This is a genomic window from Rhizobium sp. No.120, from assembly GCF_054558365.1.
On sequence record NZ_BAAJNQ010000004.1, the window covers coordinates 1 to 461373 of the forward strand.

Below are 461373 nucleotides of genomic sequence, written 5' to 3' on the forward strand. Positions count from 1 at the left end.
TTCGATTGGTGCGGCGTCTCTCTGCCTTGCGGGACGGGCGAAGCAAGCATGCCGGTCGGCTTCCTGCTGTCGGCTCCCAAGAACCATGATGAGCGGTTGTTGGGTGCAGCATTGGCGCTGGAGGAGATCGTCGCCGGCTAGAGTACCCAGGAAAAGTGCGCAGTGGTTCTGCCGGAATTGCGAGACAACAAAGGGATTGAGTGGTTCTGAGCTTCCTTGAAGAGCTGAACCACTCTATCGCGATTCCGACGTCGCCGTTCGATGGTGCGCTGCAGTCGAACGCTTGCCTGAAATGCTCGATCGCCTCGGCCCATCTTCAAGCGAGATAAGGGCCGATGCATTCGGCCACGGACGCCACGTCCTCGGCCCGCATGCCCGCAACATTGATTCTTCCGGAATCCGGCATGTAGATGCCGTGTTCGGCCCGGAGCTTCAGGACGTTTTCGGGAGAGATCGGCAGCAGGGAGAACATGCCTTCCTGGGCGCTCATCTGGGCGAGCTGCGGAAGAAATCGACCAAAGGCCTCTCCGGCCGCACGGCGGATTTCCGTTATTGGGGTCAGAACAAGATTAGTGCGAAATCGTACGCCAAGCGAATTTGTCCATATTTTCAGCAGTTTGCCGTCTGTGCTGAATAGAAAGTTTTAGGGGGAATATTGTTTAGGAACCCATTTTTAGAACGAGAACCGATCTCAAGCATCACTTTCTCGGCTAAACGTACGATTTCGCACTAATCTTGTTCTGACCCCTTTAACAACAGGGTGCGCGGGTTCTGATCCGTTCAAGAGCAAGGGATGGTCGATAGTGTGTGCACGCTCCAACGAGGTATTTGCTCTGTGTAGATCCGCCGCTTCAGGATGACTGTCTCTCGCGGATCGCTCGGAGCTGCGCCAAGAATGCTGTCGCAGTTTCCGTTGCTCGGATGCATCCGACGGAATGACATCCAATCCGTGGGCAGGGTGGTTCATCGTTTGCAGGGCAAGCCGGCTGATTTGACTGATCAACATGGGCGCGGGATCTTGCCCGCGCCCGGTTCGGCATTCGCGCAATTAGCTCCATGCGTGCAGCGGCGGCTTTTCGCCGTTCAGGAAGTACTTGCCGAGGATGGCGTATTTCCAGCGCACGGGGTCGTGCAGCGTATGGGTGCGTGCATTGCGCCAGTGTCGATCGAGATTGTGTTCGGCGAGCGTCGAGCGGGTCCCGGCCAGCTCGAACAGCTTGTTGGTGGCGGCGATTGCGATCTCGGTTGAGAGGATCTTTGCTTCGGCGGTTACGATCTGTGCCTCGGCCACGGTGTCCTTGGTCGGGTCCGCCACCGCGCGATCGATGGCATAGCCGGCCTTTTCCAAGAGCGCCTGCGCCGCATGGAGGCGTAAGGTCAAATCGCCGACGGCCTGGATCGTATAGGGATCGTCGGAGGCACGCTCGAGCCCGCTGTCCACCCAGGCGCGGCTCTTCGTGCGCACGAAGTCGATGGTTTCGTCGATCGCGGCTTGCGCAATGCCGGTATCGACCGCTACCTGGATGATCTGGAAAATAGCGCCGTCCGCGGTCGGCTTGTCGTAACCCTTGTAGCCTGGCACCAGATGGGTCTTGGGCACCTTGACGTTGTCGATGATCACCGTGCCTGAAAGCGTCGTGCGCTGACCGAAGCTCGACCAGTCGTCGATGACGGTGAGCCCTGGCGCGCCACGATCTGCAATCGCGTACCAGGCACGACCCTCGTCATCGAGTGCGACGATCGGCACCAGATGGGCAAGGAGCGCGCCAGAGGAATAGAACTTCTGCCCCTTGACGATCACATGGTCGCCGGCGTCGGTAAACTTGGTCTCGAAGTCGACAGCGCGCTTGGAGCCGAATTCCGAGAAGGCATTGCCGAAACGCGTGCCCTTCAGCACCTCGTCGAACAGCAGCTTCTGCTGCGCTTCGTCGGAAACCGTGCGGATTGCGGCGACGACGCCCAGGTGATTTTGCGCAACCTGGCCGATGGAGGAATCGGCGGCTGAGATGATCTCGATCACCTTGGCGAGCGTGGCGTAGGAAACTTCAGGTCCACCGAATTTTTTCGGCACGTTGATCGACCATAACCCGCTTTGGGAAAAGGCGTCGAGCTCGGCGGCTGGCCAAATCCGTTCCCGGTCGCGCTTGGCAGAGTCCGTGATGAATTCCGCCGCCAGCTTCTTGGCGACGGCGATGGCCTCGGCGTCGTTTTGGATGATATGGGCGGGCTCCGCCGGTCTTGCGATGGGTGGAACTGCCTTGGCGGCATTACTGGTCTTCACTTGCGAAATTGTCATGTGGAACTCTCCTCTTCAGATGTAATGGTTTAGGGATTGGCTGCCGGGAGTGTGGATATGACGTGGCCGCCAGTTGCGGCCTTACGGCCGAGATAGAGGTCCTGCACCTCCTTGCGCTGGCGCAGATCGGCGGCTGTCCCGTCAATGGCGGTGACACCGTGTTCGAGGATCGTTGCGCGGTCGGCATATTTGAGCGCGATGGCGGAGTTCTGCTCTGCCACGAGAATGGAGAGCCCTTCCTCTTCATTCAGGCGCCGCAGTGTCCGAAAAATGTCCTGGACGACAAGCGGTGCCAGACCCATGGAAGGCTCGTCGAGCACGAGCAAGCGCGGGCGCGACATCAGCGCGCGGCCGATCGCCGTCATTTGCTGTTCCCCGCCGGAGGTCAGTCCGGAGGTGGTGCGGCGCTTCTCCCTGAGCCGCGGGAACCAGCCGTAGATTTTTTCAAGATCGGTTGTGATTTCAGAGCGCGTCGCGCTGCGGCCAAGCCCGCCGGAGATCAGGTTCTCCTCCACGGTCAATGTCCGGAAGCAGTGGCGGCCCTCCAGCACCTGTACGAGCCCGGCGCGAACAAGTGTCGCTGGGCTTGCCGTCGTCACGTCGATTGCGCCGAAGCGGATGCGGCCCGCGACGATCTGGCCGCGTTCGGCCGGCAAAAGGTTGGAAATGGCTTTGAGCGTCGTCGTCTTGCCCGCACCATTGGCGCCGAGCAGGGCGACGATCTCGCCACGCTTGACGGTGAGACTCACCTCGCTCAGCGCCCTGATTGTGTGATTGTAGGTTGCCTTCACGCCTTCGACATTGAGCAGGATATCCGCATCGGCCATATGATTTTCCTTGGATCTGTCGCAGACCAGACCGGACCCGGCGACGGCAGGCGTGCCGCCACTGGGTCCGGTTTGCCGCCAATCAGTTGATGGCGGCCTCTGCATCCTGGGAGGTGCGCAGCTTGATGCCCTTTTCCTTGGCATAGGCCTCGGAGGACTTTTCGATGATGGGACGCAGCAGAGCCCAATCCGGTGCGATCCAGTCGGAAACCACCTTCCACTTCTTGCCGTCCCATTGCTGGAAGGTCACGTAGCCGTTGCCCTCATGGTTGTCCCAGGTGACATTGATGGAGTGGAACAGGTCCTTGGCGCCCAGCGCCTCGACGCGAGCCGGGTCGAGCTGCAGATGTTCGAAGCCCCAGCGCACTTCATCACCGGTCAGCGTTCGCTTACCGAATTTCGCCTGTGCGGTGCGGATCGCCTCGACGTTCAGAATGCCGTTGACGATGCCGAGATTGTGGTAGACCGAACCGATGCGGCTTTTGTCTTCGAGATTGCCCTTGCCCTGGTCGTAGAGCGTCTTGACGATCTCCTTGACGACCGGATACTCGGCGCCGGAAGCCTGCGTGGTGATCGCAGTGTAGCCCTTTGCGGCTTCGCCAGCGGGAATAACGTCTTCCTCGGAATTCGACCAGACATTGCCGATGATGTGATCGACCGGATAACCGACCTTGACGGCGGTCTTCAGGGCGACGGGATTCATCACGCCCCAGCCGCGCAAGACGACATAGTCCGGCTTCGCACGGCGGATGGTCAGCCATTGCGACTGCTGCTCGTTGCCGGGATGGGGAACTTCGATCTGCTGCAGGTCGAAGCCGTATTTCTTCGACAGCAGTTCGTAGATAGGGATGGTTTCCTTGCCATAGGGCGAACCGTGGTAGAGGACCACGATCTTCTTGCCCTTGAGACTGTCGAGGCCGCCGAGCTTGGAGGCAATGTAGTTCACGATGCCGGAGGTTTCGCTGTAGGGGTTGAGCAGCAGCGGGAACACGTAAGGGAAGACGCGGCCATCGGTGGAATCGGTGCGGCCGTGATTGATCGTGATCAGCGGCACCTTATCCTGGGTGATGCGGTCGATCATGGCATAGGCGATGCCGACGGAAAGCGGATTCCACGCTGCCGCGTTGGGATGGCCCTTCTGGCGTTCGTAGCATTCCACGCCGCGTTCGACCTCATACTGGGTTTCGCACTCGTCCCAGGTCAGCTTGACGCCGTTCACACCGCCGTCGCGCGTGTTGATCAGGTTCAGGTAATCGATGAAGCCGCCGAAGAAGCCGGTGCCGCCGGCCGCGTAGGGGCCGACACGATAGCTTTGCAGCGGAAAATACTGCTCGTCGGCATGTGCGGCGGGAAGCGCCACCGAGAAGGCGATCCCGGCGGCGAGCGCCGCGATCTTGAGTTTGCTGAAGATTGTCATTTCTGGATACACTCCGGGTGATGGCCGGCGAGATGACCGACCTGCATGGATCGAAAATGGATTTCTTGCTCTTGGGAGCATGTGCTCCGGGTTCAGTTCAGCGCCGTGTCAGAGCGCTGCCGATTCGTCTTGCATTTCTGTCCCAGAGGGCGACGAGGCCGTCCGGTTCGAGAATGAGAAACAGGATGATCAGGCTGCCGAGCACGATGCGCTGGCTCATGTCGAGCACGCCGGAATCAAAGATGTCGCCGAGAAAGAAGGCTCCCAATCGCGACAGGACGAGTGGAAACACCACGATTAGCCCCGCTCCCAGAAAGGCGCCGCGAATGGAGGCAAGGCCACCGATGATGATGATGAAGAGCACCTGAAACGAGCGATCGAGATTGAAACCCGCCGGTTCCACGGTGCGCAGATAGGTAAAGGCCCAGAGCACGCCGGCAACGCCGATGATGAAGGAGGAGATCGCAAAGGCGAGCAGCTTGGTCTTCAGGACCGGCACGCCGATGATGCGGGCAGCCGTCTCGTTGTCACGAACCGCGATGAAATTCCGTCCTGTCTGGGACGATACGAGCCGCAGCGCCAGAAAGGTCAGCACGGTGACGACCGTGAGCGCGAAAAGATAGCGGCCGATCGCGCCGTCGAAGGTGAGGCCGCCGATGCGAAGCGGCGGCGCGTCGATCACGCCGGAGGCGGAGTCGTTGGAAAACCAGCTGAACTTGGTCAGTCCCCATTGCACGAAAAATTGTGCCGCGAGCGTCGAGACCGCAAGGTAGAAGCCCTTGAGCCTCAGGCTCGGCAGGCCGAAGAGGATGCCGATCGCCGCCGCCGACAGGCCCGCGAGCACGATGCTTGCGATCAGCGGCAGTCCCTCGACCCGCAGATTGAAATTATAGGCACCGAAGGCGCCGACCGCCATGAAGGCGGCGCTGCCCAGCGAGACCTGTCCGGCATAACCGGTCAGGATATTCAAGCCGACGCCGGCAAGGCTGAGCGCCAGGAACGGCAGCAGGATCGCTTCGAAGAGATAGCTGGTGCCGACGAACGGGACAACGAGATAGGCCACGGCAAGGAGCGCTGCCGGCGCAATCCAGCGCGGAAGCGTCTGGGGGCCGCCGGCAATGTCGTGTGTCATGGAGGCCATGGTTCAGACCCTTTCGACGAGCTTCTGGCCAAACAGGCCGGAGGGGCGGATGAGCAGAAAGGCGAGCGCCACGACATAGGCAAACCAGCTTTCGATCCCGCCGCCGAAGTAATCGCCGAGATAGACCTCGGCGAGCTTCTCGCTTGCTCCGATGAGCAGGCCGCCGACGATGGCCCCGGCAACGGAGTCGAAGCCGCCCAGCACCAGGACCGGTAGCGCTTTCAGGACGACCAGCGACAGCGAGAACTGGACGCCGAGCCGAGCCCCCCAGAGGAGCCCCGCCACCAGCGCCACCAGACCGGCGGTCGCCCAGATCGTGGCCCAGATCCAGGGCAGGCGCAGGCCGACGGCAAGTGCGGCGAACTGATCGTCGGCGACGGCGCGGAAGGCGAGACCGACGCGGGTATAGCGGAAAAAGATCGACAGGAGCGCCACCATGATGGCCGCCACCGCCGCGGCGAAGATGTCGAACTGGCTGATGAGCACGCCACCGACGTCGAAGGGAACATCCTCGATGCCGAGGTCAAGGCCGTGCACCTGCGTTCCCCAGATCAGCTGCGCGGCGCCCTCGATGACATAGGAGAGGCCAAGCGTCGCCATGAACAGCGTGATGGGCGGCTTATTGGTGAGCGGCCGCAACACGACACGTTCGATGGCGACGCCGATGATGACCATCAGCGCGAAGGTGAGCACGAGCGCAAGCGCAAAGGGCACGCCTTTCTCGACCAGGCTGACAAAGGTAAGCGCCGCGAACAGCAGGAGTGCCCCTTGAGAGAAATTGAGCACGCCGGAGGTCTTGTAGATCAGAACGAAGCCGATCGCGACGAGCGAATACATGACGCCAGACAGCAGACCGCCGACAAGCACCTCTATGAAGAAAAGCCAATCGAACTCCGCCATCAGATTCCCGCTCCGTCTTCATTTTCCGTTGCGACGCCCAGATAGGCATCGATGACGCGCTGATCGGCCTGCACCTCTTCCGGCGTGCCGTCGGCAATCTTGCGGCCATAGTCGAGCACGGCGACCCGATCCGACAGTTCCATCACGAGGCCGATGTCGTGCTCGATCAGAATGATCGTGGTGCCATGGGCTTTCCGGGTTGCCTGCACGAAGCCGGCCATTTCCTGCTTTTCGGTCACGGTCATGCCGGCCATCGGCTCGTCCAGAAGCAGGATATCCGGTTCCGCGACAAGGGCTCGCGCGAGTTCCACTCGTTTCTGCAGGCCATAGGGCAGGGTGCCGGCAAGACGGTCGGCGACATCGTCAAGATGAAGGAAAGAAAGGATCTGCCGAGCGCGCTCGCGGGCATCTGCTGCCTCCCGACGCGCAGTGCCGATGCGTGCGATCTGACCGATGAAGTTCGAGCGGACAGTATGGGCTCGACCGGAGATGACATTATCGAGGACGCTCAGGCCCTTGAAAAGCGCAAGGTTCTGAAAGGTCCGGGCAATGCCGAGGTGTGCGAGCTTTTCCGTGGGGACATTGCGATAGCGCTTTTCGCCGATCCGGACATGGCCCCGATCCGGCCGATAGACGCCGCAAATGACGTTGACGAGCGAACTCTTTCCGGCGCCGTTCGGTCCGATAATGGCGCGGATCTCGCCGCGCTCAACACTGAGGTCGACATCGGCGAGAGCCGAGACGCCGCCAAAGGAAAGGCTGACGTCATCAAGCCCAAGCAGAACCTCTGCAGAAGCAATCGCCGCGTTGGCAACTGAATCCGCTTGAGCTGCAATTTCGATCCGACCGCCTTGAAGTCCCGGCAAAGGAGGGGATGTTTCGTACCCCTCGAGCGCATAGGTCATCGCCTGTATGTCCTTCCCTCTCACTGTGCCTCACAGCGTTCGTTGGCTGACGAGGCACAGGTTCCCGTCGGAGCTGTGAAGGCTCCGTTCTATTTCGCTGATTGCGGGGCCACGAATGCAGCCCGCTTCTTTCCGGATGCCTATTCCGCTGCGACTTGTTGCGCGGCCTGCGACGCTTCCAGTTCTCGCACCAGCGGAATGACGTGCTTGCCGAAATATTCGACCTCTTCCTGGAAATGCAGGAAGCCAAGGAGGATCAGATCGGCGCCTGCCTGCTTCAGGGCGACGACGCGCTCGGCGACCTGCCGTGGCGTGCCGATCAGGTTGGAGCGGAACCCGTCATTGTACTGGACGAGGTCCTCGAAGGAGGATTTCGCCCAGTTGCCTTCGCCTTCCGGCGAGGCTTTGCCGGCATTCTTCACCTCATGCCCGAAGGCATTGACCGCCTCGGGATTGGCCTTCTCGATGATCTCGGCGAGAACCGCCTTGGCTTCCTCTTCCGTCTCGCGCACGATCGCGAAGGCGTTGACGCCGATCCGCACCGAATGGCCATTCTCCCTGGCCTTGGACTGGATATCGTCGACCTGCTTGCGGATTTCGGCCGGCGTGTTGCCGTTGGTGAAATACCAGTCGGACACGCGTGCCGCCATGTCACGCGCCGCCCGCGACGAGCCGCCCTGGAAGATTTCCGGCTGCGGATCGATCGGCTTCGGCTTCAGCGAATAATTGTTGAAGCGATAGAAATCGCCGCGGAAGGTGAAATTGTCTTCGGTCCAGATGCCGCGCAGCGCCCGGATGAACTCCTCCGAGCGGCGATAGCGCTCGTCGTGATCGAGCCAGTGCTCGCCGATGGCCGCGAACTCGCCGCGGAACCAGCCGCTGACGATGTTGACGGCGACGCGGCCATTGGTCAGGTGGTTGATGGTGGCGATCTGCTTGGCCGCAATCGCCGGGTTCCACGGACCGGGCAAGATCGCCGCAATGACCTTCAAGCTGGTTGTCGATTCCAGCAAGGCATGGCTGAAGGAGACGGATTCATGCTGGAACTCGGCGCCGTAGCCCGCCGTGAAGCGGATCTGGCTGAGTGCATATTCGAAACCGCTCGCCTCGGCGATCTGCGCGAGCTTTCTGTTGTAGTCGATCGTCCAGCTCGTACGCTGCTCTATATTCGAGATGACAAGGCCACCCGAGACGTTTGGCACCCAATAGGCGAATTTTACGGCTTCGTTATTTGCATGCGACATTATGGTATTCCTCCTGATAGAATGGGCCGCATCTGTGCGGAATTCAGGCAATAGCTCGCGCGAGATGTGATTTGCGGTCGCTACTGTGCCTTGCAGACGGCGAGAAAGTACGGAGTTCTTCGATGGCTCGTCCGATGCGCTGGTGAATGACCGGGTTTACCAGGGCGTATTCGGTGAAATCCGACTCGAGCGCGTAAACTGAAGTCGGGAGCGTCAAAGCGCCAAAGAAGCCGAAAAGTGGCCGAAGCTGATGTTCGATCATCAAGCCGTGAAGCGGCGTACCACCTGTAGCCGCGAGAATGACGCTCTTTCCGGTGAGCGCCCGATAGTCGACGAGATCAAACAAATGTTTGAGCGCCCCCGTGTAGGATGCCCGATAGACTGGCGAGGCGACCACCAGCACATCGGCCGCTTCCACACGCTCGATGATGGCGCGTCCATCCGCATCGAGTTGGTCTGCTCGAAGAGCCCGGAACAGGATTGGCGCTGCTTCAACGAGATCCAGCCTGCTGACGTCAGCACCAAAATGGGTTTCGATCCCATCTGTGATGACGTCGACGAGACTTGTTGTTCGTGAAGGGCGCCGAACGGCGCCAGAAATACCGAGCACAATCATGCAAAACCCCTCAAATTATATTGATAATACTCTATAGATTTTATGTATTATCGAACAAACCTATCCCAAAATTTCCCGATTTTGAGGAAAAGATGATCTAACAATGCCATCTGATGGGACCGAACGACTTGCTGACTACCCTCCCAGAACAAGCGACGGGAGCGCAGCAGTAGCCGGACAGCGTCTCGGAAAGCTTTACTGCGAAGCAGGCCCCTCACGCCAATTATAGATCGCTATGCACATGCTTGAGGCACCGCGGAATGAATGCTAGCCAGAATTCAGCAGCGGGTAAGCGGATCCACGATTTTGGGTTCGAGGGTTCGACTACTCTCAAGAGCGGGGATCTCGACAGCGATGCTATACTATTTTCGAGAAAATAGTATAATGAGGATCAAGGTGAGTGGCGACCGGTATTGGGGGAGTTGAGGCGTCGCAGTGCCTACTGGGTAAAGCAGCCAGCTTGCTTACAGGTTGCACCTATACTAGATTTGCGAAAACGATATAAAGGCCGCCGTGATTAAGCAGATTGATCTCATGTTCCGCACCATGGTCGCGGAGCTCCAGCAACGGGCATTTGATGATGATTGGGCGGAAGACTTCCCCCCATCGGGCAGATTCGTGCCGGTGGCAGTCGATGGTCGGCGTTATTGGTATTTCGACCAACCCGATGGTGAGGGTGGGCAGAAGCGCCGGTACGTCGGGCCTGCCGACGATCCCTTGATTTCGGAACGGGTCGAAACCTTCAAGGGTGAGAAGTCTGACTATAAGGCCCGCCGCAAGTACGTTTCCACGCTAACGCGCGAAGCCGGTTTGATTGCCGCTGATCGCTTTACCGGCGATATCGTACAGGCGCTTGCCAAGGCCGGTCTCTTCCGGCTGCGGGGTGTTCTCATCGGCACTGTCGCTTTTCAATGCTACTCGGCATATCTTGGCATCCGTCTGCCTTCGGCGGCGATCCTAACAGGTGATGCAGACCTGGCCCAGGATTTCGCGATCTCCGCCGAGGTGGCGGATTCGCTGCCGCCGATCCTCGATCTCCTGAAAGGGCTTGATCCGACGTTCCGCGCAGTGCCGCATATCAGCGGCAGCTCTCGATCTCATGCCTTTCGTAATCAAACAGGTTACAGGGTGGAGTTCATGACGACAAACAGGGGAGCCGAAGAATATTCCGACAAACCCGCCAACATGCCCGCTCTCGGCGGCGCGTCAGCCGAACCGCTGAGATTCATGGATTTCTTGATCCGCGATCCCGTTCGTTCGATCTTGCTACATGGTGCCGGTATCTCAGTTGTTATCCCTGATCCTTGCAGGTACGCGGTGCACAAGCTTATCATTGCCGGCCGCCGCCAGAATGACGCCGGTGGCCAGGCCAAACGGGATAAAGACCTTAGACAGGCAGGAATACTATTCGACGCCCTGCCGGTCACGGGCCATGGACCATCACTGGCTGACGCTTTGGAAGAGGCATGGGATCGCGGGCCTGCTTGGAAGCTGGCGATCTCGGAAGCGGCCGAAACCATGCACAAGGAGTATTGGGACGCTATCAATCGAATGGTTGGCACTCTCAAGAGATAAAGGTTAGGCCTGCTCGAAAAGGCGGACTCTATGACAACGCTCATTCGCATCAGGTTGCGCTGAGCCTAAGCTTTGTCTGGCTCAGCTATCCGTGCCGCTTCGCAGAGCTACTTCAAAATCTTGGCGGCCAATGCTGCCTTGTCCTGCGGAAGAAAGCGACCATAGTGCTGTCGCACGACATCAGGTGTACTTACGCGTGAGAAGCGTGCAGGTCGCCAGTTCGTATCCCTTCACATCAGCGGATCCGATTTTACCGACTGTGGATGGGTCTTTGAAAAGTGGCCCTACAGCCAAGTGCGGAACGACTGCTCTGCGCCTTTATTTCAGTCACCAAGCTCGGGTCGACATGATTTCAAAGCCTGCCGTCCCGACGACAGAGACGAGCCGTTGCACCGCTCCCCTTGCGTTTCCGGCTTCCGTGAATTAAATGTAGTTACGTAACCACAAATATCGAGATCACGAACTTTGGAGCTTACCATGACCGTCACCATGCTTTCAGGCCGTGAACTCAATCAGGATCTTGGGCGCGCGAAGCGGGCCGCGCAGGAAGGGCCTGTGATCATCACTGACAGGGGACGCCCCGCGCACGTCCTCTTGTCGTTCGATGAGTACAAGCGGCTTACCGGCAAAATGCGGACTCTCGGTGATATGCTGGCAGCGCCAGGTGCGGATGACGTTGATTTGCCGCTCCCGCAGCGTACTGAATATGCCAGGCCGGTTGACCTGTCCTGATGCTGTTGCTCGATACCAACGTCGTGTCCGAGCTCCGCAAGGTCGCGAGCGGCAAGGCCGACCCCAATGTCGTGGTCTGGAACGAAACAGTCGATCCGGCCGAATGCTTTATTTCATCCGTGGTTCTGCACGAGCTAGAGATTGGCGTCCGGCTGGTCGAACATAATGACGCAGTCGCAGGCAAGGTGCTGCGCGGCTGGCTGGAAAATATCGTCCTCACGGCATTCTCCGGCCGCATTCTGCCGCTGGACGAGGCGTCGGCCGTTCAGGCAGCGAAATGGCATGTTCCCAATCCCAAGCCGATCAATGACGCCTACATTGCTGCGGTAGCCTTCACCCGGCGCATGATACTAGTTACGCGGAACGTTAAGGATTTCGATGGCATGGGGGTGATGCTCATGAATCCGTGGGATATGCCCGCGTAACAGTTGAGATTCCAGACAAGGAGTATGTCGCGGCCCAAGGGCGTTGCATTGGCCGAAATGGGCGGATCAAAGTCAAGGTAGATGAGAATGGAAGCGTTCACGTCGGCGGTGCCAGAAAGACTGGTATCGACGGAACGCTAAATTATTGATCTACCTTCCATCTCAAGGCTGACGTTGAGCCGATCCAAATAGCATGATGTGCGGTTCTGATCCCTTCAAGAACACAGGCTAGTTGGTGGGGCGCGTGACGACCACTAAGGTGCTGTGTTGTGGCTTTTGTTTTTTGGGACTGAAATCGACGCTTACTCGGGCTACCATCTGAGCACCAGACTTCAGGCTGCCCACAGCGAGCTTCGACAAGGGGGACGAGCGCCGTTCCGTTCCTTCGGCAAAATGCATCTGCCGCGAACGCAATATCTACTCAGGATCACCCGTGACGAAAGCCGGCCGGGGAGGTTCAGTGGCAGGATCGGAGGCGAAGGATTGGATCAAGCGGACATCTTTTCTGCTCTCCGATTCAGCGTGTCGAAAAGCGTGGTGATATCAGCTTCGTTGATCGCGTCACCGACATACCAGCTCAGAGTATCGTAGAAGCCCAGGAAAGAGCCGTTGAGCTTTTCGAGGATAGCCATCGCTTCATTGCCGGAGATGCGAAGCTTTTTCGTCAATAATTCTGTCAGAGCAGGTATCGCCTGTTCATTCGCGAAGACCAGCGCTGGCGGCGAAAGCGCGGAAAGGGCTGCCGGGGGGAAGCGCTCGGAATGGCATGCGAGTCGGCTTTCGAGGCGGATATCGCGCGAGGAAGCCGCCGCCTCGATGATGAAAGCTTCTGCATCGAGCACCCATACGCCGCGTGCGGTATCGAAATATTGGAAATCGCGCGCTGAAAGTGTCAAGGTCACAGCCTTGGCTTCGCCCGGTTGAAGCTCGACCTTGGTAAACGCCTTGAGTTCCCGGATCGGCCGCCGGGTGCCGGGCCTTATCGGACGGACGTAGAGTTGGATGATTTCCTTGCCAGCCACTTCGCCGGTGTTGCGGATGGTGACGCTTACCTTGCAGCCCATCGAGGGGCCGATTTCCTGCCTGTCAAGTGTCATGGCCTCGTAAGAGAAACGCGTGTAGCTTAGGCCGTGGCCGAAGGGGAACAGGGGCGTTACTGCCTTGAGATCATAGAAGCGATAGCCGACGAAAATTCCTTCGCTGTAGACATGCCGGCCGTTTTCGCCGGGATAAGTGTGCCAACCAGGAATGTCCTCGATGCGGACGGGCATCGTCGTGGTCAGCTTGCCGCAAGGGTTCTGTTCGCCGAACATCACGCGGGCAATGGCTTCGCCGCCGCCCTGGCCAGGATAAAAGCAAGCCAGCACAGCCTGGGCGGCATCCAGCCATGGCATTTCGACTGCATCCGGCGTCGTTAGAACGACGATTACTTTCCGGCCGGCCTCGGTGAGCCTGCGGATCAGGCTGTCGTGGCCGGCGGCCAGTTTTAAGGTGTCGCGATCATTACCTTCACCGTTGCGCGACTTCTCGTTCTCGCTGAAGACGATCACAACGTCCGCTGTCATTGCAGCATCAAGAACGGCTTGCGTTTCACTCTCCATTGGAGAACTTTGAGCTGTCGGGAAAGGCACATGGCGTACCTTGAGATGTCCTCCCGCACGTGCTTTGATCCGTTCAAAGGGGATATCAATACGATAGGGATTGGTCGTCGCTGACCCCGATCCCTGGATCGTCGGGACCAAGGCACCATCGCCAACCACGAGTAACTCGCTGGTAGCAGCCGCATCGAGCGGCAGTGTCTGCTGTTCGTTGCGCAGCAACACGATGGACTCAGCTGCGATCTGTTGGGCGAGGGCGTGGTGGCGATCCAGATCGACAGGGGCCGCGGGCAGCCTCTCGGCGTGACAGCGGCGGACGAGGCCGATAACCCGCTCACAAGCCCGATCGAGTATGTCGTCGGCGACCTTGCCTTCTTCGATAGCCAACAGAAGCCGTGCCTTGCGGGGTTTGCTTTCCGGCATGTCGAGGTCCGTGCCGGCTTTAAGCGATGCGGTCCGATCCTTGATGGCGTGCCAGTCAGACAGGACAAGCCCGTCATATCCCCATTCATCCCTCAGGATGTGTTTGAGCAACCAGTGGTTTTCCGCTGCTTGAACACCGTTCACGGGATTATACGCGCTCATCACGGTCCAGGGCGGGCTCTTTCGGATCGCCCGCTCGAAGCCGGCGAGATAGATCTCCCGCAGGGCCCGCTCATCCACATCGGAACTGGTCGTCGTTCGCTCGATTTCCGAGTTGTTGCAGGCAAAATGCTTCAGCGAGGCACCGATACCGTTGTCCTGCAGGCCGGAAATCAGAGCGGCGGCGAGATCGCCGTTGATGACTGGATCCTCCGAGTAATATTCATAGGCCCGGCCCGCGAGCGGCGTCCGCCGTGTGTTGATACCTGGTCCGAGCAGGACATGGATTCCCAGGCTGCGGCATTCGAGAGCAAGAGCTTCGCCCATGCGATACAGCAGCTCCCCATCCCAGGAACAGCCGACGAGATTGCCGTTCGGAAAGCAAGTGGCGGGTCGCGTCGTGCCGAACATGCCGCCTCTATCGTCGGCCTGTTGGTTAATCAGGTCGAGGAATGCGGCGAGGCCTTCTTCATCGCCGGTGCCGGCATCTATCTGGTTTGTCGAGTAGCGCACGCCGTAGGTGCCATCCGTCATCAGAATCGCGTCGATCCCCAGCCTTTCGATCGCGGCTGTTCTCCAGAGGCCTTGGCCGCTGACGAGAGCGACTTTCTCATTCGTCGTCATGGAGGCGACCAGCGATCGGATTTCCCCATCGTCCGCTCCGGGCATGGTGTGTCTTCCTCCGTCTGAGTGAATGGGCGCGGATCGCATGTGGTGCCGTCAACAGATCTTCTGGAGCAGTTCCATCAGCATCATGCGCTCGGCAGCTGTCAGCGGCCCCAGGGTCTCTTGCGAAATCTCCAGCGCGATGGAGAGATTACGATCTACAGCGGCCTCGCCTTCGTCGGTCAGTGTCAAGACCAGGCGTCGTGCATCTGCGGGGTCGGGCGCGGTGTGCACCAAGCCACGCTTGACGAGGCGGTCGACGACCCCTTTGATCGTCGCCATGTCCATTGCGGTTTCCCGACCGAGATTACCTTGTGAACAAGGCTGTAGATCCTTGAGCTTGACCAGTGCGGCCCATTGGGTCGTTGTGAGTTTCTCCGCCATCAGGCCGGCGAAGATCGAGACGTGGCGTTGGTTCGCCTGGCGCAGGAAAAAGCCGATCTGCTCGCCCAGTGCATATTGGGTGTGGTTCGGTTTTGCTGCCATATCTGCACCCTTCGCTCCCCGGGCCTTGTCCTTGAGTGGAATATCCATCTTGTCTCTCAGCCGGGCTTTCTGCCGCCGAACCGGGCTATCCAAATCAACGTCATGCAGTCCACAAACCCAGAATGGCTTCAGTTGTCAAAATTTCAATCTGCTCCGAAAACCTCGGTGCCAGACGCGTCAGTACCATCTCATGTGCCATCATGTCGCCGCTCGCCAGAGCGTCGCTGGCGAGGATCACCCTGTAGCCGAGATCGACCGCGTCCAGTACACTCGCATACACGCAGACATCAGTCTCGACACCGGCGAACACAAGCGTATCGACGCCTTCGCTATCAAGACGATCGATAAAGCCGGGTGCTCCGAAGATCGAAAAGGTTTCCTTGTCGACGATTGACCCCTGCTGCGCGAGCGCAGCCAGCGGTGCAACGAGATCCAGCATCACCGGATCGAGTTCGTCCAGAGTTACCGTTTTCCAGCGCCGATAATAGGCTTGCCATCGGCCTTTCGCCTCCTCGGGACGTTGCGCGACGATGAAGCGGGCAAAGACCGTCCTTTCAGGCCGGGCCTCGGCAAGCCGCTGCACATTCGGCACGATGCCTGCGAGGGCTGGCGTAAACCAGGGTGTTTCCTCGGCGAAGAGCCGTTGCATGTCGATGACGACATGCAATGTGTTATGGGACAACGGCACCCTCGTCATCGTCAATCCATAACGCAGACGGTGTGTTCCGGCGACCAGTTCAGCGTCACGCTGTCACCTTCCTTGAGGACGGTGCCGTCTCGGTTCTGAACGAAGAGCTTCAGTGGCAGACCGTCTTTGGTCTCCAGAAGATAGGAGAGCACCGGTCCGGCGTAGATGACCGTGGTGATCCGCGCCGCGAGGCTGTTGCCTTCGGCATTTCCCGCCGAGATCGACATCTTCTCCGGGCGCACCGCGAGCGTCACTTTCGTGCTGTTGGCAGGCAGAGGGCTTGCGCTGCGCACCGTCGTGCCGTCGGAAAGCCGCACCGCACCGTTCTCGACGGTGCCGACAAGGAAGTTGGAATCGCCCAGAAATTCTGCGGCGAAACGCGTCAGCGGCTTCTCGTAGACAGTCTCGGGGGCGCCCATCTGCACGATACGGCCCTTGTCGAGAATGGCCACCTTGTCGGACAGCGTCAGAGCTTCTTCCTGATCGTGGGTAACGAAGATCGTCGTCAGACCACTCTCGCGCTGGATCCGCAGCAGTTCGACCTGCATCTCCTGCCGCAGCCTACGGTCGAGCGCGGACAGCGGCTCGTCAAGCAGCAGCACGCTCGGCTTGATGACAATGGCGCGCGCCAGCGCTACACGCTGCTGCTGGCCGCCCGAAAGCTGCTTTGGCATCCGGTTGCCAAAGCCCGGCAGGCGAACCATTTCGAGAGCACGATCGACTTCTTTGCGCGCGGCGGCACCCTTGATCCCGCGTCGCTCGAGGCCGAAGGCGACGTTCTGAGCAATCGTCATGTGCGGGAACAGCGCATAGGACTGGAACATCATGCCGATGTTGCGGCCCCATACGGGTATGTTGGTGACATCCCTGCTGCCGATGGTCACAACACCCAGATCGGGCTTGATGAAGCCTGCGATGATGCGCAGGAGCGTCGTCTTGCCGGAGCCTGAAGGCCCCAGAAGGCTGGTGAACGAGCCCTCTGGGAATTCGGTGGTGATATCGGCCAGAACCGGCGTGGTGCCGTAGGTCTTGGCGACGGAATTGACGTTAACGTTTGTCACGGGTGTCTCCGGGCTTGGCGAAGCGCGCGAAAATCAGGATCACGGTCATCGAGCCGAGCAGAAGTACGGTCGATATGGCGTTGATTTCAGGGGTGAAGCCCTTGCGGATCGAGGAGTAGATCTGAACCGGCAGCGTGGTGAAGCCGGGCGTTGCGAGGAAATAGGAAATCACGAACTGGTCGAGCGAGACCGCGAAGGCAAACAGGGCGGCGCCCAGGATGCTGGGGTAAAGCAGCGGCAGGGTGACGGAGAAGAACGCATGGACAGGGGTGGATCCCAGGCTCATGGCTGCCTCTTCGAGATCGGCCCGGATTGTCCGGAAGCCGGTTCCCACCACCAGGACCACATAGGGGATGGCGAGAGCAACGTGACCGATGATGATCGCGTGCATGCCGCGGCCGATACCGGTCCAGTAGAAGAAGATCAGCATCGCCGTGCCGGTGATCAGCCACGGAATGGCAATCGGCGGAAGCAGCATGATCTGCAGGAAGCTCTTGCCGCGGAACGTACCGCGCGACAGGGCAACGGATGCCATGGTGCCAAGTGTGGTTGCGATAACAGCCGTAATGACGGCGATGATGATGCTGTTCATGCCCGCGGTGAGAAGAATGCTGTTGTTCCAGAGCGCCTCGTACCAGCGGGTCGAGAAGCTGAAAGGCAATTCGTAGAGCGGCGAAGCGTTGAAGCCCATCGCCATCATCACGAGGATCGGCGTGTAGAGGAAGACCAGTACGGCGATCAGATAGAAACGACCAAGCGATGTCATTCGGTGTTCCCTCTTTTAAGCTGCCGTGCCGCGGCGCAGGACGCCGGAGAACGTGCCGAAGATTGCAAGCACGACGGCAAGCAGCGTGAAGGACAGCGAGGCGCCGAGCGGCCAGTTGAAGGCTTGCGTGAACTGGTCCTCGATGACGGTGCCCATGGTGACGCCGACGCGACCGCCCAGAATTCGTGGTTCCATGAAGGACCCGATGACCGGGATGAAGGTCAATACGGCACCTGAGATGAGGCCGGGCGCAGCCATTGGCACGAGAATCTTGAAGAGAATTGTCCACCACCGCGCACCAAGGCTGGCGGCCGCTTCGATGATCGCGTCATCGATCGTAACCAGCGCGATATAACAGGTGAGGATCATGTAAGGCAGATAACCATGTACCAGGCCGACAACGACTGCATAGCGCGTATAGAGGAAGCCGATCGATCCGGCATCCGGTAAGACCATGTGGAAGATGGTGTCGAGGAAACCGTTTTCGCGCAGCACCATTGTCCATGAGAAGATGCGGACAAGGCCGTTCGTCCAGAATGGCAGCAGGATGAGGATGAGCAGCATCTCACGCGTCTTGCCGAAGGTGGAACGAGCAAGCGCAACGGCTGCCAGGAAGCCGAGCACGGCGCAGGCAAAAGTCGTCCAGAAGCCGATTAGCAGCGACGTCACGGCAATGCCAAGCAGATAAGGTTGGTCGATGAAGGCACGATACTGCTTCAGGGTAAAGACGATCGGCGCCTTGCCCATTGGGGTTGCCGCCATGAAGCTGAAGACCAACATGGTCAGCAGCGGGAGAAAGACGGCAAGCGTCAGCCAGCCGTAGGTTGGCATCAGCAGTGCCGTCGTCGACACCCAGGACGGCAGGGGACGCCGCACGCGCGGACCCGAAGGTCCGCGCTCTGACGCCGATGTCAGATTGTCATTCTGCATAGAAGGCTTTCACTTCCTGCCACAGGTTGTTGAAGGCTTCACGACGGTCGTCCGGCAGAGCCGACATGATGCCCATGGTCTTCAGGTATTCCGGCTTGTGAACCTGGCGGCTCAGGTCGTCAGCCGGAAGCGTTGCAAGTGCCGCGGAGTTGGACGATGCCGGTGCACCGACCTTGGTGGCCCATTCGACATAGAAGGTTGGGTCGATCAGCCAGTTTGCGAAGGCCAGTGCGCCCTCGGCGTTGGGAGCCGACGCCGGAATGCCGAGACCATCGACCCAGCCGATGCCGCCTTCCTTGGGAACCACGAAATCGACAGGTAGCTTCGCATTGCGCTTTGAACGGACCGAGCCGCCCGACCAGAAGAGCGAAAGGTCGAATTCCTTGGCTGCAAAGGACTTGTTCCATTGGTCTTCCGTCGACCACAGTAGCTTGACGTTCGGCTTGATGGACTTCAACGCGTCGCGGATGGCACCGAGATCCTTCGGGTTATTCATGTCCTGACCGGTCATCAGGGCACCGGCGGCAACGCAGATAATCGCATCGTCGTCCATGGCAACGCGGCCCTTGTAGGCGGGATCCGCCAGAACCTTGTAGCTGTCTGGAACAGGCATGCCGTCGCGGATAGCGAGCGAAGTCATGCCCCAGACCCATGGCACCGCATAGCCCTTGCCTTCCTTCAGGAAGTTGGCGTTGGAGCGCAGATTTGCGTCGATCGTGGCAGCGTTCGGAACCTTGCTGAAATCAATCGGCTGCAGGAGGTCTTCTGCGGTTGCCTGCGCGCAGCGCGCGGCGTTGAGAACGACGAGATCATAGGCGCCCGGGTTGGTGCGCAGCTTGGTCAGCATTTCCGACTCGGAGCTGTAGTAGTCGTGGACGACCTGGATACCGGTCTTCTCGGCAAAGGCCTTGATCGACCAGGCTTCGTCAGTGCCGTAACCCTGCCAGTTTAGAACCGTGATCTTGCCGGCGGAAAAGGCTATGCGCGGCATGGCCGAGAAGGCAGCGCCGGCAATGACCGCTCCGGACATCAGCTTCAGCGTGTTGCGTCTTGTGATTTCAGTCATTTGGAACCCCTCTTGAAAATCCACTCTTGTCAACGGCCGCGGCGGAACTGGCGACCTCAGGCTTCACGCAAATAATCGGCAGTCCGCCTATTAAAAAGCGCGCCATATGATTTGTATGCAAACTAAATTGACGTGAGGCTGACGACTGGTCACACCCAATTGGAACGCACAGGTTCTCCCAGCGCCTTTCGGCGCAGTGTTAAATCCTAGCTATTCTATCAGGCATTGTCGTTATGAAGTTGCTATCGCGAGTGTGTCGCTCCCGATAGACAAATCCGTTCAACCCTCATGCTCTTCCGGCATTCTTTTTATTTGTATGCAAAGTAATATGGCTGATCGACGCCTGTCAAGTTCCATGAGGCGCCAATACCATTCACACTGTCAAAAAATAGACATCCAATTTCCGGCCGTGCGCGGCTCTTGCGATTTCGAGACGCGCGCCATCGGTACTCGCCTCAAACCGAGCATCCTGGCCATCGAGACGTACTGCCATGATGCGGTCTGGCTCGACATTCGGAAGGGCAATAAACCCGTCGCTGCCCGTTGGAGCGATGGTGCAGGAGAAACGCGCATCGGTGAAGGCGATCTGCTTGAATGATGCTTGCAGGTTCGTCTTCAGCGCAGTGCGGCCGTCCAGGCTCATTTCCAGCAGGCCATCGGCGATCGAGACCGAAAGCATTCCTGAAGGTGAAAGCATCGGCCCGACGGAAAGGTCAGTGCCGGCATTGCGAAGGGTCCAGCCGCTCCACGGGTCGAAGTCGATGATCTCACCGACAGCCATCAGCGGCAGCATGGCGGCCCAGATGTAGAAGGGATCCGTATCGCCCTGGTCCATCGCTTCGCCCGTCGTGGCGTTATAGTTCTCCGCCGCGATCCGGTCTTTGCTCCAGGACTTCATGAAGAGCTCGTAGCTCTGCCGCGCGAGCTTGCTTGCCTCCGCTGCAAAGCCATAGCGGCGCAGGCCGAGCCAGACCATGTAGTTGACGTTTGGCCATATGCGGCCACGCCAGTAGACATTGTCGGCAAAAGCGGGATCGTCACGCGTCGCGTTCGGCAGGACGTAGTCCCCGCCGAAGGTGGTTTCGTCGCTGAGGTGATGGAGTAATTTCTCAGCCTGCTCGGGCGTGGCTGCGCCACATAGCAGTGGATAGAAGCTGGTCGGCGAAAGCGACCGCACAAAGCCGCCCTGGCGCTGCCGGTTGGCAAAGATGTTGCGGCTTTCGTCCCACAGGTTTTCCGAGATTAACTTGCGGCAGCGTTCGGCGATGGCCGCGAATTCGCGGGCATCATCATCCTTGCCGAGAACCTCGGCCATCTTCGACAGCATCTCGGCATCAAGCGCCGCCGCACAATTCAGCCCGAGATCGAATGTCGACAGGGTGCGCGTGATGGGATCGTAGACGGCTTCGTCATGAGTGGCTGAATTATCCATGCCTGTTTCGTTGCGCGCGGCAAAGTGTGTGCCCTTGTAGAGGCCTTCGCCGACATCCGATGTGCCGCAGGACAGCAGGCCGAAAGCGTCGGGATCGCGGTTTTCGCGCCACCAACGCTGATTGCGGGCCAGCGCATCATAGCTTGCCGCCAGAAGCGAACGCTCGCCGGTGCGCTGATAAAGCTGCCAGGCAACGAGCGCGCCGTTTGGATGCTGGCTGCGGTCCACCCAGGCATCATTCGAGGTGACGATGCAGGCGATATTGCCCTGGGGGGTGGCGCTTGCCATCGCCGTTGCCATATTCTCGCGGGCGAGATCAGCGTCGAAGACACCGGCCAGCAGAGCGGCAAACAGCTGGTCATTGTACCAGACGGCGAATTTGCCAAGATTCCAGATGCGCGTCACAGCCGTATAGGGCCGGGAGTTGGTCTGATCCCAGATCGTGTTCCAGGCGACGACGTCGCGGATCGCGTCCAGGGATCCTTCGTAGGTACCATTATGGGCGGTGGGAGCGGTGCTCGGGTTGTCGGCCGCAAGGCAGGTCTGTGCCTTGAGAATCGCAAGTTCGGCGCTGTCTGCCACCGCGGCGGCATAGGCTCCCTGGCGCATCATTTCCAGATTGAAGCGGAGGGCGATCACTGGCGCCTCGTTTTTCCGGCTCGCAGTGTAGAAATATCCATTCGCCTCGAAATCGGCGCGCAGGTCATCGATCGTGTCATGGCCAGTCACATGCACCGGCGCCTCCGCCGTGGCGACGGCCACGAAGCGCGTGCCGATCTTGACGAGCGTGACGTTGCGACCAGCCTCGTGCGTGACCATCTCTCCGCTGTCAGCCGAAATCGCCAGGGTCAGCCAAAAGCGTAGTCCCCATTCACCACTCGCCTTGCCCTCCCAGCTTCCGCGAACCGCGAAGGGATCGGATTTCTCGGTTCTGAAGGCAATGGTGGTTCCGCTATGCTCCGTTTCCAGTTCGATCAGCGATCCGTCGATGGCATGGTGACCAAGCCGCACCGTGTCGCGTCGTGGCTCGATGGCCGATGTCGTGCGGCTGCGCGTGGAATAGAGAACGGTTGTGATGCGCACGCCGAGCGGCAGGAACACCATTTCCGCCGGTCTGTCAGACCAGCTGTTCCAGGCGCGCATCAGGGGAACGGTAGAATGTTTCAGCATGGTACTTGTTCCGGTCTGTTTTGCAGCGGTATGAGCAGGGGCGTGGCTGTCAGCCCGCTCTTGTCCGGGCCGCTGCCGAGATAGGGTGTGTTGTCGTAATAGCGGTTTGCCGCCGTGTTGGCGACGTGAAGCTCAAGTTCATGGCTGCCGACGGCAAGGCGGCCGAGGGCAAAGCGATAGGGCCGCCAGCCACGGCGTCCCACTTCGGTTCCATTGATATAAGCAGTGACCGCCGTATGAGCGGTTGGCAGTTCCAGCATCCAATCGGCGTCGGCTTCCGTTGTGAAGGAAAGCCGGTAGATGCCCGTACCGCTGAAGGCCGGAAAGCCTTGCTCTTCCCAGCCACTGTCAACGGAGATGGGCGCGAAAGCCTGATCTTTGCCGGGCGCGAATGTCCAGCCTTCCGCCAAGGTGATGAGCTGGCTTCGGTCAAGCGCCGGTCGGCTCGATAGTATGCTTGCCGCGACTGCCGCCTGTTCGTTCTGACGGAGACGGATGCAGCGAACTTCGTGCGGTTCCAACTCTACGGTCAGCTTGCGAACGGCGGCGAAGGCTTCGACAGACCCGTGTTCCGCGTCCCATATCGCATAATCGAAGCCATCTCCGAGTAGGATGTCAAAGCTGATATCATCTGCGCCATCGTTGAAAACGACAATCCTCCACCAGCCGTTAACATCATGACCGATCCATTGCCACGGCCTTTGGCCCGAAGTCTGCGGTCCATCGAGCGTCAGGGTCGACAGGAGGGCAGACACCATTTCGGCATTGGGCATCGCTGTGGTATGCGAGGTGACGCCAACCGAGCCGGAGGTTCTCTCGCCCGTGCAAACCGTGGAGACGGTTTCGCCCGAAGACCAGATCCGACCGCCGGTCTTCGTGAAAGCATCGAGCTTTTGAATCGTAACAGCCGTTTGCAGTACCGTCACCGAAGGCAGCACCACCGCGTCGAACGCGAGACCGGATGTAAGCAGACGTCCATCTTCTATAGCCGCGTTTGCGATATCCGCCTCGCTCACGAACATGAAATCGCAGCCCTGTGCCAGCAGCTGCTCGCACCAGGCGCCGATATGGGTGGCATGGCCATGGCGAGGCCCTTCCGCAAAGGCAGTGTAGAGAGGATAGAGAATAGCAATCGGCGCTCGCGGCTTCGCGGGTTCGATAAAGGCGGAAACGCGTGCGATCTCCTCGGCGAAGAGGTCGTGATAGGGCCACCACGGCTCGAAGTTGATGCCGGGCGCGAAGTCGAAGCGCGGATTGGTGAAGGGCGTCGGGTCGTTGTCGAGTCCATCGGTCTGGTAGACGCCGTGCCAGAGGAATTGCCGTGTGCCAAGGCAGGCAAGTCGGATCGCCTGGGCGCGCGATGCCTCCAGCGTCACCTCCCATTGGCCGGCAGCGCGCACTTCGGTGCGTTCGGCGCTGAAATAGGTCTCGACGACGCAGCGGCTGCGTCCGTTCGAGCGAGCGACGGAATCACCCATCTTGGGAGCCAACTGTGGCGTGTGATTGTTTGCGTCCACGGCCGTTTCGTGCCTGATGGCGTCGATGCCGAAGAAGTCCACCGCCGGCGCGACGCGCGGATCGATGCTTGTGAAGCCGCCATTGGGTGCCCATGAGCTGACATGAGGAAGGATCTCATGCCCCGTGAGGACGATCCCTTTTCCTTCCGCCCAACCCCTGAGCGTGCCGAAGAATGCCTCGTTCATCAGGGTGGAATAGGCTGCATGAAACAACGCACGCAGTCGCAAGGTTTCCGAACCAACGTTGCGCACCACCGCGAGAAGAGCGACGGCGAACGGCACGCCCGTCTTGGACAGGACACAGTCTTTCAGCGCAGGCGCAAACAGCAGGCTGTTGCCGAGATTTCCCGCCATCTGGTCCCAGCGATAGAAGCCGGGGGCCGGCTGATCGTAGAATACAGATCCAACGGGATCGGGCACGCGCTTGCCAAGCGCTGTGACGATGGGTTCGAGGCCAACGTCGATGAAACGCTGGGCTGCCTCCGACAGCAGGTAGTTGATGATCCGTGATGTCGCCGAGCGCGCGCTTATGAAGACCGTCAGCGTCCAGCCGAATGCGACCGCGCCATCATAGGAATAGCTGCAGGATGCATGATCAGAACCTGTGATGCCGACCTGCGATGCCACGTCGACGATCTGATCATACGCCTCAATTGGGCCGGAGGGATGCAGCACTACTGCCTCGACAGTCCATTCACACCATTCGATGCGCCCGCCTTCATATTGCCAAGCAATGATGTCGGCGCCCATCTTCAGTGTGAATGCCGGATGGATCCTGCTTATCGTGCCCTGCGTATCTGCCGAAGACGACCAGAACAGGTGCCGCTCGCGCAGTTCGTCACGCCCTTCGACAGCCCTGCCACCGGCATGGCCGCTGATCCAGTTATAGTCGTCATAAATGCCAAGCCTGAGCCCGAGTTGAGCCGCGATGTCGGCGGCCAGGCTGTAGGCTGACAGATAGTGCGGTGACAGGTACTGCTCGCGCGGCAGGGCGAGCCGCGCCTGGATAAGGATGGTCCCGATGCCCTTCGCCTGGAAATCGGCAAGCTGTGTCCGGCAGGTCGCCTCATCGGGAATGCTATGCCAGAACCAGTAGGCCGAAGGCCGAAATGCGGCAGTCGGGCGCTCAAAGAGAGGCCGACTTTCCATATCTGCAATGGCCGCTGTTTCAGGCAATGTGTGTTCCTCAATGTGCGGTGGCGGCAACGCGTTGCAATGCCGCCGATGCGTCGCTCCAGGCCGGCTTGTCCGGCGCGAAACGGGCACGCAGGTAGTTGGCGAGATCCTTCAGCTGCGTCTCGTTCAGCGTATCGCGGAATGCCGGCATGGACATGACTTCCGGCGCTTCGCGGCCGGTGGTTTCCGCAAGGATAGCCGGGGCTTCGACACCCCCGAGGATCGCCTGGATGAGATTATCGGGCGTATCTGCATGCAGATTGCTGTTCAGCGCCAGCGATGAGAGGACTGTGTTGCCGGCATGGCAGCTGGCGCAGGCGCCATTGAAGATGCGCTCGCCCTTGGGCGAAACCAGTCCCGCACTAACCTTTGCCGCCTCGCTGGCAGCAATCGCTGCCTGGCTCTGGGCCACGGCCTTCGAAGGGGTGCTGCCCTTATTCAGGCTGGCCAGATAATTTGCCATGGCGCGGATGTCCGAGTCCGGCAATGGCTGCATGGCCTCCACCACATGCGCCATCGGACCGGCGGCGCTGCCGTGGTCGCGCGAATGGCCCGTGCGCAGGTAGTCGTAGAAGGCATCTTCGGTCCAGCCAACCGGGCCCTTGGCCATCGCGTTGAGCGCGGGCGCCGCCCAGCCATCGGCAAAGCCGCCCGAGAGATGGGCGCGTCCGGTCTTTTCAGCACCCAGTGCATTACGTTCCGTGTGACAGGCGGAACAGTGGCCGAGCGTCTCGACAAGATAGGCGCCCCTGTTCCAGGTGGCGTTGCGCGTCTGGTCGTAGGTCATGGGCGCCGACTTCAGGAACAGCGCATTCCACCCTGCCATCATCATGCGGATGCTGTAGGGAAACTTCAGTTTTGTCTCCGGCGCCTTTTCGGCTACTGCCGTTTGCGTCATCATGTAGGCGTAGAGCGCCTGCAGGTCCGCATCTTCAGCGCCAGCGAACGATGTATAGGGATGCGCCGGATAGAGGTGGTGGCCATCGCGGCTGACCCCTTCACGCATGGCTCGCTCGAAAGCGGTGTAGGACCAGGCGCCGATGCCGTTTTTCACGTCCGGCGTGATATTGGTGGCATAGATCGTGCCGAATGCCGTGTCGAAGCGCCGGCCGCCGGCGAAGGGCGTGCCGTCATTGCCGACATGGCAGACATTGCAGGCGCCCGCCGCAGCGGCCAGGCGGCCGCGCTCGATCGTCGCTGCGCTGTAGACATTCACGTCCGGCCGCTCGATCGTGGCGATCGCCGGCCGCCATGGAGATGCCATCGTAACAAGCCCTGAAATTGCGGCCGCGACGCCGGCAGCCGAGATGCCGATATTCCACCACCGCTTCCTTTTCGCGGGCGGTGCCGGAGGCGGCGTGGATGTATCGCCCTTCAGCGCCGCCAGCACCATTTCCGGCGTCAGCGGCAGTTCGCGGAAGCGTATGCCGGTTGCATCATAGACCGCATTGGCGATGGCCGATGCGCTCGGGACGGAAGCGGATTCACCGACGCCGAGCGGCGGCTCGTCCTGCCTTGGAACCATCAGAACGTCGATATCGGGCAATTCGGGGAAGGTGATGAGCGGATAGCCGCCCCATTCCTTCGAGGTGACGGCGGTGGAGGAAAACTCGACGCGCTCCTTCAGTACCCGGCTGGTGGACTGGATGACGTTGCCGTGGATCTGATGCCGCACGCCGTCGGGATTGATCATCATCCCGGAATCCTGTGCGCAGGTCACCTTCGTTACGGCGATCTCGCCGGTCTTGGTGTTGACGGCGACATCGGCCACCCAAGCGGCCCAAGCGGCAGCCTTACCCGGAAACGGCCCGTGGATATAGACGGCATAGGCGAAGCCGCGGCCGTAAAGCAGGTCGCCTTCGCCGCCAAGCGTGCCCCATTTCGTGTGGGGCACCCAGTTCGCCCGCTCCGCCAGGGCGTGCACCAGGTCCACGGCGCGGGGATCGTGAAGGTATCGCAGCCGGTATTCGATCGGATCGACGCCGGCCGCGGCCGCCAGCTCGTCAATATAGCATTCATGCGCGAAGGTGTTCGGCATCGCGGAAACACCGCGGAACCAAGAGGCGCGGGCAATCGGCGGCATGTCGTGGACGGTGACCCGGAGATTGCCATAGGCATAGGGCGGGATCGCCGTGCGGTCGCCCATCTGCACCACGTCGGACACCGGCGGGACCTTGCCGGTCAGGATCAGCGATAATGTCGGTGCGAGATTGGACGGATAGCGCGTCTCGAAATCATAGGCCGAAGGACCGCCCTCAAGATCGAGGCCGCCGCGCACGTCGATGATCTGGGCGGCGCCCTTGGGCTCCCAGGCATGCTCCTGCTCCCGCGTGAGCTGCACGCGCACCGGCGCGCGCACGGCGCGCGACAGAAGCGCAGCATCGGCTGTCACATCATCGGCGCAGTTGCGGCCATAGCAGCCGGCGGCTTCCAGGCGCTCCACGAGAATCATGTCCTCAGGCATGTCGAGAAGGAGTGCCAAGTCGCGACGCATGGGGAAGGGGTTCTGCGTGCCCGACCAGACGGTCAGCCCGGTCTCGTTGTAATCGGCCACGGCGCAGGACGGCCCGATCGAGCCGTGCATCTGATAGGGCCAGACATAGGTGCGGTTCATCGGCGCGGCACTGCCGGCGAGCGCCATCTCGACATTGCCGCGATCGATCAGCTTGCGCGGCGTGGCGGGATTGGCACGCAGCGCCATCTCCGGCGCATTCAGATCCGGCCGCTGCGGAGGTTCTCGCCACAAGACCTTCAGCGCCTTTGCAGCTTCGATGGCGATTTCCTCGCGCGTTGCGACAACGCCAACGAAATCACCGATGGCTACGACGCCGACAACACCATCGATATGGGCGATCGACCCTTCATCGATGGATATAAGGCTGTTGCCGACGTTCTCGCCGTGATCAAAGCCGGCATAGAGCGGCCGGATGACCCTGCCATGCAACATACCCGGCACGCGCACGTCATGCACATACGTCCATTGACCGGTTGCCTTGGCCGGGATGTCGACGCGCGGTCGCGAAGAGCCGACGATGCGGTAAGCAGACGCGGGCTTCAGCTCCGCACTGGCGTCGATCGACAGGCGCACATGCTCTCCCGCGACGAGTTCGCCGAAGGTGAAGCTCCAGTTCGCTCCGTTGCCGGCGCGGATGACGCCGTCTTCAAGGACGAGGTGCTCGACCGCGGTGCCCTTCAGGGCGGCGGCCTTTGCCATGAGGTGGTGACGCGCCGTGGCGGCCGCCTGCCGGAGTGGCACGGCGGTGATCTGGATCGTCTCGCTGGCGATGGTGGCGCCCTGGTTGGGGGCTGCGGAAGTCGCGCCCAACACCATTTCCACATGCTCGAAAGGAACATGCAGTTCCTCGGCGACGATCTGCGCCAGCGATGTACGGATGCCGGTTCCAAGATCGACATGCCCGTTGAATGCCTTGACGCGACCGTCACTATCGATGGCGATGTAGAGCTCGGCTGCATCGCCCAGCGATGCATCGGAGACGATCAGTAGGATGTCCGATGTGGCGAGGTAGGTAGCCTTCGGCGTTTCGCGGTGGATGCTCATGGCGAAACCTCGATCCTGTCTTCCGTTCCCGAGCCGGCGGACTTTTCAGCCTTCGTATAGGCGATGGCGCGGCGTGCTGCGGCAAGTATTTCCATATGCGTGCCACAGCGGCAGAGATGATGCCGGAGCGCCGCGCGAATATCGCTCTCGTCAGGCTCCGCCTTGGCTGCCAGCAGGCCGACGATGGCGATGATCATGCCGTTCAGACAGTAGCCGCACTGCGCTGCGGCCTCTTCGATGAAGGCGCGCTGGACGATATGCAGATGGCCGGGCTTTCCCAGGCCTTCAAGCGTCGTGACCTTGCGGTCGCCGATTGCCTTCAGCGGCACGCTGCACGAGCGCACGGGCCGGCCGTCGACAAGGACCGCACAGGCCCCGCATTCGCCGAGGCCGCACCCGTACTTCGGTCCGTTGAGGCAGAGATCGTTTCTGAGGATGTAAAGGAGTGGCGTTGCGCCGCCGGCTTCGATGTCGCTGACAGTGCCGTTGACATTCAAGCTGAAAGAGGCAGCCTCTTTCAAAAGCCTCGCTCCACTGCGCGGTCACCGGCCAAAGTGAGGCCGCCGATACTCAAATACGCCATTATGCTGAAGGCCTCTTGCTGATGCCTGCAATTCATAATGACGCGATTGCAGATCACGTCATGCATTTGCTGTTCCTTGCTCATTTATAAAGCGTATGCACTTTATATGACCGTTTCTCCATGCGCATGCATGTGCCGGCAATAGCGACGATAATCATATTTCTCGGAAAAGCCAGAAGGAATTTTTGCAAAAGTGCAAATGCTGTACTTGCTATTTATAGCGTATGCGCTACAAAATTTGTCATGCTTCCAATTCCAGTTTACGCGTCTAGGTGACGCGAGAAGGGTCGGCCATGTCCAGCAGCAAGGAAAGAATCGCGATTATTGGCGCCGGCCTCGGCGGCGCCGTGGCCGGGGCGCTGCTCCAGCATGCCGGCTTCGACGTGAATGTCTATGAACAGGCGCCGAGCTTTTCGCGGCTGGGTGCCGGCATCCATATGGGGCCGAATGTCATCAAGATCTTTGAGCGCATCGGCGTTGCGGAAAAAGTTGTCAGCATCAGCAGCACGCCCAGCCACTGGTTCAGCCGTGATGGCATCAGTGGCGACTATCGGTCCCGTATTCCGCTCGAAGGTTACGGCGCGACCTACTGCACCGTGCACCGCGGTGATCTTCAGGGTATCCAGTGTGATGCGCTGCAGCCGGGAACGCTGCATTTCGGCAAGAAGCTGACCCGTATCGATGACAACGGCACCGATGTTCTCATTGAGTTCGAAGACGGCACGTCTGTGAGGGCGGATATCGTGATCGGCGCCGACGGCATCAATTCACGCGTCCGCGAAACGCTGCTGGGTGCGGAGAAGCCAAACTACAGCGGCTGGGTGGGCCATCGTGCGCTAATTTCGTCCGACAAGCTGCGGAAATACAACCTGACCTTCGAAGATTGCGTCAAGTGGTGGGGTCCGGACCGCCACATGATGGTGTACTACACGACGGCCCGTCGCGATGAATATTACTACGTCACCGGCGTACCTCATCCGGCCTGGGAATTCGATACCGCATTCGTACCCAGCAGTCGCGAGGAAATGGCCTCCGAGTTCGAGGGTTATCATCCCATCATCCAGGCGTTGATCGAAAGCACGGACGAGGTCACCAAGTGGCCACTGTTCAATCGCAACCCGCTGCCTCTTTGGAGTAGCGGCCGACTTGTCCTGCTGGGCGATGCCTGCCATCCGATGAAGCCGCACATGGCGCAGGGTGCGGCCATGGCCATCGAAGATGCCGCCATGTTGACGCGCTGCCTCCAGGAGACCGGGGTCAACGATTTCGCCACCGCATTCGGCCTTTACGAAGCCAATCGCCGTGATCGCGCAACCCGCGTGCAGAGCGTTTCCAACGCGAACACCTTCCTGCTCGATCAGGAAGATCCATCATGGGTCTACGGCTATGACGTCTATGCCGAACCGCTGCGCTCGGAGAATGCAGCATGAGCAGCCGGTTCCTCCATGGTGCGAACGTCTTCGCCAACGGCATCCGCCAGCACTATCTGCGCTATGGCGGCAAGGGGCCGGTGGTCATTCTGGTTCCTGGCATAACATCGCCGGCAATCACCTGGGGTTTCGTTGCCGAAAGCCTGTCGCTGCGCCATGACGTTTACGTTCTTGACGTCCGCGGCCGTGGTCTTTCGTCGACGGGCCCAGACCTCGACTACGGCCTCGATGCGATGGCCGATGATGTGATCGACTTCGCCAGCGAGCTTGGACTGAGACAGCCCGCAATTCTTGGCCATTCCATGGGTGCGCGCATCGCGATGCGGGCGTCCAACCGCGCGCCCGGTTCCTTCAGCCGTCTGGGGCTGATCGATCCGCCGGTTTCCGGTCCCGGACGTCGCCCGTATCCGAGTAAGCTGCCGTGGTATACGGATTCGATCGCACTGGCCGAGAAGGGAATGGATGCCGAGGCGATGAGGGCGTTCTGCCCGACCTGGACCGAAGAGCAATTGCAGCTGCGCGCCGAATGGCTCCATACCTGCTATGCGCCTGGGATCGTCAAGGCGTTCAACGATTTCCACGACATCGACATCTTGCCTGATTTCGCCACCCTGACCGTTCCTGCGATGCTGATGGTCGCGGGCCGCGGCGGCGTGATCCAGGCAGCCGACGAAGAAGAGATCAAGGGTCTCAATCCCGCGCTGCAGATCGTCCGCGTGCCAGACGCCGGTCACATGATCCCGTGGGATGACTTCGACGGCTTCTTCCTGGCGCTCGGCGACTTCCTGTCCCGCTGATTGTGGTGGCGGAGTGTTTTTGCTTCGCCGCTTGCCTGTTTTTGCCTTCCATGCAGCAAAGGATTTCATCCGTGCAGAAATATTACCGTATCGGCCAGATCGTTCCGAGTTCCAACACCACGATGGAAACCGAAATTCCGGCCATGCTGACCGCCCGCCAGTCCATCCGGCCCGAGCGCTTCACGTTCCATTCAAGCCGCATGCGGATGAAGAAGGTCGTCAAGGAAGAGCTGGCGGCGATGGATGCGGAATCGGACCGCTGCGCCGTCGAGCTTTCGGATGCCCGCGTCGATGTGCTGGGTTATGCCTGCCTTGTCGCCATCATGGCGATGGGGCTCGGTTATCACCGCCAGTCGGAAAAGCGCCTAACGGGGCGCACGCAGGAAAACAGCGCGAACATTCCAGTCGTTACCAGCGCAGGTGCTCTGATCGAGGGCCTAAAGGTGATGAATGCAAGGAAGATTGCCGTCGTTGCGCCCTATATGAAGCCGCTCACGGAGCTCGTGGTCGATTATATCCGCGAAGAGGGCTTCGAGGTCATGGACTGGCGCGCGCTGGAAATCCCCGACAATCTCGATGTCGCCCGACACGACCCGGAAAATCTTCCGGCCATCGTCCAGACGCTAGATCTTAGCGATGTCGATGTGATTGTCCTTTCGGCCTGCGTCCAGATGCCTTCGCTGCCTGTTATTGCGAAGGTCGAAGCCATGACCGGCAAGCCTGTGCTGACCGCCGCTGTTGCCACGACCTATTGCATGCTGAAATCGCTCGGGTTGGAAGTCGTTGTGCCGGGCGCCGGCGCGCTTCTGTCCGGCGCCTACTAAGGGAGACGACAATGCAAACCGCCGAAGCCAATTATCAGGGTGTCTGGGGCAACCGCATCGGCTTCGGCCAGCGGCCAGCGCTCGTCGTCATCGATTTTCTCAAGGCGTACACGATCGAAGGAGCGCCGCTCTATGCACCCGGCGTCGTCGAGGCGGTGGCACAAACACCGGCGCTCATCGCCTCCGCCCGGGCTTCAGGCATCCCCGTGATCCACACACGCATTCTCTATCTTGCGGAAAACTGCGCCGATGGCGGCATGTGGGTCAAGAAATCGCCAGTCATGAAGGCCATGGTCGAAGGCAATGTGCTGGCCGAATTCTGCGAGGGCGTGGAGCCGGAGGCGGGCGAGCTTGTCATCGTCAAACAATATGCCAGCGCCTTTTTTGGTACCAGCCTTGCTTCCCACCTGCATGCGCAGGGCATTGATACCGTCATCATGGCAGGATGCTCGACGAGCGGCTGCATCCGCGCCAGCGCGGTCGATGCCGTGCAACATGGGTTTCGGGCCATTGTCGTGCGTGATTGCGTCGGCGATCGCCATCCGGATCCGCACAATGCCAATCTTTTCGACATCGATAGCAAGTATGGCGACGTCGTTTCACGGGAGGAGGCGATTACCGAAATCGCCAAAGTCAAGCCCAACAGTCCGTAACCGCAAGAGCAGCTGAGCCTTCAACCAACAAGGGGAACGAGCATGGATCAATTTAGCTTCACGGAAATCTGCCTGCATCAGCTGAAGATGTCGGGCGTCCACGAGGGCGAAAAGCTTATCGTCCTGACACAGGGTAACGAGCGGCTGGACTATGCTGACGCCTTCATGGCGGCGGGCCTGCGTCTCGGCGCCAAGATGTATCACATGCGTTTGCCGCCCGTGCCGCCGGCGGGTGCATGGGCGGTCGGCCAAACGGGCCTCGCCTCCATGCCGGAAGCTGTTGAAGCTCTCAAGGCCGCCGACATGCTGATCGACTGCATCTTCCTGCTCTTCAGCCCGGAGCAGATGGCGATCCAGGCAGCCGGAACGCGCATTCTGACTGCTGTCGAACCGCCGGAAGTTCTCGCCCGCATGCTGCCGACGAAGGAACTGCGTGAGCGCGTCGAGTTCGCTGGTGAACTGCTCTCCAAGGCAAAGGTCATGCGGATCACCTCGCCACACGGTACCGACGTCATCTATAAGCTCAACACCTATCCTGCCATCACCGAATATGCATGCACCGACGAGCCGGGCCGCTGGGACCACTGGCCGTCCGGCTTCGTCTTCACCGGCGGTGACGATGATGGCGTCGATGGCACAATCGTCGTTGCACCGGGCGATATCCTGCTGCCGCAGAACATCTACGTTCGCGACCCGATCACCTACACGATCGAAAAGGGCTGGATCACCGACATCAGAGGCGGGCTCGATGCAGACCTGGTCAAGTCCTACATGGAAGGCTTCAACGATCCGCGCGGCATGGGCATGAGCCATGTCGGCTGGGGCCTCAACCAGAACGCCAAGTGGCATCGCATGGTGCCGGGAGAGTTCCCGGGCGGAATGGGCATGGAAGCTCGCTCTTTCTACGGCAACGTCATGTTCTCCACCGGCCCGAACAACGAGCTCGGCGGCCCGAACGACACTGCCTGCCATCTGGATATTCCGATGCGCGGTTGTTCGCTGTTCCTGGATGATGAGCCGATGGTGCTCAATGGCAATGTCGCCGTGAAGGAAATGCAGGCAAAGTTCAGCTGATAGAGGCGCCGGGTTTCCGGCATATTCAGTCAATCCTAACGTTCCGGTCGCGCGACCGGAACGGATGAGTTCGTGCGTCAATTCACTGGCGCCAAGGTGGCGAAGATCACCGCTTCGACCGTAATCCCAAACAAAATGGAACGAGGGGTAACATGCAGACTCCAATCACCGTGGAACAAGGTATCAGGACGGCCGGCGTCGGCAGCTTCCAGAAGCGTCTGTTTATCATTTTCGGGCTTGTCTGGGCCGCTGATGCCATGCAAGTGTTGGCAATCGGCTTCACCGCGCCTTCAATCGCCGCAAGCTTCGGCATCACCGTTCCACAGGCACTCCAGACCGGTACGTTTTTCTTTCTCGGCATGCTCATCGGCGCGTTCACTTTTGGTCGCCTTGCCGACCGGATCGGCCGTCGGCCGGTGTTGTTCATCGCAATCATTCTCGATGCGATCTGTGGTGTGGCGTCGGCTTTTGCCCCTGATCTCAACTGGCTGCTCGTCGCGCGCTTCGTGACAGGTCTCGGTGTGGGTGGAACGCTTCCGGTTGACTATGCCATGATGGCCGAGTTTCTTCCGTCGGACCGACGCGGTCGCTGGCTCGTGCTGCTCGAAGGCTTCTGGGCTGTCGGAACTGTGGCACTGGCGCTTCTCGCACTGGTCGCCGGTTCGCAGGGCGGAGAGCCCTGGCGCACGATCTTCTTCGTGACCGGTTTGCCGGCGCTTGTCGGTGTTGTCCTGCGCTTTTACGTGCCGGAGTCACCACTCTATCTCAACCAACAGGGAAAATCGGAAGAGGCGCGCAAGGTTCTTCAGCGTGTCGCCGCCGCCAACGGCAACGTCGTCGAGATCGCACCGCTGACGCCGCAGGCGCCACAGCGCAAGTCGATTGCCGCGCTGCTGTCACCGGAGCTTCGGCGCCGGACAATCTTCCTGATGCTGGCATGGATGCTGATCTCGGTTTCCTACTATGGCGTATTTGTCTACCTGCCGGTACGGCTGGCAGGAGAAGGCTTCGGCTTCATGCGCGGTCAGTTGTTTCTCCTCGTGCTGGCGATCGCCCAGCTTCCGGGCTACGCGCTGGCGGCTTACGGCGTCGAGAAATGGGGACGCAAGCCGACCCTGATCGGTTTCCTGATCCTGAGCGCCATCGGCACATTAGGGTATGGGCTGGGCCAGTCGGTCGAGATCGTCATCTCCGCAACGCTGCTGCTCAGCTTTGCGCTGCTCGGCACCTGGGGCGCGATCTACGCCTTCACGCCGGAAATCTATCCGACGACGCTTCGCGCCAGTGGCATGGGCTTGTCCGGGTCCGTCGCCCGTTTCGGCGGGCTTCTGGCGCCGTCTATTGTCGCGCCGGTCATGACCTCGAATTTTGGACTGGCGCTCGGTGTTATCTCCGGTCTTCTGTTGCTTGCGGCAGTCAGCGTAGCCTTCATCAATGCTGAATCCAGGAACATGGCTCTGGAATAAAAACAGCAGCCCCCGTGGTCGGCCCCATGCCGTTCGCGGGGATTCCTCAGGAAGCGATCGCTCATCCGCCTCTCCTGCGTGTCACGGTGCGATTCGGCCCGCTTGCGATTTGTTGGATTTTGGAGGATTAGAAGCGTCAATAGGAGCGGACGACGCGAGCATGGTAGACGATAGCGACATCGGAGAGGCGGACCCGCGGGCGGGCTATCAGGTGACCGAGCAGGTTGGACATCTGTTGCGCAAGGCCTATCAGCGGCATCTAGCGATTTTCCAGGAAAATGCCAGCGATCCTGACCTGACCTCCGTGCAGTTTGTCACCCTTTGTACGCTTCACGACCGTGGCCCGAGTTCGCAGGCTGAGCTGGTGAAGGCAACCTCGGTTGATCAGGCAACTATTCGCGGCATCGTGGAGCGTCTCAAGGCGCGTGGTCTCATCAATCTCTCCAAGGATGCAGCCGATGGCCGCAAGGTTATCATCTCGCTGCTGGCGAAGGGAGAAGCAGTCCTGCGCTCCATGTATCCAAACGCGCATATCATTAGCGAAAAGACGATGGGACGGCTTAACCCTGCCGAACGGGTCGCGCTACTGTTCCTGTTGAAAAAGATCACGGAAGATGAACCGAGCGAGGAATGAGATGCCGCCATGTCGTATCGCCAGCAACGAGATGATAACCAACAGCTCATGTCGGCGATCTCGTTGTAACCGGTGGCAAGCTGGTTCAAGGGGCGGCGTTGCGCAATCATCGATCACCTTTCGCAGATCATGCCACAGCAGAGGCGAAGCCCTTTCATCGCAGCCAGTTCGACAGAAATCGCGTTTCAGAATCTAGCGTGATTTCTAACGCTGCGCATGGCGAATTTGTATTGCGCGAAGGGGCCAATCGATATTGCCCTCGGGCACTTGCGGTCGGGTTGGCTCTGTTCAACAACGGCCTCAGCGTCGAATGTTAAGCTTTTCGGCCATAAAGAAGGGTCACGCCATATGACGCCCTCTGCGTGTTGGACCGCATCAGGTAGCGAGTTGGAGCCGCCTTTCAGAACCCATTGATGTGTTTGAACGATGCGCCATAGGTCCGCATCGATTTCATTTCTGAGCCTAAGCTGGGGATAAATATCAATAGATAACAATAGTTGATAATTTCGTACTCCTGGCCCATATTTAGAACAGGAGGGAATTGCCATGGCAAGTTTCGCACTCAATGAACACTACGAGCGCTTTATCAAAAAGCAGCTTGAATCCGGTCGCTATAATAACGCAAGTGAAGTTGTGCGCGCGGGCCTGAGATTACTAGAAGATCAGGAAGACGCCCGCGAACGCTGGCTGACTCGGGAAATCCCGAGCCGCTATGCAGATCTGAAGCGCGACCCGTCCACCGGCGTGACTCTGGATGAGGCTTTTGACCAGTTGGAAGCTGAGCATCGGGCCCAACTGGCGAAAGCCAAGTAGAGTATGAAATATAAAATTGTCCTACATAAGCAGGCGCAGGCTGAGCTGCGTGACCTGTACCGGGATCTCGCCGGCGTTGAGAGGGCTGGACCTACGCTTGCTTGGAGCTATGTCAACGGCATCCGGCAATTTATCGAGGAGCTTGCGACGTTTCCCAAACGCGGCACCGTGAGAGACAACCTCATCCCCGGTCTTCGGATTATTGGTTATCGTCGGAGCGTGAGTATCGCCTTTGTTGTCGAGGAGACCGAGGTGCTGGTGTTGGGAATCTTCTATGCTGGACGGGACATCACGACCGAGATCCTCGAGGAACGCCTATAGGCAATTTGTCCCACTACTCGGGCGGAAGGAGAGTGCGAGGTGAGGCAAAGGACGTTTCTCACTCTGGTACTGGTGGTCGAGTAGGCAGAGCTGCAAAAACTTAGCCGCACCTGTCGTGAGCGCGTAATGGCAAGTTCTGCCGGCAGAGCCTTGTTTACGATCTCACGATTGGAGAAGCAGCAATGACGCAGGTTCGTCTGGCGAAATATCTCGCACGCTTCGACTTCCGATTTGAGGACGCTAAACAGCGGTGACGACAGTAGGTTCCGCGGTGTCTCTTTCCAAAGTGTCGAAAGAATTGGTTTTAGGTCGCTCTGACAAAAACCTAACCTTCTCAAAGAAGCCCGAGTTTATGGGTTGTTTCAAACGCCGGGCCGACGGTTCTTATCCCATCAAGAGCACCGACTGTGAGACCCGACCCGCTATCCAATCGCGATATTCCAAAGCTCCCTGTTCAAGGGTGATCAAGTTATCCAAGCCTATTGAATGGATAGGGCAGGCCGTAGCGTTCGCGCATCGTTTTTTCCTCGTAAGCTGTTCTGTAGACACCACGGTCCTGCAGGATAGGAATGACGTTGGTGACGAATTCCTCGATATCGTCGGGTGCGCGTGGCGGCTGCAACGTGTAGCCATCCACTGTCCCATCGGCCCAGAGATCTATGATGGCGTCGGCAACCTCTTCCGGTGTGCCGAGTACCAGGCGATGGTGGCCTTCGGAACGCCGTACCGCCTGGCGTGTGGTGAGTTGCTCGTGGGACAGAAGGTCCGATAGACCGAGCCCCATGCCGACGGCCTGGATACGGTTTGGATCGGGGATAAAACGTTCCGGATCGAGAACGGCATCCGGATCGAAACCATCGGGATTGATGCCGTTATCCTTGATGAAGCGGGAAATCAGCCCATCCTCGGACCCGGTACCGCTAAAGAGTTCATGCTTGCGCAGGGCTTCCTCGCGGTTCTTTCCCAGAATGGCCACCAGACCAGGGACAATCCGGATTGCGGAAGGGTCGCGGCCTAAAGCGATGGCCCGATCCCTCACCTTTCTGCCAAAAGCCTGGCCAGCCGGTCGGGAGAGAATATTGCAGTAGATGATCTCGCCATGGCGGGCTGCGAGATCGATGCCGCCCTCGGAAGCGCCCGCTTGAGCGATCACTGGATGTCCCTGCGGCCCGACGGGCACGTTCAGCGGACCTTGCACGGTAAAATAATCGCCGGAATGATCGATCGCATGCGCGCTTGCCGCGTCCCAGAAGCGATTTTCGGGGATATCACCTTCGCGTGCCGGATCCCAGCTCGACCACAGCCGCTTGGCGACATCGAGGAATTCGGACGCCTTTGCATAGCGTTCGCTGCGCGGCGGCAAGGGTTCGGCGCCGAAATTTGCGGCGACATTCGGATTGAAGGAGGACACGATGTTGATGATCATGCGCCCACCCGAAATGATATCAGCGGACTGTGTGCGTCTGGCAAGATTATAGGGCGAATTGTAGGTGGATGACATAGTGGCGACAAAGCCGATATCAGGCACTTGCGCCGCCAGCGCGGTGCACAGGATCAGCGGGTCGATCGTATGGAAGGGGCGTCCGTTCGGATCGGTCATCAAGGCGGGGTGGTCGGAGAAGAAGACGGCATCGAACAGCCCTTTATGTGCAAGCTCCGTCAGTCTGCGGTAGTAGTCGGGATTGTTGATGTCGTGGCGGTCGCCGGTGCGGTAGCGCCAGGCATTGGCAAGATAACCTGTCGTGTTGATGCCGACATTGAGATGGAGCTGACGTTTGGTGGCGGTCATGCGGATGCGCCTTTTGTTCTGTGAGGGCGATGCACGCTAGTTTGCACAATCAATTCCCCATAGTATTTATAGACTAATATTGAGCAGCTCCGGAAAAATTGTTTCTATCGATCGCAAGCCGAGTGGGAGCTTGCATCATTCTGTGCTGCAAATGGGCGATTTTCCGGGTGCGGGAAGGATTGCTTTCGCAGCGCGCTAGAAAAACTGACTTTGGATCTCTCGGTTTCGTAACGATCATTTTCGCGATGGGTCATCTGGCCTTTAACGCCAATTTCGGAGCGCGCAAATGTCGATCAATCGCCGTCACTTCAACCAATTGCTGCTCTTAGGTGGCGCAGGTCTTGCCTTGGGAGGCATTCCGTCAGGGGCAAGCGCCGCGGAAACGCCGGTGAGCGGCGGCACCCTGAACTGGGCCTATTACCCCGATCCGACGGCGCTGATCGCGATCAACACCTCCTCTGGCACAGGACAGGCGATCGGACCGAAGATTAACGAGGGATTGCTCGATTTCGATTACGATCTCAATCCGAAGCCACTTCTGGCGACGTCATGGTCGGCAAGCGACGATGGTCTGCGCTACACCTTCGCGCTTCGCAAGGGCGTTAAGTGGCACGATGGCAAGGACTTCACCTCCGAGGATGTCAAGTTCACCATCTTTCGCCTGAAGGAAGCACATCCGCGCGGGCGCATCACCTTTCAGAATGTGACGTCGGTCGAAACGCCCGATCCGCTGACGGCCGTTATCGTTCTGTCCAAGCCGGCTCCCTATCTGATCTCCGCGCTCGGCAGTTCGGAATCGCCGATCGTGCCGAAGCATGTCTACGAGACCTTCAAGCCGACCGAGCAGCCAACCCTCGCCCAGACGATCGGCACCGGTCCCTTCATCCTCAAGGAATGGGTGCCTGGCAGCCATCTGATCTTCGACCGTAACCCGAATTATTGGGACGCTCCGAAACCCTATCTCGACCGCGTCGTCCTGCGCGTCATCCTCGATCCGGCGGCAAGGGCCGCGGCTCTGGAGACGGGAGAAATCGATATCGGCGCGAATCCCGTGCCGCTATCCGATATCGAGCGCCTGAAGTCCAATGCGAACCTCGTCGTCGATACCACGACCTATGCCTATTCCGGGCCGCAGCAGCAGCTGTTCTTCAATTATGAAAACGAGATTCTCAAGAAGAAGGATGTGCGGCTGGCGATCGCCCATGCGATCGACCTACAGAAGCTCGTGGACATCGCCCTATTCGGTTATGCGCAGGTCTCACCGAGCCCGATCAGCACAGCCTTGCCGAAATGGTATGATCCGAGCATCAAGGCGCGCGTGCCCGATCCCAAGCTTGCCAACAAGCTGCTCGACGATGCCGGCTATCCGCGCAGTGCCAACGGCACGCGATTCAAGCTGCGGCTTGCCTATAATTCCTTTCTCCAGCCCTCCTATGCCGACTTCATCAAGCAGTCGCTGGCCGCGGTCGGCATTGATGCCGAGATCCTCAAGCTCGATCTCGCCAACTTCCTGAAGACGGTCTACACGGATCGCGCTTGGGATCGCTATAGTCTACACCGTAATTTTCCCGATTCCATTGGGTCATTTCCAGAGATTGGTACAGGGCAACCGCAACGGATAGGGCAAGCAAAACGAGATTACGAAGCGTATAGCCTTCACGAAAGGCGGCAAAGCGTGCAATAGCAAATTGCGCCGGTGTCCGTCCTTCGGCTGAGTAGGCGATGACGAAACCGCTTATCACGAAGAACATTTGCACGACGAGATATCCGTATTTCAACACTGGTATCCAGCCTGGAAGGGCCATCTCGGTAAGACCAAGTGTTTTGCCTCGGAACCCGAAATGAAAGAGCGCCACCGCAAGTGCTGCCAGGAACCTGAGCTCATCGAGTACGCCGATCCGCTCGCCGGGAGTGACATGCTGCACCTGCGTCATAGCGATGTCCAAGTCATTCAGCGAGCCTCGCAGTAAATACAACCCTAAGCTTCATCCGCTTTACACTCAACCGAAAGTCGGAACAAGAAGCTCGCTATCCAAGAGCGTCAATGCATGACGTCCGAGAGCATAGTTTTCGTCTTGGACAAATGCCGCCTGCATGGACTCCGCAGGCGGCACTTTCCAGGCTCGACTTGGATCTGCGTGAGAACCTCAGACGGATTTTTGGTCGAGAAACGCCACAACCTCTTCGTTGAACGCCTGCGCAAACTCGATATTGGAGAAGTGCACGGAAGGAAAGGTTTTCAGCCTCGCTCCGGGGATCGTGCTGGCGATTGCTTCCCCCATGGCATGCGATGTTACGGTGTCGAACTCGCCGGCGATCACGAGCGTCGGGCTCTGGATGAGGGCGCTGGTGCGGCGCATGTCGGCGTCGCGTACGGCGGCAAACAGGCCGGCAAGGCCCTGGCGCGATATGCCCAGTAACATCTCCCGGAACCGGCGAACGACTGGCCCGTTCGCCGCGATCATCGCCTTCGGAAACCAGTTGCCGAGGAAGGTCTCGGCGGCGTCCCTCATGTCCGGCGCGGCAAGCGTTGCCGCGATCGACCTGTCGAAGTTTTCCGCCGGGCCGAGGTAGGAAGAGGTATTGCTGAGGATCAGGCGGTCGATCCGTTCCGGTGCGTGGATGGCAAGCCATTGGCCCACCCAGCCGCCCAGTGACAGGCCGAGAAAATGCGCTCTCTCGATCCCGAGCCAGTCCATCAATTCCAGCACGTCGCGGCCGAGCCGCCCGTCCGAGTAAGCGCCGGCTGGCACGTCCGAACCGCCATGACCGCGGTAATCATAGCGGATGACCCGAAAGTGCTCGGCGAATTCGGGAATCTGGAGGTCCCACATATGCAGGGTTGTCGCGATGGAATTGGCAAGGATAAGTGCCGGGCGGTCGTCCCGCCCATCGATCCTGTAGGCGATCCGAACGCCATCGCCGGTGGTGAAGAATGACAAGGCGGCCGGCTCTTCGGGATTGAGCGTGGCGAGTTCTGCGGAATGAATCGTCATCGATATGGTCCTTCTCTTGCGGTTGGCGCCTGCCGCATTGCCGCGGACTCTGGTTCCGGAAAGTGGGGGCGCGGGTCGAGAACGGTTGGACGCTAATTCGCCCTTTCTTCGGAAAAAATTGAAAAGATTGGAAAGACATTGTAAATAAAATCTACAATGCAGCCATTCACACTTCAGGAAATCCAAAGCTTCGACGCGGTGGTCCGCGAGGGCGGCTTTCAAGCCGCAGCCTCCGCGTTGAATCGATCGCATACGGCCGTGTTTGCGGCGATCGCCAAGCTCGAGGCCAATCTCGGTGTCGCCCTCCTCGATCGCAGCGGCTATCGCGTCGGTCTCACAGAAGCCGGTCGCTCCTTTCATCGCAAGGCGCAGGCCCTGCTCGGCGAAATGGAAGAGCTGAAGGTACATGCCCATCAGCTCACAATGGGAGAGGAGACGCATCTTCGCGTGATCCTTGGCGACACCTACCCATTGCACGATGGCCTGCAATTGCTCAGCGGCTTCTTCACCGGCTGTCCGAACACGCGGCTCGATTTGCATTTCGAGACGATCGGCGGTCCATCCGAGCGGCTTTTCGAAGACGAAGCCGACCTGATCCTCCATTGGATCGACAAATCCGATCCGCGCCTCGAATGGATCGAGCTTGGCACGAGTTCCTTCGTGCCGGTGGTTGCTCCGGCCTTCCTGCCATTCGCACCCTCGCGATTGATCACTCCCGAACAAATGCGTGGGTTGACCCAATGCATCATCCGAGACACGGCGCGCGGTATTGCAAAGCCCAGTTTCTACCTGGTCGAGGGTGCGCCGCAATGCACGGTTGCCGATCACGCGATGAAGAAAGAGATCGTCCTTCGCGGCATGGCCTGGGGGCATTTGCCCCGTTTCATGATCGAGGAGGAGTTGCGTGACGGGCGGTTAATCTCCATTGCGGGACAGCATTTCCCGGGCATGGATATAGACCTTGTGGCAGCACGCCGCCGCGACCGACCGCACGGACCCGTCGCCAATCGGCTTTGGGATTACATCCAAACGCATCCCCGATTTGCGGATAAAGCGCTTTCCGCCTAGTGGTGCCGCCTAGGACCGCGGGTTCCAATTCCATCGACTGCAAATTATCCCTTCGCCATGATCAGCGGCCGAAATACGCCAGTGATAATGGGCCTCGACTTCATCGCCGACATGGGCAGAATGAGCAGGAAGGGTCTTCAATCGAAAGATTTACGGCCGGCCTATTGCAAGGCTAGGGCAGCATTGAATGGGATCCATTGGGTATTTTACCGGAGATGAAACATGTTCACTCACGTCATGATCGGCAGCAACGATTTGGAACGAGCCAGAAGCTTCTACGACGCCACGTTCGCTGCATTGGGAGGCAATCCCGGCGAGATGGATGATCGAGGAAGGCTGGTCTATATCCACGAGGGTGGTCGACTGATGATCACGAAACCGATCGATGGCAAGCCCGCGACCGCGGCTAACGGCGGGACTATCGGTATAGCCGCCGCAAGCCCCGACCATGTTCTTGCGTGGCATGCCGCCGGTACCGCGCATGGCGGCATGGCGATCGAGAGCCCGCCTACGGAGCGTCCAAACGGGTCATTCGTCGCCTATCTTCGCGATCCTGACGGAAATAAACTGACCGCTCGGACTCAGCCGACAAGATGAAATAGGCGTCAATCGGTGCGTGGTGGACAGCTGTGGGAATGTCGTTTCTCTTGGCGGCATATTCGAGCACTGCTGGACGATCAAACGACGCGACCCTAAAAGAGGTCAAGCCGGTCTTTGAAGGGAGGAAGCATGAAACGCATTGAGATGAAGGTGAGCGGCGGCTGCCAGTGTGGTGCCGTGCGCTATCACGCAAGCGCCATGCTTGATAATTCGCATCTCTGCCACTGTCGTATGTGCCAGAAAGCCTCCGGCAATATCTTTGCCGCGCTCGTCGCCGCGCCCGATGATGCGCTCACCTGGACGCGCGGCAAGCCGAGCGTCTGGAAGAGTTCCGAGCTTGTCGAGCGTGGCTTCTGTGCCAATTGCGGTACGCCATTGTTCTTCCATCACCTCGAAAACGGCCGCACCAACCTGATGATCGGTTCGCTGGACGATCCGCACGCCTTCCCGCCGCATGCCAATACCTGCACCGAGAACATGGTTAGATGGTTCAATACGATCACGAGTATAGAAAATACCGGTGCGACCGAAAATAACGGCGCCGATTGGGCTGCGGCGATCAAGACGAGCAACAATCAGCACCCCGACCACGACACCACCTCATGGGCGGTAAGGGAGCCCGACGACTGAGCTCTATTCAGACGGCTGCCCATTACTTTCTGCCGTTAGGGACAGGCAGGAAACATGGTGCCATATCGGCATGCGGAAGCCTGCGATACACTATTGCCTGTTCCGCATCGCCATGAAGGCCTAGCCTATGCAGCGAAATTGCCCCTTTTCGCTGACACAATGCTCAGCGTTTACCGATCGACGGACTGAACACCATGAGGCTCAGGATCTCGAAGAGCACTTGAGCTCCAGCATGGGCCGTGTTGGTCGTCGCGTCATATTGGGGAGCAACCTCGACGACGTCGCCACCGACCAGATTGATGCCTTTCAGCCCGCGTATTAGCTCAAGGACCTCACGTGTAGTTAATCCGCCGACTTCCGGTGTACCCGTGCCGGGGGCAAAACTGGGATCGAGGCTATCGATGTCGAAGGAGAGATAGGTCGGGCCATCACCGACGACGGATTTGGCTTTGGCGACGATAGCAGCAATTCCCATCGTGCTTAGGTCTTCCGCATGGATTGCCGTCATTCCCGACTTATACGAGAATTCCCACAAATATTCCGCCGAACCACGGATACCGATCTGGATCGTCCTTGTGGGATCGAGCACGCCATCCAGCACGGCGTTGCGAAACGGTCCGCCGTGATGAAACTTCGTCTGATCGAAGGCACCGCTGGTGTCGCAGTGCGCATCGATATGGATGAGGCCCACCGGTTCCTTCCGGCCGACAGCCTTCAAGATCGGATGCGTGATGGAGTGGTCACCCCCGACCGAGAGGGGCACGACACCGGCATCGACAATCTGGCCGATCCGCTTTTCGATGTCATCGTGACTGAGCTCCAACCGGTAGCGGCTTTGAAACGGCACGTCGCCAATGTCGGCGACGCGAAGATCGAAGATCGGCGCCGTTCCCAGAACGTGGTTGTAAGGGCCGATCCTCTCAATGGCGCGAAGGGCACGCGGCCCGAAGCGGGAGCCGGGGCGATTGGTGACGCCGAGATCCATCGGAATTCCCGTTATGGCGACCTGGAGATTGCCGAAATCGGGCTCGTCGGCTGCGACCTGCATGTAGGGCGCGCTGAGGAAAGTCGGCACACCGGCATATGGTGCCAGTCTCGTGCCGCTCTTGGAGATGATCTTCTCCGCGACTTTGCGAAACTTCTCATCGAATATCTCGCCGCCTTTGCTATCTGCAAATTCCGCGCGCAGCTCTTCGAGCCGCATCTTGTCCCACACCATGCGCATGCGTCTCCACTTGAGATCCGTATCACTCAACAAAGAGGTTGAGAAAGTAATTGGTATCGTTGTAGCAATCGGTATCAAAGAGAAATCGATATGACCGCTGCAAAATCCAATTCGCTCGTTGCCCGCCTCTCCCCTCCACCCATTCCTTCCGTCGTTGCCTGGGGTCGCGAATACAAGGGATTGAAGGGACCACTCATCGATCTGTCCCAGGCCGTGCCGGGCTATCCCGCACATCCTGAAATGCTGCGCCTTCTCGGCGAGACGGCTGTACAACAGGCGATGACGGGATACGGGCCGATCGAGGGCGAGCCTTTGTTGCGGCACGCCTATGCCGCGCATGTCGCGGAACTCTACGGCGCCGACATCTCTGCCGGCAATATCCATATCACGGCCGGCTGTAATCAGGCGTTCATGTGCACGGCGATTGCGCTTGCAGGCACAGGCGATACCGTAGCGCTCACCAATCCTTTCTATTTCAATCACGACACGACGCTGTCGATGCTAGGGATCGGGCGGTTGCTGGTCGACTGCGATCCTGCAACCGGCTTTCTTCCCGATCTCGGCTCTGCCGAAGCGGCACTTGCAGCCGGCGCGAAGATGCTTGCCGTCGTTACGCCCAACAATCCTACCGGAGCAGTCTATCCGCCCGAGCTGCTTCACGAGCTTTTCAGGCTGTGCCGAAAATATGCCGCCTGGTTGGTCGTTGATGAAACCTATCGCGATTTTCTCGCCGAAGGTTACGGCCGGCCGCACGCCCTGCTGTCGGAGCCGGGCTGGGAGGATACGCTCGTTCTCCTCTACAGCTTTTCGAAATCTTTCTGCATTCCCGGTCATCGCTTGGGTGCAATCACGGCGGGACCCAAGCTCATCGCGGAGATCGCGAAGGTCATGGACAATATGCAGATCTGCGCCCCGCGTTCGGCTCAGGTCGCCGTCGCATCAGCTCTGCCTGTCCTGGCCGATTGGCGGGCCGGCAATCGGCTGGAAATCGCGCGCCGCGCCGATGCCTTGAGACTGGCGTTTTCCGGGCTGGCGGGCTGGGAGATTAAAGCGATCGGCGCCTATTTCGCCTTCGTTCGCCATCCTTTCGAGGATCGATCGTCGTCCGCGGTTGCCGAAGAACTTGCGAGCGAACGCGGTGTCGTCTGCATACCCGGCGCATATTTCGGGGAGGGGCAGGAGCGGTACCTTAGATTTGCCTTTGCCAATGTCGATATTGCTTCGATCAGGTTATTGCCGGATCGGCTACGCTAGAGCGTGATGCCGAAAAGTGTAGGCGGTTTTCGGACGACATCACGCTCTACTTCTTTGATTCTAGAGCGGATTCAGATTTTAGGTCGACTCGACCTAAAATCATCCGGCTCTAGACAGCGCTCATTAATAGCGGCCGGAAGGTCACGATAGCCGCCTTGCCAGTAGAGCAGTGGTCCGATGCCTTGCCGGATTTCCATCGCATGGATATGCCCGATCAGAATGGCATGGGAGTGATGATGGAATGCGGTTTCGAGCTTGCAATCGAGGACCGTCAGGGCATTTTCAAGTGCGGCAGCGCCTGTCCTGAGGCTATACCACCCGGCACCCGCGTAGCGATCGACGCCCTTGCGTCCGTCGATACCTGAAAAGGATTGCGCGACGTGCTGCTGATCGGCCGCAAGCACGTTGACGCAAAAACAGCCGTACCGCTGCAATGCAGGCCAGGAAGAAGAGGCCCTGTTGACGCTGACGATAACGGAAGGCGGATCCGCCGAAAATGAGGAAACCGATGTCGCGGTGAAGCCGGTGCGGTCTCGGCCGTCGCCTATCGTGATCACGCTGACCGCACCGGCCAGATGACGCATCGATAGCCTGAATTCCGCATTGCTGATCAGAGCCTCGTCGATCATCGGAGCGGCCCTCAATTCTTGGCAAAGCGGTTTGCCGGCGTGGAAATGCCGAGGTTTTCGCGAAGGGTCCGGCCCTCATATTCCTCGCGGAACAGCCCGCGGCGGCGAAGCTCCGGCAGGACGAGCCGCACGAAATCGTCGAGGCTGGATGGTAAGGTCGGAAACATCAGGATAAAGCCATCGGCGGCGCGTGTTTCGAACCATTCCTCCATGTAGTCGGCGATTTGGGTCGGCGTGCCCGTTATACCATTCCCAGTGTGTTTCTCGGCATAGTGCCGGATCAGTTCGCCGACCGTGTGGCCGCTCTTGACGAAATCGACCAGCTCATCGAACAGGGCGCGCGACCCCTTCGGAGCCGCCGGCAGCCGCTCCATCGGAAAAGGCGCATCGAGAGCCACCCCACGCAGGTCCGCCTCCAGGAATTCGGAGAGCATCAACCGCCCGACATCGGGATGCATCTTGTCGATCAGATAGTCGACTTTTGCCTTCGCCTCGGCTTCGGTTTCGCCGACGTTCATGACGATGCCGGGCATGATTTTCAGGTCTTCCCGATCACGGCCATAGGCCGCCATCCGGCTTTTGACGTTCTCATAGAAGGACCGGTTCCGCTCGATGTTCGATGCGAGGCTGAAGACGATCTCGGCCGTGCGTGCCGCCATATCCATTCCGGGTTCGGAACCGCCCGCCTGGGCGATGACAGGACGGCCTTGCGGCGTTCGCGCGATATTAAGGGGGCCGCGAACCTGAAAGTGCTTGCCCTTGTGATTGAGCGTGTGGTGCTTGTCCTTGTCATAGTAGACGCCGGATTCGCGATCGAGAAGGAGTGCGCCTTCCTCGAAACTGTCCCAAAGGCCGAAGACGACGTCGACGAACTCGTTGCCGCGCTCATAGCGCAGCGCGTGGGGATCCAGCCCCTCGCGATTGAAGTTGTAGCCGGTTTCGTCATGGTCTGACGTGACGACATTCCAGCAGGCGCGGCCCTTGCTCAGATGGTCGATCGAGGCAAACAGACGGGCTACGTTGTACGGTTCATAGTAGCTCGTCGAGACCGTTGCCACGAGTCCGAGATCGTTGGTAGTGACCGCCAGCGCCGAGAGCAGCGAGAGAGGTTCGAAGCGGTTCATCTTTGTGGGAATGCGGGCAAGCGCATTCGCATCGCCGGCGGCAGCTGCCGGAGAATCGGCCATGAACATGAAATCGAATTTGGCCGCCTCGGATCGTTTGGCCACATCGAGCAGATGTGCGAAGTCGTTGGCGCCGTTGACGTCGCTTGCCGGATGCAGCCAGGAGGCCGGATGAAAGCCGAACGTATAGACGAAAGTTCCGAGTTTCATCTTGTCGGTCCGCGCCATCGAACTCTCCCGTCATGTCGATCACGCCGTTCCGTTGACGGCGAATGCGCAAATTATCGCCAGGCGCAAAATTTCATCAATATCGCGCAGCTGAGTTCCGTTTTAGTTTTTCTAAAATGTTGGTGCGGGCGCCGATACCAGACCCTGCTGGCGGGAAATAGTGATAAGCCAATCGCGGAACTGGCGTCCGTGTGGTTTTTCCAAGGCCGCCCTATCCCAGGCGAGAAAGTAGCTTTCGCGCAAGGGAATGCGTATGTCGACGGGAATGACGAGCGTCTGCGCCTCGAGTTCATCCGCAATCATCGACATCTGCGCGAGAACCACGCCGCGCTTATTAACGGCAGCATCAATTGCGCTGCTCGATAGGGTGAAGGAGAGGCCGGCGGCGGTTTCTTTGAGCGCCGCTCCCGTCTTCGCGGCGAATTCAAGCCAACTTGGATAGGGCGTGAAATGCCTCTCCCATTCGACATGCAGGAGCGGATATTGAAGAAGTTGCGCCACAGAAGGGGCCTTGCCCTTGATCAAGGCTGGGGAGCAGGCCGGAACCACCCAATCGCGGAACAGCTCGCTATAGTGTTCATGCTGCAGTACGTCCGATCCATAGCTGATGCGGAAATCGATGTCGTCGAAGCCCATGCGCGGTTCCTTGTCGCGCCCGACGATCCGGATATGTGCGTTTGGATGAAGGGCCTGCCAATCGAAGATCCGGCGCCCGATCCATTTGTTGACGACGGAAGATAGCGCGCTGAGGACAAGGGCATTCTCGTTGCGCGCTCGTTCCAGGACCTGTTCGGCAAGTGCGAATTGTTCGAAACCCTTCGATATTTCGTGATGATAGAGCCGACCCCATTGGGTGAGTTCCACCGTCCGACCATTACGCTCGAGCAAGGTGACACCGAGAAAGCTCTCGATCTTGCGGATCTGCTGACTGATCGCTCCGGGCGAAACCTTCAGTTCCAATGCTGCGGCGTTCACGCTGCCGCAACGGCCGACGGCTTCGAAAGCCTGCAAGGCCTTGAGCGGAACTGCCCTGCTGATCCGCTTCTCGTTCAAGGGTCGTCTCCCTGCGACGGTTGATCGGTGACAGCTCTCTCATTCGGATAAAAGTCGCCGGCAAACTGGAAGCGATCGCCGGGATGGATGAACTCGACATAGGTGACCGTGCGACTGCTCTGCCATGTCTGACGGATGAGCGTCAGACAGGCTTCGCCGCGCTCGGTTTCGAGCAGGCGCGCCGTCGCGGCATCGGCCGAGACGGCACGAATAACATGCCGGGCCTTCGACCAGGGCACCATGTCCAGCAACCATTTGCCGGGTGGGACCGAGACGAAACTCTCGATTCTTGCTGATGGCACCAGATCCAGCATGATGATGCGTCGCTCCAGCGCATTCGCCTTGCCGTCGACCGCATGCAGGCAGTGGAGTCGCAGAATTTCCGCTCCTACGGTTTCGCCGAGCCGCATTGCTGTGGCAGGATCGAGCCTCTCGACTTTGCGCATCAGGATCGTGTGATTATGTGCGTGCCCCGCTAGTTCCGCTTCTGTGGAAATGTCTTGGATATCCATGACTGTGCGGTCGATCTGCCGCGAGGCGACGAAGGAGCCGAGCTTGCGGCGGCGTATGATCATGCCGCGCTCGGCCAGGGTCGAAAGCGCCTTGTTCACCGTCATCCGGGAGCAGCGATACTCTTTCAGTAGCTCATGCTCGACGGGTATTCGGTGCCCCGGCGGCCAGATGCCGCTCATGATCCTGCTTTCTATATCCTTCAGAATTCTCTGATGAATTGGGACCAATGCTCGCCTTGCTCCGGCAATAAATTCAGTGTCCGTGGAAACCGCTTCTGCCGGATATCTCGACATCGTGCGGCACAAATCTTGCGTCTATTGTGTTTTGCATTTGACAGTGTAGGCCAGTCTGTATCTATTTGTATAGACAAAAGCGGATCATAGAAATCCGCTTGACGGGACAAGGTTTGGGGAACATGGACCTTCCAACGGAAGGCCAAAAACTGGAGAGAAAAACATGAGGAAAAATTCGCTTCTGAAGGGGCTGGTGGGCGCCGCACTTTTGTTTGGTGCAACGATCTCGGCGCATGCGGCTGACACGCTAGCGGCTGTCAAGGCCGCCGGCACCCTGAAGGTCGGCACCGAGACGGCGTTCGCCCCATTCGATTTCATCGATGCAGGCAAACATGTCGGCTTGAACGTCGACCTCTTCGACGAGATCGGCAAGCAACTGGGTGTGAAGATCGAATGGGTCACCCTGCCATGGGATGGCGTTTTCCCGGCGCTTGAAGCCGGCAAGTTCGACGTCGTTGCCGGCCCGGCGACGATCACCAAGAAGCGCATGGAGCGCTATCGCTTCACGCCGCCTTTGGCCGAAGCAACCATCGCGATCCTAAAGAAGGCGGGTGACAAGACGATCAGCAAGCCGGAAGACATCGCCGGCAAGAAGATCGGCGTCGGCAAGGCGACGGCGCAGCTCGATCAGCTCAAGGAATTTTCTGACACCCTGCCGACGAAAGCCGATATCCGCGAATATCCGGCCTTTACCGAATCCTACGCTGATCTCGCGGCCGGCCGTATCGCCGGCGTCGCCAACTCGTTGCCGAATATCGCATTCGTCGCCAAACAGCGTGAAGGCACGTTCGAAGTCGTGCTGCCGCCCTTCGGCAAGAAGTCCTATTTCGGCTTCATCGGCCTGAAGGATGCCGATCACGCATCGCTGATGGACGCTATCGATGCAGCCATGTTGAAGATCAAGGCTGACGGCCGCATGGCGACGCTGCAGAAGAAGTGGTTCGGCGCAAGCTTCGACACGCCTGACGCCGTCAAGGACCCGGCATTCTGATCAGCCCTCCGAAATCGGCCGTGCCCGCTTTGTTGTCGGGCACGGCTGATGAGCGAGATCCCAGCTTCCTGGTCACCACGCGGGCGAATACTTAACAATGTCCATCGAGCTCTTTGGATTGCTTGTGCAGGCATCCATCTACACGGTGACGATCAGCTTTGTGTCGATCTTTATCGGTTTTGCAATTGCGATCCTGATTTCGGGAATGTTGCTGACGGGGCGTAGCCTTTTCGTGCGACCTGCCCAGTTTTTCATCAGCTTTTTTCGCGGCGTGCCGCTGCTGGTGCAGTTGCTGCTGATCTACAATCTGCTTCCGGCTATCGGCCTCAACGTGCCGAGCATCGTTGCCGCCATCATCGGCCTGTCGCTCTGCACGGCCGCCTACCAGGCAGAGAATCTGCGCGGCGGCTTTGCCAGCGTGCCGGTGGGCTTGGTGGAGTCGGCTGAGATGGTTGGCCTGACGCCGCGCCAGATCTTCCGCCGCATTAAGGTTCCGATCGCGCTGCGCCTGACCTTCCCAGCTCTTGTCAACGAGGCGATCCTTATTTTGAAGGCATCGTCGCTCGTCTCCGTTGTCGGCATCGTCGAACTTACCCGTATGGCCCAGGATCTTGCCGGCAGCACCTTTCTGCCACTGCAGATCTTTGCCTCAGCCGGCCTCATCTATCTGATGATCAATTGGGTGGTCGCGCTTGCCGGCGGCCTGATCGAAAGCAGATTGCCGGGGGTAGCGCGATGACCTTCGACATCAACGTCCTCATCGGCCAGTGGCCTGCTATCCTCAGCGGCGCCGGCGTCACGATCATGATCTGGATTATCGGCACCATTGCCGCAGCCGTTATCGGCTTCCTGATGGCGGTCGCCCGGCAATATGGCGGCGTGGTCATCGACAAGGTGCTGGGTGCCATCGTGGCGGTGCTGCGTGGCACGCCATTTCTTATCCAGATCTTCCTCGTCTATTACGGCGGCCCTTTCGTCGGCCTCGAGCTCGATCCCGTACCGGCAGGACTGATCGGCATTTCGATCTATGGCGCGGCCTATTTCAGCGAAATCTTCCGTTCCGGATTTCGGGCCGTGCCGAAAGGCCATATCGAGGCCGGCGAATGCGTCGGCTTGACGCGCGGGCAGATCATCAAGCGCATTCTCCTGCCGGAGATGACGATGCTGGTGCTGCCGCCCTGCGTGAACATGACCGTCATCCTGATGAAGGAGACAGCAGTCCTCTCCATCATCACGGTGCCGGAATTGACGGCGACGCTGAGCGCGATCGGATCGCAGCAATATGCCTTCGTCGAGGCGCTTTCAGCCCTGGCGCTCTTCTACTGGGTGCTCGTCGAAGTCACCGGCTGGCTTGGCAACCTTGCCGAAACGAAACTTTCCAGATTCAGGTTTTTCAACGCATGAGCGTCCCCGCTATCGAAGTCAGGAATCTCGTCAAGACATTCGGAGAGACCACGGTCCTTCACGGCATCGATCTTGCCATCGAGCCGGGGCAGGTCTCCTGCCTCATCGGTCCATCCGGTTCCGGCAAGAGCACACTTTTGCGCTGCATGGCTTTCCTTGAAGAGGCGACGCGCGGGACGATCTCCATCAACGGCGAAGTCCTTGGCTTTGCCGAGGATTCTCAGGGGCGCCGCGAACGTATCTCGGCAGCGACCAATCGCTCGATCCGCGCTCAGATCGGCATGGTGTTCCAGCAATTCAATCTTTGGCCACATATGACAGCGCTCGGCAATGTCAGCGAGGCATTGAAGACGGTTCACAAGATGAGCCGAAAGCAGGCCGAGGATGCGGCTATGGTGCAACTCGTCAAGGTCGGGCTCGAGGCTAGAGCAGGACACTATCCATCACAGCTTTCGGGTGGCCAGCAGCAACGCGTTGCGATCGCCCGCGCCCTCGCTTTGAAGCCGAAGATCATGCTGTTCGATGAGCCGACCTCTTCGCTCGATCCGGAACTGACCGGCGAGGTCTTGAACGTCATGCGCGACTTGGCCGCCGAGGGCATGACGATGGTGGTCGTTTCGCACGAAATAGGTTTCGCCGCGACCGTCGGCCAGCAGATCATCTTTCTCGATCATGGTAAGGTGCTGTTCAGCGGGCCGCCTCAGGAGGTCTTCAAGAAGCCGAGAAATCCTCGCCTCGAGCAATTCCTCGATACCTATCTCGACCGTGGTGCGTCGATGTTGCTCTGATGTCGATGTGCTGACCGGAGTGAGTGCAATCATCTTGTATGACGACACTCATTCGTCGGCGTTATCCCTTCGGCATCGGTGAATCCGCCCAGTACAAAGTATTTTACTGGTCTCCGAGGCTGCTTTGCTGCGAGCGAGGCAGCTCATGGCTGCCAATTGCCTGGGTTCTTGCGGTCAGGCCATGAAGAATGATCTGCGATACCCGTAGGAGGATCTTTCTCATCACGTATCTCCCTCACGCCGTGGTATTCGCGGCGCGAATGAAATTTCGCCAGCCGCCAAATTCGGTGATGTCTCTAGCGCCAGCTACGGCATGGCTCTCGCAGAGGAATCCGGAAACATGGCTGCCATCCTCAAGCAGGATCTTTCCGATCCCCAGCGGCGCAGGGATATTCTGGACGAAGTGGGCGAATGCAGCAGGCGGTAACGCCCATATCTCGATTTCGATACCGTTGCCGGCAAAGCTCGGGTCGCGCATTAATCCCGGCTTGGGTGGCACTGTTCCGGAAAGGGCGAAAAGCCGATAGCTGCCATCCGTCCGTCCCGTCGTCATCCTGTAGCCGCCTTTTCCGGTGAGCTCATGATTGAGCGGCATACCAGTCAGATGGGCGCCGACAACGACGATCGGAACCATATCAGCGGCTTCAGGTGTCACATGGCTTTTGTCCGGCAATGCCACCGTGCGGTCCTTGCCCATGCCGCTTTTCGCTGCTCGATGCATGGCATCAGCGAAAGGCGCCAACGCATCGTCGGTAAAGGCAGGCCCGACGAGCATCACACCGGCAGGCAGATGGCCGTCGGTATCGAAGCCTGCGGGTATGGCAATTGCCGCGCAATCAAGCAGATTGGCGAAATTGGTATAACGGCCGAAATGGCTGTTCCTGACAATCGGATCGGCCTGCATTTCCTCGACGGTATAGGTCGTGGGCGATGTCGGCAGCATCAGGAAATCGACCTTCTCCCACTCTACCTTCGTCTTTTGCCGCAAAGCCTCCAGCCTGTACCTGCCTTCGAAGGCCGCAACCGCGTCATACCCTTTCGCCCCTTCGATGATCGTTCTGACTGTCGGATCGAAATCGTCGGCATTGCTTGCAAGGAAGTCCTTTACCGCCGCGAGGCGCTCCGCAACCCAGGGGCCGTTGTAGAGCAGTTCGGCAGCCTGTCGGAAAGGGGTGTAGTCGAAAGGCACGATCTCCACGCCGAGCGATTTCGCCCTGTCGATGGCGGCATCGTAGAGGGCCTCGACTTGGCTATTGCCGTAGAACTCACGTTCGGCGCCTACGAGCACACCGACGCGTGGGCGCACCGATGGCAGGGTCGCTGGAGTCGCTTCCCGTGAGAACGGATCCCGTGCGTCATAGCCTTCCATGATCCGCCGGACGGCGATGCCGTCCCCAACGGTCGCGGCGAACACCGTGACGACGTCGACACTGCGGCAGGCCGGCACCACGCCGACATTGGGAACGAGACCTGGCGTCGGCTTGATGCCGACGAGATTGTTGAAAGCAGCCGGCACCCGGCCGGACCCTGCCGTATCGGTACCGAGTGAGAAGCTGGCAAGACCCGCCGCCACCGCAACCGCGGAGCCCGAACTGGAGCCGCCGGAAACATAGGCGCGATCGAAAACCGAGCGGGGCGCACCATGGGGCGAGCGCGTGCCGTTGAGGCCGGTTGCGAACTGGTCGAGATTGCTCTTGCCGATGACGATGGCGCCGGCAGCCTTCAAACGCGCAACCGCGGCAGCATCCTCCTCAGGATGATAGGCAAAGGCGGGGCAGGCGGCCGTCGTCGGCAGACCCGCAACATCGATATTGTCCTTAACCGCGAAGGGGATGCCCCAGAGCGGCAGGCTGTTGGGCTCGGGTGCCTTCGCCAGCAAATCCCGGACTGCCTTTCGCAAAGCCTCAGGAGATGCCAACGTGATGAATATTGCCGGATCGTCGGATGCCTTGCATCTCGCAACGATCTCGTCCACGAGATCGAGGGGCGATAGACCTGCTCCATAAGCCTCTTTCAATGAGGTTAGGTCGAGGATAGTAGGCGGCATCAGATTTCCTCCAGAATGACAAGCACGTCGCCGGCCTTGACGTTGCGCCCAGGTGCTGCGCGCAGGTTGCGGACGCGTCCCGCGGCATGGGCGGTGACATTGATTTCCATTTTCATCGACTCGATGATGGCCAAAGTATCGCCGGCTGCAACCGGCTGGCCTTCCTCGACAAGTATCTTCCAGACATTGCCGGGCACCGCGCTTTCGATGCCGAAGCAACCTTCCGGTATATCGCCGGCAAGGGCAGGGCCTGCCCCTTCGTCAACGGAAAAGCTGTCGAGCCCCAGCTCCTTCCAGCGTTGCCGTTCCGCCTCGAAGGCAGCCTGCTGACTGGACTTGAAGGCGCTGATTGCAGCGACCTCAGGTGCGAGGCCAGCCTCATAGGCAGCGTAGGAGAATTCCGTCTCCTCGATCTTGATCGTATAACCGCCGTGCGGGAAGGCCGCACGCGCTTCGTTGAGCTCCTCATGCGTGACGGGAAAGAAACGGATCTGATCGAAAAAATTGAGAAGCCACGGCTTGCCCTTGGCGAAGGCCGGCGTCTGCCGCCAGCTGTTCCAGACCTGGATCGTGCGGCCGAAGAGCTGGTAGCCGCCCGGTCCCTCCATGCCGTAGATGCACATATAGGCACCGCCGATGCCGACGGCGTTTTCCGGAGTCCAGGTGCGCGCCGGATTGTATTTCGTCGTTACCAGCCGATGTCGCGGATCGACCGGTGTTGCAACCGGCGCCCCGAGATAGACATCGCCAAGGCCGAGCACGAGATAGCTGGCATCAAAGACGATGTCGCGCACCGCCTGCTCATCGGGCAGGCCGTTGATGCGGCGGATGAACTCGATATTGGAAGGGCACCATGGCGCATTCGGGCGCACGAGCTCCTGATATTTGCGCATGGCAAGTTCAGCCTGCGGATCATTCCAGGAGAGTGGCAGATGCACGATGCGGCTTGGGACTTTTACTTCCTGCGCCGGCGGCAGTTTTGCCTCGATCTCCGTAAGCAGACCCAGCAGACGATTGCGCGTCAGCGTCGTCCCGTCATAATGGATCTGCAGCGAACGGATGCCTGGCGTCAGGTCGATGATCCCAGGCAGGCGGGCCTCGACGATTGCCTGCATCAGCAGATGCACGCGCAGGCGAAGCGCTATATCGAGCGTCATCGGTCCGTATTCAATGAGCAGGTTGTCATCGCCTTGCCGGCGATAGACGACAGGCACCGGGCCGTCCCGGTTCTGGCCGACGATTGCCGATCCGGTTTCCTCAGGCGTGCGGCGAACTGTCGGGCCGGCGATGGCGTCTTCACTGCGCGCCACCGCGTGAAAGCGGATTTTGTCGCCGGGCTTGAACTGGCCCATCTTCCATTGCTCGTCGCGCGCGATGACAGCCGGGCAGACGAAGCCGCCGAGGCTCGGCCCATCCGGGCCGAGAATGATCGGCATATCGCCGGTGAAATCGATCGCGCCGACCGCATAGGCGTTGTCGTGAAGATTGGAGGGGTGGAGGCCGGCCTCGCCGCCGTCGCTGCGCGCCCATTTGGGCGTAGGGCCGATCAGACGGACGCCGGTGCGGGCACTGTTGAAATGCACCTCGTATTCGGTCGAAAACAGCGTTTCGATGTCTTCGTCCAGAAAGAAATCCGGCGCGCCGTGCGGTCCGTAGACGACACCGACCTCCCAAGTGCGGGTGAGGGTGGCGGGCACGTCCGCCGGCTTGGCCTGAGGCTGAGGTGTGCGTGCCAGCCGCAACACATGGCCTGTCTGAAGCGTGCCGGTGGCATGGCCCCCGAAGCGGCCGAGGCCGAAGGTTGCCCTTGAGCCGAGCATGAGTGGCGCGGCAAAGCCGCCCGAAACGGCGATATAGGCACGCTGGCCCGGGCCTTCTATGGCGCCGATGGCAAGCGTCTGCCCCGCCTTGACGATGACGGCTTCATCATGCGGTAGCGGGACGCTGTCAAGGGTCATCGGCATGCGAGCGCCTGCAAGCGCGATCGTCACGTCGGAGAAGATCTTGAGCACCGGTCCTGAGACCGTCAGTTCCAGGGCCGCGGTCTCGTCGGCATTGCCGACAAGCCTATTCGCATGGCGGAACGAGCGCTCGTCCATCGGCCCGCTCGGCGGCACGCCGACATGCCAGAGCCCCAGCCTGCCGGGAAGCTCTTGGATGCTCGACTGCGCGCCGGGCGCCACCACCTCGATCACATCGGGCACGAAGGGAAAATCCTTGAGCGCCGTCGTCGCAACATTGCCACTGGCGAGCAGATCGGATCCTGCGATGGCCTTCAGATAGTCGAGATTGGTTTCGATGCCGGAGATAGAGCTTTGCGCAAGCGCAAGCTTCAGCTTCTCGATCGCGGCCGGCCGGTCTTCGGCTGCCACGATCACCTTGGCGAGCATGGGGTCGTAATAGGGTGTTACTTCCGTGCCGGTCTCGATCCAGCCGTCGACGCGCGTGCCTTCCGGGAAGATAACTTCGGTCAAAAGGCCGGCACTGGGGCGGAAGCCGGCATGCGGCATCTCCGCATAGATGCGCGCCTCGATCGCGGCACCCTTCGGCACAAGACGATCATTGCCTGTTATCACTTCTTCGCCGGCCGCCTGGCGGATCATCCACTCGACGAGATCGATGCCATAGACGGCCTCGGTGACCGGATGCTCGACCTGAAGCCTGGTATTGACCTCGAGGAAGTAGAATTCCTCGCGCGCGGGATCGTAGATGAATTCAACCGTGCCGGCGGACTGATAGTGGGCGGAAGTGCCGAGCGCGACCGCCGCGCCATGCAGGCGTTCGCGCACGGAAGCCGCAAGACCGGGCGCTGGCGTCTCCTCAATCACCTTCTGGTTCCGGCGCTGCAATGAACAGTCGCGTTCGCCAAGCGCGATCACGCGGCCCTTGCCGTCGCCGAAGATCTGGACCTCGACATGCCGCGCCCGCGCGACAAAGCGCTCCAGATAGACGCGGGCATCGCCGAAGCTTGCTTTTGCCGTACGTTGCACACTGTCGAAGGCAGCCTTCAGACTTGCGGCATCGTCGCAAAGCTGCATGCCGATGCCGCCCCCGCCGGCCGTCGATTTCAGCATGACCGGATAGCCGATTTCCGCCGCGGCCGCGAGTGCCGCTTCACTCGTTTCGACGAGGTCGCTCCCCGGAAGCAGCGGAACTCCGCTCGCACGCGCCAGTTCGCGCGCCGTGTGTTTGAGCCCGAAGGCGGCGATATTGTCCGGCGTCGGTCCGATGAAGACGATGCCTTCCTTTGCCAGTCGTTCGGCGAAGCCGATATTCTCCGACAGGAACCCGTAGCCCGGATGCACGGCCTCGGCACCGGTTGCCTTGCAGGCGGCTATAACGGCATCGACATTGAGATAGCTTTCCAAAGCGGGCGCCGGGCCGAGCCCGACGGCTTCGTCGGCCATCAGGGACGCTTTGGAGAAGCGGTCCGCATCGGAATAGACGGCGACGGAGGCAATGCCCAAGCGCCGCAATGTCCCGATGATCCGGACGGCGATCTCGCCGCGATTGGCGATCAGTATTTTCTTGAACATCTCAGGCCTCACCGTCCCATACGAGGACTCGGATCGGCGTCGGGTCGAAGCCGTTGCAGGGATTGTTGATCTGCGGGCAATTGGAAATGACGAGAAGCACGTCCATCTCGGCCTTGAGCTCGACATAGTCGCCAGGCGCGGAGATGCCGTCGACGATCGTCATTTCACCCGACGGTTCGATCGGCACGTTCATGAAGAAATTGATGTTGGGCACGACGTCGCGCTTGCCCATGCCATGCTTGGAGACTTCCAGCACGAAATTGTCGCGGCAGGCGTGAAGATATTTCGTGCCGTGGCCAAAGCGGACCGTGTTGCTCTCACAGGAGCAGGCGCCCGCCGAGGTGTCATGACGGCCGCAGCTGTCGGCGGTCATCGTCAGCATGACGCGCCCTTCGTTGGAGATGATCCGGGTGCCTGTAGTGATGTAGGCGGCGCCCTGCTCGCGCATCGTGTCCTGGTTGGAATAGCGCTCTGAATAATCCTCGGCATTGTAGAACAGCGTGTCGATTGCCTGCTGGCCGTAGCTGTCTTCGATGCGCAGCGTCTGGCCCTTGCGCACGATGGTCGAAAACGGCGCTTCTGCGGCGATGAAATGATCCTGCACCGCCTTGTCGAGCGTGCGGGAAGGCGCGGTCTGAATGAAATCGCTCATGATCGTCTCTCCCGGCTCAAAGATTGGCGAAGGCATTGTTTTCAAAGCCGCGTACGGCTTCGGCGGTAGCCGTACGGCACAGATCGTCTTCGGCGATCGGCTGTACGGCGATGCGGGTCACGGTCACCGGTTTCGGCGCGTAATGCGGGTCTGGATCGAGCGGGTGCGGGCAATTGGAAAAGCCGACGATCATGTCCATCTCGGCGCGAAGATGAACATAGTCGCCACCATGCAGAAGGTCCGGCTTCCAGGCGAACTTGCCGTCCGCATCGACTCGGACGGGCGCGAAAAGCGTAAAAGCTGCCGGAATATCGCGCCGATCCAAGCCTGCTTTCGTCGCGAGCAATATGAAATTATCGCGGCTGTTGCGCTGGCCTTGACCATATTTTGTCTCATTGGAGGCGGCGGTGGAGCCTCCTATCAGGCAATCATGGGCGCCGGAAGAATCCTCCGTCACCGAGAACATGACGCGGCCCATGTCGGAGAAGATCACGCGGCCCTTCGACAGCGCCGTCGTCCATTGCACCTTGACCGTATCGACGAGGTTCAGCCGTTCGCTCGGATCCGCCGCATTCCAGGCGATCAGTGACACGGCGGAAAAGCCCTGCTCCTGCGCGATGCGCAGCGTCTCACCCGCCCTGATGCGTGTCGACCAGTACCAGCCGCCGGGCAGGATCTCCCGGTGCAGGATAAGGGAAGGGTCGAACGGCGGGGCGGGGAGCGGACTTGCCGCCGGCAATGCCTTGGGTGCGAATTCCAGCCCCTTGCGTTGATGGTCTTCGTACCGCGCGCGATTGGCGGCGATTTCTTCCGGAGAACGTCTGACGTGCTGCATGGCTAAATATCTCCCGATGGTGCCAGGCCGTCCCGGCGGTGCCCCAGGGAAGAGACCGGGCCGTCCCGGTCGGGGCCTAAGATCGAAGCTGCGCCGGCAATGCGCGGCGGCCAGATGGAAATGTCCTTAGTAATAGTGGCGCCGTAGCGCTCCTTCTCTTCTGGCCTGTCGCGGCGGCGTTCGAAGGCGACGACGCGGGTCGCAAGCGTGAAAGCTTCGCGCATGTCATGGGTCACCATGACAACGGTCATTTGCGTCTCGTGCCAGAGGCGTTTCATCAATGTATGGATTTCGGCGCGGATGCCTGGATCGAGCGCACCGAAGGGTTCGTCGAGCAGCAGCACTTTCGGTCGCATGATGAGCGCTTGCGCAAGCGCCAGGCGTTGCTGCATGCCGCCGGAAAGCTGGGCCGGATATTTGTCCTCGGCGCCGGCAAGGCCGACTTCGGCAAGAAGCTGACGTGCCTCCTCGGTGGCATCGCGACGCGCCGAGCCGAAAAGCCTTGCCTTGTAGCGCGAGGCGGCAAGCTCCTTGCCGAGCAGCACGTTGCCCAGCGCGGTCAGATGCGGAAAGACCGAATAGCGCTGAAAGACCACGCCGCGGTCGGCGCCAGGTTCCGAGGGCAGGGCTGTCCCGTCGAGCAGGATCGTCCCGCGTGTCGGCTGCTCTTGCCCCAAAAGCATGCGCAGGAAGGTGGACTTGCCGCAGCCGGAGGGCCCGACGAGCGCGACGAAGGCACGCGAGGCAACCGTCAGCGAGACATCCTCAAGCACGATCTGGTCGCCATATTCTTTCCAGACCTTTTCTATTCTGAGCTCGCTCATGCCTGCTTCTCCAGTTCGGACCAGGGGAATACGGCGATGCGTATGCGATCGAGCAGGTAGTTCATGACCACGGCGAGCAGGGTGATCCAGACGACATAGGGAAAGATCACGTCCATCGAGAGATAGCGGCGGACGAGGAAGATGCGGTAGCCGAGCCCGGAATCGGACGAGATTGCCTCGGCGGCGATCAGGAACAGCCAGGCCGGGCCGAGCTGCAGCCGGAGGCAGGTGATCAGCCGTGGCAGGATCTGCGGCAGCACGACGCGAAGGGCGATCTGCCAGGAAGAGCCGCCAAGCGTTTCTGCCTTGACGATCTGTTCACGCGGCAGTTCCAGCGCCTTCAGGGCCAAGTCCCGCACCATCGTCGGTGCAACGCCGATGACGATGAGGGCGATCTTCGACGTTTCTCCAAGGCCCATGACGATGAACAGGATCGGCAGCAGCGCCAGCGGCGGTACCATGGAAATGACGGCAACGAAGGGCGACAGAAGCGCCCTTAGATAAGGGAGCATGCCGATCAGCATGCCCAGGCAAAGCGCGATCGCAGTGGAGATGCCGAGACCAGAGATCAACCGGACGAGGCTCGCTCCCGTATCGGACCACAAGAGGTAATCTCCCGTGCGCGGATCGGCGATGAAGGCCATGCGGTTGATGGCGTCGGCAAAGCCGGCGAAATTCGGAAGCAGCTTGTCATTGGCGTTTTCGGCAAGCCTTGCGGCGGAACCGATCGCATAGGCAATGATCAGCAGCGCAAAGGGCAAGAGCGTCAAGGCAAGCTGCGCGCCGGGACTTGGCTTGGTATTGATCCAACGCATGAATGGCTCCAAGAAATGAAAGGCTGGCGGCGCTGCCGCGCCGCCGTTCAAGGAAGCTCAGAGCAGACCGTCGGCAGCCGACTTCATGTAGGCTTCGGTGAAGCGAAGCTTGACGTTGTTGCCGTCGCCGAGGACCTTGCCGTCGGGCATTTCGATGCCGATGACATCGGCGGAAGGCGCGCCATTGCCGAGAAGCCCCTTCTGGAAGAGGAAGTTGCGCACGAGATCCATGGTCTTCGGCAGGTTCGGCGAGGTGGTGAAGGTGAGCGCATCGGCAGGCTTGTCGAAAAGGCGGGTCGCAGCGAGTTGCGCTTCGAAGCCCTTGAGGTCAGTGCCCGATGCTTTGCCCATGGCCTCGCGGGCAGCCTTGCCGTCCGGCGTGTCGGCCTTCAGCAGCGCGGCGGTTTCATACCAGATACCGGCGAGTGCCTTGCCGAAATTCGGATTGTCCTTCAGCACATTGCTGTTGGCGACCATCAGATCGACGATTTCGCCCGGCACCTGCGAACTATCGAAAACCTTCTTTGCGGTCGGGTCCTCAAGAATGGTGGAAACCAGGGGGTTCCAGGTCACCACGGCCGAGACGTCAGGCGTCTTATAGGCCGCAACCATATCGGCGTCCGAGGTGTTGACCACCTTCACGTCGCGTTCGCTGAGTTTGATGCTGTCAAGCGCGCGCGCCAGCAGATAATGCGAGACGGAATATTGGACGAGGTTGATGTTCTGGCCCTTGATGTCGGCGAGGTTCGTCTTGTCCTTGAGGATGACGGCGTCATTGCCGTTCGAAAAGTCGCCGACGATGACAGCCGTCGTATCGACGCCGCCGGCCGCAGGGATAGAGAGACCATCCATGTTGGTGAGCGTTACGGCATCGAAGGCGCCGGCCGTATATTGGTTCATCGACTCGACATAGTCGTTGAACTGCGTGACCTCGATATTGATGCCGTATTTATCCGCCCATTTCTTGACGATGCCGTGGTCGCTCGCATAGCCCCAAGGCATCCAGCCGACATAGATCGACCAGGCGACCTTGAAGCTGGTCTTCGGCGCAGCACTGGCGACGGAACCGAGCCCGAGGGCCAGCGATATGGACAGGGCTGTAACGGAAAGAATTCTCGAAAAAGTCTGCATTGAAATTCCCCTTTTGCTTTTTTCAAAAAGGGATTGGCAAAGACCATCGCGCCGCCAATCCCTTGGCTTACGAGGTCTCCCGGGCTTTTATCCCGCCGTGCATCCGGTGGGATTTCTCCCCCAGCCGGTGGTGGCTCTCGGACCAGCCACGCTCCATTTGAAGCGCCGGAACCCTAGCCACCAACTCAGGCAAATACAAAGCAAGTGGCGTGCCAGATCATAAGTAGTTGATTTCATTTATGAGAGGATTTTGTGCCTCCGGCGAAAAATTAAGCAATTTCAAAAAATGCACGAAAGATATGCAGGTGTACGGGTGCGTTCCGCCTGCTGGATGAGATCGAAATGCTACCTCATTTCGAAATGTTGGGCGCAAGGCACCACTCTTGGTGTGACCGGATTCCGAACATATCCGACTTGGCGCACAAGGCTGGGAATTGCCTCAGCGTACCAGCGCGTCCTTGGGAAAACCGGCAGCGAGGCTATCGATGAAGCTGCGGACCGCCGGCGGGAGGCCGCGGCGCGTCGTGAACACAATATGCACTAGTCCCTTCACCCCGCGCCAGGTCGGCAATACGCGCACGAGCTCGCCTGTATCGAGCGCTTGGCGGCAAGTGTGATCGGGCAGAAGAGCAACGCCCAGCCCTGCAAGCGCGGCTGCCCTCACGGCAGTAAAATCGGCGCAGCCCATCCTCGGCTCATGGCGGAACACGTGCGTCTGGCCCTCCTCCGTCTCGAGAAACCAATTGACCTCACCGTGGTCATCCGTCGTCGAAAGCGTCGGTTGGGTCGACAGGTCGGGGAGGCTGTGGATGCGACTGGCGATCTGTGCGTTTGCGACGAGAATTCGGACCGAATTTCCGAGCGATCGCATGGTCAGCGACGCGTCGCCATCGAGCGATGTGCGGACGCGGAGCGCAACATCGATCCGTTCCTCGATGAGGTCGACCGGGCGATCGATCGCGACGAGTTGCAGGCGCACCTTCGGATGTCGTGCCAGGAATTGCATCACAAGCGCGGAGATCGGCTCGACCAGTCCTGTCGGGCAGCTCATGCGGATCAGGCCATGCGGCTCCGATTGAGCTTCCGCCACGAGGGCTTCGGCGCGTTCGGCTTCCGTCAGCATCGCCTTGCAGCGCTCATAGAAGGATTGGCCGATATCGGTCACCCGAAAGCGGCGGCTCGATCTTTCGATCAGTCGCACCCCGAGCCGTTCCTCCAGCCCCGCTATCCTCCGGCTCAGCTTCGACTTCGGCTCCCGCAAAGCTCGTCCCGCAGCGGCGAATCCGCCATGGGCGACGACCTCGGCAAAGTAGAATAGATCGTTGAGGTCAGATCGCATCGTCGTTCTCCATTTAGAACGATGGGTACCAAATTTGCCGACTGTTTGCAGCATCGTTCTGCTGGCATGTTCTTTTCAACGGCAACGGGCCGCAGCAAAAGGAGCATGCAAGTGAGCAGGAAATTCGAAAACAAGGTCGTGATTGTAACCGGCGGCACAAGCGGTATCGGCCTTGCCACCGCAAAGGCTTTCTCTCAGGAAGGAGCTGCGGTTTTCATCACCGGGCGCCGCAAGGAAGCGCTCGACGCTGCCATCCAGGAGATCGGTGGCCGTGTCAAAGGTGTGCAGGCGGATATGAGTAAGCTCGTCGATATCGACCGCCTGTATGATGCTGTTCAGCAGGAGCATTCGCACATCGATGTGGTTTTTGCGAATGCAGGTGGTGGCGAGATGGTACCTCTCGGCGCGATTACCGAAGAACACTATCAGAAGACTTTCGATACCAACGTGAAGGGCACGCTCTTCACCGTACAGAAGGCGTTGCCGCTCCTGCGCGACGGGGGTTCGATTGTCCTCACCTCGTCGACGACGAGCATTTCCGGCACACCTGCCTTCAGCGTCTACTCTGCAACCAAGGCCGCCGTGCGCAACTTCGCCCGCAACTGGATCCTCGATCTCAAGGATCGCCACATTCGCGTCAACGCCGTTAGTCCCGGCGTTACCGAAACAGCCGGTCTCAACGAACTCTTCGGCAACGGTGAAAGTGCCGAGAACACGAAGAACTATCTCGCAACGCTCATCCCCGCCGGTCGCGTCGGGCAGCCCGACGAGATCGCAAAGGCAGTCCTCTTCCTCGCATCCGATGACGCTTCCTTCATAAACGGCATCGAACTCTTCGTCGATGGCGGTCAAGCCCAGATCTAAGGCATGATCGCAAGGAGAACGACCATATCAGGCATCGCAATGGTGCCTGATCTGCCTCCTTGTTGAAGATGTTTTGCGTGCCCGAAGACGAGCGTTGGAGCGGCATCGCCATAGTAAGGCGCGCTCGCTCCTCGATGACGTGGGCGCGCATATCTGCGAATGAACGCTGTCTGAATAGTGCCTTCAGCTTCTGTTCCAATGAGAGCTTCTAGAACAAAGACGTTCAACCGCGGTCCTATCCGCCTCAGGAGACATAGTCATGATCCGCACCTCTCTCATTGCAACCGCATTCGTCGCTCTTGCCGGCTTCTCCATTACCGCGCCCGCGATGGCCAACGATGTCCGCATTGAGCAATATGGCTGGTGGAACTCCGCCGGCGGCGCTCAGGAAGGATATGGAAACCGGATCAGAACCTATCAGAACGGCGGCTATAACCGGATTGTCGGCCATCAATATGGTCGTCACAATCTTTCAGCTGTCGGCCAGGAGGGCCATGACAACTATGGCGCCACCTATCAGAACGGCGACCGCAACGTAGCCGGCATCGGTCAGTTCGGCTCCAACCATACGACCATTCTCACCCAGGACGGCAATGGCAATATCGCAGCCGGCGTACAGGTCGGTCATGGTTGCAGCGCCAATGTCAGCCAGGGCGGTAACGGCAATGTCGCTGCCTTTGTCCAGGCATGCCCTTAAGACGTAGACGCGACGACAAAAACATCAAGATCTCAACTGCAAGCCGTCAGGAGGATGACTCATGGCAATTAACGTCAAATATCCGCGCCATCTGATGGCGATTCTAGCGCTGGTCCTACTTCCCGTCGGCGCGGTAGCCGCCATGACCGCAGCCAACCAATCCGACGGGGCGCAGCTTTGCGAAATCAAGGCAACGTCTGGAGCAGGTATGGTGCGACTGGATGCGCTCGTCCACGCCGACACGCATGTCGGCGGGACCTACACTTTCCATGTGGAGAAAGCCGGAAACGGTGGCAGCTCTGCGACCAACCAAAGCGGCGATTTCGATGCCAAGGCGGGACAGGCTGCAATCCTCAGCTCCGTTTCGCTCGACTCCAAAGGGACGGAATACAAGGCGACGCTTGATGTCGTGATCGGAAACAAGAGTTTCAGCTGCACGAAGAAAAGCAATGATAACTGATGGGCCTACAGGCTCTCCAAATTCCCTAAAAGGGCGCCGACTTCCGGCGCCCTTTTGCTTTCCATCAGCCTGAATGACTGAACCAGAACTGAACGCGTAATTCCGAATTGGTTCAGCCGCAAAATGCGAGAGTTGATCATCGGCCAAGGCAGCCGACACATGGAGATCAGGATGAGCCGCAACGTATTTAAGATCCTTACCGTCACCCTTCTTGCCGGGACCCTGGGGCAGGTGGCATTGGATGTGCCAGCCTATGCCGGCGGCCGGATCTCGTTCAATCTCGCACCTGACAATGCCGAGGATGCCAATCTTTTTTCCACCGGATTGCGGATCTATTCGCTCTACCGCGATCTGAAGGGCGCCGACATCCGGCAGCTGGGCCGTGGCAATGCGGCCGGCATCGCTCAGGCTGGCCGTGGCAACGTCGGCTTCATCCAGCAGCGGGGCAATGGCCACTCCGCGACCTTGCGGCAGAATGGCAATAACAATGCCTACGGCATTTTTCAATATGGGCGAAATACGGAAACCAACGTCGAGCAGGATGGGGATAACGGCATTGGTGCTACCTTCAGCTATGGCTGGTAAGGCGGTTCAAAGCAGCACAAGAGTGATGGATATCCGCTGTCATCGCTTTATTGGCAATAGAGACCGATCGAGCGGTATCGCCTTCCATGGAAGGCGGCTCGCTGTCCGCAGATCGGATCCGAGTAACTCGATCTGCGATGGAGAAACCCGAACTATAGCCAGGCTCTCTTGGGGATAGGCCTTGTTGGGGAAATCGCTTTTCAGCCTAGTTCCAGCTGCAAAGATTCGTGCGAGAATACGCATCCGATTGTTTCACTTTTTGAGCTGCACAATGCCTGAAGAGATCGAGGTTGATACCGATAAGTTGCGTGAAGCTATCGACGAGGAGATCGAGCGAAAATCCGCCTCATTGCTGCGCTTCATCGCTCTGACGACGGCGTTCTTTGCCGCACTCGCGGCAATCGGCTCGCTTTTGGCGGGGGGCTCGATCAACGAGGCGCTGGCTTTAAAGACCGAGGCGGCTCAAAAGCAGGCCCAGGCCTCCGACCAGTGGGCTTATTATCAGGCGAAAGGTATCAAGGCTGCGATCCTCAAATCGCAGATGGAGCTGCTTGCCGCGCAGGGCAAGCCGGTGGCGCCGGATCTCGAGGAAACGAGTCGGCGATATGCGGACGAAGAAAAATCCATCAGCGCTGCAGCCAATGCACTTGAAAAAATGCGAGACGAGAAGGATGAGGAGGCAAATCTCCTTATTCACCGCCACCACTACTACGCCTATGCGGTCGCCATGTTGCAGGTGGCAATCGCGTTGGGTGCCGTGGCAGCCCTGACCCGCAAGCGCCCGGCGTGGTGGGGATCTGCAGCTCTGGGTCTTTTGGGTGGCATGCTGCTATTGTGGGCCTGGATCGCCGGGTAATTCAGCCTTCGCCGTCATACGCTGCGTCAGAACCAACCCTTCACCTTGAACCAAACCAGGGGGATGACGGTGCTCAGTATGATGACTGCCCAACCATATTGATATCCCCAAGCCCAATCATATTCGGGCATATTCTTGAAGTTCATGCCGTAGATGCCGGCGACAAGTGTCGGGGGAATGCCGGCGATCGACACGATGGTCAGAACCTTGAATATGTCGTTCTGAGCGATGCCGATCAATCCGACGAGAGCGTCCAGCACGAACTGGACTTTGTTGGCAAGTTGCTCTTCATAGTCCACGAGCGAGTGTATATCCCGGCATAGTCCTGCCAGGCGCGGCTCAAGGTTTTCCGACCATCCCTTGGCTTGCTGTTCCGTATAGGTCACAACGCGTCCGAGACCCTGCAAACCGTCTCGAATTTCGGAGAGACGGTCTCCCAAGCGCCCCACCTGGCGCAATTGCGCTCGCAACAGCTTGTTGGCTCGGGCTGCGCGGTGGCGGCGAGGGTCCTCTGCACGAAAGGCACCCGTTGAAAGACCGTTGAGCTCTCCTGCCAGGTGCTCAAGGGCATCGGCCACGCGGTCGACAATGTCCTCGCAGAGCAAGGTGAACACCTCAAGGCTCGATTTTGGCGCATCCTGCGCGGCAAAACTGGCTGCGACGGCGTCCACCGCGGGCAACGCCATAAACCGGACTGTGACCAGGCGATCCATGGATAAAACGAAGCCGATGGGAGGGGTTGTATCGGCTCCCTCCGGATGCCGGGCCGCCGATGGCGTACTCATGTAGAGCACGCCATGCTGATTTCTCAGTCGGCTCGACGTTTCGATTTCACTGAGCGCACCTAGGGAAGGAAGGGGGGCACCAACGACCTTTTCCACCTCCGCGAGCTCAGCGCTGGTGGGGTTCAGGAGGTCGATCCATAGAGCGTCTGCCAACGCTTGCGGCTTGCCCTTTTTATCCTCTTGCGGCACCGGGAAAAGACTTAGCATCTCTCGTGATCACTCCGTGCGGTGCGGCGAGGAGCTCTCGCCTCGTTTAAAGACTGCGGCGACAACCAATCGTCGCCTGTCGAACTTCCGGACCTGGCCTTCACGAGACTCACTGCTGATCGCAGATCGGGATCGGCCGGGCAGGCGGCGCGGGATGGTCCTTCTTATACTGGACGATGATCGGCTCAAGGGTCTCCTTGGGCCAGAACTTGGGCGTGCCGATTTCCTTCAGGCAGGATTCGTTCCAGTACAATCCGGATTGGGCGGGGGAACGTCCCGCGGCAACGGCTTTGGCAACCGCCTTGATGTCCGAGGACTCCGGATAGATGTAAAGCGTCGTCGGATTGTCCTTCACCATGGAGATGATCTGGTTGGCATCCGAGGCAGACCAGCTGGTGCAGCCGTCGCTACGGCCGCCGGCATATTCGACGAGCTTGCCGAGCGGAACATATCCGTCGCGGTTGGCGTAGGGGCTTTGCGGGTCCTTCTTCATGCAAATGCCGGCAACCTTGGCCGCCGCATGTCCGCCGATGGCCCGCTGCCGCGCATTGGCGGTTTCGCCCTCACCGTCAAACTGGAGGAAGGTGCGAAGATAGGCGGCCTCTTTCGCCTGCGAGAGCTTGTAGTAACCCTTGAAGGTCGTCTTCGTCTCTTCCGTCACATAGGAGCCGCCCGTCGTCAGGTTGGAGTCCATAGCGTTGCCGAAGTTCTTCGCACACATGCGCCCATTGCCGAAATCGGCAACCCCTTTGAGATCGCGACCGCTGCCGTGGCCCGATGAGACGACGCGAAAGGTCTGAGTGGCCTCGCAGACAATATAGAAGCGGCCCGCCGACTTGCCGTCATTCGGCGTGTTCGGGCGGGTTGCGTCCATGGCGAAGTAGCAGGGATTTCTGACCGTCCCCTCGCTCACTTTCCGCATGTAGAGAGCACGCGCTCTCTGCAGGACCGGCAGGGCAATCTGCCCGTCTCCGGTGCCGACATAGGCGCCGAGCCATGCCGGAATATCCTGCTGCCGGCTCGCTGCCAGTGATTGCGATGTGGCGGGGACGACGAGGGCGAGGGAGCAAAGGCTGAGCATCTGGGCGACGCTTCGAAGGGCATATCTCAACCGCACGGAATTGGTTCTCCTATCAAATATACCGGGTCCGCACCGGTCGCTGCTGTCTGAAGCGATTTTGACAGCCAGCCTGCCCCACAAGCCTGGCTGTCATGCACTCGAATCCAGAAATCATATTTGTGCGCTGCTTTGCTGAACGAGACCCTAACAGGCGCGAGAATCTCTGCTGACAAGGAAAATTCCCTACCGGTATTCATTTTCTCTACCCGTTTTGCGTCAGCATTCTTCAGGGATCACGGCGCAAATATGGCGAAGCTCGGACAGGCCTATGGTGTCGAAGATCCGACTTCTGGGACCACACCGATTTCCGGATAGGATCGTGTCAAGCTGATAGCGGAAGATGCTAGGGGGTGCCATGGTTCGATCGATATCGGGCGTAATCGGCCATTGCTTCCGGTGCTAGGTCCTGCAGCTCCTTCGAGCTCGGACGCCCCTTGAGATGGATGAATATTGGACGCGGCTTATCGGTTTGAGTAAGCCTTAGATAGGTGCTTTCAAGTGGCCGCTTCGTAAGCCACTCAGGGTCATGACCGAACGTTATTTTCAGCTGAGCGCGATTGAGCTGGTACGCGTTCGCAAACGGTCCGATACAGCTCAGTTCGACAATCGTCGCCGAATCCAACAGTACCGCGGTCACCGTTCGCAGAGAGGTTGATATTCCCGAAACTATTGCGAAGATCGCACCCAATACTACCCATATGATCAAACGCCGGCGGGTGAAGAATGGACCCTCGTCGAGCATTTCGATCGCAGCTCCGTTTCGATTCGGCCTGCGAACTGATGCGGCAAAACCGGAAACGATGGCTATCTGCAGGAGAAAGCTGCTCAGGAATATTGCAGCCATGCGAGGGCTACAGTCGAAACTTGAGAAGAAACCGTCGTCGAGGACTACCATCACCCTTCCTCGTGTTGCGTACGAGACTATCACATGTGCCCAAAGGAAATCTTACTTCTCAAGGCTGTATCGAGGCGAAATAGAAAAGGGCCCCGTAGGGCCCTGGTGATTGGTCGAGGCGAAGCTCAGCGCTGGAGGTTGACCAGCACGTCCAACAGCTCGGAGCCGGTCTGGAACACCTTGGAATTGGCCGTGTAGCTCTTCTGCGCCTGGATCATGTCAGTGAGCTGGCCGGCTAGGTCGACGTTCGACGCTTCCAGCGAGTTGGACTGGATGTAGCCGAGGCCGTTGCTGTTGGCGAAGCTGGTAACGGTCACGCCGGAATCGGCATTGGCCTGATAGACGTTGCCGCTCATAAGCGTCAGCTTGTCCGGACTTGCAACGGTTGCCAGCGGAATCTGATAGATCGCCTTCGGATCGCCTTTCGCATAGTTGGCGTAGACGACGCCGTTCTTGTCGATAGTGACGCCAGTGACGGGCGCTGCTGCCTGCCCATTGGTGGACCCCGTGGAGGCGAAAGCCGAGGCTTTCTGGGTCATCTTGGTCAGGTCCATCGCAATCGACCCGGCGGTCTTCGGATCGGTGATCGTAAAGCTGCCGCCGCTTGTCATATTCCCATTTGTATCGAAGGTCAGCGTGCTTGTCGCAACGGGGCCGGATGAGTACGGGAAGGATGAACCGGTACCCGTCGCCGCGTCGGCATTGCGGTAGACGGCGACTTGCCACTGATCCGTCTTTGGCGGCGTTGTGGTGATGTCGGCAGCCTGCGTCTTCGTATAATAGATGTCATACATGACAGTGTTGCCGAGTTTGTCGTAGGCAACCACCGAGCTTTTCTGGGTGTCCGATGTAGTTGTCGCCAAGTTTGCGCCTGGTAACGTCTCGGTTGCGCTAGGAACCACAACCTTAGCACCCGAATTGAGGTTGCCGGTAAAGCTGCCGGAGGTAGAGGCAGAGTTTGCAAGGCCGCTCTGGTTGACATTGATCGGCACGAGGCCGTCGAAGCCGTTGACGACGACGGCGGGTGCTCCAGACGCATAAGAATAGCCCATCAGCGTATAGCCGGCGGAATTGACGAGATTGCCATTGGCGTCCGGTTTGAAGTCACCCGCGCGTGTCAGAACTGTCTTGCCGTCGGCGCCCTGCACGACGAAGAAGCCGGCGCCTCTGATCGACAGGTCGGTGCCGGAGTTCGTGGATATGGCGTCGCCCTGCTGCGTCACCGAATAGCTGATATTCGTCTCGACGCTGCCCGAATTGTAGCTGCCGCCGCCCGATGGCAGGATCAATGACGAAAAGCTGGCGTCTGCCGACTTGTAGGCCGTTGTGTTGACGTTCGCGATGTTGTCCGACACGGTGCTAAGCTTATTTGCTTGCGCGTTCATGCCTGAAACGGACGTTTTCATGCTACCAAAGATGCTCATTGGTTCCTCGCACGTTGCTGATGCCGCTACGATAGCGAGGGTGACTTGTGTGAAACTGGCTTTTTCCTGTCTCGCACAGTCGAGAAAAGCCTTTCGCTCCGATGAACAGGCGTACGGCGGAGCTTTGAATTCCGGTGAGGCTGTCAAGTCAGATCGTGCCTATTGCGTGGGCAGACGCGGGGCAGGAAAGTCCAGCACGCGGTTGGTATAGCTTTCGATCAACGCACTGAACGGCGTGCCGTCCGGCAGCTTCAATACGGCGTGATGTTCGAGAAGAAACGGAGGTAGGGCGAGAGGTGCGCCTGCGGATAGGGGCAGATCGGCGCCGCTATCCCATCCTTGCGGGAGAGGCGACCAGAGCAACTTTGCCGCCAGATTCGTGCGGGAGAAATTAAGGGCCTGAACGGCACGACCGAAGGCGACGTCGCTCGTTTCAAGGGTCTTGTTCATATCTGCCGTAAGCTTTGCCGGCACATACCAGTTGTCCGCTTCAGACAGCACGCGATCGCCGCAGGCGAGGCGCACGCGGCGATAGGCGACAGGCTCGTCAGCTCCGACCGCCAGCAGTTTCCGGATTTCAGTATTGGCAGGCTTGTCCTGGCCGCGCACGCGTTGCGCAACGATTTTCGAGCCTTCCGGGGCAAGCTTATGCGCAGCGCACCAGCGATCGAGCGTCAGCGTGGCGCTGGCATTGCTGAGCAGATCGGCATTCAGCGTCTGCAGGATTGCCAGTGCTTCCAGACGCGAGGTCGGCGTATCGGGCCACTGGGAACCAGCCGCCATCTCCTGCGCGATCGCCGTCTGCGTGCCAAGGGCAATAGCGAGGGAACTGCCGAGAGTGATCATACGGGCGAATGACGGGGGCTTTGATGGCATGCGCTGAAATCCTCCGGCGGATTTGATTTTACGGCCGAGGCCTTATGGCTGACTAATATGTCGCTGGCATAAATGGCAGGCCCGCCGTCATTGGCAAGACCCGAAATATTGGGTGGGGCGAATCTATGATCCGATTGCGTTCAGACCTGTGACGGCCATCCGAATAAGACCCGCCGTGGCGACAAAGGCCAGAGCGGAGACGAACAGCGCCGCCAGGATCATCAGACCATCCCGTGCCATCAGGGCGACCGCGATCGCCACGAGGGCAACGACCGGCAGATAGTTGCCGAGCGGGATCGGCAGGGCAATGGCTATCGCCAGCAGGAAGATCGGGAATGAGAGCAGCCATTGCATGGTCGCGCCCGTAAAGAGGGTCAGCCGTCCCGGACGAACGATGGTTTCGATCCTGGCGAGGATAGGTGTGCTGTAACGCACGGTGAGTTCCACGATTGAGGGCGAAAGCATCCGCCGGCTCAGGAAGGCCGGCAGCCATATGGTTCGGCGACCGATTGCAATCTGCGCCGCTACCACGGCAAGCGCACTGCCAAACGCGACGCCGAACGGTCCTGGTATCGGGATGAGAGCGGGCAGGGATAGAAAGAGAATGGTGAAGGCCGTGCTCGTATGCCCGAGGCCGCAGAGCACTTCACCCACCGAAATGCCGCCTTGCTCATGGGCGAGCCTGGCTAGATCGCGCAGCCGAGCCGATGCGGTATCGTCATGCTGTGTGGTGCCGGCTGTCTGTTGGGTCATCCGACGTCACCGGAGGTGGCTGATGTGGGTCTAGCTTCAGGCTTCATCTCCAGCTTCTCCCTTTCCCTGTAAGAGCTTGATGACGGGCGCACAGTCCGGATTGCTTTTGTCAAGCAGATCGGCAGGGCTGCTCCAGCCGGTCGAGAGGCCGAGGACGGTGGAAATCGTCCAGAAAGTGTCTTCGGAGGCGCGTTGCGCCAGCGCCGGGACCTCGGACGAGAGACATGCCTGCGATTGCCTGATGATCTCGACGGGCTGCCCGGCGGCAGCGGCATGCCGCTCGATTTCGGCTTGAAGCGGACCAAGGGCGAAAGTTGCGAAAAGGGCTGCGAGGAGATTGGAGATCATGTCTGTACCTTGTTGGAGATCCGTTTGAAGCGGGGAGGGAAGTGCCCCAGAGTGGGGGCACCTCACGGCATCAAGCGTTTTCGGTTTTGTCGCGCGTTTTCAGCAGGCTCCAGCCCACGCCGCTTGCGATGATGGCGAAGGTGATCCCGAGCGAGAGGGCGGCCGGGAATTTTTCCAGACCCAGCATGTCGGCGACGAAGATCTTCGAACCGATGAAGACGAGCACGATGGCGAGCGCCGGCTTCAGATATTGAAAGCGATGGATCATGGCGGCGAGCGCGAAGTAGAGCGCCCGTAGGCCGAGGATCGCGAAGATATTCGACGTATAGACGATGAACGGATCGGTGGTGATCGCGAAGATAGCAGGAACGGAATCAACGGCAAAGATCACGTCTGCCACTTCGATCAGCACGAGTGCCATGAGAAGCGGGGTGATGAACCAGACCATCTTACCTGTCTGCGGATGCGGCTGCTTGACGAAAAAGTGCTCGCCGTGATGATTTTCGGTGACGTTGAAGCGGTTGCGCATGAAGCGCACGAGCGGGTTCTTCGAGACGTCGGGCTCGGCATCTTTCACGACCAGCATCTTGATGCCGGTGATGATAAGGAAGGCCGCGAAAACATAGAGAAGCCATGAGAATTCGGCTACCAAAGTCGCGCCGACGCCGATCATGATGGCGCGCAGCACGATGACGCCGAGAATGCCCCAGAAGAGCACGCGGTGCTGATAGAGGCGGGGCACGGCGAAGAAGGCGAAGATAAGCGCAATGACGAAGACGTTGTCGAGAGCCAGCGTCTTTTCGACGACGAAGCCCGTCATATAGGCCAAGCCGGAATCGGCACCGAGATACCACCATACCCAGCCGCCGAAGGCGAGGCCGAGCGTGATGTAAAGGACGGAGAGCTTGATGCTCTCGCCGACGCCGATCTCCTTGTTTTCCTTATGCAGGACGCCAAGATCGAAGGAGAGGATGGCGATGACGAGCGCTAGGAAGCTCATCCACATCCACAGCGGCTTTCCCAGCCATTCGACGAAAAGCAAAGACGTTTCCATGAGAGAAAACCTCTGTCGGCGCAGTGTCGGAAACGGTCCGACATCGCAAGAGCGCCGACGGCTCTCACCAGAGGGGCCCGGACCAGCGGGTTGGCTGATAGCTGGGAAGCGATTGTTTGCCTTTCAAGGGGCTCGCGCGCATTTGCGGGCGAGCGGCAACGTCATTTGCTGGTCTAATCCATGGCCCGACCGATATGGATGCCGTAAACGCTTGCCCGCTCCTGTGCGACGAAATCTGCCAGAGCGAGGGGGATTTCGACGAAGCTGCTGTGCCGCCCGAGTATGTGGAATCCTTTTGGAAGACAGGTCGCGATGCGGTCGATTATCTTTTCATAATCGACAACAAGCAGTTCCCGGCCGGCCACCAAGTGGAAAAGATCCGTATCGGCGATAACGTGTTCGTTTTCGCAAAACCAGTAGGAGGAGATCGTCAGGTCGGGAAGATAGCCGATCGGTGCCGGCAGGTTTCGTTGCTCGAACTGGAAACGTCCAGGGAGCCCGGCAGCCGATATCAGCTCCCTGGCGAGAGAAAGCTGATGTTCGGATATGTCCAGCCCGTGAAGCTGAAGCTCGGGATTGCCGGCGAGATAGGCAAAGGCAAGGCTGAAGGCGCCGGAGCCACAGCCGAGGTCGCATACCCTTTTATACTTGTGAACAGTTGTTCCAAGGCTGGTAAGCGCCTGCAGGCATTTCAGGGAGTTTCGCATCCCGAATGCGCGCATGAAGGCATCGGCGGCGCGACTATAGTCGAATATCTCGATCTGGCGCCTGCTTTCGACGGCGTTACGCAAGGCAATGGAATCGTTGCTGGGATGATAAAGATGATTACATCTGAGCAGGACTTCGGCAAATTCTTCGAAATGCCGCGTCTGTACGTCCGTCGTCATGCAAGCCGATCCTCGCCAGGGAGATTGTCTTGGTGTGATTGGAAAGGCTGCATGCGCCGAAAGCAAGCCCTCAAAACTTGCCCTTGACGCTCAATAGCCACAAGGCGCGCCGCGGCAATTGTCGAGAGCCGTTGCGATGTCAGCCGTGCGGCAAGGGAACCGGAAATCCCTCGAAGGTCTTGAGGGTATCGAGTACGATGGACGTTTTCACATGCTGGACAGATTCATGCGGCAGCAGCACGTCGTTGACGAAACGGGAGAGATCGGTGAGCCCGCGGGTGGCGACCTTCAGATGATAGTCCATTTCGCCCGTTAGCGCATAGGCTTCCAGCACCTCCGGCAGCCCGTTGATGAGTTGCGAAAACCGGCGGGCATTATCGCGATTATGAGTGGCGAGCGTCACCGAAATGACCACGAGCATGTCCAGCCCAAGCTTCTGCCGGTCGAGATTGGCCTGATAGCTGCGAATATAGCCTTCCGCCTCCAGCCGGGTGCGACGGCGCGAGCATTGAGAAGGGGAGAGCGCGATGCGTTCACCCAGCTCGTTGTTCGTCAACCTGCCGTCTTTCTGAAGCTCCTCCAGCAGACGCAGATCCAATCTATCGAGCTGTTCTTCCATTGCGCAAAATCCTTAAAACTCTCACGATACATGCGTAATATTTGCTTGTTCGATTAGGATGACAAGTTTCTACGCGCTACTATCTGCGAAGCTTGCATGGTGAAAGGTTGCGGATGACGATGAATTGACAGGAACGTTTGCATGCGAGTTTGGCTTTTTAGATACGGCACATACAATCTGCATTGCTTATCGGTTTCTGTTTTGGAATTAGCGGTTGAGAAAGTTGACCCTCTTTTACATGATTGTCATCTGGTTTTTATAAGTGGGGAGCGGGAAGCAACCAACGCAGGGGGTATAAATGCGTAAACTTCTTCTCGCCATGATGTCTGCGACCGTAATGTCCGGCGCAGCCCATGCAGCGACAGTCTATCCGTTGGACCGGGCAACGGTACTCGCCGGCTCTCCGTTCGATTTCAAGGTGGAATTCAGCAAGGTCGTCAAACCGGAAGATGTGAAGGTCACGGTCAACGGCGAAAGCTACGATGCCGTTTTCGGCAAGGCGGCCGATTTCGTCGCCGAGGAAAAAGGCGCTGAGGACAAGGTTCTCGGATCTGCCCTGATTCTGCGGGGCGTCAAGCTCGCAAAGCCCGGCCAGTACAAGGTTGAGGTTTCGGCCGGCGATGAGAAGAAGTCCGTCAACTGGGATGTCTATGGCACATCGGCCACGCCGAAAGCCAAGAATATCATCTTCCTGCTCGGCGATGGTCTCTCCGTTGCCCATCGTACCGGCGCCCGCCTCATGTCCAAGGGCATGACCGAAGGCAAGGCCAATGGCCGCCTCGCCATGGACGACATCCCGCCGGTCGCCTTCATCGGCACGTCGTCAACCTCGGCCATCGCCACCGACAGCGCCAACACCATGTCGGCCTACATGACCGGCCATAAGTCGGCGGTCAACGCCCTCGGCGTCTATGCCGACCGCACGCCAGCGAGCCTCGACGACCCGAAGGTCGAGACCATCGGCGAGGCCCTGCGCCGCACCGGTAAGAAATCGCTCGGCATCGTCACCACGGCCGAGGTCGAGGACGCGACGCCGGCAGCGCTCGTCTCCCACACCCGCAAGCGCGGCGACAAGGCCGATATCGTCGGCATGATGTACGACGTCAAGCCGGATGTCCTGCTCGGCGGCGGCTCGGCCTATTTCCTGGCGAAAAGCGTGCCCGGTTCCAAGCGCAAGGATGACAAGGACTATATCGCGCTCTTCAAGGATGCCGGCTATGCCGTTGCGACCGACAAGAACGAACTGGCGGCTGCCGCCGGCTCGAACCAGGACAAGCTGCTCGGCCTCTTCCACACTGGCAATCTCGACGTCACGCTCGACCGCGAATTCCTCAAGAAGGGCACTGTCGACAAGTTCCCGAACCAGCCTGGCCTCGTCGATATGACCAAGGTCGCGCTCGGCAAGCTTTCTAAGAACCCCGACGGCTTCTTCCTGATGGTCGAGGGTGCCTCCATCGACAAGATGAGCCATCCGCTCGATTGGGACCGTGCTCTGGTCGATACGATCGAGTTCGACAAGGCCGTTGCGGTTGCCCGGGAATTCCAGGCCAAGAATCCGGATACGCTTGTTGTCGTCACCGGCGACCATACCCATGGCGTCTCGATCATCGGCACTGTCGACGATAACAAGCCGGGCACGGAAATGCGCGAGAAGGTCGGCACCTATGCGGCGGCCGGCTTCCCGAACTATGAGGACAAGGATGGCGACGGCTATCCGGATCGCATCGACGTTTCGCGTCGCCTCTTCATGGCCGCCAATAACGGCCCTGACCATTACGAGACCTTCCGTCCGAAGCTCGATGGTCCTTTCGTTCCGGCTGTTCAAAACGAGAAGAAGGAATATGTCGCCAACGAAGCCTACAAGGACGTGCCCGGCGCCGTCTTCGTGCAGGGTAACCTTCCGAAGGACGAGGACAGCGGCGTTCACGCCGTCGACGACGTCGTGCTCCAGGCGGCTGGCCCCGGTGCCGAAGGTTTCCGTGGTTACATGGAACAGAGCGATGTCTACCGCGTGCTGGCCGATACTTTCGCGCTCGGCACCGAAAAGATGTAAGTCGCTAGAGATCGTATAAGCAAGGACAGGCGGCTTCGAGGCCGCCTGTCTCTTCATCTTCTATGGGGGATGCGATGTCCGGGGACAGGATCGCCACCATCAATCGTCGGGGCTTTTTGGCCGCCGCCGCGGTTTTGCCTATCATGGGCATTGCGACACGCGCGAATGCCTCGGATACACTGGGTTTTGGCGAGCTCTACAAGAGCTTCGGTCCGCTTGGGCTCGAATTTTCGGACAAGGTGAAGCAGTTGAATGGCAAGGACGTCGCCATCAACGGCTTCATGGCACCGCCTTTGAAGGCTGAGGCAGCTTTCTTCGTGCTGACAGAAATCCCGATGTCGCTTTGCCCCTTCTGCTCTTCCGATGCCGACTGGCCCGATAATATCGTGGTCGTTTATCTCTCGTCGAAGCAGACCTTCGTCCAGTACAACGCGCCGATCATGGCGCATGGCGTGCTGGAATTCGGCTCGTGGACCGACCCCGAAACCGGCTTCATCAGCCAATTGCGTCTTCGGGACGCCTCGTTCAGGACTGTCTGATCCTCATGCTTGCTCTCGATGTTTCCGGCCTGAGGATGCAGTTCCCGGGCCTTGCTGCGCCGGTTCTCTCCATCGATCGGCTTCATTTGCCCGCAGGCGGCCGGCTTGCGGTCACGGGTGCGTCCGGTTCCGGCAAGAGCACCTTCGTCAATGCGATTACTGGGCTGGAAGACGTCAGGCATGGCAGCGTGTCCTGGAGCGGAACGGAAATCACGGGCCTGTCGTCCGGCCGGCGGGACGCTTTTCGCGCCCGCAATATCGGCCTTGTCATGCAGGATTTTCATCTCTTTCCTGGCTTGTCCGCCTTTGAGAATGTCGTGCTGCCGATCAAGCTGAGACGACACCTTGCGGCTAACGAGCGGGAGCGTGCGCTTTATCTGCTGTCCGTGACCGGTATCGCCCGACCGCAGCAAAAGATCGAAACCTTGTCGCGCGGCGAGATGCAGCGGGTCGCCGTCGCCCGCGCACTGCTGTCGCGTCCCGGCGTTGTCGTTGCCGACGAGCCTACCGCCAGTCTGGATCGCCAGGCAGGCCATGAGGTTGCGGAACTTCTGCTGCAGCTTTCGGCCGAGGAGGGGACGACGCTCATCGTGGTCACGCATGATGTCGCACTCGCCGAACGCCTCGGCCACCGCATCAATCTAGCAAATGGTCGCATCGAGGAAGACAGCCAAGAGGTGGCCGCGCAATGATCACCTTCATCCTTGCCGACCTTAGGCGTTTCTGGAGCGGGGCGTTGGCGGTCGTAGTGCTGATTGCCCTGTCGGTCGCGCTGAGCGTGACGGTGACGCTGCAGGAGCGGGCAGTCCGTCTCGGCAGCGCACGTGCCGCGGAAAAGTTCGATCTGCTTGTCGGTGCTGCGGGCAGTGAGACGCAGTTGGCGCTTTCCGCCGTCTTTCTGCAACCGGCGCCGCTGCCGCTGATGGACGGCGCCGTTCTTTCACGCCTTGCCAGTGATCCGCGTGTCGAATTGGCCGCGCCGGTTGGCTTCGGCGATTCTGCCTACGGGTATCCGATCGTCGGCACGACCACCGGCCTGATTTCGTCCCTTTCGCCGTCGCTTTCCGAAGGCGTGCCGTTCGCGCGCCTCGGCGAAGCGGTCGTCGGCTCTGATGTTACCTTACAGACGGGCGCGGAAATCAAGCCGATGCATGGCACGGCCGATACCGGCGGCGAAACCCACACGGCCATTGCTTATAAGGTCGCAGGTCGCATGGCGCCGACGGGAACCGCCTGGGATCGTGCGATTCTCGTGCCGATCCGGGCGGTCTGGCAGCTGCATGGGATGCATGGCGAGGACCATGACAACCATGATGCTGACGGAGCTCACGCGCATGGCACAACCAATCCGGAACAAGATCATCATGAAAGCCACGAGCACGGGCATATAGACGCTGATGCGCCGTTGGATGAGCAATTCGACGCGCAGACACCTGGCGTGCCCGCCGTTCTCATCAAGCCGAAGACGATTGCTGCTGCCTATCGTCTTCGGCAGGAATACCGCACCGGCATGACCCTTGGCGTCTTTCCAGCGGAGGTGTTGACCAAGCTCTACGCGACACTGGGCGATGCCCGCAGTCTGCTTCTGGCCATCGCACTTGGGACGCAAGCGATCGTCATTGCCGCCATCGTGCTTGTTACCATCATTCACGTCGGGTCCAGGCGGCGGCAGATCGGTGCCTTGCGGGCGCTCGGAACGCCGGGGCGCTCGATTGTCGTTCTTGTATGGGGCGAGCTCTTCATTCTGTTTGCCGCCGGCATCGCGCTCGGTATCGCGTTTGGCTATCTCGCGGCACTGACGATCTCCGCGAGACTTGCGGCATCGACGGCGGTGCGTTTGCCGGTTGGCTTCGTCTTCGACGATCTATGGCTTGTCGGAGGTTTCGCGGCCGTTGCGGCAATTATCTCCCTCGCTCCAGCGGTCAGTGCTTTGCGCTCCAGTCCCGCTGCGGCACTGCGTGCCTGACGCCAGCGGTCAAAAGCGCGTCGGCTGGCCGCTCTTTTGGCAGAGCCTTATGTGGCGTCTTGATTGTCGATATAGCCTCGCGCAAGGTCTGGTTGCGATAGTTCGTGCGGGGCAAATACCGGTGAACTGCGCTGTGGGGGCGATCTATGATTTCGACGTATCTCGGCTATGTATCCGCGACAAAGGACATGGCATCGACGCTGGCGGGCATCGCCAAGCAGGCGACGGTCAAAAGCGATCAGCAATATTATGATACGCATATCGGCAAGATTAAGAACGTCGACGAATTTCTGAACGACTACAAGCTGTATAGCTATGCGATGAAAGCCTATGGCCTGGAGGACATGGCCTACGCCAAAGCCTTCATGAAAAAGGTTCTGACAAGCGATCTCAGCAATACGAGCAGCTTTGCAAACAAGCTGACGGACAGCCGCTATCGGCAATTTGCCGCTGCTTTCAATTTTGGCGGCACGTCGAAAAATCAATCGGCCCAAAGCGATTCCCAGAAGAGCGATACGATCGGGCTCTACGAGCAATCTTTCGCCAATGAAACTACCCTGGCCAAGAAGGAAAGCAAATTCTACGATACCTGGATCGACAAGGTGTCGAATGTCGACGATATCGTCAACAGCAGCAGGATGACGGACTATATTCTGCGCGCACACGGCATAAGCCCGGATAACATATCGAAAACGTTCCTGAAGTCGGTTCTGACCAGTGATGTCAACGACCCAAACAGCTTCGTCAACACGGCGAGCAACTTCCCCTCCGCATCAGTACAGACCTCGGCATCGGTTCAGGCGACATATAAGCTGATCGCGTCGCAGTTCGGCTTCAATGCGGATGGAACGCTTTCCGGCGCGACTGCGCAGACAACGCAGCAAAAGGAAGCCATGATTTCGCGCTATGACAGCATGGTCCCGAGCCTGCTGACACCGGCTGCAGCCATCAGCAATGACGACTATTATCGCCAGGCAATCACGAAAGTTCAGTCGCTCAGCGATATCACCGGCGACAATAGGCTATTTTCCTACATCAAGACGGCATTCAACCTCAATCCCAAGCTAACTCCGGTCCAGTTCAACCTTGCCTTCACGAATTCCGACTATGCCGCAGTCACCGGAATGACCGATATGGTTGCGCACTTCCAGTTTGCGCCCGACGGAACGCTGCCGGCCGGTCAGCCGGCACAGACGCCGCAAGCCATCGACGATATCTCGACCAAATATTTGAACGAGGCCAAAGGCGCGAAACAAGCCCTGTTTACCGATGCCGAGAAACACTATAAGACCGCGGTCGGCGAGATAAAGACGATTACGGACTTCTTTGCCGCCAACGATACAAAGAGCAAGGATCTTCCCACTGTGGAAGATATGGCGCTTCGCGCCTTCGGGATCGACAAGAATGAGGTATCGAGAGATCAACTGCGCAAGATCCTGGAAAGCGATCCCTATGACAGCAAGAGCTATGTCAACTCGCTGAAAGACACCAGGTTCGTCGAGCTTGCCAAGGCATACAATTTCGACAGCAAAGGCAATCTACGGGCGCCGGTCATGGCGCTGTCGCAGACGTCGATCAACAGCTTGATTTCCTCTTATTCCAAGTCGAAGACCTTCGGGCTGACCGGCGAGATGCGGGACAAGGCGGTCAAGGATGCCAAGGACGCGGCGACTGAATTCAGCAAGTCGATCGTCAAGATCAAGACTGTCGATGATCTCCTGGCCGACAAGAAGCTCACGGAGTTTATTCTTGTTGCGAACAATATCGACCCCAAGTCGGTCGATAAGGCTACCTTGAAAAAGGCCTTCACGGCAGACGCCGAAGATCCCAAAAGCTTTTTGAATACGCAAGCAGGCCAGCGCTTCAAGGCGATGGTGAACATCTTCAATTTCGATGCCAAGGGAAATCTGACGACAGCCAAGATCGAGGCGGGACAGAACAAGGGCGCACGTCTCGCCACGAACGATCTCTATCTTCATCAGACCCTGGAATCGCAGCAAGGCGACTCCAACGAAGGCGTCCGCCTCGCGCTTTATTTCCAGCGCAAAGCGCCGCAGGTCAATTCCGTCTACGATATCATGTCGGATCCCGCGCTCTACAATGTGATCAAGACGACCTATTCGCTGCCTACATCCATGTCGAACATGGATGTGACCCGCCAGGCGGCGATGCTGGAAAAACTATTCCCGGTCAAGGACCTGCATGATCCAGGCAAGGTGGACAAGCTGCTCAAGCGCTTCTCTGCCGTTTTCGATGCGGCAAACGGCGGGAGCACCGCCTCACCCGCGTCAGCCATTCTCACCCGCGGTTCCGGGATCGGCATGAGCGCGGACCTCATGCTCTCGATTGCTCAGCTCAGATCGCGATAGCGTTCAAGACATTCCGGCACTATAGCATCATCGCCTCGCTTGCGGGGCGATCTTCCGGCAGTCCGCGGCTGATCTGTTCGCGTGTCGCATCAAGCGGCATCGAGCGCGGCGGCGAGGTCAGCGATCAGGTCGTCTGGATGCTCTATGCCGATCGACAGGCGGATCGTCGATTCCAGCACGCCGATGCGATGGCGCACATCCATTGGAACGCCGGAATGCGTCGTCGTTGCCGGATGCGACGCCAGCGATTCCGTACCGCCGAGGCTGACGGCAAGTTTGAAGATCTGCAGGGCGTTCAGGAATTTGAAGGATGCCGGCTGGCCTCCCTTGATGTCGAAAGAGAAGGTAGAGCCCGCACCGGTACACTGGGCGGCGAATGTGCGTCCGGTCGCCGAAGACGGATCGATATAGGGCAGGTAGTGGATCTGCTCGACCTTCGGATGATCTCGCAAGAAATCGGCGACTGCCCTGGCATTGCTGTTTGCCCGCTCCATTCGGATCTGTAGCGTTTCCAGCGAACGGCCGAGCATCCAGCAAGAATGCGGATCGAGCTGGGTGCCGATCGCTCCACGCAGTGCCTTCACTTGTTTGATGACGGCTTTGGAGCCGAGCGCGGCGCCGGCGATCAGATCGGAATGGCCGCCGACATATTTGGTCAGCGAGTAGAGGGAAATATCCGCGCCATGCTCGATCGGCCGCTGGAAGACCGGGCCGAGCAGCGTGTTGTCGCAGGCGATGATCGGCGTGTGTCCCTGCTTCCTGCCGATCGCATCGGCAACGCGGCGGATCATGGCGATATCGACGAGACTGTTTGTCGGGTTGGCGGGCGTTTCCACGAGAATGACGGAGACGCGGCCTTTGGCCATGGCTTCATCAGCGGCTGCCATCACCGAGCCTTCGTTGACGCCATCGGCGAAGCCGACGGCTGCGACACCGAGATTGAGGAATGTCTTGGCGACCAGCGTTTCCGTGCCGCCATAGAGCGGCTGCGAATGCAGGATCGTATCGCCCGGGCGCACAAAGGTAAGAAGCGTTGTCGCGATGGCAGACATGCCAGAGGAAAACAGGGCGCCGCTTTCCGCCTTTTCGTAGACAGCGAGGCGATCTTCGACGATTTCGCTGTTGGGGTGATTGAAGCGCGAATAGACAAGGCCGACACCTGTGCCCGCCGGCGGCTCGGTGCGGCCGGAGATATAATTGAAGAAATCGCGCCCATCCTCGGCTGATTTGAAGACGAAGGTAGAGGTCAGAAAAACGGGTGGCTTGACCGCGCCCTCGGAGAGCTCAGGGTCATAGCCGTAATTCAGCATCTGAGTTTCGGGATGGAGGGGGTGGTTGCCGATATGCGTTTTGGACGGATGCGGCGCGGTCATGACGGTCTCCTCGGCCGATGATGTGAATTTTAGACTCACATTATACATCACTTGGGATGGTAGCTCGCTATTCGTCATCATCTGCGATGCGCTTTCGGCATTGAGCCTGATATGGGCCGGACTATCCAACCTGCGCATAGCTATCCGGATTACGACAGAAAGGTCGCTATATCCGTAAGTGGCGCTCGCCTTGAGGCCGTGCTGTCCCAATTTTCGAGAGCTTTCGGCTTCGCTAACGTGGTCTCGGCAGAAATGGGGCGTTTCTTGATCGACCGATTCCAATCGATGAGCAGGCTCGGAGGCGAAATGCATGAAGAACCAGTGAGGTTTACATTTGAAATCGGGCGTTCGAAAATTTGTGTTTCGCGATCTTCAGAAAATCGATGGTTATATCGACCCACCGGATGCGCTTGTCTTCCTCTCGTTGATCGAAAAACAAAGGCAGGAGAAACTTTACGGCGGCCTCGCCGAAATCGGCGTTTATTATGGGCGGTCCTATTTTTTGCTGCGCAAGATCAGCGCACCCGATGACAACGTGCTTGCGATCGATCTTTTCGACATAGAAGCGGATGGTGCGCAATATCAACGCTTTCTCGACAACGGGAGATCACTGGGCATTCCAGTCGATGAAAACCTCGTCATAACAGGCGATAGCACCGGGCTCGATCCGCAGGCCATCATCGACAAGGTTGGGCAGGTTCGTTTTTTCAGTATCGATGGAGGACATTTGCTTCGCCATATCGTCGCCGATAGCCGGTTGGCGAAGAGCGTATTGGCTGATCACGGCATCATCGCCTTCGACGATACGTTCAATCCCGCCTGGCCGGAAGTGACGGTCGGCGTTTCGGATTTTCTGCGCAGAAACAGCGATACCTTTGCTGCCTTCTGCATGACGAAGTACAAGACCTATGTCTGCCGGCGCGACTTTCATGAGCTCTATCGAGCCGCGCTTGGCAAGGCACGGCATCTTCTGCCGTTCGAGCATGCGGAGATGGATTTTCTCGGCTCGAAAGTCCTCAGGCTGCACAATCCCATCAATCGGCGTGTCGCCTATGAACTCTTGCAGCGGCTGGGCTTGGGTGCCATATCCGAATGGGCTTACCGCCCGGTCTGACTTTGAACCGGCCTTGCTTTCCGATGGGCGGAGTTAAAGGGATTTCGTTTTTCAAGTAATCCTTTGGAGGGGCCTGCCGCAAGCGGACCCCTCATCGGTCCTGATCAGTAGATTTCCGGCACGTACATTTCCGGCGGTACGGGCGTACGGTGATAGTCTGCATTGCGCATGCGTTCCGGCAGCACGATTTCCGGCTTCGGTACGCTTTCGTAAGGGATCTGACTCAGAAGATGGGCGATGCAATTGAGGCGCGCCTTCTTCTTGTCGACGGCGTGGACGACCCACCACGGCGCTTCCGGAATATGGGTGCGCTCCAGCATCTCTTCCTTGGCCTTGGTATATTCTTCCCAATGCACGCGGCTCTGGAGGTCCATCGGCGAAAGCTTCCACTGCTTCAGCGGGTCCTGAATGCGCATGTTGAAGCGGAATTCCTGCTCCTCGTCGGTGATCGAGAACCAGTATTTCAGCAGAATGATGCCGGAGCGAACCAGCATGCGCTCGAAATCCGGCACGGAGCGGAAGAACTCTTCCAGCTCCTCCGGTGAGCAGAAGCCCATGACGCGTTCGACCCCGGCGCGGTTATACCAGCTGCGGTCGAACAGCACCATTTCGCCAGCCGTCGGCAGGTGTGCGGCATAGCGTTGGAAATACCACTGGTGCCGTTCGCGCTCGGTCGGTGCTGGCAATGCGACCACGCGGCAGACGCGCGGATTGAGGCGCTGCGTAACGCGCTTGATGGCGCCGCCCTTGCCCGCAGAATCGCGGCCCTCGAACAACACGACGACCTTGAGTTTCTTGTACTGCACCCAATCCTGCAGGCGCACGAGCTCATGCTGAAGACGGAAGAGTTCGCGAAAATAGACACGCCGATCAAGCGTCGCCTCGCCCTCGCTGATCAGGCCCTCGGCCACCAGCTCATCAAGCCGATCCTCTTCGAGCTGCATCTCCAGCTCTTCGTCGAAGCTGTCGACGATCTCATCCTTGATGCGGCTGAGCGGATCCTGGTTTTCTTCGGTCATTGTGTGCCTCCTGCTCTGTTTTCATGTTGATGCTACTGCGGCTCGCGGCGGCAAAATCGGCGCATTCGGCAAATATGCGCCAGCTATGTCTCGGCATTATTCGGCGGTCCAGCCGCCATCGACGGAAAGCGTCGTGCCGGTAATCTGCTTAGCGGCGTCGCCACAGAGGAAGACGGCGATGGCGGCCACTTCATCGACGGTGACGAATTCCTTTGTCGGCTGGGCGGCCAGCAGCACATCGTGCTTGACCTGCTCTTCGGTCATATTGCGCGCTTTCATCGTCTCGGGAATCTGCTTTTCGACGAGCGGTGTCCAGACGTAGCCGGGCGCGATGGAGTTGACCGTGACGCCGTCCTGCGCGGCTTCGAGCGCGATGGTCTTGGTGAGGCCGGTAATGCCGTGCTTGGCCGAAACATAGGCCGACTTGAAAGGCGAGGCGACCAGCGCATGCGCCGAGGACGTGTTGATGATGCGGCCCCATTTGCGCGCCTTCATGCCGGGGATGGCAGCCTTGATGGCGTAGAAGGCGGCAAGCAGGTTGATGCGGATGATCGCTTCCCATTTGTCGTCGGGAAATTCCTCGATCGGAGCCACGAATTGGATGCCGGCATTGTTGACGAGAATATCGAGGCTGCCGAACGCTTCCTCGGCTTCACGCACCATGGCAGTGACTTCTTCCCCATTCATCATATTGGCGCCGGCGTAGCGGCACTTCACGCCGAAATCGGCTTCGATGGCTGCGCGTTCCTTTTCGATTGCATCGGCATCGCCGAGGCCGTTGATCGTCACGTTCGCGCCTTCAGCAGCAAAGGCACGCGCAATCGCAAGACCGATTCCGCTCGTAGAACCGGTGACCAGCGCATTCTTCGAAGTCAACGAACCCATGATGCAACTCCTGCAATGTCTATGACATGGTTGAGTAAATGGAAAAAGCTGAGGTGAGTGCACACTGCCAGCCTCGTATGTCGCTTTGATAACAGTGCGGTTTCGCCTCTCGCCGCAACCCTTCGACAGCTGACACTTCACTGTCATGCAACCATGCAAGTTTTCGCTCCGGTACCGGCGATTTCCTCCAACGACGGACAATACGATGAAGGTCGAAGACATTCTCAAGCATGCCTATGCGATGCCGCTGACCAATCCTTCCTATCCTCCAGGGCCTTATCGGTTCTTCGATCGCGAATATATCATCATCACCTATCGCACCACGCGCGAGGCCCTTGAAGCCGTCGTACCGGCGCCGCTCGAAATCGACGAGCCGCTGGTGAAATATGAATTCATCCGCATGCCCGATTCCACTGGTTTTGGTGATTACACCGAGACCGGACAAGTCATCCCTGTTACCTATCGCGGGCAAAAGGGCGGCTATGTTCACTCCATGTATCTCGATGACGATGCGCCGATCACCGGCGGCCGCGAGATCTGGGGCTTTCCGAAGAAGCTTGCCAGCCCGAAGATCGTCAACGAGGGCGAGGTCATCGTCGGCACGCTGCATTACGGCAGCGTCCTCTGCGCCACGGGGACGATGGGTTACAAGCACAAACCGATCGACCAGGGACCGCTTCTGTCCGCTCTCTCGGAGCCCAATTTCCTGATCAAGATCGTGCCGCATGTCGATGCCACGCCGCGCATCTGCGAGCTGGTGCGTTACTATCTGACCGATATCACCATCAAGGAAGCCTGGACTTCGCCTGCCGCCCTCGATCTTCGGCCACATGTCATGGCGGATGTTGCGCGGTTGCCCGTGCTGGAAGTGGTTTCCGCAGTTCACTTCACCGCCGATCTGACGCTCGGGCTTGGCGAAGTCGTTCACGACTATCTCGCAGAGCGCAGATAACCAAACCTCATTGCTATTTCATGCTGGAGACGGATCGTGCTTGAACGAAACACCAAGGCCGCAGCCCCGACCATCCCGGAAATTACCGCGCAATATGACCGCGTTGCCCTGGTCTTCCAGGGCGGCGGCGCGCTCGGCGCCTATCAGGCCGGTGTCTACCAGGCGCTTGCCGAAGCCGGATGCGAGCCGACCTGGCTTTCTGGTGTCTCGATCGGCGCGGTCAATGCCGCGATTATCGCCGGCAACGAGCCCGGCCGGCGCCTGCAGCGCCTGGAGCAATTCTGGCAGATCATTTCCGGCCGCAAGATCTGGGCCTATACGCCCGAAGGCGATTTCTTCCGTGATATCCGTAATCGCACCAGTTCCTGGATGACGATGACCATGGGGCAGCCCGGCTTCTTCAAGCCGCGCTTTCCCAATCCCTGGCTGGAGCTGCCGGGTGCGGAAGGTGCGACCAGCTTCTACGACTCTTCGGAGCTGAAGAAGACGCTGGAGATGTTGATTGATTTCGACGTGCTGAATGACGGCAAGAAGCGTTTCAGTGTCGGCGCGGTGAATGTCCGCACCGGCAATTTCGTCTATTTCGACACCGACCATATCCGCATCGGCCCCGAGCATATCATGGCGAGCGGCGCCCTTCCGCCGGCCCTCCCGTCCATCCGCATCGAGGGCGAATACTACTGGGATGGCGGCATCGTCTCCAACACGCCGCTCCAATATCTGCTCGATCAGGAAGAGGATCGCAGCTCGCTGGTCTTCCAGGTGGATCTGTTCAGCGCGCGCGGCGTCCTGCCGCGCAGCATGCCGGATGTGCTGTCGCGCCACAAGGACATCATGTATTCGAGCCGCACACGGCAAAACACAGATAATTTCAAGCGCATTCACGGACTGAAGATGAAGCTCTTGAGCGCCTTAAAGCGTGTTCCAAAGGATCAGTTGACCGCGGAAGAAGAGGAGTTGATTGCCGATTATTCCGATGCCGGCGTCGTCAACATCGTGCACCTGATCTATCAGCACAAGAACTACGAAGGTCACGCCAAGGATTACGAGTTTTCCGGCACGTCGATGCGCGAGCATTGGGACATGGGCCTCGAGGACACGAAGCGCACGCTGCGCCACACCGACTGGCTGCTGCCGCCCTTCAGCGACGATGCGGTCGCTATTCACGATCTGCACCGGGAAGACCCGGTGTGAGGCCGATGCTGCGCCAAATCGCTACTGCGAACAATTGCACCGGTTTGGGGGACTCATGGACCATCGCAGTCTATAATCTTATGTCAATCCCGCCCGCCGGGCGGCCGAATCTCAGCTCTGCTTGAGCCGATGCCGATGCGCCGCTTGCTTGGCGCGGTTGCCGCACATTGCCATGCTGCACCAGCGTCTACGGCGCCCGCGCGTATGGTCAACGAACATCAAGGTACACGCATGGCCCTCGCAAGCCTTTACATCGGAAAAATCCTCCGTGCAGACAAAACGCCCCAGCGCCTCGCCGATCGGCAATAGCAGCGATTCCGGCGAACGCCATTTGCGCATGGGCTGAAAGCTGAGTTCGCTGCCTTCGCCCGACTTTCTTGCGACAATCCGGCTAAAACCTTCATCTCGTTCCAGCAGGCGGTTCAGCGGTTCCACATTGTTCAGGGCATCCGATGTCAGGGGCTTTCCCTTGTGGGAGTTTACGAAGGCTCTGAACCATTCACGCAGGCTTCTTGCCTGATCGGCGACCTTATCGAGCTCGCCGGGCAATGCCTGTTCGCGCATGGCCGCAAGTGTTTCCCGCGGCACCAGGTCCGCCTGTTCCAGCCAGCGCAGCAAACCCTCTCCGTCGCCGATCCAGTCGATCGGCGTATCCACAGGCGTTGCGACTGAATTGAGGAAATCCAGTCCCAGCGCGTCGCCAACGAAGATGGCGGGTGAATGGTTGTCCATCGACTGCTCCTGTTCCGGCCGACAGGAATATTGAAAGGCCGCTCGAAAAGATATTGACTACATAACCTATCAAAAGGCTGTTGACAAGTTATTCCCATTAGGCGTAACCCTGTTGCTGTCATTTTAGGGGTTATTCACGTCAAGCTCTTAAAAGAAAGTTGATGTCATCGCAGAAGCAACTTGCATTAGCGGTGATGTTCGCGATGGCGGGTCTTGGCTGTTGCAGAACACGGCACTGGCTGCCATCGGCAGCACCGCTCCAGGTGCCGGCGCGCGACCTCAGCTTTCAAAAGATAACCCTTAAATGACGATTACAAGAGTTACAAAAGGACCTCATCATGACTGGTATCAGCTATCACAGCGTCAATATCGAAGGCGTTAAGGTCTTCTATCGTGAGACAGGCGCGGCGGGCGCAGCCAAGCTTCTGCTGCTGCACGGCTTCCCCACTTCCAGCCACATGTTCCGCGATCTCATTCCGCTCCTGGCCGATCGCTACCATATCATCGCCCCGGATCTACCGGGTTTCGGACAATCCGATGCCCCGAAGGGAAGCAACACGTTCGACAGCATTGCTGACACGATCGACCGCTTTACGGAAGTCATCGGCTTCGACCGTTATGCCGTCTATGTGTTCGATTATGGTGCTCCGACCGGGTTCCGGCTGGCTGTCAAGCATCCGGAGCGGATCACGGCGATCATTTCGCAGAACGGCAATGCCTACGAGGAGGGTCTGAGTGAGGAGTGGAATCCAATCCAGGCCTACTGGCGCGAAGCCTCCGAGGAAAACCGAAACGCGCTGAAGGCGGCGCTTGCGCCGGAGGCAACCGCCTGGCAGTACACCCACGGCGTTCCGGATGTCGCCAAGGTCTCACCGGATGGCTATTCGCTCGATAGTCTCTATATGTCGCGCCCTGGTGCGGAGAAGGTGCAGCTCGATCTCTTCGGCGATTACAAGAGTAACGTTGCTCTCTACCCGACATTCCAGAGCTACTTCAGAACCTACAAGCCGCGTCTGCTCGCAGTCTGGGGCAAGCACGATCCCTTCTTCCTGCCGCCGGGTGCCGAGGCTTATCGCCGGGATATTCCCGAGGCCGTCGTCAAATTCTTCGATACGGGCCATTTTGCTCTCGAAACGCATGCAGCCGAAATCGCGGCCGAAATTCGTGCTTTCCTGGGCTGATGGCGGGCCGGACCGCGCCGGCGATCGGTCGGCGCGGTCGACATGCGCAGCCAGAAAAGGTCGTGGTTCCTTAATATCGGCGAACTCTTCCACTGAGGGTCCGCTCGGCCACCATGGTTTTGCTCAGCAAAGCCGGCATTGGCGGGAGGCTGTTTCCGACTCTCCGAAACCTTGTGCTTCTCCCAGCATGCCCCTGTCCGTCAAATGGATTGATACCATCGCGCCGCCTTCCGGCCGGTTAGCGAATTCCAATTGCCCGCCATGGGCAAGTGCGATTGCCTGCACCACGGATAACCCCAGCCCGGTGCCGCCGGTGGCGCGCGAACGCGAGGGGTCGCCGCGCCAGAACGGGTTTACGGCGACGGCATCCATATCCAGCGGAAATCCGGGGCCATGATCGAGAACGCGGATGATGACGCTATCGTCCGCCACCTGCTCGGTCTCGCATCGCAGTGAGCCACCCTCTGCAGCATAGCGGCATGCATTTTCGAAAAGCGCCAATATAGCCTGGCGGATACGCGGGGAGTCGGCTGAAATCCAGGCGGGTTTCAGCTCCTTTTCGACCTGCAGTCCGCTGGCCTCCAGCATGGGCTTTGCGGTGGCGATGACAGTCTCGACCAATTGCGATGCGTCGATGCGCTGGCGCTCCACCACTAGCTTCTGGCCGATAGCGAGCGACAGGGTGCGCAGGTCTTCAACAACCCGCCCCAGGCCTTCGACCTGCAGGAGGAGATCGGAAATGATTTTCCGGTCCATCGGAAATACGCCGTCGAGCATGCTTTGCAGTGATCCCTGCAGGATGGTCAACGGCGTGCGCAGCTCGTGCGCAACCGCCATGTTGTTGAAACGCAATCGTTCCTCCATCGTCTCCAGGCTGGTCGCAAGAGCATTGAAGGTTTCGACAAGGCTCGCGACTTCCCGGGCGCTTCGATAGGAGGCGGGGACGCGGACGGAGAAATTGCCTGATTTAAGGCACTCCGCGGCAGAGGTGAGTTCCTCGAGCGGATGTGTGAGCCGACGCGCCAGGAAGACGCCGATCACGGCGCAGAGAAGGGCGGAAAGCAGACCGAAGACGAGCACGGAAAGCTGCACCTGGAAATCCGTCGGCTCGTTCATCGAAATGAGGTTTTCGACTAGGAATTTGAGGGAATCTCCATCGGGAACCTTGTTCTCGCTCAGCATCTTGTAGGTCGCAGCCGCTTTAGGTGGCAGAGCATCGGTGATGCTCTGCTCCAGATGGTTGGTATACGAAATGACCCCCAGATAGGTCAGGCCAACGCTGAGCAGCAGCATGATCGTCGTGACGACGGCGGTGAGCGTGGCAAGCGGTGCGCTCGGAAATCTCGGCTTCTTCATCTTGGGTCCGAAAAGCGATAGCCAATACCACGCACGGCAGGAAAGAAGCCGATCTGCCCCATTTCCTCCAGTTTGCGCCGGAGATTGGAGATGTGGGTATCGACGGTACGTACCAGAGCATCGCTTTCCGGCAGGCAGGCATCGAGAATATCGGCACGCGCGAAAGCCTGGGTTGGATGGCGGATCATATAGGCGAGGATGCGGAATTCGCTGAGCGTCAGCGGCAATGCAACGCGGTGCTCGTCCTTGTTTATGAAGACGGTATAGCTGCCGAAATCAACCTCCAGCGCGCCGAAGCGCTTGATGGCTTCAGCCCGATCGCCATGTGTGCGGCGCAGCACGGCTCTCACGCGTGCGACGACCTCCTGCGGGTTAAACGGCTTGACGATGTAGTCGTCGGCACCGAGGCGCAACCCGCTCAGGCGGTCTATGTCGTCAGCGACAGCCGTAACCATGATGACCGGCGTCGAGCCCGCCTGGCGCAGCCGGCCTAGCACGCCGAAGCCATCCAGTTTCGGCAGGCGAACGTCCAGCAGCACGAGATCCGGCTTCAAAAGCGCATGGTGCTGCAGCGCGGTTTCACCATCGCCGGCGCGAACCGTGCGAAAGCCGTCCCGCGTCAGATAACCCTCGAGTATCTGTGCGATTGCTGGTTCATCCTCCACGATGAGAACGAGACTGTTATCCACCCCTAGCGCCCCGTGCTTCTTCCGTTTTTCCGTTCGACTTCGTCGCTCGAAGCTTACTATTGCGGACAAAGCCCGCTTCCGCAATTTCCAAACGACTTTCCGTCCGTCCGATGGTCGTTTCTGAACAGAGCCTTCATGCTATCTTCGTCATTTCTTGACAATCGCGCTTCAGCTTGGCGCCGTTCCGCCTCTGGAGACATGGCATGTGGAAATTTGCATCGAACTCATGGAGCTCCGGCTCCGATCAAATGCGGCCGCGTCAGCCGCAGGCAACTGCCGATAGCGGATTGGCTGTTATCGGCATGATGATCGTCTGGACTAGCTTTGTCTTTGTGGTCTTTCCGAAGCTCGATCTGGCTGTTGCGCGCTTGTTTGCCCATGGGCATGCTTTCTGGCTGGCGGAGAATCTCTGGCTGAAAGCGGTGAGGGACATCGCTCGCCAAAGCCAACCCTATATTCTCGGTGCCATGAGTGTGATCGTGGTTCTGCATGTCTTCTTGCCGCGGAGATTACGATTTTGCCCTCCCCACAAGCCATTGTTCGTGCTTCTGAGCTTTGCCGCCGGGCCGTTATTGATCGTGCAGACGCTGAAAGCCGCAATCGGACGCGTGCGCCCGCGTAACCTGATCGAATTCGGGGGCACGGCGGATTTTACACCGGTCTGGCAGTTCTCGGGGGCGTGCAGCCGCAATTGTTCCTTTCCTTCCGGTGAAGCCGCCGCAGCTGCGGCGGCGCTGTCCATGTTGATACTCGTGCCTGCGCGGCACAGATGGATTGCCGCGGCGATCCTGGTGCCATGCTCGCTGTTCGTGGCATTCAACCGAGTGATCTTCGGTGCTCATTTCCTGTCGGATGTCATGCTCGCATGGCTTCTGACCATCTTTGCCATGATCGTGATCTGGCGCTGGATCAGCGTGAATTCGCGGGCAGTCGATCGCTACTTCACGCGCCTGATGTTCCGATGACCCTACCGCGACGGAATCTGGCCTCGGCAATCTCGTACAGGCGTCATTTGAGGGGCACGCAAGGCTTCGCCAACACTGTCGTTCAATCCTGCTTCCGATGTTCGCCAAGCGGTTCTGCCGCAGGTGTCGCCGCAATGCGACAGTTCCCGGCAAACGCATGTTACAAACCTTAACACAACGTTTCTTCACCTTTCCTTCGATCAGCGTTTACCTATTTAGGGTTGGCCGTGCCGCCGAACGCGATCGAGGCTGGTAAGGCGGACGGCGAATGGACCTGATCGGGGTGAGAGTGATGGGATGGGGTTGGTAGATTGGGCGCTGCGAGGAATGCTCGACCTGGATGGCCGACGCAGGATGCGCTCCCGCAAGAGCCAGTACGAGCCGTGGGTCCTGCTTGCCGTTGAGAGTTTCGAGCGGGAAATGCTGGCCTTCTACAGGCGTTCGCAGTTCACCGTGATCAAGAAAGCCGCATGAGGTTGATAAAATCCAAGCATCAACTGTGCCTCATAGGGCCGGCTGCTCTAAACTTGCTGCCGGTTGTTTGAGGAGCACAAAGCGTCGATCTTGCCGGATCGGCCGGTTATGTTAGGTTGGGATTGTCCTGCCTTTGCGGAGAGCTTTCAAATGGTTACGCTGCGTGAACCGATCCTGCATCCAGTCCCCATCGAGGAATTGAGACCCACCCAGATCACCGTCGGCATGCGCGAGGTCAAGGCCAAGCGTAAGGCCTGGCGCCTCAAGGCGGAAGCAGCGGGGGACAAGGCTGGTGAGTTCCTCGGAAATCACATGGTACCGACCATTCGCGGACCGCGCGGAAAATACTATGTCATCGATCATCACCATCTTTCCCTCGCGCTTTACGAGGAAGGGGTGAAGGATGTTCTCGTCACGACGGTCGCCGATCTCTCCCGGCTCGATCGGGACTCCTTCTGGTTTGTCATGGACTGTCATGACTGGATGCACCCATTCGACGAAGAGGGGAAGCGGCGCGGCTATGAAGATATCCCGAAGAGCATCAAGGATCTGATCGACGATCCCTATCGTTCGCTTGCCGGCGAGCTGCGACATGTCGGCGGCTATGCCAAGGACACGACGCCGTTCAGCGAATTTCTCTGGGCGGATTTCTTGCGTCGCCGCATCAAGCGCAAGGATCTCGATAAAGATTTCAAGGCCGCGCTGGAAAAGGCACATCAGCTTGCCAAGAGCAAGGATGCCGATTACCTGCCCGGCTGGTGCGGTCCTGTCGCTGAATAAATCTGAACCGATCTCGCAAACCTGAAGCTTTCCTTGGCTGACGCTCAGCTTCGCGAGCCCGGGTTTGCCGGCCTTTTGGCCGACCGGGCGGGCCATGGCAGCGTCTTCCTGGAGGGCACTGCCGCTGCGGTCGCTGGCCTGTTGATCCCGCTCTCGCTCCGTAGAATACGCACCGTCGCATTCAACTGAATGATATACGGTCCCTGCTGCCCGGCAGGGACCGTAAAACGCTTCGTGACGTTGCGCGATGTACCCTTCTGTCGCCCGCAAAGGCCAGCTCTCGCTGGGAAGCTACCGCATCTGCAATATGATCGGGCTGCTGCTTGCCGGGTCCGTATGCTCGCGCAGCGCCTTCACATCGTTTGCTGCAACCGCTCCGCCGTGATTTCCCCAGGAAGAGCGCACGAATGTCAGGACATCGGCAATCTGCTGGTCCGAAAGCTGCTGGCGGAAGGGCGGCATGCGATAGGCGTCCGGAATGCCGTTCGCCACGACGCGGCTGGAACCGTTCAGCGTCACATTGATCTGGGAAGCGTTTTCCTTCGCAAGCGAAGCGGCAGAGCCAGCGAGCGGCGGGATCCATTGCTGCTTTCCGCGCCCGTCGATGCCGTGGCAGAAGCTGCATTTTGCAACGAAAGTCTGGGCGCCCGGAATCTGCTCACGGTTGGAAAGCGATACGGTCTGGGCGGTACCTTCGTCGTATTGCCAGGGCGTGCCGTCGCGGGCGGGATCGCCGGGCAGGGATTTCAGGTAGTGGCTTATCGCCTTCAGGTCGTCGTCCGTCATGAACTGTGTCGAATTGTTGAAGGCATCCGCCATGGAACCGAAGACGACGGCGTGACCGTTCCTGCCGCTCTTGAGGAAGGCGAATATGTCGTCCTCGCTCCAGCGGCCAAGGCCGGTATTGGGATCGCCGCGCAGGCTTGGCGCATACCAGCCGTCGAGAAGAGCGCCGGAAAGATAGAGCGGACTGCTCTCATCCAGCGCCTTTTCCGCCATCGTAATGGCGCGCGGTGTATGGCAGCTGCCGCAGTGTCCCGGCCCCTGCAGGAGGTAGGCGCCACGGTTCCACTGGTCGTCGCCGGCCGTTTTCGGCTGATAGGTGCCGCCTTCGGTGAAAACGGCGTTCCAGAGCGCCAAAGGCCAGCGCATGTTCATCGGCCACTTGATATCGGAGGGTCTGTCCGCCTGCTTCACAGGCTCGACCCTATTCATGAAATAGGCGTAGAGCGCACGAATGTCGTCGTCGCTCATCTTCACATAGGAAGGATAGGGCATGGCCGGATAGAGGCGATGCCCGTCGCGCGCAACACCCTGGCGGACGGCGCGATCGAAATCGGCGAGCGTATAGTTGCCGATCCCGGTTTCCTTCTCCGGGGTGATGTTGGTCGTGAAGATGGAGCCGAGTGGCGTCCCCATTTCCAGCCCCCCGGCGAAGGGAGCGCTCTTGGGCGTGCTGTGGCAGGCGACGCAGTCGCCGAGGCGCGCGACATATTCGCCGTGCCGCAGCAGGTCCTCCGAAGGCGCCTGTATCGCGGCGACATTGTCGAAGGGAGATGCCGGCGTGCGCGTGACGAACCATGCGACGCCGCCGGCCACAAGCACGATAATCAGGAGAAGAACCAGAAGAAGTTTCTTCAAGAGGGTGCCCCCATGTCTTTGCTTTGGGATTTCGTATTCTGTCAGGCGGAAGCCAACCAACCCGGCTCTCGGACCAGAAATGAGCCGAAAGCCGGATACGTGCCTGGCACGGCGAGTGCTGCACCTCAGCTTTCAAAGGTGTAGTTGGAGAGAGGCATGCTGCGTATCCGCTTGCCCGTCAGGGTGGAAACGGCATTGGCGACTGCCGGCGGGATGGCAGGCAAGCCCGGCTCACCGATGCCGCCCATTTCCGCCCCGCTTTCGACGATGCGGACATGAACGCGCGCCATGCGATCCGGCGGCAGGATCGGATAGAGGTCGTAATTGCGCGCCACCGGCTCACCGTTCTTGTAGACGGCTTCCTCCATCAGCACCTGCGACATTCCGAGTGCGGTCGCCGAATTGACCTGCGCTTCGATGATTGCCGGATTGACGATGCTGCCGGGGTCGATCGCCTCCCAGACGTCATGAACGACGACCTGGCCATTGCGGATCGACACTTCGGCGATCGCCGCCGTATGGCTACCGAACGGAGAGGCCATGGCAACGCCGCGCGCGCGCCGCGAACCGTCGTCTGCCGTGAAGGGACCCCGCTTCCAGCCGCCGGAGAGATCGCCGGCCGCCTTCAGGAGATTGCTCAGCCGCTCGTTCTTTTGCAGCAGCTTGAGGCGCAGCTCATAGGGGTCCTGCCCGCCCTTGTCCGCCAACTCGTCGAGGAAGGTCTCGTAGAAAAAGTCGTTCATGGAATTGCCGACAGAGCGCCAATAGGCGAGCGTCGTCGGGTTTTTGACGTAGATCTGCGCGATGCGGTAGTTCGGGATTGCATAGGATTTGCCGGCAAGGCCTTCCAGGGCCGTCGGATCCAGCGAATCCTCCTTGTGACCGTAAACGCCCTCCGTCGGTCCCTCGCAAGCGCTGATGGCCTCGAGTGCCACCGGCATGCCGTTGGCATCGAGTGCGCCGCGGAAGCGCACGGCCGCCATCGGACGCATCGGATCGCGCAGAAACTCCTCCTCGCGGCTCCAGATGAGCTTGACCGGCCGCCCGACTTCCTTTGCAAGCTGGATGGCCTGCGGATAGGGATTGGCCGATGGATACAGGAAATGCCGGCCGAAGAAGCCGCCCAGAATGGGGCTGTGGATTATCACCTTCGATGGATCGAGGCCGGTCAGCTTGGCTATGTCGGCCTGGAATTGCTCGGGCGCCTGGTTGGGCATCCAGAGTTCGAGACTGCCGTCCGGGTTGAAGCGGGCCAGGGTCGATGGCGGCTCCAGCTGCGCATGATGCAGATACTGGCTCCTGTAGGTGGCGGAAATGACGGTCTTGGCGCCGTCGAAAGCCTTGGCGATATCGCCGACATTCTCCGCTTCCTTGCCATTGCCCGGTTCGTTGGCGAGCTTGTCGTTGAAGGCCGTGGTTGAAAAATCCGCAGGCATATAGCGGAGCTCAGGATTGGTGTCCGAGCCGGGCTCGCGCCAATCGACCTGGGCGGCCTCGGCTGCCCGCTTGGCATTCCACCAGCGTTCGGCGACGACGGCAACAGCGCCGGGCAGGCTATGGACGGAATGAACACCCGGCATCGCCTTGAGCTGCTCTTCGTTGCGGATCTTGCCGATGGTCAGGCCGAGGCGAGGAGCGTGCTGGACGGCGGCATGCAACATGCCGTCAACCTTGCAATCGATGGCGTAGACTGCCTTGCCTGTCGACTTATCATGCATATCCAGCCGCTCGACCGGTTTGCCGATCCAGCGGAATTGACTTGGGTCCCGAAGCGCCACGCTCTCGGGGGCAGGAACCGGCAGATCCAGCGCTTCGCTCGCAACGTCGCCATAGGCGAGGCTGCGGCCCGATGCGGTATGGATCACGCGGCCCGGCTCTGTGGTCAGCTCGGCGATGGGCGCATTCAGGCGCTTGGCGGCTGCTTGCAGGATCATGTTGCGGGCGAGCGCGCCGAGCCGGCGCATGGTCTCATAGCTGGTGCGCACCGACATGCTGCCGCCAGTAATGCGCATCTTGCCGTGCACGACAAGATAGTCGCTACCTGTCGGCGCATTTTCGACAATGAAGGTCTTCGGATCGGCATCGAGTTCTTCGCCGACGATCTGCGCCATCGCAGTGAAGACGCCTTGCCCGCCTTCGACAAAGGGGCTCATGAAACGGATGTTGCTGTCCGGGCGGATTTCGAGAAAGGCGGGAACGCGGGTGCCTGGAGGCATCGGGTTCGCCGCCTGCTGGGCGCGGGCGCGGCCAACCGGGACACCGAAGCCGAGGACGAAAGCGCCTGCCGCGGCACCCGCTGATGTCAGGAGAAAGTGACGGCGTGAGATGTTGACCGGAGCTCCTGTGGGAAACTCATCGTCGGGGACGAGATTGCGGCTGGTTTCGGTCATAGCGTCTCTCCTTCCTTGGAGGAGAGGTCTTTGACCGCCGCCTTGATCGCGTTGTAGGTGCCGCATCGACAGAGATTGATCATCGCCGCGGCGATCTCGTCATCGGAGGGATTGGGTGTTTCTTTAAGGAGCGCAGTCGCAGCCACGACTTGTCCCGATTGGCAGTAGCCGCATTGCGGAACCTGATGCTTGACCCAGGCGGCGACGACACGCTTTCCAACCGGGTCCGCCTCGATAGCCTCGATCGTCGTAATCTGGCGGCCGGCGACGCTGTCGAGCGGCGTTACGCAGGAGCGCACCACTTCGCCATCGACAAGAACGGAACAGGCACCGCATTGTGCCAGCCCGCACCCATATTTCGTGCCGGTCATGCCAAGCTCGTCGCGGATGATCCACAGAAGCGGTGTGTCACCGTCTGAATTGACTTGATAAGACTGGCTATTGATCTGAAGATTCATGAGGTGCCTCCTGAGGCTTTCGATCGTGAACCTTCAATGCCAGCGTTGTTCGATGATCCGGATGCTCAACGAACGGATGATGCATAGCTCAGGCTCACAACCCGAACTATAACATTGAACCGACCGCATCAAAAAGATTAGTATCTAAAACGTGATAGACGTTGGAAACCAGATTTATAAATTGGCTTCCAAGCTCATTATCCGCCTAAGCAGGATCTCGGCCGCGCCGACCGGGCGGGCGATGCGGCCATCTAGTCACGCCTTAACTTCCTGATCTTAATGCGTAATCGCGCAGCTGTGATCCTGCACGTCTTCGCCACCCATGCCGGGCACTGCGACATCGGTGAGGACAATGAAACCGGGGCCGTCGGCGAAATTGGCGCCGACAACCACGAGATTGTGATCGCCCATTTCCTTCGCCGGATCCTTCAATGTCCTGGCAAGCGCCAGGAAAGGATTGAAGTCGCCCAATGTCTCGCCCTTGACCCGGAGCGCCAAGAACTTGTGGCCGGCAATGGTATCGGGAAGGGGTGCCCAGTCGGTGCCGATCTTGTCGGCATCGGCCTTGAGCGCAGCCGATGCGTCGGCGCTCAAGCAATCGACGTGGATATGCAACTGGTTCTGCGAGCGGGCCTGCTGCGCATTGACGGCCAGGCTGAGGCCGTCGCGCGGAAGCGCATGCGGCAATCGGGCATCGACGTCGCCTCGTTCGGCCCATGCATCGGCAAAATAGTTATGCGTTGCGGGGTCTAGGAGTGCCGCGCTCTCCATGCCGGTTATCTTGTCGGTTGGAATCAGAAGAACTTGGGCCACCCCGCGAAGATCCTTCAGCATCGCGTAATGCTCGGCCGTGTTTACGGACAGGCAAGGTGCAGTCTGCACCGCGCACTTGTCGTGGACGATCTTCCACAGCACGTCGGAATCGGCAAAGGCTGGCGCAAAGAGGACAGGCAGGAACGAAACGGCAAGAGCCGCGACGCGATGAGAGAATGTCATGGCAGGAAATTTCCCTGGTTCAAGCAATTTGGCATTTTCGAAATTCCGAAGGGCTTAGCACAGGCCCGTTAGGCTGATGTGACGGCTTGGCGATGGCAAGCGTCGAATCTGGGAAATGCGTGCGGCGGATATCGCGCGACATCAGTTTCGGTTCATCTCGGGCTAAGGCCGCTTTCAGTTTGGTTGCCTAAATGGCAGGGGCCGGGGAAACCATGTCTCGCGCCAGGGAGGAAAGGTCGTTTGCAGAAACCTTTTGAGCATCCGCCGCGAGGCGTTCGCAACACTCGATCGCCGCAACTTTGCGGCAGACAAAAACGATCAGGAGCTTGAAATGGGTATCGGAAAGCTGATTGAAGAAGTTGCAGGTGCTGTGGCTGCCGACGAGGCTGTTGAGGCTGTCGACCCGAATGCCGGTTTCCTGACGAAGGCCGCCGCCGCCGTCGCCGGCTTTGAAGGCGTCAGCAAGCTGACGGACGTGCTGAAGGAAAAGGAACAGGAGCCGGCTGCCGACAATAGCGGCGATCAGAACGGCTGATAGGAAGCGGCAAGCACGCCTGCCGAAAAGATTTTGAAAGCCGGGCATGTCCCGGCTTTTGCGATAGGCCCGTTCATCTTCAACCATCGGCCTTCCCAGAGATAAAGGAGCGAAAGAATGCAGTCGGTTGCAGGATCGAACTGGCGATATTGGCAACGATCGGGCCTGCCGCTTCGCTCTTTGCCAGAGCCTCCTTCCAGACCGGATCGGCTACGAATTCCGCCCATTTCCGCTGGCGCTCCTCTAGCGATTGCCATTCGAGGAAATAGATGAGGTCGTTGCTGGAGGGCCCGACCATCGTCGTCCAGAAGCCGAGGGGGCGGATGCCGAGCCGGCTCCAGATCGCCAGTGTCGCCGTTTCGAAGCGCTCTCGGAGCGCTGGTAGCTTGCCGGGCATGCAAGTGTAGATGCGCATTTCATGGATCATGGAAATCCTCCGTGAGTGAATTTGGAACAGGCTGAGCCTGTCCCTGAAAGCCAGCTTTAAAAATAGTCGAGTGATAACAGCAGCTTGTAATTCCGTTTGGAAGCGGAAAAGTAGCGTTTCCAACAAGCTGGCTACTATTGCTCAACTTGAGCATAACAGAGGTACTCCTCATTTTTCAAGTGATTTGATGGTTCGGGAATGGGCGTCGATCAGATCCTCTAATACCACGGCGCGCCATGGTGGGTGCCGAGGACAAATAGCAGAGGCTCCTCCAGCGTTGCCTCTTGCCATCCTCCAATCGGTTCAAGTTAGAATTGTGCGCTTAGTGGGGCTTGACGAAAATAGGTCAGCTATTAATTTAAACGGAGGCGCCTCCGTTTATTTGTGGCGCCCTCTACTTTCTAATTCAGATGAGAGCCGACCATGACGTCAGATTTCCATTGGCTCGTCTTTCCAACAGAAACCATAGCAACCGGTAGACCGACGGATCGATTCCACTAGATTCCGCAGGTTTCATCTTCGTGACGATGGCAGGAGCTTATCATGACACGAACCATCCATATCGCGCTCGACATTAACGGGCAGCGCCACGAACTCGATATCGAGCCGCGTGTGACGCTTCTCGATGCGCTGCGCGAGCATCTTTCCCTCACCGGCACCAAAAAGGGCTGTGATCAGGGGCAGTGCGGCGCCTGCACCTGCCATGTCGACGGTAAGCGCGTGCTATCCTGTCTGACGCTTGCCGCGCAGGCCGAAGGCCGCGAGATCACGACGATCGAGGGATTGAACGGCGAGGGCGGCGATCTGCATCCGGTGCAGGCTGCATTTATCGAGCAAGACGCGTTCCAGTGCGGCTATTGCACGCCGGGCCAGATCATGTCGGCAGTTGCTTGCATCCGTGAGGGACATGCCGGCTCGGATGCGGAAATCCGCGAATATATGTCCGGCAATCTCTGTCGGTGCGGGGCCTATAACAACATCGTTGCGGCGGTGCGCCAGGCTGCGGAGGTGGCATGATGCGAAACTTCTCCTATCTGCGCGCGACATCGACGTCCGAGGCCGCCCAGGCCGCGCAACAGGCCGGCGCCGTGTTGCTTGCCGGCGGCACGACACTGCTCGATCTGGCCAAATGCGGTGTCGGCGAGCCCGATACCGTCATAGACATTACCCATCTCTCCGGCATAAGCGGCATCACCGTTACCGCCGATGGTGCAACGATCGGCGCGCTTGCCAGGATGAGCGAGGTCGCCGACCATAAGAATATCCGTGCCGCTTTCCCGGCTGTTTCCGAATCCCTGTCTCTGGCCGCGTCTGCCCAGCTTCGCAACATGGCGACGATCGGCGGCAATCTCCTGCAGCGCACGCGCTGTTCCTATTTTCGTGATCCCGGTGCCTTTCCTGCCTGCAACAAGCGCAATCCCGGTTCCGGCTGTTCGGCGATCGGCGGTATCACCCGCAATCACGCGGTGCTTGGAACCAGTGACGCCTGCATCGCCTCCTATCCCGGTGATTTGGCGGTTGCTCTGGTCGCATTCGACGCCGTGGTCGAGACGGATAGCCGCAAAGTTGGCATCGACGATTTCTTTCTCGTTCCCGGCGATACGCCAAACCTCGAAACAGTCCTGCAGCGCGGCGAGATCATCACCGCCGTCACCATTCCTGCCTCCGTCGCGGCCCGGAACTCCACCTACCTCAAGGTCCGTGATCGGCAGTCCTATGAGTTTGCTGCCGTGAGTGCCGCGGTCGGCCTGGAGCTTGAAGCCGATGGGAGGACGGTGCGTGATATTCGCGTGGCGATCGGCGGGGTCGCCACCAAGCCCTGGCGGGTGCGGGAGGTCGAGCAAGCGCTGATCGGTAAGGCTCTCACCTCGGAAGCTGTCGAAAAAGCCAGTCTGCTCGCCATGGAGGGTGCCGTCGATCATGGCGGCAATCATTACAAAATCGGACTTGCGCCGCGCGTCGTCGCTCGCGCCATTTTAAAAATGGGAGGTCTCGCATGACCATGATGGAACCCCGTAAGCATGGCGACGCCTCCGACGGCACCGTTGGCGGTCGTCAGTCGCGCTTCGAAGGCAAGATGAAGGTGACGGGTGCGGCGACCTATGCGCTGGAATATCCGGTCGAAAACCTTGCCTACGCCGTCCTCATCCAGAGCACGATTCCGGCTGGCCGTGTTGTCAACGTCGATGCCTCGGCAGCACTGGCGATGCCGGGCGTGCTGCTGGTGCTGACGCCGGAGGACGATCTTGGGCTCAAGCTTGCCGGTGATTGGGGCGGAAACAAACCCGCTGATGGCCCCTATTATCCGCTGCCGCGGGAGGTTAGCTTCAACGGGCAGTCAATTGCAGCCGTGATCGCTGAAAGCCGCGAATTGGCAACCGAGGCCGCCAGGCTGGTTCGCATAACCTATGAAGAGAGCAAGCACGTCGCCGACCTCAACGATCCGAATGCCGGCGAAGGCAAGCTTATGGAGCCGCTTTCGATTGCCTGGGGTGATGCCGAGGCTGCACTTGCCGCCTCCCCGGTGCAGATCGAGGCTGAATATTCAACGCCGCGCGAATATCACGTCGCGATGGAGCCGCATGGGCTGACTGCGAAATGGGATGGCGACCAGCTGACGATCTGGGAGCCGAGCCAATGGTCCCATGGCATGGCGCGCATGTATTCCGAATGGTTCGACATGCCCTATGAGAATGTCCGGATCATCTCGCCTTTCATCGGCGGCGGCTTCGGATCGAAAGGGATGCCGCTCGCTTATGGCGCGGTTGCAGTTGCGGCTGCAAGAAAGTTAGGCCGGCCGGTCAAACTCGCGGTCACCCGCCCGCAGAATTTCACGAGCTACGGCGGACGTGCAGGGACCAGACAGAAGATCGCGCTTGGCGCGACGGAAGATGGTATCTTGCAGGCGATCGTCCATCGCGGCGCCAGCGAAACCTCGCTCGAGGCCGACTGGCCGGAGCAGACGGGGGCGGCAACCTCGATCCTCTACAAGGTGGAGAACTTCTCCTCGCAGCATCGGGTCGTGCCGGTCAACAGCGTGACGCCCGGCGCCTTGCGGGGCCCGGGCAAGAACCCGAGCGCCTATGGCATCGAATGCGCGATCGAGGAACTGGCCTACAAGCTCGGCATGGATCCGCTCGAGATAAGGCTGAAGAACTATGCCGATCACGACTATCAGTCCGGCAAACCGTGGTCGACACGCCGACTACGCGAGGCGCTGACCGAAGGTGCGGAAGCCTTCGGCTGGTCGCGGCGCAGCCACGCGCCGCGTTCGATGCGGGACGGTAAGACGCTGATCGGCTGGGGCATTGGCTGCGGCACCTTCCCAGTCATCCGCGCACCGAGCGAGGCGATGATCCGCATCCTCGCGAATGGCAGGGTTGAGGTCGTCAGCGGCGCCATCGACATGGGGCAGGGCACCTATACGATCCTTGCCCAAAGCGCTGCGGAGGTCTTCGGCATTCCGGTGGATCAGGTCGAGGTCTATCTCGGCGACTCACGGCTACCGGGTTCGGCGATCGCCGGCGGCTCGATGCTGGCAGGCTCGATCATGGGAGCCGTCCATAAGGCGGCGGTCGCTGCCCGCGACGAACTCATCGGCCTTGCGCTCAGCGATGCCAATTCGCCCTTCCGCGATACGGGTGCGAATACGCTGAATTTTGCCGAGGGGCGCATCGTGGCGCCACGCGGCGAGACGCCATCGCTGACGCTGGCGGAACTGATGTCGGCGCTGAAACGTGAGGAGATCGAAGTCCGGCGCAATACCCTGCCTGAGGGCGCGAGCGCACAGGAGCAGCTTCAGGCCTGGACCACCATGGCTAGAGTCCAGGGTCCGACCATGGGCGATTATTCCATGCACAGCTGGTGCGCCCATTTCGCCGAAGTGCAAGTCGACGAGGATTTCGGCACGGTTCGAGTCTCGCGCATGGTCTCCGCCTTCGACTGCGGCCGTCTCTACAATCCCCGGCTGGTCGAAAGCCAGTGGCGCGGCGGCATCATCATGGGCATCGGCCAGGCACTTCTCGAAGAGGGCGTGATCGATCAGCGCAACGGGCGCACCGTCAACAACAATGTCGGCGATTACCTCGTTCCGACGAATTCCGACATCCCGGATATCCAGGTGATTTCCGTCGGCGTGCCGGATTTCAATGCCTCGGCGCTCGGCGGCAAGGGCGTCGGCGAGGTCGGCATCGTCGGCGTGGCGCCGGCGATTGCCAACGCCGTATTCCATGCGACCGGCAAGCGCGTTCGCGACCTGCCGATCACCTTGGAAAAGCTGTTGTAGAGCTGCTTTGTTCGAGCCGCAGCGGCATGCCTCGATCTTTACTGAGCCGGCGAGCGGTCGGCTCAGTATCTTACCGGATATTCGAGCTGCAGTTTGACGATGTCCGAGGTGCGAACGCCGTAGCGAGCAGCGATTTGAGCGAGGGTATGATCAAGCGCCTGGGCTGCGGGGAGCGTTGGTACTTCCAGAACCGAGGCATTAGTGTCGGACGATAGGTCCGGCACGAGAACCAGACCATTGCGTGAACGGATGGATTTGGCCGTTTCCGCAACGATCGACCGTGAGCGATATGTTCTCGACCACGCGTCCGCGGTCAGCGCCAGGGCAATCTCATCAAAGCCATCCTGAGCGGGTAGGCGAATGGTTTCATGGTTCCAGAAGGCAAGGTAGTTGCTGGCGAAACGCCATAGGCGGCCTGTCGTCATATGAAACAGCGTTGAGTCATGTGCGCTGCTCCAATCATCGACGCCCATGTGGGTGGCGATGGAGCGCGCCTTTTGCGAGCCGGCAATAGCCTCCACAAGCGCCAGCGAGGCGGGGATGGAGGCGGTGACGCCGGTTGTGCTGACGACATTGCCGTCGACCACATAGCGCTGATTGCGAACCCACCGAGCTTGCGGGAAGGCATCGTGTAGCTTGTCTAAGGCATACCAATGCGTCGTGGCGCGTTTGCCGTCAAATATGCCGGCCCTTGCTGCAAGCCAAGCGCCCTCACAGATCGAGACGATCATTGCACCCTTTGAGGATTGCTTCCGGACCCAGGCGATGATGTCGCGGTTCCTGTCGTCATGCATGGCGGGAATAATGACGATGTCAGCGCCTTCGGGATGATCGCGGTCAAAGTCCGATATTGTCGCATCTGACTTGATTGTCAGCGCCGGCATCAGGTTCACGGTACCGGCTTGCGTCGAAACAATCGCCACATCGGCAACGCCGGCGCTGCGTATGACGCCATAGGGGATAATGAGATCGGTCGTCTCCGTGCCTTTGTTGTCAGCGGCAATGGCAATCAGGGGGCGTGTTCGTCCGGCTTTCGGCCGAGTGAGCTGAATGGTGTTTTCGGCTGCTGTCGCAGCTCCCTCGAGAAAGAAAATCGCAAGGGTAAGTGTGAGCAGCGAAAGAAGCAGAATTCTGAGATCGAAGCGATACATGGCGCGTGTCCGGGATTGTGATGTCACGCCCTCAAAAATATTGGTCGACCCATCTGGCGGAAATGTCAAAGATATCGCATTTTCCGCCAATGCCGGATTTCACACTTTCACCCCGGCGCATCGCCGTCATTGGTTATGACGGTGTACAGGCGCTCGATATCGTCGGACCGATGGAGGTTTTCGCGATGGCGAACTTCCATGTGCCGGAGGGTGTGGCGCCCTATGAGGTTCTACTTGCCTCTCCGGCGGGCGGGACCGTCAAGAGCAGTTCGGCCGGCGGGCTGATGTTCGGCGAGAGCCAACGCCTCGAGCGGCTGCCTGATGATCTCGATACCGTCATCATCGCCGGTGGAAGCGAAGAAGGGCTTCGCGAGGTCATATTTCGGACTAACCTAATCGCTTGGCTGCACTCCAGGACAAAATCCGTTAGACGGATGGCGAGTGTCTGTACCGGTGCGTTCATACTGGCGGCCGGCGGTTTCCTCGATGGCAAGCGCGCCACTACCCATTGGAATTCCTGCGCTCTGTTGAAGGAGCTGCGCCCGCAAATCGATGTCGAGCCGGACGCTATCTTCGTTGCGGAGCCACCCGTCTTCACTTCGGCCGGAATTACGGCTGGCATCGATCTGTGCCTGGCGCTCGTCGAAGACGATTGTGGCTCAAAGACAGCCCTGGCTGTCGCGCGGCAAATGGTGCTATTCATGCGCCGGCCGGGCGGACAATCGCAGTTCAGTGCCGGCCTGGCCCTTCAGGAAAATGCGACGCCCCCAATACGAAAGCTTCTGAATGAGATCATCGATGATCCGACAGGGGATCTTTCAGGGGGCGCTCTTGCCAGCCGGGCCGGTATGAGCGAGCGCACATTTTCGCGCAACTTCCGCAGGGAGACTGGAACGACGCCGGCGCAATTCGTCGAAGCCGCACGGGTCGACCGGGCAAAGGCATTGCTCGAAAGTTCCGACTGGCCATTGGCCCGCATTGCCGAGCGTTCGGGCTTTACAAGCCTCGATACCCTGCACCGGGCATTTATCAAGCATCTTGCCGTGACCCCCGGCTTTTATCGCGCACGTTTCGGCACAGGCGCCTGACGACGTGGTCAGCCTCGTCACCCACATGTCGGCTCATGGCGTGCTGGAAAAAACTTCTCCTCTTTCATCGATAAAAAATATGGATTGGCTTCTCATCGAATGCCTCTCTGCCATTCTGTGCGCCGTATCGTCACCCCGCATGATTTAATCGACAGGAACACAATTGATGACCTACCGCCCCGATCCGGAACGCTATGACTCGGCCCATTTTCGCCGCGTCGGTCGAAGCGGCCTCAAACTGCCCGCTATCTCCTTTGGCCTCTGGCACAATTTCGGCGATACGACGGCTCTCGATGTTCAAAGGTCGATCCTTTTCAAGGCGTTCGATCTCGGCATCACACATTTCGATCTTGCTAATAATTATGGCCCGCCGGCGGGAAGCGCTGAGATCAATTTCGGTCATATCCTGAAGCAGGATTTGGCCGCTTATCGCGACGAGCTGATCATCTCCTCCAAAGCGGGCTGGGATATGTGGCCAGGTCCGTACGGCCGGGGCGGCGGATCGAAGAAGGCGTTGCTTTCCAGCCTTGACCAGAGTCTCACGCGTCTTGGCATCGACTATGTCGATATCTTCTATTCGCATCGCTTCGACGCGGAAACGCCGCTGGAAGAAACCGCCGACGCGCTGGCCCAGGCAGTGAGGCAGGGCAAGGCGCTCTATGTCGGCGTGTCATCTTATTCCGGCAACAAGACGCGCGAGATCGCAGCACTCCTGAAAGAACGCCAGGTGCCACTCCTGATCAATCAGCCGGCCTATAATCTCTTCAATCGCTGGGTCGAGAAGGATTTGCTTGCTGCTTCTGACGAAGTCGGTGCCGGCATTATCGCCTTCACCCCGCTCGCCCAGGGCCTGCTCACCAACAAGTATCTCAACGGCGTGCCGCAGGATGCCCGCGTTAACCGGCCTGGCGGGGACTTCCTACGTCCGGAGCATTTGAAAGAAGAGAATATCGAGCGCGCCCGCGCGCTCAACGAGATCGCCAAGCGTCGCGGCCAATCGCTCGCCCAGCTTGCCATCGCCTGGGTTCTTCGGGATCCGCGCGTAACGTCGGCCCTGATCGGTGCAAGCTCGGCGCGTCAGGTCGAGGAAAACGTGGCTGCCCTGAACGACCTGACGTTCAGCCCGGAGGAGCTCGCCGAGATCGATCGTTATGCCGTCGAAGGCGGCATCAATCTCTGGGAAAAGCCCTCGCATGACGAGGTCGTCTGATACGATTGACGGATCTGCCCGAACTTTCGGGCAGATCTCTTTTGCGAGAGCTAAGCTCGCGCATCAGCCGCCATATTCTATGATCTCAAGTCCCGCATTGTAGTCCGTCGCATAGATCAGGCCGTTGGCGTCGACGAAGACGTCAGCGGACTGGATGACTTTCGGGCGGCCTGGGCGGCGATCCGTCATGACAGTTGGTCCCGCGGGAACGAGAGCGCCGGTTTCGACCGGATGATAGGGGTCGGAAATATCGAAGGCGCGGATGCCGGCATTCTGCCATGTCGCAAAGATCAGGGTCTCGGAGACGAACGAGCCGGGCCGGTTTTCGTGCAGATTGTGCGGCCCGAAATGACCGCCCTTCTTCACGTAGTCGACTTCAGCTGGGATCGGAAAAGTCGAGATGCTGATCGGATTTTCAGGCACGCGGATGTCGAAGACCCAGGTATGCTTGCGGCCGTCTTCCTCATTGTCCAGCACGGCTTCATCCGCAACGACAAGAAGATCGCGGCCGGGAAGCGGCAGCGGCGAATGCGTGCCACCGCCATAGGGCGGGCACCAGTTATGGTGCTTGATGAGCTTGGGTGCGGAATGATCTTTGATGTCGAGGAGCGTCAATCCGCCATCGCGCCAGCAGGCATAGGCCGTATCGCCATGGACAAGTGCATGATGCAGGGCATAACGCTTGCCATCACCCCAATTCGGTGTTTCGCCCGCAGCCTTGTTCATGCCGGGAAGCCACCATTGGCCGACAAGTTCGGGCCGGGTTGGATCAGCCATGTCGATGGTGACGAAGATATAATCGGTAAAGTCGTCGAGCAGCGCGGAGGCATAGGCATAGCGGCCGCCGACATACCAAAGCCGATGAAAGCCGACACCTTCGACATCCAGTTGGCCGATCTTGCGCGGCTGGTCGGGAATGGAGATATCGAACACGCTCATGCCTGTGGTCCAGGCGCGCTCACGCTTTCTGGCGGCGACCGTCTCGCCGACGGACTGCGTGTAGTAGGCCTTCTCATCCGTGAAGGTTTCCACGTCGGCAAAGAGATCGAGCGCGTTGATGACCAGCAGCAGGTTCTCATGCGTCTGCAGATGGATGTTCCAGGTGTTGGCTGGCGCCGGCACGTAATTGACCGTCTGCGAGTTCTTCGGGTCGCGCACGTCAACGATCGAGAAGCCTTGGGACCAGGGATGGGCAATATAGGCGTAGCCTCGATGAACCATCAGCTGCAAGCCATCGCCGCGGCCGCCGATATCGTTATGGCCGATCAGTGTCATGTTGCGGGCAAAGTCGGGTTTGGGTAGGTCGGTCGATGCCATGGGACGCCTCACGCTCAGGGGAACAAAAAGGGCCGCCCGTAGGGGCGGCGCCTATGAAAGCAATTGATAAGGCTCAGTTCTTGACCGCCGGAATCCAGGCTGCCGTCGCGGCATCGCTCTTCAGGAAGGCCGGGAATTTCTGCTGCAGTTCTTCGATCGTGCCGATCTTGTTGTTGATGAGATCGTCACGCGTAATGAGCGTCGGCTGCAGAAGAACCGAGCGACCCGGGGACTGGCCGGCAATGGCGAGCGAAACAGCGCGAACGGAAACTTCGCCCACGACGGCAGCATTCGTGGCCGCCGTCGCGACCCAGGCGCTGTCCGGCTCGACCATCAGCTGGATATCGGCAGTCGACGTGTCGACGCCGTAGATCTTGACCTTGGCGGAAAGGCCGAGCTCGTCGATCGCGAGCTTTGCGCCCTTGGCGAACTCATCCCATGGCGTGAAGATCACCGAAATATCCGGATTGGCGCGCAGGACGGCCTTGGTCTGGTCGGCGACGGAGGCGGGAACGGTGTCATTGACCACACCCCAGACCGCCTTTTCCTTCAAATTGTGCTTGGCAATGAAATCCTTCCACACCGCATAGCGGCGGTCGAGCGGCGCGAAACCGGCAACGTAGACCGCACCGCCGGTGAAGCCATCACCCTTATCCTTCACGGTCTGGTCAAGCACGAGCTTGGCCATATCCTTGTCGCTCTGTTCGATCTGCGGAATTTGCGGATTGTCGAGGTTGACGTCATAGGCAACGACTTTGATGCCCTTGTCGAGTGCCTTCTGCGCGACATCCTTCAGAACCTCGGGGCGGCCATTGTTGATGACGATGCCGTCGACGCCGAGATTGATCGCCTGCTCGACGAGATTGCGCTGCGTGTCGTTGTCATTGCGGGCCTGCGAAACGGTGAGGTTGACGCCAAGCGCATCCGCCTGCCGCTTGACGCCGGCCTCGAAGGCCTGCAGCCAGTCACCGCTGCCAAGGAAGCTGATGACGGCGATATTGACGGTTCTTTTATCGAAAGGAGCGGGCGCGCCGGGAATGCCGGCAGCCGATGCCGTGGTCATGAAAAGCGAGCCGGCCACAACGGCCGAAGCGATGATTTTGAATAATTTGATCATTGAAAATCCATTGAGTGTTGGGTTGGAACGGATGGCGGCATCATGCCTTGCTGCGGCTGATTCCATAGGTCAGTGCGAGCGCACCGACGAGAACGGCGCCCTTGATGAAGTCCTGGGTGTAATAGGGCGCGTTCAGCATCGTCAGGCCGTTCAGAAGCACGCCGACAAAGACGGCACCGATTGTCGTGCCGAGAACGTTCGGACGGCGCAACCCGAGGACGGCAAAGCCGATAAGCGAGGCTGCGACGGAATCCATCAGCAGCGAGGCGCCGGAGGAAACATCACCGCGGCCGACACGGGCGGCAACGATAATGCCACCAAGCGAGGCGAGAACACCCGAGAGCACGTAGGCAAAGGTCTTCAGACGGGCGACATTGGCACCGGCCAGTCGGGTCGCCGCTTCATTGCCGCCGGTGGCGTAGAGAAGACGGCCAAGACGCGTGCGCTCGGTGAGCACATAGAGCGCGAGCGCGACGATCAGCATGAGGATGACGGGGAAAGGAATAATGCTGAACAGGCTCGATCGTCCGATCGTCAAAAAGGCAGGGTCGACCTTGCCTGACGCCGTCGTCCCGTCGGGAAGGATCAAGCCCACGGAGATCGAGCGCCCGGCTGTCGGGATCAGCTGCAGCCCCGTGAGCAGGAACATGGTGGAGAGGGTCGCGAGCAGATCCGGCACTTTGAGCCTGACGATCAGCAGGGCGTTGGCAAGCCCGACGATCGCGCCGAAGGCAAGCACCAGCGGCACTGTCTCATAGGCGTTGAGACCCCATACGATCATCGTATAGCTCGCCGCCATGACGCTGGAGGCGGCCACGGCCCCGACGGAAAGATCGAAGCCGCCGATGGCGAGCGTCACCGTCACGCCGGCACCGATGATGGCGACGACCGAAACAGCCTGAAGGATGCTCATCAGATTGTTGATGTTGATGAAGGCGGGCTGGGCGAAACTGAAGATGATGACGAGGGCAAGAAGGAGCAGAAACACGGCTCCGCGCCGCACGAATTCCTGCGGCGACGTCGTATGGTTCGCCCGCTTGATCTGTTCGGGGATTTCTGCAGTGCCTTCACTCATCAGGCAAATTCCTTGTTCTGTCGGTCGCCTGTGGCCCCGTCAGCGACATCTTTGAGACCGTGATTTTCCATCAGCAGCACCCGGTCGGCGACTTCGAGCGCCTCCTCCGGATCGGATGTCGCGATCAGGGTGGCGCGGTCGGTATGGGCACGTATGGCCGCGATAATGTCCTGGCGGGCGCCGACATCGACCCCCTGGAAGGGCTCGTCGAGAAGCATGAGCCGGCTTGGTTCAGCCTCCCAGCGGGCGAGAACGACCTTTTGCTGATTGCCGCCGGAAAGCGACCAGACGGATGCCTCGGGGCCAGGCGCCTTTATGCCGAGGCGTCGGATGGCCTTTTCTCCCTCGCGGCTCTCGTGTCCGGAAAACAGGAAGCCAGACGGATACCAGCGTTTCAGGTGCGGCAGGCTGATCGTTGCCGCAATGCTCTCCCCCGGCCAGTCCGATGGCATCAGAGAGGAGCGATGTCGGTCGGCAGCAGCCATGACGACGCCGCGCGCGATTGCATCCGCGGGCGAGTGGGGCTGAAATGTATTGCCATCCAGAAGTGCCGTGCCGGAGGCAAACCGCTCAAGGCCGAAAAGCGTAGACAGAAGCCGGCTCTTGCCGGCGCCTAGAACGCCCGTAATGGCGACGACCTCGCCGGCATGAAGCCTGAGATCAATCGGCGGGCTGTAGGCAAGCAGCCGGGCAGCCTGAAGTTCCAGTACGGTCTGCTCGAATTTTTCACGGCGATGCGGGCGAGCCGCCTTCATGGAACGGCCAATCATGGTTTCGATGGCGGCGTCGAAGTCGATCGGGCGCGAGAAGGCACCGACATTGCGGCCGCCGCGCAGCACAACTACGCGATCGGCGAGCGCATCGAGATCAGCCGTACGGTGCGAGATATAGAGAATGCCCAGGCCGCGGGCCTTCAGCCGACGCACGATATCGTAAAGCCGTGCCGTTTCGCGTCCGGAGAGGCTTGCGGTCGGCTCATCCAGGATCAGCAGCTGCGCCTTGTTGGAAAGGGCGCGCGCAATGGCGACCATTTGTCGGTCGGCTGTTCCAAGATCGCCAAAATCGCGGTCGAGCGGTAAGTCGAAGCCGGCTTCAGACAGGATCGCTTCTGCCTTCCGCCGCACCGAACGCTTCGACAGAAAGAAGGGCTGGCGTCCGTCGACATATTGGTTGAGCAGCAGCGCATCTGCGACCGAAAGGCCGGCGACCCCGACGACATCGGTCGATTGATGCACTGTAACGATGCCCCGCGCCGTCGCCTCGGCCGGACTTTCGGGGCGATAATCCGCGCCGTTCCATAGGATCGTGCCTGAATCGGCGCGGTGAATGCCCGACAGGATTTTGACCAGCGTCGACTTGCCGGCGCCGTTCGCTCCCATCAGTGCGACGACCTCGCCGCGATCGACGGTTAGAGACGCACCCGCCAAGGCCTGTGTCGAGCCGAAAGCAAGCGAAAGATTTTGGGCATCCAGCAAGGTCATGGGCAAGGGTTCACCGATTGTCAGCGGTACTCGTAAGCCACTGGCATTCAATTAAAAGGACGCGCCTTGCTTTGTTTATTTAATCTATAGAATAAATTTTTTACCAAGCTTGGTTCGACTGCATTCGGGTCTCGGCGTGTGGGCGGGGGGAACCGAGCAAGTCCCGCCTAGACCTGTCTCTGAGGAGTTTAATTTGTCCGAAATTTCGAAGGAGCAGGAAAACTCTTCCTTTAATCTACTATTTTTATAGACAATATAAAGCCATTGAATATCAGCAATTTCCGTGACGGTGAGGTATTTACGTCGCGCCGGCGGGAATATTCGCCAGGGGTTTTCATGGATACAGTGGTCTATCTCGCTTCACTCGCCACGCGGCCAAGCCTTGCCGCAACCAAACGCGTCTGGTCGATCCTGCAGCATCTTCTGGCAGGCCTGATGGTCCTCTTTTCGCTTCTGGTGCTGCTGCACGCTCTTTGCGGCAGCTGAGATTTGAGCGCGATCAGAAATTGACGGGGCGAAGAAAAGGCCCGGCGTACCGCATCTGGACGCCGGGCCTTTTGGGTTTACTTGATGGAGTGGAGATCGACGCCCTTGGTTTCACGAACGAAGATGAGGCCGATGACCAGCGTCATCGCCGCGATCGCGATCGGGTACCACAGACCGTAGTAAATATCGCCCGTAGCGGCGCTCATGGCGAAGACCGTTGCGGGCAGCAGGCCGCCGAACCAGCCGTTGCCGATATGATAAGGCAGCGACATGCCGGTATAGCGGATGCGGGTCGGGAACATCTCAACCAGGATTGCGGCGATCGGGCCGTAGACCATCGTCACATAGATCACCAGGATCGTCAGGATGAGGATGGTCAGCGGCCAATTGATGGCCGATGGATCGGCGACCATTTTGAAAGCGCCACCCTTGGGTATGGTGTAGACCGGCATGTCGGTCGCGCCGCCAGCCTGATCCGCTGTCAGAAGCTTCGCCTTGACGAGATCTGCAACCGGGGTGACTGTCTTGTCGCCCGCCCGCACGGTCGCCGCATTGAGCCCCAGCTCGGGGTTGGCGGCGATGAAGGCGTCGAGCTTGGCATCCGGCACCTTGGCGGGGTCGCGCACCAGCGGGAATCCGGCCTTCTGCAGGGCAAGGCTCATGTCATGCGTGAATGCCGCACTCTTGGCCGCTGCACCGGCACCTGCCGCTGTTGCGTCGTAGGAAGTTATAGTCGCGTCGCCCACCTTGATCGTCGCCGGTTGTCCGGCTGGGCCTTCGACAATCGTATAGGGCACGGAAGACTTCGCCAGGAAGGAGGTGGCGATATCGCACGAATTGTTGAACTTTGCGGTTCCCACAGGATTGAACTGGAAGGTGCAATCGCCAGGAGCAGCCGTCACTGTCGCCCGGATGGTTTGCTCCGCTTGGGCAAGGGCGGGGTTTGCGGCATTGGTCAATGCCTTGAACAGCGGGAAATAGGTGAGGATGGCGAGGGCAAGGCCCGCCATGATGATCGGTTTGCGGCCGATCTTATCGGAGAGCCAGCCGAAGAACACAAAGAAGCCGCTGCCGATCAGAAGCGCGATCGCTATCATGATGTTGACGGACTGGCCGTCGACCTTCAGCACGTTCTGCAGGAAGAACAATGAATAGAATTGGCCTGCATACCAGACGACCGCCTGACCGGCGGTGAGGCCGAGCAGCGCGATCAAGGCGATCTTGGCATTCTTCCACTGGCCGAAGGCCTCGGAAAGCGGAGCCTTGGAGCCCTTGCCCTCTTCCTTCATCTTCTTGAAGGCTGGCGATTCGCTGAGCGACAGCCGGATCCAGACGGAGATGGCGAGCAGAAGGCAGGAAACCAGGAAGGGAATGCGCCAGCCCCACGCCGCGAAAGCCTCTTTGCCCAGCGCATTCTGGACGATCAGGATGACGATCAGAGACAGGAACAGACCGAGCGTCGCGGTGGTCTGGATCCAGGAGGTGTAATAGCCGCGCTTGCTGTCGGGCGCGTGTTCGGCGACATAAGTCGCAGCACCCCCATATTCGCCGCCGAGGGCCAGGCCTTGCAACAGGCGAAGGATGATCAGGATGACAGGGGCGGCGATGCCCCAGCTTGCCGCACCCGGGAGAACGCCGACCAGGAAGGTCGAAAGACCCATGATCAGGATCGTGACGAGGAAGGTGTATTTACGTCCCACGAGGTCGCCGATGCGCCCGAAGACGAGCGCGCCGAACGGCCGGACCAGAAAGCCTGCGGCAAAGGCGAGCAGGGCGAAGATATTGCGGGTTGCTTCCGGATAGTCGCTGAAGAAGGCCGTGCCGATGAAGGCGGCCAGAGACCCGTAAAGATAGAAATCGTACCATTCGAACACGGTTCCGAGGGAGGAGGCGAAGATGACCTTCTTCTCTTCCCTGGTCATGCCTCGACTCGTCGTCTCGGCCACGGACGTGGATGCCATGAATCAACCCTCCCAATTGCACCAGGGACATGGTCAAAAGACCCGTGTCATGTCCCCCATAATGACATTACGCAGGACTTTCCTGCCGATGGGCGGGAAAGTCGCGCCAGTGGGTGCTCTCCTGATTTCCTCCCCCAGAAGATCACGCACCTGATGCATATGTGAGTGTTGGCCAAAAATTGAAAATTGCAATGGCTGCAACCGCTGCCGCTTATGGAAATCTGTGTGTAAGCATCAAGAAATACGAATATGTCCTTCCCCAGCGTGGCGGCAGGAGGTTGCAGCCGGGGAAAGCTCTGCCGGGCGCGGTAAAATGTGATGCACCCGGACAGGATTCGCAGAAGCGGATTTAGGCCGCTTCCAGCCTGTCTTATGCCGCCTGCAGTTGCAAGCGCCGCATTGGCGGAAAGGCAAGCGCGATGGCGGCAGCCCCCAGCCCCACCAGGGAAGAGCCGATGAAGAGCCAGGAATAATTGGTGAAGGTATTGAAGATCCAGCCGCCGATCAAAGGCCCGGCGGCCATGCCGATGCTCGAGAGCATCGATGCCGCGCCAAAGACGGTGCCGATGACGCGCGGTCCGAAATATTCGCGCGCGAGCACGGCATAAAGCGGCATGACACCGCCATAGGCGCTGCCGAAGATGACCGCCAAAGCATAGAACTCGCCGAGTTCACTGACCATCAGATAGGTAGCAAGTGCCGCCGCCTGCACGAGAAGGCCCGCAACCAGCACCGGTTTCACACCGAGCCTGTCCGCCAGCGTCCCGTAAAGAAGACGGCCGCCAAGACCGGCAAGGCCCTCGACGCTATAGATGCTGACGGCTGCCATTGGCCCCACACCACAAATAGTGGCGTAACTTACCATGTGGAAGATCGGTCCGGAATGGGCTGCGCAGCAGGCGAAAAAAGTGGCGCCAAGCACGAGAAACTGCGGCGAGCGGAAGATCCGGCCGAGTGGCAGGCTCCGCTCTTCCCTCTGCCCGTCCAAGCCGGCAGCTTCTGCAAGAACAGGTGCCCGCCGCACCAGGAGTGCCGCCGGTATCAGCAGAACCCACGCCATGACGCCGATGACGAGCATGGCAAAACGCCAATCATAAGCTGAAATCAGGTAACGGGCGAAGGGCGATACCGTCATCGGTGCAACGCCCATGCCGGCTGAAACCAGGGACACGGCAAGGCCTCTGCCCTCGTCGAACCAAGCGGTCGTTGCCGCAATCATCGGCGCGAAGAAGGCACTGGCGGCGAGGCCGACGAGAATACCGTAGGTCAGCTGGAATTGCAGAAGCGAGCCCGCCCGACTTGCCAGGACGAGCGCCAGCCCAAGCAGCAACGCACCGATCATCACTACGATGCGGATGCCGAAGCGATCGCTCGCAGCACCCCAGGCAAAGGCGCCGAGACCCATGGTCAGGAAATTCAGCGTCATGGCGGCGGCGATGCCCGCATGCGACCAGCCTGTATCGGCGGCAATCGGCACCTGAAAGATCGCCAGGGAAAACATCGCGCCGAGCGCAACACAGGTCATCAGCGCGCCGGCACCGACAATCACCCAACGATAGGACGAACTCATTTTGCAGCTCCCTTCATCCGGTTCAGGTCAAGGTGCGAAAGATCCGATAATATGCTTTCGCGCCATGTCTGGAATAAAGACGATTGCGTCGGGACGATTTCGACATTGCTGCCGAAAAATTTTTAACGGCATTGCAAGCGATGCTTATGAAAGCCCGCCGCCGAGATTGCAGGAGGCAATGGGGGTTTCGATCCTTGATCTTGCGTCGCTGCCAGCATCCGGAATTTAATCTTGAGCTCATATAGGGCTGCTAAGACAACCGCCTCGATGCTGGAAGACCCTGCTTCGCGGCCGTAAGGCCGTCGCATGCAGCTGCAAATGACATACAGGCTCAAAGCAATACCGAACCAGATTCATATCATGGAGCGGACCATTCAATGGCTCATATCGTCATCATCAATCCGCGTTTTGAAACCTCCTATTGGGGCATGGAGCATGCTCTGCCCCTGTTCGACGTGAAGGCCAACCTGCCGGTGGCCTGCCTGCCTTTGCTGGCGGCGCTGACGCCGGACGAACATACCGTCACTTTGGTGGACGAGAATATCGAGCCTATAGACTACGGCCTTTGCGAGAAGGCCGATATCGTTGCGCTGACGGGCATGATCGTGCAGCGCTTCCGTATGACGGAAATCCTGACCGAGCTCAAACGGCGCAATTGTTTTACCGTCGTCGGCGGACCTTGGGTTACGGTCAAGGAGGATTATTTCGGCAATCTCGTCGATGTCTCCTTCATCGGCGAGGCGGAGGAGACATGGCCCAAATTCCTGGCTGAATGGCAGGAGGGTCATCATGCCCGGCGCTACGAACAGGCCGACAAGACGGATATGAGCAAGGTGCCCGTGCCGCGCTTCGATCTTCTGAAGATGGACGAATATGCTGTCGGCAGCATCCAGTTTTCGCGCGGCTGTCCCTTCACCTGCGATTTTTGCGATATCATTGTGGTTTTCGGCCGCAAGCCGCGCATCAAGACCAGCACGCAGATCATCGCCGAGATGGAAGCGCTGCTCGCATCCGGAATGGATACGGCCTTCATCGTCGACGACAATCTGATCGGCAACAAGAAGGCGATCAAGGAAGTGCTGCGGGATGTCGTCGCCTGGCAGGAGCGCCATCATTATCCGATGACGTTCCTGACGGAGGCGTCGATCGATCTTGCTGACGATGCCGAATTGATGCAGCTGATGGTCGATGCCAATATCCGCGTCGTCTTCATTGGCATCGAAACGCCAAACGAGGAAGCGCTGCGCGAAACCAAGAAGCTGCAGAACCTACGCAAGGGCGGGACGATGCTGGACAAGATCCACGCGATCCAGCAGACCGGCATGGAAGTCTGGTGCGGCATGATCCTGGGCTTCGATAGCGACGATGCGACCATCTTCGATGCGCAGCGGGTTTTCATCAGGGATGCGCGCATCGTCAACGCCATGATCGGCATGCTGGCGGCAATTCCGAAGACGCCGCTCTATACGCGCCTCGCCAAGGAAGGTCGCCTCGATCACGACGATCCGCCCGCTTACGGCACCAATGTCATCCCGCTCAATCTCTCGCGCGAAACGCTGCGGGACGGATATCTTTCTGTCCTCAGCGACCTTCATGAGCCGGCCGCCTATTTCGATCGGCTGGATGCGCTTTACATCGACGCGCGTATCGAACCGGAAAGTACCCGCTTACGCCATCTGCGCCGCCACCCGCTGCGTTTGCTGGCGCTCAACGCGACATGGGCATTGGAGGCGGTCGGGATTTTCCTCCGGCTGATGCGCCGGGTGAAGGAGGCCGATTTGCGCGCCATTTACCGCGCGCGGCTTTTCAATCTCCTGCGGCATCGGCGCTCTCCCGTCGTGCTGCAAATCTATGCCATCAAATGCGCCATGCATTATCACGCCCATATCATGGTGCAGCAGATGCGCACCGGCGGCGGTATCGTCAATTCGTTCTAGCAAGCTCAGAAAATTGTGCTTATCGTCGGACCTGCCTTGCAGCCGCTTTGACGTCGCTGCCACTGTTGCTTCGCTGCAACATATTGTGCCGGATATTTGCAATTCGAAATTGTGGGGTTGTCGATTTGTGGATCTCGCGTATGATTACGGCATCCGCAAATCGAACAAGGAGGCGTGATATGCATAATCTACATATGTTTACGTACGTCTCCGGCGGAATGACGTCGATCGCCATGGTGTGTGCTGCACCAACCGCGCGACGACTCTATAACTAAAGCTTCAAAAAGCTTTATCTGCCGCCACTTAGGCGTTTTTCCATTAAACCTATATGACTTGCCGAGGGAATGATTTGGTGCGTCGTTGACGCATTCGCTCCTGAAGCCGGTCAAGCTTCAAGAGGACCTGGTCGCGTGATCGCGCTAGGAATAACCATGACACATTCACAATTTATAGTTGCCGAAAGTTTGACGGCGGCTGTCGATGAACTGTACCAGAAATTCGGTGCCTGGAGGACTGCACGCGCCCTGCTGTTTGTCGCCTGGAAACGGCGGCAGATCTATGAGGATGTATCCGGATTATCGAATTATCAGCTTCGTGATATCGGCCTTCCCGAGCGTGAGGAAGGGTTGGATTATCGCAGCTTGCTGGCGTTGCATGTGAGCCGCCTTAAGTGAGGTGGGCTTGATGCAGATGGACGCTTTACGGCTCGTCCTTCTTGACCTCTGTTGGTTCGAGAATGGCGGCGCGGCTGCAAAATCACGACGGACGGGAAACCATTTGTATGGTGTGTTCACTGCTCCGTTCGCGGCAGCCTACCTATCAGCCGCCGCACGGTGGATATCGCAGGGGGAGGCGATGCCTTCCCCTGCGACCTGACTGGTGTCGAAAGCTGAAACTAACCGATATCTTTTCTTACCGACAGCGTACTGGTCCGAATTCTCCAATGAATGATGAAGTGTCGCCTGGAGAGGGTCGCAATCTTCCCGCAATCCGCTTATGCAATGCAGTCGTTCCATTTTGGGGGATGGTTCATTGCGGATATTGTTGCTTGAAGACGAGCCGGAAATGGCTGCGGCGCTGAGCGCTGCGTTGCAGGCTCGCGATGCCATCGTCGATCACGTATCGATCCTGGCCGATGCCGAAGAGGCTGCGATCAATCTCCCTTATGATGTCATTCTTCTCGACCGGCAGGTTCCGGACGGCGACGGCTTGTCGATCATTCCGAAGCTGAGGGCTGCCGGCATCGATACGCCTGTCATCGTGCTGACGGCGCGCGGCGATCTCGGGGATCGCATCGGCGGTCTTGATAGCGGTGCCGATGATTACCTCGTCAAACCCTTTGCGGTGGAGGAACTGCTGGCGCGACTGCGCGCTATCCTGAGGCGCCCCGGCGAGCTACGCAGCGAGGTGGTGAATTTCGGCAGGCTTTCCTATGATTTCGGCTGTCATGACATCTTGATCGAAGGTGAACGGCTTGAACTGCCGCGCCGGGAAATTCTGGTCTTCGAGGCGCTTGCGCGCCGGCTTGGCCGCACGGTGCCGCGCCATGCTCTGGAAGAGGCCGTTTACGGGTTCAGCGAAGATATCCAGTCGAATACGCTGGATGCGCATATCTCTCGTCTTCGCCGCAAGCTTGCCTCCGTGGAGCCCGGACTGGAGATTCATCCCGTTCGCGGCATCGGCTATCTGATGAGACTGAAACCATGAGCGCAAGCCAGCCTTCCCTGCGATGGCGTCTCGTATCGCGTTTATCATTCCTGCAGGCGATTTTCCTGTCGCTGCTTGCGGTGCTCATCGTCGCCGCTCTGTGGGCGACCGGCAGCTTTATCTCGCTTCAGCCGGAAGACGAGACCATCGATGCCATCTCACGGTCGATTGGCCGCGATCAGAATGGCGCCCTTACGCTGAAGGAGACGTCAGCGCTTTTGGCGCGGCGTGGCGATTTACCAGGTCTCTGGTTCGTCGTGCGCGATCGCAGCGGCGCCGCGATCAAGGACGGAAACGTACCTGGAGCCTATGCCGCGATCGGCGCGGCGCTCGATGGCATCGGACAGGCCCGTTTCGGCAGCAATCTCGGTGGCAGTGCCGTGCCTGCCGCCCGGCTGCAATGGGTCTCGTCGCCGGCAGGCGAGGTCCAGGTTCTGACGGGCATGGATGGCAGCGTGTCGACGGTCCGCATCCTTGGAGCCATGGGCATCGTCTTCTTCAGCGCCCTTCTGCCGCTGCTGATCGTCACGGCGATCGCAACGATGATTGCCGCGCCATTGGTGGTTCGCCGCGCTTTTTCCTCGCTCGATTCCGCCGTCGCCCGCGCCGGGCAGATCGATATCAATCGCCGGGGAACGCGGCTGCCGGTCGACGATGTCCCGCGCGAGATCCTGCCGCTTGTCGAAGCCGTCAATGATGCATTAAGGCGGCTGGACGAAGGCTATGAGCGGCAGAAGCGTCTTTTCTCTCATCTTGCCCATGAATGGCGAACCCCGGTCGCGATCCTGCAGGCACGTCTCGATGGCTTGCCGGCAGGCCCTTTGAAGGAGCGGCTGTTCGAAGATACCGTCCGCCTTGCGACCCTTGCCGAGCAGTTCCTCGATCTTCAGCGCCTCAATCACCGCTTCGAGCCGGTTTCGATCGATCTTGTAGAGGTCGCGGAGCATGTCGTTTCGGAGCTGGCGCCGCTCGCGATCGCCGCCAACTACGAGCCCTGCTTCGTCAAGGACGAAGAGGCCGTGGACGTCCTTGGCGATCGCATGGCCATCGAGCGGGCCGTCACCAACCTCGTGCAGAATGCGATTCAGCATGGCGGCCGCCGTGGCAGGATCATCGTCCATGTCGGCCGTGCCACTGGCATCACCGTTAGCGACGAAGGAAACGGTGTCCCGCAAGAGGAGCGAGACCGCATCTTCGAACCGTTTCACCGCCTCCAGGGACGCAGCAAAGGGTTCGGCCTCGGGCTGAACCTTGTCCAGGAGATTGCGAGGCTCCACGGCGGAAAGGTTTGCGTCATCGACGGACCGACGGTTGGTGCGTCTTTCAGATTGAGCTTTCCGATGGCCGGATAGCCTATTGGCTCCCAATGCAATGTTCTCGCAATCGGTTCCTCTTAGGAAAAGCCTGCCACGCAGGCGAATCTCCTGAAGCCCTACTGACGGGAACATATGTCAAACACATCACTATTCTTGCGAACTCTGCTGACCAATCCGCGCATGGTGGGAGCGATCGCCCCCTCCGGCCCGGTTTTAGCCAATCTAATTACAAGCGAAATCGGTCCTTCGTCGGGACCGATCCTGGAGCTCGGCCCGGGCACGGGAGTGTTCACACGAGCCCTGCTCGCACGCGGCATATGCGAACGCGATATTACGCTGATTGAATCCGCTGATAGTTTTGCCAGTCTGCTGCGACAGCGGTTTCCTGATTCCCGCGTCATCTGCGCCGATGCTGCGCGGCTTGATGCTGACGACTTTCCGGAAGGAGAGCAGTTCGGATGTGCGATCAGCGGGTTGCCGCTGCTCAACATGTCGCCGAAGACGGTCATTGCCATTCTGACCGCGGTCTCGGCGAGGCTGCGTGAGGGTGGCGCGCTCTATCAGTTCACCTATGGCCTGCGCTGTCCGATACCGCATCGCCTGCTCGACCGGTATGGCTTTAAGGCAACGCTGCAGGGCCAAGTGCTGCGCAACTTTCCGCCTGCCAGGGTCTATAAGATCGTCCGGCGCAGGCCGATAAATTCTCCGGCTGCCGCCATATGAGTGCCTCCTCCTATGTGCTGGATGCTTTGCCCGATTTGGCGGCGTGGGGACTGTTCGGCCTTGCATTGTGTTCCGCGATCGAGAAGCTTATCCCCATCTTACCATCGATCGCCTTGTTCTTGATGCTGGGCATGCTGGGTGTCGTCAACCCGGTCGATTTGCCCGCAGTGATCGCCGTTACCGCCGCCGGTTCAACGGCAGGCTCGCTGTTCTGGTATGGAATAGGCCGTTGGCTGGGACCTGCGCGTGGCGACCGCTTCGTGCTAAGGTTGACGCAGCGTCTGGATATCAAAGAAGAGTGGTACCCGCGCCTGAAGCGCAATTATCATGGTCATCCCATACGGGCCACGCTCTTCGGTCAGCTTGTGCCTATCGTTCGCGCCTATATGGCATTGCCAGCAGGCGTGCTTGCCATACCGGCGCCGGGCTTTGCCATCGCGACTTTCTGCGGCGCGTTGATTTGGAATACGCCGTTTCTGGTATCGGGCTATTTGTTGCGTCGACAGATACTGGCGCCGGATACGGCAACACCTGCCGCGGTCGCAGCAATCATCTTGGTCAATCTTCTGCTGCTTGTGCTGCTGCGATTTTACCGGCCAAGCCGCAGCGCGGCTTAGCCGGTCATCACGCTTACCGTTGGCTATACGGTCAGAACGGCGTATATGACGCCGCCGTTTTCGCCGCGCGTAAGAGAAACATCGGCGATCGGGTGCTTGACCTTGTCGATGATGGACTGAACATCCTCATCCGTTCGCCAGATCAGCGGCCAGTTCATGAAGGTTTCCATGTAACCTTCGACACCGATATCCTTGGCAAAGTTTGCGAGCAGGAACTTGCCGCCGGGCTTCAGCATCTGAAGGCAGCGCTCCGTCAGACGCACGGCTACGCTTTCGGCCAGATAATCGTAAAGGCCGGCTGCATAGATGAAGTCGAACGTGCCGAGCTTCTGTGCGCGTCCCAAAATGGTGCGAACGGAGCCGTTGATCGCTTCGATGCAGGTGCCATGGAAGGTCGAGCTCACCGTTCCGACACTGACCGGGTCCTGGTCAAGCGCGACCCAGCGCTTGAGCCTGCCGCTCTGCAGAGCCTTTGAGAGCTCGGCTTCGCGAAGATGGCCGGCCGCGATTGCCAGGACTTCGGCGCCATCCGTCGCCTCCGTCACCGCATCGACATGGGCTGCCAGGATCTCGCGCCTTTCACGCACGGCGACTGCGGAGGGTGCGCGCCTGGTGAAATCGTAAACTTCCGCGCCTAGCGCCGAAGCCTCCGCCACCTGTGCCGCAACGGCTGGATGTTCATAAATGAAATCCAGCAGATAGGCATCGCCGCTGTAGCCGCGCGGCTTTTCGAAGGACCATCGCGTCAGAGGGTCCTGCAGCAGGTAAGACGACACGGGATGCCCCTGCGCCACCGAGGCGAGATGTGCCCAGGTAAGGGGTGTCGTCTTGTTTTTCAGCGCCTGCAGACGCTCCGTCAAGGCTTGCATGGTGCCTGGAACGGGCGCGTTTGCTTCGAACGCCTGCTGCGTGAGGGAGAGAATGAGGGCGAGTTCGGCCTCGCCCTCCTTTATTTGGTCGGTTGCAATGTTGTTACCGGACGATCTCGTATGTTCCGAGATGGACTGAGTGGTAACGAGGCTGAAGCCATCGAGAGCGGTTTGAAATTGTTTCAATTTTAAATCATTCCGTGAACACTCCGCAAACCATATCTCAGATAAAAATTGAGCGCTATGGTTTTGTTAATGTCGCTACGTCAACGCTGTCGTTATCAAACGGATCAAATTGGCCGCCGTGGTAAAGCGAGCGATTGGTTCATTCGAGCGACGCAAAGGTAACGCGGTGGACATGAGGTCTCGGCTAACTCGGGTGATGATGAGCATGCGTCAATTGTCGGGAGGAACCGAACTTGGCCGGAGCGATGCTCTCGGCACGGATCGTCCCGACGAGCTGCGTGTGCTCTACAAAGCCTATAGCAACGATGCGCGGCGCGCCCTGGCTCGCAGCGGTCTGTGGCTTGCCGTGCCCGTCTATGTCCTTTTCCTCATCACGGATCTGGTCTTCATTCGGGACGTCTCGCATGTGACGATTCCAGCCCGGTTTCTGATCGGCGGTATTTCGCTTCTGGTACTGGAAATCCAGTTTTCCCGGCGACGCGCTGCCGGCGAGCTTGAGGCGACTTGTGCGGCAGCCGTCGTACTAGGATATATCGTGTGGTTGTTGCCGGCATTACAGACCACGAATGCGGAGGCGTTCTCCTATTACGCAGCGTTCGGCGCAATCTTCATGATGGGCGTTAACCTGTTCTTCAGTCTCGAGTTCGGCTTAGCGCTCGTCTCGTCGGGGCTGATCTTCGCCTCTTTTCTGCTGTCGCTTACGGAATTTCACTACAGCGCCGCCTATTGCCTGGCCTTTACGACCTTTTATCTATGCTGCTTCGTGTTCACTTCCTATGTGAACTGGAAATTGAACAAGGAACGCTTCAACGTCTTCCTCAATGCACGAGAGGCGGAATTGCAGCAGCGGCAGGCGACCGAGCGCGGCGAGGCGCTTCTGCGGCTTTCTATTACCGATTCCCTCACCGGAATGGAAAATAGAAGAGCGGCCGACATAAGGTTGAAGCAGTTTTGGGATCGCTGGCGCGAGAAGAATGCTCCGTTCGCCATTCTTCTGGTCGATGTCGACTTTTTCAAAAAGTACAATGACTATTATGGCCATCAGGAGGGCGACCACTGTCTTGTCACCGTTGCCAATGCGCTGTCGAATATCGTCGCTCCGCTGGGGGCGACGGTCGGGCGTTACGGTGGCGAGGAATTCATCGTCATTCTCGATCTGGAGAGCAGCGCGGATGCGCTGGCGCTGGCGGAGGCGATTTGCCAGGGGATCGAAGCTCTTGATATCGTCCACGCCCAGCGCCTGGACGGTTTCCGGCATGTCACGGTGAGCGTCGGCGCGACCATCACCAGAGACGTCGCGGGTGCCAAGCTGGAGAATGTGATCAACGAGGCCGACCGTGCTCTTTATTCCGCGAAGGCGAGTGGCCGCAATTGCGCAAGGGTCTTCGATCCGAACGAACTGCCAGGCGGCGACGCAGGCGAAAACATCGCGGCCATCCTGAAGATCGCCATTCAGCAGAATCTCGTTTCGCTGGTCTATCAGCCAATTCAATATCTCAAGACCGGCGAGATCGGCGCCTATGAGGCTCTGATGCGTCTGCAATTGCTTGACGGGTCGAGTTCTTCGCCGGCTGTCTTTATTCCTGTCGCGGAGCGAACGGGCGCTATCATCGAGCTCGGTTACTGGGCAATCAGAAGAGCATGCTGCGATTTGCTCACCCGCGACATCGTCGACACTGTCAGCATCAATGTGTCCCCAATCCAGCTGCGGGCCCCGGGTTTCGCCGCACAGGTCGCCGCTATCCTGGCAGAATCGGGCGTCTCGGGCCACAGGGTGGCGTTCGAGATCACCGAGGGTGTCGATATGGAGATACGCCCGGATGTGCTCGATAGCATTCAGGATCTGAAGAAGCTCGGCATCAAATTCTGGCTGGATGATTTCGGCACGGGCTTTGCCGGATTGTCATGGCTGCGTCTGATGGAATTCGAAACCGTCAAGATCGACAAGTCCTTCCTGCATGATGCGGCAAACAATGACGGCGCAAAGATTCTGCTTGAGGATATTATCGGCCTGGTCCGCAATCGCGGCCATCGTATCCTCGTCGAAGGCGTGGAAGACGAAGAGCAGCTCAATCTCGTCAAGTCCTTTGGCATCGACGCCGTTCAGGGATACCATATCGGCCGACCGGCACCGGCGCTCAAGCATCCGGTTGCAATGATGCGTACCGAGCGCCGCCGTCTTCAGGCGTCAGCCTGAGAGACTTGCTGTCACCAGGCCGAGGGTGATGAAAATGGCAAGCATCGACCTTTCCGAGGTCTATCGGGGATATATTACCTGTCTCAATGGGCAGGATTGGCCGAATCTGAGCAAATTCGTCCATGAAGATGTGTGCTATAACGGTGCCTATGTCGGGCTGTCAGGCTATCGGCAAATGCTCGAAGGCGATTTTCGCGCCATCCCCGATCTTCATTTCAATATAGCTCTGCTGATCTGCGAACCGCCACGCATCGCATGCCGCCTGCAATTTGATTGCAGGCCGACGGGAATGTTGTTCGGTATGGCGGTGAACGGCAGAAGGGTGCAGTTTGCCGAGAATGTCTTTTATGAGTTTCTGGATGGACGAATTCGAAACGTCTGGTCGATCATAGACAAGGCTGCCATTGCTGCCCAGCTTTGACAGGTCCCGCCATGGCATTATTCGCGCCCAAGGCGCAGTACCATGAAACCGGCCACAAAAGCGGCGAGGCCGCTTGCGATAATCGGGCCGGAATAGCTGCCGGTATGGTCGAAAATGAAGCCGGCGGCCGTTGGGCCGATCAGGGCTGCAATACCGACCGCCGTATATAGGTATCCGATGACGGCGCCGATATTGCGCGTGCCGAACAGATCGGCCGCCACAGCGGGATAAAGGCCGACGCAGCCGCCATAGCTCATACCGAACGTCAGTGCGAACAACACCAGCTGGATCATGCCTGATGCCGATGCCCAGAGCGCAAAGGACGCGGCGACGGCAAATGTCAGAGACGCCAATAGCCGCCGCCGGCCGAAGCGATCGCCGAGCCCGGCCAGGAAAAAGCGCCCGACGACGTTTCCGACGCCAATAAGGCCAACGAGGGTGGTTCCGTCTTGCAGCGAAAGACCGCTGTCCTGGGCTGCTGCAACGATATGGACATAGGGAATGAATGTGCAAAACGACGACAGAATTAGCACGGCATAGAAAAGATAGAAGCGCCCGTCACGCCATATGGCGGCATTTGCATGATTGCCCGCTCGGCTCAGGAGCGGGGTCTTATTGTCGCGCCTTTTGCGGATGAGTGTTGCGGCCGGCAATCCGAAGGCAGCAAAAAGACACGCAAGCGCGATGAAGCAGCCTCGCCAGCCGATGAAGGGGAGCGCCTGGCCGATCGCAAAGGGCAAGACCAGGGTGCCAAGGCCAATCCCAGCAGTCGCGATGCCCGACGCCTGGCTGCGTTTGCGGATAAACCAGGATTGCACAGCGCCAAGGGCTGGAACGTAGGAGAGGCCGATCCCCAGGCCCACGCCGAAGCCGTACCAGATGTAGAGCGACACGAGCGATCTAGCGCTGCTGGCGCCGATATAGCCGAGGATCATGGCAGCAAGCCCTAGGAGAACCAAACTGCGCGGCGACCATCTGTCGGCGAGCGGCCCGGCAAGCGCGCCGAGCGAGTAGAAGAGGAATGCGGAAATGGAGAAGACGAGCGCGATCTCGCCGCGAGAGGCGCTAAACTCCGCGGCAAGCCCCGGCAAGGTGGCGGAGAAAGAGTAAGCCGCGCCGAAGGTCACGGCCGTCAGCATATGGGTCGCGGCAACGACCTTCCATCCCTCCCGTGTGTCGGTTTCTTCGTGGTCACGCGAAAGGGCAAGGTCGGACATCGGCGCGCTCGGTCAAATCATGTTGCCGGCCAATATGGCTCACGGAGCAGCATTGGAAAAATGAATAGCGTTGATGTCTCTTATTGATTTTCCTAATTCATCCCACGGCCGATGTTGGCCTATTCGCGAATTGCTTGCGCGGCGGAGGCCAGGTCGGTTTCGATGAAGATGCAGGATCTGTCGGCAGTCTGCAGCACAGTGTCGGCGACGCTTCCATAGGAAAGGCTGCCAATGGCTCTCTTGCTTACGCCGAGGACGATAAGATTATATCCGCCGCTGCGCGCATGCCGCAGGATCGATAGCTCCGGTGAGGGGCCTTGCTGCACGACCTTTTCGATCTGCACGTCATAGTAATCTGCGATGGCGCCGACCTTGTTCAGAACGTCCCAATGGTCGTTGCCGTGGTCGCTGATGCGAGGGATGGCTCTGACCTGTCGCGGTTCGAGGATCAGCAGAACGCCACAATGCGCGTTTGCCGCCTTTGCAATCGCGAGCCCGAATTCCGCTGCGCGAATGGAGCGTTCTGTGCCGCTGACGGGCAGGAGGATCCGCAGATCTCCGGGCCGCTCCGGAAGCAGGCCCCGCGCCGTCACGATGGCGGGCGTGCCCTGGAAGGCCGAAGTCATGGCCTGCAAAGTTGCGCTGAAGCGCCCATCCTCGTCTGTGGAAGGTTCGATGCCGGTGAAGAGAAGATCGTGACCTGTGTCCGATGTATCGCCAAGTACGGTTTCGAGCGCATCGTTCTTTTCGCGGACCGTGACGTGAATATCGCTTTCTGTCGCCAGGCCCTTCTCAGCCGGCGCCAATGTAAGCAGGTCGGCTGCGCATTGGCGGAGATCCTCGGCAACAGCTCGGGCTTGTGACGGTGGTCCTGCGGCACCTGCCATTTCCGGCTCTTTGCCAGCATGCTTCGGCTCGCGCACATCGAGAACGGTGACCGGCATCTTGCGCGTCACAGCGAAGAAGGCGGCGATCCAGGTTGCCAGTCGGCTGCTTTGCGAACCGTCGACAGCCAGCAGGATGCGTTCAAAATTTCCGAGAAAGCTCTCGCTTTCGAATTCTTCGCGCTCCAGACGATTGCGCTCCTCTTCGCGCAGCGGCAGGCGGGCAAGCGCCCACCGAAGCGTCGGTGGCATCGCCATCGTGGTGATGACGGCCATGGCGACGATGACGGAAAAGAGTTTTTCGTCCAATACTCCGACCGACAGGCCTATGGTCGCAACGATCACCTCCGTCGATCCCCTTGCATTCATGCCGCAGCCGAGCGCCAGAGCCTCCGATGCCGAATAGCCGCCGAACCTGGCGGCGGCAAAAGCGCCGCCGAATTTGCCGACGCTCGCTATGATCACGACAGCAGCCGTTAGCAGCAATATGGAGGGATCGGCCAGCACAGTGAGATCGGTCTGCAGGCCGGTCAACCCGAAGAAGACGGGCATGAAGAGCGCCGTCGTCAAGGCGCGGAGCTGCACATCGATCTGACGCGTGAGAATGGGCGATTCACCCACAAGAATCCCGGCCACGAAAGCGCCGAGCACGGTATGGACCCCGATGAAATTGGTGATGATTGCCATCGTACCCATGATTGCGACGATGGCGCTGAGCACAGGCAGGTCGCTACGGAAATTGTCGTTGGTCCAGCGGATGATTTCGAAGACCGCCCGTCTGCCGACGGTGAAGCTGACGGCCATGAAAGCCAATGTGCCGATGACGCTGGTCGCGAGCGTCGTCAGATCAACCGCGCCTTTTTCGGCCAAGCCGAACGTTATGGCGATGATGACCCATCCGATCGTATCGTCGATGATGGCGGAGGCGACGATCAACTGGCCGATGTTCCGGCGCATGAAGTCCATCTCGCGAACTACGGAAGCGACGATCTTCACCGACGAGATGGAAAGCGCAGTGCCGAGGAAGAGCGAGGTGACCAATCGCTTTTGAGGATCGGGAAGCAAGGCATCGGGAATGAGTTCACCCAAGGCAAATCCCGCAGCAAACGGAATGGCGATACCGGTCAGCGAGACGCCAGCCGCAGATTTGCGCAAGCGTTTTGCAAGACCCAGATCGGTTTCCATGCCGGCAAGCAGCAGGAGAAAGAGAATGCCGAGCTGGCCGATCGCGTCGGTCATGCTCTTTTGTGCGCCATCCGAAGGAAAAAGGTTTGCCTGTGCATGGGGGAAGATCAGGCCGAAGAGGGAAGGGCCGAGAATGATGCCGGCAATGATCTGACCCATGATTGATGGCTGGCCGATGCGCACCATCAATTCGCCGAGCAATCTGCCCGATACGACAAGCAGAATGATTTGGATCAGAAACAGCCCTTCCGAAGGGTGACTGGCCTTCTGCCCCTCGGCGGCGAAGGCGGATTGCGCAATCGACAGCAATAGGGTGATGGCAATGAAAGTGATAAGGGCGCTTGGCGGAAATGCTTTTAAAACATTCTGGCGTGACGGCATGGACTGATCCCACTGAGCAGCAGGAAAAACGCGCCAGAGCCTTTGCCGTTCCAGATTTTATCGCTGGTTGTAGCCTTCAGTCCCCAGGCGTCGGGGGTCGGCCGTGAGCATGGTCCGTCGATTAGGTGGCGACGGACCATAGGCTGGCCAGAACGATTAGACCCGCTCTAGCGCGATGGCGATGCCCTGGCCGACGCCGATGCACATGGTCGACAGCGAATAACGGCCGCCGGTTTCCTTCAATTCCAGAGCTGCAGTGCCGGTGATGCGGGCACCGGACATGCCAAGCGGATGTCCAAGCGCGATAGCGCCGCCGTTGCGGTTGACGCGCGCGTCGTCATCGGCAACGCCGAGTTCGCGCAATACGGCAAGCCCCTGCGAAGCGAAGGCCTCGTTCAATTCGATGACGTCGAACTGTTCCTGGCGCATGTTTAGGCGGGCCATCAGCTTGCGCGAGGCGGGAACCGGCCCGATACCCATGATGCGTGGGGCAACACCTGCTGCCGCGCCGCCGAGGATGCGGGCAATCGGCGTCAGGCCATATTTCCGGGCAGCAGCTTCTGAAGCAATGATCAGCGCAGCAGCGCCATCATTGACGCCGGAAGCATTGCCGGCTGTCACCGTGCCGCCTTCCTTCTTGAAGGGCGTGCCGAGCTTAGCAAGCGCTTCTATGGTGGTTGCGCGCGGATGCTCGTCCTTGCTGACGATAACCGCATCGCCCTTGCGCTGCGGGATCGTGACCGAAATTATTTCCTTGGCAAGCCGGCCGTTCTCCTGTGCTGCCGCGGCCTTTGCCTGCGAGCGAACGGCAAAGGCGTCCTGATCTTCGCGGGAAACCTTATAGTCTTCGGCGACATTCTCGCCGGTTTCCGGCATGGAATCGACGCCATACTGCTTCTTCATGACAGGGTTGATGAAGCGCCAGCCGATGGTGGTGTCATAGATCTCGGCATTGCGCGAAAAGGCGCTTTCGGCCTTAGGAATGACGAAGGGTGCGCGCGACATGCTCTCGACGCCGCCAGCGATCATCAAATCAGCTTCGCCGGCGCGGATGGCGCGAGCGGCTGCGATAATGGCATCCATGCCGGAACCGCAAAGGCGGTTGATCGTCGTGCCCGACACCGAGATCGGCAGGCCGGCCAACAGGCTTGCCATGCGCGCGACGTTGCGATTGTCTTCGCCGGCCTGATTGGCGCAGCCGTAGATCACGTCGTCGACGGCTTCCCAGTCGACAGAGCCGTTGCGTTCGATCAGCGCCTTCAGTGGCACTGCACCGAGATCGTCGGCGCGGACGGAAGAAAGCGATCCGCCGAAGCGGCCGATCGGCGTGCGGATATAGTCACAGATGAAGGCTTCGGTCATGGTCTTCTCCCAACGGCATGTCGCGCAAAAAATGGGCAGCGGATTTGCGACAACGGCATGCGAAATATTATAAGCTTAAAGCATTGCGCGCGAATCTGAAAGATCGCAACGAGCTTTAGAGCGTCGGCACGATCAGGTCGGCAACCGGGCCGTCTGTATGGAGGGGCGCACCGGTCATCGCTTGCAGTTCGTTCATCGTCATCGCAGCGAGTTTTTCGCGCACGACGAAGCCTTCCTTGCCAATGTCGATGACCGCATGGCTCGTATAGATACGGGTGATGCAGCCGACGCCGGTCAGAGGGAAGGTGCAGGTCTCCACCAGTTTCGGCTTGCCGTCCTTGGTCACATGTTCGGTTATGACGAAAACCTGCTTGGCACCGTGCACAAGGTCCATGGCGCCGCCGACGGCAGGCACGCCCTTCGAGCCGACGCGCCAGTTGGCGAGGTCGCCATTTTGCGCCACCTGATAGGCGCCGAGGATCGCGACATCCAGATGGCCGCCGCGCACCATGGCGAAGCTATCGGCGTGGTGGAAAAAAGACGCGCCGGGCTTCAGCGTGACGGCCTTCTTGCCGGCGTTGATCAGGTCCCAATCCTCCTCGCCTTCCGCCGGCGGCTCGCCAAAATTCAGGATGCCGTTTTCGGTGTGAAAGATCGCCTGCCGGCCTGGGGGCTGATAGCGGGCGACCATTTCCGGAAAACCGATGCCAAGATTCACATAAGCGCCGTCTTCGATATCCTGAGCCGCGCGCCAGGCGATCTGGGCGTTGGAGAGCTTGATGTCTTCGCGTGTGTCGATGGTCATACGTATGCCACTCCGGCTCGAATGAGATTTTCTTCCTGCTGCGGATCGGCGACCTCAACGACGCCGTTGACGAAGATGCCGGGGGTAATGATGTGTTCGGGATCGAGCTCGCCGGCAGCAACGATTTTCGAGACCTGCGCGATCGTCTTGGTCGCGGCCATGCACATCAGCGGATTAAAATTGCGGCCAGCCTTGTTGTAGATGAGATTGCCCTGCACATCGCCGACATGTGCCTTGACGATGGCAAAATCTGCCTTGAGCCAGCGCTCCTGAACATAGTGGCGGCCGTCGAATTCCGCGATGACCTTGCCGTTGGCGAGTTCGGTGCCATAGGCGGTTGGGGTATAAAAGGCTGGAATGCCAGCGCCGCCGGCACGGATGCGTTCGGCGAGCGTCCCCTGAGGCACCAGCTCCAACTCGATTTCACCGGCTAGATAGCGGTCGGTGAAGGCGCGTGGATCGGACGAACGCGGGAAGGAGCAGATCATCTTCCTTACCATGCCGGCATCGATCATTGCAGCGATGCCGATACGCCCGTTGCCGGCATTGTTGTTGATGACGGTCAGGTTCTTTGGGCCTTTGTCGATCAGCGCATGGATGAGTTCGATCGGCGCACCGGAGCCGCCAAAGCCGCCGATCATGACGGTCGCACCATCGCCGATATCCGAGACGGCAGCCGCCGTGCTCGCAATTGTCTTATCCATGCGCAAACTCCCACTTGCCGATGCGGGCGGACCAAGGCGCCCCGTCCTCTTTCTTTCGAATAAATCAGCACGGGCTCGACGGCAATCATTTTGTGCGATATTTGACATTTGTTCATATATCGCACAAAATGATTGCCGAAATCGAGGATCTAAGATGCGCGAAACTGATTTCGTCGGCGGCTTTGCCAAGGGATTGAAAGTCATCGAAGCCTTCGGCGAGACGCAGCAGCGCCTGACGATTGCCGAAGCGTCGAAGCTGACCGGCCTCGATCGTGCCACCGTGCGCCGCTCGTTGCTGACGCTCTCCGAACTCGGCTATGCTACTTATGACGGCAAATTCTTCACGCTGACGCCGAAGATCCTAAGGCTAGGTCACGCCTATCTGGCCGCGACGCCGCTGCCGATCATCATCCAGCCGCATCTCGATCAGCTTGCCGAGCGTGCCGGGCAGAATGCGTCAGCCTCGGTGCTCGACGGCACGGAGGTCGTCTACATCGCCCGCGCCTCGCAGCGCCGCGTGATGTCGATCAATCTGACGCCGGGCAGCCGCCTCCCGGCCTTCTGCGCCTCGATGGGGCGTGTGCTGCTGGCCGCCCTGCCGGAAAGCGAGGCGCGCTCCGTGCTTGGGCGAACCGATCTCAAGGCGAACACGCCGAATACCAAGACTGATCCCGAGGAATTGATGGTGGAATTCCGACGGGTGAGGGAACAGGGCTATGCGGTCATCGACCAGGAGCTGGAAATCGGCCTTTGCTCGATTGCCGTGCCTGTCGAAAATGATCGCGGCCTGACCGTGGCGGCAATCAATATCGGTGCGCCGGCTGCTTATGTCCCTGCGTCCGACATGGCCGAGCAGTTTCTGCCACTGCTGAAAGAGACGCAAAAGGCGCTGCGGCTGGTGCTGCCGTAACCATCACATTCCCAGCCTCTCGCGCTCCTCGATGCGCCAGGCGCGCGGCGTCTGTCCCGTCTGCTTGACGAAGAAGCGGGAGAAATAGGCGGGATCGGCAAAGCCGAGGCGATAGCTGATTTCCTGAACGGTCGCGAAGGTGAAGACCAGCTCGCGCTTGGCCTCATCCAGCAGCTTGCGTGTGATCAACTCGTGCGCGCCATGCCCGGTTCTGCCACGCACGATGCGGCTGAGATGGGCCGGCGAGATGCCAAGGCTCTCGGCATAGAAGGCAGCCGGCTTGTGCGAGCGAAAGTGGCGCTGGATCAGGCCCTGCAGCATCTCCATGCGGCGTTCGCTTTCGTCGCCTGGATTGGATTCGTCATCGGCTTTCTGAGCGATACGGGCCGTCAGCAGCAAGGCCGAAGTCAAATAGGCATCCAGCAGATCGTTGCGACCATTGCGGTGGCTCGCAAATTCTTCTCCCAAGCGTCTCAGCGTGCTGGCGACATGCGCCGCGTCTTCATCGCGGGTGTCAAGCAAGGTCAGATGCGGAGCGGCAAGCCATGTACCCAGCCGGCTGCGATCACCCGGCGAAGCTTTGAGGTGCGAGATCAGCACCGTGATGACGAAACCGTCTATATCGCGCGAGAACCGAAAGCCGTGATTGAGGTGTGGCGGCACCGTAATGACGGCGGGTGGCGTGATGGCATGGGCAACTCCGTCGAAGACAGCATCGCCCGATCCGGCGTGTATGTACAAGATCTGAAAGAAGCTCTCATGCCGGTGCGGGCGGATCTCCCAATGATGAAGGCTGCTGCGAGAGGGAATTGTCTCGCAATGCAGCCAAAAATCCGGCTTTCGGCCGGTATTTTCGCCATAGAGCTCATAGGTCGGCACGCTCTTCGTCATGGCATCCTCTCTCACCATGTTCGATTTGTGCAATTTCGTGACTGAAATGTCCATTGCGGACTTGCCTTGCGCCGAACAGACTTGAGGCAAGAAATACGCATGGGAGGAGAGACGATGCGCACTCAGGTCGCCATTATCGGTTCGGGGCCGTCCGGGCTGCTGCTCGGCCAGCTACTGACGGAGGCCGGCATCGACAATGTCATTCTCGATCGTGTCGGAAAGGATTATATTCTCGGCCGCGTGCGCGCCGGCGTCCTTGAGGAAGGCACCGTCCGATTGCTGGATCAGGCGAAGGCAAGCGGACGTTTGCATGCCGAGGGCTTGCCACATGATGGCTTCTCGCTCGCCTTCGACGGCCGCGATCATCGTATCGACCTTCATGGTCTCACCGGCGGCAAGCGGGTCGTCATCTACGGACAGACGGAGATGACCCGCGACCTGATGGCCCGACGCGAGGAAAGTGGCGCTCTGACCATCTACAGCGCTGCCAATGTCCAGCCGCACGGTTTCGATGGCGACACGCCCTATCTGACCTACGAGAAGGACGGCGTTTCCCATCGCATCGATTGCGATTTCATCGCCGGCTGCGACGGCTTCCATGGCGTCAGCCGCAAATCGGTTCCGGAAAAGGCGATCCGCAGTTTCGAGAAGGTCTATCCTTTCGGCTGGCTCGGCGTGCTGGCGGAAGTGGCGCCTGTCAATCACGAGCTGATCTATGCCAACCATCCGCGCGGATTTGCGCTATGCTCGATGCGATCGATGACGCGCAGCCGCTATTACATTCAGTGTCCTCTCGACGAAAAGGTCGAGGACTGGAGCGACGACCGCTTCTGGGATGAGCTGCGCCGTCGTCTGCCCGCTCACCATGCCGAGGCGCTCGTCACCGCTCCGTCCTTCGAAAAGTCGATCGCGCCGCTGCGGTCTTTCGTGGCCGAACCCATGAGCTTTGGCCGTCTCTTTCTCGTCGGCGATGCCGCTCATATCGTGCCGCCGACCGGTGCTAAAGGGCTCAATCTGGCGGCGAGCGACGTGCATTACCTGTTTTCGGGTCTCTCCGAGCATTATCAGGATCGATCCAATGCAGGACTGGAGGCCTATTCCGCCCGCGCGCTTGCCCGGGTCTGGAAGGCGGTGCGCTTCTCCTGGTGGATGACGACGATGATGCATCGCTTTCCCGATACCAGCGATTTCGATCAGAAGATCCAGGAAGCCGAGCTCGATTATCTCACCCATTCCCGTGCCGCTTCGACCGCGCTCGCCGAGAACTATGTCGGCTTGCCGTTCTAGGTGAGCATTAGAGCTTCTTGGCGACCTCGACCTCGCTTGCCGCCTCCCGGATGGTCTGCATCAGGATCGACAGGGGAAGGGTGGGGATGGCGTCGGTACGCATGGTCAAGCCCACCGGTCCCTTCGTCTCGCTGGTATCGATCGGCAGCAGTGCCAATAGTCCGTCCTCGACATCGCCGGCAACGACGCCGGCCGAGATGATCCAGATAGCATCGCTCGAACGCACGAAGGCGCGGCCGAAGGAATCGGACACGGTCTCGATCTGGTTGGGCAGTCCGCCGGCGCCGTTAGCGATCAGGAAACTTTCGACGAAGGGGCGAATGATCGAGCCGCGCGTCGGCATCAGGATCGTGTAGCGGCTGAGATCGGAAAACAACGATTGCCTGTCGGAGAGCAGCGGATGGCCGGCCCTTACGGCGAAGACGACCTGTTCGGAGTAGAGGTGCTCGAAGGAAAAGCCCGTCATCTTGTCGGGGCTCGCCAATCGGCCGACGACGAGATCGAGATCGCCGACGCGCAATTGCTCCAGAAGGACCGCGTTTTCGCCTGTCACGATCTTGATGCGGCTCCAGGTCTCTTCCTTGAGAAACAGGTCCATCGCCCGCGGCATGATGCGTGTCGAGACCGTCGGCAGCGCGCCGACGCGGATGGGCGGCGCTTCGCCGGAGCGCTCCTGCGAAACCGAGTCCAATCCTTGCCGGAGTGCTGTCAACGCGGCACCGGCATGGCGGAGGAAGACTTCGCCGTAGCGGGTGATGCGGATGCCGCGCCCTTCGCGCTCGAAGATGGCGACACCCAGCGCTTCTTCCAACTCGCGGATGGTCTTCGTCACCGCCGGCTGGCTGATATTCAGCAGGCCGGCCGCCTTGATCACGCTTTTCTGGCGTGCAACCTCGACAAAGGTCTGCAGATGGCGGAACTTGATACGCGCGTCGAGCATGCTCACTCATAACCCTAGAGTTATCGCAGAGCAAAGAAATATCATTTTACTTAACCGGATTATAGATCCAATCTCGCGTCCGAGGAGATTTCCAGTGCAGTTTGCCCGCATCAACGACGTCACGATCCATTATCAGATCATTGGCGGCCCCGCCGACAAGCCGGTTCTTGTCTTTGCCAATTCGCTCGGCACCGATTTCCGGATCTGGCGCGATGTGATCGTGCGTCTGGCCGGCGATTTCGCCATCGTGCTCTATGATAAGCGCGGTCATGGCCTCTCCGATCTCGGACAGATGCCCTATTCCATCGAGGATCACGCCACCGATCTTGCCGGCCTCCTCGATTTCCTCTCGGTCAAGAATGCCATCATTTGCGGCCTGTCGGTCGGTGGGCTGATCGCGCAGTCGCTTTATCAGCGGCGTCCGGATCTGGTGCGGGCGCTGATCCTCTGTGACACCGCCCACAAGATCGGCACGTCCGAGAGCTGGAATGCCCGTATCGCGCAGGTCGAGGCCGAAGGCATTGAATCCATAGTAGATGCCATCATGGAGCGCTGGTTCACGCCCGCCTTCCGCCGTCCGGAAAACATCGCCTATGCAGGCTATTGCAACATGCTGATCCGCCAGCCGGTTTCGGGCTATGCTGCTACCTGCGTGGCGCTTCGCGATGCCGATCTCACCGAAGCCGCGGCGAAGATCGCCGTGCCTACCATCTGCATCGTCGGGGATCAGGATGGCTCCACTCCGCCGGAGCTGGTCCGGTCGACGGCCAAACTCATTCCGAATGCACGCTATGAAGTGATCAAGGACGCCGGCCACATCCCCTGCGTCGAGCAACCCGAGGCGTTGACCGAAGTCATCCGTGCCTTCATCGACGTCGTCCTGCGTGGAGAACAAGCCTGATGAACGACCCCGCCGCGCCGTCCGAGCGCTATCTTCAGGGCATGGCGACGCGCCGCGCCGTGCTCGGTGACAGCCATGTCGATCGCGCCCAGCAGGCCATTACGGAGTTTGACCAACCTTTTCAGGAGCTGATCACCGAGGCAGCCTGGGGGCATGTCTGGTCGCGCCCGACGCTCAGTTGGCGGGAGCGCTCTATCGTGACGATCGCGCTTCTGGCAGCCCTCGGTCAGGATGATGAGGTGGCCATGCATGTACGTGCCACGCGCAACACCGGCGCGACGCGCGACGATATTTGCGAGGCGCTTCTGCATGTGGCGATCTATGCCGGCGTGCCGGCCGCCAACCACGCGATCAAGATTGCCAAACAGGTTTTCGAACAGATGGACGCCGAACAGGCGGCATGAAGCGAGGCAGACATGTCCGATAGAAGCAACAGCAAACCCGAGACGGGCGCCTTTTTCGCGAGAGACCGCGCCTGGCATCCGCCAGCCTTTGCGCCGGGATATAAGACGTCCGTGCTGCGCTCGCCGCAGCGCGCGCTGCTGTCGCTCGACGGCACCATCTCCGAAATTACCGGACCGGTCTTCGGCCATTCCATATTGAATGAGCTCGACAACGACCTGATCCATAATTTCGCCAAGCCCGGCGAGAGCGCGATCGGTGAGCGGATCATCGTGCACGGCCGCGTGCTTGACGAGCGCGGCCGGCCGGTGCCGGGCGTCCTGCTGGAGTTCTGGCAGGCCAATGCCGGCGGCCGTTACCGCCACAAGAAGGAAACCTATCTCGCGGCCATCGATCCGAATTTTGGCGGCTGCGGCCGCGCCATCACCGACAATGAAGGGCGCTATGCCTTCCGTACCATCCGCCCCGGCGCCTATCCCTGGCCTAACGGTGTCAATGACTGGCGTCCGGCCCATATCCATTTCTCCGTCTTCGGCCATGGCTTTGCGCAACGGCTGATCACGCAGATGTATTTCGAGGGCGATCCGATGATCTGGAAATGTCCGATCGTCGGCACGATCCCTGACAAACAGGCGATCGAGCAGCTGATTGCGCCGCTCGACTGGGGCAACACGATCCCGATGGATGCCCGCGCCTATAAATTCGATATCGTGCTGCGCGGTCGCCGGTCGACCCTGTTCGAAAACCGGTTGGAGGGCAATTGATGGTGCAGGATCTCGGTTATCTCAAGGAAACGCCGTCGCAGACGGCAGGGCCTTACGTCCATATCGGCCTGACGCCGAACTATAGCGAGATCGGCGGTGTCTACGAAACCGACCTCGGCTCCGTCATGTTGAACGACAAGACGCTCGGCGAGCGTATCACCGTGACGGGCAGGGTTCTCGATGGCGCGGGAGCGCCGGTCAAGGATGCCGTCCTCGAGATCTGGCAGGCCGATAGCGCCGGGCTTTATAACAGCCCCTCGGAGCTGCGCGGCACGGCCGATCCGAACTTTACCGGCTGGGGGCGTTGTCCGACCAATTCGACCGACGGCGTTTTCCGTTTCGAGACCATCAAGCCCGGCCGCGTTCCCTTCAAGGACGGTCGCAAGATGGCGCCGCACATCACCGTCTGGATCGTGGCGCGCGGCATCAATATCGGCCTGCATACGCGCATGTACTTCCCCGAAGAGGCCGCTGCCAACGCTGAGGACCCCTTGCTCGCGCGCATCGAACACAGGGATCGCCTCGCAACGCTGATTGCCGCGAAGGAAGGCTCTGTCTACACCTTCGACATCCATTTGCAGGGCGACAAGGAAACGGTTTTCCTCGATATATAGGCCATGAGCGTTTCTCCCTTCGATCATCCCTTTCTCTCAGGCCTTCTCGGTGACGAGGAGATTGCGGTCTATTTCTCGGCCAAGGCCGACATCCGCGCCATGCTCTCTTTCGAAGCGGCGCTTGCCGAGGTCGAGGCGCAGCACGGGTTGATCCCGCAAGCGGCGGCTAGGCGGATCGCGGAGGTCTGCACGACTTTCGAGCCCGACCTGCCAAGCCTGAAAACGGCAATGGCATCGGATGGCGTGGTCGTGCCGGATCTTGTTCGGCAGCTGCGCGAGGCGGTCGGCGAAGATGTCGGCAAACATATCCATTTCGGCGCCACCAGCCAGGATGTCATCGACACCAGCCTGATACTGCGGCTGAAGGCAGCGGCATTTATTCTGAGCGGCCGTCTCTTTGCGGTATCCTCCGCGCTCACAGAACTGAATGAGCGTTTCGGATCGAACCGGCTGATGGGCCGCACCCGGATGCAGGCGGCGATCGCGATCACCGTATCGGATCGGCTGCAGGCGTGGCAGCATCCGCTCGATCAATATCGCGATCGGCTGACGCAGGAGACTTTTCCGCTGCAATTCGGCGGTGCGGCCGGTACGCTGGAAAAATTCGGGCCGAAAGCGGCGGAAATCAGAAGCTCGCTGGCGCAAGCGCTAGGCCTCACGGACGAGCCGCAGTGGCAAAGTCAGAGGGCGCGCATTGCTGAGCTTGCCGGGCTGTTGTCCATGATCTCAGGCAGCCTCGGCAAGATCGGCCAAGACGTGGTACTTCTGGCGCAGGCGGGCGAGGAGATCGAGCTTGCCGGCGGCGGCGGTTCCTCAGCCATGCCGCACAAGCAGAATCCGGTTGCGGCTGAAACGCTGGTCACGCTGGCCCGCTTCAATGCTGTCCAACTTTCGGGCATTCATCAATCACTCGTGCACGAACAGGAGCGCTCTGGCGCCGCTTGGACGTTGGAATGGCTGCTATTGCCGCCTATGGTGGTGGCAACGGCAGCTTCGTTGCGCCACGCGTTGCAACTGGTCGGTTCGATCAAGCGCTTGGGAGCGACAGCCGAGTAGGATATTCGTCGCCATTCATAACTGAATCGGTATGGAAGCAAGGTTTTATTTCATTTTACATCACCATTTCCCATGAGAAATTGGCGATGATCAGAATTTGAATGATCAAGGGCAGCTCAAAAAGACAGCTGCCGGGAGGAGAAAAAATGAAACGGTTTGTCTTGGCCGCTATCGCGGCCGTTGCTCTTGGCGGTGCTGCCTATGCCGATACTATCAAGGTCGGTGTCATCGGTCCATTTTCCGGGCCTTTTGCACTGCAGGGCAAGAATTTCAAGGCCGGTATCGACGCCTATATGGCTGTCAATGGCAAGAAGGTCGGCAATGACGAGGTAGAGGTGATCTACCGCGATTTGCCGGCGGCCGATCCCGCCCAGTCGAAGTCGCTCGCCCAGGAACTCGTCGTCAAAGAGAAGGTCCAGTATCTCGCCGGGTTCTACTTCACGCCGGATGCGATGGCCGTGACGCCGATCCTCAAGCAGGCCAATGTGCCGATGGTGATCTTCAACGCCGCGACGTCGGCCATCGTTACCAAGAGCCCGCTCGTCGTGCGCACCTCATTCACCACCTGGCAGACCTCGACGCCAATCGCCAAGGTTGCCTTTGAGGCCGGCGTAAAGAAGGTCATCTCCGTCGTCAGCGATTACGGTCCGGGCGTCGACGCCGAAAACGCCTTCAAGGCCGGTTTCGAGAAGCAGGGCGGCGAAGTGGTGCAGGCGATCCGCATGCCGCTGTCGACCAATGACTTCAGCCCGATCATGCAGCGCATCAAGGATTCCGGCGCGCAAGCGGTTTTCGCGTTCCTGCCCTCCGGTCCGACCACGCTCGGCTTCGTCAAGGCCTATAACGAGAATGGCCTGAAGTCTGCCGGCATAAAGCTTTTTGCGCCGGGCGACCTGACGCAGGAATCCGATTTGCCGGCGTTGGGCGATGCAGCCCTCGGCATGCAGACGACCTTCCACTATGCGATTTCGCATGACTCGCCCGAAAACAAAGCCTTCGTCGCCGCTGCCGACAAGGCGATCGGCAATCCGGCCGAGCTGACCTTCCCCGCCGTGGGCGCCTTCGATGGCATGCATGTCATCTACAAGATGATCGAGACGACCGGCGGTAAGCAGGATGCGCAGAAGGCCGTCGATGCCGTGAAAGGCCTGTCCTGGGTCAGCCCGCGCGGCCCCGTCACCATCGATCCGGAAAGCCGGCATATCACGCAGAACATCTATCTGCGAGAAGTCGCCAAGGGCGATGACGGCAAGTACTACAACAAGGAAATCCAGACCTTCGAGAAGCAGGGCGATCCCGGCCTTGCCGCTGCGAAGTAAGGCGCTTCCGAAGCTAACGTAGCTGAACGGAAGTGCCCGTTCAGCCACGTAATAAAAGCGGTCGCGCAACAACAAACCGGACCAGCGATATCAATGCAAACCGTGCTCAGCATAGCAGTCGATGCCCTCGCTTATGGCATGGTGCTGTTCGTCATCTCCATCGGCCTTTCCGTCACCATGGGGCTGATGCGCGTCGTCAATCTTGCCCATGGTGCATTCGCCATGATCGGCGGCTATATTGCCTCCTATGCCGCACGCGATCTGGGGCTTGGCTATGGCGCGGCCGTATTGCTGGCTGTGGTGGGCACGGTCATCATCTCCATCCCGATTGAACGGCTGCTTTATCGGCGCATTTATGGTGCGCCTGAATTGACGCAGGTGCTGATGACGATCGGCATCACCTTTTGCATTATCGGCATCGCCAACTATGTCTTCGGCCCGACTTTGAAGACCATCCCCTTGCCGGGCAGCCTGCAGGGCTCCGTCGATCTTGGCTTCCGCACCATCGGCACCCATCGCATCTTCGCGATCGTCTGCGGCCTCATCGTCGCCCTGGCCTTGTGGTACATGATCGAGAAGACTTCCTTTGGCGTGAAGCTGCGCGCTTCCGTCGATAATGCCGCGATGGCGGCCGCTCTCGGCGTCAGGACGGAAATCGTTTATGCGGTCAGCTTCGCCATTGCCGTCGGGCTGGCCGCCTTTGGCGGCGTGGTCGGTGCGGAACTCCTGCCGGTCGAGCCCTATTATGCCTTGCGCTATATGGTGACTTTCCTCGTCGTCGTCTCCGTCGGTGGCGCGGGCTCGATTTCCGGCGCGCTGCTCGCCTGTCTCATCCTTGGCTGCATAGATACAACAGGCCGCTACCTCATGCCGGAATATGGGGAATTCTTCTTCTATCTGGCCGTCATTGCCATCGTCTGCGTCTTCCCGCGCGGCTTTGCCGGGAGAATGAAGTAACATGGCTTTGACCCTTGAAAGAGAGGCGGCGCCGACCGTGACCAGACATCGTACATTCGGGCAGGATCTGATCGCGGTTGCGGTCATCGTCGTCACAGCCGCCGCCGGCTACCTGCTGTTTCCAGACAACCTTGCCCTCCTGACGCGGCTGATCGCGATCGCGCTTCTCGTGCTCTCGCTCGATCTCGTCACCGGCTATTGCGGTGTCGCAACTCTCGGCCATGCAGCGCTCTTTGGAGCGGGCGCCTATGCGGCCGGCATTGCATCGGCCCATTACGGCATCAACGATCCCCTGCTGATGACGCTTGCCGGCATTGTCGCCGGCGCCATTGCCGGTTTGGTCTGTGGGGTCGTCATCCTGAGAGCGCACGGGCTGCCGCAGCTCGTGCTGTCGATCGCGCTGGTCTATCTCTTCCACGAATTCGCCAACAAAGCATCGGGCTGGACAGGCGGCAGTGATGGATTGTCGGGCATTTCAGCAGATCCGCTGTTCGGTGTTTTCGAATTCGATCTTTACGGGCATACGGCCTACTTCTATAGCGTTGCGCTGCTGCTGATCGTGCTCGTGCTTTTGCGCTTTCTCGTGCGTTCGCCCTTCGGCATGCTCTGCCGCGGTATCCGCCAGGATCCCTTGCGCATCCGCGCCATGGGTGCCTCGCCAGAAGTGGCGCTGATCAAGATGTATGTCATTTCCGGCGCCGTTGCCGGCATTGGCGGCGCTCTGAACGCGATCTCGACGCAGGTCGTCGGGCTGGACAGCCTCTCCTTCACACAATCGGCCGAGGCGCTTGTCATGCTCGTGCTCGGCGGCACCGGTTCGCTGTTCGGCGCGCTCGTCGGCACGCTCATCTTCATGCTCTTCGAGGATTACGTCTCTGCCGCCAATCCTTTTCACTGGCTGACGATTGTCGGTGCGCTTCTCATCCTCGTTGTTCTCTTCGCGCCGAAGGGCATCTACGGCACGGCGGCTGCCTATGTCACCCGCCGCAGGGAGGCGCGGGTATGAGCGCGATTTTCGAGGTCAGCAATCTGAAGAAAGCGTTCGGCGGCCTGACGGTGACGAACAATGTCAGCCTGTCGATGGCGCCGGGAGATCGTGTGGCACTGATCGGCCCGAACGGCGCGGGCAAGACCAGCTTCGTCAATCTCGTGACAGGCAATCTGCAAGCGGATTCCGGTGAGGTGCGCATCGCCGGCCAGAACGTCAACAAGGTCGATGCGATCGGTCGAGTGAGGCGCGGGCTGGTGCGTTCGTTCCAAGTGACTAGGCTGTTTCAGGACATGACGCCGGCCGAGCATGTCGGCATGGCAGTGCTGCAGCGGACGGGTCGCTCCGGCCGCATGTTCGGCAATTTCCTTTCCATGCGCGATGTGATGGCCGAGACGGAGGAACTGCTCGGAACACTCGGCCTCACAGCTCTCGCGCATCGCAAGGTCAGCGAGATTGCCTACGGCCAGCAGCGGCTTCTGGAAATTGCCGTCGCCATGGCGCTCAAGCCGAAGGTGCTGCTGCTGGATGAGCCTGCCGCTGGCGTGCCGCAGAGCGATACCGGCCGCATCGAGCAGGCGCTGGCCGATCTGCCCGCCGATCTCGCCGTGCTGATGATCGAGCATGACATGGACCTCGTCTTCCGCTTCGCCAAGCGCGTCGTGGTGCTCGCGGCCGGCACGATCATATTCGACGGGTCGCCGAAAGATGTGACGCAGGATGCGCGGGTGCGCGAAGCCTATCTGGGGAGTTACGCCAATGCCGGCCACGCCGCTTGAAGTGGAAAATCTGTCGGCCGGCTATGGTCCGACGCGCGTGCTCGAAGGGGTTTCCTTTTCCGTGCCGGCCGGTGGCCGGCTTGCCGTGCTCGGCCGCAACGGCATGGGCAAGAGCACACTGCTGGCTACCCTTGCCGGCCAAACCCGGCGTTATGACGGCCGCATCCGGCTGGGCTCGGCCGATATTGCCGGCCTGCCAAGTGCCAGACGTGCCCATCAGGGCCTCGGCTACGTGCCGCAGACGCGTGACGTCTTTCCGACGCTGACGGTGGAGGAGAATCTCTCCGTCGGGCTCAAAGGACGGCCGAAGAGTGCTATACAGGAGGCCTATGACATGTTCCCGCGCCTGAAGGAGCGCCGCCGGAATTTGGGCGGCCAGCTTTCCGGCGGCGAACAGCAGATGCTGTCGACGGCCCGCACGATCCTCGGCCGTCCTTCCGTCCTGCTTCTCGACGAGCCCCTAGAGGGGCTTGCCCCCGTCATCTGCGAGGAGCTGATGGCCGCCTTCGCCAAGCTCGCCAAGTCGGGCGAAATGACGATTCTGCTGGTGGAGCAGCGCATCCAGAGCGCACTGGATTTTGCCAGCGATGTCATCATTCTGGAGCGTGGCCGGCTTGCCTGGAAGGGGACGCCCGAGGCTCTGGCTGTGGATCATGGTGCAGTCGAGCGTCTGCTCGGCGTCGGTGGATTGCATTAGCGCATCCACTTCCGACTGTGCTCTAATGCAGCGCGGCCTTATAATAAAACCCTATGCTTCCACCAGCCGCCTGCGGTTGCGGCGACTGTTCCGTTTGTCGTAGACAATCCGCCTGCCTGTTTTTGAGGAGGTGCAAGATGGACCGATTTACCGGTGGCTGCCTGTGCGGCAAAGTGCGGATCGTCGCGGCGGGGCGCCCCTATCGGGTCGGGATTTGTCATTGTCTCGACTGCCGCAAGCACCACGGCGCGCTTTTCCATGCCTCCGCGATCTTTCCCGAGGATGCGGTCAAGATCGAAGGCGAAACACGCGACTATGCCGGCCGATTTTTCTGCCCCCACTGCGGCTCGTCCGTTTTCTCGCGAAGCGCAGACGAAATCGAAGTGAACCTCGGGTCTCTCGATGCTCCCGATCTGTTGAAGCCGACCTACGAACTCTGGACCGTTCGCCGCGAATCCTGGCTGCCGTCGTTTCCGCTCGCGAGACGATATGATCACGATCGCGAGGCAACAAGCCGCTTCGAGGATTAGGTCAGGCTCGCCGCAAGCGTTATGATGACGAAAATTGCTACGGCGATGAGTATCGATTCATGTTGACGACAAAACGTTGACGATTTATCGATATATTATCATTGTTGTTGGCGTCGTTCTGCTGGAGGCGGGTTTGTCGGAGAGTATTTCGGGTCGTTGGGATTTCTGGATCGATCGCGGCGGTACCTTTACCGACGTGGTTGGGCGCGATCCGTCCGGTGCTCTCCACGCCCGCAAGGTCCTATCGGAAAATCCCGAGGCTTATCGCGATGCCGCCGTTCACGGCATTCGTCTCCATCTCGGTCTCGGCAAGGGCGAGCCGGTTCCTGAAGGTGCCATCGGCGAGGTCCGCATGGGCACGACGGTCGCCACCAACGCGCTGCTCGAGCGCAAGGGCGAACGCTTGGCGCTGGTGACGACGAAGGGATTTCGCGACGCGCTGCGCATCGGCTATCAGGAGCGCAAGAAGATCTTCGCGACCGAGATCGTCAAGCCGGAAGCGCTTTACGAGAATGTCGTGGAGATCGAAGAGCGCGTGCTTGCGGACAGCACCGTCGAACTGGCTCTGGACGAAAAGGCAGCGGAGGCGGCACTGCGCGATCTTCTCGCCAAGGGCTATCGCTCCGTCGCCATCGTCTTCATGCATGCCTACAAGTTCCCGGCGCATGAGGCTGCGGTCGCTAAAATCGCAAGATCCATCGGCTTCGAGCAGGTCTCCGTCAGCCACGAGGTTTCGCCGCTGATCAAGCTCGTCGGCCGCGGTGATACGGCTGTTATCGACGCCTATTTGTCGCCGGTGCTCGGCCGCTATATCCGCCAGGTCTGCGATGAGCTCGATGTCGAGCGCACTGGCGCGCGAGTCATGTTCATGATGTCGTCGGGCGGATTGACGGCGGCGGATATGTTCCAGGGCAAGGACGCTATTCTGTCTGGTCCGGCCGGCGGTGTGGTCGGTCTCGCAAAGACCGGCGAGCAGGCGGGCTTTGCCAATGTCATCGGCTTCGACATGGGCGGCACCTCGACGGATGTGGCGCATTTCGATGGCGAATATGAGCGCGCCTTCGAGACGGAAGTGGCCGGAGTTCGTGTCCGTGCTCCGATGATGCTCATACATACCGTGGCCGCAGGTGGCGGCTCGATCCTGCATTTCGATGGCGATCGCTTCCGCGTTGGACCGGATTCTGCCGGCGCCTTTCCGGGGCCTGCCTGCTACCGCAACGGCGGTCCGCTGGCCGTCACCGACGCCAATGTCATGGCCGGCAAGCTGCTACCGGAATTCTTTCCCTCCATCTTCGGACCGAACCAGGATCAGCCGCTCGATGTCGAGACGGTGCGCGCCAAGTTCGCCGCGCTCGCAGCCGAAATAGATGATGGCCGCAGCCCCGAAGATGTCGCCGACGGCTTCATCCGCATCGCTGTTGCCAACATGGTCGAGGCGATCAAGAAGATTTCCGTGCAGCGCGGCTATGACGTGACGCGTTATGCGCTCAACTGCTTCGGGGGCGCCGGCGGGCAGCATGCCTGCCTGGTCGCCGATGCGCTTGGTATGAAGAGCATCCTTCTACATCCGATGTCAGGCCTTCTCTCGGCCTATGGCATGGGGCTTGCCGATATCAGGGCAACCCGCCAGAAGGCACTCGGCGTTTCCCTCGATGATGCAGCACCCGTCGCGATCGCAGCGCTAGGTGGCGAATTGCGCGGCGAATGCGTTCCTGAACTGGAAGCACAGGGCGTCGCGACGGCCGAGATCAAGACGATCCAGCGCGTCCATATCCGCTATGCCGGCACCGACACGCTGCTGGCGGTCGAGACGACCTTCCCCGAAATTGATGACCCCGCGCGGTTGCGCAGCCAGTTCGAGGCACTGCACAAGCGTCGCTTCGGCTTCGTTGCCGAAGATAAGCCTCTGGTCATCGAGGCCGTGGAGATCGAAACGATCGGCGGTGCGGCTGCCGATGTTGTGGTCGAACTGGAGGCTGCCGTCGAGGGTGAAGCACAAGTCACAAGGCGCACTGCCTTCTATTCAAACGGCGCGAGCCACGATGCAGCCGTTGTCCTGCGCCAGGCGATCAAGCCCGGCCAGATCGTGACTGGCCCGGCCATCATCATCGAGCCGAACCAGACGATCGTCATCGAGGACGGCTGGCAGGCACAGCTGACGGTCAAGGATCATATCATCCTCACGCGCATCAAGGCGCTGCCGGAGCGAAATGCCATCGGCACCAAGGCTGATCCCGTCATGCTGGAGATCTTCAACAATCTCTTCATGTCGATTGCCGAGCAGATGGGCATGACGCTGCAGAACACCGCCTATTCGGTCAATATCAAGGAACGGTTGGATTTCTCCTGCGCCGTCTTCGATGCCGAAGGCAATCTGGTCGCCAATGCGCCGCATATGCCGGTTCATCTGGGCTCGATGGATGCATCGGTCGCAACCGCGATCCGCGAAAACGCCGTCATCCATCCGGGCGATGTCTTCCTCATCAATGCGCCCTACAATGGCGGCACGCATCTGCCTGACCTCACAGTCTGCACCCCGGTCTTTGATGATGCGGGTGAGAAGATCCGCTTCTGGGTCGCCAGCCGCGGCCATCATGCCGATATCGGCGGTATCTCGCCGGGCTCCATGTCGCCGCTTGCCACCCATATCGAGGAAGAAGGCGTCTATATCGACAATTTCAAGCTGCTCGATCGCGGCCGGTTCTGTGAGGCGGAGCTTACCAAGCTGCTGACGGGTGCACGCTATCCGGTGCGCACGCTGGCACAGAACATCAACGATCTCAAGGCCCAGGTTGCCGCCAATGAAAAGGGCGTGGCCGAGCTGAAGAAGATGATCGTTCACTTCGGCGAAGATGTCGTCGATGCCTATATGGGCCATGTTCAGGACAATGCTGCCGAAAGTGTGCGTCGTGTTCTCGACCGTTTGTCGGATGGCGAATTCACTTACGAAATGGATCAGGGCTGCAAGATCGTCGTCAAGATCTCGATCGACAAGGACAAGCGCGAGGCAACGGTCGATTTCACTGGCACGTCGGCGCAGCGCCCAGACAATTTCAATGCGCCGCAGCCAGTCACCCGTGCTGCCGTGCTCTATGTCTTCCGCGTCCTCGTTAAGGCGGATATTCCGATGAATGCCGGCTGCCTCCGGCCGATCCGCATCATCATTCCCGAAGGCACGATGCTGACGCCGAAATATCCAGCGGCAGTCGTTGCCGGCAATGTCGAGGTCAGCCAAGCCGTGACCAACTGCCTGTTTGGCGCGGTCGAGGCGCTTGCCGCGGCCCAGGGCACAATGAACAATCTGACCTTCGGCAATGATGCCTATCAATATTATGAGACGATCTGCTCCGGAGCGCCGGCAGGGCCTGGCTTCAATGGCGCCGACGCGGTGCACACGCATATGACCAACTCGCGTCTCACCGATCCCGAAATCCTCGAAACGCGGTTCCCGGTTGTGCTGGAGGATTTCCACATTCGTCCGAATTCGGGCGGGCGCGGCAAGTGGAACGCCGGCAACGGCACGCAACGCACGATCCGCACACGCGAAAAGCTTGAATTTGCTATCCTGTCGGGCCACCGGCGCGTCGCGCCCTTCGGTATCAAGGGCGGCGAGGCAGGACAGACCGGCCGCAATTATGTCCGTCGCAACGACGGCATGATCGAGGAACTGATCGGCTCGGCTCATACGGTGCTCGAAGCGGGCGAGGCCTTTACGGTCGTCACCCCCACGGGCGGCGGCTATGGAAAGCGGGATGAATAGCCAATGTGATGCCGGGTCGAGCGGCATCGATCGCTCGGCCCGGCGAATTTGCAGGGCTTGATCCGGTTCGAAGGAGTTTTCAGGTGACGTCCGAGGAAAAGAGTAAGCGACGCGAATTGATCGTATCGTCGGCCCATCTTGCAGGCGGCAGCTCGCCGGCTCTGTCGGAGCTGGAATACGGGTCGATCCTCTTTTCCCATGCCTTCAATCGGTGGCTGGTGCGCTGCATGGCAGCGGCCGGCGTGCCCGGTCTTTCACCAATTGAGATCTTGATCATCCATTCGGTGCGGCATCGCGATCGGCCGAAAACGCTCGCCGATCTCTGCCTCGTCCTTGATATCGAAGATACGCATGTCGCCAACTATGCCATCAAGAAGCTGGAGGCAGCAGGCCTCGTCAAAAGTGGCAAGGCTGGCAAGGAAAAGACAATCCAGGTCACCGACAAAGGGCTGGACGCGCTGAAGCGCTATACCGAAATTCGCGAGCGGCTGCTCGTCGAGGCGACGAAAGTATCCGGTCTCTCGCAGGATGGCCTCTCCGATATTGCCTCACATCTCAGGGCATTGTCCGGCTATTACGAACAAGCCGCGCGGTCGGCCGCCACGCTGTAAGATAAAAGGGCGCAAGTTTCTCCCAAATCTTCTTGGCCCTTTCCCGACGGGTGCTTTTCATTGCTTGCTAGTATAATTTGGGTCGCCGGCATCACACGCAAATTCCCGCCCCTTATCTATTCTGTCAGTTCGTACCTATATTAGGATCTGTGCGATCCGTTGGCGGCAATCCGCTTGACGATCTGCGTCGGCCGACCGATGAGATCCAGTTTTTACCACCGCGCAACTTTTGGAAATTGCTGGCTTCGCACGATAGCAAAAGTATGCTTTTTTTGACCGAAAGGGGAATGGTGTAAAAACTTCCATGAACAACGATAGTTTCGAGCTGAAATTTTGGGGCGTGCGGGGAAGCATCCCTGTATCGGGACCGGAATTTGAGCGGTACGGCGGCAATACGTCGTGCATTGAGTTACGCCATGACGGCAGGCATATTCTATTCGACGCCGGGAGTGGTTTGCGTGAGGCAGCAGCTTCCCTGGCCAAGGAAGGGGTCCACAATATCGACCTTTTCTTCACCCATTCGCACTACGACCACATCATCGGGCTGCCTTTCTTCAACGCGATCTATGATCCGCGTGTCAGCGTCGATCTCTGGTCAGGCCATCTGGCGGGCAAGACGACGACGAGGCAGCTAATCGGCCAGTTCATGCGGCCACCATGGTTTCCTGTTGAACCTGACATCTGTCGTGCGACGATGAATTTCCGCGATTTCGCCGCCGGCGACACGTTGAAGCCGCATCCGGGTATCGTCATCCATACGACCAGGCTGAATCATCCCGGCGGCTGTATCGGCTATCGCATCGAATGGGCAGGCCGGGTGATTGCCATGGTCTATGATACCGAGCATGTGGCAGGCAAGCTCGATGAGGCGGCGCTCCAGCTGATGGCCGATGCCGACCTCGCCATCTATGATGCCACCTATCTCGAAGCGGAGATGCAGAAATATCTCGGTTTTGGCCATTCCACATGGCAGGAGGGCATCAAGCTCGCCAAGAAGGCTGGCGCCAAGCGGCTTGCCATGTTCCATCACGCGCCCGGCCGCACGGACCGCGAACTGGATGAGATGCAGCGCGATGCACAGAAGAGCTTTCCCGAAGCGTTCTTCGCCTTTGATGGACAATCGCTGCAGCTCTGAGACACCTTTTGGCTGGAAGTGTCCGTTGTTACACTGGGAAGCACCACTTTGACTGGAACGGCTTTCGGGAGGTTGAAGACATGGCCGTCAAGCGAATGGACAATGTCGGAATCGTCGTCGAAGACCTGGCAGGGGCGATCGATTTCTTTCGTGAGCTCGGTCTTGAGCTCGAAGGGCAGGCCACGATCGAAGGAGAGTGGGCCGGGCGTATCACTGGGCTGGGCGATCAGCGCGTCGAGATCGCTATGATGCGCACACCGGACGGCCACAGCAGGCTCGAGCTCTCCCGTTTTCTTGCGCCGGCTGTCGTTGCGGATCACCGAAATGACCCGGTCAACGCTTTGGGCTATCTCCGCGTCATGTTTGCCGTCGACGACATAGACGACACCCTTGAAAGGCTCCGCATGCGCGGCGCGCAGCTCGTCGGCGAAGTCGTCCAGTATGGCAACGCATATCGCCTCTGCTATATCCGTGGGCCTGAGGGGCTTCTCATCGGACTTGCTCAGGAACTCGGCTGAGCGCGACAGAACGACTAATGCACGAAGTCGCCGACCGGCCGCCATTCGATGGCGGCATGGCCGGCCGTCTCCTCGAACAGCCTCTCGACAAAATTCCAAGCGAGATCGTCGTGGACGAGATGGTGGGTCATCACCCCGATCGGTTCGTCGTGGTCGTCGAATCGAATCCGGAGTTCCTCCACGAGACGCTCGATCACTTCAGCATGCGGCAGGCCGCCGCGCACCCCGTGCCATCGCATGATATCGATATGTGTGTTGATCAAGCCGATGGGGGCTTGCTTTGCCAATCCGAAAACGGAGACGGCACGATAGCCGAAGGGGGTGAGATGCGGCAGCAGCGCATTGTCGATCCTGTTCCACGGCGGTACCAGCAGTGGTGCGAACTGCCCACCATAAAGAGCTTTGAGCTTATCGAAACCGCAGCGCAGCTCGTCGAGCACGACCGCCTGCGGCCGGTGAAGGCCGAGTTCCTGCTTCTTGGTATCATCAGGCGCATAGTTCTGGTGGGTCCAGCCATGCACAGTGGCCGTGACGCGGCTTTCGCCCGCCAGGCGTTCGGCGAGCGCCTCACCCGTCGGTTGTGGAATGATCGCAAGCGCGATCGGCACGTCAAAACGATTGGTAAGCGATAGAAGCCGATCGAGCGCAGGGGTCGGCTCGATGGCGTCGTCGTCGCGGAACCAGAGTTTCACCTTTCGTCCGGCCTCGCTCCATCGGCACAGCTCGTCGCGCAGAGCCTGCCATTCGGTTCTATCGCTCATAATAAGCATCTCCCAGATATGTTCGAAGAATGGTTTCCAGCCGCCTCGACGCGGCGGGCAGTGAACGCTCCTGATGAACGAAGTCATAGGCTGCGTTTGCCATGGCCCGATGCCGGCTCGCGTCGTTCAAAAGCTCGGCGATAGCGCCGGCATAGGCCTCAATATCGCCTTCCTGTGTTAGAAGTCCTGTCATACCCGCCATCACCACTTCCGGCACACCGGCCGTTGCCTGCGCGACGACTGGCAGGCCCGCCGCCTGCGCCTCCAGATAGGCGAGGCCATAGGCTTCGTTGCAGCCGGGCCAGACATAAAGGCCAGCGGTCGCAAGTTCTTGCGCGATCTCAGTGGTGGATCGCTCTCCGCACCAGATGATGCGGTTCTCGCCAAATGCGGAGAATAACGACCCGACCTCGCCTCGCATCGGCCCATCACCGATGATGGTCAGGGTCCAATCCTGATCACGGATGATATGAAGCGCACGCGCCAGCATGGTGTAGCTGTCAAACTTGTCGCCCTTGCGCAGCATCGCCACGGTAATCAGCCGCAGTGGCTCGGCGGAGGAGCGTGCAAAGGGCGACGTATCGATGAAGGGCAGAAAACGCTCGTAGCGGCCATCGGGAATCGCATCGAGCAAACCGGTCCGGTCCCGCTCGGTAAAGCACAGATTGACAGCGGCAAGCCTCACCGCATCGGCAATAAGGCGCTGGTTCTCCTGCCAGCCGGTCTCGTCATGACGGCGGGAATAGGATGCCTCCGCCGTGACATAGGGAATGCCGAGCTTTCTTGCGATCGATGGACCGATAAGATCGGGCGTCTTGTAATAGGGGTGATACGTAAACCACAGATCGGGCGATAACATACCGCCCCACTGCTCCAGCAATCGCTCTGTCTCACTTTTCGCCTGCCGAGTGATCTCCATGCGTGGGCCGGCTTCCGGAGTGGGCGTGAAGCTGCGTAGTTCAGAAGCGACTTCGACCTCATGCCCCGCCATCTTCAATGCCGCGATGATCTGGCGCGCCATCAGCCGGTCGCCGGATGGAACCGGATGGGTAGGCGACTTTAAGGGAGCGTAAAAGGCAATCTTCATGATGTCGTCGCACAGTTGACGATTAAGTGATGGCAGGAACCCAAATCGTGAAATGATTGCCCGAATTCCGACCTGTTGCGTGACAATAAGGTCCCTGCTTCAAAAGGCCGCATCCTCGACAGCATGCAGCGTTGCGGCTAGATGGTAGGCGATAACCGTTTTCGGATCAGTTGTGAACGGGCAATATACATTGGGTTTGATGACCATCGAGGCGAAAAAGCCAATCATGACCGATCGCTTCGTGCGAAAGCTGCGTCTCGGCTCGGGTCTAATCGTTTTTGCTTTCGTAATAATGCATCTGGCCAACCATTCCCTTGGTCTGATTTCGCTTGGTATGGCCGAATACGCCCAACATTGGTTTATGGCGGTTTGGCGCAATCCAGCTGGAACCTTGCTGCTCTATGGGGCGCTGATTCTGCATATCCTGCTGGTCCTGCGGATGCTCTACAAGCGCAGAACGCTCGTCATGCCCGCCGGCGAAGCCTTTCAGATCGTCACCGGTTTGTTGGTGCCCCTCCTGCTGATCGACCATATCGTTGCGACACGCATCGTTCATGAGGTCTACGGCTATCACGATACCTACAAAGCGATCGTGCGCACCCTGTGGGTGACTTCGCCGTTTAACGGGATGCGCCAATCGTTCGTCCTCCTCATCGTCTGGCTCCATGGATGTATCGGCGTTCATTTCTGGCTGCGCTATCGTCCTTGGTACACGGCGATCGCGCCGGTCGTGCTGTCGCTTGCCATCGTCCTGCCGGTTCTCGCCTTGCTCGGCTTTGCCGCGATGGGCAGGACCGTGGCGCATGAGGTCGCCCAAGAGGATGAGCGCGGCTATCCGGGCGGCTATTACAGCGACGTGCGAAGCTTCGGCGAGTCGGGCTCGGCCCCGGGCGGTAAAATGGCGGAAGCCCTGTGGCCATATCGCGCCGGGTTCTATGGCGCCTTCAGTCTGTCGATCGCCACTCTTTTCGCCTTCCGGGCGCATCGCAGGCTGCGAGAACGGCAATATCAGATCGCTATTCGTTACGCAGGCGGGGAAGTCGTGCATGCACCACGCGGCTTCAGCGTGCTCGAGGCAAGCCGTCTTGGCGGCATTCCACATTACTCGGTCTGCGGCGGCAAGGGGCAGTGCTCGACCTGCCGCGTGCAGGTCATCGAGGGAGGCGAATACCTGCCGCCGCCCGAGCCGCTGGAGCAGAAGACCCTGAACCGCATCGGCGCTACGCCGGATGTCAGGCTTGCCTGCCAGCTGCGTCCGACCGGCAATGTCAGCGTGGTGCCGCTGCTGACGCCGATGGCCGAGGCGACTATCCCTGTGTACACACAGGCCGCAAGTCCCGGCCGCGAGCGTGAAATCGTCGTCTTCTTCTGCGATCTGCGCCATTTCACGTCGCTGACGGAATCGCGGCTGCCTTTTGACATCGTCTTCCTGCTCAACCGCTATTTCGCCATCGTCGGCCGCATCGTTGAGGAGAATGGCGGCCGGATGGATAAATTCATCGGCGATGGCGCCATGGCGCTCTTCGGCCTTCGCACGACTCCAAAGGAAGCAAATCGCCAGGCCTTGAAGGCGGCGGCGGAGATCATCCGCGAGATCGACAAGCTTAGTGCCGAGCTCGCTGATGAGCTGGCCGCCCCGCTCGAAATCGCCATCGGCATTCACACCGGCCTCGCGGTCGTGGGTTCTATGGGCTATGGCAGCGTCAAGAACGTGACGGCGATCGGCGACACGGTCAACGTCGCCAGCCGCCTGGAAAGCGTCGCCAAGGAATTCAACACTGCGCTCGTCTTTTCGGAGCCTGTGGCGCAGCTTTCGGAAGTCGACATTTCCGGCATCGAAAGCCGCGAGATCGCCGTCAGAGGCCGGGGCGAGCCCTTGCGGGTCTATATCGTTTCGAAAGAGGCGAGCGCCCATTTTGCCTGATTTCCAGAGCGTGGCGGCGGCATCGGCCTTGTCCGTTTGCAATGGAATGACGTCGGTGTAGAGATGGCGCTCATGTTCGACGGCAAGATTCTTACAAGAAAATACTGGAAGCGAGCTTTTCGCCGCAAGCGGGACGCGATAGCCACGCGCCTGTTCAATACCCGGCTCGGTCGGGATATCCTTGTCAGTGCCATAGGTCCCCGCGTGAAGACGATGACGGTCGATTGCGGCGATCACGTCCTCAGTTTCTCGCCGGCCGACTACATCGGTCGCAAGGTTTTTCGCAAAGGGCATTTCGAGCGCGACCATGTCGATCGCCTGCTGAGCCGACTGCGCGAGCACGGCCTGTTGCGCAAGGGATCGGCGCTTCTGGAACTCGGCGGCAATATCGGCACGCAGACCTGCTACTTTGCTTTAAGCGGCGCCTATGACCGCATCGTCAGCGTCGAGCCGGATCCGCGCAATTTCCGCCTGCTGGCGGCTAATATTGCCGATAACGACTTGCGGGAAATCGTGACCGCGATCAATTGCGCCGCTGGCGATCGCGAGGGGCAGCTCGACTTCTATCTCAACCACAAGAACCATGGCAAAAGCAGCGCGTTGCGGCAAAGTCCGACCGATGAGAAGATCTCGGTGCCCGTCCGTCCGGTTGGCGATATTCTGCTGCAGGCCGGTGTCGATCCCGCCGATATCGGGCTGATCTGGATGGACATTGAAGGATACGAGCCTGTTGCCTGCCGTTCGATGGGCATATTGATGGCCCGAAAGGTACCGCTTTATATGGAATTCACGCCGGCCTTCTATGGCAAGGATCAGACCAAAGACTTTATCGCCGATCTCACTGGATACTACGGCGAATGCCTCGCCTTCTTCGAAAGCGGCGAGCGGATCATGAAGGTGGTCGAACTGCCGATGGCGGGGGAACAGTTCGACGTTCTGTTCCTACGTTGAAGCTATCTGCGCCGATAAATGAAATAGCGCCCGCCCTCGACGCTCGAGGGCAGCGGTAGCTCTACGAGATCCCGATGGTCGAGGGGAAGGCCGCTAACCGCAAGCCCGCCAGGTGCCAGCACGCTGGCCATGATTTCCGGCAGCCACGTCAACGTTATCGCATCCTTGTCTTCATAGCCGGTGCCGATATCGGCATGGGCGAGCGAGGCATCGGCGCCAATGAAAGTTCTTGCCGTGTCCTTGATCTCACCGAGAACAAGGTTTTCAGCCGACGGCATGGAAGGGCCATAAGCGTTGACCGTCCGGTCGAATGCAACAATGCGACGGTCGGGAAAGAGTTCACGCAGATGATCGAAGGTGCGGCCATTGCCGAGGCCGAGTTCCAGCACCGGGCCGTCGAGCGTTTTCACCTCATCTGCAACGGCGTTGAGAATGTCGCGCTGCGCACTGAGGCGGCGAATGAAACTATCCAGGCGGCTCATCGTATTTAAAATATCCTTGGCGTACTATGCCTCTCCCGCCGTGGCCTAGCATGGCGGGCATCGCGGCGTCGACCACCCGCTGGCTTTTCGAGGCATTTGCTGTAGGGATAGATCGTCACGGCGCTCACGGAAGGGGGATATCATGGCCGAGCTGTCCAACGATGATTTCTTCCATACGCTCTCCGGTTTCAGCCGTTTCGAGGGGGTGACCGAGAGCGCCAACTATCAGCCCCTGCCGGGTGACTGGCTGATTGCGATCGCCGATATCGTCAGTTCGACGAAGGCGATTGCCGAAGGTCATTACAAATCGGTCAACATGGCAGGCGCCAGCGTGATTTCCGCCGTGCTCAACGCTTTGGACCGGGGCGATTATCCCTTCGCCTTCGGCGGCGATGGCGCTGTGGTGGCAGTTCCGCCCTCCGGCGAGAAGCAGGCGCGACAGGCGCTTTCAGCTGTGCGGGGTTGGGTGATGGAAGAGCTGCAGCTCGATCTACGCACGGCCTTGGTGCCGATGAGTGCAATCCGCGGGGAGGGGTTCGACGTGAAGGTCGCGCGGTTCAACCCAAGCGACCACGTCTCCTACGCCATGTTTTCAGGCGGCGGCACGAGCTGGGCGGAACAGCAGATGAAGGCAGGACGTTTCATCGTCGAAGCGCCGCCGGAAAAAGCGGAGCCAGATCTCACAGGCCTTTCCTGCCGCTGGAACCCGATCAAGGCGCAAAATGGCGAGATCGTCTCCATCATCGCCATCCCCGGCGAGAATGGAAACGGTCCGCAATTTCAGCAGTTGGTCGCCGATATCATCGCGATCTCTGCAGAGCAGAGCCGCGACGGCCACCCTGTCCCCGTTGAAGGTCCGACGCCGGCATTGAGTTTTGATGGTGCCGATATCGAGGCGCGGGCTCTTGCCACTCCGTCTCATCGCTGGTGGCGCAAGCTTGCCATTGACGCGCAGGTCATTCTGCTCTGGATTCTCTGTAAGTTCGGAGCGAGAGCTGGAACCTTTGACGCCAACATCTATCGGCGCGATCTTGCGGCAAATTCCGATTTCCGAAAGTTCGACGATGGTCTGAAAATGACCATCGATGTCGATGCCGAGCATCTCGAACGTATCGAGGCACGCTTACGTCAGGCAGAGGCGGAAGGCGTGTGTCGCTTTGGCCTGCATCGGCAGGACAGTGCGCTGATGACCTGTTTCGTTCCGACACCGCTCATGCGCGACCATATGCACTTCATTGATGGGGCGAGCGGGGGGTATGCGATGGCAGCCATGGCATTGCGAGGAAAGTGGCCGCCCAAGCTTGCCGCGGACGAATAAATTCATCTGCAGCACGCAAGGCCGTAGTCGCAATTTTATCGATCCATTTGCTTTTTGCCATTGTGTCAGCTGAATATGCGCCTTATCTGAATGAGAACAAAACGAGAGTCGTCAGCGGTGACGACTGTTCTTTTGCCGCATTTCATGTGCGGGATGTGAGGTACCTGCGCGATCCAAGATGGCAATGGAACGTATCGGTGCCGCCGCATGATGTTTCTTCCAGTCTTTGACGATGGGCTGGAAGTCCCGGATACGGCCGCCGGCGAAATCGACGGTACGCTGTGGTAGGGTCGAGGCGTCAAGCATTGCAGGATGGGCCGCGAGAATAATGGCAATTAATTCGGGTGTCTCTGATATTCTTATCGATAAAGTTGCGGAATGGCTGACGCAGGCCGCTCTAACGGGCGAGAATCTGGAAACCGTCGTTCGTGGTTTCTGCGAACGCATGGCCGCCACCGGGATGCCGCTCAAGCGCGTGCACCTGACTTTCTCGATGCTTCATCCGCTCTATGACTCGCTCGGCTTTACCTGGCGCCGGGCTGGCGGTCTGACCATCGAGGGCTATCGGCACGGAAACGAAAGGCCGGAGCGTTTCCTACAGAGCCCCTACTATTATCTTCTCTCTAACAATCTACAGCACCTGCGCCGCAGGATCGATGGTGACGGCGCGGTCGAGTTTCCGATCTTCGAGGACCTGCGCAAGGAGAAGGTGACCGACTACATGGCCTTCGTGCAGACCTTCGGGGCTGGTTCGATGCAGGGCATGATGGGCTCCTGGTCCACCGACAACCTTGGCGGCTTCAGCGAAGATATGATCGGCGCGTTGATGCGCATGCAGAACCATCTCGCCATGGCCGCCAAGATGGCGGTTCTCGGCAAGCTCGCCAACAATATGCTGACCACCTATCTCGGCGGCGATGCCGGAAAGCGCGTGCTGAACGGCCAAATCCGCCGCGGCGATGGCGAGACGATCCGGGCAGCGCTCGTGATGGGCGACATGCGGCAATCGACAGTTTATGCCGAAAAGGAAGGGCGCCAGGCCTATATCGATACGCTGAACGAATTCTTCGACGCGATCGCAGCGCCGTTCAACCGAAATGGCGGCGAGATATTGAGCTTCCTCGGCGACGGTTTTCTTGCTGTCTATCCATGCGGACGACACAAGGATCCGTCCAAGGTTGCCTGCGAAGCCGCGCTAACAGCCGTTTTCGAGGCGCAACGCCGTGTTGCCGCGCTCAACAGCGATCGCCAATCGCGCAATCTGAGCGAGGTGCGCTACGGGATCGGCCTGCATGTCGGCAACGTCATGTTCGGCAATGTCGGCTTGAAGGATCGGCTGACCTTTTCCGCTTTTGGGGCCGCGGTCAACGAGGTCGAGAGGCTGCAGTCGCTGACCAAGAAATATTCGACGGAGGTCGTCGCCAGCCAGGCTTTCTCAAGCTACACCGATTGCGAATGGGGGACGTTGGGAGAAGAAAAGCTGCGCGGCGTGCGCCAGCGCTTCACAGTTGTCTCTCCGAAGGCTGCGGCAGCAGCCAGCCGCGCGCTGGAGATCTTCCAGGATACGGTGCCAGATAGCCTCTCCGAGGCCGAACAAGTTATTCTCTTGCACAGGGATGCCAAGAAGTTCGATGGCCGCCTTCAAGTTGAAAACCTGACTCCGTAACCGCAGATGCGCCTCGCTTCAGCATAAGCCGATATATCGCTGGAAAGGCGACAGTTTTTTTACAGTCGCCGCATCGCTTTGACCAGCTAGACACCCGTTATGGCCTACGTTAGTGTGCCGCATAAGGCCACAAAGGTCATGTGAGCGGGAATTAATATGTATGGCGTCAGGGACTGATCTACTGCGTATCGAGAACCTCGACGTCTCGTTTTCCCTTTACGGGGATAATCTGCGTGTCGTCAAAAATGCCGGCTTGAGGGTCCTTCCCGGCAAGGTGACGGCGCTGGTTGGTGAATCCGGCTCCGGCAAATCGATCATCAGCCAGTCGATCATGGGCATTCTTCCGGCGGCAGCAAAGGCGACCGGCCGGATTCTCTTCACCGATCCGCTCGACGGCAAGACCACCGATATTCTCCAGCTGCCGCGCGATGGCGCCGCGATCCGGGCGCTGCGCGGCGCGCGCATGGCAAAGATTTTCCAGGAGCCGATGACCTCGCTGTCGCCGCTGCATACGGTCGGCAACCAGATCAGCGAAGCGCTGCGCATTCACAGCGCCGGCACCAGCAGGGCTGAGCAGCGCGAAAAGACGGAAGAGATGCTGAACCTCGTGGGCTTTCAGGACCCGGTTCGCACCTTCGACATGTATCCTTTCGAACTTTCCGGCGGCATGCGCCAGCGCGCGATGATCGCGATGGCGCTGATCTGCAACCCGGCGCTGCTGATTGCCGACGAGCCGACGACGGCATTGGATGTCACCATTCAGGCACAGATCCTTGGACTGCTGCGCAATCTCCAGCAGACGTTCAACATGGCGATGCTGCTGATCACCCATGATCTCGGTGTCGTTGCGAATATGGCCGATGAGGTCGTGGTCATCTATCACGGCGAGATCATGGAAGCGGGCCCCGTCGAGACGATTTTTCGTCAGCCGCAGCACCGCTATCTCAAAGCGCTGATGTCCGCGGTGCCGCATTTCGATATGAAGCCAGGAGAGCGATTGAAGTCCTTGCGGGATGTCCCGGTCAATCTCGGTACTTTTTCCGGCAAGAAGAAGCTTATCGACAGCGGTGTGCCGGCTGCGGGCGCGGCGCCCGATGTTCTGCTCAGCGTCCGCAATCTGACCAAAACCTATGCGTCGAAAGGCGGCGGGCTGTTTGGGCGCCGCGATGGCACGAAGTTTCGTGCGGTCGATGATGTCAGTTTCGACATTCGCCGAGGCGAATGTCTTGGCCTTGTAGGGGAAAGCGGCTGCGGCAAGACCACTGTCAGCAAGATCCTGATGCGGGGTGTCACCGCCGATAGCGGTTCCGTGACTTTCGACGACGGTAGCGGCAAGATCGATGTGCTTGCCGTCAAGGGCGATGAATTGATGGATCTGCGCACAAAGATCCAGATGGTTTTCCAGGATCCGGTCTCTTCGCTTTCACCGCGCATGACCATCCGCAACATCCTGAGCGAACCCCTGGAAATCCATGGGCATGGTGACAGCGAGGAGCGCAAGGAGAAGGTTACGGCGCTGATGCAAGCGATCGGGCTCGACAAGCACTATCTGAGCCGTTATCCGCACAGCTTTTCAGGCGGTCAGCGCCAACGCATCGGAATTGCGCGCGCATTGGCGCTCGGGCCAAAGCTTCTGATCCTCGACGAGCCTGTCTCGGCACTTGATGTATCGGTTCAGGCGCAGATCCTGAACCTTCTCAAGGATCTGCAGAAAGAACTCGGTCTGACCTATCTGTTCATTTCGCATAATCTCGCGGTCGTGGATTACATGGCAGACCGCATTGCCGTCATGGCGCGAGGACGCATCGTCGAAATCGCCCCACGGGAGGTCATTTTGCGCGCCCCCGTCCATCCCTATACGCGCTCTCTGCTAGCCGCTGTCCCGTTTCCCGATCTCGACCGGCCATTGGATTTTTCCACACTGAACAGCGAAGGACCCGCTGCCAGGCAGAAATGGGGACCGCAATTTTCCGACGGCGCCGACGGGGAGCTTACCTATGCAGATTTAGGCGGCGGACATTTCGTGCGCGTGCGTCGCGGTGTCGATGCCCAGGAGTTGCGCAAATGATCGGCCGGCGCACATTCCTTGGCCTGATGGCTTCCGCCGTTTTGCCGCAGCCTGTTCTGGCGGCCGATGTTGACAATGAACCGGAATACCTTGCCGAATGGCTGAGGGCCGGCCAGATGCCGCATCTCGCCAAACGCCTGCCAAAATTCCCCCGTGTCGTCAACGTCGCGGCCATGGGCCGCGTGCCGGGCCGTTACGGCGGTTCCGTGCGCACGCTTATCGGCAGCCAGAACGATATCCGCCTCATGACCATCTTTGGCTATGCCCGCCTGGTTGGTTATGACAGCACGCTGACGCTTCAGCCGGATATTCTCGAATCCTTTTCCACCGTCAACGATATGGTGTTCACCTTCAAGCTGCGCGAAGGCCATAAATGGTCCGACGGGCAGCCATTTACGGCCCATGACTTCCGTTATTGGTGGGAAGACGTCATCCTCAACAAGGAGTTAACGCCCGGCGGAGGTGCGTTGGAGCTGCGTCCGCATGGTAGTCTGCCGCGTTTCGAGCTGCTCGATGACTTGACGGTGCGCTATTCCTGGGATGATCCCAACCCGAATTTCCTGCCGATCCTGGCGGCCCCGCAACCGCTCGTCATCGCCGGGCCGGCGCATTATCTCAAGCAGTTCCACAAGAAATACCAGGACAGCATTCGACTTTCTTCGCTGATGAAGGAAAACCGGGTGAAGAAATGGCAGGATCTTCATATCAAGATGGGCAAGGCCTATCGGCCTGAAAATCCCAATCTGCCGGTACTCGATCCATGGAAAAACACGACAGCGCCGCCGGCAGAGCAATTCGTATTTGAACGCAACCCCTATTTCCATCGCGTTGACGAGAACGGGCGGCAGCTGCCCTATATCGACCGGATGATCCTGAGTATCAGTTCTTCGGCGATCATCGCCGCCAAAACCGGCGCGGGAGAAAGCGATCTCCAGGCGACCGGCATAGATTTCAATGACTATACGTTCTTGAAGGAGGCGGAAAGGCGCGATCCGAGCAAGATCAAGGTCGATCTCTGGAAGGCGGCGCGCGGGTCGCGCGTTGCCCTGTATCCCAATCTGAATAGCGCCGATGCGGTATGGCGCGATCTCCTGCGCGATGTTCGGGTGCGCAGGGCGCTATCGCTTGCGATCGATCGTCACGAGATCAATATGGCCGTGTTCTACGGTCTCGGCAAGGCAAGTGCCAACACGGTGTTGCCTGACAGTCCGCTTTTCAAGTCTGAATATGCCTCCGCCTGGATCGAGCACGATCCGGATCAGGCCAACGCTCTTCTGGATGCTGTCGGCCTGGACAAGCGGGATGAAGATGGCATCCGCTTGCTGTCAGATGGTCGGCGAATGGAGATTACAGTTGAGACCCCTGGCGAAAGTACGCTCGATTCCGACGTGCTGGAATTGGTGACCGATCATTGGCGCAAGATCGGCATCGCGCTTTTCATTCGCGTGTCCCAACGCGATGTTTTCCGCAGCCGCGCCATGGGCGGCCGTATTTTGATGTCGTTGTGGTACGGCCTCGATAATGGCGTGGCGACCGCCGACATGAATCCGGGCGAATTGGCGCCGACCACCAGCGACCAGATGCAATGGCCGCTTTGGGGCATGTACTATCTATCGCGTCAGACGCAAGGGGTGCCTCCGGATGTCCCGGAAGCCGTCGAGTTGGTGAAGCTGCTCGGCGAATGGGAAGAGGCTGCCTCCTCCTTCGAACGTGCCGAGATCTGGCACAAAATGCTGAAGATTTATACGGATCAAGTGTTCTCCATCGGTCTGGTCAACGCCACCTTGCAGCCGATCATGCATTCGGCCCGCATGCAGAACGTACCGGAAAAGGCGCTATACGGCTTCGACCCGACCTGCCTGCTCGGCGTATATATGCCGGATACCTTCTGGATGAAGGAGGATGGCCGGAATGCTTAAATATATCCTCTGGCGCACCGCCGTGATGATCCCGACCCTGGTCATCATCTCCATGTTGGTCTTCACCATCATCCAGCTGCCGCCGGGAGACTTCTTCGATAGCCAGATCGCCGAATTGCGCGCTCAGGGCGACACCGCCAATCTCCAGGATATGGAGAACCTTCGCCACGAATACGGGCTCGACCAGCCATTACCGCTTCAGTACCTGCACTGGGCCGGCGGCATGCTACATGGCGATTTCGGCTATTCCTTCGAATATCAGCTGCCGGTATCCGATGTCGTCGGCGATCGGCTCTGGCTGACAATCCTCGTGTCGATGACAACAATCCTCTTGACCTGGCTAATCGCTTTTCCGATCGGCATCTATTCGGCGACCCACCAATATAGCTGGGGCGATTACGGCCTAACCTTCCTCGGTCTGCTCGGTATTGCCATTCCGAATTTCATGCTGGCACTGATCCTGATGTATTTCGCCAATGTCTGGTTCGGCGTGTCGATCGGACATCTGATGGATCAAAAGTATCTTTCGCAGCCGATGAGCTGGGAAAAGGCGCGGTCGATCCTGTCGCACCTGTGGATCCCGGTCATCATCGTCGGCACGGCCGGGACGGCGGGCATGATCCGCCGCCTCCGCGCCAATCTGCTCGACGAGATGCAGAAGCAATATGTCGTCACTGCGCGCGCCAAGGGGCTGCATCCATTGAAGGCATTGGTGAAATACCCGCTGCGTATGGCGCTGAACTTTTTCGTCGCCGATATCGGTTCTATCCTCCCGTCGATCATTTCGGGCGCCGAGATCACCGCGATCGTGCTGTCACTTGAGACAACCGGTCCAATGCTGATCCGTGCACTGCAGAGCCAGGACATGTACCTCGCCGGTTCGTTTTTGATGTTCCTCGCCTTTCTCAACGTCATCGGTGTGCTGATCTCCGATATCGCCCTTGGCTTTCTCGACCCCCGCATCCGCTTGCAAGGCAGGAGCACAAAGTGAGCGTATCCCTGCCAAAACCCGGTGCCCCCCTGGAGCATTACGTCTCGAGCGCGGATTTCCATCCAGATCAGTTCGAGGCCATGTCCGCTGGCCAGCAGCGCTATTACATGGCTTCGCAAAAGAAGCTGATGTGGTGGAAGTTCAGGAAGCATAAGCTTGCGCTTGCATCAGGCATTTTCCTGCTGCTGGCCTATGGAATGATCGTGATTGCCGAGTTCCTCGCTCCCTACGGGCTGCATACCCGCAACGTCGATTACATCCATTCGCCGCCGCAGGCGGTGCATTTCTTCAACAATGGAGAGTTTGTCGGGCCGTTCGTGTACGGCCGCAAGATGGCGCTCGATATTGATACGCTGCGCCGGGTCTACGCTGACAATCCCTCGGATGTGCAGCCCATCCGCTTCTTCTGTCGAGGCGACGCCTATCGCTTCTGGGGCTTGGTAGATTCCAACCTTCATCTGGCCTGTCCTGCAGTCGGTGGGCAAATGTACCTACTCGGAACCGACCGGCTGGGCCGCGACGTGCTGTCGCGCATCATCTATGGCGCACGCATATCCCTGACCATCGGGCTAATCGGCATCGCAGTCAGCTTCGTGCTCGGCATCGTCATCGGCGGTCTGGCGGGCTATCACGGTGGCCTTTTCGATCTCCTCGTCCAGCGCGTGATCGAGGTACTGCAATCGCTGCCCAGCCTGCCGTTGTGGATGGCGCTGGCGGCGATCATGCCCGTGAGCTGGAGCCCGATCATCGTCTATTTCGGCATTACCATCATTCTCGGCATTCTCGACTGGACTGGCCTTGCGCGCGCCGTGCGCTCGAAGCTTTTGTCGCTGCGTGAGGAGGACTATGTTCTCGCCGCGCAATTGATGGGCGCAAGCACACCGCGCATTATCGGCCGTCATCTCGTTCCGGGCTTCATGTCGCATCTCATTGCCTCGGCAACGATCTCCGTTCCGAGCATGATTCTCGGCGAAACCGCGCTCAGTTTTCTCGGATTGGGGCTTCGCCCGCCAATTACGAGCTGGGGCATTCTGCTGACCGAGGCAAGGAGCGTCAGCGTCATCGCCTTTTATCCATGGCTTCTTTTTCCTATGATCCCGGTGATCTTGGTCATTCTGGCGTTCAACTTTTTAGGAGACGGCTTGCGCGATGCCGCCGATCCCTACAAATAGCAGGGTGAACGGCGAAGACAGGATTGCAATTCGAGAAGCGGCCCGCGGATGTCCTTTGCCGACATACCGCGTATAACTTTCACCCCCAGAGGTTTTGCCTATGAAGCGGCGCTTAGAAGATGCTCGAATTCTCATGTATAGCCATGACACGTTCGGTCTCGGTCATCTGAGGCGGTGCAGAACGATTGCCCATGCGCTTGTTGAGGACTATCGCGGCCTGAATGTGCTGATCATATCCGGCGCAACAATCGCCGGGGCGTTCGATTATCGTGCCCGTGTCGATTTCGTCAAAGTGCCGAGCGTCATCAAGCTGCGCGACGGTGAATACACGTCTATGGCGAGCCATGTCGCCCTTCAGGAAACGCTGAAGATGCGCCAATCGATCATTCGCCACACGGCCGAAACTTTCCAGCCCGATGTTTTCATTGTCGACAAGGAGCCGATGGGGCTGAAAGGTGAGGTGGAGGAGACACTGACCTATCTGAAGGCGCGCGGCACCACGCTCGTTCTTGGCATGCGCGACGTCATGGATGCGCCGCACCTGCTGGAAGCCGAATGGAAGAAGAACAACGTCCTCCAGAAGATCGATCAATTCTACGATCGCGTCTGGGTCTATGGCCCGCCGGATTTTCACGATCCGCTCGTCGGTCTCGACGTCCCCTCCGGCGTGCGCCGGAAGATGGAGTTCGTCGGCTTCCTGCAGCGCAGCGTATCCACGCTGGGCACGAAATCGGAACATGTGCCTGACGAGGATTATATCCTGGTGACAACGGGCGGCGGCGGCGACGGCGCGGACCTCGTCAGCGATGTCATCGCCGCTTTCGAGGAGGACAGCTCTCTCACGCAGAAGACGTTGATAGTGCTTGGCCCCTATATGCCTGCCAAGGAACGCAGCCAGCTCCTGGAGCGCGCCAGCAAGATAAACTGTCTGCAGGTCATCGAGTTCGACAACAAGATGGAAGAGCTGATTGCCGGCGCCAAGGCGGTGGTGGCAATGGGCGGTTACAACACCTATTGCGAGATCCTGTCTTTCGACAAGCCGGCGCTGATTATTCCGCGCACGCGCCCACGCGAGGAGCAGCTCATCCGTGCGCAGCGAGCAAGCGAACTAGGCCTCGTAGACATGCTGCTACCGGAGGAATCGGCCGATCCAATGCAGCTTGCGGCCGCCTTGAAACGCCTGCCGAACCGGGCGCCGCCCTCGGCGAGCAACAGCAATATGCGCCTGGAAGGGCTGGTGCACATCTCGCGCACCGTCGGCGAATGGTTCGATGACCGCGAGCGCTATACGCCGCTATCGATCGTTGCCGAGTAGATCACCGGAACCTGTCGATGCGGAAGAAAATACTGGTGGTCCTGAAGGGCTATCCGCGCTTGTCGGAAACCTTCATCGCGCAGGAGCTGCTCGGTCTGGAAAAGGCCGGCTTCGACCTGACGCTGATCTCGATGCGCAAGCCGACCGATAAAAAGCGCCATCCTGTCCACGACGAGATCAAGGCGCGCGTCGTCTATCTGCCCGAATATCTGCACGACGAACCGCTGAGGGTGCTTCGCGCCGTCTTTGCCGGCATCGGCAAGCCCGGGTTCAAGCCGCTTCTGAAGCAGTTTTGGGCCGATCTCAAGCGCGATATCACGCCGAACCGCGTGCGGCGCTTCGGCCAGGCCTTGGTGTTAGCGCATGAATGGCCCGATGGCGGTGAGTGGCTGCATGCGCACTTCATCCACACGCCGGCCTCGGTAACGTCCTATGCCAGCATCATGACCGGTATCCCCTGGACGTGTTCGGCCCATGCCAAGGACATCTGGACATCGCCCGATTGGGAGCTTTCGGAAAAGCTCGGCCGCGCGCGCTGGACCGTGACCTGCACACGCAGCGGTTTCGAGCACATGCGCGATTTGATCGGAGCGGGCGACAAGGTCTATCTGAGCTATCACGGTCTGGATCTTGACCGCTTCGGTTCCTTCGGCGGCCAACATTCCGGCCGCGATGGCAGCGACGCTTCCGATCCCGCTTTCCTTCTCAGTGTCGGTCGCGCTGTCGAGAAGAAGGGGTATGACGTGCTCCTGAAGGCGCTGGCGTTGCTTCCCGCAGATCTCAGCTGGCGGTTCACCCATATCGGTGGCGGTGACGGTCTGACGAAATTGAAAGCCTTGGCCGATACGCTCGGGATTGCCGATCGCATCACCTGGAAGGGCGCGCTGGCACAGGAAGAGGTGCTCGCCCATTATCGTCAGGCCGATATCTTCGCGCTCGCCTGCCGAGTGGCTGCCGATGGCGATCGTGACGGGTTGCCGAACGTGCTCGTCGAAGCCTCTAGCCAGCGTCTTGTCTGCGTCTCCACCGAAGTCTCGGGCGTTCCCGAATTGCTCGAAGATAGGGCGAACGGTCTCGTCGTTCCTCCGGAGGATCCGCAGGCACTCGCAGTGGCGCTGGAATCCGCCATTCGCAACCCAGCATTGCGCCACAGATTGGGTGAAGCGGCTGAAAGACGGGTGCGCGAGCATTTCGATTATCACGCCAGCATCCGGCAGCTGACCGGGCTGTTCGAGGAGCAATGGCAGAAAGAAGATCAATGGCGGAAATCCGCGTAACGGCCTCGCATACTTCACCCTTGCGGGTCTTTTTCTACGTTCAGCATCTGCTCGGTATCGGCCATCTGGCGCGTGCGAGCCGCATTGCCGGTGCGCTGGCGAAAGACGGCTGCCAGGTGACGGTGGTCACCGGCGGCGTGCCGGTTAACGGATTTCCCGGCGCGGATGTGACCTCCGTGACATTGCCGGCCGTTGTCGCCAGCAGCGCCGGTTTTTCCGGCCTTGCCGATCAGTCCGGCGATCCGGTGGGCGAAGAGTTTTTATCCCGCCGACGCGATCTGCTTCTCGATGCCTTCCGGGAGGCTGCACCCGACGTCGTTATCATCGAGGCCTTTCCGTTCGGTCGCAGGCAGATGCGTTTCGAGCTCCTGCCGCTGCTCGATGCCGTTGCGAAGGCCGATCCAAAGCCGAGGCTCTACACCTCGGTGCGCGATATTCTGCAGCAGCAGAAGAAACCGGGGCGCGATGAAGAGACGGTCGGCCTGCTGCGCGATCATTTCGATGGCGTGCTCATTCACGGCGATCCGCATTTCATCCGGCTGGAAGAAACCTTTCCGCTGACCGAGGCGATCGCTGACAAGATCGTCTATACCGGTCTTGTCGCACCCGCGTTGCCACCGGAACCGGTCGAGACCTTCGACATCGTCGTTTCGGCCGGCGGCGGCGCTGTCGGGCGCGACCTCATCCGCGCATCGTTGGAAGCGGCAAGCCGGGTAGCGACTGATCGCCGCTGGCTGTTGATCGCAGGACCGAACCTGCCGGAGCAGGATTATGCCGATCTCGCCAGCGATGCGCCCAGCAATGTCGAGCTGGTTCGCTTCCGCAAGGATTTTCCCTCTCTTCTGCGTGGCGCCGAGCTTTCGATTTCGCAGGCCGGCTATAATACGGTCGGCGATCTCCTCGTGGCCGGCTGCCGCGCCATTCTGGTTCCTTTCACCGCCGGTGGCGAGACGGAGCAGTCCGTCAGGGCTGAGCGGCTGGAGAGGTTAGGGCTGGCCTTGGCCTTGCCGGAGGCTGGATTGACGACGGATATGCTGGTCGAAGCCGTGAAAACGGCACTGACGCGCCCCAAGCCAATCAATCCGGATATCGATCTTGGCGGCGCCGCCAGAACATCTGCCATTCTGCGTGAGTTCAGGTAGCGACGTGTGCGGCCGATATCGGAGACATCCCGTCGTTTTATCCTCCTGGATTCCCGCAATCTTGTGATATAAATCGAGAAATCGATGAATCGGGAGGAGCGTGGACGAAAGACCGGGCGGCGTCCCCTTTCACATATGGGGCCACGTATCCGTAACGAAACCTTCCCGCATCTCTGCAACATCGGTGCCGGCATCACGCCGGTGCTGGGCGTTGAATTTGAAAGCCTGCAGTAAGCAATGGAAAAAAGCCTAGCGCGCTATATTTGGTCGAATACCCGGCTGGAGCAGGTCTGGATACTGCTTGTCGTCGCTGCCTCGATGATCCCGTATTTCCTGTCCTTCGACTTGCCGAAGCAGATTGTCAATGGGCCGATCCAGGGCAAGGGTTTCGAACATCCCGGCGATACGCAGACCTTCATGCACATCGCCTTCAACGTACCGCTCATCGGCCATGTCGAGATTTTTCAAGGCGTGCAGCTGACGCGCATGTCGATGCTCGTTGCGCTGAGCATGGTGTTTCTGGCACTCGTCGTGCTCAACGGCCTCTTCAAGCTCTATATCAATACCTACAAGGGGCGGCTCGGCGAACGCATGCTTCGCCGCATCCGGTTCGAGCTGATCGACCGGGTCTTGCGGTTTCCGCCCTCGCATTTCAAGCGGGTCAAGCCCGCCGAAATCGCCACCATGATCAAGGACGAAGTGGAGCCGATGGGCGGCTTCACCGGCGATGCCTTCGTGCAGCCGGCGCTTCTAGGCGGCCAGGCGGTAACGGCGCTCGTCTTCATCATCATGCAGAATTTCTGGCTCGGCATGATTGCCGCGGCCATCGTCGCCGTGCAGGCGATCGTCATTCCGCGCATGCGCAAGCGGCTCCTGGAACTCGGTCGCCAGCGGCAGCTGACGGCGCGCGAACTCTCCGGCCGCGTCGGTGAGATCGTCGATGGTATTGGCACTATCCACGCCAACGATACCACCAACCTGGAGCGCGCCGATATTGCGCACCGGCTCGGATTGATCTTCTCGATCCGCTACGATCTCTACCAGTGGAAGTTCCTGGTCAAATTCATCAATAACTTCCTCGCTCAGGTAACGCCGTTCCTGTTCTACCTGATCGGCGGCTTCCTGGCGTTGCAGGGTCGCCTGGACATCGGTCAGCTCGTCGCCGTTATCAATGCCTACAAGGATCTGCCCGGGCCGCTGAAGGAGCTGATCGACTGGGACCAGTCGCGTCAAGACGTTCAGGTAAAATACAATCAGGTGGTCGAACAGTTCAGCGTCGATCATCTGATCGACCCGAAAATCCAGGCGGTTTCGCCCGCGCCCGCCGCCCGTATCACCCATTCTCTCGTCGCGACCAATCTGACCATCGTCGATGACAGCGGCGCGCGCGTGCTGGACCATGTCTCGGTTGAAATTCATCCCGGCGAACGGGTGGCGATCGTCGGCGATAGCGGTGCGGGCGGCGAATATCTTGCAGAGGCGTTCGGGCGCCTGATCTGGCCGGATAGCGGCCGCATTTCCATCGATGGCCACGATATTCTGGAACTGCCGGAATCCCTTATCGGGCGACGCATCGCCTACGCCTCCTCCGAAACGTTCTTCTTTCACGGCACTTTGCGCAGCAATCTGCTCTATGGCCTCAAGCATGCACCGCTCGTTGCCCCCGTCTATAGCGAGGATGAGGCGACAAAGGTCAAATGGAGCATGGCCGAGGCGCGTCGTGCGGCCAATCCAGAATTCGACCTCAATAGCGACTGGGTGGATTATGCCGCCGCCGGTGCGACAGGGCCGGATGACATCTATTCCGCCATCCGTCCGGTTCTCGATGCCGTCGCCATGTCGCAGGATATTTTCGACATGGCCTTGCGCTCGAATGTCGATGCGGCCACGCACCAGGATCTGACATCGCGCATTGTCGAACTACGGCAGGCATTGCGGTCACGGCTTGAGGAGGAAAAGCTCGAGGATCTCGTAGTTCCCTTCGAGTTCGATGCCTACAATCCGCAGGCGACGGTCGGTGAAAATCTGCTTTTCGGTACGCTGAAGCGGCCGCAGATGACCAATCGCAAGTTGGCGGCTCATCCCTATTTCCGGCAGATATTCGCTGAAACGGGCCTGGTCTCCGATTTGTACGATATGGGCCTGGAAATCGCGGAAAACGCGGTCGAGCTCTTCACGGACCTGCCGCCGGACCATCCGTTCTTCCAGCAGCTGACCTTCATGACGGCGGAAGACATCCCGACCTATGAGGCGCTGCTACAGAAGCTCAACGGAAAGGGCTATGAGGCGGCTACCGATGACGAGCGTGCGGCCATCATCCGGCTGAGCTTCTCGTATATCGAGCCGCGTCACCGCTTCGGTCTTCTGACGCAGGTGCTCATGGAAAAGATCGTGCAGGCGCGCACGAAGTTTTACGAGAATATTCCGGCCGATCTTGCCAAGGTCATCGAGCGCTACGATCCAGAGCACTTCACCGCGTCCGCCACCTTGATGGACAACGTATTGTTCGGCCGCATCGCACATCAGCAGGCGAATGCGCCGGAGCGCATCCACCAAATCATGTATGATGTGTTCGGACGTCTCGGCATGCATGATGCAGTTCTGTCGATCGGCCTGGATTTCGACGTCGGTTCGGGCGGCAAGCGCCTCACCAACGTGCAGCGCCAGAAACTCAATCTAGGTCGTGCCCTTTTGAAACGTGCCGATTACATCATCTGCAATCGCCCGCTGCCGGCGCTCGACCATCGCGTCCAGGATCAGATCGCGAGGGCCATTCTGGGCGAGCTCCATAGCGGGGATTATGCACCGGCGATCATCTGGGTTCTCTCCAATCCCAGTTTTGCCGAATTGTTCGACCGCGTCTTGGTTTTTGATCACGGCAGCCTCGTCGAAAACGGCTCTACCACCGATCTTTTAGAGAAAAACGGTATGTTCAAAGAACTGTTATCGTAATATCCTATCTCGACAGTGGCGTCTGGGGCCGAACACTGGGGGTATCGAAGCTCATGCTTCTGAAGGACGAAGTTGAAATGCTGAAGCGGGTGCCGATTTTTTCGCGCATCGCACCCGCGAAATTAAAACTTTTGGCGTTTACGTCCGATCGTGTCAGCTACAATGCTGGTCAAACCCTGTTTCATCAGGGCGATCAAGGTGACGCGGCCTATGTTGTTCTTTCAGGGACCGCTGATATTCTCGTCGACAGCCCGGCCGGCGAGATCAAGGTTGCCGAAGTCGACCTCAATTCCATTGTCGGCGAAATCGCCATTCTCTGCGATGTTTCCCGTACAGCCACGGTGAAAGCCACTTCCAGGCTTGAGGCCTTGAAGATCAGTAAGGAGCATTTCCTGAAGCTGCTCAGCGATTTCCCGGAGATGGCGGTCGAGATCATGCGCGTGCTGGCAGATCGCCTCAACCACACAACCTCGGAGCTGACCGCCGTCCGCAGCCGCCTCGACCAGCCGCAATCGATGTCCACTCATTGAGTTTGAGGGATATGCCTTCGGCCGGCGCGCGCCCCGTTTCAACATGGCGAAAGCAATAACGAAATACGTGCAGTCTCGTATGGCCGCCGATTTCTTCTCAGCGAGAACGGCAATCTTGCGTCCATTAAAAGCGTCGAGTTGAACGCGAAACTGGCTTTCCAGTTTCGCGCCCGGTGATTGGTGTTTTAAATCAATCCGCGACGGGCGAGATTGCGCATCAGATGCGAGGTGCCGAAGGTCCAGGGCGGGCATTCGGTCGACAGGAGTACGCGGTTCTTCAGCGCCCCGAGCTTGTCGTTGGAGATGGTAACGATATCGCCGACCTTGTGAGTAAAGCCTTGGCCGGGCGTGTCACGATCCTCGACGGGGGCGAAAAGCGTTCCCATGAACAGTACGAAGCCGTCGGGATATTGATGATGGCGACCGATGGTCTGAGAGACAAGATCGAGCGGATCGCGGCTGATTTCTTTCATCGAGGAACGGCCATGCAGCACATAGCCGTCCTCGCCTTCAACCTTAAGGTCGAGGTCGGCATTGCGAACGTCATCAAGACTATAGGTCTCATCGAACAGACGGATGAAAGGCCCGATCGAGCAGGAGGCGTTATTGTCCTTCGCCTTGCCGAGCAGCAGTGCCGACCGCCCTTCGACATCGCGCAGGTTGACGTCATTGCCAAGCGTGGCGCCCTTCACACCGCCCTGGCTGTCGACGGCAAGCACGATTTCCGGCTCGGGATTGTTCCACTTGGAGATCGGATGCAGGCCGACATCCGCACCTTGGCCGACGGAAGACATGACCTGCGATTTAGAAAAGACTTCGGCATCCGGTCCGATGCCGACTTCGAGATATTGCGACCAGACGCCTTCTTCGATCAACGCTGCCTTGACCTTGGCGGCCTCCGGCGAACCCGCCTTCAAGTTGCGCAGGCTGTCGCCGATCAGGGCCGTGACCTTGCCGCGGATCGCTTCGGCAAGGTCCGGATTGCCGGCTGCGCGCTCCTCGATGACACGCTCCAGCATCGAGCGTGCAAAGGTGACGCCGCAGGCCTTGATCGCCTGCAGATCGATAGGCGCGAGAAGGTGGACGGCGGAGTGATTGGCCTTGGCGGCAAGCAAATCATCGAGCTTTCCGACGGCTTCGCCTTTCTGCGTGCGGACGAAGGCGACCGGATCGTTCTTCTCCAGCAGGTCGCGCATGGTGGGCGCGTCCTTCGAGGTTATGTCGTATAGCGTACCGTTCCGAACCGTGACGAGGGCAGGGCCTTCAACATCCGGGCGCCAGATGCGACCGACAAAGGTTCCGGTGGTGAATGTATCTGAGCTCGTCATGTCGTTCGTCTCCTCCAAACTGCGTGTGTTTTCTAACCCAGGCGAATGTGCTTTGCCATGGGTTATCGGTGCGATATTCGTCCGCGTTTTGGATTTTCATTTTCTCCGGTGCGGTAAAAATGTAAGGCCTCGCGGCGTCACCGCGAGGCCCTTTGGGCCGCAAGCCGGGAGAGTGGCTTTATGCAGCCTGAACCTTGCGATTGCCGCGTGCCCATTCCGGCAGCCAATCGCCATGGGCTGTCAGCAATTCGTCGACGAGCGACCAGATCTGATCGAGATCAAGTTCTGCCGCCGTATGCGGATCCATCATCGCAGCGTGGTAGATGTGCTCGCGATTTTCGGTCATCAGAGCCTTTACCGTCAGTTCCTGCACGTTGATGTTCGTGCGGATCAAGGCCGTCAGCTGTGGCGGCAGGTCGCCGACATAGGTCGGCTGGATGCCGGAGGCGTCGACCAGGCAGGCGACTTCGGCCGCGCAATTGAACGGCAGCGACGTGATGCAGCCATTGTTACGGACATTGCCGTAGATAACGGAAGGTTCGCCGGTCCAGACGGAATTGATGATCGAGGAGGCATATTCCTTCGATTGCTTGACCTCGATCTTCTCGGCCGTGCGGTATTCCTCCGCCTGGTGTTTCCAGCGCGCCACCTGCTCGATGCAGCGCTTCGGATATTCGTCGAGCGGAATGCCGAACTTCTCGATCAGATCCTCGCGACCTTCCTTGATGAAATAGGGCGTATATTCGGCGAAATGCTCAGAGCTTTCGGTGACGAAGTAGCCGAGGCGGGTCAGCATTTCGTAGCGCACCTTGTTCGGGCAGCGCGGGTTCCAGCCGGGCTTCGGTGCACGTCCTTCGCGATAGGCGCGCACAAGATCCGGATAGAGATTGCGATAGGAACCATCCGGTTGGCGATGCTCGAATTCGAGATAGAAGGCCATATGGTTGATGCCGGCGGAACGATAGCGGATCTCGTCATAGGGAATGTCGAGATCATGAGCCAGCTCCATCGCCGTGCCCTGCACGGAGTGGCAAAGGCCGACCTGCTTGATATCAGGATACTTCTCGCCGATCGCCCAGGTGTTGATCGCCATCGGGTTTACGTATTGCAGCATGATCGCATTCGGGCAGACGGCGAGCATGTCCTCGCAAATCTTCCACAGATGCGGAACCGTGCGCAGGCCGCGCATTATGCCGCCGACTCCGAGCGTGTCGGCGATCGTCTGGCGCAGGCTATATTTTTTCGGCACCTCGAAATCGGTGACCGTGCAGGGCTCGTAGCCGCCGATCTGGAAGGCGACGACGACAAAGTGCGCGCCGTCAAGCGCCTTACGCTGGTCGGTGAAGGTCTCGACCGTGGCCGGAGCGCCAAGTGTCGAGGCAAGCTTGCGGGCAACGATGGCGCTTTCGTCCAGCCGCTGCGGATTGATGTCCATCAGCGCGATCCTGGCTCCTGCAAGTGCCGGACGCTGCAAGACGTCGCCGATGATATTCTTCATGAAGACGGTCGAACCGGCTCCGATAAACGTGATCTTGGGAGTGCCTGCCATGTCAAAATCTCCTGAATGCTATGAAGCTACCTCGAACGCCGCTCTGACAAGGCGTTCGGTGTAAGCCGTCTTGGGGTGCGATAGAACCTGTTCGACCGGCCCTTCCTCCATGATCTTGCCGTGCTGCATGACGATCACGCGGTGGCAAAGGGCGCGCACGACCTTGAGGTCGTGAGAAATGAAGAGATAGCTCAGACCCCGCTCGTCCTGCAGCTTGCGCAGGAGGTCGATGATCTGCGCCTGGACGGAAAGGTCGAGCGCAGAGGTCGGCTCGTCGAGAAGGATAAATTCCGGTTCAAGCGCGATGGCACGGGCAATGGCTATGCGCTGGCGCTGGCCGCCGGAAAACTCGTGCGGGAAGCGCGAGAGAATATTGGCCGGCATGCCGGCACTGACGAGCGCTTCCTTGACGCGCTCAAGGCGCTCGGCCTTGTTGGCGCCGAGGTTGTTGACAATCAGCCCCTCGCAAATGATCTGGCCGATGGTCATACGCGGATTGAGCGACGAGAAAGGATCCTGAAAGACGATCTGCATGCGCGAGCGCAGAGGCCGCATTTGGGCGCGAGACCGATCGTGGATCGGCTGCCCGTCGAAGAAAATCTCGCCGCCATCGGTATCGATCAACCGCAGCAGAGCCTGACCGAAGGTGGTCTTGCCCGAGCCGGATTCACCGACAAGGCCGAGCGTCTCATGGCGGCGCAGCTCGAGATTAAGTCCGCCGACGGCGACGAGCTCGCGCATGTCGGGCTTGAAGAAACTGCCGTGACGCAGCATGAAGGCTACTTTAACGGACTTCCCTTCGAGCACCGTATCACAGTTCGGCGGCAGCGGTTTTGCATGCCCGCGCGGCTCCGACGTCAGTAGATGCCGCGTGTAGGGATGCTGCGGATTGGCGAAGAGCGCTTCGGTCTTATTGTGCTCGCGCATTTCTCCATGCTGCATCACATAGACATAGTCGGAGAATTGGCGCACCACAGTAAGATCGTGAGTAATCAAAATCACCGCCATGCCGAGCTGCTTTTGCAGGTCGCGGATCAGGTTCAGGATCTGTGCCTGCACCGTGACGTCAAGCGCCGTCGTCGGCTCGTCGGCGATCAGCACGTCCGGATCGTTGGCGAGCGCCATTGCGATCATCACGCGCTGGCGCTGCCCACCCGAGAGCTGATGCGGATATTGTTTCAGCCGCGCTTCCGGATCAGGGATTTGCACCTGCTTCAGAAGATCGAGCGCCCGCTTCTCTGCGTCGCGGCGGCTGACCTTGCGATGAACCCGTATCGCCTCAACGATCTGGCTGCCGATCGTGTAGATTGGGTTGAGCGAGCTCATCGGCTCCTGGAAAATCATCGAGATGCGGTCGCCCCGCAGCTGCCGCCGCGCTTTCTCCGAAAATTTCAGCACGTTCTTGCCGTCATAATGAACGGCGGATTTGTCGGAAACGACGGCACGCTTGGTCAGTAGACCCATGACGGTGCGGGCCGTTACCGATTTTCCGGAGCCGGATTCACCGACGATCGCGATGGTTTCTCCGCGATAAAGCTGGAAGGTGATGTCCTTCACGGCATCGACCATGCCGTCCTCGACCTTGAACTTGACGGCAATGTTGCGAGCATCGATGACGGGCGAGGTGGTCTTTTCGCCGGCATCGTGCCTGGTGTCGGGAGCGTAGGGATTGACGAGTGCGAGAGCCATATCCGTTCTCCTCAATAGGGATCGATCGCGTCGCGCAGGCCGTCACCGAGCGCATTGAAGGCGAAGACGGTGACGAGAACGAAGGCGACTGGCGAGAGGATCCAGGGGTAGGAGCCGATGACCGAATAGGTCGACGTATCCTGCAGCATCAGGCCCCATGAAATCAGTGGCGGCTTGACGGCAAAACCCAGGAAGCCGAGGAAGGATTCAAGCAGAACCACGCTCGGGATTGCGAGCGTCACCGCGACGATGACGTGGCTCATGACGTTCGGCAGGATGTGCTGCAGGATGATACGCCAATCGGTTGCGCCGACCGCCATCGCAGCGCGAACATACTCGATCCGTGCCAGCGCCAGCGTCTTGCCGCGCACCTCGCGCGACATCTGTGCCCAGCCGAGTGCCGACATCACGACGATGACGAAGGCGAGGAAGACATTCGTAGGCGCAGTCACCGGAATTAGCGAGGTCAGCGCCAGATAGAGCGGTACTTGCGGGAAAGCCAGCACGACCTCGACGAAACGCTGGATCCAGGCATCCACCGCGCCACCGAAATAACCGGATATCATGCCGATCGTCGTGCCGACGATGGTGACTATGGAAACCACGGTCAAGGCGATCATGAGCGAGATGCGTGAGCCATAAATGGCGCGCGACAACACATCTCGCCCGAACTTGTCGGTGCCGAGGAAATGCACGGGACCGCCGTCGATCGCGCCGAAGAGGTGGCGGTTGCCGGGGATCAGGCCAAACAGATAGTAGGGATCACCCTTCACGAAGAAGCCGAGCAGGCGCGGGTGATCATAGTCCGGCCCGACGATCGGCTGGAATGTGACCGGGTCGAGATCCGTCGTCTCGGCAAGCGCGTAGACGCGGGGCAGAAAGACGAAGTTGCCGTCCTTGTCATGGAAACTGATGAGCTGCGGCGGCGCAAAGCCGGTATCGGTCGCCTTCGGATCGAGCGGCGCGACGAATTCGGCAAAAATCGCCATCATCAACAGCAGGACGACGAGGACAAGACCGCTCATGCCCGTCCAGGAGCGCTTCAGGCGCCGCCAGACCAGCGCAATATAGCTTTCATTGCCGCTTTTGTGCTGGATCTTTTCTTCCGGCGGTGGTGGCGGGGAGCTGCTGAAGGCGAGCATCAGTGTATTCCTCCCTGCTGGCGGACACGCGGATCGAGCAGCGCAAGCAGCATATCGGCGATGATGTTGCCGACGATGAGGGTGGCCGAAAGCACCATCATGAAGGTTGCCGTCACATAGACGTCGCCGATCGCCATCGAACCGACGATGGCCGGGCCGACAGTCGGCAGCGTGAAGATGATGGCAGTCTCGATCTCGCCGGTCAGCATGTAGGGCAGGACAACGCCCTGGTACATGACGAGCGGATGCAGCGCGTTCGGCACGGCATGGCGCATGACCACGGCACCACCGGAAAGGCCTTTCGCCCGCGCGGTTTCCACATATTGGGCATTCAGCGTGTCGAGAAGATTGCCGCGCATCACGCGCATATTGTAGGCAAGGCCCCCAAACGTCGCGATCGCAACCACCGGCCAGACATGCCTGACCAGATCGACGAATTTGGCCCAAGACCAGGGCGCGCCGCCATATTGCGGCGAGAAAAAGCTACCGATCTCCGAGACGTTGAGCTGGAAGACCAGAAGATAGACGATGATCAGTGCCATCAGGAAGCGCGGCACCGTCATGCCGAGAAAAGAGATGCCCGAGAGGAGACTGTCGATCCAGCTATATTGCCGTGTCGCCGCCCATATGCCGAAACCGATGCCGAGAACGGATGCGAAGATGTGGCAGACCAGCGCAAGAGCGAGTGTTCGTGGCAGACGTTCTCCAACGACATCGGCGACGGGTTTATTGTAGAACATGCTATAGCCGAAATCGCCTTTGGTGACGATCCCGCCGATCCAGTTGACGTATTGAACGACGAGCGGTTTATCGAGCCCATGTTCGCGGCGGTAAATTTGCGCCTGTTCGTCGGCTTGGGCGAAGGACGCACCGCCCTGGTTCATCAATTGCGAGCGTATGTAATCGGCATAGTCGCCGGGCGGCGCCTGAATGATCGCAAAGGTCACCACGCTCAGGATGAAGAGCACGGGTATGGCGGAGGCTATTCGCACGAGCAGGAATCGTAACATCGGACGGTTCGCTTCTCTTGATGCTGTCGACGGTCTCGTCCCATCGGGATGATATGCGCCGGCGGTTCAATTTTATTCCGGCGATAGCTGATCGCTGGATGTTTCAGGTCCCATGGCAACCGGCATCATACCGGCTGCCATGGGTGTTCATACGGCCTTACTTGATCGGACCGGCGCTGCCGGGGGCTCCCGGAAGCTCTTCGGGGAAGAGTTCGTATTTGCCCTGCTTGTCTGCTGCGACCCAAAGGCGCTCGCGGATGATCGAGTCCTCTGCCCAGTTGAACAGGAAGATCGGCGTGCCCGGAGGAACGTTGGAGAAGCGCTTATTGATGATCAGTGCACCTGGATATTCGGTCAGACCGATATTGTAGAGGTGTCCCGTCGAGATCTTCTGGAACTGCTTCATCAAAGCCACGCGTTCGTCGTTGTCCTTCGATGTCGTGAATTTGCTGACGACATTCACCATGTCCTTTTCAAAGGGCATGAGATCGACTGTGCCATCCGCACCCGCGCGATGATTCCAGCTCGTTCGCGGACCGACCGGTGCGAGCTGCTCCGTATTCTGGACGACCGAGGCGAGCTCCGTCGTGTTACGCCGAACCATCCAATCGAAGCGGCCGCCGTAATTGGCATCGTCACGCTTGGGTCCATCGAGCGCGTTGATAATGACGCGCAGCCCGAGCTTCTCCATCTGACCAACGACGCCTTCGGCCAGGCTCTTATCGGTGGTGTAGTCGTTGCTGACCAGCAGGGTGATCTCGACATCCTTGCCGCCGTTGACGTTAGCCGGGAAATTGACGATGCCGTCGCCGTCGGTATCCTTCAGGCCAGCTTTCGCGAGCTCGGCCTTGGCCGCGGCGAGATCGAACGGATAATAGACGGTCGAATTGCGATCATAGAAGCTGCTGCCGGAGGAAAGACCGCCCGGATAGATCGCTGTGAACGGACCTTTGACGAGAGATTCTCCAAGCGCCTTGCGGTCCAGGGCCATCGTGACGGCCTTGCGGAAGTCCTCGTTGCGGTTCAGTTCGCGAACGGCCTGAGCACGCGGATCGGGGTTGCCCCAGCCATTGGCGGAGAAATTCATCTGCAGATTATAGCCGATAAGGCGAGGGCCAAAGGCAAGACGGGCAGGGGCATCGGGCTGCGCGGCGCGCTTCAGCGAAGCGACGAAATTTTCCGGTTGCTCCAGGTTTGAAATGTCGCCGGAACCGGCAACGGCCTGCACGTCCCGGTCCGCCCAGGTCGAGAGCTTGTAATGCAGCTCATTGAGGTAGGGCAACTGATTACCCTTCTCGTCGACCTTCCAGTAGTAGGGATTGCGACGCAGGACGATGATATCGTCAGGGCGATATTCGACTGGAACCCAAGCGCCCATGACCGGAATATTCATATATTCCGGCGGGAAGGCATTCTTGAACTGATCGTACGTGTTCTTGGAATATTTCGGATGTTGCGGCTTCAGGATATGCGACGGGCCTGGGCAGAAATTCGGATAGGCCATCGTGTAGAGATATTGTTTCGGGAAAGCGTCCTTGAAGGTCCATTCGACAGTGTAGTCGTCGATCTTCCTGAGGGTCGTTCCCTCGCCGAAAGCTTCCGGCGATGCGCCGCCACCGAGCGGCGAGACGTTCGGGTCGATGACCTCGTCTTCCCAGTAGAACATGATGTCGTCAGCGTTAAAGGGCACGCCGTCGGACCATTTGGCGCCTTCGATCAGATGCATGGTGAGCTTATGGCCGTCGGGCGACCATTCCCAGCCCTTGGCAAGGTTCGGTAGCGGTTCGGTATCCTTTGCTTCCACCTGGAACAGGGGAGCGGTGCGCGTGAGGCACTCCGAAAGAGCGATGTCGATGCCGCCCCAGCCCTGGGTTTGCCCAGCGCCGTAGTTCCAGCCCTCCGGCCGGCCGCCTATAACATGGCGCATGGTATCGCCGTAGACGCCGATGCCGTCGGGCATGTTGCCCGTCTTGAAGACCAGCGGCTCTTTCGGCAGGCGATCCTTGACAGGCGGCAGCTTGCCAGTCTTGACGAACTTGTCGGTGACCCAGGCGGGCTCGTGATATTCCGGCAGCGCTTTGAACTCCAGGATGGAGTTGCGCTCGACATATTTGATCTTGCCTTCAGCCGGAAAAACCGGCGGAACGGGCGGCACTGTCGGTTCGGCTGCATAGGCGCTGATGGCGATCGCGGATGTGGCAATCGTCAATGCGGCGGGAAGGCCGATCGGTCGAAAATGTCTCATCTTGTTCTCTCTCCCAATATCGCGAGCGTTCCGTTCGAGGCGTCGCGTTCCTCCCGTAAAACGGAAGACGGCCGGCTGCGGCGAGATATCACCCCTCTGCCGCCGCAGCCATCGTCTTCCGATCTGCTGTTCGTCAGCCGGCCTGCTTCAGCGCGGCCTTTTCAGCCCGCAATTCCTCGATCGAGCGTACGTTGCGGCTTGCCGCACCCTTCCAATCGCGCGTCTTGACCTTGCCCTGCGACAAGCGCTCCTTCGCGCCATCGACCGCATGGGCATATTGCGGCAGCCAACGGGCTTCGGCGACGACCATTTCATCGACCATCTGCCAGACCTCCTCCGGCGTGGCGACGGCGCCGACCAGCGGATCATGCAGGACGGCAAGCTTCAAGAGATCGATATCACCGCTGATGGCGGCATGGACCGACATGCGCTGAACGTTGATCGAGGATATGCAGGTGGCTGCACATGCCTCCGGCAGAGTAATTCCCGCCACCATATTGATGCCGAAGCGATCGACGAAGCCTGGGGATTCAATGACCGCGTCGCTTGGCAGATTGGTGATGACGCCATTGTTCTTGACGTTGAAATGGCCGCGATAGACGCGATTGGTTTCCAGCGCTTCGAGAATATGGCTGGCATGCTCGTTGGAGCGGCGTGCCGGGTCGATCGGCTGTGAGGCGCTGTCGAGGATCTGCTGGAATTCCGTCTCGAACCAGTTGCGCGTCTCGGTGGAGTGACGCAGATAGCCGCCGGTCTCGCCATGGATCCAGTCCGACATGTCGATCCACTTGTTGATCTCGTCGGGACGCTTGCGATACCAGGGCAAATATTCCGACAGGTGTCCGTTGCTCTCCGTCGAATAGACGCCAAAACGCTTGAGGACGTCGATACGCAGCTTTTCCTGTTGCGAATAGACCGGATGCGCCTCGAAGGCTGCGATCAGCTCATCCTTGCCGATCTTGCGGCCGTTGAAGCGCAGATCGACGAACCAGGTCTGGTGGTTGATGCCCGAGCAGATATAGTCGAGTTCGCTCTTGTCCTTGGCGCCGAGCACTTCGGCGATCTGTTCGGCGCCATGCTGAACGCCGTGGCAAAGACCGATCGTATCGACCTTGCCATATTCGATCGCCGCCCAGGTATTCATCGCCATCGGGTTGGCATAGTTCAGGAACTTGGCGCCCGTCTCTGCGACTTCGCGGATATCCTTGCAGAAATCCAGAATGACCGGAATGTTGCGCTGGCCATAGAGAATGCCGCCGGCGCAGATCGTATCGCCGACGCACTGGTCGATGCCGTATTTCAGCGGAATGCGGATATCTTCGGCGTAAGCTTCCAGGCCGCCGACGCGAACGCAGCTGATGACGTAGCGCGCACCTTCCAGCGCCTTGCGGCGATCAGTGGTAGCCGTGACGCGTGTCGGCAGCTTGTTGGATTGGACGATCCGGTCGAGAATCGCCTTGATCATCGTCAGATTGTGCTCACTCACATCGGTCAGCGCGAATTCGACGTCGCGGAATTCCGGCACACAGAGAATGTCGGTGAACAGCTTTTTCGTGAAGCCGACGCTGCCGGCGCCGATAATAGCGATTTTGAAACTCATGATCCTCACCTTCAAGTCGATCGAACAAGCAGCGGCAGGGAAATCGACGATATTTTCGTCCAGTGTCGCAACGATTGCGGAACGGGCCGAAATCGCGATTTTTCCTCCGATCGCCGTTCCTCGCCGGCGAGCATGCGCTGTTTTCTGGCGGGATTATGCCTATAATCGCCGAGGCGAACAGAGAACTATTATGCTTTTGAGGGTAATTTTGTGCTGCAAGAATTGATCGATAACGGACAGGTCATGCGGACGGTTTCGCTGCCGCGGGGACGCCACCGATTGCACGCCATGCCGACCAGCGCGGGATATGAAGTTCGCTATGATGAACCCTATGATTGGGATGGACGACGGCGCGGTCTGACACCGTTCACCGTGTTGCAGCATACGATCAGCGGTACCGGGCGGCTGCGCTATGAGAGCCGTAACTATCGCGTCAATGCCGGCGATACGCTGCTCGTTCTCGTTCCGCATAACCACCGTTATTGGCTGGAGAAGGGGGAGCGCTGGGAATATTTCTGGATTTCCATGAACGGCGAGGAAGCACTGCGCATCCATCGGCTGATCCTGGCTGCGGCCGGTCCGGTGTTAAAGCTGCAGCAGTCGACGATCGATCATCTTGCCGATTGCAGCCTTCGGCTCGTCAAGGGCGCCACGACGCCGGCTTCGGCTTCGGCGATCGCCTATGAGGCGGCAATGGCGCTCTATGACGATGTTTTCGGCTCGCATGCCTTTGCCGCCGACCGCTCCGTCATGCAGATCGTCATCGACTACATCAATGCCAATCTCGACAAGCCGCTGCCGGTCGAAGAGCTTGCGAAGGTGGGCGGCCTCAGCCGCGCGCATTTTTCGCGCGTCTTTGCCGAGAGCGAAGGCGTGCCGCCGGCGGAATTCGTGCTGCAGCAGCGGATGCAGCGCGCGGCGAAGCTGCTGACGAAGGCTGCCTTCATTCCGGTCAAGGAAGTCGCTATCATGTCGGGCTTCGACGATGCCAATTATTTCTCCAAGGTATTTCGCCGCATCTACGGCATCAATCCGACGGAATTCCGCACGACCGGCATGTATGCCGCCGTGCGCACTCCGGTGGAAGAGACGAAGAATGCGCGCAGCCGATAGATCCGCTATAGGTCGGTATCCTTGCGATCACTTGCTTGTCTTGAAAATGGAATTCCGCCAACCGGTCGCATTGCGCAACGGCGGCCAGCCTGTATAGATATCGCCCCGCGGCGTCCCGCTTGCCCCGCCGCGCGCCTCACTTCCAGCAACATCTGTTCGTCATCCGATGCGACGGGCTTAATCGATAGGATTGAATATGCGTTCTGTTGTCGCTTTCAACGAATCCTGGACGTTTCACGAAGGATTTTTGCCCGAGGATGTCAGTCGCCCGCAGCACGGACAGAGTGTTACGCTGCCGCATACGGCCGTCGAGCTGCCTTTCAACTATTTCGACGAGAAATCCTATCAGCGCGCTTTCACCTATCAGAAGATCGTCAGCTGGGATGAAGCTTTCGCAGGCCGTGAGGTATCGCTGATCTTCGATGCGGCCATGGCCGATGCCGTCGTCTATTTGAATGGCGAGGAGATCGTTGCTCACAAGGATGGCTACACGCCGTTCGAGGCACCCCTGACCGGCCGCCTGCGCAAGGGTGAGAACCTGATCACGGTCAAGATCGATGGTAGCGAAAATCCCCAGATACCGCCTTTCGGAGGGCGGATCGATTACCTGACCTATGCCGGTATCTATCGTGATGTCTGGTTGAAGGTTGCTGCGCCCGTGTCAATCGCGAACATCAAGATCGAGACGACGGATGTCCTTTCCGACCATAAATCCGCTACTGTGCGCTGCGACATCTCCAATCCGCAAAATCTTGCCTTCAAGGGGAGCGTGACGGTTACCCTGCGCTCCGCCGACGGAGCAGCCATCGCTTCCGGCCAGGTAGACACGTCGGGTGAAAGCGTGAAACTCAGCTTCGCCGGCCTTTCTGGCCTTTCGCTCTGGGAGCTCGACAGTCCCGTCCTCTACTCGGCTGAGGTGGAGCTTGTGAGCGAGCATGGCGCGGACCGCCTTGCTGCGAGTTTTGGCTTCCGCACGGCGAGTTTCACAGCGGAAGGTTTCTTGCTGAACGGCAAGAAGCTGAAGCTGCGCGGCCTCAATCGCCATCAGGCCTTCCCCTATGTCGGTTATGCGATGGGCCGTTCCGCACAGGAGCGTGATGCCGAAATCATGAAGCGCACGCTGAAATGCAACGTTGTGCGCACCTCGCATTATCCGCAGTCCAAATGGTTCCTCGATCATTGCGACCGTATCGGCCTGCTGGTTTTCGAGGAAATTCCCGGCTGGCAGCATATCGGCGATAAGGAATGGCGGCAGGAATCGATCCGCAACGTGCGCCGCATGATCGAGCGCGACTGGAACCATCCCTCCATCATCATCTGGGGCGTGCGCATCAACGAATCCCAGGATTCTCACGATTTCTACGTCGAGACGAACCGACTTGCGCGCGAGCTCGATCCGACGCGCCAGACCGGTGGCGTACGTTACATCACCGAGAGCGAAATGCTCGAAGACGTCTATACGATGAATGACTTCATCCTGGGCAACGAAGAGCTTCCGGGCGCCAACCGGCCGCGCACGCCGCTGAGGCCGCAGCAGGAAAATACCGGCCTCTCCAAGGATGTGCCCTATCTGATCACCGAATTCGGTGGCCATATGTATCCGACGAAAATCTACGATCAGGAGCAACGCCAGGCCGAACATGTACGCCGGCATCTGGAAGTTCTGAACGCCGCCTATGGCGATCCATCGATCTCAGGCGCGATCGGATGGTGCATGTTCGACTACAACACCCACAGCGATTTCGGCTCGGGTGACCGCATCTGCTATCACGGCGTCATGGACATGTTCCGCGAGCCGAAATTCGCGGCTTATGTCTATGCCAGCCAATGCGAACCCTCCGAAGAGATCGTCATGAAGCCGGTCACGATCTGGGCGCGCGGCGAGCGCAATATCGGCGGCGCCCTGCCGCTGATCGTGCTCACCAATTGCGACGAGGTCGAGCTGCGCTACGGTTCTCTGACTAAGCGCCTCGGTCCGGATCGGGAAACTTTCCCACATCTGCCGCATCCTCCCGTCGTTTTCGATCACCGTTCCTTCACCCCGGACGAACTCGGTGTATGGGGGATGGAGTGGGAGGACGTGCATTTCACCGGCTATATCGACGGCAGAAAGGTTGTCGAGCAGCATATGGTCGCCAATCCACTGCCGACGTCGCTTCAGGTCGAAGCTGATGCCGATACCTTGCGCGCAGGCGAGCGCGATACGGTGCGCGTGATCGTGCGTGCGCTCGATCAGGCCGGCTCGCGTCTTCCCTTCCTCAATGAAGCCATTTCGATCCAGGTCGATGGTCCGGCGAAGATCATCGGACCGGAAACGGTGGCATTCCAGGGCGGGACCACGGGTTTCTGGCTCCAGGCAACCGGAGAAGCCGGTGCGATCAAGCTCGAAGTCTCGTCCCCGCGCTTTGCCAGCCAAAGCCTGAGCTTTACGGCAAAATAACGAGCTGCCGGGTTCTCTGCCGTCAGGCAGCGGAGCCGGCAATTTCACCGGCGCCTTGTGGGATCGACTGCAGCAGCGTCTGCCGTGCCGATGCGAGATGCTGGCGGCAGGCAGCATCGATCTTTTGCTGGTCGCGTGATTGCAGCGCTTCGATATAGTCGAGATGCTCCGCCACGGCGCGGGCATTGCGCTCGCGTGCGAAAGCCTTGTTCCACTGATAGTGATAGTGAAAAATGATGGCGATGACGTCGTAGAACTCAGTGATGAAGCGGTTCTTCGAGGCTCGATGGATGAGGAGATGGAATTTTTCGTCGAGGCGCGAGAAATCGCGGTAGTGCGCGTCGAAATCTTTGAGCAGTTCGTGGTGTTCCTGCTCGATGGCCTTGAGATCCTCCCAAGCCTGATGATTGGCCGGCAGGCGGCCGAACTCGGCGGCGGAATGCAGTTCGAACATTTCGCGCACATCGGCAAGTTCGAGGGCGAATTCGCTGGTGAAGCCCTTGAGAATCCAGTGGCTGTTCGGCCGCTTCTCGATGAGGCCGAAGCGGCTGAAACGGATAAGGAATTCACGAACGACAGAGGTGCCGGTGCCGATTTCTCGCGCCAGCTCCAACTCGTTGATCTGCATGCCCGGTTGGGCTTCGTCGGACATGATGCGCGTCATGAAGCTGCGCTCAATGATATTGTGTAGGGAATCGGTTTCTTCCTTAGGGAAAAAGTCGGCCTGGGTCGGCAGGCGCAGCACTGTCTTCTGTCGCTTGTTCCACAGAATGATGCCAGCGTCGCTTAGACGCATGAGGATCGCCCGCGCCGTGCTGCGGCTGACGCCAAGTTCGGCTGCGATTTCCGGCTCGCTCGGCAGCTCGGTATCGAGCTTCAAGCGGGCGGCATAACGATTATAGGCTTCCTTGAAGAGCGTGTTTTGCCTTGCCATTTCCCCCTCACGTCTCGTCGCCGCTCTTTGCCGGCGGCGCTGTCTGAACCATGTCCCGATGGCAGTCAATTGCGGGAGTTCCGTCGAAACCGCAGTTTCCGTCGTCTCCCGCGACAGTCCCCATGATTTCCTCGTTGACACCAAAATGTTTATTGTAGATAAAAAACAAAATCAATGGCGATGGATGTGGAGAGCCTCCGTTAACGCCACCGAAATTGAAGTGACCGTCATCACAAGGGAGAGGTGATGCAGACGAGAACGATCGGCAGGACGGACCTTAAGGTCACGGAGATCAGCTTTGGCGCTGCGGCGCTGGGCGGCCTCTATCGCGCCTGCCCCCGCGACCAGGCGATGGCGACCCTGCAGGCCGCCTGGGACCACGGCATCCGCTATTTCGACGTTGCGCCCTGGTATGGCTTCGGCCTCGGCGAGCGTCGCGTGGGCGATTTCCTGCGTGATCAGCCCGAGGACAGCTATGTGCTGTCGACGAAGGTCGGCCGCCTGATGCGCCCGGTGCCTACCGACAAAGTGCCGAATTATGGCTATGTCGATCCCCTGCCTTTCGATGCGGATTATGATTACTCTTATGACGGCATCATGCGCTCGGTGGAATTCAGCTATGCCCGTCTCGGTCTCAATCGCATCGATATTCTCTATGTTCACGATATCGGTGGTTACACCCACGGCAAGGCACTTAACGAGCGCTATCTCGGCCAGCTTCTGGGCTCGGGGCTGAAGGCTCTTGAGGAGCTGAAGTCGTCGGGCGCGATCAAGGCCTATGGCCTCGGGGTCAACGAGGTGCCGGTCTGCCTGGACGTGATGCATGCCGCCGATATCGATTGCATCCTGCTTGCCGGCCGCTACACGCTGCTGGATCGTTCAGCCGTTGCCGAATTGCTGCCGCTTTGCGAGAAGAAAGGAACATCGCTGGTTGTGGGCGGCGTCTTCAATTCCGGCATTCTGGCAACAGGACCCGTTCCTGGCGCGCATTTCGACTATCTTCCGGCAACGCCGGATATTTTGGCCAAGGTCGGCGCCATGGAGGAGATTGCCCGCAAGCATGGTCTGCCGCTTGCCCAGCCGGCGCTTCAGTTCCCGCTGCGCAGTCCCAGCGTGGCCTCGGTTCTGATCGGTACGGCGAAGCCCGAAAGTCTTGTTCGCAACATGCAACTGATGGAGCCAAGGCTTCCCGACAGCCTGTATGAGGAATTCGAAGGTTTGACTGTCGTCGCGCCTCCTTTGGGAGACGAGGCCGTGAGGGTCTAGTAAATTGGGAGCTATCGAGCCGACCGGAGAGGCGGTTTCGTAGAGGAGGAAAGCCTGTTTTGGCGTTGGCGGCAGATCCGCCACGCGAAGCGTGATGCCACAAGGCGTTACGATACCGAGCCGCAAGCGTTCAGCGGCGGGTGTGCAGGAGAACAGAACGCTTTGAGAGGAGAAGCAGATGAAAATTGCCAAGTCACTTCTGTCCCGCCGCGGCTTTACCGGCCTTGCCGGCGCCGCCATTATTGCAATGGCGATGCCCGTGCAGTCCTTCGCTGCCGACGTGACCATTCCGATCATCGTCAAGGATACGACATCCTTCTACTGGCAGATCGTTCTTGCCGGTGCTCGCCAGGCAGGCAAGGATCTCGGCGTCAAGGTGCCGGAGCTGGGCGCCCAGTCGGAATCCGACATCAACGGCCAGATCAGCATTCTCGAAAATGCCGTTGCCGGCAAGCCGGCTGCGGTGGTCATCGCGCCGACCGAACGCAAAGCACTCGGCAAGCCGGTGGATGAAGCCGCCAAGTCCGTGCCGGTGGTCGGTATCGACTCTGCCGCCGATTCCAAAGCCTTCATCTCGTTCCTGACGACCGACAACGTCCAGGGCGGGCGTATCGCCGCCGATGGCCTTGCCGCTGCCATCAAGGGTATGACCGGTAAAGAAGAAGGTGAAGTCGCCATCATCACCAGCCTGCCGGGCGTCGGCTCGCTCGACCAGCGCCGCCAAGGCTTCCTGGAAGAGATCAAGAGCAAGTATCCAGGCCTCAAGGTTGTTGCCGATAAATATGCGGATGGCCAGGCAACCACCGGCCTCAACATCATGACCGACCTGATCACGGCCAATCCGAAACTGGTCGGCGTCTTCGCCTCGAACCTGATCATGGCGCAGGGTGTGGGCCAGGCGATTGCCGAAAACAAGCTCGGCGACAAGATCAAAGTCATCGGCTTCGACAATGACGACAAGACCGTCGGCTTCCTGAAATCCGGCGTTCTCGCCGGCCTCGTGGTACAGGATCCCTATCGCATGGGTTATGACGGCATCAAGACAGCGCTTGCCGCCTCCAAGAAGGAGAAGGTCCCGGCCAACGTCGATACCGGCGCCAACCTCGTCACAAAGGCGAATATGAGCGATCCGAAGATCGATGCTCTGATCAATCCCAAGGTCAAGTAAGGCTTGAGGCCGCGCCCGAAAGGATCGGGCGCGGCCTTTTCGTCCGGCCGATTCCCGGAAGCGGCTGCGCGACGAAGCGAATGGAGGAGACCTCATGACCAGCCTGGAAGAAATCAGCCATCGGCACGACGACACCGTCAAAACGGAAGCAAATCGTATTCCGGCCGGTTCGCCCATCCTTGAACTTAGGGGCCTGCAGAAGCGCTATGGCTTCGTCGAGGCGCTGAAGCCGGCAACGATAACGTTTCTGGCGGGAGAGATTCACGCGATCGTCGGCGAAAATGGTGCCGGCAAATCGACGCTCATCAAGCTCCTGACCGGCGTCATCACGAGAACGGCGGGCGAGATTTTCTGGTGCGGTCATCCGGTCGCGCTCGCAACGCCGAACGAGGCGATCGCCCGCGGTATCAATGCGGTTCACCAGGAAGTGGTGCTTTGCCCGCACCTGACCGTCGCGGCCAATCTTTTTCTCGGCGATGAAGTCAATCGCTTCGGCCTGATGCGCAAGAAGCAGATGGTCGCGATGGCGCAGACCGTGCTCGACGATCTCGGCTTCGGATTGCCGGCCGGCGAACTCCTGAGCTCGCTTACGATCGGGCAGCAGCAACTGGTGGCAACGGCGAGAGCTGCGATGCGCGGCACGCAATTTCTGATTTTCGACGAGCCGACCGCCTATCTCACCCGCCAGGAATCGGCGCAGCTGTTCAAGCTGATCCGCCGCCTGCAGGGCGAGGGCGTGACGATCGTTTATATCAGCCATCGCATGGAAGAGGTGTTTGAGCTCGCTGATCGGGTCTCCGTTCTGCGCGACGGCACGCATGTCGGTACCCGCACGATCGCCGAAACCAACGAGGACGAGCTGATCAAGCTGATGATCAATCGTTCCATCGAGCAGATCTACCACAAGGAGGAGATCCCGATCGGCGACACCATCCTCGAGACACGCGGCCTTTCCGGTCCCGGCTTCGAGAATGTTTCGCTCAGCGTTCGTGCCGGCGAGATCGTCGGCCTTTACGGACTGATCGGTGCCGGCCGCAGCGAATTCGCGCTCGGTCTTTATGGGCGCCAGCCGCTTTCTGCAGGCGAAATCTACTGGCAGGGGCGCAAGGTCAATATCCGCAACGAACGCGATGCGATGGATCTCGGCATCGCATTGGCGCCCGAAAGCCGCCGCGATCAGGGGCTTTGTCTCAACCTGCCGATCGGCCTCAACATCAATTTGCCCGTATTCGGGCGACTGAGCCATGGCCCGGTCATCAATAACAAAAGCGAAGCGGCCAATGCAGACAAGCAGATCCGCGATCTTAGTATCAAGACACCGAGCCGGCGGGTTCTGGTATCGGCCATGTCCGGCGGCAATCAGCAGAAGGTCGTCATCGGCAAATGGCTGAGCCATGGCGCCAAGCTCTTCATCTTCGATGAGCCGACGGTCGGCGTCGATGTCGGAACCAAGGCCGAGATCTATCGGCTGTTTGCCAAGCTGCTTCGTGACGGTGCCGGCATCATCGTGATCTCTTCCTATCTGCCGGAGGTTTACGAGCTGGCCGATCGCCTGCACGTCTTCCGCCGCGGCCAGCTGGTCGCCAGCCATGATTTCCACGCGGCAACCCATGAGGAAGTCCTTGGCGAAGCGATCGGCGTCTAAACGATAAACAAGTCTAAAGAGGGAGAAGAAAATGGCCGCGAATACGACAGAAGGCCCCACCGTAGCGCCGCGGCGCAAGATGAACATCCTCTTCAGCCTGACGCTGATCCTGCTGCTTCTGGCGCTCTGGGTTGTTCTCGGATTCTGGACCGACAAGTTCTGGACGCCGCTCAACATCACCAACCTGATGCGTCAGGGCTCGATGACGGCTATTCTTGCGCTTGGCCAGACCTTCGTCATCATCACGGCGGGCATCGATCTTTCCGTCGGCGCGATTGTCGGCTTCTGCACCGTCATTATCGCCTGGCTGCTGCAGGCGGGTTTCCCGGTGTGGTCTGCCATCCTGATCACGCTTGCCTTCGGGGTTCTGATCGGCGCGTTTCATGGGTTCGGCATCGTGCGCATGGGCCTGCCGCCCTTCATCATCACGCTGGCGACATTGACCTCGCTTCGCGGCATAGGTCTCTTGATTACCAACGGCTCGACGATCAACATCGTCAATGACGAGTTCACCAATTTCGCGGTATCCGATTTCCTGGGTATCCCAAGCCTGTTTTGGATGGTGATCCTGGTCGCGATCCCTGCCGTGATCTTCCTGCATCTGAGCCGCTGGGGCCGCTATCTCTTCGCCGTCGGCTCAAACCGCGAGGCGGCACGCCTATCCGGCGTCAACGTCAATTGGATGATCTATCTTGCCTATATCCTGTCGGGAACCTGCGCCGCCTTCGTCGGCATTCTGCTTGCTTCGCGCATTGCTATCGGCAATGCCACGCAGGCTGACGGCTGGGAGCTGCAGGCGATCGCCTCTTCGGTCATCGGCGGCACCAGTCTGTTCGGCGCCGTCGGGACAGTCTACGGCCCGCTGATCGGCGCCTTCATCCTGGCGACCATCAACAATGGCGCCAACTTGCTGAACCTCAACTCCTTTTGGCAGCGCATCATCACCGGCGTCCTGATTATCGTCATCGTCTATTTCGATCAGCTGCGCCGCCGCCGGGCTTAGCAGTCAGGCCGCATAAACTGGAGCCGGTCACCGGCTCGCACGCCACGAATATGTCGCGCGAGCTGCTTCGGTCGCATAATCACGGCGCCGATAAGTGATCGGTATGTTTTATGCCTAGGCGGGCGAGGGTGGTGACCTTCGCCAGCTCAGGCCCTTTAGGAGACTGCGCAACGGCTTTTCGACGGCTTCATAAGCGACAACCCCGAGAAGCGTGCCGGAGATGATGCTGACGAAAGTGACGGCGTCTGACGGTATCTGCAGCGACGACAGCAGCTTGACGATTACCGAGATCGCGAGCGTATGCCAGAGATAGATCGAATAAGACGCGTTGCCGATATAGGTGAGAGGGGGGACGGATGGCAGCTTGCCGCTGCGCTCAATCGAGACCGTGCCGAGAACCAGTGCGACGGCGAGAGGACCGCATGTCATCTCGTTGAAGTCGAGGCTAAGCAGTTCGATGGCGGCAAAACCGGCGATCGATACGATCACTAACGCAAGACCGAGGCCAACGTCGGGAACATGTCCTTTCAGCCAGAACCGGGCGAGCACCGCACCCGCCACGAATTCCAGAATGATCGGCCTGACATAGGTGGCAAGCAGCGGCGATTGTGGATGGGCGAGGGCGCCGATCGCGACAAAAGCTGCAAAGATACCGATCAAGCTGGCGAGCCGCAGGCGCTGCGGCAGGAAAAGGCAGGCGGCGAAGATGACATAGAAGAACATCTCGAAATTCAGCGTCCATCCCTGCACCAGCACCGGCCATATCTCGCCGTTGCTCGGCGACCTGACGGGAATGAACAGTAGCGAACCGACTATATGGCTCGCCGTCAGCTTCATGTTCGGAAACAGTCCAGCCACGGCGCCGGCAATCATGATCGCGGTCACGATCCAGTAGGATGGCGCGATACGTTGCAGCCGGTCAAGCACGAAACGCAGCGGCGTCACGGGGCGACGCTCGCTCATGCTCCACATGATGAAGCCGCTGATGACAAAGAAGACGTCGACGCCGGCGGCGCCAATGCGGAAATGGCCGCCGCTGCGCTCGGCTGCGTGAAACAGCACGACCGCAAGAGCGGCAAGGGCCCGCAGATACTGGATGCCGTAAAGTGTCTTCATTGGCCCGCTCGCGGCTCCCAATTGACCGGCGGCGCGAATGGCATCTGCTCGCCCATGTGCGAGGGCGCATTTGCAGGCATGCGTGTCCGCATCGAAAGTTTTCCTGCCGTGAAATAGAACAGGAAGGAACCGACATGGTACGGATTTAGAATATCGATCTCCACAAAAGACCGGATCAACAGTAGCGTGGCGACACCGAGAAGCAGATAGGATTCGTCGTTTCTGACGTCACTCAGAAAGCGGCTGATATGGCCGATCACGGCCGTCAGCAGGATCGAGGCGAGCAGGATCACACCAATAAGTCCGGTCTCGACCGTTGTCTCGATATAGGTGTTGTGGAAATGGAAGCCCGCGCGCGAGGTAATGTAAAATTCTTCCCACAGCCTCTCGGGTTCGGAAAAGCCCTGAACCCAGTACGCCTGGTAGCCGACCCCGAAGAAGGGATTCTGCTGCGCCGTCGCGATGCCCTGTTGCCAGAGATATGTGCGCCCGGTGAGCGTGGAGTCTTTGCCGAAGGCGCCGAGGATGAGATCGACCGCTCCGAGATAGACGCCCGCGACCGCGAGGATGGTCCCGCCTACAGCCACTGTCACAAACAGCCTTTTGCGCTGCTTGGGCGACAGGTACAGGATGACACGCAGGCCCATGCATAGTGCGACCACCAACATCGTCGTGAGAACCGATGTTGCCGATGATGAAGCATGCAGGCAGTAGGCCGATAACAGGCCGGCAATTCCCGCACCGATCATCCAGATCCTCCGCTCGCCCAACACAAAGACGGCGGCAAAGGCGAAATAGATGCCGAGCGAAGCATAGAAGCCGAGCTGGTTCTTGGAATCGAAAGCGCCGACGAAGCTGTAAGTTCCGTCGATGGGATCATAGGCATAGTAGCCGAACAACATGGAATAGATGAGCACGATACCGGTGCCCGCGATCGCTCCGCGGGTCAACGTGCGGATATCGAGTGTGCGCATGGCGACCAGAGCACAGAAGATATGCGTCATATACTGAATCGACGCTCGGGCCGTCGTCGGAGGGACGACCGACCAGAAGATCGACAAAAAGGTGAATAGCCCAAAGGCAAAAAGCCAGAGCTGCCTGTGATAGCTGCCGAGTACGTTCCGATAGTCCATCATGACAAGCGGAAACCATAGCGCGTAGTAGAGCAGGATCGAAGGCTGACCGAAACGAGAGGAATAGGCAAAAACGAAGAAGGACAGAGCAATCGCCACCATGCCATAGGTGGCGTTGCTGCCCGGACGGACAAAGATCGATTTGGCTATCCGCATCGATTTTCCTATCGAATGGCGAGCCCGGTGCTGACCTTGATGAGATCACCGGGCAATACCTGCGTGTTTTCCTGGGCCTGTATTTCCTTCGATTGGCCGTTGTCGTCACGAATGATGGTGTAGGAGATGCTCACCCCTGGGCCGCTGGGGTCGAGGTTGCCGGCGTCAGCCGATTGAGCGACAGCTTCCTGCATGAGGGACTGGCTGGTCGACAGCTTGAGCTGCAGCGTTTCAAGCTGCGTGTCGGTATCCTGCATGTCCCGGGCGAGTGAACTCTGCCAGTCGTTGCGCAAGGTAATTTCGTCCTGATTGGCCTTGTTGATATCCTGCTTGGCTTTCAGAGCGGCGGTTTCCGTGTCGAGGAGTGTGGCTTCCAGATCGGAGGCGCGCTGTTCGGCGGAAATTCGGCGGGAGGCGAGCTCAAGGCCGCGCTCGGCCAAGCTTTCGACCTTATCGCGGTCGGCCTTGGCCAGATCAAGCTGGCGGCTCTGCGTGTCGTTCTTCTTTGCAAGCGCCTCGACTTCGTTCTGCAGAAGTGTCTTCAGATCTTCCAGGGATTTCAGCTGCGTCGTCATGCGGGTGGCACGCGTATCCATGAGGGCCTTCTCGCTGGCCAGCAGATCCGCCATATGTGGCAGCTGCTTGAGCTCGGTGGGGACGTCGATATCGTCCTTGCCGGCCAATTCGGCCATCAGGCGCGCCTTTCGCATCAACAGGCGGCTGCGCTCTGCCATATAGACGACAGCGTCACCCTTGGCATTGATGAAATCGCGCGCAAAGCGCTGTCCGGCATCGGATCGGCGCATGCCGCCGCCGAGGCTTACGGCCTTGAGCACGGTCAGGTTGGGCGCGAAGGGATACTCGCCAGGATTCTGGACCTCTCCGGAAAGATAGATCGGCCGGAACTGTGACATCTCGACTGAGGCCGACGGTCGATCCCGCAGGCCGAACTGCTTTTGCAGTCCGAGACCGATTGCCTCGGCGATCTGATCCGTCGTCTTGCCGACGGCCGGCATGTCCCCAATGAAGGGAACCGAGATCGAGCCCGAAGGTCCGACGGTATAGTCGCCTGAAACCATCGACCAGTCGCGAATGGTGCCTTCGGCCGTCTGCCACTCGGCAACGCGCACATGCAGCTTGTCCATGACACCCAGATGATATCCGGCAAGATTTTCAGCTAGCGCCGGAGCGGCAGCTGCGCCAAGGCTGAGAGCAATGATAGCTGCACAGCGCAGCAATGAATTGACACGTAGAAGCCTCTTGGAAGGCCGGAATTCAATCATGCAGGATCTTCCCTGTTATCGGTAGGCAATCCCGCAGGACGCGGGAAAACCGCAGGACGCATCCCGCGGTATCTGCCAGTCATCATCAATAGCTGCCGCGTGAAAGGCAGACTGCAGGAATGGTTTTGGCGATGATCACCATATCGCTGCTGAGCGACCAATTCTTCACATAATGCGTGTCGAAGGCGACGCGGCTTTCATAGGAAACGTCGTTGCGGCCGCTGACCTGCCAAAGGCCGGTCAAGCCCGGACGGGACTGCAGGTAGTAGATCGCCGCCGTGTCGTAACGCTCAAGTTCGTCTTCCACCACCGGGCGCGGCCCGACGACGCTCATCTCGCCACGGATGATGTTGATCAATTGCGGCAGTTCGTCGAGGCTGAGCTTGCGCAGGACCGAGCCGACCGTGGTCACGCGAGGGTCGTTCTGCAGCTTGCGCGTTGCCCGCCACTCTTCCATGGCCTTCGGGTTGGCCTGCAGGTAAGCATGCAGCACCTTGTCGCCATCGACGACCATGGTGCGGAACTTCAGGCAGCGGAACGCCTTGCCATTATGGCCGATACGGCGATGGCCATAGAAGACGGGGCCGGGGTCTGAAAGTTTTACCAGCAGCATCAGCAACAGAAAGAGCGGGCTGATGAGAACCAAGGCGGTCATAGCGGTGGAAACGTCGAAAACGCGCTTCAGTACTCCACCAGTGGGCGGAAAGACGTCGCTTTCCGCAGCGCTGAAAAAAGCCGATGTGGCCGATCTCGTCGCAGATTTCATAGAGAAAACTCCATTCATGTTGACGATTGGTCGGAAATTCTCGGACGCGTAACTAGAGCCGCGATGATCGGAGTGTAGGTTGGGATTGAGACTTTTTAAGCCAAATTTTTGTAGCGATATGGCATGGTGGTATAAATTTACCGCATTGATGGTGACTTGGTTTAGTTCACTGATCAGTAGTAGATGAAATGTACTGTATCATGTTGTGTATAAGGTCCCTCTTGACAGTTCTGTCGCATCTCAGTCGACCCTTTCTAAGGATAATATAGGCATGGCATGCCAAGTTGTTCATTATCATTGACTTCGATAGCTTCCGCTCCGTTTCCCCTCAGCTTTAGGCCGGGCAGCTTTCATCCATAGATATATTGCGTTGCAGCAATATTTTGCGGCGCACATACTGAAGGTAGATTGTCCAGGACTTTGTAATAAAAGTTGATTGAATTACTGACAAAACCTCTCGGGCATGGTCAACCGCAAACATCTCAAAAATTGTATTACGTTGATGGATCGCCATATAATTGCAAAGAGAAAGATGAACAAATTCAATTGTAATTATAATCGGGGCGTAGTTTTAACAGGCTAGGCGCTAGGATCGTCTCAAATCGCAACGGATCTTGGTAACTTGGTTGAATCTCAATGAATCATAAAATATATTTAAGACTTAGGTCTGATAAGGGAGGAAAGACCTTGATCGTTTTTCTTTTGATGCTCGAGCAGGCGGGGTAAGATTATGTACGCACCCCGCGTTTTCATCAGCATGCTGGGCACGCTGATCGTATTTGCCATCGCAACATATTTCCTGACGAACTCGCTTTCGACCACCTTGATCGAAACGGCGCTCTGTGCGGTCCTTCTGCAGGTCGGCTATTTCCTGGGCGTGCTCTATCTGGTCTGGAAAGAGCGCAAAGCGCTTGAGGCCCAGTTGAACGAAGACAAGGGTCCGGCATCGGTTCAGGAGGACGGCAAGGTTGCTGGTCTCGCATCCAGTTTAAAGCGGTCCGAACCCTTCAACCCTTGACCCATGGGAAGAGGTCAGATCTTTTGAAGGTCCGGCGGTTGCCGGATCGTAGCCATGTCCTAAGTCTCCTCTGAACCCTTGGAGGCTGATGTGACCGACCTTGCAGAAAAATGCGTCTGCGTAATCATTGCCGCGAAGAATGCCAGCGAAACAATCGGTCTTGCCGTTGCCTCGGCTCTTCGCGAGGCAGAGGTCGCCGAAGTCGTCGTTATCGATGACGGCTCGACGGATGGAACTGCCACAGCCGCAGCCAAGGCCGATGACGGCAGCGGCCGGTTGATTATCCGGGAATTCGAAAAGAACCGTGGCCCTGCCGCAGCACGCAATCACGCAATCCAGATATCCAAGGCGCCGTTGATCGGCATTCTCGATGCCGATGATTTTTTCTTTCCGGGTCGCTTCGCTGCACTGCTTGCCGCTGACGATTGGGATTTCGTTGCCGACAACATCGCTTTCGTCAGTGCCGACACTGTGCCGGATGCGCATGCAAGACTCGATCGTTTCGACGCGAAACCACGTTTTCTCGATCTTGTTGCTTTCGTCGAAGGCAATATTTCCAAGCGTGGCGTGCGTCGCGGCGAGATCGGCTTCCTGAAGCCTTTGATGCGGCGTTCCTTCCTGGATGCGCACGGCCTGCGCTACAATGAGGCATTGCGTCTCGGGGAGGATTACGATCTTTATGTCCGCGCGCTGGCAAAGCAGGCCCGCTACAAGATCATCCATAGCTGCGGTTATGGCGCGGTCGTGCGCAGCGATTCCCTGAGCGGCAGCCACAGGACCGAGGATTTGCGCCGCCTTTATGAGGCTGATCAGGCCATTCTTGCTAAGGGCGGACTTTCTTCTGCGGACGCGGCCGTAATCCGTCGTCACGAACAGCATATTCGCGATCGTTACGAGTTGCGGTATTTCCTCGATATCAAAGCACAATCCGGGTTGTTATCTGCCGCTGCCTATGCGCTATCGCATCCCTTCGCCGTCCCGGCGATTGCCGGTGGCATTCTAGCTGACAAGACGGAGCGTTTCCGCAGGCGGAGCGGCAACGCCATTGCCCATTCCGGTTCAAACGGCCTGCGCTATCTGCTGCAGGCCGCTCCGGAATAGCGGTATTGCGGCTTAGAGATAATCGCGACGCACGCCTTCGATCACGTTCAGCAGGCGCTCCTTGCAGGCTGCAAGCGCGCTATCCTTGCTCAGCTGCGGCTTTGCCTTGCTCGCCTGCCACAGAGCTAGAGCCGACGGTACGGCCAGCGCCTGCTTTGCCATGACGCGCAGGGTGGTCTGCTGGGGATCAGCAAGCATGACGTTTTCCCCATAGCGTTGCTTTTCCAGCTCGGCTGCAGCCTGCTTGTTGCGCTCGAAGCCGACACCCCAGAATTTGGCTCCTTTGGCGATCGCCTCGGCGCGCGTGGAAACGGGGATGTGCTTCGGCTGGTAGGTGACGCCGAGCGAGAGGGCCCAGTCGTTCCATTTGAAACTGTTGATGGAGCGCGAGGAGCTGACCGCAATCCACGGAACACGGAAGGCATCCGCCAGGATGGCGCCATGCATCGATTCCGCCACGATTAGTTCGGAGGCGGCAATTTCGCGGATGACGGCCTTCGCCTCGCCGCGCGGATCGAGATAGGAAAGGCCGACCGTCTTGCAGATCTCAGGCCAGAGGCCTGCCGCAGCCGATTCCCAATGGGGAATGAAGGTGCGCTTGCCGTTTTTCGAAATAGCTTGGAATTCCGGCATTTCCGTCACCAACACGGCAGGATCGACGATGCCCATTTCCGTCGGCAAGCCAGCCTTTTGCGCCGTCAGTGGCCCACGCACGCTGCGGACATCCCATTGCGAGGTATCGCGCATGTCCGGAAGAGAGCCGTAGCCGAAACCACTGCCGATAACGAGCTTGTGCCCGTTGTCAGGGAGGATCTCCGTATTGAGGACCGTGCCGACGCCGACTAACAGCGTTTCTGCATGAACATCGCGAAGGCCGGGAAGTAGGAAATCCCAGAGCCAGAGATTGAGATCGTCACCGAAATTGCCATGGGTGGATTCCCAGTGGAACGGCTTCATGCAGGACTCCTTGCTGATCCAAACTATAGCGGGCCATGCCGTGGCTCTTCGATGCGGCATGTGCAGCCCATGCTGCACCGCAAAATCTAGGGCGCGAGTTTGCCCACGGCAAGCTGCATGGCGCTTTGTAAAATTCCAGGATCGCGTAAGGCCCATTTTGCCAGCAGTCCAAATTGCGGCATGCGCCGCCGCCGTACCTGCCGCGCCTGGCTCCAAAGCGCCTGCTGGCGGGCGCGGTTTTTATAGAGACGGATGGATTCGACATCCTGCGGCCGCCGCGAGAATCTCTGCTCCAGCGTGTTGAGCGCCGTCCATGTATTGAATTGCTGGCGCAGGAATTGCGGGGAATCGTTGTCGATGCTGTGAAAGATGTTCACGCCCTCACCGCGCAGCGCACCGGCATTCTCGCAAAGCAGGACCCGCTTGGCGGCGAGAACACAGTCGCAGAAAAACAGGACGTCTTCCGCCGCCAGTCGCAGAGACGGCTCGAAGCGGATTTTTTCGAAAAGCGGCCGCCCGATCACCATGCAGGACATGTGGAGGAAACTCCAGTCCTGCAGCATGACGCTGGCGATATTCGGGATTTCGACGACGGCCGGCCTCTCCGATAAGCGCACCGTTTCGGCCGATTTTCCAAGCTCGGCGATGCTGAAATGATAGTAGAACTCCTTGCCCCCATCGATGGAGTCCCAGTAGCAATCGGCGCTATAATGGGTCAGCGTTCCGAAGGCATTGCTGAGATGCTCGGGCGCCCATTCGTCATCGGAGTCCAGAAAGGCTACGAACCGACTCTCTGACGGCACGCTGTTAAGGCCGGTATTGCGTGCCCCGCCGGGGCCGGCATTGGCCTGGCGGATGACGCGGATGCGTTTTCTTTCCTCGCTGCTCAGCGATTGCAGCTCGCTTTCGGCCGAAAGCGGCGATTCATCATCGACGATGACGATATCGAAATCCTGAAATGTCTGCCGGGATATCGATTTCAAAGCGCGCTGCAGAACGCCGGTTTGCTTTTGATAGAACGGAATAACAATCGTGATTGACGCCATTTTCCCGCCTTTACGGTTTCGATTCAGGGGCTTGCGGTTCATGCCCCAGGGCATGATCATTGGCTTTTCCAACGGCATTCGCTGCAATTTATCGGCCCATTGGCTGTAGCGAAAGTCGTTGTGACGCCAACAGGTAGCGTCCAATCGATGCCGAGCAATGCGGGGGAAGAAGATTTTCTGAAACTTTCATCCGAGCGTGGTGGCGATTAAGACCATTCGCCGATGTGCCATTATCACACATGGCGCACCAAGATCGTACGTTGATACATCCATTGGCAGAGCAGTATGAATTGGCTTTCTCATTCTGATTGAAGCTTTGTCGCATTTTGGTCATGCTTTGCCTGCCAATTCATGCTGCGCTGCAAAAAATCTTCACCTTCGTTGGAGAAAACGGAGCGCCCCGATATGCTCGATTACAGCCCCGAGCGGGACGGAGAATGAATGGCTAAGTGCTTTCCATAACTGCATTTTCTGGCATATAAATCGATTTTTTCACCCTTTACGCGGAATAAAACCGTGTTTCCTGCTCGGGGCGACATATCGCTTTTTGCTCATTTTTGCTGCGCTGCCGTATTCCCTTTCCGAAGAGTGCCCTAGGTTATCTTTGCGAGTTCTGCTGTGTTGGAAATGGCTGTGAGGGGGGATGCAGCCCGAAGAAGGGGTAACAGACATCGTGAATGTGACTGCCAACGTATCTTCGCGGATAAACCTCATGCGTAGCATACTGCTCCCAGGCATAGTTTCTGTCCCCATAGCATTCGAGCCGAATACCTGGCCGTTCAACCGCGCCTCTGGTTTTTTCGATTGTTTCAGGGGGTTGCGCCGCGACACTTTCTTCCCCGTAGACGTGTCCTGCGTCAGCAAAGGTAATGCCATGACGACATCGAAAAGGTGCATGCACAGAATTGGTCTTGTTTCCATCGCTCTTATGAGCGCCTGCTTCATACCACCGGCCGCTTTCGCGCAGGACGATCAGGCGACCGGCGGCTCCTTCGTCGACAATTTCGAGCATTTGGACAGCAGCCGTTGGTATATTTCCGATGGCTGGAACAATGGGCCACATCAGAATTGCACCTGGTCGCGCAAGCAGGTGGGTATCAAGGATGGAATGCTGCAGCTGCAGTTCGTCCAGTCCAAGACCGGCGAGCGCAACTATGCTTGCGGCGAGATCCAGACGACCAAACGCTATGGCTACGGCACCTACGAGGCACGCTATCGCACGGCTACCGGGCCTGGGCTGAATTCCGCCTTCTTTACCTATATCGGCCCGACCGACAAGAAGCCGCATGACGAGATCGATTTCGAAGTGCTCGGCAAGAATTCCGGCCAGGTTCAGGTCAATCAGTATATTTCCGCCAAGGGCGGCAACGAAAAGCTGGCGCCGGTGCCGGGCGGTGCCGACAAGGGTTTCAACGATTATGCCTTTGTGTGGGAGAAGGATCGCCTTCGCTACTATGTGAACGGTAAGCTCGTCCAGGAGGTTACCGATCCTTCGAAAATACCGACGAACCCGCAGAAGATCTTCTTCAGCCTCTGGGGCACCGATACGCTCAGCGGCTGGATGGGCAAGTTCGCCTATGGCGGCGAGCCGGCGACCATGGAGATCAAGCGCGTCGCCTTCACCGCTCCGGGTGAGAAGTGCCTCTTTCCGGAATCGATCACCTGCAAGCTCGATTGAACACGGCTGGCCGCGCCATCGCGCGGCCGGTAACAAGGCCGCCATGCAACACCAACCACACCAAGTGCCCGGTTTCGGCCGGGCGCAAAAGCGGAAATTTTGATGCTGCATATACTGTACTTCGTTCATGATCTCGCCGATCCGGCTGTACGCAGGCGGGTGCTGATGCTGCAGGCCGGCGGAGCGCTCGTAACGCTTGCGGGTTTCCGGCGCGATGACAATGCGCTGGCTGCCATTAGTGGCGTCGAGCCGATCGAGCTCGGTAAGACGCGGGACGCCCAGTTTGCACAGCGTATTGCGGCGGTGGCCAAATCGGCGGCGAAATTGCGCAGCGCGCTGCGCTCCATTGCAAGACCGGACGTCATCATCGGCCGCAATCTCGAAATGCTGGCGCTCGCCAATCGCGCCAAATCCGTTTTCGGCGGCGATATGCCTGTTGTCTATGAATGCCTCGATATCCATAGGCTGCTGCTGCGCGATGATGTGGTGGGCAGTGCGCTTCGCAGTGCCGAGCGTCACTTCGGCTCGCAGGCGTCATTGCTGGTGACCAGTTCGCCCGCCTTCATCGAGCGTTATTTCCGGCCCCGCTCCGGACTGCAAGCGCCGGTCATGCTGCTTGAAAACAAGGTGCTGGCGCTTGAGTCTGCGGCGCGCGCCGTCGTATCGGCCGCGAGGCCGCCGGCTGCGGGCAAGCCATGGAAGATCGGCTGGTTCGGCGCTCTTCGTTGCCGCAAATCCTTGGCCCTGCTCGACCAATTTTCGCGCCTGATGGAAGGCCGTTTCGAGATCGTTCTGCGCGGCCGTCCGGCCTATTCCGAATTCGACGATTTCGACCGCACCGTCCGTGACGCACCCTTCATGCATTTTGCCGGAGCCTACAAGAACCCCGAGGATCTCTCGGCGATCTACGGCGAGGTCCAGTTTTCCTGGGCGATCGACTTTTTCGAAGAGGGGCTGAATTCCAGCTGGCTGCTGCCGAACCGTCTCTATGAAGGCGGTCTTTACGGCGCCGTGCCGATTGCGATCAAGGATACGGAGACGGCAAGATTTCTTGCCAGCCGAAAGATCGGGCTAACCCTTGACCAGGCCGACGCCGAACATCTGACGGCGCTTTTGGGTGAGATGGACGTAAAGCGCTATCTCGCCGCTTTCGAGGCCGTGGCATCCCAGGATCACAAGCAATGGATGGTGGATCGCGCCGACTGTCAGCTGCTGGTGCAGCGGCTGGCATCGCTGACGCACGCCAATGAGCAGATGACCGAGATACAGACCCTCCCACAACTGCATCGCAATAGAGGTGGATTGCAATGACGACCGGAAATTCAAGGGATATGCGTTGCGTAATCGTTATTCCTTGCCTCAACGAGGAAAAGCATATCGAGCCGCTGATCGAGAAGCTCGGTCCGGCTCTCGACGAACTCGATGCCAGGATCGTGGTAGCTGATGGCGGCAGCACCGATCGCACGCGCGAGATCGTGCGACAGATAGCCGAGAGAGATCCGCGCGTTCTCCTGCTCGATAATCCGAAGCGCCTGCAGAGCGCGGCGATCAATCTCGCCATCGAGACTTTCGGTGACGATCATGAGTATTTCATTCGCATCGACGCCCATGGCGACTATCCGGATGATTACTGCCAGACCCTGGTTCAGGAGGCCGGTGCGACAGGTGCCGATTCCGTTGTCGTCGCCATGCGTACCATGGGCTTCAGTGCCTTCCAGAAGGCGACGGCCGTCGCCCAGAATTCCAAGCTTGGCAATGGCGGCTCAAAGCATCGCGAAGGCGCCAAGGGTCATTGGGCCGAGCACGGGCACCACGCGCTGATGCGCGTTGTCGCCTTCCGCGCTGTCGGCGGCTATGACGAAAGCTTCAGCCATAACGAAGATGCAGAGCTTGATTATCGGCTGAACAAGGCGGGCTACCGGATTTGGCTGACCGACAAGACCGCCATGACCTATTATCCGCGCGCCAGCATCCCGACGCTCTTCAGACAATATCTAGGGTACGGCCGCGGCCGCGCGCGCAATATTCTCAAGCATCGCAGCATGCCGAGCCTGCGACAGATGCTGCCGCTTGCGGTGGCGCCGATCTTCATCGGCGCTTTCCTTGCCGTCCTTAACTGGATTGCCGTTATCCCGGTTGGCCTCTGGGCCGTCGCCTGCATCGCCTATGGCTTCTGGATCGCTCTCGGTCAGAAGAACCCCTATGGACCACTGGCAGCCATTTCCGCAATGGTCATGCATTTCGCCTGGTCGATGGGCTTCTGGATGGAAGTCCTGAGCTTCCGCAATCGCAGGGTGGCGTCATGACACAGGTTTATCGGCGCCCGATAAAGATCGATATTGCGGTCTGCACCTATAGGCGGCCAGAGCTCGATCAGACTCTGCTGTCGCTGGCCGTGCTGAGTATCCCCACAGGTGCGATCGTCCGGATCATCGTTGCCGACAACGATATAACGCCGAGTGCCCGGGATCGCGTTGACGCCACGCGTTCGGCCGTTCCCTTCGAGATCGTCTATGTCCATTGCCCGGCATCGAACATCTCGATTGCCCGCAACGCCTGCCTGGATCATGCAAGCGGCGATTTCCTCGCTTTCATAGATGATGACGAAACGGCCTCGGAAGACTGGCTGAGCGAATTGCTCATCATGGCTGACACGACCGGCGCCGACGCCGTTCTCGGTCCCGTTCAGGCTGTCTATGGGAATGCCGCTCCGGCGTGGATGCGGCGCGGCGATTTTCATTCGACTTTGCCTGTCTGGGTCGCGGGGGAGATCTTGACCGGCTACACCTGCAATGTGTTGCTACGTCGCGCCGCGCCCTCGCTTGCCGGCCGGCGCTTCAATATCGCGCTCGGCCGCAGCGGCGGCGAGGATACCGAGTTCTTCACCCATATGCATAAGGCCGGCGGTAAGATCGCCTACGCGGCCGATGCGCTGGTCTACGAACCCGTCCCGGACGGGCGCGCGACCGTCTCCTGGCTCTCAAAGCGCCGGTACCGCATGGGCCAGACCCATGGTCGCATGCTGCTGGAAACCGCAGGCCTCGGGCGCTGGCGTGCGATCGCACTTGCCGCCTCGAAATCCGCCTATTGCTTTGCGGCCGCAGCGCTGCTCTTCGCGTCGCCTATCAAGCGGCATCGCTATGAGCTGCGCGGCATCATGCATGCCGGCGTGGTCAGCGGCCTTTTCGGAGTCCGCGAAATCGAACAATACGGAAATCTGGAGAAAGCACCGCAATGACGGATTTCATCCCCGATGTCAGCTTCGTCATTGCTGCCTATAATGCCGAGGAAACGCTCGAGCGCGCTATCGACAGCGCGCTGGCGCAAGGTGCCGTCAGCATGGAAGTGATCGTGGTCGACGATTGCTCGACGGACGGTACGCGTGAGATTGCCGGAAACCATTCCGATCCGCGTGTGCGCCTTGTCGCCATGGCCCGCAATGGCGGCCCGGGCGCTGCTCGCAATGCCGGGCTCGACGCGGCCCGGGGCCGCTGGGTGGCCGTGCTCGATTCCGATGATGCCCTGCGTCCGGACCGCATGGCCCGCCTGATCGCCCGAGCGGAAAAAGCCGAAGCGCAGATCGCGGTCGACAATCTCGATGTCATCCGCGAGGACGTCGGCACGATACTGCCGATGTTTCCCGAGCCGATGCTTGCGCGCATGCCGACACTGACGCTTGCCAAGTTCATCGCCTCGAACATGATTTTTCAGTCGGAGCACAATTTCGGCTATATGAAGCCGGTCTTCGAGCGTGCCTTCATCGAGAAACACCGCTTGCGCTTCGATGAGACCCTGCGGATCGGTGAGGATTATATTTTCCTCGCTTCTGCTCTTGCTCGTGGTGGCGTCTGCGTGGTCGAGCCGAGCGTGGGCTATCTCTATTACATCCGCGATGGGTCGATATCGCGCGTTCTCCGGCAGGACCATGTCGAGGCCATGCTTGCCGCCGACGCCAGGTTCTTCGCCGAACACCATTTCGGAGCCGCTGCCCTTGCCGCACAAAGGCGTCGCACGCGCAATCTGAAGGAAGTCATCGCCTTCCTGAAGCTGGTCGACAGCATCAAGCAGCGCGAGCTGCAGGAGATGCTCAAGATCGCATGCCTCAATCCGCGGGCAGTACGCCATCTCAGCATGCCGGTCTTTGCCCGTTTTCGCCGGTTGGCCGCGTCGCTGCGTAGCAGCCGCCAGCCGACGCCTACCTCTCAACTTTCCTCCCCTCTGCCCAATATGGGCGCAGGCCCTCACTCTAACAAAGGATAGAGCCATGGACCCCAAACGTCGTGTGAGAAAAGCAGTCATTCCGGTTGCCGGCAACGGAACGCGTTTCCTGCCCGCCACCAAGGCGATGCCAAAGGAAATGCTGACGATCGTCGATCGTCCCGTCGTGCAATATGCCGTTGATGAAGCCATCGAGGCTGGTATCGAGCACATCGTTTTCGTCACCAGCCGCAACAAGTCGGCGATCGAAGATCATTTCGATGACACGCCGGAGCTGATTTCCTCGCTGCAGCGGGCCGGCAAGAGCCATCAGGTTACCGAATTGGAACGTCTTCTGCCGCGCCCAGGTTCTGTGAGCTTCACCCGCCAGCAGGCGCCGCTCGGCCTCGGCCATGCCGTCTGGTGTGCCCGCGACCTGATCGGCGATGAGCCCTTCGCGCTGCTTCTGCCTGATATGCTCTGCTACGGCATGCGCGGCTGCATGGCCGGCCTGATGGATCTCTATAACGAGACCGGCGGTAATATCGTCGCCGTCGAGGAGTGCGCTCCGGAAGAGACGTCGAAATACGGCATTATCGGCAAGGGCGAGTCCGTGCGCCATGGCTTTGCCGTGACCAAAATGGTCGAGAAGCCGCATCCGTCTGAAGCGCCTTCAAACTTTTACCTCAATGGCCGTTATATTCTACAGCCGGAGATTTTCGATATTCTGGCTCGTCAGGAGCGTGGCGCCGGTAACGAAATCCAGCTGACCGATGGCATGCTGCGGCTGTCCGAGACGCAGTCCTTCTATGCCCAGGTCTATAACGGACGTACCTTCGACTGCGGGTCGAAGCACGGCTTCATCGAAGCGAACGTTGCCTTCGCGCTCGCTCGCGCCGATATCGGCGGCTTGGTCTATGACTCGATCCGCAACCTGGTCGTCTCGCACGAGGCGCAGATGACCGCCGCTTAAGCCTGTCACATTGTGGCCCGCGGCCGGAAGGCCGTGGGCCATGGTTATTGTTCATTCGGGCTTCTCCGACAAGGTGGTCGCCATGCATCAGAAGAACTTCACTTTCCACAGCGCTCTCCCGCAAGCGGAGTCGCAGGATAGCTTTATCGATCTCGACCGGCTGATGGCCGTCGTGGTCCGGCGCATCCGCACCATCATTTTCGCCGTGGCCGCCTTTGTCATCCTGGCCGTCATCTATCTGTTGACGGCCACCTCGAGCTATACGTCGATGACGCAGATATTGCTCGACGAAAGCATGACGAAATATGCCGAGGATCAGCCGCCGGTGGCAAGCAGCCAGCAGGCGGACATGGAGATTGCCAGCGCGGTCGAAATCCTTAAATCGAACGAGATGGCACTGCGTGTCGTCGATACTGCTGGCCTTGCGGACAACAACACATTGCTCAATCCGCCCGCGTCTCCGGCGGCGTTGCTCAAATCCGGCGTTGGCCTGATCGTGAGTGTCTTCACGCCTGGCCGTCCGCCGATGACGCCCGAGCAGCAGCGTGAGGCCCAGCGCCAGAAGGTCGCTGCCGTTCTGCAGGACAATCTGAAGGTCGAGCGAGTCACACGAAGCTCCGTCATTGCCGTCTCCTACAGCTCGACGGACAAGCTTCTCGCCGCCAAGATCACGCGCGCCTATGCCGACGCTTATCTGACTGACCAGCTGAACGCCAATTTCGACGCGACGGAACGTGCATCCGTCTGGCTGCAGGAACGTTTGAACGATCTGCGGCAACGTGCGCAGGAGGCTTCGCTCGAAGTCGAGAAATACAAGGCCGACAATGGTCTCACCTCGACCGGTGGCGAGCTGATGTCGGAACAGCAGATTTCCGACCTGAACAAGCAGTTGATCATCGCGCAAGCCGATACGGCAAGCGCCGCCGCCCGATACAATCAATATAAATCGATCATCGACCAGGGCCCCGATAACGCCGTCAGAAATGCGACCATCTCGTCGAACACGACGGATAATTCGGTGCTGCAGGATCTGAAGACGCGCTATCTCGCCGTGGAAAAGCGCGAGCAGGACGTCACGCAGAATTTCGGTGCCACCCATCCGCAGGCTGTGGCGCTAAAGGCCGAGCGGCAGGACATTACCCGGCAGATCTATCAGGTCCTTCAGCAGCTCACCGCCAGCTACAAGAACGAGCTTGATGTCGCGCAGTCGCGGGCGGAATCGCTGCGCGAAAGCATCGATAAGGTCGTCGGCAAGAATTCCGAGGCCAACAAGTCGCTGGTTCACCTGAATGAGCTGAACCAGAAAGCATCGGCGCTGAAGACGCTTTATGAATCCTATCTTGGCCGCTTCGAACAGGCCACCCAGCAGCGCTCGTTCCCCATCGCCAAGGCCCGTGTCATTTCGCTTGCAGGTGTGCCGACCGCGCCCTCCAGTCCGAAGAAGACGCTCGTCATGGCGCTGTCGATCATTCTCGGACTGATGGTTGGCTGCGGTGTCGCCGCATTCCAGGAGTTCCGCGATCGCTTCTTCCGCGTCGAAGCCGATGTGCGGGCTGCTCTCGGATTGAAGTTCCTCGGCTATCTGCCGCTGCTCGGCCAGCAAGGCAAGAACAAGAAAAAGTCGCGCAAGGTAGGTGCCGGAGCGGAGCCGGTAACGGCGGAAGAGGGAGAAAACGGTGTCGCTTTCGAGCGCATAATGCGCATCTCGGTGGAGGCGCCTCGCTCGATCTTTGCCGAAACCCTGAGAAACGCGAAACTCGCAAGCGACGTGATGCTGCAGGGCCGCGCCGACCGCGTCATCGGCGTTGTCTCGGCACTTCCCGGTGAGGGCAAGTCGACGACGGCAGCCAATTTTGCGGCGCTGCTTGCCAGCAGCGGCAAGCGGACGCTGTTGATCGATGCCGACTTGCGCAATCCGGGCCTTAGCCGGACGCTCAAGTCGCAGCCGCACGCCGGCCTGATCGAAGCCGTGCTTGGTGAAGTGCCTTGGACGAATGCGGTGAAGGTCGATCCGCGCACCAAGCTTGCCATCCTGCCGGTCGTGGTGCGCGATCAGTTGCTGCACACCAGCGAGCTTCTGTCCTCTCAGGGCATGCAGCAGCTGATGGAGAATGCGCGCAAGATGTTCGACTACATCATCGTCGACCTTGCGCCGCTCGGTCCCGTCATCGACGCGAAGGCCTTTGCGCCGCAGGTTGATGCCTTTCTGCTGGTGACCGAATGGGGTGCAACCCCGACCAATCTGGTGCGCCATGTGCTGGAACAGGAGCCGCAGATCAACTCGCGCATTCTCGGCGTCATCCTCAATAAGACCGATATGTCGGAACTGCCGCGCTACAGCGACTTTGGCGGAACCGAGCGTTACCGGCAGAAATATGTGAGCTACTACACCGAGGCGCAGCCGCGTGCAGAGGTGGACGCTTAGCCTGCGGATGCCTTGCCGGCCTTGAGCCGGATTCTCGCCAGTGCATGTTCCCGCCAGATCGTGAATATGCCCGCCGCAACGACGATGAGCGCGCCTACAATCATGGGCGCGCTCAATCTTTCGCCGAATATGGTGACGCCGATAAGGGCGGAAAAGACGAGCTGCAGATAGGTCAACGGCTGGATCACCACCGCGTCGAGCATGTCGTAGGCGCGGATGAGGAAATAATGGCTCGAAACGCCCGTCAGGCAGAGAATGCCCATGAAGATCCAGTCATGTGGCGCAAGCGGCGTCCAGAAAAACGGCCCGATGCAGGTCATGGCGGCGGCGCCCACCACACCCGTATAGAAAAAGCTGGTCATGGCGCCATCCTCGCGACTGACATAGCGCGTCAGCACGACATAGAGCGAAAATAGCAGCGCACCGAAAAGCGGGACGAGGAAGCGCGCATCGAAGGCGCCGCTTTCCGGCTTCAGTATCAACAGCACGCCAACGAAGCCGAAACAGATGGCCAACCATCGCCGCCAGCCGACCTTCTCCCCGAGGATCGGTATGGAGAGCAAGGCCACCATTAGCGGGCCGGATGAAAAGATCGCCTGAGTATGGGCAAGGCCGACGATGACGAAGGACGAAATGGCGACGACGATCTGTGCAGCAAGCAGCAGGCCGCGGGCAATTTGGAGGACAGGCTGCTTGGTCCTGACGTTGCGGCGCAAGCCGCCCGGCGCGCGCGAAGCCATCGCGACGGCAAAGAGCATGAAGGCCCAATAGCGGATCATCGCCACCAGAAGCGGCGGGTAGGCACTGACAAGATGTTTGGATATGCCGTCCTGTATGGCGAATATGCTGATGGCCAACAGCGTGAAGACATAACCGGTACTATTGGATTTCATGATTTTCGAAGGAAGAGAATGTGCGAGGCCCCGGAGACGCCGGGTCCGGCGCCTCGATTCACCTTAGGCTATTCCTCGGCCCAATCATAGACTTTCGGTTTGCATTCAGTTGACCCGGAAAGCCGTTGATCAGCCTTTCCCACGATCTGCAACGAAAGCGCTGAAGCCTTCGAGGAAGGCCGAGAGATTGTGCATTACTTTTTCGTCGACGATCGCTCCGTCGGCATCGAAGACGCTGCCGGCGCGCGACACCATCAGCCGGCCGCCGAACCATGCTTCAGCGCCGAGCGTACGCAAGACCGCCAGCCAGGCATTCTGGCTGAGAATGGTGCCGAAATTGCCAGGCGAAGCGCCGAGAACCGCGATCGGTTTGCCCCCGAAGACCTGCGCGATATCGGTGGAGGGGCGGCTCATCCAGTCGATGGCATTCTTGAAGACGCCAGGAAGCGAATTGTTGTATTCCGGGGTAAACAGTATCAACCCATCGGCCGAGATAGCTAAATCCTTGAGCTCGCGCACCTTTTCCGGAATGCCGTCCGCGGCCTCCAGATCGGCGTCATAAAGCGGTACTCCGTGGATGGTGCGGGCAATCAGCTCGACACCACTTGGTGTCAGGTCGACGGCGGCATGGAGTAGAGCCGTGTTGAAGGAGCCTTTACGCAGGCTGCCTGATATGCCGAGTATTTTCATTGCTTCCTCCATTGGCCGGGAGGGGAAGACATTTATGCTTCGATCTCCCGCGTCAAGGCCCGACGGCGATATTATGCTGTAAGTAGCGATTTCAGCTTGACGGAGCTTACCGCCAGAGCGGCCTGATCCGGATGCGCGCGGACGGCAATCAGCATTTCGGCAAGACGGATGTCGCGCGCGATGGCATTGCCGCGGCCGATGCCGCTGGCGGCAAGCAGTCTTCCGTCCGCATGGAGATGGAAGAGAATGAATGCCCCGTTGTCGAGGTCGCGCCTGATATGAATGGTTGCTTCGTCCGCCAGGCCGGCGATCTGCAGAGTCAAGTCATATTGGTCGGACCAGAACCATGGAACGGCCGATATTTCTGCATCTTCTCCCAGAATGTTGGCGGCGGCCAGATTGGCCTGTTCCTGCGCATTGCGCCAAGATTCAAGGCGAACACGTCTTCCGCCATAAAGCGCCAGCGGAAACGAGCAGCAGTCGCCTGCCGCATAGATGTCGGCATGGGAGGTCTCCAGCCGCTCGTTGACGGCAATACCATTGTCGATCGCGAGCCCTGCTTCCGCCGCCAGCGCGACATTCGGCAGAGCGCCGATGCCGACGAGCAACAGGTCCGCGGAGATGACTTTGCCGCCCGCCAGACGAACGACCGCCCTGTCGGTTTCTTCCTGCAAGGCTTCGATGGTGTGGCCGCAACGAATATCCACGCCTTCCTGGCGTTGGCGTTCGGTAATCGCCTCGGCGATCTCTTCGGGCACGCCGCGCTTCAAGACGCGCGGCAGGCCTTCGATGACGGTGACGTCGGCCCCGTGGATACGCGCCGTTGCCGCCAGCTCGAGGCCGATGAAACCGCCGCCGATGATGGCGATGTGCCGTCCGGGATGAAGGGCTGCATGCAAGGCCACGGCATCCGCATGGGTGCGCAGCACGCGGATGCGCTGCGACGCGCCGTCGACACCTGGAAATCCTCGCGCTGCGGCTCCGGTTGCAAGCAGAAGTTTAGCATAACTGAGCGTTTGTCCATCCGAGAGCCTGATGGTTTTCATCGCGGGATCGATCGCTGTCACCGTCGTCTCGAGCTTCAGATTGATCGATTGCGCCCGATAAAGCTCCAATGCGGCGATGAACTTCGGTTCTGGCGCCTTATCGATCCCGCCTTTTGACAGCGGTGGGCGTTCGTATGGGGCCAGCGGCTCGGTGCCAATAAGCGTGATGTCGCCGGCAAATCCCTTTTCACGAAGCGCGAAGGCAGCGCGGCCGCCGCATTCCCCGGCCCCGACGATGACGAAATGAGCCACGCTTGCCTCCTCAGAGCCCGATGAAGACGATGCCATTCTCGATCTTGACCGGATAGGTCTGCAAGTTGACGCAGACCGGGGCGCCCTTGGCTTCGCCGGTGCGATAGTCGAAGCGGCCGTTGTGCTTGGGACATTCGATGATATTGTCCATGACAAGGCCATCCGCGAGATGGATCTTCTCATGCGTGCACAGACCGTCGGTGGCGAAATAATCATCCTCAGGGCTGCGATAGACGGCGAAGGTTCGCCCATCATGGTCGAAGCGAATGACATCCTCTTCATCGATCGCATCGACGGCGCAAACTTTGATCCAATTGTTCATCGTTTCCTCCCTTTTTATGTCAGGTATTATTGAGCGGCGGCGGCCGGTAGCTCGCCGTGAAATTCCTCGCGGTAGGGCCGCGCGGTCGGCGGCAGCTCGCGCTTCAGGAAATAATCCTCGTTGCGCAACTGCCGCAGGAATGCCGGAATCATCTCGCGATAGCCCGACCAGATGGACGGATTGGCAGCCGGCAGGTCATGCTTGATCATCGCATGCAGCTGCGGCAGCGCGTGATAGGGCACCATCGGGAACATGTGATGTTCGACATGGTAGTTCATGTTCCAATAGATGAAGCGGCTGATCGGGTTCATCATAACGGTACGGCTGTTCAGCCGGTGGTCGGTGACATTGTCGGCAAGGCCGCCATGCTGCAGCAGACCGGTCAGAACGTGATGCCAGGCGCCATAGAGTCTGGGAAGCCCGATCAGCATCAGCGGCAGGATCGAGCCTATGGCGATCGCGCTCGCAATAGTGAGGATATAGATGGCAAGCCAGATGCGGGCGATCTGGATCGCCTTCGGCTGCTCCATCTCGGGAATGAAGGTTTTTTCCGCTGCACTGACGACGCCGCAAGCATTGCGCAACATATCGACGATCGCATGCCAGGCATCGAGGATGCCGAAGAAATTCAGGACGAGGCGCAGGAGATCCGGCGGCCGCATGACTGATATTTCCGGATCGCGGCCGACGATGATGGTATCGGTGTGATGTCGCGCATGGCTCCAGCGCCAGGTGACCGGATTGCGCATGATCATGAAGCAGGCGAGATGATAGACCGCGTCGTTCATCCAGCGCGTCTTGAACGCCGTGCCATGACCGCATTCATGCCAGCGGCTGTCCGAGGCCGAACCGTAGAGCACGCCATAGGCCAGGAAGAAGGGGACACAGATCCAGGATCCCCAGAAATAGACGCCAAGTGCGGCGAAGATCATCATGCTGCTAAGCCAGATGATGGTGTCGCGGATAGCAGGCGCATCCGAGCGCCGCATCAGCGCCTTCATGTCCTTGCGCGTGATATCCGTATGATACCATTCGGCGGCCGCAAGGCCCGTTTCCACCGCCAATCTGCCGCTTGCGCCGAGCAGATCATAGTCACGCTTGATTATCGTCGTCATTCCTGCCTCCCGCGATGCGCAACAGCGCACCGCCCTCGATGCCGAAACGATAGATCGACTTTTCGCTTGCCTCAATGCAGGAATGATGGAATCTATCAAAACACATCAAAATATGATTTCATGAATGATGATATATCGCAGGAGCAGTCATGCGTCGCCCCACTATTGCGGATCTTGCCAAGGCGTCCGGCGTCAGCGTCGCGACGATCGATCGCGTGCTGAATGGGCGTCATCGCGTGCGCGAGGAAACCGCACGGCGCGTCTATGAGGCGGCGCAGGAAATCGGCTATCACGCCGTGGGCCTCCTGCGACAGCGTGTCTTCGAGGATCTGCCGCAATATCGATTGGGCTTCGTCCTGCAGAAGCCGGTTCAAGCCTTCTACCAGGCCTTTGCCAGGGAGCTTTCAGTGGCGGCGCAGGCGGTCACGACCGCGCGCATCAACGCCCAGATCGACTTCGTCGCAGCCTCGACACCGACGGCGATCGTCGAGACGCTGAAGACGGTGGCGTCACGCAGTCAGGCCGTCGCACTCGTCGCACCGGATTATCCGGCCGTCACCGCCGCAATCGAGGAGCTGAAGGAAAAAGGCATTCCAGTTTTTTCCCTGCTGTCGGATTTCTCCACAACGGCGCGCCAGGGCTATATCGGCGTCGACAACCGCAAGGTCGGGCGCACGGCGGCCTGGATCATCGCGCGCTCCGCACGGCGCCCGGGGAAGGTCGCCTGCTTCGTCGGCAGCCACCGCTTCCTTGGCCATGAGCTGCGCGAAATTGGCTTTCGCTCCTATTTCCGCGAAAATGCGCCTGACTTCGAGGTGCTGGATACGCTGATCAATCTCGACACGCCCGAGATTACCCATGAAGCGACGCTCGATCTCCTGCAGAAGCATCCCGATCTGATTGGCCTTTACGTCTGCGGCGGCGGCATGGAGGGTGCAATTTCTGCCATTCGCGAGGAGCGTTTGTCCGGCAAGCTGATCGCCGTCGTCAACGAGTTGACACCGGAATCGAGGGCAGCACTAGCCGACGATGTTGTCGCCATGGCGATCGGCACGCCGCTGCCAGCGCTTTGCAGGGAGTTGATGAGCCTTATGATCAAGTCCGTCGAGAGCGGTGAGGCGGCCGTTCCCGGGCAGAGCTTCCTGCCGTTTGAAATTTTCGTCTCGGAAAACATTTAGCATTTATGATGGAGTTTCATCATTTTGCCGAGAATTCTATCAAAAATGATGGTTAGGCCCGATGGAAGAAGGATGGGAATATCGCTAGTCCTTCCAGCGAAGCAGGCGCGGCGACTAGGAATGTTTCTTGCTGCCGGATGCCTTGAGGAGGAGTGCCTATCATGAGTTCCATTCGCTTCGCGCTCAATCATATGTGCGCGCCATCACTGACGCTCGAATCGTTCTTTGCAGCTGCAAAAGAGCTAGGCATCGATAGCGTTGAGATCCGCAATGATCTTGCCGGGAACGCGATCTTGGATAGCACGTCGGCCGCCGCCGTCAAGGAGCTCGCGGCGCAGCATGGGCTGACCATCATATCGATCAATGCTCTGCAGCGCTTCAATGAGTGGAACGACGAGCGCGCCCGCGAGGCGGCGGAGCTGATTGATTATGCGCGCGATTGCGGCGCCAGGGCGCTCGTCCTTGTTCCGGTCAATGACGGTAGCGGCCGCGAGCCGGAGGCGCGGCGTGCCAATCTCCGTAAGGCGCTGTCAGCCCTGAAGCCGATGCTGGAAGCCGCCGGCATCATCGGCTTGGTAGAGCCGCTCGGCTTCGAGATCTGCTCGCTTCGCCTGAAGAGCGAAGCAGCAGCGGCGATCGAGGAACTCGGTGCGAGATCCACCTTCCTGCTCGTGCACGATACGTTCCACCACCACCTCGCCGGTGAAATCGCAATCTTCCCCGAACTGACCGGGCTCGTGCATATTTCCGGTGTCATCGATCCCAATGTCTCCGTTGCAGACATGCGCGATCCGCATCGTGTCCTTATCGATGCGAAGGATCGTCTCGACAATGTCGGCCAACTCCGGGCACTGCTGTCTGCCGGCTATGCCGGCCCCGCGTCTTTCGAGCCTTTTGCCCCGGCGGTGCATGCTCTGAAGGAACCGGTTGCGGCTCTCAAGGAAAGCATTGCTTATATCGCCGATCGGCTCTGACCGAGCAGTCTGCGGGTGACTCATCTGCCTGCTCAATCATGCGAATGCGTCTCGGAGCGCTTTGCGCCGTCGTCCGATGGGATGATGTGCAGGTTTCCGAAGCGCACGCCGCGCTGCGTCACCACACTGTCGGCAAATGCCCTGATGTCATCCGTTTTGCCCTTCAGCACGGAGACTTCGAGGCAATCATGTCCATCGATGTGAACATGGAGTGTCGAGACTGAGAGATCATGATGATGGTGCTGTGCCGTCGTCAGGCGGCGCGACAGGTCGCGGGTTTCATGTTCATAGACGTAGGTGAGGGCGGCGTAGCATCTAGCTTTGCCATCCACGGTCGGCTGCGCGCGCGTGACGGCATCACGAACGAGATCGCGCAGCGTCTCCGAGCGGCTGGCATAGCCCCGCTGCGCGCTGATCTTATCGATCGTCTCCAAAAGATCGTCGTCGATGGTGATGGTTATGCGTTGCATGTCCTGATCCTCGTTCCACGCAGCGGTTGGTATCGACTAGAGGAAATTTCGAGGCGATTTGCAACGGTGCCCGACTTTATTGCCGACCGCGAAAACGACGCTGATAAGTGGGATCGTAAAGCGAGCTTTCGCGGAAATTGCTGGCGCCAAGCGATGGGCCGACGAAGATCAGCGCGGTGCGCTCGATCGGTTCTGCGGCGACCTTTGCCTCGATCGTGGCAAGCGTGCCACGAATGATCCGCTCATCAGGCCAGGATGCCTTGACGACGATCGCAACCGGGCAGTCCGCGCCATAAAGCGGCGTCAGATCCTCGACGACTTCCTGGAGTGCATGGATCGCCAGATGGATCGCGAGCGTCGCGCCGGTCGCGCCGAATTTTTCCAGTGTTTCGCTGTTCGGCATCGGCGAGGCGCGGCCTGAAACGCGGGTCAGAACAAGGCTTTGAGCAACAGCCGGGATGGTCAGCTCGCGTCCGAGCGCGGAAGCGGCGGCCGCAAAAGCGGGAACGCCGGGAGTCAGCGTATAGTCGATGCCATGCTGTTCCAGCCTGCGGATCTGCTCGGCGACGGCGCTCCAGACCGAGAGGTCACCGGAATGCAGGCGCGCGACATTCTCACCCGCTTTAGCCGCCTTCAGATATTCCGCCTCGATCTCGTCGAGCGACATCGGTGCAGTGTCGATGATACGTGCGCCGGGCGGGCAGTATTGCAGCAGTTCGGGCGAAACGATCGAGCCGGCATAGAGGCAGACCGGGCACTTGCCGATCAGATCCCGGCCGCGCACCGTGATCAGGTCGGCGGCTCCGGGGCCTGCGCCAATGAAATGCACTGTCATCGCTCTACCTCATTCTGAATTATGGCTTTGTCCACGACCATTGCGTCACCGGCATGGTCGGCCGCCAGCCGGTCATGCGGCCGACAGGTGCGGCGCGTGCAATGTCTATGCGGATCAGCGAGCCGCCGCGGCGAGCGTGTTCGGCCAGCAGAAGGGCTTCCATTTCGGTCGTGACGGCATTGGCGACCAGCCTGCCGCCGCTTTTCAATTGGCCGATGGCGGCCTCCAGCACGCCGGCATCGCTGCCGCCGCCGCCGATAAAGATCGCATCCGGTGCCGGCAGGCCGGTAAGAGCAGCCGGCGCCTCGCCTTCGACAACGGTCAGGCCCGGTACACCGAAATTCGCCGCGTTTCGGCGGATTCGAGCGGCGCGCTCAACGGAAGCCTCAATGGCAATGACGCGCAGTGACGGATCGGCCAGCATCCATTCGATGCCGATCGAGCCGGAGCCGGCACCGATATCCCAGAGCAGCTCACCATAACGTGGCGCCAGCGCGGATAGCGTCATCGCGCGGATCTCCCGCTTGGTGATCTGGCCGTCATGTTCAAAAAGCTCGTCGGGGAGGCCTGCGCTTAGCGGCAAAATCCGCGCGCCGACTTCCGCCTTGACCTCGACGCCGCAGATGTTCAGATCGTTGATACCAGAGTGGCTAAAGCTAGCCGCAGTTTCCCGCGAGAGTTTTTCGTGCGGACCGCCAAGCGCTTCCAGAACCGTCAGTTCGGATGGACCGAAGCCAGAGCTCTGCAGCAGGGCGGCCAATTCGGCGGGGCCTTTGCCATCGGATGTCAGCGCCAGGATCTTGCGGCCAGCATGCAGATGCGGCCGGATGAGATCGATCGGCCGTCCGTGGAGCGACAAAACCGTCGTCTCTTGCAAGGGCCAGCCGAGCCGGGATGCGGCAAGGCTGAAGGAGGAGGGTGCCGGAATGACGGTCATTTCAGCAGTCGGAATACTCCGCGAAAGCGTCGCGCCGACGCCATAGAAAAAGGGATCGCCTGACGCGAGAACCACTGTTGGCTTGCCGCGCCGGGCAAGCAGCGCTTCGACGGATTTTTCGAATGGTGAGAGCCATGTCTGAGTCTCTCCGGTGATGACAGGTCCCATCAAGTCGAGATGGCGCGCTCCGCCGAAGACCATGGGCGCTTCGGCAATCAGCCGCTTGACTTCATCGCCAAGACCGGCTGGACCGTCTTCGCCGATGCCGATAAGAGTGAGCCAGCGTTGAACTGAAGGTGTCTCAGCCATGGGCATGGTCCGCATTCTGATCCTGGGCGGTACGACCGAGGCCCGAGCGCTGGCGGCGGCACTCGCCTCCCGCGTCGATCTCGACACTGTCCTGTCGCTTGCCGGACGAACCGCCGATCCGGCGCCACAGCCCGTTCCGGTGCGCAGTGGCGGGTTCGGTGGCGCAGAGGGGCTTGCCCGCTATGTCAACGACGAAGAGATCGACCTGCTGATCGATGCGACCCATCCTTTCGCGGCCCGCATTTCCGCCAATGCCGCCCAGGCGGCCACTCAATGCGCTGTGACGGCCTTTGCGTTGCGCCGTCCGGCGTGGGTGCCGGTCGAAGGTGATGACTGGCTCTCGGTGCATAGCGTGTCGCAGGCTATCGCCGCCCTCGGCGATGCACCTTTGCGTGTCTTCCTTGCGACAGGCCGGCAGGAGGCGCATCAGGCGAACGCGGCGCCCCAGCATCATTACTGGGTCCGCAGTGTCGATCCCGTCGAGCCGCCGCTGACGGTGCCGCACGTCAGCTACATCCATAGCCGGGGTCCGTTCCGCCGGGAGGACGAGTTCGAGATGCTGCGACGGCATGGAATTGAGGTCGTCGTCGCCAAGAACAGCGGCGGTGACGCGACCTACGGGAAGATCGAGGCGGCAAGGCAGCTCGGAATCAAGGTGATCATGGTCGAGCGCGCGGAGACCGCCGGCTTGCCGGTGGTCGAAACGGTGGATGCTGCGCTCGATCGGATCGATCATTTCGTCTCTTCCCTGATGAAGCGCGGCGTATAGACCAGATCCGAGCGTCCTTCCCGGACAATAATGCGGGTTTCGGCCGAGCCGATGATGACGCAGGTCGCCATATCGGCTTGTGCCGCCTCGGCATCGCTCAGCCGTACCACGACGATGCGCTCGTCTGGCCGGCCGGCGGCCCGACCGAAGATGACAGGGGTTGCATCGGGCAGGACGGTGCGCAGGATCTCGAAGGCTTTGCCAAGCTGCCAGGGCCGCGCCTTGCTGATCGGATTGTAGAGCGAAATCACGAAGCCGGCCTCGGCAACTGCACGAAGCCGGTTTTCGATCAGTGGCCAGGGTTTCAGATTGTCCGATAGCGAGATAGCGCAAAAATCGTGCCCGAGAGGAGCGCCGATGCGCGCAGCCACTGCAAGCATGGCCGTAATGCCAGGCACGACCACGAGGTCGATTGTCCGCCATTCCGCCGGGCCGTGATCGATCGCTTCGCAAACGGCGGCCGCCATGGCAAAGACGCCGGGATCGCCACCGGAGACGACGCAGACATTGACGCCGGCTGCCGCCCGCTGCAGCGCCACCTTGGCGCGGTCCAGCTCCTCGCGATTGTCGGATGCCTGACGGATCTGATCGTCGCGCAGCGTCAGGCGGTCGAGATAAGGACCGTAACCGTAAAATTCGTGAGCGTCCGCGACCGCAGCCAGCGCCTCCGGCGTCGTTTGCTCAGGCTTGCCAGGGCCTGTGCCGATGACATAGAGACGCCCGCTCATGGCCTGCTTTCCCAGCCGGGGACCAGAACCAGGGAAAAATACGGTGCTTCGGCATCGTCGCGGCTGGCAAGCGGCGTCATGGCGCCGTTCGCCATCGTGCCGCGCTCGACATAGATCGCCTCCTCCAGTCGGCCGGCAGCATCGAGCGCGCGGCGGATTTTTGGCAGGTTGCGGCCGACCTTCATGATGACGGCGGCCTGCGTATCGCCCAGGCGGCGGGTAAGTTCGGCTTCCGCCATGGTTCCGGGGAGCACGGAGAGCACGTCGTCTCCCTGCACCATCGGCAATCCGGCGAGCGACCAGCAGCCGGACATGGCCGTCACGCCTGGTATGACCTCGGTCGGGAAGCGATCGGCAAGGCGTACATGCAGGTGCATGTAGGAGCCGTAGAAGAGCGGGTCGCCTTCGCTGAGAACGGCAACTGTCTCGCCTTCCCGCAAATGTGCCGCCACCATTTCAGCTGAGGCGTCATAGAAGGCGGTAATCTGACGGAGATATTCCGGCGCGTCCTTATCGATCTCTGTCGTGACGGGATAGTAGAGCGGTAGCAGCGTCACGTCCGCTTTCAGCAAGCCGCTGACGATGGCCTTGCCGTTGCCGCCTCTGCCCTGTTTGGCAAAATAGGCGACCACGTCGGCGCGCTCCAAAGCCTTGACGGCCTTGACCGTCAGCAGTTCGGGATCGCCGGGGCCAGTGCCGACGCCGATCAGGCTTCCATTCGATGGCGCGCTCATAGGCCCGGCCTCGCGAGAGCGTTAAGGGCGGCTGCCGTCATGGCGCTGCCGCCCAGCCGGCCGCGCACGATGGCAAAGGGGACGCCATAGGAGTTCTCGGCAAGGGCATCCTTCGATTCCGCCGCGCCGACGAAGCCGACGGGCATGCCGATGATGGCGGCAGGTTTCGGCGCACCATCGCGCAGCATTTCCAGAAGATGGAAGAGGGCCGTCGGCGCATTGCCGATGGCAACGACGGAGCCAGCAAGCCGATCGGTCCAAAGATGCATGGCGGCGGCCGAGCGCGTGTTGCCGATGGTTTTGGCGATTTCTGCCGTGCGCGGATCTTGTAAGGTGCAGATTACTTCGTTGGCAGCAGGCAGGCGCGAGCGGGTGACGCCACGGGCAACCATTTCAGCATCACAGAAGATCGGTGCGCCGGCAGAGAGTGCCTTGCGGGCGGATATGACGAAATCGGGGGAGAAGAGAAAATGCTCTGCCGCTTCCACCAATCCGCAGGCATGGATCATGCGGACTGCGACATCGGCCTCGGCTTCGGGAAAACGCTGGAGATCGGCTTCGCTGCGGATAATCGCAAAGGAGCGTTCGTAGATCGCATCTCCCTCGCGGATATAGTCATAGTCAGGCATTTCTATCCCTGTCGTAAAGCCGTCGCGATTGCGTCCCGGCCGAGCCGTTTAAGACACTGCTGTACCGATTCGCCAGCAGCTTTGTTGTTCCGTACCAGTTTCCCGAGCGCAGCCAGCGCCGATTTCAGGCCTTCCTTGTGGATGTAAGCCACGGGGTCCGATGATGATGACCCATTTACGACAATAGCATAGCCTGTTGCAGCACCGACAATGGTCAGCATCGCCGGGGAGGGATGGGCACAGCCTTTCGCGCAGCCGGATAGATGCACCTTGAATGAGCCGTCAAGCAGGTCCGCCCCCACTCCCACCAGATCGGCGGCGGCCTCTTTCGTCGCATAATATGCGGAAGCACATGCGCCGGCACCGGCGCAGGGAATTGCATAATTTGCCGGATCGTCGACGCGTGTCTGAAAGCCACAATCGGCTGCGGCAGTCTGGATACTTTCGATCTGATCAAGCGAAAGGCCGAGCAGCAGCAGGCTGTGTTCCGGTCCCGTCCGGACTTCACGGACACCCGCTGCCTCCGCAATGCCAAGAAAGCGAATGAGGTGTTGTGCGGAGATCTGACCGAAGGCAGGGCGCAGCCCGAGCACGGAGTGTTCGTCATCGAGCGGGATGACGCCCACAGGAGGGACCGGCTGGATGGTTTCTCTGCGAGCGAGGTCAGGAGAGATGGGAAATTGAGCTTGCAGTGACGCGGCATTCAGATCGCGACCCCGGGCACGGGGTCCGATTGCGGTCAAGGTTTTCAGCAGCGTCACGACACCGGGAACCACTTGGTCACCGGTCAAGTTGGCAAGCGGCGTGGCCGTCGCCTGTGTTCCGGCAATTGCAAGCCTCCACAGTTGCCTGCCGTCAGCGGTATTGATGGCCTTCAGCCTGATATCCGCTGAGAGTTCGTCAAGGACGAGGCGGCCGCCGCCGTCGACGATGATGGCTAGCTTTGCAGCGAGCACCGGCTTGGGATGAAGGGAACCGATAGCGCTTCGCAGTCGTTGAGCGAGCCCCCGCGCATCGGCAATCTCCGACGGATCGATACCGCTGAGCGGCGGGACTTCGATCACGACGCCGCTCTCCGGCACGATGCCGGCGCGGTCGATATCGGCGGCCAGTCCCGGCATGCTTTGCGGTGTCAAACCGCGCAGTTGGAAATTGCCCCGCGCGGTGATCTCGATCAGACCGTTCCCATGCCTTTGAGCGGCCTCGGCCAAAGCGCGAAACTGGGCAACCGTCAGACCCGGCGTCGATGGTCGCAGGCGCACCAGCAGTCCATCGCCCGTCTGCATCGGTGCGCTCAAGGAGGGGCAGACGCCGCGAACCGTGGAGGGCAGGGGCGATGCCAAAAGATCATGGTTGGCCGTCTCCTGTGAGAGGCACGTTTGACCCGTCATCGTCTCAGCATTGGCCGCAACCATAAAACTGCCCTTCATAGGGGACATGTCCTTGCACAAACGAGCTTGGCGGGCAAACGTTTTGGTGCCGGACTCTTGGTCGCACCTTAGTCTCGATCGTCGAAATCATGCCCCTTGCGCATAAGATAGATATCCATGATCCAACCGTGCCTGGCGCGCGCCTCCGCGCGGGTCGCAAGAATGCGCTCGGAAACCTCAGCCAGCCTGCCCGCGATCGTGATCTCATCCTTCGTGCCGAGATAGGCGCCCCAATAAATATAGGCATCGGGGTCGTCGATCTTGCTGAAGGCCTGCTCGCCGTCGAGCATGACGACGGCCGTTTCGGCAATGCCCGGAAAGCTCTCGGCCAGCCGTCGGCCGGTGGTGATCTGCACCGGCTTGCCGACGAGGTTGAGGGGGATGCGATGGCTTGCCGTCAGCGCCTGGATGCTGGTGATGCCGGGAACAACGCTGTAATCAAAAGCGACTTTGCCGCGACCGACGACACGCTCGAGGATGCGAAGCGTGCTGTCATAAAGGCCCGGATCGCCCCAGACGAGGAAGGCGGCACTTTGGCTTTCCGTCAGATGTTCGAGAAACAGCCGCTCGTAGGTCGCGGAAATCGTGTCATGCCATTCATCGACGCTCTGCATATAGCTGCGGTCCGCCGTCTGGCGTGAGGGCACGTCGTAACTAACGTAGCGCGTGGCTGGATTGGTGACATAGCGCTGGCAGATCTCGCGCCTGACGTCGGCAAGCTCGCTCTTGGCCGCGCCCTTGCTAGGGATGAGGACGACATCGGCCGCGTTCAGCGCATTGATCGCCTGCACGGTCAGATGTTCGGGGTTTCCCGTGCCGATCCCGACGATGTGAATATGCCGCATGTGCTTGCCCTCGCTCTTCAGGGCTGTTTGCCGGAAGCACACGATCATTTCAAGAGGAGCTTCAAGCCGATTGTCGCTCAAAGGTCCAGCGGCTGGCCATATAGCTGCGCGGCGAGGTGCCGAGCATACGGCGAAACATGGTAGTGAAGGCGGCCACGCTCTCGTAGCCGGCTTCGAGCGCGACATTGGTGACGGGCTGGCCCTCGGCAAGCTGCGGCAGGCAGGCAAAGACGCTCGCCTGCTGGCGCCATGTGGTGAAGCTGATGCCCGTTTCCCTGCGAAACTGCCGTGTGAAGGTCCGGCGGCTCACCGAAAGCTTTTCCGCCCAATCGTCCAGTCTGGCATTCGGCGATGGAGTGGACAGATAGTCGCGGCAGAGCGCGGCCATCCGACGGTCGGATGGGAAGGGGAGACCAAGGGGACGTTCCGGCAGCGTCGCGATTTCCTCGACGAGCAGAGACAGGACCAGTCTCGCCTTTCGATGGGTGACCGGTGCTTCCCGCAGCCGAATGGCCTCCAACAGCAGGCTGCGGGCGAGGTCCGTCACTTCGACGACGCGCGGCGCCTCATCCTTCAGCGGCTGGCCGCGCGGCGTCACGTAGACGGATTTCATGCTGACATCGCTCAGGATCTCGATCGAATGTTCCAGCCCACCGGGAATGAAAAGCGCATGACCGGGCGGCACCATCCAGCGGCCGCGCGCCGTCATGATCAGGGCGACGCCGGCAAAGATACACAGGAGTTGCGTGCGGCGGTGGCGGTGCCACGGAACGGTATAGCCCTGTGGCGGCTCGGCACTATGGACGAGGATATCCGCAGGCGAATCTTCCATCCAGCGCATGTTTTGCACATGGTCATTGTCGAGGGTTGCCAGCAACTGTTTCGATAGCTTTTCCATTTTGGCCCAATCGAGAAACTATTGGACCAGAACACGAAAGAAGGACACACGCAAGCCGTGGTAAAGGCGGATCAAGTCATATGCTCGGCAGATCTGCCGGCACAGGAAGGATTATCCCTATGGTTGCGGAAGTCTTGGGCACGCAGGCCCGATATCAGAAGACGACGATGTCGGTCGTCATGGCCGTCAGTACGTGTCATCTGCTGAACGATACGATGCAGTCGCTTTTGACATCGCTTTACCCGATGTTCAGAGAGAATTATGCGCTCGATTTCGTGCAGATCGGCCTGCTGACGATGATGTTCCAGATTACCGCATCCCTGCTGCAGCCGGTGGTGGGTATCGTCACCGACAGATGGCCGATGCCCTATTCGCTGCCCGTCGGCATGGTCAGCACCTTTTCGGGCCTGCTGCTGCTTGGCTATGCCGGTAGTTTCGGCGTACTCCTGATTGCTGCAAGCCTGATCGGCTTCGGTTCGGCCGTCTTCCATCCTGAGGCATCGCGCGTTGCACGTCTCGCTTCGGGCGGACGTCATGGCCTGGCGCAGTCGCTGTTCCAGCTCGGCGGCAATGCCGGTTCGGCGATCGGGCCACTGATTGCCGCGTTCTTCGTTCTGCAGCACGGCCAGAAAAGCGTCGCCTGGCTTTCGGTGCTCGCGGTCATCGGCTTTATCGTTCTGAGCTGGGTCGGCAACTGGTTCATCAACCATCGTCGCCAGCAGTCAGCGCGTCCTGCACCGAGCCGCGCCTTGCCGATCGCGCGGAACAAGGCGATGTGGGCGCTTGCCATCCTCATTCTGCTGACGGCGACGAAGAACGTCTATATGGCCAGCATATCCAGCTATTTCACTTTCTACGTTATCGACAAGTTCCATCTCGATGTCCGCGATGCGCAGCTGATGCTGTTCCTCTTTCTCGGCTCGGTCGCCGTCGGCACGATCATGGGTGGGCCGGTGGGCGATCGCCTGGGCGCGCGTTTCGTGATCTGGTTCTCGATCCTCGGCGTCATTCCCTTTGCGCTGCTGATGCCCTATGCGAACCTGTTCTGGACCTGCGTCCTGACTATCGTCATCGGCCTCGTGCTCGCCTCGGCCTTCCCGGCGATCGTGGTCTTTGCGCAGGAGCTGATCCCCGGCCGTGTCGGACTGATCGGCGGCATCTTCTTCGGCTTCGCTTTCGGCGCGGGCGGACTGGGGGCTGCGGCTCTCGGAGATTTTGCCGACACGCATGGCATCCCCTTCGTCTATACGCTCTGCTCGTATCTGCCGTTGTTGGGACTATTCACGATCTTCCTGCCACGAATTCCGCGGCATTGATCGAAATCGGCGGGCAATCAGCCCGCCGCTTTTCTGGAGCGCTTATGCGCAAGCCGCTTGTCAGGCGTAGCGGCTGATGGCGAGGTCCGTCGCGTCGATATCAGGCTTGCGGCCGCTGACGAGATCGCTGATGACGCGGGCCGAGCCGGAACTCATGGTCCATCCCAGCGTGCCGTGACCTGTATTGAGATAAAGCCCCTTGATCTTCGTAGGTCCGATGACCGGCGTGCCGTCCGGCGTCATCGGCCTCAGGCCCGACCAGAAGGAGGCCTTGGCAACGTCGCCGCCGGGGAAGAGATCGGTGACGGAATGCTCAAGCGTCCGGCGCCTCGCAAGGCCAAGATCATTGGTATAGCCGGAGATTTCAGCCATGCCGCCGACGCGGATGCGGTCGCCGAGGCGGGTGATGGCGATCTTGTAGGTTTCGTCCATGACGGTCGATTCCGGTGCGCGCGAGGCATCGGTGATCGGGATCGTCAGCGAGTAGCCCTTGACCGGATAGACGGACAAGTTGATGCCGAGCGGTTTCAGCAGCAGCGGCGAATAGCTGCCAAGCGCAACAACGATCGCATCGGCATTCAGGCGTCCACGATCGGTCACCACGCCACGTACTTGGCTGCCTTCGATGTCGAGCCCCTTGATCGTCGTGCCGTATTGGAATTTCACGCCGAGCTCGATTGTCTTCGCAGCAAGCGCATTGGTGAATTTGAAGCAGTCGCCTGTCTCATCCTTCGGCGTCAGCAAACCGCCAACGATCTTGCCGCGGACATGCCGGAGAGCCGGTTCGACACGAATGCAGCCGTCGGGATCGAGCACTTCATAGGGGATGCCGTCGGCTGCCAAGGCCTTGACGTCCTTGGCCGATGCATCGAGCTGCGCTTGCGTGCGGAAGAGCTGCAGCGTGCCCTGCATGCGTTCGTCATAGGCAATGCCCGTCTCTTCACGAAGGGCCGCGAGGGAAATGCGGCTGTAATCGGCAAGGCGCAGCATGCGGCTTTTGTTGATCGCATAGCGCTCCGACGTGCAGTTGGAGAGCATCTTGACGAGCCACGAGAGCATGGCGCCATCGACCTTCGGGCGCAGGATGAGAGGCGCGTGGTGCATGAACAGCCACTTGATGGCTTTCATGGGAATGCCGGGTGCCGCCCAGGGCGAGCAGTAGCCGAAGGAGACTTCGCCGGCATTGGCAAAACTCGTCTCCAGCGCCGGTCCCTGCTGCCGGTCGATGACGGTGACTTCATGCCCGGCCTTGGCAAGCTGATAGGCTGACGTCACGCCGATGATGCCGGCACCCAGAACGACGACTTTCATGATGTCCTCAGAGACTTGAGAGATGGGAAGATCAGCGATATTGACGGTGGAAGCGATGGCCGAGACTGGTCAGGATTTCATAGGAAATCAAGCCGGCGTCGCGCGCAAGATCATCCACCGTCTGATGATCTCCGAGCACTTCCACCATGCTGCCGAAAGAGAGCGCGCCTTCGGGCAAGGCGCTGATATCGATTGTCGTGCTGTCCATCGACACGCGGCCGACGATCGGCAGGCGAACGCCATTATAATAGACCGCGCCGCGATCGCTAAGGCTGCGCGGCAGGCCATCGGCATAGCCGGCGCCGATCGTCGCAAGCCGGGTCTGGCCCTTGGTCACATGCACGCCGCCATAGCCAACCCGCGCGCCCTCCGGAACGGTTCGCGTCTGTACGACTGCGACATCGAGCCGAACGACGGCCTCCATGGGGTTGGCAACACCGCCGGTCGGAGCGCCGCCGTAAAGCGCAATCCCCGGGCGTGCCAGTATGCCGTGGAAGTCTCCGCCGAGAAAGATGCCGCCGGAATTTGCGAAAGAGACATGATATTGCGCGAATTCCGCTGCGACGCGACGCATTTCGGCGAGCTGATCGGCGTTTTGTGCATTGCCGGCCTCATCCGCGGAGGCAAGATGGCTCATGATGAACAGGATATCGATGTCTTCGGATGTCTGCAGATGAGCGGTCACGGCACTTCTGTCTTCCGGCGGAATGCCAAGGCGCGACATGCCTGTATCGAATTGCAGAATTGCGGGGAGCCTGCGCTGAAGGGACCGTGCGGTCCGCGACCACTGCTGCAGCTGATCGAGCGAATTGATGACAGGCACGATGCCGCCATCGGCGCAGGTAGCTTCGTCGCCAGGCAACAGGCCATTCAATACGAAGATCATCGCATCGCCAGGCAGTTGCGGGCGAAGGCGCAGCGCCTCGATAAAATGGGCGACGAAGAACTGCCGGCACCCGCGGTCGTAGAGTGCTTTCGATACTTGATTGGCACCGAGCCCATAGGAATCGGCCTTGACGACGGCAGCCGTCTTCGCCGGCACCACGATGGCGGATAACTTGTCATAGTTCCGGCATAGCGCGGCCAGATCGATCGTCAGATAACCACACGTCCCGCTGTCGATCGCCGATTTTAGCATTCGAGAACCCACAATGCCGCCGTCCATCTCTGCCACTCAATTCTTCCAAAGCAGATTATTGAAAGGATCGTGAAATTGCTCACCAAATGGTGATTGATAATTGTGTAGTTGGACGGATATTGAAATGATCTGCGAATTTTTGAAAGAATCCACATGACCGCTCTCGACGCCATCGATCGCAATATTCTCAAGCTGCTTCGCCTTGACGCCCGTGTCAGCAATGCGAAATTGGCAAGTGAAGTGGGGCTATCGCCATCGGCCTGCCTGCGGCGCATCAAATTGATGGAGCAGGCAGGGGTAATCCGCGGTTATACGGCGCTGGTGGACACGTCGCAGGCGGAAGCGGCGATCGCCGTCATCATCAACATCACGCTTGAGCGGCAGACGGAAGAACACCTCGACCGCTTTGAGGCGGCGGTGCGCAGGCATCCGGAAATCAAGGAGTGTTTCCTGATGACGGGCGGTTCCGATTATCTGCTGCGCGTCGAGGTCGCCAATCCCGGCGACTTCGAGCGTATTCACAAGGATATTCTTTCGACCATGCCGGGAGTGCTGCGAATCCATTCGAGCTTCTCCATCCGCAATGTGCTTGCGACGCGCCCAAAGGGGCTGCGCTGAATGGGCCGACGTCGGCTCAGCGGAGGAAAGGACCTTACTCTGCCATACCGCGATCCTGATCCCAGCCGATACCCGCTGCAGCATCCACTTCGCAGATCAGGCCGGTGGGTTCGTAACTGATTTGGACCTTGCCGTTCAATTCCGCAGCAAACAGGCTTTCTATCAAGCGGGAGCCGAAACCCCTCCGGGTCGGAGGTCTTACGGGTGGTCCTCCTTCTTCCCGCCACCGTAGCTTGAGGCGTTCGGCTTCGTCCGTTTCCAGCGACCAGGTAATGGCAACCCGGCCATCGGCTACCGAAAGCGCGCCATATTTGGCCGCGTTCGTCGCAAGTTCATGCAGCGCGAGCGATATGGAAACAACGGCTCGCGGCGCGAGCTTGATGGCCGGACCAGAGATTTCGAACCGATCTTTTGGATAGGGCGACAATGCCTGGGCTATGACTTCGGTCAATTCGGCCTGCTCCCATTTGCCATGGATCAGCAGATCATGAGCGCGCGCCATCGAGGAGAGCCTTGCCTCGAAAGTCTCGACCGCTGCCTTGTCCGTATCACCTCTGCCCAACGTTTGACGCGCGATTGCCATGACGGTGGCAAGCACGTTCTTGACGCGATGGTTGAGCTCGCCGACCAGCACCGTCTGCAGGCGCTCGGCTTCCTTCTTGGCGCTGATGTCGTGAGCGGTCTTCGACGCTCCCACGATCCGGCCATAGACGTCGTAGATAGGGGAAACGCTAAGGAGAACATCGACAAGCTCGCCGTTCTTGTTGCGTCGCTTCGTTTCGTAAGGCTCTACTTTCTGGCCCGCACGGATACGCGCCAGGATCGCCGGCTCTTCGTCACTGCGGTCTTCCGGAACGAGCATCATTACGGACTGGCCGATGGCCTCTTCGGCCGATTGTCCGTAAAGCCTTTCAGCACCGCTATTCCAGCTCGTGATGATCATGTTGAGATCGATGCTGAGGATCGCGTCGTCCGATGAGGCGACAATTGCCGCCAGTTGCCGCTCTACTTCCTGTGCACGCTTGCGTTCGCTGATATCGGTGACGATCGCAGCGACCTGCTGGACGCGTCCCGAACCGTCTTTCAAGGCGGAAACGGAGTTCGCCACCCAGACGAGGCTACCATCCTTGCGAACATAGCGCTTCTCGATCTCGAAGCCTTCTCCCGTCGCCATCATCGCTTCGAACAGGCGCTCATTCTCATGCAGGTCGTCTGGATAGGTGATGTCGAAAGTCCGCATGCCGAGCAGCTCGTTCTCGGAGTAGCCGACAATTTCGCAGAAGCGCTCATTCACCCGAACGAAACGGCCATCGAGTTCGCACTGGGCAAATCCTGTCGTCGATTGCGAGATGACGGCGCGAAACAGCTCTTCACTTTCACGCAGCGCCTGTTCCGTTCGAACCCGTTCCGTCGTCTCGTTGACAATGCAGAACACACCCAGCGCCCTGCCGTCCGTATCACGGACGGGCGAATAGGAAATGTCGAAGTAAACCGTTTCGGGATAGCCGTAGCGCTCGATGTAGAAGGGCCGGTCCTTGGCAACGACCGCCATTCCATCATGAAGGACGGAGCGGAGAAGCGGTTCGAGGTCACTCCAGAGTTCGGCCCAGTTTTCCCGCGCAGGCCGTCCGAGCGCTCGGGGATGCTTGTCGCCGATCGTCGGCGCATAGGCATCGTTGTAAAGCGCAATAAAGTCCTCGCCCCAGAACATGACGATCTGAGCTTGGGCGGGGAGCATGATATCGACAGCGGCGGCAAGGCATGGGGGCCACGCCGATCTGGGGCCAAGACTGGTGGTTGCCCAGTCGAAGCCGGAGATAAGTTCAGCCATCTCGTTCGTTTGTCTCGCCAGTTCGGGCACGATGTTCAGAATGCATCCTCTCTTTAGCGACCGCAATCCATGAGGATTGTCCGGCTCCCCTCAGGCTTGCGAATTCATAGCATATACTCCGCTACGAAGTGCAGAGAGAAAACTGCTGATTTCGATGTATTTTAAGTCACATAAGTGAATATTCGCTTGCCGGCCTTCCGCGCGCGTTAATCAGTCAATGATGAGAGTGGATTGTATTGATCCGATAGCCCGTGACGAGATTTCCTCTCATGCAGCGGGAAGGTTAAATCATTTTCGCGCTCCAGGCATTGACTCAGGCTGCGCGCAGCAGCATGCCGAAGAGGTCGCGCGGATCGTCCGGGTCGGCGATAATATCGAGCTTCTGGAAATAATCCGTGCCGGCCAGCTTTTCGCGGACGTAGCGCAGGGCGGAGAAATCCTCGATCGCGAAGCCGACGCTGTCGAAGAGCGTGATCTGCCTGTCACTGCTGCGGCCCGCTGCCCGGCCGCTGACGACCTGCCAGAGTTCGGTGACCGGATAGTCCGCGCCCATCTGCTGGATTTCGCCCTCGATGCGGGTCTGCGGCGGATATTCGACGAAGGTGTCGGAGCGCAGCAGGATGTCGCGATGGAGCTCCGTCTTGCCCGGGCAATCGCCACCGATGGCGTTGATGTGGACGCCGGCGCCGACCATGTTGTCCGTCAGAATGGTCGCGAATTGCTTGTCGGCCGTGCACGTCGTAATGATGTCGGCGCCTTCGATGGCAGCCTGCGCCGAGGTGCATGGCACCAGACGCAGGCCTGTTCTGGCGAGATTGCGAACCGTCTTTTCGGTTGCTCTCGGATCAATGTCGTAGAGGCGGACTTCCTCGATGCCGAGGACCGCCTTCATCGCCAGCGCCTGGAATTCCGCCTGTGCGCCATTGCCGATCAAGGTGAGACGGCGCGAATTAGCCGGCGCCAGATGTTTGGCCGCCATCGCCGAGGTCGCCGCCGTGCGCAGCGCCGTCAGCAGCGTCATTTCCGTCAGCAGCACCGGATATCCGGTCGAGACTTCTGCAAGCAGGCCGAAGGCGGTCACCGTCTGCAGTCCCTGCGCCATGTTCTTCGGATGGCCGTTGACATATTTGAAGCTGTAGACGGCGCCATCCGAGGTGGGCATCAGCTCGATGACGCCGTCATGCGAATGCGAGGCGACACGGGGCGTCTTGTCGAAGAGGTCCCAGCGGCGGAAATCCGCTTCGATAGCATCCGTGAGTTCGATGAGTACGGTTTCGATGCCGATGTGATGGACGAGCCGCATCATGTTCTCGACGCTGACGAAGGGAATGAAAGCTTTTTCCGATGGGAGCGGTGCGGACATTCTCGTATCCTCGATGGAAATCATTTCCCTAGGGTATCAAGCGGATCGATTGACTGAAATCGCAAAACTGTGTCAGTTCTGGTATGAGTTTATACAAATTGCCCAGGATTTTTGACAGATTAGATAAGATCAGGATCTGCGATGACGCTTGCCAAGTATATTCCCGATGATCTCGACCGGCGTATCATCGCTCATCTGCGTGCCGACGGGCGGGCTTCGCTCTCCAAACTGTCTGATGTTCTGGGCGTCGCGCGTGGCACGGTGCAGAACAGGCTGGACCGGCTGATAGAGACCGGCACGCTGCTCGGCTTCACCGTAAGGGTCCGGGAAGACTATGAGGAGCAGACCGTGCATGCCGTCATGATGATCGAAGTCGTGGGGAAATCGACGACGCAGGTCATCCGCAAGCTGCGAGGCCTTCCCGAAATCTATTCGCTGCATACGACGAACGGCAATTGGGATCTCGTCGCCAATATCCGCGCCACCAGCCTGTCCGACTTCGACCGCGTCTTGCGCGAGGTGCGGATGATCGACGGCGTCGCAAACAGCGAAACCAGCCTGTTGCTGAGCAGCCTCTGAAAGGCATCATTGACGGTTGTCGCAGACCTTGCAACGGCATCGAGCCTGTTGTTGGGCGCGCTTTCATGGAATGCATCCTGCCGCTATCGTAATTTGCCGGACTCTGTCGGGCTTAGCGAACCCCGCACATCCTCCAGCGCTTTTTCAGAAAGCGTGGATGCCATATGTTCCATATACAACTAACGCTCGGATGGTTTGCCGCTTTGGCTCTCCAGCCGATAGCGATGTCCCGGATAAACCAGCCGCGCCGTGGACACGATGCCGCGTGCCGACCATGTGCGTCGCCAGATCGTCAGGCAGGGTTCGGTCTTCAGGATCGTCAGCAGCTTGCATTCCCAGGCTTGCGGCATGACGGCTTCGACGACATGTTCCGAGCCGCTGAGCGGGGCAACGGCCGAAAGGTAGGCATTCGGCGTCATGTCGGTAAAATCCTGCTGCAGGTAATCGGGCGCGGCGTCCGGATGGACATGCCGGTCTTCGATCTGTACCGGCACGCCGTTCTCGCTATGCACGATCAGCGAATGAAAAGCCGGCGATCCGATGTCGAGTTCCAGTGCATCGGCCACGTCGGGCGAGGCGGCCTCCTGGGCCAGCACAATAACGGTTGCCTGATGAGAATGACCGCGTTCGGCGATTTCCTCGGCGATGTTGCGGACCTCGAACAGCGCCGATGCGCCCTTACGCTCGGCGACGAAGGAGCCGACGCCCTGGATGCGAACGAGCTCGCCTTCATTGGCCAGTTCCCGCAATGCACGATTGGCCGTCATCTTGCTGACGCCAAGCTCGACCACCAATTCGTTTTCGGAGGGAACGCGATATTTGGGCGGCCACTCGCCGCTATGAATGCGGTCGAGTATCATTTGCTTGACGCCGGCATAGAGAGGTGCGGTATCATTTTCCGCCAGTTCGCGTTTCATCTCGCCGGAACGCTTCATTGCCTATTCCCTTTGCACCGCGTGAATTTGCCTCGAAAACAACTTTCCCACTTGCATATCATAAATTATCTCATATGGTACCCTATACAACCTCGCAATCAATCCTAAAAATTAATTGGGAAAGCGGGCAAGCCGGCGAAGATCGGTAGGAAAGCGCTGTAAAGCCTGTTTCAACCTCAGAGGAGCTCAACACAATGAAATTCAGTGCAATTCTCTTGTCAGGCGTCGTGGCTGCCGCCGCTTTCGCCGCGCCGGCATTCGCCAAGGACTGGAAGACGGCAACGATCACCCTGGAAGGCGCTTACGCGCCGTGGAATATGACAAACGCCGACGGCACACTCGGCGGCTTCGAGCCGGAGCTCGCCAAGGTTCTGTGCGAACGCGCCAAGATCGATTGCAAGCTTGTCGCTTCCGACTGGGATGGCATGATCCCGGCGCTGAACGCCGGCAAATTCGATGTGATCATGGATGCTCTGTCGATCACCGACGAGCGCAAGCAGGTCATCGGCTTCACCATTCCTTATGCTGCAACGCCTGCCGCTTTTGCGACCGCCAAGGACAGCCCGCTTGCCAATGCCGCCGGCACCGGCACCACGATCAAGATGACCCCCGGCCAGACCGGCGTCAAGGAAATCGACGTATTGAAGGAAGCCTTCAAGGGTAAGACGATCGGCATCCAGGCTGCAACCGTCTATGCCAAGTTCGTCTATGACAATTTCGGCTCGATCGCCACGATCCGCGAATACAAGACCGGCGCCGACCGCGATCTCGACCTGCAGAATGGCCGTATCGATCTCGGCTTCGATGATGCCGTCTACTTCGCGAATGCCTTTGCAAGCGCTAATGATTCGCTCGCCTTCACTGGCCCGGAAATCGCCGGCTCCATCTGGGGTGAGGGCGAAGGCCTCGGCATCCGCCAAGCCGATACCGACCTGCGCGACAAGTTCAATGAGGCCATCAAGTCTGCGCTTGCCGATGGCACCATCAAGACCCTGTCGATGAAGTGGTTCAAGGTCGACGTCAGCCCGAATTGATGGGTGCGGCCTTTCGGCCGTTATCATCGGTCTCCGGCTTTGCGGCCGGAGACCATATGATATCCTGACGCCTGAAACTGCCACGGACAGGGATTGGATCTATGGCAAGCTTGCAATTGCTGGGCTTCGGCTCGAACGGGTGGGGCGCGCTGCTGCTTGTTGCCACCTTGATGACGCTTGCCGTCACGGCAACCGCCTTGGCCATCGGCGCCGTCCTCGGCGCGGTGATTGCCTTCGCGAAGCTCTCGGGAAGCATGGTGTTGAAGACGATTGGCAATATCTACACCACCGTTTTCCGTGGCGTTCCCGAACTTCTGATTATCTATCTGATCTATTTCGGCGGGTCGTCAGCGGTAACGTCGATCGGCAAATGGCTCGGCTATGAAGGCTTTCTCGGCCTGCCGTCTTTTGCCGCGGGTGCACTTGCTGTCGGCATCATTTCCGGCGCCTATCAGGCTGAAGTGTTCCGCGGCGCCTATCTTGCCATTTCCAAGGGCGAGCTTGAGGCGGCGTCTGCGATCGGCATGCATCGCGGCTTGCGCCTGCGTCGCATCATCATTCCACAAGTCTTCCGCTTCGCCATTCCCGGCCTCGGCAATGTCTGGCAGCTCAGCCTCAAGGATTCCGCTTTGATCTCGGTGACCGGCCTTGCGGAGCTGATGCGCACCAGCCAAGTGGCCGCCGGTTCCACCCGGCAGTATTTCCTCTTTTTCATCGCCGGCGGCATTCTCTATCTCATCCTGACCAGCCTGTCGGACCGCATCTTCAACAAGGCTGAACGTCGCGCCAACCGCAGCATGCCGGCTGCGACGATCGGCCAGGCTTGAGGAGGACGGTATGGATTTCGATTTCTTTTCGAGCACGATGGTCACCCTGCTGAAAGCAGTGCCGATGACGCTGCTGCTGTTCTTCCTGTCGATCTTCTTTGGCGGCATTCTGGCGCTCGTCATCGTAGCCATGCGCGTCAGCGGCAATCCGATTCTCTCCGGTTTTGCCAAGGGCTATATTTTCGTGTTTCGCGGCTCGCCGCTGCTGATCCAGATGTTCCTGGTCTTTTACGGCTTGGCGCAGTTCTCCATCATCCGTTATTCGTTCCTCTGGCCCTTCCTGCGCGAGCCCGTCGTTTGCGCCATCCTGTCGCTGGCGCTTTGCACCGCCGGCTATTCTGCTGAGATCTTCCGCGGCGGCATCCGCGCCGTTTCGCCGAAAGAGATCGAAGCCGCGCGTTCGATCGGCATGTCCGGCTTCCTGCTGGTGCGCCGCATCATCGCGCCGATCGCTTTTAGGCATGCGCTGCCGGCCTATTCGACCGAGATCGTGCTGATGATGAAATCGACGGCGCTTGCGAGCCTCGTCACAGTCTGGGAGGTCACCGGCGTTGCCCAGCGGCTCATCTCGCAAACCTATCGCACGATGGAAGTCTTCATCTGTGCTGCGATTATCTATCTTGTGCTGAATTTCATCATTCTGCAGGCCATGGCTCTGCTGGAATATTCTCTGTCCCGCCATCGCCGCGCGATACCGCCGGCGCTGAAGGCCTAAAGCTTACTGGAGCAGGCAAATCATGCCAGGTGTCACCCGACTTTCCGTCCGCAACATCCGCAAGAGCTTCGGCACTCATGAGGTCTTGCGCGGCATTTCCCTTGATGCTCAGGATGGCGATGTGATTTCGCTGCTCGGCGCTTCCGGCTCGGGCAAATCGACTTTCCTTCGCTGCATCAACCTCCTCGAAATCGCCACCGATGGCGAGATCTGGGTGGATGGCGAGCAGATCCGCATGATCCACAAGAATGGCAAAAGCTATCCGGCGAGCCACAAGCAAGTGGATCATATCCGCTCCGAACTCGGCATGGTCTTCCAGAGCTTCAATCTCTGGTCCCACATGACGATCCTGCAGAATGTCATCGAGGGGCCGGTTCATGTCCTGAAGCGTCCCCGCGCCGAGTGCATCGCCGAGGCCGAAGCGTTGCTGGAAAAGGTCGGTATCGCCGACAAGCGCCATGCCTATCCCGCCCATCTTTCTGGCGGCCAACAGCAGCGCGCGGCGATTGCCCGTGCGCTGGCCATGAAGCCGAAGGTCATGCTGTTCGACGAGCCGACCTCGGCACTTGATCCGGAACTCGTCGGCGAAGTGCTGCGCGTCATGCGCGCGCTTGCCGAGGAAGGCATGACCATGCTGGTCGTGACCCATGAAATGAGCTTCGCCCGCAATGTCTCCAATCGCGTGGTCTTCATGAAAGAAGGACTTGTCGAAAGCACCGGCACGCCGGATGAGATGTTTGGCGGCGGCGCCTCGCCAGCCTTCCGCCAGTTCATCGGTCATTTCGGAAACGGGCAATGACCGTCACGATCGATCAGCCGCTATCCTGGCGTGACGTCGCGCGCGTCGGCGACGGCGAGCCGTTGTCTCTCTCCGATGCCGCCTGGGAGCGGGTTGCGCAGGCAAGCCGTATCGTCGAGCGCATCGTCGAAACGGGCGTGCGGGCCTATGGCATAAATACCGGCGTCGGTGCGCTTTCCGATACCGTGGTCGATCGCGATTCCCAGAGCCGACTCTCGCGCAACATCGTCTTGAGCCATGCCTGCGGTGTCGGCCCGCTTTTGCCGGCGCGTGAGGTGCGTTCTATCATATCAGCGCAGATCGCCAATTTTGCCCATGGCCATTCCGGCGTCCGGCCTGAAATCGTCAGGCATCTGGCTGCGTTTCTCGAACACGACTGCATTCCGGAAGTCCCGTCGAAGGGCTCTGCCGGCTATCTCACGCACAATGCTCACGTCGCTCTCGTTCTGATCGGCGAGGGCAGGGCCGTCGTGAAGGGCAAGTCGATGAAAGGCGACGAAGCGCTCGCCGCAATCGGCCTCAGCCCCCTGGTGCTCGGCGCCAAGGAAGGCTTGAGCCTCGTCAACGGCACGGCTTGCGCCACGGGACTGTCGGCGCTTGCCGTCTCCCGCGCTGAACATTTGCTTAGCTGGGCCGATGCTATTGCCGCGCTCACATTGGAAGCCGTGGGCTGCCAGATGGCGGCTTTCGATGAGAATGTGCTGGCGCTGCGCCCATCGGCCGGCATCGCCAAGGTCGGCCGCAGTCTGCGCCGCCGCCTGCATGGCAGCGGCCTCATTGCTGCCGCTCTCGGACGGCGCACGCAGGATGCCTTGAGCCTGAGATCGGTGCCTCATGCGCATGGCGCCGCATGGGATGTCTTCGAGCAGACGGGGCGCATCGTCGATCAGGAACTGGCTTCGGTCACGGATAATCCCGCCGTTTCGGGCACGCCTGAAAAGCCCGTCGTCTCTTCCGAAGCCCATGCGGTTGCACCAGCCCTCGGCCAGGCGGCCGATAGTCTGGCGATCGCGATCGCTCAAATTGCTGCGATGAGCGAGCGCCGGACGGATCGCCTCGTCAATCCGCTGGTCAGCGGCCTGCCGCCCTTCCTTGCCAGCGACGCCGGCAGCCATTCCGGTTTCATGATTGCGCAATACACGGCTGCGGCGCTGAGCAACGACAACCGACGGCTCGCCGCTCCCGCATCGCTCGATGGCGGCCTGACCTCCGGCCTGCAGGAGGATTTTCTGGCTCACCCGACCGCGGCGGCCAACAAGCTGATCGCGATCCTCGATAACGCGGAATACATCCTGGCGATCGAACTGATGGCGGCGGCGCAGGCGCACGATTTTCTCACCTCGCATGGGACGCGAGCGCCAGGAACCGAGCATATCTATGCGGCCGCTCGTTCCTATGTGCCCATCTATGGCGACGATCGTCCGCTGAATGCGGATATGGAAGCCTTGCGGAGCATGATCGCCAAGATCGCGCCGCCAGCGGAAGATGAAACTGGAGCATGAAATGACTGCGGAATTCGACCTTGCCGTCGTCGGCCTCGGCGCAATGGGAAGTGCGGCTTTGTCTTTCGCCGCAGCGCGCGGTGCAAAGGCGATCGGAATCGAGGCACATTTCCCCGCTCATTCCCTCAGCTCCTCGCATGGCGACAGCCGCCTGATCCGCCTCGGCTACTTCGAAGATCCATCCTATGTTCCGCTACTGAAGCGTGCCTATCAAAACTGGTGCTCGCTGGAGGCGCGGCTGCGGGCCGAAATCCTGACGGTGACAGGTGTCCTGCAGATCGGCATGCCCGACAGCAAGATCGTCAGCGGCACACGCGCTTCCTGCGACATGCATGGATTGTCGTACGAAGTACTCGACCGGGACGCCATGAACCGTCGTTTCCCGGCTTTTGCGCTGGACGAAGGGGAGATCGGCGTGCTCGATCCGCAGGGCGGCTATGTCAGGCCTGAAGCGGCGATCATGGGCTATTTGAAGCTTGCGGCGGAAGATGGCGCCGTTTTGCATTTCGGCGAGCGCGTTGTTGCGATCGATCCCGACGATACGGGTGTCACCGTCGTTTCCTCGACAGGGCGATATCGCGCCCGCAAGGTGATCGTCGCAACGGGAGCGTGGATTGCCGAGCTCGTGCCGCAGCTGAAGGCGCATGCTCAACCTATCCGGCAGGTGGTCGCGTGGTATCAGCCTAAGGATGGCTTTGTTGCCGAACCGCAGCGCATGCCATGCTTTTTGCGCGACGAAGGAGCGGAAGGGTCCTATTTCGGCTTCCCGGCGATCGGCGTCGATGGCGTGAAAATCGGTCGCCATGCGCATTTCCGCGAGCCGATCGACCCGACAAAGCCGAACCCGCCGGTCAATGATACGGATACCGATCTGCTCGACAGCTTTGCTCGCAAGCGTCTGCCGAACGCGGCCTCATTTCGCGAGCGGGCGACCACCTGCCGCTATACCATGCTGCCGAGCGAGGATTTCCTCATCGATCAAATGCCGGGACAGCCGAATGTAGTGGTCTCGTCGGCCTGCTCCGGTCATGGTTTTAAATTCACCAGTGTCGTCGGCGAGATCCTGGCCGATCTGGCGCTTGAAGGAGGCAGTGCGTTGCCGACCGCCCTCTTCTCATTCAAAAGGCACTTTGGCGGCGAAGCGGCATAGGCCGCCAAGCCTCCGGCTTTCTAGCCGACCGTCATGCGGCGCAGCACGTTCGATCTGAAATAGAAATGCTGGACGAGCGCGCCGAATATGTGAAGGACGACGACCGCCCAAAGCACCGCTTTGATCGGTCCGCCATGCAGGAAAGCGGCCGTGTCGATGCCGAGATAGTAGGCGGCCATTCCCGAGAGCGGCATGGCGAAAATCAGTGCGTAAAGCAGGAAATGCGTCAGGTTGGCGATGTAATGCACGATCACGGGCTGGCCGTCCGGCATTGCGGGAGTTTCAGACGAAAATTTGAGCGCCAGGCGCACGATGGCGAGCAGCAGGATGGCGATGCCGACATAGGCGTGAATGTTGGCACTGGCAATGTCGGCCGGCGTCGGCGTCTGCCCATGGCGTACCAGACGCCGCCAAGCGTTCATTCCATCGGGGAACAGGAGATTGAAGAAAATAAGTATGGCCATTAGCCAGTGAAGGATGCGTTGCGGAACGGAGTAAGCGGATCGTGCGAGCATCATGCCTCCTTAGATTGGAACTATTCTAAAGGTAGGGCATGATCCTAACGGGAACCTGAACGGAGCCCAGTCGCACACGATAAGCAGGTCGCGGCAAAGGGAGGCAGTCGCTAGGGAGCACAAGGTGCTTCAGGCCCGGTCCTCCGCCATATCAACTCAGCACGGCACGCGGCTCGAGGAATGATTCCAGGCCATGGACCCCGAACTCGCGGCCGATGCCCGACTGTTTGAAGCCGCCGAAAGGGGCCAGCGGTTCATGCGCCGCGCCGTTGATGATCACGCGGCCTGCCTCGATCTGCTCGGCGATGCGCTTAGCTCGGCCGATATTCGACGAGAAAACATAAGCCTGCAGGCCATAGGTCGTATCGTTGGCGATCTCTAGTGCATCGTCTTCGTCGCGATAGGGGATGACGCACAGTACCGGCCCGAAAATCTCCTCGCGGGCGATCCTCATATCGTTGTTGACGCCGGAGAAGATCGTCGGGCGAACGAACCAGCCGCGAGTAAGCCCTTCCGGCCGCCCTTCACCGCCAACGATCAGTCGCGCGCCTTCTTCCTGGCCGAGGCGGATATAGGATTGGACGCGACCCCATTGCTTTTGACTGACCATCGGGCCAATCTTGACGCTGGGATCGCTGGCATTGCCAACCTTGAAAGCCGCAGCTGCCCGGATCAGGCGGTCATGGATTTCCGCCAGCCGGTTTTCGGGGGCGAGAATGCGGGTGCCAGCGATGCAGGCCTGGCCGCTATTTGTAAAGCCGGCCGTCAGCACCTGCGGAATGACGGTATCGAGATCGGCATCGTCGAGAATGATGTTAGGGCTCTTGCCGCCGAGTTCGAGCGTGACGCGCTTCAAGCTCGCCGATGCAGCCTGCAAGATCGCCCGTCCGGTGACCGTAGAGCCGGTGAAGCTGATCTTTGCGATGTCGTGGTGGCTGCTGAGAGCGGCGCCCACCACATGGCCGTAGCCGTTGACGATATTGAAAATACCATTCGGCAGGCCGGCCGCATGTAGGCACTCGGTGAGGAGCTGCGTCTGGATCGCACTCATCTCGGAGGGCTTGATGACCATGGTCGCGCCTGCCGCGATGGCTGTGGCAAGCTTGTTGCAGATGAAGCCGTAATTGCTGTTCCAAGGCGTGATCGCGGCTGCAACGCCGGCCGGGCGCATCTCTATCTCCGCATGGCCGATACTGCGGCGAAATTCATATGTTTCGAGTGTCTCGGCCATGTTGAGGAATGCGGTGGCGGCATGCGGTACCGAAAAACCGATGAAGGATGCCGGGGCGCCGTATTCTTCGCGCATGGCGTCGGTGAGGTCCGAGGCTCTGGCCGCAACCGCATCGTGCAGGCTGTGCAGCATGGCGATGCGCTCGGCCTTCGAGCTTTGCGACTGGCTAGCAAATGCTGCCTTGGCAGCGCTTACGGCATTGTCGACATCCTGTTCGTCGCCAAGGCGAACGGTGCCGATTTGCTCTTCCGTGGCCGGGTTGAAAAGAGGTGCTTCCTCTTTGCCATGGGGTCGAATGAAGCTGCCATTGATGTAAATCGTGTCTATCGTGCGCATAAGCGTCTCCTTCATCTTCACGACAGAGGTAAGACGCGCTATCTGTTCGGTGTAGTGGGACAAAGCAGTACAGGCTGATAAGGAAAATCGCGCAATGAAGGCCAGTCTGGCGGAGCTTGAAGCGATCGCCGCGGTTGCGCGCCATGGTGGCTTTCGCGCGGCCGCCCGCGAACTCGGCATGTCCTCCTCGGCGCTCAGCCACGCGGTCGCCGCGCTGGAAGAACGCCTGTCCGTGCGGATATTCAACAGGACGACGCGCAGTGTCACGCTATCGGATACCGGCGAGCGCTTCTTGGCGGAAGTGGTGCCGGCGCTTGTGGCAATCGACAGGGCGATCGAAAATGCAGGCCTGTCTTCCGGTACGATATCAGGCATGCTTCGTCTCAATATGGCGCCCGGCGCAGCGCGCATGCTACTGACACCGCTTATTCTCGAATATGGCCGGCGCTATCCCGATGTCGAAATCGAGATCGTCACCGATGACGCTCTGGTTGATGTCATTGGCAAGGGCTTTGACGCTGGCATTCGGATTGCCGAGGCAGTTCCGACCGATATGGTTGCGATCCCGATTATTCCGACGCTGCGCTCGCTCGTCGTCGGTTCACCCAGTTATTTCAGCCAGCGACCGCCGCCCCTCGTTCCCGGCGATCTGCTGCAGCATCGCTGCATCCGGGCTCGTAGGGCCAGTGGCAAACTTTATCGCTGGGAATTCGAACGGCACGGCCAATCCATCCTGATTGATGCGCCGGGAAGTCTTATTCTTGATGCTTCCGACCTGATGCTGAGCGCTGCTCTCGAAGGAGCGGGGCTTGCCTATATCAACGAAGCATCCGTCGCCGACCATATAGCGGCGGGCAATCTGATCTCCGTACTGGAGGATTGGAGCCCACCCTATCCTGGTCTTAGCCTGTATTTCGCCCAGCGCCGCCAGATGCCGGCACGGCTTCGGGCCTTGATCGCCCTGATCCGCGAGCAGAATGCGTCCCGCTGATCGCCGGATCCCTGATAGAGGCAAGCAGCGGCTCCACTGATGAAGCCGCTGCCGGTTTGTCGTTACTTGCCGGCGTCCTTGGCTGCCTTCTCGATCACGGCGGCAACTTTTTCCGGCTGCGACGCGAAGACGGCGTGGCTTGCCTTGATTTCGGTCACGTCGCTGCCGGCGCGCTTTGCCATGTCGCGCTCGAGCTCCGGGTTGATGGAGCGGTCGTTGGTGGCAACAATGGCCCAGCTCTTCTTCGCCCGCCATGCCGGATCGCCGACTTTGGCGGTAAAGGCCGCCTTCGAGGCGAAGACCTGAGATTTCGCCATGAAATCGGCCTCGTCCTTCGGCAGATCGGCTGCAAAGTCCGCCGCGAATGCCGCTGGATCGAGATAAAGATATTGGCCGTCCTTGGTTTCCCGGATGTTCATGCCGCCAGCTGGCTTGGAGCTTGCGAGGCTGATCAGGCTTTCGCCCTTGTCCGGCTGAAACGCGGCGACATAGACGAGACCGGCGACGTCAGGATGGTTGCCTGCTTCGGTGATGATCATGCCGCCATAGCTGTGGCCGACGAGCAGGCTCGGGCCATTCTGAAGGTCGAGGACGCGGTTGGTGGCGGCGACATCGTCGGCAAGCGAGGTGATAGGCTCCTGTACGACGGTGACCTTTAAGCCGTCCTTTTCAAGGATCTCGGCGGTCTTACGCCATCCCGATCCGTCGGCCAGTGCGCCGTGGACGATGACGATATTCTTGATCTCGGCTGCCTGCACCGCGAAGGCGAAAGTGCTTGCAGCAAGGCCGAGAGCGATGATTGAAAGAAAACGGGTCTTCATTGGGGTAACTCCTGTCAGTCGAGGTTCATGCGGTGGGGTTAAAAGGAAGTTTCAGCCGAAGGTGAAGGCGTAGGCCTGGACCCCAGGATCGAAGAAACGGATCTCGAAGTTGCGAGCGGTGACGTCGCCGGACTGACGGACGAGCTGGTAGAGCCTGGTGGCAGTCACGGTGCCGTTACCGTCGGCGTCGATATCGGAACCGTGGTCGGCGCCGGGCGCCTTTCCATCCACGGTTACTTGGAAGCGGACCGGCTTTCCATCTGACGACGGTCCGAGGACGAGGTGCAGGTCGCGGGCACTGAAGCGATAGCTGATGCTGCCACCTGCCTTATCGAGCGATGCCTGCTCGGACCCGACTGTCCAGGTGCCTGCCAGTCCCCATTGGTTGAGGCCGGGATTGGCAATGGAATAGTCGGCTGCGGTATCGGCCTTCAGCCCTTCGGGGGACACGAATCCTGTGGCCTGGCTGTAGCCGACATAGGTTTCGCCGGAGCGGATATGGCTAAGGTCGGGGCTTGCTTCCGCGCCCTTTGCATCCGGAACGACCGGGCCGCTTTGAGCCATGTCGCTGCCGGCCTCGCGCAGCAGGTCCTGGATTGCCTGTTCCGTCTGGCGGTAGTTGCCTTCACCGAAGTGCTGGTAGCGGATCTGCCCCTTGGCATCGATCAGATAATGGGCAGGCCAGTAATTGTTCTCGAAGGCACGCCAGATGCGGTAGTCGTTGTCGATCGCAACGGGATAGCCGATCTTGAAGTCGGCGACCGCCTTCTTGACGTTGTCGACATTCTTCTCGAAGGCGAATTCCGGAGCATGGACGCCGATGACGACGAGACCCTGATCCTTATACTTTTCCGCCCAGGCACGAACATAGGGAATGGTGCGGATGCAGTTGATGCAGGAATAGGTCCAGAAGTCGACGAGCACGACCTTGCCGCGAAGCTCGGCCGTCGTCAGTGGCTGCGAGTTCAGCCAGGTGACCGCGCCATCGAGTGACGGGGCGGGGCCTTCGATCGGAAGATCGCTGTGGAACGGACGCGCCGCGTCTGTCGCAACCTTGCTGGCGCTGTTGCTGGCAACTTCGGTTTCCGGGGCTGACTTAGGGTGCAACTTTTCCAGCAAGACCTGCTCGAAAGAGCCCGTGCTTGCATAGGAGAGGCGAGCCAGCAATCCGGTATCGAGGCCAAGGGCGATCGCAGCAACGCCGGCGAGAACTGCAGCACCAGCAAACTGCCGGATGCGTTCGCTGAGGCCGAGTGATTGCTTCATGCGGGCAAAGATCTTGCCACCGGCAAAGAGTGCAACGGCAAGCGAGGTGGCAGCGCCGGCGCCATAGGCAAGCAGCAGGAAGGTCGTCTGCAGATTGGCGCCTTTCAGGGCGGCACCCGTCAGCACAAGCCCGAGGATCGGGCCGGCACAAGGTGCCCAAAGCAAGCCCGTTGCGATGCCGAGCACAAAGGAGCTTCTGACGTTCGCTGTTGCCCGATTGGCGCCGGCAGCGTTCAGCAGGTTGTTGCCGAGATCGACAGCCGGTCGGGAGAGAGCGCTGGCGATGCGCGGCGAGATTAAGCTCAGGCCGAAGAGGCCGAGCAGCACGATCGCCGCGAGGCGTCCATATTCATTGGCCCGGATCGCCCAGGCGCCGCCGACGGCGGCAAGGGTTGCGACAATGGCGAAGGTAAGCGCCATGCCCGCAAGCATGGGAAGCGTGCTGCGGACGAAGGGCCGTCCGGCGCGAGCAAAGACGAAGGGGAGGATGGGCAGGATGCATGGACTTAAGATCGTCAGAGCACCGCCAAGATAGGCTATGATGAGAAGTGTCATCGTCTTGTTCCTTTGGAAGCGATTGACCGGCCGCGGACGGCGAGGTGCCGTGCCCAGCAGTGACGCTATCTGCCCGTGGTGACGTATCCCGAATGTGTCTGATTGCGCGGCAGATTGTACCGAAACGTCGATGTCTCGGGCTTCGATACACTGCGATACAAATCGGATGGTGGCGGGGTGGTTTTGCAGTGAGTCTAGCCGCTTGCCGAGGCGTTGCCGCCAAGAGCCGCGAATTGTATCACATTGTATCTGTGCCGTCTGAAGCTACAAAGGCATTCAAAACGCCACCGGCTGCGACACATCGGCGATACATGCGGCTGGCTTTCTTATGCTCACGATCCAATCGATAGGAGAGACAGATGTCCGAGGAAATCAATCATAACCGCCGCCGCTTCTTTGGTATTGCCGCCGCCGCTGTTGCCGCTGCCGAATTCGGCCTGCCTGCCATCGCCGGTGCGCAAGAAACAAAGGCTTCCACATCGACCCTGCCGGCAATCAAGGCTGGAAGCCATACGTCCTTCGAAGCGCTGAAGCAGATCAATGCGGGCGTGCTCAATGTCGGTTATGCGGAAGCCGGCCCGGCCGATGGTCCGGTCGTCCTGCTGTTGCACGGCTGGCCCTATGACATCTACAGCTTCGTCGATGTCGCGCCGCTTCTGGCCGGCGCCGGCTATCGGGTCATTATCCCCTATCTTCGCGGCTACGGCACCACCACCTTCCTTTCGAAGGACACGCCGCGCAACGGCCAGCAGGCCGCACTTGCCGCTGATATGATCGACCTTCTCGATGCGCTGAAGATCGATAAGGTCGTCGTTGCCGGCTACGACTGGGGTGGCCGCACCGCTGACATCATGGCGGATCTCTGGCCTGAGCGTTGTAAGGCGCTGGTATCGGTTAGCGGCTATCTCATCGGCAGCCAGGAGGTCAACCGCAAGCCTCTCCCGCCGAAGGCCGAGCTTGCCTGGTGGTATCAATTCTATTTCGCCACCGAGCGTGGCCGTCTCGGCTATCAGGAAAATCGCCATGATTTCGCAAAGCTGATCTGGCGCACCGCCTCGCCGCAATGGGCTTTCGACGATGCCACTTTCGATCGTTCGGCTGCCGCTTTTGACAATCCCGACCATGTCGACATTGTCATCCATAACTACCGCTGGCGCCTCGGTCTGGTGGAAGGCGAGGCAAAGTTCGATGCCTATGAGAAGAAGCTCGCCGCTGGCCCGGTGATTTCGATCCCGACGATTACCATGGAGGGCGATGCCAACGGTGCGCCGCATCCGGAGCCGGCCGCCTATCGCGGCAAGTTCTCGGGCAAGTACGAGCATCGCGCCATCACCGGCGGCATAGGCCACAATCTTCCGCAGGAAGCGCCGCAAGCCTTCGCCCAGGCTGTGATAGATGTTGATCGTTTCTAGTTCAGCGGTAGTGTGCGCGAGTGGGTGCCGGCAAAGCCGGCGCCCGCTCCCGTTGGTACGACAAGGAACGACTATTCGTAGGTTGGTGCTTACGATGATGAGTGGGAAATAGAAATGGATCATGTCGACCATATCCTGATCGTGGATGACGATCGGGAAATTCGCGAACTGGTGTCGAGCTATCTGAAGAAGAACGGCTTGCGGGCGACAACGGCCGCTGATGGCCGGCAGATGCGCAGTTTCCTCGAGGCCAATTCGGTCGATCTGATCGTGCTTGACGTGATGATGCCGGGCGACGACGGCTTGGTGCTGTGCCGCGAGCTTCGCGCCGGGAAGCACAAGACGACGCCTATTCTCATGCTGACGGCGCGCAGCGATGAGATGGACCGCATTCTCGGCCTGGAAATGGGCGCAGACGATTATCTAGCAAAGCCTTTCGCCGCCCGCGAACTTCTCGCCCGCATCAAGGCAGTTCTTCGGCGCACCCGCATGCTGCCGCCCAATCTGCAGATCAGCGAAGCCGGTCAATTGCTGGTCTTCGGAGACTGGCGGCTGGATACGGTCGGTCGTCATTTGCTCGACAAGGATGGAACGGAAATCACGCTCAGCGGTGCGGAATACCGCCTGCTGCGCGTCTTCATCGATCACCCGCAGCGGGTGCTCAATCGTGACCAGCTTCTGAACCTGACGCAGGGCCGCGACGCCGATCTCTTCGATCGCTCCATCGATCTGCTCGTCAGCCGTCTTCGCCAGCGGCTGGGGGATGACGCGCGGGAGCCGATGTATATCAAGACGGTTCGCAGTGAGGGCTATGTCTTCTCCGTGCCGGTGGAAATTGCGGAGCTTCGCCCATGACCGTGGCCGACCTTTCAGGTCGCCGGCCATGGTGGCCGAGCACCCTGCGCGCCCGCATTTCGCTGATCCTGCTGGCCGGGCTTGCGATCGCCTACGGTCTGTCTTTCAGCGTGCTCTATATCGAGCGCTACATGTCTGCAAAGGCCGTCATGCTCGGTACTCTGGAGAACGATGTCGCGACCTCGATCGCGGTGCTCGACCGCCTGCCGGCCAATGAGAGGGCGAATTTTGTCGATTGGCTGAGTCGCGGCAATTACAATTTCGAGCTGGGAAACGGCTTGCCCGGCGTGCCCGATACCTCTGCCCATGGCGCGGAGATCGCCGCCAAGATAGAGGATGCTGTCGGCCATCGGTTTCCGATCCGCATGGAAGCAATACCCGGCCCCATCTCGCGGCTGCAGGCCCATCTCAAGCTAAGCGATGGCAGCCCGCTGACGATCGATGTTACGCCCAAGGGCGTCATGCCGATGGCGGCCTGGCTGCCTTACGTTTTCGTCGTCCAGATGCTGTTGATCGTCCTTTGTATATGGTTTGCCGTGCGACAAGCGACACGTCCGCTCGCCGAGCTTGCTGCCGCGGCCGATGCGCTCGATCCTAACAACAAAAGCCCGGCCTTGAGTGACCGCGGGCCGAGCGAAGTAGCGCATGCCGCAAGAGCCTTCAACGCCATGCGGGATCGAATCGCGCATTATCTCGAAGAGCGCGTGCAGATCCTTGCGGCTATCTCTCACGATCTGCAGACGCCGATCACCCGCATGCGCCTGCGTGCCGATATTGCCGATGATTCGCTCGAGAAGACCAAGTTGTTGCAGGATCTCGGCGAGATCGAGCGTCTGGTGCAGGATGGGATCGCCTATGCGCGCAGCGCCCATGGCAATGGCGAGAAGAGCGCCCGCATCGACCTTGCCTCCTTCATCGAAAGCATCAGCTACGATTATCAGGACACCGGCAAATCCGTCGAGATTCTTGGCCTTATCCAAGGCACGGCGACGACGAAACCGCATGCGCTGCGTCGCATTCTCACCAACTTCATTGACAATGCCCTGAAATTCGCCGGTGCGGCGGAAATCGCCGTGGAGCGGCGGGAAACGGGCCAGATAGCGATCACTGTTTTGGATCGCGGTCCCGGTATTCCGAAGGACCAGATAGGGGCGGCGATGCAGCCCTTCTTCCGGTTGGAGCAATCACGCAACCGCAACACCGGCGGCACCGGTCTCGGTCTGGCGATTGCCCAGCAGCTCGCCCAGACGCTCGGCGGCTCCGTCAGGCTCTATAACCGTGAAGGCGGTGGCCTGGCGGCCGAAGTCCTCCTTTCCTGATCGCTTGTGGAAAGGACTAGATAACTGGCCTTCTATTCGTTCGGACGACGGCTAAATCCACCCAAACAAGCAGGCTAGTGGCAAGAGCATGGTAGCTAGCGCCAACCAAGTCAGGAGTCGTTCTCTGGATAGTCGCTTGGCATCTTCTTTGGAAACAACTTTATATGCCTCTATCCGAATCTTCTCTGCGTCCCCATCGAGATCGCGTGTCTCGAAATGTTGTCTAGTTTCGTTTTGCCCCAAACGTCTCTCCGACTTCGCCGTTATCCGGTCCATTTATTATTTTCAGGATCTTTGTAAGCATTTGTATCCGGCCTGTCAGGCTCTACGTTTTGTGACACTTCCGCCAATTCCGGAAACATGCCGGATACGTCGATCCATCAAAAACAACTCCGTCAACAGACATTGCCCTCACGACATAGCAGACGGGCGGTGCAACAAAGGAGTGTTCCATGACCAAGATCGACAAGGTTCTCTACACCGGCAAGACCCACACCATTGGCGGCCGTGATGGTTTCGCCCGCAGCGATGACAACCAGCTGGATGTCAAGCTTTCGCCTCCCGGCAGCGCCCATGCCGGCACCAATCCCGAGCAGCTCTTCGCCGCCGGCTGGTCGGCCTGCTTTATCGGCGCCATGGGCCTGGCCGCTGGCAAGCGCAAGATCAAGCTTCCGGCCGATCTCGCCGTCGATGCCGAAGTGGATCTGGGAATGACGGAAGGTGCTTATTTCCTGCAGGCACGCCTCACTATCAGCATGCCTGGCATCGAGCGTGAGCTCGCCCGCGCGCTGGTTGAGGAAGCCCACCAGACCTGCCCTTATTCGAAGGCTACCCGCGGCAACATCAATGTCGAGCTGAAGCTCGCCTGAGAATCACTCAAACGTCGATATTGCGCGCCGTTCCGGAAGGTGCGGCGCGCCGAATCGTTAATTTTTCCGCGTCGAATAATCAGCAAGGCAGCGCCTGCTTTGCGCCTGGAGGATTTCATGAGACCAATCATTCTTCTCCTTGTAGGAGCTGCGATTTTCGCCGCTCCCTGCGTCTACGAGCCCAGCTCCAGCGAGCCTTCGGCGCTTGCGAGCCTCGCCGTTTTATGGGGCGGTTCGGGCTCCAATCGAGCCTCGAATTAACCATTTGTTAACCATATCAACGGTACACAGGATCAACGATTTATTCACATAGATGACCAAAGTGCTAACAGACGCTCGCTCGATCCGTATCAAGGGCCGCTCATTTCTTGCGGTCATGCTTTCGCCGGATCTTCCGCTGGACCAGTGGTTGACCAGGCTTGACGACCTTGCAGCCCGTTCGGCCGGCTTCTTTCTGGGGCGGCCGGTCGTGCTCGATATCACCGACCTGCCGATCGACAAGGCACAGCTCAAGGAGCTGATTGCCGAGCTTTCGGCCCGCAATGTCAGCATCATGGGCATCGAGGGCGGTCGCCCGTCGATATCGGAGCCCGGTATGCCGCCGATCCTGAAGGGTGGGCGTCCGGCTGCCGATTTCGAAGTCTCAGAGGCCGAACCGGTCGTGGAGCGCCGCAACAGCGAGCCCAAGGCGCCGCCGCCGGAAGTTCGTGCGGTTACGCAATCGCTGATCATCCGCGAGCCGGTACGATCCGGCCAATCGGTGATCTTTCCCGAAGGCGATGTCACCGTCATCGGTTCGGTGGCATCGGGCGCGGAAGTTATCGCGGGTGGATCGGTCCATATTTACGGCGCCCTGCGCGGCCGCGCCATGGCGGGCTCGATCGGCAATGCCTCGGCTAGAATCTTCTGCCGCAAGCTCGAGGCTGAGCTGCTGGCGATCGATGGCATCTACAAGATGGCGGAAGACATATCACCCGGCCTCAAGGGGCAGGCCGTCCAGCTCTGGCTGGATGGTGAAACGATCATGGCCGAAAAACTAATCTGAGCCGAAGCCGGCCAAAACAGGAGAGCAAGATGGGCAAGGTAATCGTCGTCACATCAGGCAAGGGCGGAGTTGGAAAGACGACTTCGACGGCCGCATTGGGGGCGGCTCTGGCACAGAGAAACGAAAAGGTCGTCGTTGTCGATTTCGACGTCGGTCTGCGCAACCTCGATCTGGTCATGGGCGCGGAACGCCGCGTGGTTTATGACCTCGTCAACGTCATTCACGGCGATGCCAAGCTGCCGCAGGCATTGATCCGCGACAAGCGGCTGGAGACGCTCTTCCTCCTGCCGGCTTCGCAGACCCGCGACAAGGACAATCTGACGCCCGAGGGTGTCGAGCGCGTCATCAACGAGCTCAAGAATTATTTCGATTGGGTCATCTGTGATAGCCCGGCCGGTATCGAGCGCGGCGCCACGCTTGCCATGCGCCATGCCGACGTCGCGGTCGTCGTCACCAACCCGGAAGTCTCCTCGGTACGCGATTCCGACCGGATCATTGGCCTGCTTGATTCCAAGACGCTGAAGGCGGAGCGTGGCGAGCGCATGGAAAAGCACCTGCTGCTGACCCGCTTCGATGCTGGCCGCGCCGAACGCGGCGACATGCTGAAGGTCGACGACGTGCTGGAGATCCTCTCCATTCCGCTGCTCGGCATCATCCCGGAAAGCACCGATGTCCTGCGCGCGTCCAACCTCGGCTCGCCGGTGACGCTTGCCGATGCGCGCTGCGCGCCGTCGCTTGCCTATTTCGACGCCGCACGCCGTCTTGCCGGCGAGCAGGTGCCGATCACCATCCCTGGCGAAAAGCGGGGTATCTTCGGCAAGATCTTCGCAAGGAGGGCCGCATGAGCATTTTCGGACTGTTCCGCAAGCAGAGATCTGCACCTATGGCGCGCGAGCGCCTGCAGATCCTCCTTGCCCACGAGCGTGCCTCCGCGGGCTCGGATCTCGTATCCGTGCTGAGGGAGGAAATTCTCGCCGTCATCGCCAAGCATGTGCAGGTCGATCGCGACAAGGTGCAGGTGAAGATGGATCGCGACAAGGACGTCTCCATGCTGGAGATCGATGTCGAGATCCCGCGCGACGCGGCCTTGAAGGCGGCCTGACTATAGGCCCAACGCCTGTCAAATGCGCGAATTCTGTCACATGGAACTCTCGTGTGACAGAATTGCTAAAATTTTCGCACCCGGCTCTTGCAAAGGGTGCGATTCGCGATTATTTGCAGCCCATCACCTGTATCGATGGCCTGCCGCGCTGACATTTCTGTGTCGAGGCGGTGTTCGCTGTCCGGGTCAATAAGCAAGGGCGCTCCCCAGAAATGGGTAGAGCGCCCTTTGCTTTTGTCGCATGCCGGGTGCTTTTCTTGTTCCATGCCATATGCCAGTTTGCAGCGATGAGGCGGGAGGCGGCTTGCTTGAACGGGTTGAATTATCGATGGAATGCGATCTTCAGATGGCTGCTCGCCGGCCTCTTGGTTGCGGCCTACGCCGTCTCTGCTCGCGCGGCCGATAGGACGATCTTTCTGACTTTCGATGATGGGCCTTTACCTGGAACGAAGAACATTCTTTCCGTGCTAAGTCAGGAAAATGTCCCCGCCGCCATGTTCATGGTCGGTCAGCATGTCGAAACCATTCCGGCCGGGCGCGACCTCTTGGCAGAGGCCAAGGCGATGCCACTGGTGACTGTCGGCAATCACAGCTACAGCCACGCCAACAATCGCTACAGACGATACTATTCCAACACCCAAGCCGTCGTCGCCGATATGCTTCATGCTAATGAAGTGCTGGGTCTGACGCCGATCGTCAATGCGCGATTGCCGGGCAGGGATGTCTTTCGGCTTCCGACCGTATCAAGGGAGGATCTATCCATCAACGTCGCCCAATGGGAGCGCGAATGGCTGGATTACGAGCTCGTCGCCGAAGCAGGCTTCTATCTCTTCGGCTGGGATTTCGAATGGGTGCATAGCGACGATGGCAAGCCGGTCCAATCGGTGGACCATCTCGTCAACGAGATCGACCACCTTTTCCAATACGGTCGTTTCACTCAGCGTGGAAAGATGATCCTGCTCATGCATGACGAGATGTTTCAGGACCAGTTCAATGGTCGCGAAAACCTGCAGTCGCTGATCCGCATGCTCAGGGATCGTGGCTACGCTTTCGGCGATATCCGGAATTATGCGCCTTCGAAACCGTAAAAGCGCAGACTAGCCTTGCCTCGCCGCAGCTCCTGCTGCGACCGTCAGGATGAAATCGTCGAGCTCCTGTTCCAGGCTTTCGATCGGCAGGCCGACGAAACGCCCTTCGAGGCTGATGCTGACGACGCCATGCACAGCCCCGAAAAGCGTTCTCGCGCGGATGGCGCGCGCCGTCTCCGACATGTTCGGCTGCAACTCCGCGAGCGGCTCGGCAATGACGCCCATCAGGAACATATGCTCTTCCAGATGCCATTCGGGGCTGGGGCGGTCATCCGGAGGCCGGTGGTCGAACAGCGCCTTCCACAGATTGCGATGGGTGGCCGCAAAGCGCAGATATCCGCGCGCGAGATTGCGCAGCCGGTCGGCTGGTGTGTGATCCCGAACCTCCGTCAGCGTCAGCGATGCCTCAAGCGCCTTCAGCGTCGCCGAATTGACGTGAATGACGAGATCGTCTAGGTCGGCGAAGACCGTATAGAGGCCGCCAAGGGCGCAGCCTACATCCTGGGTGACATCACGCGCCCTCAGGTTTGAGAGCCCGTCTGCAGCGATGCGATTGCGCGCCGCCTCGATCAGCCTGAGCTTCAAGTCCTCGCGCTTTTCCAGGGTTTTTCTCGCCACTCGCTCTTCCAATTCAATTTTTGAACGTTGTTCAAAATTATTCTTGAACAACGTTCACGATTCTGGCATACATCATTTCGTGAACATCGTTCATAAATGGGAGACGGCAAATGTTCAATTCAATTCTGACGCTCATTCGCGGTCGGGCTTATGATGCACAACTGGCGTTCATCGATCGCAATGCGGTGCCGCTGCTGGCCCAGCAGATCCGCGAGGCGGCCAGCGCCATTCAGTCGGCGCGGCGGTCCGTGGCAATTGCCATCGCGCAGAATGAGCAGGAGAAGAACCGGCACGCAGCGATTACCGGCCGTATTGCGGACCTGGAAACGCGCGCGGTGGCCGCCCTGCAGAAGGGAAGTGACGAACTGGCTCGGGAGGCGGCCGAGGCGATCGCTCAGCTCGAAGCCGAGCGGGATGCTTCCGAGAAGGCGCAGGCACAATTCATCCAGACGATTGGCAAACTCAAGGCAACCGTTCGCACCTCGGAAGCGCGGCTGCAGGAATTGCAGCGGGGCGAACGCCTGGCGCGCGCCACGGAGCAGACACAGAAGCTCAATGCCGCCTGCGGCGACAATTCCGGCCTGGCGACGCTCGATGACGCCGAGGAGACGCTTGCCCGTCTTCAGGCATATCAGAGCCGCTGCGAAATTGCGGCCTCCGCCATGAAGGAAATGGATGCCGCGAGCCGGCAGGCACATATCATCGAAAAACTCGCCAATGCTGGTTGCGGCGCACCGCTCGGTCCTTCTGCCGATGACGTGATTGCCCGCCTGCGCGAACGCATGAATTCAGCAGCCTGAAAACGAACACAACGAATACATTTGAGAGGATACGATCATGAATGACAGCTTCCAGAAACATTCCCAGGCTTGGGTCAGCTTCTCCTACATCTCTTTTGCCGCCGCCGCTTTCATGCTCCTCGTCGGCCTTTACATGATGCCGATCGATCTCTGGGGCAAAGGCTATCTCGCCATGGGCATCCTGATGCTGGTGCAGACGGCGGTCAATGTCACCAAGACGGTTCGGGACAATAGCGAGGCTGACAAGCTGATCCGCAAGGTGGAAGATGCCCGTACGGAAAAGCTCCTGGTTAAGTTTAATCGTGACGGTCAGGACTAATCTTTATTAACGACGCCACAGAGTTGTATCCGCGCTCAACCGTTGCGTAACAACTCTATGGCGTCCTGTTGGCCGAATGAGGGATACGCCATGCAAACGCACCTGATGAGATCGAGGAAGTTCGCGCCGCTGTTCTGGACGCAATTCCTGACTGCCTTCAATGATAATTTCTTAAAGCAGACTCTGGTTTTCGTCATTCTCGCGCAGATGGCGACCGAGGGTGCGGCGTTGGTCACGCTTGCCGGCGGCATCTTCATCGTGCCGTTCCTGCTCCTGTCGGCGATTGCCGGCGAGCTTGCCGACAAATACGAGAAGGCCAGGATGGCAGAGCTTCTGAAGCGCTGCGAGCTCGGCGTGGCAGCGATCTCTGTTGTCGGCATCGCCTTTTCATCCATCTGGATCCTGATGCTCGCCCTCTTCGGCTTCGGCGTCATTTCTTCGCTTTTCGGACCGATCAAATACGGCATCCTGCCGGACCACTTGGAAAATCGTGATCTTCCCAAGGCCAATGCCTGGATCGAGGGCGGCACCTTCATCGCCATTCTCACCGGCACGATGGTCGCTGCCGTCGCCTTCCGCGAGGGCGAGAATGTCTGGATCTTCGGGCCGATGATGATGGGGCTTTCCATCCTCTGCTGGTTTGCCGCGCGTATGATCCCTTCGACGGGCTCCAAGGCGCCGGATCTCGTCGTCGACACCAATGTCGTGCGCTCGAGCTACAGGCTGGTCAACGAGCTTCGCGCCGATAGCCGCATCTGGCGGGCGTCGCTGATGAACTGCTGGTTCTGGTTCGTCGGCGCCTTCATCATGTCGATGCTGCCGGTCATGGTCACCGATATTCTCGGCGGCTCTGAAATCGTCGTTCCCGCCTACCTGGCGATCTTCGCGATCTCCGTCGCCATCGGTTCGGCCATTGCCGGATGGATGGCCGCCGGCCGCATCGTGCTTTTGCCGGCGCCCATCGGCATGCTGATCGTTGCGCTCTTCGGCCTCGATCTCGGCTGGAACCTGTGGGGCCTGCAGTCGACCAGCCATGCTGAAACCATTCTTGCCTTCTTCGCCGGACCCAAAACGATCCGTGTTGCCATCGATCTGGCCGGCATGGCAATCGGTGGCGCCTTCCTGGCAGTCCCGACCTTCTCGGCTATGCAGAGCTGGGCGAATGAGGATCGTCGCGCCCGTGTCATTGGCGCATCGAATGTGCTCTCCGCGCTCTTCATCGCTGTGGGCTTGGCGCTCGTTGCTGTCCTGCAGGCGATCGGCCTATCGGTTCCGGTCATCATTCTCAGCATCTCAGTGCTCAATATCGCGATTGCCTGGCTCATGCTGAAAATGCTGCCGACCAATGCCTTCCGCGATCTGATCTCCATCATCTTCCGCGCCTTCATGCGGCTGGAAGTGGAAGGTCTGGAAAACATCCGCAAGGCTGGCCCCGCGCCGATTATCGCGCTCAACCATGTCAGCCTGCTCGACGGCGCACTCGCACTCGCCATCACCGAGGAAGAGCCCGTCTTCGCCATCGACTATGCCTTCGCCAAAAAATGGTGGATGCGGCCGCTTTTGAAGATGTGCAAGTTCCTGCCGCTCGACCCGACCAAGCCGATGGCGACGCGCTCGCTGATCAAGGTCATCCAGGATGGCAGCCCGGTCGGCATCTTCCCCGAGGGCCGTCTGACCGTCACCGGTACGCTGATGAAGGTCTATGACGGCGCCGCCATGGTAGCCGACAAGACCGGCGCGATGATCGTGCCCGTGCGCATCGATGGTCTGGAAAAGAGCTATGCCTCATACCTGACGTCGAGCCATGTCCGCCGCCGCCTCTTCCCCAAGGTCAAGGTGACGATCCTAGAGCCCGTCAAGCTCGATGTTCCCGCCGAGCTCAAGGGCAGGAAGCGCCGCATCGCCGCTGGTGCCGCCCTCTACCAGATCATGTCGACGCTGATGTTCCGCACCGCCGACACCAGCAATACCGTCCTCGGCCGCGTCATCGACAGCGCCCATGAATATGGCGGCAAGAAACTCGCGGTCGAGGACCCGATTGCCGGCAAGCTCTCCTACGCCAAGCTCCTGACCGGGGCTGCGGTGCTGGGCGCGAAGTTCAAAAAGATGTTCCCGAACGAGAAGACGCTCGGCGTGATGCTGCCGAACGCCAATGGCACAGCTGCGACCGTGCTCGGCGTCATGTCGGCGGGCAAGGTTCCGGCCATGCTGAACTTCACGGCTGGCGCCGCAAATATCCTCTCCGCCTGCCGAACGGCTGAGGTCAAGCACGTGCTCTGCTCGCGTGCCTTCATCACGCAGGCAAAGCTCGGTCCGGTGGTCGAGGAGCTCGAAAAGCATGTGGCCTTCGTCTGGCTGGATGAACTGCGCACGCAGATCACCTCCTTCGACAAGATCGTCGGCCTCATACGCAAATATCGGCCGCTGGTGAAACGCAGCGCCGATGATCCGGCCGTTATCCTCTTCACCTCCGGTTCAGAAGGGGCGCCGAAGGGCGTGGTGCTGACGCACCGCAATGTCCTCTCGAATGCCGCCCAAGCCGCCTCGCGCATCGACTTCCACCCCGGCGACAAGGTATTCAACGTCCTGCCGATGTTCCACTCCTTCGGCCTGACGGCAGGCACGATCCTGCCGCTGGTCTCGGGCGTGCCGGTGTTCTTCTATCCGTCGCCGCTGCACTACCGCATCGTGCCGGAGCTGATCTACGTCTCCAACGCCACCATCGTCTTCGGCACGGATACGTTCCTGAACGGCTATGCCCGCACCGCTCATCCCTACGACCTGAGATCGATCCGCTACATCTTCTCGGGCGCCGAGCCGGTGAAGGCATCGACCCGCGAGGTCTACATGGAGAAGTTCGGCCTGCGCATCCTGGAAGGCTACGGCGTGACCGAGGCTGCCCCGGTGATCTCGCTGAATACGCCGATGTACAACCGCACGGGAACGGTCGGCAAAATCATGCCGGGCATGGAATGGAAGCTCGAGCCGGTTCCCGGCATCGACGAGGGCGGCCGTCTTCTCATCCGCGGCGCCAACGTGATGGCCGGCTACCTGCGCGCCGACAATCCCGGCGTTCTCGAACCGCTGCTGGAGGGTTGGCACGATACCGGCGACATCGTCACCATCGACGAGGACGGTTTCGTCAAGATCCGCGGCCGCGCCAAGCGCTTCGCCAAGATCGGCGGCGAGATGATCTCGCTTGCCGCGGTGGAAACGCTTGCAGCGCAGCTCTGGCCTGGCGCCCTCAGCGTCGTCTCGGCCGTACCCGACGCCAAGAAGGGCGAGCGTCTCGTGCTGCTGACCGATGCGCCGGGTGCGACGAGAAGCGACTTCCTTGCCTTCGCCAAATCGAAGGGCGCCACGGAAATGATGGTTCCCGCCGAGGTGACTGTGGGCAAGGTGCCGGTTCTCGGTTCCGGCAAGGTCGATTTCGTCACCGCACGTGCCATGGCCCTGGAAGCGCAAGCGCAGTCACAGGCGGCGTAAGCTCCGGATATTGAAACAGTGGAGCGGTCGATGGCTTTTGCCATCGGCCGCTTTTTGCTGCCAGTTCATGGCGGAGTCGCCGTTTCAGGCGGCGCTGGGAAGGATGATCTGAAACGTTGTGCCATCCTTGCCGCTATCCAACAGCTCGACGCTGCCGCCATGCGAGGTTAGCATCGCTCTCACGATGCCGAGGCCCATGCCCGTGCCACCATCGTCCCGCCGCGTCGAGAAGAAGGGTTCGAAGATGCGATCGCGATTGCCTTCGGCAATGCCGCTTCCATTGTCGCGCACCTGGATCGTTATTCTCCGCACTTCGCCGCTTGCCTTGATTGCAAGGCTTGTGGCGCCGTTCTGAGAGGCATTTTCAGCCAGATTGGCGAAGACAATACCGGCGGCCTCGACTGGGAGTGCCAGCATCCCGTCGGTGCCGTCTTCATCGATGATCGTCAATTGGGGAAATTGCATCTCCAATTGGGCAACGATGTCGCGAAGGTTGCTGGAGCCCTGTTCCGATGGAAGCTCGGCTTTCGCGAGTTCCCGAAGGCGCGACAATAGCCTATCCAGCCGCTCGGTATCGGCGATGATATTTCTTAGAAAGCGGTTGCGCTGCTCCGGGCTCATCGGATTGCTGTCGTCATCGTCGCGCAGCAGTTCCGCCGCTCCCTTGATCGAGGTGAGGGGCGATTTCAGTTCGTGCGAAACATGGGTGGCAAAGGAGCGCACATAATCGGAATGGTCGACCAGCTTACCGGCGAGATCGAGAAAGCTCTGTGAAAGGGTCGCGACCTCGCGCGTGCCGTAGATGTCGAGCGGCCGGATTGCGGAGCGTCCGCCGCGGGCGATCTCTTCGGTCCGGACAATCAGGGCATTGATCGGCGTAGTCAGCGTGCGCGTCAGCACGTAAGCTACAATGAGGGTGAAGATCAGAACGGCAGCGAGGGTCGCGATCTCCGCCGGCGCCATGGCGCCGGAGGCGGCGCGCACGACGCGAAACCAGATGATCGTCAGCATCGGCAGCGTCATCACGGTGAGAAGCACCGCGTAGACGATGAGGGCCAGCGGCGGCCGCCATTTCGACTTCACCCGCGGCGTGCGCATCAGACGGTTCCTTCCGCTGGTGATGTCAGCTTGAAGCCAATGCCGTGCACCGTGGCGATGATGCCCGTGCCGCCGGCGGCCGAAAGCTTGGCGCGGAGATTGCGGATATGGCTGTCTATGGTGCGGTCGGCGACCTGCATGTCGGCGCCATAGGCCGCTTCCATCAGCTGATCGCGGCTGAAGACGATCTCGGGGCGCGACAGCAGTGTATCGAGGATCGAGAATTCGAGCGCCGTCAAAGTGAGCGGCACATCGGCGAAACTCGCGGTGCGGCTACCGCGATTGAGCCGCAGAGATCCCACAGACACGGAGCCATTGGTCGCATCCGGCTCAGAGCCATGCCCGGTTCGCCTCAGGATAGTCCGGACCCGAGCAACCAGCTCGCGCGGGCTGAAGGGTTTGGTGACATAATCGTCGCCGCCGATTTCCAGGCCGAGGATCCTGTCGATCTCTTCGTCGCGGGCCGACAGGAAGAGGATCGGAAGGTTCGATGTCTTGCGAATGCGGCGGCAGACTTCCAGTCCATCCATGTCGGGCATGCCAACGTCGAGAACAATCAGATCGAGACCGCCTTTGTGAAAGGCCATCATGGCCTCGGTGCCGTTGCGCGCGGTCGTCGTCTTCATGCCGGCGCGGTCGAGCGCAAAGCAAATCACGTCGCGAATATTCGGTTCGTCGTCGGCGACAAGGATGCGCGGTGCCATGTAGGGCCTGTTCTGGTTATTCTCCTCTTTGTCTTCGTTTCCGCTTCATCTGACAAGGGTTGCATCATTTTTGAGGTAAGCGTCGAGACGAGCATCGCGGTAGGTCCAGCTTCGCCAATCACGCGGACGCCGAAGATGCTGCCAGAAAAGTATTTCACGCACTTTGCGGGCTTCGATGTCGGCAGGCAGTGCTGCCAGATAGCTGTCGAGCGCCGGGATGGCCGCGGGACCGAGCGTCGAGAGATAATTGAGATCCAGCACGATGCCGTCGCCCGATATCTCGCGGCTATGGGCAACATTGAAGCGGGCGATGAAGGCCGGGATATCGGCAAGCGCGGCGGCGTAAAGTGTGACAACCAGTGCTGCGCAACTGAGCGCGATCAGCCATTCGTTAGAACGACGCAGCAGAATGCGCAGGAAAATGAGGAAGAGCCCAATGGCCACCAGGCCGATCCAGATGCCGGCTGCAACGCGCAGTTCCGTCAGCGAATAGGCTTCGACGTAGAGATCGAGACGCAGAATGGAGGAAAGGCAGAGCAGGATATTCTGTGCGATCCAGAGTTGCACCATGCCGCGAAGTAGGGGACTTCTGTCACCCGGCCCGCCGCGACGCATCGCGGCAAGGACGAAGGCGGCGGCAAGGATTGCGGTAAGCATCAGCGGATATGCACCGCGATGGGCATATTCGGCGTGGCTCATGCCATCGGGCAGGCTGGCTCCGCCCCAAAGATAGGCGAGATCAAGCAGTGTCTGCACCGCGAACAGCGCGTTGAATACCACAAGCGAGCGCAGCAATGCGGCATGGCCGAACAGCCCATCCTCAACGCTTGCAGCGTCCGCAGCGACCCCTTCGCGATGGTGACGGCGGCGCTTCAGGCGTGGATGAAGCAGCGCGGAGAGGAAGACTGCAACGACGAGCCAAAAGCCGATGCGCCACATGCTCAGCAGTTGCAGCAGGAAAGTGAAGTCGATGCTGCGCATCGTCTTTTCGATCAGCGGATTGGCCATAGCGAAGAGACCAAGAAAGCCCGCGGCAAACGCCAACGGCATGATCCAGCCGCGCAGATGATGTCGAACACCGTCCGGCGCTGGCTTCTGCAGCCGCCGCAGCCAGCGATAGCTCGCCTGGCGGAAGGGCCGCACCGGCAGATCCAGCAGGAAACGGAGCAGTGCCAATGGTAAGCGCGTCGATTGTCGAGGGAGCAATCCGCCGACACCCAGCGATATCAGGCAAAGCCCAATCAGGCTGGTGATGATGCCCATCCAGGATACGGTCTCGACAAGCGGCGCCGACGCAAGAAGGCAAAGGATCACAAAGGCTGCAATCTTTGGAATCGATTGCCTTCTTCTGGAGGAGATCAGCAGGCCGACGGCAACGGCATTGGCGAAGAGAAAAAGATTAATGCCGGGCATCTCGTCGAAAAGAAGAATGTCAGCCAGAGCGATAAGAATAATGAATGTGAGGAGTTTGTGGTTGGATCTGTTGGAAGAATTTGCGGGAATGGCGAGTGTACCGGATAGGCTCATCGGTATTGGCTCCGTAGAGGATGTCTGGCCAAGGTGAAGGGTATGATCCTGGCATCTTGAACCGGTGGATCGGCCAGTGAGTGAGGATCGTTCTCCAGCCACCAGCCTTCCTTGAGAAGACTGCGTGGCAGGCGGGTTGGTGGAGCTGTGGTTGTCTCGGGCGTGTTGTTCATGGCGCGACGATGCCGTCCGCCTTTGCAGAATTTGTGCAGAAGCTGGGGAGCTCTTCAGGAAAAATGACTAAGTCGAAACGCCCAAATCATCGTGCTTGTATGAGATCCGAACGAGAATTACCGCTGGTAAAGCCAAACCGGATGAGACGAATTTTAGCACTGCGTGAAAGCTGTCTCAAAATGGGGTAGTCACTTGTGGAATTTAATCCTGTGTTTCCCAGCTTCCAGTCCGCCTATGGATTGCCGGTGTGAAAATCGATTTGTTGACGCGGCTGTCGTACTCACCCCTGACGACAGCCGGGAATCTCGGAAGCGGCTTTCAGCTGCGACCGAGGTTCTCGTCAAAACAGGAAGTCTCCACATTCGCGATGAGACCGCAAACCGGCCTGAAGATGGGTCAGGGATGAACCAAAGACTAGCGAATTTGGATGCCAAATTGCTGTACAATCGCCTTGCCGTATGCGCGCTTTGATTGTAACTTCCCTGGCGGTCGCCGAGCAAAGGGTGGAGATTGCATGGTCATGACGCAAAGCAATTTCCCCTCGCCACCGGATCGCGAAACCCTGCAGGCGCTGGGCTTTGATCCTGCGCTCGGCCGCAAGTTTGAAGCCGGTATCGAATCTGGCCTGCTGCGCGATCTGCATGTCGTGCTTGCCGCTCGTTCCGGGCATGTATGCCTTGAATATTATGCCGTTGGTCCCGACGAAAATTGGGGAGATCCGCTTGGGGATGTCGCCTTCGACGCGGATACGCTGCATGATCTTCGCTCTGTCACCAAGAGCATTGCCGGCCTTCTTTATGGCATCGCCCTCGACAGGGGATTGGTACCGCCACCGGATGCATCTCTCTATGAGCAGTTCCCGGAATACGGCGATCTCGCCCGAGATCCTGCGCGCGCCAAGATCACCATCGCCCACGCGCTGACGATGACGCTGGGGATGGAGTGGGACGAGGATCGCCCGTATACCGACCCGCTGAACAGCGAAATTGCGATGGAGAACGCGCCGGACCGATATCGTTTTGTTCTGGAGCGTCAGGTGATCGCCGAGCCGGGAACGCGCTGGATTTATTCCGGCGGCAGCGTCGCGCTTGTGGGGGCGATCATCGAGCGCGGCACGGGCAAGCGCTTGCCCGACTTCGCGCGAGAGGTTCTCTTCGAACCCTTGGATATTGCAAAATTCCACTGGAACGCCGGGCGTGATGGCGTGGCGTCGCCGGCATCTGGATTGCGTCTCACGGCCCCCGATTTGCTGAAGATCGGGGTGCTTCTCCTTCAGAAGGGTGTGTGGAACGGCCAAAGGATCGTCTCGGAAGACTGGATCGCGCAATCCCTCGCGCCGGCGATCTCGACCGGGGACGGTCTGAGCTATGGCAGATTGTGGTTTTGCGGCGAGGACCTGATTCCGGCGTTTGACGGTTCGCGGCCGTGGTATGCCGGCTTCGGTAATGGCGGACAAAGGCTCTGGCTGATGCCCGATGCGGGTGTCGCCGCCGTCATCTATTCCGGCAGGTATAATTCCTGGGACGCCTGGATCACGCCTACCCGCGTCTGGCGCGAAATCATCCTTGCCAATCTGCTGAAAGCGTGACGATGGCTCTTTCAAAAGCTGAGTTTCCTACAGTTGTGACCCAGAGACTGCGGCTTCGCGAAGCGAGCATGGACGACCGCGACGATTTCCATGCTCTGATTTCGATTCCGGAGGTCACGCGCTTCTCGAATTGGGTTGATGCGCCGAAAATGGCGCAGATCGAGCGCTCTTTGCGATGGATGATCAAAATCTTCCCCAAAGGAACGGGCTGCTCATGGATTATTGAAGACAAGGCTTCCGGCCGTTTGCTCGGAGCCATTCGTTTCAACAGCTTCGACCGGCGCGCCAAATGCGCCGAACTGGGCTATGAACTGCATCCCTCCGCCTGGGGCAAAGGGCTTATGAGCGAAGCGGCGCGCGCCATCGTCGACTGTGGCTTCGATGTGTTTTCGCTCAATCGCATTGAGGCCTGGACGTTGCCGGGAAACGCTGCGTCCGACCGGGTTCTGGAAAAAGTGGGCTTTCAATATGAGGGCACGCTACGCCAGAAGGCGCGGTTCAAAGAAGCCTTCCATGATTTCCGCATGTTCGGTTGCCTGGCTGGCGACCGGCAGAGCTAGCCCCTAGTCGATATCCCGGCTCGTTTCGCCGGTTTCTTGCTTCATCAATCAATCGGCCTAAGCCAGCCCCGATAATGAACGACGGGGCCGATGAGCGGCAGGGCAATCGGTACATCGAAGTGGAAGCGATCGCCTTCTGCCCATTCATAAGCGATGCTTTGGGGCGCCAGAAAGAGCGCTAGCGGTACGCGCAGGAACGACCAGTGCCGCATCTTCATACTGAGGCCGTTGCCACGAATGGGAAGATCGAATGAAAAGCGGAAGGGTCCAAAGCGTTCGACGAGGCGGCCATTCTCTTCGCTCAAATGGCTGAGAAAGCGCCGGCCGGAAAAATCCCGCGTCCATCGCTCGATGCCGTTGTTTTCGTCGAAGGAGACATGCAGCGCATGCTTTCCTGCCGCGGGAAAGCCGAATATTTTCGCGACCAGCCGCGCAAGCGGTGAGCCCCCGCGGGTGACGACCGCTTCGCCTCTGGCGCCGCCCTCGCCGAAGACCTCGTGCATGGCTCGCACCGGCTCGGAAAGATGCGCGAAAACAGGACCCATGACACGCCGATACAGCGGCATATAGGACGCTTCCGTCGTTTCCTCGGTGATTGCCAGATCGCGAAACATGCTCCGGAAATCCTTAAGCACCAAAAGCCCGCCGGCGTGACGGGCGCCGGGTGGAAGACGGCTTTCGCGCAAGGCCCGCACCAGCAATTGCGCCGGAAGCGTGGGAATTTCCACGCCGTCTCCATTTTCGGCAATCAGGGTCCAGCGGCGAGCCTTCATGGCGCCTTGCTCCACTCCCTTGATCTCGATCGTCACAGCCGATCGCGCGGTCCCAAGCCTGGCTGTCAGACCCTGGAGCGGCAGCAGGAAGCGGCTGATCTTTCTGAGCGATGTCAGCCAGTCCCAGGCAATCGGCCAAGACAGCAGCCAGAGCGCCAAAGTCTGAAAGGCGAATTCCGGCCCCGCCCGAAAAATGACGCTGGGCCGGCCGGCAAAGCTATCGACCAGCAGGTCGTGATCCGGCACGTCGGCAAGCGCCACCAGCCGGCGCAGAGGGCGATGGCCGGAAACCGCATAAGTTTCACGCTTCAGCATGTGCCAGCCGGTCGCATTCCGCCATTGTCGGCCGCGCCAGAGCCGTATTGGCTTGCCGACATAACTCAGGATCGCCGCTGCGACTGAGGCACCAGCGGTCGCACGGTTGGAAGCGCTGATCGACATCTCTATCGAACGAACCTCCTCCATATTCTTGGCAAGGTCCGCAACGACGGCGCTGGAGAGCGCCGGCACGCTCGATGCACCTGAGATGACAGTGACGCCGGCCGCCTTGGCCTCTTCGTCAAGTGCGCCGATCGCGCCAACGAAATTGCGGGCGTCGGCAAGATCGATGTAGTGGATACCGGCCTCTATGCATGCTCGTGGAACTCTGTCATCGCTTTGCTGGAAGGGGCCTGCCGCATCGATCAATAGAAAGGGCCTGTACTCGCTGAGGATCGCGGAGATATCGCCATTTCGATCGGCTTGCAGGGCAAGTGCTTTGGGTAACTGCAAGGCGAGTGCTTTTGCCGCTTCAAGATTGCGTCCCGCGACCAGAACCTCGAAGCCGTCTTCGGCAAGGCGCCGCGATAGCCGCGCGCCGAACCCGCCATAGCCGCCGAAAACGAGGATTCTTTTCAAAGGATGCGGCTCGCCTGCTCTGGTGTCGGCAGCCAGCATGTCTCGCGCTTTCCGAAGATGCGATAGCGATTGCGGACAAGCCAGAAGTAGATCGGATCGCGCAGCCGATGGGGCACGATGCGCAGCGCGGAAATCACCTTCCAGGGCCAGCCGAGGCCGGCATAAATGGCCAGCACCGCGTCGCTGTCGCGCAGCACCTTCGCACCGTCGATGATAATGAGGCTATCCGGATCGGCGGGGTCCATGCCGCAGCGGCGATAGAGGGCAATGCCCGTTTCATTCTGCATGGAGGCAAGACGGAAACGGCCATAATGATCATGGCGCAGCACGAACTGGGCGTTGGCGGTACACAGGACGCACATGGCGTCGAAGACGATGATCGGCCCTTGGTAGTCGCTGATGGTGCTTTTGCTCATGTTGGCGGCGTTGTTTTCCGTAAACCGGTCTGGTCACAGCTTTGACCGGTTGCATTGCCGTCGTCAATTGCACGTTTCTGTGGGCTGCCATGTCAAACTGACAAACGACCGCGAGCTTTGTATCGCGGGGATGGGCAGCGGAAGGATCGAGAGAAGCAAGCCGATCGATCGCCGGTTGGCATGCGGCCCGATCTGCTAGACCGGGCCGCGCGCATCGCGGAAGAGTGGCTTAGCGATAACGCCAGCCACCATGCCACCACTCGCGATGTACCCAATAGCGATGCCCATCCCAATAGCCACGGCCTGGATAGAAGATGCCATAGGCCGGAACCGCCGGCACGACGACCACAGGGCGTCCATCCGGACGGCAGTAGCCATAGGGATTGCGATGCCAGCCCATGCCGCATCCATCGCGGGCTTCGGCTGGCGAGATGGCTGCAAGGCAGGCGATTGCAGCGAAAGTCAGCAAAACGATCTTTTTCATGATGTCCTCATTCGTCCTTGAAGAGCTTCAAGCGCTTGTCCCTTCAGTCCTTAAACGACGGCGAGAGGCAAATCCGTCGCTGCACAGCGATGACTTTGCCCTCGGGGGAGAAAGATTGGCACGTGTGGTAGGTAAGCCGACGAGCGATGCAGGAACTGTACTGGCCGCAGGATCAGGATCGAATTTCGAGGGCTCGGGATGCGAGGCGAGATTGAGCCGGGCATGATTTTGCCGCAGGTACCGTTTTCTTGCCGATCATCGGTACTCGCCGCATCAAGGCGCGCAGCACGGCGAGAATTGCTTTGTATTGCTCCCCCGGACACAAGCGGCCATTGGAATCATAGGCAAACAGGAGGCGGCGCCGGGCGAATGCATGCGCCAGCCAAAAGGTAAAGGCGACGCCGACGCCCCAGCCCATCAGCGTATCGCTTGCCCAATGTGCGCCAACCCACTGGCGCGACAGGCAGATCAGGATGCCGATCGGCATGAAGACGGGCCGAAGGCGCGGAAAGACGAGCGCCAGCGACATCGCCATGGCCCCGGCCGTTGCCGAATGTCCGGAGGGAAAGGAGGCGAAGTCAGCGTGGAAAGCAAAGGGACGAAAGAAAAAGGCACCGTTCGTGTCCAGGAGTTCCGGTCTGGCGCGACCAATAGTGTTCTTGGCGAGCGAATCGACGATGCCACCCCCGGCAACCGCAAGGAAAACGAATGCCGCTGCGGTGGCAATGAGATCCGCACCTCTGCGCATGGATTTCCGCAGTTTATGTGCGGGCGCAAGGATTGCGGATGTCAGCAGCGCACCGCTGAATGAGAGCACCAGAAGTCCCGTGCCGAGGCTGCTGATCCATTTTGCCGTTCCGCGTAGCTGTGCTGGAAACGACTTCATCCAGATACCCAGGGGATAATCGGCCGTCCACATGACGAGCAATGACAGCGCCAGGAAAATGGCGATGATGACGATAGGGCGCTCAAGAAATGCGCGATTTGCAGGAGGTTTCGTGGCCTGCGTGCTGAAGAAGCAGCGAAGGCCGCTGGTCATGCGCCTGCGACCGGTGGCGGCCGAGCTCGCCAGCGCTTCTTTCACAGCCTCTCGGCGTCGTTGCCATGCCTGCATAAAGCCGACTTTCCGTTGCTGTCGAGACAGCCTTACATGGAGCCGGGCACACCAATCGCCTTTCGCTCCGTTTCCCTTGGAAACGCTGCTACAGCAACACGCTGACAGCCGCCTGAAAGGTCTCGATGGGCAGGCTGGTATCCCGTTTGTCGGAGCGACAAAACAAAGGCCAGGCATCGGCCGGTCCGGCCGGTTTTAGAAATGCCACGTTGTGGCGGAAAAGTTGCTTAGTGCCCAAAAAGAATATTCTTTCAATAAGATGGCCGCTGCCTCCGGCGGCTCCGAGCGAAAATTGCCGGAAGGATTGCGTCAACGGTCTTTTTTAGCGACAATTAGGGTAGCGTTCGGTGGGAGGAGCCAAATGCAGCACTATTCCGCGCATGCGGATCAGGTTTACGCGTCTGCACAATCGGCGGCGGCGAGTTCTTCCGTCGTTGCTTCCTGGCGGCGGTGCATGATGATGCATCGCCTGGCGCCGGAGGAGAAGCGTCTGCCGATGCGTCTGTCCGGTCAGGAATTTCAAACGGCGTTGGAGCGATCGGAACGGCTGGTTGCGGAAGCCGCCAATGAGTTGGACCGGCTTTTTCTTGCGGTCGGCAAGGCTGGTTGCTGCCTGCTTCTGACCGATCGGGATGGTATCGCGCTCGAGCGCCGGGGCGCCGCCGGCGATGACAAGGAGTTTCACGATCTCGGCCTGTGGACCGGTTCCGTCTGGACCGAGGCGAGCATCGGTACCAATGGCATCGGCACGGCGCTTGCCGACGAGCGGGCAGTGGCAATCTTTCGCGACCAACATTTCTTCTGCTCCAATATCAATCTCAGCTGCACCACGGCGCCGATCCGCGATCATCGCGGCCAGCTTGCCGGCGCGCTCGACATTTCCAGCTGCCGCGACGATGTCAACGACGCGACATTGGCGATCCTGTCGCAAACGGTGCGCGATGCGGCAGTGCGCATCGAGCTCAATCTTTTCCGCAGCGCCTTTGCCGGTGCCCGCTTCGTCATGGTACCGACGGATACCGCGTCCACTTCGGCGCTGCTTGCCGTCGACCGCAACGACCTCGTGCTCGGCGCCACCCGCGCGGCCCGCCTTGCGTTGAAGCTCGACGATCATCGCATTGCCGCAGGCATTCCTGCCTCCGATGTTCTTCTCGAGCAGCAAGGGGCCGCAGGCGGGGATCTGATCGAAGCAGAGCGTGCCGCCCTGCTTAGGGCTCTTTCGCGTGCCAACGGCAATGTCTCCCAGGCGGCCGCAGCGCTCGGCATGAGCCGCTCGACCCTGCATCGGAAGATGAACCGGCTCAATCTGCACTGAATTGTTGGATAGAGGCACATTCGCTGGAATACATGTCGCAGAGTTGCGACACTGTGCGCTGCAGCATGGCGAACCGCCTCTATCGCTAGCCGCGATGTGCTCTCAGACTTCTCCCATCGGTTCGCTTATCGAACCTGCCGACCAAGGGAGGATGGCATGCTGCATCAGAAGATCGTCGAATCTCCGTTCAAACTCAAATATGGCAACTATATTGGCGGCCAGTGGCGCGAGCCGATCGCCGGCAAGTATTTCGACAACCTCACGCCGATCACCGGCGGCAAGATCTGCGAGATACCGCGCTCGGATGAAAAGGACATCAATGCCGCGCTCGATGCCGCCCATGCGGCCAAGGACAAATGGGGACGCACGTCCACCACCGAGCGCTCCAATATCCTGATGAAGATCGCCCAGCGCATGGAAGACAAGCTGGAGGTGCTGGCGCAGGCGGAAAGCTGGGACAATGGCAAGCCGATACGCGAAACCATGGCGGCCGACATTCCGCTCGCGATCGACCATTTCCGTTACTTCGCGTCCTGCATCCGCGCGCAGGAAGGCTCGATCGGGGAGATCGACCACGATACCGTCGCCTATCATTTCCATGAGCCGCTCGGCGTCGTCGGCCAGATCATTCCCTGGAACTTCCCGATCCTGATGGCGGCCTGGAAGCTTGCGCCCGCACTCGCCGCCGGCAATTGCGTCGTCATCAAGCCCGCCGAACAGACACCGGCCTCGCTTCTGGTCTGGGCGGAAATCATCGGCGATCTCCTGCCGCCCGGAGTCCTCAACATCGTCAACGGTTTCGGCCTCGAAGCCGGCAAGCCTCTGGCAACGAGCCCGCGCATCGCCAAGATCGCCTTTACCGGCGAGACAACGACCGGCCGGCTCATCATGCAATATGCCAGCCAGAATCTCATTCCTGTCACGCTTGAACTTGGCGGCAAGTCGCCGAACATCTTCTTTGCCGATGTTGCAGCCGAAGATGATGATTTCTTCGACAAGGCGCTCGAAGGCTTCGCGATGTTCGCCCTCAACCAGGGCGAAGTATGTACATGCCCGAGCCGTGCCTTGATCCAGGAATCGGTCTACGACCGCTTCATGGAGCGGGCCGTCAAGCGCGTGGAAGCCATTAAGCAGGGCAATCCGCTGGATGCCGCAACCATGATCGGCGCCCAGGCATCGAGCGAGCAGATGGAGAAGATCCTCTCCTATCTCGATATCGGCAAGCAGGAAGGTGCGGAAGTGCTGACGGGCGGCGGTCGCGCTGATCTCGGCGGCGAGCTGTCGAGCGGCTACTACATCAAGCCGACCATCTTCAAAGGGCATAACAAGATGCGGGTCTTCCAGGAGGAAATCTTTGGCCCGGTGGTGTCGGTGACCACCTTCAAGGATGAGAAGGAAGCGCTCGAGATCGCCAATGACACGCTCTACGGCCTCGGCGCCGGCATATGGACCCGCGACGGCAATCGTGCCTATCGCTTTGGCCGGGAAATCCAGGCTGGCCGTGTGTGGACGAATTGCTATCACGCCTATCCGGCCCATGCCGCTTTCGGCGGTTACAAGCAATCGGGCATCGGACGCGAGACACACAAGATGATGCTCGATCACTACCAGCAGACCAAGAACATGCTGGTCAGCTACAGCCCTAAGGCGCTCGGCTTCTTCTGAGTTCTCCCAACGAGGCGAGCAAGGCTCCCGGCTGCGGCCAGGAGCCTTTCAGCATGTGCAGGCGGTGATGGAGGATCATCATGGACGATAGTGGATCGCAGCCGCGTGTGCTTGCGACCGACAAGGCGCTCGAGCTCATCCGCGAGATACAAAAGGACTATCCCGATATCCTGTTTCATCAGTCGGGCGGCTGTTGCGACGGCTCTTCGCCGATGTGCTATCCGGCAGGCGAATTCATGATCGGTGACAATGACGTCAAGCTCGGCGAAATTGGTGGCGTGCCCGTCTATATCAGCGGGAGCCAGTTCGAGGCCTGGAAGCACACGCAGCTCATCATCGATGTGGTACCCGGTCGCGGCGGCATGTTCTCCCTCGACAATGGGCGGGAGAAGCGATTTCTGACCCGCTCGCGTCTCTTCGGCGGTGCTGAAGCCTGCGCAATCCCGGACATCAGCCGTTCGCCGGCGCAATAGGCAGGGCCATAAATGGCGTGTAGTATTCGCCTAATACCCGCAACCGCAGGCGCTTTGCTAGACTGCCGTCCGTTGGTTTTGAGGGAGGAAGCGATGCCAGCAGCAAAGATCTTGATGATCACCGGTGATTTCACCGAGGACTACGAAACCATGGTGCCGTTCCAGACGCTGCTTGCCTGCGGCTATACGGTCCATGCCGTCTGCCCGGGCAAGAATGCCGGTGAGACGGTGGCAACTGCTATTCATGATTTCGAGGGCGACCAGACCTATTCCGAGAAACGTGGTCACAATTTCGCATTGAATGCGACCTTCGCCAGCATCCGCGCTCAGGATTATGACGCCCTTGTCGTTCCCGGCGGCCGCGCACCAGAATATCTGCGCCTTAATCCCGATGTGATCAAGGCGGTCCAGCACTTCTTCGAGGCGGGCAAGCCGGTTGCGGCCATTTGCCATGGCGCGCAATTGCTGGCGGCTGCGGGTGTTCTCAAGGGGCGCACCTGCTCGGCCTATCCTGCCTGCCGTCCTGAGGTGGAGCTTGCCGGCGGCACCTATGCCGATATTGCTATCAATGACGCGGTCGCCGACGGCAATCTCGTCACCGCACCGGCCTGGCCGGCGCATCCGGCATGGCTGCGCCAATTCATGGCCGTGCTCGATGCGAGCGCATTGTCGGAAGCAACCGCCGCTTGAAGCTGAAAAGGGAGGCGCGCATGTGCGAATTGTTCGTCAAGGCCGATGCCAGGCTCTGGGAAAGCACCACGCGCTCCCTACGCATCGACGGAATGGTGACTAGCGTCAGATTGGAAAATTTCTTCTGGTCGAAGCTGGAGGAAATCGCCCGGCGTGACAGCATGAATGTGGTGCAGCTCATTACCAAGCTGCATCATGAGTCGATCGACGCCGGCCACGATCTCGGCAATTTCACCTCGTTCCTGCGGGTCTGCTGCGCACGCTATCTCGACCTGCAGCTGGCCGGCGACATTTCGAGCGATCTTTCCCAGCCCATCGCTGGCGTCGATGCTCCTGCCATTCTTGGGCGTGAACGTCTGAAGTATCATTGATCCTATCGACACGGCAGCGCCGCTATCCGTAAATCTTCGCACGGCCCGTTTTATGATGTCCGCTGTGCCGATAATTATTCTTGTGGCGACATACAACTTATAGGTATGCTTCTCGCCGAAACATATCCTGGGTTATTCAAACTTTAACTAACTTCCGGTAGCAATCGAGTCATCGACTATCGCATGAGGCATAGAGCTTTGCGTCAGGCTTCCATGAGGGAGAGGCTGTGGCGTTTGAGGATAAGCGATGACCTTGATTTCAAATGCGCCCTCGGCGGCTTTGGCCAGTCTCCAGCAATTGAATAAAGTCACGACAATATCGAAGCAGCTTCCGTCCGCCGCCGATAGCCTTATTGCGGTGGCGACCGGCCAGACGAACAAGGTAGCCGTTTCCAAGCAGCCCACTCAGGCCCAGTCGAAAGTTTCGGAAGCCATGTTCAGCATGAGCAAGGACAGCATCGCGAAGCAGAAGCTTGATCTTATCGAGCGGACGGGTCGGGCTCTTGGGGTCGAACGAAGCGACTATTCCTCCATGGACGAGTTTGTTGCAGCTATGAAAAAGGTCTACGGCGAGATCAAGGTGCAGCCTGGTGGCATGGGGGCGTTGCGTGCGCTTGAAAGGCAGCTCGGGCTCGATAAACTTGGCCTGACGATCGCAGACGTTATCGAGAGCGCTCAAGATGGCGGCAGCAACGACAAGGTCACGAAAGCCTTCGAAAGACAGGCGAAGAAAGAAAAGGACGAGGCGAGCGGAACCGGATCGGATCAGGCTATCCAGATTGATACCGCTGCTGCCAATCTCTACGGCCTGCTTTCGTTCAACTGACTTGATTTGTCAGTCCCTGAATCCAACTCCGGCGATGCTATCAGACGATTTCTGATAAGCTCGGCCGCCGCATCCGCCGCAGTTTCCATGTAGCTCGGATCGCGATGGAGCAGGACTACGGCAAATGAACCGTCAAGGAGCAGCATGATCTGGCGCGCGAGCGGCAGGGAATCCTTGCCGGCTCCAGCTTCTATAAAGGTCGAAGCCAGCCAATCCTCGACGCGCTTCTTGTGGGCGCGCGCCGCAACCACGGCCGGATGGCCGGGAAGGTTGATGAGCTCCACCGAAGTCCGCAGGAAGCCGCAGCCTTGCCATTTGGCGCTGCGTGCCGATTCTGCCAGATGGCGGAAAATGCCGGCAACCTTCTCGGCGGTATCGCCTTTCGTTTCCTCAAACCAGCGTTTGAAGAACACGAGGTTCGGCTCGTCGCGCGCCTGCAGATGGGCCGCGATCAGGTCGTCCTTGCTGCGGAAATGATAATAGAGGGTACGCTTGGTGACGCCTGCCTTTTCGGCAATGACATCGACGCTGATCGCGCGGATGCCATCGCGATGGAACAGTTTTCCGGCCGCCTGAAGAATACGTTCGCGTGTCGGCTGCGAGCTAGCTTTCATGGCTCAATGTATACCGGGTAGTGAATATACACAATGCGGTGATCGCCTCATCTTGGTGGCCATGAGCGAGCAACACATTCCATCATCCTCGGAACTGCGCAGCCAGCAGATTTCCATTTCATGCGATGACGGCGTCGTCCTCGGCGGCCATCTCTGGCTTGCGAAGACAGCTAGGCCGGAGGGCAGCGTGATCATTAATTCGGCCACGGGCGTACTTGCGCGCTACTATCATCGCTATGCGCAATTTCTGGCCCAGCATGGCTTCGATGTCCTGACCTACGATTATCGCGGTATCGGGCAATCGCGCCCGTTACAGCTGCGCGGCACGGGCTATCGCTGGCGCGATTGGGGCGAGCGGGATTTCGATGCCGCGCTTAAATGGACGGCTAGCCATCATCGCAGCGGCCGATTGATGGTGGTTGGCCATAGCGTCGGCGGTTTCCTGCCGGGACTGGCCGAAAGTGCCCCGATGATCGACAGGATGCTGACGGTCGGTGCCCAATATGCCTGGTGGGGCGACTACAGGCCGTGCCGGCGCGCCGCCCTCTTTCTCAAATGGCATGTCGTTATGCCCGCAGTGACAGCGCTTTGCGGCTATTTTCCGGGCCGCCGGCTCGGCTGGCTGGAGGACCTGCCCAAGGGCGTGGCAAATGAGTGGAGCTTTCGCAGGCCCCGGTTCGAGTGGAGCCATCCTGCGGCGGAAAGGGAGGATGCTTTGCGGCGAATGGCTGCGGTCCGAGCGCCGATCCTCGCGATCGCGGTTTCGGACGATGAACTCGGCACGGTACCGGCGGTTCGCCGTACGCTCCGCTATTATACCGGCACACAGTCCCTCGTGGTACAGTTGTGCCCTATTGATCTCGGCCGCGACAGGATCGGTCACTTCGGCCTGTTTCACGACAGCTATAAAGAGAGTTTCTGGACCGACACGCTGACGTGGCTCTGTCATGGACGCAATCCCTGGTCGGTCTCGGAGGTGAAACTGGAAGATTAAGGCTCTCCCCAGGGCCGCGGGTTTGCGCGGATGCCTGTGTTGCATAGTCTGATCGTCTCGGATAGACGCCATTTTCGGATCATGACTGAGATGCAGGCCAGGCATTTGCCGGCTTTCGAATATTTGAAAAATCGTAGGATGGAGATTGGGATGACCGGGCAAAATGACGAATATGTCTATGATGAGGTGAGCGGCGAGTGGCGGCCGGCTGCGGAAATGGCGGCTGCGGCTGCCGCCACCGAGCTTGTCGTGCTCGATGCGAGCGGCAACGTGCTTGCCGATGGCGACTCCGTCACTCTCATCAAGGATCTGAAGGTGAAAGGCGCCAACCAGACCCTGAAGCAGGGTACGGTCATCAAGTCCATTCGACTGACGGACAATCCTGAAGAAGTCGATTGCCGTTACGACGGTATCAAGGGTTTGGTTCTCCGCACTGAGTTCATACGCAAGCGCTAGACCATTGCGACGAGTCGATCACTCGGGCCGGCATATGATGCCGGCAAGTTGGATGAAACCGGGAAAGCTGGGGCGAACTTGTCTCTCATGTTCCCGCTAGCCGCTCCGGTGAGGATTGAACCCGGCCGGGTGATCATGAATGGTGCCCTGCTATAGCAAGGTCATGCGGTGAGGGAAGAACAATTCCTCCCTTTCTGCGCGGTTGCAAAATTGAACGATATCGAGCCGATTATCCGGATTCCCGAATTGTAAAATTGTAAATTGGTGCTTATCTCCTTTGCTAGATGCTTTTACATAACCTGTACGGGTATGTAACGGTTGCAGGCCGGCTGGGGGATTATGCATGCATCTTGAAGACTATGCCGCACTCGGCCGCTCGGAGTTGCGCGTCAGTCCGCTAGCGCTCGGAACCATGACTTTCAACAAGGGAGGCGTCTGGCCATCCCGTGAAAACCAGCCTGCGGCGGTTCTGGCACGCTATCTCGAACTCGGTGGCAACTACCTCGATACCGGCAATGGAGCGATCAAAGCGGGCGGCCAGACGGTTGTCGGCAGCTATATCGCACAGAACTCGATCAGGCGTGACGATCTTGTCATCGCTGCCAAATTCAATGTCGAATGGGATGGTGAAACAGCTGGCCGTAAAGCCGTGATAGCCGGTTTCGAGCAGGCCCTTCGACGGCTGCGCACCGATTACCTCGACCTTTATTGGCTGGACAATTGGGACATTCAGGCGCCTCTGGAAGATATATTGGCGGCGCTCCACGATCTCGTCCAGTCCGGAAAACTGCGTTATTTCGGCATTTCCGATGCCCCTGCCTGGAAGGTGGCGCATGCGCACCTCCTGGCGCAATCCAATGGCTGGGCTCGGTTCATTGGTCTGCAGATCGAATATTCGCTTGCAGCGAGGCTGTTTGAAAACGAGCTCATTCCGCTGGCACGAGGATTGGGGCTCGGCGTTGTCTCCCATTCACCTCTGAGTGGCGGTCTCATTAGCGGCAAATATAAGCGTGCCAATAATCCGAGCATGAGGCGGGGCATTGCGGCGCAATTGGCGCAAAGGCCCGACGAGCAGGATCTTGAAATCGTGGACGCCTTGTTCCGCGTCGCCGACGAGCTTGGTACGACAACGGCACGCGTGGCTCTTGCCTGGGCAATGGGACGCCTTGGCGTATCTTCCACGATTATCGGGGTTCATACGCTGGAACAACTCAATGAGGATATCGGCGCGCTTGATGTCCAACTCTCGCCCGAACAGACGGCGACGCTGGATGCGCTTACGATCCCCAATCCCGTCATGACCCTGCCGCTGCACAATGCCGCGCCGCTGAGCTGCGTCGATTGAGCTGCAGCCTGCAAGAGGAAGCGATGCCGGGCGGGTCCTGGGGGTCGCAGCAGCTTTCCTGGTGGTGCCCTGCGCCTCCCTCTCGCTTGCGATTGCGGCTTTGCCGCAGGCAATTGATCGAGACGATCTGGCTTTCTCTTAAATGAGCTATGCGGACCGAGTAACCTTAGCGAAGGCAGAAGAGCCGCGATCGATGTGTGCAGGAACGCGGCCGTGACGGTCGCGTTCCTGCATATTGTTCAATCACATCAAGCGATGTCGAAGCGATCGGCGTTCATGACCTTGGTCCATGCCGCAACGAAGTCCTGGACGAACTTCTTCTCGGCACCGGCCTGGCCGTAGACTTCGGCGATCGCGCGCAGCTGCGAGTTGGAGCCGAAAACGAGATCGACGCGTGTTGCGGTCCACTTCACGTCGCCGGTTGCGCGGTCGCGGCCCTCGAAGACGTCCTTGGCATCCGAAACCGCCTTCCACTCCGTGCCCATGTCGAGCAGGTTCACGAAGAAGTCGTTAGTCAGGGTTTCCGGACGCTTGGTGAAGACACCGTGCTGGCTCTGGCCGACATTGGCGTTCAGCACACGCAGGCCGCCGATGAGGGCGGTCATTTCCGGAGCCGTCAGCGTCAGAAGCTGCGCCTTGTCGATCAGCAGCTCTTCGGAAGAGACGGTGTAGGCCTGCCGCTGATAGTTGCGGAAACCGTCGACGATCGGTTCGAGAACGGCAAAGGCATCGACATCGGTCTGTTCCTGTGTCGCATCGGTACGCCCCGGAGCGAAGGGAACAGCCACATCGTGGCCGGCCTTCTTCGCAGCCTGCTCAATGGCAACCGAACCGCCGAGAACGATGAGATCGGCGAGCGATACCTTCTTGCTGCCGGTCTGGGCATCGTTGAACTTCTTCTGGATGCCTTCGAGCGTTGCCAGCACGGAAGCGAGCTGGGCCGGCTGGTTGGCTTCCCAGTCCTTCTGCGGAGCGAGACGAATGCGGGCGCCGTTGGCACCGCCGCGCTTGTCGGAGCCGCGGAAGGTGGAAGCAGAAGCCCAGGCAGTCGAAACCAGCTGCGGGATGGTCAGGCCCGACGTGGCAATCTCGCCCTTGAGGGTGGCGACATCGTTGGCATCTATCGCTGCATGATCGGCCGAGGGGACCGGGTCCTGCCAGATGAGCTCTTCGCTCGGCACTTCCGGACCGAGATAACGAGCGCGCGGCCCCATGTCGCGATGGGTCAGCTTGAACCATGCGCGGGCGAAGGCATCGGCGAATTCGTCCGGATTTTCGAAGAACCGACGGGAAATCTTTTCATAGGCCGGATCGAAACGCAGGGCGAGGTCGGTGGTCAGCATGGCGGGAGCGTGACGCTTGGACTTGTCGTGCGCGTCCGGGATCGAGCCGGCGCCCGCGCCGTGCTTCGGCACCCACTGATGCGCGCCGGCGGGGCTCTTCGTCAGTTCCCATTCATAGCCAAACAGGTTCCAGAAGAAGTTGTTGCTCCACTTGGTTGGAGTCGAGGTCCAAGTGACTTCGAGACCGCTGCCGATCGTGTCGCCGCCCTTGCCGGTGCCGAAGCTGTTCTTCCAGCCGAGGCCCTGTTCTTCGATGCCGGCGGCTTCCGGCTCTGGGCCGACATGGGCTGCATCGCCGGCGCCATGGGTCTTGCCGAAGGTGTGCCCGCCGGCAATGAGGGCAACGGTTTCCTCATCGTTCATCGCCATGCGGGCGAAGGTTTCGCGGATGTCGCGTGCGGCTGCAAGCGGGTCCGGATTGCCGTTCGGTCCCTCAGGATTGACGTAGATGAGACCCATCTGCACGGCTGCGAGCGGGTTTTCCAGATTGCGGTCGCCGCTGTAGCGCTTGTCGCCGAGCCAGGTATCTTCCGCGCCCCAGTAAATATCTTCTTCCGGCTCCCAGACATCTTCGCGACCGCCGCCGAAACCGAAGGTCTTGAAGCCCATGGATTCCAGCGCGACATTACCGGTGAGGATCATCAGATCGGCCCAGGAGATGCTGTTGCCGTATTTCTGCTTGATCGGCCACAGCAGGCGGCGGGCCTTGTCGAGGTTGACGTTATCCGGCCAGCTGTTGAGCGGAGCGAAACGCTGCGTGCCGGAGGAGGCGCCGCCGCGGCCGTCGCCGGTGCGGTATGTGCCGGCGCTATGCCAGGCCATGCGGATGAAGAGCGGGCCGTAATGACCGAAGTCGGCCGGCCACCACTCCTGCGAATCCGTCATAAGGGCGGTGAGGTCCTTCTTCAGGGCCGCCAGGTCGAGCTTCTTGAATTCCTCGGCATAGTTGAATGCCTTACCCATCGGGCTGGAAAGCGCGGAATTCTGGTGAAGGATCCGAAGGTTCAGCTGATTCGGCCACCAGTCCCGGTTCGAACGCGCGGAAACACTCGTGTTTCCATGCGGAAACGGACATTTGCCGGCAGTTTCGACTTTTGTATCCATGATACTCTCCCTTACGATGATTTGATTTGTGACGACCGGAGAAGGAGCTTTGCCCGCCCGCCGGGACATGGCCCGGTTCTAAAACGGGTATGGCAGCGACATGACAGGCGCATGAATCTCTCGTTGTTCTGGCCTCGCGTGAAACGGAGACGTGGAAGCAGGCAAAGCTTGGGTCCCCTGCCTTCCGACCGGCCCGTGCATCGATGAATTGAACGCAGTCAACGCCCTTCCTATGAGCTTCGTATGACAGGCGGCCACATCTCATCTTTGCTGCGGCACTATAGCCAAGGCTTTCCATTAATTTAAGTTGGATTTCCTGATTGGGGCGATAAGATGCGCTTATGGCAAACTTCACGCTTAAACAGCTTCGTTATTTCGAAGCGTTGGCCCGGCTCGGCCACTTCGGACGCGCCGCCGATCTATGCTCGATCTCTCAGCCCGCCTTGTCGATGCAGATCAAGGAGCTGGAGGAGCAGCTCGGCACGAACCTCTTCGAAAGAGGCGCTCGTCAGGTCCGGTTGACCAATTTCGGCGAGGCCTTCGCTATCCGCGTCCGGGACATCCTGCGCTCCGTCGATGAGCTGGGAGATCTCGCCCGCGCATCGCATAATCAGCCTGTAGGACGGTTGCGCATCGGCATCATCCCCACGGTCGCGCCCTATCTGCTGCCGAGCATCATCGGTAATCTCTCTCGCATCTACGACGGGCTGGATATCCATGTGCGCGAGACCCTGACCTCGAAGCTGGTCGAGGAGCTGGAGGAGGGGAGGCTGGACACGGCGATTGTCGCTTTGCCCGTCTCCGAGACATCTCTGACGGAAGTGCCGTTGTTTGCGGAAAACTTCGTGTTGGTGCGACCGAGCGAGGACGAGGGCAAGCCGGTGCCCAACCGGGAGGCGCTTCGCGAAATGCGGCTGCTGCTGCTGGAGGAAGGGCACTGCTTCCGCGACCAGGCTCTTTCTTTCTGTAACATCCATTCAGCCTTGCCGCGCGAACTGATGGACGGCAGTTCACTGTCGACGCTGGTGCAAATGGTCAGCGCCGGCATCGGCGTCACTTTGATACCGGAGATGGCGGTCGCGGTGGAAACTCGTTCCGCCTCGGTGTCGACCGTGCGTTTCCAAAGCCCGCAGCCCTCGCGCACCATCGGCATGATCTGGCGTAAGACAAGCCCTCTGGCCAAACAGCTCATGCAGATTTCAGAAGTGGTGCGCGAGGCGGCCGACGCCATGCGCGAACAGCATGATTCGATCGGACGCGCGCAGGATCTGGAACTTGATAGGCGAGAGCGGGCAACCCATGGGGGAATGGCGTAGCCCATGGGCATGGGGTGTCCGCGCGGAAGGAAGCCGACGCGATCCCCTCATATCGGGACGGAAAGATCCCGTTAACCGTGTTTTCTTACGAAGATTTATGGATAACAAGTCATGTTTCAGGAGATCCGACTTCTTCTTGAAAGGCATGTGCAATGTTGCATCCCGAAACTTCCGGCTTCTCTTTTCGTAAAACCTGCCTGCGTCTGACATTGCTTGCTCCCATCGCCGCTATCGCGATGGTGCCCGTCGCCAGCCATGCCCAGGAACAGACACTGCTTAACGGCCAGAATATTGGTACAGTGGGTGGGGCTGTCGCCGGAGGTCTTGTCGGCAACAAGCTCGGCGGTAAGAAGCATAAGACACTCGGGACGATCGCAGGTGTCGTCGGCGGTGCGGTTGCTGGCAGAATGGTCGGCAACATGGTCGACAACCGGAATTCGCAGTATGGTCAACCGATGCAACAGGCAATGCCGATGCAAGCTGATCAAAATATTGATCCGCAAGCTACCGGCAGCATTGCCAATGACGGCGCCGCTTCCTTGTTAACGGGTCGGAACATCGGCGCCGTCGGCGGTGCCATTGCAGGCGGCATCGCCGGCAACAAGCTTTCGGGCAAGAAACACAAGACCTCCGGAACGATTGCTGGCGCAGTGGGCGGCGGCCTGCTTGGTGGGGTCGTTGGCAACATGGTCGGCGGTCAGTAAAACGTCATCGTAACGCGCTCGGCGGCGGCCGAGGGTGCGACAGAGATATCGTCCAGCAACCCTTGACGATTCGCTGGATTGGCTTGAAAGCACGAGTGCCGAAGTGGGCGGGCGAGGGCCGAGTTCCTCGTCCCGCCCAACGTCGTGTGATCTTGCTATTCTGGCCGATATGCGCCCCATCGGCTCAAGATTGTTCCGAACACCAAACATCTCGTCTGGCTGTGCTGGAGGCGCCGGGCTTTGGATAGCCGCGCCAATGCGGACGACGATCCTCCCTTCAAGATCACCTTTAACGGATTTTCCCGTGGTGACGGTTGCACGAATCCACAAGGTCGCAAGCGGGATCAATCCCACCACCATTGAAGGCTGACTGACGGATATCCGAACCCGCATCTTCATCTGCCGCCAATCTTTCCACAAGCGGCTATATTTCAAACGATTGAAAATATTTTAATCGTTTAAATAATTTAATGCCTTGATTTACAAAGGAACTCCTCCATGTCATGCCAGTGACGCATGGCAATGGAGGTCGTGATGCAAGAGTTTGAAAACGTAAGAAATGAAATTCCTACGTATGTGATTGATCGCCTCGAAAACGAATGGCGGGTAATGCAGACTCAGAATGTGCAGCTGGAAACCGGGCCGGAGAGGGAAGCGTCTGGAAATACAGCGCCCGCAACGAGCGATAGTCTCGGATCTCTCGATAAGTAGTATTTATAGAGGCAGGAATCGCACCGCACTCGCCCGTCTAACGGTGCTATTGAAAGCATCGCATTCCGCCTTTTTCCATGACATCCAGAAAACGGATCAGCCCCGGCTTCTTGCCAGGGCTGTCGTTTATCGTGGCGTCGCCGGCTCCCGGTGCGATCGAGACAAGAGCCGGTTCAGGCGTCGAGATAGCGCTCGGTCAGGCGTGCCCACATGGCAGCACCGACGGTGAGGCTTTCATCGGCGAAATCATATTTGGCGCTGTGGAGAATGGCCGAATTCAAGCCATTGCCGAGGCGCAGGAAGCTGCCAGGCTTATGCTCCAGATAATGCGAGAAATCTTCGCTGCCGGGGATCAGGCCGCAGGTGGTGACCTTGTCGGCGCCGACAAGTTCCTCGGCCACCATCCGTGCGAATTCCGTTTCCTTCTCCGAGTTGACGACGACCGGGTGTCCGTGGACGTAGTCGATCTCGGCGCTAGCGCCATAGCCGTCTGCGATAGAGGCCGTCAGTTTGCGGATGCGGGCCTCGAGCAGCTCGCGCACCTTCGGATCGAAGGAGCGGACCGTGAGTAGCATCTTCGCGCTTTCTGGAATGACGTTCGAGGCTTCGCCGGCGTGGATGGCACCGACGGTCACGACCGCTGTCTGGGTCGGGTCGACGCTGCGGGCAACGATCGTCTGCAGGCTGACAACGAGGTTGCAGGCGACAACAACCGGGTCGATGGTCAAATGCGGCCGCGAGGCATGGCCGCCTTTGCCTGTGATGGTGATCTCGACCGTATCGGCGGCGGCCATCAGCGGGCCGGAGCGTAACAGCCACGTACCTTCCGCAGCACCCGGATGATTGTGCAGCCCGTAAATGACGTCGAAGGGGAAGCGTTCGAACAGCCCGTCCTTGATCATCGCAGGAGCGCCGCTGACCGCGCCTGCCTCTTCGGCCGGCTGGAAGATCAGGTTCACGGTGCCGTTGAAGCGGCGGGTGCGAGCGAGATATTCAGCGGCTCCCAACAATATGGCGGTGTGTCCATCGTGACCGCAGGCGTGCATCTTGCCTGGCGTCTTACTTGCGTAAGTGGCGCCGGTCTGCTCGGTGATCGGCAGGGCGTCCATATCGGCGCGGATCGCGATGCTCTTCTTACCGGCTCCAACAGTCATGCGCGCAACGACGCCATGGCCGCCGACATTGCGCGTCACCTCATAGCCCCATCCCTCCAGCTTCTCGGCGACGAAACGCGCCGTTTCCGCCTCTTCGAAGGATAGCTCGGGATTGGCGTGCAGATGCCGGCGGATGCCGGTCAATTCGGCCTTCATCGGTTCGAAATCGGAAAGGCGGGCGAAATCGTTGTCGAGGGTCATGGCTATTCCAATGGTTCGCTTGAGCCGCCATCCGCCATACAGCGTGCGGGCTTCACTGATGATATGTGTGTCGCGCTAGATGAAGCGCGACAGGAAGCTTCTGGTACGCGGATGCTGCGGATTGCCGATCACATCCTCGGGCGTGCCCTGCTCAACGATCTTGCCGCCATCCATGAAGACGACGCGGTCCGCAGCTTCGCGGGCAAAGCCGATCTCGTGGGTCACGACGATCATCGTGAGGCCCTGTTTTGCAAGGTCGCGCATGGTCGCGAGCACTTCGCCGACCAGCTCCGGATCGAGCGCCGAGGTCGGTTCGTCGAAGAGCATCAGCTTCGGCTTGATCGCCAGCGCTCGGGCGATTGCGACGCGCTGCTGCTGCCCGCCGGAGAGTTGCCGGGGGTAGTTATGAGCCTTGGCCGAAAGCCCGACGCGATCAAGCAGCGCCAGCGCATTCTCGGTCGCCTGCTTGCGGCTTTCGCCATGGATGCCGATCGGCGCTTCGATGACATTCTGCAGCGCCGTCATATGCGGATAGAGGTTGAACTGCTGGAACACCATGCCGATTTTGCGCCGCTGCAGCGCGATCGCATGGTTGGAGAGCTTGACCAGCCTGCCCTTGTTCAGCTGGTAGCCGATCTGCTCGCCATCGACTTCGATCGAGCCACTGTTGATCGCTTCCAGATGGTTGATACAGCGCAGGAAGGTCGACTTGCCGGAACCGGAAGGGCCGAGGATGACGACCACTTCACCCGGCATCACATCGAGGTCGATGCCTTTCAAGACTTCGAGATGTTCGAAGGACTTGTGGACGTTGCGCGCCCGTACCAGCGGGCTGACCTTGACGACTGAGTTCATCGGAGCGTTCATTGGCCCGCCTCCTGTGCCGGCACAAGCGCCGGCGCGCTCTCCGTTGCCGTCTTCGTCCCGCCGGAGCGGCGGTCGGCGCGGCTGTAGTAGCGCTCGATGTAGCTCTGGCCGATGTTGAGCATCGAGGTGATCAGCAGATACCAGATGACGGCGACGAGCAGCATCGGAATGACTTCGAAGGTGCGGTTATAGATCGACTGCACGGAGTAGAGCAGGTCGGCCATGGCGATGACGCTGACGAGCGAGGTCGCCTTGATCATGCTGATGAGCTGATTGCCCGTCGGCGGCACGATGGAGCGCATGGCCTGCGGGATGATGATGCGCCGCAGCGCCCGGATGCGTGTCATGCCGAAGGCCTCGGCGGTCTCGAATTGGCCTCTGTCGACCGAAAGCAGGCCGCCTCGGATGATCTCGGCCATATAGGCGGCTTCATTGAGGGCGAGGCCGGCGATCGCAGCCGTCATCGGGCTGATGACGGAATTCGTGTCCCAGCTGACGAAGGTCGGGCCGAAGGGAATGCCGATCGACAGCGTCGGGAAGAGCGTCGAGAGATTGTACCAAAAGATCAGCTGCACGAGCAGCGGCGTGCCGCGGAAGAACCAGATGAACAGCGAGGCGAGCGTGCTTGCCAACCTGTCCTTGGACATGCGGGCGATCGCCAATAGCAGGCCAAGGGCGATGCCGAGCGCCATGGCTACGATGGTCAGGCCGAGTGAAACATACAGGCCGCTGATAACGACAGGATCGAAGAAATATTGCCCGACGACATGCCAGCCGAAGTTTTCATTGCGGGCGACCGACCATGCCCAATAGGCCGCGATCGCAAGGGTGACGACCCAGGCCGCCACACGACCCTTCGGGAACGGCGTGTGGGCATTCGCCACATCCCGTTCCCACACATCGCCTTCGGGCGATGCGATGTTTCCGGCGTTCCTACTCATTTCGGCAACGTCCCGCCAAGATTGATACCGGGTTCCTTGATCATGTTATTCTCAAGGCCCCACTTCTTCATGATGGCGGCATAGGTGCCATTGTCCATAAGAAGTTTGACGGCATCCTTGAGGATGGGGCCGAGCGGCGAGCCCTTCGGCACGACGGCGCCCTGATAGAGATCCTCGAAACCGTTCTTCTGGCCGACGCCCGTCAGTTCGAGCTGGCCGTTCGCCTGCGAGACGAAATAGGTGAGGGGGGCCTGCGAGGAGAAGAAGGCGTCCGAACGCTTGGAGCGGACGGCGAGGATCGAGCTGGGCTGGTCGGTGAAGGACTGGACCTCGATCGCGCCCTTACCATCTGTTTTGCACTTCTCAGCCTGAACCTGGATCACCTTTTCCGCCGAGCCTCCAGCCATGACGGCGATGCGCTGGCCGCAGGCGCTGTCGAGCGAGGTGATGCCCTTCGGATTGCCCTTCTGAACGGCGAAGACAACGAATTCCTGTACCCAGTCGACGAAATCGTTGGCTTCCTCGCGGCTCTTAAAATCGCCGATCGGACCGAAAGCGAATTGATAGCGGCCGGAATTGATGCCGGCGAGGATCGCAGGCAGGCCGCTGACGCTTTCATGCTCGATCTTCACGCCAAGCACCTCGCCGATCGCATCGGTCAGATCGGCACTGGCGCCCGTCAGCTTGGTGCCGGTGACGATTTCGTAGGGAGGGAAGGAGCCGTTATTGACCGAGATCATCTTGCCGGAGGTGCGGATTGCCTCTGGCAGCTTGGCCTGCAGGTCCTTGTTGACCAAAAGTTTCGGCAGGCTCGCATCCTCAGCAAAGGCAGCACCCGACATTATCAGGCTTGCCAGGGCGACGTAGGTCATTTTTTTCAGCGACATGTTCATTCCCCTTTTTGCTTTGTGTCTCTGATTTTTCAGTCGGTGGTCAGGCAGCGCTCGTCCGGCTGCCGTCAACGTCGAACGGGAAGAGTTCCTCCGGGGTCATCAGCCGCGGCAGGATGCCCTGCACATGCAGCTCCTTGGCGAAATCCGCGATCATCTTGCGGTTGGCGGCAAAGCCGCTCGCATCCCAGCCTTCGGGCAGCTCGGTTGCCGATTTCAGGAGTTCGTCGAGCATGAAGGGCGTGGTGTCGGCATATTTGCGCCGCTTGCTGAGCCACATACGCTGCGATTCATCGATGAGAGCGCTCAGTTCGCCGATGACCCATGGATGTTCGGCGACGAACTCCGCCTTGAAACCAATCAGGTGCATACCTGGTACATAGCCCACATCGGCAAAATAGCGATGCTCGGCAGCCCGGAAATCCGGCAGAAGCTGGCGGAAGCCGGAATTGCCAGCGAAATAGCCGTCCGGCATGAAAGGCGTGAAGATTGCGTCGAGTTTGCCTTCCTTCAGCAAATCCACCATCGGCCTTTCGCCAAGTGCTGCTTCGATGCGGCCGGGGCGGCCGAAGCCGTCGAGGCGGTCGGTGATCGGATGGGCTTCGGTCAGGCGGCCGGCATACCACATGGCATCTTCGACGCCGACGCCCTCGCGGCGCAGCGCCGCCCGCGTCCAGGTATTGCCGGAGTCGCGCCAGCCGGTGACACCGATGCGCTTGCCGGCCAATTGGGCGAAGCTCGTGATCGGGCTGTCCTTGGTGGTGATGACGCATCGGTGGCGGAAGCCGCGCATGATGAAGTTTGGGATGCCGACCACACTCTCATCACTATCGATGCGCAGCTGCGTGTATCGGCTGAACGAGGTTTCGGCCGCGTCATAGGTGTCGCTCTTGCCGACATGGGAGACTAGCGTGCCGACCCGATCCACCTTGATGTCGAGCTTGGGGGAGGAGACGTCACCCAGGACCAGAGGGGTCATATAGTCCCAGTCACGCAGGGCAAGGCGGAGAGTAAGGGGCATGAAATTCACTCGCAGGAAAACTTGTTTTCTCAACGAGTAAATGTTCAATATAGGTCGATCAAATGTTATTACGTTATTGAACATTAAAAATGGTGCAAAAATGGGCGAAGAGCGGGATGCGAAATGGTTTGCCTCGAAATTGAGCGACGATCGGACCATCCGCGGCATCGCACTCGAGACAAGTGCGCTCATTCGCGCCGGTGCCTTACCGGTTGGTACCAAGCTGCCGCCGATCCGTGACCTTGCCTTTGCCCTTGGGGTGAGCCCGGCGACCCTGTCGGAAGCCTGGAGTGAACTCAGGCGCCAGAAGATCATAAGCGGGCGTGGCAGGAATGGCACATGGGTCAGCGGCGACCGCTTTGTCGCCCAGCCGGCCCGGCTTGCAAGCGTTGGTGATTATGGCTCCGGCGCCCTCAATCTGACTGCTGCCGTTCCCGATGTGCAGCTGCTGCCGAAGCTCGAGGCGGCGATGGCTCATGGCGCTTCGGCGGAAAATCTGAACAGCTACGAGCGCAGCCGAATTCTGCCGGAACTGGAGAGCGAAGTCAGAAAGACCTGGCCCTACGAGCCGGAGGCGTTCCTGGCGACCAATGGCGGCTATAATGCCGTCTACACCTTGATCAACGCCCTGGTCATGCCGGGTGCCGCTGTCGCGATCGAAGACCCCACAGGCATGCGGCTTCTCGATATTCTCGAGGATCGCGGTGCGCGCATCATTCCGGTGAAAAGCGACGAGGAGGGGCCGCTGCCGGCCTCGCTTGAGGAAGCGCTGAAATATCGCCCGGTTGCCTTCATCTTTCAGCCGCGCATCCATTCCGTCACCGGCCAAAGCGTCAGCGCTGCACGCATGATAGGGATCGCCGACATCCTTCGCGACAAGGATACATTGATCGTGGAAGACGATGGTATCGGAGATATCTCGATCGCGCCGCGCCATTCCCTCGGGCATCTTTTTCCCGATCGGGTCATCCATATCCTGTCGTTTTCGAAGACGCATGGGCCGGATCTCCGGCTCGCGGTCTTGTCGAGCTCGCGGGCGATCATCGACCAGATCCAGTCCTATCGCAGCTTCAGCTCCGGCTGGACCAGCCGTATTTTGCAGGGGGCGGCGGCCTGGCTACTGCGCGATCCGGCAACTGCGTCGTGCCTCGATCATGCCCGCAGGACCTATCGGGAACGCCGCGCAGGCCTTATCAATGCGCTTCGCGAGCGTGGCGTCGATGCGTGGCATGGCGAAGGATTATGTGCCTGGGTGCCGGTCTCGTCGGAACCCTTCGCAATGGTGACGCTGGCTGCTCGGGGTATTGCAGTGCATCCCGGTGCCAAGTTCTCGGTCCTGCCCAGCAGCCATTTGCGCGTCGCGACGGCCAATCTCTCGGAGCGGCGCGAGGAGGTTGCCGATGCAATCGCACTTGCCGCCGTTCACACGTGATCTTCCAAGACAGTCAGCCGCGTTGGCTGGCTTCAATAGCTTTGGGAGTGGCTTTCGAGGCGCCGGTAGAGCGAACCAGGATTTCAGCAAGCTTGGAAGAGGCGAGCGCAATGATGGAAATCGCGGCCAGATAGATTGCGATGTAGACCGGCTGCGGCAAGTGGACATCGCGCATCAGCTGCCCATAAATTTCGGTAAAGCCGCGATGGCACATGTAGATCGGGTAGGAGAGATAGCCGAGAAAGATGCCGGGCCGTTGCAGTCTGGCCGGCAATTCGAGCATCGTGCCGGCAAGGACGATGAGCGGCGAGATCAGGATGCAGAAAACAAGCGCGGATTTCAGCGAATAGCTTGGCAAAAACAGCAAGATCAAGATCGTGGCGATGGGCAGCAGGGCGGCATAGCTGTTCATGGTCCAGCCAAGCGCAGTGTTGCTTCGAAGCCGATAGATGATCATTCCGAGCGTGAAGGAAAAGAAGACGCGGGCAAAGCCGCCGTCCACGGAGTGCCATTCCCAACCGAGGTCAAGCGATTTGTGGAAGAGGACCGAACCGATCAGCAGCGCGAGAGATGCGGCCGCGATAAGGATCAGGCTCCGCGTCTTTAGCCTGAACAGTATGAGCACAAATACGAGGTTCGCGAGTAGTTCCCAAAAAAGCGACCATGCCGGGCCATTCAGCGGATAAAGCGCCAAGATGTCTCCGGCCGACCGCGTCAGAAAACTCGGCGAAGGCAGCATGAATATGGTCGTAAGGATGCTTGCCGCAAGATCGGACCGTCCAACACCAGATGCCTGCCAATGCAGCAGCAACTGGACGAGACCGTAGACGCTGCCGATGAGGAAGAGCGGATAAAGACGCGCGTAGCGTGCCTTCATGAAGGCACGCACGGTCATGCCGCTTGCGAGTTTTTCACCATAGGCTCTGGCGATGACGAAGCCACTGAGCACGAAGAAGAAATCGACTGCGATATAGGCTGACGGCGCATAGGGCCTGTCGAGGTGATAGACGACGACGGCGAATGCCGCCAGCCCGCGCATCGCATCCAGGGCGGCATATCTATGTCTCGTTGCATCAGCCGGCATTGATCGAAACCTCGTTGGGAGAAAAGGTAACGCCTAAGCTATCCGGCCGCACGCGCGCCGAAGAATTCGCTTCTCAAATTTCGATCGAGCGGGCGTACCCGCGAAAGATTGCCCAGGAACTGGCGGGGGTTTGTCAACACCGACCGATTGAGGAAATGGGTCCTGATCAGGTTGGAGGATTTGCTGTGGGCGCCGGCATGGCCGACCCGATAGATGGCGCCGCGGAAGGGCAGCGAACCGAGGGGAGAGCCGCCATCGGCAAGCAGCTTGCCGATGCGCACATGGCTGCCGAGCATGGATTTGATGTAATCGATCTCGGCATCCTCGAAGGTCGCCGGTAGGCGATAGAGATCGGAGCGGATAATCAATGATGTCCCGCAATAATTGGCGAAGTCGTTGTGATGCATAAGCAGACGGCCGCCTTCGTTCCAGAGATAGCCCCGGTCGATTTTCCAGCCGTTCGCGTCGCTATTTCGAGCCGCGAAATCGACGATATTGGCGCTGACGAAATCATCGTCGTCGACGATCATGAAGAAGCGGGTGTCGCGCGCCGAAAGCATGCCACTCAGGACGCGGCGGCCCTTGTCCAGCCGGAACGCATCGTAGACCTTCTCGCGATCGGCGCCATTGATGTCATGCAGCTGGTTTGGCGGGAAGGTCACGCGTTCCGCAGTAAAATTCGGCGGCAGATCCGGTAGATCGGCGCCTTCGTTGGCGACGACTACGCCGCGCCAGTTTTTGTTGGACTGCCCGGCGATCGATGCGATCGTTTGCGACAGGCGTCGTTTCAGCGCCGGCCAATCATTGGAATTGGCCTGATGGCGAACGGGAATGATGAACGTAACCAGTGTCATGAGGCGCCTTTCCGACTTGGTATTCTATCGCGAGATCGAATGAGCCTTGTTTCCGTCCTTATTCGCGATGACCGCTACTGTGCCTTCGCGAGCCGGCCTTGCAGCGTGGTCCGCACGAGGAAAAGGACCCTTTCCCTGCAGAAGAGAAGGATAAGGGCCGAATAGGCGAGGCCACCGACCAGGACTTCGCAGACAAGGCGTTCCGCCAGGGGCTGGTTGATCAAGGCCGACGAGATTGCCAAGACGGCGACAAGCATGCCGAGATAAGCGGCGATAGGCCTCAGGAACTGGCCAAAATATTCCAAAATGCTGAGGCCGATCAATCGCGACACCATCCACAGCGTCACCGGCCAGAGCATCACCACTCCGAGCATTAGCCCGAAAACGACAGTCGTCACCCCATATTGGTGAAGAACGAGCACGGTGAGGATCGAGACGACATTGCGCACCAGCTGATAGTAGAACCACCAGTCGGATCTGCCCTGGCTGGTGATCAAGGAAGCCTGGATAATGCCGATGCCAGCCATCAGACCGATGACGCAGAAGAAGCGAACCGGCCAGATGGCGGCGGCCCAGTGCGGTCCGAAGATCAGCGGAATGGCATCGTCGGCGACCGCGGCAAGCCCCATGAAGGCCGGGAAAGACACCAGCGAGCAACCGAAGGTCGCCATGAGGAATGCTTCGCGCACTTTGTCCTTATCATGCTGCAGTGACGAGAGCAGCACGTGACTGACGGAATTCAGGCCGCCCGCGACGACATTGTTGAGCATCTCGTAGAGACGCCGTGCGAAATTATAGATACCGAGGGCGGCCGGGCTTACCAGCGTTCCGATAATTAGCTGGTCGAGATTCATGGTCTGGAGGAAGCGGTTGCCCGAGGCGAAGATACCGTAATGCAACAATTCACGCAGGCTCGAGAGCTTGATCCGGAAACCCGGCAGCCATTTTGCGCCCCAGAAAGCGGCAACGCAGGCGGCAGCGGGAGCGGCGATCTGCGCAATGGCAAGCGCCCACAACCCGAAACCGGCAAAGATCAGCGCAAGACAGATGGTCGCTGAAACGGTAGTGGCGATCGCGGTACGGGCCGCTGCGAGATGAAAAGACATCGTGCGGCCGATCAAGGCATTTGGCACGATGATCATCATGTCGAAGAAGATTTTCAGCCCGATGATCAGTAGCAGCTTGACGATGTCGTCATGCCCGACCGAGTGGGCAAGAAACGGGGAAAGCACAAACAGCGCGGCATAAAGGACCGCCGCGGAGACAAAGGACAGCCAAAAGACTGTATCGAGGTGGCTGCGCCGAATGGATTTCTGCTGGATCAAGGCCTCGCCAAAGGCCGTCGGGCCGAAGCCGGAAGCGAAACTGACGATGGCGAAGGCGAGTGCGACCAGGCCGAAATCCTGGGGCAGAAGAAAACGCGACGTGACGACGAAGACCAGGCTGTTGAGCGCCGTCGGGATCAACGTGTCCAGCGCCGACCAGAAGGCGCCTCTCAATGCAGCCCGCGATCGGTTTTCGCTTAAATGTTCAAAGACGACTTCATCCGCTTCGGAAGCCAGCAAACGCATACCTCGCCGTTTTAGACCTTCGGCGAATGCCGAAATAGGGCGCCCGCCATTGCCGCTTCGCCGTCGCTCGATGGAAACGCGGCGGCGTGCTGGATGCTAGATCTAGGCCAGCCCCTCGATTTGTCCAGGGAGAATTGTTGCAATGCAACATTGCGTTGCTGAAAGTGATCTGGCGATCAAGGCAAACGCGAAATCTGTCTCTTCAATACGACGAAAAGCGCCGCCGCTACTGCGCAGCTGAGCGGACTCTCGGCTCGTCCCATTCGATTTTGGGAGCTGTCTCCGTTTCCTCCGGAGGCTCGTTCATTTCGTAAAAATAGCCTTCGAGCATGTCGCAGGCGCGTTCGCTGGCGCCGATCTTCGCTTCCGTTTCGCTGATGGCGGTGGCGATCGCCTTGATGCGGGCACGCAGCATGTGGCCGACCACGTCCTTGCCCGGCCGTTTGCCCAGCCGCTCCAGATGAAGGCCGATTCGATTGGAATGTCGCTCGAGTTCGCTCTTGCTGAAATTCGCTTTGCGAATTTCTTCCAGAAGGCTCGCGCGCATCTTGGCGACCGGATCGAAGGTGCCCGGCTCCCGCTCGTCCAGCACGACCTCGGTAATCAGCTTTTCGATCGCGACCAGCGCCTGCAGGTCGACGGCATCGGTCAGTTCGACATCATAGCCGGTATCGTCGAACACCTTGCGGCGAACGGGGTCGAGAAGAAGCTCGTAAGCTTTCTGCAGTTGCGCGAAAGCGTCGGTATCGCCGCCGGAATCCGGATGCGCTGCCTTCGCGCGCTTGCGATAGGCCGCCTTGATCTGCTCTTCGCTCGCATCGCGCGCAACGCCGAGAATATCGTATGGATCAGTCACTCCAACTCCTGCCGCCGCTTATTCCTGTTTAAAGGCCCAGCCGCTGATATCGCCAGCGCGGTTTAAATGTCCCGCCCGACCGTTTCAATCGGCTCGGGCGCTATTTGTACCATCACAAAGGCAGAGTTTGGACAAAAAGAGTCCTATGTCAAAGGCGAGCAGCCTCTTCTGTGGAATTCAGCGTTTCAGATCGTCCGGTCGAAGAAGACGGTCGAGCGTGCCTGCTTGAGCTGATAGAGCTGAGCTGGGCGATTGCTGCCGCGTCGCATTCCCCCGGCAATCGGCTCGATGAAATTGACTTCCGCGATGCGTTTGCGAAAGGCGGATTTATCGAGAAGGCGGCCGAGAAGCCGCTCATAGACGGCCTGTAATTCACTCAAGGTGAAAGCTTTCGGCAGGAGGTGCGCCGGCAGGGTCGTATATTCGACTTTGTTGCGCAATCTGGAGAGCGCCGCCTTCAATATGGCGGCGTGGTCGAAAGCCAGCGGCTCCGCCATCCTATCACCCGCGATCGGATGCCAGGCGACGTCGGTCATATTGCCGCCATGCTGTAGGCTGACGGCATCCTGTGCGATCAATGCCATATATGTCACGCTCAAGCTCCAGCCGCGGGGATCGCGTTTGCCATCACCGAAGACGCCCACCTGCTCGAAATAGGGCGCCGCGATGCCTGTCTTGTCGCTGAGCACGCGTCTTGCCGCGGCCTCCAGGCTCTCATCTTCATCGATATGAATCCAGCCGCCGGGCAAGGCCCAGTGATCGGCAAATGGTTCTGTGCCGCGTCGGGCGAGCAGAACCTCGAGCCCGTCCGCCGGCAGGGCGAAGATTGCGAGATCGACTGAAACGATCGGCCTTTGATGGGGGTCTTCAGAGCTGCTCATGACTGGAAACATAACGCAGCGAAACCTTAGTGTAAAGTTTCAACTAACTTAGTTGACAAAATTCACTAAGTCGTATTTGTTCGCGTCATCATAGTTTGAAGCGCCACTTCCAGGAGGCAGTCATATTTGGATTTTGTTTCATCAAGGCCCAACCGACCCAGTATGTGATCCAGTACCGGAGCGGCCGGCCGCAGCGGGAGGGAGCAGGGCTCTCGTTCTGGTATTTCGCGCCATCGAGCTCGCTGGTCGTGGTGCCGACAGCCAGCGTCAACGAGCCTTTCATTTTTCCCGAGGTGACCTTGGACTTCCAAGAAGTGACGGTTCAGGGGCAGATTACCTATCGTATTGCTGAGCCGAAACGGACGGCGGAACTGCTCGATTTCTCGTTCAATGCCAAAGGTGTTTACGGTTCGGAAGACCCGCAGAAACTATCGCAGCGGCTGATCGATCAGGTTCAGGTCGTCATGCGCGCCGAAGTGCAGGCCCTGTCGCTGAAGGAGGTGCTGGCGGCCGGCGAGCTGCTGGTCGGGCGTGTCGCGACTACATTACATGACCACCCGGTGCTGCGGGCGCTGGGTCTTGAACTGCTCAGCCTGTCGATCCTGGCGGTGAAGCCGAAACCTGAAACTGCCAAGGCGCTGGAGGCCGGAGCGCGCGAAGCGCTGCTGCGCAGTGCCGACGAGGCGATCTATGCCCGCCGCAATGCAAGCGTCGAGCAGGAGCGGACGATTAAGGAGAATGAGCTCGCAACCGAAATCGCTGTCGAAAACAAGAAGCGCCAAGTACGGGAGGCACAGATGGATGCCGAGCGCTCGGTGCAGGAGCGGCAGCTTCAAATCCGCCAGGAGGAAATGATCGGCAAGATCGCGCTTGAAGAGCAGAACAAGGCGCTCGTTGCTCTCGCCTCGGCCAATGCGCGCGAGGAAGCCGACGCGAAAGCCTATGGCCTTGCTGCCATGATGAAATCGTTTGGTGATGCCGATCCCAAGATGCTGCAGGCGCTCGCTTCGGTCGGCATGGATCCTGGTCAGTTGATGGCGCTCGCCTTCCGCGATCTTGCCGACAACGCCACCAAGATCGGCCAGCTGAACGTCACCCCCGATCTCCTGCGCGAGATGCTGCAACCTCAGGCAAGGGGATAAGTCATGCCTGTTGCAAACAACGCAAAGGCTGAAGATAGAAAGATCGTGCTGATTGTACGCGACACCCGCCTTGACGAACTGGCCGCGCGCTTTAATACCGTCCAGCAGGCGCAGTTTTTCGTCGAGCACTTAGGCGCGGATTTCGGCGATTATCTCGCGGAACACCAGCGTTATCAGGCGGCAGCGCGCGACGTCGAAGCAAGTCTGCGCTCTGTTGCCAGGGTGCAGACACTCAACCGCCGCTATCTGGCAAACTTCATATTCGGCGGCGACGATCTCGTCGTCGTGCTTGGGCAGGATGGCCTAATCGCCAATACGCTGAAATATCTCGACGGTCAGAATGTGCTTGGCGTCAATCCCGATCCGAAACGATGGGACGGAGTGCTGTTGCCCTTCCAGGCGGCCGATTTGCGCAAGATCGTCCCCGAAGCCTTGGCGCAGCGCCGGCCGCTCAAAAAGATCAGCATGGCAAAGGCGGCACTCAATACCGGAGAGGTGCTCTACGCGGTGAACGACCTCTTCATCGGCCCGCGCAGTCATGTCTCGGCGCGCTACGATCTTCAGATCGGTGAACGGCACGAGCGGCAGTCGTCGAGCGGCATCATCGTTTCCACAGGGATGGGCTCGACCGGCTGGCTGAAAAGCCTCTATGCCGGCTGGGTGGGTGCGGCCGCGAGCTGCGGCGTGGAGCTGACGGCGGGCATTGCCGATGCTTCCTTTCCCTGGGATGCGCAGTTCCTGCACTATTTCGTACGGGAGCCTTTTCCCAGCCGGACGACCGGTGTTTCGCTGGTGTCGGGGCAGGTCGATGAAGAGATACCGATGATAGTCGTCTCCGAAATGGCGGAGCATGGGGTGATCTTCAGCGATGGCATCGAGGCAGACTTCCTGCCTTTCAACGCGGGAGCGCAGGCCAAGATCGGTATTGCTGAGCGCCAGGGTATTCTGGTGACGTAACGTCAATCGGCCCGTTCCATTGCAGGAAGCGGGCCGATTATACAATGCTTCAGATGCTTAAGCCGCCGAGAAGGGGACTGCGACGAAGGTTTTGTTGCCGTCGCGCTCGATCAGCAGCAGCACGGATTTGCGACCATCCTTGCCGGCCTTGGCGACGGCCGTCTGAACCTCATGGGCGTTGCGTACCGGCTGGTCGTTGACCGAGACGATGATGTCGCCGGTCTGGATGCCGGCCGCAGCGGCGGGCTTGTCCGGATTGACGCTGGCAACGACGGCGCCCTCGACACCATGCGGCAGATTCAGCTGCTCACGCACATCCGGTGTGAGGTTGGCAAGGCCGACACCGATGCTTGGCTGGTTGGACGGCTGCACCTTGCCATCGCCAGCGTCGTTGGCTGCCTGCTTGCTATCGTCATTGCCGCCGATGGTGACATTGACATCCATGCTCTTGCCGTCGCGCCACAATGTGACCGAGCGCTTGTCGCCGGGAGAGAGATCGGCGACCAGCCGCGACAGATCCTTTGGCGTCTTGACGGTTTCGTTGCCGACTGCCGTGACGATATCTCCGCTCTTGATGCCGGCGCGGGCGGCTGGCGTATCGTCGTTGACGCTGGCGACAAGCGCGCCCTGGGTCTGCGAGAGGCCCATGGCATTGGCGATATCCGAGGTCACCGGCTGGATGGCGACACCCAGATAGCCGTGATCGATCGAGCCGTTTTTCTCGAGTTTCGCAACGATTGCCTTGGCCTCGGCTGAAGGAATGGCAAAGCCGACACCGACGCTGCCGCCGTTCGGCGAGTAGATGGCGGTGTTGATGCCGACGACATTGCCTTCGCGGTCGACCAGCGGTCCGCCGGAATTGCCGTGGTTGATGGGCGCGTCGATCTGAATGAAGTCGTCATAGGGGCCGCTATGCAGGTCGCGGCCGCGGGCCGAGACGATGCCGGCGGTAACGGTCGTGCCGATGCCGAAGGGATTGCCGATCGCCAGAATCTGATCGCCAAGCTTCAGCTTGTCGGAATCGCCCCAGGCGATGGTGGCGAGTGGCTTCGGCGCGTTGATCTTCAGGATGGCAAGGTCGGACTTGGCATCGGCGCCCAGCAATTTGGCCGGTAGCTCGGTGCCGTCATCAAGCGTCACCTTGATCTCGACGGCGTTTTGAATGACGTGGTTGTTGGTGACGATGACACCATCCGGGCTGATGATGAAGCCGGAACCGAGCGCCATGGCGCGCTGGCTTTGCTGCTGACGCGGCATCTGTTTCGGGAAGGGGATACCCTGGTTTTCGAAGAATTGCCGGAACTGCTCGTCCATCGGCGAGTTGCTGCTGTCGGCGCTGGTATCGGTCGCCTTCATGGTGGTGGTGACGGTGACGACGGCCGGCTTGTCGGCATCGACGATCGGAGCGAAGGAGCCGCCGGGTGCGATGATGCCGGCCGGTTCGGCGGCCGAGGCGACGGTTGCGGATGTGCTGAAGGCGAAGGGCAATGCGCCGGCGCCGACGATGATAGCGGCGCCGACGATGGCGGCTGTGCGATGTTTGCGGAGAAGAGAAGGCATGGCAAAAGTCCCTTGCGAGATCGTTGGCGGTTTGACGGCCCGTCCATATTCGGAACGGGCTTCGATTGGTTCCGCGTCAATTTTGCGAGCGACTTTGTTTCCCGTTTTTACTCTGGGAAGCAAAGTATAGATTTGAATTGGCGCTTGGTGTTAATATGATCTGCCAAGAAACTTTTACAAATTAAATATTGATCATGTTTTTATTGCAAAATTTTTAGATATTACATGAATTTAATGTTGGTCGGCCGGAATTTTTCCATATTTAGCTTTGCGCTACCGGCCATCTCTTGAGAGCCTCCGTTCCAAGCTCCGTCAGTGCGTAGATGCCGCGGTCGATGCGCTCGAACCAGCCATAGACATTATCCCTCAGAATTTGTGGCGCCTTCGGTGCCGCTTCGCGCATATCCTTCGGGCGTTGCACGCCATTTTCGATAGCGGCAGCGCAGGCAAGGGCCTGTTGGCGATAGGCAGTCATGATCGGCTTGCGGGTGCTGCCGCCAAGAGCGGGGTCGCCCTTGCGCCGACGATGTTCGTCGACAAGGCGCGACCTGCGCCGTGCATTCTTGCGCGGCATCGGCGCGACGGGGCTGACGACGATGTCGACTTCGTCGTTGTCCGAGACGGACAGCATGCCGAAGCCGAGCCTGCGGCAAAGATCGCGAAAGCGGCGATCGCCTTCCCGCCCCTTGCCCTTTGCCGAGACGCGGGCGGCGATCCAGACCTCGTCGCTGGCAGCGGCGCGATCTACCGCCTGCAGGATGAGTTCGAGGTTGAAGGTCATCTTCAGTTCGCAGATGACGACGACCGGAGGCTCGCCATCAGTCAGGCCGACGAGGTCGCAGCCGCCGATCTCGCCTTTCACCGCATAGCCGGCGGTTTCGAGAAATGACTTGATGGGGAGATAGAGCGCCGTTTCCAAATCCGCCTCCGGGCCTTGCACATCCGGGTAAGCTTAGCCGATTCGGTTAACTAGAAAATCCACGGCGGCAAGAAGGCACTCTCAGATATGTCGGCGACTATTCCAGGTTAGCAAAAGGAGCGGTTACTACGGCCCCTTTTGCTATTCGCGACTGCTCAAGCCTTGAAATCCAGCTCGACCTCGCAGGCGCCGATCGAGGTCGGCAGGAGCGGCTTGCGGATGCGCCGGCCGAATTGCCGTTTGAAGCCGAAGACGTTGCCGATGAGGCTCTTGGTATAGAGGCCGGGTCCGCTCGAATAGATGCGCCAGCCGCCGTCGACGGCGATATCGCCCGCCTTGACGCGCGCCCATTCCGCGGAAGCCTGATAGCGGTCGTCGAAGGCCGCGTCGCTGCTGCTGAAATAGGTGTTACGCTGGCGCAGCGACGCATGTTCCACGCGTCCGCTGACGGCAATCGGATTGGCAAGTGCGAGCGCCGCCCATACAGCCTCCGCGTCGTCTTCGAGCGCTAGGGCTTCGCAGTAACGCAGATGCGCATGGACATACATGAGCCCGATTTCGCGGCCGAAGAAGGAGGAGGATTCGGCGCGTCGGAACAGCTTTTCCGGACCGCCGGAATAGGTCGCCGGCTTCTCCATCAGTCGCACACCATCCGGGAACAGCAGATTCTCGCGGATGATCTTCATGTGGGCATGGCGCTGATCGGGCGTGAACAGGCCCCCGATCATGGGCTGCGTCATTGCGATCAGCGAATAATGGAGGCCGGTGCGCGTATCCTCCGGATGCAGCAGCAATTCGACACCGTCATGGCTCGGATCGAAGACGCCATAGCCGGCAACGATGCCATCGCGCATCAGAAGCTGGTTGAAATCGGCGCGCATGGCGACCGCAGTCGCCTGTAGCGCCTGTGCTTCCTCATTTCGGCTGGCAAGCGTCAGGATATTGGCGTAGCGCACCAGCTGTTCGTAAAGCAACGATACCGTCCAGCTACTGACCATCCAGTCGCGCAGATGCGGATCGGCCGGCTGCAGGCTGTCGTTCCAGTCACCTTCGCCGTAGCGGATGAGGCTTGTGCCCGGCACGAAGCGGCTCCGTACGGTGTCGAGCAGTTTCTCGATGTGATCGGAGATCGTCGCGCGTTCCGAGGTCAGCTGCATCGTGTCGTCGGCGCGCCACGGCACCGTTTCGGCGAGGAAGGTGAGGTCGCCGGTCGCCTCGATATAGTCGCAGAGCGCCTTCAGCGGCCAGACGATGATATCGCCATGCGCCTCGCCGGCGCGGATATTGGCATAGGGCTCCAGCATGAACCATTGCGGCCAGTCGCCGCGATCGCGATACTGTTCGGAAAAGAGCGTCGAAAGGATCTGCCGGACCTCTTCGTCATGCTCGTAGGCAAGCAGGAATTCGATCGGCCCCTGGCACACGTCACGCGTGCCCCAGGCAGCCCCGGTATATTGCTCGAGCCCGTGCGGCACGCTCAAATGGACGATGGCATCATGCGCAATCCAGGGCAGCATGATCGCCTGTGCCGCCACATCGCGGCCATCGCCCTCAATGCGGGCGCCCCGCGTCACATGGCTCCAGAAGCGTTGCGCGGGCGCGAGCATCTCTTTGCTGTCGACACCGGCGCTGTAGCGCGCGGCAAGGGCTTGGGCCGCATCCGGATCGGTCATCGATCCCGTGACGGCAAAGCGCAACTCCTTCGTCGGATACGATTTCAGGGCGATGAATGGGCCGTTGCGGGCGGTGCCGTCGGTGTAAAGCAGCTCGTCGCCGCCAACGGCTGCGAGTGCATCCGGCGTCGACGTGACGAGATGGTATCCAGCCTTTGGATATCGATCCCATAGCCAGGATGGCTGCGGCCGGAAGTAGATGCGCTTGCCCGCCGTATCGACTGTGATATTCGCTACGGCTTCATAGTCGCGCTCGCCGAGAACGATATGACCGAAGACGAGGAAACGGCAGGCTTCGCCCTCCACCGAAACGCTCCATTGCATGGCCGGATCATCGCCGGAGGCGATTGCCGAAACGATGATGGTGCGACCGGGGAGCTTGTAGATCCATTTGGTATCGCTGAGCCCCATTTCGAAGGCGGCAGGCACGCCGAGCAGGCGCCAGCCATCGCCGAGATCAACGAGGATGCGCAGGCCGCTCGACCGCGTCAGATTGTAAGGGTCGCGGGAAACAGAGAAGAGCTTGTGGAAGGACGTGTTGCCTATGGTCAACTGCGCGGCGAAGATGCCCTGCATCCAGCAGGTGGCAGCCAGCGTCTGGTCGTCGAGCAGCATATTCTGGCCGCTGCGAACGATAGCGCCATGGCGGCGGGCCACCAGGCGTTCTTTTTCCTGGAGCACGATGTGCCTGTTGTGCGCTCCATCCGGCACGAAAAAGGAGAGCAGCTTTCCGTCGGCGCGCTCCTCCAACATCCGCTTCGGATAAAGCGCGTCGATGGCGGCCTGATCCAGGCTGCCGCTGTCAGCAAGGGGGGCATCCTGCACGAGACTGCGTGCCGATTGAGCGGCAGCAATCGTGTCGATCACCAATTCGCCCTGAAGTTTCGGCAGGCCATCGAGATGGGAAAGATCGGTATCGCTGGAAGCGGCCGGATGATCAGCGATGAAGAGGCCGAAGAAGGTCGTAGTGGCGGCGCCACCTGTGGCGAGCGAAAGCGGCTTCGACTGGATTGTCGGGCAGGCGACCTCATGCTGGCGGCGCGCGCTTGGCAGGCTGGTGCCGAAGTCCGGTACCATGACGCCATCGTCACCCTTCGATGGCACCAGCAGCTGGATTGCATCGGTCGCGTAAGCCGCGGTACCCTCGAGGCAACCCTGCGCGAGCCACGGATTTCGCCCGCCGCCCTGCTTAAGGTTTTGTCGATTCATGATGACAGGGCCGAAGGCGGCATGGGTGGCGATGTGATGGTCGATATATTGTGAGGCATAGGCCTCGCTGTTCATCAGGAAGCCGCGGTCGCCGAGACCGACATCCTGAACGAGGATGAGGTCGGTCGAAAGCGTCGCGTTGGTGTTGTTTTCCAGCGAAACCTGCCAGAACCATGCGGTCTCACTCGGGTGCAGCCGCAGACTGACCGTGTGCTTGATGCCGGCCGTTTCGCCGCTCCAGGAAAAACCGTTTCCGCCGTGGCCGAATTGTACTGCAGCCTTCGGACCGACGATTTCAGTCGTTACCGGCTTGGCGCCGCCGATGCGCAGAAAGAGCCGGCCGATGCCGCCGTAGACGGGCGAACCGAGGACCTGATTGATCATGACGCCGCCCTGCTGGTCGGCAAAGTCGATCGAAAACAGCGTGCCATTCGGCAGTGCCGAAGCCGAAAGTCCGGCGGTATTGCTGAGTGTAGTGAGGCCAAGTTCTTCGCGGCGGGGCGTTTGAAAGCTGCGATTGGTGTCCGAGGACATAAGCGTGATCTCGCTGATTCATGGATCGGATGAAGGGCACTAGATCACAAGGCGGCGCCCGATCATAGGAGGCAATTCGCCATTCACCAGCGCAATCTTTTGTGACTGCTTCCGGAAAATACAGGGCTCGATCCGGCGTAATGCGCCGGATCTTTTCCGTGAGAGAGCACCCGGTTTCAATGATGCGGAAGCTCCGCAACCTGGTTGGCCGTGCGGATAACAGCCGAAAGATCGGCATCATCGAAGGTTTCCTTGGAGATGCCTTTGACCTTGAAGGTCCTGCTTTCGCCCGGTGCTAGATTGACCAACATCTCATCGACTTCGGCATTCGGGCTGATGCGGTCGACGAACAGGCAGACATCGCGCAGGAAAGACTGCGCCGTGATGGTAACAGCAATCCCATCCGTTGTCTGGACACTTTCGATGTCGAAGCGCGGCTGCGGATATTGCAACTTCATATCCTTCTCAAAAAACCACCAGGCTTCGGCATCGCCGAGACGCGCACGCAGATATTCCCGGCGCGGATCGCTCGGGGTCGCGACCTCGGCTGGGATCTCGATATCGGCATTCTCGAAACGATCGCACAGGACGCGCCAGAGGTGATGACGGGCAAGCAGCGTGCCGTTGAAATCGAAGCGCTCGACTGTGAAGGGCACACGCCAGAATAGCGTTGCGTCATTGACGGCAACGGCCGCCAGCCCATTGCCGCGCGGCTGGATGGTGAGCAGATGCGGCGCATAGCTATGCTTCAACGCATACCAGAGTGGTTTTTTCCGACCGGCGCCATCGATGGCCGCCCAGGAGGTGACCGGCCAGCAATCGTTGAGCTGCCAGACGATCGTGCCCATGCAGGTCGGCCGATGCGAGCGCATGTGGTCGATGCCGAAGCTGATCGCGCGCGCCTGGTTCAGCTGCGTGACGAAGAGCCAGTCGTCGAAGTTTTGCGGGCAGGGAAACCAGCCCTCTAACCCCTGCAGAAGCTTATCGTTGCCGCCGGTTGCCTTTTGGTGATGCAAGACCGCGGGAGAGGCCGGGGCGCGATCCTTCTCGCGAACGGATTGGGCAAGTGTTGCGAAGGTCGGTGGCGCCTGCCAGCCGAATTCGGAGCAGAAGCGCGGGATGTAGCTGCGGTAGGTTTCGTAGCCCACCTCGTTCCAGACATCCCATATGTGCTTGCAGCCGTGCTCATCGGCATTCGGCGCGATTTCCATGGAGCCGGAATAGGGGCTGCCTGGCCAATAAGGCCGGGTCGGATCGATCTCGGCCACCAGCTTCGGCAGAAGGTCGAGGTAGTAGCCGGCGCCCCATGGGCGATTGCCGAGCACGTCCTGCCAGCCCCAGTCGAAATAGCCCCAGATATTCTCATTATTGCCGTTCCAGATCACCAGCGAGGCGTAAGGCATAAGCCTTGTGATCGCCTCGCGCGCTTCCGCCTCAATCTCGCTGTAGACCGGCCCTTCTTCGGGATAGGCGGCGCAGGCAAACAGGAAATCCTGCCAGACCATGATGCCGGCGGCATCGCATTCCTCGTAGAACGTATCGGTCTCGTAGATGCCGCCGCCCCAGACGCGCAGCATGTTCATATTGGCGTCGCGGGCTTGAGCAATTCGCTCGCGATAGCGTTCGCGAGTCACGCGCGGCAGGAAGCAATCGTCGGGGATCCAGTTGGCGCCGCGGGCAAAGACCGGCACGTCGTTGACGACAAGCGTGAAGGCCGAGCCAATCTCGTCCGGTGTCGTATCCAGCCGCACGGAGCGGAAGCCGACGCGCCGCTTCCAGCCGTCGAGCGCCGCCCCATCCGAGCCGAGCAGCTGCAGGTCGAGATCGTAAAGCGGTTGAGCGCCCATGCCATGCGGCCACCAGACCTGCGGGTTGTCGATGCGGCATTCGATCAGCGCGTGGGTCTCGCCTTGCGCGACGCGCACTTCCGCTCGCTTGCCGCCGATGGAGAGGACGAGCGCCACACTATCCGTGCCCTTGTCAGCCCATTCGATTTCGACATGCAGGCGCGCAACGCCTTGGCTGCCTTGCAGCGTGATTTCAGGGCGGATGCTGCCGAGACGCGCCTTCGACCAGCTCTCGATCAGGATCGGTTTCCAGATGCCCGAAGTGACGACGGTCGGCCCCCAGTCCCAGCCGAAGTTGCAGGCCATCTTGCGGATGAGATTGCTCGGGCCGGGATAATTTTGCGGGATATCGGCGGCGCTGCCGAGCTGCTTGCGGACTTTCTCACCATGTTCATAGGCGGATTGGAAATCGACGGTCAGCTCGTTACGGCCGCTTTTCAGATGATTGCCGATATCGAAGCGGTAGCTGCGATGCATGTTGCAGGTTTCGCCAAGCAAACTGCCGTTCAGTTCCAGGCGTGATGCCGTGTCGAGGCCAAGACATGAGAGATCGATGCGCTCGGCGTCCTCGCCACCCCAGTCAAAGGCCAGACGATAGCGCCAGGCGGAACGCCCAATCCAGTCCTGCGAGATTTCGTTGACGTCGAGATAGGGATCGGTGATCAGCTGCGCCGCCATCAGGTCGAGATGAACGTTGCCCGGCACGGTCGCGGGGATCGAATTAGGCAGGGCCGGTGCGCTGGAGGGCGCGCGAAGGCGCGAGATGGTCCAGCCGGTGTCGAGCGTCTGTCTTTTCATGTCATGTATCCGTGATGAAATGGATGTCTCAAACAGCCTTTGGCGCGATGAATTGCAGGCCCGCCTGCAGGTGGCGATTCATGTGATAGGCGTAAGCGATTCGATCCCGTTGTTCCAACGCTTCGATGATGACGCGGTGATCATGGTAGGCGCTGTCGACAGCCTCGCGTGAGCGCTTGCCCGCCTCCATAAGCCGCTGCAACAATGGCTGCAGAATGCCATAGACTTGTGACAGGGTCTGATTGCCGGCGAAGCCGACAAGGGCGGCATGAAACCTGAAATCAAGTTTCGCAGCCTCGGCCAATGTCGATGCGGCCTTCATCGCGTCGTTGATGGAGCGTAGCCTTTCGATGGCGGTTTCATCGGCAGTTTCGAACAGAAGATCACTAAGATTGATCTCGATGAGACGACGAAATCCCTGAATATCTAGAAAGCTTTCTGCCGAGATGTCGATAGCGAAGGAGAAGAGGTCCATCAGCGCCTGCTGGCGGCGGTCCGTAATCACCGCGCCGACCTTCTGGCGGCTTTCGACTATGCCATAGGCCCTCAAGATGCGGATCGCTTCGCGCACTGTATTGCGGCTGGCATTGAACATGGACGCGAGCTCGGCTTCTGAGGGCAGGGCATCTCCGAGACCGAGATTGCGCTCGCGCAACAGCCGCCGCAGCGCGTCGACTACCTGATCGACCGCCGAACCTTTATCCTCAATATTAGCGGTATCCACCACCATCTCTCCCCCGTGGTTGAAAGCATATTGTTGGTCAATAGTGGCGTCAAGCGACCAATAATGATAGACATTTCGCCTTTCAGCGGTATTTTGCTGGACAAATGGAGGGGGATCATATGGAAAGCTGCTGGCGTTGGTTCGGCCCGAAGGATCTCGTTCCGCTCTTGCATGCGCGCCAGGCCGGCGCGACAGGCATCGTCACGGCACTGCATGACGTCTCGCATTCGCGCGTCTGGACGCCGGCCGAAATCGAAGCGCGAAAGGCGCTGGTGGAAGCGGCCGGGCTGCGCTGGAGCGTCTGTGAATCGATCCCCGTTCCAAGCGCCATCAAGCTCGGCGGGGCAGGGGCAAAGGCCGCGATTGACGTCTGGAAGGATAGTCTCGCCAATCTCGCCCGCGCCGGCATCAAAACCGTCTGCTACAATTTCATGCCGGTTGTCGACTGGACGCGCACGGATTTGCGCTTCGAAATGCCGACCACTGCGCTCGCATTGCGTTTCGACATGGCGGAGTTCGTTGCCTATGACGCTTTCGTCCTGCGCAGGAAGGGTGCGGAAGAGAATTATGCGCCGGACCTGCTGCGGCGGGCCGAGGAGCGGCTGAAAGGGCTCTCGCCGGAGGCCGTGCAACGGCTGGAGAACAATATCATCGCCGGCCTCCCCGGCGGGGAGGACAGCTATGGCCGTGACGCCATCCGCTCGGCCATCGCCCTCTTCGACGGCATGACGGCTGAGGATCTCCAGGCCAATCTCGAAGCCTTTCTGCACGAGATCGTGCCGGTTGCCGCAGAGCTCGGTGCGAGGCTTGCGATCCACCCCGACGATCCGCCCATCTCGCTTTTTGGCCTGCCGCGCGTCGTCTCGACGGCATCGGATCTGCGCCGCATCCTCGGCAGCGTGGATGATCCGGCTAACGGTTTGACGCTCTGTGTCGGATCTCTCGGCTCTCGCGCCGACAATGATGTGCTTGCTATCGCAATCGAATTCGCCTCGCGCATCAATTTCGCGCATCTGCGCGACGTTGCGCTCGAAGCCGATGGTTCATTCGTCGAGGCCTCCCATTTGGAGGGGCGCAGCGATATGTATGCCATCCTGCGCACATTGCTCACGGAGGAGGCACGGCGTCGCGAGGAAGGCCGGGAAGACCATATGATCCCGATGCGGCCGGACCACGGACATCTGATCGGCGACGATATCGATAAGCCGACCAATCCCGGCTATTCCCTCATCGGCCGCTTGAAAGGCCTTGGCGAGCTTCACGGCGTCATCCATGCGATCGGCAAGGCAGGGCTTTGAGCCTCAGGGCATTTGCCGTGCCATGTCGGTGAACGGGGCGAAGAAATAAAGCCTGCCGTTGCATATTCGATAGGCTTTTGCCTAAAGTTTAATCTTGTTACTATTTTGATTTTATTTAGTTTTTTCGCCTATCAATGTCCAATTCGCTAACCTTCAAACTCGAATTGGCAAGGTCGACCTTCCTATGAATTCCGTTTGGCCCGACGCCCCGAACGACGATTTTCGGTCACTTTTCAAGACGCATCCTTCGCCGATGTGGGTCTATGATCCCGAGACGTTGAAATTCCTTATCATCAACGATGCCGCCCGCGATCTCTATGGCTATAGCCTCGCTGCATTTGCGGTCATGACCGTCCTTGATATCCGGCCTCCGGAAGAACGCGAACGCATGCTTGATGCGGTGCACCACCGCACTGACATCGAGACGGCGCAGCGCTGGACCCATCTGAAGGCCGATGGCGAGACATTCGAGGTTCTGACCTATGGGCGGGAGATTCGCTTCGACGGCAAGATGGCAATCCTGGCGATCGTGCAGGACCGCACCGAGGTCAATGCAGCACGGCGGCAGGTCGATGCCACCCAGTCGCTGCTCGACAGCATCGTCGACAATCTCCCCGTCGGCGTCTTCGTCAAGGATATGGAGCGGGACGGCCGCTATATCCTGTTCAACGAGGCATTGGGCGGCATCGTCGGGCGGTCGGCGCAGGATATGCTCGGCAAGTCGGACAATGTTATATTCTCCGATGAGCAGACGGCGATTTTCCGGGAGCAGGACAGGCTTGCCTTCGATACCGCTGAAACCGTCTACTTCGAGGAAACCATCCACACGGTGGATGGAGTGACACGCATCCTGAAGACGGCAAAACGGGCGCTTCCCGCCCCGGCGGGTCAAGCGCTGCGCTATGTGCTCGGCATTTCCCAGGACGTGACTGAGGAACGTAGCGTCGAGGCGCGGCTTGCGCATCTTGCCATGCATGATTCACTTACCGGCCTTCCGAACAGAGCATTCTTTTCCGAGAGCATCGTTCGGCAAGTGGCTGCTGCGATGCCGGAAAAGCCGATCGCGCTGCTCTACATCGATGTCGATCATTTCAAGCATATCAACGACAGCAAGGGCCATGCCGCCGGTGATATGCTCCTGCGCCAAGTTGCCGAGCGGCTCCAGCAGCTTGCCGAGGGGAGCGATTTCGTCGCGCGCCTGGGCGGCGACGAGTTCGCGCTGATTTTAAGGATGGCAGATGCCGGGCGAGCCCGGCGCTTCGCCGACCTGCTGTTGCAATCGCTCTCGGCACCTTTCGATCTGGATGGCGTTCGCGAACACGTGACCTGCAGTATTGGGATTGCCATGGCACCGGAGCACGGCAACGATGCTGACGTGCTGATGCGGGATGCGGATCTGGCGCTCTACGCCGCCAAGGCGAGCGGCCGTTCGACCTATCGGTTCTACCAGACGGAGATGCGGCTCGAAGCTGAACGGCGCCATCAGCTTACGCTGGAGCTTCGTGAGGCGCTGCAGAGCGACGAATTCGAACTCCATTACCAACCTATCATCCGTCTGGACGGAGACGCTCTTTCTGGCTTCGAAGCTCTGATCCGCTGGCGCCATCCAAAGCGCGGGCTCATCGCGCCGGCTGAGTTCATCCCCATCGCCGAGGAAACGGGGATGATCGTTCCGATCGGGGATTGGGTGCTGCGGGAGGCCTGCCGGACCGCCATGGAGTGGCCAGGCAACCTGAAAGTGGCGATCAATCTCTCCGTCTATCAATTCCGTCATGCGAGCCTGCTGGCCACCGTCGTTTCTGCACTGAGCGAGACAGGTCTTTGCCCCGGACGCCTGGAGATTGAGGTCACGGAATCCGTCCTGCTTTCCGAGGTCGAGCAAAGCCTGTCGCTGCTGCGTGCCCTCAAAGAGCTCGGCATTCGCATCGCGATCGACGATTTCGGCACGGGCTATTCCTCACTCAGCTATCTTCGTTCTTTCTCTTTCGACAAGATCAAGCTCGACCGCAGTTTCGTCGCCGGCATGGATGCCGATCCCGGCAATCTTGCAATTGTGCGGGCCGTCGTCGGTATTGCATCGGGTTTCAATGCGGTGACATTGGCCGAAGGCATCGAGACGGAGGCGCAATTGGCGAAATTGCGGGCCGAGGGCTATCACGAGGTGCAGGGTTTCCTGCTCGGGCGGCCAATGTCACGCGAGGATGCCCTGGCGCGAATTCTAGGCGAAGTTCGCCTCGCCCGGCTTATGCGCGCCTGAATGCCGGCGCATGTATGACCGCCGAAACGCTTGGACGGCCATCGCAAATAATAATCAAAAAATTTGGTACCTTGTTGTCGGGAAGGGTAGTTGACCAACGTCCTTGGGTCAGCCCCGACAAGGGCATGAGACCAAGAACCGCTCCAAGGAGACCAACATGACCGATGCAACAGAACAATCCCAACAGCCGCGCGTGCCGGTTCGCGGCGGCGTCGTAGCCTATCTGACGGTAGATGGCGCTGTGAAGGCAGCCGAATTCTACAAGCGCGCCTTCGGTGCCGAACAGGCCTTCATGTATCCGGTCGACGAGAAAGGCCGGACCATGCATATTCATCTCTATATAAACGGCAGCTCGGTCATGCTCGGTGATGCCTTCCCGGAATACGGCCATGCGCTGGAAACGCCGCAGTCCTTCACCATGCAGCTCGTCGTCGATGATCTCGATTTCTGGTGGCAGCGTGCCGTCGATGCCGGAGCCGAAGTAGTCGTCGCGCCCCAGGTGATGTTCTGGGGCGATCGCTGGGGCCAGCTGCGCGATCCCTTCGGCGTCGCCTGGGCGATGAATGCGCCTGTCAACAACTGACACTATCTCTATAGCTGATAGTAGCATGCCCTCGGTGCAGATAGCGCCGAGGGCACCTCTTTTCTCCCGCCGCGAAGATGTTATTCGGCTAGCAAGGCCCGCGTCAGCGTATGCTCGGCCTCGATGAGGCCATCCAGAATCGAATAGTGATGCTTATCGGGCTCCACCACGACTTCGGTCGCCGCGCCAAGTCCCGTCCAAATATTCGCGAGTAGCGCGTTTTGGCGAATGAATTCGGCGCGTTCGCTGCCGCCGACCCAACAGGTAAGGCGAATGCCGTCGATCGGCTCTAGAAGCGCCGGACTTTCGGCCCTTGCCTCTGCATCATCGATGCGAAGCTGCTCGTTCATGCCGCGCTTCATGATCGGCCGCAGGTCGTGGACGCCGGAAATGGCGAGAACATGCCGGATGCGTTTGCAGATCGCCTCGCCCAGCGGCGACGTCGTCGTCATCATGCGGGCAACGAGCTGACCGCCGGCCGAATGGCCCGTCAGAACGATGGGGCCGCCGACGAGTTCGGCCGCTTTCGTGATCGCGGCTGCAATCTCCTTGCCGATCTCGGCGATGCGAGTTTCCGGGCAAAGAGTATAGGAGGGAATCGCGACGGCATATCCGGCTGCAACGGAGCCGCCGGCAAGGTGCGACCAATAACTCTTGTCCAGTTGCAGCCAGTAGCCACCATGGACGAAGACCACCAATCCCTTCGGCTGGCCTTCAGGGAAAAAGAGATCGAAGCGATTGCGCTCCGCAGGACCATAGGCGAAATCGAGTTTTGCGCGTCCCGCCGCCGTCAGCCTGTCGCGAAAGGTTTTCGCTGGCTCGACCCAGGCGGCTGGCCATTGGTCACCGTCGACGATATAGGCACCATTGGTATAGGCTGCGTCCCAATCGGTAACCCTGAAATAGCTCATGTTCAGCTTCCTCTCTCCAGCTGCCGGTACCTGAAGGTCAGGTCACGGCGGCGCGCACGGTGAAGCGCGCGTCTTTCCATGATCCGCTGCTCAGGATTTCCTCAAGCACCATCACGGCGCGCCAGACGTCGTGATAACCGACATAGAGCGGCGTGAAGCCGAAGCGCAATGTCGACGGGGCGCGGAAGTCGCCGATGACGCCGCGTTCGATCAGCGCCTGCATGACTTGGTAGGCGTTGCTATGGATGAAGGACACCTGGCTGCCACGCTTTTCGCTGTCACGCGTCGTCTCAAGTTCTACACCATATTGGCCGCATTTGGCTTCGACCAGACGGATGAAGAGATCGGTCAACGCTATGCTCTTTCGGCGAAGCGCGTTCATGTCCACATCTTCCCAGATGGACAGCGCCCCTTTCAGAGCCCGCAGGGCGAGGATGGGCTGCGTGCCGCAGAGAAAACGCTTGATGCCGGCATCGCCGTCGAAGCTTCGTTCGAAGGCAAAGGGGCGCGCATGGCTCCACCAGCCGCTGAGCGGCTGGACGATCGAGGCGTGATGACGCTTAGCAACATAGATGAAGGCCGGCGCGCCCGGGCCGCCATTCAGATATTTATAGGTGCAGCCGACGGCGAAATCGGCACCGGCACCATCGAGATCGACAGGCAGGGCGCCGGCGCTGTGGCACAGATCCCAGATGACGAGTGCGCCTGCCGCCTGAATGCGCTTCGTCAGCGCCGCCATGTCGCGCAACTCGCCGGTCTTGTAGTTGACATGATTGACGAGCACGACCGCGACCTTGTCGTCGATCAATTCCTCGATGGTAGCGGCATCGCGGCCTTCGAGGCGTAGCGTGACACCAGGACGCGTCGAAACGACGCCTTCGGCCATGTAGAGATCGGTCGGGAAACTGTCGCCCTCCGCCACGATCACGCTGCGATCCGGTCGCATTGCGAGCGCTGCATGAAGTGTCTTGTAGATGTTGATCGAGGTGGAGTCGGTCACGACAGTCTGGCCTTCGGCGGCGCCGATCAGCCGGCCGACGCGGTCCCCGAGCTCAAGCGGCAGGTGAAACCACCCGGCACTGTTCCAACTGCGGATCAGGCCGTTGCCCCATTCTTCCATGGCGGCCTGGCGCACTTCGGCAAAGACCTCGTGCGAGGCAGCACCGAGCGAGTTGCCGTCGAGATAGATGACGCCGGCGGGCAGGGCGAAGCGGCTGCGGAAGACGCGCAGCGGGTCTGCCTCGTCCATGGCCTCGACGGCCGCGAGATCGGGAAGGCTATCCATGATGTCGTTGCCTCGTAATCTATTCGCGAATGGTTTCTCGGGTGACCGCTCCGCCGCGACTGCGGCGGATGCTTGGGAGCGCCAGCATGATAAGCACGAACAGGCCGGTGGCGAGCTTCAGGTTCGGCGGCGGCATGCCGGCGGCAAGGCACAGCGACACCAGCTGATAGTAGATGATGGAGCCGACGAAGGGCGCCAGCAGCTGACGTAACACGGTCTGCTTGCCGGTGAAGGCCTCGCCGATCATCAGCGCCGCAAGGCCGTTGATCAGGATGCCGATACCCATGTTGACGTCTGCAAAGCCCTGCGACTGAACCATCAGCGCGCCGCTTGCGGCTGAAAAGGCGCTGGCGATGCCGACGCCGCCGATAGTGGCGGCCCAGACATTGATGCCCTGCGCTTCGGCCATATCGGGATTGGAGCCGACGGCGCGCATGGCCGTACCCTTTTCCGTCTTGAAATAGAGGTTGAGGGCAATCAAAACGATCAGCGCGAGGATGCCGGCGATGACGATCTTGCTGGTCGGAAAGCCGGGTGCTGCGAACGGCACCCAATCGAATACGGTCGGCGAGCCGAAAACCGAGAGGTTCGACTTGCCCATGATGCCGAGATTGACGCTGTAGAGCATCGTCGACATCAGGATGCCGGCAAGCAGCGTATGGATTCGGAAGCGCAGATGAATGAAGGCCGTGCAGCAGCCGGCAGCAAGGCCGACGACGAAGGCGACGGCGATCGCCAGCGGCGGTGCGATACCGGCGGCAAGCAGGATGCCGCAGACGCAGCCGCCGAGCGGAAACGCGCCTTCACTGGTCAGATCCGGAAAGCTCAGCATCCGGAAGGGGATCATGATGCCGAGAACGACGAAGCTCAGGATGAAGCTCTGAGCCAGCGTGACCGGGATGAGCGAGACGAAGCTCGAAACGGTAGTCTGAATGAAATCCATCATGATCTCAGCTCACCAGCAGCATGCGGTCGGTCTTGACGGCGAAGTGGCCGATGAGTTCGGGCACGGTGATGCGCCGCTTGCCATCCCCGGTAATTTCGAGATGGACGCGGCCGGCATCGAGCATGATGATGCTGTCGCCGAAATCGACGGCGTGCTGCATGTTGTGCGTCACCATCAATGTCGTCAGCTTGAGCGCCTCGACCGTGCGCACCGTTGCCTGCATGACGATATCGGCGGTGCGCGGATCAAGCGCTGCCGTATGTTCATCGAGCAGCAGCACGTCGGGTGAACCGCCGACTGCCATGATGAGGGACAGCGATTGACGCTGGCCGCCAGAAAGCAGCTCCACCTTGGTGTCCAGCCGGTTTTCGAGGCCGAGGCCGAGCACGGCAAGGCGCTCCTTGTAGGCGGCGAGGCGGGCGGCATTCAGGCCGGGGCGAAATCCTCTGCGCTTACCGCGCAGCTCCGCAAGAAGCATGTTCTCGCCGACCGTCATGCTGGCGGCCGTTCCCTTCATAGGGTCCTGGAACACGCGGGCCAGACGCGCGGCGCGCTTGTGAACCGGCATGTTCGTGACGTCATCGCCGTTGATGAGGATCTGACCGGAATCGAGGCTGAGGGCGCCGGAGATCGCATTCAGCATGCTGCTCTTTCCAGCGCCGTTGGAACCGATAACGACGCCGAATTCGCCTGTCTTCAGGGAGAGCGTCAGGCCGTTGAGCGCTACTTTCTCGTCGGGCTGGCCTTTATAGAAAACCTTGCGCGCGGATTTGATCTCGAGCATCCGTGCCTCTCTGCGGTGTAGGGTTATAAAATGGCGGCGTCTTAACGCCGCCATGGATCGGATTGATCCTACAGCGCCGCGCGTCACATATGACGCGCAAAGATCGCTGTAGCGCTTTAAATCTGCTGCATAATTTTATCCCTAAATCCACGTCGATTTAGGGAGTTATGCAGTAGAAGATGCCGCCAATTACTTCGTGAAGCAATTGCAATCGGCAAGCGAAGCCGGAACTTCGGCGCCGAATGCCTTCAACACGGTCTTGTTGATCAGCGGCGCATGGTCCTTGTAAGCCGGAACGGAAGGCTTGATCGTCTTCGGATCGGCACCCTTCAAGATCTGCGCGGCGATCTTGCCGGCGTTTTCGCCAACCTGTTCATAGTTGACGGCAAAGCTTGCCGGAACGACGCCGTTGCGGACGGCCGCGTCATCGGAATTGACGATCGGGATCTGTGCCTGGCGGGCGGCGGCGGCAACGGCGGGGATTGCCGGCTGCAGCAGGTTGGAAGCGGGCGTGTAGATCACGTCTGCCTTGCCGGCGAGCGAGGCAATGCGCTGCTGGATGTCGTTGACGTTGTCGACACCGACAGGAACCACTTCGAATCCGGCTGCCGGAGCGGCCGCCTTGACCTTGTCGAGCAACGCCACGTCATTGGCCTCGCCCGGATTGTAGGGAATTCCGATACGCTTGGCATTCGGAAGCAGCTTCTTGGTGAAGGTCAGGATGGCGGAGATGTCCTGCAGGTCGCTCGAGCCGGTGATCCCGACGTCGCCTGCATCCCAGGACGGGACGAGCTTTGCGGCGACCGGATCGGTGACGGCGGTGAAGACGATCGGAATGCCGGAGCCTGCGAGTGCCTTCTTGGCGATCTGCGACACCGGCGTGGTGACCGTGTACATCAGTTTCGGGTGTTCGGACTGAAGCTTAGCGATCATCTGCGGAACAAGCGAGGCGTCGAAACTCGTGTTGCTCTCGGAATAGACGACATCCTTGCCTTCTACGAAACCGTTGTCGGCGAGCGCCTTCTTGAAGCCGGCGATCGATGCGTTGAGCTGCGGATGTTCACCGAAGTTGGCGATTGCGATCTTGATCGGTTCGGCCGATGCCGTTGCGATACCGGCAACGAAGGCGCCGGCGACGACGAGGCCGGAAAGCCATTTAGATGTAGATCTCAGCATATTTTCCTCCCGAATGTAACAAGGAGCCGTGTTCCGCCGGCTCTCTTGCGCGGGATCATAGCGACTGCCGCAAGACTGTCAATTTGCGATATATGATATTCACCACAGGCAGGTTTTATATATAATTTTGAGAGAAAAGGATTTTATATATAATTCGATGCGGAGGGATTGGGATGAGGATCATGCAAGACACCGATGCCCTGAGCAAAACGGAGGCGGCTTACTGGCTGTTGCGGCGCGACATCCTCAATACTCGGTTGAGGCCAGGTGCATCGCTAAGATTGAGCATGCTTCGAGATACCTACGGCGTCGGCTGGACGCCGCTGCGCGAGGCGCTGTCGCGGCTGGAAGCTGAAAAGCTGGTTACTGCGGTCAGCAATCGCGGCTTTGCGGTGGCTCCCGTATCGCGCGCCGAATTGGAGGATCTGACGCGCGCGCGCATGATCGTGGAACTGCCGCTTTTCATGGAATCGATCGAGAAGGGCGGGCTGGATTGGGAATCGGCGGTTGTGACGGCGCATTACCGCCTGTCACGCTGCAAGATCGTGCTCGGCTCCACCTCCGACGAAATGGCGGATGAATGGGACGAGAAGCACAATGCCTTTCATGCAGCACTTGTCGGTGCTGCGACATCGAACTGGCTTCAGCGCTTCCGGTCCACCATCGCGGATCAGCTTCGCCGCCACCATCGCTTTCTAGGTCTGGCGCCAACGCAGCGCGCGGCAGCCGGCCTCTCCATCGGTTACGAAGAAGCTGCCGCTGCCCTGCAGGACGCCATGGCGATCCAGCATCATACGGCTTTGATGGAAGCCGCCCTCGACCGCGATATCGAACGTGCACGGGCTCTGATGACCGAGCATATCGGTTATACGCTGCAGGTTTATATCCGCTCCGAGGATAAAGACGGTTAACTTCACTATGTCCAATTCCAATAAATAGTGCTACTATATCAATATGTTAGATTGACACGTTCGCCGATTGCGCGCTACCAATATCCTGCGGCTTTCTGCCACTGTGGTGTCCTGTTCAAAGTCTTGGAGGGCGCTAAATGGGCAAGCGCAGCACCGTGCTTTTGACGAAGCGTGTCGTTGACGCGGCTCGACCCGATCATGAACGCTACCACGTTTGGGATGCGAGCTTTCCGGCTTCGGTCTTCGCATCACTCCCACCGGCTCAAGACATTCATCATCAAATATCGGGCCGACGGCAGCGGGCGTTCGGCTACCCAACGAATCCTGACCATAGGACGTTTTGGTCAGATCACCGTCGAGCAGGCAAGAAAGCTCGCTAAGGCTAAACTCGGCAGCGTTGCTGCAGGAGGAGATCCGGCAGGCGATTTGCGGGCAAGGCGCCGCGGTGTGACGATCGAAGCCCTCTCATCCAGCTTTCCGGCTGAGCGTCGCCGGATGTCATGCGCAAAGTTCCGACCAAATTTCTCGGCCCAAAGGCAGCCGTCCGATGGGAAACGGTGATCCCTCGCGCCGCCTTGATTAACTTTACGGTGTCGTTAAGGTCCTGACCTCGGCAGAGCTTCCGCAAAATCTACATGGTATGCAGCCCTTATTTTTGGCGAGCGGATCGCGCAGCGAGTGCGCTTTTGACATCCTCCTCCGCATGATCGAGCAGAGCAATCAGAGCCGCGCTGGCGCCCGAAGCGTCACCGGCAGCAATATCGTCGACGACCTGTTTGTGTAGCGGAAGCGAGTGTCGCTGGCCTTGCGGGTTGTCATCGGTAAGTCGAAAGCTGATGACGAGCGCTGTTTCGATCAGGGCGGCGAGCGAGCCGATCAGTTCGTTGCCAGACATATGTAGCACAGCCTGATGGAAGGCGAGATCGGGGATAGCAAAGCGTTCGCGGTCGTCACCGGCTCTTTCCATCTCGACGAGAAGGCGCCGCAACTCAGCGATCTGCGCTTCGGTTGCTCGTTTTGCGGCCAGCGCCCCGGCGGCAGGCTCTATTGCTCGGCGCAATTCGAACAGAGATCGAGCCTCTTCCACCGTCGTCCGGTATCCATAACGCCACACAAGAACGTCGGGATCGAGAAAGTTCCAATCCTTGCGGGGGCGTACTCTCGTTCCTATTCTTGGGCGCGACTCCACCATGCCCTTTCCGATGAGAACCTTGATCGCCTCGCGCAAGACGGTACGGCTCACGCCGTAGGACGCGCTCCAATCATCCGCATTAGGCAACTGCTCACCAGGCAAGATCTCACCACGAATAATGCTCTGACCGATCTCATTGAGCACTCTTGCGTGCAGGCTGACACCCATCGACCCCTGCGCGCGGGAGCCCGCCAGCAGCATGTTCGACGACAGTTCACGATTCTTCATACTATTCATATTATTGTTACTTATCTCCCTTAATAGTCGCATTATTGAACATGTTATCGAGAGTCACGTCAACGGCCAAATAAGAGTATAGAGCGTTGCCGACATGCCAGGTTTCAGAAATACTTCCACTTATCTCGGCGGTAATTTGCCACATACTATATTTACACATGATAAGCACTTGAAGCTAAATCTCATTCTCGGTTTTATATTTAGAGATTCGATTTATTTCGAAAATAAGCTGGCGTATTTTCTAGAGAATATTCAGAGGTATTGCTTTAAGGCTAACTGCTTGTTCGCTACGCGATGGGCATCTACCGGCCCCTTATGTTCAGTGGCGATCATACCTGCCGCGGCAACGGCACTGAGCTCGTTCATTCTTAGTTTCGCGCTTTCCGTAGACTGACTTTTCACCGCCGCCACATTTCGCTTCGCCAGCTTTTAAGCCGGTCGCTTTCCTGTGGCTATCGAAGACCCTCACAGGAAAACTTCAAAATGCAATCTTCAAAGAAAACTCATGCTAGCGACTTAACCCGGCAGGATATTCGCAGGCGGATAGCCATTGCAGCTTCTGCGGATAATTCGGCTCGTCGTGCGCCTCCAATGGTGAAACCGTTGGTATTATGGTCAACCCTTGCCTGCATGATATCGGCGCCAGCCTATGCAGTCGAACCCTGGATCATGGTCGAGAAGAAGACCTTTACCGGCGATGTCGACACCTATCGTGGCCAGGGTGTAACGACGGACGGAACTAGCTGGTACTTTTCCGGCACCAATGCCCTGGAAAGAACAGATCTCAATTTCAATACCACCTTGCGTCGTTCACCTGCGATTGCGACTGCCCTGTCAAATCCATCCGCTTCTGCGCCCAAGGGCTTGAACCATATCGGCGATATCGATTACGCCAACGGCCTGCTTTATATATCGCTTGACTCCAGTCGGCGGGATCCGGTCACCGGCGGCAGGTACAACACGCCTGTCTTTGCAATTTATAACGCCAGCGACATGACCTATACCGGCAAATCCTTCGCGCTGAACCCGCCACATGGAACGCAGGATATCGCCAGCTGGGTCGCAGTCGATGCCAAAAACGGCCTTGGTTACGGCATGGCTTATGATAATGCCAAGGAAATCGCCGTCTACAATCTTTCCGATTGGTCGTTCAAGAAATATATTCCGCTCTCGCAGACCATTGACCAGGCACAGGGCGGAAAGCTGCTTGGTGGTTGGATGTATTTCTCCACCGACAATGACTCGAAATTCATATACCGCGCCAATCTTGCAACTGGCCAGGTCGAAACCTTGGGCAATCTTAAGACCGATTTCGACCAAGAAGTCGAAGGATTATCTTTTGCTCAGACCAAGGATGGTTGGTCCCTCTATGTCTCGAACAGGGAGCAGCTGACCCCGGATGCTGATGAGACTATCGGCTTTTATCGCTATCTGCGGCCTTACGGCAATGCGCTCTCCGGCGAGATCCATGCCAGTATCAAAGGGGCGTTCATAACCGATAGCCTTTATCTGCGCGATGCCGTCAACGAGCGCATCCGATCGGCATTCGATGGTGTCGGCGCATCCTCCTTGCCCGTGATGACCTATGACGAGAAGGGCGTCCAGCAGGCAAGCGGCAATACGGAAGGGATCGCAATCTGGAGCCAGGCGATCGGTGCGAGAAGCAAGGCAGACGGCGCCGGCTATGCGGCCGGAATGGATCATTCGACCGCCGGCTTTCTCTTCGGCGCGGACGCATCTGCCGGGATATGGCGGCTTGGCATCCTCGGCGGATACAGCAACACCAGCTTCGATGTCGACGCCCGTTCGTCTTCCGGCTCAAGCGACAATTATCACCTTGGCCTATATGGTGGCTCGCAATGGGGTTCACTCGGTTTCAGATCCGGCCTTATTTATACCTCGCATAGCATCAGCACGACCCGCCACGTCGTTTTCCCGGCCTTCAACGAGACGCTCTCGGCCGATTACGAGGCTCGCACTACCCAAGCCTTCGCCGAACTAGGCTACAAGTTCGACGCCGGTCAGGTGGCTCTCGAGCCCTTCGCCAATCTCGCTTACGTCCATCTCGGTAGCGAGGCATTCGCCGAGTCCGGCGGGAAGACCACCGCATTGGCAAGCGACAAGGGCTCGATCAACACGACCTTCACCACGCTTGGTCTTCGCGCTTCGACCGACATTCCGATGTCCGACGTCAAGGCAAAAGCACGCGGGATGCTTGGCTGGCAGCATGCCTATGGGGATAAGACGCCAAACTCCGACTTCGCCTTCAATACCGGAGCGAGTTTCTCTATAGATGGCGCACCGATCGCCAAGGACGCGCTGACCATGGAGGCGGGTCTCGATTTCGCCCTTTCCTCGACGGCAACCGTTGGTGCTTCCTATTCCGGTCAGATTGCCAGCAATGCCCAGGACCATTCTTTCAAGCTCAACGTCAATATGAAATTCTAGCCGGTGCGGGCATCGCGCAGGCTTTACCCTGCAAAAATCAAGGCGTCGCCGCAAACCGGGTGCGTGCGGCGCCGTCCCCACACAGCCCCTTCGTGAAAGCCCAGATGATGAGCAAGGAAATGAGTAATAAGTTTGGTGCCTATTCAAGTCTGAACGACAGAAGCGTTTTTATTACTGGCGGAGCCAGCGGTATTGGCGAAAGCCTTGTCAGACAGTTTTGCGCGCAGGGCAGCCGGGTGGCGTTCGTCGATATTGCCGAAGAAAGCGCGCGCGCCCTTGTCCAGTCACTTGTGTCGGAAGGAGCCTCCTCACCGCTCTTCATCCCGTGCGATCTGCGCGATATAGAGGCTTTGCAGGCGGCAATGGCGGAGGCTGCGACGCGCAACGGGCCGATCCAGGTCCTCTGCAACAATGCCGGCAATGATGACCGGCATCAAACGGATGATGTCACAGTCGCCTATTGGGATGATCGGATGGCCGTCAATCTGCGACACCAATTCTTTGCCGCGCAGTCAGCCAGACCCTTCATGAAAGCCCTTGGCGGCGGCTCGATCATCAATCTCGGCTCGATCACCTGGATGGTGGGAGATCCCGATTGTCCGGCCTATGTCACGGCGAAGGCCGGCATTTATGGCCTCACGCGCGCGCTTGCTCGTGAGTTTGGGCCGGAGCGTATACGCGTCAATTGCCTTGTGCCGGGTTGGGTCATGACGGAGCGGCAGATAAGCCTTTGGCTGACGGAGGCCGGTGAACGCCAGATTGCCGACCGCCAATGCCTGCCCGACCGCGTGCAGCCTGACGACATCGCCCGTATGGCGCTCTTCCTTGCCTCCGACGACAGCGCCATGTGTACGAGCCAGCAATTCATCGTCGATGGCGGCTGGGTATGAGGGAATGTCAAAACCTTCAGCCGGAGCTTTGGCGGGAAGTCCCGCTCCTCTCGTCATTTGCTGGCAACGGAGCCGATCGCGTCTTGAGCAAAAAACGGAACGTTTATGGCATTATTCCAGCAAAGATACAGACTTCCGAAAGCCAAACCTTTCGGATGATTTCGACCCGGAAATGGGAAGTCGGAGCGAGCGGCTGAGAGCGATGCTCGCTATGTCTTACAGCCGTCGGATGCGGGGTGCCCATTCGAGCAATCCGTTCACGAATCTCGATTGCTGTAAACGGTGCTAGGAATTGCAATACCGATTCTATCACGACATCGATCCGCTCTATCGTCATGAGGAGATTGTCGTGCTTCTCCCTGATGCAGAAAGACGGCGTCGCCGAATCGATTTTGTCGCCGCAGACATGGCGATCATTGGTGTGGTTGTTCCCTCCCTTTACCCCAGCGAAGATTACTTGATCGATTTTGCGAATGCTCTCGGCTGGCTTTATTTTGCCGAAGCCCTCCACTTCGAGACGGTGTTCTTTCTGCGACAGGCATGCCTGCTTGGTTCGTCCATCAGTACCTGCGCTCGCCATTCGCTCGCAGCATCGAGCGACTACGCATCACAGTGGCAGATTTTTGTAAGAGCATTCGACGGGGTCGATCTTGACGGGGAAGCCGAGAGACGTGCCATGGCAGGTGCCGGACAGGCCTATGCCCATCTCCATTCCCTGTAAATAGGAATACCTCAGTGACACTGCGCTCTTATCCCTGATACCGCTGACCAGATATTTCGGAACGAAAGCGCCTGGCCGTGTCTGGATCAATGCTCCCTTAAATGGGTGTCGATTGGGTTGCACGGGTTTTTGGCGCCAGTTCTTACATGGGCAAAACGAAATGAATCCGAGGGCAATAATGCCGTTGCCCCCCTCTGATGTACGAGAACAGGGAGCCGCAACATTCGAGTTGCATTCGCGGCGCCCTGCGAATGGGATCTTTGGTTCGTTTCCGTTCAAGAGCGAGGCCAAATATGGCGTGCTTGAGGTAGGCCCATGTCACTGATATCGCCTACAGTCGCTGCGCCCAATTATCGACGTCTGGTACGACATCTCAGATACCGGCATACCACTCGTAGCCACGATCCTCCCAGAATCCGCCGTTACCGCCCCAGAGATCATCAAACCGGTCACGGATTTCGATGCGCATGACATATTTGGCGTGTTTATAACCAAGGTGACGCTCAACGCGCAGCCGCAAGGGAGCGCCGTGTTCGACTTCCAGATCTTTGCCGTTAAGCGAATAGGCGAGGATCGACTGCGGATGAAAGGCGTCGATCAGGTCGATACTCTCGTAGTAGCGGCCGCTGCCGTCGAGTGTTTGTTCCAGTTCATCTGCGCAATAGAAGACGGCGTAGCGAGCGCCTGGCTTCAGCCCCGCAGTCTGCAGGATCAACCCGAGAGGAACACCCTGCCATTTACCGATGGCGCTCCAGCCCTCGACACAGTCGTGGCGGGTGATCTGGGTGCGAGAAGGCAGCTTTTTCAGATCGGCCAACGAAAATTCCATCGGCCTGTTGACCATGCCGTCGATCTTGAGCCGCCACTCGGCAAATTGAGTTTCGACCATCTGGATATATTCAGCGCTGTTTGGCTGAATTGATCCATTCGGATGAAAGCTCGGCGAGATGTCTGTATCGGTATATTCTCGGGCAAGCGTTTGCGGAGAGACGATGAGCCGCTGTGTGCCCATGGTCAGCCGCTCCGCCAATGCAAGCACCTGTTGTACATGCTGGTTCTGAGAAATGTCATCGCATCCGGTCAGGCCGACGGCGCCCAGACTGGCGGCCGAGCCGATGAGAAAGCGGCGGCGGGTGAAGATGGAGCTCATCGATCGGTCTCCTCGTTGATGATCGCGTAGCGGCCGGTCACCATCGAACGCATGTTGTTCCAAAGGCCGGAGAGAATGACCATCGCGATATGCACGACGACGAAGGCCACCAGGCTCCAGGCGGTGATGAAATGAATGGAGCGGGCCGATTGGCGACCCCCGAAAATATCGAGTAGGAAGGGGTACCCGGCGTCTATCGCGGGTGACATGGTCAATCCCGAACCGATCATCAGCGGCAGTAGGATGAAGATGACGATGAGATAGGTCAGCTTCTGCAACGCATTGTAGCGCCGCGCCTTTTCGCCTTGCGGGAAGCGCAGCCGGGCGTGGTCCTTGACTTCATGCCATATATTTCTGGGCACGATATCTTGAGCCGTCGGCGCGAGATCGCGGCGGAAATGACCGCCGATCAGGCCGTAGGCCATGTAAACGAGCCCATTGATGACAAACAGCCAGGCGAAGAAGAAATGCCAGCGTCGGCCAGCTGCAAGATCCTGGTAGCTCGGTATCGTTGCCCAGGCCGGAAATGCGCGCGGCATCATTTCACCGTCGGCCGTGGAGGCACCGAGAATGCCGGTCGTGGTGATCGACAGACGGCCGACGCGCACTATTCCGGTGATGTTGTCGCCATCGTGATTGCTGGCGATTTCGAACCAAGACGGATCTTCAACCGCTCCGTAGCTTCCCCAATGTAATTGTGGATCGGCATTGAAGATCTGCATGCCACTCATCAGCAGCAAGGTCAGACACAACACATTGATCCAGTGCGTTATCCGCGTGAGAGCCGAATGACGGCGAATGAAGATCTTGGCTGGGGGCGGTGGCGGCGCTGTGCCGATCTGCTCGATGCTTGTCATGGATAATTCTCCTGACGTGCCGCCGGAGGCGGTGTCCGAAATCATATGTTGCAACGCTATCGCCGCTCATTGAGCTGCCCGGATGCGATCGGCAACCGGGCAGCTCCGTGATGGCGGCATCGATGCGTCACATTGGCGGGATGACGCCATTTATGCCGACCACGACACGGTCGGATTCAACCGTATTGTCTCCATCGGTCGTGCCGTTGATGATGACTCCTGCGCCGGGCTTGATGTCGTCCTTCGTCGCCTTGCCGAAGGTGACGACCGGCGTGCCTGGAGGGATCGAGATCTTCTTCTCGCCGCCCTTGTAGGTGAGCGACAGGGTCGGACCATTGACCGAGGTGACGGCGCTGGCAACCGTCGCATTGGTCATCGAACTCTTCGGCTTTAGATCCCAGCCGTAATCGCCCTCACCGGTGCCTTTCATCGCGGCGGGAAAGATCAAGACTTCGAGCGCCCCGTTGATGCCGCTGTCGGTCGGAACGGACGCGATGCCGACGAAATCCCCAGGCTTGATGTCCTTCACGGAGGCGTTGACGATGCCGTTGACGGCCCAGCCGGATTTCAGATTGACCGTCACGTCCTTGCCTTCGCGCGATTTGACCATCAGCGTATCGCCGCTGAGGCTTTCCACGACGCCGCGAACGCGCGCCTTATCGGCAGCCTGTGCGGATAGTGTGGTCGCGGCAGCAAGCGCCAGCACCATACCCATGATCTTCAACTTTGTGAGCGACATTCTGCTCTCCATATCTTGCATCTTTTCGATATGATGCCCATCCGGCTATCTGGAGCGGGTAGGGCGATCGTTCTGGAAATGAGGCAAGGCGGCTATGGCATCTTACCAGCGGCCACTGTCCCTCAATTCCGCTTCCTCATTCGGCGCTTGTGCGAATGCGTTACAGCGATCACGCCGTTGTGATCACAAGAAGGGCGACAAAAAATCCGGTTCGGGATGTAACAAATAGCGCCGATCAACGAATGACTGCACGCGAATGACGAAATCGGTATCGGAACAGGTCCTGAAAGGCTTGATGCTTCTCTCGCTTGACGGCGATGAGGCTGCGTACAGGCGCTTGCTCGTCATTTTGCGAGATCTGCTTTTGGCATTTTATCGAAGGAGGCTTGGATCGAATGCAGACCGTGACGCCGAGGATCTGGTTCAGGAGGTGCTTTTGGCGGTGCATAGCCGGCGCATTACCTATGATCGGGAACGTCCGTTCACCGCGTGGTTTTTCCAAATCGCGAAATACAAGCTGATCGACCATTTCAGGGTAAATGGCAGCAAAAGAGGCGTGGAAATTGCTTTGGGGGATGAGATCGCGGCTGAATTTCGAGAGGAGGCGCTGTTTGCTCACCTCGACATCGACCGTCTTCTCGACCAATTGCCTGTCAAACAGAAGGAGCTTCTGAGGCAGGTAAAGATTGCCGGAAAGACCACTGCTGAAGCCGCAAGCGAGAGCGGGCAGTCTGAAGCAATGGTTCGCGTCAGCATTCACCGCGGGATGCGCGCGATTGGACGCAAGCTGGGTTTTGCCAATGACGAAAAATGATGAATTCATCGAGGCTCTGGTAAGCGATCTCACTCCAGTTCGCCGTCATGCGCTGCGAGTGAGGCTTGCGCTTACGATCATTGTCGGCGTGATCGGTGCGGCCATCGCGCTGCTTATATCGCTCAACTTTCGCCCGCATCTGCACCATGTGACGGTAGCGGCGTTTTGGGTGAAGTTTTTATACACTGCAGTTTTGATGAGCGCGACGATCGTCGCCCTTGACCGGGTCGCGCGCCCAGAGGGTTCGATTGGGAACATGGTTCGGGTTCCGGTCGTGGCATTCAGCATCGTCGCGCTTCTGGCCATCGCTCAACTCGGGCTGTCGCCGGCTTCATCCTATCCGGGTTTGATCATTGGATATTCAGCGTTCTTTTGCCCTTTCCTGATCGTGGCTTTCGGCATTCCCGCTTTCTGCGCCAACATGTGGTTTCTGAGGCGTGCGGCCCCCACGCGCCCGGCACTCGCCGGTTTCGTTGCAGGCGCTTGCGCCGGGGGTGTCGGCGGCTGGGTATATTCCTGGGCCTGTGTGGAAAACGGTATCCCATTCATCGCGATATGGTACACCCTGGGCATCCTGCTGAGCGGGCTGGTCGGAAGCCTGGTCGGTAAAGTTAGCCTGCGCTGGTAGCTTCGTTTTGACCTGCAGGCATGCTGCCGATCTGAAGCTTTCCCTTTTTTTGACGATAACGGTCGTCGTAAGGTGGTCGGCGGGAGACGATCGGGCAAATCCTGCTCCACCCGCAACACTGGCTGAATCGCCCTATTCTTGCTGGCGATGAGATACCATGGCGCCATCGTTCGCCAAACTGGAACCCATACTATTCCCCCGCACATCAGGTTCAAGTCTGCGCCATTTTTCTGCCGACACGCCGGCGATTCAGCAGGTTTTGGGAGAAATACGGTGCGACGGCTAACGCTGACGGTATCGCGATCAAGGCAGGAACTTTTTTCTAGGCGCTGTAACGATCTGGTTTGTCGCACGAATGAAGGTGCTGTCGATGATCAGGAAGCTCAATCTTACTGCAATAGAACGGACGTCGGGCATCGGCTTGAACGAGTACCCAACATTGAAACGCTAGGCGCCGGCGGATTGTACCGGCAGATCGAAAGGACCTCAGATGTTCGGAATAACGCCACTCGGCTGGCTCCACACGTTGGGGAGTCTTCCCGCCATCCCCACTGCAGCATATATGCTCATCCGGTATGGCCGGATCACTCCACGCAGCGTGGCTGGTCGAATCTATTTCGTCTGCATGCTGATTGGCGGGCTCACTATTTTTCTCGTCGCTAAAGCCCCTGCTAGTCCTGCAATCGGCATTGCCACTCTCGTGGTCGTGTGTGCAGGTTACAGCATAAACAAGATGCCCTTCTTAGGGCGCCTTCAAACGTACCTGGAGACTTTTTTGTTGTCCCTTAGCGTGTTCATTTTGATGGTTCCATCCGTATCAGAGACTTTGCGACGCGTGCCCGATGGTCATCCTATTGTTGCCGATCCGGATTCTCCGATCCTTAAAGTGGCACTTGGGATACTGGGGACGATGTTGGTGGCGGGTCTTGCGGCGCAGTTTCTTTCTCTCGCTAGATTGCACAAAAGAGCAGTTTGAACTTGGAGCACTTGCCGAGGCCCAGATCACGTCCCCTCCAGAACCAAATGCGCGACCCCAACCGCAACCGTTTTAACGAGTTGCATAGGCATCGTAATGTTAACGAAGCTTAGGCTGCCACGTACACTGCCTGATGTCGATGCCTTCAAGGCCTCGATGGTAGCGGGCATAAGGCCAGCTCGCTTCATCGGCGCGCCGTCTTGGTTTAATGTTATGGTTAAATTGGGGGCTATAGTTGGACCGGCAGGAAATCGGCGCATGCTGAGATTTTGAGAGAGCCCGACATCGTCGTTCAAAGGACACAGAATGAGCGCACTCAATCAGATTGAGCATATCGTGGTTCTCATGCTGGAAAACCGATCTTTCGACAGCATGCTCGGAAAGCTCTATCCAAAGTCGCCAGATTTTGACGGTTTGTCGGGTTCCGAATCCAATCTCGACGCAGCGGGTGCTGCGTATGCTGTTCACAATGTAGCGGGCTCGAGCGACGCGACGATGTCCATCCCCAATCCCGATCCGGCGGAGAGTTGGTCCGACATCAATATGCAGCTGTTCGGCACGAGCTTGCCGCGGTCAGGAGCGAAGCCGGATATGAGCGGCTTTGTGAAGAATTATCAGGCTCAGGCAGCCCATTCGCCGGGAGTTTATGACCCGGCAAGCGTGATGCATTATTTTACGCCCGAGCAGGTTCCCGTGATCAGCAAACTGGCGCGGCAGTTTGCAGTCTGTGATCGCTGGTTTGCTTCCGCTCCCTGCCAGACCTGGCCGAACCGCTTTTTCGTGCATACCGGCACGGCCAACGGTTATGAGAACAATTCACCTGTTCACTTCCCATACCAAATGCCGACGATCTATAATCGCATCGACGATGCGCGATTGCCTGGTGGTTGGAAAATCTACTTCCATGACGTGCCGCAAGCGGTCACGCTTGAGAAGCTTTCGCTTTCGTTAGGTCGGTTTCGACTTTTCGACGAATTCCTGACTGATGCGAAAACTGTAGACCTGCCTGCCTACTCGTTTATCGAGCCACGCTATTTCGCTGACGTTTCCTTACCGAACGACCAGCATCCGCCCCATGTGGCAACTCTTGGCGAACAGCTGATGGCCGATGTTTATAACGCGCTTCGCAACGGCCCTGCGTGGACCCGAACGCTTCTGATCATTACCTATGACGAGCATGGCGGATGCTATGACCACGTTCCGCCGCCGCCGGCACAGCCGCCGGAGCCGAAACGACGCGGAGCCGCATTCGATTTTAGTCGATATGGTGTGCGTGTGCCCGCTGTCATCGTCTCGCCCTACGTTGTCGAGGGCATTGTGCTGCGACCGCAGAACGATACGCCTTTTGATCACACATCCATCATTGCGACGTTGCGCAAACGGTTTCCAACTCTGGGACCACCTTTGACGAAGCGCGATGCGGTTGCGCCAGACCTGTCGAGTGCTCTGGGCCTCGCGTGTCCAGACAATCTCGGACCTGACTGGCTCGATGCCACACCCTACAGCGCGTCGCCCACCGACGTCGCTCGAGCGCGGATAGCACCGCCAAACGGTATGCAGTCCGCGCTGCTTGAGTTTGCAGCAAATATGCAAAATGGCGTAACAGGGGCAGCGCTTGAAGCGAGCAGCTTCATCGGCCAGCAAATGCAAGACTTGTCGCGTGGACTCAATGGCGTTCCCGAGGGTGTCGCCAAAGACATGGCATCCTCGATCACATACATCAAGTCTCGTCTCGGCGCGCTGTTCCGAACTGTTTAAGCCCGACGAGAGGCGAAGGGAGTGCGGACATGCCCGTCAGACATAGATGGTCAGGGATACGGTTTTTCACAATCGGCAAAATGGCTTCCCAAAAAGATCAGGGTGTCACCCTGCTCGCGAACAATCGCGTGAGAAGAATCGCTGGTTCGAACCTCTTCAAGAACGATGCGTTTGCCATTCTTGTGGGATAAGTTGGTTTGTGCCAGCCTTTTGTTCCCGTGCACAGATTTGGATGGTAGCGGGCGCAGCATGTTGGCACCTTGTTTTTGGGCAGCAAACGAGCGGCTGGAAATTCTCGATGAGTGACCGAGGCGATGACCGACTGCCGGACCAAGCTACGACCAAGGGTTGAGGATTTTGCCGCCGATGAAATTGAGCGCGTCGTTTCAGATTTATTCGCATGGCCCGCCCGCGCGCGGTGTCGATATCGAACGCCTTCGGGAGGCCTATGCGGAGATACCGGCCGGCTATCTCGATATGGTCACACAGATGACCGATGTTGTGCTTCTCTGGAAGCGAAGGGGAGAACTGCGCGTGTGGGGGCCAGATCATGTTATCGCAATGGATCAGGCATACGGTGTCTCGGCCAGGATTCCAGGTGCGATGCCCTATGCGGACAATGGCGGCGGTCAGCTGTTGGTGCACGGCGCTGGAGCGGAGGGGCTTGCGACCTATCTGGTTGATGCCGGATCGCTGTTCCTCGACGACGATGCATCGTTCGTCGCCCCCGATCTCGATACCCTGTTGGAAACCGAGCTAGGGGCCGACATTGTTTTCCAGTCGGATGAAGTGCCTAACGATGAGGCGGGAGGGCCGGTCGCACTAGCATGAAAATGATCCCCGCCATCATAGTTGGAATCATTATAGTTGGAATATCGTTCCCGTCGGCGGCCGAGAAAAACGTGTCCCCCGATATCGTCAGGCAGCTCCCGGCTGGATATCACGCCATCGCCAGTGCGCACCTGGCGGCGGGAAAGCCGCTGCGAAGCTTCGAGATTATCGTGCTTGGCCGCGACGACGAGGACAGCCTGCCCGCGGCCTCGAGGGGCGCTCCAGCGCGTCCCCTTATCGTGTTCGAGAAAAGGGATGGGCAATTCGTTGCCGCGGGTCGCAATGACGATGTCGTCATGAAGGCTGATGAGGGAGGGCAGTGCGATCCCTTCCTCGATGGCGGTGCGACGATTGCGGTTAAGGGTCGATACTTTACCATCGAGAACGGTGTTGCATGCGGCCAGCATTGGACCGATTACATCACCTTCAGGCTGGACGACCGTATCGGTGGCTTCGTCTTCGACAATGAACGGCGTGAGGCATGGGAGCTCAACCCCAGCAACGATCCCAGCGCGTCAATTTTGGCGCACGCCGGACCGCCAAGAACGATCCGCGGCCAATCAGGGACAGCCACGCCGCTCGACGCTTGGAGGCCGACGGTGTCACGTCTGACGCGATGAACCAGATTGACATTGCCGAGCAAAGCAGACCTTCAGATAAACCGCGCATTGGCGTTGAATGGCCGGGCTTTCTTCTATTTGGCGTCTTGAGGTCAGGCGCTTTTGGGATTTCAGTTTCTCGGTAGTTTTACGCCTCTCGCAGGCCCTTGCTTCTCTTCGGGATCGGCACACGGCCCTCCCAGCATGGGATCGGTAGAACGAGATGGTAGCCGGCAGAATTTGGAACCCAATTCGCTCAACAGGCAGGTTATCTATGCCGCCGGTTACTAGACCTTGGCTGACTTCGCTGAGCATTTCCCCCAGGTAATGTCACGTTGTCGAACGATCGTTGAACCGTCCGGGAGAAGGCAGAGTTCAGGTCATGGCGGCAGTGACGGCTTTCCGATGCGCCATCGCGCGGATGCGATGGATGTGAGTGGCGAGAGCGGTGTGCTTCTGGTGCGGCGGGACGAAAAGATTTCGGATCGCTGAGAAGACCGAGATAAATCGTTGCAACCGCCAGCGGATCGAAAACCCTGCATCGCCCGCTCCCGTTCTCGTAGTGGCAAATGTGAATTTTCCGCGCAATTGTTCAGGCCTTTATGCGACCGATGTTCAACGGTCGGCATCACATCCCGCTCTGCCGCTCCATTAGAGCGCAGCTTGTCGGTGATGATCCGCTTGGGTGGTCGGCCTTGTTTCTTCAGCAGTCTGACCAGCAATCGCTTGGCGGCCTTCGTGTCGCGACGAGACCGGACGATTTCATCGAGAACATACGCGTCGTGATCAACGGCGCGCCAGAGCCAGTATTTCCGACCACCAATGGAAATCACCGCCTCGTCCAGATGCCAGATGTCCTGGCGAGACAGCTGCTTGCGACGTCATTGTTTTGTGTAGGCCGGTCCGAATTTCCGACGCCATCGCCGGATCGTTTCACACGAAACGACAATCCCGCGCTCGAGGAGCATTTCCCAGACGAAGGCTCAACGGAAATCTGTAGGAGAGCCAAACGGCCTGGGCGATGATCGACGGCGGGAAACGATGATTCTCATAGCGGAGGGTCGCCGTGGTCATCCGACCAAATTCCCTTGCAACCGTTAAGCCCAGGACAATGGGACGTCACCCGTTCAAACAATGGGTCCTGACCTTAGGGCGATCCACGAATTGGGGAGCGTGACAAGCCAGGCCCGCGTCCTGAGTCGGAGCGCGTAGGGCGCACCCAATATTTCCCGACAACGCCACCATCACATATTGGATCGGAAATCCATCTGCCCTAGAGCGCGTCCATTGAACGCGGAATCGAGCTGAGGATTCCCCTGGCTGTGGAATTCTGATTCCATTGCCCCGACTGTTGATTTGGTCGGAGGCAATATGATCCGAGCTTTCCTTGATGATCTGCGTAGCCGCGTTCTGGCTGCGTCACGCGATGGCATGTCGGCGCGATCAGCGGCGGCCAGATTTGGAATTGGCATTTCAACGGCCATCGCCTGGATCGCCAGCGCACGGGCGGGTCAGTTGACGCCTGCGAAGCAGGGCCGACGCAGTGGCTCACGCCTCGATGCTCACGAGGACTTCATCATCGGCATGATAGAAGAGGAAAAGGATATCACGCTCAATGAGATGGTTCTGCGATTGCGTGAGGACAGAGCCGTATCGATCGGCCGCAGCGCGCTTGACGTCTGGCTGCGAAAGCGCGGCTGGACTTTCAAAAAAAGACCGCACATGCACTGGAGCAGGAGCGTCCTGACCTCCTGAAACGTCGTCAGGACTGGTTCGACGGCCAACTCGATCTCGATCCGGCGCGGCTCGTCTTCATCGATGAGACCGGCCTGAGCACGAAGATGTCTCGGCTTCGCGGACGGGCCCCTTGCGGAGATCGATGCCGCTCACCGGTCCCGCACGGCCATTGGAAGACAACGACGTTTACCGGAGCGCTCAGGCTATCCGGAATGACCGCACCCATGGTCTTGGACGGTGCGATGAACGGGGTAGCATTCCAGGCCTATGTCCAGCAGGTTCTCATTCCAACCTTGGCACCGGGCGACATCGTCATCATGGACAATCTGCCTGCACACAAAGCGGAAGGCGTGCGTCACGCAATCGAAGACGCCGGATGCCGATTGCTTTACCTTCCTCCCTACAGTCCCGATTTTAACCCGATCGAGAAGGCATTCGCGAAGCTCAAAGCCGTCTTGCGCGCCAAAGCCGAGCGAACGATCGACGGCTTATGGAATACCGTCGGCCACATCCTCACGCTGTTCGAACCACAAGAATGCGCCAACTACTTCATATCGTGTGGATATGACCCCGAATAAAACGGACGCGCTCTAATCATTCCGCAACCTAGGAACCCGATATCATGATTGGGCGTTGTACGTCATCAATTGAGGCGTAAGCGAGAGGTGAACGTGGTTGAGAGCAAGAAGCTGACGATCGTCGGTTCCGGCATCCCCGGGCTGGACGAAATTCTCCGTGGCGGTCTGCCTGCATCAAATCTCTATATTGTCCAGGGTGCGCCAGGGTCGGGAAAGACGACCGCAGCCTTGCAATTCCTCCGGGCCGGCGCCGCGAACGGAGAGCGCTGTATCTATGTCAGCCTGTCTCAAACGAGGGCAGAGCTGGAGGCGATTGCCCTGTCTCATGGCTGGACGCTTGAGGGCATTCGGGTGGAAGAGCTCGCGGCTTCCGATACGGTCAGGGGAGTGACCGATCAGTCGATTTTTCAGACGGCTGAACTCCGTCTGGACGAGACGCGGAAGATGATCGAAAGCGCAATCGAGGAGCACAAACCCAGTCGGCTGGTCTATGACTCACTCCTGGAAATACGGTTGATCACCGGTGATTCACCCCGCTTTCGTCGCGAGCTGATCGCCTTCAAGGCGTTTCTTGCCAAACGCGACATCGTGGCTCTGCTGCTTGATACCCAAACTCCAGAGACCGATCGAACAGGGGAAGAGGTTGATGGCATTGCTCACGGCGTCATTCGTCTCGACAAATCGCTTGAGGAATATGGCGCGGTTCGCCGCCGCATCGAAGTGAGCAAGATGCGCGGTGTGCCTGTCGCTGACGGCTATCACGACATGGCGATCCGCGAAGGCGAGGGCGTGGTTGTATTCCCGCGGATCATACCGGGCGCAGTGGCGAGAACTGTTGAGCCGCAGTTGATCAAGTCGGGTGTGGATACTCTCGATGACATGTTCGGCGGCGGCCAGGAAGCAGGAACCACTACCCTTGTCATAGGGCAGGCAGGGACTGGTAAATCAACCATGGCCTCGCTCTATGCGACTGCGGCCCTCAAACGAGGCGAGAGCGTAGGCCTTTTCCTGTTTGAAGAACGAATAGAGACCTTCTTCCGACGTTCGGAAGGGTTGGGCATGGATTTGCGCCAATTCCACAAGGATGGTCGGCTGATCATCCGGGATTTCAATCCCAATGAGATCTCGCCAGGCGAGTTCGGCCAGATCGTCCAGCAAGCGGTGAGCAGTGAAAGGGTAAAGGTCGTCGTCATCGATAGCTTCACGGGATATCTGAATTCATTGCCGCATCGTGAGAAGGCGGTCCGCGATATCCAATCGCTCCTGAAATTTCTTGCGCGAGCGGGCGTGCTTACCATCCTTATCGTCGCGCAGCATGGTCTGCTCGGTCAAGGTGTCGGTATTGATGTCGATGTAAGTTTTCTGGGCGACACGGTGCTACTGCTGCGAATTACCGAACATGAGGGCAGGCTGCGGCGCAGCATCACCGTTGTGAAGAAACGGCACGGCCCGCACGATCTCGACGTACGGGAACTGTTCATCCAAAGCTCCGGCGTCACGGTCGTCTCATATAACCCGATTCCGGAGACCTGATCGCTCGTGGCCGAGAATGACAGCCATCTCGACTGGGTATTGGTAATCGCACCTTATCGGCGCGACGCGGAACATTTGGAGATCCTTCTGGCTCAGAATGGTGTAGCCGTGCGGCAGGCGGACGGCTTGGAACAATTGACGGCGCTGTTGGCACAAACACCTGGTGTCCTTGTTACCACCCAGGAGGCACTTGATCCGGAAGTGCAGAAGGCGATCGGAAACCACCTTGTCGAACAGCCAGAATGGTCTGAGATGCCTGTTCTCATCCTATTGGATCGGATGGTTCCTCCGGCCCGCGTTCAGGCTGAGCTGTCGGCCGCTTGGCCGCGCTCGCGGCAGATCTACTACCAACGGCCCGTAACGGCGCTCGAATTGCTGAGTGGCGTTCAATCGAGCCTCCTAGCGCGCCTGCGCCAGCGAGACGTTCGAGACCACATGGAGCGCGAGCGCGAGCTTCGGCGTGAGCTCAATCATCGCGTGAAGAACATTCTCTCGAGCATCTCTTCAATCTTCCAGATGACCCGACGACATGCCGTTGCGCTGGATGAATTCGCCGATGATTTCGCCGGTCGCCTTGCCGCTCTTGCCAACGTACATTCCGCAGTGTTCCAGGCGAATGGCGATGCAGCAGAGTTCTCCCATATTGCCGAATTGACCTTCAGCCCATATCGGGCGCGAGGCGCGGATCGCATCAGTTTCAAAGGGCCGGAAATTTTGCTGAGTGCCGAAGCTGCAACAACGCTGGCCTTGTGCTTCCATGAGCTTGCGACGAATGCGCTTAAATATGGCGCCCTTCTAAAGCCGGAGGGCAGGATAAGTTTGAATTGGTCCGTTTCACAGGATGGTAACCTGGATCTTGAATGGTTGGAGAGAGGCGGTCCGCCAGTCTCGGAACCGAAAAGCAGCGGATATGGAACACGGTATATCCGCTCGGCGTTATACAACCTGTTCGGTACCCCGCCCACCATCCAGTTCCATCCACAGGGACTAAGCTTTACTCAGATTGGTCCGCTTGCGCGAGTGTCACCGAAGGACCTTGACCTTTAGGAGACCTGTTACCCATGGAATCTTCAGCGCCTCCGTTGCGGATATTCTGTCTTGAAGACAACCCGCTGATCATTTTTCAAATGGAGGCCATGATCGAGGATTTGGGCCATATCTTTGCAGGGTCTGCTACAAGCTTCGCCGACCTCGTTAAAAGCCAGGATCTCGGTGGCATCGACGGAGTGCTGGTGGATATCGATCTTGCTGATGGACGCACTGGCCCGGACGCGGCGATCTGGCTTTCCGAACGGGGAATTCCAAGTATCTTCGTCACGGGTCAGGCGGCGATTGCGGCGGAGCATTCCCCGGTGGTGCTTGCAACAATCGGAAAGCCGGTGTCCGAGATCGAACTCGCTGAAAAGTTGGAGCTGTTTAGACACATCAATCGCTATGGCCGGGGACGCTGATAATCGACGTGAGAGATAAGGCGCAGCTGGCTTGCTAGCGGTACTGTCGATCTAGCTTCGAGGCTCATAGCCTCTGCAGCATCCTTGCTGATCACGAAGTTTCTCGCAACCGGTCAACTCGTGATATCTCCGGATGGTAACCGAAGAGGAACATTCTGTTGGTTGAGCGATTCTCCTTTCAGCTCACGAGAGCTGAAAGGAGAATGTTATGAGAACGAGACTAGTCGTTTCAGTGGCCGCTTTCGGCCTTCTGGCCGGTTCGGCCTTCGCGCAGTCTTCCACGGTCACGGGCGCCGCAGGCGGTGCGGTGACTGGCGCAGTTGTCGGTGGCCCCGTCGGGGCTGCAGTGGGCGGTGTCGCCGGTGCGATTGCCGGTACCGCGATCGATCCGCCGCCGGAGAAAGTGGTCACTTACGTAGAGGAGCAGCCCCTGCCTCCCTCCGAGGCAGTCGTCCAAGACCAGATCGTTGTCGGCCGCCCGCTTCCGGAGACGGTCGTCGTCACACCGGTCCCAGACAATCCGACCTATGCCTACGCCGTCGTGAACCACAAACGTGTCATTGTCCAACCGAAGACGCGCACGGTTGTTCGCGTCCTTGAATAACGCCAGGGTGGGCCACCGAGGAAGAGCTTTTCCTTCCACCGTGCCACGGAATCGTGTCGCTCCAACTCAGACAGCTTGCTGGGGGCTTTATCCTGCAGCGTGTCACGAATTTAGCGAGGCCGCCCTTTGCTTTGTTGGATTCGTGACGCGTCTGGCTTGCTGTGCAACTTCATGTTTGGCCGGAAGAGCAAAAGACTGGTGCCGCACTCGATGCGGAGCTCCATTGCGGCGCTAGAATGTTCCCTTTCTTTGATCTTTCCGATTTTGAAGAAAGCTGTGCGTCCCGGTGCCCTCGAATGGCCTTCATTCATGGCGACGGGCATCGGCTTCCGCCGTAACACTGATCCATTTGCGATGTGAAAAGCACGCTCTTCACTCAAGTGCAAGTTGCTTGGGTTGGAACAATGAAGCTGCCTGTAGGTTAGATTTAATGATCGCTGAAACAATAGCTCATGTCCGCGTAAGGCGTGGAGAATTACCTGATGCCGCTCGCAGCTCAGTCAGATACCGCATCCAGCCATCCGCGGATCTACTATGTGAATCCATTGCTGCTGGCGGGGCGAGATGGATGGAACGAGGTATTTGATCACGCGAGCATGCTCGGTTTCGACATCGTGCTCTCGGCCCCGCCTTTTCGCAAAGGGGCAGGCGCCGGTGTTTTCTCCACGGACAATTACGAACATCTGGATCCGGCGCTCGAGCTGGGAGGAGATGCAAAAGAGGGCCTATCCGTGCTGGCCCAAGATGCGCGGGCGTCTGGGATTGAATTCATGCTGGATCTTATGGTTACCGCGCATGATGCCGGGACCGCAGCCGCCTTTACTCCACTCGATCCACGACGGTCGCCCCTCGCTTCAACTAGGCCGACAGCGCTATTCCCCATGAAGGTAATCGACGAGTGGGAGAGCCGGCTGGCGGAGTTTGCGTCATGTGGGATCGCCGGCTATCGGGTCCTTGGCCTTGGCGGCCTGCCTGTCGATGCCTGGCGTCGCTTGATGACCAGCGCAAAAAGGGCAAGGCCGGGAACGAGATTTTTTGCCTATACGCCGGGAACCGATTTCGCTCTGCGCTCGGCATTACGGGACTGCGGGTTCGATGGTGCCTTCTCGTCGCTTGCCTGGTGGGATCTGCGCGAAAGCTGGTTCCTGGAGGAATATCATCTGCAGCTTCCTTTCGGACCGCAGATCGCTTTTCCGGAAGCACCGTTTGGACGGCGATTGGCGCATGGCACCGAAAGCATGGAGGTCCGCGAGCGAAAGTCCCGCCGCGCTCTCCGTCTTGCGGCCGAACTCGGCGATGGATTGCTTGTGCCGATGGGTTTTGAATTCGGCGCCACCCTGCCGCTCGATCCGACATATGGTCATGGCGAGGGTTTGCGTGTCCTCAAAGCCGAAGGTGCTTATGATATCTCCGCGGATATACGCGACCTGAATTCCACGCCACGCTCGTCTATTCGATGGACGACCCTTCGTAGCGAAACGACGAGCCAAGTGACGGTGATTGGACAGGCTGATCGGCCCACCTTGCGGGAGGCAGCGCATGCGCGGCTTCTCGCTGTCAACAGAGATCTGCGTCGTGGGGCGGAACTGCCTGACGACATCATGCATCGCTTGGCCTCGCCTTTCTTGCCTATCGAGGTGGTGCTCAACAGCCGCAGGATCGCTCCGGGCGAGCTGCGTGTTGTCACAACCGAGGCCCACCCTCTCGTCACGGCTGACGAAGGGGAGCTGTCCCTCAATGAAGCGACGGCCTCTTCGCGCATCGCCATCGAACATGTTACGCCGCAGGTCGACGATGGACGCTTTGCCGTCAAGCGCATCGTCGGTGATACCGTGATCGTCGAGGCGGACATCTTTGCCGACGGCCACGATCTGCTGGCGGCTGCCCTTCTTTACCGCGCTCGCGACGAGCTTGAGTGGCGTCGAACGAGAATGGTCCTTTCCGAAAACGATCGATGGCGGGGGGGCTTCCTGCTCGATCGCATCGGGCGCTTCGATTTCAAGGTCGAGGCCTGGAAAAATCCCTTCGCCATCTTCCGCTACGAGCTTCTCAAGAAGAGCGAAGCGCGGCTCGATTTGCGGTTGGAACTGATCGAAGGCGAGGAGTTGATCCGGGATGCCGCAGCTGATGACGGCATATCGATGAGGGACGAGAACAGGGCGGAACTCGCGACGCTGCTTGCCGAACTCGAAAGGCGTGACGGGCCAGGCAAGCTTGAGTTGCTGCTTGCCGCACGTACGAACGAGCTGATGGCGCTCGCCGACCGCCGTCCCTTTGCCTCGCACTCGCGGACCTATGGTGTGGAAGCCGAGCGCCGCGAGGCGGCCTTTGCAAGCTGGTATCAGATCTTTCCCCGTTCGCAGAGCGGGGATCCCAATCGCCACGGCACTTTCGAAGACGTCATCGCACGCTTGCCGGCCATCCGAGATATGGGCTTTGACGTGCTCTATTTCCCGCCGATCCACCCGATCGGCCACACCAACCGCAAAGGCCGGAACAATTCTCTTATCGCCGCTCCAACTGACCCAGGCAGTCCTTACGCGATTGGTTCGGAGGACGGCGGGCATGAGGCGATCCATCCCCTCCTTGGTGGATTCGATGACTTCGAGCATCTGATTACGGAAGCTAGGCGGCTCGGATTGGAGATCGCACTCGACTTAGCGATTCAAGCCTCCCCCGACCACCCGTGGCTAAAGGAACATCCGGGCTGGTTCGACTGGCGGCCCGACGGCACGATCCGTTATGCGGAAAATCCGCCGAAGAAATACGAAGATATCGTCAATGTCGATTTCTACGCGCCGGAGGCGGTGCCAGCACTTTGGGCTGAACTGCGCGACATCGTCGAAATGTGGGTCGAGGAAGGCGTGGAAATTTTCCGCGTCGACAATCCCCATACCAAGCCTTTTCCCTTCTGGGAGTGGATGATCGGCGATATCCGTGCGCGTCATCCGCAGGTCGTGTTCCTTTCGGAAGCCTTCACAAGGCCGAAGGTGATGTACCGGCTGGCGAAGGTCGGCTTCTCCCAGTCCTACACCTACTTCACCTGGCGCAACACAAGAGCGGAGCTGGAGGAATATCTGACCGAGCTTACGCGAGGTGAGGTGAGGGAATTCTTTCGCCCGCATTTCTTTGTCAACACGCATGATATCAATCCGGACTTCCTGCAGAACGCGCCGCGCTCTGCCTACCTCATCCGGGCCGTCCTGGCCGCCACACTGTCCGGCCTTTGGGGCGTCTATAACGGTTTCGAGCTTTGCGAAGGACGTCCGGATGCCAAGCGCAAGGAATATGCCGATAGTGAAAAATACGAGATCCGCGCCTGGGATTACGACCGCCCGGGTAACATCAAGTCGGAGATCTCGATGCTCAACCGAATTCGCAGGGATAATTCAGCGCTGCATTCGCATCTCGGCCTGACCTTTCTGCCCTCGTCGAACCCCAACGTCATGTTTTTCGAGAAGGCAAGCGTCGGGCGACACAATGTTCTGTTCGTCGCCGTGACGCTCAATCCGCACGCGATAGAGGAAAGCAATGTCGAATTTCCGCTCTGGCGGTTCGGCTTGGCAGACGAAGGCACCCTCGCTTTCGAGGATCTCGTCAGCGGCCAAAGATTCAGCCGTACGGGCAAGTGGCAGATGATCAGGCTCGATCCGGCTCATTTGCCCTTTGCCATCTGGCGTGTCAGGGCAGGGGAGGTCTGAGATGGATACTGTTTACATGGCTGAGGTGGATAAAGCTGCCAATGACCCGTTATGGTACAAGGATGCGATCATCTATCAGCTGCATATCAAGTCCTTTTACGATGCCAATGGCGATGGCATCGGCGATTTCGAAGGCCTGTACCAGAAGCTTGACTATATCGCTGCGCTCGGCGTGAATGCCATCTGGCTCCTGCCATTCTTTCCCTCGCCTCGGCGCGATGACGGCTATGATATTGCCGATTATCGCAACGTCAGCCCGGACTACGGGACGCTCGAGGATTTCCGGAAGTTCGTGGCGGCTGCGCATGAACACAATATCCGCGTCATCATCGAGCTCGTCATCAATCACACCTCGGACCAGCATCCCTGGTTCCAGCGCGCGCGGCAATCACCTGCCGTAAGCCCTGAGCGAGACTTCTACGTCTGGTCGGATACCGACCTGAAATTTCCTGAGACCCGCATCATTTTTCTCGATACGGAAAAGTCGAACTGGACATTTGATCCCGTGGCGGGCGCCTATTATTGGCACCGCTTCTATTCGCACCAGCCAGATCTCAATTTCGATAATCCACTGGTCATGAAGGAGATTATCGATGTCATGCGCTTCTGGCTGGAAACCGGCATCGATGGCTTCCGCCTCGATGCGATCCCCTATCTCGTCGAGCGCGAGGGCACCAACAACGAAAACCTGCCGGAAACCCATCTGATCCTCAAACAGATCCGTGCGGCGCTGGATGCGACGCATTCCGGCGTGCTGCTCCTTGCCGAGGCAAACCAATGGCCGGAGGATACGCGAGAATATTTCGGCGACGGCGACGAATGCCACATGGCGTTCCATTTCCCCTTGATGCCGCGCATGTACATGGCGATTGCCAAGGAGGACCGCTTCCCGATCACCGACATCATACGTCAAACGCCTGAGATCCCCGACATCTGCCAATGGGCGATCTTCCTCAGAAATCATGACGAGTTGACGCTCGAAATGGTCACCGACGCTGAACGCGATTATCTGTGGGAGACCTATGCCTCCGACAAGCGCGCTCGCATCAACCTTGGCATCCGACGCCGGCTGGCGCCATTGATGGAACGCGACCGCCGCCGTATCGAGCTCATGAATGCGTTGCTGCTGTCCATGCCGGGAACACCCATTGTCTATTACGGCGATGAGATCGGCATGGGAGACAATATTTATCTCGGCGACCGGGACGGAGTACGCACCCCGATGCAATGGTCTCCCGATCGCAACGGCGGCTTTTCGCGCGCAGATCCGGCACGGCTCGTGTTGCCGCCGGTTGCCGATCCCCTTTATGGCTTCGAGGCATTGAACGTCGAGGCACAGGTATCGGACGCGCATTCACTTTTGAACTGGACACGGCGAATGCTGGCGCTGCGCGGTCGCCACAGCGCCTTCGGGCGAGGTTCAATGCGCTTTTTGACGCCGGTCAACCGGCGGATTCTCGCCTATTTGCGAGAATATGGTGACGAGGTCATTCTTTGCGTTGCAAACCTGTCGCGCGTTCCCCAGGCCGTAGAGCTCGATCTGCAGCAGTTCGAAGGGCGGGTTCCCGTGGAGTTGACGGGCATGTCGCCATTCCCGCCGATCGGACAGCTCACCTACCTGCTCACACTGCCCCCCTATGGTTTTTTCTGGTTCCAGCTCGCTGTCGAGGCCGACGGACCAACCTGGCGTACGGCACCGCCCGAGCAACTTGTCGATCTGGTGACGATCGTTGTCAGGCGCAGCCTGACGGAGCTTGCCGAGCTGCCGCATCACGCGGCGGTGCTGAGCAGGGATATCCTGCCGGCCTATCTTGCGAAGCGTCGTTGGTTCGGCGCCAAGGACCAGGCTCTGCAGGAGGCGCGGCTCGTTTCCGCGACGCCGATACCCTTTGCCGACGGCGTCGTGCTCGGAGAGATCGAGGTTGTGCTGCCGGATCATGTGGAAAGCTATCAGTTGCCGCTCGCAGCCGAATGGGACGATACGGCGACCAATGTGCTCGCCCAGCAGCTTTCCCTTGCCCGTATCCGGCAGGGCAGGCGGATTGGATTCCTGACCGATGGATTTGCCGTTGAGATGATGGCGCGGGGCATCCTTCAAGGCCTGTGTGATCGATCGACGGTCAGCGGGCGAACCGGCATGATCGAATTCATCGGCACTGATCGGCTCGATTGCCTGGCTTTAAGCGAGGACATGCCGATCCGCTGGCTTTCGGCGGAACAATCCAACAGCTCCTTGCTCGTGGGTGATCTGGCGATGATCAAGCTGATCCGCCATGTCTTCGTCGGCGTCCATCCGGAAGTCGAGATGACGCGCTATCTGACGGAACACGGTTATGAACATACCGCCCCCCTCCTGGGCGAGGTGGCACGCACCGACGGCGAAGGCCGCAGATCGACGCTTATCATCGTGCAAGGAGCGATCCGCAATCAAGGTGATGCCTGGAATTGGATGCTGTCCAACCTGCGCCGCACCGCAGATGAAATCGTGGTCACAGAGTCCGCCGTCGAGGCGGCCGATGAGCAGTTGCAGCCGCTTCTGCATTTCGTTTCCATGGTCGGCGAACGGCTCGGAGAATTGCATGTTTTATTGGCGCAACCGACCGACAACGAAGCCTTCGCGCCACGTCGGGCGGATGCACACGATATCGCTGACCTTCGTAAAACCGTAACGGGCGAGATCACCTATGCGTTTTCCAAGCTCACGGATCTTGAAGACACTGTCGAGCCCGAGATCGCGGAACAGATGTCCTTGCTGCTTGCCGAACGCGACAGGATCCTCGAGCTTGCCAGTGCGCTGGCGGGCGAGGCGAAAGGCACGTTGTTGACGCGTGCGCATGGCGATTTCCATCTTGGTCAAATCCTGGTGACGGAAGGCGATGCTGTTATCATTGATTTCGAAGGCGAGCCCGCGCGCAATCTCGCCGAGCGTCGCGCCAAGACGAGCCCTCTGCGCGACGCTGCCGGCCTGCTGCGGTCGCTCGACTATCTCTCGGCCACCGCCATGCTCGAAAACGACGCCATTTCGGATCATCATGATGCCCGCCGCCGAGAGGTGATCCAGCGCTTCGCGGAAAATGCGGAACGCATTTTTCTGACGTCCTATATCGAGGCATTGGCGGCTTCGCCAGATTTGCCGAAAACGCCTGTCGAGGTGCGGCGGATCATCGATATCTTTCTTCTGGAGAAGGCTGCCTATGAGATCGCCTATGAGGCCCGAAACCGGCCGAAGTGGCTTCCGATCCCGCTGAACGGACTTGCCGCCATCATAGCCCGACTTTCGGAGAGCCGCTCATGAGCGACGTTGCCGACATTCTCAGCGGAGTGGATGCGAGTTCCATACATGCGCTGGTAGAGGGACGGCATGGAGATCCCTTTTCGATCCTCGGCATGCATCAAGGTGTGGACGGCCGCTACAGCGTCAGGGCCTATCTGCCGGGGGCTTTGCGCGTTGAAATCCTCGATCGCGATAATGATCGCGTTCTGGCATTGGCCGATCTCATCCAGCCGGCAGGTCTGTTCGGCGCGATGCTTGCCGAACGCAACGCCTATTATCTGCGAATTCAATGGCCCGATGCTGTCCAGGTGACGGCCGATCCGTACAGCTTCGCGCCGCTGCTCGGCGATCTGGATCTCCACCTGATCTCGCAAGGCACGCATTACAACCTGAGCGAAGCTCTCGGCGCTAATCCTATGACGATCGACGATATCGCGGGCGTGCGCTTTGCGGTTTGGGCGCCGAATGCAAGCCGGGTATCCGTAGTCGGTGACTTCAACGCCTGGGACGGACGCCGCCATCCGATGAGGCTCCGGCCGCAGGCAGGTGTATGGGAGATATTCCTTCCGCACGTCACCGTCGGCGAACGCTATAAGTTCGAGATTCTCGATCGCTTCGGCACCCTGCTTCCGCAAAAGGCCGATCCGGTTGCGCGAGCCGCGCAGCCGGCGCCATCGACGGCGTCCGTGGTGGCTTCCTCCGAGCCTTTCCGCTGGAACGATCATGGCTGGATGGACAATGGCCGAAGCACCGATCATTTCGCCAAGGCGCTTTCGATTTATGAGGTCCATGCGGGCTCCTGGCTGCGCAACATGGAAGATGGCGGCCGCGCGCTGGATTGGATCGAACTCTCGCAGCGGCTCATTCCCTACGTCCGCGAAATGGGTTTCACCCATATCGAGCTGCTGCCGATCATGGAGCATCCTTTTGGCGGATCGTGGGGCTATCAGCCACTCGGCCTGTTTGCGCCGACCGGGCGCCATGGCACGCCCGAAGATTTCGCATATTTCGTCGATCGCTGCCACCAGGAAGGGCTCGGTGTCATCCTGGATTGGGTGCCGGCGCATTTTCCGACGGATGTCTGGGGATTGGCGCGTTTTGACGGCACCGTGCTTTATGAGCACGAAGATCCGCGCGAGGGCTTCCATCGCGACTGGAACACGCTGATCTATAATCTTGGCCGCAACGAGGTCAAAGGCTTTCTGATCGCGAGCGCGCTCGAATGGCTTGAGCGCTATCATGTGGACGGGTTGCGCGTCGATGCCGTCGCCTCCATGCTCTATCGTGACTATAGCCGCCCGGAAGGCGAATGGATCCCGAACCGCTACGGCGGGCGCGAAAACCTGGAAGCCATCGAATTCTTCAAGCATCTGAACAGCATCGTTCACGAACGCTGTCCGCATGCACTGATGATCGCCGAGGAATCGACCGCTTTTCCGAACATCACCAAACCCGCTGCGGAAGGTGGGCTCGGCTTCGACATGAAGTGGAATATGGGATGGATGCACGACACGCTCCACTACATGTCGGACGATCCGGTCTATCGAAAGTATCATCATGGCTCGATGACCTTCGGCATGATCTATGCCTATAGCGAGCGCTTTATCCTGCCGTTTTCGCATGACGAAGTTGTGCATGGAAAGGGCTCCATGCTCGCCAAGATGCCCGGCGATCAGTGGCAGAAGATGGCCAATCTCCGCTCTCTTTTCGGCTTCATGTGGGGCTACCCCGGTAAGAAGCTTCTCTTCATGGGCGGTGAGATCGGTCAATGGTCGGAATGGAGCCATGACAGTTCCGTGGAATGGGATCTCCTCGATGAACCGTCTCACGCCGGCCTGCAACGGCTGGTGCGCGATCTGAACCGGATCTACAGGTATTTTCCCTGTTTGCAGCATGGCGACACCGTGCCGGACGGCTTTGAGTGGGCTGTTGCGGATGACGCCGAACAGTCGGTTTTCGGAATGCTGCGCTTCGACGCCGGGCGGCGGTCGGCCGTTCTGGTGATCTCGAATTTCACGCCGGTTTTCCGAGGCGGATACAGGGTCGGTGTCCCATTTTCCGGTTTCTGGCGGCGGATACTCGATACTGATGACTCTGTTTATGGCGGAGCCGGTATCGGCTCTAGCGATCGCGTTACCGACGGTTTTCCCGCGCATGGGCGTCGCCAGTCCCTTCTCCTCGATCTCGCGCCCCTTTCAACGGCAATGTTCCTCTTTGATCCCGAAGGAGCGACGAAGGGAGGAGAACAATCCTGAAAATCTGCTGTCTTTGGAGGTTGGACAATACCGTCGGGCACCGCATTCGACGGAACTGTCCGTTAGCGGACATCGTTTTTCTTCCAATTTGATCTATCTTTGATTGCATGAGGAGGTTGTTAATGAAGGTCATGATCGTCGAAGACGAGCCCTTGGTGGCACTCGAGTTGGAGCGTATCGCTATCGAAGCCGGCCACGATGTCGTAGGCTCTTTCATGACGGCAGAGCAGGCCCTGGCCTACGCGTCAAAGGCACAGGTGGCTTTTGTGGATCTCGGCTTGGCCGATGGCCACAGCGGAGCGGGACTCGCTCGTCGGTTGACGGATCGGTTCAGGATAAAAGTGATCTTTGTGACCGGCAGCCCCGAACGGGTTGGATACGGCCTCGAAGGAGCAGTCGGAATAATCGGCAAGCCATTTACCGACAAGGCGATCATCGACGCCTTGGAAAAAGCGCAGCGCCTGCAAGGATAAACTAGCGAAGCTTCAAGGCTTTCGAAGAGCGGCGCAAGCTTGTCGCTCAACCAGGGTGGCTCAGGACAGACTCCAAACAACGGTCCACGGTCCCATCGAGTTGTTGGCTATGTTGCCCACCGAGAAAAATGCTTGCCCCTCGGCAGGTCCTTGTAAAGCAGCTGGCGTGTTCGACAAATTGGCTGCCAGATGGAGACTTGAGGCCCCCATTTGCCAGCGCACTCTGAGGGGCGAGGCGTTTGGATCGTAGGTCGCCGCGCAACTAGGCGCATCAGCAAGGAGCGGCACGACGACCTGATGTCTGAGCCTTAGCAACTGCCGGTAATAGTGACCAATTGCCGAGTTCTCATTCATTTTGTCCCACCGCAATTTCGCGCTGCGGAAGGTGGCTTCGGCCGTAGGGTCGCACGCATCCTCCGCTTCGAAGCCGGGCAGGCGTTTCAGTTCGTCCTTGCGGCCAAGCCTTATCTTGGCGTTGAGCTCCTCATCGAAATCGCAAAAGAAGGGAAAAGGGTCGGTAGCGCCCCATTCCTCACCCATGAACAGCATGGGGATCTGCGGCGAGAGAAGATAGATGGCTGCGATGGCCTTTATCGCCTCGATCGGGTGGGAGGAAATCATGCGATCGCCGCGCGCCCGATTGCCGATCTGGTCATGGTTCTGGATGAAGGAGATAAAGGCGGATGGCGGCAAGCCAACGCTTGACGATCCCCTTGGCCGCCCTCGATATTCCATGTGCTCCCCTTGAAACGCGAAGCCTTCGGCAAGCGCGCGGCTCAGACGCGGTATCCAATCGGCATAATCTTCGTAGTAGCCGAAGGTCTCGCCCGTGGCCGCCACGTGAAGAGCGTGGTGGATATCATCATTCCATTGTGCAGTGAAATGGCGCGGCTTGTCGTCCTCGCCGCGTGCGAGGAGGGCCGCTTCGTTATCCTCGTTCTCGACGATCAGATGGACATGGCGTTCAGGGAATGCGCTTCGGACGCGACCGGCAAGTTCGAGAAGGATATGCGGATCGCTATCGTCCTTCATCGCGTGAACGGCATCGAGCCGCAAACCATCCATCCGGAACTCGCTCAGCCAATAGATTGCGTTTTCGATGACGAAATCGCGGATGAAACGACTGCCTTCGCCATCGTAGTTCAGGCCCTTGCCCCAGACGCTTTCGTGCCGGTCGCCAAAGAACGGCGCGTAGCGGGGCAGATAGTTCCCGTCCGGTCCGAAATGATTATAGACCACATCGAGAAAGACGCAGATGCCGCGCTCATGAGCTGCATCGACGAGCATTTTGAGATGCTCGGGACGGCCGTAGCTGCTATCCGGCGCATAGGGTAGGACACCGTCGTAGCCCCACCCGTACCGACCGCGAAAATCCGAAAGCGGCATGATTTGAATGGCCGTTATGCCGAGGCGCTGCAAATGGTCGAGCTTTTCGATGGTCGCCAGAAATGTGCCAGCTTCCGTGAAGGCGCCGACATGCAATTCGTAGATGACGATCTCCTCCCAGCGGCGTCCCTTCCATCCCTGCGTTTTCCATGCGAACGTTGGATCGATCAGCTCGCTCGGCCCGTGAACGTCTTCGGGCTGAAAGCGCGAGGCAGGATCCGGTACGGCAAACCCATCGGCCAGCACGAACTTATAGCGATCGCCGATCTGCGCATCATCGACTTCGACGACATGCCACCCCTCCCGGCTCCGCCGCATGGTCCATTCCCCGCGCTGCTCGATGCGGACGAGCACGCGCTCCGCCAAGGGCGCCCACAGGCGGAACAAGACCGCATTTTCGTTGATTTGTGGTCCAAATGCGAAGCCGTGCTGCATGACACCCTATCCGGCGATGACGCTGAAATTTTCCTGCATCCAACGCATCTTGACGGGAACAGTTCCTGAGCTGGGAACAGATCTCTTTCAGTTCCGTTCGTTATGGCGGCCTGACGCAGAGAGGAAGCCATGACCGTCTTAACCTCTACCTATCGCCTGCAGTTTCGCGGAAATGTCACCTTTGACAGGGCAACGGAGCTGGTTCCCTATTTGAAGAATCTCGGCATCAGCCACGTCTATGCCTCGCCAATCTTTGCAGCTAAGACGGGATCGACGCATGGCTATGATGTGACTGATGCGAACGAAATCGATCCGGTGCTTGGCGGTCGCGAGCGGTTCGATGCTTTCTGCGCGGCCTTGCAGCAGGCGAGCATGGGCTTGATCCTCGACATCGTGCCCAACCATATGGCCGCCTCCGTTGAAAACGCCTGGTGGCGTGACGTGTTGCAGCGTGGATCGGGCAGCGCCTATGCCGGCCATTTCGATATTGACTGGCGCCGCAAGCTCACCTTGCCGCTTCTGGGACGTCCATTCGAGGAAAGCCTGGCCGCGGCGGACTTTCATCTTCGCTACGAGCCTGCGGATTGGGGCATCTATTTGGCCTATTTCGACGATCTGCTTCCGCTCTCGATCGAAAGTGCCGGGCGGCTGGCAGCGGACATAGGAATGGATGCGGAGCGGTTGCGCGCATTTTCGAGGGATGCGGCCGCGATGAGAAAACTGCTCGCGGAACAGCATTGGCAATTGCTCTATTGGAAAGATGCCGCCGAAAACCTCAGCTACCGGCGCTTCTTCGAGGTGGCAGGCCTGGTTGGGATGCGGGTAGAGGACGCACGGGTCTTCAACGACACGCATCGGCTGATCATCGAATTGGTTCGTTCCGGACAGATCCAAGGATTACGCGTCGACCATATCGACGGATTGGCCGATCCGAAGGGCTATCTCGATCATTTGCGGCAAGCTGTTGGCCCGGACACGTTCATCGTAGTCGAGAAAATCCTTGCCCGTGGCGAGGCGCTGCCGGCGGATTGGCCGGTGTCGGGAACGACTGGGTACGAATTCATCACCGCCATGGCAGATCTCTTCTTGAACGAGGAGGGATTGCGCAAGCTGGATGAGGCCTACGGGTCCGTCAGCGAGGAGGATGCCGACTTTGCCGCAGGTTTGCGCAGGGCGAAACTGTTGATGATCGAACGCAATTTCGCCGGCGAGACGAGGCGTCTGACGAAGCTGGCATGTTCGGTTTTTCCCAATTTCGACGCGGAGGAAATAGCGTCGGCGCTTCGCGAACTGCTGGTCGCCTTTCCGGTTTACCGTACCTACGGCTATCGGGGCGCTGCATCGTCCGATGACGTGGTGGTCATCGAGAGTGCTTGCGAGAAAGCCCGAAGCCGATTGCCCACCGTTGATGCCCTCGATGCGCTCGGCCACCTTCTGAAAGGGGAGGGTTCTGCAGCCGAAGCTCTGGAGTTTCGAGCCAGATTCCAGCAGCTCAGCGGTCCGATCATGGCAAAGGCAGTCGAGGATACGCTGTTTTATCGGTATAGCCGCCTGATCGCATTGAATGAGGTGGGTGGCGAGCCGCATGCGCTGCCGGGCTCGGTGGCAGCCTTTCACCAATTCATGACCGATCGATTTCGGCGACAACCCCGCGGCCTTTCCTCGACATCGACGCATGATACCAAGCGGGGAGAAGACGCCCGTGCCCGCCTCTACAGCCTCACGCAGGATCCTGATGCCTGGATTACCGGTGTCGAACGGTGGCTCAACATGAATTCTCCTTTTCGTTCCGGCCTTGCTGATGGACCCGCACCTGAGCCCAATGTTGAATGGATGCTTTACCAAGCGCTTGCCGGCATCTGGCCGCAGGACATCGAAGGAACCGATCGCAGCGTACTGAAGGAGCGGTTTTGCGCCTATGCCTTGAAGGCCATCCGAGAAGCCAAGCTCCGTACGGATTGGATGAATGAAAACCCTTCCTATGAGCATGCGGTCCAGGCCTATGCCGCCGCCTTGTTTTCGGAGGATAATCAGGACTTCATCCGTGATTTCGATCGAACGCTGCGCCCTTTCATGGAACTGGGCTTCCGCAACAGCCTGGCTCAATTGCTAATCAAGCTCACGGCTCCTGGTATCCCCGATATCTATCAGGGGACCGAGGGTTTCGATTTTAGTCTGGTCGATCCGGACAATCGACGGTCGGTCGACCATCTGTGGACCGACACGGGAACTGTAGATCCCGTTGCATCGGATGCGGCTTCCTTGAAACGGCACATCATCCGCAAGGTGCTTCGCTATCGCAATCAGCACCCCCTTCTTTTCCTTGAGGGCGAATACGTGCCCTTGGAAACCAGCGGGACACGAGCGTCCAATCTCGTGGCCTTTGCGCGCGTTCACGAGCGGGAAATAGCGGTTACGATCGTGCCGCGTCTGGTCGATATGCCTTCATCGGATTTCTGGAAAGACACCGCCGTGACGATACCGCGAGAGCTCAAGGCGCCGCTATACGATCTCCTGACGGATAAGCCTTCATCAGCTGGCGATCTTCTGGCAGCGCACCTGTTTGGCGATCATTCCCTATCGCTTCTCGTGGTAGATCGGTGACCTACGGCCTGGATGCGTGCCCTGTTCGATTTCAAGGGCGGAACAAAGCGCTTCACAGGGTGTTTCTGCTGCGCAGCAACATCACGAGGATTCTATGACGGAAGGCGGCAAGAGGCATGCGATCGAGCCTGGAGACTATACGCGCCTGGGAGCGAATTATGACGGAGAGGGTGTCAATTTCGCACTTTTCAGCGCCTATGCGGAAAAGGTGGAGCTCTGCCTTTTCGACGAAAGCGGAAAGCAGGAGATCGAGCGGATCGCTCTGCCGGAATATACCCATGAAATCTGGCATGGCTATGTGCCTGGATTGAAACCGGGTGCCTTGTATGGCTACCGCGTGCATGGCCCGTTTGATCCTTTAAATGGTCATCGCTTCAATGCGAACAAATTGCTCGTGGATCCCTATGCCCGCGAGCTCGTAGGCAACATCGAATGGTCGCAAGCGCAATTCGCCTATGGTCTGGATGACGAGCAAAAGGATCTGTCCTTCGACGAGATCGATAGTGCCGGACAGATGCCCAAATGCCGTGTCGTCGACCTCAAGAATGAAGCACCGGATAAAAGGCCGTCGGTTGCGTGGCCGGAGACCATTTTCTATGAGGCGCACGTCAAGGGAATGACGATGCTGAATCCGGCAATTCCGGAGCCTTTGCGTGGCACCTTTGAGGGTCTGGGGCACGGGGCGGTCGTCGATTACATCAAGAGCCTCGGCGTCACTTCGATCGAGCTCCTTCCCATCCATTTCTTTCCCGATGACAGTCACTTGCTCGACAAGGGCTTGCGCAACTACTGGGGCTACAACAGCCTTGCCTTCTTCGCGCCGGCAACTCGTTATTACGGGCCCAAGGGTCTCGAGGGCTTTCGCGACATGGTGCGTGCCTTCCACGATGCCGGTATCGAGGTCATCCTCGATGTCGTCTATAATCATACGGCGGAGGGCAATGAACTCGGCCCGACCCTTTCCTTCAAGGGTATCGACAATTTCTCCTATTACCGAACCCTGCCGGACCAGCCTCGCTACTACATCAACGATACCGGCACCGGCAACACGATCAACACCTCACATCCGCGCGTGCTGCAAATGGTGACGGACTCGCTGCGCTATTGGGTCGAAGAAATGCATGTCGATGGCTTCCGTTTCGATCTCGGCACCATTCTTGGCCGCGAACCGCAGGGTTTCGATCAGCGCAGCGGCTTCTTCGACGCGGTCGGCCAGGATCCGGTGCTTGCCAAAGTCAAGCTTGTCGGCGAGCCGTGGGACATTGGTCCCGGCGGTTATCAGGTGGGGGGATTTCCGCCGGGCTGGGCGGAATGGAATGACAAATATCGCGATACGGTCCGGGATTATTGGAAGGGCACACCCGGCATGACAAGGGATTTTGCCGCCCGCATCTTAGGGTCAGGCGATGTTTATGATCTTCGCGGCCGCCGCCCATGGGCCAGTGTCAATTTTATCGCCGCCCACGATGGCTTCACGCTCAATGATCTCGTTTCCTATAACGAGAAGCATAACGAGGCCAATGGCGAAGACAACAATGACGGCCACAACGACAACCGCAGCTACAATTACGGCGCTGAAGGTCCGACGGACGATAAAGCCATCAATACCGTTCGAGAGCGCCAGAAACGCAATTTTCTCGCGACCCTCTTTCTGTCGCATGGTACGCCGATGCTGCTGGCGGGTGATGAAGCCGGCCGCAGCCAGATGGGCAACAATAATGGCTACTGTCAGGATAACGAACTCAGCTGGCTGCATTGGGACGATCGATATGGCAGCGCGGAAGCGCTTTATACTTTCGTCAAACGACTGATTGCCTTGCGTCAGGCACATTCCATATTGAAGCGGGAAAATTGGCGCGACGGTCTGATCGTCACCTGGCTCAATCCGGGTGGCGGCGAGCAGACGGATGAGCAATGGGACGATGAAGCAAATACCGCGATCGGCTTGCGCCTGTCGCGCGAGCTGCCCTTCGAAGAGGGCTGGGATGATGTTCTACTACTGTTCAACCCTCGTGGTTCAGATCTAGACTTTACCTTGCCGGATGACAAACGCTGGGCTCTGGAGCTGTCGACATCCAATCCTGATGAGCCAGATCGAGGCATGCTGGATAAGAAACTGGTAAAACTTGAAGCCCGCAGCCTCTCGCTTTTGCGGCCGGTCTGAAACAAGCGCAGGTGAAATGACATTGCGCACCGCAGTCCTACGAGTGCAGAAGCTTGGCCTGGCAATGGAGATCTCGATCTAGCCTAATTGAAGATGCTGCCGATATCACGCCCTTGCGGCGGGAGTGATGTCGGCTGTTCGTGGTGTCGGTTACAGATTGCCGGCGGAATCCTGAACGCGGAACGGAAGGTCCTCGATGCTGTTGGATTCAGGAACCGAAGAGGTGGCCTTTCGCCGACCGGAAGCCGAGCTTTTCGGAGATTTCATGAGCAGCTTTCAAGAGGCTGTCGAGATAGGCGGTGCGGTTGCGCAAACCATCTTCGCGTGGGGTAACCAGGCAAAGTGTCGCGATGGTAGAGCCGTCAGCCTGACGGATCGGGACAGCGAAGCAATGGGTGAAGTTTTCCACTTCGCTATTGAAGGTGAAATAGCCGTCGTCGGCGGCCTGGCGCGCTTGAGCGATGAAATCGGCCGGCTCAAGCCGCCTGCCATTCGGCAGGATAAAATCGTCTGGCGGAATGAAATCGAGAATTTCCTGATCCGAAAGATGTGCGACAAGCAGGCGTCCCGAGGCTGTCCACGGAATTGCGACGAGCTCGCCGACATTTGACGAAATGCGAAACGGGCGGATACCTTCACGCATCATCGCGACCGTATATTTATTGCCTTCCAGCAGGCACATTTGTGCTGTTTCGCGCGTCTCCTCCGCCAGCACGCTCAGCATGCGGCCGCACTCGCGCATCAGGTCGAATTGTTCGGCATAGGCTGTTCCGAGAAAATAGAGACGACGGCCGAGAAAGACCCGGCCGTCGCCGCCCTGGTAATCAAGCATGCCATGGCCGAGCAAAAGATTGACGAGCTCGTAGGTGGAAGAGCGTGGCGCGCCGATTTCCGTGGCGATCTCGTTTGGGCGCATGGGCTGACGCTTTACCCGCAGAAACTCCAGGATCTCGAACGCGCGATCAAGGCCTCGCATGCGTCGGGATACAATGTCGCTTTCGTTCTCGGCCATGCTTTTCTCCGAATACTCCAAACCAGCCGCTACCGGCAGCCGCAACGTACCCGCACACGGTGCCGCCTATACGGGCGCTGATGCCGCCATATCTCGGCAAGATGCTGCGATAACATTCACGCGTGCAATGACGCAACGTGTGCACCGTGTTCTTCTTTCCTCTCAATTGAAACTCGAAGTCTTGAGGAATTCGGTAAGCCGCTCCGTCTTCGGGCGCACGAACATGTCCTTCGGATCGCCTTCTTCGCAGATGACGCCCTGGTTCATGAAGATGACGCGCGACGAAACCTCGTAGGCGAAGCGCATCTCATGGGTGACAAGCAGCATCGTCATGCCATCGGCAGCTAGCCCCTTGATGACTTGAAGAACTTCGCCAACCAGTTCCGGGTCGAGAGCCGAGGTCACCTCGTCGAACAGCATCAGCCGCGGCGCCATGGCAATGGCTCGAGCAATGGCGACGCGCTGCTGCTGGCCGCCCGAGAGCTGTCCCGGATAATGATTGGCGCGGGCAGCAAGACCCACCCGGTCAAGCCATTTTTCGGCGACGGCACGTGCATCCGTCCTCGAGATTTTCTTCACCTTGACGAGACCGAGCATCACGTTCTCGGCTGCGGTCATATGTGGAAAAAGATTGAACTGCTGGAAAGCCATGCCAGTGAGTGCGCGCTGCCGCGCGATCTCCTTCTCGCTCTTGCGGCGGCGGATGCCGCCGTCGACATGATAGCCGATCTCCTCGCCGTCGAGGCTGATCTTGCCCCCCTGGAATTCCTCCAGCATGTTGATGCAGCGCAACATCGTCGTCTTGCCGGAACCCGACGAGCCGATGATGGAAATGACCTCACCTTCCTGCACGCTGCAATCGACGCCCTTGAGAACCTCGTGCTGGCCATAGGTTTTGCGCAGACCCTGAATGTCTAGAATTGTCTTGCCCATGGATCCGATCTCCTCAGGACGGCAGTGCGGTTTTGCGCTCGACATATTTGCCGAAGCGCTCGATACCGAAGTTGACGATGAAATAGAGGCCGCCAGCCAAGAAATAGAACTGGAGGCTCATGAAATTGCGAGAAATGATCTCCTGCGTGCGCAGGAGCAGCTCAGCGACGCCGATCACGGAAAGAAGTGTCGATGCCTTGACCATTTCGGCTGCCGTATTCACCCAAGCCGGCAGGCATTGCCGCATTGCTTGCGGCCACAGGACCGAAGTGAAAGTCTGGGTGAACGTAAGGCCAATTGCCTTGGCCGCCTCCGTCTGACCTTTCGGGATGGCCTGGAGGGCGCCGCGCACGATCTCGCCGACATGTGACGAGCAAAAGATTGCCAGAGCAAGAACGCCTGCGGAAAACGGCCCCAAATCAAGCCCTACCGCGGACGAGACGTAATAGCTCGCCAGTACGAGGACGAGTACGGGCGTGCCGCGGATGACATCGGTATAGGCCCTGATCACAAGGCGCAGGATGGCGCCGCCATAAACAAGCGCCAAGCCGACGAAGACGCCCAGAGCGGATCCGACAAGAATAGCAAGTAGCGAGATCGACACAGTCACGCCGACGCCATTCAAAATGACGTAGCGGGCGATCCAGAGTTGTTCGAGAAATGTGTGGGACATTCGGATCCTACCTGGGCAGGGCCAGCCGGCGCTCGACGAAGCGCATCAGGGCGGCGATGAGGAAGCAGGTTGCGACATAAAGAGCCGAGGTGACGAGCCAAGTTTCGATGACGCGGAAGCTTTCGACATTGATCTTGCGGGCGGCAAAAGTCAGTTCCGGTACGGCGATCGCTGCCGCTAGTGACGTGTCCTTGAACAAGGAGATGATCGTCGAAGACAATGATGGCAGGACGTTGCGCAGCATCAAAGGGGCGATGATCGACCCGCGGATCTGCATGGATGTCAGTCCGATGGAAAGACCTGCCTCGGTCAGGCCCTTCGGAATCGATAGCAACCCTGCACGGAATACCTCTGCCAGATAGGCTCCCGAATAAACGGAAAGCACCAGGACGAAACTTCTCACCTTATCCAGGCGGAAGCCCAGCTGCGGCAGAGCAAAGAAGACGAACAGCACCAAAACGAGGATCGGCAGGTTGCGAATTATGGTGACGTAGACCTGTGCCGGCACGACAGCGATACGGCTCTTCGACGTCAACGCAAAGGCGAGCACAAGGCCGATCAGAGCGCCGATGAGGATCGAGATGACCGCAAGGCCGAGGCTGAGCGCCAAGCCGCTCAGAAGAAAATCAAAGTTGCGCCAGACGGCGGCAAAGTTCAGCGTGTAACCCATGGCGGGCTATCCCTTTTCAGGCTGGCGGAGCGGGGAATGCCCGCTCCGCTATGCTGTTACTTGTATTCGACCGGAAAGCCGATCTGCGGCGGGGTGAGGTCTTTGCCGAACCAGGTCTTGTAGGACTTGGCGTAGCTGTCGAATTCGACGCCGGTCATGGCTTCATGCAAAGCGGTGTTGACGAAGTTCAGCCAGTCCTGATCGCCGCGCTTAACGGCGCAGGCATAGGTCTGCGGGTTCCATCCATAACCGGCGTCCTTGTAGCGGCCGGGGTTCTGCGTCATATACCAGGCGAGCGACGACTGATCGGTGGCAACGGCATCGGCGCGTCCTGACTCCAGTGCTTGATAGATCAGATCGACGGATTCATACTGGTCGACCTTCGCGTCCGGCAGGGCGGCGTGGACCATGGATTCCGCATAGACGTTCTGAAGAACGGAAACGGTGACGGAAGAGCCCGCCGCCTTCAATGCCGCATAGTCGGCATATTGCCCATCCGCCTTCAGCATCAGGCCGACGCCTTCGCGATAATAGGGAATGGTGAAGGCCACCTGCTGGGCGCGCTCGCCGGTCACGGTCATGAACTGGCAGGTGATATCGACCTTGTTGGTGGTGATGTTTGGAATACGGGCGTCGGACGACTGATTGACATACTCGATCTTGTCGGGGTCGCCAAAGAGGGCCTTGGCGATGATGTGGCCCATGTCGACATCGAAACCCTGCAGCTTGTCATCGGCGCTCTTGAAGTGCCACGGCGCGTTCGTGCTGCCAGTTCCAAGAACGAGGTGGCCACGCGCAAGCACCTCATCGAGCTTGCTGCCTTCGGCTAGGACGGGCGTGGAGGAGAGGAGTGCAGCGGCGACCAACGACATCAGGCCGGCGCGAAAAATAATGCTCATGGTTGTTCCCCTTGGTCAATGACTCTGGAATCCGATATTATGGACATATGTCTGTTATCTCGGACGGCGCATATCAAGCGATAGGCACGGCAACTTGTCAATAGTGACTGCTGCCACCCATCGTCGGAGATTTTGGAATGATGAAAGCGCCAGTCGGCTCAAATGTCGTGATCGACGATCGCAATGCGACCTCCGCAGGCACGCCATGAAGAGACGCGATATCAGGAAACGACGGTCCGTCTTGTCAATGGGCAGCGCCAAGTCATGCAGCGATTGGTAGGCGTGTCGAAGCAAGTTGGCAGGAAAAGCCGGGTACAGATTTAGGCAAAAGTGTTTCCTGTCCGACTTCGCGCAGACGACTGGAACGGCGGAGATATTACCTTATTGCTCGATGTGGCGCGTGTCATCCCATCGAAAGGATGGGGCAGCTTCATGCGGGGTGGCCGGATCGCGTCAGGCCCGACACCGCATTTGACGCCGCAGGCGGGCGACGAAGCATCGCCCGCGTGTCTCATGCTCGTTGATCGGTATGCACCAGGTTGCTTATTCGACCGAAAGAACTTCGCCCGTCCGGCGGTCAATCACAACCTTCAGGTCGTCGCCATCGCGGTCCGTGCCCTCGACGATGAAGACATTTCGCCTACGGACGACGTCGTCCACTTCCCGCATGCCTTCGTCCCGTGCGATGCGAATGGCCTGACGTTCGCTGATACCCATGGCAACGGGCGGCGGCTCCATGCCCGGATTGATGCGCACACCGCCGGGACCGATCTCGATGCTTTGTGAGAACGATGGTGTTGCTGACATGATGGCCGCTGCTGTAATCGCGGCGATGGTAAGATTCTTAAACATGGGGCCATCCGGAAATGATGAGAATCGCGTCGTCGAATTTTTTCTCGCTGTTTCACTGCGAATAATCAAGAGCCGGATTTGCCCTTGACGATCCTCGATGCGACTTTGCGAGGTTTATTGATCATCCTGCGGCGGAGAACGCCGCTTGGCGCGTGCAATAGGGTGAAAGTCGGATAGCGCTGGAGGACGGCGTAAACCCGCGTTCTACCATCCGCAGAAGATCGTCAATCAATTTATGAGATCCGCCTCCCGCAAGCCCGGGAACGCCAAAACGGCCTCGCACATAAGCGTCGAGAGGATGATCGCCGGTGGGTAGCTTGCGGTGACCAGGGCTAGAAGATCGCCAGCCAGGTCGCTCATTGCCTTGCGTGCGCCGCCAACCACATCATGTGTTGGTCGCATTTTGGATTTCTCGCTGTTGATTCAACGACATCCCGATAGCAGCCCGTATCTTGCGCAATGGTATAAAGCCGCGTTTTAACGACCTGCCGCCCAGCACCCGTGCCGGCGATCCATCGGTCGAAGATCTGGCTGGGCAATTACGGGCTTGACAAGTGTTGGTCAACCAAGTTTCGACGGTGTCAGGCTGCCGCGGCATCGCCATTAAACGCGGTGATGGCCCCGGTTAAACGGAGGTAATTTTTCGGCTGGATGGTGCGGATCCAAGAGCCTATCCGTGACGATGGATCAGACTATAGTCTGAATACCCAAGGCATAGGTCCAATGGCTGTGGAAAGGTGAAATTTCGGCGATATCGTAGTGCGCAGTGACTTGCCGGAGCAATTGCGGCCGTGGGCGGCGGTCGGTTCACGAGACAGGTGTGCTCTGTCATTGATGCGGCCAGGATCGGCTCGATTCTAGCCGACGGCGATGCCCGGCGGGGTCGATGCTAACAATCGGTCCCGCCGCAACGTAAGCCGTGATGACGCCACTCGATCGAAGCAAATAGTTGAAAGGAAGCAGCAAGAGGGAAAGGCGAGGCAATCAGAATATCTTCCGGTTCGGAACAGCCAATTGATGGGATGGAAATTGAAAGCAGCCATAAATACTTCCCCGGCGGGCGAGACACCGAAAACAAGATATATGAAAGCATGCATGTTTTAGCTCGAACCTTCCATTGAAAGCTTGGTTGCCGCAGCATTGAAAGCTGGCTGGCATCGAGAGTCTGTTCTTCTAGCAATAATAAACAGCGCCATGCGAAACGCTGAAAAGATACAATTACCATGTTGGAGGATGCATTCATGAGTGATCATTTGGCGATCCAGCCCATATCTGACAGAAGCATGGATCTAACCCGGACTATGCAGACCTATTTCGCATTCAAGCGCGAGATGAAAAGGCTGAGGGATGTGTTGGAGCAAGAGCGACGAGTAAGCGGCGAAACGATAGCGACCTTCTACGATGCCCGCAGAAATGTGCCGTTTGCATTCGAAATCACTCGCTTCTCCGAATGCAGGAAGCAGATGGATCGTCTCCTGATAGAGGCTGAGGAAATAATTGAAGATCTGAATGCCGCTTCAGTTGCAGTCTCACATACAAGTGCAGAAACTGCATGGCCCTCATGGGCGTCGTTGGCTTAAGAAGCACGTGGAAATCCAAGAGGTAGGATGGAGTGCGATCCGTTGCTCCTATCCGAGATGCCGTGGGAGCGGGAAGGACGTGGGATGCCGGTGAGGCGACGCGGCTTGAAAATCAATTCGGCTTGCTCCCAGACCGCTACCAACAACCTTTGGAGCGGTCTGGGAGCGCTTCAGAATGCTTTGGAAATCCTTAAAGGGGTGTCTGAGGCCAAAAGATCGTAGTGACGCTTCCGGAGCAGCAACCTTTTCAATACGTAGTTGCACTGATGAAGAATGTCGCTATTACGGCTGTGTGCGAGGAGATCGGTCTTGTCATCGGCCGCCGATTTGCGAACGCACTCCAATTCAGTCGGATTTCGAGGGTCAATTATCCGCGTAACCTCTTCGACAGGGGAACATAAACCGTGTCTGCTTGTTGGACTGCCGAGCGCCTTTGACGCGCAACAAGCGGAGACGGATTATGGCAAAAACGGTCGGCGACTTTATTGTGCAACGGCTTCATGATTGGGGTGTGCGACGCATCTTCGGCTATCCGGGAGACGGCATCAACGGCCTCTTCGGCGCATTGAACCGGGCCAATGGAAAAATCGAATTCATTCAGGCCCGTCACGAGGAAATGGCGGCCTTCATGGCATCGGCCTATGCCAAGTTCTCGGGCGAATTGGGTGTATGCATCGCTACGTCAGGACCGGGCGCTACCCATTTGGTGACTGGCCTCTATGATGCACGACTGGATCATCAGCCCGTGCTGGCGCTTGTCGGCCAGCAGGCTCGTCGCGCGATCGGCGGCCATTACCAGCAGGAAGTCGATCTTGCCTCGCTCTTCAAGGATGTCGCTGGCAACTTCGTCCATCAGGCGTCAGCTCCATCGCAAGTGCGCCACCTGATCGACCGGGCGGCGCGCATTGCGCTTGCAAACAAAACGGTCACCGCAGTCATCCTGCCCAACGACCTGCAGGAGCTGCCGTATGAAACACCGCCCGGCAAGCATGGCTCAGTCATCTCAGGCATTGGCTATGTCGCGCCTAGAACCGTGCCGCATGAGATCGATCTCAAGCGCGCAGCTTCGGTTTTGAATGCCGGAGAAAAAGTTGCGATGCTTGTTGGCGCCGGTGCGCTCGGTGCCACCGACGAGGTGATCGCGGTCGCCGATCGATTGGGGGCGGGAGTGGCAAAGGCTCTACTTGGCAAGGCCGCCTTACCGGATGATCTTGCCTGGGTCACGGGCTCGATCGGGCTTTTGGGAACCGAGCCATCCTGGGAGCTGATGCGCGACTGCGATACGCTGTTGGTGATCGGTTCGGGATTTCCCTATTCCGAGTTTTTGCCGGAGGAGGGCGATGCGCGCGGGGTCCAGATCGATATCCGGCCGGATATGCTTTCCTTGCGCTACCCCATGGACGTCAATCTGGTCGGCGATGCGCGGGAAACCTTGCAGGCTCTCCTGCCGCTCCTCAAGCAGAAGCAGGATCTTTCGTGGCGCAAGGAGATCGAGGAAAGGGTCGGCGAATGGTGGCGGACGCTGGAGACGAGAGCCCATGTCGAAGCCAATCCCGTCAATCCGCAGCGCGTTGTCTGGGAACTATCGCCCCGGCTTCCAGATGGGGCCATCGTCACCAGTGATTCCGGCTCGTGCGCCAACTGGTATGCACGCGATCTTCGAATGCGGCGCGGCATGATGGCATCGCTTTCCGGCGGCCTTGCGTCCATGGGAGCGGCGGTCCCTTACGCGATCGCGGCTAAGATCGCCCATCCCGAGCGCCCCGTTATCGCCTTGGTCGGCGATGGGGCCATGCAGATGAACAATATGGCCGAACTGATCACCGTCGCCAAGTACTGGCGCAATTGGTCCGACCCTCGCCTGGTGGTCTGCGTCTTCAACAATGAAGATCTCAACCAAGTGACATGGGAGCAACGCGTTATGGAAGGCGATCCCAAATTCGATGCATCGCAGCGTATTCCGGACGTTCCCTATCATCGCTTTGCCGAAATGATCGGCCTGCGCGGCATATTTGTCGATCGACCGGAGGCGTTAGGCCCGGCCTGGGATGAGGCACTTGCCGCCCAACAGCCCGTGGTCCTCGAAGTTAAGACCGATCCGGAAGTGCCGCCGCTACCGCCGCACATCACCTTCGAGCAGATGCGCAACTTCAGCGCCACCTTGCTAAAAGGAGATCCGGAGGAAAGCGGCGTCGTTAAAGGCACATTGCGGCAGGCTCTGAGTGCCATTCTCCCCGCTGGCAGATAAGGAAAGGAAAAACAATACCCGCCGACCCGTGGATCGGCAGGTATTGTCTGTCGCCGAACGGAGGCTGGAGCGGCGACATGGAACGTCGGCTGTTCAGGCGAGCATGCGTATTTTAGGCTCGCGATCCCAATATCGCTTGGAAGCTGCCTCTATGAAGGAGCCGAGGTCCACGACGCCGGCATCAGGTCGAATACCCGCTTTGTCGAGCAGCGCCTTGGCGGCAGCGTCATGACCGATGGCTTTCAGGTGTCCGAAAGCATCCATGACCCACTGAACCGCCGCGCCCTCGTTCATCAAAGACGTTGCTCCTTCTTTTGAAAGAATGACGGCGATGGCGTCGAAAAGCTGGGACGGCGAACCAAGGAGCTGTCCGTCCGCCCTGATCGTATTGCCGTCGGAAAGTTTCGTCCCTCCAACCTTGGGGGCGACGATAAAGGACCTCGCCTTGGCCTCGTTCAACGCGTCAACGAGATCCGAAACAGCCTTGGCATCGCTTCCTGTGGCGATCAGGATTCCGACCTGACGTCCTTCCAGCGTTTCTTCCATATTCCTGTGAATGGAGAGCGCCACGGACGCATCGAGCTCGATCGGCTCGCGCGCCGTTGGGCTCCTGGTTGGGTTGACAAGACCTAGCCCGGTCGCAACGCGATTGGCGAGACCGGCATCGACGTTCAAGAGATTGCCGACCATGCGCGGAGGCACATGCGGTAGTTGCACTTTTGATAGCTCGAAGACGAAGGCGGAAGCGATGTGCGCCTGTTCTGACGGCGTCTGGGATTTCCAGAAAAGACGCGCCTGGCTGTAGTGGTCGGCAAACAGTTCGGCACGCGCACGCAGCTTGTTGCCTTGTTCATCGGGAGCCGATGCATGCTCATAGGTGTGAAAGCCGGTTACCGGACATTCGCGTGGACCGCCGGTTTCACTATTCTCACCTAAACTGTTCGGCTCGTAATTGGCGCGGCCCTTCGGAATCTCCATTTGCATTTGCCCGTCGCGCTGAAAATTCATGACAGGACATTTCGGCGCGTTGATCGGCAACTGATGGAAATTGGCCGTTCCGAGACGGGATTTCTGCGTATCGAGATAGCTGAACAGACGACCTTGGAGCAGGGGATCGTTGGTGAAATCGATGCCCGGAACGATATTGGCCGGGCAGAACGCCACCTGTTCAGTTTCGGCAAAGAAATTGTCCGGGTTGCGATCGAGAACGAGGCGTCCGACGATTTTCAGCGGCAAGACTTCTTCGGGGATGATCTTGGTGGGATCGAGGACATCGTAGGGAAGGCTCTCTGCAAGGGATTCGTCGAACAGCTGCAATCCCAACTCCCATTCGGGAAAGTGCCCTGCGGCGATCGCTTCGAAAAGATCGCGGCGATGATAGTCGTTGTCGGCCGCCTGCAGTTTCACTGCCTCATCCCAGACCAGCGATTGCACGCCAAGCTTCGGTCTCCAGTGAAACTTTACGAATGTCGATTTGCCCGCATCATTAACGAGGCGGAAGGTGTGAACGCCGAACCCTTGCATCATGCGGAAGGATCGGGGAATTGCACGATCCGACATTGCCCACATCAGCATATGTGTGGATTCCGGCATCAGCGACGCCCAGTCCCAGAAGGTGTCATGGGCGGTGGCCGCCTGCGGATAAGCTCTGTCGGCTTCCATTTTGACGGCATGGACGAGGTCTGGAAACTTCATTGCATCCTGGATGAAGAATACAGGGATGTTGTTGCCGACCAGGTCCCAATTGCCTCGCTTGGTATAGAACTTCACTGCAAAGCCACGAACATCGCGCGGTGTGTCCACCGAGCCGGCGCCTCCGGCGACGGTTGAGAAACGGACGAAAACCGGTGTCTTCTCGCCTTTGCGCTGAAAAAGATCTGCGCTTGTGATGTCCGAAAGCGGCTCATAAAGCTCAAAGAAGCCATGCGCAGCCGATCCACGGGCATGCACGATCCTTTCGGGAATACGTTCGTGGTCGAAATGGAAGATCTTTTCACGCAGGACAAAATCTTCAAGCAGTGTCGGGCCGCGTGTCCCGGATTTGAGGCTGTTCTGATTGTCCGAAACCCGGATGCCCTGATTGGTTGTCAGATGATCGGCGCCGCCATGAGGGCCGTTTTCGGGGATGTGCTGGTGTGTCTCGCCGCCTTCGCCGCGCGAAGTTTCGAAGGGCGTGTCCGTCGCCATAATATCCTCCTTCTGCCGCCGGGACTGCTGATCGAACCTCTTGCGACCAACAATGTTCCGCTTGCTTAAAGATTGGCATCCCACGACCTCAAAGTTCGATCAGCGCGATGCCGAGATCCTTCCGATGTCGACGATGCAGCTCTACCGGTGTTTCGATGATGGTTGCTTCCAATGTCGGATGCACGGCACCTTCAAGGAAATGTCCGCCGCGCGTCGAGCCATCCTTGAGGCCCAAGACGGCGTGAAGATGAAGGCTTGCCTTGCCGTCGTCGCCCATCGCAATATCGCCGATCAGGCTCAGCACCTCGCACTGTTCGGTGACGGGAATTTTGCGGTAGCTGCGATCGGCGAAATCGAACCAGCCGACGGTCGCGCGTTCAAAGGCGCCGATTGCCGTGATCGAAGCTGCAGTCAGACCCTGCTCGGTTGCGAATGCGGCAAGCGACGCGAATGCCTCCTCATTCGCGTCGAGAACGACAACGTAGGTCCTCTGCCCGTTTTGAAGCTCGATTTTCTTATGATGCATGGCATCGCCTCGCCTCCATGTTGGCTGTCGTGATCCATGTCGAGATTGCCCCTGCCGTTGCGGCAGCCTCGGCACGGTCACGCTGCCGACCTTTGGGTTGACGCACGCTTTTTCTGTTGAATCTGGCATCGAAAAGGTCGACGGGTCAGAACCGCATAGAGCCTGGCGGGTTCCACTTGCGTGAAGAATCTTCGACGTGTGTGGAACCTGAGAACGGGATGAGGGTTGGGTGACAGCAAACAATCCGAGCGAAACGACCTGAGAAGGAAAAGCGTATGCCTGCTCATCCCAAGCCTCCATTCCTAGCGCAGCAGCAGACCATGCCCGGACAGTCGGGTGCGATGAGGCCTATACCCGACCACGGCGAAGACACCTATCGTGGATCCGGCCGTCTTCTCGGCAAAAAGGCGGTCATATCGGGTGGAGACAGTGGTATTGGACGCGCCGTGGCGATCGCCTACGCGCGTGAGGGAGCAGATGTTCTCATCGCATATCTCGATGAAGACGAGGATGCGGCCGAAACGAAACGATGGGTCGAGGATGCTGGGCGCAAGGCCATACTCGTCCCCGGTGATGTCCAAAAAAGCGAGCACTGCCGAGCGATTATCGATATGGCAGTCGCTGAACTCGGAGGCATCGACATCCTCGTCAACAATGCCGCCCATCAGGCAAGTTTTCGTGATATCGGCGACATCAGCGATCAGGAATGGGAATTGACCTTCCGTGTCAACATTCATGCGATGTTCTATCTGACCAAGGCAGCCGTTCCCCACATGAAGCCGGGCAGTGCCATTATCAACACGGCCTCCATCAATTCGGACACGCCGAACCCGACATTGCTCGCCTATGCGACCACAAAAGGCGCCATTCAAAACTTTACGGCCGGCCTGGCGCAATTGCTCGCCGAGAAGGGCATTCGAGCCAATGCCGTCGCGCCCGGGCCAATCTGGACACCGCTCATTCCCTCGACCATGCCGGAGGAGGCGGTGGAGAATTTCGGTAAACAGGTGCCCATGAAACGCCCTGGTCAGCCGGCCGAGTTGGCAACGACTTATGTCATGCTTGCCGATCCTTTATCGAGCTATGTTTCTGGAGCAACCGTCGCGGTCACCGGTGGCAAGCCCATCCTATAATGGGAAGGATAGGTGGGCGAAGGTAGGCGGCTTCACCCATATCTGATGAGTGCTGGAACGTTTTGCCTGCCCCACTGAACTGCGCATGTTTATCGTCTCCTACTTACCATAAATCCCACCGCTATGGCGGCCGGGGCCGCGATGGCGAGCAGCGTTGTTGGCCGATCTTACGCTTGATTTCGTGCATGGCGCCTGCGCTTTCATGCCGCCCAGCATTCTTCTTTCCGCTAATGGTGCTTGAAATACTGCACTTCGCGCTCGTGCTTTTCTGCCGCCTCGCGGGTTTTGAAGGTTCCGAGGTTTTTACGCTTGTGCGTCTTGGGATCGAGCTTGCGCGAGTAAAGGCGATATTCGCCTGACTTTAGTTTGCGGATCATTGCTGCATCTCCTCTCTTCTACAAATATAACCTCAAGGAGGGGTATCGGTTCCGCACGCGATCAGGCTATCTCCTTTCGAAAGCCTCAATGCTCAGCGGCCGCCAAAAATAACGCAGTTGGCGAAACTCGGTCTTCCTCTGACCACGGCGCTCGCGGCTAACGGGCCTTTCCCGCTCGCCGCGAGCCGTCGTCAATCCTTCGCGAGCTTGCGGAAGACCGTCGCCCCGCCGACTACGGCTATGGTCGCCAACACCACCGCAAACAGTGTTGCACCGAGGGAATGACCGGCGTGGTCGATGACGACGCCCGTTGCGACAGGCATCAGTCCGGCCGGGATATAGCCACCGATATTGAGAACGGCATTCGCCTCTGCCCGATGATTGCCTGGGACGTGCAGTCCGATCAGCGTCAGGCCGCCAAGCTGTCCGAGGCCCTGTCCGCTGCCAGCAAGAAGTGCTGCGGCAATCAGGGCGGTTGCATTGGACGAGATCACCGCCAGCGCAATGCCCGCCATGGACAGGATTGTTGCCGTAGCGCCGCATAAGAAGATGGTGCGTACAGAAAATTGGCGGGCGGCGAACTGGACACCGGTCGCCGTAAGGAACATCGCGCAGGCCATGCCGCCGGCGATCAACGGGCTGGTGACGCCGAGCAGGTGAGACAGCAGCGAGGGGCCAAGTGCCAGCACAAAGGAGGTCGCGGTGATACCTGGCCCAAAGACAGCAATACCGAACAGAAGATGGCGATGGTTGGCGCGCGGCACACTCGGCAGATGCAGCCGCCAATTACGATCGGCCTTTGTGCCGTGATGCTTCAGTGGCAGCATTAGGATTGCTGCTAGCGCACTCAACAGCACGGCAAGTTCGACGGCAAAGATCGGAATCACCGCCGCCGCCAGCAAGAGGGCGATGCCGCCGGCGAGCAGCGGCCCGAGCCCAGCTCCGAGAACCATGGAGACGGACGCGATCAGCGAGGCTTGCCGTTTGCGTTCCGGTCCGCCGAGATCGACCACGGCCGCCATGCCCGCCGACACGACGACGCCGACAGCGACACCCGACAGGAAGCGCGCAGCGATCAGCATTGCCACCGAATGGGCACTGGCGAAGAGCAGACAGGCGACAAGAGCGGCCGCAAGCCCCGGGATGAGGACAGGCTTGCGCCCGTACCGATCGGAGAGCTGGCCAGCGACCAGCAATGTCAATAGCAGGCCAAGGATGTAGGCGGCGAAGATAACGGTCAGCGTGGCTGATGAGAAGCCAATCGCAGCCTGCCAGCGGACATAGAGCGGTGTGGCCGAGTTCGAGAGAATGAAGACCGCGGTAATGATCCAGGCGGCCATCCACATTCGCCAAGGCGGATGGGCGGCGTTCTCATAGGCGGAGTGAGCAGTGTGGGAGAGTTTAAGAGACATGGGCAGACTCGATTGGTAAGTACGATTTTAGTCGTACTTACCATAGTTCGATAAAAGTCGTATATATTAATTCGACAAGAATCGTACTGATATGCTATGAGAGCTGCCATGACCCTTTCGAGCACCGACAACCGCCACACCGTTCCTGCCGATCTGCCGCCGCCGCTCCCCGAGCCGGCAGCGGAGGATTTGCGTCTCGACGTCATTATGGGAGCGCTCGCCGATCCCTTGCGCCTCACCATCGTCCGAAAGCTGCTTCTGGAGTCGGAAGCCTACGACCACACCTGCGGCTGGTTCGGTTTCGACCGGCCGAAGTCCTCGCTGACCCATCATTTCAAGGCACTGCGGGAGGCGGGCTTGATCCGGCAACGGCAATATGGGCTTGAGCGCCGCAGTCGGGTGCGCACTGAAGACCTCGACACTCGGTTCCCCGGCCTTCTCGATCTGGTGAAGGCGTGGCGACCGGTAGGGCCAAACGGATGATTCAGCTTGCCTCGGCCCCAATCAGCGCGTCCACGGTTGAGGTCCGCTCGCGCCATTTGGCCGCCGGCCTCGAGTTCGGGCCGTAGCGGGCGGCAAGTCATCGGATGGATTCTTATGACGCTTGAAGCTCGGCTCGAAGACGCGGCGCTGTTGGGGGCCACCGTGAAGAATACTTCTCGTAATGCATCCTGACGACCAAGGATCAATGATGCACATCACACTCCGGCGCTACACCCAGACAGTTTTGAGAGGCATCATGGCAAATCGGGCAAGCTGGAGAAAAAATATTCCATCTAAGCTCGTTGGCGGGTATTTCCGTCTTTGCCTATAAAATTTGTGGTCTTTATCTTTCGTGTCATTGAACCCGAGGGGATGACATGAAAATTCATATTGCAGGTCTTTTTTCCGCAATTCTACTTGTAGCGACGGGGGTTGCACAGGCTGAGACAATCAAGGTCGGCGTCGTGCCGGGCGTTTATGCCGATTCCATAGAAGCCGTAATCCCCGAGGCTAAGGCCAAGGGCTTGGATGTCCAGGTTGTCGAATTCAGCGACTGGACCACGCCAAACATCGCGCTTCAATCCGGTGATATAGATGTCAACTACTTCCAGCATCAGCCGTTCCTGAACAATGCGATCAAAGAACGGGGCTATGATTTCGTCAGCGCGGGTATCGGCGTTCTCGCCAATATCGGCATCTATTCGCTGAAGTACAAGAATTTTGACGATGTGCCGCAAAACGGAAAGGTTGCGATCGCCAATGATCCCGTCAATCAGGGTCGCGGACTGCTTCTGCTGCAAAAGGCTGGGCTCATCAAGCTCAAGGACGGCGTCGGCTTCAAGGGCACGCTCGACGATATCGTAGACAACCCCAAGAAGCTGACCTTCAACGAGGTCGAGGGGCCGCAGCTCGCGCGCGTAACCGGCGATGTCGATTTGGCCCAGGGCTATCCCCATTTCATCGTCGCATCCAAGGCCTTCGATCCGAGCTCGGGCCTCATCTATTCCGGTGTGGACGACAAGCAATTTGCCATCATTTTTGCAGTACAGAAGCAAAAGGTAGATGATCCCGGCATCAAGGAACTCGTGGCGCTTTATCAGAATTCGCCGGCTGTCCGAGCGGCAATCAGCAAAGCATTCGCCAATGATCAGAAGCTTTATACGCTCCCATGGCTGAATTGATCGAGCGCATAAGGCAGGATTCGGAAAACAGGACGGCGGCGAGCGGCGGCACCTTGCAGCACGCCGCCGCTGCCGGTCAGTCGCTGCCAGGCTCTCCGATAGGGTCGGTAGCTTTTGACGGTGTCGAAAAGATCTATTCGTCGGCAGTTGGCCCGGTCCATGCCCTCAAGAACATCAGTCTCGAGGTGCCGGCCGGCGCGATCTATGGCATCATTGGTCGAAGCGGGGCTGGAAAATCCAGCTTGCTGCGGACCATAAATCGCCTGGAAAAGCCGACCGGCGGAAAGGTGCTAGTCGACGGACAAGACATTTCGGTGCTCGATGAGGACGCGCTAGTCGCATTGAGACGGCGCATCGGCATGATTTTTCAGCACTTCAATCTTCTCTCAGCCAAGACTGTCTGGGGCAATGTCGCTTTGCCATTGATCGTTGCCGGCGTGCCGCGCCGGCAGATCGAAGAAAGAGTTGCGGAAGTCCTGTCACTGGTGGGTTTGGAGGGCAAGGAGAGCGCCTATCCGTCGCGCCTTTCCGGTGGTCAGAAACAACGCGTAGGCATTGCGCGCGCGCTTGTTCATAGGCCTGAAATCCTCCTTTGCGATGAGGCGACATCGGCGCTCGACCCCGAGACGACGATTTCCATCCTGGGCCTGCTCAAGGACATCAATCGCCGTCTCAAGCTGACCATCATTCTCATCACGCATGAAATGAGTGTCATCCGCGAGATATGCGATCACGTGCTTGTTCTCGATCAAGGTGAGATTGCTGAAGCCGGGCCGGTCTGGCGCATTTTCGGCAATCCGCAGCATTCTGCCACGCAGGCACTCTTGCGGCCACTCAATCGCGAAATCCCGGAGGATATAGCCAAGCATCTGCGATCTTCGCCAAGGGACGGGCATTCGGAAGCTATTTGGGAGCTGGCCTATACGGGTGAGCACGGGTTGGAACCTGACCTTTCTCGGATAGCCAGCGCGACCGGTGCTTCCGTGCGGTTGCTGCAAAGCTCGCTCGACCGCATTCAGGGTCGCGTTCATGGCAGACTGTTGATTGCCGTGCGCCGGACGGACAGCATTCCCACGGTTCCCTCGCAATTTGCCGATCTTGCTCATCAAGTTAGGGTATTGGGTTATGTCGACCATGATGTATGAGCGCCTCTGGCAGGCGTTTCTCGATACGATTGCGATGGTTGGCGTTTCCGCTCTCATCGCAGCTGCCGCCGGTATTCCCCTTGCCGTGTTCCTGGTGCTCTCGGCGCCTGGGGGGCTCATCCATGCGCCGCGGCTACATGGCGTGCTCGCCGCGGTCATCAACGGCTTTCGCGCCACGCCATTCATCGTTCTTCTGGTCGCGTTGTTGCCGTTGACGCGATTGCTCACTGGAACGACGATCGGCGTATGGGCCGCCGTCGTGCCGCTCTCCATCAGTGCCACGCCTTTTTTTGCGCGCATTGCCGAAGTGAGTCTTCGAGAGGTAGACGCCGGTTTGATCGAAGCTGCCCAGGCGATTGGCTGCCGCCGCTGGCACATCGTGCGCCACGTGCTTCTGCCTGAAGCGCTTCCCGGCATCGTTGGCGGCTTTACCATCACCATCGTCAGCATGATCGGTGCCTCAGCCATGGCTGGCGCGGTGGGTGCAGGCGGCCTCGGAGACATGGCGATCCGCTATGGCTACCAGCGCTTCGATACCACCGTCATGGCGGTGGTCATCGCTGTGCTCATCGCCATGGTCTGTTTGGTGCAGTTTGCCGGCGACTATGCCGTCCGACGCCTGCGAGCACGCTAATTCAGCGATAATTTCCGGAGTGACCCCATGACTGAACGCGATGCTGTGCTGCCTGCGACCGGATCGGAAGAGGCGAGTGCCATCAGACGCCCGTTGCCGCCGCATATTCCGCATCTGGTCCGCTCGGATGCCGAGGCATTGGAGATTGCCCATCGCCTTGCAGTTCGTTTTGCGGAGGGCGCCGCAGAACGGGATCGCGTTCGTCGTCTTCCCTGGGATGAAGTGGAGGAATATACCGCAAGCGGCCTCGGTGGCATCACGGTACCGAGGGAATTCGGAGGCGCCGACGTCTCCTGCATAACGCTTGCCAAGGTCTTCGAAATCCTTTGCGCAGCCGACCCGGCACTCGGTCAGATTCCGCAAAACCAGTTCGGCGTGCTGGCGCTGCTGCGCGATGTGGGGTCGCCGCAGCAGAAAGCCCGGATCTACGGCGATATCCTTGCCGGCTATCGCATCGGCAATGCGGGGCCGGAGCGTGGGCGGAAGGCGGTCAATCACAGCTCAACTCGCCTGACGCGCGCGGCGGATGGGCTGAGATTGACCGGGCGGCGCTTCTATTCCACCGGCGCCATCTTCGCCCATTGGATTCCGACGCGCGCCGTCGACGATGACGGACGTGCCGTCCAAGTCTGGGCTGCTTATGACGCGCCGGGCGTTCGCATCATCGACGACTGGTCTTCTTTCGGCCAGCGCACGACAGCCAGCGGTTCGGTAGAGTTTACGAACGTGCCGGTGGATGAAGCCTTGGTTTTCCCGGTCTGGTCCTATGCGGACAGGCCCGGTGTCTCCGGACCTGTCTCGCAGCTCATTCAGGCCGCGATCGATTCCGGCATAGCGTTGGCTGCTACCACCGACGCTATGAGCTTTGTCCGCGATCACGCAAGACCCTGGATGGATTCCGGCCTGCAGTCGGCCTGCGAGGATCCGACGATCCTGCATGAAATAGGCGATCTCCATGCGGATTTGCACGCCGCGCAAGCTCTTCTCTACGAAGCGGCGGCTGTTATCGACGAGGTGGCAAAGGCGCCGGTCAGTGAGGCGGGAAGCGCCAGAGCTTCCGTTGCTGTTGCCGAAGCCAAGATATTGACGACGGAAGTCGCGCTGAAAGCAGCTGAGAAGCTTTTCGATGTCGCGGGGTCCGCGGCGACGCGGGGAGCCCACAATCTGGATCGGCATTGGCGCAATGCCCGGGTGCATACGCTTCACGATCCCGTGCGCTGGAAATATCATCTGCTCGGCAACTATCAGCTCAACGGCATATTCCCGGCCCGTCATCAATGGAACTAGCGAGGAAAACCGTGACTGATACCGACTTTCGCGTCCCCGTCGAACCCGCGCGGCCACCGCTGCGGCGGCCCGATCTCATTACTCGCGACGAACAGGCGATCGCGGTGGCAACCGTCCTGGCGGCGGAATTTGCCGCCGGTAGTGTCGAACGGGACAGGGATCGCATCCTGCCATGGCGCGAACTAGAGCGCTTCAGCGAAACTGGTTTGTGGGGCATTACCGTGCCGCGCGAATTTGGCGGTGCGGGCGTCTCGACGCGCACGCTGGCTCAGGTGATCGCCATCATCGGTGCTGCGGACGGATCGCTGTCGCAGATTCCTCAAAATCATTTTTACGCGCTTGAAGTCTTGCGCGTCGGAGCCTCAGCCAAACAGCAACGCTTCTTTTTTGAGCGTGTGCTGGCGGGTGAGCGCTTCGGCAATGCGCTGGCGGAAATTGGCCATCGCGATTTCAAGCGGCGTACTCGGCTTTTGCGCGAGAGGGGAAAGTGGGTCGTTCACGGGCGGAAATTTTACTGCACGGGCGCCGTTTATGCGCACTGGATTCCAACCCTTGTTGTTGCTGAGGAGGAGGCGAAGGACGTCACCTATCTCGCCTTCGTCCCGCGAAATGCGCCCGGCGTAAGGGTCATTGATGATTGGGACGGCTTCGGTCAGCGGGTTACTGGAAGTGGCTCCGTCGAATTCGATCACGTTGAGATCGAGCCCGAATGGATCGTCCCCTTTCAGTCTTCCTTCGAACGCCCGACGACGATCGGTCCCGTCGCTCAAATCATGCATGCGGCCATCGATCTTGGCATAGGGCAGGGGGCCTATCGGGAAATGTTGCGGTTTATCCGCGAACGGGCCCGACCCTGGCTGGATTCCAAGGTCGAACGTGCCTCGGAGGATCCCTTGACGCTGCAAAGCGTCGGGAATGTCTGGCTGCGGCTGCGGGCGGCTGAGGGCTCGCTGAAGCGCGCCGCTGAGGCAACGGATGCGGCTCGTGCCGATATGACCGAGGATAGCGTTGCCCACGCCTCGATCGCCGTTGCCGAAGCGAAGATATTGACGACCAAGGCAAGCTTGCTTGCAGCCAACAAGCTGCTGGAGCTATCGGGCACATCGTCGACGCTTTCGGATGACAACTTCGATCGCTACTGGCGCAACGCCCGCACCCATACGCTGCATGACCCGGTGCGCTGGAAATATCAGGCCATCGGCAACTATTATCTCAATGGCAAACGGCCACCGCGCCATGGCGCGATCTGAAATCGGAATAGCTGAAGATGGCGACCAGGAAAAAACAGATATTGCTCAACGCCTTCAATATGAACAGCGTCGGGCACATCAATCACGGGCTGTGGGTGCATCCCAGGGATCAGTCGCATCGATACAAGACGCTCGACTATTGGACCTCGCTTGCCGCCACGCTGGAACGCGGATTATTCGACGGCATCTTTCTTGCCGATATCTTGGGCGTCTACGACGTCTACCAGGGCTCTACCGATTTGACGCTTCGTGAGTCCATTCAGTTGCCCGTCAACGATCCTCTACTGCTCGTCTCCGCGATGGCGGCCGTGACCCGGAACCTTGGATTCGGTATCACCGTCAATGCCAGCGCTGACGCGCCGTATATTTTCGCCAGGCGAATCTCGACGCTGGATCATCTGACGAGTGGCCGCGTCGGCTGGAATATCGTGACGGGCTATCTCGACAGCGCGGCGCGGGGGCTGGGTCTTGATAACCAGATCGAGCACGATAGCCGTTATGATCGCGCCGATGATTATCTCGACCTGCTCTACAAGCTGTGGGAGGGGAGCTGGGAAGACGACGCGGTCTTGATCGACAAGGAAAGGCGTATCTACGCGGATCCCTCAAAGGTACATGTGATCGACCATCGAGGGCCGTTTTATCGCTCGCAGGCCTATCACCTGGCTGAACCGTCACCCCAGAGAACGCCGGTTCTTTATCAGGCCGGAACGTCTGGCCGTGGGAAGCAGTTTGCTGCACGCCATGCAGAATGCGTCTTCATCGCAGCCCCGGACAAGAGCTCTGCCCGCGCGGCCTCGCGTTCGTTGCGTGAAGCAGTCGTCGAGGCGGGTCGACGACCGGAAGATATAAAGATTTTCCTCGGCATGACAGTCATAACCGATCGTTCCGCTACCGCGGCACGGGAGAAGCATGCGGAATATCTGCGCTATGCCAATCCTGAGGCAGGGCTTGCTCATTTCTCTGCTAGCACGGGCATCGATTTTTCCAGGTACGATCTCGATGAGACCATCACCTACGGCAAATCCAATGCCAGCCAATCGGCAACGCAGATCGCTCAACAACGCGGCTGGACAAAGCGTCAGCTGTTGCAGGAGCTTGCCATGGGTGGTCGCTACCCCGTTGTCGTCGGCGATGCCACGGAGGTTGCCGATGAGCTTTCGTCATGGATGGAGGAGGGCGAGATCGATGGCTTCAATCTTACCCGCACTGTCGTGCCGGAGAGCTTTGAGGACTTTATCGACATTGTGGTGCCGGCGCTTCAGGAGCGCGGCCTCTACAAAACCGCTTATGAACAGGGCCCACTTCGCAGAAAGCTTTTTGGTGAAGGTGACAGACTGCCAGATCGTCACATAGGATCATCCTTTCGCCGTTGATGATTAGCCAGATTGAGCAACGGCAAACTCAGAACGTATGTCGAGGTCTGTACCATCCACGGATGAGAGAAAGGGCCTGCTTGTTCCTTTAGCCGGCAGCTTAGAGCAGTTCCAGCAAAAGTGCGAAGTGGCTTTCCGTCCGGAACTGCGTAAAAACAAGAAGATAGAGCGTTTTCGCGATTCGAAGAAATTTCGAAGAAATGCGGAAAAGCTTTATGTCGCCGGCGCGGGCGCGGCTTCCCGCATTATTATGCTCATTCGTGGCGGTAGCTGGACTTACGGGAGCATCCAGCAGTTTCCTGCCTTGAAAAGACGGGAAAAGCCAAGGACCCGATTCTAAGGATGGAAAGATGGGTTATGCGGTCAAAAGGTTGCGCAGGGCTTCGCCGACTGCGGATTCTGGCCAGTGACCAACATGCCGTCGACCAGGACCTTCGCTGTCCAGTTGGCTGCCGGATGATGATACGCACCACGTGCGGCGATTTCCTAGTAAAGTCTAACTAATGCAGGTCAGACACCATGCCTCTCGCCTGTCGAAACTACGTTCTCATTGATGAGCGACCATGTGATAAGCCAGATTTCCGGACTTCTGCGTTGGCTGCGTTTCTAACTCCGCATTCGCCTATCGGGACCGCATCGACTTGGCATTTTGATCAATTTCCGCTTCGCGCTAACCTCATCAGAAATTCGAACCATGATCTTCTTGATGGCTTCGATACGTTCAGATCGCTGTGCGCAAAACTCCAATCTGTATCGGAATTCCGCGAAAATTAACATCGAGGGCGGGAACTGGTACGATTGCGTTGTTTCATAAGCGCAAGACTGGACCACCTTGGAGCAAGGGCCGTGGACATCAATCTCGAGACAAGACGGTATCATAGTCGCGGTTACCATTATCATGACCACGTCCAGGTGCTATTTCCCTTACGGGGGGCGATGAAGATCTCCATCGACACGGGATCGGGCGTTATTGCAGGCGGCTCAGTCGCTGTTATCCCGATGGGACGTTATCATGACTTCGTCCCAAGTGCCGATTGCAGTCTGTTGGTCGTAGATCTCAAACTCCACGAAAGCGATGCGGAACGAGCACCGGCGCTACTGAGAAGAGACAGCCCTTTGGTCTCACGTATGGAACCCTGGCTTTGGCGAATCTTCCGTCAGATCGGCGCGGAGGTCGACGCGGATGGGCATCGGGCTCACGATGCAGCAAGGTTGGCGTTAACCGGACTGCATCTTATCCGTCTGGGCTCGGCTCCGAGAACAAAATCAAAAGCGTCAAACAGAATCGAACATCTGGTGGCTGATCTTGGAACAGGCGGCAGCAAAACAAATATCGGCGCTATGGCGCGCAAGGCAGGCATTAGCCAAAGCCATTTCCATGCATTGTTCAGGGCGACGTTTGGCAGTTCTCCGAGACAGTATGATATTGAGCGGCGGCTTGATGTGGCGATGGAGCGCCTGATCGCTACCAGCGACACTATAGCGGAAATTGCCTACGCGGCCGGTTATGAGAACGTCTCTGCGTTCAACCGTATATTCAAGCGTCGCCTTGGGATTTCACCAGGCGAATTTCGTCTGACTGGTCGTGTCAACTGAGGCTTAGCCAGATATCGTAGCTTTGGCATAGTCTTTCAGATTCCAGGCTCATTTCTTCTGGCACGCCCAGCGCTAGTGTAGTGCAACGAAGATTTGCGCGAGAGGATGAGCGATATGGATCTGACCTGTTTTAAGGCCCTTTCCTTTGATGTCTACGGTACGCTGATTGACTGGGAGACCGGCATCTGGAACGCCCTGCAGCCGCTGTTGAGCACGGCAGGTCGCGAAATTGGACGCGAGGAGGCGCTGGAGGCCTACGGGGAGATTGAAACGGCGCAGGAAGCTGAAACGCCGTCCTTGCATTACGTCACGCTCCTGTCCGTCGTGCATGCAAGGCTTGCTCGGCTCTGGGGCTTAACTGTCCACTCCGACTTGCATGAGCGCTTCGGCGCCTCGGTGCCCGATTGGCCGGCGTTTCCTGATTCTGCCGAGGCACTCGCCTATCTTAAGCAACATTATCATCTGGTTGTGCTTTCCAATGTGGATCGCAGGAGCTTTGACGCTTCAAACCGTAAGCTCGGCGTTTCCTTTGATGCCATCTACACCGCAGAGGATATTGGGAGCTACAAGCCGGACCCGAAGAATTTTCATTTCCTTTTCTCACGGCTACAGCAGGATCTAGGCGTCCAAAAAGGCGAGCTTTTGCATGTGGCTCAGAGTTTATATCATGACCATGTGCCGGCCATGCAAATGGACCTGGCCAGTGTATGGATTGACAGGCGATTTGGTAAGGCGGGCCAAGGGGCGACGAAAACCCCCGATAATCCTCCGAAAGTTGGTGGTCAATTCCGTTCGCTGTCGGAGTTTGCGGCTGCGCACCGAGCCGCAATCGAGAGCGTAATCAGGTAAAGGTACTCGCTGGATAGTACATCAAGCAGACCCTTTTCGGATTGTGACCGATCATTCGAGAAAGCAACTGCATCCTGCTGTCAACTAACCCAGATCTACGGCAGGCCCTTCACATTGGTGCCTTCCTCGAATTCGCGGCAAGTCGCGTGCGAACGCGGCTTCGGCACCGACGATCCTGACCGCGGTAGGCGACCTATGTCGCCTACCGGATTACACCGATCGGTGAGATGGAACACGTCGCTGCCAACGTGAAAAGGGCCAAGCGGTGCCGGCCGCGATCAGTCAATCGCCACTGCTCGATAGAGCGGCGGCATCTGGTACGATGATGGCGAAGCGGTCGCCGAATTCCGCCAGGGCTGTCTGTCGAACGATTTCGGCCGGAATCACGTCAGTTCCATCGAAGAGAGGCAGATCGCGTGATGCAGTTGCATTGGCGACGACCGTACTGCGGTAACCGAGATCAAGGGCTGCTCGCGTCGTGGTGCTCACACACATATGTGTGGCGAAGCCTGCGATGATTCAGCATCCATTCTCAATGACTGACAAAAACGCACAGCATCGCTCGATTGGGAAGACGTCCGGTATTTGTAGCGCTCGTCCGTCACGGAACACGGAGCGCGACGGCCCGAGCCTTGCGCGTCAACCACGCAACGGTTTCGCGCCGCCTGACAAGTCTTGAAAGCGTCTTGGCGGCCGGCCAGAACATGTTGATTTCAGTGTGGGACCTCGTGACCACCACCGGCAGGTTTTTGGACAAAAAAGGACATTATGATCGCCGCCAGCGAGATGATCGCGCCGCAGAAGAATGCTGTGCGGATTCCGGCGGTGGTCGCTGCTGCGACCGTGCCGCCGTCGGCCAGTGCAGTACTTGAACCGGTCATCGTCATGACTGCGACGAAGAGCGCGGTACCGGCCGCACCGGCAACCTGTTGCGTTGTACCGATCATGGCGCTTCCATGCGAATAGAGGTTCGGGGGAAGAGCGCCCAGACTGGCAGTGAACAGAGGCGTGAACATCAACGCGAGACCGATGCTGAGGATGATATGGGCGATCAGCATCCACCAGAATGACGTGCCCGGTTGGATAAATGTCAGGCTCCACATAAGCAGGCTAAATAGGATGGCACCTGGGACGACAAGCGGCCTAGGGCCATGCCTGTCGAACAGGCTGCCGACGGTTGGCGCACACAGCCCCATGATCAAGCCGCCGGGGAGGAGCAACAGGCCGGTCTCAAGCGTGCTCAGCCCCAACACGTTCTGAAGATAGATCGGCAGCAGGATGAAGACACCGAACATCGACATCATCAGGATCGCCATCATCATCGCCGGAATGGTAAATGCCTTTATCGTCAGGGTGCGCATATCCAGCAGGGCCCGATCATGTTTTTGAAGCTGCAATTGCCGCAGGATGAAAATCGCGATGACAGCCGCTCCCACGATGAGCGGAATCCAGGGGGATACGATCGGTGCGTGGACTGCGGCCTCGCCCAAACCGCTCAGGCCATAGACGAAGCTGCCGAAACCGAGGGCTGAGAGAGGAATGGACAGGACATCAATCGGTGCTTTTTTCGGCTCCGTGATGTTGCTGATCTTCCAGGCGCCGAGGGCAAGCGACGCAAGGGCGATCGGCAGAACGAGCAGAAACAGCCAGCGCCAGTCGAGCGCGCTCAGGATAAGGCCCGAAATGGTCGGTCCAATGGCGGGCGCGACGGAAATGACGATCGAGATATTCCCCATCGTCTTTCCGCGCGACTGCGGCGGCACCAGATGCATAATGGTCGTCATCAGGAGCGGCATCATGATCGCAGTGCCCGAGGCCTGCACGATGCGGCCGATGACGAGCATCGCGAAGCCCGGCGCCAGCGCCGAAATCAGCGTGCCGCCGCTGAACAGACACATGGCCAAGATGAAGACTGGCCGCGTGTTCAGCCGTTGCAGCAGGTAACCTGTCACCGGAATGATGACAGCCATCGTCAGCATGAACGCGGTGGTCAGCCACTGCGCCCGATTCGCGGAGATATTGAGATCGGCCATCAGGTGGGGGAGGGCGACACCCATGATGGTTTCATTGAGAATGACCACGAAGGTCGATACCAGAAGCAGCGCGATGACCAGCCTGTCGCGGGCGCTATGGTCCTCCGGCGCGGGAAGATTATCGGCAGTTGGAATGGCTTGGGAATCAAGAGACATCGGGACGCCTTCAATGAGTAGAGAAAACTTCAGTTCAAAATCACTGAGCTTCATTATGACGTTGGGCCGAAAGACGATCCGACAAGCCCGACGAATTTTTTTCGCCAAGGGAAACTGTTACGCGACATCACTCCGCCATCGTCACACGCCGGACCGAGAACGGTCTATTATTTTGATCAATACGCTACGCCGTATCGCCGTGAAAACGCTGCTCGCCCTTCGATCTCCGCCATTTGGGAGGTTCGATACATGCCGTCACCGGGAAGCGTGGCCCAGCCTTCGGCTATGATATTGCCCTCGTACTTCGACACATAATGGTACTGCTCTGCGTAGGCATATAGGCCATTTTCTCTCTGTAGGACAACCATTCGGCGTTTTGGATGGAGGGCGGTGCTTATTTCAGCAATGCCCAGTTCTTTCGCTATCTGCATTAAGGCTCTCGATGAGCACGAGGTTTAACGGTTTCAGACGGCGGCAACGCAGCTTTCGGTCAGCCATTCTGGCGCGGCTGGTAAGTGCCTGCATCAAGAGCGGATCACGCTGGCTCGCGCGCGTAGCAGCATCTTGACGGCATGACTGACAGCATCGCCGGCACGATTAGAATCGCGTTGGTCTTCGTCGGTTTTTCCAGGTATCGGGAGACTCAAGGAGGGCGAGGAACTCGCGCACTGGTCGTTATCCAGTCGGTCGCTTTCAGTTGCAGCGCTTCCGTGCCTTAAGCGTCTTCACCATCTTGTCAACCAGTGGTCCGAATCGCTTTTGTTGTACGGCGGGATACTCGAATGTGAAGTTTCCCATTGCGTCATCGCAGAGCGCGATCTGCCGCATGTAGATGATCCGGTCGCCCTTGATTCCCGAAAAGCTCGCCGATGATGCACCGCGCTTCTCGTAGGTGAACTTCCAGCCGTCTTCGGTCTCGAATTTCTTCCGAAGGTCGCTTTCCTGGCTGAAGCCGCCTTCCGTCAAGTAGTTTCCCCAGACCGACAGCTTGGCCGTTCCGTCCGCGCTCTCGAGACTGATCCCGTCGCCGTTGTCGGCCGTCTGAACCGTCTTGAAGTCTGCCGGAAGGTCGATCACGTATCCGAAGCGGCCGTTTTCATACGGTTTGAAGTCCGCGGCGACAACCGACGTGGCGCATACACATGCGGCGAAGATGGTGGCGAAGCGATACATGGCAGCCCTCTGATATGTCTCGCGTCAGAGGAAGTCACGAACACCGACAGGAGGTCAACAGATATCATTCCATCCTAAGGGCGTCGACATCATCATCCCACTCATGGGTTTTAAGGTGGAGACCTTTGAGCTGTCAGCGAATAGCGCTGACGACGTCCATGAACCGTTTGACGCGGGCGAGTTCCACTTTATTCCAGGTATTGCCCTCATATTTGAAATGAGTGCCGATGACGACGCCGCTGGCGCAGGATAGGATGTCGATGACATTGTCCTTGTTGACGCCCGTATTGGCGAAAACGGGAACATCCGTAACGGCTTCACAGACCTTGCGCAGGCCGGACTGGTCGACCGGTTGACCGGTCAGCGGGCCGGATACAAGGATGGCATCGGCCAGCGAGGAAAAGACGGCGCTCTTTGCGCGGAGTTCGATCGGGCGCTGGTCGAGCGAATGAGCGAATTCAGCATTGATGTTGAACAGCATCTTCATGTCGGCGCGGCCGAGCTTGGCGCGCAGCCGCGCCGGTGTTGCGCAATCTGGGGCCCAGATACCCATGTCGGATGCAAAGACGCCGGTGAATATCTCACGTACGAAGCTTGCGCCGGTGGCGGCGCCGATGGCGACACTTGCCGTTGGATCCCAGAGATAGTTAACGCCGAAGGGAATCTTGAGTTCCGCCTTTGCAGCCTGGACAATCGCCGTCATCGCAGCGATACCTTCCGGCGGCGCCTTCAACTCGTAAGGCCGGTCATTCTCGTTGCCGAACATGATGGCATCGACACCGCCTTCCTGCAGCGCGCGAATATCTTCCATCACGTCGTCGATGAGCTTCGAGACGCCGCCTTTCGGATCATAATTCGGCGAGCCGGGGAGGGCGCCGATATGCGCCATGGCAATGATGACCTTCTTCTTGTCACCAAAAAATTCAAAAACCATCGAAAGCTCCGAAATTGGGCGTTAGGGAAAGCGAGTTTCAACAAACCGGATGCTTCAGGAGGACGCGCCGGCGACCATCACTTCGACCTTGGCGGCTTCAAGCGCTTTTGCCAGTTCCGGCGGCGGCGATGCATTGGTGATCAGCATGTCGAATTGTGACAGCGGGGCGATGTGGACGAGCGACATACAATCGAATTTCGATGCGTCGCAGAGAACGACTTTCTTCGTCGAGCGGCGGAGATAGACGCGCTTCATCTCAGTATCATCGAAGGAATAATCATAAATACCGTCCGACGTCAGTCCAGAAACGCCGACAAAGGCAATGTCGAACCAAAGCGCCTCGAACTGGGAAATCGCCGTTGCATTGGAAATCGACAATTCATCGTTTTTCATGCGCCCACCCGGCAGGTAGACTTCCGCCAGGCCTTCCCCAAGCTGGGTAGCGTTGCGCACGCTGTTGGTGAAGAACTTCACATGCTGTTGGCCGGCGAGCAGGCGGGCAAGCAGGAATGTTGTGGTGCCGACATCCAGCGCGATGGTGCGAAGTCCGGCGGCGACCTGCGCTGCCGCTTCCGCAATCAGCCGCTTCGGCAAAGCGTTCTTGGCAAGACGAGCCTGGAAGGTTGGCTCGTTGAGGCGCGAGGTGGTTGCCGAAAGGCCGGGTTCGACAATTGTGGTAAGGTCGGTGCTCACTGCTCCGCCATGCGTGCGGGCAAGCCGTCCTTCCTTCTCCAGCTCCGTCAGGTCACGGCGCACGGTCATTTCAGACACGCCGAGCTGCGCGGCAATTTCCGTGACCGATACGGCACCCGTTTCGGCCAGCGCATCCAAAATGAAGGAACGGCGCGTGCGCGCAAGAACTTTCGTCTTTTCGACGGTCAGCATTTCGGCATCCTGGCCTGCGATCATGGGTCTGTCTTTCATTTACATAAGGTGGGTAGGGGGTGCGTCCGCATGCGTCCGAAGCCCATCCTCGCATTGCATGATCAGTGCTTAACCCAGAAAGCGAACAAATTCAAACATAAATTTCGATTGATTTGTAAGTTTTTGTTGTTATATGATCGCGATATTGTTTAGGTCGGAGATATCGTTCGTGGGGCATCCTAAATTCGCGGAACTCGAGGGTTTAAAGGCGATCGTCACGGGCGGCGGCAGTGGAATCGGCCGTGCAATCGCGCAGGCGCTGGCAAAACAGGGTGTCAAAATCACCATTTGCGACATCAATCTGGATGCGGCGAACACAGTCGCACAATCGATTTCCGGCCATGCTCTGGAGATCGATGTTCGTTCGCGTTCCTCCGTGGAAAAGGCGTTCGAACGAGCTGCGGATGTCATGGGCGGCTACGATATACTGATTGCCAATGCCGGCGTCTCCACCATGCAGCATGCGCTGGAGATCAGCGACGAGGAGTGGGACTTCAACTTCGACGTCAACACGCGCGGCATCTTCCTGACGAACCAGATCGCTGCGCGTCGCTTCGTGTCGCAAGGCCAGGGTGTGATTGTCAACACGGCCTCGCTTGCCGCGAAGGTCGGCGCGCCGCTTCTGGCGCATTACTCTGCCAGCAAGTTCGCCGTTCTCGGCTGGACCCAGGCGCTTGCCCGCGAACTGGCCCCGAAAGGCATCCGCGTCAATGCCGTCTGCCCGGGCTTCGTCAAGACAGGCATGCAGGAGCGGGAGATCGATTGGGAGGCCAAATTGCGCGGCGTCAGTCCCGAACGCGTCGTTGAAGACTATATCGCCCAGACGCCGCTCGGGCGGCTGGAAACACCCGAAGATGTCGCCGATGTCGTCGTTTTCCTCTGCTCGAATTCCGCCCGTTTCATGACCGGTCAGGGCGTCAATGTCACCGGCGGCGTCTATATGACCTGACAGGCTAGCCGACCGCCCAAGCCGCATCATATCGGAGAGAGCATGGCATCCATCGTCTTTGAGGGAGTGGAAAAGCATTATCCGGACGGATATGCGGCAATCCGGCACCTCGATCTCACCATCGAGGATGGTGAGTTTCTGGTTCTGGTCGGCCCAAGCGGTTGTGGTAAGTCGACCGCGCTGCGAATGATTGCGGGTCTCGAGGATATCACTTCGGGTCGCCTGTTGGTTGGCGATACGCTCGCCAACGGCCTTGCGCCCCGCGATCGCGACATCGCGATGGTCTTCCAGTCCTACGCGCTTTATCCGCATATGACCGTTGCCGAGAATATCGGTTTCGGCCTTTCTGTGCGCGGCGTCGACAAGACGGAGATCGATCGCAAGGTCAGGGAAACGGCCAAGCTTCTCGAACTCGACGCCTATCTCGGCCGCAAGCCTGGGCAGCTTTCCGGCGGTCAGCGACAGCGCGTGGCGATGGGGCGGGCGCTGGTGCGCGCGCCCAAGGCGTTTCTGATGGACGAACCTTTAAGCAATCTCGACGCGCGGTTGCGCGGCCAGATGCGGGCCGAAATCGCCCGGCTGCAGAAGTTGAGCGGCATTACCACCGTCTATGTCACGCATGACCAGATCGAGGCCATGACCATGGGTGATCGCGTCGCCGTTATGCGCGCTGGTGTTTTGCAGCAGCTCGGCACGCCGCGCGCGCTTTACGACACGCCGGCTAATCTCTTCGTTGCCGGTTTCATCGGCACGCCGTCGATGAATTTCCTGAAAGCCACGCTGGCGGGCAGTGAGGGCGGTCTGGCTGCTGCCGCCGGAGGGTTTACTCTGCCGGTGCCAGAGCCTGTCCTTGCCGCGCGTCCGGCGCTTGCGCGTCATGTTGGCAAGGAGATCATTGTTGGCGTGCGGGCCGAGGCGTTGAGCACCGCGGATGCCGTTGATCCTAGTTTCGGGCGCATGGAAGGAACGGTTGCCTTCATAGAAGATTTCGGCGCCACGAAACTTATCCATCTCGATATTGGCGGGGCCGGCAAGCTGGAGGAGGTGACGGCGGAAGCCGACGAGGTTTCGCTTTCCGGCCCTCGATTGCGTGCCTCCGTGCCGGCGACGCTTCCGCTTCGCGTTGGCGAGACGATCGCCCTGTCGGTCAATCCGGCAGAACTGCATTTCTTCGACGTAGCGACTGAAAACGCGATCCGCGACTGAAAGGTTCTTTCGGCATGCCCGTGTTCATCGGCATCGATATCGGCACGACCTCGACGATCGCGGTAGCGATGTCGGAGACCGGCGAACCCCTGGCCTCGGCCTCGCGTCCCTCGCGCTTGTCCTCGCCGCATCCCGGCTTTGCCGAGGCCGACCCCGGGCAATGGTGGGCGAACACGCAGGTCGTGGTGCGGGAGATGATCTCGCGCTTACCTCAGGGATGTGAACTCGCCGGCGTCTGCGTCACCGGAATGCTGCCGGCTGTGGTGCTTCTCGATCGCGAGCGCCGCGTGCTGTGTGCGAGCATCCAGCAGAGCGATGCGCGTTGCGGGGCGGAAGTCGAAGCCATGAAAGCGGCTTTGGACGAGGCGCGCTTCCTCAGCCGCACCGGCCAGGGCCTGACACAACAATTGGTCGCCCCTAAACTGCAATGGCTGAGGGCGCATGAGCCCGGTATCTATGGCCGGATCGCCCATGTCCTCGGCTCCTATGATTTCATCAACATGCATCTGACCGGCCGCCTGACGGTCGAGCGTAACTGGGCACTCGAAGCGGGCTTCATCGATCTTGACGATCACCGGGTTGCGGACGACCTCGTGGCGCTGTCGGGACTTCGCCCCGGCGTCCTCCCAGAGCTGGTCGCATCGCATGAGGTCATCGGCGCGGTGACGGCGGAAGCGGCGCAACTGACCGGCCTGCCGGAAGGCCTGCCCGTCTTCGGCGGAGCCGCCGACCATATCGCCTCCGCGCTAGCGGCTGGCCTGACGCAGGCCGGCGATGTCCTCCTCAAATTTGGTGGAGCAGGCGACATCATCGCCATTGCCGGCAGGCCGGAGCCAGATCGTCGGCTTTTTCTCGATTACCATCTCGTCCCCGGCCTTTATGCGCCGAATGGCTGCATGGCTTCGTCCGGTTCTCTTCTCAGATGGCTTGCCGCGCTCATCGGTGGCTCGGAAAGTGACGATGCTTTAAAGGAGCTCGACCAGGAAGCGGCGGCCGTGCCTGCGGGCGCGGACGGCGTGCGCGCACTCCCCTATTTTCTGGGCGAGAAGACGCCGATTCATGATCCGCTGGCGCGCGGTACGATTACGGGCCTCAGCCTCGGTCACACGCGCGGCCATATGTGGCGCGCGGTGCTGGAGGCAATTGCCTGCGGCTTCCGCCATCACCTCGATGTGCTTGCGGAAACGGGGCGCCCGGCAACACGGCTGATTGCCTCCGACGGGGGAAGCCGAAGCCGCATTTGGATGCAGATCGTCGCCGATATCTGCGACCAGCCGATCCACGTCCTGTCCGACGCCTTCGGCTCGTCGATTGGTGCGGCTTGGGTGGCGGCGGCCGGATCAGGCGTGGCTGCATGGGAGGATGTCGCGGCCTCTGTGCGTTTTGGCGCCGTGCTGCAGCCGTCGCCCGAAGGTGTTGCCGCCGGCGACCGGATCTATGCCGACTATTGCGATCTCTACCGGTCGCTGAAACCCTTCTTCGCGCGTGGAGACCAGCCATGATCAAGGCAATCGCCTGGGATGTCGACGGGACGCTGATCGACAGCGAACCCGTTCATCACAAGTCACTGGTAGCCGTTTCGGAGCGCTATGGCGTCAACATAGCTGCCGATGATACGCGTTTCATCGGTGTGGCGATGAGTGATGTCTGGACGGTGCTCGCACCGCTCTATCCGCTGGGACTTGGCCCCGATACTTGGATCGCCGAGATTGTCGATGCCTATATTGAGCGCGCTGCCGAATTGCAGCCGATTGCGGGCGCGCCGGAGACGGTGCTTGCGCTAGCCGAGGCCGGGCTTGTTCAATGCGCGGTTTCCAATTCGTCTCGCCGCATCGTCGAGGCCAATCTTAAGGCTATGGGGCTCGACCGCGCGATGTCCTTTGTGATCGGGCGCGAGGATGTAGTGCACGGCAAGCCCGATCCCGAGCCCTATCGGCTTGCAAGCGGGCGCCTTGGCCTTGATGCTTCGCACATGCTGGCCGTCGAGGATAGCGTCGTGGGCGCGGCCTCGGCGCGGGCGGCGGGCATGCCGGTGCTGCACTATGGCGCGGATTTCACCGACTTCGCGGTGATCCTCGACCTGGTTGAGGAGCGGAGGCTTCGCGCATGATGAATTTCTGGCCCTGTAATCCGCCTGAACACGCCGCGAAGGCGGCGCTCGTTGTGATTGACATGCAGGTCGACTTCTGCGCGCCGGGCGGGTGGGTCGATCAGTTGGGCGAGGATGTCAACAATACGCGCTCCGTCATCCCGGCCGTTGCCGAGGCTCTGACAATCGCGCGGGCCGCGGGCCTTGCCGTCTTCCACACCCGAGAGGGCCATAAGCCGGACCTGTCGGATCTACCAGCCAACAAGCAATGGCGCACCCGCGTCCATGGGCTCGGCATCGGCGATGAAGGTGCTTCCGGGCGCATCCTCGTGCGTGGCGAACCCGGCTTCGAAATCGTTCCGGAACTTGCGCCGCTTGCTGGCGAAACGGTGATCGACAAGCCGGGCAAGTCGAGTTTCCACGCGACCGATCTCGATGCGCGGCTGACGGCTCAAGGCATCACCCATCTCATCGTCATCGGCGTCACCTCCGATTGCTGTGTGCAATCGACCTTCCGAGACGGCTTCGAGCGCGGTTATGAATGCGTCATTCTTGAAGACTGCACGGCAGCGGTCGAAACGGTTAATCACGAAGCGACGATGGATATCTTGAAAGCTTTCGGCGGGCGCTGGGGGACGGTCTCCGATCTCGCGGGCTTCCGCGCCGCCGTGGAGGCGCTTCATGGCTGACAACTTCCCCGGCGTTGCCGCCGCCCCGTATTCCTGGCCTTTCGACGGGCAATGGAGCGCTGCCGACAGCGCGCTTCTCATTCTGGGGTTCCAGAACGGTACGATCGCGGCACTCGGTGCGGAGCCGGAGTCCGTTGTCGCGGCAAAGCTGATCGCATGCGCCCGGGATGCCGGCCTGCCGGTGATTGCGAGCCGGCGCTGCCGCAGCGAGACGCTTTCTCCGATTGCTGCCCGCCGCGCCGCCATGGGCGATCCCGTCTTGGCGGCCGGGACGTCGGAATGGCAGCTTTCAGACACGCTCGACCTGCAGATGGAGGATTCGATTTTCGACCATCCGGGCGACAATGCCTTTTATTCGACCGGGCTCGAAGCCTGGTTGCGGCGGCGCGGCATCCGCAATCTCGTGCTGGCGGGTGTTCCAACCGAGGGCCTGCTGCACGCGACCCAACGTGCTGCCAATGACATGGGCTTCGAATGCATCGCCGTTTCCGATGCGTGCAAGGGAACGACGGATGCCCGTCATGCCGGGCAATTGCGCATCACCGTCTTCGGCAACGGGCTTTTTGGCACCGTGGCGCGCTCGGATCTACTGCACTCGGCGCTAAGGGCGCCCATCCCGACCTGAAGAGGATCGACATGTCTGATTTTCACTGGCCGGCCGAGACCGGCAGCCTCGACTTCCATACGCTGACTACTGCCTATGTGTCCGGTCAACTCAAGCCTTCGACGGTCGTCAACGCCATCTATGACCGGATCGAGGCCCGGGGTGACGACCATGTATGGATCTATCTCGTCTCCCGCGCCGATGCACTGAGAGCGGCAGAGGAATTGGAGAATGCCGGCTATGACGGCCGTCCTCTCTGGGGAATTCCTTTTTCGATCAAGGATTGCAACGACGTTATCGGCCTACCGACAACGAATGCGCTGAAAGAGGGGACCTATATAGCCGAAAGCACCGGTCAGGCCGTGACGCGCCTTTTCGACAATGGCGCGATCCTGATCGGCAAGACCAACATGGACCAGTTCGGCATCGGCCTTGTCGGGATGCGTACGCCGTATGGTGCGTGTTCGTCGGTGTTCAATGACGATTATATTTCCGGCGGTTCCAGTTCCGGTTCGGGCGTTTCGGTGGCCGCCGGGCTTTCCAGCTTCTCCATCGCCAATGACGCCGCCGGCTCCGGCCGCGTGCCGGCGGGTTTCAACAATATTGTCGGGATCAAGCCGACACCAGGCATTGTCAGCAATGCCTGCGTATCAGGCGGCGGCTGCGTGAAGACGATTGAGACCGTGTCGGTCTTCGCGCTGACAGTGGAGGATGGCATGGCCGTCATGCGCATCATCACCGGCTACGATCCGACCTATCCCTTTTCCAAGCCCGAGGCCGATCATGTCGCGCTCGACATGCGGCCGGCCCCGCCGAAGTTCCGCTTCGGCATTCCGGCCGGCACGGCGCTTCGCTTCTTCGGCGACAGCGAGGCGGAGCGGCTGTTCCAGGAAGCCGTCAAGCGGCTGGATGCCATGGGTGGCGTGGCAGTCGAGGTCGATTTCGCCGCATTCGAAGAAACCCAGCGTATTCTCTACGAAGGCCCGTGGATTTCGGAGCGCGCGCTCAGCCTTGATAAGGTGCTGGCGCAGCATGGCGACGCGATCCATCCGGTGACAAAGAAGATTCTCGAAAACAGCGGGCAATATTCATCCATTGATACGTTCCGCGCCATTCACCGCATCGCCGAGTTGAAATGCGCGACACGACCGATCTGGGACGACATCGAAGTGCTTCTGGTGCCGACGACAGCGACGATCTATCGCAAAAGCGAGATTCTCGCCGATCCGATCGCGCTCAATGCGCGCCTCGGCATCTATACCAATTTCGTCAATCTGATGGGCCTTTGCGGGATCGCCGTGCCGAACGGTTTCCGCGTCGACGGGCTGCCCTCGGGTGTCACCTTCCTCGCTCCCGGCATGGCTGAAGCGAAAGCGGCGGCGATCGCGGCCGAATTCCATCGTCGCGCCGGCATCGGGCTCGGGATGAACCTTAATCCCTATCCGGCCTATGGCGCACCAACGGACATTCCGGCCGGTCACCGAGAGATTGCCGTTGTCGGCGCACATCTGTCCGGCATGCCGCTCAATCATGAACTGACGGAACGCGGCGGCGTATTCCGTGGCCATACCCGCACGACAGGCGATTATCGGCTTTATGCGCTCACCGGTACGACACCGACTAAGCCCGGTCTCGTTCGCGATCCGAACGCCAAGGGGCCGGGCATCGAGGTCGAGATCTGGTCGTTGCCGCTCGCAGGCTTTGCCGATTTCGTCGAGCGCATCCCGCAGCCGCTCGGGATCGGGAAAGTGACGCTAGAGAATGGTCGCCAAGTATCCGGCTTCCTCTGCGAGACCGTGGCGCTGGACGGCGCGATCGACATTACGGTGCATGCCGGCTGGAAGAATTACCTGGCTTCGAACGCGGCTTGAGAAAGGTTCTCGCGGTAGCGTGTCCGGTGAAAATGAAATCGCCTGAGGCGCGCCGCACGTTTTGTTCGACTTGCGTGAAATGACGAAAGGCGGCTCCGCGAGGTGTCCGCCTTTTTAATCGTCAATGTTCATTCGCTCAGTTGATGCCTTTGGTCAGTCCCTGGACGAAATAGCGGTTGAGGACGAGCACGATGAATACGATCGGCACAGTCGAGAAATGCGCCAACGCCCCGAGCGTCCCCCAGGTGATGTCCTTTGTTCCGTAGGCCGAAAGCAGTGCCACCGAGATCGGCTTAGAATCGAGCCGCGTCAGAAACATGGCGAAGAGGAAGTCATTCCACGAGAAGAGCACGCAGAAAAGCGCGGAGGCGATGATGCCGGAGCGCACCGCCGGCAGCGACACTTTCCAGAACGCGCCGAACTGCCCGCAGCCATCCGTCAGCGCCGCTTCTTCCAGCTCCTTCGGCAGGCTCCGGAAATAGGAAAACATCATCCAGCTCACGAAGGCAGTATTGAGCACGCAATTGATCAGGACGACGCTGAACCAGCTGCCGATGAGGCCGATATCGCGCATAAGCAAATAGAATGGAATGAGCGCCGCAACAGCGGGCACCATACGGATCGTCATGAAGAAATAGGCGACGCCCATGGCGGCAGGATGCGTCGAGCGGGCGAGCGCATAGCCGGCCGGAACGCCGAGTATCAGCGAAAGCAGCATCGAGCCGCCTGCAATCAAGAGGCTGGAAATGACGAGGTTGCCGACATCGAAGATGCGCAGTGCGTTGCGGAATTGGTCCAGCGTCGGCGTGAAGAAGAGATGTGGCGGAATGGAGAAGATCGCGTTTGACGGTTTGTAGGCGGTCATTGCAAGCCACAGAAAGGGCAAAAGGAAGAAGGCGAGCGTAACTAGCAGGAAGCCGCGGCGGGCCGTATCAAAGACTATGGAGCGTGTCGTCATCGGCCGTTGGCCTTCTTGTCGAAATGGCGGATCATGAGGATGAAGCAGGTGGCGATGATCGCCACGCAGAGAAGCGCGATGTTGGAAATCGCCGACGCCTTGCCGATATTGAAGAAGCTCAGGCCCTCCTTCACTGCATAGACCATGAGCGTGTTGGTGGAATTGCCCGGTCCGCCACCGGTTGTCACGAATACGCTGTCAAAGACGCGGAAGGCGTCGATGGTGCGTAGCGTCAGCGCCAGCATGACAGCCGGGAGCATGAGCGGTAAGGTGATGGAGCGGAAAGTGCGCCAGGCGGTTGCTCCGTCGACTGCGGCGGCTTCCAGGAGATCTCCTGGGAGCGCCTTTAGACCGGCCAGTAGAATGAGCGCGACGAGCGGCGTCCATTCCCAGACGTCGATGAAGATGAGCGTGGCCAGCGCAGTCGATGGTGTGGCGAAGAGGCCGCGCGGATCGGTGATGCCCCATTGGGCAAGATAATAGCCGACCATGCCGTAGTCGGCGAGCAGCAAGCCCTTGAAGATGAGGCCGACGACCAGCGGCGTAATGGTGACGGGAATTAGGATCAACGTCAGGCAGACGCGATTGAAGCGATCGTCGCGCCAGAGCGCCAGCGCAATAATAAAGCCGAAGACAAGTTCGATGGCGACGGAAAAGACGGTGAAGATCACCGTATTGGCGATGGCGCCGCGAAAATCGGCGTCTGCCAGCAGGTTGATGTAATTGTCGATGCCGACGAAATGTGTCCGCCCCGGCCTCAGGAGATTGTATTCGTAGAGGCTGTACCACATGCCCTTCATGAGCGGGAAGACGCCGAGCGCGACCACATAGGTGACGGCGGGAAGCGCCATGGCAAGCAGGAAGAGTTTTCGTCGTGTGGCAAAAGAGACGGGGGAGAACGGCGTGGCCGCCTTGCTGTCAACGGAACTGGTCAGGTTCATCGCGTAATTCGTCATCACCGAATGGCCGATTGCTTCGCGTTTCGATCTGAGAGGAAAATGGGCCGGTGCACAAACGGAATCTTGCTTTTAGCGTGCCGCTGAAGCTCGCCCGACCAGCGCCCTCGAAAATGAAAGGCCCGCTTCACGGTCTTTCGTGAAACGGGCCTGTTCTTAGAACAGCTTGGCGGCGGCCTCTTGCGCCGCGTCAAGCGCGGCCTTCGGCTCGACCGTACCAACGAGGACGGAGTTGACGGCAGTGCCCAGGATGTCCTGGATTTCCGGATACTCCGGAATGCGCGGGCGATAGTCGCCGTCGCCGTTCTCGAAGACTTCGTTGAGGACAGGCAGGAATGGATACTTGGCGTTCAGCTCCTTGTCGGTAACCGTGCTCTTGCGGATATAGCTACCCGCGCCGAGCATGTTCATCTCCTTCTGGATCTTCGGGCTTGTGACCCACTTGATGAAGGCCCAGGCGGCTTCTTTCTGCTTGTCCTTCGCGTCGGCGTTGATGGCCATGCCCCAGCCGCCGATTCCGTAGATCTTCGGTAAACCCTTGCCGCGCGGGGCAAGCGCGACATCGACCTTACCGACCACCTTCGACGTCTTCGGATCGTAATAGCCGGGCGCGCCGACAGACCAAGTCTGCATCGTGGCGGCAATGCCCTGGCGGAAGCTTTCCTCGCGACCGCCCCAGTCATAATCGGCGGCACCGGGAGGGGCCGCTTTCTTGAAGAGATCGCGATAAACAGTCAAACTCTTGATATTGGCTTCGGAATTGAGCGCCGGCTTGCCGTCTTTGTCGAGGATGGCGCCCCCCATTTCGGCGTTATATTGCATCCAGTCCTGAGCGACCGCCGGGCCTTTCTGGCCGTTGGCGACAAAGCCGTATTGCTTCTTGGCCGGGTCGGTCAGCTTGTAGGCGGCGGCAACCAAATCTTCCATCGTTTCCGGCGCCTTCAGACCGGCGGCATCGAAGAGATCCTTGCGATAGGCGAGAACGTTGGCATAGCCGGCAAAGGGATAGGCGACCTGCTTGCCCTTGTAGTTGCCGAGCGCTTCCGTGAGCTTGGGATAGATGTCGGCGGCATCGAGCTCCTTGGCGTCGCGTTTCATCAGGTCGTTGAGATCGATCGTATAGCCGTTGGCGGCGAACTGCCCTGCCCAGACGATGTCCATGGTGATCAGATCATAACCGGCAGTGTGGCCCACGAAATCGGCGGTCGTCTTCGTCAGTAGAGAGCCATAATCCATGATGTCGACCTTAATCTCTGCGCCGGTCGCTTCCTTGAACTCGGGCGCGATCTGCGCAAGCACGGCCGAAAACTGGTCGTTCATGGATGCTACATTGAGAGTAACGCCAGCCAGCGGCTTGTCGGCGGCCTGCGCCATGCCCGCTGTCAGCGCAATAATGCAAACGGTAGCAAACTTCTGAAAATTCCCCTTCATGAATGTCATTAGTGTTCTCCTTTTCATGATTGATCGTCACTATACATCAAACAAAAACGCACTCAAGTGCACTTGACAAAAATGCAACAATGGCCTGAATATAACAAAAATGAACAATATCGCGCATATTTTGCTTGATCGCTGTGCAATGTGCCTCGTTTTTGCGCACTCGTCGCGCTGCTCAAAAGGCTTGCACTCGAGCCGTGCTTAGCACGGGGCGATTTGAAGGAAGAAGTATCAGGATCGAACATGAATGGAGGCCTCAGCACATCGCGACTTGAAGCGCTTGAAAAACGGCTCGTCGGCGAAATGGAGGTGACGGAGGCGCTCGGGCGGGTGTGGGCTCCAGCACCAGAGCCGGGGCACGCTTGTGCTGCGCGCTATAATGTCGTGATCTGTGGGGCCGGCATGTCCGGACTTGCTGTCGCTTTTGGCCTGAAACGGCGCGGGGTTGCGGGCGTTCGGGTGATCGATAAGGCCGGGGAGGGGCAGGAAGGACCTTGGATCGGCTGCGCGCGCATGAAGACGCTGCGCTCACCGAAACATCTCGCCGGGCCGGATTTCGGCGTGCCGTCGCTGACGCCACGCGCCTGGTATGAAGCCGTCTATGGCACAGACGCCTATGAAAGCCTCGACAAGATGTCACGGCAAGACTGGATGGCCTATCTCGGCTGGTATCGCGCGGTGACGGAGCCGGATGTGGCCAACGGCACGAGCCTTGTCGGTATCTCGCAAGTCGACGGCTGGTTGCGGCTTGTGCTTGAGGCGGCGGCCGAAACGCAAGAGATCGAATGCCGCCGGCTTGTGCTGGCGACCGGTATTGATGGCGGTGGCGCGCCCATGATTCCCGATTTCGTTCGCGCCCTGCCCAAGCAATACTGGACCCATAGTGCCGAGATCGCGGATGACGGCCATCTCAAGGATCGAGACGTCGCCATTCTGGGTTCGGCGACCTCCAGCTTCGACTGGGCAGCAACGGCTTTGGAAAAAGGCGCAAGAGGTGTAGTGATGATCGGCCGCTCGCGCAATTTCGGCCGGACGGAAGTATTGGCCTGGACTAATTTTCCGGGTTTCCTCGGTCATTTCGGCGACCTGTCGGATCTGCAGAAATGGCGCTATATGCGGCTCTACAATAGCTTCAAGATCCCGCCGACACAGGATCAGTTCGACCGCGTCGTGTCCGATCCGCGCTTCACGATGGCGTTGGGCCACAAGGTGCGGTCCGTGAAAGTGGATGCGGGGCGAGTTGTGATCGAAAGCGATAGCGGCATTTTCAGCACCGATCATCTTCTGCTTGGAACCGGCTATACGATCGATTTCAACCGGCGCGCTGAATTGAAGAGCATCGCGCCGCATGTGGCATTCTGGTCCGATCGTTTCACGCCGCCGGATGGCGAGGCATCGCCCGAGATCGCGGCGCATCCCTATCTCGGGCGAGGCTTTGAGCTGACGCCGAAGAATGCCGCGACCCATGGCTGGCTGTCGCATATCCATTTGTTCAACTGCTCGGCCATTGCCAGCCTCGGCCCGATCAGTAACGGTGTGACTGGCATGAAATACGGTCTGCCGCGCATCGTCGATGCGGTGGTGGGTGGTCTCTTTCACGAGGCGGCTGACGATTTTCTCCGTGACCTTGCGGCCTATCGGGAGCATCATTTCGATCCGCGCGGCTATGATGGAGACCTTGAAGGCATGAAGGAAGTGTCATCATGACAATCATACCTGCGTTTCCGCTCGGCCGAGTTCTGGAAAGAGCTCGGTGTGACAGCGTGGAATTTCCCTATCTATTGGCCAATCACGCTCCGATGGTCCTCGTGGCGCTAGATCGCATGGGCGCGACCCCTGAGCGTCTCGACGAATGGTACGAGATTTATCGCGCGGCAAACAAGCTGGTTCCCGCACCGCCAACCGTGGCCCTAATCGAGTGTGCGCATTGGGACGCGGCGCTGGGTGACCGGACGCGGGAATCCGATTATCGCGCCTATTTCATTGCCGAAGTCGAGCGGCTCGGAACCGATGCCGCGATCCGCCATTATTTGCCTCGGCTGATCCAGGGCGTTGCCGGCAGCGCGCTGCACCCGCTGATGCGGCTGGCTTACGCGGTGCTCAACAGCGACGCGAAGGAAGTGGGAACGGCGCTCGGATATTGGGCGACCTGTTATCTGTCCTTGCCGCATCCGACTGGGATAAAGCCGGACACGGACGATCCGGCAGCGATTCTCGCCGCCATGAATGATGTTGGCGGCGCACACGACTATGTGCCTGAAACCGATCTTCTCTGGCACAATATACGCGAAGTCGCCGCCTTGCCGGACTTTCCGCCGGTGATCGATCGTTTGCGGATTGATGATGCGACGCCGAAGCGCATGGCGGAGACGGCGCTTGCCCTGTTCGCCGCGACCATGGATTTCTCGGCGCTCCACGCCGTTACCGGCTTGCATTGGGCTCGCTTGGTCGCGGCGCATCTGGATGATCCGCTGCCGCTCTACCGTGCCTTTTGGCAGGTAATCGCCACACTCGTTCCGAAAATCGGCTTCCCGGCGCTTCCGACCGCCGAAGCCATTCAGGCGATGCGTGAGATGCGAGTCCCGGACTGGCCGGAGATAAGGGCCGCTGCGGTGGCCTCCAATGACGAACACGACATTAGTCTGGTCTTTTCTGCATCACAGGAGCAACGGGCTTGGAATGATCCGCTTTATCAGGTCGTAGCAGCCCGTCGCGTACGGCTGATCTAGAGATTGCCGTCCTGGAAACTTTTAATGCCCCGCCCTTCCTTTGATCGAATTGATTTCGATGTTTGGTTGACATGAGCGAAGGGTCACCCGCGGAATAAATGTGCAGCCCGATTAAGGCTCCAGTCGCTTGAAACAAATCGCCCTGCCGGGTGGGGCCTGGCAGGGCGGCAACATGAGCACTGATTAGAGCGCGGGTCGGGGTGAACTGGAGTTCAGACTTGCGCTAGCTCAATCTATCATTGTGTAACAGTTTTGTGAATGCCACCATTCGCCTTTGGTGACGAATATATCGAACAGAATTACATTCTCACATCGACTACTCGCAAACGGTCTCGCGTACTACGACCCGATGATGGTGGCGGTAGCCGTAACGCCTCTCTATCCAGCACCGGCGATGGTGCCTATAGCGCGGGCCGTCATAGTATCGATCATATGCGTAGGGCGGCGGATCGCGATAATAGCGTGGCGGCGGATCGTAGTCGTAACGAGGCCCAACTCCGTATTCAAAGTAGACCTGAGAGAATGCCGGCGAGGCGGCCAAGGTCGTTGCGAGCGCCAGCGCTGCGATTACAATTCTTTTCATGTCTTTTCATTCCGATTTACATACAGCTGCGACGCGCTAACCCGCGCCTTAAATGTAGTATGTCACGAGCGCTGCTGATGGATACGGACCAAAGTCCCGAGCAAGTAAGGACTTAAGCCTTAGAACTCATGAACGCTCCGTTCGCTGGCGCCCAGCTAATTCTTTCAAAAGAGCATTCACTTTTTTCGAAGCAGGGTAGATGGCGCCGATTTCAGTTGCAAAATGCTGCGATAAATAGGGGCAGGGACCCTAAAATTGATACTGTCAATCTACGATCAACATTGGAGGAAATTCCATTCACAATGGTGATCACCACGACGATTCGCGATAGATTGCGCCTTATGCGCCAGCCTTTTTCCGTGACAAGGAATTTTGCAACAATATATGGTCAATGCTGACACGCCCCGGCACAATCGCACATCGCGGATCTGACATGAAAGACTGGCATCCTGACCTTACTCGCTCCTCCAGCCCTCGCTACATGGCGATCGCCGACCTGATCGAAATGGATCTGAGAAGCGGCGTGCTGGCGGTGGGAGACCGCTTGCCGCCGCAAAGGGAGATGGCCAAGCGGCTGAACATCGATTTCACCACGGTGGCTCGCGGTTATGTCGAGGCGCAGAAGCGTGGCCTGGTGGATTCGCATGTCGGCAGAGGCACCTTCGTCACCGGCGGGAAGGATCGCGAACGGCGCGGCTTCGTGTCCGATGCTTTGCCCGATCCGCGCCGAGCTTCGCTGGTGGACTTGTCGATGAACCTTCCACCGGAGCCGGACGATGCAGATTTGATTGCCCGCATGCGCGAGGGCCTGTCAGCCGTGGCAAGCAATCTGGTTCCGCTGCTGCGATACCAGGGCTTCGGCGGATCCGGTATGGACAAGGATGCCGCTGCCGCCTGGCTCAGCCGCCGCGGTCTCGTGCCCTCGAAGGAGCGCATCTTCGTCACACCAGGGGCGCATCCGGCGCTGCTGGCGATCTTCGGGCTTCTGACAAAGCCTGGCGAGACAGTCCTGTCGGAAATCATCACCTATCCGGGTATGCGCTCGATCGCTGCCCAGCTGCGCCTCAATCTCTCAGGCTTGCCGATGGATGATGAGGGCATATTGCCCGATGTCTTTGCCGAGGCTTGCAAGCGACTGCAGCCGAAAGCGCTCTATCTCAATCCGACACTGCAAAACCCGTTGACGCTGACCATTCCCGAAAAGCGTCGCGAGGAGATCGCCGTCGTAGCCCGCAAATATCACGTGCCCATTATCGAGGATGACGCCTACGGCTTCATTCCCTTGCACGGGCCGCCGCCGCTTGGCGCCATCGCGCCCGATTTGACATGGCATATCGGCGGTCTTGCAAAATGCATCGGCGCCGGCCTTCGCCTTGCCTATGTGGTTGCACCGGACACCAAGGCGATCTGGCCCTTCGTCAGCGCCATGCGTACAAGCAATATTATGGCCTCGCCGATGACGGTTGCGCTCGCCACGCGTTGGATCGAGGACGGTACGGCGGATTCGATCCTGCGCTTCATCCGCGCCGAGGCGGCGATCCGTCAGCAGATGGTCGCGGACATTCTGCCCAAGGGCAGCTACAGGGCCGATCCGATCAGCTTCAACATCTGGATGCCGCTTGCCAACGGCTGGACCCGGTCGACCTTCAGCAGTCACATGCGGTCCGCCGGCATCGGCGTCGTAGCCAGCGATGCCTTTACCGTTGATGGCGCGGTCCCTGAGGCCGTGCGCATCTGCCTCGGCGGGCCGATCGGCCGCGAGCAACTGAAAGGTGCGCTGGACTTGATGGCGCATGCACTGGAAGGCCCACCGGAAATGTCCGCCTCGTTCTTCTAGGTATACTGGATGGCATGTCTCCAGCTGTTCTTTTAAGCGATACACTTATGAGGTGCGAACATCAAAGCTCGAGACGCGGGCGTGCTGAGAACAGGAACGCCTAGAGATTTTCCTTTATGAGGATCTCAATGCGTAATCGTTCCTGTTCCGCCAATAGCTCGCGTGCATCGGCACGAGCGCGCATGATGCGAACCGCACTGCGCACGGCGTGTCCGGGATCCTGCGCGATGACCGCATTGATGCTGCCGTCACGCAATCCTTCTTCGGTAAAAGGTGTGCGCTCGTGGACAACGACCGAAAGATTGTGCAGATCGCTCCTCGCCGCGGCTGCCAAAAGGGGGATGCGTGCCTCTGAGCTTAGTATGTAGGCAGCAACAACATCTTTGTTGCTCTCAAGTACGCGTCCGATAATCTGGCTTGCGCGCTTCTCGTCAGCGTGCGTCTCGATCGATGGAAGACAGGTGAGATTCGCAAACTGCTCATTGATTATGGTATCGAAGCCGTGACGCCGCTGAATACTGTCCAGTGACTGCATGGTCTCAGCGACGATCATCACCTTCCCCGGGGTCTGGCGGACAAACGTGCCGATCAATCGCCCTGCCGTTGCACCCGCAGCAAAGTTGTCAACGCCAACAAAATCTGCGGCAGGAAGCTTTTCCTGACCGGACAGAAATTGGACGACCTTGATGTCTCTTTCCAGAAGCCGCATCAAGGCATCGCGTACCTGGGGCGATTCCGGTGCCATCAGAGCTATGCCGTCGACCGCGTCCTCGCTGATGCTGGCAAGATAGTTCGCAACGCCGTGGGCATCCTCGGTCGGGATTCGAACACAGTCTATATCGGTCAGGTCGCTTTTGAGTGCCACCCCCAGATCCTCCACCCGGCGCAACAGCTCGCCAAGATAAAGATCTCCCGACTTTGGTAGGATGAAGCGAAACTTATAGCTCTTGTTGCGTGCGAGGCTGACGGCGGCAGGATTTCGAATAAAGCCAATGCGTTCAATGGCTTCTTGAACGCTGAGGGCGGCTTTTTTGCTCACATTGGGGCGATTGTTCAACACCCGGTCGACTGTGGCGAGACTTACGCCGGCGGCTTCCGCAAGGTCCTTTGCTGTTGGCCGCATGATGGCTCCACTTGAATGACAGACAGCAGACATTTCCCTCAAAAACGAGAGAAAGGCAAGAATTGATGTGCGGACCTCAAAAATTGCTTGCATTGAGGTGCGCACCTCAGTTATGGCTTTATTGTCCCGCCTTCGGGCCGGACCGAAAGGAAGAAAGCCGGATTTGGAGTGCGTTTGGCAAAATTCCGGCTGTCGCGCTTTCACTATCCTCTCGATGGAGGTCGAGAGGTTCAACGGGAGGATTGAAGCCATGAGGTCTCTATTGCTGAGCCCGGCGGTTGCAGCCGGGGTGTATATTGCCATGTCCGCGGGCGCGGTATCGCATGCCCAAGCCGCCGATCTGACCCTATGCTGGGCGGCGTGGGATCCCGCCAACGCTCTGGTGGAACTGAGCAAGGATTTCGAGAAGAAGAGCGGCAACAAGATGCACTACGAATTCGTGCCTTGGCCGAACTTCGCAGATCGCATGCTCAATGAACTGAATTCCAGTGGCAAGCTTTGCGACCTGATGATCGGCGACAGCCAGTGGATCGGCGGCGCGGCGGAAAATGGTCAATACGTCAAACTCAACGATTTCTTCGATAAGGAAGGAATCAAGATGGACGATTTCATCCCCGCCACCGTGGTCGGATATGCCGAGTGGCCGAAGAACTCGCCGAACTACTGGGCACTGCCGGCATTCGCCGATGTCGTTGGCTGGACCTATCGCGCGGACTGGTTCTCCCGTCCGGAGCTTCAGGCCGAGTTCAAGAAGAAGTACGGCCGCGATCTTGCCGTTCCGAAGACCTGGGACGAGCTGATGGACATTGCTGCCTTCTTCCAGGGGCGCGAAATCGACGGCAAGAAAGTCTATGGCGCTGCAATCTACACGGAGCGCGGCTCCGAAGGCATCACCATGGGTGCGATGAATGCCCTCTATAGCTACGGCTTCCAATACCAGAATCCGAACAAACCCTATGATCTGGAGGGCTTCGTAAACTCGGCGGGAGCAGTCGCAGGCCTGGAGAAATACAAGAAACTCTATGATTGCTGCACGCCTCCCGGTCATTCCGATGCCTATATGACTGAAGACGTCGATGCCTATAAGTCCGGGCAGGTCGCCTTGCAGATGAACTTCACTTTCACCTGGCCGGGCATCAATGCCGATGCCAATGTCGGTGGCAAAAAGACCGGCTATTTCCCAAACCCCGCCGGCCCCGATGGTGCCCAGTTCGCCCAGCTCGGAGGGCAGGGCATCTCCGTGGTTGCCAACTCCGACAAGAAGACCGAGGCGCTCGACTACATCAAATGGTTCGCCCAACCTGAGATACAGCAGAAATGGTGGACGCTTGGCGGCTATTCGGCACTGAAGGCTGTCGTGGACGACCCGGGCTTCGCGTCAAGCCAGCCCTATGCAAAGCCGTTCCTCGATTCGATGGCTATCGTCGAAGATTTCTGGGCCGAGCCATCCTACGCCTCCCTCCTGCAGGCATCGCAGAAGCGGTTTCATGACTATGTGGTCGCAAACCAAGGTACCGCAAAGGATGCCCTCGACGGCCTCGTCAAGGATTGGAAGGGTATCTTCCAGGACGACGGAAAATATTGACGCCAGCATAGGGGTATTCCCCGGCAATGGCGTCACACAGGGCCAGCTCCGCCGACTGAGCTGGCCCTGCCTACCACCAATTTCATGCCAAGGAGACGGATATGCTCCACTCACCGATCGATCGGATTGCCGGTGCAACCCCGCCCGCGATCGCAGCGCGTGTCAAAGGCCTGTCTGATCGCGCCATAGCCTGGCTTTTCGTCGCACCCTCGATCGTGTTGCTGCTTGCCATCAATATCTTTCCATTGATTTGGACGATCCGCCTCAGCTTCACGAACTTCCGGGTGAACCGACCCAACGAGCCGATACGGTTTGTGGGCCTGAGGAACTACATCAATATCCTGACGGATGGCGATGTATGGCGGAGCATGCAGGCGACCGCCCATTTCCTGATCTGGACCATTATCCTGCAGGTTCTGATCGGTTTCTTGCTTGCCTATCTGATCAACAAGAAGTTTCGCGGCAACGATCTGTGGACGACGATCATCGTGCTTCCGATGATGCTCAGTCCGGCGGTCGTCGGCAACTTCTGGACCTTTCTGTACCAGCCGCAAATCGGTCTCTTTAACTATGTGATCGCTTTCCTGACCGGGAATGATCCCTCCAGCTTCTCGATGATTGCGAGCACCACGCTGGCGCCCTGGGCCATCGTCATCGTGGATACCTGGATGTGGACGCCCTTCGTGATGCTGATCTGCCTGGCGGGATTGCGTTCCATTCCCAACAGCATTTACGAGGCGGCCGAATGCGACCGCGCCAGCAAATGGCGTCAGTTCTGGACCATTACCATCCCGATGGTGCTGCCATTCCTGATGCTGGCAGTGCTCTTCCGCGGCATCGAGAACTTCAAGATGTTCGATCTGGTCGTGCAGTTGACCGGCGGCGGGCCGGGGTCGATCACGGAGCTGACGTCCATCAACCTGAAGCGCGCCGCTTTCGAGCAATGGCGAACCGGTTACGCATCCGCCTATGCCGTCATTCTTTTCGTCACCGTATTCGGCTTGGCATCGATCTACGTCAAAGCTCTAAATAGGGTCAAACAACGATGAGCAGCTATTCCGTAACCGAGCCGTCCGGTCGTCAGAAATGGTTTGCCGGTATTCTGGTCGTCCTCTATTCGATTATCACCCTTCTTCCGCTAGTGTGGATCATCGCGACCGGCTTCAAGTCTCCATCCGACGCAATCGCCTATCCGCCGAAACTGGTCTTCCAGCCGACGGTCGAAGGTTATGTCAACCTCTTCACCACCCGTACCCGCGTGCCTGAGGATCAACTCAAGGCACTCGGCGAACCGACGACATGGTACGACAAACTGGTGCGCAAGGACGGGCTGATCATTACCGGTGCCTCGCGCTTCGCCGAGCGCTTTTATAATTCCGTCATTATCGGGTTCGGTTCAACGGTCCTGTGCATCGTCCTTGGCACGACGGCGGCATACGCGTTTTCCCGCTTCAAGGTTCCGCTGAAAGATGATCTGCTGTTCTTCATTCTTTCGACCCGCATGATGCCGCCGATCGCCGTTGCAATCCCGATCTTCCTGATGTTCCGATCACTTGGCCTCAGCGACACGCATGCGGGCATGATCCTGCTCTACACCGCCGTCAACTTGTCGCTGTCGGTGTGGCTTCTCAAGGGCTTTATCGACGAAATCCCGGTTGAGTATGAGGAGGCCGCTTTGATCGACGGCTATACGCGGTTCCAGGCCTTCTACAAGGTCGTTCTGCCCCAGGCCGTTACCGGCATCGCGTCAACGGCAATCTTCTGCCTGATCTTCGCCTGGAATGAATATGCGTTTGCCGTGTTGCTCACATCAGGCAATGCCCAGACGGCGCCGCCCTTCATCCCGACCATCATCGGCGTCAGCGGTCAGGACTGGCCAGCCGTCGCCGCCGGCGCAACGATCTTCCTGGTTCCGGTCATGGTCTTCACGATCCTGCTTCGCAAACATCTTCTGCGCGGCATTACCTTCGGAGCGGTACGCAAATGACGACGTTTCTCAATCGCTTGGTACGCCTGCGCCGCGATGCGTGGGAAATTCTCGCTTCGATCCTGATCGCACTCGGCGTCGTCATGCTGATGCAGCCCTTGTCGCTGTCGCTCTATTCCTATTCCTTCCTCGTGACGCTGGCGGGAACAGTCATGTTCATCATCTTCAGCCATTTCCCGGAGTGAATCATGGCGCAAATCAGAATTCACAATGTGCGCAAGGACTTTGGAGCTTTCAACGCGGTAAAGTCTTCCACCTTCACCGTGGAGGATGGCGAATTCTTTATGCTGCTCGGGCCTTCCGGCTGCGGGAAGACGACCACCTTGCGGATGATGGCAGGCCTCGAGCTTCCAACCAGCGGTGAAATCTATATCGGGGGCGAAGAGGTCGGGATGAAGAGGGCAAGCGAGCGCGACATCGCATTCGTTTTCCAGATGTTTGCTCTTTATCCTCATATGAATGTCCGAAAGAATATTTCCTATCCGCTGGTCAGCCAGGGCATGAGAAGGGCTGAGGTCGCAAAGCGGGTCGCGGAAGTGGCTAAGATCCTGCGCATCGAAAATATCCTCGACAAGCCGATCGGCGGGCTTTCCGGCGGCGATCGGCAGCGGGTGGCGGTAGGTCGCGCCATCGTCCGCAACCCGAAGGCCTTCTTTATGGATGAGCCGCTAGGCGCCCTTGACGCCGAGTTCCGCGAACACATGGCGCAGGAGTTGCGGGCACTGCACGACCGCATGGGCGCCACCACCGTCTATGTCACCCATGATCAGCTGGAAGCCATGCAGATGGGCGACAAGATCGTGGTGATGAACCACGGTGTTATCGAGCAGTTCGGCAAGCCGCAGGAGATCTATGACTGGCCGGCGACGAAATTCGTTGCAAAGTTCATCGGTTCGCCGCCCATGAATTTCCTGGAGTTCGATGGTTCTGTCGGAATCGGCGGAACTCATGTCAGCCTTGCCGGACATATGGTGAGAGTGCCGATATCTCGCGAAGAACATGCCGGCAAGTTGGCGCTGGGTGTCAGGCCCGAACACATACGCTTCAACGACGATTCCGCTTACAGAGGGCGGGTCATCGCCGTGGAATATCTGGGCACGACCCAGATCGTCACGATCGACACGCAGCATGGCGAGATCAAGGCTCGTACACCATCCCACCAGCGCGCCCATGTCGAAGAACTGATCGGACTGGACTTCGATTCCAGGAGCGTGACGGTCTTCAATTCTGCGACCGGAGCGGCACTTGTTTCCGAGGCCAATGAGGGAGTGTTGCGCCGTGGCTGAGGTCATCTTGAAAAATATTACGAAATCTTTCGCCGGTCATCGGGCACTCGATGAGCTTTCCATGATCGTTCCCGACGGTTCATTCGTTGTCCTTCTGGGGCCGACGGGTGCGGGCAAGACGACGACTTTACGGATGGTGTCGGGCCTCGATAATCCTGATGTCGGCGAGATCATGATCGGTGGACGATCCATGCGCGGGCTGACACCGGCGCAGCGCAACGTCGCGATGGTGTTTCAGCAATATTCGCTCTACCCGCACCTTTCGGTACGCCAGAACCTCGAATTTCCGCTGAAGTCACCCTTGCTGAAGACACCGCAGAGCATGATTGACGAGAAGGTGAATATGATCGCCGAAATTCTCCAGATTTCCCATAAGCTCGACAATAAGGCGACGGCGCTTTCCGGCGGTGAAATGCAACGCGTGTCCATCGGGCGCGCACTAGTCAGAAATCCGCAGATCTATCTCATGGATGAACCACTGAGCTCGCTCGACGCCAAGCTGCGCGCCGATCTGCGTATTGAACTCAAGAGCATTCAGGCCAAATCCGGTGCTACCTTGCTTTACGTCACCCACGATCAGGTCGAGGCGATGACGATGGCAACGCATGTCGGCGTCCTTCACGAGGGAAGGCTTGCCCAGTTCGGTTCTCCGCGCGAAATTTATGAACAACCGGTGAGCGTCTACGCCGCCACCCGTCTCGGACAGCCGCGCATCAACGTGCTGCCTGCCGAGCTCTTCCCCGGTGCCCCGGCAAACGCCAAATCGATAGGCCTGCGCCCGGAGCATATCGCTCAAGGCGATGGCCAGGAGGCGACTGTTACCCGGGTCGAGCATCTGGGCGATCAGACGCGCCTGCATCTTTCATTCAAAAAACACAATTTGATCACCATCACTGAGCCTCATACGACACTCAGAGGTGGCGAGATCGTTAAGATCCAGCCGAACAAGCCGCTCTATTTCGACGCGGCGGGCATGCGTTTGGTTTAAGGGAGGCGAGAATGTCACAGTTCCTCAACAGCAGGGAAAAAGCGGTCACCGAAGCAATCGAGGGCCTTCTCGTTGCATCGGGTGGCGCTCTGAGCCGCCTCGATGGTTTTCCACACATCCGTGTGGTCGTTCGTTCGGATTGGGATAAGAGCAAGGTTGCGATCGTCTCCGGAGGCGGATCGGGCCATGAGCCGGCTCACGCGGGCTTCGTCGGCAAGGGAATGCTCACCGCAGCCGTGTGTGGAGATATCTTTGCATCTCCCAGCGTCGATGCGATCCTCGCCGGTATCCTCTCCGTCACAGGCCCAGCCGGTTGCCTTCTGATCGTCAAAAACTATACGGGCGACCGCCTCAACTTTGGATTGGCGGCGGAGCGTGCTCGCGCCTTTGGCTTGAATGTCAGCATGGTCATTGTGGATGATGACATCGCGTTACCGCATCTTCCGCAATCTCGCGGTGTGGCGGGCACGCTCTTTGTCCACAAGATCGCGGGCGCCTTGTCGGAGAACGATGCTGATCTTGAGACCATCACTGAAGTGGCGCGCCGTGTCATCGCGCGTACGCGCTCCATCGGAATGTCGCTCGACACATGCACCGTGCCTGGTTCTCCGAAGGAAAATAGAATTCCGGAAGGCCGCGCCGAACTCGGGCTGGGCATCCACGGCGAGGCCGGTGTCGAGCTGGTTGAATATACAGGCGTCCGAGCAGCGGTCGCCGCCATGGTTGAGCGTCTTGCGGCAACCATGGATGATGACGGGTCCTATGTCGTACTCGTGAATAATCTGGGCGGTGCATCGATCCTGGAAATGTCGGTCATTGTCCACGAAATTGCCCGATCGGCTATTTCGGGAAAGATCTCGTACGTGATCGGACCTGCTGCGATGATGACGTCGCTTGACATGCACGGCTTCTCTATCTCGGTCTTTCCTGCCGACAGGAATGAACTGGCGCTGCTGGCCAAGCCTGTCGCGCTACCGGCGTGGCCAGGCGTAGCAGCGATCAAACCGGTTGCCACGCTTGCTCTTCCGGATGGGCTGACACCGATCGCTCCTCTCGCATCGCGGCACGAGCCTACCCGCCAGTTTTTGACGGATTGCTGCAATCTTCTCATTCTCTCGGAGATGGATCTGAACGCGCTTGATGCAAAGTCGGGCGACGGTGATACGGGATCGACCCTGGCCGGAGCGGCGCGCGCGCTCATCGACGCACTCGACCGCCTTCCTCTTTCAGACTATACGCAGCTCTTCCGGGCTATGGGGCAGGAACTCAGTCAGACCATGGGCGGGTCGTCGGGGGTGCTTCTAGCGATCTTCTTTGCAGCGGCCGGCGATGGAGCGTCGAGTGGGCTTGCCATCCGCGAAGCGCTGCAGGCTGGGCTCTACCGCATGCAGGAGATCGGCGGCGCTCGCCTCGGAGACCGAACCATGGTTGATGCTCTCTTGCCGGCCCTGGATGCGCTCAATGGCGGTTTGGCAGCAGCGGCGCATGCAGCTCGCGCCGGCGCAGACATGACTGCCACCCTCGTCCACGCCAAGGCCGGACGCGCCGCCTACATCAATGCCAAGCAACTTGAGGGCCACGTCGATCCCGGCGCTGAAGCCGTCGCACGGCTATTTGAATATCTGGCAGGTCGCAGCAATGTCCCTGGCGGCAGGCAGTTTGACCGTCACTGACTGCCCTGGCCAAAGGCGGTTGTCCGCATTCGCAAAAGCCGCCTTTGAATTGTTTGTGCCTGTCGCGACATTGATCTGATTGTCGATATAAAAGCGTGCTCTGCGACAGCACCGCTCCCCATCCTCGCCTGTAAGCCATGCTTGGATAGCGTTGCCTTCGTGCGAACGACGACCGCTTCGAAACTGCTTCCTTTGAGCGTACGATCAAGCGTGTATCTCTTCGTGGGCTCCTTTCTTCACCAAGCCAGCGGAGTTGATCTGGCGGCATGTTCTTGGATCGTGGCATCACAGAAAGCTCCCGTGATCTGTTTCTCGTCAGTTTTAGCTATCTCTGGCCGAATATTCAGTGCACGCAGCGCATTCAAAATGACGGCAACGTCAATCGCTTCCTGTAGGACGGCGCCCTGCACCGGAGTCAGATAGCCGAAAGCTGCTGCCAGCATGCCGAAGATGGATAAGCCGATTCCTGCAACGACGCTCTCCAATGCGATGCGCCGGGCACGGCGGGCAATATCGATTCCCGCAGCAAGACGGTCGATGCTGTCGACAAGGAGAACGACGTCGGCAGCTTCGGCGGAAGCCGCTGCTCCCCTGGCTCCCATGGCAACTCCAAGGTCAGCCGCGGCAAGCGCCGGAGCATCATTGACGCCATCGCCCACCATCATCACCGGGCCGCTCTTCCGTTCGGTTAGTACGAGTAAAACCTTTTGATCGGGTGATAGTCCGGCGTGAATTCCATCAAGCCCAAGTCCTTGCGTGACGCGTTCGGCAACCTCCATGCGGTCGCCTGTCGCAAGGAGAATACGGTCGATGCCTTGATGGCGCAATTCGCCGAGCGTTGATCCCGCGCCCTCACGCAAAGGATCCGCCATGACAAGATGGGCCACCAGGCGACCGTCCACTGCTACGGCTACCAGGACGGAGCCTGAGGCAAGGGCTGGGTGATCGTCCAATTTCCGGTTCACTTGGGCGGCGACGAAACCGTCGCCGCCCACGATGACCTTATGACCGTCAACGCTTCCTCGGACGCCTTCGCCGGGGATTTCTACTGCTTCCGAGGGCACTGGAAGGACCAGGCCCCGCGCCTTGCCGGCGGCCACAATGGCCTGCGCCACAGGGTGCTTCGAAGCCTGGTCGAGGGCTGCGGCAAGGCGAAGTATCTCATCGCTGGCTATGCCGATATAGCTGTCGATCGCAACAATCTGCGGTCGCCCATCCGTCAACGTGCCCGTCTTGTCGAGGATAAGCGTGCTGATATGCGCCATCGTTTCAAGAGGCTTGGCGCCTTTGATCAGCACGCCGTAATGTGCCGCCCGCGAAAGACCAGCCACTAGGGCTACAGGGACAGCCAGAATCAGGGGGCAGGGTGTCGCAATGACCAGCACCGCCACCGCCCGGACAGGATCTTGCGTGAACCACCAGGCAGCCAAGGCGATTGCTACTGTTATGGCGAGAAATCCCATCGACCAGCGATCTGCCAACCGCGACATGGGGGCTTTGGATTGCTGAGCCTCCTCCACGAGGCGAATAATGCCGGCATAGGTACTCTCCTTGGCAGGCCTCGTGGCGATCAGATCAAACGCATCTCCCGCATTCGTCGAGCCGCTCATGGCTTCAGAGCCCATTGCAAGCCGTGCCGGAAGAGATTCGCCCGTCAGCGCGGATGTGTCGAGAAAAGCAAAGGTCGAAGCCACGGTTCCGTCCACTGGAAGGACGTCGCCCTGTCGAACAAGCAGCCTATCGCCCGGCGCGATCGCGTCCAGCGGCACATCCTCAAGTTTACCGTCGCAATGCCGTGTCGCGGTTCGCGGAACGCGCGAAAGAAGGTCATGCATCTCGCGACGGGCGCGACCTTCAGCGAAGCTTTCAAGGAAGGTGCCGCCAGCATACATGACGGCCACAACTGCGGCCGCCAAACTCTCGCCAAAGGCGACCGCGGCAGTCATGGACAGTGCTGCCACGATATCGAGGCCGACCTCTCCGCGCCAAAGGTCACGAACGATTTCCGCCAGAAGGGCCGCTAGGATCGGCAGAACACACGTTGTCCAGACCATTACTGCAAGGTCCGCGCTGCCTGAAAATTGGAGCACGAGCCCCCCAATCAGCCCGGTCACTGCAATCACCAAAAGCGCGGATCTTATTCGATCACGACTGACATCCATGGAGCCAAACCTTTGATGGGCGTTAATCTATGCCTGTTTCGTTATCAGCGGCTCGCGATCCGAACGAAAGGACTCCAAGCCTTATCGCGGAGGATGCTCGTATGTGCATCTCTTCTTTTCCGCACTCACTCGACCTCGTCCAAAAACGTCGATTCCGTTTCCAATGCCTTGATACGGATCAAAGGATTAGTCGAAGGATTGGTACCTTTGCTGTCCCGTCGTGAAGCGCTTCACTGCAGCTTGCTTTCCCGCACGAGGCTGCTGGTGGATAACCTTGTTTCAATAGGGATGATCTTGCTTCCTGCCTGGCTATCCGATGATCCTGTGCTGTCGATATGCCTGCGCCAAGTCTTGGCCGACGACATTGTTAGGTGAAGAGTCGGTCGGTAGCGGCTTCAGAAAAGGTCCTCTTGACGTGGATCAAAGCGAGCAGCCGACCAAAGGCAGATGATCGATTGTGTCGTCACGGTTTGGCTGATCGCTATGATTGCGCTTGCAACGATAATGCTCGCCCTGCGCCGGAAAGCTTGCAAGCGCAAAACACGAGCCGTTCGCTCGACCCATTCGGGTCGACCACTGGCTCGGTCTGCCTATAGCGAATGAATTTCGAGATTACCTTCTGAAAATGAGTGCCGAAGTGGGTCGTACCGAAGGAGAATGATATGAGAAAGATCCAAGTTCGAAATGCAGCTCTTCTAGGTTTCGTAGTTGCTTTCGGCAGTGTCTCGGTGGCATTCGCGCAGTCGGACGAGGCGAACCATCGTCCAATGTATCCGTCACAAGGCGATTCGCGCTCGGCAATGGAGAGCATGATGGAGCCAGGCGAGGGCGCAATGGCCGGCAGAGCCGGCATGATGTCCAGTGGCGTCCGATGCATGATGATGCAGCCCGGCACGCCAGGCGGCATGTCGGGAATGGGCGGGGGCGGCAATATGATGAGGTTCATGTTCGCCATCGCCGACGCAGACGGCGATGGTGCTTTGTCATTCGATGAGGTCACAGCTATCCACAAGCGGATCTTCAACGCCATGGATACGAACAAGGACGGCAAGGTTACACCAGAGGAGATGCAAGCGTTCTGGCGGCCTTAGGCTCCTATCCGATCGCCTAAGAAAGGTTCTGTTGGCCGCCTCGTTGATCGAGGGAATGTTGGCTCTGCCCTCATTATGCTGTTCGCATCAAGTTTGCCGCTGTTGCATCGCCGGCTGCAGATTTTCCTCATCCAGTTCCTCTGAAAGAGGGAGGCATCACGACATCAGATTTTGAGCGGTATGTCTTTTCGTTAGGAAGCAAATGACGACAACGAAATTTGCGAAGTCACGCTCCAGGCTCCATGTTAAGGCGCCGTCTCGACTTCTTGTTATGGTGGGGGCGTCTGCGGCTGCTCGCCAATTGGCAGCTTTCGCTGCCGCAGTCCAAAGCTCGCCAGGCCGCAACAGGCTTTTTCTGCTCGCTTTCGGTCTGGTCGTTGTCATTGGTGCTACCGCGGCTGGTCAGCTTCGGCTAAATGCATGGAACGAGCCGTTTTTCGATGCCCTCCGAAATAAGGATTTCGCCGTATTCGGTCGCCAGCTCGTCGTGTTCGTCGCCATCGCCGGGATTCTCATTTTCTTGAACATCGTGCAGACATGGCTCGATCAATGGACGAAGATCACTTTGCGTGAGTGCGTCACGCGCGACCTTCTTGTTCAGTGGTTCACGCCGGGCAGAGCCGTCTTTCTTTCCGGAGCTGCTGCGGTCGGCAGCAATCCCGATCAGCGAATGCAAGAGGACGCGCGGCGGTTGACGGAACTTACTGTGTCTCTATCCGTCGGAATTCTTCAATCCACATTACTGCTATTCAGTTTCGTCGGCGTATTGTGGCTGTTATCCCGCGGTTTCCTGTTCGAATTCGAGGGGCGCAGCTTTCAGATACCCGGATTCATGGTCTGGATCGCGTTGATCTACGCGGCGTCCGGGTCTTGGATAAGTTGGCGATTGGGACGCCCGCTGATTGGCCTCAATGCAGCGCACTATGCTCAAGAGGCGCAATTTCGTTTCGGGCTCATGCAGGCGAACGAATCTCGCGATGGGATTGCCCTTAGCGGCGGCGAGAAGGGCGAACGAACCCGGCTCGAACGAGAATTCAATCACGTGATCGGTATCGCTAAGCGTATAGCCAATGTGACAACCGGCCTAACGGGCATTACTGCGGGTTACGGCTGGTTTGCAACCGTGGTACCGATCGTCGCAGCTGTGCCGGGATATTTCGGCGGCCAGCTGACCTTCGGTGGGCTGATGATGGTTGTCGGAGCCTTCAACCAAGTGCAACAGGCTCTTCGATGGTATGTCGACAACGCCGGGAACATAGCGGACTGGGTGGCGACGCTGGGGCGCGTAATGGATCTGCGACAGGCTCTTCTCGCGCTGGATCAAGCCTCAGCCTCGGAGAATCGCATCACTGTGCTGCAGGATGAGCCGGGGCTTGTCATCGAAGGAATGACCATAAGTATGGCAGATCGAGAGATCTCGATCAGCGAGCCGAAGGTCGAGGTTCAACCAGGAGAGCGCTGTTTGATTCTAGGCAAGCCCGGAATAGGCAAGAGTACGCTGTTTCGTGCGCTTGCCGGCCTATGGCCATGGGGAGCCGGGCGACTTCATCTGCCTTCGAAGGCTACCATCATGTATCTGCCGCAAAGAGCATATCTTCCAGCCATATCCTTGCGGGGTGTTCTTGCCTATCCATACGACGCTTCGGCATTTGAGGAAAAGGACTTTCATCACGCCCTTCAGCGCACGAACCTCGCGCATCTAATCTCTTCACTTGGCCGCGTAGCCCGTTGGGAGAAGGAGCTGACGATGGATGAGCAGCTGCATCTTTCTTTTGCTAAGCTCCTGGTCCACAAGCCGCGTTGGGTCATAAGCGACGAGGCGTTATCTCATCTCAACGAGGACGACCGAAAGATGCTGTTTTCGATATTTGGCAACGAATTGTCGGAGGCATCCGTTTTGAGCATTTCGAGCAACGATGCACAGTGTGGATTTTACTCCAGAACTCTATCTCTAACGACACGCCCACGTGCCAAAGTTGGCTTGCTACCCGCCTAATTGCGGCGTGAGCATAGCATCTTTGATTTGCCTGAGCCGCGGGAGACTCGGAAGCGGCGAACGGATCCCTTATCCCTGAAAATAGGTTTTATATTTGGAATGGCGCAAGCATAATGCGGGTATGTTTGAAGAAGAGTGCGATGGAGTAAATTGATGTAAATCATTTGCTCCCGAAAGGCATATTATAGATTCCAGATGCTTATATTCTGGAGAGCAAGCAATGAAACCGGGCATGCGCCGAAAAATACCCGCTATTACGCTCACCATGGAAGGTGCATCAAAATTCCGACGTATAAATACGGTGCGAGATGCTGTGGAGATGCTACTGGACCATTGGCCTATTGATGACGGGGAAGAATATCTGGCAGCAGTCCACGCGTGCCTTGAAGCTATTCATGGCCGAATTGCTCCCGAAGCTGTCCGAGATGCGATGCTCAAGGCTGCGGAAGAAGCCGGCGTATCGGTGCTACAGTAAGGGACGGATCCTTCTCGAAAAAGAACCGTCTCGGAAAATGTTTGGTGAAATAATGGAAGGGTACTTCGCGCGCTTTTCAAGCAAATTATTGAGATAGCGTGTCCTTGAAGATGTGATAGCAGTGCCTCGACGTAGTTCCGCGATGGGCAGCAATAGATAGCTAGGCTCGTTGGACATCTTTTGGAATTATTTCGTCCAATTGGCGGATAATTAGCCCAAATCCATCGTGCAGCTGCGACGCCAGTTTGATCTCGATCATCGTGGACGATCTGCTCATGGGCATGCTTCACGAAAATTGCCTGTACTTCCAAAGCCTCAAGGAATGTCCGGGCGGCTGTGATCGCCACAGCCGGTGTCGTGTCCGGACACTGTGGGATAGCAAGGACAAAACGATGATGTCTCGGCACTATAAGAGCATATCACGACCACTCGAAGGTGAAGCGGAAACCGGAGAAGTCTTCGCGCTGGCCAAGCTCGAAGCTGAGCCCTCTTGCGCACGCCTCGGATCAAGTTTGGAGGGCCTAACTACCAAGGAAGCCGGGCAACGACTTAAAATATATGGTCCTAATCTCATCATCCAGGAGCGGAAACCGACTATTCTTCAGGAGATATGGGCACGCGGTAAGAACCCTTTGAATGCGCTTTTGATCACCTTGGCGTTTATATCTTACTTTCTGGGTGATGTCCGGGCAGCGGCGGTGATTGCCATTATGGTCGTCCTCGCGATTACGACGGCCTTTGTTCAGGAGCACCGCTCAAACGAAGCGGCGGCGCGTTTGCGATCGATGGTGCGCACCACCGCCGCAGTGAAACGACGAAGCGGCGTTTTTTCAGGCTCGTTCCAGGAAATACCCATCGAGACGCTGGTTCCAGGTGACATAGTTCGTCTGTCAGCCGGCGATATGATACCGGCCGACCTGCGCCTGACTGAGGTCAAGGGGTTGTTCGTTAATCAAGCGACACTTACCGGCGAAGCGATGCCGGCTGAAAAGATCGAGCATGCTTACGAAACGGCGGTGAGCAATCCGTTCGAGCTGCCGAACATGTGCTTCATGGGAGCCAATGTCGTCAGCGGCTATGCTACGGGCGTTGTGGTGCGCACGGGCGGCCGAACTTACTTCGGAAAACTTGCCGATGAGATCACCGGCCGGCGTGAGCTGACGGCGTTCGACCGAGGCATCGACCGCTTCACATGGCTAATGATTAAGTTCCTGTTCGTCATGGTGCCAATTGTATTCATCATAAATACGATTACGAAACATGACTGGCTTGAGGCATTGCTGTTTGCTGTGGCCGTGGCGGTGGGGCTTACACCTGAACTGCTTCCCATGATTGTCACGGTCAACCTCGCCAAGGGTGCGATTGTCATGGCGCGTAAAAAGGTGATCGTCAAAAGGCTCAATGCAATTCAGAACTTTGGCGCCATGGACATCCTGTGTGCGGACAAGACAGGTACGCTCACGCAGGATCGCATCATCCTGAAGTGGCATCTGGATATCAGAGGAGAGAATTCCGAGCGCGTGCTACAATATGCCTACCTCAACAGCCATTTCCAATCGGGTTTGAAAAACCTCCTGGATGTTGCCGTACTTGAGCATGTGGAGGTACATAAGGCGCTCGGGATTGATGAAGGTTTCGCAAAAGTAGATGAGATTCCCTTCGATTTCGTCCGCCGCCGCCTCTCTGTTGTGGTTTCGACACCGGATAAAACAAATGTGCTGATCTGCAAGGGGGCCGTCGAGGAGATATTCTCCGTCTGCAGCAGCTGCGAGATTGACGGAAAAACAGTACCGCTGGACGAAGATCATTTGGCCTCCGCAAAGAATGAAACCATCGCTCTCAACGCAGATGGGTTCAGAGTTGTCGCGGTGGCTCGCAAGGAATTGATAGGCCACGGGCCTGCTTTTTCGGTTGCGGACGAGCGCGATCTTACGTTGATCGGCTATATCGCCTTCCTTGATCCTCCGAAGCAGAGCGCAGGCGCCGCAATTGCCGCACTCGCGCAGAAAGGTGTTGGCTTCAAGGTCCTGACCGGAGACAACGAGACCATTACGCGGAAGATCTGTCGTGATGTCGGATTGAACGTCGGCGAGATCCTGCTCGGCGACCGCATAGAGTCTATGACAGACGAAGAACTTGCTGACACCGCCGACCGTACCAATGTGTTCGCGAAGCTGACGCCGGCGCAGAAGGAGCGCATCGTCAATGCGTTGCACCGGAAGGGGCACGTCGTTGGTTTTCTCGGTGATGGTATCAACGACAGCCCCGCCCTCAAAGCGGCCGATGTCGGCATATCGGTGGATTCGGGAGTGGATATAGCCAAAGAGTCGGCTGACATAATCCTCCTGGAAAAGAGCCTGATGGTGCTGCAGGAGGGCGTCATCGAGGGCCGAAAGATCTTCGGCAATATCACCAAATATATCAAAATGGGAGCGAGCTCGAACTTCGGCAATATGTTCAGCGTGCTTGGTGCAAGCTTGTTCCTGCCCTTCCTGCCGATGGCGCCCATCCAGGTGCTGACCAACAACCTGCTCTACGATTTTTCACAGACTGCCATTCCCACCGACAATGTGGATGACGATTATCTCGTCTTGCCGAGGCGCTGGGATATCGACAATATTTTCAAATTCATGATCTTCATCGGACCCATCAGCTCGATTTTCGACTATGCCACCTACGCCATGATGCTGTGGGTATTCCGAGCTTGGGCCAATCCAGCTCTCTTTCAGACTGGTTGGTTCGTGGAGTCGCTCCTTAGTCAGACTCTCATCATCCATATTATCCGTACGTCCAAGGTGCCTTTCATAGAGAGTCGATCTAGCGCTGCTCTGATGACGACAAGTATCATCATTGCCTTCATCGGTGTCGCGTTGCCAATGACGCCAGTAGGCGCGGCACTGGGATTTATCCCACTACCTTGGCTTTACTGGCCATTGGTCGTCAGCATGCTTACGGCCTATGGCCTGCTAACCCATTTCGTAAAGGTGTGGTTCGTGCGCCGCTGGGGTATGTGACTAATTGTCTTGCGATGACAGCTCGTTCCGGGTTTCAACTAGTCGCGTCCGATCTTTGGACGTCGGGAGGCGAAGGCCAGTCCGCTCACAACAATCAGAAGCATACCCGCGAAGACAAAGTTGAAGGTGAAGAATATATTGTCGTTAAATCCCAACAGCCAGGGTGTTAAGAGGAGGCCAAAGCTCAAAAAGTATTTCAGCCAATCGATCCAAATTTCCGGGTCGACAATTCCGACAAGCGAGACACTTGCCAGCGTTAACCCGGCAATCAATCCGGCTATAATTATTGCCGCCGATGCCGGGGCCACCGGGAAAATGGCCGGAATGATCCACGGTGTTAAAAGCATATAGAAGCCTAGAAGAAACCCCAACCAATTTTGCCATCGCGGTCCACGCATGTTAACCTCCGCAGAGAAGGAAATAATCTTATTGCAACTGCGGCTGGGACCATTTGATTTGAATCAACGGTCATATCGCGATGGAAGTATTATTTGCGGGCCGAAGAGGCCTACGGGTCCCGACTCCCAAGGTGTCGAAGGGGGCTGCGGTGAAGCAAAGCGCGGGTATTCTCACTTATCGCTTAGATCATGATCGCATCGAGGTTCTTTTGGTTCATCCGGGCGGTCCTTTTTGGCAAAATCGCGACCTAGGGGCTTGGTCTATCCCCAAGGGTGAGTACTTGAGCGGCGAGTCCCCGGATATGGCCGCCAGGAGGGAGTTTACGGAGGAAACCGGGTGGCCGCCGTTGCCTGAGCTTCATTCTCTCGGTCAAGTTCGGCAAGCTGGTGGCAAGCTCATTACAGCTTTTGCGATGAAAGGTGACTTTCCTGTCGAGACGCTGATAAGTCAGACATTTGAAATCGTATGGCCGCCGCATACCCAGCGTATTCAATCTTTTCCGGAGGTCGATCGCGCGGAGTGGTTTACTCTGAAACAGGCTTGGACGAAGATCCTTCCCGCTCAAAGACCATTCCTCGACCGCCTCGAGGCGCTCGTTTTAGGTATCAGCGAGCAATGAATTTCAATTAGCCGGAACCAAAGCAAAATGGCGGGAAATCAAGTTTGATCCCGCGCAATGCGTAGCCGAAAATCCTATCGTAAGGTGCTGCTTTAGCTTGGAGTGGCGCCAATGCGGAGCATTTACTGGCAGAATCTCGTGATACTTATGATCGGGGTGTGGCTATGCTTTTCGCCCTGGATATTCGGCTATTTTGCTAAGGGTTCGACGCAAGCAGACGTGGAGAACTGGAATCTCCTGCTCAGCGGCACTGTCGTGATCATATTGAGCGTAATAGCGATAATGACATCGCAGCGGTGGGAAGTCTGGTTCGAAATGCTGGTCGCCGGGTGGCTTGTAGTATCACCTTGGTTGCTGGGGTTTCAGGCACAACCGTTTGCCGTTGTGAATCTCATTTTGGCAGGAGGAATTCTCTTCCTCATGACCATATGGATCTTAAGCAAGACGGGTCGTGCTAGAGAATGGTGATTGAGAGGGATACAGGTGGAGGCTTGAATGAGCTACTTTCCGTCACGCACCTTTCCTGATGCTGCTCAGCAAGCCAATTTATGGGTATGCGAATTGGCTGATCGTCTGGGTTGCGAACAGCAGACGGCCTACGAAGTTCTATGCGCCATTCTACATGCGCTTCGTGATTCATTGGCAACGCATGATGCAGCCGAAATTGCCAATCATTTACCTCTTCTTCTTCGGGGTATTTATTACGAGAACTGGCACCCAGCGACGACCATGGTTGCTCGCAACAATGTCGATCAGATTCTACCGAAGATCGGCGCACATTTGGATTATGATGAGCTTAAAAGCCGACAGGCTGTCGCAGCGCTGCTAAAGATAATGGAACTTCGTGTAAGCCCACATATTCTCACAAGGTTTCAGGCCATATTGCAGGATGCCCTATCATCAGACCGAGCCGCGAAGGGAAGCCAGCCAGCTTAATCTGCCAGTCGCGACGATCGAAACAACGGCGACGGATATATCGTCTGGGGGGTGCCGCTCGTTAGCATGCGACGTGAAATCAGTCGTCAATCCGCACCGTGATGAAGCGCCTTTCTTACACGCCGCAAGATAACGGCTCTCCGCTTTTCATCGGCCGCCTGCCGGAGCTCTTCATCGAGATCGAGGACGAACGACTGGTAATCATTATGCCAGTCAAAATGCCCGACTTCCTCGGCCTGCAACCGGGGCGGCGGAACAGTTGCGACGCTGATGATCGCCCCTTCCTTTGTAAGGCGATATGCGCTGTCGAGTTTCGGCTCCAGCACGGTAGCAATGGACCGATGTCTCGATATCCTGCCGCTCAGCTGGGCGATTGCGCCCGGTTCGCCATGGACGAGAAATAATCCCCTACGAACTGGGAGCCGTGCGACGATCCAATCCTCCAATTCGGTTGCATCTGCATGGCCGCTGTAAGCGTCCAACGATTGGATTGTCGCCCGCACTGTGATTTGTTCGCCCTGAATTTTCACCGTATGTGCGCCATCCAGCAGGACGCGCCCCAAGGTGCCGGCGGCTTGAAAGCCGACGAGCAATATCGTCGCTTCATCGCGCCAAAGCCAATTCTTGAGCCGATGCCGAATGCGCCCCGCCTCGCACATTCCGCTTGCGGCGATAACGATATGGAATCCTTGAATGAGATCAACCGCTTTCGATTGCTCGACGGTTTCGGTGAAGCGAATGTTTTTCGCATTCAGCGCCCTGAGCAGGAGATCTCCATTCGGTAATGTACCGGCATGCTGCTTGAAGACGGCGGTTGCTCGTGAGGCGAGGGGGGAGTCTATAATGACCGGAATTCTCTGTAACTCCTTGGCATCCATCAATGTATTCAAGTCCGCCAGTAGTTCCTGCGTGCGTTCGACGGCGAATGAAGGGATAAGCAGCGCACCGTTCGGATGATAGGCCTGGCGCACAATCTGGCGAAGATGTCTGCGGCGCGCTTCAGATGATGCCTCCTCTCTTTCCCGATCGCCGTAGGTGCTTTCGCAAATGAGATAATCGAAGCCGTTTGGAGCCGAGGGAGCTGCCTCGAACAGCTTATGTTTCGGTCCGATGTCACCTGAAAACAGTAGACGGATCGTTCCGCCGTCGCCGACGAGCTCAAGCTCGACAGAAGCCGCACCAAGAAGATGCCCCGCATCCCATAGCCGAAATCGGAGGGAGCCGTCCGTTTCCTGCCATTCCTTGTATGGGACGGAATGAAACTGCGTCATTGCGACTTGCGCATCGCGGACCGTATAGATGGGTTCGATGGCTTGCCTGAGGCGGGATTTACTTCGCTGATTCAGCTGCTCGACTTCGGCTTCCTGTATATGCCCCGAGTCTTGCAGCATGATCTCACAGAGGTCGGATGTCGCGGCCGTGCAATAGATCGGCCCCTGAAAACCCGCCTTAACCAGCTTGGGTAGCAGGCCTGAATGGTCGATGTGGGCGTGAGTGAGGATAACGGAGTGTATCGACGAAGCTTCGAAGGGGAAGGGGCGATAATTCAGCTCCTTCTCCGTTTTCGAGCCTTGAAACATTCCGCAATCGATCAAGGTGCGCATACCCGCATGTTCGAGCAGGAAGCAAGATCCCGTTACGGAGCCGGCAGCGCCGTGAAAGTGCAAAATGGGCTCGGCCATGACTTTCCTCGTTCCAATCAGTACTTCAAGCCGCAGGGTACGGTTCCCCGCATCGCGACTGAGCTTGCAATGCAAGAAAGCAGGCGCGCGGGTTTATTGAAGTTCTTTCCATTTTGCCACATCGCTGGAGGTGATGAGGACGCGACCATCCGGCTTGATTTCCCCTCGATCGTACTTTGTGCTGGCAATATCGCTCAGCACATCAATATACTCCTGCAGCCGGCTTTCATCGCAACGTGGCGGGAGTGCCATATCGAGAAGCGCTTGTTTCGTAACGAGAACAATCTTGTTCATATGGCCTGCGTCCATGACCAGCAGGGCTTCGTTACCTGATGACTTCATCATTCCTGAGACCAACTTGAGTGGCATTGATTTCTCCACACTTGTTTCACGATGTCGGAGAAATCAGTATGCGTTATGTGCACGGATTTATGCTTTGAGCAATGTCAAAGCGATTGTTCCGCCATGAAGATTGCGCCGGTCGGAGCGTTAGGTCTCCGGCGTACTCTGCCGGATCATCAGGGCGATATATCAACAGCGCGATAGGATTGAAAATGCCTGCTCGCCGGAAACAAGAAACTGCGGCAGATAAGCTTTTAGACCACGTTGAAGAAACTTCCTCCGCACAGAGTGATTGCTCCATAGACGGTGCCGACGGCTACAGCCAGGCAAATTGCCGCGGCAAGCAGTGATCCGCCGCGTGCTTCGTCCCGATCGACATAATGTGCTCGCTTGTTGCGTCCGGTAATCATCGCGCCGATAAGATTGTCGCGCTTGATGAACTGATAGTAGAGGTTCGCGGCGATGTGTACGCACGCAAGCCCGAGGATAGCCACATAGAACCACGTCGTGTGGATCGAGGCAGCCCAGCTTGAAATGGCATCTCCCGCCGTATCGGCAAAGGGTCCTGATGCGGTTATTCCGTCACTGGAAAAAAGCCCCAGGGCAACTTGAACCGCGCAAGCTAAAAGCAGTCCAATAACCATCAGCCCACCGGCTGGGTTATGACCAAGATAGCGCTCGGCTCTATTTTGACGCAATGATTTCAGATAGTTCCATATGGTAGATGGCGAACGCACAAAGCTCGAGAAGCGAGCAGTAGAGCTTCCCACCATCCCCCAGAGAATGCGGTAGACGATAAGAACAAGAATACCATAGCCCGCCGTCTTGTGAACGATCATCTCCGGATCGTTGAAGCCGCTCGATATCCAGGCCGTAATGATAAGCGCGACAAGTGACCATTTGAAAAGGCGAGTGGGAAGATCCCATGCTCTGACATAATCGCTCCCTACAGGGGAAGCTTCGATCTCGCTCTCTGGCTGCTGATCATAATAATTATCAATCGAGTATCGTTGTTCTTTCATATCATGCTCCTGCTTCGTTAACATTCGGAGCAATTACTTGTATGCCGAATGACAGGATTTGCATTCGTTTGCCACTTCCGAAAATGTTTTGCGAAATGCAGCTTTGTTCTGCGGCGCCTGGCTTGCGGCTGCCGTAATCGCTGCTAGTTTCTTGAAACGATCGCTGAGGTCTTTTTCCTTCGCGCCACCCTGGCCGGCAAACATGTCGCTTGCCGCCTGAGCTTCCGAAGCATAACCTTGCAGGACTTGCTTGGCTGCAGCGGCGTCGAAGTTGGCGAGAACGGCTTTGGCCGACGTTGTGTTGTCTCGCATATCGCCCATTATGCTTTTCAGCGACGCCGCAAATGCCGGCCCGACCAAAACGGACAAGACAAGTGCGGCGGCGATATAGCGACGTGAATGGATGGATGATTGGCGAAATTCTTTCATGATTTCTGTCGGTCCTTTGTTCTCATGCTGTAGTGTTGGCTGGCATGCTTGAATGCCAGTTCCAATCATTGCTTCTCATAATTTCTTTGTCCTGCAGCAACATTTGATGGATGGTGCTGACGACCACCTGAACAGAGGACTAATATTGCCTGCTTTTCACTTTTGTTGCAGGAAAGGCTTGTTTGCGACAGCAAACGAGAGTCCGTCTAAGCTACTTCAACTCATACGATATTGTGTGCTCATCTGAACTTTGCATGATGGCTTTCAACCACTGAACAAGAAGTCGATGTTGTCTCGAGCATCAGTTAACTACCGGCTAAAAGGCCATGGTTGCAAGCGCTCCACCGGAAGGCAGGTTTGCAAGCATGAGTCGCCCATCATGTGCTTCCATTGTCTCCAAGACTATAGAGAGGCCGAGACCCAATCCGTCTTCGCGATCCGTCTTTCCCAGCAATTCGCCGCCCTTGCGCAGGCGTGTGTTTGTGAAACCAGGGCCCTGATCGGCGACACTGACGCCTGCGTTGAACACAGCAATCGTAATGACCCCGTTCTCAGGGCTGTGATGCAGAGCGTTCTCAACCAGGTTGCGCAGCGCCCGAAATATGAAATCCTTGGCGCCGCTCACGAGGATTGGCCCGTTCTCGATTTTCAACTCGATATTGCGACCGGCTCCAATGATTATTGGCGCTAGATAGCGGGCGACTTCGGCGGCCACGGCTCCCAGATCTACCACGTCGGTTGCCTCATAGTGGAGGGTGCGTACGCGCACGCGATCGATGAGTTGCGTTATGACACGTTCTATGTCCTCGAAATCCCTTTCGACAGCGCGCGCGATCTGGTCTTGGGATAGCGACAGCCGGGTTTTGGCGATGGTAAGCGGCGTGCGCAGTTCGTGAGCCAGCTGACCGGAGAAACGCTCGAGCGAAAGGAAGCCGCCTTGGAGGCGGTCGAGGGCCGCGTTAACGGATCTAATCAGAGCCCGAACGTCTTCAGGCATCCCGCTCTCGCTCAAGCGTGTAGCAATGCTTGACGGACCGATCCGCGCTGCTTCCTGTGCTGCGATGCGCAAAGGCTTTAGCGCGAAACCAAGAACGGCGATATTCGTTGCAAGCAGCGCTAGGACAAATGGAATCCAGATCCAGGCGATATCCCTGACAAATTCCTCAAGGACGCTGTCGAAGATCACATGTGCTTTTGGAAAGGCGACCTGTATTGTCTGTACAGAGCTTGGTGGGGAAATCGGGATAGATATACCGAAAAGCGCTTTCCTCCCCTCATGCGAGGGAAGCTCGAAATATTGAGTTCGGTCTCTGGCATAAGGAATTAATGGTTCCCGTGCGCCGGAGGATTCGATGATCTCTCCATCGCCTCCCAAAACTGCGTACTCGCCACGAAGTTCGCGGATGCGCGCTTTAATGCCCTTTGAACGAGGGCCTGAAAGTTGCGGATCCGTGGACAACGCCTCCCGCAGATCCCCGGCAAACGTTGAAAGCGTTTCTTCGCGGAAGGTATCATTGGATGCCTGGAAGCGGATATATAAAAATGCGGCACTTGCAGAGATTGCAATGATAGCGACGAGCGACATCGCCAAGATTAGTCGTTGCAGAAGCGTCAATCGCCGGAGCTTCACGGTTGTTTTTCCATAAGCATATAGCCGATGCCGCGCATGTTATGGATGTAAAGCGTCGATCCAGCCTCCTGAAGCTTCTTGCGTAGCCGGTGCAGCAAGACCTCGATGGCATTGGAACTAAGCTCATCGCCGAAGCCATAGATTGCCTCTTCGACCTCCGCTTTCGACAATACGTGGTTAGGACGCCGCAAGAACAGGTGTAATGCGGCAAACTCGCGGCGGCTGAGCGCAAGGGGTATTTCCCCTACAAAGACGGAATATTGGCCAGGGTCGAGGGTGACGTTACCAAGTTGCAGGATTGGGGCTTGACGCGGTTGACCACGGCGCATGATCGCGCGCAAGCGAGAGATCAGTACTCCCATGACAAAGGGTTTGCAAAGATAGTCATCGGCGCCGCTGTCGAGTGCATTGATAATCGAACTCGACGCATCACGTGCGGTGAGGATGAGAAGTGGAGTTGACGGAGCAGTCTTCCGCAATGGCTCGATCAGTGTCAAACCGTCACGGTCCGGCAAACCGAGGTCGAGTATGATCGAATCATAGTCGACAGTTGCTGCAGCCTCTTCGGCATCATGTGCATTTGAGACATGATCCACGGTAAAGCCGTGGGAACGCATGGCATCATACGTGACGGCAGCCAATTTGACATTGTCTTCCACTAATAACACACGCATGCAACAACCTGTCTACGCGAATAGATAAAGCGCCCGTAGCGTTCCAAACGATTGAACAGCAACCTTCGGTTCTCGGAACAGATAATCTCCAATTCAAATTTACGACCTTGAAAGCAAGGCTGATCGCCCGGCACTCATTAACTTAGTGCGCGTTACTGTCACCAGCCTGAAGATCATTGGTGCTATAACTTGGCAAACAGCCTTAATCGCTGCTTCTATAGATGCAGATCAGCCCAACAGGATGAGAAAGCAGAATAAATTCCATCTTTTCGCCGGGATTTTGTAAGCATGCCGTAAGCCAAGCTCGACATGTTCACTCCGATATGACGGTGATGCCGTCGCCTTGGAGTAAATGGGCAATGGTAAATGCGAAGCCAGGCGAAGCGTCGCTAGCGGTATTTTTGATCAACCTTGATCGAGCCGCTGACCGGTTATTAGCCATGCAACGGAAACTTGCACGCATCGGCTTGCATGCTGAGCGCGTATCGGCAGTCGATGGTGTTACCCTCGAATTCCCGATCACAGATTTCAACGAGGTTGCCTTCCGCTTCAGGCATGGTCGCTGGCGCAATCCCGCCGAAGTCGGCTGCTATCTGAGTCATATAGAATGTGCCAGGCGCTTTCTCGCCTCAAACAACGAATTCGCTCTCGTTTTGGAGGATGATCTCGAGTTTCCGGAGGACTTTGCAGAACTTCTGGGTGCCGCGCTCCGGCAGAACCAAAAATGGGATATTCTGCGCCTTTCGACCGTCAGCAATGGACGAAAGTTTCGCTTTTCCAAGCTAACAGAAAATCGCAGTCTGGCGATCGCAGTGACCCGCGAAAAGGGTTCGGGTGCCTACATCATCAATCGACGCGCAGCGCATTGGTTTGTCGAGAAACTCATCCCTATGCAACTGCCGTTCGACTTGGCTTTCGACCTTGAATTTTTTGCGGGATTGAAGTCGGCCTTTGTTGTACCGATCCCCGTGGACCAGCAATTGCACTTGCCTTCGCAAATTCAAGGGCGGCACAGACATTATCATAGATCGCGGGCGCATTACTTGACAGTGATGCCCTATCGGATTTTCATCGAAAGCATACGATTGCCGGCGCGACTAGCGCGCCTCATCGCCCATCTGACATTGGGGCGAACGGCAACCAAGTCATCGGGCAAGGAAAAAGTGGAAACCGAATGCACGCCTCTCGATAGCGGAGCGAGGCGGATCGGTAAGCTCTGATGAAGCTGGGTGTTTACGTCATTAACCTGGATAGCTCGCTCGATCGATGGATTGTTATAAGTTCGAAGGCCGCGAAACACGGTGTCAATATTGTCAGGGTAAGTGCGATCGACGGGCGCAGTCTTTCACAGAAGGAGTTTCTCGACGTTGACTGGAAGAGCTTTGCCCGGCACGGCGGCCGAGCAATGCTTCCCGGAGAATATGGTTGCTATCGTAGCCACGTTAGATGCCTTATCAGATTTCTTGAGAGCGATTTCGATGCCGCCTTGGTTATGGAGGACGATGTCGACATCAGTGGAGACTTGCTCCCCAGGGTAATGGCCATTTTGGCTATCGCGCCGAATGCGGATGTCATAAAGCTGTTTAACCATAGAAGCCGCGGGTTTCTCCGCGCCGCGACAAGTGCATTTGGAGATGAAGTGGGCCGTTGCTTGCATGGGCCGCAGGGATCGGCAGCTTGTTATGTCATCACCCGGCGCGCCGCGCGGGTTGCTCTTCCATCTCTGCGCATCATGCGTTTCCCGTTCGATGTCGCGTTGGAACGGGGATGGCACCACGGCTTAAATGTATTGAGTGCCCACGATAATGTCGTGAATTTAACGAACTCCAGCCGCATCAGCCACATTGGCGGCCGGGAAGACTATAGGCAAGCAAAGTTTTTCGGTCCGAAACGGCTGCCAACGCACCTGTTGCGTCTTGCCGAATATTACCAGCGCATTCGCTATGCATTGCAAATTTAGCGGTGGTAGCCATGTCTGTTTCAGTGTGAGATCAGGTCTGCGGAGCTTGTCGGTTGCATGTGACAATGCCGAAATGTTGCACAGCTTGGCTATTGGTTCTGCGCTCTGATATAGGCTGTAAGATCCGCGATTTCCGTACGGGTTAGCGAGAAGTTTGGCATTCGTGAGTGCTGAGGATCCGCGAGGAAGTGCGACAATCGCATTTCGTTGAAGGGCTTGGATTGGCTGATCTGCGCGAATGTCGGTACGGAATCTGAGCCGGCAGTTTGCTGGGTAGCAACGACGTGGCATTGACTGCACCAGCGTAAGGCAATGCTACGTCCGCGCGCGACATCCGCCGCTACACATTGATCAAAAAACGCGAGAACCAGGGTGGCAGCGATAGCACCCTGTAAACCATGCGTTCCGCTCATTGGCCATCTCCACTTCACTCTCCGATCTGTCACGCTCGCGGCCTTGAGGCTTTGCCATCTTCTGGAATTTTGTATCGATCTCCGCTCCAGTTACCTGCGGAAGCGTTCTCTAAAGTCTCGCCAAAATTCGCAATTTTACACGCTACAGATGATTGGCTTCCATCGCTTGGCAGGATTCACCGAACATAGATAGAGCTTCCTCGAGATAATCTCCGAGTAGCGGGGTGCCTAGAAGATAGGCGGCTGTCCGACCATTATGCGCCTCTACTGCTGCCTCGCGTATGTCTTGCCAGTCCGAGGCGGTGCCATCGCCGCGACCTAGCCAAACCAACGTCACGAGATCAATCTGTTCGTCAATGCTAAGAGCCCATATGGCGCTACGGATTTCTTCTTGAACCGGGTCGTCGTCTCTATCTTCCAGCACATCGATCATGGCATCGTCCGACGGATTTGAGGCGGAGCCTTCGTCGGTTGGCGCATCTTTGGCATCATATTGGCGGGCTTTCAATATAAGAAAGCAGACCTTTTCCGGTGATATGGTCAATGGCCAGGACGGCCGGTTCCTATTAACCTTCATTGTCGCCATTCTCCACTTTTACGCGGGAAATAAGGTGGCGCCGGGTTCCCCGCCCCAGGCTACCCGGCGCCTGCGTCTAGCCGACTGATAGCCGGTCTTCGACGGTTCGTACGCCAGGCGCTGACCAGGCTGCGTGTTCGGCAGCCTGCCGCTCCGACCAGGTTTTGACTTTGCCCTGCAGTGTCACCTTGCCGTTGGCGACATTGACGTTGATCGCATGCGCCTCGATCTCCGCGTCACGGCGGAAGGCGTTCTCAATACGTTTTTTGACATCGATTGAACTGGCGTGCGGCGCCACTTCAATCATGTTGGAGACGCCGACCACGCCGGAAAGGTCACGCACGGCATCGGCCGCCGCATTCTTCTGGTACTGCCACTCCACTCGGCCGTTCAAGGTCACCCAGCCATTCTGGACTTTGACCTGAACCGCGTCTTTCGGAATGGTGACGTGCCATCCGATGGTATTGACGGCGCGTTTGGCAATCTCGTCATCTGCCGTTCGATGCGTTCCGATAGGCCTGACCTCGATGCCTTGCGCGATTGCTTTGACACCCTTGACGCGTCGTGTCGCTCGTTCCGCGGCTTCTCTTTCAGCATAGGTTGGAACGTGACCCGAAAGTGTGATGACGCCATTATTGGCGGTCACGCCGATGTTGGCGGCATCGACACTTGGCTCAAACTCCAGCTCGTCGAGAATGAGTTGACGAAGTGTGATATCGTCCATGAGACAATCTCCTCTGTTGATATCTCGAACACGCTGACACTACGGCGATACGCCGTCGTCACATTGACCTGGCTCAATTGTCAGCGACAGCCCTCTTCGGGGCAGGTTGCTCGCATTGTCTTGAAAAGTCGGGCAGCAAGCCGCGGCAGAGTGCCTTGGTAAGTCGTGAAGCGAGCTCCATTCCTCATAGTCCTATTGTCACGATCGCAAGGAAAATTATTCCAATGTGGCAGTCCTTTCATTGATACGCATCAATGCCATATAGCCGCCATTGGCCTCACATGTCGCTCAACCGAAACGATGCGCAGGACGAGCCGATGATCGTCGAAGATCAATCCAACGTCATATCTTTTCTCGAAGGTGCTCTTTCCAAGGGCGGTGATCAGGTACAGACGATGGAGACGCATATTTCCCGCATATTTCTATCGCGAGATCGTGCGTATAAAATGAAGCGGGCTGTGCGACTGCCATACGTCGACTTTTCCACTTTGGACAAAAGGCGAGCCGCCTGCCTGAAAGAGGTCGAACTCAACGGCCCGTCGGCCCCCGGCCTCTATCTCGGCGTGCGTACCATCACCCAGGCTGCAGATGGCACGCTTGCGATGGAGGGTGAAGGGCCGATAGTCGAAGCTGTTGTGGAGATGAAGCGCTTTGACCAGTCGGTTCTTCTTGATCGTGTGGCGCAATCCGGCGGATTGACCCAAGAGATGATGAAGTCGCTTGCCCGGGCAATCGTTTCCTTTCACCGTCAAGCGCCTGTTATCCGGGGTCGTAGCGGCACGGCATATGTCCAGGCCGTCCTCAAGATCAATGAAGCTGGCTTTGCCACCAGCCATGTCTTCAAGCCGGCGGAAGTTGCTGACCTGACCGCTTCCTTCAACGAACGGCTCGCCACGCTCGCAACATTGTTGGACAAGAGGGAGGCGGTGGGAAAAGTCAGGCGCTGCCATGGCGATCTGCACCTACGCAATATATTTCTCCGCGATGGTCATCCATGCTTGTTCGACTGTATCGAATTCAGCGAAGAGATTGCGACCAGCGACGTATTGTATGACCTTGCTTTTCTGTTGATGGATCTCTGGCATCGCGGGCATGCCGAATTTGCCAATCTCGTCATGAACCGATACCTTGACGAAACCGAAGACGACAATGGTTTTGCGGCCCTTCCGTTCTTTATGGCCATGCGGGCGGCAGTGCGGGCTCATGTCATCGCGACGCAGTCGGAAGGTGCCGGGGGCAATTCGCCGGAACTTGTATCAGAGGCGCGATCTTATTTCGTGCTTGCCCGCAGTCTTCTTCAACCGCCTCGATCAAGCCTAGTTGCCATTGGCGGACTTAGTGGGTCGGGAAAGTCGACGCTTGCAGAGGCATTGGCTCCCCGCATCGGTCTTCCGCCGGGGGCTCGTATCATTGAAAGCGATCGCATTCGTAAGTCTCTCTACGATGTACCGCCGGAAACTCGGTTGCCGCAAAGTGCCTATCATCCAGATGTCTCGGTTCGGGTCTATCGGGAAATTTCATGGCGTACGCGGCTCATCCTGGCGCAGGACGGCGCGGTTGTCGCCGATGCCGTATTCGACAAAGTCGAAAATCGCAAGTTGGTTGAGTGGGCCGCGAAAGAGAAGGGATGCGTCTTTTCAGGTTTCTGGTTGAACGCAGATCCCGCGCTGCTCTGGCAACGCATCGAGGCACGAAAGGACGGCGCATCCGATGCGACGGTCGACATATTAGCGCAACAGCTTTCGAAAAAGCTAACTCCTATCGACTGGATCAAGCTAAATGCAGCTCATAGCCTGCCCCAACTCGTAGATGAAATTCTGCGCTGCATCGAGGTTGAGGGGCCTGCCCTTTCCTACATCGCTGAAGATATCTGAGAGCGATCCTCTAGATTGAGACATGCTTGGCAATAGGCTCGGCGCTTGTTTCGTTTCTCAAGTTGAACGCATGGCATCGGCCTGGCAATCGTCAAAGATGATCGTGCTACAATATTCAGGAACGATTGAGGCGTAGCGGCGGAGAGCCAGATGGAACGCAAGCAAAAGTTCGATATCGGCTACGTATTGGTTGCCGTTCTATTGATGAGCCTTTTTCAGCTTTGGCTTTTCGTGCGGAACGTGCAGGAAATCGCCTATAGCGATCTCATGCGTATGGTGGCCGACGGCAAAATGAAATCCATCACATTAATCGAAACGATGATCGAAAGCGTCTTCAAACAGTCTGAGAAAGGTAAGACCGAATTTGTCAGCGGTCGTATGGACCCAATGGCTGCGAGGCTCGAAACGTCTGAGTGTTATCACGGGTCGAACCCCGTTGCTGCCGACAGCATTTAGCCTCTGTCAGCCGCGCACTCTCAGAACCCGTGACCTTTGGTTGGCGGTATATAGAGGTCATCATAGCCAAGCCTCGGCTTTTTTTCCGCCTTCTTCGGGCTTTCCTTCTGCTGGTCTGCTCCTGCGTTTGGACCGACATGAGGATTGGCGCAAACAATGGTGAAGGCGGCCAGGGATGTGATCATGAAGCGAAACATTATGGTTTCCTTTCGGTAAATATCGATTTTAAGGTCAGATTCGCCCTCCCAGGGGTCTTTGCATTGCCCTGGATCAATCTGGCGCAAAGAGCAGGCGCGCGTCAGATCGGGCAGAGGGCAAAGTTGATATCGATCAAGGCGGATTGCAGCAGAGATTGCATTATCGATGGCCGATGCAGGCTCTCGAATGCGGAGATATCGCAATGCGTTACAAAACTATCCTCGCCCCGGTCGGTGTGAACCATTGGGAAGACGATCTCAGACAGGCAATCGCTTTGAGTGAGACCGTGGAAGCGCATCTTTCGGTTCTGGTCATCGCAATGGCGGCGCCGCCGCCTATCGGTGGCTTTGGCGAAGTTGTCTCCGCTGCCTGGTTGGAAGAGCGCGAAGGCGACATTGCGAAGCTGGCTAGGCAAGCCGAAACCGTGAAGGATCGCCTCAAGCAATCAGGCTTGTCCCACGATGTTCAAGATCTTTATGCGGAATATGCCTGGGCAGGGGAGGATATTGCGCAGCGCGCACTCTATGCCGATCTCGTACTCGTCGGCCCGCAGGCAGCTGCAGATGAGCAATTTGCAAAACGCATCATCGACGGGGCTCTTTTTCAATCCCCGGCCCCTCTGATTTTTAATCCGACTGATCATTACGCAACGCTGGCGCCCCAATCTGTGTTGATCGCGTGGAATTCCAGAATCGAGGCTGCTCGCGCCGTTCAGCAGGCTCTGCCGCTTTTGCAGGCCGCAAGGGAAGTTCATGTGACCATGGTCGATCCCGTCGGAACTGCCGTCTCCAATGGGGAAGAGCCGGGCGCTGACATTGCAGCCTATCTTGCACGGCATGGCGTTTCGGTCACCGTGGATGTTCTTCCTGGCGAAGGACGCGGTGCGGCTACAATACTTCAACAACATGCAGTTGATGTGGGTGCGGATGTGATGGTCATGGGGGCCTATGGGCATTCCAGGCTCCGCGAACTCATCTTCGGCGGTGTTACGCGGTCGATGCTCGAGACGACGAAGCTGCCCATATTCTGGGGGCATTAGTTAAGGCTCCGCCTCGCGTCCATCGAAATGATCTCGGAATCCGGATTCAATGGGGAAGTCATTGATGTTCGAGTACATATCGGTTCCGACGGGTGGCGCCGGAATGGCCTTTCAGCCGGGTGGACAGGCGATCCTTCTTGCCCACGAAGCAGTTGCTGCCTCCACCTGCAACGCGATTTCTGCGCGGCAGAAAGTCAATACATCCATTAAGGGTGTCTCTTACAAGACCTCCGCCACTAATGGCGTTGAGGTCGCCAAGACTGGGGATACTGCCGATAGCTTGAACCGCGACTTGATCGCCATGGTTTCGCATGTCCGCAGCGGCCTATCTTCGTTGGTATTGGGAAGTGTCACCGCAGGTGTGATCGCCGAAAGCCATACTCCTGTTGTTGTGTATTGCTAAAGCAGGAGCGCTTCGGGAATGTCCATCAAAAATCTTGCCGCCCTATGCGATCCGCGATCAGTAGCCATCATCGGCGCATCGATACGTCGGGATGCGATTGGGTCAAAAATTCTCGAGAACGTCGTCAATGGCGGATTCCTGGGGAAGGTGTGGGCCGTCAATCCAAAATACGCTCATGTTCTCGGGCGTCCATGTTTCACAAATGTCGCTGCTCTGCCCGAGGCGCCTGACATCGCCATTATCGCAACTCCGGTCCATACCGTTGTTTCGCTTATCCAAGAACTCGGAAAAAAAGGGACCAAAATTGCCGTCATTGTCACCGGGAATCTCAACACCGAGCTGAAGCAGGCTATCCTCGCCGCTGCCAAACCATATTGTCTGAGAGTTTTCGGCCCCAATGTCGTCGGTCTTATCCTTCCGCGCGCCAAGCTTAATCTCAGCTTCGCCCTGACTGGCGCGCGGCTAGGCAAAATTGGCCTGATCTCGCAATCGGGAGCCATAGTCAGCTCACTTCTGGACTGGGCTTGCGATCACTCGGTGGGCTTTTCCAGCGTTCTGTCTCTAGGTGATATGATCGACGTGGACGCCGGCGACGCGATCGACCTTCTGGCGGCCGATCATCAGACGGCAGCGATCGTCATGTATCTGGAATCCATTCCAGATCCGAGAAAGTTTCTATCTGCCGCCCGCGCGGCAGGCCGACAAAAGCCGCTAATCGCCATCGTGCCTGGTCGGCACCGAGAAGCTGCCAAAGCCGCTATGACGCACACAGGCGCGTTAATGGGGAACGCTCGAGTTACTGAGGCTGTTCTTAAGCGCGCAGGCGTTATCCAGGTGAAAAGCCTGCCGGAATTGCTCGCTGCCGCTGAGATCGTGCAGAAGGTTCATTTTTCCCCATCCCTGCGCGTCGGAATACTCACCAATGGCGGCGGTGCGGGCGTCTTGGCCGTCGATAGTCTCCTTGATCGCGGCGAGCGCTTGGCGACGTTGAGCGAGCAAACGATAAATGAACTGGATAATGTGCTTTCCGCCGGCTGGTCGCGAAGCAATCCAATAGATGTCCTGGGGGATGCAGTCCCGTCGCAGATTGCCGAAGCAATAAAAATCGCCGCGTGCGACCCCAACATCGATGTCGTTCTTGCTCTGCATTGCCCAATCCAGGCAGCGGCGCCCGACGCCACCGCTGCGGCCATCGTCAGCGCAGTGCAAGCAAAAGAATGGCAAGGCAAACCGCTGTTGGTTTGTCTTCTCGGTGGCCGAGCCAGCCATGAAGGGCGCCTCATCCTGCGCGCCGCGGGCATTCCGGACTACGGGATGCCCGACGATGCAGTCGCTGCCCTTCATATTCTAGGCGAGTGGGGGCGATGCCAGGACGCATTGACCCATGTCGCAGCCAGATCTGAATTGACGGTGAATAGGACGGCGGCGCGACAACTGATAAAAGAGGTGGCGTTTCGTTCGCGAATGATGCTGACCGAGGTTGAGGCGAAGCAAGTCCTTAGCTTTTATCAGGTCCCGGTGGCGGAATGTTCGATCGCCGCGAATGTCGCGGCGGTGGGCCAGGCTGCGGCAATGATGCTTCGCAAGCATGAGTCCATCGTCGTCAAAGTTCTGTCGCGTTCTATTACCCACAAATCAGAGGTTGGGGGCGTCGCGCTCGATATCCGCAGCCGGGCAGCAGCATACCGTGCCGCACGCCGCATGCAAAAGAGAGTTACCGCGGCTGGACTGGAAAAAAAGATCGACGGCTTTGTCGTCGAGCCGCTGATCAAGATAGAAAATGGCGTCGAATTGTTCGCTGGCCTCTCTGTCGATCCGATCTTTGGGCCAGTCATCGCGTTCGGTGCGGGTGGGACAGCCGTCGAGCAGATCGATGATGTCGCCGTGTCCTTGCCGCCTCTCGATGATGCACTCGCGGCAGACCTGATTTCGCAAACTCGGGTCTCGAGACTGCTGCAGGGCTTTCGTCACATTCGTCCGGCAAATGTTGATGCCATAAAAAAGATCCTGCTCGCCCTATCGCAAATCGCGGTCGACTTTCCATGCATTCGCGCGATCGATATCAATCCGCTGATTGTCGGAGACGAAATAGCCGTGGCGGTGGATGCACGCATCGAGATAGATCCTCGTCGTTTGAATGAAACTGCTCCGAATCGTAATCTGGTGATAAGGCCTTATCCAAATGAATGGACAGAAGAGATCAGTTTGGCAGAGCAGGCCTTCACCTTGCGCCCTATTTGCCCCACGGATGCCGAGGCTTACACTGCCATGCTGGAACATACCTCGCCATGCGACATACGTGCTCGCTTTTGTGGGCAGACGAAGCTTTCCAAAGCGACGGTCGTGCGGATGACACATATCGACTACGAGCGCGAGATGGCATTCGTCGCGACCGATATCGATAAGCAGATTGTCGGTGTGGCCCGAGTTGTTATTGGCCTTACCGGGGAATCGGGTGATTTTGGTCTGCTCGTACGAAGCGATCACCAGCGAATGGGCCTGGGAATGGCTCTTTTGCGTAAGCTTCTTGATTTTGCCGATGCGCAAGGTCTGAAAGATATCTACGGTTCGGTCCTGCCCGATAATTTCAAAATGCTGGAGTTTTGTCGTAAAGCCGGCTTCAGGATGAAGGCCCCATGTGAGGTGGCGGGTCTCTGGCAAATTCAGATGTTACTATCGGATCATCAGGTCGAGGTCCCTGGTGAAGAAGCAGGCCGCCCGCGCGCAGCTGTTTGATCGAACGCAATGACACCGTGCCCTCAAAAGCGATCATGGCTGTTGAGGCTTACCTCGGGTTATTTAAACTGAATTGGAGAAGTGCCATGGATGATCTTTCTCTGCGTCAGGATGTCATAGACGAATTGCAATTCGAACCAAGCGTTGATGCCGCCAATATCGGCGTCTCGGTGGAGAATGGTGTTGTCACCCTTTCTGGTCACGTCGGCAGCTATGCGGAAAAGCTGGCGGCAGAAAGCGCCACCAGGCGCGTGCGTGGCGTACGCGCGATCGCGGAAGAGATCGAGGTCCGCTATGCAGGACGCAAAATGCACGCCGACGACGAAATCGCTTCAAGAGCGCTCGATATTATCGAATGGGATACGGCGCTGCCGGACGGCGCAATCGATGTCAGGGTCCAGCATGGCTGGGTGACGCTTTCTGGCGAAGTGCCCTGGCATTTTCAGCGGATGGCAGCAGAAAATGCAGTCAAGAAGCTTGGCGGCGTCACCGGTGTTTCCAATCTACTCACCATTCGGCCGAGTGCGCTGATCGCGGATATCAAAGGTCGGATCGAAGGTGCTCTGCGGCGCAACGCCGAGGTGGAAGCTAACCGTATTCGGGTTGATGTTACCGAGGGACGGGTTGCCTTGGAAGGTGCCGTGCACGCCTGGAGCGAGCGCAGTGCCGCCGAGCGCGCGGTCTGGTCGGTTCCCGGTGTGGTTACGGTCGAAAATCGCCTGACAATCGGTTGATTGTTCAAGATGATGCCGCGTACCAGGCACCCGCAGACCTTGAGCTTATGCGGGTGCAATGCTTTGACAGGAGCGTTTCGCCTCCCAAGATTGGGCAAGCCGACTATTCCTTGCATGAAATGGACCGATCAAAAATAACAGGCAGGTCGATAAGACCTTGCCTGTTATGAGTCTTAACGGCTGCTGGATCAGGAAGCTTTGATGACGATTTTCCGCTCGCCGTTGCGCGCTTCGGCAGTTTTGGGCAGAACGACGGTCAGCACGCCGTTAACAAAGGATGCTTCGATCTTGCCACCATCAACGCCTTGGGGAAGCTGGAAGTTTCGTTGAAACGAGCCGTAGCGGCGTTCGGATAGGAAGTATTCCTTATCTTTTTCTTCCTTTATCTCATGCTTCTCGCCTTTGATGGTGAGGGTGCTGTTGGAGAGTTTCACGTCAACGTCCTTGGCGTCGATGCCTGGCAATTCCGCCGTTATTTCATAGGCGTTTTCCTTTTCGACGATGTCGACGGCTGGTGCCGTCATCATTGAAAAAGGCTTGGCATGCGATAGTCGTTCAAAAGGACGATGCCAGAGTGCCGGTGTGAAATCGTCGAACAGGCGATCGATTTCTGTCCGCAGATTTTCAAAGGGGAACCATCCCACATCCGGTGTTTTGTCGACTTTATTGTCGGTTTTTATAGGCAGCTTGGTTGCTGTGTCGACCATATTCATTCTCCTCTTCCTGGAAAGATGAGGTGGCGATCAGCTTGTCGCCACTCCTGTCGGCAAAAGACGCTCCACGTCTTCCGACATCGAAAGTGAAATCGATTAGCGTCATTTCGGCATTGATCGAAGTCAAACAGAGGTTGTCGGTTTGAACGACAAGCCAATCCGTCTGGGGTTACGGTTTTCGATTGTTCGCTGTGGCTTGGTCCTTCTGAAAATCGGCGAATGAAGAGGCGCCATTTCATACAGCAATCAACCATGTAATTGATATTGGGCAATGCACTTTCCACCGATGAGATAACGATTGCGATGGTCTGGCATTATCGATCGTCGCACAATTGTGATTGATCTTCATAAGAGGATGTATGACACCGTGTCATTAAAAGATGGATTGCATATGCTGCGATGGTTTCTTCTTGATCATCTTTTGATGATCATCATATTTATCATGATGGCAACTGTAATTTCCGTGCTATTTATCCATACGCGGAGTGAATTTATCCACGATCGTACCCAGTTGCAGAACTCGCTCCATTGAGCCAATTGCTACATGGGTTGCAGGGAATCTACCTAGGAAGGTATTGATCCTGCTCGTTATAATATCCCCTCGCGCGATATCTCCTTTGCCCAAGTCGGCCGGTTCATAGGCGAGCGGTTGCGTGATTAATGAAACCATGTGACGCAGGGAGATGAACGGGCATGATTCCCTCAAAATATTAGGGGAACGGGTCATCTCGCGGTGTTACCCGATTGCGATAGATCAAGGACTGGATTGCCGAACTTCAGCACGATCACAATCGACTGAATAATCTGTTTATCGCGATCGGACCAGCCATATTAACATGTGGCCGAAGCACACCGTTATTACGTCAAGACGGTTCCTTCCGAGATCAGGAGAGCATATCGTGCCACGGCATATACTTATCATTGAAGCGCACCCGGATGGGCATGATAAGCATCTGTGCGGAGCCTTTGCCGATGCCTATGCGACGGGAGCCATCGAGGCAGGTTTTACGCTACGACGGCTGGACATTTCCCAGTTGGATTTCCCATTGCTGCGCTCGCGTGAAGCATTTGAGAGTGGTGCCATACCCGAATCCCTCACTCCTGCCGTTGAGGCGATCCAGTGGGCGGAGCATATGGTTTTCGTCTTCCCGCTTTGGCTCGGGACGATGCCGGCGCTCCTTAAGGCATTTCTGGAACAAGTGTTTCGGCCCGGCGTGGCTTTTCAGTATCAGGAGGGCGGCGCTGCCAAGAGATTACTTAGCGGGTGCACGGCGCACATCATCGTCACCATGGGAATGCCGTCGTTGATTTACCGTTTCTGGTTCGGTGCGCATGGCACGAGCGTGCTCCGTCGCAGCATTTTGAATTTCGCCGGCATACGCCCCGTCCGCCAGACATTCTTTGGCATGATCGAGCAAGTGGGCGAGGAGAGAAGAAGGCGATGGCTTGCGCAGGTGAAAAAGCTTGGCCGCCATGGGCGATGATCTCTCACCGTCGGAGCCTGCTTTAGTCGCGCTCGGTATCGCTTGACGTCGGATTTCCGTGATTTTGACCTCGATCAACCCATAGCTCCGGTATTCGTACTATTGATTAATCAGCTTTTGAAACACGTTGCTCCACCGCAGATCTGCGCAAGCGACGGCGAACTGCGCTTTTAGTTGAAGATGCCATGACGGGAAGCAAGCTGGCATCCAACATCAATTAATGGAGAAGACCCATGCTTATCCAGGATATCATGACACCAGCACCGATAACCGTGAAGGCGTCCTCATCTATCGTGGAGGCCGCCAAGCTATTGCTGGACAATCACGTAAGCGGGCTTCCCGTCGTCGACGATAAAGGCTCGATTGTCGGCATCGTCAGCGAGGGAGATTTCCTGCGGCGAGGCGAGCTCAGTACCGAGCGCCAACGCTCTGCTTTCCTGGAGTTCTTTGTAAGTCCTGGGCGGCTTGCCGATGAATATGTGCACGCCCATGGCAGGCTGGTCGAGGAAGTCATGAACACGCCGGCGAAGACGATTTCGCCGCAGGCGTCAGCCAGCGAAGCCGTCGAAATGATGGAACGCGAAGGTATCAACCGTCTGCCGGTCATCGATGGAGAAAAGCTCGTCGGTATCGTCACGCGGTCTGATCTCCTGCGCGCTCTTACCGGTATTCTCGCGGAGAAGGTTAGCCCGCATGGCGATGCCGAGATCGAGGCTCTCATCATAAGCGAGCTTGGAAAGCGAAGCTGGAGCCAAAACGGCTTTATTCGCGTGAGTGTCAAGGATGGTATTGCCGAGCTCTCTGGCTCAATCTTTGACGAACGCGAGCGTCTTGCCGCCAAGGTCCTTGCCGAAAACGTTCCAGGCGTAAAGGCTGTCAAAGATTGCCTGACCTGGATCGACCCGTATATCGGCGTTGCCATGTCGGTGCCTTGAGCGACAACACGCAACCAGCGCCGTCGAAGTGATCGCGCGCAATGCGAAACCTTGCGAAGACTATAGGTCGTCCGCGACGAGATCGAGAGGAATAATCATGCCAAATCATAGCTTAAGTGACTATATGGCCAGGACGGTTGGTATTGGACTCGTCGTTACATCCGCGGTGCTGCTATTCGTCTACCCAAGCTTGCCTGGCCTGGCGGTCTCGACCGTCAATCTCGGCTTGGTGGGAGTGTTGTTGCTTTCCAGTCACACCCTATCAGACCGAAAAGCGCTGGAATGGGAGCGGATCGCGTTGGCGGCCTGGCTTGCCTCGTCGCCCTGGGTGATCGGTGTTTCCGAGGGAGGCGGCGTAGCATGGATCAGTGTCATCTGCGCCACTTTCATATTCGCCCCAGCTGCTTCATTCCTTTCGCAACCATGGGCTTACGGCAAAGCAAAGCCGCTCGGCTCCTTTCCCATGCACGGACCGGCGAAAAAGAGACATTTGTGAAGGAGGTTTAGCATGAGCGGATTCACGATTGGCAAGGAAACCTGGGTTATCGTCTGCGATGGAGCCAGGGCGCTTTTCCTGCGGAACGATGGTAATGGGCAATCCCTCAATCTCGTTGAGGTCGATGCTTTCCACCAGACGCTGAAGGCAACGCATGAATTAGGCGCCGATCACCCAGGCCGGGCTTATGCCTCTGAAGGCGGCGCAAGAAGCTCCGTCGAGTCACCGGATCTCCATCGCAAAGCAGAAGAGGAATTCGCAACGAGAATTGCCGATCTTCTCGACAAATATGTGAGTGATGGTGTCGTTGCCAGCTTCATATTGGTTGCACCGCCAAGGACATTGGGTTTCCTGCGCAAATATATGAGTGCCGCCGCGCTAAGCGTGATGAAGGCAGTCATCAATAAGGATCTCACAAAGCTTCCCGTCTATGAAATTGAAGCTCATCTGAAGCACCAAGCGGATATTTGAAGTCCTCATTCGTTTGCGGCCGATGATCGGCTGAACGATCTCATTGCGGGGGCTCCCGGCGAATTTTTCACAAAGGGGGAGCCAACACAGTCCTGGCGCATCCTAGCCGTCTGAATAGTTGGCCACTATGCGCATTAGCCGATCAAGGAGCCCGGCGTGCCTACCAGCCTGTTTGGCTTTATCGTGAAAATGGGGTGGCGCCATCAGCTAGCGCTCGCAGGGATTTCCATTCTGCTTTTCGTTATCGAGGCTGCACCGTTGGAGCTGCAGAGACGCATTGTGAATGCCGCGACGGCCGGAGCAGCCTATCGCATCATTCTGCTGCTTGCGCTTACTTATCTTGGTTTGGTCGCCACCGAGGGGGGTGTGAAGCTGGTACTTAACATATACCGCAGCTGGATTGGCGAGATCGCCATTCGATGGCTGCGCGTGTGGGTCCTGGCATCGTCAACCGATCAAGACGGATCGTCTGTAGAGGTCGTTGCTGAAGGTATCCAGCTTTCAATTGTTTTGGCCGAGGCAGAGCCGGTCGGCGGCTTCGTCGGAACCAGTATCTCTGAGCCTCTTCTGCAAGCAGGAATCTTGCTCGTCGTCGTCGGCTATCTCATTTTTCTTCAGCCGTTGATGGCACTCGCGATTGCCGTTGTCTACTGTCCGCAGTTCGGCTTCGTTCCTATCATGCAATCAGCAATCAATCGTTGGATTGAAACAAAAGTAAGTGTTATGCGCGATATCAGCGAAGGTATGATGGAACATGCCGGCTATGGCGACTCCTTTGCCACCCAGACCCAGCGCATTCAAACGCTTTTCTCCATCAATATGAGCATCTACCGGCTGAAATTTGCGATGAACTTCATGATGAATCTGATGATTCAATTGGGATATGTCGGGATTTTCGTCCTCGGTGGCTACTATGTGGTTACCGGAAAGACCGAGATAGGCACAGTCGTTGCCTTCTTGTCCGGCCTTTCCAAGCTGACGGACCCATGGAGTGCTCTGGTGGATTGGTATCGGGATCTGAAGGCGACGCAGGTCAAATATACCCTGATCCGCGATGCGGGTAAGATTGCAAAGGGGGCAGACCAAGCGGTCCTCGTGCAGTCGGAAGTGAAGTCCGACCAGGCTACTTAAAGTCAAAATTCCAGTGATTGTGCGATCAACTCTGGATTTGGGGAGGACTGGGCAGAAAAATACCCACCTGCAACCCCGATCGCGTAGCGCGCACGCCATGGCTTCATCAAAGCGTGCGGGCTAAGCCAGCCTGAATACCAGCCGATCGGATAGACAGCCGCGTCGGGCTAGTTCGCCCTCAGCGCAAGAGTGAATACCGTCCAGGCCGCCGCTTTGGCAGCGGATAAAATGCAATCCTGCCCCTTGAACGCATTTCAGGCATATTGCGGTTCCGCTGCACTATTCACCCTCGCTTCCGGCCGCATATCCATATCCAAGACGACGCGTCCTTCGATACGTCCTTCCTTCAGATCCTCTAACACTTGATTGACGCTTTCAAGGGGAGCGCGGTGGATAGAGACCTTCACCTTGTGATCGGCGGCAAAGGCTATGGCCTCGTCGAGATCTCGACGCGTTCCGACGATCGACCCGCGAACGGTAATACGCTTAAGAACGACGTCGAAGATCGGGGTGGCAAACCGACCGGGTGGCAGGCCGACCAGACTGATGGTGCCTTTCTTACGAACCAGCGATAGTGCCTGCGAAAACGCCGTCGGGGACACAGCCGTCACAAGGACACCGTGGGCACCGCCATTGGTTACCTTCATCACTTCGGAGATAACATCGGGTACGGTGGCATTGATGGCGATGTCGGCTCCGGCCATGCGCGCAAGATTGAGTTTCGGCGGCGCGATGTCGAGAGCAATAACTTTCAGTCCCATTGCCTTGGCATATTGGATCGCCACGTGCCCAAGTCCGCCGACACCTGAGATGACGACCCATTCGCCCGGTCGCGCTTCGGTTTCCTTCAATCCCTTGTATGTCGTGACGCCGGCGCACAGAATGGGTGCTATTTCAGCAAAATCGATGTGGTTTGGGAGGTGGGCCGCAAAAGCCGCATCGGCAATGATATAATCGGCAAAACCGCCATCGCAGCTGTAGCCGGTATTATGCTGATGGTCGCACAATGTTTCCCACCCGGCCTCGCAATATTCGCATCGCAGGCAGGCATCGTGCAGCCATGCAACCCCGACGCGGTCACCCTCCTTTACATTGCTGACGCCGGCCCCAATGGCGGCAACGACACCGGCGACCTCGTGTCCCGGTGTGAAGGGCAATTTGGGACGAACCGGCCAGTCGCCGTCGGCCGCGTGCAGATCCGTGTGACATACGCCGCATGCTTTGACCTTGACGAGAATCTCGCCGCTGCCTGGCTTCGGCACCGGCACGTGCTCGATAGCCAAGGGTTGACCGAACTCTCTTACGACTGCTGCTCGCATGAGCTTATCCATGGAAGTCTCCATCCACATCGAATTTGAAGCTGCTCGATAGACTTGCCGCAATGCGCAAGAGCAACATTGATCTGACGCAATGACGCCAACCGCCCCGGCAGGCTTCCATTGTTCACTTGCAAAGAGCCGATGAGGTAAGGCCGGATGAGAGATAGTTACGCGCTCAGCCCAATGAGGGCAGGCCAGCTTGTCCAAGCCTTTGCTTTTCTTCGAACCTTTAGCCCAGAGGTTACCATCGAGCGCTGGGAAGTCGTCGCCAACAAGAGCTACCGCACGATCGTGGTAACCGATATCGCTGGGTACATTCGTGGATTGACAGTCTCGTCCGTGCGTACGCATCCGATAGCCCGCAAGCTCCTGGATGTTCCGATCTTTATCGTGGGCAGCATAGCGGACGAAAATGCGATAGCTGAATCGCTTTTCCGAGAGGTGAGACGCCGGGCGATTGTCCAGCAATGCGACTTCATGCGGATCTGGACGTGGTCTTCCGATGTACTGGATCGGCTTGATGATTTTGCCTACTGTGAACGCTGGGATCACGGATTGATGCTCGGTCTCAAGCCTGCCTCTGTTCAACCCGTAGAGCGCCACTGATCCGGCCCTGTTACATTCGGTTACAAATTAGCACAATTTAGCACATTCCCGGCGTCCGGCCGTTACGTGAAAATCGTCAATTGCTCTTCATCGACATAGAGGAGTAACGGGCATGCTGACGAGCAATCTGCATTTGGTTCGGGATATGAGAAGCGATGCATCCGTCGCGGCCGAACTGCTGGATTTAAATAGCATATTTTGCAGACAGCCTCTTGAGCATGCGCAGCCGGGACAAATTCTGTTCTTCGAAGGTGACCCCGCCAAACATGTTTTTTCCCTCGTTGAAGGAAACCTGCGGATTTGTCGGTTGTTGTCGGACGGTCGGCGGGTCATTACAGGCTTCCTGAGAAGTGGCGATGCGGTTGGCGTTTCATTCAAGAACCGATATCTCTACAGCGCCGAGGCCATAGACGAAGTCGCTTTCCGCCGAGTGACCAAGCGCTCTTTCGAAGAGGAACTTGCCGCATCTCCGCAGCTTCGCCCGCTGGTGTTTTCGAGGGTTTGCGACGAGGTTGCCGCAGCGCAAGATCAAATGGTGCTGCTCTCTTGCAAAAGCGCAGAGGAGCGTCTTGCCAGCTTTTTTCTGCATCAATTGCAATCCGACGAAGCCCGTGGAGGTGCCCGCGGCGTGATTACACTGCCCATGACACGTCTCGATATCGCCGATTATCTCGGACTGACGATCGAAACGGTATCGCGGACGGTCACCAGATTGGCGAACAAAGGAATTATCAGCGTGTGCGGCCGTCACGGCATCAAGATCCTCAGCAGGAATGGCCTTGCGCATCAAGCCGGAGAATACGACGATGATCGCATCGCAATTGACGGCGAGGCTGCCTTTGGGCAACGTCGTCACTAGCATCGCTTTGGTTGGTTGGGGAACTCTGCGCTTCGCTTATGCCGCGAGCATATTAAGCATTATGATTCTTAGGCCAATGGCGCCATCTTTTCTACCGCCCCTAGGTCCTGGCACTTTTCCCTATCAAATTTAGCGGGGCGTAGTTTGCCCCGCCTGGTGCCCTAGGCAGAGCTTCTCTCTGGACATGATTCCGCTCGTGGCCTCGCGGGCCTCGCGGCATCCGCTGGGTAGTCAAACGAATAAATAGAGAAGCCGATGGGGATACATCGGCTTGCAGATCGCCGCCTTAGACGGTCAGCGATTTTGACAATAGGAGATGGGTGGGGTCGTCGGGGCATGGTTCTGCCGAGAAGCCCATGTTCTCCTCCAGCTCGATAGCGTCATAGTTGCTTCTATCTTCCATCGACTCGATCTTTTCCAGACCACGTTTCCTGGCTTCGCTCACCATCAGGCCCAGGAATTCCCAGCCAAGACCGTGGCCTTTAAAGTCACTGCGCACGGCAATGGCGACCTCTCCACGCTTTCGTTTGTGATCACACGCCAATACGGCGGTCGCAACGGGCATATTGCCACCCTTTACGAAAGCAAGATAGCTTTCTATCGCATTGTGATCTGCTCCGATCAGGTCGGCAATTTGTTTTCGCGAAACATGTTTGACGGCTGACAGAAAACGGAAGCGCAGATCCTGCGGACTGACATGATCGAAAAGATCGATCATGAGATGTTCGTCTTCAAAGCCAGCGGGCCTGACCGTTACCTGCAGGCCTTCCCGTGTCGTGATATTCCATTTCTCTTCCGCCATTGCGGTCTCCTACGAAGGAACACGATTCGATGTGATAGGTCTGCTTGATTGCCTCTGTTGTCCAAAAGCAGTGGCTGGACCCGATGCTTTCCATCTTGTCTGTCGTTGGGCCATCTGGCCTTGCGTTGAATCAAACTCACTCGGCGTCATTTCGATGTAAGCGAGGAGCCTTTGGCTTCGCATCTACCCTCAAGTGAAGATTCATGACTTATAACGGGATTGCTGAGGTCAATCCGAAGGCGCAATTGTTGTAGGAACGATTGCATAAGATCTAGATCTGCGAGAATACCTCTCCTCTGCGGATGGCGCTCGGCTTTGTCTGATATAAGCATACATGGCTTACAATATGTTCGAAGCTTTCAGCTTTCCACCGGCGTGTTCGCGTGGGAGCTTTTGCAGCAGTAGAGATACTGCCTCATCGGCAATAATCTGCTCTTCGTCCGTTGGGATTACGAGAGCAGCTAGACGGCTTTGCGCAGTGCTGATGCATGCTTCATTCCGGGAGTTGGCGGCTGTATCCAGTTCAAGGCCGAGCCAGGCAAGATGGCGTGCGACCATCGCGCGAATTTGGGGTTGATGTTCGCCAATGCCAGCGGTAAAGACAAGGCCATCAAGACCGCCAAGGGTTGCTGCCATGCGGCAAACTTCACCGGCGATACGAAGCGCGAACAGTTCAAGAGCCTGCTTTGCTTCGAGACTATCGTTACTCAACAGGTCTCTCGTATCGGCGCTGATGCCTGAAACGCCGAGCAGTCCGGAATGATGGTAGAGCATGTCTTCGACATTGCGTAATGTGCGCCCCTTGGGTCCCAAAAGATGCAGCAGGGCACCGGGATCGAGCGCCCCACAACGTGTTGCCATCGGAATGCCATCCAGTGTGGAAAACCCCATGCTGCAATCCCGGCTCTTTCCGCCGTCAAGCGCGCACAGACTGGCACCGCTGCCGAGATGGGCGACTACGACCTTGCCAGCTGCCAGCCTTGGCGCCTGCTGCTGCAATGCCGATGCGACGAACCGATAGGACAGCCCATGAAAGCCGTAGCGCTTCACGCCTTGATTGTGCAGGGCACGTGGAAGCGCGAAACGCCTTACGATATCATCTTGCGTTGCGTGGAAGGCCGTGTCGAAAGAGGCGCTCTGGGGAAGGTCTGCGCGTAAGCGCTTGACTGCCTTTATCAGCCTCACTGCCTGCATCTGATGCAGAGGGGCGAGCGCGGCCAGGAGCTCGATACTCGCTAGATGACTTTCACTGACTTGAACCGGACTTATGAAAAGATCGCCTCCATGAACGATGCGATGACCTACGCCGCCGAGCATGGAGAGATCCATATGCTTGCCGAGAAGATCGAATATTTCCTCAATGACTGCATGCAGTTCATCGCCCGGTGCCGCCTCCAGCGTCAGGTCGAGGCGAGTTGGGCCGCCGGAAAGATGAAAGGTTAATGGCCGCCTGCGAAAATCGATGGCCGCGCGGCCGACACCGATTGCCTTAGCATGATGAACTTCGAACAAGCCGATCTTGACGCTAGAAGAACCTGCATTGAAGGTTATGAGTGTGGGAAGAGGTTTCATATTGTTCTTTCTGGCCTCGGCATGTCCTCATGCGGGGAAATCCTGATTATCTGTTGTAGAACAACTCGATCGTTTGGCTTTGCGATCGCGCAAGCATTTGAGCAAGCTTAGACGTTTTGGGGTAACACGCGAAGCCCGTCGGTGAGGGCATGTGTCCCGCTGACACGTTCGACAAGGACTTTGATCGCCTGGCGTTGAAGCTCGGACTCGATCGTTCCCTTCAAGGACACTCGTGCGTCCTGGACCGCGACCGTGATCCTGTCATCATTCAGGCCGAGGTCGCTTTTCAAACGCGTCGCGATGGCTAATCTCAGCGAGTCGTCGCCGGAGGCAATGATATCAGGCCTTGTTTCGGCAATTGCGGCCAGGAGATCATGGCGGCTCACGATGCCGGTGAGGCGACCCTGGTCAAGAACAAGGATGCGCTTGATGTTGTGAGCGGCCATCAGTTTCGCAACAATTGAAATGGGAGTGTCGGGCGAGACCGCTACGATGTTCGGGGTCATGATATCGGCGACTTGCCATGCCCCGTTTTTGATATAATTGCGAATTCCGCCATCGGCTGAATTTTCCGAGATCGGAGGCAGCGAATTGATTTCGCAGCGCCCCAACAAATCACCTTCCGTGATGACGCCACAGACGCCGCCTGAATCATCGATCACCGGAAGGCCGCTGACATGGTTGTCAATCATCAATCGGATCGCATGACTGATACTTGCGCCGGAATCTATAGTTATGACCTTTGTTGTCATGATATCCCGAGCCAGCATGGTGATCACTCCCGATGGATAACGATTTTCCGGTTTGAATAGCGGTTGGCGGAAAGGCTTTTTACTTTCATCGGAGCCGTGAGATTGGGCATTGATCCGCATCAAACTTCACCGCAGCCGGCCGGACGTATCCAACGGCAGGCCATGAAAGAAAGTTGTTGATGCCGATCAAAGTGTTCGTGGGGTAAATTGCCTAACCTAGCCTGATCCAAATCAGTGATTGAAGGCAAAGCCGATGCCATGCAAAACTCTATTATGTGTCACCGCCGCTCGTCATGGTGATCGCGATCTGCAAACAGCCATCTCGCTCAGCGCGGCGATGGAAGCTCATCTTGTACTCCTGGTGGTCGCGTTCGGTGCCATGCCTCCCTATAGCGGTTATGCTGGTGAAACCGCGAGTATTTGGATCAGCGAGCGCGAACGCGAAACGACTCTCCTCAATCGGAAGATTGAAGCGGCCAGAGGCAAGCTTAGCGCCGCCGGCATATCCTATGAAATACAGGAGCTTTTCTGCGACTTCCCATGGGCCGCCGATTTACTCGGGCAGCGTGCGATGTATGCCGATATGACCGTCATCGGCGGGGAATTTGCCGCGGACGAGGATCTCCGAGACTTTGCGATCGATGGTGCTCTATTTCACTCTCCGACACCGGCCTTGGTCGTGCCGAAGGACTTTTCGCTGATGTGGTCGCCACGTACAGTCATGGTGGCTTGGGATGCGAGCCAGGAAGCCGCTTGTGCGGTTCATCAGGCGCTTGACATTCTGAAAGCCGCTGAGCGCGTGCATGTCACAATGGTCGATCCGGTTGCGCTGTCAGGCTTGCAGGGAGAGGAACCCGGTGCCGATATTGCCACCTATCTGGCTCGACACGCAACCGACGTGACCGTTGACGTCATTGCAAGCGAGACGCGAGCAACCGATGAGGTTCTACAGCGACATGGTATCGATGTCGGGGCAGATCTGATCGTTATGGGGGCCTATGGCCATTCCCGAATGCGGGAGAGAATCTTCGGTGGCGTCACCCGTGCGATGCTGCAACATGCAAAATTGCCGATATTCCTTGGCCGTTAGAACTGTCGATCGGGCAAAATCCGTGACTGAGCATCACTCATATGCGGGCAGTAAAGACGTATCCGACACCGCGAACCGATTTGATCAATCTGGGATGCTTGGGATCCTTTTCGATCTTCTTTCGCAACCGTCCGACTTGTGCGTCGATCGAGCGGTCAAATGCCTCCAGATTGCGGCCCCGGGTCAAGTCCATGAGGCGTTCACGGCCAAGCACACGACCGGCATGCCGCACAAAAGCGGCCAACATGTCGAATTCGCCTGTCGTCAGCTGCATCTCACTACCGTCCCCTGCAATAAGCTGGCGACGATCGAAGTTCAGCTGCCAGTCGTCGAATCGGACGATCTCGTCCTGCTTGGTGTCCTCCAACTTCGCTGGGATGCGCCTGCGAAAAATAGTCTTCATCCGTGCATGTACTTCGCGCAAATGAAAGGGCTTGGCGATATAATCATCCGCCCCCATCTCCAGGCCAACGATCCGGTCGACGACGTCGTCGCGTCCCGTCAGCATGATGATTGGAACGTCGGATTGCCTCCGGATTTCCCTGGCAAGCATCAGCCCGTCTTCGCCGTGCGGCAGCATGAGATCGAGCAAAATCATATCGAAGGCGCTCTGCTTCAGCCGCAGGCGCATTTCGACCCCATCCGAGGCGGTTGTGACATGATATCCCTCCTCCTCGAAGTAACGTGTCAACATCTGGCAAATTCTTTGATCGTCATCGACGACGAGAATATGGTCTTGCCGCCGTTGTTCAGAAATCATTGCAGAAACCCTGGAGAAATGTGAGCACGCCCGCAAACAGAAGGATACGATAGCAAAAATATTCATATCATGCGCCATGTCTGCCTGTCACGCGATGGGCCGTACTGGAAAGGGAGGTGTGAAGGTTTGTCACATGCAACTTACTCTATTTGCCCCAGATTTCGTCGTCCGATGAAAATGCATGCATGGGTGGCAAATGGCCGGGCGCTCGCGGCAGGCCTTCATGTTGGAAGATTCAGATCATGAGATTGCGAACCATATGAACGAGCAAAATACATCTGCGGACACAAGCGAGAGCGGCTTGGATGACATGGCCCGCATCCTGGCTGGAGCCAATATTATCGTCCATGGCTTCGATGGCGTCATTAGCCGCTGGAGTGCGGGATGCGAACAGCTCTACGGCTGGAGCCAAGATGAGGCGGTCGGCAAAGTAGTACACGAATTGCTGCGAACCGAAAGGCCAATTTCCCTTGAAGCCATCCGCGCCCATGTCGCGGAGCAAGGCATGTGGCAAGGTGAGCTTGTCCACTACAATAAGGCAGGCGAGCGCATTTTCGTCGTCAGTCGCTGGAGCAGGGTTTCTGTCGGTGATCCTCCACGGCAGGTCATCGTGCAGACGAACAATGACATAAGTGATTTGAAACGCGCCCAGGCCGATCTGGCGGCGCGCGAGGCGCATTTAAGGTCGATACTGGACACGGTTCCGGAGGCTATGATCGTCATTGATTCGGCGGGTCTCATCTCTTCGTTCAGCACGGCTGCCGAGCGTCTATTCGGATATTCCTCATCCGAAGTCATAGGGCAGAATGTAAAGTTACTGATGCCTTCGCCTGATCGGGAGGCTCATGACGGATATTTGTCGCGCTATCTCAGCACCGGGGAGCGCCGAATTATCGGATACGGACGGGTTGTCAGCGGCATGCGCAAGGATGGCTCGATCTTCCCCATGGAGCTAGCAGTTGGCGAGGTCGCGATAGATGGCAACCGGATTTTCACCGGCTTCATCCGAGATCTGACAAGCCGGCACAAGATCGAGGAAGAACTACGCCAATCGCAGAAGATGGAGGCGATCGGGCAACTGACAGGCGGTTTGGCTCACGATTTCAACAATCTGTTGACCGTCATCAGCGGCAATCTTGAGATGCTCGAACGCAAAGTAAGTGACCCAACGCTTAAAATGCTGGTGGGAGAAGCCCAGGATGCCGCGGATGATGGCGCAAAGCTGACCGGTCAGTTGCTGGCCTTTGGACGCAGGCAGCCGCTCAATCCGACCGTTCTGGATATTGGTCAGCACATTTCCGGCTTCTCAGAACTTCTACGCCGCACGCTTGGAGAGACGATCGAGTTGCGAACTATCGTTACCGGCGGGCAAAATCATGCGCTTGTGGACGGCCCTCAGTTCCAAAGCGCGCTGCTCAACCTGGTTCTCAACGCACGCGATGCGATGCCCCGGGGAGGCCGTCTCTCCATCGAAGTTTCAAGCGTCCGCCTCGATTCTGATTACGCACAGATGTATCCGCAGGTGCGGCCAGGCGAGTATGTGTTGGTTGCGGTCACTGACACCGGGGCCGGCATGTCCAAGGACGTATTGGAACGTGCGTTCGAGCCATTCTTCACAACAAAAGGGGTTGGTGCAGGAACCGGATTGGGGCTCAGCATGGTCTATGGTTTTGCCAAGCAGTCTGGCGGCCACGTGCAACTCTATAGCGAGGTCGGCCAGGGAACCAGCGTCAGGGTATTTCTACCAACTGCCAGGGCACAGCGTACGCAGGCGGGCTTGAAGGATTTTCGCGCTGAAACGGCGGGTCTCGACGATATTCCCAGCGGTTTTGAGAGAATTCTGGTGGTTGAGGACGATGCTCGAGTGCGCCGTGTGATGGTTTCCAGACTGTTGGACGCAGGTTATCGGGTTGTTGAAGCGGCCGATGGAGAACAAGCTCTTTCTCTGCTCCAGGATACCCCGGACATCGCATTGCTGCTCACTGACATCGTCATGCCGGGCGAATTGACCGGTGACGAACTGGCGCGGCGGGTGCGCATAACTCATCCGCAGATCAAGATCCTGTTCACCTCCGGTTATGCGGAGCCGGTTGTCGCGGAAAAGGAGTTGGCTCAGTTGGGAAGCTGGCTGAAGAAACCATATACCGCCCGCGAACTCGCCGTGCGTCTGCGTGAGCTTCTCGATTGATTGAAATCGACGCAATCGAGGCAAGCCGCTGTCCATCCAGTATATGACGGCGATACCGGGACAGGCGTAAAAAGCTGCGGGGGTCGCCGCCGCAGGCGGCGCGAGGTGAGACTCAGGCGACGTTGGAGGCGATATCTTGCTTATGCCCCGACCAGCTAGATCATGACGGCACCGATCAGAGGATCGATGTAGACGAGCTGGTCGCAGACGGACCGCACGCCAGGAACGTTTTCGGCAGCGACCTTTGCTGCGAGGCGTTCCCGCTCGTCGAGAATTCCGCCGGAAAGCTCCGCAACCCCGTCAACAACTTTTACACGGATAGAGCCACTCCGCCCCCAGCTCTGAGCAGCCAATTCGTTCATGATCGCTGCTTCGATCTCCTGGTCCTGCCCGCTCGATGCGCGCGCGGGAGGCAGTTTGCTTACGAGCGCCTTCAAAAGGTCGGATCGGGACACAATCCCCACCAGTACGCCGCGCGATAGCACTGGAAGTCGTTTGACATGATGTTTTTCCATGAGGTCGGCCGCCTCGTTGAGCATTGTCGTGGGTGTGACTGTCACAACGTCGCAGCTCATAACCTCTCCGACTGTGCGACCGTGAGTCCGGGTATATTCGTCAGCTAGCTTTCCAGGGCTGGTCAGGAGTTCGACCAACCAGGAACGCTTGCGCTCCGTGCGCAGCTCGGCACGCCGGACGAAGTCGCCTTCGCTGACTATGCCAACCAATTCGCCGATGTCATCAACGACCGGGAGGCCGCTAATGTGGTTGTCGAGCATCGTTGTCGCCGCTTCGGCGATCGAGGTTTCAGGGCGAACGGATATTGCAGGCGATGTCATGATCGCATGGATAAGCATGATTTAGTCCTCGCTTTGCTGTGACGATGCATGCCGAATATTGGCAAGTCATTGATTACAGAATATCCGCATCGAGTGGGCGGCGCCTTGATCGCAATCAATGAGTTAGCGGGCGCTCTGGCGTCTGCTGGCCTGGTTCCTTGCGCAATCCGGACGGAAAGCCGCTGCGCATTTTTCCTGGAACTAGCTCTCATTTCTCGCCGTTGCGGGCTCGAAATTGCCGATCTGGCTTGCGCTGATGCGGTCGATAAGCACAGAAGACCGGGCGTGACGTACGACATAGTCGACCGTAGAGCCAAAGATGTGATCGAATATATCCGAGGTATGGGCGGCGACGACGATCAGGTCTGCCTCGCGCTCCTCGGCAATTTTTAACAGCGTTCGCGATGCGGATCCGGACCGCACGTGAATAAAGGCAGTTATACCGAGGTTCTTGCAGAGCGTGTTGAGCTTTTCCTCCGCTTCCCCGATCACCGAAATTGCCCAGCTATCAGGGCATTTCTGCTCGGCGGGAAAGCGTTCGACGATATGAGCTACTGTCAACTCGCCTTCTGGCGCCAGCAGCGAATGCGACGTTCGCAGAAGGTGTTCAGCGCGCTCACGCGATCCAAGTCCGATTGCGCAGATGATCCGTGCGTACATTGTCATTCCCTCAAAATATGTCAGTGCCGGAGCAGCAAATGAACTGGGTCCGCAAACCCTTTGCGTGTGCTTCCTTGAGTAGCCGGTCGGCACTGACCACATCGACGATGATATCGCCGGCAAAGCATTGGGTAAGGGGAGGCGCCAAGGTTTCGCATATCCACGCTTTACCGCGAGGGGAGACAGCATCGATCTGCCATCGTGTCTCGTCCAGGCGCCTGAGACGAAAATCGCAATGATCGTCCAGCGCCGGTGCATAGCCGGCCCCTGCAAGCAATGCTTCCTCGTTTCGTGTGAGGGCTGGTTCATCAGGCATCCTTCTTCCCTCCGATATGGCCAACCTCTGGGCTCTTCCGAAGATGTGAGTAGGCTAGGATTGTCAGCAGCATGAGTCTTGCTGTCAGGGTGAGCATTGATCGCAATCAAATGAGCAAAAATCTGCTTGGTTCCACGCGAAAGCTGCGCCCTGGCGCACAGACAAATAGCCGTCGCGGGCGCTTCTTGATCCAGCGCAATGCCAAATGTTGCGCCGATGGCGATGGTGGTGATTGTTGGACGCTGTAAGCGGAATGCAGATTCCACAGCCGCGTGTGGCGCGAGATAAATGAAAATCGCTCGACTTCGATGGGATCAAGTAGTCCGCATTTGGGTGCCGACAGCCTCATCGTTCTGCTCTCGATTCAATTGCTTGTTTGTCCTGACTGGAGAAGAAGGCGCATATGGCATCCCCCGAAAATACTGGCCGAACATGGAACAACAAGATCACAGGCGTGTTCTGGTCCCGTCTAAGGGAGCATCCGCTTGCACGCGTCGGACCTGGCCTCATCACCGGGGTCGCCGATGACGACCCGAGCGGAATTGCCACCTATTCGCAGGCAGGAGCCCAGTTCGGGCTCAATATGCTCTGGACGATGCCGCTAACCTTCCCTTTGATGGCTGCAATTCAATCCATGTGCGCGCGGATTGGGCGGGTAACCGGCAAAGGGCTTGCGGCAAATATCAAATCAGCCTTTCATCCTTCTATACTTCGGGGCGTTGTCGCGCTTCTTCTCGTTGCCAATATTTTGAATATCGGCTCCGACGTCGCTGCCATGGGCGAAGTCGCGGAACTGGTCACCGGCATCAACCGTCATGTGATGACGATCCTCTTTGTGACCGCTACCTTGCTGCTTCAGGTTTTCGTTCCCTATCATCGCTATGTCGCGTTTCTCAAATGGTTGACACTATCCTTGCTGGCCTATGCGGCCGTTCTGTTTACCGTGCATGTTCCATGGGCCGAGGTCGGGTTAAGAACGATATGGCCCAAACTTTCCTTCAATTCCGATGCCGCAGCTGTCGTCACGGGGGTCTTCGGTACGACCATCAGCCCTTATCTTTTCTTCTGGCAGGCGTCTGAAGAAGTCGAAGATATGGAGCGCCGGTGGGGTGGTGTCGCTCTTGTGAAGGACAGGCCAAACGCCGATAAAGAACTGCGGCGCATCCGCTGGGATACATGGAGCGGAATGTTCTATTCCAATGTCACAGCCTACTTTATCATTCTGGCGACGGCCATGACGCTCAATGTTGCCGGCGTTACTCAAATCAATACGGCCGCCGAGGCTGCCAGTGCGCTAAAGCCACTTGCAGGCGACTTTGCCTTCCTCCTGTTTGCCCTCGGAATTTTAGGTGTTGGTCTGATCGGCGTCCCCGTTTTGGCGGGCTCGGGTGCCTATGCTCTTTCCGAAGCAATGGAATGGAGAGAAGGACTTGAACTCAAACCAACCGATGCGCGCGGCTTTTACGGGGTCATCGCTGTCAGCGTGCTCGCAGGCATGATGATCCAGTATTCGCCCGTCAGTCCGATGAGGGCATTGTTCTGGAGTGCTGTCATAAACGGCGTGGTGGCGGTCCCCCTTATGGCGGTGGTGGTTGTTCTTGCCTCCAGCAAAGCCGTCATGGGAGATTTCACCGCCCCTCGATCGATCATAATTCTCGGCTGGATCGCGACAGTCATCATGGGTATGGCGGCAATTGGCATGTTTGTTCTCTGATAGGCGACTTTGATGGTTTCAGATATGCCCGCTTTGTCAGGGGACGAGCACCGCTGCACCCTTGATCGCTCCATCGCGTAACTGTCTCAAGGCTTCGTTTGCTTCGTTCAATGCAAAGGTCGAGGTTGTGATGCGCACCGGGATCTTTGCGGCGATGTTCAGAAATTCATCTCCATCCTTTCGTGTCAGGTTCGCGACGGAACGCACAACACGTTCTTCCCATAGAATATTATAGGGAAAGCTCGGAATATCAGTCATATGGATGCCGGCGCAGACGACCGTGCCGCCTTTGGCCGTGGCCTTTAGCGCTGCCGGAACGAGTTCGCCGGCAGGTGCAAAGATCAGGGCAGCATCAAGCAATTCGGGCGGTAACGTGTCGGAACCGGACGCCCAGACTGCGCCGAGCTCGCGCGCGAAGGCTTGTCCTGCGACATCGCCCGGTCTGGTGAATGCGTAGACCTGCTGGCCGCGATAGCGCGCAACCTGAATGGCAATATGGGCCGCTGCCCCGAAACCGTAAAGGCCTAGCCGCGGTGCGTCTCCTGCCAGTCTGAGAGCGCGGTAGCCGATCAAACCGGCGCAGAGGAGTGGTGCAGCCTCTACATCGTTAAATTCTGCCGGGACAGGAAAGCAGAAGCGTTCATCGGCAACGGTATATTCGGCATAGCCACCGTCTATCTGATAGCCTGTGAAACGGGCATTCGAGCAAAGATTCTCGCGTCCGCTCTTGCAATAGACACATTCGCCACATGTCCAGCCGAGCCAGGGCACTCCGACGCGGTCGCCAAGCTTGATATTCGTTGTTTTCGCTCCCAAAGCAGTAACGACACCGACGATTTCGTGGCCTGGAACGAGGGGAAGCTTTGGATGGGTAAGTTCACCATCGACGACGTGGAGATCGGTGCGACAGACCCCGCAGGCACAGACGCGAATTTGCACCTGATGGCGCGCCGGCTGCGGAATTACCTTCTTCTCCTCGAAGCGAAGCGCCTTATGTGCGCCATCCAAGATCATCGCGCGCATGATAACGGCCTCCCGAATATTCGTTCTGATATCGTCGCATGTTCCGGTGCGCCGGCGTATTGCCTCTCAAGCCACGCGGATATCGCCGATTGCGACCATCAAGCAGGCGTCGGTTCTATGCTTGTTTTGGACGCCGCGGAGCCACCTGATATGAGATTGTCGGTCTGCCGTGGGAAAAATGCCAGCACTGACTTCTCGCAAATCTGAGCCAGTCGAACGCTTTGGCCACGGGCATCGTTCAGATCGTCCGTAAGTCGGTCTATGATTCCTGTGACCCAGTCGCTGTAAGCTGCCGTGATCAACACAGGATTGCGTGAGTTGAATGCTGTATCAACGGCTTTCACCGCCGCTTCCATCGCTGTCTGCCGGCGGGTCATCCATCTGGCAGTGATCGCCGAGCCTTCTTCAAGGAGCTCGGCCTGCTCTTCCAGGAGCACCTTCATCGGCCTCTGCCATGTCTCAACGCAGTTCCGCGCGATAGAGGCTGGCAATGTCACAGCACAATTTTCAGTCTTCAGCGGATCAGTCATTTCGAAATCCCCTTTCTTGAATTTGGAGTTTACCGTCAAGACAATCGCCCTGTAGAGCGCGCAAACGTTACACCGCTAAGGAATGCCGCGTCTCATCCGTGCGCAGATAGCGATCAAACTGGGCCGCAATCGCTCTGGTAAAGATGCGGCTATCCGTCTTGATGGAGAAGCCATCGCCGTCTGCGATAAAATGCTGCGATGCCTGCGCCAGCACGGCCGCTTCGCGTAAAATAGCGTCAGACCGCTCGCCGAACCTTTTATGCAGGGCGGAGTTGGAAAAGCCGAAGTCGCACATCAACCGTTCGATGACCCAGCCGCGCAGACGATCCTCGTCGGACAGAAACAAGCCGCGGGCGACGGCAAAGGTGCCTGTTTGCACGGCGCGACCATAAACAGCGGTTGAAGGCGTATTTTGCGCATAGCCCTGGCGGAACCGGCTGATTGCGGAAGGACCAAGGCCAATGAGCGTTTCGCAAGCATCGTCCGTATAGCCTTGAAAGTTTCTCGCCAGTCGGCCCTTGCGGGCTGCGATTGCGAGATCGTCCGTCGGCAGGGCGAAGTGATCGATACCGATTGGAATGTAACCCGCCTCCGTAATATGCCTGGCCGCGCTCGTTGCCTGTTCGAACCTCAAGCCGGGGTCGGGCAGAGTGGCTTCGTCGATCATAGTCTGGTGTTTCTTGAACCAGGGCACATGGGCATAGCCGAAAATCGCAATGCGATCCGGCCGCAACGATAGCGAGAGGTCGATGGTCTTGCCGAGTGTTGCCACCGTCTGAAACGGCAGGCCATAAAGCAAGTCTATATTCACGGAGCCGATGCCGTGGTCTCGCATACCGTCTATGACACGCCGCGTCGTTTCAAAGCTCTGCTCGCGGTTGATCGCCTTCTGAACACGGAGATCGAAATCCTGTATGCCAAAGCTTGCCCGGGTTGTTCCGACTCTGGCAAAAGCATCCAGCCGCTGCTCGTCCATATCGTTCGGGTCAATTTCAATGCTGATGTTTGCATCTGCCGCAATGGTGAGGTTAGCGTGCAATTGCTCGAACAGCTCTTGCAAATCGTCCGGCCGGATCATGGTGGGAGATCCCCCGCCAAGATGGATCGCGCGTACGATACCCCGGCTGGAAAGGCGCTGGCCCAGCAGGGCTATTTCCCTATGCAGCATGGCGAGATAATCGCTGACTGGCCCATACCGCAACGTCTGCTTTGTATGGCAGGCGCAGAACCAGCATAGACGATCGCAGAAGGGAATATGCAGATATAACGAGATCGCTTCGTCGACGGCGAGATCATCGATCCAGCCTGCGATCACACTTGAGTTTATTCCATCATGGAAATGTGGTGCCGTCGGATAGCTGGTGTAGCGCGGAACGTTCATGTCGATCATGCGATGGTCTGGTACGGCTGTCATATTCATAGTTCCAGTAAGGTGCTGTTGCGCAGTGCAATGGGGTGATGGGTCGAGATCACGAGAATGCGGTCATTCAAGTGAGCGACTAGGCGAGCAAGGATGCGTTGCCCCTGTGCTACATCGAGATGCTCGGTTGGCTCATCAAGAAGCACGATAGGCGTATGCGACAGGAAGGCGCGGGCCAGATTGAGCCGCTGCGCCTCGCCGAGTGAGAACATATCCTGCCTGATCCAGGCATCGAGGCCGCCGGCATCTTGAATGCGGGCATCGAGTTCAACGGCCGCAAGTGCCTGCCACATCGCCTCATCGCTGGCTGCGGGTTCAAAAAGATTACCTCTGACGGTGTCGTCGAGAATGGTCGCGTCGTGCAGGACGAGGGTCGTCAAGGCGCGTCGTTGCGCTGGCGACAGGCCTGTTTCCGGTCCATCGAATATGTCTTCGCCGATCCAGCCGGCAATCTGCTTCAAGAGGCTCGATTTGCCGCTGCCGCTGGCGCCGATCAGGAGGGTCGGGAATTCCGGCCTTAGACAAAGCGCAATCCGCCCATTGCCGAGCGGAGCGCCTGACGGCGAAATGCGCTGCAGGAGTTCTTGTCGGAGCTCGATGCGTGAATTGTCCGTCCAGCAGGGTGCGGGGGTTTCTGCACCTGACGTCCATTGACAGATCTGCGCCCAGGCGGCGTCACGCCGCAGATTGGCGACCACAATTCGGGATGCGCCATTCAAGGTTTCGCCGAGCGCAAGCCACGCAAATCCGAGCGCAACCGGCAGGAGTATCATTTCACCGCGGACGCCTGCCAGCCACGCAGCAACAACGACACTAAACCCTGCGATCGGGCCGATGAGGGACGCAAGCGCATCAAATCCCGATTGCAGGCGGCGCAAGGCAGAGGACTGGCTTTCGGCACGACAGAAGGCGCTCATGGCAGACCGACATTGTTCGTCCCAGAGACGTTCGGCCTTCAGGGAGACAGCGGAAGCCATGATGGCTCCCAATCGCTCGGCGCCGTCTCGGCGATGGTGTCGCGCCTGCAGCCAGGCGACGGTGCCAGCCTTTCCCAATCTACGGGCAAGGACGGCGCCAAACACCAACATGATGACTATAGGCAAGAGCGACAGCGGTGCGATAATGGCGGAGCAAACGGAAAGTATCGCAAGGCCTATTGTCATCGTCAGCAATGGA

The 461373-nt window shown here is 58.6% G+C and carries 412 protein-coding genes, 5 pseudogenes and 1 riboswitch (1 of these 418 only partly in view); of the genes and pseudogenes, 220 read left to right on the forward strand and 197 right to left on the reverse strand.

The genetic code is table 11. The annotated features are described in order from the left end of the window. Positions 1-283: 283 nt before the first annotated feature. Positions 284-637, forward strand: a complete 354-nt coding sequence (locus ACYJRZ_RS13970) for a hypothetical protein (RefSeq protein WP_459459643.1) — start codon at positions 284-286, stop codon at positions 635-637. A 411-nt stretch (positions 638-1048) separates the two neighbouring features. On the opposite strand, the gene ACYJRZ_RS13975 is transcribed toward ACYJRZ_RS13970, so the two are convergent. The 8 genes from ACYJRZ_RS13975 to msuE form a co-directional block, all read right to left on the reverse strand. After that, positions 1049-2296 carry an SfnB family sulfur acquisition oxidoreductase gene (locus tag ACYJRZ_RS13975; RefSeq protein WP_459459645.1) on the reverse strand — a complete coding sequence of 416 codons (1248 nt, stop codon included), beginning with the start codon at positions 2294-2296 and terminating at the stop codon, positions 1049-1051. A 29-nt stretch (positions 2297-2325) separates the two neighbouring features. Then, positions 2326-3123 (reverse strand): ABC transporter ATP-binding protein, encoded by a 798-nt coding sequence (locus ACYJRZ_RS13980; RefSeq protein WP_459459647.1) that lies wholly within the window; start codon positions 3121-3123, stop codon positions 2326-2328. An 82-nt stretch (positions 3124-3205) separates the two neighbouring features. After that, a complete protein-coding gene (locus ACYJRZ_RS13985) occupies positions 3206-4540 on the reverse strand; it encodes an ABC transporter substrate-binding protein (RefSeq protein ID WP_459459649.1) in 1335 nt (444 codons plus the stop codon). Positions 4541-4637: 97 nt separating this feature from the next. Then, a complete protein-coding gene (locus ACYJRZ_RS13990; protein WP_459459651.1) occupies positions 4638-5681 on the reverse strand; it encodes a branched-chain amino acid ABC transporter permease in 1044 nt (347 codons plus the stop codon). Between the two features lie 3 nt (positions 5682-5684). Continuing rightward, a complete protein-coding gene (locus tag ACYJRZ_RS13995) occupies positions 5685-6581 on the reverse strand; it encodes a branched-chain amino acid ABC transporter permease (RefSeq protein ID WP_459459653.1) in 897 nt (298 codons plus the stop codon). Then, positions 6581-7495: an ABC transporter ATP-binding protein gene (locus ACYJRZ_RS14000; protein WP_459460574.1), complete on the reverse strand. Its 915-nt coding sequence runs from the start codon at positions 7493-7495 to the stop codon at positions 6581-6583. Before ACYJRZ_RS14000 ends, ACYJRZ_RS13995 begins: the two co-directional genes overlap by 1 nt. Positions 7496-7626: 131 nt before the next feature. Continuing rightward, a complete protein-coding gene (gene sfnG / locus ACYJRZ_RS14005) occupies positions 7627-8730 on the reverse strand; it encodes a dimethylsulfone monooxygenase SfnG (RefSeq protein WP_459459655.1) in 1104 nt (367 codons plus the stop codon). A gap of 43 nt (positions 8731-8773) precedes the next feature. After that, complete coding sequence (gene msuE, locus ACYJRZ_RS14010) at positions 8774-9346, reverse strand: FMN reductase (protein ID WP_459459657.1); 573 nt, start codon at positions 9344-9346, stop codon at positions 8774-8776. A gap of 516 nt (positions 9347-9862) precedes the next feature. Here msuE and ACYJRZ_RS14015 point away from each other — a divergent pair. The 3 genes from ACYJRZ_RS14015 (at position 9863) to ACYJRZ_RS14025 (ending at position 12078) form a co-directional block, all read left to right on the forward strand. Further along, entirely contained in the window at positions 9863-10921 is a 1059-nt protein-coding gene (locus tag ACYJRZ_RS14015; RefSeq protein ID WP_459460576.1) for a nucleotidyltransferase family protein, read from the forward strand. A 477-nt stretch (positions 10922-11398) separates the two neighbouring features. Beyond that, complete coding sequence (locus ACYJRZ_RS14020; protein ID WP_113349337.1) at positions 11399-11653, forward strand: type II toxin-antitoxin system Phd/YefM family antitoxin; 255 nt, start codon at positions 11399-11401, stop codon at positions 11651-11653. Then, on the forward strand, positions 11653-12078 hold the full coding sequence (locus ACYJRZ_RS14025) for a type II toxin-antitoxin system VapC family toxin (RefSeq protein ID WP_113349336.1): 426 nt from the start codon (positions 11653-11655) through the stop codon (positions 12076-12078). The genes ACYJRZ_RS14020 and ACYJRZ_RS14025 overlap by 1 nt, the downstream gene beginning before the upstream one ends. 488 nt (positions 12079-12566) lie before the next feature. On the opposite strand, the gene ACYJRZ_RS14030 is transcribed toward ACYJRZ_RS14025, so the two are convergent. The 11 genes from ACYJRZ_RS14030 to ACYJRZ_RS14080 form a co-directional block, all read right to left on the reverse strand. After that, on the reverse strand, positions 12567-14927 hold the full coding sequence (locus ACYJRZ_RS14030; RefSeq protein ID WP_459459660.1) for a beta-glucosidase family protein: 2361 nt from the start codon (positions 14925-14927) through the stop codon (positions 12567-12569). A gap of 51 nt (positions 14928-14978) precedes the next feature. Continuing rightward, positions 14979-15458 carry a MarR family winged helix-turn-helix transcriptional regulator gene (locus ACYJRZ_RS14035; protein ID WP_459459662.1) on the reverse strand — a complete coding sequence of 160 codons (480 nt, stop codon included), beginning with the start codon at positions 15456-15458 and terminating at the stop codon, positions 14979-14981. 52 nt (positions 15459-15510) lie between these two features. Next, a complete protein-coding gene (locus ACYJRZ_RS14040; protein ID WP_459459664.1) occupies positions 15511-16107 on the reverse strand; it encodes a cysteine hydrolase family protein in 597 nt (198 codons plus the stop codon). A gap of 2 nt (positions 16108-16109) precedes the next feature. Continuing rightward, positions 16110-17159, reverse strand: a complete 1050-nt coding sequence (locus tag ACYJRZ_RS14045) for an ABC transporter ATP-binding protein (RefSeq protein ID WP_459459666.1) — start codon at positions 17157-17159, stop codon at positions 16110-16112. Continuing rightward, on the reverse strand, positions 17146-17925 hold the full coding sequence (locus ACYJRZ_RS14050; RefSeq protein ID WP_459459668.1) for an ABC transporter permease: 780 nt from the start codon (positions 17923-17925) through the stop codon (positions 17146-17148). The genes ACYJRZ_RS14045 and ACYJRZ_RS14050 overlap by 14 nt, the downstream gene beginning before the upstream one ends. 15 nt (positions 17926-17940) lie before the next feature. Continuing rightward, a complete protein-coding gene (locus ACYJRZ_RS14055) occupies positions 17941-18855 on the reverse strand; it encodes an ABC transporter permease (RefSeq protein WP_459459670.1) in 915 nt (304 codons plus the stop codon). Further along, positions 18845-19921 carry an ABC transporter substrate-binding protein gene (locus ACYJRZ_RS14060; protein ID WP_459459672.1) on the reverse strand — a complete coding sequence of 359 codons (1077 nt, stop codon included), beginning with the start codon at positions 19919-19921 and terminating at the stop codon, positions 18845-18847. Before ACYJRZ_RS14060 ends, ACYJRZ_RS14055 begins: the two co-directional genes overlap by 11 nt. Before the next feature lie 373 nt (positions 19922-20294). Further along, a complete protein-coding gene (locus ACYJRZ_RS14065) occupies positions 20295-22523 on the reverse strand; it encodes an MGH1-like glycoside hydrolase domain-containing protein (protein WP_459459674.1) in 2229 nt (742 codons plus the stop codon). After that, positions 22517-25189 (reverse strand): carbohydrate-binding protein, encoded by a 2673-nt coding sequence (locus ACYJRZ_RS14070; protein ID WP_459460578.1) that lies wholly within the window; start codon positions 25187-25189, stop codon positions 22517-22519. The genes ACYJRZ_RS14065 and ACYJRZ_RS14070 overlap by 7 nt, the downstream gene beginning before the upstream one ends. A 37-nt stretch (positions 25190-25226) precedes the next feature. Beyond that, on the reverse strand, positions 25227-28775 hold the full coding sequence (locus tag ACYJRZ_RS14075) for a molybdopterin cofactor-binding domain-containing protein (RefSeq protein WP_459459676.1): 3549 nt from the start codon (positions 28773-28775) through the stop codon (positions 25227-25229). After that, positions 28772-29296, reverse strand: coding sequence for a (2Fe-2S)-binding protein (locus tag ACYJRZ_RS14080; RefSeq protein WP_459459677.1), 525 nt, complete (start codon positions 29294-29296; stop codon positions 28772-28774). Before ACYJRZ_RS14080 ends, ACYJRZ_RS14075 begins: the two co-directional genes overlap by 4 nt. 355 nt (positions 29297-29651) lie before the next feature. On the opposite strand from ACYJRZ_RS14080, the gene ACYJRZ_RS14085 reads away from it, so the two are divergent. From ACYJRZ_RS14085 to ACYJRZ_RS14125, 9 genes are all read left to right on the forward strand, one after another. Further along, positions 29652-30788, forward strand: coding sequence for an FAD-dependent monooxygenase (locus ACYJRZ_RS14085; protein ID WP_459459679.1), 1137 nt, complete (start codon positions 29652-29654; stop codon positions 30786-30788). Then, complete coding sequence (locus ACYJRZ_RS14090; protein WP_459459681.1) at positions 30785-31585, forward strand: alpha/beta fold hydrolase; 801 nt, start codon at positions 30785-30787, stop codon at positions 31583-31585. The genes ACYJRZ_RS14085 and ACYJRZ_RS14090 overlap by 4 nt, the downstream gene beginning before the upstream one ends. Before the next feature lie 71 nt (positions 31586-31656). After that, complete coding sequence (locus ACYJRZ_RS14095; RefSeq protein ID WP_459459683.1) at positions 31657-32409, forward strand: maleate cis-trans isomerase family protein; 753 nt, start codon at positions 31657-31659, stop codon at positions 32407-32409. Positions 32410-32420: 11 nt separating this feature from the next. Continuing rightward, the gene (locus ACYJRZ_RS14100) at positions 32421-33062 is read left to right on the forward strand and encodes an N-carbamoylsarcosine amidohydrolase (protein WP_459459685.1); all 642 of its coding nucleotides are present in this window, start codon (positions 32421-32423) and stop codon (positions 33060-33062) included. A gap of 42 nt (positions 33063-33104) precedes the next feature. After that, positions 33105-34136 (forward strand): M29 family metallopeptidase, encoded by a 1032-nt coding sequence (locus tag ACYJRZ_RS14105; RefSeq protein ID WP_459459687.1) that lies wholly within the window; start codon positions 33105-33107, stop codon positions 34134-34136. A gap of 152 nt (positions 34137-34288) precedes the next feature. Then, positions 34289-35602 carry an MFS transporter gene (locus ACYJRZ_RS14110; RefSeq protein WP_459459689.1) on the forward strand — a complete coding sequence of 438 codons (1314 nt, stop codon included), beginning with the start codon at positions 34289-34291 and terminating at the stop codon, positions 35600-35602. A 160-nt stretch (positions 35603-35762) separates the two neighbouring features. Beyond that, entirely contained in the window at positions 35763-36236 is a 474-nt protein-coding gene (locus ACYJRZ_RS14115; protein ID WP_459459691.1) for a MarR family winged helix-turn-helix transcriptional regulator, read from the forward strand. A 546-nt stretch (positions 36237-36782) separates the two neighbouring features. Further along, complete coding sequence (locus tag ACYJRZ_RS14120; protein WP_113409294.1) at positions 36783-37049, forward strand: type II toxin-antitoxin system ParD family antitoxin; 267 nt, start codon at positions 36783-36785, stop codon at positions 37047-37049. A 3-nt stretch (positions 37050-37052) separates the two neighbouring features. Continuing rightward, the gene (locus ACYJRZ_RS14125) at positions 37053-37370 is read left to right on the forward strand and encodes a type II toxin-antitoxin system RelE/ParE family toxin (protein WP_459459693.1); all 318 of its coding nucleotides are present in this window, start codon (positions 37053-37055) and stop codon (positions 37368-37370) included. A 469-nt stretch (positions 37371-37839) separates the two neighbouring features. Here the strand turns inward: ACYJRZ_RS14125 and ACYJRZ_RS14130 are convergent, their stop codons facing one another. Next, positions 37840-39159, reverse strand: a complete 1320-nt coding sequence (locus ACYJRZ_RS14130) for an NtaA/DmoA family FMN-dependent monooxygenase (RefSeq protein WP_459459695.1) — start codon at positions 39157-39159, stop codon at positions 37840-37842. A 286-nt stretch (positions 39160-39445) separates the two neighbouring features. On the opposite strand from ACYJRZ_RS14130, the gene ACYJRZ_RS14135 reads away from it, so the two are divergent. Further along, positions 39446-40843, forward strand: a complete 1398-nt coding sequence (locus ACYJRZ_RS14135; protein ID WP_459459697.1) for an ABC transporter substrate-binding protein — start codon at positions 39446-39448, stop codon at positions 40841-40843. On the opposite strand, the pseudogene ACYJRZ_RS14140 reads toward ACYJRZ_RS14135, so the two are convergent. Beyond that, positions 40818-41093 (reverse strand): annotated as a pseudogene (locus ACYJRZ_RS14140) (acyltransferase family protein); the annotation flags it as partial. The gene ACYJRZ_RS14135 and the pseudogene ACYJRZ_RS14140 sit on opposite strands and share 26 nt — an antisense overlap. Before the next feature lie 213 nt (positions 41094-41306). After that, entirely contained in the window at positions 41307-42155 is an 849-nt protein-coding gene (locus ACYJRZ_RS14145; protein ID WP_459459699.1) for an alpha/beta fold hydrolase, read from the reverse strand. Positions 42156-42311: 156 nt separating this feature from the next. Between ACYJRZ_RS14145 and ACYJRZ_RS14150 the strand changes: the two genes are divergently transcribed. The 3 genes from ACYJRZ_RS14150 to ACYJRZ_RS14160 all read left to right on the forward strand — a co-directional run bounded on the left by ACYJRZ_RS14150 (position 42312) and on the right by ACYJRZ_RS14160 (position 44453). Continuing rightward, a complete protein-coding gene (locus ACYJRZ_RS14150; protein ID WP_459459701.1) occupies positions 42312-43223 on the forward strand; it encodes a LysR family transcriptional regulator in 912 nt (303 codons plus the stop codon). Between the two features lie 222 nt (positions 43224-43445). After that, on the forward strand, positions 43446-43820 hold the full coding sequence (locus ACYJRZ_RS14155; RefSeq protein ID WP_459459703.1) for a VOC family protein: 375 nt from the start codon (positions 43446-43448) through the stop codon (positions 43818-43820). Between the two features lie 132 nt (positions 43821-43952). Next, the gene (locus tag ACYJRZ_RS14160; protein ID WP_459459705.1) at positions 43953-44453 is read left to right on the forward strand and encodes a GFA family protein; all 501 of its coding nucleotides are present in this window, start codon (positions 43953-43955) and stop codon (positions 44451-44453) included. 163 nt (positions 44454-44616) lie between these two features. Here ACYJRZ_RS14160 and speB read toward each other — a convergent pair whose 3' ends face one another. Beyond that, the gene (gene speB, locus ACYJRZ_RS14165; RefSeq protein ID WP_459459707.1) at positions 44617-45672 is read right to left on the reverse strand and encodes an agmatinase; all 1056 of its coding nucleotides are present in this window, start codon (positions 45670-45672) and stop codon (positions 44617-44619) included. A gap of 96 nt (positions 45673-45768) precedes the next feature. On the opposite strand from speB, the gene ACYJRZ_RS14170 reads away from it, so the two are divergent. After that, a complete protein-coding gene (locus ACYJRZ_RS14170; RefSeq protein WP_459459709.1) occupies positions 45769-46932 on the forward strand; it encodes an aminotransferase in 1164 nt (387 codons plus the stop codon). A gap of 71 nt (positions 46933-47003) precedes the next feature. On the opposite strand, the gene ACYJRZ_RS14175 is transcribed toward ACYJRZ_RS14170, so the two are convergent. The 4 genes from ACYJRZ_RS14175 to ACYJRZ_RS14190 form a co-directional block, all read right to left on the reverse strand. Next, positions 47004-47561, reverse strand: a complete 558-nt coding sequence (locus ACYJRZ_RS14175; RefSeq protein ID WP_459459711.1) for a flavin reductase family protein — start codon at positions 47559-47561, stop codon at positions 47004-47006. An 11-nt stretch (positions 47562-47572) separates the two neighbouring features. After that, a complete protein-coding gene (locus ACYJRZ_RS14180) occupies positions 47573-48913 on the reverse strand; it encodes an LLM class flavin-dependent oxidoreductase (RefSeq protein WP_459459713.1) in 1341 nt (446 codons plus the stop codon). A 111-nt stretch (positions 48914-49024) separates the two neighbouring features. Continuing rightward, positions 49025-49966, reverse strand: coding sequence for a LysR family transcriptional regulator (locus tag ACYJRZ_RS14185; RefSeq protein ID WP_459459715.1), 942 nt, complete (start codon positions 49964-49966; stop codon positions 49025-49027). Next, positions 49963-50706, reverse strand: coding sequence for a UTRA domain-containing protein (locus tag ACYJRZ_RS14190; RefSeq protein ID WP_459459717.1), 744 nt, complete (start codon positions 50704-50706; stop codon positions 49963-49965). The genes ACYJRZ_RS14185 and ACYJRZ_RS14190 overlap by 4 nt, the downstream gene beginning before the upstream one ends. Before the next feature lie 229 nt (positions 50707-50935). Between ACYJRZ_RS14190 and ACYJRZ_RS14195 the strand changes: the two genes are divergently transcribed. From ACYJRZ_RS14195 to ACYJRZ_RS14210, 4 genes are all read left to right on the forward strand, one after another. Continuing rightward, positions 50936-51763 (forward strand): transporter substrate-binding domain-containing protein, encoded by an 828-nt coding sequence (locus ACYJRZ_RS14195; protein WP_459459719.1) that lies wholly within the window; start codon positions 50936-50938, stop codon positions 51761-51763. A 97-nt stretch (positions 51764-51860) separates the two neighbouring features. Beyond that, on the forward strand, positions 51861-52502 hold the full coding sequence (locus tag ACYJRZ_RS14200; RefSeq protein WP_459459721.1) for an amino acid ABC transporter permease: 642 nt from the start codon (positions 51861-51863) through the stop codon (positions 52500-52502). Then, on the forward strand, positions 52499-53167 hold the full coding sequence (locus ACYJRZ_RS14205) for an amino acid ABC transporter permease (RefSeq protein WP_459459723.1): 669 nt from the start codon (positions 52499-52501) through the stop codon (positions 53165-53167). Before ACYJRZ_RS14200 ends, ACYJRZ_RS14205 begins: the two co-directional genes overlap by 4 nt. Beyond that, positions 53164-53955: an amino acid ABC transporter ATP-binding protein gene (locus ACYJRZ_RS14210; RefSeq protein ID WP_112335937.1), complete on the forward strand. Its 792-nt coding sequence runs from the start codon at positions 53164-53166 to the stop codon at positions 53953-53955. Before ACYJRZ_RS14205 ends, ACYJRZ_RS14210 begins: the two co-directional genes overlap by 4 nt. A 235-nt stretch (positions 53956-54190) precedes the next feature. Here ACYJRZ_RS14210 and atzF (ACYJRZ_RS14215) read toward each other — a convergent pair whose 3' ends face one another. The 8 genes from atzF (ACYJRZ_RS14215) to ACYJRZ_RS14250 all read right to left on the reverse strand — a co-directional run bounded on the left by atzF (ACYJRZ_RS14215) (position 54191) and on the right by ACYJRZ_RS14250 (position 65134). Further along, positions 54191-56002: an allophanate hydrolase gene (gene atzF, locus ACYJRZ_RS14215; RefSeq protein WP_459459726.1), complete on the reverse strand. Its 1812-nt coding sequence runs from the start codon at positions 56000-56002 to the stop codon at positions 54191-54193. Continuing rightward, positions 56002-59538, reverse strand: coding sequence for an urea carboxylase (gene uca, locus ACYJRZ_RS14220; RefSeq protein ID WP_459459728.1), 3537 nt, complete (start codon positions 59536-59538; stop codon positions 56002-56004). Before uca ends, atzF (ACYJRZ_RS14215) begins: the two co-directional genes overlap by 1 nt. A 1-nt stretch (position 59539) precedes the next feature. After that, a complete protein-coding gene (locus ACYJRZ_RS14225) occupies positions 59540-60190 on the reverse strand; it encodes an urea amidolyase associated protein UAAP2 (RefSeq protein WP_112608571.1) in 651 nt (216 codons plus the stop codon). A gap of 16 nt (positions 60191-60206) precedes the next feature. Next, entirely contained in the window at positions 60207-61025 is an 819-nt protein-coding gene (locus tag ACYJRZ_RS14230) for an urea amidolyase associated protein UAAP1 (RefSeq protein ID WP_459459730.1), read from the reverse strand. A gap of 2 nt (positions 61026-61027) precedes the next feature. Continuing rightward, complete coding sequence (locus tag ACYJRZ_RS14235) at positions 61028-61849, reverse strand: ABC transporter ATP-binding protein (RefSeq protein WP_459459732.1); 822 nt, start codon at positions 61847-61849, stop codon at positions 61028-61030. Then, a complete protein-coding gene (locus tag ACYJRZ_RS14240) occupies positions 61846-62664 on the reverse strand; it encodes an ABC transporter permease (RefSeq protein WP_459459734.1) in 819 nt (272 codons plus the stop codon). Before ACYJRZ_RS14240 ends, ACYJRZ_RS14235 begins: the two co-directional genes overlap by 4 nt. A 57-nt stretch (positions 62665-62721) precedes the next feature. Continuing rightward, a complete protein-coding gene (locus ACYJRZ_RS14245; protein ID WP_459459736.1) occupies positions 62722-63795 on the reverse strand; it encodes a putative urea ABC transporter substrate-binding protein in 1074 nt (357 codons plus the stop codon). Positions 63796-63869: 74 nt separating this feature from the next. Beyond that, positions 63870-63983: riboswitch (guanidine-I (ykkC/yxkD leader) on the reverse strand. Positions 63984-64234: 251 nt separating this feature from the next. Then, positions 64235-65134: a LysR substrate-binding domain-containing protein gene (locus ACYJRZ_RS14250; protein WP_459459738.1), complete on the reverse strand. Its 900-nt coding sequence runs from the start codon at positions 65132-65134 to the stop codon at positions 64235-64237. 105 nt (positions 65135-65239) lie between these two features. Here ACYJRZ_RS14250 and ACYJRZ_RS14255 point away from each other — a divergent pair, with 105 nt between their 5' ends. From ACYJRZ_RS14255 to ACYJRZ_RS14275, 5 genes are all read left to right on the forward strand, one after another. Beyond that, positions 65240-65998, forward strand: a complete 759-nt coding sequence (locus ACYJRZ_RS14255) for an SDR family NAD(P)-dependent oxidoreductase (RefSeq protein ID WP_459459740.1) — start codon at positions 65240-65242, stop codon at positions 65996-65998. 259 nt (positions 65999-66257) lie between these two features. Further along, a complete protein-coding gene (locus ACYJRZ_RS14260) occupies positions 66258-66695 on the forward strand; it encodes a curlin (protein ID WP_459459742.1) in 438 nt (145 codons plus the stop codon). A 61-nt stretch (positions 66696-66756) separates the two neighbouring features. Continuing rightward, positions 66757-67155, forward strand: coding sequence for a curli-like amyloid fiber formation chaperone CsgH (gene csgH, locus ACYJRZ_RS14265; RefSeq protein WP_459459744.1), 399 nt, complete (start codon positions 66757-66759; stop codon positions 67153-67155). Between the two features lie 171 nt (positions 67156-67326). Next, on the forward strand, positions 67327-67740 hold the full coding sequence (locus ACYJRZ_RS14270; protein ID WP_459459746.1) for a curlin: 414 nt from the start codon (positions 67327-67329) through the stop codon (positions 67738-67740). 271 nt (positions 67741-68011) lie between these two features. Continuing rightward, the gene (locus ACYJRZ_RS14275) at positions 68012-68596 is read left to right on the forward strand and encodes a DUF4337 family protein (RefSeq protein WP_459459748.1); all 585 of its coding nucleotides are present in this window, start codon (positions 68012-68014) and stop codon (positions 68594-68596) included. Between the two features lie 26 nt (positions 68597-68622). On the opposite strand, the gene ACYJRZ_RS14280 is transcribed toward ACYJRZ_RS14275, so the two are convergent. The 10 genes from ACYJRZ_RS14280 to ACYJRZ_RS14325 all read right to left on the reverse strand — a co-directional run bounded on the left by ACYJRZ_RS14280 (position 68623) and on the right by ACYJRZ_RS14325 (position 77564). Beyond that, a complete protein-coding gene (locus tag ACYJRZ_RS14280) occupies positions 68623-69588 on the reverse strand; it encodes a magnesium transporter CorA family protein (protein ID WP_459459750.1) in 966 nt (321 codons plus the stop codon). A gap of 109 nt (positions 69589-69697) precedes the next feature. Next, positions 69698-70705 carry a hypothetical protein gene (locus ACYJRZ_RS14285; protein WP_459459752.1) on the reverse strand — a complete coding sequence of 336 codons (1008 nt, stop codon included), beginning with the start codon at positions 70703-70705 and terminating at the stop codon, positions 69698-69700. Between the two features lie 346 nt (positions 70706-71051). Next, positions 71052-71603, reverse strand: coding sequence for a hypothetical protein (locus ACYJRZ_RS14290; protein WP_459459754.1), 552 nt, complete (start codon positions 71601-71603; stop codon positions 71052-71054). Between the two features lie 125 nt (positions 71604-71728). Beyond that, a complete protein-coding gene (locus ACYJRZ_RS14295) occupies positions 71729-73027 on the reverse strand; it encodes a flagellar hook protein FlgE (protein WP_459459755.1) in 1299 nt (432 codons plus the stop codon). 159 nt (positions 73028-73186) lie between these two features. Further along, the gene (locus ACYJRZ_RS14300) at positions 73187-73903 is read right to left on the reverse strand and encodes a hypothetical protein (RefSeq protein WP_459459757.1); all 717 of its coding nucleotides are present in this window, start codon (positions 73901-73903) and stop codon (positions 73187-73189) included. Between the two features lie 123 nt (positions 73904-74026). Further along, positions 74027-74656, reverse strand: coding sequence for an exopolysaccharide biosynthesis protein (locus tag ACYJRZ_RS14305; RefSeq protein ID WP_459459759.1), 630 nt, complete (start codon positions 74654-74656; stop codon positions 74027-74029). Positions 74657-74692: 36 nt separating this feature from the next. Beyond that, a complete protein-coding gene (locus ACYJRZ_RS14310) occupies positions 74693-75004 on the reverse strand; it encodes a hypothetical protein (protein WP_459459761.1) in 312 nt (103 codons plus the stop codon). 70 nt (positions 75005-75074) lie between these two features. After that, positions 75075-76058, reverse strand: a complete 984-nt coding sequence (locus ACYJRZ_RS14315; RefSeq protein ID WP_459459763.1) for a TerC family protein — start codon at positions 76056-76058, stop codon at positions 75075-75077. A 173-nt stretch (positions 76059-76231) separates the two neighbouring features. Then, positions 76232-76945, reverse strand: a complete 714-nt coding sequence (locus ACYJRZ_RS14320; RefSeq protein ID WP_459459765.1) for an SAM-dependent methyltransferase — start codon at positions 76943-76945, stop codon at positions 76232-76234. Between the two features lie 139 nt (positions 76946-77084). Then, on the reverse strand, positions 77085-77564 hold the full coding sequence (locus ACYJRZ_RS14325) for an Lrp/AsnC family transcriptional regulator (protein WP_459459767.1): 480 nt from the start codon (positions 77562-77564) through the stop codon (positions 77085-77087). Positions 77565-77862: 298 nt separating this feature from the next. On the opposite strand from ACYJRZ_RS14325, the gene ACYJRZ_RS14330 reads away from it, so the two are divergent. The 5 genes from ACYJRZ_RS14330 to ACYJRZ_RS14350 all read left to right on the forward strand — a co-directional run bounded on the left by ACYJRZ_RS14330 (position 77863) and on the right by ACYJRZ_RS14350 (position 84491). Then, a complete protein-coding gene (locus ACYJRZ_RS14330; protein WP_459459769.1) occupies positions 77863-79617 on the forward strand; it encodes an alkaline phosphatase in 1755 nt (584 codons plus the stop codon). Between the two features lie 74 nt (positions 79618-79691). After that, entirely contained in the window at positions 79692-80156 is a 465-nt protein-coding gene (locus tag ACYJRZ_RS14335; protein ID WP_459459771.1) for a hypothetical protein, read from the forward strand. Positions 80157-80161: 5 nt separating this feature from the next. Then, the gene (locus tag ACYJRZ_RS14340; protein ID WP_459459773.1) at positions 80162-80848 is read left to right on the forward strand and encodes an ABC transporter ATP-binding protein; all 687 of its coding nucleotides are present in this window, start codon (positions 80162-80164) and stop codon (positions 80846-80848) included. Next, positions 80845-82122, forward strand: a complete 1278-nt coding sequence (locus ACYJRZ_RS14345) for an ABC transporter permease (RefSeq protein WP_459459775.1) — start codon at positions 80845-80847, stop codon at positions 82120-82122. The genes ACYJRZ_RS14340 and ACYJRZ_RS14345 overlap by 4 nt, the downstream gene beginning before the upstream one ends. A gap of 146 nt (positions 82123-82268) precedes the next feature. After that, the gene (locus ACYJRZ_RS14350) at positions 82269-84491 is read left to right on the forward strand and encodes a DUF1217 domain-containing protein (protein ID WP_459459777.1); all 2223 of its coding nucleotides are present in this window, start codon (positions 82269-82271) and stop codon (positions 84489-84491) included. 89 nt (positions 84492-84580) lie between these two features. On the opposite strand, the gene ACYJRZ_RS14355 is transcribed toward ACYJRZ_RS14350, so the two are convergent. Continuing rightward, positions 84581-85864: a cystathionine gamma-synthase family protein gene (locus ACYJRZ_RS14355; RefSeq protein WP_459459779.1), complete on the reverse strand. Its 1284-nt coding sequence runs from the start codon at positions 85862-85864 to the stop codon at positions 84581-84583. Between the two features lie 334 nt (positions 85865-86198). On the opposite strand from ACYJRZ_RS14355, the gene ACYJRZ_RS14360 reads away from it, so the two are divergent. Next, positions 86199-86978 carry a class I SAM-dependent methyltransferase gene (locus ACYJRZ_RS14360; RefSeq protein ID WP_459459781.1) on the forward strand — a complete coding sequence of 260 codons (780 nt, stop codon included), beginning with the start codon at positions 86199-86201 and terminating at the stop codon, positions 86976-86978. 104 nt (positions 86979-87082) lie between these two features. Here ACYJRZ_RS14360 and ppk2 read toward each other — a convergent pair whose 3' ends face one another. After that, positions 87083-87997, reverse strand: coding sequence for a polyphosphate kinase 2 (ppk2, locus tag ACYJRZ_RS14365; RefSeq protein WP_459459783.1), 915 nt, complete (start codon positions 87995-87997; stop codon positions 87083-87085). A gap of 96 nt (positions 87998-88093) precedes the next feature. Then, the gene (locus ACYJRZ_RS14370) at positions 88094-88882 is read right to left on the reverse strand and encodes a 3-hydroxybutyrate dehydrogenase (protein ID WP_459459785.1); all 789 of its coding nucleotides are present in this window, start codon (positions 88880-88882) and stop codon (positions 88094-88096) included. A gap of 205 nt (positions 88883-89087) precedes the next feature. Between ACYJRZ_RS14370 and ACYJRZ_RS14375 the strand changes: the two genes are divergently transcribed. Together ACYJRZ_RS14375 and ACYJRZ_RS14380 are read left to right on the forward strand one after the other, a co-directional pair. Continuing rightward, positions 89088-89834, forward strand: coding sequence for an acetoacetate decarboxylase (locus tag ACYJRZ_RS14375; RefSeq protein ID WP_069610223.1), 747 nt, complete (start codon positions 89088-89090; stop codon positions 89832-89834). Between the two features lie 36 nt (positions 89835-89870). Beyond that, positions 89871-91028: a DUF3734 domain-containing protein gene (locus tag ACYJRZ_RS14380; RefSeq protein ID WP_459459787.1), complete on the forward strand. Its 1158-nt coding sequence runs from the start codon at positions 89871-89873 to the stop codon at positions 91026-91028. Positions 91029-91139: 111 nt separating this feature from the next. On the opposite strand, the gene ACYJRZ_RS14385 is transcribed toward ACYJRZ_RS14380, so the two are convergent. Then, a complete protein-coding gene (locus ACYJRZ_RS14385) occupies positions 91140-91760 on the reverse strand; it encodes a CGNR zinc finger domain-containing protein (RefSeq protein ID WP_459459789.1) in 621 nt (206 codons plus the stop codon). A 338-nt stretch (positions 91761-92098) separates the two neighbouring features. Between ACYJRZ_RS14385 and ACYJRZ_RS14390 the strand changes: the two genes are divergently transcribed. After that, complete coding sequence (locus ACYJRZ_RS14390) at positions 92099-92941, forward strand: alpha/beta fold hydrolase (RefSeq protein WP_459459791.1); 843 nt, start codon at positions 92099-92101, stop codon at positions 92939-92941. A 123-nt stretch (positions 92942-93064) separates the two neighbouring features. On the opposite strand, the gene ACYJRZ_RS14395 is transcribed toward ACYJRZ_RS14390, so the two are convergent. Then, positions 93065-94297 carry an ATP-binding protein gene (locus tag ACYJRZ_RS14395; protein ID WP_459459793.1) on the reverse strand — a complete coding sequence of 411 codons (1233 nt, stop codon included), beginning with the start codon at positions 94295-94297 and terminating at the stop codon, positions 93065-93067. Next, entirely contained in the window at positions 94294-94986 is a 693-nt protein-coding gene (locus tag ACYJRZ_RS14400; protein ID WP_459459795.1) for a response regulator, read from the reverse strand. Before ACYJRZ_RS14400 ends, ACYJRZ_RS14395 begins: the two co-directional genes overlap by 4 nt. A 203-nt stretch (positions 94987-95189) precedes the next feature. Here ACYJRZ_RS14400 and ACYJRZ_RS14405 point away from each other — a divergent pair, with 203 nt between their 5' ends. The 4 genes from ACYJRZ_RS14405 (at position 95190) to ACYJRZ_RS14420 (ending at position 97394) form a co-directional block, all read left to right on the forward strand. Beyond that, the gene (locus ACYJRZ_RS14405) at positions 95190-95951 is read left to right on the forward strand and encodes a phosphatase PAP2 family protein (RefSeq protein WP_459459797.1); all 762 of its coding nucleotides are present in this window, start codon (positions 95190-95192) and stop codon (positions 95949-95951) included. Positions 95952-96248: 297 nt separating this feature from the next. Then, positions 96249-96425, forward strand: coding sequence for a hypothetical protein (locus ACYJRZ_RS14410; protein ID WP_459459799.1), 177 nt, complete (start codon positions 96249-96251; stop codon positions 96423-96425). Positions 96426-96575: 150 nt separating this feature from the next. Then, positions 96576-97205 carry a ParB-like protein gene (locus ACYJRZ_RS14415; protein WP_459459801.1) on the forward strand — a complete coding sequence of 210 codons (630 nt, stop codon included), beginning with the start codon at positions 96576-96578 and terminating at the stop codon, positions 97203-97205. Between the two features lie 33 nt (positions 97206-97238). Then, positions 97239-97394 carry a hypothetical protein gene (locus ACYJRZ_RS14420; protein WP_459459803.1) on the forward strand — a complete coding sequence of 52 codons (156 nt, stop codon included), beginning with the start codon at positions 97239-97241 and terminating at the stop codon, positions 97392-97394. Positions 97395-97496: 102 nt separating this feature from the next. On the opposite strand, the gene ACYJRZ_RS14425 is transcribed toward ACYJRZ_RS14420, so the two are convergent. From ACYJRZ_RS14425 to ACYJRZ_RS14440, 4 genes are all read right to left on the reverse strand, one after another. After that, on the reverse strand, positions 97497-98846 hold the full coding sequence (locus tag ACYJRZ_RS14425; protein ID WP_459459805.1) for a c-type cytochrome: 1350 nt from the start codon (positions 98844-98846) through the stop codon (positions 97497-97499). Positions 98847-98971: 125 nt separating this feature from the next. Next, the gene (locus ACYJRZ_RS14430; RefSeq protein ID WP_459459807.1) at positions 98972-101236 is read right to left on the reverse strand and encodes a xanthine dehydrogenase family protein molybdopterin-binding subunit; all 2265 of its coding nucleotides are present in this window, start codon (positions 101234-101236) and stop codon (positions 98972-98974) included. Continuing rightward, positions 101233-101694, reverse strand: a complete 462-nt coding sequence (locus ACYJRZ_RS14435; RefSeq protein ID WP_459459809.1) for a (2Fe-2S)-binding protein — start codon at positions 101692-101694, stop codon at positions 101233-101235. The genes ACYJRZ_RS14430 and ACYJRZ_RS14435 overlap by 4 nt, the downstream gene beginning before the upstream one ends. A gap of 276 nt (positions 101695-101970) precedes the next feature. After that, positions 101971-102690 (reverse strand): CDP-diacylglycerol diphosphatase, encoded by a 720-nt coding sequence (locus ACYJRZ_RS14440; protein WP_459459811.1) that lies wholly within the window; start codon positions 102688-102690, stop codon positions 101971-101973. Between the two features lie 331 nt (positions 102691-103021). Here ACYJRZ_RS14440 and ACYJRZ_RS14445 point away from each other — a divergent pair, with 331 nt between their 5' ends. Next, positions 103022-103225 (forward strand): hypothetical protein, encoded by a 204-nt coding sequence (locus tag ACYJRZ_RS14445; protein WP_459459813.1) that lies wholly within the window; start codon positions 103022-103024, stop codon positions 103223-103225. A gap of 79 nt (positions 103226-103304) precedes the next feature. On the opposite strand, the gene ACYJRZ_RS14450 is transcribed toward ACYJRZ_RS14445, so the two are convergent. Next, positions 103305-103652 carry an NIPSNAP family protein gene (locus tag ACYJRZ_RS14450; protein WP_459459815.1) on the reverse strand — a complete coding sequence of 116 codons (348 nt, stop codon included), beginning with the start codon at positions 103650-103652 and terminating at the stop codon, positions 103305-103307. Between the two features lie 543 nt (positions 103653-104195). Between ACYJRZ_RS14450 and ACYJRZ_RS14455 the strand changes: the two genes are divergently transcribed. From ACYJRZ_RS14455 to ACYJRZ_RS14465, 3 genes are read left to right on the forward strand one after another with little or no spacing between them, the layout of a single operon-like run. Beyond that, entirely contained in the window at positions 104196-104669 is a 474-nt protein-coding gene (locus tag ACYJRZ_RS14455; RefSeq protein WP_459459817.1) for a (2Fe-2S)-binding protein, read from the forward strand. After that, positions 104669-105652, forward strand: a complete 984-nt coding sequence (locus tag ACYJRZ_RS14460) for an FAD binding domain-containing protein (protein ID WP_459460580.1) — start codon at positions 104669-104671, stop codon at positions 105650-105652. Before ACYJRZ_RS14455 ends, ACYJRZ_RS14460 begins: the two co-directional genes overlap by 1 nt. Then, the gene (locus ACYJRZ_RS14465) at positions 105649-107937 is read left to right on the forward strand and encodes a xanthine dehydrogenase family protein molybdopterin-binding subunit (RefSeq protein WP_459459819.1); all 2289 of its coding nucleotides are present in this window, start codon (positions 105649-105651) and stop codon (positions 107935-107937) included. Before ACYJRZ_RS14460 ends, ACYJRZ_RS14465 begins: the two co-directional genes overlap by 4 nt. Before the next feature lie 62 nt (positions 107938-107999). On the opposite strand, the gene ACYJRZ_RS14470 is transcribed toward ACYJRZ_RS14465, so the two are convergent. Further along, the gene (locus ACYJRZ_RS14470) at positions 108000-109088 is read right to left on the reverse strand and encodes a DJ-1/PfpI family protein (RefSeq protein WP_459459821.1); all 1089 of its coding nucleotides are present in this window, start codon (positions 109086-109088) and stop codon (positions 108000-108002) included. A 20-nt stretch (positions 109089-109108) separates the two neighbouring features. On the opposite strand from ACYJRZ_RS14470, the gene ACYJRZ_RS14475 reads away from it, so the two are divergent. Continuing rightward, entirely contained in the window at positions 109109-110176 is a 1068-nt protein-coding gene (locus ACYJRZ_RS14475; protein WP_459459823.1) for a GlxA family transcriptional regulator, read from the forward strand. A 166-nt stretch (positions 110177-110342) separates the two neighbouring features. After that, positions 110343-111386, forward strand: coding sequence for an L-glyceraldehyde 3-phosphate reductase (gene mgrA, locus ACYJRZ_RS14480; RefSeq protein WP_459459825.1), 1044 nt, complete (start codon positions 110343-110345; stop codon positions 111384-111386). A gap of 63 nt (positions 111387-111449) precedes the next feature. On the opposite strand, the gene ACYJRZ_RS14485 is transcribed toward mgrA, so the two are convergent. From ACYJRZ_RS14485 to ACYJRZ_RS14500, 4 genes are all read right to left on the reverse strand, one after another. Continuing rightward, positions 111450-112703, reverse strand: a complete 1254-nt coding sequence (locus ACYJRZ_RS14485) for an LVIVD repeat-containing protein (RefSeq protein WP_459459827.1) — start codon at positions 112701-112703, stop codon at positions 111450-111452. Between the two features lie 73 nt (positions 112704-112776). After that, on the reverse strand, positions 112777-113820 hold the full coding sequence (locus ACYJRZ_RS14490; RefSeq protein WP_459459829.1) for a substrate-binding domain-containing protein: 1044 nt from the start codon (positions 113818-113820) through the stop codon (positions 112777-112779). 40 nt (positions 113821-113860) lie between these two features. Next, the gene (locus tag ACYJRZ_RS14495; protein WP_459459831.1) at positions 113861-114895 is read right to left on the reverse strand and encodes an ABC transporter permease; all 1035 of its coding nucleotides are present in this window, start codon (positions 114893-114895) and stop codon (positions 113861-113863) included. Next, complete coding sequence (locus ACYJRZ_RS14500; protein ID WP_459459833.1) at positions 114895-116376, reverse strand: sugar ABC transporter ATP-binding protein; 1482 nt, start codon at positions 116374-116376, stop codon at positions 114895-114897. Before ACYJRZ_RS14500 ends, ACYJRZ_RS14495 begins: the two co-directional genes overlap by 1 nt. A 336-nt stretch (positions 116377-116712) precedes the next feature. Between ACYJRZ_RS14500 and ACYJRZ_RS14505 the strand changes: the two genes are divergently transcribed. Further along, positions 116713-116862 carry a hypothetical protein gene (locus ACYJRZ_RS14505; RefSeq protein WP_459459835.1) on the forward strand — a complete coding sequence of 50 codons (150 nt, stop codon included), beginning with the start codon at positions 116713-116715 and terminating at the stop codon, positions 116860-116862. 77 nt (positions 116863-116939) lie between these two features. On the opposite strand, the gene ACYJRZ_RS14510 is transcribed toward ACYJRZ_RS14505, so the two are convergent. After that, entirely contained in the window at positions 116940-118823 is a 1884-nt protein-coding gene (locus ACYJRZ_RS14510) for an MFS transporter (protein ID WP_459459837.1), read from the reverse strand. 370 nt (positions 118824-119193) lie between these two features. Further along, the gene (locus tag ACYJRZ_RS14515; RefSeq protein ID WP_459459839.1) at positions 119194-120393 is read right to left on the reverse strand and encodes an MFS transporter; all 1200 of its coding nucleotides are present in this window, start codon (positions 120391-120393) and stop codon (positions 119194-119196) included. 377 nt (positions 120394-120770) lie between these two features. Here ACYJRZ_RS14515 and ACYJRZ_RS14520 point away from each other — a divergent pair, with 377 nt between their 5' ends. The 6 genes from ACYJRZ_RS14520 (at position 120771) to ACYJRZ_RS14545 (ending at position 126693) form a co-directional block, all read left to right on the forward strand. Next, a complete protein-coding gene (locus ACYJRZ_RS14520; RefSeq protein WP_459459841.1) occupies positions 120771-122330 on the forward strand; it encodes a B12-binding domain-containing radical SAM protein in 1560 nt (519 codons plus the stop codon). Positions 122331-122761: 431 nt separating this feature from the next. After that, positions 122762-123004, forward strand: coding sequence for a DUF1127 domain-containing protein (locus tag ACYJRZ_RS14525; protein WP_459459843.1), 243 nt, complete (start codon positions 122762-122764; stop codon positions 123002-123004). A gap of 358 nt (positions 123005-123362) precedes the next feature. Beyond that, positions 123363-124037: a response regulator transcription factor gene (locus ACYJRZ_RS14530; RefSeq protein WP_459459845.1), complete on the forward strand. Its 675-nt coding sequence runs from the start codon at positions 123363-123365 to the stop codon at positions 124035-124037. Further along, a complete protein-coding gene (locus ACYJRZ_RS14535) occupies positions 124034-125389 on the forward strand; it encodes a sensor histidine kinase (protein ID WP_459459847.1) in 1356 nt (451 codons plus the stop codon). The genes ACYJRZ_RS14530 and ACYJRZ_RS14535 overlap by 4 nt, the downstream gene beginning before the upstream one ends. A gap of 96 nt (positions 125390-125485) precedes the next feature. Then, positions 125486-126076 carry a class I SAM-dependent methyltransferase gene (locus ACYJRZ_RS14540; protein ID WP_459459849.1) on the forward strand — a complete coding sequence of 197 codons (591 nt, stop codon included), beginning with the start codon at positions 125486-125488 and terminating at the stop codon, positions 126074-126076. Next, complete coding sequence (locus tag ACYJRZ_RS14545) at positions 126073-126693, forward strand: DedA family protein (RefSeq protein WP_459459851.1); 621 nt, start codon at positions 126073-126075, stop codon at positions 126691-126693. The genes ACYJRZ_RS14540 and ACYJRZ_RS14545 overlap by 4 nt, the downstream gene beginning before the upstream one ends. Before the next feature lie 23 nt (positions 126694-126716). Here ACYJRZ_RS14545 and ACYJRZ_RS14550 read toward each other — a convergent pair whose 3' ends face one another. Then, positions 126717-127748: a class I SAM-dependent methyltransferase gene (locus tag ACYJRZ_RS14550; protein ID WP_459459853.1), complete on the reverse strand. Its 1032-nt coding sequence runs from the start codon at positions 127746-127748 to the stop codon at positions 126717-126719. A gap of 196 nt (positions 127749-127944) precedes the next feature. Between ACYJRZ_RS14550 and ACYJRZ_RS14555 the strand changes: the two genes are divergently transcribed. Together ACYJRZ_RS14555 and ACYJRZ_RS14560 are read left to right on the forward strand one after the other, a co-directional pair. Next, entirely contained in the window at positions 127945-129945 is a 2001-nt protein-coding gene (locus ACYJRZ_RS14555) for a putative bifunctional diguanylate cyclase/phosphodiesterase (protein WP_459459855.1), read from the forward strand. 34 nt (positions 129946-129979) lie between these two features. Then, on the forward strand, positions 129980-130366 hold the full coding sequence (locus tag ACYJRZ_RS14560) for an ester cyclase (RefSeq protein ID WP_459459857.1): 387 nt from the start codon (positions 129980-129982) through the stop codon (positions 130364-130366). Positions 130367-130383: 17 nt separating this feature from the next. Here the strand turns inward: ACYJRZ_RS14560 and ACYJRZ_RS14565 are convergent, their stop codons facing one another. The 5 genes from ACYJRZ_RS14565 to ACYJRZ_RS14585 all read right to left on the reverse strand — a co-directional run bounded on the left by ACYJRZ_RS14565 (position 130384) and on the right by ACYJRZ_RS14585 (position 136904). Further along, the gene (locus ACYJRZ_RS14565) at positions 130384-131583 is read right to left on the reverse strand and encodes an MFS transporter (protein WP_459459859.1); all 1200 of its coding nucleotides are present in this window, start codon (positions 131581-131583) and stop codon (positions 130384-130386) included. A gap of 119 nt (positions 131584-131702) precedes the next feature. Beyond that, positions 131703-134033 (reverse strand): cation:proton antiporter domain-containing protein, encoded by a 2331-nt coding sequence (locus ACYJRZ_RS14570; RefSeq protein WP_459459861.1) that lies wholly within the window; start codon positions 134031-134033, stop codon positions 131703-131705. A gap of 156 nt (positions 134034-134189) precedes the next feature. Continuing rightward, positions 134190-135395 carry a 3-oxoadipyl-CoA thiolase gene (pcaF, locus tag ACYJRZ_RS14575; protein WP_459459863.1) on the reverse strand — a complete coding sequence of 402 codons (1206 nt, stop codon included), beginning with the start codon at positions 135393-135395 and terminating at the stop codon, positions 134190-134192. Positions 135396-135510: 115 nt separating this feature from the next. Beyond that, positions 135511-136200: a CoA transferase subunit B gene (locus tag ACYJRZ_RS14580; RefSeq protein ID WP_459459865.1), complete on the reverse strand. Its 690-nt coding sequence runs from the start codon at positions 136198-136200 to the stop codon at positions 135511-135513. Further along, on the reverse strand, positions 136197-136904 hold the full coding sequence (locus tag ACYJRZ_RS14585) for a 3-oxoacid CoA-transferase subunit A (protein WP_459459867.1): 708 nt from the start codon (positions 136902-136904) through the stop codon (positions 136197-136199). The genes ACYJRZ_RS14580 and ACYJRZ_RS14585 overlap by 4 nt, the downstream gene beginning before the upstream one ends. Positions 136905-137058: 154 nt before the next feature. On the opposite strand from ACYJRZ_RS14585, the gene ACYJRZ_RS14590 reads away from it, so the two are divergent. Then, complete coding sequence (locus tag ACYJRZ_RS14590) at positions 137059-137814, forward strand: IclR family transcriptional regulator (protein ID WP_459459869.1); 756 nt, start codon at positions 137059-137061, stop codon at positions 137812-137814. A gap of 3 nt (positions 137815-137817) precedes the next feature. Here the strand turns inward: ACYJRZ_RS14590 and ACYJRZ_RS14595 are convergent, their stop codons facing one another. Further along, the gene (locus ACYJRZ_RS14595) at positions 137818-138705 is read right to left on the reverse strand and encodes a helix-turn-helix domain-containing protein (RefSeq protein WP_459460582.1); all 888 of its coding nucleotides are present in this window, start codon (positions 138703-138705) and stop codon (positions 137818-137820) included. Between the two features lie 114 nt (positions 138706-138819). Between ACYJRZ_RS14595 and pobA the strand changes: the two genes are divergently transcribed. Continuing rightward, positions 138820-139992 (forward strand): 4-hydroxybenzoate 3-monooxygenase, encoded by a 1173-nt coding sequence (pobA, locus tag ACYJRZ_RS14600; protein ID WP_459459871.1) that lies wholly within the window; start codon positions 138820-138822, stop codon positions 139990-139992. Between the two features lie 7 nt (positions 139993-139999). Here the strand turns inward: pobA and pcaQ are convergent, their stop codons facing one another. Further along, positions 140000-140932: a pca operon transcription factor PcaQ gene (gene pcaQ / locus ACYJRZ_RS14605; RefSeq protein ID WP_459459873.1), complete on the reverse strand. Its 933-nt coding sequence runs from the start codon at positions 140930-140932 to the stop codon at positions 140000-140002. Positions 140933-141026: 94 nt separating this feature from the next. Here pcaQ and pcaD point away from each other — a divergent pair, with 94 nt between their 5' ends. From pcaD to ACYJRZ_RS14680, 15 genes are all read left to right on the forward strand, one after another. Further along, positions 141027-141833 carry a 3-oxoadipate enol-lactonase gene (pcaD, locus tag ACYJRZ_RS14610; RefSeq protein WP_459459875.1) on the forward strand — a complete coding sequence of 269 codons (807 nt, stop codon included), beginning with the start codon at positions 141027-141029 and terminating at the stop codon, positions 141831-141833. Beyond that, complete coding sequence (pcaC, locus tag ACYJRZ_RS14615; RefSeq protein WP_459459877.1) at positions 141833-142237, forward strand: 4-carboxymuconolactone decarboxylase; 405 nt, start codon at positions 141833-141835, stop codon at positions 142235-142237. Before pcaD ends, pcaC begins: the two co-directional genes overlap by 1 nt. Before the next feature lie 12 nt (positions 142238-142249). Then, positions 142250-142999, forward strand: coding sequence for a protocatechuate 3,4-dioxygenase subunit beta (gene pcaH, locus ACYJRZ_RS14620; protein WP_459459879.1), 750 nt, complete (start codon positions 142250-142252; stop codon positions 142997-142999). A 2-nt stretch (positions 143000-143001) separates the two neighbouring features. Further along, positions 143002-143613 (forward strand): protocatechuate 3,4-dioxygenase subunit alpha, encoded by a 612-nt coding sequence (gene pcaG, locus ACYJRZ_RS14625; protein WP_459460584.1) that lies wholly within the window; start codon positions 143002-143004, stop codon positions 143611-143613. Between the two features lie 3 nt (positions 143614-143616). Further along, positions 143617-144669, forward strand: coding sequence for a 3-carboxy-cis,cis-muconate cycloisomerase (locus ACYJRZ_RS14630; RefSeq protein ID WP_459459881.1), 1053 nt, complete (start codon positions 143617-143619; stop codon positions 144667-144669). Positions 144670-144815: 146 nt separating this feature from the next. After that, positions 144816-145988, forward strand: a complete 1173-nt coding sequence (locus tag ACYJRZ_RS14635) for an ABC transporter substrate-binding protein (protein WP_459459883.1) — start codon at positions 144816-144818, stop codon at positions 145986-145988. A gap of 93 nt (positions 145989-146081) precedes the next feature. Then, on the forward strand, positions 146082-146945 hold the full coding sequence (locus ACYJRZ_RS14640; RefSeq protein WP_459459885.1) for a branched-chain amino acid ABC transporter permease: 864 nt from the start codon (positions 146082-146084) through the stop codon (positions 146943-146945). Between the two features lies 1 nt (position 146946). Beyond that, positions 146947-147951: a branched-chain amino acid ABC transporter permease gene (locus tag ACYJRZ_RS14645; RefSeq protein ID WP_459459887.1), complete on the forward strand. Its 1005-nt coding sequence runs from the start codon at positions 146947-146949 to the stop codon at positions 147949-147951. Continuing rightward, a complete protein-coding gene (locus ACYJRZ_RS14650) occupies positions 147948-148712 on the forward strand; it encodes an ABC transporter ATP-binding protein (RefSeq protein ID WP_459459889.1) in 765 nt (254 codons plus the stop codon). Before ACYJRZ_RS14645 ends, ACYJRZ_RS14650 begins: the two co-directional genes overlap by 4 nt. Further along, positions 148693-149409, forward strand: a complete 717-nt coding sequence (locus ACYJRZ_RS14655) for an ABC transporter ATP-binding protein (protein WP_459459891.1) — start codon at positions 148693-148695, stop codon at positions 149407-149409. The genes ACYJRZ_RS14650 and ACYJRZ_RS14655 overlap by 20 nt, the downstream gene beginning before the upstream one ends. A 137-nt stretch (positions 149410-149546) precedes the next feature. Then, the gene (locus ACYJRZ_RS14660; protein ID WP_459459893.1) at positions 149547-149939 is read left to right on the forward strand and encodes a GFA family protein; all 393 of its coding nucleotides are present in this window, start codon (positions 149547-149549) and stop codon (positions 149937-149939) included. A 133-nt stretch (positions 149940-150072) separates the two neighbouring features. Further along, positions 150073-153699 (forward strand): hydantoinase B/oxoprolinase family protein, encoded by a 3627-nt coding sequence (locus ACYJRZ_RS14665; protein WP_459460586.1) that lies wholly within the window; start codon positions 150073-150075, stop codon positions 153697-153699. An 83-nt stretch (positions 153700-153782) separates the two neighbouring features. Further along, positions 153783-154310 (forward strand): winged helix DNA-binding protein, encoded by a 528-nt coding sequence (locus ACYJRZ_RS14670; protein ID WP_459459895.1) that lies wholly within the window; start codon positions 153783-153785, stop codon positions 154308-154310. A gap of 304 nt (positions 154311-154614) precedes the next feature. Beyond that, on the forward strand, positions 154615-155445 hold the full coding sequence (locus tag ACYJRZ_RS14675) for an MBL fold metallo-hydrolase (protein ID WP_459459897.1): 831 nt from the start codon (positions 154615-154617) through the stop codon (positions 155443-155445). Between the two features lie 80 nt (positions 155446-155525). Then, entirely contained in the window at positions 155526-155963 is a 438-nt protein-coding gene (locus ACYJRZ_RS14680; RefSeq protein WP_459459899.1) for a VOC family protein, read from the forward strand. 14 nt (positions 155964-155977) lie between these two features. On the opposite strand, the gene ACYJRZ_RS14685 is transcribed toward ACYJRZ_RS14680, so the two are convergent. Beyond that, positions 155978-156724: a polysaccharide deacetylase family protein gene (locus ACYJRZ_RS14685; RefSeq protein WP_459459901.1), complete on the reverse strand. Its 747-nt coding sequence runs from the start codon at positions 156722-156724 to the stop codon at positions 155978-155980. Next, entirely contained in the window at positions 156714-157811 is a 1098-nt protein-coding gene (locus tag ACYJRZ_RS14690) for a glycosyltransferase family 4 protein (protein WP_459459903.1), read from the reverse strand. Before ACYJRZ_RS14690 ends, ACYJRZ_RS14685 begins: the two co-directional genes overlap by 11 nt. 199 nt (positions 157812-158010) lie before the next feature. Here ACYJRZ_RS14690 and ACYJRZ_RS14695 point away from each other — a divergent pair, with 199 nt between their 5' ends. Beyond that, positions 158011-159735, forward strand: a complete 1725-nt coding sequence (locus tag ACYJRZ_RS14695) for an adenylate/guanylate cyclase domain-containing protein (protein WP_459460588.1) — start codon at positions 158011-158013, stop codon at positions 159733-159735. A 72-nt stretch (positions 159736-159807) separates the two neighbouring features. Then, complete coding sequence (locus ACYJRZ_RS14700) at positions 159808-160686, forward strand: FkbM family methyltransferase (RefSeq protein ID WP_459460590.1); 879 nt, start codon at positions 159808-159810, stop codon at positions 160684-160686. Positions 160687-160688: 2 nt separating this feature from the next. Here ACYJRZ_RS14700 and ACYJRZ_RS14705 read toward each other — a convergent pair whose 3' ends face one another. Continuing rightward, positions 160689-161168: a class I SAM-dependent methyltransferase gene (locus ACYJRZ_RS14705; protein WP_459459905.1), complete on the reverse strand. Its 480-nt coding sequence runs from the start codon at positions 161166-161168 to the stop codon at positions 160689-160691. 142 nt (positions 161169-161310) lie between these two features. Between ACYJRZ_RS14705 and ACYJRZ_RS14710 the strand changes: the two genes are divergently transcribed. From ACYJRZ_RS14710 to ACYJRZ_RS14765, 12 genes are all read left to right on the forward strand, one after another. Continuing rightward, complete coding sequence (locus tag ACYJRZ_RS14710; protein WP_459459907.1) at positions 161311-162486, forward strand: DUF3095 domain-containing protein; 1176 nt, start codon at positions 161311-161313, stop codon at positions 162484-162486. A gap of 328 nt (positions 162487-162814) precedes the next feature. Then, positions 162815-164152: an adenylate/guanylate cyclase domain-containing protein gene (locus ACYJRZ_RS14715; RefSeq protein ID WP_459459909.1), complete on the forward strand. Its 1338-nt coding sequence runs from the start codon at positions 162815-162817 to the stop codon at positions 164150-164152. Positions 164153-164312: 160 nt separating this feature from the next. Further along, positions 164313-166220 (forward strand): ABC transporter ATP-binding protein, encoded by a 1908-nt coding sequence (locus ACYJRZ_RS14720; protein WP_459459911.1) that lies wholly within the window; start codon positions 164313-164315, stop codon positions 166218-166220. After that, complete coding sequence (locus ACYJRZ_RS14725; protein WP_459459913.1) at positions 166217-168139, forward strand: ABC transporter substrate-binding protein; 1923 nt, start codon at positions 166217-166219, stop codon at positions 168137-168139. Before ACYJRZ_RS14720 ends, ACYJRZ_RS14725 begins: the two co-directional genes overlap by 4 nt. After that, positions 168132-169130: an ABC transporter permease gene (locus tag ACYJRZ_RS14730; RefSeq protein WP_015343453.1), complete on the forward strand. Its 999-nt coding sequence runs from the start codon at positions 168132-168134 to the stop codon at positions 169128-169130. Before ACYJRZ_RS14725 ends, ACYJRZ_RS14730 begins: the two co-directional genes overlap by 8 nt. Further along, on the forward strand, positions 169127-170302 hold the full coding sequence (locus tag ACYJRZ_RS14735; RefSeq protein ID WP_459459916.1) for an ABC transporter permease: 1176 nt from the start codon (positions 169127-169129) through the stop codon (positions 170300-170302). The genes ACYJRZ_RS14730 and ACYJRZ_RS14735 overlap by 4 nt, the downstream gene beginning before the upstream one ends. 100 nt (positions 170303-170402) lie before the next feature. Further along, positions 170403-171617 carry a glycosyltransferase family protein gene (locus ACYJRZ_RS14740; RefSeq protein ID WP_459459918.1) on the forward strand — a complete coding sequence of 405 codons (1215 nt, stop codon included), beginning with the start codon at positions 170403-170405 and terminating at the stop codon, positions 171615-171617. Positions 171618-171628: 11 nt separating this feature from the next. Next, positions 171629-172894 (forward strand): glycosyltransferase family 4 protein, encoded by a 1266-nt coding sequence (locus tag ACYJRZ_RS14745; protein WP_459460592.1) that lies wholly within the window; start codon positions 171629-171631, stop codon positions 172892-172894. Further along, the gene (locus ACYJRZ_RS14750; protein WP_459459920.1) at positions 172858-174036 is read left to right on the forward strand and encodes a glycosyltransferase family protein; all 1179 of its coding nucleotides are present in this window, start codon (positions 172858-172860) and stop codon (positions 174034-174036) included. The genes ACYJRZ_RS14745 and ACYJRZ_RS14750 overlap by 37 nt, the downstream gene beginning before the upstream one ends. A gap of 84 nt (positions 174037-174120) precedes the next feature. Next, positions 174121-174270, forward strand: a complete 150-nt coding sequence (locus tag ACYJRZ_RS14755; RefSeq protein ID WP_459459922.1) for a hypothetical protein — start codon at positions 174121-174123, stop codon at positions 174268-174270. A gap of 3 nt (positions 174271-174273) precedes the next feature. After that, complete coding sequence (locus ACYJRZ_RS14760) at positions 174274-176988, forward strand: ABC transporter transmembrane domain-containing protein (RefSeq protein WP_459459924.1); 2715 nt, start codon at positions 174274-174276, stop codon at positions 176986-176988. A gap of 53 nt (positions 176989-177041) precedes the next feature. After that, positions 177042-177518 carry a cyclic nucleotide-binding domain-containing protein gene (locus ACYJRZ_RS14765; protein ID WP_069610301.1) on the forward strand — a complete coding sequence of 159 codons (477 nt, stop codon included), beginning with the start codon at positions 177042-177044 and terminating at the stop codon, positions 177516-177518. A 185-nt stretch (positions 177519-177703) separates the two neighbouring features. Here ACYJRZ_RS14765 and ACYJRZ_RS14770 read toward each other — a convergent pair whose 3' ends face one another. From ACYJRZ_RS14770 to melA (ACYJRZ_RS14800), 7 genes are all read right to left on the reverse strand, one after another. Further along, positions 177704-178846 carry a fumarylacetoacetate hydrolase family protein gene (locus ACYJRZ_RS14770; RefSeq protein WP_459459926.1) on the reverse strand — a complete coding sequence of 381 codons (1143 nt, stop codon included), beginning with the start codon at positions 178844-178846 and terminating at the stop codon, positions 177704-177706. A 178-nt stretch (positions 178847-179024) separates the two neighbouring features. Beyond that, positions 179025-180395, reverse strand: coding sequence for an alpha-galactosidase (gene melA, locus ACYJRZ_RS14775; protein WP_459459928.1), 1371 nt, complete (start codon positions 180393-180395; stop codon positions 179025-179027). An 18-nt stretch (positions 180396-180413) separates the two neighbouring features. Next, complete coding sequence (locus ACYJRZ_RS14780; protein ID WP_459459930.1) at positions 180414-182084, reverse strand: ABC transporter ATP-binding protein; 1671 nt, start codon at positions 182082-182084, stop codon at positions 180414-180416. 11 nt (positions 182085-182095) lie between these two features. After that, on the reverse strand, positions 182096-183226 hold the full coding sequence (locus ACYJRZ_RS14785) for an ABC transporter permease (RefSeq protein ID WP_459459932.1): 1131 nt from the start codon (positions 183224-183226) through the stop codon (positions 182096-182098). Further along, the gene (locus tag ACYJRZ_RS14790; RefSeq protein WP_113228359.1) at positions 183226-184236 is read right to left on the reverse strand and encodes an ABC transporter permease; all 1011 of its coding nucleotides are present in this window, start codon (positions 184234-184236) and stop codon (positions 183226-183228) included. The genes ACYJRZ_RS14785 and ACYJRZ_RS14790 overlap by 1 nt, the downstream gene beginning before the upstream one ends. A gap of 157 nt (positions 184237-184393) precedes the next feature. Continuing rightward, complete coding sequence (locus ACYJRZ_RS14795) at positions 184394-186481, reverse strand: ABC transporter substrate-binding protein (protein WP_459459935.1); 2088 nt, start codon at positions 186479-186481, stop codon at positions 184394-184396. 133 nt (positions 186482-186614) lie between these two features. Continuing rightward, positions 186615-188081: an alpha-galactosidase gene (gene melA, locus ACYJRZ_RS14800; RefSeq protein WP_459459937.1), complete on the reverse strand. Its 1467-nt coding sequence runs from the start codon at positions 188079-188081 to the stop codon at positions 186615-186617. 210 nt (positions 188082-188291) lie between these two features. On the opposite strand from melA (ACYJRZ_RS14800), the gene ACYJRZ_RS14805 reads away from it, so the two are divergent. Next, the gene (locus ACYJRZ_RS14805; protein WP_459459939.1) at positions 188292-189194 is read left to right on the forward strand and encodes an AraC family transcriptional regulator; all 903 of its coding nucleotides are present in this window, start codon (positions 188292-188294) and stop codon (positions 189192-189194) included. 196 nt (positions 189195-189390) lie between these two features. Then, positions 189391-191634 carry a glycoside hydrolase family 2 protein gene (locus tag ACYJRZ_RS14810; protein WP_459459941.1) on the forward strand — a complete coding sequence of 748 codons (2244 nt, stop codon included), beginning with the start codon at positions 189391-189393 and terminating at the stop codon, positions 191632-191634. A gap of 22 nt (positions 191635-191656) precedes the next feature. Here ACYJRZ_RS14810 and ACYJRZ_RS14815 read toward each other — a convergent pair whose 3' ends face one another. Next, the gene (locus tag ACYJRZ_RS14815; protein WP_459459943.1) at positions 191657-192568 is read right to left on the reverse strand and encodes a GntR family transcriptional regulator; all 912 of its coding nucleotides are present in this window, start codon (positions 192566-192568) and stop codon (positions 191657-191659) included. A 246-nt stretch (positions 192569-192814) separates the two neighbouring features. On the opposite strand from ACYJRZ_RS14815, the gene ACYJRZ_RS14820 reads away from it, so the two are divergent. The 4 genes from ACYJRZ_RS14820 to ACYJRZ_RS14835 all read left to right on the forward strand — a co-directional run bounded on the left by ACYJRZ_RS14820 (position 192815) and on the right by ACYJRZ_RS14835 (position 197650). Continuing rightward, on the forward strand, positions 192815-193834 hold the full coding sequence (locus tag ACYJRZ_RS14820; RefSeq protein ID WP_459459945.1) for an aldo/keto reductase: 1020 nt from the start codon (positions 192815-192817) through the stop codon (positions 193832-193834). 178 nt (positions 193835-194012) lie between these two features. Continuing rightward, positions 194013-195002, forward strand: a complete 990-nt coding sequence (locus ACYJRZ_RS14825) for a substrate-binding domain-containing protein (protein ID WP_459459947.1) — start codon at positions 194013-194015, stop codon at positions 195000-195002. A gap of 94 nt (positions 195003-195096) precedes the next feature. Continuing rightward, complete coding sequence (locus ACYJRZ_RS14830; RefSeq protein WP_459459949.1) at positions 195097-196647, forward strand: sugar ABC transporter ATP-binding protein; 1551 nt, start codon at positions 195097-195099, stop codon at positions 196645-196647. Between the two features lie 31 nt (positions 196648-196678). After that, the gene (locus ACYJRZ_RS14835) at positions 196679-197650 is read left to right on the forward strand and encodes an ABC transporter permease (RefSeq protein WP_459459951.1); all 972 of its coding nucleotides are present in this window, start codon (positions 196679-196681) and stop codon (positions 197648-197650) included. Positions 197651-197764: 114 nt separating this feature from the next. Here the strand turns inward: ACYJRZ_RS14835 and ACYJRZ_RS14840 are convergent, their stop codons facing one another. From ACYJRZ_RS14840 to ACYJRZ_RS14855, 4 genes are all read right to left on the reverse strand, one after another. Continuing rightward, entirely contained in the window at positions 197765-198766 is a 1002-nt protein-coding gene (locus ACYJRZ_RS14840; protein ID WP_459459953.1) for an acyltransferase family protein, read from the reverse strand. Next, positions 198763-200055, reverse strand: a complete 1293-nt coding sequence (locus ACYJRZ_RS14845; RefSeq protein WP_459459955.1) for an O-antigen ligase family protein — start codon at positions 200053-200055, stop codon at positions 198763-198765. Before ACYJRZ_RS14845 ends, ACYJRZ_RS14840 begins: the two co-directional genes overlap by 4 nt. An 8-nt stretch (positions 200056-200063) precedes the next feature. Continuing rightward, on the reverse strand, positions 200064-201338 hold the full coding sequence (locus tag ACYJRZ_RS14850; protein ID WP_459459957.1) for a polysaccharide biosynthesis/export family protein: 1275 nt from the start codon (positions 201336-201338) through the stop codon (positions 200064-200066). A gap of 85 nt (positions 201339-201423) precedes the next feature. Then, positions 201424-202104: a sugar transferase gene (locus tag ACYJRZ_RS14855; RefSeq protein WP_459459959.1), complete on the reverse strand. Its 681-nt coding sequence runs from the start codon at positions 202102-202104 to the stop codon at positions 201424-201426. Positions 202105-202834: 730 nt separating this feature from the next. Here ACYJRZ_RS14855 and ACYJRZ_RS14860 point away from each other — a divergent pair. Beyond that, positions 202835-203122, forward strand: coding sequence for an exopolysaccharide production repressor protein (locus tag ACYJRZ_RS14860; RefSeq protein ID WP_459459961.1), 288 nt, complete (start codon positions 202835-202837; stop codon positions 203120-203122). Positions 203123-203212: 90 nt separating this feature from the next. Next, complete coding sequence (locus tag ACYJRZ_RS14865; RefSeq protein ID WP_459459963.1) at positions 203213-204223, forward strand: glycosyltransferase family 2 protein; 1011 nt, start codon at positions 203213-203215, stop codon at positions 204221-204223. A 12-nt stretch (positions 204224-204235) separates the two neighbouring features. On the opposite strand, the gene ACYJRZ_RS14870 is transcribed toward ACYJRZ_RS14865, so the two are convergent. After that, positions 204236-205180: a polysaccharide pyruvyl transferase family protein gene (locus ACYJRZ_RS14870; RefSeq protein ID WP_459459965.1), complete on the reverse strand. Its 945-nt coding sequence runs from the start codon at positions 205178-205180 to the stop codon at positions 204236-204238. 86 nt (positions 205181-205266) lie between these two features. Further along, positions 205267-206226 carry a glycosyltransferase family 2 protein gene (locus tag ACYJRZ_RS14875; RefSeq protein ID WP_459459967.1) on the reverse strand — a complete coding sequence of 320 codons (960 nt, stop codon included), beginning with the start codon at positions 206224-206226 and terminating at the stop codon, positions 205267-205269. 874 nt (positions 206227-207100) lie between these two features. On the opposite strand from ACYJRZ_RS14875, the gene exoK reads away from it, so the two are divergent. The 7 genes from exoK to ACYJRZ_RS14910 all read left to right on the forward strand — a co-directional run bounded on the left by exoK (position 207101) and on the right by ACYJRZ_RS14910 (position 215499). Continuing rightward, a complete protein-coding gene (gene exoK, locus ACYJRZ_RS14880; RefSeq protein ID WP_459459969.1) occupies positions 207101-207904 on the forward strand; it encodes an endo-1,3-1,4-beta-glycanase ExoK in 804 nt (267 codons plus the stop codon). 102 nt (positions 207905-208006) lie between these two features. After that, complete coding sequence (locus ACYJRZ_RS14885; RefSeq protein WP_459459971.1) at positions 208007-209215, forward strand: glycosyl transferase family 1; 1209 nt, start codon at positions 208007-208009, stop codon at positions 209213-209215. Positions 209216-209235: 20 nt separating this feature from the next. Continuing rightward, positions 209236-210210, forward strand: a complete 975-nt coding sequence (locus tag ACYJRZ_RS14890) for a glycosyltransferase family 2 protein (protein WP_459459973.1) — start codon at positions 209236-209238, stop codon at positions 210208-210210. Next, positions 210207-211142 carry a glycosyltransferase family 2 protein gene (locus ACYJRZ_RS14895; RefSeq protein WP_459459975.1) on the forward strand — a complete coding sequence of 312 codons (936 nt, stop codon included), beginning with the start codon at positions 210207-210209 and terminating at the stop codon, positions 211140-211142. Before ACYJRZ_RS14890 ends, ACYJRZ_RS14895 begins: the two co-directional genes overlap by 4 nt. Continuing rightward, on the forward strand, positions 211139-212164 hold the full coding sequence (locus ACYJRZ_RS14900; protein WP_459459977.1) for a glycosyltransferase family 2 protein: 1026 nt from the start codon (positions 211139-211141) through the stop codon (positions 212162-212164). The genes ACYJRZ_RS14895 and ACYJRZ_RS14900 overlap by 4 nt, the downstream gene beginning before the upstream one ends. A gap of 4 nt (positions 212165-212168) precedes the next feature. After that, positions 212169-213074: a UTP--glucose-1-phosphate uridylyltransferase GalU gene (galU, locus tag ACYJRZ_RS14905; protein WP_459459979.1), complete on the forward strand. Its 906-nt coding sequence runs from the start codon at positions 212169-212171 to the stop codon at positions 213072-213074. 82 nt (positions 213075-213156) lie between these two features. Then, entirely contained in the window at positions 213157-215499 is a 2343-nt protein-coding gene (locus ACYJRZ_RS14910; RefSeq protein WP_459460594.1) for a polysaccharide biosynthesis tyrosine autokinase, read from the forward strand. Here the strand turns inward: ACYJRZ_RS14910 and ACYJRZ_RS14915 are convergent. The 5 genes from ACYJRZ_RS14915 to ACYJRZ_RS14935 all read right to left on the reverse strand — a co-directional run bounded on the left by ACYJRZ_RS14915 (position 215496) and on the right by ACYJRZ_RS14935 (position 219817). Further along, positions 215496-216392, reverse strand: coding sequence for a DMT family transporter (locus ACYJRZ_RS14915; RefSeq protein ID WP_459459981.1), 897 nt, complete (start codon positions 216390-216392; stop codon positions 215496-215498). The two genes, ACYJRZ_RS14910 and ACYJRZ_RS14915, sit on opposite strands and share 4 nt — an antisense overlap. A 129-nt stretch (positions 216393-216521) precedes the next feature. Next, the gene (locus ACYJRZ_RS14920) at positions 216522-217082 is read right to left on the reverse strand and encodes an NADPH-dependent FMN reductase (protein WP_459459983.1); all 561 of its coding nucleotides are present in this window, start codon (positions 217080-217082) and stop codon (positions 216522-216524) included. A gap of 71 nt (positions 217083-217153) precedes the next feature. After that, a complete protein-coding gene (locus ACYJRZ_RS14925; protein WP_459459985.1) occupies positions 217154-218380 on the reverse strand; it encodes an NAD(P)/FAD-dependent oxidoreductase in 1227 nt (408 codons plus the stop codon). Between the two features lie 10 nt (positions 218381-218390). Next, entirely contained in the window at positions 218391-218702 is a 312-nt protein-coding gene (locus tag ACYJRZ_RS14930) for a MocE family 2Fe-2S type ferredoxin (protein WP_459459987.1), read from the reverse strand. A 26-nt stretch (positions 218703-218728) separates the two neighbouring features. After that, positions 218729-219817: a fatty acid desaturase family protein gene (locus ACYJRZ_RS14935; RefSeq protein WP_459459989.1), complete on the reverse strand. Its 1089-nt coding sequence runs from the start codon at positions 219815-219817 to the stop codon at positions 218729-218731. Positions 219818-219966: 149 nt separating this feature from the next. On the opposite strand from ACYJRZ_RS14935, the gene ACYJRZ_RS14940 reads away from it, so the two are divergent. Beyond that, on the forward strand, positions 219967-220995 hold the full coding sequence (locus tag ACYJRZ_RS14940; RefSeq protein WP_459459991.1) for a LacI family DNA-binding transcriptional regulator: 1029 nt from the start codon (positions 219967-219969) through the stop codon (positions 220993-220995). Between the two features lie 161 nt (positions 220996-221156). Further along, positions 221157-221969, forward strand: a complete 813-nt coding sequence (locus ACYJRZ_RS14945; RefSeq protein ID WP_459459993.1) for a TIM barrel protein — start codon at positions 221157-221159, stop codon at positions 221967-221969. Between the two features lie 32 nt (positions 221970-222001). On the opposite strand, the gene nikR is transcribed toward ACYJRZ_RS14945, so the two are convergent. The 3 genes from nikR to cbiE form a co-directional block, all read right to left on the reverse strand. After that, positions 222002-222439, reverse strand: a complete 438-nt coding sequence (gene nikR, locus ACYJRZ_RS14950; RefSeq protein WP_459459995.1) for a nickel-responsive transcriptional regulator NikR — start codon at positions 222437-222439, stop codon at positions 222002-222004. A 76-nt stretch (positions 222440-222515) separates the two neighbouring features. Then, positions 222516-223274, reverse strand: a complete 759-nt coding sequence (gene cobM, locus ACYJRZ_RS14955; protein ID WP_459459997.1) for a precorrin-4 C(11)-methyltransferase — start codon at positions 223272-223274, stop codon at positions 222516-222518. Positions 223275-223293: 19 nt separating this feature from the next. Beyond that, on the reverse strand, positions 223294-224535 hold the full coding sequence (gene cbiE / locus ACYJRZ_RS14960; RefSeq protein WP_459459999.1) for a precorrin-6y C5,15-methyltransferase (decarboxylating) subunit CbiE: 1242 nt from the start codon (positions 224533-224535) through the stop codon (positions 223294-223296). On the opposite strand from cbiE, the gene ACYJRZ_RS14965 reads away from it, so the two are divergent. Further along, positions 224519-225289 (forward strand): cobalt-precorrin-6A reductase, encoded by a 771-nt coding sequence (locus ACYJRZ_RS14965; RefSeq protein ID WP_459460001.1) that lies wholly within the window; start codon positions 224519-224521, stop codon positions 225287-225289. The two genes, cbiE and ACYJRZ_RS14965, sit on opposite strands and share 17 nt — an antisense overlap. On the opposite strand, the gene ACYJRZ_RS14970 is transcribed toward ACYJRZ_RS14965, so the two are convergent. The 6 genes from ACYJRZ_RS14970 to ACYJRZ_RS14995 all read right to left on the reverse strand — a co-directional run bounded on the left by ACYJRZ_RS14970 (position 225253) and on the right by ACYJRZ_RS14995 (position 230553). After that, complete coding sequence (locus tag ACYJRZ_RS14970) at positions 225253-226017, reverse strand: precorrin-3B C(17)-methyltransferase (protein ID WP_459460003.1); 765 nt, start codon at positions 226015-226017, stop codon at positions 225253-225255. The genes ACYJRZ_RS14965 and ACYJRZ_RS14970 overlap by 37 nt on opposite strands. Further along, positions 226014-226751, reverse strand: a complete 738-nt coding sequence (locus ACYJRZ_RS14975) for a precorrin-2 C(20)-methyltransferase (RefSeq protein ID WP_459460005.1) — start codon at positions 226749-226751, stop codon at positions 226014-226016. The genes ACYJRZ_RS14970 and ACYJRZ_RS14975 overlap by 4 nt, the downstream gene beginning before the upstream one ends. After that, positions 226748-227380: a precorrin-8X methylmutase gene (locus ACYJRZ_RS14980; protein WP_183808935.1), complete on the reverse strand. Its 633-nt coding sequence runs from the start codon at positions 227378-227380 to the stop codon at positions 226748-226750. The genes ACYJRZ_RS14975 and ACYJRZ_RS14980 overlap by 4 nt, the downstream gene beginning before the upstream one ends. A 2-nt stretch (positions 227381-227382) precedes the next feature. Beyond that, on the reverse strand, positions 227383-228810 hold the full coding sequence (cobG, locus tag ACYJRZ_RS14985; RefSeq protein WP_459460007.1) for a precorrin-3B synthase: 1428 nt from the start codon (positions 228808-228810) through the stop codon (positions 227383-227385). Between the two features lie 68 nt (positions 228811-228878). Further along, positions 228879-229655: a precorrin-6A synthase (deacetylating) gene (gene cobF, locus ACYJRZ_RS14990; RefSeq protein ID WP_183808937.1), complete on the reverse strand. Its 777-nt coding sequence runs from the start codon at positions 229653-229655 to the stop codon at positions 228879-228881. A gap of 61 nt (positions 229656-229716) precedes the next feature. After that, positions 229717-230553 carry an AraC family transcriptional regulator gene (locus ACYJRZ_RS14995; RefSeq protein ID WP_459460009.1) on the reverse strand — a complete coding sequence of 279 codons (837 nt, stop codon included), beginning with the start codon at positions 230551-230553 and terminating at the stop codon, positions 229717-229719. Between the two features lie 119 nt (positions 230554-230672). On the opposite strand from ACYJRZ_RS14995, the gene ACYJRZ_RS15000 reads away from it, so the two are divergent. Further along, a complete protein-coding gene (locus tag ACYJRZ_RS15000) occupies positions 230673-231869 on the forward strand; it encodes an MFS transporter (RefSeq protein WP_459460011.1) in 1197 nt (398 codons plus the stop codon). A gap of 60 nt (positions 231870-231929) precedes the next feature. Here ACYJRZ_RS15000 and ACYJRZ_RS15005 read toward each other — a convergent pair whose 3' ends face one another. Both ACYJRZ_RS15005 and alr read right to left on the reverse strand, forming a co-directional pair. Further along, positions 231930-233180, reverse strand: a complete 1251-nt coding sequence (locus ACYJRZ_RS15005) for a D-amino acid dehydrogenase (RefSeq protein ID WP_459460013.1) — start codon at positions 233178-233180, stop codon at positions 231930-231932. A gap of 31 nt (positions 233181-233211) precedes the next feature. Next, positions 233212-234345 (reverse strand): alanine racemase, encoded by a 1134-nt coding sequence (gene alr, locus ACYJRZ_RS15010; protein ID WP_459460596.1) that lies wholly within the window; start codon positions 234343-234345, stop codon positions 233212-233214. Positions 234346-234471: 126 nt separating this feature from the next. Here alr and ACYJRZ_RS15015 point away from each other — a divergent pair, with 126 nt between their 5' ends. Further along, positions 234472-234936, forward strand: a complete 465-nt coding sequence (locus tag ACYJRZ_RS15015) for an Lrp/AsnC family transcriptional regulator (protein WP_459460015.1) — start codon at positions 234472-234474, stop codon at positions 234934-234936. Positions 234937-234970: 34 nt separating this feature from the next. Here ACYJRZ_RS15015 and ACYJRZ_RS15020 read toward each other — a convergent pair whose 3' ends face one another. Continuing rightward, positions 234971-236767, reverse strand: coding sequence for a PAS domain S-box protein (locus tag ACYJRZ_RS15020; RefSeq protein WP_459460017.1), 1797 nt, complete (start codon positions 236765-236767; stop codon positions 234971-234973). A gap of 313 nt (positions 236768-237080) precedes the next feature. Then, positions 237081-238130 carry an ornithine cyclodeaminase gene (locus ACYJRZ_RS15025; RefSeq protein WP_459460019.1) on the reverse strand — a complete coding sequence of 350 codons (1050 nt, stop codon included), beginning with the start codon at positions 238128-238130 and terminating at the stop codon, positions 237081-237083. A 141-nt stretch (positions 238131-238271) separates the two neighbouring features. Between ACYJRZ_RS15025 and ACYJRZ_RS15030 the strand changes: the two genes are divergently transcribed. Beyond that, entirely contained in the window at positions 238272-238709 is a 438-nt protein-coding gene (locus ACYJRZ_RS15030; RefSeq protein ID WP_015343394.1) for an Lrp/AsnC family transcriptional regulator, read from the forward strand. A 179-nt stretch (positions 238710-238888) separates the two neighbouring features. On the opposite strand, the gene hutC is transcribed toward ACYJRZ_RS15030, so the two are convergent. Further along, the gene (hutC, locus tag ACYJRZ_RS15035) at positions 238889-239644 is read right to left on the reverse strand and encodes a histidine utilization repressor (RefSeq protein ID WP_459460022.1); all 756 of its coding nucleotides are present in this window, start codon (positions 239642-239644) and stop codon (positions 238889-238891) included. Between the two features lie 194 nt (positions 239645-239838). Here hutC and ACYJRZ_RS15040 point away from each other — a divergent pair, with 194 nt between their 5' ends. From ACYJRZ_RS15040 to solA, 6 genes are all read left to right on the forward strand, one after another. After that, complete coding sequence (locus ACYJRZ_RS15040; protein ID WP_183711550.1) at positions 239839-240678, forward strand: transporter substrate-binding domain-containing protein; 840 nt, start codon at positions 239839-239841, stop codon at positions 240676-240678. A 101-nt stretch (positions 240679-240779) separates the two neighbouring features. Next, entirely contained in the window at positions 240780-241505 is a 726-nt protein-coding gene (locus ACYJRZ_RS15045) for an ABC transporter permease (protein WP_459460025.1), read from the forward strand. Positions 241506-241515: 10 nt separating this feature from the next. Then, complete coding sequence (locus tag ACYJRZ_RS15050; RefSeq protein WP_459460027.1) at positions 241516-242220, forward strand: ABC transporter permease; 705 nt, start codon at positions 241516-241518, stop codon at positions 242218-242220. 22 nt (positions 242221-242242) lie between these two features. Beyond that, the gene (locus ACYJRZ_RS15055; RefSeq protein WP_459460029.1) at positions 242243-243019 is read left to right on the forward strand and encodes an ABC transporter ATP-binding protein; all 777 of its coding nucleotides are present in this window, start codon (positions 242243-242245) and stop codon (positions 243017-243019) included. Beyond that, positions 243016-244521 carry an HAL/PAL/TAL family ammonia-lyase gene (locus ACYJRZ_RS15060; protein WP_459460031.1) on the forward strand — a complete coding sequence of 502 codons (1506 nt, stop codon included), beginning with the start codon at positions 243016-243018 and terminating at the stop codon, positions 244519-244521. Before ACYJRZ_RS15055 ends, ACYJRZ_RS15060 begins: the two co-directional genes overlap by 4 nt. A 1-nt stretch (position 244522) precedes the next feature. After that, a complete protein-coding gene (solA, locus tag ACYJRZ_RS15065; RefSeq protein WP_459460033.1) occupies positions 244523-245671 on the forward strand; it encodes an N-methyl-L-tryptophan oxidase in 1149 nt (382 codons plus the stop codon). A gap of 20 nt (positions 245672-245691) precedes the next feature. Here solA and ACYJRZ_RS15070 read toward each other — a convergent pair whose 3' ends face one another. Next, complete coding sequence (locus ACYJRZ_RS15070; protein ID WP_459460598.1) at positions 245692-246186, reverse strand: cytochrome b; 495 nt, start codon at positions 246184-246186, stop codon at positions 245692-245694. A 151-nt stretch (positions 246187-246337) separates the two neighbouring features. Next, the gene (locus tag ACYJRZ_RS15075; protein WP_459460035.1) at positions 246338-247753 is read right to left on the reverse strand and encodes an aldehyde dehydrogenase family protein; all 1416 of its coding nucleotides are present in this window, start codon (positions 247751-247753) and stop codon (positions 246338-246340) included. A gap of 94 nt (positions 247754-247847) precedes the next feature. On the opposite strand from ACYJRZ_RS15075, the gene ACYJRZ_RS15080 reads away from it, so the two are divergent. Continuing rightward, on the forward strand, positions 247848-248744 hold the full coding sequence (locus ACYJRZ_RS15080; RefSeq protein ID WP_459460037.1) for a LysR family transcriptional regulator: 897 nt from the start codon (positions 247848-247850) through the stop codon (positions 248742-248744). Positions 248745-248806: 62 nt separating this feature from the next. Here the strand turns inward: ACYJRZ_RS15080 and ACYJRZ_RS15085 are convergent, their stop codons facing one another. After that, entirely contained in the window at positions 248807-249565 is a 759-nt protein-coding gene (locus ACYJRZ_RS15085) for an alpha/beta fold hydrolase (protein WP_459460039.1), read from the reverse strand. Positions 249566-249616: 51 nt separating this feature from the next. Beyond that, positions 249617-251386, reverse strand: a complete 1770-nt coding sequence (locus ACYJRZ_RS15090; RefSeq protein ID WP_459460041.1) for a cytochrome c biogenesis protein DipZ — start codon at positions 251384-251386, stop codon at positions 249617-249619. A 359-nt stretch (positions 251387-251745) separates the two neighbouring features. On the opposite strand from ACYJRZ_RS15090, the gene ACYJRZ_RS15095 reads away from it, so the two are divergent. The 8 genes from ACYJRZ_RS15095 (at position 251746) to ACYJRZ_RS15130 (ending at position 259076) form a co-directional block, all read left to right on the forward strand. Further along, positions 251746-252798 carry an alpha/beta fold hydrolase gene (locus ACYJRZ_RS15095; protein WP_459460043.1) on the forward strand — a complete coding sequence of 351 codons (1053 nt, stop codon included), beginning with the start codon at positions 251746-251748 and terminating at the stop codon, positions 252796-252798. Between the two features lie 114 nt (positions 252799-252912). After that, entirely contained in the window at positions 252913-253653 is a 741-nt protein-coding gene (locus tag ACYJRZ_RS15100; RefSeq protein ID WP_459460045.1) for a response regulator, read from the forward strand. Next, positions 253650-254972 carry an ATP-binding protein gene (locus ACYJRZ_RS15105; RefSeq protein ID WP_459460047.1) on the forward strand — a complete coding sequence of 441 codons (1323 nt, stop codon included), beginning with the start codon at positions 253650-253652 and terminating at the stop codon, positions 254970-254972. Before ACYJRZ_RS15100 ends, ACYJRZ_RS15105 begins: the two co-directional genes overlap by 4 nt. A 452-nt stretch (positions 254973-255424) precedes the next feature. Continuing rightward, complete coding sequence (locus ACYJRZ_RS15110) at positions 255425-255841, forward strand: organic hydroperoxide resistance protein (RefSeq protein WP_459460049.1); 417 nt, start codon at positions 255425-255427, stop codon at positions 255839-255841. Positions 255842-256154: 313 nt separating this feature from the next. After that, positions 256155-256886: a septum site-determining protein MinC gene (minC, locus tag ACYJRZ_RS15115; RefSeq protein ID WP_459460051.1), complete on the forward strand. Its 732-nt coding sequence runs from the start codon at positions 256155-256157 to the stop codon at positions 256884-256886. Positions 256887-256915: 29 nt separating this feature from the next. Then, complete coding sequence (minD, locus tag ACYJRZ_RS15120) at positions 256916-257731, forward strand: septum site-determining protein MinD (RefSeq protein WP_095437032.1); 816 nt, start codon at positions 256916-256918, stop codon at positions 257729-257731. Next, positions 257728-257988 carry a cell division topological specificity factor MinE gene (gene minE / locus ACYJRZ_RS15125; RefSeq protein ID WP_459460053.1) on the forward strand — a complete coding sequence of 87 codons (261 nt, stop codon included), beginning with the start codon at positions 257728-257730 and terminating at the stop codon, positions 257986-257988. The genes minD and minE overlap by 4 nt, the downstream gene beginning before the upstream one ends. Positions 257989-258296: 308 nt before the next feature. Then, positions 258297-259076, forward strand: a complete 780-nt coding sequence (locus ACYJRZ_RS15130; protein WP_459460055.1) for a polysaccharide deacetylase family protein — start codon at positions 258297-258299, stop codon at positions 259074-259076. A gap of 9 nt (positions 259077-259085) precedes the next feature. Here ACYJRZ_RS15130 and ACYJRZ_RS15135 read toward each other — a convergent pair whose 3' ends face one another. Then, entirely contained in the window at positions 259086-259694 is a 609-nt protein-coding gene (locus ACYJRZ_RS15135; protein WP_459460057.1) for a TetR/AcrR family transcriptional regulator, read from the reverse strand. Between the two features lie 110 nt (positions 259695-259804). On the opposite strand from ACYJRZ_RS15135, the gene ACYJRZ_RS15140 reads away from it, so the two are divergent. From ACYJRZ_RS15140 to ACYJRZ_RS15150, 3 genes are all read left to right on the forward strand, one after another. Beyond that, positions 259805-260494, forward strand: a complete 690-nt coding sequence (locus ACYJRZ_RS15140; RefSeq protein ID WP_459460059.1) for a PspA/IM30 family protein — start codon at positions 259805-259807, stop codon at positions 260492-260494. A gap of 37 nt (positions 260495-260531) precedes the next feature. Then, positions 260532-260813, forward strand: coding sequence for a YiaA/YiaB family inner membrane protein (locus tag ACYJRZ_RS15145; protein WP_112335778.1), 282 nt, complete (start codon positions 260532-260534; stop codon positions 260811-260813). 90 nt (positions 260814-260903) lie between these two features. After that, positions 260904-264299 carry an acyl-[ACP]--phospholipid O-acyltransferase gene (locus tag ACYJRZ_RS15150; protein ID WP_459460061.1) on the forward strand — a complete coding sequence of 1132 codons (3396 nt, stop codon included), beginning with the start codon at positions 260904-260906 and terminating at the stop codon, positions 264297-264299. 84 nt (positions 264300-264383) lie between these two features. Here ACYJRZ_RS15150 and ACYJRZ_RS15155 read toward each other — a convergent pair whose 3' ends face one another. The 3 genes from ACYJRZ_RS15155 to ACYJRZ_RS15165 are packed head-to-tail and all read right to left on the reverse strand — an operon-like array spanning position 264384 to position 267628. Beyond that, positions 264384-265397: a sensor histidine kinase gene (locus ACYJRZ_RS15155; protein WP_459460063.1), complete on the reverse strand. Its 1014-nt coding sequence runs from the start codon at positions 265395-265397 to the stop codon at positions 264384-264386. Next, complete coding sequence (locus tag ACYJRZ_RS15160) at positions 265397-266101, reverse strand: response regulator (RefSeq protein WP_459460065.1); 705 nt, start codon at positions 266099-266101, stop codon at positions 265397-265399. The genes ACYJRZ_RS15155 and ACYJRZ_RS15160 overlap by 1 nt, the downstream gene beginning before the upstream one ends. A 45-nt stretch (positions 266102-266146) precedes the next feature. Beyond that, the gene (locus ACYJRZ_RS15165) at positions 266147-267628 is read right to left on the reverse strand and encodes a DUF4153 domain-containing protein (RefSeq protein WP_459460067.1); all 1482 of its coding nucleotides are present in this window, start codon (positions 267626-267628) and stop codon (positions 266147-266149) included. Positions 267629-268322: 694 nt separating this feature from the next. On the opposite strand from ACYJRZ_RS15165, the gene ACYJRZ_RS15170 reads away from it, so the two are divergent. Beyond that, positions 268323-269390: a serine hydrolase domain-containing protein gene (locus ACYJRZ_RS15170; protein ID WP_459460069.1), complete on the forward strand. Its 1068-nt coding sequence runs from the start codon at positions 268323-268325 to the stop codon at positions 269388-269390. A gap of 2 nt (positions 269391-269392) precedes the next feature. Continuing rightward, complete coding sequence (locus ACYJRZ_RS15175) at positions 269393-269950, forward strand: GNAT family N-acetyltransferase (RefSeq protein WP_459460600.1); 558 nt, start codon at positions 269393-269395, stop codon at positions 269948-269950. A gap of 44 nt (positions 269951-269994) precedes the next feature. Here ACYJRZ_RS15175 and ACYJRZ_RS15180 read toward each other — a convergent pair whose 3' ends face one another. The 4 genes from ACYJRZ_RS15180 to ACYJRZ_RS15195 all read right to left on the reverse strand — a co-directional run bounded on the left by ACYJRZ_RS15180 (position 269995) and on the right by ACYJRZ_RS15195 (position 273634). Next, complete coding sequence (locus tag ACYJRZ_RS15180; RefSeq protein ID WP_459460071.1) at positions 269995-271659, reverse strand: DUF4166 domain-containing protein; 1665 nt, start codon at positions 271657-271659, stop codon at positions 269995-269997. Further along, positions 271617-272036, reverse strand: a complete 420-nt coding sequence (locus tag ACYJRZ_RS15185) for a thiol-disulfide oxidoreductase DCC family protein (protein WP_459460073.1) — start codon at positions 272034-272036, stop codon at positions 271617-271619. The genes ACYJRZ_RS15180 and ACYJRZ_RS15185 overlap by 43 nt, the downstream gene beginning before the upstream one ends. 229 nt (positions 272037-272265) lie before the next feature. Continuing rightward, on the reverse strand, positions 272266-272520 hold the full coding sequence (locus tag ACYJRZ_RS15190) for a GCG_CRPN prefix-to-repeats domain-containing protein (RefSeq protein WP_459460075.1): 255 nt from the start codon (positions 272518-272520) through the stop codon (positions 272266-272268). A gap of 172 nt (positions 272521-272692) precedes the next feature. Next, on the reverse strand, positions 272693-273634 hold the full coding sequence (locus ACYJRZ_RS15195; RefSeq protein WP_459460077.1) for a phosphatase PAP2 family protein: 942 nt from the start codon (positions 273632-273634) through the stop codon (positions 272693-272695). A gap of 361 nt (positions 273635-273995) precedes the next feature. On the opposite strand from ACYJRZ_RS15195, the gene ACYJRZ_RS15200 reads away from it, so the two are divergent. From ACYJRZ_RS15200 to ACYJRZ_RS15225, 6 genes are all read left to right on the forward strand, one after another. Beyond that, on the forward strand, positions 273996-274949 hold the full coding sequence (locus ACYJRZ_RS15200; protein ID WP_459460079.1) for a GAF domain-containing protein: 954 nt from the start codon (positions 273996-273998) through the stop codon (positions 274947-274949). A gap of 156 nt (positions 274950-275105) precedes the next feature. Continuing rightward, entirely contained in the window at positions 275106-276614 is a 1509-nt protein-coding gene (gene adh, locus ACYJRZ_RS15205) for an aldehyde dehydrogenase (RefSeq protein WP_459460081.1), read from the forward strand. A gap of 80 nt (positions 276615-276694) precedes the next feature. Next, positions 276695-277087, forward strand: a complete 393-nt coding sequence (locus ACYJRZ_RS15210; protein WP_459460083.1) for a DUF779 domain-containing protein — start codon at positions 276695-276697, stop codon at positions 277085-277087. 93 nt (positions 277088-277180) lie between these two features. Beyond that, positions 277181-277777 (forward strand): DJ-1/PfpI family protein, encoded by a 597-nt coding sequence (locus ACYJRZ_RS15215; protein WP_459460085.1) that lies wholly within the window; start codon positions 277181-277183, stop codon positions 277775-277777. Positions 277778-277797: 20 nt separating this feature from the next. After that, complete coding sequence (locus ACYJRZ_RS15220; RefSeq protein WP_459460087.1) at positions 277798-278148, forward strand: ribbon-helix-helix domain-containing protein; 351 nt, start codon at positions 277798-277800, stop codon at positions 278146-278148. Positions 278149-278395: 247 nt separating this feature from the next. Then, positions 278396-278974 (forward strand): hypothetical protein, encoded by a 579-nt coding sequence (locus tag ACYJRZ_RS15225; RefSeq protein WP_459460089.1) that lies wholly within the window; start codon positions 278396-278398, stop codon positions 278972-278974. Here ACYJRZ_RS15225 and ACYJRZ_RS15230 read toward each other — a convergent pair. Continuing rightward, positions 278950-279588 carry a TetR/AcrR family transcriptional regulator gene (locus ACYJRZ_RS15230; RefSeq protein ID WP_459460091.1) on the reverse strand — a complete coding sequence of 213 codons (639 nt, stop codon included), beginning with the start codon at positions 279586-279588 and terminating at the stop codon, positions 278950-278952. The two genes, ACYJRZ_RS15225 and ACYJRZ_RS15230, sit on opposite strands and share 25 nt — an antisense overlap. 61 nt (positions 279589-279649) lie before the next feature. Between ACYJRZ_RS15230 and ACYJRZ_RS15235 the strand changes: the two genes are divergently transcribed. The 3 genes from ACYJRZ_RS15235 to ACYJRZ_RS15245 all read left to right on the forward strand — a co-directional run bounded on the left by ACYJRZ_RS15235 (position 279650) and on the right by ACYJRZ_RS15245 (position 282383). Then, positions 279650-280582: an alpha/beta hydrolase family protein gene (locus tag ACYJRZ_RS15235; protein ID WP_459460093.1), complete on the forward strand. Its 933-nt coding sequence runs from the start codon at positions 279650-279652 to the stop codon at positions 280580-280582. A gap of 150 nt (positions 280583-280732) precedes the next feature. Further along, complete coding sequence (locus ACYJRZ_RS15240) at positions 280733-281038, forward strand: zinc ribbon domain-containing protein YjdM (RefSeq protein WP_459460095.1); 306 nt, start codon at positions 280733-280735, stop codon at positions 281036-281038. A 343-nt stretch (positions 281039-281381) separates the two neighbouring features. Further along, positions 281382-282383 carry an aldo/keto reductase gene (locus ACYJRZ_RS15245; RefSeq protein WP_459460097.1) on the forward strand — a complete coding sequence of 334 codons (1002 nt, stop codon included), beginning with the start codon at positions 281382-281384 and terminating at the stop codon, positions 282381-282383. 248 nt (positions 282384-282631) lie between these two features. Here the strand turns inward: ACYJRZ_RS15245 and katG are convergent, their stop codons facing one another. Then, a complete protein-coding gene (gene katG, locus ACYJRZ_RS15250; RefSeq protein ID WP_459460099.1) occupies positions 282632-284830 on the reverse strand; it encodes a catalase/peroxidase HPI in 2199 nt (732 codons plus the stop codon). Between the two features lie 341 nt (positions 284831-285171). Here katG and ACYJRZ_RS15255 point away from each other — a divergent pair, with 341 nt between their 5' ends. Both ACYJRZ_RS15255 and ACYJRZ_RS15260 read left to right on the forward strand, forming a co-directional pair. Further along, on the forward strand, positions 285172-286146 hold the full coding sequence (locus ACYJRZ_RS15255; RefSeq protein WP_459460101.1) for a LysR substrate-binding domain-containing protein: 975 nt from the start codon (positions 285172-285174) through the stop codon (positions 286144-286146). Positions 286147-286298: 152 nt separating this feature from the next. Next, entirely contained in the window at positions 286299-286850 is a 552-nt protein-coding gene (locus tag ACYJRZ_RS15260; protein WP_459460103.1) for a glycine zipper 2TM domain-containing protein, read from the forward strand. A gap of 884 nt (positions 286851-287734) precedes the next feature. Here the strand turns inward: ACYJRZ_RS15260 and ACYJRZ_RS15265 are convergent. From ACYJRZ_RS15265 to ACYJRZ_RS15285, 5 genes are all read right to left on the reverse strand, one after another. Then, on the reverse strand, positions 287735-288916 hold the full coding sequence (locus ACYJRZ_RS15265) for a M20 aminoacylase family protein (protein ID WP_459460105.1): 1182 nt from the start codon (positions 288914-288916) through the stop codon (positions 287735-287737). 75 nt (positions 288917-288991) lie between these two features. Then, positions 288992-289783 carry an amino acid ABC transporter ATP-binding protein gene (locus ACYJRZ_RS15270; protein WP_459460107.1) on the reverse strand — a complete coding sequence of 264 codons (792 nt, stop codon included), beginning with the start codon at positions 289781-289783 and terminating at the stop codon, positions 288992-288994. After that, positions 289780-290724, reverse strand: coding sequence for an amino acid ABC transporter permease (locus ACYJRZ_RS15275; protein ID WP_459460109.1), 945 nt, complete (start codon positions 290722-290724; stop codon positions 289780-289782). Before ACYJRZ_RS15275 ends, ACYJRZ_RS15270 begins: the two co-directional genes overlap by 4 nt. Beyond that, positions 290721-291611 (reverse strand): ABC transporter substrate-binding protein, encoded by an 891-nt coding sequence (locus tag ACYJRZ_RS15280; protein WP_459460111.1) that lies wholly within the window; start codon positions 291609-291611, stop codon positions 290721-290723. Before ACYJRZ_RS15280 ends, ACYJRZ_RS15275 begins: the two co-directional genes overlap by 4 nt. A gap of 46 nt (positions 291612-291657) precedes the next feature. Then, positions 291658-292635 (reverse strand): ABC transporter substrate-binding protein, encoded by a 978-nt coding sequence (locus tag ACYJRZ_RS15285; protein ID WP_459460113.1) that lies wholly within the window; start codon positions 292633-292635, stop codon positions 291658-291660. A 100-nt stretch (positions 292636-292735) separates the two neighbouring features. Between ACYJRZ_RS15285 and ACYJRZ_RS15290 the strand changes: the two genes are divergently transcribed. After that, entirely contained in the window at positions 292736-294067 is a 1332-nt protein-coding gene (locus tag ACYJRZ_RS15290) for an aminotransferase-like domain-containing protein (RefSeq protein ID WP_459460115.1), read from the forward strand. A gap of 13 nt (positions 294068-294080) precedes the next feature. Here ACYJRZ_RS15290 and ACYJRZ_RS15295 read toward each other — a convergent pair whose 3' ends face one another. From ACYJRZ_RS15295 to ACYJRZ_RS15315, 5 genes are all read right to left on the reverse strand, one after another. Continuing rightward, on the reverse strand, positions 294081-295151 hold the full coding sequence (locus tag ACYJRZ_RS15295; protein WP_459460117.1) for an acyltransferase family protein: 1071 nt from the start codon (positions 295149-295151) through the stop codon (positions 294081-294083). A 38-nt stretch (positions 295152-295189) separates the two neighbouring features. After that, positions 295190-296005, reverse strand: a complete 816-nt coding sequence (locus ACYJRZ_RS15300; RefSeq protein WP_459460119.1) for a galactosyl transferase — start codon at positions 296003-296005, stop codon at positions 295190-295192. 74 nt (positions 296006-296079) lie between these two features. Further along, the gene (locus ACYJRZ_RS15305; protein WP_459460121.1) at positions 296080-297576 is read right to left on the reverse strand and encodes a lipopolysaccharide biosynthesis protein; all 1497 of its coding nucleotides are present in this window, start codon (positions 297574-297576) and stop codon (positions 296080-296082) included. Positions 297577-297802: 226 nt separating this feature from the next. Then, positions 297803-298432, reverse strand: coding sequence for a J domain-containing protein (locus tag ACYJRZ_RS15310; RefSeq protein WP_459460123.1), 630 nt, complete (start codon positions 298430-298432; stop codon positions 297803-297805). A gap of 185 nt (positions 298433-298617) precedes the next feature. After that, positions 298618-299313: an NUDIX hydrolase gene (locus ACYJRZ_RS15315; RefSeq protein WP_459460125.1), complete on the reverse strand. Its 696-nt coding sequence runs from the start codon at positions 299311-299313 to the stop codon at positions 298618-298620. 122 nt (positions 299314-299435) lie between these two features. Between ACYJRZ_RS15315 and ACYJRZ_RS15320 the strand changes: the two genes are divergently transcribed. Beyond that, on the forward strand, positions 299436-300455 hold the full coding sequence (locus ACYJRZ_RS15320) for an SPFH domain-containing protein (protein ID WP_459460602.1): 1020 nt from the start codon (positions 299436-299438) through the stop codon (positions 300453-300455). A gap of 3 nt (positions 300456-300458) precedes the next feature. Further along, positions 300459-301412: a diacylglycerol kinase catalytic domain-containing protein gene (locus tag ACYJRZ_RS15325; protein WP_459460127.1), complete on the forward strand. Its 954-nt coding sequence runs from the start codon at positions 300459-300461 to the stop codon at positions 301410-301412. Between the two features lie 57 nt (positions 301413-301469). Here the strand turns inward: ACYJRZ_RS15325 and ACYJRZ_RS15330 are convergent, their stop codons facing one another. The 5 genes from ACYJRZ_RS15330 to ACYJRZ_RS15350 all read right to left on the reverse strand — a co-directional run bounded on the left by ACYJRZ_RS15330 (position 301470) and on the right by ACYJRZ_RS15350 (position 310682). Further along, positions 301470-302972, reverse strand: coding sequence for a DegQ family serine endoprotease (locus ACYJRZ_RS15330; protein ID WP_459460129.1), 1503 nt, complete (start codon positions 302970-302972; stop codon positions 301470-301472). 262 nt (positions 302973-303234) lie between these two features. Then, positions 303235-303891 carry a DUF2161 domain-containing phosphodiesterase gene (locus ACYJRZ_RS15335; RefSeq protein WP_459460131.1) on the reverse strand — a complete coding sequence of 219 codons (657 nt, stop codon included), beginning with the start codon at positions 303889-303891 and terminating at the stop codon, positions 303235-303237. A gap of 155 nt (positions 303892-304046) precedes the next feature. Next, positions 304047-307307 (reverse strand): GH36-type glycosyl hydrolase domain-containing protein, encoded by a 3261-nt coding sequence (locus ACYJRZ_RS15340; protein WP_459460133.1) that lies wholly within the window; start codon positions 307305-307307, stop codon positions 304047-304049. Positions 307308-307483: 176 nt separating this feature from the next. Further along, on the reverse strand, positions 307484-309952 hold the full coding sequence (locus tag ACYJRZ_RS15345) for a glycoside hydrolase family 2 protein (RefSeq protein ID WP_459460135.1): 2469 nt from the start codon (positions 309950-309952) through the stop codon (positions 307484-307486). A gap of 28 nt (positions 309953-309980) precedes the next feature. Beyond that, the gene (locus tag ACYJRZ_RS15350) at positions 309981-310682 is read right to left on the reverse strand and encodes a FadR/GntR family transcriptional regulator (RefSeq protein WP_459460137.1); all 702 of its coding nucleotides are present in this window, start codon (positions 310680-310682) and stop codon (positions 309981-309983) included. Between the two features lie 113 nt (positions 310683-310795). Here ACYJRZ_RS15350 and uxuA point away from each other — a divergent pair, with 113 nt between their 5' ends. The 3 genes from uxuA (at position 310796) to ACYJRZ_RS15365 (ending at position 314814) form a co-directional block, all read left to right on the forward strand. Beyond that, the gene (gene uxuA / locus ACYJRZ_RS15355; protein ID WP_459460139.1) at positions 310796-311974 is read left to right on the forward strand and encodes a mannonate dehydratase; all 1179 of its coding nucleotides are present in this window, start codon (positions 310796-310798) and stop codon (positions 311972-311974) included. 184 nt (positions 311975-312158) lie between these two features. Further along, positions 312159-314231: a putative bifunctional diguanylate cyclase/phosphodiesterase gene (locus tag ACYJRZ_RS15360; RefSeq protein WP_459460146.1), complete on the forward strand. Its 2073-nt coding sequence runs from the start codon at positions 312159-312161 to the stop codon at positions 314229-314231. A gap of 157 nt (positions 314232-314388) precedes the next feature. Then, entirely contained in the window at positions 314389-314814 is a 426-nt protein-coding gene (locus ACYJRZ_RS15365) for a VOC family protein (RefSeq protein ID WP_459460148.1), read from the forward strand. Between the two features lie 80 nt (positions 314815-314894). On the opposite strand, the gene ACYJRZ_RS15370 is transcribed toward ACYJRZ_RS15365, so the two are convergent. From ACYJRZ_RS15370 to ACYJRZ_RS15390, 5 genes are all read right to left on the reverse strand, one after another. Beyond that, positions 314895-315725 carry an alpha/beta hydrolase gene (locus tag ACYJRZ_RS15370; RefSeq protein ID WP_459460150.1) on the reverse strand — a complete coding sequence of 277 codons (831 nt, stop codon included), beginning with the start codon at positions 315723-315725 and terminating at the stop codon, positions 314895-314897. 37 nt (positions 315726-315762) lie between these two features. Next, positions 315763-317010 carry a kynureninase gene (gene kynU / locus ACYJRZ_RS15375; protein WP_459460152.1) on the reverse strand — a complete coding sequence of 416 codons (1248 nt, stop codon included), beginning with the start codon at positions 317008-317010 and terminating at the stop codon, positions 315763-315765. 19 nt (positions 317011-317029) lie between these two features. Next, the gene (locus ACYJRZ_RS15380) at positions 317030-317953 is read right to left on the reverse strand and encodes an ABC transporter permease (protein WP_459460604.1); all 924 of its coding nucleotides are present in this window, start codon (positions 317951-317953) and stop codon (positions 317030-317032) included. A 7-nt stretch (positions 317954-317960) separates the two neighbouring features. Next, on the reverse strand, positions 317961-318740 hold the full coding sequence (locus ACYJRZ_RS15385; RefSeq protein ID WP_459460154.1) for an ABC transporter ATP-binding protein: 780 nt from the start codon (positions 318738-318740) through the stop codon (positions 317961-317963). A 189-nt stretch (positions 318741-318929) separates the two neighbouring features. Continuing rightward, positions 318930-319916 carry an ABC transporter substrate-binding protein gene (locus ACYJRZ_RS15390; protein ID WP_459460156.1) on the reverse strand — a complete coding sequence of 329 codons (987 nt, stop codon included), beginning with the start codon at positions 319914-319916 and terminating at the stop codon, positions 318930-318932. Between the two features lie 182 nt (positions 319917-320098). Here ACYJRZ_RS15390 and ACYJRZ_RS15395 point away from each other — a divergent pair, with 182 nt between their 5' ends. Together ACYJRZ_RS15395 and ACYJRZ_RS15400 are read left to right on the forward strand one after the other, a co-directional pair. Then, a complete protein-coding gene (locus ACYJRZ_RS15395; protein ID WP_459460158.1) occupies positions 320099-320827 on the forward strand; it encodes a GntR family transcriptional regulator in 729 nt (242 codons plus the stop codon). A 219-nt stretch (positions 320828-321046) separates the two neighbouring features. Beyond that, positions 321047-321199: pseudogene (locus tag ACYJRZ_RS15400) on the forward strand (hypothetical protein); the annotation flags it as partial. Positions 321200-321288: 89 nt separating this feature from the next. Here the strand turns inward: ACYJRZ_RS15400 and ACYJRZ_RS15405 are convergent. After that, positions 321289-321401, reverse strand: a pseudogene (locus ACYJRZ_RS15405) (IS6 family transposase); the annotation flags it as partial. Positions 321402-321476: 75 nt separating this feature from the next. Further along, positions 321477-322220, reverse strand: a complete 744-nt coding sequence (locus ACYJRZ_RS15410; protein WP_459460160.1) for a FadR/GntR family transcriptional regulator — start codon at positions 322218-322220, stop codon at positions 321477-321479. 639 nt (positions 322221-322859) lie between these two features. On the opposite strand from ACYJRZ_RS15410, the gene ACYJRZ_RS15415 reads away from it, so the two are divergent. The 3 genes from ACYJRZ_RS15415 (at position 322860) to ACYJRZ_RS15425 (ending at position 326315) form a co-directional block, all read left to right on the forward strand. Continuing rightward, positions 322860-324704 carry an autotransporter outer membrane beta-barrel domain-containing protein gene (locus tag ACYJRZ_RS15415; RefSeq protein ID WP_459460162.1) on the forward strand — a complete coding sequence of 615 codons (1845 nt, stop codon included), beginning with the start codon at positions 322860-322862 and terminating at the stop codon, positions 324702-324704. Between the two features lie 119 nt (positions 324705-324823). Then, a complete protein-coding gene (locus ACYJRZ_RS15420; RefSeq protein ID WP_459460164.1) occupies positions 324824-325594 on the forward strand; it encodes an SDR family NAD(P)-dependent oxidoreductase in 771 nt (256 codons plus the stop codon). Between the two features lie 349 nt (positions 325595-325943). Further along, the gene (locus tag ACYJRZ_RS15425; protein WP_459460166.1) at positions 325944-326315 is read left to right on the forward strand and encodes a hypothetical protein; all 372 of its coding nucleotides are present in this window, start codon (positions 325944-325946) and stop codon (positions 326313-326315) included. Between the two features lie 373 nt (positions 326316-326688). Here ACYJRZ_RS15425 and ACYJRZ_RS15430 read toward each other — a convergent pair whose 3' ends face one another. The 3 genes from ACYJRZ_RS15430 to ACYJRZ_RS15440 form a co-directional block, all read right to left on the reverse strand. Continuing rightward, entirely contained in the window at positions 326689-327465 is a 777-nt protein-coding gene (locus ACYJRZ_RS15430; protein WP_459460168.1) for a molybdopterin-dependent oxidoreductase, read from the reverse strand. Next, entirely contained in the window at positions 327462-328322 is an 861-nt protein-coding gene (locus ACYJRZ_RS15435) for a cytochrome b/b6 domain-containing protein (RefSeq protein WP_459460170.1), read from the reverse strand. Before ACYJRZ_RS15435 ends, ACYJRZ_RS15430 begins: the two co-directional genes overlap by 4 nt. Positions 328323-328449: 127 nt before the next feature. Beyond that, on the reverse strand, positions 328450-329061 hold the full coding sequence (locus ACYJRZ_RS15440) for a hypothetical protein (RefSeq protein WP_459460172.1): 612 nt from the start codon (positions 329059-329061) through the stop codon (positions 328450-328452). A gap of 256 nt (positions 329062-329317) precedes the next feature. On the opposite strand from ACYJRZ_RS15440, the gene ACYJRZ_RS15445 reads away from it, so the two are divergent. The 6 genes from ACYJRZ_RS15445 to ACYJRZ_RS15470 all read left to right on the forward strand — a co-directional run bounded on the left by ACYJRZ_RS15445 (position 329318) and on the right by ACYJRZ_RS15470 (position 334688). Further along, entirely contained in the window at positions 329318-329875 is a 558-nt protein-coding gene (locus ACYJRZ_RS15445) for a sigma-70 family RNA polymerase sigma factor (RefSeq protein ID WP_459460173.1), read from the forward strand. Beyond that, entirely contained in the window at positions 329862-330503 is a 642-nt protein-coding gene (locus tag ACYJRZ_RS15450; protein WP_459460175.1) for an NrsF family protein, read from the forward strand. The genes ACYJRZ_RS15445 and ACYJRZ_RS15450 overlap by 14 nt, the downstream gene beginning before the upstream one ends. A gap of 490 nt (positions 330504-330993) precedes the next feature. Continuing rightward, positions 330994-331479 carry a hypothetical protein gene (locus tag ACYJRZ_RS15455; RefSeq protein ID WP_459460177.1) on the forward strand — a complete coding sequence of 162 codons (486 nt, stop codon included), beginning with the start codon at positions 330994-330996 and terminating at the stop codon, positions 331477-331479. Between the two features lie 336 nt (positions 331480-331815). Then, the gene (locus tag ACYJRZ_RS15460; protein ID WP_459460179.1) at positions 331816-333237 is read left to right on the forward strand and encodes an alkaline phosphatase family protein; all 1422 of its coding nucleotides are present in this window, start codon (positions 331816-331818) and stop codon (positions 333235-333237) included. Positions 333238-333603: 366 nt separating this feature from the next. Further along, a complete protein-coding gene (locus ACYJRZ_RS15465; protein ID WP_459460181.1) occupies positions 333604-334068 on the forward strand; it encodes a hypothetical protein in 465 nt (154 codons plus the stop codon). Between the two features lie 71 nt (positions 334069-334139). Next, positions 334140-334688 carry a hypothetical protein gene (locus tag ACYJRZ_RS15470; RefSeq protein ID WP_459460183.1) on the forward strand — a complete coding sequence of 183 codons (549 nt, stop codon included), beginning with the start codon at positions 334140-334142 and terminating at the stop codon, positions 334686-334688. 354 nt (positions 334689-335042) lie between these two features. Here ACYJRZ_RS15470 and ACYJRZ_RS15475 read toward each other — a convergent pair. Further along, a pseudogene (locus ACYJRZ_RS15475) lies at positions 335043-335790 on the reverse strand (IS6 family transposase). 248 nt (positions 335791-336038) lie between these two features. Between ACYJRZ_RS15475 and ACYJRZ_RS15480 the strand changes: the two are divergent. The 9 genes from ACYJRZ_RS15480 (at position 336039) to ACYJRZ_RS15520 (ending at position 350273) form a co-directional block, all read left to right on the forward strand. Continuing rightward, positions 336039-336982 (forward strand): IS630 family transposase gene (locus tag ACYJRZ_RS15480; RefSeq protein WP_459460185.1). Its coding sequence is split into 2 segments (ribosomal slippage): positions 336039-336363 and positions 336363-336982, totalling 945 coding nucleotides; the frame shifts between segments, so codons are not numbered across the junction. Positions 336983-337075: 93 nt separating this feature from the next. Then, entirely contained in the window at positions 337076-338515 is a 1440-nt protein-coding gene (locus ACYJRZ_RS15485) for an ATPase domain-containing protein (RefSeq protein ID WP_459460186.1), read from the forward strand. A gap of 6 nt (positions 338516-338521) precedes the next feature. Further along, positions 338522-339562: a sensor histidine kinase gene (locus ACYJRZ_RS15490; protein WP_459460188.1), complete on the forward strand. Its 1041-nt coding sequence runs from the start codon at positions 338522-338524 to the stop codon at positions 339560-339562. A 14-nt stretch (positions 339563-339576) separates the two neighbouring features. Beyond that, the gene (locus tag ACYJRZ_RS15495; RefSeq protein WP_459460190.1) at positions 339577-339966 is read left to right on the forward strand and encodes a response regulator; all 390 of its coding nucleotides are present in this window, start codon (positions 339577-339579) and stop codon (positions 339964-339966) included. A gap of 208 nt (positions 339967-340174) precedes the next feature. Next, positions 340175-340570, forward strand: coding sequence for a DUF1236 domain-containing protein (locus ACYJRZ_RS15500; RefSeq protein WP_459460192.1), 396 nt, complete (start codon positions 340175-340177; stop codon positions 340568-340570). A gap of 482 nt (positions 340571-341052) precedes the next feature. Next, positions 341053-344271, forward strand: a complete 3219-nt coding sequence (locus ACYJRZ_RS15505; protein ID WP_459460194.1) for a maltotransferase domain-containing protein — start codon at positions 341053-341055, stop codon at positions 344269-344271. A gap of 1 nt (position 344272) precedes the next feature. After that, positions 344273-347566, forward strand: a complete 3294-nt coding sequence (gene treS, locus ACYJRZ_RS15510) for a maltose alpha-D-glucosyltransferase (RefSeq protein WP_459460196.1) — start codon at positions 344273-344275, stop codon at positions 347564-347566. Next, on the forward strand, positions 347563-349800 hold the full coding sequence (gene glgB / locus ACYJRZ_RS15515; RefSeq protein ID WP_459460198.1) for a 1,4-alpha-glucan branching protein GlgB: 2238 nt from the start codon (positions 347563-347565) through the stop codon (positions 349798-349800). Before treS ends, glgB begins: the two co-directional genes overlap by 4 nt. 122 nt (positions 349801-349922) lie before the next feature. Continuing rightward, complete coding sequence (locus ACYJRZ_RS15520) at positions 349923-350273, forward strand: response regulator (protein WP_459460200.1); 351 nt, start codon at positions 349923-349925, stop codon at positions 350271-350273. A 60-nt stretch (positions 350274-350333) separates the two neighbouring features. On the opposite strand, the gene treZ is transcribed toward ACYJRZ_RS15520, so the two are convergent. Beyond that, on the reverse strand, positions 350334-352094 hold the full coding sequence (treZ, locus tag ACYJRZ_RS15525) for a malto-oligosyltrehalose trehalohydrolase (RefSeq protein WP_459460202.1): 1761 nt from the start codon (positions 352092-352094) through the stop codon (positions 350334-350336). Positions 352095-352223: 129 nt separating this feature from the next. Between treZ and treY the strand changes: the two genes are divergently transcribed. Continuing rightward, positions 352224-354698 (forward strand): malto-oligosyltrehalose synthase, encoded by a 2475-nt coding sequence (gene treY, locus ACYJRZ_RS15530; RefSeq protein WP_459460204.1) that lies wholly within the window; start codon positions 352224-352226, stop codon positions 354696-354698. A gap of 94 nt (positions 354699-354792) precedes the next feature. Then, positions 354793-356862 (forward strand): glycogen debranching protein GlgX, encoded by a 2070-nt coding sequence (glgX, locus tag ACYJRZ_RS15535; RefSeq protein ID WP_459460206.1) that lies wholly within the window; start codon positions 354793-354795, stop codon positions 356860-356862. A 208-nt stretch (positions 356863-357070) separates the two neighbouring features. On the opposite strand, the gene ACYJRZ_RS15540 is transcribed toward glgX, so the two are convergent. From ACYJRZ_RS15540 to ACYJRZ_RS15575, 8 genes are all read right to left on the reverse strand, one after another. Continuing rightward, positions 357071-357874 (reverse strand): IclR family transcriptional regulator, encoded by an 804-nt coding sequence (locus ACYJRZ_RS15540; RefSeq protein ID WP_459460208.1) that lies wholly within the window; start codon positions 357872-357874, stop codon positions 357071-357073. 162 nt (positions 357875-358036) lie between these two features. Continuing rightward, positions 358037-358807 carry an amino acid ABC transporter ATP-binding protein gene (locus ACYJRZ_RS15545; protein WP_459460209.1) on the reverse strand — a complete coding sequence of 257 codons (771 nt, stop codon included), beginning with the start codon at positions 358805-358807 and terminating at the stop codon, positions 358037-358039. 13 nt (positions 358808-358820) lie between these two features. After that, positions 358821-359480, reverse strand: coding sequence for an amino acid ABC transporter permease (locus ACYJRZ_RS15550; RefSeq protein ID WP_459460211.1), 660 nt, complete (start codon positions 359478-359480; stop codon positions 358821-358823). Positions 359481-359487: 7 nt separating this feature from the next. After that, the gene (locus ACYJRZ_RS15555; RefSeq protein WP_459460213.1) at positions 359488-360150 is read right to left on the reverse strand and encodes an amino acid ABC transporter permease; all 663 of its coding nucleotides are present in this window, start codon (positions 360148-360150) and stop codon (positions 359488-359490) included. 56 nt (positions 360151-360206) lie between these two features. After that, entirely contained in the window at positions 360207-361049 is an 843-nt protein-coding gene (locus tag ACYJRZ_RS15560; protein WP_459460215.1) for a transporter substrate-binding domain-containing protein, read from the reverse strand. 543 nt (positions 361050-361592) lie between these two features. Beyond that, the gene (locus ACYJRZ_RS15565) at positions 361593-361901 is read right to left on the reverse strand and encodes a PepSY domain-containing protein (RefSeq protein WP_459460217.1); all 309 of its coding nucleotides are present in this window, start codon (positions 361899-361901) and stop codon (positions 361593-361595) included. A 228-nt stretch (positions 361902-362129) separates the two neighbouring features. Next, a complete protein-coding gene (locus ACYJRZ_RS15570; RefSeq protein ID WP_459460219.1) occupies positions 362130-362303 on the reverse strand; it encodes a hypothetical protein in 174 nt (57 codons plus the stop codon). Positions 362304-362790: 487 nt separating this feature from the next. After that, a complete protein-coding gene (locus ACYJRZ_RS15575) occupies positions 362791-363144 on the reverse strand; it encodes a hypothetical protein (RefSeq protein WP_459460220.1) in 354 nt (117 codons plus the stop codon). On the opposite strand from ACYJRZ_RS15575, the gene ACYJRZ_RS15580 reads away from it, so the two are divergent. Together ACYJRZ_RS15580 and ACYJRZ_RS15585 are read left to right on the forward strand one after the other, a co-directional pair. Further along, positions 363143-363481: a hypothetical protein gene (locus ACYJRZ_RS15580; protein WP_459460222.1), complete on the forward strand. Its 339-nt coding sequence runs from the start codon at positions 363143-363145 to the stop codon at positions 363479-363481. The two genes, ACYJRZ_RS15575 and ACYJRZ_RS15580, sit on opposite strands and share 2 nt — an antisense overlap. Before the next feature lie 460 nt (positions 363482-363941). Further along, a complete protein-coding gene (locus ACYJRZ_RS15585) occupies positions 363942-365729 on the forward strand; it encodes a thiamine pyrophosphate-requiring protein (protein WP_459460224.1) in 1788 nt (595 codons plus the stop codon). A gap of 93 nt (positions 365730-365822) precedes the next feature. On the opposite strand, the gene ACYJRZ_RS15590 is transcribed toward ACYJRZ_RS15585, so the two are convergent. After that, positions 365823-367916 (reverse strand): catalase, encoded by a 2094-nt coding sequence (locus ACYJRZ_RS15590; protein ID WP_459460226.1) that lies wholly within the window; start codon positions 367914-367916, stop codon positions 365823-365825. An 88-nt stretch (positions 367917-368004) separates the two neighbouring features. After that, the gene (locus ACYJRZ_RS15595; protein ID WP_459460228.1) at positions 368005-368442 is read right to left on the reverse strand and encodes a PPC domain-containing DNA-binding protein; all 438 of its coding nucleotides are present in this window, start codon (positions 368440-368442) and stop codon (positions 368005-368007) included. A gap of 275 nt (positions 368443-368717) precedes the next feature. On the opposite strand from ACYJRZ_RS15595, the gene ACYJRZ_RS15600 reads away from it, so the two are divergent. Beyond that, on the forward strand, positions 368718-369575 hold the full coding sequence (locus ACYJRZ_RS15600) for an SDR family oxidoreductase (protein ID WP_459460230.1): 858 nt from the start codon (positions 368718-368720) through the stop codon (positions 369573-369575). A gap of 227 nt (positions 369576-369802) precedes the next feature. Here the strand turns inward: ACYJRZ_RS15600 and ACYJRZ_RS15605 are convergent, their stop codons facing one another. Both ACYJRZ_RS15605 and ACYJRZ_RS15610 read right to left on the reverse strand, forming a co-directional pair. After that, on the reverse strand, positions 369803-369952 hold the full coding sequence (locus ACYJRZ_RS15605; protein ID WP_095438695.1) for a hypothetical protein: 150 nt from the start codon (positions 369950-369952) through the stop codon (positions 369803-369805). A gap of 191 nt (positions 369953-370143) precedes the next feature. After that, positions 370144-371364 (reverse strand): MFS transporter, encoded by a 1221-nt coding sequence (locus ACYJRZ_RS15610; protein ID WP_459460232.1) that lies wholly within the window; start codon positions 371362-371364, stop codon positions 370144-370146. 108 nt (positions 371365-371472) lie between these two features. Here ACYJRZ_RS15610 and ACYJRZ_RS15615 point away from each other — a divergent pair, with 108 nt between their 5' ends. The 8 genes from ACYJRZ_RS15615 (at position 371473) to ACYJRZ_RS15650 (ending at position 379060) form a co-directional block, all read left to right on the forward strand. Then, positions 371473-371847, forward strand: coding sequence for an ArsR/SmtB family transcription factor (locus tag ACYJRZ_RS15615; RefSeq protein WP_459460234.1), 375 nt, complete (start codon positions 371473-371475; stop codon positions 371845-371847). A 377-nt stretch (positions 371848-372224) separates the two neighbouring features. After that, entirely contained in the window at positions 372225-373028 is an 804-nt protein-coding gene (locus tag ACYJRZ_RS15620; protein ID WP_459460236.1) for a MetQ/NlpA family ABC transporter substrate-binding protein, read from the forward strand. Beyond that, on the forward strand, positions 373016-374173 hold the full coding sequence (locus ACYJRZ_RS15625) for a methionine ABC transporter ATP-binding protein (RefSeq protein ID WP_459460238.1): 1158 nt from the start codon (positions 373016-373018) through the stop codon (positions 374171-374173). The genes ACYJRZ_RS15620 and ACYJRZ_RS15625 overlap by 13 nt, the downstream gene beginning before the upstream one ends. Beyond that, the gene (locus tag ACYJRZ_RS15630; protein WP_459460240.1) at positions 374154-374807 is read left to right on the forward strand and encodes a methionine ABC transporter permease; all 654 of its coding nucleotides are present in this window, start codon (positions 374154-374156) and stop codon (positions 374805-374807) included. Before ACYJRZ_RS15625 ends, ACYJRZ_RS15630 begins: the two co-directional genes overlap by 20 nt. Positions 374808-374834: 27 nt before the next feature. Beyond that, complete coding sequence (locus ACYJRZ_RS15635; RefSeq protein WP_459460242.1) at positions 374835-376094, forward strand: SfnB family sulfur acquisition oxidoreductase; 1260 nt, start codon at positions 374835-374837, stop codon at positions 376092-376094. Next, positions 376085-377344 (forward strand): SfnB family sulfur acquisition oxidoreductase, encoded by a 1260-nt coding sequence (locus ACYJRZ_RS15640; protein ID WP_459460244.1) that lies wholly within the window; start codon positions 376085-376087, stop codon positions 377342-377344. The genes ACYJRZ_RS15635 and ACYJRZ_RS15640 overlap by 10 nt, the downstream gene beginning before the upstream one ends. Positions 377345-377361: 17 nt before the next feature. Beyond that, the gene (locus ACYJRZ_RS15645) at positions 377362-378720 is read left to right on the forward strand and encodes an LLM class flavin-dependent oxidoreductase (protein ID WP_459460246.1); all 1359 of its coding nucleotides are present in this window, start codon (positions 377362-377364) and stop codon (positions 378718-378720) included. A 37-nt stretch (positions 378721-378757) separates the two neighbouring features. Continuing rightward, entirely contained in the window at positions 378758-379060 is a 303-nt protein-coding gene (locus ACYJRZ_RS15650) for a hypothetical protein (RefSeq protein WP_459460248.1), read from the forward strand. 23 nt (positions 379061-379083) lie between these two features. Here the strand turns inward: ACYJRZ_RS15650 and ACYJRZ_RS15655 are convergent. Then, positions 379084-379203 (reverse strand): annotated as a pseudogene (locus ACYJRZ_RS15655) (type 1 glutamine amidotransferase domain-containing protein); the annotation flags it as partial. A gap of 363 nt (positions 379204-379566) precedes the next feature. Between ACYJRZ_RS15655 and ACYJRZ_RS15660 the strand changes: the two are divergent. Both ACYJRZ_RS15660 and ACYJRZ_RS15665 read left to right on the forward strand, forming a co-directional pair. Further along, positions 379567-380316 carry a helix-turn-helix domain-containing protein gene (locus ACYJRZ_RS15660; protein ID WP_459460250.1) on the forward strand — a complete coding sequence of 250 codons (750 nt, stop codon included), beginning with the start codon at positions 379567-379569 and terminating at the stop codon, positions 380314-380316. Between the two features lie 114 nt (positions 380317-380430). Continuing rightward, positions 380431-381165 (forward strand): haloacid dehalogenase type II, encoded by a 735-nt coding sequence (locus tag ACYJRZ_RS15665; RefSeq protein WP_459460252.1) that lies wholly within the window; start codon positions 380431-380433, stop codon positions 381163-381165. A gap of 282 nt (positions 381166-381447) precedes the next feature. Here ACYJRZ_RS15665 and ACYJRZ_RS15670 read toward each other — a convergent pair whose 3' ends face one another. The 6 genes from ACYJRZ_RS15670 to ACYJRZ_RS15695 all read right to left on the reverse strand — a co-directional run bounded on the left by ACYJRZ_RS15670 (position 381448) and on the right by ACYJRZ_RS15695 (position 386370). Next, positions 381448-381684, reverse strand: a complete 237-nt coding sequence (locus ACYJRZ_RS15670; RefSeq protein ID WP_459460606.1) for an isochorismatase family protein — start codon at positions 381682-381684, stop codon at positions 381448-381450. 194 nt (positions 381685-381878) lie between these two features. Then, positions 381879-383354, reverse strand: a complete 1476-nt coding sequence (locus ACYJRZ_RS15675) for a DHA2 family efflux MFS transporter permease subunit (RefSeq protein ID WP_459460254.1) — start codon at positions 383352-383354, stop codon at positions 381879-381881. A gap of 176 nt (positions 383355-383530) precedes the next feature. Then, positions 383531-383785: a hypothetical protein gene (locus ACYJRZ_RS15680; RefSeq protein WP_459460256.1), complete on the reverse strand. Its 255-nt coding sequence runs from the start codon at positions 383783-383785 to the stop codon at positions 383531-383533. A 262-nt stretch (positions 383786-384047) separates the two neighbouring features. Beyond that, the gene (locus tag ACYJRZ_RS15685) at positions 384048-384527 is read right to left on the reverse strand and encodes a hypothetical protein (RefSeq protein WP_459460258.1); all 480 of its coding nucleotides are present in this window, start codon (positions 384525-384527) and stop codon (positions 384048-384050) included. A gap of 133 nt (positions 384528-384660) precedes the next feature. Further along, positions 384661-385461: a BtpA/SgcQ family protein gene (locus ACYJRZ_RS15690; protein ID WP_459460260.1), complete on the reverse strand. Its 801-nt coding sequence runs from the start codon at positions 385459-385461 to the stop codon at positions 384661-384663. A gap of 54 nt (positions 385462-385515) precedes the next feature. Beyond that, positions 385516-386370 carry a DeoR/GlpR family DNA-binding transcription regulator gene (locus ACYJRZ_RS15695; protein WP_459460262.1) on the reverse strand — a complete coding sequence of 285 codons (855 nt, stop codon included), beginning with the start codon at positions 386368-386370 and terminating at the stop codon, positions 385516-385518. A gap of 184 nt (positions 386371-386554) precedes the next feature. Between ACYJRZ_RS15695 and ACYJRZ_RS15700 the strand changes: the two genes are divergently transcribed. The 7 genes from ACYJRZ_RS15700 to atzF (ACYJRZ_RS15730) are packed head-to-tail and all read left to right on the forward strand — an operon-like array spanning position 386555 to position 393793. Further along, positions 386555-387334, forward strand: coding sequence for an SDR family NAD(P)-dependent oxidoreductase (locus ACYJRZ_RS15700; protein ID WP_459460264.1), 780 nt, complete (start codon positions 386555-386557; stop codon positions 387332-387334). Positions 387335-387376: 42 nt separating this feature from the next. Beyond that, positions 387377-388540: an ABC transporter ATP-binding protein gene (locus ACYJRZ_RS15705; RefSeq protein ID WP_459460266.1), complete on the forward strand. Its 1164-nt coding sequence runs from the start codon at positions 387377-387379 to the stop codon at positions 388538-388540. Between the two features lie 14 nt (positions 388541-388554). Next, entirely contained in the window at positions 388555-390042 is a 1488-nt protein-coding gene (locus tag ACYJRZ_RS15710) for an FGGY-family carbohydrate kinase (RefSeq protein ID WP_459460268.1), read from the forward strand. Then, on the forward strand, positions 390039-390650 hold the full coding sequence (locus ACYJRZ_RS15715; protein ID WP_459460270.1) for an HAD family hydrolase: 612 nt from the start codon (positions 390039-390041) through the stop codon (positions 390648-390650). Before ACYJRZ_RS15710 ends, ACYJRZ_RS15715 begins: the two co-directional genes overlap by 4 nt. Then, a complete protein-coding gene (locus ACYJRZ_RS15720) occupies positions 390647-391318 on the forward strand; it encodes a cysteine hydrolase family protein (RefSeq protein WP_459460272.1) in 672 nt (223 codons plus the stop codon). The genes ACYJRZ_RS15715 and ACYJRZ_RS15720 overlap by 4 nt, the downstream gene beginning before the upstream one ends. Further along, the gene (locus ACYJRZ_RS15725; protein WP_459460274.1) at positions 391311-391943 is read left to right on the forward strand and encodes a cysteine hydrolase family protein; all 633 of its coding nucleotides are present in this window, start codon (positions 391311-391313) and stop codon (positions 391941-391943) included. Before ACYJRZ_RS15720 ends, ACYJRZ_RS15725 begins: the two co-directional genes overlap by 8 nt. 11 nt (positions 391944-391954) lie before the next feature. Continuing rightward, positions 391955-393793, forward strand: a complete 1839-nt coding sequence (atzF, locus tag ACYJRZ_RS15730; protein ID WP_459460276.1) for an allophanate hydrolase — start codon at positions 391955-391957, stop codon at positions 393791-393793. Between the two features lie 136 nt (positions 393794-393929). Here atzF (ACYJRZ_RS15730) and ACYJRZ_RS15735 read toward each other — a convergent pair whose 3' ends face one another. From ACYJRZ_RS15735 to ACYJRZ_RS15745, 3 genes are all read right to left on the reverse strand, one after another. Next, positions 393930-394751: a carbohydrate ABC transporter permease gene (locus ACYJRZ_RS15735; RefSeq protein WP_459460278.1), complete on the reverse strand. Its 822-nt coding sequence runs from the start codon at positions 394749-394751 to the stop codon at positions 393930-393932. Then, on the reverse strand, positions 394748-395692 hold the full coding sequence (locus ACYJRZ_RS15740; protein ID WP_459460280.1) for a carbohydrate ABC transporter permease: 945 nt from the start codon (positions 395690-395692) through the stop codon (positions 394748-394750). Before ACYJRZ_RS15740 ends, ACYJRZ_RS15735 begins: the two co-directional genes overlap by 4 nt. Positions 395693-395863: 171 nt before the next feature. Next, on the reverse strand, positions 395864-397081 hold the full coding sequence (locus ACYJRZ_RS15745; protein WP_459460608.1) for an ABC transporter substrate-binding protein: 1218 nt from the start codon (positions 397079-397081) through the stop codon (positions 395864-395866). Positions 397082-397387: 306 nt separating this feature from the next. Between ACYJRZ_RS15745 and ACYJRZ_RS15750 the strand changes: the two genes are divergently transcribed. After that, positions 397388-398851, forward strand: coding sequence for an FAD-dependent oxidoreductase (locus tag ACYJRZ_RS15750; protein ID WP_459460282.1), 1464 nt, complete (start codon positions 397388-397390; stop codon positions 398849-398851). Next, positions 398848-399873 (forward strand): questin oxidase family protein, encoded by a 1026-nt coding sequence (locus ACYJRZ_RS15755; protein ID WP_459460284.1) that lies wholly within the window; start codon positions 398848-398850, stop codon positions 399871-399873. The genes ACYJRZ_RS15750 and ACYJRZ_RS15755 overlap by 4 nt, the downstream gene beginning before the upstream one ends. 316 nt (positions 399874-400189) lie before the next feature. Here ACYJRZ_RS15755 and ACYJRZ_RS15760 read toward each other — a convergent pair whose 3' ends face one another. Further along, the gene (locus tag ACYJRZ_RS15760) at positions 400190-400456 is read right to left on the reverse strand and encodes a hypothetical protein (protein ID WP_459460286.1); all 267 of its coding nucleotides are present in this window, start codon (positions 400454-400456) and stop codon (positions 400190-400192) included. Between the two features lie 433 nt (positions 400457-400889). On the opposite strand from ACYJRZ_RS15760, the gene ACYJRZ_RS15765 reads away from it, so the two are divergent. Beyond that, the gene (locus ACYJRZ_RS15765; protein ID WP_459460288.1) at positions 400890-402293 is read left to right on the forward strand and encodes an aminotransferase-like domain-containing protein; all 1404 of its coding nucleotides are present in this window, start codon (positions 400890-400892) and stop codon (positions 402291-402293) included. 100 nt (positions 402294-402393) lie between these two features. Here ACYJRZ_RS15765 and ACYJRZ_RS15770 read toward each other — a convergent pair whose 3' ends face one another. Next, positions 402394-403416 (reverse strand): LacI family DNA-binding transcriptional regulator, encoded by a 1023-nt coding sequence (locus tag ACYJRZ_RS15770; protein ID WP_459460610.1) that lies wholly within the window; start codon positions 403414-403416, stop codon positions 402394-402396. Positions 403417-403666: 250 nt separating this feature from the next. Between ACYJRZ_RS15770 and ACYJRZ_RS15775 the strand changes: the two genes are divergently transcribed. The 7 genes from ACYJRZ_RS15775 to ACYJRZ_RS15805 all read left to right on the forward strand — a co-directional run bounded on the left by ACYJRZ_RS15775 (position 403667) and on the right by ACYJRZ_RS15805 (position 410935). Continuing rightward, the gene (locus ACYJRZ_RS15775; RefSeq protein WP_459460290.1) at positions 403667-405001 is read left to right on the forward strand and encodes an ABC transporter substrate-binding protein; all 1335 of its coding nucleotides are present in this window, start codon (positions 403667-403669) and stop codon (positions 404999-405001) included. 101 nt (positions 405002-405102) lie between these two features. Continuing rightward, a complete protein-coding gene (locus ACYJRZ_RS15780; RefSeq protein ID WP_459460292.1) occupies positions 405103-406050 on the forward strand; it encodes a carbohydrate ABC transporter permease in 948 nt (315 codons plus the stop codon). Next, positions 406047-406988, forward strand: a complete 942-nt coding sequence (locus ACYJRZ_RS15785) for a carbohydrate ABC transporter permease (protein WP_459460294.1) — start codon at positions 406047-406049, stop codon at positions 406986-406988. Before ACYJRZ_RS15780 ends, ACYJRZ_RS15785 begins: the two co-directional genes overlap by 4 nt. Beyond that, entirely contained in the window at positions 406985-407173 is a 189-nt protein-coding gene (locus tag ACYJRZ_RS15790) for a hypothetical protein (RefSeq protein WP_459460296.1), read from the forward strand. The genes ACYJRZ_RS15785 and ACYJRZ_RS15790 overlap by 4 nt, the downstream gene beginning before the upstream one ends. Positions 407174-407176: 3 nt before the next feature. Further along, positions 407177-408274 (forward strand): ABC transporter ATP-binding protein, encoded by a 1098-nt coding sequence (locus ACYJRZ_RS15795; protein WP_459460298.1) that lies wholly within the window; start codon positions 407177-407179, stop codon positions 408272-408274. Beyond that, positions 408267-409262, forward strand: a complete 996-nt coding sequence (locus ACYJRZ_RS15800; protein ID WP_459460300.1) for an ABC transporter ATP-binding protein — start codon at positions 408267-408269, stop codon at positions 409260-409262. The genes ACYJRZ_RS15795 and ACYJRZ_RS15800 overlap by 8 nt, the downstream gene beginning before the upstream one ends. A gap of 11 nt (positions 409263-409273) precedes the next feature. Next, positions 409274-410935 (forward strand): dihydroxyacetone kinase subunit DhaK, encoded by a 1662-nt coding sequence (locus ACYJRZ_RS15805; protein ID WP_459460302.1) that lies wholly within the window; start codon positions 409274-409276, stop codon positions 410933-410935. Positions 410936-411171: 236 nt separating this feature from the next. On the opposite strand, the gene ACYJRZ_RS15810 is transcribed toward ACYJRZ_RS15805, so the two are convergent. Further along, the gene (locus tag ACYJRZ_RS15810) at positions 411172-413097 is read right to left on the reverse strand and encodes a heavy metal translocating P-type ATPase (RefSeq protein ID WP_459460304.1); all 1926 of its coding nucleotides are present in this window, start codon (positions 413095-413097) and stop codon (positions 411172-411174) included. 662 nt (positions 413098-413759) lie between these two features. Between ACYJRZ_RS15810 and ACYJRZ_RS15815 the strand changes: the two genes are divergently transcribed. The 4 genes from ACYJRZ_RS15815 to mgtA all read left to right on the forward strand — a co-directional run bounded on the left by ACYJRZ_RS15815 (position 413760) and on the right by mgtA (position 419673). Beyond that, entirely contained in the window at positions 413760-414188 is a 429-nt protein-coding gene (locus ACYJRZ_RS15815; RefSeq protein WP_459460306.1) for an EF-hand domain-containing protein, read from the forward strand. A 202-nt stretch (positions 414189-414390) separates the two neighbouring features. Then, a complete protein-coding gene (locus ACYJRZ_RS15820) occupies positions 414391-416184 on the forward strand; it encodes an ABC transporter ATP-binding protein/permease (protein ID WP_459460308.1) in 1794 nt (597 codons plus the stop codon). A gap of 220 nt (positions 416185-416404) precedes the next feature. After that, positions 416405-416659, forward strand: coding sequence for a DUF982 domain-containing protein (locus ACYJRZ_RS15825; RefSeq protein ID WP_459460310.1), 255 nt, complete (start codon positions 416405-416407; stop codon positions 416657-416659). A 245-nt stretch (positions 416660-416904) separates the two neighbouring features. Next, positions 416905-419673 carry a magnesium-translocating P-type ATPase gene (mgtA, locus tag ACYJRZ_RS15830; protein WP_459460312.1) on the forward strand — a complete coding sequence of 923 codons (2769 nt, stop codon included), beginning with the start codon at positions 416905-416907 and terminating at the stop codon, positions 419671-419673. A gap of 38 nt (positions 419674-419711) precedes the next feature. Here mgtA and ACYJRZ_RS15835 read toward each other — a convergent pair whose 3' ends face one another. After that, a complete protein-coding gene (locus ACYJRZ_RS15835; RefSeq protein ID WP_459460314.1) occupies positions 419712-420071 on the reverse strand; it encodes an SPW repeat domain-containing protein in 360 nt (119 codons plus the stop codon). 149 nt (positions 420072-420220) lie between these two features. Between ACYJRZ_RS15835 and ACYJRZ_RS15840 the strand changes: the two genes are divergently transcribed. The 3 genes from ACYJRZ_RS15840 to ACYJRZ_RS15850 all read left to right on the forward strand — a co-directional run bounded on the left by ACYJRZ_RS15840 (position 420221) and on the right by ACYJRZ_RS15850 (position 421627). Continuing rightward, positions 420221-420691 (forward strand): NUDIX domain-containing protein, encoded by a 471-nt coding sequence (locus tag ACYJRZ_RS15840; RefSeq protein ID WP_459460316.1) that lies wholly within the window; start codon positions 420221-420223, stop codon positions 420689-420691. A gap of 111 nt (positions 420692-420802) precedes the next feature. Next, positions 420803-421159 (forward strand): SPW repeat protein, encoded by a 357-nt coding sequence (locus ACYJRZ_RS15845; protein ID WP_459460318.1) that lies wholly within the window; start codon positions 420803-420805, stop codon positions 421157-421159. Between the two features lie 27 nt (positions 421160-421186). Continuing rightward, entirely contained in the window at positions 421187-421627 is a 441-nt protein-coding gene (locus ACYJRZ_RS15850; RefSeq protein ID WP_459460320.1) for a DUF2267 domain-containing protein, read from the forward strand. A gap of 86 nt (positions 421628-421713) precedes the next feature. Here the strand turns inward: ACYJRZ_RS15850 and ACYJRZ_RS15855 are convergent, their stop codons facing one another. The 6 genes from ACYJRZ_RS15855 to ACYJRZ_RS15880 all read right to left on the reverse strand — a co-directional run bounded on the left by ACYJRZ_RS15855 (position 421714) and on the right by ACYJRZ_RS15880 (position 427406). Next, complete coding sequence (locus tag ACYJRZ_RS15855) at positions 421714-423309, reverse strand: MBL fold metallo-hydrolase (protein WP_459460322.1); 1596 nt, start codon at positions 423307-423309, stop codon at positions 421714-421716. Between the two features lie 93 nt (positions 423310-423402). Next, positions 423403-423678 (reverse strand): hypothetical protein, encoded by a 276-nt coding sequence (locus tag ACYJRZ_RS15860; protein ID WP_459460324.1) that lies wholly within the window; start codon positions 423676-423678, stop codon positions 423403-423405. Positions 423679-423905: 227 nt separating this feature from the next. After that, entirely contained in the window at positions 423906-424673 is a 768-nt protein-coding gene (locus ACYJRZ_RS15865; protein WP_459460326.1) for a cytochrome b/b6 domain-containing protein, read from the reverse strand. A 33-nt stretch (positions 424674-424706) separates the two neighbouring features. Continuing rightward, positions 424707-425102, reverse strand: coding sequence for a hypothetical protein (locus tag ACYJRZ_RS15870; RefSeq protein WP_459460328.1), 396 nt, complete (start codon positions 425100-425102; stop codon positions 424707-424709). 316 nt (positions 425103-425418) lie between these two features. Further along, positions 425419-426687 carry an ATP-binding protein gene (locus ACYJRZ_RS15875; protein ID WP_459460612.1) on the reverse strand — a complete coding sequence of 423 codons (1269 nt, stop codon included), beginning with the start codon at positions 426685-426687 and terminating at the stop codon, positions 425419-425421. A gap of 41 nt (positions 426688-426728) precedes the next feature. Further along, entirely contained in the window at positions 426729-427406 is a 678-nt protein-coding gene (locus tag ACYJRZ_RS15880; RefSeq protein WP_459460329.1) for a response regulator transcription factor, read from the reverse strand. A 359-nt stretch (positions 427407-427765) separates the two neighbouring features. On the opposite strand from ACYJRZ_RS15880, the gene ACYJRZ_RS15885 reads away from it, so the two are divergent. Both ACYJRZ_RS15885 and ACYJRZ_RS15890 read left to right on the forward strand, forming a co-directional pair. Next, positions 427766-428626, forward strand: a complete 861-nt coding sequence (locus ACYJRZ_RS15885; protein WP_459460331.1) for a glycosyltransferase family 25 protein — start codon at positions 427766-427768, stop codon at positions 428624-428626. After that, positions 428626-429366, forward strand: a complete 741-nt coding sequence (locus ACYJRZ_RS15890; RefSeq protein ID WP_459460333.1) for a glycosyltransferase family 25 protein — start codon at positions 428626-428628, stop codon at positions 429364-429366. The genes ACYJRZ_RS15885 and ACYJRZ_RS15890 overlap by 1 nt, the downstream gene beginning before the upstream one ends. Before the next feature lie 89 nt (positions 429367-429455). Here ACYJRZ_RS15890 and ACYJRZ_RS15895 read toward each other — a convergent pair whose 3' ends face one another. The 3 genes from ACYJRZ_RS15895 to ACYJRZ_RS15905 all read right to left on the reverse strand — a co-directional run bounded on the left by ACYJRZ_RS15895 (position 429456) and on the right by ACYJRZ_RS15905 (position 431080). Then, a complete protein-coding gene (locus tag ACYJRZ_RS15895; RefSeq protein ID WP_459460335.1) occupies positions 429456-429779 on the reverse strand; it encodes a c-type cytochrome in 324 nt (107 codons plus the stop codon). A gap of 142 nt (positions 429780-429921) precedes the next feature. Next, positions 429922-430365, reverse strand: a complete 444-nt coding sequence (locus ACYJRZ_RS15900; RefSeq protein ID WP_459460337.1) for a DUF3775 domain-containing protein — start codon at positions 430363-430365, stop codon at positions 429922-429924. Positions 430366-430432: 67 nt separating this feature from the next. Then, on the reverse strand, positions 430433-431080 hold the full coding sequence (locus ACYJRZ_RS15905) for a BON domain-containing protein (protein WP_459460339.1): 648 nt from the start codon (positions 431078-431080) through the stop codon (positions 430433-430435). Positions 431081-431397: 317 nt separating this feature from the next. Between ACYJRZ_RS15905 and ACYJRZ_RS15910 the strand changes: the two genes are divergently transcribed. Both ACYJRZ_RS15910 and ACYJRZ_RS15915 read left to right on the forward strand, forming a co-directional pair. Further along, positions 431398-432954 carry a bifunctional aminoglycoside phosphotransferase/ATP-binding protein gene (locus ACYJRZ_RS15910; protein ID WP_459460341.1) on the forward strand — a complete coding sequence of 519 codons (1557 nt, stop codon included), beginning with the start codon at positions 431398-431400 and terminating at the stop codon, positions 432952-432954. A gap of 150 nt (positions 432955-433104) precedes the next feature. Further along, complete coding sequence (locus tag ACYJRZ_RS15915; RefSeq protein ID WP_459460343.1) at positions 433105-433410, forward strand: ATP-dependent metallopeptidase FtsH/Yme1/Tma family protein; 306 nt, start codon at positions 433105-433107, stop codon at positions 433408-433410. A 20-nt stretch (positions 433411-433430) separates the two neighbouring features. Here the strand turns inward: ACYJRZ_RS15915 and ACYJRZ_RS15920 are convergent, their stop codons facing one another. Continuing rightward, on the reverse strand, positions 433431-433811 hold the full coding sequence (locus ACYJRZ_RS15920) for a hypothetical protein (RefSeq protein ID WP_459460345.1): 381 nt from the start codon (positions 433809-433811) through the stop codon (positions 433431-433433). Here ACYJRZ_RS15920 and ACYJRZ_RS15925 point away from each other — a divergent pair. From ACYJRZ_RS15925 to ACYJRZ_RS15940, 4 genes are all read left to right on the forward strand, one after another. Further along, positions 433811-434647, forward strand: a complete 837-nt coding sequence (locus ACYJRZ_RS15925) for a universal stress protein (protein WP_459460347.1) — start codon at positions 433811-433813, stop codon at positions 434645-434647. The genes ACYJRZ_RS15920 and ACYJRZ_RS15925 overlap by 1 nt on opposite strands. 64 nt (positions 434648-434711) lie before the next feature. Next, the gene (locus ACYJRZ_RS15930; protein ID WP_459460349.1) at positions 434712-435050 is read left to right on the forward strand and encodes a universal stress protein; all 339 of its coding nucleotides are present in this window, start codon (positions 434712-434714) and stop codon (positions 435048-435050) included. Positions 435051-435068: 18 nt separating this feature from the next. Beyond that, on the forward strand, positions 435069-437786 hold the full coding sequence (locus ACYJRZ_RS15935) for a bifunctional acetate--CoA ligase family protein/GNAT family N-acetyltransferase (protein ID WP_459460351.1): 2718 nt from the start codon (positions 435069-435071) through the stop codon (positions 437784-437786). 86 nt (positions 437787-437872) lie between these two features. Beyond that, positions 437873-438520 (forward strand): BON domain-containing protein, encoded by a 648-nt coding sequence (locus tag ACYJRZ_RS15940; protein ID WP_459460353.1) that lies wholly within the window; start codon positions 437873-437875, stop codon positions 438518-438520. A gap of 188 nt (positions 438521-438708) precedes the next feature. Here the strand turns inward: ACYJRZ_RS15940 and ACYJRZ_RS15945 are convergent, their stop codons facing one another. Then, a complete protein-coding gene (locus tag ACYJRZ_RS15945) occupies positions 438709-439227 on the reverse strand; it encodes an Hsp20/alpha crystallin family protein (protein ID WP_459460355.1) in 519 nt (172 codons plus the stop codon). A 905-nt stretch (positions 439228-440132) separates the two neighbouring features. Here ACYJRZ_RS15945 and ACYJRZ_RS15950 point away from each other — a divergent pair. From ACYJRZ_RS15950 to ACYJRZ_RS15970, 5 genes are all read left to right on the forward strand, one after another. Beyond that, positions 440133-440717: an NAD(P)H-dependent oxidoreductase gene (locus tag ACYJRZ_RS15950; protein WP_459460357.1), complete on the forward strand. Its 585-nt coding sequence runs from the start codon at positions 440133-440135 to the stop codon at positions 440715-440717. Positions 440718-440950: 233 nt separating this feature from the next. Then, positions 440951-441652, forward strand: a complete 702-nt coding sequence (locus tag ACYJRZ_RS15955) for a CBS domain-containing protein (protein WP_459460359.1) — start codon at positions 440951-440953, stop codon at positions 441650-441652. 97 nt (positions 441653-441749) lie between these two features. After that, the gene (locus tag ACYJRZ_RS15960) at positions 441750-442148 is read left to right on the forward strand and encodes an SPW repeat protein (RefSeq protein WP_459460361.1); all 399 of its coding nucleotides are present in this window, start codon (positions 441750-441752) and stop codon (positions 442146-442148) included. A 12-nt stretch (positions 442149-442160) separates the two neighbouring features. Beyond that, on the forward strand, positions 442161-442619 hold the full coding sequence (locus ACYJRZ_RS15965) for a baeRF12 domain-containing protein (protein ID WP_459460363.1): 459 nt from the start codon (positions 442161-442163) through the stop codon (positions 442617-442619). 156 nt (positions 442620-442775) lie between these two features. Next, on the forward strand, positions 442776-443750 hold the full coding sequence (locus ACYJRZ_RS15970) for an ABC transporter ATP-binding protein (protein ID WP_459460365.1): 975 nt from the start codon (positions 442776-442778) through the stop codon (positions 443748-443750). A gap of 254 nt (positions 443751-444004) precedes the next feature. On the opposite strand, the gene adhP is transcribed toward ACYJRZ_RS15970, so the two are convergent. Next, the gene (gene adhP / locus ACYJRZ_RS15975) at positions 444005-445081 is read right to left on the reverse strand and encodes an alcohol dehydrogenase AdhP (protein WP_459460614.1); all 1077 of its coding nucleotides are present in this window, start codon (positions 445079-445081) and stop codon (positions 444005-444007) included. A gap of 706 nt (positions 445082-445787) precedes the next feature. Here adhP and ACYJRZ_RS15980 point away from each other — a divergent pair. Beyond that, a complete protein-coding gene (locus tag ACYJRZ_RS15980) occupies positions 445788-446534 on the forward strand; it encodes a Crp/Fnr family transcriptional regulator (RefSeq protein ID WP_459460367.1) in 747 nt (248 codons plus the stop codon). Positions 446535-446820: 286 nt separating this feature from the next. On the opposite strand, the gene ACYJRZ_RS15985 is transcribed toward ACYJRZ_RS15980, so the two are convergent. The 3 genes from ACYJRZ_RS15985 to ACYJRZ_RS15995 all read right to left on the reverse strand — a co-directional run bounded on the left by ACYJRZ_RS15985 (position 446821) and on the right by ACYJRZ_RS15995 (position 449780). Next, positions 446821-447336, reverse strand: a complete 516-nt coding sequence (locus ACYJRZ_RS15985) for an N-acetyltransferase family protein (RefSeq protein ID WP_459460369.1) — start codon at positions 447334-447336, stop codon at positions 446821-446823. A gap of 339 nt (positions 447337-447675) precedes the next feature. Beyond that, positions 447676-448908, reverse strand: a complete 1233-nt coding sequence (locus ACYJRZ_RS15990) for an acetate/propionate family kinase (protein ID WP_459460371.1) — start codon at positions 448906-448908, stop codon at positions 447676-447678. A 107-nt stretch (positions 448909-449015) separates the two neighbouring features. After that, a complete protein-coding gene (locus tag ACYJRZ_RS15995; RefSeq protein WP_459460373.1) occupies positions 449016-449780 on the reverse strand; it encodes a CBS domain-containing protein in 765 nt (254 codons plus the stop codon). Between the two features lie 133 nt (positions 449781-449913). On the opposite strand from ACYJRZ_RS15995, the gene ACYJRZ_RS16000 reads away from it, so the two are divergent. Continuing rightward, the gene (locus ACYJRZ_RS16000) at positions 449914-450750 is read left to right on the forward strand and encodes a universal stress protein (RefSeq protein ID WP_459460375.1); all 837 of its coding nucleotides are present in this window, start codon (positions 449914-449916) and stop codon (positions 450748-450750) included. A gap of 37 nt (positions 450751-450787) precedes the next feature. On the opposite strand, the gene ACYJRZ_RS16005 is transcribed toward ACYJRZ_RS16000, so the two are convergent. After that, positions 450788-451510, reverse strand: a complete 723-nt coding sequence (locus ACYJRZ_RS16005; RefSeq protein ID WP_459460377.1) for a response regulator — start codon at positions 451508-451510, stop codon at positions 450788-450790. A gap of 310 nt (positions 451511-451820) precedes the next feature. Between ACYJRZ_RS16005 and ACYJRZ_RS16010 the strand changes: the two genes are divergently transcribed. Then, positions 451821-453698, forward strand: a complete 1878-nt coding sequence (locus ACYJRZ_RS16010; protein WP_459460616.1) for a hybrid sensor histidine kinase/response regulator — start codon at positions 451821-451823, stop codon at positions 453696-453698. A 155-nt stretch (positions 453699-453853) separates the two neighbouring features. Here ACYJRZ_RS16010 and ACYJRZ_RS16015 read toward each other — a convergent pair whose 3' ends face one another. The 3 genes from ACYJRZ_RS16015 to ACYJRZ_RS16025 form a co-directional block, all read right to left on the reverse strand. Then, on the reverse strand, positions 453854-454552 hold the full coding sequence (locus ACYJRZ_RS16015; protein ID WP_459460379.1) for a CBS domain-containing protein: 699 nt from the start codon (positions 454550-454552) through the stop codon (positions 453854-453856). Between the two features lie 183 nt (positions 454553-454735). Then, positions 454736-455194 (reverse strand): universal stress protein, encoded by a 459-nt coding sequence (locus ACYJRZ_RS16020; RefSeq protein ID WP_459460381.1) that lies wholly within the window; start codon positions 455192-455194, stop codon positions 454736-454738. A gap of 10 nt (positions 455195-455204) precedes the next feature. Then, on the reverse strand, positions 455205-455510 hold the full coding sequence (locus ACYJRZ_RS16025) for a hypothetical protein (protein ID WP_459460383.1): 306 nt from the start codon (positions 455508-455510) through the stop codon (positions 455205-455207). Positions 455511-455913: 403 nt separating this feature from the next. Between ACYJRZ_RS16025 and ACYJRZ_RS16030 the strand changes: the two genes are divergently transcribed. Next, positions 455914-457224, forward strand: coding sequence for an NRAMP family divalent metal transporter (locus ACYJRZ_RS16030; protein ID WP_459460385.1), 1311 nt, complete (start codon positions 455914-455916; stop codon positions 457222-457224). A gap of 36 nt (positions 457225-457260) precedes the next feature. Here ACYJRZ_RS16030 and ACYJRZ_RS16035 read toward each other — a convergent pair whose 3' ends face one another. The 4 genes from ACYJRZ_RS16035 to ACYJRZ_RS16050 all read right to left on the reverse strand — a co-directional run. Further along, positions 457261-458247 carry a zinc-dependent alcohol dehydrogenase family protein gene (locus ACYJRZ_RS16035; protein ID WP_459460387.1) on the reverse strand — a complete coding sequence of 329 codons (987 nt, stop codon included), beginning with the start codon at positions 458245-458247 and terminating at the stop codon, positions 457261-457263. A 98-nt stretch (positions 458248-458345) separates the two neighbouring features. Beyond that, positions 458346-458816, reverse strand: a complete 471-nt coding sequence (locus ACYJRZ_RS16040; RefSeq protein WP_459460389.1) for a hypothetical protein — start codon at positions 458814-458816, stop codon at positions 458346-458348. Positions 458817-458844: 28 nt separating this feature from the next. Further along, entirely contained in the window at positions 458845-460191 is a 1347-nt protein-coding gene (gene hemN, locus ACYJRZ_RS16045) for an oxygen-independent coproporphyrinogen III oxidase (protein WP_459460391.1), read from the reverse strand. 2 nt (positions 460192-460193) lie between these two features. Further along, a protein-coding gene (locus ACYJRZ_RS16050) for an ATP-binding cassette domain-containing protein (protein ID WP_459460393.1) crosses the window boundary here: on the reverse strand, positions 460194-461373 show its 3' portion. It continues 410 nt past the right edge of the window; the window shows 1180 of its 1590 coding nt (coding positions 411-1590); its start codon lies beyond the right edge, outside the window; it ends in the stop codon at positions 460194-460196.

Bases quoted from the DNA above. Each gene is read 5' to 3' on its own strand.
- ACYJRZ_RS13975 (WP_459459645.1), bottom strand. From the start codon at position 2,296: ATGACAATTTCGCAAGTGAAGACCAGTAATGCCGCCAAGGCAGTTCCA.
- ACYJRZ_RS13980 (WP_459459647.1), bottom strand. From the start codon at position 3,123: ATGGCCGATGCGGATATCCTGCTCAATGTCGAAGGCGTGAAGGCAACC.
- ACYJRZ_RS13985 (WP_459459649.1), bottom strand. From the start codon at position 4,540: ATGACAATCTTCAGCAAACTCAAGATCGCGGCGCTCGCCGCCGGGATC.
- ACYJRZ_RS13990 (WP_459459651.1), bottom strand. From the start codon at position 5,681: ATGGCCTCCATGACACACGACATTGCCGGCGGCCCCCAGACGCTTCCG.
- ACYJRZ_RS13995 (WP_459459653.1), bottom strand. From the start codon at position 6,581: ATGGCGGAGTTCGATTGGCTTTTCTTCATAGAGGTGCTTGTCGGCGGT.
- sfnG (WP_459459655.1), bottom strand. From the start codon at position 8,730: ATGTCGCATGCAAATAACGAAGCCGTAAAATTCGCCTATTGGGTGCCA.
- msuE (WP_459459657.1), bottom strand. From the start codon at position 9,346: ATGATTGTGCTCGGTATTTCTGGCGCCGTTCGGCGCCCTTCACGAACA.
- ACYJRZ_RS14020 (WP_113349337.1), top strand. From the start codon at position 11,399: ATGACCGTCACCATGCTTTCAGGCCGTGAACTCAATCAGGATCTTGGG.
- ACYJRZ_RS14025 (WP_113349336.1), top strand. From the start codon at position 11,653: ATGCTGTTGCTCGATACCAACGTCGTGTCCGAGCTCCGCAAGGTCGCG.
- ACYJRZ_RS14030 (WP_459459660.1), bottom strand. From the start codon at position 14,927: ATGCCCGGAGCGGACGATGGGGAAATCCGATCGCTGGTCGCCTCCATG.
- ACYJRZ_RS14035 (WP_459459662.1), bottom strand. From the start codon at position 15,458: ATGGATATTCCACTCAAGGACAAGGCCCGGGGAGCGAAGGGTGCAGAT.
- ACYJRZ_RS14040 (WP_459459664.1), bottom strand. From the start codon at position 16,107: ATGACGAGGGTGCCGTTGTCCCATAACACATTGCATGTCGTCATCGAC.
- ACYJRZ_RS14050 (WP_459459668.1), bottom strand. From the start codon at position 17,925: ATGACATCGCTTGGTCGTTTCTATCTGATCGCCGTACTGGTCTTCCTC.
- ACYJRZ_RS14055 (WP_459459670.1), bottom strand. From the start codon at position 18,855: ATGCAGAATGACAATCTGACATCGGCGTCAGAGCGCGGACCTTCGGGT.
- ACYJRZ_RS14060 (WP_459459672.1), bottom strand. From the start codon at position 19,921: ATGACTGAAATCACAAGACGCAACACGCTGAAGCTGATGTCCGGAGCG.
- ACYJRZ_RS14065 (WP_459459674.1), bottom strand. From the start codon at position 22,523: ATGCTGAAACATTCTACCGTTCCCCTGATGCGCGCCTGGAACAGCTGG.
- ACYJRZ_RS14070 (WP_459460578.1), bottom strand. From the start codon at position 25,189: ATGGAAAGTCGGCCTCTCTTTGAGCGCCCGACTGCCGCATTTCGGCCT.
- ACYJRZ_RS14075 (WP_459459676.1), bottom strand. From the start codon at position 28,775: ATGAGCATCCACCGCGAAACGCCGAAGGCTACCTACCTCGCCACATCG.
- ACYJRZ_RS14085 (WP_459459679.1), top strand. From the start codon at position 29,652: ATGTCCAGCAGCAAGGAAAGAATCGCGATTATTGGCGCCGGCCTCGGC.
- ACYJRZ_RS14090 (WP_459459681.1), top strand. From the start codon at position 30,785: ATGAGCAGCCGGTTCCTCCATGGTGCGAACGTCTTCGCCAACGGCATC.
- ACYJRZ_RS14100 (WP_459459685.1), top strand. From the start codon at position 32,421: ATGCAAACCGCCGAAGCCAATTATCAGGGTGTCTGGGGCAACCGCATC.
- ACYJRZ_RS14105 (WP_459459687.1), top strand. From the start codon at position 33,105: ATGGATCAATTTAGCTTCACGGAAATCTGCCTGCATCAGCTGAAGATG.
- ACYJRZ_RS14110 (WP_459459689.1), top strand. From the start codon at position 34,289: ATGCAGACTCCAATCACCGTGGAACAAGGTATCAGGACGGCCGGCGTC.
- ACYJRZ_RS14115 (WP_459459691.1), top strand. From the start codon at position 35,763: ATGGTAGACGATAGCGACATCGGAGAGGCGGACCCGCGGGCGGGCTAT.
- ACYJRZ_RS14120 (WP_113409294.1), top strand. From the start codon at position 36,783: ATGGCAAGTTTCGCACTCAATGAACACTACGAGCGCTTTATCAAAAAG.
- ACYJRZ_RS14125 (WP_459459693.1), top strand. From the start codon at position 37,053: ATGAAATATAAAATTGTCCTACATAAGCAGGCGCAGGCTGAGCTGCGT.
- ACYJRZ_RS14130 (WP_459459695.1), bottom strand. From the start codon at position 39,159: ATGACCGCCACCAAACGTCAGCTCCATCTCAATGTCGGCATCAACACG.
- ACYJRZ_RS14135 (WP_459459697.1), top strand. From the start codon at position 39,446: ATGTCGATCAATCGCCGTCACTTCAACCAATTGCTGCTCTTAGGTGGC.
- ACYJRZ_RS14145 (WP_459459699.1), bottom strand. From the start codon at position 42,155: ATGACGATTCATTCCGCAGAACTCGCCACGCTCAATCCCGAAGAGCCG.
- ACYJRZ_RS14150 (WP_459459701.1), top strand. From the start codon at position 42,312: ATGCAGCCATTCACACTTCAGGAAATCCAAAGCTTCGACGCGGTGGTC.
- ACYJRZ_RS14155 (WP_459459703.1), top strand. From the start codon at position 43,446: ATGTTCACTCACGTCATGATCGGCAGCAACGATTTGGAACGAGCCAGA.
- ACYJRZ_RS14160 (WP_459459705.1), top strand. From the start codon at position 43,953: ATGAAACGCATTGAGATGAAGGTGAGCGGCGGCTGCCAGTGTGGTGCC.
- speB (WP_459459707.1), bottom strand. From the start codon at position 45,672: ATGGTGTGGGACAAGATGCGGCTCGAAGAGCTGCGCGCGGAATTTGCA.
- ACYJRZ_RS14170 (WP_459459709.1), top strand. From the start codon at position 45,769: ATGACCGCTGCAAAATCCAATTCGCTCGTTGCCCGCCTCTCCCCTCCA.
- ACYJRZ_RS14175 (WP_459459711.1), bottom strand. From the start codon at position 47,561: ATGATCGACGAGGCTCTGATCAGCAATGCGGAATTCAGGCTATCGATG.
- ACYJRZ_RS14180 (WP_459459713.1), bottom strand. From the start codon at position 48,913: ATGGCGCGGACCGACAAGATGAAACTCGGAACTTTCGTCTATACGTTC.
- ACYJRZ_RS14195 (WP_459459719.1), top strand. From the start codon at position 50,936: ATGAGGAAAAATTCGCTTCTGAAGGGGCTGGTGGGCGCCGCACTTTTG.
- ACYJRZ_RS14200 (WP_459459721.1), top strand. From the start codon at position 51,861: ATGTCCATCGAGCTCTTTGGATTGCTTGTGCAGGCATCCATCTACACG.
- ACYJRZ_RS14205 (WP_459459723.1), top strand. From the start codon at position 52,499: ATGACCTTCGACATCAACGTCCTCATCGGCCAGTGGCCTGCTATCCTC.
- ACYJRZ_RS14210 (WP_112335937.1), top strand. From the start codon at position 53,164: ATGAGCGTCCCCGCTATCGAAGTCAGGAATCTCGTCAAGACATTCGGA.
- atzF (WP_459459726.1), bottom strand. From the start codon at position 56,002: ATGCCGCCTACTATCCTCGACCTAACCTCATTGAAAGAGGCTTATGGA.
- uca (WP_459459728.1), bottom strand. From the start codon at position 59,538: ATGTTCAAGAAAATACTGATCGCCAATCGCGGCGAGATCGCCGTCCGG.
- ACYJRZ_RS14225 (WP_112608571.1), bottom strand. From the start codon at position 60,190: ATGAGCGATTTCATTCAGACCGCGCCTTCCCGCACGCTCGACAAGGCG.
- ACYJRZ_RS14230 (WP_459459730.1), bottom strand. From the start codon at position 61,025: ATGCAGCACGTCAGACGTTCTCCGGAAGAAATCGCCGCCAATCGCGCG.
- ACYJRZ_RS14235 (WP_459459732.1), bottom strand. From the start codon at position 61,849: ATGAGCGAGCTCAGAATAGAAAAGGTCTGGAAAGAATATGGCGACCAG.
- ACYJRZ_RS14240 (WP_459459734.1), bottom strand. From the start codon at position 62,664: ATGCGTTGGATCAATACCAAGCCAAGTCCCGGCGCGCAGCTTGCCTTG.
- ACYJRZ_RS14245 (WP_459459736.1), bottom strand. From the start codon at position 63,795: ATGCAGACTTTTTCGAGAATTCTTTCCGTTACAGCCCTGTCCATATCG.
- ACYJRZ_RS14250 (WP_459459738.1), bottom strand. From the start codon at position 65,134: ATGCGATCTGACCTCAACGATCTATTCTACTTTGCCGAGGTCGTCGCC.
- ACYJRZ_RS14255 (WP_459459740.1), top strand. From the start codon at position 65,240: ATGCAAGTGAGCAGGAAATTCGAAAACAAGGTCGTGATTGTAACCGGC.
- ACYJRZ_RS14260 (WP_459459742.1), top strand. From the start codon at position 66,258: ATGATCCGCACCTCTCTCATTGCAACCGCATTCGTCGCTCTTGCCGGC.
- csgH (WP_459459744.1), top strand. From the start codon at position 66,757: ATGGCAATTAACGTCAAATATCCGCGCCATCTGATGGCGATTCTAGCG.
- ACYJRZ_RS14270 (WP_459459746.1), top strand. From the start codon at position 67,327: ATGAGCCGCAACGTATTTAAGATCCTTACCGTCACCCTTCTTGCCGGG.
- ACYJRZ_RS14275 (WP_459459748.1), top strand. From the start codon at position 68,012: ATGCCTGAAGAGATCGAGGTTGATACCGATAAGTTGCGTGAAGCTATC.
- ACYJRZ_RS14280 (WP_459459750.1), bottom strand. From the start codon at position 69,588: ATGCTAAGTCTTTTCCCGGTGCCGCAAGAGGATAAAAAGGGCAAGCCG.
- ACYJRZ_RS14290 (WP_459459754.1), bottom strand. From the start codon at position 71,603: ATGGTAGTCCTCGACGACGGTTTCTTCTCAAGTTTCGACTGTAGCCCT.
- ACYJRZ_RS14295 (WP_459459755.1), bottom strand. From the start codon at position 73,027: ATGAGCATCTTTGGTAGCATGAAAACGTCCGTTTCAGGCATGAACGCG.
- ACYJRZ_RS14300 (WP_459459757.1), bottom strand. From the start codon at position 73,903: ATGCCATCAAAGCCCCCGTCATTCGCCCGTATGATCACTCTCGGCAGT.
- ACYJRZ_RS14305 (WP_459459759.1), bottom strand. From the start codon at position 74,656: ATGACCCAACAGACAGCCGGCACCACACAGCATGACGATACCGCATCG.
- ACYJRZ_RS14310 (WP_459459761.1), bottom strand. From the start codon at position 75,004: ATGATCTCCAATCTCCTCGCAGCCCTTTTCGCAACTTTCGCCCTTGGT.
- ACYJRZ_RS14315 (WP_459459763.1), bottom strand. From the start codon at position 76,058: ATGGAAACGTCTTTGCTTTTCGTCGAATGGCTGGGAAAGCCGCTGTGG.
- ACYJRZ_RS14320 (WP_459459765.1), bottom strand. From the start codon at position 76,945: ATGACGACGGACGTACAGACGCGGCATTTCGAAGAATTTGCCGAAGTC.
- ACYJRZ_RS14325 (WP_459459767.1), bottom strand. From the start codon at position 77,564: ATGGAAGAACAGCTCGATAGATTGGATCTGCGTCTGCTGGAGGAGCTT.
- ACYJRZ_RS14330 (WP_459459769.1), top strand. From the start codon at position 77,863: ATGCGTAAACTTCTTCTCGCCATGATGTCTGCGACCGTAATGTCCGGC.
- ACYJRZ_RS14335 (WP_459459771.1), top strand. From the start codon at position 79,692: ATGTCCGGGGACAGGATCGCCACCATCAATCGTCGGGGCTTTTTGGCC.
- ACYJRZ_RS14340 (WP_459459773.1), top strand. From the start codon at position 80,162: ATGCTTGCTCTCGATGTTTCCGGCCTGAGGATGCAGTTCCCGGGCCTT.
- ACYJRZ_RS14345 (WP_459459775.1), top strand. From the start codon at position 80,845: ATGATCACCTTCATCCTTGCCGACCTTAGGCGTTTCTGGAGCGGGGCG.
- ACYJRZ_RS14350 (WP_459459777.1), top strand. From the start codon at position 82,269: ATGATTTCGACGTATCTCGGCTATGTATCCGCGACAAAGGACATGGCA.
- ACYJRZ_RS14355 (WP_459459779.1), bottom strand. From the start codon at position 85,864: ATGACCGCGCCGCATCCGTCCAAAACGCATATCGGCAACCACCCCCTC.
- ppk2 (WP_459459783.1), bottom strand. From the start codon at position 87,997: ATGACCGAAGAAAACCAGGATCCGCTCAGCCGCATCAAGGATGAGATC.
- ACYJRZ_RS14370 (WP_459459785.1), bottom strand. From the start codon at position 88,882: ATGGGTTCGTTGACTTCGAAGAATGCGCTGGTCACCGGTTCTACGAGC.
- ACYJRZ_RS14375 (WP_069610223.1), top strand. From the start codon at position 89,088: ATGAAGGTCGAAGACATTCTCAAGCATGCCTATGCGATGCCGCTGACC.
- ACYJRZ_RS14385 (WP_459459789.1), bottom strand. From the start codon at position 91,760: ATGGACAACCATTCACCCGCCATCTTCGTTGGCGACGCGCTGGGACTG.
- ACYJRZ_RS14390 (WP_459459791.1), top strand. From the start codon at position 92,099: ATGACTGGTATCAGCTATCACAGCGTCAATATCGAAGGCGTTAAGGTC.
- ACYJRZ_RS14395 (WP_459459793.1), bottom strand. From the start codon at position 94,297: ATGAAGAAGCCGAGATTTCCGAGCGCACCGCTTGCCACGCTCACCGCC.
- ACYJRZ_RS14405 (WP_459459797.1), top strand. From the start codon at position 95,190: ATGTGGAAATTTGCATCGAACTCATGGAGCTCCGGCTCCGATCAAATG.
- ACYJRZ_RS14410 (WP_459459799.1), top strand. From the start codon at position 96,249: ATGGGGTTGGTAGATTGGGCGCTGCGAGGAATGCTCGACCTGGATGGC.
- ACYJRZ_RS14415 (WP_459459801.1), top strand. From the start codon at position 96,576: ATGGTTACGCTGCGTGAACCGATCCTGCATCCAGTCCCCATCGAGGAA.
- ACYJRZ_RS14430 (WP_459459807.1), bottom strand. From the start codon at position 101,236: ATGACCGAAACCAGCCGCAATCTCGTCCCCGACGATGAGTTTCCCACA.
- ACYJRZ_RS14435 (WP_459459809.1), bottom strand. From the start codon at position 101,694: ATGAATCTTCAGATCAATAGCCAGTCTTATCAAGTCAATTCAGACGGT.
- ACYJRZ_RS14440 (WP_459459811.1), bottom strand. From the start codon at position 102,690: ATGACATTCTCTCATCGCGTCGCGGCTCTTGCCGTTTCGTTCCTGCCT.
- ACYJRZ_RS14445 (WP_459459813.1), top strand. From the start codon at position 103,022: ATGGGTATCGGAAAGCTGATTGAAGAAGTTGCAGGTGCTGTGGCTGCC.
- ACYJRZ_RS14450 (WP_459459815.1), bottom strand. From the start codon at position 103,652: ATGATCCATGAAATGCGCATCTACACTTGCATGCCCGGCAAGCTACCA.
- ACYJRZ_RS14455 (WP_459459817.1), top strand. From the start codon at position 104,196: ATGACACGAACCATCCATATCGCGCTCGACATTAACGGGCAGCGCCAC.
- ACYJRZ_RS14460 (WP_459460580.1), top strand. From the start codon at position 104,669: ATGCGAAACTTCTCCTATCTGCGCGCGACATCGACGTCCGAGGCCGCC.
- ACYJRZ_RS14465 (WP_459459819.1), top strand. From the start codon at position 105,649: ATGACCATGATGGAACCCCGTAAGCATGGCGACGCCTCCGACGGCACC.
- ACYJRZ_RS14470 (WP_459459821.1), bottom strand. From the start codon at position 109,088: ATGTATCGCTTCGATCTCAGAATTCTGCTTCTTTCGCTGCTCACACTT.
- ACYJRZ_RS14475 (WP_459459823.1), top strand. From the start codon at position 109,109: ATGTCACGCCCTCAAAAATATTGGTCGACCCATCTGGCGGAAATGTCA.
- mgrA (WP_459459825.1), top strand. From the start codon at position 110,343: ATGACCTACCGCCCCGATCCGGAACGCTATGACTCGGCCCATTTTCGC.
- ACYJRZ_RS14485 (WP_459459827.1), bottom strand. From the start codon at position 112,703: ATGGCATCGACCGACCTACCCAAACCCGACTTTGCCCGCAACATGACA.
- ACYJRZ_RS14490 (WP_459459829.1), bottom strand. From the start codon at position 113,820: ATGATCAAATTATTCAAAATCATCGCTTCGGCCGTTGTGGCCGGCTCG.
- ACYJRZ_RS14495 (WP_459459831.1), bottom strand. From the start codon at position 114,895: ATGAGTGAAGGCACTGCAGAAATCCCCGAACAGATCAAGCGGGCGAAC.
- ACYJRZ_RS14500 (WP_459459833.1), bottom strand. From the start codon at position 116,376: ATGACCTTGCTGGATGCCCAAAATCTTTCGCTTGCTTTCGGCTCGACA.
- ACYJRZ_RS14505 (WP_459459835.1), top strand. From the start codon at position 116,713: ATGGATACAGTGGTCTATCTCGCTTCACTCGCCACGCGGCCAAGCCTT.
- ACYJRZ_RS14510 (WP_459459837.1), bottom strand. From the start codon at position 118,823: ATGGCATCCACGTCCGTGGCCGAGACGACGAGTCGAGGCATGACCAGG.
- ACYJRZ_RS14515 (WP_459459839.1), bottom strand. From the start codon at position 120,393: ATGAGTTCGTCCTATCGTTGGGTGATTGTCGGTGCCGGCGCGCTGATG.
- ACYJRZ_RS14520 (WP_459459841.1), top strand. From the start codon at position 120,771: ATGGCTCATATCGTCATCATCAATCCGCGTTTTGAAACCTCCTATTGG.
- ACYJRZ_RS14525 (WP_459459843.1), top strand. From the start codon at position 122,762: ATGACACATTCACAATTTATAGTTGCCGAAAGTTTGACGGCGGCTGTC.
- ACYJRZ_RS14535 (WP_459459847.1), top strand. From the start codon at position 124,034: ATGAGCGCAAGCCAGCCTTCCCTGCGATGGCGTCTCGTATCGCGTTTA.
- ACYJRZ_RS14540 (WP_459459849.1), top strand. From the start codon at position 125,486: ATGTCAAACACATCACTATTCTTGCGAACTCTGCTGACCAATCCGCGC.
- ACYJRZ_RS14545 (WP_459459851.1), top strand. From the start codon at position 126,073: ATGAGTGCCTCCTCCTATGTGCTGGATGCTTTGCCCGATTTGGCGGCG.
- ACYJRZ_RS14555 (WP_459459855.1), top strand. From the start codon at position 127,945: ATGATGAGCATGCGTCAATTGTCGGGAGGAACCGAACTTGGCCGGAGC.
- ACYJRZ_RS14560 (WP_459459857.1), top strand. From the start codon at position 129,980: ATGGCAAGCATCGACCTTTCCGAGGTCTATCGGGGATATATTACCTGT.
- ACYJRZ_RS14565 (WP_459459859.1), bottom strand. From the start codon at position 131,583: ATGTCCGACCTTGCCCTTTCGCGTGACCACGAAGAAACCGACACACGG.
- ACYJRZ_RS14570 (WP_459459861.1), bottom strand. From the start codon at position 134,033: ATGCCGTCACGCCAGAATGTTTTAAAAGCATTTCCGCCAAGCGCCCTT.
- pcaF (WP_459459863.1), bottom strand. From the start codon at position 135,395: ATGACCGAAGCCTTCATCTGTGACTATATCCGCACGCCGATCGGCCGC.
- ACYJRZ_RS14580 (WP_459459865.1), bottom strand. From the start codon at position 136,200: ATGACCATCGACACACGCGAAGACATCAAGCTCTCCAACGCCCAGATC.
- ACYJRZ_RS14585 (WP_459459867.1), bottom strand. From the start codon at position 136,904: ATGGATAAGACAATTGCGAGCACGGCGGCTGCCGTCTCGGATATCGGC.
- ACYJRZ_RS14590 (WP_459459869.1), top strand. From the start codon at position 137,059: ATGCGCGAAACTGATTTCGTCGGCGGCTTTGCCAAGGGATTGAAAGTC.
- ACYJRZ_RS14595 (WP_459460582.1), bottom strand. From the start codon at position 138,705: ATGACGAAGAGCGTGCCGACCTATGAGCTCTATGGCGAAAATACCGGC.
- pobA (WP_459459871.1), top strand. From the start codon at position 138,820: ATGCGCACTCAGGTCGCCATTATCGGTTCGGGGCCGTCCGGGCTGCTG.
- pcaQ (WP_459459873.1), bottom strand. From the start codon at position 140,932: ATGCTCGACGCGCGTATCAAGTTCCGCCATCTGCAGACCTTTGTCGAG.
- pcaC (WP_459459877.1), top strand. From the start codon at position 141,833: ATGAACGACCCCGCCGCGCCGTCCGAGCGCTATCTTCAGGGCATGGCG.
- pcaH (WP_459459879.1), top strand. From the start codon at position 142,250: ATGTCCGATAGAAGCAACAGCAAACCCGAGACGGGCGCCTTTTTCGCG.
- ACYJRZ_RS14630 (WP_459459881.1), top strand. From the start codon at position 143,617: ATGAGCGTTTCTCCCTTCGATCATCCCTTTCTCTCAGGCCTTCTCGGT.
- ACYJRZ_RS14635 (WP_459459883.1), top strand. From the start codon at position 144,816: ATGAAACGGTTTGTCTTGGCCGCTATCGCGGCCGTTGCTCTTGGCGGT.
- ACYJRZ_RS14640 (WP_459459885.1), top strand. From the start codon at position 146,082: ATGCAAACCGTGCTCAGCATAGCAGTCGATGCCCTCGCTTATGGCATG.
- ACYJRZ_RS14645 (WP_459459887.1), top strand. From the start codon at position 146,947: ATGGCTTTGACCCTTGAAAGAGAGGCGGCGCCGACCGTGACCAGACAT.
- ACYJRZ_RS14650 (WP_459459889.1), top strand. From the start codon at position 147,948: ATGAGCGCGATTTTCGAGGTCAGCAATCTGAAGAAAGCGTTCGGCGGC.
- ACYJRZ_RS14655 (WP_459459891.1), top strand. From the start codon at position 148,693: ATGCCGGCCACGCCGCTTGAAGTGGAAAATCTGTCGGCCGGCTATGGT.
- ACYJRZ_RS14660 (WP_459459893.1), top strand. From the start codon at position 149,547: ATGGACCGATTTACCGGTGGCTGCCTGTGCGGCAAAGTGCGGATCGTC.
- ACYJRZ_RS14675 (WP_459459897.1), top strand. From the start codon at position 154,615: ATGAACAACGATAGTTTCGAGCTGAAATTTTGGGGCGTGCGGGGAAGC.
- ACYJRZ_RS14680 (WP_459459899.1), top strand. From the start codon at position 155,526: ATGGCCGTCAAGCGAATGGACAATGTCGGAATCGTCGTCGAAGACCTG.
- ACYJRZ_RS14685 (WP_459459901.1), bottom strand. From the start codon at position 156,724: ATGAGCGATAGAACCGAATGGCAGGCTCTGCGCGACGAGCTGTGCCGA.
- ACYJRZ_RS14690 (WP_459459903.1), bottom strand. From the start codon at position 157,811: ATGAAGATTGCCTTTTACGCTCCCTTAAAGTCGCCTACCCATCCGGTT.
- ACYJRZ_RS14695 (WP_459460588.1), top strand. From the start codon at position 158,011: ATGACCATCGAGGCGAAAAAGCCAATCATGACCGATCGCTTCGTGCGA.
- ACYJRZ_RS14700 (WP_459460590.1), top strand. From the start codon at position 159,808: ATGTTCGACGGCAAGATTCTTACAAGAAAATACTGGAAGCGAGCTTTT.
- ACYJRZ_RS14705 (WP_459459905.1), bottom strand. From the start codon at position 161,168: ATGAGCCGCCTGGATAGTTTCATTCGCCGCCTCAGTGCGCAGCGCGAC.
- ACYJRZ_RS14710 (WP_459459907.1), top strand. From the start codon at position 161,311: ATGGCCGAGCTGTCCAACGATGATTTCTTCCATACGCTCTCCGGTTTC.
- ACYJRZ_RS14715 (WP_459459909.1), top strand. From the start codon at position 162,815: ATGGCAATTAATTCGGGTGTCTCTGATATTCTTATCGATAAAGTTGCG.
- ACYJRZ_RS14720 (WP_459459911.1), top strand. From the start codon at position 164,313: ATGGCGTCAGGGACTGATCTACTGCGTATCGAGAACCTCGACGTCTCG.
- ACYJRZ_RS14725 (WP_459459913.1), top strand. From the start codon at position 166,217: ATGATCGGCCGGCGCACATTCCTTGGCCTGATGGCTTCCGCCGTTTTG.
- ACYJRZ_RS14730 (WP_015343453.1), top strand. From the start codon at position 168,132: ATGCTTAAATATATCCTCTGGCGCACCGCCGTGATGATCCCGACCCTG.
- ACYJRZ_RS14740 (WP_459459918.1), top strand. From the start codon at position 170,403: ATGAAGCGGCGCTTAGAAGATGCTCGAATTCTCATGTATAGCCATGAC.
- ACYJRZ_RS14750 (WP_459459920.1), top strand. From the start codon at position 172,858: ATGGCAGAAAGAAGATCAATGGCGGAAATCCGCGTAACGGCCTCGCAT.
- ACYJRZ_RS14755 (WP_459459922.1), top strand. From the start codon at position 174,121: ATGAATCGGGAGGAGCGTGGACGAAAGACCGGGCGGCGTCCCCTTTCA.
- ACYJRZ_RS14760 (WP_459459924.1), top strand. From the start codon at position 174,274: ATGGAAAAAAGCCTAGCGCGCTATATTTGGTCGAATACCCGGCTGGAG.
- ACYJRZ_RS14765 (WP_069610301.1), top strand. From the start codon at position 177,042: ATGCTTCTGAAGGACGAAGTTGAAATGCTGAAGCGGGTGCCGATTTTT.
- ACYJRZ_RS14770 (WP_459459926.1), bottom strand. From the start codon at position 178,846: ATGACGAGCTCAGATACATTCACCACCGGAACCTTTGTCGGTCGCATC.
- melA (WP_459459928.1), bottom strand. From the start codon at position 180,395: ATGGCAGGCACTCCCAAGATCACGTTTATCGGAGCCGGTTCGACCGTC.
- ACYJRZ_RS14780 (WP_459459930.1), bottom strand. From the start codon at position 182,084: ATGGCTCTCGCACTCGTCAATCCCTACGCTCCCGACACCAGGCACGAT.
- ACYJRZ_RS14785 (WP_459459932.1), bottom strand. From the start codon at position 183,226: ATGCTCGCCTTCAGCAGCTCCCCGCCACCACCGCCGGAAGAAAAGATC.
- ACYJRZ_RS14790 (WP_113228359.1), bottom strand. From the start codon at position 184,236: ATGTTACGATTCCTGCTCGTGCGAATAGCCTCCGCCATACCCGTGCTC.
- ACYJRZ_RS14795 (WP_459459935.1), bottom strand. From the start codon at position 186,481: ATGAGACATTTTCGACCGATCGGCCTTCCCGCCGCATTGACGATTGCC.
- melA (WP_459459937.1), bottom strand. From the start codon at position 188,081: ATGAGTTTCAAAATCGCTATTATCGGCGCCGGCAGCGTCGGCTTCACG.
- ACYJRZ_RS14810 (WP_459459941.1), top strand. From the start codon at position 189,391: ATGCGTTCTGTTGTCGCTTTCAACGAATCCTGGACGTTTCACGAAGGA.
- ACYJRZ_RS14815 (WP_459459943.1), bottom strand. From the start codon at position 192,568: ATGGCAAGGCAAAACACGCTCTTCAAGGAAGCCTATAATCGTTATGCC.
- ACYJRZ_RS14820 (WP_459459945.1), top strand. From the start codon at position 192,815: ATGCAGACGAGAACGATCGGCAGGACGGACCTTAAGGTCACGGAGATC.
- ACYJRZ_RS14825 (WP_459459947.1), top strand. From the start codon at position 194,013: ATGAAAATTGCCAAGTCACTTCTGTCCCGCCGCGGCTTTACCGGCCTT.
- ACYJRZ_RS14830 (WP_459459949.1), top strand. From the start codon at position 195,097: ATGACCAGCCTGGAAGAAATCAGCCATCGGCACGACGACACCGTCAAA.
- ACYJRZ_RS14835 (WP_459459951.1), top strand. From the start codon at position 196,679: ATGGCCGCGAATACGACAGAAGGCCCCACCGTAGCGCCGCGGCGCAAG.
- ACYJRZ_RS14840 (WP_459459953.1), bottom strand. From the start codon at position 198,766: ATGAAGACACTTTACGGCATCCAGTATCTGCGGGCCCTTGCCGCTCTT.
- ACYJRZ_RS14845 (WP_459459955.1), bottom strand. From the start codon at position 200,055: ATGCGGATAGCCAAATCGATCTTTGTCCGTCCGGGCAGCAACGCCACC.
- ACYJRZ_RS14850 (WP_459459957.1), bottom strand. From the start codon at position 201,338: ATGATTGAATTCCGGCCTTCCAAGAGGCTTCTACGTGTCAATTCATTG.
- ACYJRZ_RS14855 (WP_459459959.1), bottom strand. From the start codon at position 202,104: ATGAAATCTGCGACGAGATCGGCCACATCGGCTTTTTTCAGCGCTGCG.
- ACYJRZ_RS14860 (WP_459459961.1), top strand. From the start codon at position 202,835: ATGTACGCACCCCGCGTTTTCATCAGCATGCTGGGCACGCTGATCGTA.
- ACYJRZ_RS14870 (WP_459459965.1), bottom strand. From the start codon at position 205,180: ATGAAGCCGTTCCACTGGGAATCCACCCATGGCAATTTCGGTGACGAT.
- ACYJRZ_RS14875 (WP_459459967.1), bottom strand. From the start codon at position 206,226: ATGGCGTCAATCACGATTGTTATTCCGTTCTATCAAAAGCAAACCGGC.
- exoK (WP_459459969.1), top strand. From the start codon at position 207,101: ATGACGACATCGAAAAGGTGCATGCACAGAATTGGTCTTGTTTCCATC.
- ACYJRZ_RS14885 (WP_459459971.1), top strand. From the start codon at position 208,007: ATGCTGCATATACTGTACTTCGTTCATGATCTCGCCGATCCGGCTGTA.
- ACYJRZ_RS14890 (WP_459459973.1), top strand. From the start codon at position 209,236: ATGCGTTGCGTAATCGTTATTCCTTGCCTCAACGAGGAAAAGCATATC.
- ACYJRZ_RS14895 (WP_459459975.1), top strand. From the start codon at position 210,207: ATGACACAGGTTTATCGGCGCCCGATAAAGATCGATATTGCGGTCTGC.
- ACYJRZ_RS14900 (WP_459459977.1), top strand. From the start codon at position 211,139: ATGACGGATTTCATCCCCGATGTCAGCTTCGTCATTGCTGCCTATAAT.
- galU (WP_459459979.1), top strand. From the start codon at position 212,169: ATGGACCCCAAACGTCGTGTGAGAAAAGCAGTCATTCCGGTTGCCGGC.
- ACYJRZ_RS14910 (WP_459460594.1), top strand. From the start codon at position 213,157: ATGCATCAGAAGAACTTCACTTTCCACAGCGCTCTCCCGCAAGCGGAG.
- ACYJRZ_RS14915 (WP_459459981.1), bottom strand. From the start codon at position 216,392: ATGAAATCCAATAGTACCGGTTATGTCTTCACGCTGTTGGCCATCAGC.
- ACYJRZ_RS14920 (WP_459459983.1), bottom strand. From the start codon at position 217,082: ATGAAAATACTCGGCATATCAGGCAGCCTGCGTAAAGGCTCCTTCAAC.
- ACYJRZ_RS14930 (WP_459459987.1), bottom strand. From the start codon at position 218,702: ATGAACAATTGGATCAAAGTTTGCGCCGTCGATGCGATCGATGAAGAG.
- ACYJRZ_RS14935 (WP_459459989.1), bottom strand. From the start codon at position 219,817: ATGACGACGATAATCAAGCGTGACTATGATCTGCTCGGCGCAAGCGGC.
- ACYJRZ_RS14940 (WP_459459991.1), top strand. From the start codon at position 219,967: ATGCGTCGCCCCACTATTGCGGATCTTGCCAAGGCGTCCGGCGTCAGC.
- ACYJRZ_RS14945 (WP_459459993.1), top strand. From the start codon at position 221,157: ATGAGTTCCATTCGCTTCGCGCTCAATCATATGTGCGCGCCATCACTG.
- nikR (WP_459459995.1), bottom strand. From the start codon at position 222,439: ATGCAACGCATAACCATCACCATCGACGACGATCTTTTGGAGACGATC.
- cobM (WP_459459997.1), bottom strand. From the start codon at position 223,274: ATGACAGTGCATTTCATTGGCGCAGGCCCCGGAGCCGCCGACCTGATC.
- ACYJRZ_RS14965 (WP_459460001.1), top strand. From the start codon at position 224,519: ATGGGCATGGTCCGCATTCTGATCCTGGGCGGTACGACCGAGGCCCGA.
- cbiE (WP_459459999.1), bottom strand. From the start codon at position 224,535: ATGCGGACCATGCCCATGGCTGAGACACCTTCAGTTCAACGCTGGCTC.
- ACYJRZ_RS14970 (WP_459460003.1), bottom strand. From the start codon at position 226,017: ATGAGCGGGCGTCTCTATGTCATCGGCACAGGCCCTGGCAAGCCTGAG.
- ACYJRZ_RS14975 (WP_459460005.1), bottom strand. From the start codon at position 226,751: ATGAGCGCGCCATCGAATGGAAGCCTGATCGGCGTCGGCACTGGCCCC.
- ACYJRZ_RS14980 (WP_183808935.1), bottom strand. From the start codon at position 227,380: ATGCCTGACTATGACTATATCCGCGAGGGAGATGCGATCTACGAACGC.
- cobG (WP_459460007.1), bottom strand. From the start codon at position 228,810: ATGAAGGGCAGTTTTATGGTTGCGGCCAATGCTGAGACGATGACGGGT.
- cobF (WP_183808937.1), bottom strand. From the start codon at position 229,655: ATGCGGCATATTCACATCGTCGGGATCGGCACGGGAAACCCCGAACAT.
- ACYJRZ_RS14995 (WP_459460009.1), bottom strand. From the start codon at position 230,553: ATGGAAAAGCTATCGAAACAGTTGCTGGCAACCCTCGACAATGACCAT.
- ACYJRZ_RS15000 (WP_459460011.1), top strand. From the start codon at position 230,673: ATGGTTGCGGAAGTCTTGGGCACGCAGGCCCGATATCAGAAGACGACG.
- ACYJRZ_RS15005 (WP_459460013.1), bottom strand. From the start codon at position 233,180: ATGAAAGTCGTCGTTCTGGGTGCCGGCATCATCGGCGTGACGTCAGCC.
- alr (WP_459460596.1), bottom strand. From the start codon at position 234,345: ATGGACGGCGGCATTGTGGGTTCTCGAATGCTAAAATCGGCGATCGAC.
- ACYJRZ_RS15015 (WP_459460015.1), top strand. From the start codon at position 234,472: ATGACCGCTCTCGACGCCATCGATCGCAATATTCTCAAGCTGCTTCGC.
- ACYJRZ_RS15020 (WP_459460017.1), bottom strand. From the start codon at position 236,767: ATGGCTGAACTTATCTCCGGCTTCGACTGGGCAACCACCAGTCTTGGC.
- ACYJRZ_RS15025 (WP_459460019.1), bottom strand. From the start codon at position 238,130: ATGTCCGCACCGCTCCCATCGGAAAAAGCTTTCATTCCCTTCGTCAGC.
- ACYJRZ_RS15030 (WP_015343394.1), top strand. From the start codon at position 238,272: ATGACGCTTGCCAAGTATATTCCCGATGATCTCGACCGGCGTATCATC.
- hutC (WP_459460022.1), bottom strand. From the start codon at position 239,644: ATGAAGCGTTCCGGCGAGATGAAACGCGAACTGGCGGAAAATGATACC.
- ACYJRZ_RS15040 (WP_183711550.1), top strand. From the start codon at position 239,839: ATGAAATTCAGTGCAATTCTCTTGTCAGGCGTCGTGGCTGCCGCCGCT.
- ACYJRZ_RS15045 (WP_459460025.1), top strand. From the start codon at position 240,780: ATGGCAAGCTTGCAATTGCTGGGCTTCGGCTCGAACGGGTGGGGCGCG.
- ACYJRZ_RS15050 (WP_459460027.1), top strand. From the start codon at position 241,516: ATGGATTTCGATTTCTTTTCGAGCACGATGGTCACCCTGCTGAAAGCA.
- ACYJRZ_RS15055 (WP_459460029.1), top strand. From the start codon at position 242,243: ATGCCAGGTGTCACCCGACTTTCCGTCCGCAACATCCGCAAGAGCTTC.
- ACYJRZ_RS15060 (WP_459460031.1), top strand. From the start codon at position 243,016: ATGACCGTCACGATCGATCAGCCGCTATCCTGGCGTGACGTCGCGCGC.
- solA (WP_459460033.1), top strand. From the start codon at position 244,523: ATGACTGCGGAATTCGACCTTGCCGTCGTCGGCCTCGGCGCAATGGGA.
- ACYJRZ_RS15070 (WP_459460598.1), bottom strand. From the start codon at position 246,186: ATGCTCGCACGATCCGCTTACTCCGTTCCGCAACGCATCCTTCACTGG.
- ACYJRZ_RS15075 (WP_459460035.1), bottom strand. From the start codon at position 247,753: ATGCGCACGATAGACACGATTTACATCAATGGCAGCTTCATTCGACCC.
- ACYJRZ_RS15080 (WP_459460037.1), top strand. From the start codon at position 247,848: ATGAAGGCCAGTCTGGCGGAGCTTGAAGCGATCGCCGCGGTTGCGCGC.
- ACYJRZ_RS15085 (WP_459460039.1), bottom strand. From the start codon at position 249,565: ATGAAGACCCGTTTTCTTTCAATCATCGCTCTCGGCCTTGCTGCAAGC.
- ACYJRZ_RS15090 (WP_459460041.1), bottom strand. From the start codon at position 251,386: ATGACACTTCTCATCATAGCCTATCTTGGCGGTGCTCTGACGATCTTA.
- ACYJRZ_RS15095 (WP_459460043.1), top strand. From the start codon at position 251,746: ATGTCCGAGGAAATCAATCATAACCGCCGCCGCTTCTTTGGTATTGCC.
- ACYJRZ_RS15100 (WP_459460045.1), top strand. From the start codon at position 252,913: ATGGATCATGTCGACCATATCCTGATCGTGGATGACGATCGGGAAATT.
- ACYJRZ_RS15105 (WP_459460047.1), top strand. From the start codon at position 253,650: ATGACCGTGGCCGACCTTTCAGGTCGCCGGCCATGGTGGCCGAGCACC.
- ACYJRZ_RS15110 (WP_459460049.1), top strand. From the start codon at position 255,425: ATGACCAAGATCGACAAGGTTCTCTACACCGGCAAGACCCACACCATT.
- minC (WP_459460051.1), top strand. From the start codon at position 256,155: ATGACCAAAGTGCTAACAGACGCTCGCTCGATCCGTATCAAGGGCCGC.
- minD (WP_095437032.1), top strand. From the start codon at position 256,916: ATGGGCAAGGTAATCGTCGTCACATCAGGCAAGGGCGGAGTTGGAAAG.
- minE (WP_459460053.1), top strand. From the start codon at position 257,728: ATGAGCATTTTCGGACTGTTCCGCAAGCAGAGATCTGCACCTATGGCG.
- ACYJRZ_RS15140 (WP_459460059.1), top strand. From the start codon at position 259,805: ATGTTCAATTCAATTCTGACGCTCATTCGCGGTCGGGCTTATGATGCA.
- ACYJRZ_RS15145 (WP_112335778.1), top strand. From the start codon at position 260,532: ATGAATGACAGCTTCCAGAAACATTCCCAGGCTTGGGTCAGCTTCTCC.
- ACYJRZ_RS15150 (WP_459460061.1), top strand. From the start codon at position 260,904: ATGCAAACGCACCTGATGAGATCGAGGAAGTTCGCGCCGCTGTTCTGG.
- ACYJRZ_RS15155 (WP_459460063.1), bottom strand. From the start codon at position 265,397: ATGCGCACGCCGCGGGTGAAGTCGAAATGGCGGCCGCCGCTGGCCCTC.
- ACYJRZ_RS15160 (WP_459460065.1), bottom strand. From the start codon at position 266,101: ATGGCACCGCGCATCCTTGTCGCCGACGACGAACCGAATATTCGCGAC.
- ACYJRZ_RS15165 (WP_459460067.1), bottom strand. From the start codon at position 267,628: ATGAGCCTATCCGGTACACTCGCCATTCCCGCAAATTCTTCCAACAGA.
- ACYJRZ_RS15170 (WP_459460069.1), top strand. From the start codon at position 268,323: ATGACGCAAAGCAATTTCCCCTCGCCACCGGATCGCGAAACCCTGCAG.
- ACYJRZ_RS15175 (WP_459460600.1), top strand. From the start codon at position 269,393: ATGGCTCTTTCAAAAGCTGAGTTTCCTACAGTTGTGACCCAGAGACTG.
- ACYJRZ_RS15180 (WP_459460071.1), bottom strand. From the start codon at position 271,659: ATGCTGGCTGCCGACACCAGAGCAGGCGAGCCGCATCCTTTGAAAAGA.
- ACYJRZ_RS15185 (WP_459460073.1), bottom strand. From the start codon at position 272,036: ATGAGCAAAAGCACCATCAGCGACTACCAAGGGCCGATCATCGTCTTC.
- ACYJRZ_RS15190 (WP_459460075.1), bottom strand. From the start codon at position 272,520: ATGAAAAAGATCGTTTTGCTGACTTTCGCTGCAATCGCCTGCCTTGCA.
- ACYJRZ_RS15195 (WP_459460077.1), bottom strand. From the start codon at position 273,634: ATGCAGGCATGGCAACGACGCCGAGAGGCTGTGAAAGAAGCGCTGGCG.
- ACYJRZ_RS15200 (WP_459460079.1), top strand. From the start codon at position 273,996: ATGCAGCACTATTCCGCGCATGCGGATCAGGTTTACGCGTCTGCACAA.
- adh (WP_459460081.1), top strand. From the start codon at position 275,106: ATGCTGCATCAGAAGATCGTCGAATCTCCGTTCAAACTCAAATATGGC.
- ACYJRZ_RS15210 (WP_459460083.1), top strand. From the start codon at position 276,695: ATGGACGATAGTGGATCGCAGCCGCGTGTGCTTGCGACCGACAAGGCG.
- ACYJRZ_RS15215 (WP_459460085.1), top strand. From the start codon at position 277,181: ATGCCAGCAGCAAAGATCTTGATGATCACCGGTGATTTCACCGAGGAC.
- ACYJRZ_RS15220 (WP_459460087.1), top strand. From the start codon at position 277,798: ATGTGCGAATTGTTCGTCAAGGCCGATGCCAGGCTCTGGGAAAGCACC.
- ACYJRZ_RS15225 (WP_459460089.1), top strand. From the start codon at position 278,396: ATGACCTTGATTTCAAATGCGCCCTCGGCGGCTTTGGCCAGTCTCCAG.
- ACYJRZ_RS15230 (WP_459460091.1), bottom strand. From the start codon at position 279,588: ATGAAAGCTAGCTCGCAGCCGACACGCGAACGTATTCTTCAGGCGGCC.
- ACYJRZ_RS15235 (WP_459460093.1), top strand. From the start codon at position 279,650: ATGAGCGAGCAACACATTCCATCATCCTCGGAACTGCGCAGCCAGCAG.
- ACYJRZ_RS15240 (WP_459460095.1), top strand. From the start codon at position 280,733: ATGACCGGGCAAAATGACGAATATGTCTATGATGAGGTGAGCGGCGAG.
- ACYJRZ_RS15245 (WP_459460097.1), top strand. From the start codon at position 281,382: ATGCATCTTGAAGACTATGCCGCACTCGGCCGCTCGGAGTTGCGCGTC.
- katG (WP_459460099.1), bottom strand. From the start codon at position 284,830: ATGGATACAAAAGTCGAAACTGCCGGCAAATGTCCGTTTCCGCATGGA.
- ACYJRZ_RS15255 (WP_459460101.1), top strand. From the start codon at position 285,172: ATGGCAAACTTCACGCTTAAACAGCTTCGTTATTTCGAAGCGTTGGCC.
- ACYJRZ_RS15260 (WP_459460103.1), top strand. From the start codon at position 286,299: ATGTTGCATCCCGAAACTTCCGGCTTCTCTTTTCGTAAAACCTGCCTG.
- ACYJRZ_RS15265 (WP_459460105.1), bottom strand. From the start codon at position 288,916: ATGACCCTCGACAACGATTTCGCCCGCCTTTCCGATTTCGAACCGATG.
- ACYJRZ_RS15270 (WP_459460107.1), bottom strand. From the start codon at position 289,783: ATGAACGCTCCGATGAACTCAGTCGTCAAGGTCAGCCCGCTGGTACGG.
- ACYJRZ_RS15275 (WP_459460109.1), bottom strand. From the start codon at position 290,724: ATGAGTAGGAACGCCGGAAACATCGCATCGCCCGAAGGCGATGTGTGG.
- ACYJRZ_RS15280 (WP_459460111.1), bottom strand. From the start codon at position 291,611: ATGTCGCTGAAAAAAATGACCTACGTCGCCCTGGCAAGCCTGATAATG.
- ACYJRZ_RS15285 (WP_459460113.1), bottom strand. From the start codon at position 292,635: ATGCCCCTTACTCTCCGCCTTGCCCTGCGTGACTGGGACTATATGACC.
- ACYJRZ_RS15290 (WP_459460115.1), top strand. From the start codon at position 292,736: ATGGGCGAAGAGCGGGATGCGAAATGGTTTGCCTCGAAATTGAGCGAC.
- ACYJRZ_RS15295 (WP_459460117.1), bottom strand. From the start codon at position 295,151: ATGCCGGCTGATGCAACGAGACATAGATATGCCGCCCTGGATGCGATG.
- ACYJRZ_RS15300 (WP_459460119.1), bottom strand. From the start codon at position 296,005: ATGACACTGGTTACGTTCATCATTCCCGTTCGCCATCAGGCCAATTCC.
- ACYJRZ_RS15305 (WP_459460121.1), bottom strand. From the start codon at position 297,576: ATGCGTTTGCTGGCTTCCGAAGCGGATGAAGTCGTCTTTGAACATTTA.
- ACYJRZ_RS15315 (WP_459460125.1), bottom strand. From the start codon at position 299,313: ATGAGCAGCTCTGAAGACCCCCATCAAAGGCCGATCGTTTCAGTCGAT.
- ACYJRZ_RS15325 (WP_459460127.1), top strand. From the start codon at position 300,459: ATGCCTGTTGCAAACAACGCAAAGGCTGAAGATAGAAAGATCGTGCTG.
- ACYJRZ_RS15330 (WP_459460129.1), bottom strand. From the start codon at position 302,972: ATGCCTTCTCTTCTCCGCAAACATCGCACAGCCGCCATCGTCGGCGCC.
- ACYJRZ_RS15340 (WP_459460133.1), bottom strand. From the start codon at position 307,307: ATGTCCTCGGACACCAATCGCAGCTTTCAAACGCCCCGCCGCGAAGAA.
- ACYJRZ_RS15345 (WP_459460135.1), bottom strand. From the start codon at position 309,952: ATGAAAAGACAGACGCTCGACACCGGCTGGACCATCTCGCGCCTTCGC.
- ACYJRZ_RS15350 (WP_459460137.1), bottom strand. From the start codon at position 310,682: ATGGTGGTGGATACCGCTAATATTGAGGATAAAGGTTCGGCGGTCGAT.
- uxuA (WP_459460139.1), top strand. From the start codon at position 310,796: ATGGAAAGCTGCTGGCGTTGGTTCGGCCCGAAGGATCTCGTTCCGCTC.
- ACYJRZ_RS15360 (WP_459460146.1), top strand. From the start codon at position 312,159: ATGAATTCCGTTTGGCCCGACGCCCCGAACGACGATTTTCGGTCACTT.
- ACYJRZ_RS15365 (WP_459460148.1), top strand. From the start codon at position 314,389: ATGACCGATGCAACAGAACAATCCCAACAGCCGCGCGTGCCGGTTCGC.
- ACYJRZ_RS15370 (WP_459460150.1), bottom strand. From the start codon at position 315,725: ATGAGCTATTTCAGGGTTACCGATTGGGACGCAGCCTATACCAATGGT.
- kynU (WP_459460152.1), bottom strand. From the start codon at position 317,010: ATGGATAGCCTTCCCGATCTCGCGGCCGTCGAGGCCATGGACGAGGCA.
- ACYJRZ_RS15380 (WP_459460604.1), bottom strand. From the start codon at position 317,953: ATGGATTTCATTCAGACTACCGTTTCGAGCTTCGTCTCGCTCATCCCG.
- ACYJRZ_RS15385 (WP_459460154.1), bottom strand. From the start codon at position 318,740: ATGCTCGAGATCAAATCCGCGCGCAAGGTTTTCTATAAAGGCCAGCCC.
- ACYJRZ_RS15390 (WP_459460156.1), bottom strand. From the start codon at position 319,916: ATGCTGAGATCTACATCTAAATGGCTTTCCGGCCTCGTCGTCGCCGGC.
- ACYJRZ_RS15395 (WP_459460158.1), top strand. From the start codon at position 320,099: ATGCAAGACACCGATGCCCTGAGCAAAACGGAGGCGGCTTACTGGCTG.
- ACYJRZ_RS15410 (WP_459460160.1), bottom strand. From the start codon at position 322,220: ATGCTGCTGGCGGGCTCCCGCGCGCAGGGGTCGATGGGTGTCAGCCTG.
- ACYJRZ_RS15420 (WP_459460164.1), top strand. From the start codon at position 324,824: ATGAGTAATAAGTTTGGTGCCTATTCAAGTCTGAACGACAGAAGCGTT.
- ACYJRZ_RS15430 (WP_459460168.1), bottom strand. From the start codon at position 327,465: ATGAGCTCCATCTTCACCCGCCGCCGCTTTCTCATCGGCTCGGCCGCC.
- ACYJRZ_RS15435 (WP_459460170.1), bottom strand. From the start codon at position 328,322: ATGACAAGCATCGAGCAGATCGGCACAGCGCCGCCACCGCCCCCAGCC.
- ACYJRZ_RS15440 (WP_459460172.1), bottom strand. From the start codon at position 329,061: ATGTCGCTCACAAAGTTGAAGATCATGGGTATGGTGCTGGCGCTTGCT.
- ACYJRZ_RS15445 (WP_459460173.1), top strand. From the start codon at position 329,318: ATGACGAAATCGGTATCGGAACAGGTCCTGAAAGGCTTGATGCTTCTC.
- ACYJRZ_RS15450 (WP_459460175.1), top strand. From the start codon at position 329,862: ATGACGAAAAATGATGAATTCATCGAGGCTCTGGTAAGCGATCTCACT.
- ACYJRZ_RS15455 (WP_459460177.1), top strand. From the start codon at position 330,994: ATGTTCGGAATAACGCCACTCGGCTGGCTCCACACGTTGGGGAGTCTT.
- ACYJRZ_RS15465 (WP_459460181.1), top strand. From the start codon at position 333,604: ATGAAATTGAGCGCGTCGTTTCAGATTTATTCGCATGGCCCGCCCGCG.
- ACYJRZ_RS15495 (WP_459460190.1), top strand. From the start codon at position 339,577: ATGGAATCTTCAGCGCCTCCGTTGCGGATATTCTGTCTTGAAGACAAC.
- ACYJRZ_RS15500 (WP_459460192.1), top strand. From the start codon at position 340,175: ATGAGAACGAGACTAGTCGTTTCAGTGGCCGCTTTCGGCCTTCTGGCC.
- ACYJRZ_RS15505 (WP_459460194.1), top strand. From the start codon at position 341,053: ATGCCGCTCGCAGCTCAGTCAGATACCGCATCCAGCCATCCGCGGATC.
- treS (WP_459460196.1), top strand. From the start codon at position 344,273: ATGGATACTGTTTACATGGCTGAGGTGGATAAAGCTGCCAATGACCCG.
- glgB (WP_459460198.1), top strand. From the start codon at position 347,563: ATGAGCGACGTTGCCGACATTCTCAGCGGAGTGGATGCGAGTTCCATA.
- ACYJRZ_RS15520 (WP_459460200.1), top strand. From the start codon at position 349,923: ATGAAGGTCATGATCGTCGAAGACGAGCCCTTGGTGGCACTCGAGTTG.
- treZ (WP_459460202.1), bottom strand. From the start codon at position 352,094: ATGCAGCACGGCTTCGCATTTGGACCACAAATCAACGAAAATGCGGTC.
- treY (WP_459460204.1), top strand. From the start codon at position 352,224: ATGACCGTCTTAACCTCTACCTATCGCCTGCAGTTTCGCGGAAATGTC.
- glgX (WP_459460206.1), top strand. From the start codon at position 354,793: ATGACGGAAGGCGGCAAGAGGCATGCGATCGAGCCTGGAGACTATACG.
- ACYJRZ_RS15540 (WP_459460208.1), bottom strand. From the start codon at position 357,874: ATGGCCGAGAACGAAAGCGACATTGTATCCCGACGCATGCGAGGCCTT.
- ACYJRZ_RS15545 (WP_459460209.1), bottom strand. From the start codon at position 358,807: ATGGGCAAGACAATTCTAGACATTCAGGGTCTGCGCAAAACCTATGGC.
- ACYJRZ_RS15550 (WP_459460211.1), bottom strand. From the start codon at position 359,480: ATGTCCCACACATTTCTCGAACAACTCTGGATCGCCCGCTACGTCATT.
- ACYJRZ_RS15555 (WP_459460213.1), bottom strand. From the start codon at position 360,150: ATGGGTTACACGCTGAACTTTGCCGCCGTCTGGCGCAACTTTGATTTT.
- ACYJRZ_RS15560 (WP_459460215.1), bottom strand. From the start codon at position 361,049: ATGAGCATTATTTTTCGCGCCGGCCTGATGTCGTTGGTCGCCGCTGCA.
- ACYJRZ_RS15565 (WP_459460217.1), bottom strand. From the start codon at position 361,901: ATGTTTAAGAATCTTACCATCGCCGCGATTACAGCAGCGGCCATCATG.
- ACYJRZ_RS15570 (WP_459460219.1), bottom strand. From the start codon at position 362,303: ATGCGACCAACACATGATGTGGTTGGCGGCGCACGCAAGGCAATGAGC.
- ACYJRZ_RS15580 (WP_459460222.1), top strand. From the start codon at position 363,143: ATGAGTGATCATTTGGCGATCCAGCCCATATCTGACAGAAGCATGGAT.
- ACYJRZ_RS15575 (WP_459460220.1), bottom strand. From the start codon at position 363,144: ATGAATGCATCCTCCAACATGGTAATTGTATCTTTTCAGCGTTTCGCA.
- ACYJRZ_RS15585 (WP_459460224.1), top strand. From the start codon at position 363,942: ATGGCAAAAACGGTCGGCGACTTTATTGTGCAACGGCTTCATGATTGG.
- ACYJRZ_RS15590 (WP_459460226.1), bottom strand. From the start codon at position 367,916: ATGGCGACGGACACGCCCTTCGAAACTTCGCGCGGCGAAGGCGGCGAG.
- ACYJRZ_RS15595 (WP_459460228.1), bottom strand. From the start codon at position 368,442: ATGCATCATAAGAAAATCGAGCTTCAAAACGGGCAGAGGACCTACGTT.
- ACYJRZ_RS15600 (WP_459460230.1), top strand. From the start codon at position 368,718: ATGCCTGCTCATCCCAAGCCTCCATTCCTAGCGCAGCAGCAGACCATG.
- ACYJRZ_RS15605 (WP_095438695.1), bottom strand. From the start codon at position 369,952: ATGATCCGCAAACTAAAGTCAGGCGAATATCGCCTTTACTCGCGCAAG.
- ACYJRZ_RS15610 (WP_459460232.1), bottom strand. From the start codon at position 371,364: ATGTCTCTTAAACTCTCCCACACTGCTCACTCCGCCTATGAGAACGCC.
- ACYJRZ_RS15615 (WP_459460234.1), top strand. From the start codon at position 371,473: ATGACCCTTTCGAGCACCGACAACCGCCACACCGTTCCTGCCGATCTG.
- ACYJRZ_RS15620 (WP_459460236.1), top strand. From the start codon at position 372,225: ATGAAAATTCATATTGCAGGTCTTTTTTCCGCAATTCTACTTGTAGCG.
- ACYJRZ_RS15625 (WP_459460238.1), top strand. From the start codon at position 373,016: ATGGCTGAATTGATCGAGCGCATAAGGCAGGATTCGGAAAACAGGACG.
- ACYJRZ_RS15630 (WP_459460240.1), top strand. From the start codon at position 374,154: ATGTCGACCATGATGTATGAGCGCCTCTGGCAGGCGTTTCTCGATACG.
- ACYJRZ_RS15635 (WP_459460242.1), top strand. From the start codon at position 374,835: ATGACTGAACGCGATGCTGTGCTGCCTGCGACCGGATCGGAAGAGGCG.
- ACYJRZ_RS15640 (WP_459460244.1), top strand. From the start codon at position 376,085: ATGGAACTAGCGAGGAAAACCGTGACTGATACCGACTTTCGCGTCCCC.
- ACYJRZ_RS15645 (WP_459460246.1), top strand. From the start codon at position 377,362: ATGGCGACCAGGAAAAAACAGATATTGCTCAACGCCTTCAATATGAAC.
- ACYJRZ_RS15650 (WP_459460248.1), top strand. From the start codon at position 378,758: ATGTCGAGGTCTGTACCATCCACGGATGAGAGAAAGGGCCTGCTTGTT.
- ACYJRZ_RS15665 (WP_459460252.1), top strand. From the start codon at position 380,431: ATGGATCTGACCTGTTTTAAGGCCCTTTCCTTTGATGTCTACGGTACG.
- ACYJRZ_RS15675 (WP_459460254.1), bottom strand. From the start codon at position 383,354: ATGTCTCTTGATTCCCAAGCCATTCCAACTGCCGATAATCTTCCCGCG.
- ACYJRZ_RS15680 (WP_459460256.1), bottom strand. From the start codon at position 383,785: ATGCAGATAGCGAAAGAACTGGGCATTGCTGAAATAAGCACCGCCCTC.
- ACYJRZ_RS15685 (WP_459460258.1), bottom strand. From the start codon at position 384,527: ATGTATCGCTTCGCCACCATCTTCGCCGCATGTGTATGCGCCACGTCG.
- ACYJRZ_RS15690 (WP_459460260.1), bottom strand. From the start codon at position 385,461: ATGGTTTTTGAATTTTTTGGTGACAAGAAGAAGGTCATCATTGCCATG.
- ACYJRZ_RS15695 (WP_459460262.1), bottom strand. From the start codon at position 386,370: ATGATCGCAGGCCAGGATGCCGAAATGCTGACCGTCGAAAAGACGAAA.
- ACYJRZ_RS15705 (WP_459460266.1), top strand. From the start codon at position 387,377: ATGGCATCCATCGTCTTTGAGGGAGTGGAAAAGCATTATCCGGACGGA.
- ACYJRZ_RS15710 (WP_459460268.1), top strand. From the start codon at position 388,555: ATGCCCGTGTTCATCGGCATCGATATCGGCACGACCTCGACGATCGCG.
- ACYJRZ_RS15715 (WP_459460270.1), top strand. From the start codon at position 390,039: ATGATCAAGGCAATCGCCTGGGATGTCGACGGGACGCTGATCGACAGC.
- ACYJRZ_RS15720 (WP_459460272.1), top strand. From the start codon at position 390,647: ATGATGAATTTCTGGCCCTGTAATCCGCCTGAACACGCCGCGAAGGCG.
- ACYJRZ_RS15725 (WP_459460274.1), top strand. From the start codon at position 391,311: ATGGCTGACAACTTCCCCGGCGTTGCCGCCGCCCCGTATTCCTGGCCT.
- atzF (WP_459460276.1), top strand. From the start codon at position 391,955: ATGTCTGATTTTCACTGGCCGGCCGAGACCGGCAGCCTCGACTTCCAT.
- ACYJRZ_RS15735 (WP_459460278.1), bottom strand. From the start codon at position 394,751: ATGACGACACGCTCCATAGTCTTTGATACGGCCCGCCGCGGCTTCCTG.
- ACYJRZ_RS15740 (WP_459460280.1), bottom strand. From the start codon at position 395,692: ATGAACCTGACCAGTTCCGTTGACAGCAAGGCGGCCACGCCGTTCTCC.
- ACYJRZ_RS15745 (WP_459460608.1), bottom strand. From the start codon at position 397,081: ATGGCGCAGGCCGCCGACAAGCCGCTGGCTGGCGTTACTCTCAATGTA.
- ACYJRZ_RS15750 (WP_459460282.1), top strand. From the start codon at position 397,388: ATGAATGGAGGCCTCAGCACATCGCGACTTGAAGCGCTTGAAAAACGG.
- ACYJRZ_RS15755 (WP_459460284.1), top strand. From the start codon at position 398,848: ATGACAATCATACCTGCGTTTCCGCTCGGCCGAGTTCTGGAAAGAGCT.
- ACYJRZ_RS15760 (WP_459460286.1), bottom strand. From the start codon at position 400,456: ATGAAAAGAATTGTAATCGCAGCGCTGGCGCTCGCAACGACCTTGGCC.
- ACYJRZ_RS15765 (WP_459460288.1), top strand. From the start codon at position 400,890: ATGAAAGACTGGCATCCTGACCTTACTCGCTCCTCCAGCCCTCGCTAC.
- ACYJRZ_RS15770 (WP_459460610.1), bottom strand. From the start codon at position 403,416: ATGCGGCCAACAGCAAAGGACCTTGCGGAAGCCGCCGGCGTAAGTCTC.
- ACYJRZ_RS15775 (WP_459460290.1), top strand. From the start codon at position 403,667: ATGAGGTCTCTATTGCTGAGCCCGGCGGTTGCAGCCGGGGTGTATATT.
- ACYJRZ_RS15780 (WP_459460292.1), top strand. From the start codon at position 405,103: ATGCTCCACTCACCGATCGATCGGATTGCCGGTGCAACCCCGCCCGCG.
- ACYJRZ_RS15785 (WP_459460294.1), top strand. From the start codon at position 406,047: ATGAGCAGCTATTCCGTAACCGAGCCGTCCGGTCGTCAGAAATGGTTT.
- ACYJRZ_RS15790 (WP_459460296.1), top strand. From the start codon at position 406,985: ATGACGACGTTTCTCAATCGCTTGGTACGCCTGCGCCGCGATGCGTGG.
- ACYJRZ_RS15795 (WP_459460298.1), top strand. From the start codon at position 407,177: ATGGCGCAAATCAGAATTCACAATGTGCGCAAGGACTTTGGAGCTTTC.
- ACYJRZ_RS15805 (WP_459460302.1), top strand. From the start codon at position 409,274: ATGTCACAGTTCCTCAACAGCAGGGAAAAAGCGGTCACCGAAGCAATC.
- ACYJRZ_RS15810 (WP_459460304.1), bottom strand. From the start codon at position 413,097: ATGGATGTCAGTCGTGATCGAATAAGATCCGCGCTTTTGGTGATTGCA.
- ACYJRZ_RS15815 (WP_459460306.1), top strand. From the start codon at position 413,760: ATGAGAAAGATCCAAGTTCGAAATGCAGCTCTTCTAGGTTTCGTAGTT.
- ACYJRZ_RS15820 (WP_459460308.1), top strand. From the start codon at position 414,391: ATGACGACAACGAAATTTGCGAAGTCACGCTCCAGGCTCCATGTTAAG.
- ACYJRZ_RS15825 (WP_459460310.1), top strand. From the start codon at position 416,405: ATGAAACCGGGCATGCGCCGAAAAATACCCGCTATTACGCTCACCATG.
- ACYJRZ_RS15835 (WP_459460314.1), bottom strand. From the start codon at position 420,071: ATGCGTGGACCGCGATGGCAAAATTGGTTGGGGTTTCTTCTAGGCTTC.
- ACYJRZ_RS15845 (WP_459460318.1), top strand. From the start codon at position 420,803: ATGCGGAGCATTTACTGGCAGAATCTCGTGATACTTATGATCGGGGTG.
- ACYJRZ_RS15850 (WP_459460320.1), top strand. From the start codon at position 421,187: ATGAGCTACTTTCCGTCACGCACCTTTCCTGATGCTGCTCAGCAAGCC.
- ACYJRZ_RS15855 (WP_459460322.1), bottom strand. From the start codon at position 423,309: ATGGCCGAGCCCATTTTGCACTTTCACGGCGCTGCCGGCTCCGTAACG.
- ACYJRZ_RS15860 (WP_459460324.1), bottom strand. From the start codon at position 423,678: ATGCCACTCAAGTTGGTCTCAGGAATGATGAAGTCATCAGGTAACGAA.
- ACYJRZ_RS15865 (WP_459460326.1), bottom strand. From the start codon at position 424,673: ATGAAAGAACAACGATACTCGATTGATAATTATTATGATCAGCAGCCA.
- ACYJRZ_RS15870 (WP_459460328.1), bottom strand. From the start codon at position 425,102: ATGAAAGAATTTCGCCAATCATCCATCCATTCACGTCGCTATATCGCC.
- ACYJRZ_RS15875 (WP_459460612.1), bottom strand. From the start codon at position 426,687: ATGTCGCTCGTCGCTATCATTGCAATCTCTGCAAGTGCCGCATTTTTA.
- ACYJRZ_RS15880 (WP_459460329.1), bottom strand. From the start codon at position 427,406: ATGCGTGTGTTATTAGTGGAAGACAATGTCAAATTGGCTGCCGTCACG.
- ACYJRZ_RS15885 (WP_459460331.1), top strand. From the start codon at position 427,766: ATGGTAAATGCGAAGCCAGGCGAAGCGTCGCTAGCGGTATTTTTGATC.
- ACYJRZ_RS15890 (WP_459460333.1), top strand. From the start codon at position 428,626: ATGAAGCTGGGTGTTTACGTCATTAACCTGGATAGCTCGCTCGATCGA.
- ACYJRZ_RS15895 (WP_459460335.1), bottom strand. From the start codon at position 429,779: ATGAGCGGAACGCATGGTTTACAGGGTGCTATCGCTGCCACCCTGGTT.
- ACYJRZ_RS15900 (WP_459460337.1), bottom strand. From the start codon at position 430,365: ATGGCGACAATGAAGGTTAATAGGAACCGGCCGTCCTGGCCATTGACC.
- ACYJRZ_RS15905 (WP_459460339.1), bottom strand. From the start codon at position 431,080: ATGGACGATATCACACTTCGTCAACTCATTCTCGACGAGCTGGAGTTT.
- ACYJRZ_RS15910 (WP_459460341.1), top strand. From the start codon at position 431,398: ATGATCGTCGAAGATCAATCCAACGTCATATCTTTTCTCGAAGGTGCT.
- ACYJRZ_RS15915 (WP_459460343.1), top strand. From the start codon at position 433,105: ATGGAACGCAAGCAAAAGTTCGATATCGGCTACGTATTGGTTGCCGTT.
- ACYJRZ_RS15925 (WP_459460347.1), top strand. From the start codon at position 433,811: ATGCGTTACAAAACTATCCTCGCCCCGGTCGGTGTGAACCATTGGGAA.
- ACYJRZ_RS15930 (WP_459460349.1), top strand. From the start codon at position 434,712: ATGTTCGAGTACATATCGGTTCCGACGGGTGGCGCCGGAATGGCCTTT.
- ACYJRZ_RS15935 (WP_459460351.1), top strand. From the start codon at position 435,069: ATGTCCATCAAAAATCTTGCCGCCCTATGCGATCCGCGATCAGTAGCC.
- ACYJRZ_RS15940 (WP_459460353.1), top strand. From the start codon at position 437,873: ATGGATGATCTTTCTCTGCGTCAGGATGTCATAGACGAATTGCAATTC.
- ACYJRZ_RS15945 (WP_459460355.1), bottom strand. From the start codon at position 439,227: ATGGTCGACACAGCAACCAAGCTGCCTATAAAAACCGACAATAAAGTC.
- ACYJRZ_RS15955 (WP_459460359.1), top strand. From the start codon at position 440,951: ATGCTTATCCAGGATATCATGACACCAGCACCGATAACCGTGAAGGCG.
- ACYJRZ_RS15960 (WP_459460361.1), top strand. From the start codon at position 441,750: ATGCCAAATCATAGCTTAAGTGACTATATGGCCAGGACGGTTGGTATT.
- ACYJRZ_RS15965 (WP_459460363.1), top strand. From the start codon at position 442,161: ATGAGCGGATTCACGATTGGCAAGGAAACCTGGGTTATCGTCTGCGAT.
- adhP (WP_459460614.1), bottom strand. From the start codon at position 445,081: ATGGATAAGCTCATGCGAGCAGCAGTCGTAAGAGAGTTCGGTCAACCC.
- ACYJRZ_RS15980 (WP_459460367.1), top strand. From the start codon at position 445,788: ATGCTGACGAGCAATCTGCATTTGGTTCGGGATATGAGAAGCGATGCA.
- ACYJRZ_RS15985 (WP_459460369.1), bottom strand. From the start codon at position 447,336: ATGGCGGAAGAGAAATGGAATATCACGACACGGGAAGGCCTGCAGGTA.
- ACYJRZ_RS15990 (WP_459460371.1), bottom strand. From the start codon at position 448,908: ATGAAACCTCTTCCCACACTCATAACCTTCAATGCAGGTTCTTCTAGC.
- ACYJRZ_RS15995 (WP_459460373.1), bottom strand. From the start codon at position 449,780: ATGCGGATCAATGCCCAATCTCACGGCTCCGATGAAAGTAAAAAGCCT.
- ACYJRZ_RS16000 (WP_459460375.1), top strand. From the start codon at position 449,914: ATGCCATGCAAAACTCTATTATGTGTCACCGCCGCTCGTCATGGTGAT.
- ACYJRZ_RS16005 (WP_459460377.1), bottom strand. From the start codon at position 451,510: ATGATTTCTGAACAACGGCGGCAAGACCATATTCTCGTCGTCGATGAC.
- ACYJRZ_RS16010 (WP_459460616.1), top strand. From the start codon at position 451,821: ATGGCCCGCATCCTGGCTGGAGCCAATATTATCGTCCATGGCTTCGAT.
- ACYJRZ_RS16015 (WP_459460379.1), bottom strand. From the start codon at position 454,552: ATGCTTATCCATGCGATCATGACATCGCCTGCAATATCCGTTCGCCCT.
- ACYJRZ_RS16020 (WP_459460381.1), bottom strand. From the start codon at position 455,194: ATGTACGCACGGATCATCTGCGCAATCGGACTTGGATCGCGTGAGCGC.
- ACYJRZ_RS16025 (WP_459460383.1), bottom strand. From the start codon at position 455,510: ATGCCTGATGAACCAGCCCTCACACGAAACGAGGAAGCATTGCTTGCA.
- ACYJRZ_RS16030 (WP_459460385.1), top strand. From the start codon at position 455,914: ATGGCATCCCCCGAAAATACTGGCCGAACATGGAACAACAAGATCACA.
- ACYJRZ_RS16035 (WP_459460387.1), bottom strand. From the start codon at position 458,247: ATGCGCGCGATGATCTTGGATGGCGCACATAAGGCGCTTCGCTTCGAG.
- hemN (WP_459460391.1), bottom strand. From the start codon at position 460,191: ATGACAGCCGTACCAGACCATCGCATGATCGACATGAACGTTCCGCGC.